This is a genomic window from Chitinophaga sp. G7 BAM 1005 (assembly GCF_057126945.1).
In genome coordinates, this window is sequence record NZ_CP181478.1 from 6,438,186 (window position 1) to 6,899,558 (window position 461,373).

The window sequence follows — 461,373 nt, forward strand, 5'->3', positions numbered from 1 at the left end:
TGCCGCGCGCGATTGCTTACTACCCCGCTGAGCATACAACAGCGCAGGCAGTAGCCACAGAGCCATCAAAAGAGGGATCAACTTTCTCAAAAAAAATGCATTTGGTTAGTAAGCGCAAAGCTGAAAGCATCCTTAAAATGCTTTCAGCTTTATCTCGTATAGTTTCAGCTATGTTTAAATTATCTTCTCCGGATCCACTGTTCAGGGTTCTGCTTGGTAATGCCTTTCCATATCTGCAGCTCCACTTCACCGGTGTTTTCAATATCGTTGGTGCTGGCAGTACCAATTACCTGCCCGGTTTTCACATTATCGCCTTTCTTCACGCGGGTAGTTTGCAAACGTACATACGTAGTAAAGTATTGTCCGTGACGGATAATAATTACATATCCCGAGCCAGGCATTACCACTACCGATTTTACTTCCCCGTCAAAAATGGATTTCACAGCGCCGCCTTTATTGGTGGCAATTACAATACCATCGGATGGTACCTGTATATGTTCCATTACCGCATGCTGGTGTATACCAAAATGCTCAATGATATTACCGGCATCCACCGGCCAGGGCAATTTACCCCTGTTGGCTTCAAAGCTCTCTGACAATGCCAGTGCTTCCGGTGTTGCTTCCAGCACGTTTTCTGTACGGGTTACTGTTTTTTCAGGTTCCGGTGCTGGCTCCGGTGCTTTCACAGGAGGCGGCGGTGGCGCTGGTGTATTATTGGCAACGTTGTTATTGTTATTATTGGCGGCAGCAGCTTTTGCTCGTTCTGCGGCAGCCAGTGCAGCGGCTTTACGGGCCTCTTCTTCACGGCGGCGTTTTTCTTCCGCTGCTTTACGGCGGGCCGTTTCTTCTTCTATTGCTTTACGACGGGCTTCTTCTATTTCCCTGCGGATTACCGCTCTGATTGCCAGCTGTACTTTCTGGGCATCTTTCTTACGCTGGTTAATATCCGTTACCAGTTCTTTCTCACGCCCCTTCAGCTTATTCAGCACTTCATCTTTTTCTTTCTTATCTACTTCCAATGTACTGCGTTGTTCCTGCTCTGTTTTAAGCGCATCAGAACGCCTTACCCGCTGCGACTCCAGGTTCTGGATCTTCTGATTCAGCTGCTCCTGTGTAGATACAATGTTATCTGCCTGCCGGCGACGGTACTCACGGTACTGCTTTAAATACTGAAAACGCTTTACTGCATCGTTAAAATTCTCTGCAGAAAATACGAAGTTCAGCATATCATAAGAAGAACGGTTTTTATAAGCATAGATCACCAGCTGTGCATACTGGGCCTTCAGGGTATCGAGGTCTTTCTGCAGGGTTTTAACATCCCGTGCAGCGGTATTGATATCCCCGTTGATAAAGTTGATCTCCTCGTTGATGTTGTTGATCAAACGGCTGCGCAGTGTAATCTTATCGCGCAATGCACGGAGTTGACCAAGACTTTCTTTGGTAGATTTCTTGGTTTCCTTCAGTTGTTCGTTTGCCTCATCTATTTCTCTTTGCAGCTCCTTCTTTCGTCGCTCCAGTTCTTCCCGCGACTGTTGCTGCTGCCCAGTATTCTGAGCAACCAACATGGCTGGTATTAACCATAGCACCAACATAAACGGGATAATCTTCTTCAAATACAACATGACTAAATTTAGTAACTGCAAATTAAATAAATATACAACGTTTATTAGTTTAATGAATACGACATTTACTCAATTAACATTTTACATACGTTTATAGCTGGCGGGCATGCTGAATGGAAAGGTGAGCGGCACATCAAAATCATAGCGTGTAAAGTCAAGTGCAACTTTCGTCACATTCTTTTCTTCTATGTAAATACGACGTGTAGTAGGGAATTTGCGGCCAGCCACTTTTGTGTAGTCTCCATAGGTCAGCTCACAGGAACGTTTCGCAGCGCCGGTACTGTCTTTATCCATCACTTTGCTTTGCTGCAATCCGTAGTCATCCGCAAACACATTAAAGAGACTGATAAACTTTGCATGATCGCAGCTGAAAGAAATAATAGCCGGCGTTTTCACTACCTGGTATACAGAATCCGTAAGATATACCGGGTTACCGATCAGCATGTCCTGGAGAGTATTAAAATCAAACGGGATATTCAGCAACTCCTCCGCGTCCGACATCCTCCGGAGAAATAACTGTTTATCCAGGCGGTTATACATTTTAAGACTATCCGGTGTGATCACGGCCCTTATCACTTCGTCTACAATCGGCGCTGACACGGATATCCATATGATGCTGTCTTTCTTAATACGGAAAGTAGCATTCAGGTTATTATGGCTCTTCCTGTCTGTTTCAAAAGCCAGCTTCATTTTGGCAGAAAAAGTATTAAACTCAATATGATTGGCATGAATACCGTTGAGCATTTCGCCGGTGAAGTGTGTCAGTTCTTCGTTTGTTGAACTATCTCTTGCCAAGGTTACTCTGTTGGTATCGGCGGCCGGGAAAGTTGTACGGGCCAGCTTTTTAGGATGGCGGCAGGCCATCATTCCCAAACCGATCGTTATAATTAAAAGTGTGACTTCTATTTTTCTCTTCATTGAGCGATGACTTATAGCAAATGCTTATTGAATATATCTTTTTTCAGCGATCTTACGGGCCAGGTCTACAGAAGATGCTCCCTTATCTTTAGCCATCTGCCAGTATTCCACCGCTTTTGTAACTTCTTTCAGATTAAACAGGATATCACCGTAGTGCTCCAGTACGTTCGGGTTTTTTTGTGCTTCCGGGTATTGCAATGCTTTCTCGATCCACTCTTTTGCTTCTGCAAATTTTTCCTGGCGGAAAAGGATCCAGGCGTAGGTGTCCATGTAGGTTGGACTTTCCGGTTCCAGTTCCAGCGATTGTTTTGACATTTCCGCTGCCCTTTCGAGGTTCTCCCCTCTTAACGAAAGATAATAGCTGTAATTGTTCATGATCAGCGCATCTTTCGGACGGAGCAGTAAAGCGCGCTCGTAGCTGCTGTCCGACTGGCGGTGCTGCCCGGTAGCATGGTATGAATCTCCCAGCAGGGAATAAATATCTCCCAGGAATTTCTTCTCTCCATTACCTATTTCCAATGCAGTGTTCAACGAGCTGATCGCAGCAGGATACTGTTGCAAAAGGAAACTGGCCACTCCTTTAAAGTAGTAGCCCATAAATTCTTTCGGGAACTTGCCGGTTACATTGTTACTGAGTGCCAGTAACGCAGTAGGATCATCTTTACGGGAATAGATCCACATCAGCTGATACCATACCGAGAAACGGCTGTCATCCAGGCTCAGGGCCTTTTTATAGCTAGCTTCAGCACTGTCCAGCATGTCGGCCTGTGAAAACATATCACCACGGAGGGCATATGCTTTTGCATCCGACGGATGCGCTTTAATGATGAGGGAAGTGAGTTGCAATCCTTCTTCCAGCTTGGTAGTATCCATGTTCATCATCTGCAGGTATGGATATACATACGCTACTTTTTCATCGATGCTGTAACCCGGATTGGCAAATGCTTTGGTAAGATTGGCCCAATAAGTAACTGTGTCGTTATTTTTCTTTGCGAAAGAAGCCAGTGCTATCAGGGCTCTTGGGTTATCAGGATCTTTGGCGAGAATGGTATGATATATTTCTATGGCTTCCGGCACACGGTCGTTGGCATCATATATTTCTGCCAGCAGATAATAATACCTGATTTCCTCCGGCTCCTGGTTAATCAGTTTTTTTATTTCGGCTGCTGCCTCATCCACCATGCTCATTTTCAGGAGCAGTTTCTGTTTCTGGTAAATGAGTTCTTCCACTACGCCCACCTTTTTTTCCAGCTGGTCAAATGCGGCAAGTGCAGAGGCAGGTTTATTGGCTTTTGCCAGTAAAATTCCTTTGTTATAAAGATAATCTTCGTTATCAGGATATCGGCTGGTAAGGCCTTCAAAAACATAGGCAGCGCTGTCAAATTTTTCGTTCACCGCGTAAGCATCTGCGAGGGTTACCTGGAACCAGTGGTTCTGCGGATCCAGTGCTGCAGCACGACGGGCAAAGATGAGCGCATTACCGGCGTTTTGTACTTCTATAAAAAGACGGGCTAATTCGTAATTAACGGTGGGATTATTTTTATTCAGCCGCAGATAGTCGGCATACTGGGTGATAGCCGTACGATAGTCTCCCAGCATTTTGGAACGCTGGGCGGCAAAAAAGAGGCTATCCGCCCGCTGTGACAGCACAGTGGCGTTATTAATGGTTGTGTCTTTACGTGATGCTGATGATTTGGCACCACTACAGGCTCCCATTAATAAAATACCAGCCAGCCCTATAACGGTGAAGTATATCCGCATTTATCAGGATTTACCGGTATGTCCAAATCCTCCTACACCTCTAACGGTTTCTGTCAGCACGGCTACCGGTTCTATGACCGCCTGAATAAAAGGAGCGATGATCATCTGAGCAATACGGTCGCCAGGTTGTATGGTTTGCGGTTCGTTGGATAAGTTGATCATGATAATCTTAATCTCTCCACGATAATCTGCATCTATCGTGCCAGGCGTATTCAGGAGCGTAAGTCCCTGTTTAATAGCCAATCCGCTACGGGGGCGGATTTGCGCCTCATAGCCAGCCGGCAGTTCCATGAATAAACCAGTAGGGATCAGCATCCTTTCCAGCGATTGCAGGGTAACTGCTGTTTCCAAATGTGCGCGGAGGTCCATTCCTGCCGCATCTGCCGTTGCATAAGCTGGTAATTCATTACCCGACTTATTGATTATTTTCACAATGATATCCGCCATTGAACAAAGATATTTTAAAATAATTATGAATGGTGAATTACTGGGTGATATGCTCCAGCAATACCACCGCGTGCGCAGTAACCCCTTCCTCGCGGCCTACAAAACCCAATTTTTCTGTAGTGGTTGCCTTTACGGACACATCTTCTGTACTCACATGCAGGATTTTGGCAATCACGGCCTGCATTTCGGGCACGTATGCTTTTATTTTGGGCGCCTCCAGGCAAAGGGTACTGTCTACATTTACCACCTGGTACCCTTTTTCCCCGATCAGCTGCGCGCACCGGGCTAATAATATTTTACTGTCGATATTCTTGTAAGTGTTATCGGTATCCGGAAAATGTACCCCGATATCTCCCAGGGAAAGCGCCCCCAGCATCGCATCACAAATGGCATGTAACAATACATCGGCGTCGCTGTGCCCCAGCGCTCCTTTATGATGTGGTACCAGTATGCCGCCAAGCCAGAATTCACGTCCTTCTGTCAGCTGGTGGAAATCTACTCCCAATCCTATACGTATCCTACTCATATTTGTAATAATTTAATCATTTTGCCAATCCGCAAGGTAAGCCAATAATATAAAAATCCCCCCGTTTTGCGGAGGGATTAAACGAGATAATTATTTAAAGCTTCAGTCATTTATATAATTAAACGACTAAATATGTGTTACCATCCTGTACGACTTTCCTCATCTCTCGGCCCGAGGTCAAAAGTAAGGGTAAAGCGCAATGTATTGGAAAGCGGGTTGCGCTGTATCCCTGATCCCGAAGGAACCAGGTAAGAGAAATTAAGCCCGAAGATATCGTACTTAACACCGATACCCGCCGTAAAATATTTACGGTTTCCCTTGTTCTTGTTTTCGTTGAAATAACCGGCTCTCACTGCAAATTGCTGGTTGTACCAGTATTCCATACCAACAGAATACATCAGCTCCTGCATTTCTTCCTTGATGGGAGCGTCGCCAAAGGAACTGAATATTCCCTCCAGTGTACCTTTCTCTTTATACAATCCTGCAGAATCCGGGGTAGGTACCAATAATTTATTGATATCCAGCGCAAAGGTCAGCTGATTGGCTTCATCCAGTGATACCGTATAGGCGGTACCGATACCCAGGTTGGTGGGAAGGAAGTCTTTATTGGCGGCGGAACTGGTGTAAGAAATCTTGGTACCGATATTAGTGATAGCCATACCAATGTTCAGCCTGTTTACCAGGCCATCATCTTTCTCAAAATCTTTGGTATAAAATCCCGATAAATCGGCAGCAAAGGCTTTGCCCGGCTTTATGCTTACGCTACCATTGCTTTGTCCGCCTGCCAGGTTGGAATAAATATAACGGGCGGTTAAGCCAATACCAAAATGATCTGACAGCTTACGGGCATAACCTGCATCCAGTGCAAATTCGCGCGGGCGGAAATCGCCGGTAGGCGTACCGGTTATATCTGTGAAATTGATTGTTCCGAGAGAAAAATATCTTAAGGAACCGGAAATGGCCTGTTGCTCATCCAGCTTGGTATAACCAGACACCGTAGCCAGGAAAACGTCGTTTACCAGTTCTTTTAACCAGGGGGTATAAGTAACTGCCAAACCGCCATTTTTTTCCGCAAAGGGAAGTTTGGAGAGATTGTTATAGATGGAAGATGCATCGGGGGATATGGCTACTCCCACGTCGCCCATAGCTCCACTGCGTGCATCCGGTGTAATTCTCAGAAAAGGAACCGCGGTATTGATGGTGTTGGTACGACCATCCGTTTGCCCGGGATTAGGAATTTGAGCTGAGGTTTGTAAACTTATGAAAGTACCGTAAATGAACACGAGGCCCATTGTTACCTTTCGGATCATGCAGATTTTGTATTTGATAAGGATGTAAAAATAATCTTATTTATTAATATAACACAGAAAGGGGTTTATTTGGGATAATGGCAAAAATTATTTTCCTCGCATAGGCTATAATAACACCAGCTTACCGCCCTTTATCTTCGTACCTGCGGAAGTCTTGATTGTTATCCTGTACACGTACAATCCTGAGGACAGTTTTGCTCCCGAATCATTACGACCATCCCAGGGCATGCCCTCAAAACGGCCGGCTGTGGAAATTATTGTGCTACGCATAGTTTTTACCAGTCTTCCGCCCAACGTAAACACCTGCAATGTAAGTTCCAGTTCTTCTCCCTGCCGGTTATGCAAAAAGGAAAACCGTGTTACATCATGAAAAGGATTCGGAAAGTTCCTTACTTCATCTACAGTCAGTATTCCCTGCTCCGCTACTTTGAAATAAATGGTTGTAGTAGCCCCATTGTTCCGGGAATCCCATGCTTTGATTGTAATCCGGTGTTCTCCAGTTGACAATCCTTTTAACGGGAAAAGGACGTTACCCTTTTTATAGCTATCCAAAGATGCCCCAAAATAATCATTTAACACAATATATTCTGTACTATCCAGAATTGCTGTCAGCTGGTAAAGCTCGTTATTCCCTGAAATATTAATGCCGCTGCTATCTGCCAGATCTACTATCAGCAAAGGATCAGGGCCTGTAATATCTCCGCTCCGGAAACTGCGGCTGTTGAGCCAGGCATTTACCGATGGCCCGCTCACATCAGCTACCGGCGGGGATATCTGCCCCCCGGTGGTGAAATTATCAAAATAACCATTACCATCCAGCTGCTCATTACTGGTATAATAACTGATTTTTCCTTTGCCATCACCTTCCCTGATATCCACGGGGGCCACAAATGTAAAGGAAAATCTGCCACTATTCACGGTTTGTGTACCCTGGAATAATACATTGCGCTGCAATCTATAGCCCGCCACCTGGCTGCCGGCGTCGTTAGCACGGGTTTTTAACAGGGCCGGCTGATCATATACGGTTGTATACAAAACACCGTTATAGGCCGTTACCCGGTTGCCGTGGGCATCTTCGATATGGCCTTTCACGGTATACATGCCAAGTCCTTTCACGGTGTCGGGTTGTCCTGTGGCAGCCCTGCCGTTAATGGAATCTGTGATCACGCGGTAAGTCGGGAATGCGAGGGTGAGCGCCGGATCTCCCAGCAGCTGGAACTTCCGGTTATTCACCGCATCGCCGGAACTACTGTAGGTAAGGTTCTTTGCCAGCATCGCAGCAGTACCCAGCGCAGGCATACGCCCATCTGCCGGTGGCGTGAACGCCACCTTCATATAGTTGGCGTTCATCAGCTGGTTGGAAGCCGAAAAAACCGCGCGGGTGGTGGTCATCAGCGCGATGGCGCCGCCGGTGTGCTGCAGTAATATTTTATGTCCCAGTGAGGTGATACCCGGATCATCATATGGTGCAAAATCGCAGGTGGCAGTAATAAACAGCGGGAGTTTATTTTCATTATACCAGTCGCTGATACTGCCCGCATCCATAATATTTTCCGCCGCCAGGCGGGAGTTGCTGCCATGACCGGTATAGTTCAGTACCAGTGTTCCTTTATTAATTCTTTGGGCAATTGCTTTGTTTACTTCCGGGTATATGGCGCCGGAGCTGCCCGTTTCCTGCGGATAGGCGTCTGCATAGATCTTATCTGTATTCAGCAGTTTCGCATCACCGGAAAGAATGGCGCCCATTTTTTCTGCGTCTTCAAAATGCAGGTTATCATCTTCATCATCTGCCAGCAGCGTTACCTGGTTACGCCATGCACCGAAGGCTGCGGGCTGCCGGTACCGCAGGATCTTATCCACTGCCAGCCGGGCCTCTGCTTCATTGCGTGCAGGAATGCGGCCAATACCGATATCCAGCAGATCAGGTTTAGCCGTTCCGGTGATATCTCCTTCATCTTTCAGTATGCCAAAGTAATCGTCGGATACGTACGACCGGATGGCGTCGAGGGAAGCCTCGCTTTGCCAGGAGGGGATGTCGTTGGTATTATTTTTTACCCGTTGCCGGTAATCATAAGAGGCGGCGCCAAACAACAACAGGTAGCGGGGTGCGGGCCCCCGGTCATAAAACATTTTTACATAGTCCCTCAGGGCCGTGGGATCAGGCGTTCCGGATGCAAACTCCTGGTACACCTGGTCGATGGTGGTTACCTGCACCGACAGCTGATCCGCTGTCCTGTGCATGGCGGCCAGCCGCTCCGCCTGTGGCAGGAGTGTACGGGTGGTAACAATGAGCATATCTGCCGGACCGCTGCCATGCAGGTCCTGGTTAGACGCCGTTCCGGCGAAGTCCGGCCGGCCTGCGGCGCCGGTCCGGAAAGCGATGTATTCATGCAGCCGGTCGTTTTTGCCGGTAAAGAGCAGGGAATCGCCCTGCAGGGTTGTTTTCATCACCACCGGGTTCAGCGGATCTGTAACGTCCCAGATATATGTTTGCGCGTTAGCGTTATGCACCGCAAAACGGCCGGGTTGCCCGCTGCCGGCGTAACGGGTACTGCGGAAATCCAGCACCCCGGCGGCGGGCAGTACCGGCGCACAACGCGCCTGCACTTCCAGGTAGTCCAGCCAGCCCTTGTCGTTGATATTGCCCGGCAGGAATTCTACCCCTATTTCCAGGTCCGGCTGACCGGCATCTGCCCCGCCAGTGGTGGCTGCGGCGGTAGCCACTCCCTCAAAAATATTACCCGTAACCGGCAGCAGGTACATATTGGTTATTGCCGGGGCTTTATTCACGGTGGCGTTGAAGTTACTCCCGGTGCTGCTCCGTGCGGCCGCCCGCATAGTTACCCACACTTTTCCTTCTGCAACGGCGGGCAGGTTAAACCAGTAGCTGCGTGTCAGGCCAACCACTTTACTGAACTCTTGTCCCCACCATTGTTTGCCGCTATTCAGGAAATTCAGACTGTCTCTTTCATAAAAGGCGTGATAATCAAAGGTATATTCCGGCGATGCTCCTGCCGGCTCTTCGCCTGCGGCGGTTACCCGGAGCCCTGTTCCGGTAGTGGTGATGTAATACCAGGCGGTATCTGCATACAGGTGCCGCTGGTGGGCAAAGGTTTTGGTGCTGCCGTTATACAGCCAGCGATGTGGCCCCGGGGCATAAAAAAGGGCATAGTCGCTGCCGTCCAGCACGCCGTCGCCTCCGTCGTCCACCTGCAGGGCTACTTCCGGCAGATCGTCGTACCGCGGAGTTGCATTAGGTTCCCCCAGCATCTGCCCCCCGCTTCCAAAAAGCCGCAACCCGGCAGATGGCTGCCCCGTGACCCCCATGCTTTGGAGAAAGGCGGCATCTATTTTATAGATCCCGGGGGCGCTGACACCTATCTTATACCAGCTGCCTGCTGCCAGCACAGAATTTTTTTTATACTGCCGAAGGCTGCTTTGGGCATATATTTCCCCTCTTCCTAAAAAAGAAAGCAGGAATACACCTATAAAAATATAACTGAGTTTCATTACCTTAATCGCAGTTTTTCGGCCGGTTGATATAGAAAGACCCTTATCAGCGGGAACGATTGGCAGCAAATTACAAATTAATTTTTTTCGCCATAAAATAAAAAAGAGTACATTTGCGTTTACTGTAAATATACTAGACTAAAGCTGTATCGCATGCGTAGATTAACCTCTTTATCATTGCTCGTAGGTACCAGCGTAATGCTATCCATGAGTGCCTGTCATAAGGACGGCGGGGGACTTTTCGGCAAGAAGAAGGAAGCTTCTTCCGCTACGGGCTGGAACTATAACGACCAGAAAATGGGCGGTTTCAGCGTAGCTAAAAACGTGAACCAGCAAACTGGTCCGGGCCTTGTTTTTGTACAGGGTGGTACATTCGCTATGGGAGCGACGGAGCAGGATGTAATGGGCGACTGGAATAATATTCCGCGCCGTATTACGGTTTCCTCCTTCTATATCGATGAATCTGAAGTAGCCAACGTACATTACCGCGAATATCTCTACTGGCTGAACCGCGTATACGGGGAATCATTCCCGGATGTATACCGCAACGCAATGCCGGATACCCTGGTATGGCGTAGTGAACTCGCCTACAACGAGCCACTGGTAGAATACTATTTCCGTCACCCGGCTTACAACGACTATCCCGTAGTAGGTGTTACCTGGAAACAGGCTACCGACTATTGTAAATGGCGTTCCAACCGTGTGAACGAAAAACTGCTGATGGATAAGGGTCTCCTCTCCAAAGCAGATGTGGGCAACCAGTCAGACGACAACACCTTTGACACCAAGTCTTACACAGCGGGCTTATACGAAGGTACGCCCGGTAAAATGTCGAAGGGTGCGAAAGACCAGTTCAAAAATTCTGACGGTACTCCCCGTAATGCTGCCTTTGAAGATGGTATCATGTTACCAAACTACCGTCTCCCGACAGAAGCAGAATGGGAATACGCCGCACTGGGTTATATAGGTCAGAACCCCGGCCCTTCCAAAAAAGAAGGCAAACACGGGGAAGAGCTGATCATGAACAAACAGGTTTACTCCTGGGGCACCAACACCAGCGGCTTACGTGATATCCGCCGCGGTACCATGCAGGGTCAGTTCCTGGCCAACTTCAAGCGTGGTTCCGGTGATAACATGGGTGTGGCCGGCGGCTTGAACGACCGTGCTTCTATCCCTGGTCCTATCCGCTCCTTCTACCCTAACACATTCGGCATCTATAACATGTCCGGTAACGTGGCAGAATGGGTACTGGACGTATACAGACCACTGAACCCGATCGATGGGGAAGACTTCAACTACTTCCGTGGTAATAAATTCCAGACAGTTTACCAGAACGAAAATAAAGAGTTCGAAAAAGATAGTCTTGGTCACCTGAAAATGCGTGACGTAACAGACGAAGAAAGTGCTAACCGTCTTAACTACCAGAAAGGTGATGTGATCAACTACCTCGATGGCGACTCCCTTTCACAGGTGGAATATGGTTATGGTATCACTACCCTGATCAACGATAAATCACACGTGATTAAAGGTGGTAGCTGGAACGACCGTGCTTACTGGCTTTCACCAGGTACACGCCGCTACATGCAGGAAGATATGGCCACTAACACCGTTGGCTTCCGCTGCGCAATGGACCGCGTAGGTAGCCCTGAAGGTAACAAGTTCAAAACAGGTAACCTGTTTAAGAAACAACGCCAGAAGAGATAGCGGATAGATCGCCTTCGGCGATGGAAATTGTCCTGGAGCAGGATTACACTGATTAACCGTGATTTTTAGGATTTAATTTTTAGGATTTTTATAAATGATTAAGGGAGATAAAAGCGGATATATTCGCCTTTATCTCCCTTAATCATTTATAAAAATCACGGTTAATCAGTGTAATCCTGCTCCAGGACAATTTCCATCGCCGAAGGCGATCCCACTCGCTACTTCCACAATTCCAGGATCTCTTCTGTATGATTTTTTGTGTCGGGCTTTTTGATGATGTGTGCAATCACACCGCTTTCATCAATGAGGAAAGTGGTACGATGAATACCATCATACGTTTTACCCATCATCTGTTTTTCGCCATACACACCGTATTGGTGTACAATCTTTTTATCTTCATCTGCCAGTAAGGTAAATGGCAGTTCGTATTTCTCAATAAATTTCTGGTGACTCTGCTCGCTGTCGGTGCTTACACCTACTACTGCGTATCCCTTTTTCAGCAGGGTATCATAGTTATCCCGCAGGTTACATGCCTGTGCCGTACATCCCGGGGTCATATCTTTCGGATAAAAATACAGCACTACCCGTTTGCCTTTAAAATCAGTCAGGGATACGGTTTTGCCATGCTGATCTTTTCCTTTGAAAACGGGGGCTTTATCGCCTTCTTGTAAGTTTCCCATATTTACGGTTTTAGCTGTTTGAAATATATCTTAACGTTTGAATGATAATCTGTAGATACCTTCATTTCCTGCCACATCGGTTACTTTCAATACCAGCATATGCGCTCCCGGCGGACAATGTTCATCAAACGTATAGGTAAGTACGTTACCTCTCCGGGAAAACAACAACCATTTACCATCCAGTTCTGCACGGTAGCTTTTGATGCCGCTGGCATCATTCATGGCAAACGATAGTTTAGCAGCTTTTGAAAGCACAGCGCCCGGCTTCACGCCCAGTGGCGTTACCTTTGGCGCCACGGTATCCACTTCCAGGTGGAAGTTGCCGAAGTCGCGGAAAGTGCCTTTGTACCAGCCGTTTTCCAGCGTGGTGGCGGAAGTGCTGTTGCTGCCCAGTGCTTCTCTCACCATCACTATTTTCGATTGCAGGTTTTCCGGGACAGTCCGGGTAGCGCGAAGACGTACATCAAAGAAATCGTGCACAGGTACCAGTGCGTTGTGCAGGTGGTACACGTTGGAATATGCTTTGGTGCTTACAGACGCCGTTTCCAGGTAATTGAAACACACCTGGTCGTACAGCGCTGTTTCATCCAGGTAAAATTCCACCTGGTTGTTTTCAAAGATGTTGCGTGAATCGGGATACATGGTGTTGGCGCATGCTTTCTGCGCATCATCCGCACCTGATTGCTGCAGGGCCAGTTTCACCGTGGAAGTATTGCCGTATGCATCCTTTACCAGCAGCTTTACATTATGCACGGCACCGTCGGACAGGTGGATGGTACCATCGCCTTTCAGGTCGTGGTAAATATCCAGTTTATTGCCGGGCAGGGAAAACACCAGCTGGTAGTACGGACCGCCGCCTTTCTTTGTTTTATAATCGATGTGTGCATTCAGGTAACGGGTTTCCTCATAGCCGATGTTATCCAGCTGGAAGTCGATATCCGGTTCATTATTCTGGAACAGGGTTACTTCATAAATGCCGTAGATATTACCGGTGTTCATCCGGTCGATAGCGCTCACGCCGATGCCTGCCTGCGCAGCATTAATTTTAACCACCGGCTGGGTGGTTACATATTCGCCGCCCACTTTTTTCAATGCTACTACGAGCGGCTTTTGTTCATAAATACTTTTTTCACGGTCGTATATCGCCAGGCGGTATACATCCGGCGCTTTGGTATCTGCAATATCAAAACCAAAGAGCAGTGGGTTCAGTGGTTTTTCTGTTGTGGTATTCCTGATTTCAAAGTGCAGGTGTGGCCCTGCAGATCCGCCTGTGTTACCGCTCCAGGCTACAAAGTCGCCTTTTCTTACAGGGAACATGCCGGCGGGGATGGTGAGATCGCTGGCCCAGCTTTCGGCCTGGTACTGTTGCTTTTTCACATACTGCTGCAGGGCAGGAAAAAAGGCGTTAAGATGGGCGTAAACCGTCGTATAGCCATTAGGGTGAGTAATGTAAAGTACATTCCCAAAACCGGTATGCGATACACCGATGCGGCTTACATAACCATCTGCCGCAGCGTGTACCGGCAGATTTTCTTTTTGTTGCGTTTTAATATCCATTCCTGAATGGAAGTGGTTGGGCCGCAGCTCCCCAAAGTTACCGGCCAGTATAATCGGAACATTCAGCGGGTTCCTGAAATAGCCTTGCGGATAGTCCTTTACCGGGATGGATTGCGCCTGTAATAGTTGCGGAAGCAAACAAAGTAGACCGATGACTCTCTTCATAATATGCAAATGTAGGGAAAAGCGGATTTATGCGGATTTTGTCTTACCCAGGATTAGACTGATTATGCTGATTACTTTGATTTTGTTTTTAGTTTTTTGAGAGAAGGGAATAAGGTTCATGCCGGTGACCGGTAATTTTATTTTCGTATGCCCCAATACGTATTAAACATCCCTGTTGGCATATCCGTTATTCATCTCCTCAAAAAAATTAAAAAAACAAAATCAAAGTAATCAGCATAATCAGTCTAATCCTGGGTAAGACAAAATCCGCTTTTTTTAAGTACATTAGTTGCCGCAAAACGTGCATGCATACATGTCTATCCAGGTATCAGAACTCAGTAAAGTATACGGCGAACAACGGGCGGTGGATGCTATTTCCTTTGAGTTAAAAAAGGGAGAGATCACTGGTTTCCTGGGGCCAAATGGCGCAGGGAAATCCACTACCATGAAGATGATCACCGGTTTCCTGCCGCCAACCAGCGGGAAGGCCAGTGTGTGTGGTTTTGATATTGTATCGCAATCGCTGGAAGTACGGAAAAGGGTAGGATATCTGCCGGAATCCAATCCCCTGTACTATGACATGTATATCCGGGAGTTCCTGGAATTTGTGGCGGGCATCCATCAACTGGGAAAAGCAGGCGCACAGCGGATTACCTCGGTAATTGAGCTAACAGGACTGCAACCGGAGCGGCACAAAAAGATCGGCGCATTATCTAACGGCTATAAACAGCGGGTGGGGCTGGCACAGGCCCTGCTGCATGATCCTGAAGTACTGATCCTGGACGAGCCCACTACCGGGCTGGATCCCAATCAGCTGGCCGATATCAGGCGGCTGATCAAAGAGCTGGGCGCCAATAAAACGGTGATCCTCTCCACACATATTATGCAGGAAGTAGAGGCGCTGTGCGACCGGGTGATCATCATCAACAAAGGAAAAATCATTGCAGACGATAAATTATCGTTAATCCAGCAAAACAACAGTGGGAATGGTTATTTACAGGTTACCTTTGCGGAGCCGGTAAACGAAACCGAATTGATGGCAATTCCCGGTATAAGCCGTGTGGTAGCCCGGGAAGACCATAGCTGGCAGTTATTTACCAGCCAGGTAGATGAGGTGCGAAAAAACCTGTTACAATTTGCTTTGATTAATAACAGGAACATACTTTCTTTGCAGAGCAATTCACAAAGCCTGGAAACAATATTCCGGGAACTGACAAAAGCTTCCGGCAACTAACTGTGGCCTTTAGCAACCCGAGAGTGGTGAGGGACTAACAGCTGCAGCAACCGCCAGATGCTAAATAAATAGCTAACAATAATAACTTTTCGAATTATGAGTATTATTTCAGAAATCCATGCCAGGCAGATCCTCGACAGCCGTGGTAATCCTACAATTGAGGTTGATGTAACCACAGAAGACGGACATTTTGGCCGCGCAGCAGTTCCATCCGGTGCTTCTACCGGTAAACACGAAGCAGTAGAACTACGTGATAATGATAAGGCTGTTTACATGGGCAAAGGCGTATTGCAGGCTGTAAGCAATGTAAATGATATCATCGCGGAAGAACTGATTGGCTGGGAAGTGACGGATCAGGCCGGTATTGATAAAATGCTGATTCAACTTGATGGTACTCCTAATAAAGCTAAACTGGGCGCTAACGCTACCCTGGCAGTGAGCATGGCAGTAGCCAAAGCTGCTGCTGAAGAAAGCAACCAGCCACTGTACCGCTACCTCGGCGGTGTAAATGCTTTCACCCTCCCTATTCCTTTAATGAACATCATCAATGGTGGTGCCCATGCGGATAATAAAATCGACTTTCAGGAATTCATGATCGTACCGGTAGGCGCTCCTTCTTTCTCTGAAGGTTTACGCTGGGGCGTGGAAATTTTCCACCACCTGAAATCCGTACTGAAAAAGAAAGGATACAGCACCAACGTAGGTGACGAAGGCGGCTTTGCTCCTGAAATCCAGAGCAATGAAGAAGCTATCGAAACTGTACTGGAAGCCATCAAAGCAGCCGGTTACGAACCAGGTACCCAGGTAGCTATTGCCCTGGATGCCGCCAGCAGCGAAATGTACGATGACGCTACCAAAAGCTACAAATTCTACAAAAGCTCCCAGAAAGTAATCAGCAGCGACGAAATGGTGGCTTACTGGACTGAATGGGTAAATAAATATCCAATCGTTTCCATCGAAGATGGGATGGCTGAAGACGACTGGGATGGCTGGAAAAAACTGACTGAATCCGTAGGCAACCGCGTACAGCTGGTAGGCGACGATTTGTTCGTAACCAACGTACTCCGCCTGAAAGAAGGTATCGATAAAGGTATCGCTAACAGCATCCTCGTAAAAGTAAACCAGATCGGTACGGTAACAGAAACCATCGATGCAGTGAACATGGCGCACAAAGCCGGTTATACTTCCATCATGAGCCACCGTTCCGGCGAAACTGAAGATACTACCATCGCCGACCTCGCCGTAGCCCTGAACTGCGGTCAGATCAAAACCGGTTCCGCTTCCCGTACCGACCGTATGGCGAAATACAACCAGTTACTCCGTATCGAAGAAGCACTGGGTGAAGTAGCGATCTATCCTACCAACTCTATCAGTGTTAAAAAATAATCCTTCGGGAAAAACTTTTGGATCTCGGATATCCGGCATCATCACCGCCGGATATCTGAAATCCAAAAATGATTTGTAAATTGCTGTATGTCCGGATTAAAATCTATAAAAGTGCCAAAGGTCCTGAAGAATAAGTTCTTCATAGCTTTTGCTGCCTTTATAATCTGGATCGCCTTCCTGGACAAAACCAACCTCATGTACCAGTACCAGTTCCAGTCGGAGGTGAATAAACTCGAAAATCAGAAGGAATTCTTTATCCAGGAAATCAAACAAACCCGCGAAGAACAGCAGGAACTGCTTTCCAGCCCGGAAAAACTGGAGAAATTTGCCCGCGAAAAATATTATATGAAGAAAGATAATGAAGACCTGTTCATTATCACCCCTGCCCCTGCTCCATAGCTCTTCCTTTCCCCCCTTGTGCATCTTAAAAATTTATCTTAAATTAACAATAGATTCCGGGCAAAATCCGTTATAAAAGAGAACCTATTATTAGTATTAAAATAATAATGCATGAGTAATTTTACACTTTCTGTACTTTCAACCCTGTGTCTTGTTACCAAAAGCGATATCAAACATCACCAGGAGGATCTTTCTTTAACCCGGGAAGAACAAGCCAGCTTTGACGACACCAAAGCAGCCCTGAACACCGTACGTTATGCGCCAAGAGTGGCCACCCTCCAGCTGATCTTCGACTACGCCGCCAATAAACAAAAAGCGGAAGAACAGTAACAGCAATCATACTTTTTTCATTTTTCCTATCTTTATGGCATGACTCAAAAAGAGCGTTATGCATTTGTTCTCAGATACTTTGAGGAACATGCTCCCAATGCCGAAACGGAACTCATCTACGACAATCCTTACCAACTGCTGGTAGCCGTTATCTTGTCTGCTCAATGTACCGATAAAAGGGTGAACATGACCACCCCTGCTATCTTTGCGCAGTATCCGGACGTATATGCCCTCAGCACAGCCACCTTCGACGACCTGTTCCCCCTCATCCGGAGCATCAGCTATCCCAACAATAAAACCAAACACCTTATCGGGATGGCGCAAATGGTGGTGGAAGACTTTAACGGCGAAATACCTGCTACCGTACCGGAACTGATAAAACTGCCCGGCGTAGGCCGTAAAACAGCCAATGTAATCACTTCCGTGGTACATCAGCAACCCAACATGGCAGTAGATACTCACGTATTCAGGGTATCCGCCAGGATTGGACTCACCGTAAACGCCAAAACACCGCTGCAAACCGAACTGCAACTGCTGAAAAATATTCCGGAAGAAAAAGTACACATCGCCCATCACTGGCTCATTTTGCATGGCCGCTACATTTGTGTGGCACGGAATCCGAAATGTGGCGAATGCGGACTAAGACCCGCCTGTAAATATTATGCAAAACTGGTAAAGGCAAGCTGATATGCGCCGCCCATTCCTCGCCGCCGGTTCCGGTATTTCGGTAATGCCCGGTAAAACGATCAGAAACAATACTTTGTGAACCGCAGAAGTTTCTGTTATCCATCAATAATTTCATGCTGCAATTATGGAATTTTATTATCTTAAGCGGTTCATCAAGATTCAATCAATAAAGCATTAGTCGTTATGAGATCAGCTGTTAGGATACAACTATCGTTTATGATGTTCCTGGAATTTTTTATCTGGGGCGCATGGTTTGTTACATTAGGAACATTCGTATTAAAAAATCTGCAGGGCGCCACCGATACCCAGGTGGGTTATGCCTTCCTTACACAATCTATCGGTGCAGTGATAGCGCCTTTTATTGTAGGCATTATTGCCGACCGGTTTATTTCCGCACAGGTCATCCTGGGAGTGATACACCTCGCTGGCGCAGCGCTGTTATGGACCTGCTCGGGCATGACCAGCTACGACAGCTTCTATCCGGTGTTGCTGATTTATATGATCCTTTACATGCCTACGCTGGCACTGGTGAACTCCATCTCCTTCCGGCAGATGAGCGACCCCAGTAAAGAGTTTTCTTTTATACGTGTATTCGGCACGGTGGGATGGATCATCGCCGGCTTACTCATAGGGTGGCTGCAGTGGGAAAAAACCAACTCGCTGGACCTTACCTTTAAAATGGCTGCAGGCGCTTCCCTCCTGTTGGGATTGTTCAGCTTTACCCTGCCTAAAACGCCACCGGCAAAAAAAGGTACCCAGATCTCTGTAAAAGAAATTCTCGGCCTGGATGCCATCCGGATGCTGAAAAACCGCTCTTACCTGTTGTTCTTCCTGGCGTCTATTGCCATCTGTATTCCGCTGGCATTTTATTATAATTTCACCAATCCATTCCTGAATGAAATAGGCATGAACGCCGCTGCAGGCAAGCAATCTATGGGACAGATGTCGGAGTTCCTGTTCATGCTGGTAATGCCGCTGTTTTTCGCCAGGTTAGGTGTAAAAAAGATGCTGGCATTAGGTATGCTCGCCTGGGTAGTACGCTACGCCCTGTTCTCTTTCGGCGACATCGACGCCAACTACTGGATGCTGATCGTAGGTATCATCCTACACGGTATCTGTTATGATTTCTTCTTTGTAACTGGTCAGATCTACACCGATAAAATTGCCGGTGAAGAATTCAAAAGCTCTGCACAGGGTTTTGTAACACTGGCTACTTATGGCGTGGGAATGTTAATTGGTTTTATCATCTCCGGGCCTATTGTAGACGCCTATAAAACAGGCGCCAACAGCCACAACTGGCATACCATCTGGCTGATCCCCGCGGGTATTGCTGCGGTAGTATTAGTACTGTTTATGTTGTTTTTCAGAGATAACAATAAGAATACGGTTGTTAAACATTAATCATCGGCAAAACGATTATTATGGCAAAAATAGCAATGCTTGGTTCAGGTTTTATTGCGCGGTTCTATGCCGATTCCCTGCAGGGACAGCGTAGCCGCGATAAAATTGTAAGTGTGTATTCCCGCCGGGAAGAAAGCGCGCAAAAATTCGCCACAGATTACGATGTTGCTTTTCAGACCACGGAAATGGAAGCTGCCATTGCCCGTCCGGAAGTAGATGTAGTTTGTGTATCTCTTCCCAATAACCTGCATGAAGCAGCAATTAATCTTTGTTGCAAACACAAAAAAGCAGTGATTTGTACCAAGCCGCTGGGGCGTAATGCGCAGGAAGCCAAGCGGATGCTGGAAGCAGTAGAAAAAGCGGGCATCTTCCACGGTTATCTCGAAGACCTCGTGTATACTCCCAAATTCCTGAAAGCGTTGCAAAGCGTGAAAGACGGCGCACTGGGAAGGATCCTCTGGGCCAAGTCAAGAGAAACACATCCCGGCCCCCATAGCGAATGGTTCTGGGATAAAGAACAGGCCGGCGGCGGTTGCATCCTGGATCTGGGCTGTCACTGCGTGGAAATTGGCCGCAACTTTATCGGGAAAGATATTAAACCGGTAGAAGTGATGTGCTGGGCAGATACGCAGGTAAAACCTATTGATGCGGAAGATCATGCTATTGGCCTGGTGAAATATGAAAACGGCGCCATCGGCCAGTTTGAAGTAAGCTGGACTTTCCGCGGCGGCCTCGATCTGCGAGATGAAGTAATGGGTACAGAAGGAACCATCTGGCTAAACAGCTTCCTGCGTACCGGCTTTGATATGTTTACCACCGGCAAGGGCGCTGATTATGTAGCAGAGAAAGCCGAAAGCAATTCCGGCTGGCTGTTTCCCGTAGGTGATGAACTGAATGAACTGGGGTATAACCACATGTTCACCAATATGTTTGATGCAATGGAAGCCGGTAAGGAAGCCAATGAAACGTTTTACGACGGCTATGTGGTAAATGCTATTCTTGATGCTGCTTACAAGAGTGCTGCCACCAAACAATGGGAACCGGTACAACTGGAAATATGGCGCGGACAGGAAGGACTTACCAAAGCAAAAACCTTAACGGAATACAACGATCAATATTACCTGGTAAAAGAAGAGATGACACATTTCGGGGCAAAGAAACTGATCCTGAAAGATAAAGTGAGCGGGCAGATCATTGAACAGGTGTTGTAATTTTTATGATGTATGTGATTGTCCTGGTAAGCTATCAGGATAATCACCTCCTTCATTGTTAGATTATTTTTACAAAAAAGGCTTTGCCCAGTGCATGATTTACTTCTACCTGTTTTAAGATGCCGTTTTCATATTTGAATATGTTCTTTTTCCCTTCCGGCAATATGAGTTCATACACACTCCCTCCCAATGGTTTCACGGGCAGGAAACGGCCCAGCGTTTCGGAAAATACACGGTTCAGCTGCCGGGGTTCCATAAAATAAAGATCCGCCACACACTCTTCTATTTCCGTATCTATTACTGATTTTGCACCGTTAACTATAATCGTATATTCTTTACCGCTACGACGGATCGTAGTCTGTTTATCTTCTCCCGATTTGCCGGATATACGCGAAACCTTTGCATTGGTGAGTACATTATTGCTGTATTCATTCGCAATGTCGCTGTTGATTTTCGACAACATGACCTGGATCCGTGTTTTTATGATGATGCTTTTGGCGTTTCCGGCGAGCTTGCGGTTAGCTTCAATGGTCCCTACTGCGTGATTGGCAATACGCACTTCAAAAGTATTGGTTTGGGCTTTTGCCTGTAAAAACAATACAGCTACTGTGAAAGTGATAAACAATACCCTAAAAAGACTATTCATAATAGTTGACTTAAACTAACAATATTTTCCCGGGAAGTAGTAGCTGTAAGTGTTCCTCCCATCTAGGAAAATACAAAAAATCCTGTCACTACGGACAGGATTTTTTATTGTGTACTTTAAAATAATATACAGCAGTAGCTTATGCCAGCATTTCCCTGATCTTTGTGATCAGTTCGCCTTTGGTAATAGGTACGCCCATAATTTTATGATAGCCCTGTGCGTCAATAAGGAACTGATCACGGATAATTTTGATCAGCTGGCCGTTATTGATTTCAGGAATCAGCACTTTATCATAGCTGTGCAGTATTTCGCCCAGGTTTTTGGGGAAAGGACGGATGTAGCGGATATGTGCATGCGCTACTTCATGTCCTTCTGCCAGCAGGTCCAGCACAGCGCTTTTGATGGCGCCATAGGTAGAGCCCCAGCCCAGTACCAGGATCTTTCCTTTTTCCGGACCGAGTTCTATTTTCTGTAACGGAATATGATCTGCAATCTTATCTACCTTTTCCTGGCGGATCTTCACCATCAGCTGGTGGTTTTCCGGATCGTAGCTCACGTTACCGGTGATGTTCTGTTTCTCCAGCCCACCAATGCGGTGTTCCAGGCCAGGTGTGCCGGGTACTGCCCAGGGGCGCACCAGGTTTTCATCACGGTGATAGGGCAGGAATTGTTCCTCTCCTTCTTCCAGTCCTTTCTTGAATTTCACTTCAATTGCGGGCAGGTCGGCGGCTTTAGGGAAGCGCCACGGTTCTGAACCATTGGCGATGTAGCCATCACTGAGGAAAATAACCGGGGTCATGTGCTTTACAGAGATCCGGAACGCTTCAAATACCGCTTCAAAACAATCGGCTGGTGTGGATGCAGAAACAATCGGCATCGGACACTCTCCGTTACGGCCATAATATGCCTGTAAAAGGTCGGACTGTTCCGTTTTGGTAGGCAACCCGGTAGAAGGGCCGCCACGCTGAATATCAACGATCATTAAAGGTATTTCCAGCATTACTGCCAGTCCCATTGCTTCACCTTTCAGTGCCATACCGGGGCCGGATGTAGTGGTAACCCCCATATGACCGCCATAGGAAGCGCCAATAGCGGAGGTGATCCCCGCAATTTCGTCTTCCGCCTGGAAGGTACGGATACCAAAATTCTTGAAACGGCTCAGTTCATGCAGGATATCGGAAGCTGGTGTGATCGGATATGTACCGAGGAACAGGGGCAGATTTGCTTTCTGCGAAGCTGCCACCAGGCCATAAGCCAGGGCGGTGTTACCGGTAATGCTGCGGTAGGTACCCGGTTCCATCCGGGCTTTTTCCACGCGATAGCGGGTGGTAAAAGCTTCTACGGTATCTGCGAAGTTGTAGCCGGCATGCAGTACTTTCAGGTTACTGTCCAGGATTTCCGGTTTTTTGCCAAATTTCTCTTTCAGGAACACTTCTGTATTTTCCATGTTACGGTCGTACAGCCAGTAGAGGAATCCCAGCACAAACATATTTTTTGCGCGGTCTTTCTCCTTCATACCCAGGGTAGTATCCTTCAGCGCTTCGCGCGTCATTTTAGTCACATCCATCGTATGCAGCTGGTACGGCGCCAGGGAGCCGTCTTCCAGCGGATTTACGCCTTCCGGGTAATTGGCGAGGCGGAGGTTTTTAGCGTCAAAGCCATCGGTATTGGCGAGGATAATACCGCCTTTTTTCAGTCCTTTCAGATTGGCCTTCAATGCCGCCGCGTTCATCACTACAAGCACATCGCAGGCGTCGCCCGGGGTGAATATTCTGTTAGAAGAAAAGTGTAGCTGGAAACCGCTCACGCCGGGTAATGTACCTATCGGGGCTCGGATCTCCGCCGGAAAATCCGGGAATGTGCTCAGGTCATTACCGAATAATGCGGTATTGTTTGAAAACTGGGTACCTGTTAACTGCATCCCGTCTCCACTGTCGCCCGCAAATTTTATCACTACATCCTCCAGCTGTTGAATCGAAGTATTAGGCATCTATTTATTCTTTTAAGATATTCTTTTTAAAGATGTAAATTTAGGTAATCGGGAGGTAGGAACCCAAAGCCCTGCAATATTATTCCCGATCCGATCACAAAAGTACACAACTTTAGTAGACTATTATTACCGGAATAAAGCATTCCCATTACTTATAGTTATGGCTGATAACGGGAAGTTATGGTTATAGAAATGCTAATTTTACCCTTTTTCAGTGGTATAACTATCCCTGATATCAAATCAAATCGTATTTTTAACCCATAAATTTAAACTATACTTTATGGCACTCTTTCAATCGAACAACCCTGTACTGAAGCAAAGTGTATTTGATAAAGCGCCTCACATCGCAGGGGAGACCATGACCATCCGTGGAACCGTTAATAAAATGTCTTTTATGCTCCTGCTGTTAATGGCGGCGGCAGTTTTTTCGTGGGGAGAATTTTACAGAAATAGCGGCAGCGTAATGCCATTGGCATTTGGTGGCGCCATCGGTGGATTTATACTGGCATTGGTGATTATTTTCAAAAAAGAATGGTCGGCTTACCTGGCCCCCGCATACGCGATAGCAGAAGGTTTATTCCTGGGTGCTATTTCCGCCATGTTTGAAGCCAAATGGCCTGGCATTGTAATGCAATCCGTAGGCTTAACCTTTGGTACTTTCATTGCCATGCTGATCCTCTATCGCACAGGGGTGATCCGGGCAACGGAGCGTTTTAAATCAATTGTGATGACCGCTACCCTGGGTATCGGTATCTTTTACCTGATAGCCATTGTACTGCGCATGTTTAACATTGAGATGCCCCTGATTCACAGCAGTGGCACCTTTGGAATCATATTTTCCCTGGTGGTGGTAGCCATTGCGGCCCTGAACCTGATCATGGATTTCGATATGATAGAACAGGGAGCTTTACAGGGCGCACCTAAATATTTTGAGTGGTACGCCTCCTTTGGTCTGATGGTGACACTGGTATGGTTATACCTGGAAATACTGCGCCTCATGAGCAAGTTAAACAGAAGATAAGCTTATAGATACAAACCTCTTATAAAGGCCGCCACAGCGTATGTGGCGGCCTTTCTTTTTAAATATATGCTCATCTTTTTTGTTAATGTCTTCCAAAAGATATGTTAAATGGCAAGGCTCCAAAACAGTATGGCATCGTAATTGCAAAATCGGGCTATAACAACAAGTTCTTTTACATCTTAAAACAGTAATAAAAAAAATGCTAACACCTTTACTTACCATGTAACCTTTATTGTTAAACCGTTTAAAATTGTAAGCTATGAAGAAGATAAAAGTAAGCATGTTAGCACTTGCAGCTGTGGCGATTGGAGCCTTCGCATTTAAGGGCGTTGATGGTGGAACCATAGCAGGTAAAGTAACACCGGCAGATGGGGCTACTGAAGCCTGGGCCATTCAGGGAACAGATACATTAAAATCGCCTGTTACTGATGGCGCATTTAGTTTTCAGGCTGCGAAAGCCGGTGCATATACCGTTATAATAGGAGCGAAAGCGCCGTATAAGCCTGCAACTGTTACAGATGTTAAAGTGGAGGATGGAAAATCCACTGATTTAGGAGAAATTAAATTAGCACATTAAACAAGAGCAATAGTTTGTTTTCATAGGGGTTAATCAAAAAGCCGGTTCCGTACGTCTGTACGGCCGGCTTCTTTCATTTATAGCCACCCTGCCTCCCAGAAAACTATCTTTTTTCACCCCATAGGGGTAAGTGTTTCTCTAAACGTCATTTCTTAAAGTAACCCCTTTTTTAAAATGATGTTTTATGAAAAAGCAGTTTATTATAACGTATACAAGTTTGAGTATTGGATGGTTGCTGTTGATGATTGCCATCTTTAGCATTATTTTATCCGGCTGCACCAAAGAAAACATTTCCGGCTCCGGTAATGTGGTAACGGAAACCCGCACCACAGCCCCTTTTACGGATATGGAAATATCAGGACCATTTGAGGTACACCTGTTGCAGGAAAACAACGCGAAGGTGGAAATAAAAGCGGAAGATAATATTATAGGCGTGATAGAAACAGGCATGCGCAGCAACACCTTATTCGTCCGGGTAAAAAGCGGGGTCCATATCCGGCATCATCAGCCCATGAAAATATATGTACACAATCCTCTTTTTCAACGGGTAAAATTCGATGGTTCGGGATCCCTGGATAATCAGGACACCATACATACTTCCTTATTTAAGTATGAACTAAACGGCAGCGCCGATGCGGCGCTTATACTGAATGCCGCCAATCTTAACACTACTATTAACGGCTCCGGCAACATTAACATGCGTGGATTTGCGGGCTCGCTGAACAGCGATATTAACGGCAGCGGTAATATTTCCGCAATGAACCTGGAGGTACAAAATGCCAGTATTACTATCCGTGGTTCCGGCGGGCATGGCGTGTATGTAAGGAAAAACCTGGACGCCAGGATCTATGGCAGCGGAAATATTTTTTATACCGGTGAAGCAAAAGTGGTGGCGGAGATAAAGGGTTCCGGTAAGGTAGTGAAGCAGTAATGATATAAACTTCGTATATCCTGCACTGTTATACTGTCCGTGTTTAAAATGAAAAGGCCCCCGCAAGCGCAGGGGCCTTTTATTATTTTAAAGATGGGCATTTATCAGGCGCCACCTAATTTGCATTTCTGCAGCACTTCCCATGATTTACCGTTGTGACGGAGGAAGTAGAGGTTGTTTACTTTAAAAGTAGCCTCGTATTCCTTGTTCTCATATTCAGGCCATGCTTTGTTGAACTGATCATCTTCCAGGTCTTTAAATGCCACGGTAACGTGGGGGGTAAATCCTGTACGTGCCAGCATGGTGCTGAAGCCAAATTCCTTACGCAGGAAATTGATCAGCTGACGGTGCATAGCAGACATGGTTTCACTTTTTTCCACGTTGATGAACAGTACACGGTTCTGTTTATTCGGGAAAGTACCGAAGCCTTTCAGGGAAACTTCGAAAGGCGCCTGTGTTTTGGCAAATTCCGTCAGTTCATCACAGAAAGCTTTTTCCAATGCCGGATCAGCAGTGAAAGGTACCTGCAGGGTAATATGTGGCAGCACTTTCAGTGCGTACATAGGACCGTATTGTTCTGCAAATTCCTGTTTGATCTTTATAATTTCTTTACCTACTTCTGCAGTTGGCAGCAGCGCAATAAAGTATATTTTGTTATCTGGTTTTGGTTCAAAACGTTGAGGTCTTCCGCCTTGTCTTGGAGCGCCGCCGCCACGGTATCCACCACCGCCGCCACCGCCGCGATTGTATCCACCGCCACCGCCGCCGCGATCGTAACCGCCGCCGCCACCGCGATTGTATCCACCGCCGCCACCGCCGCGATCGTAACCGCCGCCGCCACCGCCGCGATTGTAACCACCGCCGCCACCGCCACGGTCGTATCCACCACCGCCGCTGCCGCCGCGATCGTATCCACCGCCGCCACCGCCGCGATTATAACCACCGCCGCCACCGCCACGGTCGTATCCACCACCGCCGCTACCGCCGCGATCGTATCCACCACCGCCACTGCCACCGCCGTAGCCACCACCACCACGGTTGTAGCCTCCGCCACCGCCGCCGCGATCGTATCCACCGCCGCCACTGCCGCCGTATCCGCCACCACCGCGGTTGTAGCCACCACCGCCGCTGCCGCCGCGATCGTATCCACCACCACCATTGTAACCGCCACCTGCGCCATCACGGTTGTAATTGCTGCTACCACCATCACGGTTGTAGCCACCACCACCGCCGCTGCCGCCACGATCGTAACCACCACTTCCGCCTTCACGGTTGTAGCCGCCACCTGTGCCGCCATCACGATTGTAGTCTGTACGCGGACGATATCCGCCTTCTCGATTGTAACCAGTGCGCCCTTCTGAGCCACCACTGTTGTAGTCGGGTTTGCCGCCTTCCCGCTCGTTATTTAAATTGGGTTTGTCATCGCCTTTCTCCTTATTGGGATCATTCTCTTTGTTGGTATCAGAAGAATAAGGCCTGCGGGGGCGTTCGTTTCTCTCAAAAGTCATCTTACTTAATTAAGCGTTTGAAGCAATATTAGCTATGATTTCATAAAAATGAAATACGTCCTGATAGGAGTTATATAAGGGTGCCGGTGATACCCTGATAACTCCGGGCTCTCTCCAGTCAACGATTATACCGGCATCGGTCATCCGTTGATGTATCTCTTTACCTTTGTCTAGGAACAACAAAGATAACTGAGCGCCGCGTTCATTACAATTTTTCGGTGTTATAATCTGGAAATTTATGCCTTTTAACTGTTGCAAAAGAAATTCAAGATAATTGGTCATTCCTTCACTTTTGATACGTAAAGCGCCGATACCGGCCGCTTCAAATAATTCCAGGGATGCTTTCAGGCTAACCATGTTAAACACCTGAGCGGTGCTCTGTTGCCATCCTTCAGCTTCTTTTTTAGGCACAAACCCTTTTTCCATTTTAAAACGTGCACTCTCTTCATTGCCCCACCAGCCTCCTGGTCTGAAAAAATTACGGTTGCTGGCGTGTTTCTCATGCACAAATGCGCCTCCTACTGCGCCGGGACCACCATTCAGGTACTTATATGAGCACCAAACGGCAAAATCTACTTCCCAATTGTGCAATTCTACCGGTATATTTCCTACTACGTGTGCCAGGTCGAAACCTGCGTAAGCGCCGGCCTTATGCGCAGCTGCTGTTATAGCGGGTATATCAAAAAACTGTCCGGTATAATAATTTATACCTCCAAACAAAACCAATGCTAAGCTATCACTTTCTGTGTTAATAATCTCTAAAATATCTTCCAATCTTATCAAATGTTCTCCGGGTCGCGGGGAAACTTCTATGATGGCACTTTCCGGATCGTAACCGTGGAACTTTACCTGGGTTTCAACTGCGTACTGATCGCTCGGAAAAGCTCCTGCTTCCATTAACACTTTAAACCGCTGTTTGTTTGGCCGGTAAAAACCAAGCATCATCAAATGCAGATTCACCGTCAGCGTATTCATCACCGTCAACTCCTGCTGACTCGCACCCAAAATCGCCGTTAAAGGCTTACTGCAATACTGCTGATAATATAACCACGGATGCTTAGCCGCCCAATACCCCTCTACCGCACATTGTTGCCAATCCGCCAACTCCTGTTCTATCGCCGATTTCACATTCTTTGACTGTAGTCCGAGCGAGTTGCCACATAAATAAATAGCATCCTTTCCGTTACGTTGTGGAAAATAAAACTGTTCTCTGAATTTATTTAAGGGATCCTGTTGGTCCTTCTCCTTAGCAAACGCTAATGATGCTACATACTCCATGGTCTTCCAATCTTTCGCCTTAGTATTCTTTTAATGGCGGTACTGCTATTGTCAAGAAAGCTGTGCTGATTATCTTATTTCTCTACTTACTGATTATTACAGGCTAAATGCCCTAACTGTTCAAAACAGGCGTCTCTTATTATATATTATCTCTTATTTTATCATATGGCATATAAGGCTAAGGCTGTATATGGCTAGTAACGTGTCAACAACTGTCTGAGGGGTCAAAAGTAATAAAGGCTTTCCATATGCCACTCATTCCAAATGTTAAAATTTGTTAATGGAAGAAAAAAAGTCATTCCGGCCGTAATATACAAAAAAAATCCGTCCCGAAGAATCGGGACGGAGACTGTTAACCTACAACTGTTACACTGTATTGAAAAAAAGCTTAATTAACGGAGATACCATCCACTTTCTTCTTCCCCAACACCGGCTCTTCTTCAGTAACCTCCGGCTCCGGGAAAAAATCATATGGTTTTGGCGACATGTACTTCGGATCGTGCATTTTCCTCACCTCGTCCCGTTTCATGAACACCGCTTTGATGATCAGCACCAGGAAAGGCACGTACTTCAGCCACCGTGGCATGTTAAACCTATCCAGCACGTCAATGGAACGCTTGTTCATCGCGTACATCACCGGCACTAACACCAGGGTCAGGAAGGTCGCAAAAATCAACCCGTACACCATTGTCCAGGCCAGCGGACCCCAGAACGCCACGTTATCCCCACCAAAGAATATATGCGGTTTAAACTCACTGAACAACGCGGCAAAGTCGATGTTAAAGCCCACTGCCAGCGGGATAAGACCCAAAATAGCCGCAATTGCCGTTAATATTACCGGCGTCATACGGGTACGGCCCGCTTCCACCACCGCTTCATATACCGGCATCTTCTGCTGGATCAACAGATCGGTGAACTCTACCAGTACAATACCATTACGAACCACAATACCCGCCAGGGCCATAATACCCACACCCGTCATTACGATAGAAATATCCATTTTAAAGATGGAGAAGCCCAGGAACACACCTATGATACTAAACAGGATCTCCATAAAGATGATCATCGGACGGCCAATGGAGTTAAACTGGGTCACCATAATCATCAGGATCAGCCCAAATGCACCCAGCATCGCCATCATCAGGAAGTTCATGGTTTCCTGCTGGTCTTCCTGCTCACCGGTCATCTTAATAGTCACAGAATTCGGGTGGGTAAAGTCCTTCAGGGATGCTTCAATATGCTGCACCACTTCATTCGCATTCGCACCGGTTAAGATGTTGGAATACAGGGTAATTACGCGTTTCTGGTCGATACGCTTAATACCCGCATAAGTATTGGAATAATGAATATCCGCTACCGCCGACAAAGGCACCTGGCGGATAGCCCCGTTCATATTCATGTCGCGGTATACCAGGTTAAGGTTCATCAGGTTATTGATATTATTCCGCTGATCCTCATTTAATCTTACCATAATCTTATACTCATCCTTCGCATCACGGATCTTGGATGCTTCAAATCCAAACAGCGCTGTACGGAGGGCGCCACCAATCTGACGGGTGGAAATACCTTCTGCATTCGCCCGCTCGCGGTCAATATTCACCACGATTTCCGGCTTATTATCTTCAAAATCACTCTTCAGTTCCTCCACACCCGCAATCTGCAGGGAATCGAGATAACGTTTAAGTCTGAACGAAGAACTGGTAAGCTCATCAAAGTTATCGCCGCTGATTTCAATATTGATAGGCTTCCCGGTTGGCGGGCCACCCTGCTCCTGCTCTACCGTGATATTGGTTCCCGGAATACCTTTTACCGCGTTGCGGATTTTATCAAGATATTGTACGGTCGACTGCCCATCCCTCGCACCAAATTCTACAAAGGCTACCGTTACTTTACCCTTCTGCGGCTGCACGCTGAGATCCATCTGGGAAGGATCGCCGGCTCCTTTGGCCACATTGGATATAATAGATTCCACTATCGGGTTCTTTTCGCCCACTACCTTAGTGATACGCTTTTCTACCAGGTTGGTGATAGAATCGGTATACTTCTGATCGGTACCATTGGGTAATTCTATATAAGTATAGATGAAGTTGGGATCTGCCTGCGGGAAGAACACCACTTTCGGATTTCGTATACTGGTTAAAACAATACTGAAGATCAGCAAGCCAAACGTAGCCACCACAATCCATACCGGGCGCCATCCCAGCAAACACCACTGTAATATGCGTTTGTAACTGTCCTGCACTTTGGGCCAGAACCCATGCTGGAAGCGGCGTGCTACGCCACCTAACCAGAAACGTTCCAGTACAATCACCAGGTAAAGGAATACTACAAAGTTGCCCACACCTACGCTTCCATTGGCATAACCCACCAGGGCCAGGAAGGCAAACACGGCGGAGAGGATAGTAAATTTCTTATCAAACTTAGGCTTGGGATGATTTTCACCTTCATGTCTGTCCATGAAATCCACCGCGAACACCGGGTTAATGATATAGGCCACCACCAGGGATGCACCCAGTGTAGTGATCAGCGTAACCGGCAGATAGAACATGAACTTACCGATCACACCAGGCCAGAACAGCAACGGCACAAACGGCGCCAACACCGTAAGGGTACCGGAAAATACCGGCAGGAATACTTCCCCCGCAGCTATCTTAGCTGCCTTCACAATGCCCAGGTCCTTTCGCTGGTTATAAATACGGTGTACGTTTTCTATCACCACAATCGCATCATCCACCACAATACCCAAAGCCAGCAGGAAGGAGAACAACACCATCATGTTTAACGTAAACCCATACATCGGCATCAGTAAAAATGCGATAAACATGGAAATAGGTACGGATAATGCCACGAAGATCGCGTTCACCGCTCCCATGAAAAACATGAGGATCACCGTTACCAGCAGGAAGCCGATAATGATGGTATTGATCAGGTCATGCAGGGTTACACGGGTAGATTTCGACTGATCTGCCGTGATCGTTACTTCCAGGTTTTTAGGGAAGTAGTTTTCCTTCATATCTTTTGTAATCGCCTGGATCTTGTCGGATGCATCGATCAGGTTTTTACCACTCTGTTTAATAACGTTGAGGGTGATTACATTCTTACCGCCGAGCCGTGCATAACTTTCCTGTTCCAGGAAACCATCTACCACGTTGGCAATATCTTTCAGGTATACCGTTGCGCCGGACTGGCCACGTACAATGATGTTTCCTATTCTTCCCGGATCTTTATACTCTCCTTTTACACTCAGGGTACGTTTCTGGCCATCCATCGCAACAAGACCTCCGGAGATGGTGATGTTTTCTCCCTGGATGGCGCCGATGATATCTTCGAAGCTGATCCGGGCCGCGTCCATTTTGTATTTGTCCACATTGATCTGGATTTCGCGTTCCAGCTCCCCTACCAGGTCTACACGGGTAATTTCATTCAGCGCTTCAATCCGGTCTTTCATGTCATCTGCATACTTTTTCAGTGTTTGCAGATCGAAGTCGCCGGAGAGGTTTACGTTCATGATAGGAATCTGCGACACATCTATCTTCACAATCTGCGGTTCCTGGGTAAGGTCCTGTGGCAGATCTTTCTTCGCGTCGTCTACTTTTTCACGCACCTGCTGACGCGCAGCTTCAATATCTTCATTGGCATTGAACTCAATGGTGATCGCAGAGAAATCCTGCATGGAAGTACTCTTGATCTTCTTTACACCGGAGATGCCGTTTAATTGTTTTTCTATCGGTTTAGTTACCGTTGTTTCCATATCTTCCGGGGAAGTACCGGCGTTGATGGTATTGATATAGAACTGCGGGAACACTACTTCCGGGAACTGTTCCTTTGGCAGGTTAATATAGGAAAGTATACCTGCCAATGCAATGATAATGGTGGCTACGTATACGCTCACTTTATTATCAATAGACCAGCTGGTAGGCTTAAATTCTTTATGGAGATTGTCTTGCATACACTTGGTTTTAGCTGTTTGAATCAGCTTTATAATTTAATCAGGTCGTTATCGTTCAACCCCTGAAAACCGGTAGTGATAATTTTATCACCTGTTGTCAAACCACTCTTTATTTCAGCCTTATCGTTGTATGTGCGGCCCATATCTATTGTTTTGCGTTTTGCCACCATTTTACCGTTGACATTCTGTGCTACCATTACATAGGGTTTTCCGGAGGTGTACTGGATCACGCTTACCGGGATCACTACAGCATTTTTAGCGGTGTAGTCCACGATCCTGATGCGGGCAATCATGTTAGGACGCAGACCGGCATCCGGTTTCAGCGGCACTTCAATTTTGATGGTGCGGCTCAGCGGATCAATGGTCCTGGAAGCAAACCCGATAGTACCGCGTATTTCGCGGTTAATATCCGGGAAAGATAAGATCACAGCATCGCCTGTTTTCAGCAAACCGGCGTAGGCTTCTGCTACGTTGGCAGTTACCTTCAGGTTGTTGGCGTTTACCACGCGGAAGGCAGGTGCGCCCGGTGCTGCATTATCGCCTACTTTGGCGATTACCGCATCTACGGTACCGCTGATAGGTGCAATGATGCGGGTTTGCGACTGCTGATCCTGCAGGGTAGCCATCTTCCTTTCCAGGCTTTCCTTCTGGTTTTTGGCGTTGAGATATTGTACTTCAGAACCTATTTTCTGTGACCACAGGTTTTTCTGTTTTTCAAACAGGGTGTTAGCCAGATCCATCTGGGTGCGGAGTTCAGCCATATTGGCTCTCAGCACCTGGTCGTCTACCTGGGCCAGTGTTTGTCCCTGTTTTACTGCCTGTCCTTCTCTTACAAAAATGTTGGTAATTACTCCCGGTACGCGGGCCGAAACGTTTACGTTTTCACGTGCGTCCACACTTCCCTGCACATCTATGTAATGTTCAAATATGGTATCCGTGATAGCAGTTACGGTTACATCTTTCATTTTCTGCGCCGAAGTATCTTTCACACCCACTTCTTTTTCCAGCGCTGCTATTTTTTTGTCGATATCTTCGTTATATTTTACTTTCTCCTGTTTCAGCTTCTCCAGCTGTTCAGCTTTATTTCCGCCACCACCGCAGGCTGCGAGCACCAGGGTAATAAAAGGGATCAGGAAAGAATATTTTTTGATCATATAGTTAGTAGTGAATAGTGATTGAAATAATGAAGCTTATAGTTTGCCGTACGATTTCAGCAAATCTACTTTGGCTACAATAGCGTTAAACAATGCAGTAAAATAATTATTCTGTGCAGTGAGCAGATCATTTTCAGCGGTGGTCATTTCCAGGCTGGAGCCTACGCCCTCCCTGTATTTGATCTGGGTCGTGTTATATACGTCCTGTGCCAGTTCCATGTTTTTCTCCTGTGCTTCGAGCGTGAGTACGTTGTTGCGGAAAGTGGAGAACGATTGCTCTCTTTCCAGGTCGATGCCCAGCTTTGCGTTTTCAATGGCCACTTCACTTTTCTTTACTGCCAGCCATGCCTGGTCTACCTGGCGTTTGCGCTGCATCCCGCTGAAAATGGGAACAGAGAGGTTCAGCCCTGTGTTTACATAGCCGTACCACATCTGGTTCTGGAAGTAATCCAACTTTTCGCTACCTCTGAGTGCGCCGGTAGAACCGAACAGCTGCAGGGAGGGTAACCCTTTCAGCTTATATCTTTTCAGATCATATTCATTTGCTTTCTTCTGCGTTTGCAGCAACTGGTATTCAATCCGCTGTGAGTAGTCGAATTTATCCATATCCAGTACATCTGCTGCAATCCTTTCTGTAGAAAGTGTATCCGTTAACGTTATAGCCTGTTTCAGTGGCATGCCCATCTGGTATTTCAGCGAAGCGGTACCAAGTTCAATCAGGTTACGGAGTTTGGTTTGTTCTGTTTGCAGGTTGGTGTATTGCACCACCAGGCGGTCAACATCCAGTTTTTCCGCGAGGCCGTTCTTATAGATCTCTTTGGTTTCACTGAGGATCTTTTCCAGGGAACTGATGTTTTCGGAGAGGATGGTCTGTGCCTTGTTGGCCGACAGTACATTGTAATAGGCTTTGTACACGGTAGATTTTACATCTATTTCCGCTTTTGTTACGCCCTGTGATACGAGTTCTTCCAGTGTTTTACGTGCCTGTAAAGCCACGAGTACGCTGGGATCGAAGAGTACCTGTGTAAGTCTCACTTCACCAACCATATTATGCGTCAGCTGGAAGGAAACTACGCTAAAGGAATCTTTGGGCCCGCCAAAGTTCGCAGTGCTAAACATCTGTTTCTGAAGAATAGGGTTGTACTGGTAAGAGCCGGTACCAGCGATGCTGGGCAGTGCCAACCCGCTAACCTCCTTGTTCTTGGCCAGCTGGATGAGTTCGTCCAGTTTAGCGGTTTTAACGGTGCTCTGATTAGCCAGTGCGTAGTCTACCGCTTCTTTGGCAGACAAACGGATGGGTTCAGGCGAAACCTGCTGCTGGGCGCCGGCAATGGTGGCCAGCGACAACAGCCACACCCCAAAAGCCATACTGGTGAGCCTTTTGATTGATAGCATAGTGTTATTTATTTTGCGATAGTTGTTTATATTCTTCAATAAGCCGGTATCCTTTTACGGAAGCCACCCCATATAAAAAATTCTCCAGCAACACTTTCTGCACTTTGTTCATATCATTGGCGCCAGGGAACACTTCGGGTTGAAAACAGATCATACACGCGTATATCCTGTATTGGGTCAGTATTTTAATGTCGATGTCGGGCCGGTATACTTTTTCACTGATGCCTCTTTCCATATTTTCACGGATCGTGGTGGCCAGGGTATTGTTCCGGTAGTCGAGGAACAGCTGGTAGGCTTTGGAGTGAAATTTCTGCAGGTCCAGGATAATGACAGGGTTCATATTGCGCAGGCGACGGTCCAGCATGTCCATCACCAGGAATAACTCATCAATGGCATCTTTCGATTTTTTCCGGTCTTCAATACAGTCTTCGGTAACAATATTTATGAACCGGCCGATGGTTTGGCAAACCATATCGTCCTTGTCGGTGAAGTGGGCGTAAAGCGTTTTCTTAGAGATCCCCATTCTCTCAGCGATGTCATCCATCGTAATGGAGCGGGTACCAAACTGACGAAAAAGGCCAAAAGCCGTGTCCATAATACGTTCCTGTACTTCCATATTTTACAGCATTAACCCTGTTGTTATGCAGGACAAAACTATGGAAACTTTCCAAACTTCCAAAGTTTCCAGTACTATTTTTTTAAATGTGGCAACATTCAATTAACCGCCCTTACTTCCTGCTTTAAGCTTTATTGTCTAATTTGCAGCCCTAATCACGAACCATGTCGCCAAAGCTTAGATTAAAAGTATTTGCATCAAGATTGCTGCGTTACTTCTTTCAGGGACTGCTCATTCTGGCGCCCATTGGTATTACCGCGCTTACCCTCTACTGGGCCTTTATGACTATTGATAATATTATTCCGAAAGAGCTGATTCCGGAAGGCGCCTCCTTCGGTTTTCTGAAGTACAAAGGAGTAGGATTTGCACTGGTACTGCTGCTGGTTATCGCGGTGGGGTATCTCAGCTCCTCCTTTATTATCGGTCGGATCTTTGACCTGTTCGACCACCTGCTGGAGCGTACACCTTTTATCAAATACATCTATACATCTATCAAAGATGTTTTTGATGCGTTTGTAGGGGAGAAGAAAAAATTTGATCATCCGGTGCTGGTGCAGATATACGGAGTGGATGTTTGGGAGATGGGGTTCATTACGCAGACCGATGTCAGCAACCTGGGTCTCGAGGGATATATGGCGGTATATGTGCCGCATGCCTATGCCATTACCGGTAAGGTGTTTATGGTGCCGAAAGAGCGGGTTAAACCACTCACCAACGTTTCTGCCGGCGAAGCGATGAAGTTTGCCGTAAGCGGTGGCGTTACGCATATCTGATCCGGGGATGCGTCGTAGATGAAGCGTAGATACCTCGTAGTTGAAGCGTGCTTAAATAATCCCTTTGTATAACAATGCTGATATTTTATTATCCCTGGAGATAAAATATCAGCATACTTTTTTTCGCTATATTCGTCTTCCCAAAAATATAGTGACATGTTAACCCACACCTGGCTACGGATTCCCGTATTATTTACTGTAATCATATTTTCCTGTACAGATGTTTGTGCATGGGGATTTTTTGCGCACCAGCGGATCAACCGGCTGGCCGTATTTTGCCTGCCGCCGGAAATGATGATCCTCTACAAGCCGCAACTGGAGTACATCACGGCGCATGCCACAGATCCGGACAAGCGCCGCTACGCGGTAGCTGCAGAAGGCGCCCGGCATTACATAGATATCGACCTGTTCGACAAGCCGCCCTACGCCCGGATTCCCCGCAACTGGGCCGATGCAGTGGCTAAATACTCTGCCGACTCCCTGAACCGCAACGGTATCCTGCCCTGGCATCTTGAAAAGATGCTGGCCATGCTCACCGCCGCATTCCGGGAAAAGGACCAGCAACGCATCCTCCGGCTCTCGGCTGAACTGGGGCATTACATAGCCGATGCGCATGTTCCCCTTCATGTTTGTTCCAATCATAACGGCCAGTTTACCGGCCAGCAGGGCATTCATGGCCTGTGGGAATCCCGCATCCCGGAATTACTGGCAGATAAAACGTTCGATTACTGGGCCGGAAAAGCCGTGTATATATCCGAACCACGTAAATATATCTGGGACATTATCAGGGTGAGCGGAATGGCCGCAGATACAGTACTGGCCTATGAAAAGCGGCTTAGTGAACAGTTTCCGCCAGGCAGGCGTTACGGATATGAAAACCGGAATGACGTATTAATCCGTACTTACGCAGAAGACTATACGAAAACATACGCACTTTCGATGGGCGACATGGTTGAACGGAGGATGAAAAATGCGATAGCAGCGGTGGCAGCAGCCTGGTATACCGCCTGGGTAAATGCAGGACAGCCCTCTTTGCAGGAACTCTCCCACACCACCCTTACCCCGGACGAGTTACAGGAGATGGAACAGTTGCAGCGTCAGTGGCTGGAGGGTAAGCTGCCGGTGAGGGAGGAGTGAGCCGGTTAAAATATTTATGCTAATCCTTAATAATTAGAAAAGAAATTTTATCTTTGCCCATACCATCTTTTAGCCTGTCCTACACCACGCGCCTTACTGGTTTTAAAACACCCGTGCCGTTTTTTTTCCGTTTCCTTAGAAAAACCAAAACAAAGTGGAAAGATCAAAAAATGAATTTAATCTGAATCGCAACATGAAGGTGCATAATTTTAACGCAGGTCCTTCTGTATTACCCAACGAGGTATTGTACAAGGCCAGTAAAGCTCTGATTGACTTTGAAGGGTCAGGGATGTCTATACTGGAAATTGGCCACAGAACGCAACCGTTTGTAGCGGTGATGGACGAGGCGCGCAACCTGGTGAGGGAACTGATGCAGCTTGATGACGACTTTGAAGTACTCTTTTTACATGGCGGAGCCACCACGCAGTTTATGCAGGTGCCAATGAACCTGCTGGAAAGCAGCGAATCTGCCGCATATGTGGATACCGGAGTATGGTCCAACAAGGCCATCAAAGAAGCAAAATTGTTTGGCTTCGCCGACGTTGTGGCGAGCTCCAAAGAAAGCAACTACAATCACATTCCCAAACAGTTCACCATCCCCCCAAAGGCAAGTTATCTGCACATTACCACCAACAATACCATTTATGGTACACAGTGGCAAATGACACCTGTTACCGACGTACCCCTGGTAGCAGATATGAGCAGTGACATCATGAGCCGCAGCATGGACTTTAACAAGTACTCGCTGATCTATGCCGGTGTACAGAAAAACATGGGCGCCGCAGGCGCTACGATGGTAGCTGTACGCAAAAGCATACTGGGCAAGGTAACGCGCAAAATACCAACTATACTGGACTACAGGAACCACATAGAAAATGGTTCTATGCTGAACACCCCTCCCGTATTCGCTGTGTACATTTCCATGCTTACCCTCCGCTGGCTCAAAGAACAAGGCGGTATCCCGGCCATTGAAAAAATCAATGATAAAAAAGCAGCGCTCCTCTACGATGAAATCGATCACAACCCGCTGTTCCGCGGTACTGTAGTGAAAGAAGACCGTAGTAAAATGAATGCCTGCTTTATCATGGATAAACCGGAAATGGAAGAAGAATTCCTGAAATTCTGCAAGAAAGAAGATATTGTTGGTATCAAAGGACACCGTCTCTCCGGCGGATTCCGCGTATCTATGTATAACGCATTGCCATATGAAAGCGTTGAAGTAATGGTAGAAGCCATGAAATACTTCTCCCTGAAAAAGGCATAAGAAAATATCCTTATAGTATTACGGAGTTGCAGATAGATCCCCTAACTGCAACTCCGTAATTCGTTAGCGGTAATCCGTAATTTTTTTATTATTACATTTACCTCTCACACATATCTACATCATGGCTATTATCAGACCCTTTAACGGATTAAGGCCTACAGAAGATCTGGCGGCAAAAGTAGCTGCAAGGCCGTACGACGTACTCAGCTCGGAAGAAGCCAAAGCAGCGGCATCCGGTAACCCCTACTCATATTATCATGTTTCAAAATCTGAAATAGATCTGCCCGAAGGAACAGACGCCCACAGTCAGGCCGTATATGATAAAGCAGCGGAAAACCTGCACCGCATGGTACAGGAAGGAACCCTTTTCCTGGAATCACAAGCGGCCTATTATATCTACAAACTGGTGATGAACGGCCGCGCTCAAACAGGGCTGGTATGCGTTTCTGCCATATCAGACTATAACAACGGCATCATCAAAAAACACGAATTTACCCGACCGGATAAAGAACTGGACCGCATTAACCATATTAAAACCACCAAAGCGCAAACCGGCAACGTATTCCTCGCCTACAATGATGTACCGGAAGTAAACGCCCTGGTAGACCACTGGCAGGAACACAACAAACCAGTGTATGATTTCGCCGCCGAAGATGGCATCCGCCACACCATATGGGTGATCAATACCCCCGCCGCCATCCAGGACATCACTACCCTGTTCGCCGAAAAAGTGCCCTGCACCTATATCGCCGACGGCCATCACCGCGCCGCCTCCGCCAGCCTCGTACAGGCCGCATTTGAAAAAGAAGGGAAGATCACCTCAGTGGATAACCCCGTTAACTATTTCCTCACCACCATTTTCCCGGCCAGCCAGCTGGCCATCCTGGATTATAACCGCGTGGTGAAAGACCTTAACGGCCTGAGTAAGGAAGCACTCCTCTCCCGCCTGGACTACGATTTCACCGTGGAAGAAATCGGGCACCTGCCGCAACAACCCTCCATGCTGCATGAATTCAGCATGTACCTCGACGGCAGGTGGTACCGCCTCGTGGCAAAAGAAGGAACCTACACCACCGATCCCATCGGCATCCTGGATGTAACCATCCTTTCCAATAATATACTGGACAAACTGCTGGGCATCAAAGACCAGCGCACCGATAAACGCATCGACTTTGTAGGCGGTATCCGCGGACTTGGCGAACTGGTGAAACGCGTAGACAGCGGCGAAATGAAAGTAGCATTCGCCCTTTTCCCGGTAACCATTCAGCAATTGTTTGATATTGCCGACAGCGGAAATGTAATGCCACCGAAGAGTACCTGGTTTGAGCCTAAGCTACGCGATGGACTGATTACGCATATTATTTAAATATACCATACGCTTCCCCGGTGATTCGTCCGCCGGAGAAGCTTTTTCTTTCCTTTCTTCCTTTATACCCAACCCATGAAAACAACTGACAACACCCACTCTATCTTTGATGATGATCCCTTACTCGCAGAAAAGAAACAATTTTATCCCACACTCGGGCACGCATGGCTGATACCCGTTTATAGCATGGTAGTGTTCATCGCTTTTTATATTGCTGCCACCCGGGCCTACCCAGGCATTATAAACGACAAAGTATTAAGCAGCCTGATAACAATACCCATCTATTGCAGCCTGCTACTGGTTATGCTGATTTACAGCTACAACAGGAAAAAGAAAGTGGAACCTGATTATAAGCTCCTCTTCAGCATGCCTTCTGCTGCCGTATTGCTGACAGGCCCCTTCCTGATGTTTTCCCTCTATATATTTGCATTTGGCGTCCAGGAATGGATTCATCTGAGCACATTGCAGGAATGGGACTCCGTTTTTTTACTGATCCGGGAAAAACCGCTATTCTATTGCTTTATTTATTTCCTCATTGATCCGTTTATTCAGGAAAGCCTGATGAGAGGAGTTATCCTGGATAGTTTCCTTAAAAACTATTCCCCTGTGAAGGCCCTCTTAAATGTGGCCGCTATCAGCTTTGCCTTCAGCCTGTCTCCCTACACTTTTCTATATACCACCTCCTTTTCCCTGATGCTGTCGTGGATATATATGAAAACAGGCAACCTCGGTAATACCTTTTATATGCAGGTGTTATGCGGTCTCATACCCGCCCTGCTGGTATTTACCCTGCAGGATCAATTTAATACATATGTACAACAGGCACTACGTTCGCCTGTTTGGGTGGGCGCGGGCGGTATTACTGCCATCCTCTGCGTTATTGTACTGCAAACAAGTTTTCCGTCAACAAATAAAGTAATAAAATAATATAATAACCATATCCTTTCTATCTCCCTTCTCATAGATTGATCTGTGGGACATTACCCCATTTTCCTTACTTTTACAGCAAACGACAGACAGGGATGAACATACGGTCTTCTTTATTGAAAGCACTTTTTGTTGCGGGAGTTTTATTTTCACAGGTTGCAGTTGCACAGGATGCCAAAGAGCTGTATAATACAGCCACAGGCTTTATTCGCGGAGGAGATTATTCCAATGCCATACTGGTACTTAACCAGGCATTACAGCTGGAACCGGATAATTTTGAATTAAAGAAACAGCTTGGTTTTACTTATTACCTGAAAGGAGACCTTGTAAAAGCCAAAAGCATCATTGAGCCGCTACTTGGCAGCAAAGAAGCAGACGTACAGGTATATCAGATTGCAGGAAATATTTATGTGGGAAGGGAAGAGTGGAAAACGGCACAACGTATGTTTGAACGAGCCATCAAAAAGTTTCCCAATAGCGGCGAGTTGTACAACGATAACGGCACACTATTGCTGAACTTCAAAATGTATGACGGCGCCCTCCGGAGCTGGATCAAAGGCATTGAGCAGGATCCCGGGTTTCCCGGCAACTATTACAATGCCACCAAAACATACGACTTCAGCAATAATCCGTTGTGGTGCATACTCTACGGCGAAACCTTCATGAATATGGAAAGTTTCACCACCCGTACGGCTGAAATCAGGAATATTGTATTGGAATCTTATAAGAAATTATTCAACGACCCTTCGCTGTTTGAAAGCGCCATACCAGAGGATAAGAAGGGCAAAAAAGGCAGCAACGCATTTGTAGAAGCATACAAAGCCTGTATGGGCAAACAAATCAGTGTAGTAACAGGAGGAATAGATCCTGATGTATTGATAATGGTGCGTACCCGCTTTTTACTGGACTGGTATAACTTTTACGGTATGAAATATCCGTACGCCCTTTTCGACTATCAGCGCAGCCTGCTACGGGAAGGAATGTTTGAATCGTATAACCAATGGCTGTTTGGCCCGTCTGCCAACCAGGCCAGCTACAAAGCCTGGGTAGGATTACATAAAACCGACTATGATGCTTTCCTGAAATTTCAGCGCAGCAATCCATTAAAGCCGAAGCCCGATGAATATTACAACGATGGAAGGTTTACGCTGATCAATTCCGGGTATTAGTATTTAGATATTTTTTGATTTACCGGTTTAGTCGATTAGTTGCTGTAGCAACTGAATGACTAAATCCGTAAATTGTAAATCTCAAAATCTGAATATGCTCGTTAACAAACACCAAAACATTATCGACAATGCTGTAAAGGCGAACCACGAACGAACCTTCTATTCGCAATACCCGGAGCATCCCAAAGCTTACGGTGAAGAAGCCCATGCCAAAGGCGTACAGAGCTATCAGCAATTGCTGGGGAAACCTTTCAAACAATTACTGCAAACCGGCGAAACCGGCTGGAGCGGAGAAGAAGTATCCCCCTACACCCGCGAGGTACTGGGCGTTACCTATCCCGTTTTCCCCATAGGCGACCTGCTGAAAAAGGCCACTGAAGCCGGCAAAAGCTGGGCAAAAGTACCGGTAGCAGAAAGAGCCGGTGTTCTCACCGAAACGCTTGAAAGGATCAGGGACTACTTTTTTGATATTGCCAACGCCACCATGCATACTACCGGCCAGAGCTTTATGATGAGCTTCCAGGCTTCCGGTCCGCATGCAAACGACCGCGCACTCGAAGCAGTAGCTACCGGCTATCACGAACTGCAGCGATACCCACCCACCTTAACCTGGGAAAAACCAATGGGTAAAACCAGTATCAAACTCTACAAAACTTTTAAACCAATACCTAAAGGACCGGGTGTAGTGATTGGCTGCTCTACCTTCCCGGTGTGGAACACGCTTCCCGGCGTTTATGCCGACCTGATCACCGGCAACCCCGTGATTGTGAAACCGCATCCCAAAGCAGTGCTGCCTATTGCCATTGCCGTGAGCGCCATCCAGCAATCACTCCAGGACAACGGCTATGATCCGAACCTTTGCCAACTTGCGGCAGACAGCTCCGATCACCTCATTGCAAAAGAGCTTTGCGGACATCCCGACGTGAAACTGATCGATTATACCGGCAGCAGCGCCTTCGGCAATTATGTGGAATCACTTCCGGGCAAAACAGTGTTTACAGAAAAAGCCGGCGTTAACTCAGTGATCCTCGACAGCGTAACCGACCTCAATGCCGTGATCCAGAACCTTGCCTTTTCTGTTAGCTTATATTCCGGGCAGATGTGTACTGCGCCGCAAAACTTTTTCATCCCCGAACAAGGCATCAAAACCGCCAATGGCCAGGTACCTTTCAATGAAGTGGTGCAGCAATTCAAAGAAGCGGTAGTAGGCCTGGTAAATCATCCGAAGATGGGCGCAGGCACATTGGGCGCCATACAAAACGACAGCACCCTTACCCGCGCACAGGAAGCACGCCACCTCGGGGGAAAAGTAATCCTGGAAGGCGCCCCGGTGGTGAATGAAGAATTCTCCAATGCCAGGGTATACGCTCCCACCATTTTAGAGGTAACCAGCGCCGATACTGCCATCTACGAGAAAGAACTTTTCGGACCGGTGATCCTGATCATCAAAACCAGGGACACCGCACACAGTATACAACTGGCCAGACAAATGGCATCGAAATACGGCGCCATTACCTGCGGGGCTTATACCACAGATCCATCTGCCAAAGAAAAAATAGCAGAAGAAATGAACAGCGTTTTCACGCCGGTATCTTTTAATCTTACCGGATTTATTTGGGTGAACCAGCACGCTGCGTTTTCCGATTTCCATGTTACGGGTGGTAATCCGGCAGGCAATGCCAGTTTTACCAACCAGGAATTTATTGTGAAAAGGTTTGTGTGGGTTGGCAACCGGGAACTGGCGGAATAGAGAAATTTCCTGACAAGCGCCCTTTTAACCGGGCGCTTGTTTTAAAGCATACAAGTATTTATGAAGAAAATCTTATGTATAATATTCGTTGTTACCTGTGGCATCATGGCATGCGAGCAGGCGCCTAAAGCAGATAAGGCCCGGATCACCGATGCACAAACCGTACAAGCCGGCACCGGCAATGCTTATCTTCCTGATACCGCCGTAAGTGTGGTACAATGGGTTGGTACAAAGCCTACCGGGAAACATCATGGCAGCCTGAAACTGGCCGGTGGCTCATTGTACGTAAAAGACAGTCTCATTACCGGAGGCCAGTTCATCATCGATATGAAATCCCTCCAGGATATTGACCTGGCAGGCGATTCCGCCATGAAACGCAAACTGGAAAATGAACTGAAGGGAGAAATGTTTTTTGATGTAAAAAAATATCCTGCCGCTACTTTTGAAATAACCGAAGTAACTGCCTTTCATCCCACTGATGGCGATGAACTCACCCTCAGAAATGCAACGCATATTATCAAAGGAAACCTGACCCTTAAATCCGTTACCAAAAACATCTCCTTCCCTGCCAGGGTTACGTTCAAAGACAACAACATAGGCGCAATAGCCAACTTTAACATCGACCGCACCGAATGGGGCATCAGCTACCGCGCAGATAAATCATTACAGGACAAACTCATCAATTCACAGGTAAATATCTCTTTCGATATAAAGGCCAGCCGTTAGGCCCTCTTTTTTCGTTTTTTTCTGCGTGAAGCCAATAAAATATTTTAAATTTAGTACAATCACTAGTACCTAAAACTGACTTCCATGGAAACAAATCAAGAAAGAGATAACCGACTTTGGCGCATTGCAAAAGCCAGGGCAGGATTTAAGTCCCACCTGATCATCTATCTCGTGATTAACCTGGGACTATGGGCGGTATGGTTTCTAACAGACAGTGATAAAACAAGCGGCACTCCCTGGCCCGTGTGGCCTGCGCTGGGATGGGGCATCGCACTGGCTTTCCAATATTTCAATGCGTACCACAAAGATCCTTTCGGTGATGCGTTAGGGGAATATGAAAAGCTAAAAGAACAGGAACACACGCGTATCTGATATTTGAGCCAAAACAAAATTACAGCAGCATGGACCAACCGCAACGACTATTTGATGTGATTTCTTACCAGTTAGCCAACTTCCCCAAAGAGGATATGTTGGCCGGAAAAGAAAACGGGCAATGGAAAAAGTATAGTACAAAAGAAGTAGCGGACCTTACCCTCAGATTCAGCTCCGGCCTGCTCAAACTGGGCATCAGACCGGGAATTAAACAGAATGAGGAGAAAGATAAAATAGCCATCATTTCACCCAACAGACCGGAATGGATCATCACCGACCTGGCATGTCAGCAGCTGGGCGCCACGCTCACACCCATTTACCCCACCATCAGCGAAACAGAACTCGCCTACGTATTGAATGACGCGGAAGCGCGCATCCTTTTTGTGAGCGACAAAGACCTGCTGGATAAGGTAACTGCCATGAGGGATAAATTCCCCTCCATCCGTGAAATATTCACCTTCAATAAAGTAGAAGGCGCCCGCCACTGGACAGAAATCCCAGCGCTTGCCGACACCGCCGACTTTGAACAGATCGAAGAAATAAAAAAGAATATTTCCCCGGAAGAACTGGTCACCATCATTTATACTTCCGGTACCACCGGCACACCAAAAGGCGTAATGCTCAGTCATCACAATATTATGAGCAACGTACTGGCCTGCCAGCCTTACCTCCCCGTTAACAAAGAGGCAAAAGCCCTTAGCTTTCTGCCGCTGAACCATATCTTTGAAAGAATGGTTACCTACCTGTATCTCCGCGCCGGCGTACCGGTTTATTACGCGGAGAGCATGGAAACCATTGGCGACAACCTGAAAGAGGTGAAGCCTACCATCTTTACCACCGTTCCCCGCCTGCTGGAAAAAGTGTACGAAAAGATCATGACTACCGGCCTTGAGCTCCAAGGCATTAAAAGAGCCCTGTTCTTCTGGGCAGTAGACATCGGCAAACGGTATGAAATCAATAAAGACCAGGGCGCCTGGTATAACCTCCAGCTCAAACTGGCCAATAAGCTGGTATTCAGCAAATGGCGTGCAGCCCTGGGTGGTAACATCCAGTGCATTGTAAATGGCGCCGCCGCCTGCCAGGTACGCTTACTGAAAATATTCACCGCCGGCGGCATTCCCATCCTGGAAGGCTATGGGCTTACAGAAACATCCCCGGTAATCAGCGTAAACCGCTACAACGCGGAAGACCGCATGTTTGGCACCGTAGGACCCGTTATCAACGGCGTAGAAGTAAAACTTGCGGAAGATGGCGAAATCCTCTGTAAAGGCCCCAATGTAACCATTGGTTACTACAAACGCCCCGATCTCACTGCCGATGCCATCAAAGATGGCTGGTTCCATACCGGAGATATCGGCGTGATGATCGATAACAAATTCCTGAAAATAACCGACCGGAAAAAGGAACTCTTTAAAACCTCCGGCGGCAAATTCGTGGCGCCACAACCCATCGAAAACAAGTTTAAAGAGTCGCCTTACATTGAACAGATCATGATCGTAGGTGAAGACCGCAAGTTCACAGCTGCGCTGATTGTTCCCTCCTTCAGTAATCTCCGCAGCTGGGCGCAGAAACGCGGCATTACCGCCACTTCCAATGAAGAATTGGTGAAAAACCCGGATGTACAGGACCTCTACAAACAGGCCGTAGACAAATACAACCAGTTTTTCAGCCACATTGAACAGGTGAAAAAATACATCCTCCTCCCACACGAATGGACAGTAGACGGCGGTGAACTCACCCCTACCCTCAAAGCGAAACGGAAGGTAATCCTGGAGAAATTCAAGAAAGAAATCGACAGTATCTACGCCCCTGCCGGTGGAAAAGTAGATATAGAAAGTCTTTAAATATTAATTTAAAACCCTTACTTTTGCCACCCGATCCCAGAATTGGGGTTGAAAAGTGCTGGCCTCATAGTTCAATGGATAGAATAGAAGTTTCCTAAACTTTAGATACAGGTTCGATCCCTGTTGAGGCTACAAAACAGGAAAAGTGATTGATCGCTTTTCCTGTTTTTATTTGCGGATAAATTTATTTCACTGAGAAGGCATTAGCCATACCGCCATCCGCTAAGATGTCGGCGCCTACAATGAATGTTGAATCGTCTGAGGCTAAAAATACAGCCGTTTTCCCGATCTCAGCCGGAGTCCCCTGCCGGCCAAGTGGCGTAAGATCTATCCAGACTTGCTTCACCTGGTTCACTAACTCCTGCGGTACCATCTTTCCAAAAACCGGCGTATCAATTGAGCCAGGCGAAATGGTATTCACCCTTATTCTCCTTGACAATAAATCGAGCGATAAGCCTCTGGCCAATGAAATAACGGCCGCTTTTGCAGCGGCATATATCGTTGCTCCGGGTGCAGCCCTGTGTGCGGCGTTCGACGCGATCAGTATAATGGAAGCGCCGTCATTTAAATAAGGAAGCGATTTTTTTACGGTGAAATAGGCGCTTTTTAAATTCAGCTCCATATAGCGGTCGTAACCTTCTTCCGTTACATCTGTTATGGTCATCAAGGGAATCCCGTCCACAATGCCACCTGCATTCACTACCAATGCGTCTATCTTCCCAAACTTATCAACCGTAGTCCTGTACAGGTTCTCCAGGTCATCAAGATTAGTTACGTCTCCTTTTACACCTATAAAATTACCACCCAGGGTTTCAACAGCGCTGTTCAATGTAGTTTCATTCCTTCCGGCGATTGCACCAACGGCGCCTTCGTTTTTAAATGCTTCAGCAATACCAAACCCTATACCGCTATTGCCGCCTGTAATCACGGCAACCTTGCTTTTCAGTCTACTCATTATTTCTATTTTTAAATGATGAGCGACAAAGCTAAACCACCAAAGTTATTTTTAGTAACTTTGTACTGAAAAGTAACAGTAACACAGGTGTAACAAAGTAACATTATGGGGTGTAAAATAGAAGAGTTTCAACAGGAACAAAAGAAAAGAATGAAAGCCGTTCAGGATTCAATGGACGTGCTTAATGGGAAATGGAAGATTGCTATTATCACGTCTATTTGCTGTTACGGCCAAAGGCGGTTTTCAGACATTTTGAATGATGTTGCCGGGATTTCCAACAGAATGTTGAGTAAAGAATTAAAGGAATTAGAAATAAACCAATTGATAAAACGAACCATTTTAGATACACAACCTATAACGGTTCAATATGAGCTTACAGAACACGGCGATACTCTACAAACGATAATCACCAATCTTACAGATTGGGGAATTGTACACCGGAAGAAAATTGTCGGGAAATAGTAATAGCCCTCTCGTCGCCACCACTACGTTATTTAAGTCCCCACACATATGCTATCTTCCAAAATGCAGCACCAGGAATTTGAACCTCCTGAAGAGTTACGGGATACCATTAAGTGCTTTTGGCACAACAAAATAGACTTCGGAGAACTACCATCAGATTTTGAGGTAGTACCCGATGGCTATACCGAAATTATTTTTTATTTCGGAAGCCTCTTTAGCAGTTCTTACAAGAACGGCCTGGAGCCATTGCCATCACCGTTTATGATGGGGCTACTCAATCAGCCTGTTCATTTTTTCACGAAAAACCATTTAGAAATTATTGCTATCAGGTGTTTTCCCTGGACGGTGTTTGATTTGCTCGGACTACCGTCCGGGAAAGGCGGCATGCGCACATTTGATCATCCTATTGCCCAACTTCAATCCTCGTTGAATAAGTGTATGGAAGCCGGTAAAATAGATGAAGCGCTGACCCGGTTAAAACAGTACTTCCTGCAAGCACGGTCGCAGGTTGCTACTGACAGCATGCTATTTAAAGCGGGAGCTGCTATGACGGCAGCAAACGGCACTATGCCGGTAAGCCAGGTAGCGGCTGCGGCGCATGCAACGGTTCGTACACTGGAAAGAAATTTTAAGCAATCTTCCGGCTATACTGTTAAAGACGTGTCTGGCCTGATGCGCTTTGAGCAGGTACGAAACCGCTTATGGCACTATCCGGATTCCAGCATCGCCGGCCTGGCGCATGAGCTGGGCTATACAGACCAATCCCACCTAAGCAGGGAATTCAAACGCTATAGCGGCACCACCCCAGCGGCATTCGCGCGAAAAGCAAAGAAAGGGAAGCAGGCTGTAAGCAACGATTTTGTCGCGTTTGTACAAGCCTAGTGCAAAAGCATTTCAGAATTTTGCGTTTCAATCATACTAAATGAAAGCAACATCTGAAAGCAATAAATCTGCACAAAATCATACTATTTACGACGTAATCATTTCCGGGGCCGGCCCGGTAGGTCTTTTCCTCGCCTGTGAACTGGCCTTGGCCAAATGTTCAGTTTTGATACTGGAAAAAGAAGAAGATCTGAACTCGCCGTTGAAGCAACTTCCTTTCGGGATACGGGGACTTTCGGCACCTACTATTGAAGCATTTTACCGCCGGGGGCTGCTCAATGAACTGGTGATACATAAACGCCTTAAAAATCCTCACTCAAACGCTGCACAAGGGCCTCGCCGGCAGGGTGGACACTTCGCCGGCATTCCATTTCTTGACGGCAATATTGATGTCTCACAGTGGAAGTATCGCCTGCCTGGTTCGACTGATACCAATTTAATTTCTGAAATAGCGGAGCTTGAAACGGTGCTGGCCCGTCGCGCAGCATCCCTGGGGGTAACCATCCAGCGCGGGTTTGCCATTACCGGCTTTCATCAAACCGCCGACGGAGTAGCGGTGCTGGCAGGTGACCAATCTTTTCAAAGTAAATGGCTCGTAGGCTGCGATGGCAGTCGTAGTGTTGTTCGCAAGGCCGGCGGTTTTGAATTCGCCGGTACGGAGCCGGAATTTACCGGCTACTCCGCGCAGGTTGACATTGCCGACCCGGAAAAGCTCAGCCCGGGCCGAAACATAACACCAACAGGCATGTACATGCAATCCCAGCCGGGTTACTTATTAATACAGGATTTTGATGGCGGGGCATTTCATCATTCAAAGAAGCCAATCACGCTGGAACATGTGCAGGAGGTGCTACGCCGCATCTCAAACACCAACGTTACCATCAGCACCCTTCATATCGCAACCACCTGGACTGACCGGGCACGGCAGGCCACCACTTACCGCAACGGACGGGTGCTTTTAGCCGGCGATGCCGCGCACATTCACTCACCGTTGGGAGGCCAGGGGCTCAACCTGGGACTGGGCGATGCCATGAACCTCGGCTGGAAGCTGGCTGCAACCATCCAAAACAACGCGCCACAAGGCTTATTGGACAGTTATTATATCGAACGGCGCCCAATTGGCGCCCAGGTGCTGGATTGGTCGCGCGCCCAGGTTGCCATCATGAAACCAAACCCCGGCGCGCGTGCGCTGCATGCAATTGTCCGCGATCTCATCAATACGCGCGATGGCGCTACCTATATCGCAGAAAGGATATGGGGCATTTCCACACATTACAATCTGGATGGGCAACACCCTCTCACAGGCCACAGCATTCCCAACTTTGAGATGGAAGACGGTACAAATACTGGGGAGCTAATGCGCGATGGCAAGGGGATATTGCTTGACTTCTCTATGAATCCTTCACTTAGAGCTTTGGCGGGCGATTACGGCGACCAAATCAGGTACGTTTCTGGCCGGGCAAAGGAACAATTGGGCCTGAGCGCTGTACTGATACGCCCCGATGGGTTTATCGCCTGGGCCTCCGACAACGAACCGGATTACAGTGAACTCCAAAAGACCGCCGGTCGCTGGTTTGTTTGTAATTCAGAAGGCATACATTAAAAAAAGCTGAATAATATGGCTATTACTTCCCGGATACTTCTCCGGTACTTAGGACCTGCGTATGTCATGGACCATCTATGCACTATCTATACAGTCGCCATACTGTCCTCATGCACTCCTCATGCACTCCTCATGCACTACCAATGCACTATCCATGCACTATCCATGCACTATCAATACTGCTGCGCCCGCTATCTGATGGAAAACAAGGTTTATGATTTCATCCCGGAGGCAAAACACGAACAATATCTGAAAGCACATATCTCCCTGTTAAAATTAACATCGGAAGAAGATAACACCTGGATCATTCACCTGGTTAAAAATGCAGTATCTGCTTTGCCGTCTTTTGAAGTTCAGTTGAATGGCTGCGACATTTTCCAGCACGGATATACTTCCGATTCACTGGTATTACAGATCAGTAACCCCCAACCAATAATTGAGCTTCATAAATTACTGTTCAAAGCGCTTAAACGGAAAACACCCAGGATAACACCGCACATGACCATTGTGAAAGAAGTACCACACAATAAGCTCCGCAAAATTGATCTCTCCGCATTCAATTATTATGATTCCTTCCTATGCACCCAAATTACTATTCTAAAGAAAATACCTGGCGCTAAACAGTATGATAAACTCTTTGAAGTATTATTATCCGTTTAATAGCTTGCCTGCCCGATATCCAACCGGTTAATCTTACCGTCTTTATCGATATGAAACTTAAAGCAGGTTTTGAAATCGCCCCATTGATCGCTGTGAAACCGGCCATATACATCCAGTCCGTTGTTCTCGACTTTATCGATACTGGTAAAGCGTTCATGACCGATGGCCTTCTGCCAGAAAGATTTAAAATCCATTTTATTTCCATCATCAAACAGTTCTGCCTTATCAGTAAATAAAGCAAACCATGCTTTGCTGTCGTTTGTTTGCAGGGCGTTGATTGCCTGTTTCACGGTGGCGTGAGTGAGTTTATCTGTATTCATGGTACGATTATTTTGCTGTGCAAAGAGTGCTGCCGGCAGGAAGCCGATAATAGCCAATAACAATGTTTTCATTTTGCGAGCGGATGTTGCAAATAAATGATGATAAGATTCAGGAGAAAGAAAGGTACTTCGATAGCAGCTCCTTTCAGATCACGGCCATACAAAGAAAAACAGATGATCATCAGGATAGATGCCGCCATCAGGAAGTTCCCCAACAAAAATGTTTTGGGAAACAGGATCATTAAAGCACTCAACACAGTTACCACTCCATTGATGATGATAGCTGTTTTACTAAAGTGCCACCGGCTGAACATCGTAATCATTTCCGGCTTCTGGCCAATCATAGCAAGTCCCTGTTTCAGGCCCATGAATACAGTAAAAATTATCAGAACGGCATTGAGTACTTTAATTATCATAGTTGTAGATTTTTAGTTGGTGGCGCCTCCGTTCACCAGCAGGTGCTGACCGGAAACGAAAGAAGATAAATCGCTGGCGAAAAACTCCGCCAGGTTAGCTACATCTTCCACTTCTGCAAGTCTTCCCATCGGGCAGCTGTCCAGTAATTGTTTTCTCAGTTCAGGATAAGCTGCAGGGTCCACAAAAATACCAGAGTGATCTACTGCAAAAGGGATAATCGAATTTACGGTAATTCCTTTATGTCCTATTTCTTTTGACAAAATATCTACTAGGTATCTTGGAGTGGTTTTGCTGCCACCATAAACAGCCATGCCGGGTACCGGGAAAGAAGTGGTGCTGGACGCAATATAAATAATGCGGCCGTTATTTTCTACATGTTTTGCTGCCTGCTGCATGGTAAAGTAAGTTCCTTTTGTGTTGATGGAAAATACGCGGTCAAACTGTTCCTCTGTAAAATCTGTTACCGGTACTTCTACCATTTCAATACCTGCGTTGGCCACCACGATATCTATCTTACCAAATGCCTCTTTTGCCGCCGCAAATAATTTTTCCAGGTCGGCTACTTTGCTTACGTCTGCCTGTACGGCTATTACGCGGGCGCCCATAGCAGTAATGTTGCTCACTACTTCATCCGCAGACGACTTATCTTTTGAATAGTTAATTACTATATCCGCGCCTAAGGCAGCATAGCGTTCTGCAATGGCTTTACCTAACCCTCTCGCTGATCCTGTGATCAGCGCTACTTTATTTTTTAAGCTGTTCATGATATTTGTATTTAATAATTTTTTTGAGAGATTTATTGAAAGAAGGATGCCTGATCGTCAGGCCATGCCGCCATTTACACCAATGTTCTGTGCATTGATCCATTTAGCGTCGTCACCTGCGAGGAATACTACTACCTGTGCAATATCATTGGGTTCGCCAATGCGGTTGAAGGCAGAAAGGGAAGCCAGGCGGGCAATCACTTCTTCTGATTTACCATTGGTAAATAACTCGGTGTTGGTAGGGCCGGGAGAAACGGAGTTTACATTGATACCCCGGGCGCCTACTTCTTTGGAGAATACGCGGGTGAGTTGTTCCACTGCTGCTTTAGTGGCTACATAGGTGCCATAGCCAGGCAGTATGATACGGTTTACGGAAGTGGAGAAGTTAATGATACTGCCTTTGTCGGCCAGGCGGGTAGCGGCTTCCCTCATGGTATTGAAAGTACCTCTCACATTGATATCAAACTGACGGGTGAAATCTTCATCGGTAGTATCCTTCATCAGCTTGGTGGTCATAATGCCGGCGTTGTTCACCAGTACATCAATACGGCCATAATGCGCAATGGCGGCGTCGAACAGGGCTTTTACCTCATCACTTTTGCTTACATCCGCCTGCAGGGCGATGGCGTCGCCGCCTTGTTGTTTAATGTCTTCCACTACCTGTTGCGCGGCATCTTTACCACCGGCGTAGTTAACAATTACTTTTGCGCCTGCAGCCGCCAGCTGACGGGCAATAGTGGCGCCAATACCTCTTGAAGAACCGGTAACCAGGATGATCTTATCTTTTAAAGTACTCATGTTTTTGCGTTTTTATTTTGATAACACAAAGATGAACCAATGGCTGCCCAAAAAAGTATAAGAATTACACTAATAGTTACAAATATCTAAGATGTATGTTGCTTTCTGTATAAAACGGGGGAAATACCGGTTTGCTTCTTAAAATAATTGCTGAAATGCGTAGCCTCTGTAAAGCCCAGCTGACCTGCAATTTGTTTGATAGACGCAGGGGAATGCTGTAACAACGTGCGGGCCTCGGTAATAGTTTTCTCCGAAATCCAGGTACCTATGGGCTTTCCTGTTTTGCTTTTAATCACATTGCTGAGGTAATTGGGATGCAGGTGTTGTGCATCTGCATAATCCTGTACCCTGAATACCTTATCCGCCTTCCCGCTTACCAGGTTGCGGTAGTGCTGCTCCAGGGTTCTTTTAAACTGTTTTACGATCTGCGAGCTGCGGTTACCTTCATAGATAGGGTTATAATCTTCCCAGAAATATTCTTTGATCTTCAGCAGCAGCACCACAAACAGGTTGCCTATCATCCGCGTTCTGTAGGTAGAAGTGGAAAAATATTCCTTTTCTATCTGCAGATACAATTGTTCAAACTCCGCAAACACCTCCGGCTGCAACGTTCTGGGCGGAACGGTTTCCGCGAGGAGAAAAGGAAATTCCTCAAAGATCTTCGGGTGTACATTTTCTTTAAGAAAAGACTCACTGAGTGTAACCAGGTGTACATCGCGGATCTCCTGCCATTCGAAAGACTTGAAATGACCCGGGTTAGTGAAATAAATAGTTCCGGGAGAAGTGTTAAAAGTTTGTTCATCGGTAGTATACCTGCCTATCGCATCTTTCACAAAAACAAAAGAAAAGAAATTAGTACGATATACAATAGAGCTATAAGGCAACTCGTGATGAATATCCTTCAGGTTATGAATGGTAAAGGCGGTTTTCGCGTCGATGCTGTCTACCGGCAAACCCTGGTAGAGATACTGATCCAGCAGGTTGTTAAATATGATCCGTTCTTCCTGGCGTGCTTTCTTTTCTGACATCCGGTGTTGGTTTATGTGAAATTAAGAATTAAAAAAAATTTCTCATATTTATATGAATTTCCCCTTATTTAGTCATCATATTAATAAATCTCCTATGAAGTTACTATCCCTGTTTCTGATTTTTACCGGATTAACAATACCGGTTAGCGCGCAGCTTCCCGGCAGCCCGGTCAATTTTCAAGGTAGCGTCCTGAAGCTGAATGTGACTCCACAGGAACAACTGATTGTTGCTTCAAAGGCCGGGGAAATAGCGATAGCTGATTCTATGAATGGCTACTGGCGACCGGTAAAGGTGAGTACACAGCCAGATAAACCCATCACCGGACTACTTATAGAACGTGCTACATTCTTTAACCGCGATACCGGTTTCATTTCCGGCTTCATCCCCGGCAATAATGGCAAATATGATATTATCTACCGCACCACTAATTTTGGGAAAAGCTGGACAGCCGTTGATGTTGGGAAAAGTGGTTGGATGGATGGCGCATCATGGCTGGATAACGGCGAAGCATGGCTAACGGTTGCCGGCAATGGCATTGCTCACACTTCTGATTTCGGTGTTACATGGGTTGGCATGAACATTCCCGGATGGGGAAACGGGCAACGCTATGACCAACTGTTCTTCACCTCCGGGCATAAGGGAATTACCGGCTCGGTATGGAACATACTCGCAATATTCCACCCGGGAGCTTCCACCTGGGAAAAGATCCCCACTCCACTGGATCAACAGGCATATGTCAAAACCAACACCAGGAGCAGGCCGTCTATATATGGCGTGGCTATTTATAAAGATTACCTCCTGGTAAATCAGGAAGGTTTGATCTTCTATAGTAGAAAAGATACCGTCAACTGGATACCACTGCCAGCCTACCATAACTTCTATACAGATGCAGCTAGTACAGCGCTTTATTTTCGTGGAAACAACCATCAGTTTGTCAAAGCAGATGATCAGTTACAGCCAGTATTCAGTTATAATACCACAGAAATGTACTACGATGCAGTTTGCAGGAATGCAAGCCTGTTTATTTTATGCCAGGGCAAAATGATGCAGTTAAAACCTGATGGGAACAGCATTACCACCAACATGTATACTATGGATACCCCTATTCCCACGCCGCATATGATTGGCTCTACCGGCGAAAAAGATTTTGGCATATTAGGGAATGAAATCCTGGTTCAAAAAGATGAGGATACATGGAGCCATTTTCTAACCTTGCCTGTATCTGCCGAAAATATTGCCGACATCAGTCTGATTAATTCGATTATAAAATGTATTACCAAAAATGACTCCCTCTATACTTATAACATCCGCACACGAAGGGGAGCAATGAAAGCCAATGCAGATATCATCCGGAACTTCTGTATGGCGGGAATCAAAAGCATTGCTTTTACCAACGGTAGCCAGAGTTGCGATCAACAGACCTCCGACAAGCTCACGTTTGGGAAGACCCAAGGTGGATTTAAAGTAGTAGAATCTCCCGCCGGCAATGTTTACGCTACAAAAATGATTACAGACGTCTCTTTTATAGACGAAAATCTGGTGCTTGATTTCATCAATGAAATACCATCATTACCCGGCAAAAAAACGACAATTCAACAACTGAATTTTACTGAAAAAGACTACACACGATGCAGAAATGATATCCTTGCATTAAAGCAGAATCTTAGCAGTAATAAACTAAATATCCATGTAAACAATCTCAATTTTGAGAAATTGCTGGCAATGGTGGATAGTGTAAAAAGCATTGATCCGGCACTGCTTAACAATATGCTGTTGCATATGGAAGAGGCCATCAGCACTACCAGCTTCACGAAAGGTCTTATTCTGGTAAATCAAAAAAACGAGGTAATGAATCTCTACCACAGTTACTACGAAGCTTATAATGCCTGGTTATTCCCGTGGACGTTTGACATAGATGGTGTTCGCGGGACGAGTAATGCTATCGAAATCTCAGAATTTATCCGTAAAATATATCCCTCCTTTTTATTGCAGCCAGATAAAATAACTGCTTTGCGTACGATCGTAAAGAAGCTTTATATGAGAGAAGAATAATGGCTGATCTTATAACAAAAAGAGACAGGTATGATTAACCTGTCTCTTTTTTCACACCACACTACTCCCTGATTGTATTCTTATCTGCCAGAGCCATCTTCGCAATATCATCTTTCCTTTTAAACGCCACGCCGGCATGCTTCTTCATGTAAGCAAACAACTCGCTGGTGGCTTTTACCAGTTGCGGAGTACCGCCTATTCTATCGTGAAAACTAATAGACATCATGCGCTTGCGACGGGCAGACTCTTCGTATAACTGATCAAATTCCATTTTTATCTGTTGCAGGAACTGATCGGTAGAAAACCATTGGCCCGCTACCAGCTGGATATCATTACAGCGTAAGGTGTAGGGCACTACTACTAAGTCGCCGCCCTTCACTTTAGTGATAAAAGGCTCATCACGGCTCAGGTCATCGATATGATACAGGAAGCCCAGTTCCTGCAGGATGTTGAGCGTATTATCGCCGCGGCGCAGCCAGTTGGCGTTATAGCCTACCGGTGTTACGCCGGTGGCTTTTCTTACGGCTTCCACACCATCCCTGATAAACTGTTTTTCTTCTTCGTAGGGCAGCATGTATTGCGACGACCAGTCGCGGCCATGTGCGGCTGCTTCATGCCCGCGTTGTACAATCTCTTTCGCCAGGGCCGGGTGCTTTTCCACGGCGCTGCCTACCATATGGGAGGTTACTTTAATACCGTGTTTGTCCCAGTTATCCAGCATGCGGGGGATTCCTTCCTTGAAGCCGTATTCGTACCAGGTAGTTGCGGGAAGGTCCTTATAGCCGGTGAGCATATTCTGCGGAAAGGGACTTTCGGGCCTGTCCGGCTGGCCGCCGGCTTCAAACTGCATAGACACCGATACTACCAGGCGGGAGCCATCGGCCCATCCGGGGCCGGACTTAGCTGCCGGCGTGGCTTTTGTTTGCGCCAGTACGGTTCCCGGCAGTACCATACCTGCCAGTCCTGCAAGGCCGGCTGTTTTCAGGAATTCTTTTCTTGTAGCCATTATTTTTTTATAAGATGATCAACAGCAATGGTGTTGTATTGGATGAAGGCCAGCAGTACGGCGAAGAAGGCGGCATGGATCAGTTGGGAGGGCAATGCTTCCCAGTTTTCTATCATGGCGGTGCCAAATATCAGGATGATCATTACTACGCCGCCGCCAATAAGGGAGACACGGGTAAATAAGCCCAGCAGGAGCAGCAGCCCGATTACAAATTCGGCGATGGGTAAGGCATAGCTGAAAGGTACTACCAGCAGGTCGGGCAGCATGGACTTTTCAAAGCTTTTTACCATCCAGGCGCTGAAGCCATTCAGCTTAGGGAGCCTTACCAGGCCGTGGCCGAACATACTGGCGGCTACTGCCAGCCGTAGCAATAGAAATACGGTAGGGTTGTTTTCCATTTGTTTGATTTTTTGTGACACAAAGATCAGGCGGAACCCGGGAAATAATTTGTACTTTTTTAGGATCATTCTGTACTTTTGCAGGTATGTTACAAGAGAACTTATATCAGCCTTTTGAGATAGAATACCGGGAATGTACAGAATGCCCGATAGATCCGCATAAACATAACTTTTTTGAACTGGTGTATGTTGTGGAAGGCAGCGGGATGCAATGTGTGAATAAGAATCAGCTGCCATACAGCCCGGGGAAGCTGTTCCTGGTAATGCCGCAGGACTGCCACTCGTTTGAGGTACAGGAATCCACCAAATTCTTTTTCATCCGCTTCAATAACATCTACCTTCAAAATCAGCATAAAGACTGGATACAGCAGCTGGAATTTATTTTCCAGAATCATAACCACATGCCCGGGTGTATCTTAAAAAATAAAAATGATAAGCCACTGGTAAAATCATTGGTAGAGGCGCTGATCCGTGAGCTGGTGAACCAGCAGCCCTATCACCGGGAAATGGCCCAGCAAATTGTAAATACCATAATCATGGTGATTGCCCGGAATATACTGCTGCAAATGCCGGAACAACCCAAACATCCCGCCAGGCAGGATGCTTCCATGAATATACTGCATTATATACACGAAAATATTTACACGCCTGAGAAGCTGCGGGCAGAGCAGATTGCAACCCACTTTAATATTTCGCCTACTTATCTGAGTGAATACTTCAAACGTAACAATGGCGACAGCTTACAGCAGTATATTACCCAATATAAACTGAAGCTGGTGGAAACAAGACTGCAGTACAGCAGTATGCGGGTGGGAGAAATTGCGGATGAACTGGGCTTTACAGATGAAAGTCACCTGAACAGGATGTTTAAAAAATATAAAGGCGTAAATCCTTCTGCTTACCGGAAAGAGCTGCAGGCGCAGGATAACTGACGGGCATAAAAAAGCGCCCGCAGTATGCGGACGCTTTTTTACAATACCTTTTCTTTGTTACTATTCTTCGTCCTCTTCTTCTTCACCATCATCTTCCAGCCACTCCATGTAAGAGTAGTACCAGTCTTCCAGCTGTTCCAGCAGTTCCTGTTTCTTTTCCGGAGCGCTTCTATAGAATTCCTCTACATTATCGATTTCGTGAATGATATCGATGTAGGCAGTTTCTTCATCTTCTTCTACCCGTTTGGCAAAGAAGCGGGGTTTCTCGGTATGAAAAATATATTCATTTTCCGGATCTGTTACAGGATCGTCTGCAATCAGAAATTTAGGTAACTGTGCCATAAAGGAGTTATTTACTTTTAGTGATGTTGTACTCTTTTCAAGAGCTACAAAATTATTGATAATTAGCTTATAAAAAACATGCAGCGGGAATGAATAAATTTATTGATTAAATTTCACATCTTTATAGTCGTTAAAACCCATACCATATGCAGCAATATTGGCTCAGATGGGAGAACTGGATGCAGCAGCACGCCCCCAGACTGCTTAACATCCTCCATCCCGGCGTTACTTTTGAAGCGGTGGAATCTCTTGAAAAACTAATAGGAACGGCCATGCCGGCTTCCTTTAAAGCATTTTATGCTATTCACAACGGGCAACAGAAAGCCAGGGCCGGACTGGTAGATGCTGATCAACTGCTGAGCGTGGAAGACATTACCACCCAGTGGCACCACTGGAAAGACCTGCTGGATGCCGGAACTTTCAACTATCACGACGAACCCGTACTCTCCACACCGGATACCGGCATAAAAAACGACTGGTGGAATCCATTATGGATCCCTTTTACCAGCGATGGCTTTGGTAATCACCTTTGTATTGACCTGGACCCTACACCGGAAGGCAAACGCGGACAAGTGATTACGTTCTGGCACGACGACAGTCACCGGGCCATTGTAGCTGGTTCTTTTGAAGAATGGCTGCAGGATTATCTCAGCGCCCTGGAAAAAGGAGAATATATTTTTGTGAAGAAATGGGGAATCGTACACAAAGACACCTTCCTGAACTACAACGATTGATTATACTGTACCGGCGAACTGCCTGTCCACCGCTTAAAAGCCCTTGTAAAAGCACTTAACTCATTATAACCAAGCATCCAGGAAATATCTTTCAAGGGGTAATTACCGGAAGAAATATAATACACCGCCAGTGAATGCCGCACCGCATCTGCAATATCCTGATATTTTACACCTTCCTCTTTCAGCTTACGTTGTAAACTCCGGGGACTCATATTGAAGTTAGCCGCCATGTTATTCAGCGACGACACGCCGAGGTATGAATTGGCCAGCAGGTAATTGTAGATCCTGTTTTGCAAGGTTTTATGCTGACCCGCGGTTTGAGGTAAACTGCTTACCTTTTGCAGCAGCAGGTTCTGAAGCTCATAATTGGCCGTTAACAGCGGTTCATCCCAATACCTGCTGTCAAATACCAATACATATTCTCCTGCCCGTTTTGAAGGCTTACAACGAAAAACACGCTCATATTCAGCGGGGTCGGGAACTGTATACGCCAGCCGCGCTGCCTGCGGCACTATTTTCTCCAGCAGCAGGCCAGCCAGTTCGTGAATCACCATCATCAGCAAAAGATCGATCAATTGCCGGAAAGCATACGGCGGCGCGGCGCCATAGTCAACCGCCGGCAGCAGCCGCACCGTAAAGTTTCTGGCAGTGCGGGTTACTTCCATCCGGCATTGGTCTGTTACCAGGTGCGTTAGCGCCGCGGCATGTGTTAATGCCTCGCCTACGGTAGCGCTGCTCCGGATAATTTCTCCCACCACTCCCAGCGCAGCAGGTTGCAGGGATTCGCCAAAATGCAATCCAAACAGGGGATCGTTGGTTAGCCGGGCCGCATTCAGCCACAGATCCTGCAACTGCTGCGCAGTAACAGGCGCGGCATGGCTTCTTTTCAACGCCGCCAGGTCAATACCTGCCAGCCTACAGAGCTCCGCCGCTTCTACATCCCGCTGCACAGCATATGCGATAATACTTAATACCAGCTGTTTCATACAGCAAAGGTATTCCGTCCGGTGTTTACAAAAATCATCATGTCGGCAAATGGTAAGTAATTGTCGTGTAAAGGTAAACGATAAAGAGGTACCGGGTAATAGCTTTGCATTATCAATTCATCAACAAAAAAGTATAAAAATGGAACAACAAACATTACAGGTAGTAACCGATTTTGTAAACGCCGTGCAACAGGTAAATCTTGAAAAATTAGGCGCACTGCTGCACCCCGAGGTTAACTGGGAACAACCGGGCAGCAATCGCTTCTCCGGTACCAAAAAATCCAGCGGGGAAGTATTCCAGATGGTAGGCGGCATGTTTGAGATATCACAAAATACGATGTCCCTGTCGGCCGTTAAAACCATTGCGGTGAACGGTAACCAGGCATCTGTAGTACTTACCTGGAAAGCACTGCGGCCGGGTGCAGAACTTCATACAGATAACGTAGACGTATATACGGTAGCAGATGGCAAAATTGTGGCAGCGAAAATATATGCGGAAGATATCCTGCAGGAAGATACTTTCTGGGGCAGTTGATGGTAAACATTCAGCACGGGCAACACCTTCCGGACTACGGGCAGTCCGGAAGGTGTTTTTTTATGCGTAAATAATCCCCCTGCTGTTACGGATAACAGTCATTTTTTCTAGCATCAGTTAATAAGGAGAAATCAACTACCGTTTGTATTAGAGCTACGCGTTACTTTAATTCTCCCTGTGAGGTGTAGGAACAGATAGATACAGACCTTTCGATTACGTCACAGGCAGAGGGTTTACCGCAAATGAATATACGAAATTTAAATGATCCCGTCCCGGGAAAATCCCCGGTATGTACCAGCAATACGGTAAAAATCACATCTGTAAAAAACTGTATTTCAATAAACAAATCAAGTGGCATTATTGTTGAATAATAACCAGCGTCAGGCAATCATTTTTTAAATTAAAATTAAAAGCAATAAACATGAAAACTCCAAAACTGCTGATAGCTGCGGCGATAGGCATAGCGGTAACACTGGCCGGTCAGCACACTTATGCACAGGGGATCGACAGTACCGCCAAAAAAATAGGGAACAAAACAGCCTCAATAGCTGTTAAAGGAGCCTCCACCATTACAGATAAAACCTTTAAAGGTAAGGAAGGTCCCAACGGAGAAACCGTTTACATCGATAAAAAAGACAGGAAATACATTGTAGACGGAAAAGGTAAGAAGGTGTATCTGAAGAAATCGCAGATACATGACAAGAAAAAAGACTAGATCTACACTGCCATAAAGTAAGCCGGCCAGGGAAACCTACCGGCTTTTTTGTTGCCGGTAAAAACAGCTACGGAAGGATATTGTTACGTATATTCATATTGTCAATAAATACCCGCTTATGCAACTGAAACCAGGCACCTGTTACAAGGTAAATACCAGGACCATTGCAGCGCTGCAGCAATTTGGGGAGTACGAATTTGTAGTAGCCGTTATCCACGCCAACGATACCTCCGACAGCGTGGTATTTGAACTCAAAAAACTACTGGGACACTACAGCACCGAACAGGAAATAGCCACCCGGCAGGCCATCGAAACCCATGCCGATGGTTTTTCACTGGAAGATATCACCGGTCACCAACTTAACCTGCAGCAATTTGAAAGAGAAAGCGCTTTTATAAAATGGATCGCGGAAGGCATTGCCGTTCTGTACGATTGTAACGCGTAAATTAATTACTCGTAACGCAAGGCCTCAATAGGATCCAGCCGGGACGCTGCCTGCGCCGGGTAGTAGCCAAAAAATACACCGGTAAAGGCACATACCACAAAGGAAAGTATAATAGAAGATTCTGATACCAGCGTTGGCCAGCCAAGTGTGAGGGTAATTACTTTGGCAGATGTAATCCCCAGCGCCACCCCTATTAAGCCACCCGTTATGCTAATAATAATGGCTTCCACCAGGAACTGCAATAAAATATCAATGCCCCTGGCGCCGATAGACATACGCAGTCCTATTTCCCGGGTGCGTTCTGTAACAGATACATACATAATGTTCATGATCCCAATACCACCAATCACCAGCGAAATACCGGCAATAGCGGTTAACAGGATGGTGAGCAAACTGGTGGTGGAACTCAGCGTTTTTATCAGCTCCTCCATTGTTCGTACCTGGAAATTATTTTCGTCGGCAGGCCGCAAACGGTGCGTTGCCCTGAGAATATCTATGATCTCGTTGGTAGCCTTCTCCGAAGCGTCTTCGCTCACCGCGGAAGCATAAATACTCTGGAAATAAATAGTGGCCAGGATACGCTTTTGCACGGTAGTGTAAGGCGTCAGGATAATATCATCCTGATCCTGCCCGAAAGAGCTTTGTCCTTTTGGCGCCAGCGTACCTATTACCTGTAACGGGATGGAACCCAGGCGGATCACTTTCCCTACGGGACTTTCCCCACTGGGAAACAGGTTGGTGATCACGGTTTGCCCCAATACGCACACCTTTGCGGCGGCAGCCACATCTGCATCAGAAAAGCCGATGCCATCATTCACCGTAAGCTTCCGGATATCAAAATAAGAAGGGGCCACTCCCTGCAGTGAGGTGGGCCAGTTCAGCGCCCCGTAAATGGCCTGTCCTTTGGTAGACGCTACCGGCGACACTGCGCTTACATATTCCGCATTCTTTTGTATGGCTAAAACGTCTGCAATGGTAAGCGACTGAAAGCTCTCCCCTCCTATTCTCACACCACCGGCTACATTACTGCTGGGCAAAATGGTGATCATATTAGACCCCATACTGCTCAATTGTGTCTGGATACTTTCCTTTGAACCCTGCCCGATAGCCACCATCGCAATAACGGCGGCCACACCGATGATGATCCCCAGCATGGTCAGGAATGCCCGCAGCTTATTGCGCTGCAGTGCCTTTAACGCTATCATTATGAGATTGATTGCACTCATGCTTTCAGTTAGTTAATAATCTTCGGCCGAAGGCAATGCTGCCAGTGCTTCCTTCGCCGAGCGTATGTTTTCGTTCTTGCTGTCTTTCACCACTTTTCCATCGCGCAGCATCACCGTTCTGCTGCTGAATGCCGCTATATCCGGTTCGTGCGTAACGAATACAATTGTTTTGCCTTCCTGGTTCAGGTCCTGCATCAGGGCCATGATTTCGTAGGAAGTACGGGTATCCAGGTTACCGGTGGCTTCATCGGCCAGGATCATTACCGGCTGATTCACCAACGCCCTTGCAATGGCTACCCTTTGCTGCTGCCCGCCGGAAAGCTGGCTGGGTGTATGGTCTTCCCGGTCGGCCAGCTTCACCGCCTGGAGGGCGCCAAGCGCCCGGTCGCGCCGCTCCTGCACAGATAGCTCCGGGTTGTAAAACAGCGGCAACTCCACATTTTCCAATGCGGAAGTACGTGGTAACAGGTTGTATGCCTGGAACACAAATCCTATTTTATGATTCCGCAACCGGGCCAGTTCATTGCGCGACAGGCCACTCACATCCACCCCATCCAGCAGGTAAGTGCCCGAAGTAGGTTTATCGAGGCAACCAAGGATATTGAGCAGGGTGGTTTTTCCAGAACCACTGCTTCCCATGATGGTTACAAATTCCCCGGCAAATACATCAAAAGACACGCCTTTTAATGCGCGTACCGTTTCGGTCCCCATCACAAACTCACGCTTGATCTGCTGTAGTTCCAGTATCTTGTTGCTGCTCATCGTCTTCGCCCTCCCATTTTTGGTAAAAACGGACTGGTACCTCCCGCCGCCGCTACGGCCCCCCCGGCACTGATACCTGTCACTACAATATCATTTTCGTTTAGCCCTGAAAGTACTTCAATATGTGTATTGTCGTTCAGTCCTGTTCTCACATGTTTTTGCACCAGCGTATCCCCGCGCAATATCCATACATAGTTGGAGGAACCTATGCGTGTGGTGCTTTTGAACTTACCGCCCGTGGTATCCTTTGTTTGCGCGGTATTACGGGTTCTTCTCACTGCGCTTTGTATCACATAATCTTTTAACTGTACGGAGTCGGGAATAAATTTAAGCGCCTTTACGGGCAACAGCAGGGCGGAGTCTTTCTCTGCCGTATAAATAGTAACATTGGCTGTCATGCCCGGTTTCAGCTTCATGTTATCATTCGGTGCATTGATAATGGTGTTATAGGTAACCACGTTGGAAGAAACCGAGGGCTGCAGCCTGATTTCCTGTACGCGCCCGGCAAAAACATCTTCCAGGTAGGCATCTACGGTAAAGGTTACACGAAGTGAGTCTTTTACATTGCCGATATCTGCTTCATCCACGCTGGCTTCTACCTGCATTTTGGTAATATCCTTTGCAATTACAAACAAAGTAGGCGTGTTGAAACTGGCGGCTACTGTTTGCCCTACGCTTACATTCCGGTTAAGTACCACGCCGTCGATTGGTGAATGGATTTCTGTAAAGGAGAAGTTCTTTAATGATGAGTTCAACTGGGCATTTACACTGGCAAGATTTGCTTTGGCCTGTCCTATCTGGTTGGCGGCAATATCATAGTCGGCTTTGCTGATGGCGCCTGTTTTGTACAACAGTTCCTGCCGCTGGAAATTATTCTTTTGGTATTCCAGGTTGGTTTGCGCTACCTGCAGGTTGGCCCGCAGCTGATCTACCTGTGCCTGGAAAAGATCTTTATCCAGTTCCGCCAGCAGTTGTCCTTTTTTTACCTGGGTGTTAAAGTCCACGTACAGATATTTGAGCGTACCAGACACCTGGGTACCCACCGCTACCGTATCAACCGGCTGGATGGTACCGGTGGCGGTTACCGTAGTGGCAATGTGCCCGTATTCAGGCATGGTGGTATCAAACCTGACCGGTTCTTCTTTCTTCCTGATAAAGAAAAACCAGATCGCCACCAGCAGCAGTATGATCGCCACCGTTATGATAACACCTTTATATTTTCTCATACCTCAATTACATTTATAGTTTTACCGGTATGCCCCTGTAAAAATCATATATCCTGATGTTCAGAGCAGCATTGTATTTCGCCTGTATATAAGATTGTAATGCCTGTATATATAAATTCTTCTGCTGAAGAAAAACCACGATATTGGCAGCGCCCACTTTTAGTTGTTCGCTGGCAATCCGGTAACCTTCCTGTGAATATTTCAGCTGCTCCACAGCAGCATCGTACTGCGATTGCGCATTAAGCACATTGATATAAGATTGCTCTATGGTTTGTGTAAGATTTGTTTTGGTATCCTGTAAAACCAGCTTCGACTGATCCACCTCTATTTTTGCTTTCTCCACATTGGTTTTCACGACCCGCCGGGTGAAGATGGGAACAGATAACGTGAGCCCTATCTGCTGATAAAAATTATTGTCCATTTGTTTGAAATAAGCGCTGTTGGCTCCTCCGCTAACATAAGAAGACCCCAATGCCCCTCCTGCTGTAAGTGTGGGCAAATACCCGGCCCGCGCCTTTGCCAGGTCCAGGTTCGATACCTGGATGCCCAGCTCGCTGCTCTTTACTTCCGGCCTGTTGGCCAGTGCGGAGTCCTGTACTTCCTGCAACGCATACAACCGGGTATTGGTGATTAACGTATCCGGTTCCTGGATTTCAAAATTGTAGCTGCTGGGCAACTGCAACAGTTGTTTCAGCACCAGCTTGTTTTGCCGGTGCTGGTTTTCGGCGGTCACCAGCAGGTAACGGTCGTTCGACAACTGCGCCTTTAACTGCACCAGTCCTATCAGGGCGATGCTGCCCACATCATATTGTTGCTGTCCCTGTTTTACCTGGGCTTCAGAGGTAGCCACCACGTCCTGCACATATACGATGTTTTCCTTTGCCAGCAGGATATTCAGATAGGCTTGCGTAATCAATACAGTGATATCATTCACCTGCTGGGCAATATTTAGTCCAGCTACCTGTGTGAGCATGTTCTTCTGCTTAATATCATTATTCAGGTATCCTCCCTGGAAAAGGGTCACATTTGAGTTAACGCCGTAATTGCCGGTGGTATTTACCCGGTAAGAAGAATTGCCGGTGGCTGTGATGGATTTACCACCATTAAGATCCTGCGAAACCGAGCCGGTAAGGTTGGGCAGCTTTGCTGCGCGTGACAGCAACAGGTCCTGGTCACTGCTCATTTTGCTCAGGCGCAGGCTGTTTAACTGGATATTGTTTTTCAGCGCATAGTCGAAACACTGCTGTAAAGTCCATTGTGCCGGGAGCTGCTGCATAGTGCTGTCCTGCGCGTTCAGCCGGGGCTTCACTAACAATAGAAAAATAAAAATGAGTAGAAATCTGCCGGGCTGTCTGAAAAACATCATCGTATAATCATTGATGTTAGTAAAGGCTACAACTGGAATAAGGGGCCAAATGACAATACAAGATAACAAATTATTCATCTTCATACATCATAATAATGCGTTTGCTCATACATTAGGGTGTTAAAAAAATGAAAAGCGGATCTATAGAAAGATAATAACGGATAACTGGTCCGTTTGTTCTCTCCATAGATCCGTAAATTACCATCTCCGTCCTATCGACTTCCTTGCCTGTTCTATATCGCGTTCTTAAATGTAGCATTTGATCTGCCGGCACCCTGCGGAGGGCCCTGGTGCCAGTTTTCGTCGTAGTATACAAAAAAGGCCATCCAGATGGTACGGGACCATCGCATCAGCAGGGGTTGCAGTATTATCAGCAGCAGGGCGTTTACGCCAAGCCACCAGAAAATCCGGTTATCGTAAATGGAGAAGCCAATGAACAGCCACCAGGCGATAAGGCTCGCCACGCATACCGCTATGGACAGTGCATAGCTCACATAGCCGGTGCCGTAATAAAACCCTACTTCCACTTCTACCGGCTGACCACATACCGGGCAAACATCGGGCATCTTTAAACAATTTTTCAGGTCGTAGGGATTTTGGGTAGTATAGATAGAACCCCTTCTGCAACGGGCACACTTGTTCCCCAACAGGCTTTTCAGCAGGTTGGGTTTTACATTATTTTTATCGGCACACATATAATGAAAGATTTATCAGGAAATATTTTTCCGGAACTCTTCCGGTGTTATTCCTGCGTATTTTTTAAAAAACTTGGTGAAGTAAGAATTGTCCGCAAAATTGAGCTGGTAGGCGATAGTGGCAATACTCATATCTACATTGATCAATAACCGTTTTGCTTCCAGCAGTACGCGGTCGCGGATAATTTCCCCAGCCGATTTTCCCAGCATGTGCCGGCAAAAGGCATTGAGGTAATTGGGCGTTACATATAGCAGGGCAGCGTATTCTTTCGGTAACCGCAACTGCATATAGTGCTGTTCCACCAGCTTGCGGAAATTGCGCAGCAGCACATAATTATGAGGGAGCTCCTGCCGGGATTCTCCCTGCCTGCTGGCGCGGCTTACTGCTATAAACATTCCCAGCACGTGTAACCGCAGCATATCCTGGCTGTAAGCCTGCGTTCCTTTTATTTCTTTCAGCATGCCTTCAAACTGCGCGGTTACCACGGGAATGGCGGCTTTAGGAAGTTGTACCACACCTTCTGCACTCACCCCGCTGAAAAAAGGAAACCGTTCCACGTAGCCGGCATCCTGCAGGAAGGCATTAAAGAACCCGGCAGATACATTCATCACGTAACCTTCTATCTCACCGGAAAAAAACCAGCTATGTACCTGGCCGGGTACCATAAAATATAACTGCCCGGGCTTTACCGGGAATCTCTCAAAGTCGATCGTATGGCTTCCACTCCCGGCAGTAAAAAATGCCAGATGATAAAATGAATGCCGGTGTGGGAAATGAATATCCCGGTGCGCTGCCAGGTAATCAGAAAACCTGGCCACCAGTATATCCTCAGATGCAGGCTTTCCCATAGCCAGGGAACAGATATCGTATGTTGGAATGAGCGCCTTTGACATGATGCAGCAAAGGTACAAAGGAAGCGGGAACAGGGGTTGTGGTATTAGGGGCTTTAATGGTATTTTTTACTTATGATGATAATATCTGTGATGATCTGCCGGGATCATCACAGATATTACAGGAGTATTCTTTATTGCTTTACATATTTCATCAGCCATTCGTCCATTTCCCACAGCATATGCAGGATACTTTCCCGGGCGGCATAGCCGTGGCTTTCCTGTGGCAGGAACACCAGGCGCGCAGTACCGCCATTACCTTTAATGGCGTTGTATAGTCGTTCGCTCTGGATAGGGAATGTGCCGGAGTTATTATCGGCTTCCCCGTGAATCAGGAGGATAGGCGTTTTCAGCTTATCTGCATAAGAGAAAGGCGACATTTTATAATACACTTCCGGCGCCTGCCAGTAGGTGCGTTGTTCGTTCTGGAATCCGAATGGCGTTAAAGTACGGTTATAAGCGCCGCTGCGGGAAATCCCTGCTTTGAACAGGTTCGTATGTGCCAGCAGGTTAGAAGTCATAAAAGCGCCGTAAGAGTGGCCGCCCACTGCAATACGGTCCTTATCGCCCACGCCCGTTTCCGTAATCTTGTTTACGGCGGCTTCGGCATTCATCACCAGCTGGTCGATGAACGTATCATTGGGTTCTTTATCGCCCTCCCCTACAATAGGCATTTCGGTAGCATCCATTACTGCAAAGCCGCGGGTTACCCAAAAGATGGGCGAGCCATAATTTACGCGGGTAAATCTATAGGCAGAACCACGTACCTGGGCTGCATCGCTGGCAGATTTATACTCACGCGGATAAGCCCACATCAGCACCGGCAGGCGACCATCTTTAGCAGGGTCATAGCCTTCCGGCAGGTATAACATAGCGGTGAGGTCCACACCATCTTTGCGTTTGTATTTCAGCAGTTGTTTCTGCACGCCTTTCAACTGCGGCTGTGGATGAGGAAATGACGTGAGTGCCACGGATGTTTTCTTTTTAAGATTTTGCAGGTAGTAGTTTACGGGAGATGAAACCGATTCACGTGCTATCACTACCACAAGCCTGGCAGGATCAATCACATCGGCTACCTGTTCGTAATAAGGCGCAGCAGAGCGCCACAGGATATTTTGTTTGCCGGTATTTAAATTAAAGGAAGACAGGAATGGACGGTCTCCTTCAGGGGAAGCCCCGGGCGCCGTCATCAGTAGTTCATGTGAAGGCGACACGTATAAAACAGACCTGTTGTATTGGTTCTTTATAGTTACGGGTGTACCCGGATCGTTGTAGCGGTCGTTTTCAGAACGATCGATCAGCGTAACCGGGGCCTGCGAAGGGTTTGCAGGGTTTATGCGGCTTACCTTTATTTTCTGCTGCGTGCTGTTGGCATCGGATACCAGCGCCAGCTGGTTGTTGGCCCAGCTGATGCCGGCAAAGCGGTTCACTGTTTTCACCAGTTCCTGTGGCGCTGCGCTGAACGGAGCGGCCAGGGTATTCACCACATCGCGGAAGGGCACTTCCTTTTTAGGGTCGCCGCCATCGAGGGCCTGTACCCACCAGATAGTGGCGGGGGCATCGTTACGCCAGGAGAAGTAACGGGGATAGTTACTGGTAGCGTCAAAGCCTTTGGGGCGCACTTCATCCAGCGGGTTGCTGGCGAGTTTCTTTACCAGTTCGCCATTCATTTTCCATATTTCCACTTCAGTGGGGAAGCGGTGGGCGCCTACCAGGTAGGAATATGGGCGGTGCAGGCTTTCCATCAGCAGGTATTGATTATCCGGCGATGGGGAAGCTGTTACATAAATAGCGGGTTTGCCGATTACCTGTTCGCCGGTAGCGCTGATAATCACTGGTTCAGACTGAAAGTAATAATCGAACAGCTGCTCGTCGTATGGATTTTTCAGCATGTCCTGGTAAGTGGCTGCCGGAGCGGCTTTGCCGGAGGTTTGCTGCACAGTGGGGCCTGCGGGAGCCACTGGTTTTTCCGGTGCTTTACCAATGCCGGCAGGTACCGCCAGCGCCAGGATGCGGTTATCATCGATCCAGGTAAATGCCGGGCCTGCAATGTCGTTGAGCGCACGGGTGCTTTGTTGTGCAGCCGCTCCGGTAGCGACATCTGCTTTCCATAAAGTAATACGGCTGTTGTCTGTGATGGTGAAAGCAATGCTTTGCTGTGATGGCGACCAGCTGATATTGCCGATGCGTGCATTGGCAGGCAAGCCGGTTACGGCGTATTCGTTGTTGCCTTTAATATTTTTAATACGGATAGCGGTGATGTAACCTGCGCGGCTGGGACCAAAGTTAGCCGGGTTGATACGCGCTCCTGCCAGCTTGTATTCCGGTTGCGATAATTCTTCAATCGTCGGGTAACTGGTGCGCTCCATAATCAGCATCACATCTCCTTTACTGTTAAAGTCCGTTGATGGCGAAGGTGCTGCCATCGCCAGTTCCAGGATACTCTTTGGAGGAGTCTGGTACTTCAGCGCGTTTTGCGCATAGGCATGGAAAGTGATGAATAAGGATAATAACAGAACTAATTTTCTCATATAGCAGTTGATGTTAATAAGCAATCCGGCCAAAATAAACTTATTGCCACAGTCTGCAAAGCAGAAAATGATGAGCGTTACCCATCTCCCAAAAAAAGATAAAAAGAATAAAAAGTTCCATTACCTTTGCAAACATCAGATGATATGATGACTACAAATACTTCTCCTTTAAAGCGACTCAGCCTGGCTGAGGAGGTGGCAACCCGACTGCAGGAACTGATTACATCCGGCAAATATGCAGTAGGGCAACGGCTGCCTACAGAACCGGAGCTGATGCTACAGTTTTCCGTAGGTCGTTCCAGCATCCGGGAAGCGGTAAAAATACTGGCTCACCGGGAACTGGTGCGGGTACAACAGGGGCTCGGCACCTTTGTATTATCGCAATCAGGCGCCGGGGAAGCGCTATCACAGCGGTTGCAGCGGGCCGATTTCAAAGACCTGAATGAAGTGCGCTTCCTGCTGGAAGTAAAAATTGCGGAGAAAGCCGCCATGCACCGCAATAATAAGGATATTGAAAAGATGAAGGGCTTCCTGAAAAAGCGTTTTGACTATGCGTCCAATAACCAGCTGGAACTTTGTATCCAGGCGGATATCTGCTTTCATAACGCCATAGCGGAAGCAGGCAAAAATGAAATCATGCGGGACCTGTACAGAACAGTGGCAGAGCATCTGAAAAAGTCGTTCCTGCTGCGTTACGCCAACACGGATTCTTTTGTTGACACGCAGCATTATCACGATGCGCTACTGCAAAGCATTATAGATAAAGATCCAAAGAAGGCGCTGGTTTGGGCAACGAAAATCAGTGTCCAGCACAAATAATTTTTTTACCCTTAAACATCAGATGATCTGATCTTAAAAGAACAGAAATGGAAACAACATTACCAGAACAGCCCAAAGCCGCCGCACAACAGGCAGCACAACAAACGGTGCTGTCTATCCTATTGGCGTTAAGTTTTACCCACTTCCTGAACGACACCTTACAATCGCTCATTCCTGCGATGTACCCGGTACTCAAAAATTCACTGAAACTAAATTTCACACAGGTGGGGCTTATCACCCTCACCTTCCAGATGTCGGCATCGCTGCTGCAGCCACTGGTGGGCCTGTATACCGATAAAAAGCCACAGCCCTATTCACTGGCTATTGGCATGAGTTTCTCATTGTTTGGACTGGTATGTTTATCCTTGTCGCAAAGCTTCCCGATGGTACTGGTATCTGTGGGCCTGGTAGGCGTTGGTTCTGCAGTATTTCATCCCGAAGCCTCCCGGCTGGCACACATGGCCTCCGGCGGAAAACACGGCATGGCACAATCGTTGTTCCAGGTAGGTGGCAACGCCGGCAGCTCACTGGGACCATTACTGGCGGCGATGGTGATTGTTCCCTTCGGACAGTTTCATGTGATCTGGTTTTCTATAGCTGCATTGCTGGCGATTGTGGTAATGCTGAACATCAGCAAATGGTATCTTTCCAACACACACCGCATCAAACCCAAAAAAGCAGCACTGGAGCTGAACAGGCCCAAACTATCCAATTCCACCGTGATCTTTTCACTGGGTGTTTTGCTGGTACTGATCTTCTCCAAATACTTTTACATGGCCAGTATGACCAGCTACTATACCTTTTACCTGATGGACCGTTTCCATATTTCAACGCAGGCTTCGCAGGTATACCTGTTCATCTTCCTGTTTGCCGTAGCGGCGGGAACCTTCATCGGCGGCCCTGTTGGCGACCGTATCGGGCGTAAGTATGTGATCTGGATCTCCATCCTGGGTGTGGCGCCGTTTTCATTGCTGCTGCCACACGCTACCTTGTTCTGGACAGCTGTACTCAGTGTATTCATTGGCGTTATACTCTCTTCCGCCTTCTCTGCCATTCTCGTTTATGCACAGGAACTGGTGCCGGGTAAAGTGGGGATGATTGCAGGATTATTTTTTGGTCTTGCTTTTGGTATGGCCGGCGTAGGCTCCGCGCTGCTGGGCCGTCTCGCGGATGCCACCAGTATCTCCTACGTATACCAGGTTTGCGCTTACCTCCCTTTAATAGGGCTCCTTACCGGTTTGTTACCGAACCTTGAAAAAAAGAAATAACAACATTTAGCGGAGGCGATGGCCTCCGCTAAATTCGCCTACATTCGCAGCACTAAAACAATTCTTATGTGGAAAGGTATACTGCTTGTGCTGCTTGGCGCATGCAGCTTTGGGATATTATCAACAATCGTTAAATCGGGCTATCAGCAAGGATATACATTAGGCGAATTATGCAGTGTGCAGGCGGGTTTCGGGATGCTGGCCTTATGGATCATCCAGGCATTTTCCGGTAAAAAAACAGTGGGCTTAGGCAATAAAGATGCCCGCACCTGCTTTATCCTGGGCAGTTCCACGGGCCTGGTAAGTATTACTTATTATCAGAGTGTACAATATATCCCGGCCAGTATTGCTATCATATTACTGATGCAGTTTACCTGGATGAGTATGCTGGCGGAATGGATCATCTATAAAAAGCGGCCCTCCCCGGTACAATGGCTGGCAGTATTTTTTATTCTTGGCGGCACCCTGCTGGCGGGAGGCGTATTTAACCACAGCAACACCACGCTGAACTGGAAGGGCATCGGCTTTGGTTTGCTGGCAGCGATATGTTACACCGTGTTCATAGTAGTGAGTGGCCGGGTAGCCGCATCACTGGGACCTGTGCTGAAGAGCGCCTGGATTGTTACCGGCGCATTTGTGCTCATTACCCTGATCTTCCCCCCATTGTACCTGTTTAATGGCCGTTTTACGGGCACCAGCCTGTGGATCTGGGGGATTCCCCTCTCCCTTTTCGGTACCGTGCTGCCGCCCTTCCTTTTTTCAAAGGGGATGCCGCAAACGGGGGTAGCGCTGGGCGCCATCCTCAGCGCCGCCGAGCTGCCGGTGGCTATGCTGGCGGCTACCATTTTTCTCCATGAATCCGTATCGTTGCTGCAGCTCTTCGGCGTGGCCATCATATTAAGCGCTATTGCTATGGCGAATCTGAAACGCCGGAAATGAAAACCCATGAGGTGTTTTTTTTATCTATCTTTGCACCCTCTATTAGTGATTTACGAACTGTTTTTTCATGAAAGCATTTAATTTTTTTATTCTATATCGCCTCCCGATCGGTATTGTATTACTGGCAGGTGGTATTGCGCTGGGCCTGACTGTTGGCTGGTGGGAAGCCACCATTGTGCTCGTGCTGGCACTGGTTTGTTTGGTAACACACGTGATGTTTGGTCCCATGAGAATGGTACAGGAAGCCGTGGAAGCCGGTGACATTGAAAGGGCCACCGCCCTGATGAACCAGGTGAAGTTCCCGAAACTGTTGTACAAACCCATCCGCTCTGTATATTATTTTATGCAAAGCAACATGGCTATGTATTCCAATGATCTTGATAAAGCTGAATCCACCATCCGCCAGAGCATTAACTCCGGCAGCCCGATGAAGGAATATGAGGGGATGCAGTATTTTCAGCTGGGCACTATCGCCTATCAGAAAAACGACCTGAAAACAGCTGATCAGAACCTGAAAATTGCGATGCGCAAAGGCTTGCCCGACAAGGAAAACACGGCAGCAGCCCTGTTAACCCTGGCTTCCATTGCCATGAGCCGCCGCGACTTCAAATCCGCCAAAGAATATTTCCGCAGGGCCAAAGCTCAGAAGCCTACCACTGCGCAGATCGTAAGCCAGATCAAAGAAATGGACAAATATATTTCCCGGATGCCGGGATAAGTAAATTGCCCCTGGCAATTTGCCTTTGAAAATGCAGTGGAGATAAAGTAACCTAACCTTTGTCCCTGCTGCATTTTTATTTTGATAAACCTTCAACTAATATTTCGCGGATGCAATTTAAACTTTACACGTCCTTACTTTTATCTACTGTGCTGTACACTGCTGCTACCGCACAGGATACCAGCCGTATCAGCCAGCTTAATGAAATTACCGTTACCGCCGTTAAAGGCCCCCAAAAAGCCGGGGAAACCGGTAAGGTGGTCACCATCCTTTCACATGAGTACCTGCAGCGGAACAGCGGCAGGAGCATCGCCGGCATCCTCAACCAGCAAACCGGCCTGATCATCAATGGCGCCGAAAACAACCCGGGCACAGTACCAAACGTATACATGCGCGGAGCATCCAACGGCAACACCCTGATCCTTGTAGACGGGCTGCCGGTAAGCGACGCCTCGCAGATCAATAATACTTTTGATCTCAACTTCATTTCACCCGACCAGGTAGAACGGATCGAAATACTCCGGGGCAGCCAGTCCACCCTCTATGGCTCCAATGCCGTAGCAGGCGTGATCAACATCATTACCCGTAAAAACGGTGATAAAAAGTTTGGTGCGGGCGCCACTGCCAGCTATGGCAGCTACCACGATTTCCAGGGCAATGTAAATGTACATGGCCATGTAAACCACTTTTCTTACCTGGTAAGTTATAAACATGAAAAAACCAGGGGCTTCTCCGATGCCTACGACTCCACCTACAAGGCAGGATTTGATAAAGACGGCTTCCGGCAAAACAGCGTTTTTGCCAAACTGGGGCTGGCAGCAGGAAAACGCTGGAATTTCGGCTACCTGCTGAACTACAGCAATTATCGCCACGACCTGGATGAAGGCGGTTATAAAGACGAAACGGATTATAACGGCAAATCAAAGTACCTGCTCAACGGGTTTAACAGTGAATACCGCTTTAAAAACGGCTCCTGGCATGTATTATACAGCTACCAGCATACCAAACGGGATATTTTAAACGATTCCGGCTATGTAGGCGCAGGCGCTTATGCCCGGTACGACAGCTCCCTGTTTACCGCCAACACCCACCAGGTGGAAAGCTATGTGAACCTGGACCTGAGCAGCCGGATCAGGCTGATCGGAGGCGCTGCCTTTAACCGCTCCGCCACCGACCAGAAGGACTTCCTGCAAAGTACCTACAGCCCCGGAATTGATACTACCACCTTATCGCCCGACAGCTCACATACCAGCCAGATCAGCGTATATGCCTCGTTCCTGCTGCACAATATGGGGGGCTTTAATCTCGAAGTGGGGGGTCGGTTTAATCATCACAGCCGGTATGGTAATAACCAAACCTTCTCCATCAATCCATCTTACCTGATCAATCCACATCATAAGGTATTTATCAATATTTCTTCTGCCTATAGCGTTCCTACGCTATACCAGCTGTATGCAAAAGGCTATGGCAACCAGGATCTGAAACCGGAAACCACTACCAGCTATGAAGCCGGCTACCAGGCTGATGTGGTTAACGGCAAAATAGACTTCCGGGTAACCGGTTTTGCCCGCAATACCCGCGACCTGGTGATCTTTTACTTTGATCCTGTCACCTTTTTCAGCCAGTACCGCAATGCCAATAAACAAAAGGCATATGGCGCTGAAGTGGAAGCCACCTGGAGAATTACCAGGACCCTGCAGCTAACCGCCAATTATACCTATGTAGATGGCCGTGTTACGGTGAACCAGAACGGCAAGGACTCTTCTTACTACAACCTGTACAGGGTGCCCAAACACGCGGTGAATGCTACTTTAGGCTACCAGGCCACCCAATCGCTGTACGTGGCCGCCACCTGCAAATACATAGATAAACGGTTTGAGGGAACCCGGCCAATGGGGGATTATTATACTGTGGATTTATATGGTGAATATAAATTTGGTAACTTGCTTAAAATTTTCGCCGGTTTCAGAAATATTACAGATTATCAGTATTTTGATATTTCGGGTTATAATTCACGCCGGTTCAATTTTAATACCGGTATTGTATTTAATTTGTAAACATTAAAACCAACATAATGTCTTTAAAGAATCTTAATCCACGGTTTGGCGTACTGCTGCTGTTTATACTGGCAGCTGGTGTAATACGTATCGTGTTGGGATCAGATGCAACGATGCAACCAATCGCTATGTTTACGCCGGTAGGCGCTATGGCTTTATTTGGCGGCGCTTCTTTTTCACAGAAGTGGAAATCATACGCCTTTCCTTTATTGACGCTGTTTGTTAGCGACATTATCCTGATGCAGGTTTTCCATAAACAATTTGCAGAAGGATTGCTGTACAGGGGTTGGGTATGGAACTACGCCAGCTTCGTACTGATCGTATTACTGGGTCAGCTGTTAATCAGGAAAGCAAGTGTGGCCAATATCCTGATGGGTTCTGCGGGCGCAGCGCTCCTGCATTTCCTGGTATCCAACTTCGGCGTGTGGGTAAGCGGTTCTACCAACCTGCTCACCGGGTTACCGTATACCAAAGATGCAGCAGGATTAGCAAGTTGCTATATCCAGGCTATTCCTTACATGTGGTATGTGCTGGTAGGTAATATCGTTTACAGCAGCATTTTCTTTGGCAGCTTTGAACTGGTAAAACGCAGATTGCGTTTTGCTCAATAATATTTTTACATTTGTTTTTTAGAGATTTGGGGCTCAGGCAGATGAACACATTTGTCTGACTCTAAATCTCTAAATTATTATAGGGGATTCACTATTTCTCTCTTCTGCATAGCATTTCTGTATTAGCACCCTGGCTACAGTTTAACTGTAATACCCATACGAAAACAAGACATACGAAAATAAATCACAACACATGCGCAGCATTTCACGCAAATTTCAGGTTTCCTTTATTGTAGCAGTATTCGCTATTGCAGGATTAGCCTCCTGTTCTAAAGATAATGAGGCAGAAGTAATTGTACCACAGATTATAGCTCCGGGCTTAAAAGACGGGAAAGATACGATCTATATCGGCGACAGCCGGGTGTTAAGTCCGCAGCTGGCAGAGGTAAAAAATCCTACTTTTCTCTGGCTGGTAAATGGCGTGCAGGTAAGTACCGATTCTACCTATACTTTCACCGCAGCAGAAAGAGGAGATTATACCATCTCTTATAAAATAATTTCCGGTAACGCACTCGCTACCTACTATTACCGCATCAAAGTACTGGGCAAATTTGAAAATGGTTTTTTCCTGGTGAATGAAGGTCAGTATGGCAAGGAAAACGGCGATGTGAATTTCTACCGTAATGGAGAAGATTCCGTTTACCAGTATGTATTTAAACGTAATAACCCCGGCAAACAACTCGGTCAAACTACCGGCTACGGCGCCATTTACAACAATAAATTATACCTCGTATCCAAACAGGGCGCCTTTGTGGTAGCAGATCCCGGCACCATGAAAGAAACCGGCCGTATTGATCAGCTGCCGGCTTTTGCCAACTCCTTTTGCGGCGTGAACAGCAATACCGGTTTGATCGGCACCGCCGATGGCGTATATCCCGTTAACCTGCAAACACTGGCGCTGGGTAGTAAACTGGCCGGCGTAACCGGACAGGTAGGCGGTATGGTAGCAGCAGAAGGCTACATCATCGTAATGTCCGAATCCCAGGGTATGGTAGCATTGAACAATACCGATTTAAGCGTGGCAAAAGTACTGGGACCTGCAGATGTAGGCTTTACACGCACGCCCGATGGTACTGTTTGGGCAGCCCGCAATAACATGCTGTTTGCCATTAATGCCAACAACCTGAAGATGGATACCGTTACGGTTCCATTCCCGGTATATGGCGCATGGGGCGCATGGAATGCCGGTATGCTGAGTGCATCCACTATTGAAAATGCGGTATTCATTGGTAAAACCAATGCCTGGGGCGCTGGTGGCAGGGAAGTATACAAATATGCAGTAGGTAACCCCACCTCCCTGAATACCCCATTTGTAACCATTCCGGCCGGCCGTGAAATGTACGGTGCAGGAGTAAGATATAATCCGGGTAACAATACCATCGTAGTAACAGATGTAAAATCCGGTTATGGCGATAATTATAAAGATAACACGCTGTACATCTATGATGCCAGCAGCGGTAGCCTGAAGAAAAGCGTAAACTTCATGGGCTTCTTCTTCCCGGCAATGCCGTTATTTAACTAATAACTTCCGGTAGTTGGCGTTTTATAAACGCCAACTACCGGAAAAGGCTAAAAGCTTTTCTATGCTTCATTTAATTACAGGCGGCGCCCGTTCGGGTAAAAGCAGGTACGCACAGGAGCTGGCCTTATCACAAAGCGCTCACCCGGTATACGTGGCTACCGCCAAAGTATGGGACGACGATTTTGCACAGCGCATACAACGGCACAAGGAAGAAAGAGGACCGGTGTGGGTGAATTATGAAGAAGAACTGTATGTAAGCCGCCTCCCGCTGGACGGGCATACCGTAGTGATCGACTGCATCACCCTGTGGCTTACCAATTTCTTTACCGCACATCAGTATGATACTGATAATACCCTCCAGGCCATCCAGGCAGAAATACACGCACTTCACCAGAAAGCAGGTACTTTTATTATCGTGACCAATGAAATTGGAATGGGCGTGCATGCCGAAACCGAAGCAGGGCGCAAGTTTACAGACTTACAAGGCTGGGTAAACCAGTACATTGCACGTATAGCCGGTACCGTTACACTAATGGTGTCCGGCATTCCGGTTGTAATTAAAAAAGACGCGTAAAAAATCCCTCATGATGAATGATATCCGGATAACACCTGTATCACCCGGGCTGAGAACTGCCTTACAGGATAAGATAGATCAGAAGACCAAGCCCCCCGGATCGCTGGGAAGACTGGAAGGAATTGCCTTACAGGCTGGCCTGGTACAAAATACACTGACGCCTTCCGTGAAAAACCCTGCTATCATTGTATTTGCAGGCGATCACGGTATTGCCGCCGATGGGGAGGTAAATCCTTTTCCACAAGCCGTTACCGCGCAGATGGTATATAACTTCCTGAATGGCGGCGCAGCCATCAATGTGTTCTGCAGGCAGCATCAGCTAGACCTGACAGTGGTAGATGCCGGTGTAAACCACGAGTTTGCGCCGCATCCGCAACTGAAAGACCGCAAAATGGGCATGGGTACGCAAAACTTTCTGCACATGCCGGCCATGTCGCTGGACCAGTGTAAACTGGCCATGCTGGCGGGCGCCGCCGAAGTAAAGCTGCTCCACGAAAAAGATTGCAATGTGATTGGTTTTGGAGAAATGGGTATCGGCAATACCTCCGCGGCATCGTTGCTGATGAGCCATTTTACCGGCATACCGGTGGCCGAATGCACCGGTGCGGGCACTGGTAGCAACGCGCAGCAACTGGCGCAAAAAAAGGCCATTCTACAGCAGGTAATGACCAAACATGCATTACCCGCATCGCCGGAACAGGCCCTCGCCGCATTTGGCGGCTTTGAAATTGCCATGATCTGCGGCGCCATCCAACAGGCCGCCGCTTTAAAGATGCTGGTAGTAATAGATGGCTTCATTGTAACTGCCGCCTTGCTGGCTGCCGTGAAAATGCAACCCGCGGTGAAAGACTATTGCGTCTTCGCCCATTGCTCCGAAGAAAAAGGACATAAAGCTATGCTGCAATATCTTGAAGTAGCGCCTTTGTTACAAATGGATATGCGTTTGGGAGAAGGTACCGGCGCCGCGCTGGCAATTCCGTTAATCCGGAGCGCAGTAGCCTTCCTGGAAGAAATGGCCAGTTTTAACAGTGCACAGGTATCAAACCGTACCATATGAAAAAACAGTGGCAGTTACTGCTAACCGCTATCATGTTCTATACGCGTATACACGTTCCCGTTAATACCCCCTATTCCCCGGAGATGCTCAGCAAAGCAACCCGGTATCTTCCGCTGATAGGATGGATAACCGGCGCGATTATGACAGGCGTATTATACATCCTGGGCGGCATTGCCCCGCCAATGGTGAGTATCCTGCTGGCCATCATTGTGGGCGTATGGGTAACCGGCGCTTTTCATGAAGACGGATTTGCAGACATGTGTGATGGTTTTGGCGGCGGATGGACCAAAGGGAAAATTTTGGAGATCATGAAAGACAGTCGCATCGGCACTTACGGGATGCTGGGACTGTTGCTGATCATGACGCTCAAATACTTGTCGCTGCGCGAACTGCCGCTGTATAAAGTAATGCTGGCTATTGCCAGTGCGCAGCCATTGAGCCGTTTTGTGGCGGTAACGGTAGTGTACACCCACAAATATGCCCGTGAAAACGAAGACAGTAAGGCAAAGCCCATCGCCCAGGGCATTTCTTTGCCTGACCTGGGAATAGCCGCCATATGGGGTTTTATTCCATTCATTGCAGCGATGATTTACCTGCAAAACTATACCCTGCTGCTGACCATTCCTACCCTGATACTGGCCCGCTGGTACATGGTACGGCTCATGCAAAAGTGGATAGGCGGCTATACCGGCGATTGCCTGGGCGCCGTACAGCAGGTATCGGAAACTGTTATTTATTTATGCTTTTGTATTCTCACATGGAAATATATCTGATCCGGCATACCACGCCGGCAATAGAAAGTGGTATTTGCTATGGCGCTTCCGATGTGGATGTGGCAGGCAGTTTTGATACCGAAGCAGCCCGTATAAAGCCGCTCCTGCCCTCCGGCCCTGTTGCCGTATACACCAGCCCTTTGCAGCGCTGTGAGAAGCTCGCTGCCGCCTTATTTGGCAATAGTTATATCAAAGACGACCGGTTAAAGGAAATGAATTTTGGTACCTGGGAAATGCTGCCCTGGGATAACATCAGCAAAAATGCTTTAAGCAAATGGGCGGATAACGTGGTATTTGAGCACATTCCGGGTGGAGAAAGCTATGAAGAATTGTATAACCGGAGTATCCAGGTTTTGGAAGAAATAACCGCCACGGGAAAGGACACAGTACTGGTTACGCATGGCGGGGTGATCCGCTGTATTGTGGCACATGTGACGGATACCCCACTCGTGGATGCGTTCGATATTTCGGTGGATTATGGGCATATTTCGCATTTAAAAGTGGAAAACGGGGAAGTAAAAGTGATATTTTCTAATCTGTAAATAACTGTCTTTAAATCAATTATATTAATATTTTTAAATATCTCTCTAAAAAACAAAAAAACTGGTAATTCGTGCTAACTTTATGTTTGCATATACCTTATATAAAAGCACATAATAAAATCTGTTATAATGACAACATCTTTTCTGAATATCCCGCTTTTGTTTTTGCAGGAAATAGGTATCAAAGAATTACTGCTGATAGCATTGGTAGTATTGTTATTGTTTGGTGGTAAGAAGATACCTGAGCTGATGCGTGGTTTGGGTAGCGGCATACGTGAATTTAAAGATGCCAAAGATGAACCATCAAAGAAAGGAACTAAAGCTGACGCGCCAGACGCCAAAGCGAACTAAATTCCTGTTATAAAAACAAAAGGCAAATTGCGCATTCAGCATGCACGATTTGCCTTTTTTTATGCTTTTGCGGTTGGTGGTCAGGCCGCGATCTGTACTTCTCCTTCGAGGTTTGAAGCACTTTTATTGTTCACTGATTCATATCTTTTTTTAAAATACCAGGCGGATGCTATCATCATCACTATACCGGTAACGGATACACCCAGTACTGCATCCATAAAAAACTGGCTCCACGACAAAGCCATACCACTGAAGTTTTTAAACAACATCACCAATACACTTCCCAGGTAGCCAAAAGAATCCGCCACATAAATTACAAAGCCCACATTGCTTACGTATTTAAACACTGCGATAAGACGTTCAAAGAAAATACAGTTAAACGGAATATATCCCATATACAACCCTAGTCCGGTTAAAGTCATCCACCATACCGGGTCCAGCCGGTGCTGCTTGTATAACAGGGTGCTGATCAATGCCAGCAGGAACCCCGTGATCACTATAACGTGATTCAGCATAAAGGCATGAAAATTATTCTTCACAAATACCAGTAATCCCATAATCACGATGATAGCCAAAGACACAGGAATTTCTGTTTGGGTGAAGATGCCTGCCTGGGTACCATAACCGAGATCTTTCCAGATATCTGCCGCGAAATTATCACGCATATCCCTTAACACCGTGAGCAATACATAGCTGGCGATCAATAACACCAGCCCGGGCAAGAAAGCCTGGAGAAAAGCTTTTCTTTCCGGTTTACTCATGGGCGCACGGCGTGTTCTCAATTGCTCATCTGCCGCCGTAGGAGGCGGTATCTGTTCCAGTAACAATATGCAGATGATGATAGGCACTATAAATACAAGCCCCGTGATAAAAGGCATCCAGTATTCTGTGACGTGCCAGTCCACCACCGTCATTTTTCCGACCGACTTCACAAATCCGGAAGAAAAAATAAAGCTTACCGACAACACCGCTCCCATGAATTCCGTACTGCGCCTGCCTTCCAGGTAGCTAAACACCAGCCCCCAGATCATGCCCAGCGGAAACCCGTTAAGAAAAAGGAACACGATGTTATAAGGCGCCGGCGCCACCGCAAAACAAAACAGGGCCAGCCATGCAATTCCTATCAGTACTATAATGCTCTGCGCCCGCTTATTCCCTTTCATTTCCGCGATGAAGCGGATGCCGTAAAATTTACTGCATGCATAACCAATTGTTTGTGTAATTACCAGCCAGATCTTGTAATCAATCCCCAGGAAAGTAACTCCCTCGAAAATGCCCGCTGTAAAGGGTTTACGAAAAGCATACATGCAGGAATAAGTACCAAAGGCCACCAGGGCAGCATACAATGAAAATGTAAGATGATGTGCCTGCTGCAACCGCTTCTGTATCCAGGTAATATTCAACATCGTAAGCAAATGGTTTGGGACAAAGGTGCGGGTCTTATGTAAACACAATGTTAACAAATACTGAACTTAATATTAAGCATGATTAAACATGTTTGTGGCCTTCGGCCACTGAAATTGTCTTGGAGCAGGATTTTGGTGATTAACCGTGATTACCTTGATTATGATTTCTGGGATTTATAAAGGATTAAGGGAGATAGAAGCGGATATTTTTCGCTTTTATCTCCCTTAATCATTAAAATCAAAACGTAATCAAATCAAGGTAATCACGGTTAATCACCAAAATCCTGCTCCAAGACAATTTCAGTGGCCGAAGGCCACGCCCCTACTTCAGCAACCACATATCCGCGTTGATGTCATCCGTAGTACCGCCAAACTGGCTCTTCAATGAAGCCGTCCAGTTGATAGTATTGGACGAGCGGTCGGAATCCGGATATTTGAAACGTTTAGGAATAATACCACTGTTACCTGTACCTGAGCCTACACTGAAAGTAGGTACACCGGTTCTTCGCCAGTTGATATAAGCCTCCCAGCCGGAGTTTTCAAAAAAGGCCAGGTACTTCTGCGTGAGGATCTGTGCAAGCCCCTGCGCATTGTTACCTTTATACTGCACGTTCGCCTGCTTATAATAACTGTTTTCAAAGTCGAACGGCACATCATAACGTTGACCATTATACGTTTTAGTGATGACACCCGCAACTTCAGCCGGGATACCATAAAAAACGAGAGATGCCTTGATTCCTTTCTTATACCAGGCTTCTGCATCTGCAGTAATCCAGCCGCGGTTAGCCGCTTCTGCCAGGTTAAAGCACAACTCCGGGAAACCAAGCAATACGCCAGGCTCAGCTGCATAACTGCTGTAATAGCGGCTACGGCTGCGAACAGAATATACAGCATTATTTACGTCAGACATTTTTGAAGACATATTATCCAGGCTTTCACCGGAAGCAGCGCCTACATAAGCAGTAATATCTGCCGGCGATTTACGCAGCTTATTCACCTGTTCAGTAGCCGGTTCCGCGGTTACGTATGCACGCGGATCATTCAGCGCCACTAAGGTGTTGAGGTAAGTGGCGGACATATTATACCGTGTAGCATCAAAGCCCAGGTTATCCGGGTTGGATGGATATTTATTGATGTTGTTGTAGATAAACTGAAGGCTCTGATCAGATGATTCCATCAGTGGATATTTAGCAGGATTGCTAACAATATCTTTAAACTGTTGGGCAACTTTCAGATCGGCATCGGCTGTTTTTTTACTTAACGTAATGAGCACCCGCAAACGGAAAGTGTTTACAGCCCGCTGCCATTTGCCGAGATCATTTCCATAATAAAAATCGCCTTTCAACAGCTGTCCTTCTGCAGTATTACTTTTATCAGGATTGGCAATTTGCTGTCCCAGCTGTGTGTTGGCTTCATCCAGCCATTGCAGGATCTGAACAAAAACCTGCTTTTGTGCATCATATGCCGGCGTCAGATCATCTTTCCCCTGTAGTGCATCTTTCATTGGTAAATCTCCTACCAGGTTGGTCATACGATAAAAGAACCAGGCCCGGAAAAACCTGCCCAATGCCGAATATGGGTTCACTGCCTGTCCGCCTAAGCGGGTGGCTTCCACTTCCATTTTCTGCACGTTGGTCATGCTGTAATAACTGTTGAGGTCTGCACCGCCCCAGTCGTAACGCTGATCGCCATAGTAGTTATAGTTACAGCAGTCGAACTGGTTCCAGCGCATCACATTGCTCCAGGGTTTGTCAGTATTCATATCCGCCAGCACGCCACCCAGTACCAGGCTGGGAGGAGTTTGTGAAGGCTTGTTGGTGTTGATGGCATAGTCATCATACTTCTTGTTACAGCTACTGAGTACAGCACCTGTTAAAGCAATGAAGGTTAATATTTTGAAAGATTTCATACAATACATTGTTTTAAAGTGACAGATCAGAAGCTGAGGTTGATATTAAAGCCATATCTCTTCGTAGTAGGCGTTTGCAGGGTAGAAGAGCCCTGGTCCGCACCCGGATACTGGTCGAGATCCACATCTTTATTCTTTGCAAAATAGAGCAGGTTCCTGCCTACAAAAGATATATTGGCTGATCTGATAAAAGAACCTCTCAGTATGGTTTGCGGCAGCGCATAACCAATAGTTACCTCCCGCAGCTTTGCAAATGTTTTACTGATCAGGTTTGCCTCATTGGTCCGGTAGTACACGCTGATATAATCCTGCAGGAATGTTTTAGTGGTATTGGCTTCATACTGCAGTTTATCGTAGTTGGTAACATTCCCGTTGTTATCATACTGGATAGGCACGTTGTTATTAACCACCACGCCTTGTCCCAGGTAAGATTTCACGCCTTTATAATCCTGGTAGCGGGCTTCTCCCATCGCGCCTTCTGTGGTAAGGATGTTACGTCCGCCACGGAAAGTTTGCTGCTGGATGTAATCGATCATGTTGCCACCTACACGGCCGTCGAACTGGAAGCTGAGGCTAACGCCTTTATAGCTGAAATTATTGTTGATACCCCAAACCCAGTCGGCGCTGGCATTACCGAGAAACTGTTGCGTTGGATTTACCACCGGGCGGCCATCTGTACCATTAATGATTTGTCCGTCGGCAGCTCTTACGAACTTGGTACCGTAAATTTTATCTACGCGGTCGCCTACGCCCACAAAAGCATTCAGCTTATCTTCCCCGTCGTAGATCTTTGTATATTTTTCCTGGAAGGTAGACCAGTTGGCGGTTACGTTCCAGTTAAGACCATTTGGATTTCTGAGAGGACTGCCATTCAGAGATACTTCGTAGCCTGTTTTACGGGTGTTTACCCCATTGATACGGTTCTTTGCATAACCGGTAGCGCTTGGAATAATTACATCGTAGATCTGCGGGCCATTCTGACTGGTAAAGTAAGTACCGTCAATGCCTATACGATTCTTTAAAAAGCGGATATCGATTCCTGTTTCCACCACCTTGCTGGCAAATGGCTTCAGGTCGGGATTGGCGATAGTTTGTGAAATATATGATCCTGCCTGGTTCTGATAAACCGGGGCAACATTATAGAAAGAAGTATTGTAAATAGGACCATCATAAGACGACTGATATTCAGAGCCATATCCCAGCGGGTAAGTGGCCAGCGGTGTAGCGCCGATGGTAGCCTGTGTAAAACCACCCTTTACGTTAGCATAGGAACCGCGCAGTTTCAGGAAGGAAACCACTTCCGGCAGTTGTATATAATCTGACAACACGGTGCTAACAGCAACAGAGGGGTAGGAATATACATTATTCTGTATCGGCAGGTTAGATGCCTTATCGATACGGTCTGTTAAGGAGATGGTGGCATATTTACCCAGGTCAATATCTATATAACCATAGGCACTCAATACCAGCATCGGTGCATAGTAGTTAGTGGCAAATAATGGATCGCGGCTGTTGGCAAATCCGTACCATCCTGGTGCATTCAGGTAGCCGGTGGACACGTAGCTGGAGTTATACCGGTAAGAACGTGCATTACCGCCTACAGAAGCGTGGATGCCTATCTTATGAGGGAAGGTGTTGGTGTAAGACAACAGTACGTCGGTGTTATTCTCAAACATGCTGCGTTTGTCTTCCCGGTAATCGCCTTTTCCTTCCTCACGGCCGTAAGGGTGTGCGGAGAAAGGCACTTTTTCATCCCTCATCAGGTCGTAGGTAGTGATCTGTGTGCGGGCCAGCAGTTCCAGTTTATCGCTGAACTTATAGTTCAGTTTTGCATAGCCGTTTACGTCTGTTTTATAATGTCCGCGTAACCACTCATAGGTCATGAACCAGGGGTTATGATAGCGTTGGTATTCCGCGTAAATAGATTGGATACCTTCTTTGCCCGGCTGCCAGTAGTTGCGCATGTCATCCATGCTCCAGTCGGCGCCTGCCCATATCAGGGTGTTATAAATAATACTGTTGGGGCCGTAGGTTACGTCCGGGAAATTGTTGGAGTACTGGCGGTTATAGTTCATATAGGCATCCAGTCGTAGCCGGGAGTTGAAGTTATAACCTGCGGAGATATTGAAGTTGGTGATGTTCAGCGATGTATTCGGTACAATTCCTTTCTGGTAGGAGTGCGACAGGGAGAAGCGCAGATCGGCTTTCTCTGTGTGGGAAGATACCGCGATGTTATTGGTGCTGAGCATACCTGTTTGCAGGAAGCGTTGCAGGTTGTTTTTACCGCGGGCGATCCAGGGGGTGCCGGTACGTTTACCTGTTGCCGGATCTACCGGGCTATCGTACTGAGGGATGAGCTGACCTTCAAATTTAGGGCCCCATACATCATAGTCGCCGTCGTTGGTTCCACCGCCTTTACCATCTACAAAAGCATATTTACCATGATCGCCGGGACCGTATTCATCCTGTACTTCAGGGATGGCATTGAATCCTTTTTCGAACATGGTACTGGAGTTAAAATCAATAGAAAGGCCGCGCTTATCTTTGGTTCCTTTTTTGGTGGTGATCATGATGGCGCCATTGAGGCCGCGGGAGCCATACAAAGCGGAAGCAGTTACCCCTTTCAGTACGGTATAGCTTTCAATATCATCGGGAGAAATGTTCCAGGTATCAGAGTTAATGGGCACGCCATCAACTACATACAAACCTATATTATTACCGCGGAGCAATACCAGCGGGGCAGACAATAGTTCTGCAGAAGCGCCCACCGTGAGGCCGGCCACCTTACCTGCCAAACCGTTTACCGGGTTGGGTTCCCTGGCTTTGATCAGATCGGCTCCTTTTACTTCCTGTACAGAATAACCTACCCTTTTTACTTCTTTTCGTATACCCAGTGCCGTTACCACCACTTCGTCGAGGGCTTTTTTATCCGGCTGGAGGATAATGGTCACATCTGAAGCGCCTTTCAATGCGTATTGTTCGGTCAGGAAGCCAATAAAACTAACCTGGAGGATGTCGGTACTGGCTGCGGAGATAGCAAAGCTACCGGTGGCATCGGTAACAGCGCCGCGATTGGCGCCTTTTACTTTAACGGTGGCTCCGATTACCGGCTGGCGGTCGTCGCCCGCGATAACCTTTCCCGTAATTGCCTGCTGGGCATGTACAGATAGGGTGATAAACAGCAGCAATAACATGGCGCATAGCTGCCTTTTGAGCGCCCGATGTAGATTTGATTGCATGTAAAAGTAGGTTTGGGTAAATTATTTACATGCAAAGTTTAGGATTCTATGTGACCGGAATGTTAACCTATACTAAATTTAATGTTAAGTATTTGTAATCCTCATTTATCGCTGTCGAGGAAGAAATATACGACCAGGATCTGTGCATTATCCGGACCTATGTTGCGGGGTTTGTGTCCGAGGCGGCCGTCGAAGAAGAGGGAGTCGCCTTCTTCCAGCACATATTTTTCGTTATCAATGAGGTATTCAACGGCGCCTTTGATAATGTATTTATACTCATAGGCATCTGTTTTTACTGTCTGGGACCGGTGGGCGCCTTTTTTCAGCTCCAGCAAAACGATATCTACCGGGAAATTCTTTACATTTTTGGTGAGCACTCTTTTATAAACAAATCCTTTGGCAGGTTCTTTTTCAAACTCCTGGTAGGCGGCTTTTTGTTTGATGATGACCTTCGCGCTCTGGGTTTGCTGATCGATTTCGTTAAAGAACTCGTTCATATCCAGCCGGAGGGCCTTGATAATATTGATGAGTACCAGCAGGGAGGGTACCGTTCTGTTATTCTCTATCTGGGATATCAGCCCTTTACTCACCTCGGCCCTGTCGGCCAGCTCCTGGATGGTAATTCCTTTTGCCTTTCTTTTCTCTTTGATCTTATTACTGATCTGTATGATGATATCCTCTGTCATATTAATTGTAGTTAAAACAAATATAAGTAGAAAACCGGCCAGGATAAAACGTTCATCATTCTCCCTATATTTACACAAAATAGCGTTCATGTTCAGCATCGACCAAATTCTGGCCATTACCTTTACATTATTTGCGGTTATTGATATTGTTGGCTCCATCCCGGTACTGGTATCACTGAAAGAAAAGCTCGGCCACATAGATGCCGGCAAAGCCACACTGGCTTCGGGTTTCCTGATGATTTTGTTCCTGCTGGTGGGAGAACCGTTCCTTAAATTACTGAGCGTAGACGTACATTCCTTTGCGGTAGCGGGTTCTATCGTAATATTTGTAATCGGGCTGGAAATGATCCTGGGACTGGAGTTTTTTAAAACAGACCCTGATGCCAAGGCCGGCAGCGTGGTACCCATCGCCTTTCCGCTGATAGCCGGCTCCGGTACGCTGACCACCATCATGTCTCTGAAAGCTAACTTCGGACAGTATAATATACTGGCCGGTATCTGCCTGAACCTGGTGATCATATACCTGGTACTCCGCAGCCTGAATTACATAGAACGCATGCTGGGCAAGGCCGGGCTGATGGTGCTCCGTAAATTTTTCGGGGTGATCCTGCTGGCTATTGCAGTAAAAATCTTTAAAAGTAATATCAATCTTTAATGCAATTTGGGATTGTACATTAGAAAATGTAGATTTGCGCGAGTTTTATGGCCTCGTAGTACAATGGATAGTATAAGAGTTTCCGAAGCTCCAGATTCAAGTTCGATTCTTGACGAGGCTACCAAAAAGTTATTAAAACGCCCAAATTCATCTTAACGAATTTGGGCATTTTAGTACCTGTAACACGAATTACTACCCTTTAAAAAACATTTTTGATAACAGGGTCTGTTCAACCTAGATAACAAGGATAGGAATTATTTATAAGTATATAAATTAATTGTATACGTAAGCCTATTTTAGGGCATTTTTACTATCTTGTATATTGATACTGTGTTCGGGGTCATAATCCTTTACTTACCGGTTAATCATTCTGCAAAATGTAAACTTTATAAATTTTGATTACGAGATGATAGATTTTAATACCCTAAAAAATTTAACCAAGAAGATCGATAAAACATCCTTCAAAAAATCAAAAATAGCATTACTCGGCAATTATTCAACACAATTTCTATCAAAATCACTCGGATATTCTGGTTTAAAAAGGTCCTTAGATTTTGAAATATATAACGCGGAGTATGATCAGATAGAGACAGAAATATATAATGCCGGATCTCAATTATACTTATTTAATCCGGAATATATTGTAATCACGCTGTCTTCTCTAAAAATCAAAAGTAAGTACTACGGACTTTCTGCTGAGAAAAAAGCAACATTTACCCAAGATTATATAAATGAACTAAACAATCTTATTCAAACTGTATGTCTTCGTTTGAAAAGTAAGGTAATTATCAATAATCTGGAGATTCTAAATGATACAGTATATGGAAGTATCTTTTCTAAAGTAGACCAGTCACTAGCCACCAAACTTTATGAACTAAACTATGAACTCATCCAGTTATCGAGAAATATAGAATCACTCTATTTGTTTGATCTAAATGGATTGATTCAATATTATGGCTCCAAAAATGTTCACGATTGGAGTTTATATGTAAATGCAGACTTGCATTTTTCATTGGACTTTCATGCTATTTTTTCGGAAGGATTGGCAGATTTTATAGCCGCATTTACCGGTAGCTTTAAAAAATGTCTAATTCTTGACCTGGACAATACTCTGTGGGGAGGTATTATAGGAGACGATGGCATGCAGGAAATTCAAATAGGTACACTGGGGATTGGCAAATCCTACTCAGAACTACAGCAATGGATCAAGCAGTTAAAAGAAAGAGGAATTATATTGGCTGTGTGTTCAAAAAATACAGAATCAATCGCAAAGGAACCATTTGAACGGCATCCAGAAATGATACTTAAATTAGATGATATTGCTGTATTTGTTGCGAACTGGAACAATAAAGCAGATAATATAAGAACAATACAAAATATATTAAACATTGGGTTTGATTCAATGGTTTTTATAGATGATAATCCAGCTGAGAGAGCTATTATACGCCAAAACTTACCGGAAGTGACTGTTCCTGAGTTACCCGAAGACCCTGCTTTATACCTCGATTATCTTAAAAGTTTGCATTTATTTGAGACTGCCTCCTACTCTGCAGCCGACAAAGACAGAACCAGACAATATCAGGAAGAATCAGCAAGGCAGCAATTACAATTTTCATTAACCAATATCGAGGATTATTTGCGGAGTCTTGAAATGTCCATAAAAATCGAGAGCTTTCAACCTCAGGATATTCCAAGAATTGCTCAATTAAGTCAACGGTCAAATCAGTTTAATCTGAGAACAGTAAGATATTCAGACAGCGATATTTTAGAGATCAACAATAGCAATGAGTACTTGACGTTTGCTGTAAAGCTGCGTGACAAATTTGGCGACTATGGTCTGATTTCCATCCTTATTCTTAAAAAAGAACAAGATAAAAGTATGTTTATAGACACATGGATTATGAGTTGCCGTGTTTTGAACAGAGGTGTAGAAAGCGCCGTACTCAACCACTGTGCTAAGATTGCACGCAGCAATGAATTCACACGTTTAATAGGTGAGTATATTCCTACTCCGAAAAATGGATTGGTAAAAGCGCATTATGAAAACCTGAATTTTGTCAATCATGAAAATTACTGGAGCCTGGATTTAGATAACTTTACTCCACGTGTACATTATATTAAAGACGAAAACAATTAAGTTATGGATATTTTGAAAGATGTAAATGCTATTTTTATTGATGTATTGGAAAATGATGATTTGGTGATAACAAGAATTACTTCCTCTGTAGATGTAGAAGACTGGGATTCCCTAAATCATATTCAATTAATTGTAGCTATAGAAAAGCATTTCAATTTAAAATTCTCTTCACAGGAAATCCGGAATTGGAAAAATGTTGGAGAAATGTGTGATGCAATTGCGTTAAAGCTAAATAACTAATGGAAGCCGGAGATCAATTCAAACATGAATTCACCATAACTCCAGATATCTATAAAGGGTTTCTGGACATCTTTAAAGATCTGAATCCGTTACATACCAATAAATCTTTTGCTATTTCAAAGGGGTTTAAGGATGTTGTTATGCATGGGAATATATTAAACGGTTTTGTCTCCTTTTTTATCGGAGAACTATTGCCCGATAAAAATGTAATTATCATGCGCCAGGAAATTAAATATCCACTTCCTGTTTATATGAATGATACTTTAAGTTTCCAGGCAAAGCTCACTGAAAAATTTGACTCCGTTAGTGCATTAGAATTCAAGTTTGACTTCAAAAACCGGGATTCCAATACAGTTGCAAAAGGAAAAATACTCATTGGAATAATATGAATATACTCGTTACAGGTGGCAGTAAAGGCCTAGGGAGCAGCATCGTAAGATTGCTTTCTGCTGATGCCTCAAATCAGGTTTACTTTACATATTGTCATTCAGAATCACTGGCAGCGGAGATTACTGACAAGTATGACAATGCTCATAAAATATACTGTGACTTTAGTGATGAAGCCTCCCTTACATCACTCATTGCTGCTATGTCAACAATGGAGCTTGATATCCTGATAAACAATGCGGCCGTAAATTTCACTAAAAATCATTTTCAAAAGCTAGCTGTTACTAATTTCCTGGATAGTTTTAAGGTAAATGTAATCAGTACAATTGTAGTGACACAGGCGGCGCTTCTCATTTTTCGGAGAAAAAAATCCGGTAAAATTATCACCATACTTTCATCTGCCATTGTTGGTACACCTCCTGTTGGGTGGTCTGAATATGTTGCCAATAAAAACTATTTGCTTTCCTTGGCTAAATCCTGGGCTACTGAAAACATCCGCTTTAACATTTCCTCTAATTGTGTTTCTCCTTCATTCATGCAAACCGATTTTAATCAGGAGGTGGATAGCCGTGTTGTTGAAGGTATTATAGAGAATCATCCACTTAAAAAGCTATTAACAATAGCAGAAGTCGCCGATACAGTCGCTTTTTTATGTAAAAGCTCATTACATATCAACGGCGTGAACATTGTTATGAACGCTGGTACAGATAATTAAAACAAGCTCTGAAAAATGAATACTGATCTGCATGTATTTAGATTGGCTACAGAGAATGATAAAGCCTATGTGTTATCTTTCCTGGAACAGTATTGGAATCCAAACCATATTTATATAAAACATATTTCTCTATTTGAATATGACCTGGTATATAATCAAAACCTCCATTTTATTCTTGCGCTTAATGCAAACAATGAAATAGACGGTGTGCTAGGCTTCATATTATATTCTCCTGAATTTAAAGGTGCGGATATTTTCACTGTTTTATGGAAAGTAAAGCCCAAAAATGGAGATCCTATGCTGGGCATTAGTTTGCTGACTAACCTGATAAATGATTTCGGCTTCAGGATCGTTTCGACTGTTGGGGCCAACCCAAGAACTTTACCATTATATGAATATGCAGGGTATCGGGTGGGACAGCTCAAACATTATTATATGCTTAACAATGTCGACAACTTTAAAATTGCGCTTAATACCAATGCATATAAAGCAGAGGATTCATTTCCATTTGGTGAAAACAATTTAATTGAACTTAAAACATTTGAGGAGCTTATTAGTAATTTTTATATCGAGAAATATAAAAATCGTATTCCTTATAAGTCGCCATGGTATATTAATAAGCGATATTTCAACCATCCTGTTTACAAATACCGAGTTTTAGGGGTCAGAAATAATAGTGGCGTTATAAATAGTATTATTATTGCCAGGGTTGTAAAACATGTAGACAGCAGCGTGATGAGAATCGTTGATTTTATTGGAGATCAGGCTGACTTTTCGCTTGCCGGCGCCGGGCTTAGAGCATTATTAAATGAATCGACAATGGAGTATATAGATTTTTACCAGTATGGAATAAACGATCAGATACTTCACGCAGCTGGATTTACTCTAAAAGATCACCATGGAGATCTCATAATTCCAAATTATTTTGAGCCATTCTCACAGGAAAACATAGTAATCAATTACTTCACTACGGCGACGGATGACTTCTACATTTTCAAAGGTGATGGTGACCAGGATCGTCCTAACAAAATAGCTTAATATGTCTTCGAATTGTACTGTAATTATGTATCATTATGTACGGGACCTTAAACATTCCCGCTACCCAGATATTAAGGGACTAGATACAAACTTGTTTAAGGAACAAGTAGAGTATCTTGAAAAAAATTACAACCTTATAAAAATAACTGACCTGATTCAATCTATTGAGGAACGGGCATCTCTTCCTCCCAGAGCTGCGTTATTAACATTCGACGATGCCTATATTGATCACTACACTAATGTTTTCCCCATACTTGAAAAAAAGAAACTGCAAGGAGCATTTTATATACCAGTGAAAACCGTTACAGAGCACGTTATCCTTGATGTTAATAAAATTCACTTTATTCTTGCTGCAGTAGAGGATAAGAATAGAATTATCTCCCATCTCCACAACGAATTGAATAAATACAGAAGTCAATATCACCTGCAGAGCAATGATTATTATTTTAATAAACTAGCAATAGCCAATCGATTTGATACCAAAGAAGTTATCTTCATCAAACGCTTGTTGCAGGTTGAACTGCCTGAAGAGCTAAGAAATATACTTACGAATACCTTATTTGAAAAATTCGTTAGTGCTGATCAGGAAAGTTTTAGCAGAGAACTGTATATGAGCGAAGAGCAGGTGTCCTGTATGCAGCGAAATGGTATGCATATTGGAGCTCATGGTAACGATCACTATTGGCTGGGGTCTTTAAGTAAAGCCGCTCAGGAAAATGAAGTGACCAAATCAATTGAATTTATTAAGCAAATTGGCGGTTCTGAAAGTGATTGGACCATGTCTTATCCATATGGAAATTATAACCAAGATACATTAGACATATTAACCGCTAAGGCGTGTAAACTGGCATTTACAACAGTGGTAGATATTGCCTCCTCTACCAAATACTCCCGACTTATATTGCCTCGCCTTGATACCAATGATATACCGAAAGATCGGCATGCGACTCCCAATGACTGGTTTTATAAAGCAGTGTCTTTACAGGAATAAAACAGACAATAGGGCACATTGTCATTTTGGTTGTCGCGTTTCCTTTATTTGCTTTGTATTCATTTTACGTTCTTTAAATAAAATAGTATCAAAAAAAATATCCGCATCCTTTAAAACAGGCATTTAAGGCAGATCTATTTTAAAGGACGCGGTAGTTTTGATGAGGCTACCAAATCATTGACGTGCCAATCTTAGTTTTGCTGGAATTGGGCGATATCAGTAATTCTGGTGAATTTAAGTGTCGAATTTAATACTTAACCCATCCCTGATTTAATCTATGAAAAAAACATTATCATCGCTGTTATTGCTAACAGGTGTCGTATTGGTAGGTAACGCGCAAACCACCTATATTAACAATCAAACTACATTGCAGCCTTCGTCGAATTTTTACATTTCGGGAATGGCACAGTCTAACACCCTGAAAACTACGGCAGGTACAAGTGCTACAGGAACAGCCCACTTCCATATGTTTACCGGCGACGGCAATACCCCCGCTAATCTCAGATGGACCCAGGCTTTTATTGGGCTGGAGGGAGCTTCCAATGCTGGAGCTGATTTCAGAATATTCCGGTATTCAAATACCGGTGCTTTCTTAGGAACCGGATTAGCCATAGAAAGGGCAACCGGTAATGTTATCGTTAATAATCTTACTGCTGCTAATGCGTCTAAAATACAGGGTACTGGTACCGCTGCTAACCAATCCTATCTGCAATTCATGCAAAGCGATAATATCACCAGGGATGGATATGTGGGTATGGGGAGTGGCGCTAATAAGGATATCTATCTTGTCAGTGATAATGGCAATATTAATCTGAACCCCAAACCCGGCGGAGGAGCCTTCCAGGTAGCCAGTGCACAGGTACAAAATACAACCGGTACTTTCCTGATGTCAAATGCTACTTCTAATAATATAAGCTTCAACGCAGTGGGTTTGGCCGGACCTTCTTTTACCACGAGGAGTATTGGCAGTAAGGTTAGTTTGTGGAATGCCGCATTGAGTGCTACTAACTCCGGTTGGGATATCGGGATGGAAAATAGTCATATGTGGTTTGGGGTTGCTTCTGCGTCTAACGCTCAAGGCTTTAAATTTTACGGTGGCACTACTCAAATTGCCAGAATTGACGGCGTTGGTAATAATCAATGGGAAGGCCAGGGAAGATTTAAAGGCTGGCTTACCGGCACTGCAGCAACCGGTCCGGCTGCAGAAATCGGCGTATCAGGTGGCAACGCAGACCTGATAGGCTACGATAGGACAACAGGCTCTTATATTCCCTTACTCTTAATCGGAGGAACAAGTGCCACTAATATAACACCTGTTTTAATCAATAATGTGGGCGTCGGGATCGGAACTCCGTCACCTTCTTTTTATGGTAAACTTAATGTCTACGATCCTCTCGACGGCAAAGCAACTATGACATTTCAATCCAATGTAGATAGCAGATTCTGGATAAGTGAAGGAGGAAATGTTTTAAAAATAGGCGGTACTGGCGGTAGCACCGCCCCATCTACCGGTGTTATTAATATTACAAATACTGGCAACGTTGGTATCGGAACCTTAACTCCCCAGTCTGAACTTTCCGTGAAAGGCACCATCACCGCACAACGGGTAAAAGTAACCCAAACCGGCTGGGCAGACTATGTATTCCATAAAAACTATCAACTTCCTTCTTTAGCTGAGGTAGAAGCTTATGTGCGCGCCAACCAGCACCTGGAAGGAATTCCTTCTGCAGCAGAAGTAGAAAAAGAAGGTATTGATGTGGGGGAAATGAATAAAAAGTTGCTGGCAAAAGTGGAGGAGTTAACGCTATACCTGATTGAACAGAATAAGAAGATCACTGCATTGGAAGAGTGGAAGAAACAACAGGAAAAACTCTCCATTCATCCCTAGTCACAAGGACATACCATTAATCTGTAAAGTACCGGCACCCTCCAGGATTGCCGGTACTTTATTTTTACAATCCTTTCGATAACGGAAAATCTTAAATATCCCAACGCCCGATTCTCAAAAATCAGGCTCCTGGTAACCGCCACTCAGACAGCTACACATAATCAAAAAATATATTCAATAAAGTGCTTTTTATAATAGAGAAAGAGTTTATTTGTATGTTAATGTTTAGCTTTGCAAGCGATTTTCCGGACTTTTAAAAGTAAATACATATACTCCTTAAGCCGTGGAAATCCATAATAAAACAACTGCTTCCGTTAAAATCATTCATCTTGATAATTATTATCCATGAATAATTATAAAATACCTGTCTACAGACCTTCTTTAGGAGAACTGGAAAAGAAAAATGTATTGGAGTGTTTAGACTCTACATGGATTTCATCCAAAGGAAAGTTTATTACCGAATTTGAAAGAGGGTTTGCCAATTATTTAGGTATGGATCATGCAGCTGCTGTTTGCAACGGCACAGTTGCCCTGCACCTCGCGTTGGTGGCATTGGGTATTGGCAGCGGAGATGAGGTGATAGTACCCACTTTAACCTATATCGCATCTGTAAACGCTATCGCCTATACAGGCGCCACACCCGTTTTTGTTGATTCAGTGGCGGAAACGTGGCAGATCAGCCCTGCAGACGTGAAGAAAAAGATCACCAGCAAAACCAAGGCAGTCATTGCGGTTCATTTATACGGACACCCCTGTGAAATGGATACCCTGGCGGCTATCTGTAAAGAACATGACCTTTTCCTGATAGAAGACTGCGCAGAGGCCATTGGAAGCAAATACAAAAACAAATATGCCGGCACCTTTGGCGATATCTCCACCTTCAGCTTCTTTGGCAATAAAACGATCACTACAGGCGAAGGCGGCATGGTAGTAACAAACGACCAGACCCTCTATGACCGTATGGTGCATTTCAAAGGCCAGGGACTGGCGAAGCACCGGGAGTACTGGCATGATGTGATCGGCTATAATTACCGCATGACAAATATCTGTGCTGCTATCGGAGTGGCTCAGCTATCAAGGGTGGAAGAAATTATCGCCCAAAAAAGAGAGATTGCAAAAGCATACCAAAACGCCTTTAAAGGCTCCAGTGTTACTTTTCATGCAGAAACTGAAAATACTTTTCACTCCTATTGGATGTGTTCCATCCTGGTGAAGAACGCCGATGAACGCGATGAGGTAAGGGATGTTCTTAAAAAAGCAGGCGTTGAAACAAGACCACTCTTCTATCCCGCCCATACCATGCCTATGTATTCGGGTAAATATGAAAGACATATCGTAGCTGAAGACTTAGGCTGGAGAGGCATTAATCTTCCGAGCTTCCCTGAGCTGACTTTTGAAGAGATCACATACATCACCCATCTCATTCTTAATTATTATAAAAACAGGGAGACTGTCTGAGGTTATGCAGAAAAGAAAAATAGGCATACATGCCGCAGGCTTTATCGGATGGGGAGGCGGAATTGATTTTCTCAGGATGATCATCCGGGGCATTCTTTCCACAAAAAAATATGAGGTTATTGTACTATTACCTGACCGTCTGACTTTTAAGGATAAGATAAAAAGAAGCCTGTCACGTTTCAGCTTAACAGCAAATAAAAATACTCCCCGGCAATTCAGCGATCAACGGAATTTATTCAGGGAATTTAGCCCCGAAGCGGTAAGTGTTTCCTATAAAAAAAGTCTAAAGAAAGCAGTAAAACGACATCATATCGACCTGCTCATTCCCTGCATAGAAGTAGTAAATCCGGATATTGATATTCCCTGGGTGGGCTATATCTACGATTTCCAGCATGAATATCTTACACAGTTCTTCACTCCCGAAGAAATTAAACACCGGCAAATACAATTTGGCAACACAGTACACACTGCCAAAAATGTGATTGTAAACTCATACGCAGTAAAAAAAGATATTGAAAAATTTTATCCGGATAGTACTGCCAAAGTCACTAATCTTCCTTTTACACCTTTATTCAACAGGCAATTACTCAGTAGTAATTTTACGGAGATAAAGAATAGATATGCCTTACCCGATAAGTATTTTATAATCTCCAATCAGTTCTGGATACATAAGTCGCATATTACGGCTTTCCGCGCCCTGCAAATTTTACATTCCATATCAAATGAACGGGTGGCTATTGTATGTACAGGTGACACCGGTGATTCCAGACGCGCTGATTATTTTGATTCGCTGAAGAAAGAGATCCAGGATTTAGGAATTGAGGACAAAGTATTTTTCCTGGGGTATATCTCAAAACCGGATCAGATACAGTTATTATTGCATTCAGTAGCACTGATACAGCCCACCCTGTTTGAGGGCGGACCTGGTGGTGGCGCTACTTATGACGCTATCGCCTTTTCAAAGCCAGCCATCATTTCTGATATAGATATTAATAAAGAAATAAATGATCCGCTGGTAACTTTTTTCCAGGTAAATAATCATGCAGACCTGGCGGATAAGATGAAAGCGGTGCTGGAACAACATAAAAGCAGCCATTGGCAGCTGGATGCTGATAAACTGGAAGAAGAAACAGCACAAAGAATAAGAGTACTGGGGGATGTTCTTTCAAAACTTATTGATTCAATTTGACTACCTCTTAATTCTACTCGATGAAAGACATTTATATTTTAGGAGCCAGAGTATTTGTAATAGGAGACTACTTTTTAATTATACAGATTAGCCAATACAATATCAGAGGCTTTGGGGATAACAGCTGATGCCTGGCCGCTACCATCGGCGTGATGTCGAAATTGGCAATTGTAACCTACTAAGTTCTTATGTGGCAAAGTACCACCGATAATAATATAGCTCTTTATTGTTCGTCAATGATAAGATAATGGATACAATAGAAGAAGATGTTGATTCTCCTCTATAGATAAAAATCAATCTTCCAGGGTCGGATCTAAATACCGATCCGGCTTCTTGTTTATATATTAGGATCTAAACAGCCGCTATTTCCGAAGCATCCTGTTTGGGTTTAACTTTCTTTGGAGCCTTGATTACCTTCTTTATTATATCTTTGCCCAGGTTCATAAAAAAGACCTCAAAATATTTATAGTTAAGATAACTGATACCCAGTGCAAAAAAAACAATAGTAACCAACTGTAGCGGTTTCGGAACACTGCCTCCATTAGGTACAACTTTCAGACAAATCAGCCATACGATTGGGTGGAGCAGATATAAAGAATAACTGCCTTCTCCCAACAATACAAATCCCTTATGCAAAAAACCGGGATAGCGTACAGAACTTTTATAAAATGAAAAGCATATGAAAAAGCTTGCAAGAGAAAGTACCACCCTGTTTATACTTGCAGATAAATTTTCTGTTATTACAGGATAAAAGCAGAACAACAAAAATGAGAGCATGAAAATCACTGCAATCATTCTATTTGAAACTTTTATCTTTGAACCAAAGACGCCCATTAAATACCCGCTTAAAAATAAAAAAACCTGATTCAATGGATTTACATACATTGACCATTGTGATTGAACCGATAAAGGCTGATGAGGGTCAAATTTTGCAAAAGCAAAATACATTGATACTGAAAAAATGACAGCGCATAATAAATAAAATAAAAACAGGCTATTTTTATTCAGAAAAACAAAAACAGGGAAAAATAAGTAAAACACCAGTTCATTTCCAATAGACCATACACCGGTGCCTATATAAGCATCCCATCTCAATAGCCCGAACAAACCTGTCAGATTAATGATCAGGTTCTTAACTCCCGGTACTATTCCATTAAGTATGAGTGTTAGTATAATGGTAAGCCATAGCAGAGGGAAAATCCGGAAGAATCTTTTCAAGTAAAACTCTTTCAGATCATTTGCATCCGGAATCATCTTATTAGAATAAACCAAATACAAAGTCAAACCACTAAGAATATAAAAAATACCAACTCCATAGACTCCAAATTTTCCCATAAAGGTATTTGGATCGGGCGGTCCATAGGCCCATGTTATGTAATGATAAATCACTATTCCCAAAGCAGACAATCCTCTTAAGTAGTCTAAAGAATATAAACGATTGGTATTCATAGAAAAAGTGCTATACTATAAAAACAAAAATAGCAATAAAATCTTATTAGTAATGCTCAATTAGACATTTAATATTATTGTATTTAAGATAATTTATTAAATTGCGGCACTAACACTGTCATAGCTATATGATGATATCCCGCCGAAAATTTGTTAAAGCCACTTTTTTTCTTGCAACAACTTTAAATGCATGCAAAAAATCAACGCTTAATTCAGCGCCTTTATATAATGATAATGAGGATATATTTAATAGTGATCTTGGTTCGAAAATTATATTAGAATCAAGTTACAAAATCTTATTTATCGGTGATTCCATTACTGATTCCAAGCGAGACAGAACTATACTACTGCCTAATGATGGAAAAGGCTTAGGTAATGGTTATGTAAGAAATATTTCAAATAACCTTCTAAGCCAGGACAGATTTAAAAACATTCTAATTTACAATCGTGGTAATTCTGGCAATGGCTCTCTTGATCTTTTAAACAGATGGGATAGCGACTGTATACAGTTGGCCCCTAATGTGGTTAGCATCTTAGTTGGCGTAAATGACGTTAGAAACAAGGTTAGTCCTAATGATTTTTATACCCGATATAAAGAAATCCTTAAAATAACAAAAAATAGACTACCCAATTCGGAAATTATTATTTGCGAGCCATTTATACTTCCAAATATTGCTAGCTACGATGTTTTGAAAAAGAATTTTAATGAATATAGGAAAGCAATAAGAACGCTGGTAATAGAGTATAAAACTAATTTCATTCCTTACTACCAGCAGTTCGTCAAAGCAAATGAAATTTTAACCAGTGCGGAGCTTCTTTCAGACGGTTTTCATCCTACACAAAACGGAATAAATCTTTTAGCCCAATCATGGTTAAGCGCGCTGAGTACTTGATTTAATTGGAATAGTTCCGATTTAATCTGCTATGTAAAAGGCTGTTGATCTCGGTGATTGTATCCGGTATCAAAATTAGTAATAATCAGACATTTTTAAAAAAAACTCCATCTGCTATAAGCAGTCATTCCATAGACTGAAAGCTGCAAGTTCTTGTGATAATTAAAGAGAGGCACGCCTACTGACAGGAGTTATCTGAAATAGTCACGACTTAATCTGACAGTAAGGGATTAACTTTAAGTAACCACACTTATTAATTAATCCCCCTAAAACTGTCAGAAATGAAAAGTAATGACAAGTTAATTAAAACCAAATTAGGATTACTCAAATTAGCAGAAAATTTGGGTAACGTATCCCAAGCTTGCAAAGTAATGGGTTATAGCCGGGATAGCTTTTACAGGATTAAGGAATTATACGATACTGGAGGAGAAACAGCCCTACAGGAGATTAGCAGATCCAAGCCGATATTGAAGAATCGGGTTGAGCCTATAGTTGAAGATGCTGTAGTTAAGCTCGCTTTCGAGTACCCTGCCTTTGGTCAACAACGGGTAAGTAATGAATTAAGAAAGCAGGGAATTTTTATCTCCGCCGGAGGCGTACGGAGTGTGTGGCAAAGACATGATTTAGAGATATTTGAAAAAAGACTACATTCTCTGGAAGTCAAAGTAGCTCAGGATGGAGTAATTCTTACTGAAGCTCAGATGATGGCCATTGAGCGCAAGAAAGAGAAACGGGAAGCCTTTGGCGAAATTGAAACAGAACATCCAGGTTACCTTGGAGCACAGGACACTTACTATGTCGGTAACATCAAAGGAGTTGGAAGAATCTACCAGCAAGCCTTTATTGATACCTACTCCCGGATTGCTTTTGCCAAGGTTTATGATCGTAAAAACGCTATTACTGCTGCGGATCTACTTAATGATCGGGTTCTCCCATTTTTTGAGGAACAGCAAGTACCAATGATGCGTATTTTAACGGATAGGGGATCCGAGTATAAAGGGAAGTACGAACATCATGAATATGAACTGTATTTAACTATTGAGGGCATAGAACACACTAAAACCCAAGTTCGAAGCCCTCAGTCCAATGGCATATGCGAAAGGCTTAATCGGACTATTAAAGAGGAATTTTACGTAGTAGCCTTCCGTAAACGTCTTTATACAACATTAGAAGAACTACAAGCTGATCTGGATGAATGGCTTGAATATTACAATAATCAAAGACCTCACAGCGGAAAATATTGTTATGGAAAAACTCCCATGGAGACTTTTCTTGCAAGTAAACACCTGGCTAGAGAGAAACAAATAAATGAGTTAACTTTAGCTACTACTTAACCAACAAAAAATCCCTGTACTGTCAGATCAAGTAGTAGCTATTACAAGTTATCTTAGTAACCGATTAAATCATGCGCTTTCCTCTCTGATAAATGAGTTAAATAATTTATGTCTGCAATATTTTTATAAATAATAATCTCAATACATAATCACACTGTTTTAGAATAGAGAGAATCATAATGTGTTTTATTCAAGGAAACTGATTTCGCAATTAAAGCAATCTTACGAGCAACCTTCACAATGGCTTTCTTGTTATTCTTTCCTACATGAAGCTTGTAGTAAGCAAGTAATGTTGGACACTTTCTAATTGCAAACCATGCAGCTTCAATCAATGGTGGGCGTAAATGAATATTACAGCGAGGTTGAATAGCGTTGCCATAGATTGTATCTCCTGATCTCTGTTCCGCAGGTACTAAACCTAAATAGGAAACATATTCGTCAGGATTGCTAAATCGCAGTAAATCGCCTGTTTCAGATAAAATCCCCATTGCTGTTATAGGGCCTATTCCAGGAACAGAAAGCATGCAGGTATAACTATCCTTGAAGTACCCTATAATTGAATTCTTTAATTTTCGGGTAATCAGTAGCACTTGATTTCTATGGTAATTAACATCATTTATATATTCTCTGAGCGTGTCATCGCCCTCTGCTGTATTAAGTTTGATTCCAGACAACCAGGCCAGAAACTGTTTTGAAATGTAAGACTTTTCTTTAAAGGTATCAGGGATATCGATTCCAAAGAAATATAGAAAAGAGCGTAGCCTGTTTATTGCTCTGGACGTGTCTTTTACTATAGCTTCACGACATCTATATAAGGATCTTCTTTCCTGTTGCTCTTTAGACATGACGTATATTCCGGATAGTAGACCTTTTTCAAGATATCTTGCAATTGAACGGCTATCATGTAAATCCGTTTTATTCTTTTTCTGCTTATCTGTTTGAGGTATATCCGCGGCATTGACAATTATGTTTTGAATGCCTAACTCACATAAAGAGAAATGATGAGTAGTGCCACAAAAGCCAGCTTCATAGGCACTATAGAATTTTCCATCCGGGTATTTTTGCTTAATGTGTTTGTATAAAAGAAATGGATCCGGTTGCTGAGTGAAATGAGCTATTTCAATACCAGCTGTACGAATTGTTACTGTCCATGATTTTTTATGTACATCTAAACCAATGTAAAAACTATCCTGCTCCGGAGAGGAAACTGTACTTAATGTATTTGTATTCATGACATAGTATTTGTAGAAATTTAAGAAATTTCCTCGGCAGAGGGTAGTCCTCTGCTTACTATGCCTTTTAACATAAGAACTGACAGTTAGGGTTAATTTTAAGTAACCACACTTATTCATTAACCCATAAACCGTCAGAAATGAATACAGCAGTAAAGTTAATTAAAAACAAGGTAGGGCTATTAAAATTAGCCGAAGAATTGGGCAATGTCTCCCATGCATGCAAACTATTTGGTTATAGCAGAGACAGTTTCTACAGATTCAAAGAATTATACGATGAAGGCGGGGAATCAGCGCTACAGGAGATAAGTCGAAAAAAGGCTATTATCAAGAACAGAATCGAACCACAAATCGAAGAGGTAGTTGTATCAATGGCTATTGAACAACCACAGTATGGGCAGCTCAGAGCCAGCAATGAACTGAAAAAACATGGTATTTTTATTTCACCAGCAGGTGTACGATGTGTCTGGTTACGCCACGACATCGAAACCTTTAAGAAGCGTTTAAAGGCCTTGGAAGCCAAATCCGGAACAGAAGGCCTGGTTCTCACAGAAGCCCAGATTGTCGCCCTGGAACGGGCCAAAGAAGAGAAAACAGCCCATGGAGAGATCGAAACACATCATCCGGGTTATCTGGGAGCTCAGGATACCTATTATGTTGGCACAATCAAAGGAGTTGGTCGAATTTATCAGCAAACATTCATTGAAACATATTCAAAAGTGGCCTTTGCAAAGGTCTATGACCGTAAGCATGCGCTCATAGCCGCTGATATGCTCAATGATAAAGTGCTACCATTCTTTGAAGAACAGGGCATCAGGTTGCTGCGTATACTCACTGACAGAGGAACCGAATACTGCGGTGCCAGGGAACACCACGAGTATGAGCTTTATCTTGCCCTGGAAGACATTGATCATAGCAAGACCAAGGCCCGTAGCCCTCAGACAAATGGTATCTGTGAACGCTTCAATCGAACTATCCAGGACGAGTTTTATGCCATTGCATTTAGGAAGAGGATCTATTCTACCATTGAGCAGATACAGGAAGATTTAGACGCATGGATCAATGAGTATAACACTAACCGCACCCATAATGGTAAATATTGCTTCGGCAGGACGCCATTACAGACTTTTGAAGAAACGTTACATTTGGCGAAAGAAAAACAGCTGGATGATCTTCCACCAGCTGCCTAAAAATTTATCCTACTGTCGGATCAAATCTGAACTTTTACAGCTACCCATTCATTTCACTTAATTCCAACCAGCGCATTCCCTTATCATCCAATAACTGGATAATTTCCCCAATCCGGTGTGTCATCGGTTCCATTTTATCAAAGGCCAGTTCTCCACTTGACAAAGTAGCTTCAATGTTTTCCTTTTCTTTTTCCAGTGTCTCTATTTCTTTTTCCAGTAGCTCTAGTTCACGCTTCTCTTTAAAGGACATCTTGCGACCTTTGTTCTCCGTCGCAGGTACTACTATTGTCGCAGGCTCCGGAACTACTTCTTTTTTAGGCACAATCGTCTTCTTTTTATCTTCTTCTTTCTGCCATTCACGGTATTGTGTATAGTTACCGGGGTAGTCGCGGATTTCTCCATCTCCCTCAAAAACAAACAAATGTTCCACCAGTTTATCCATAAAGTAGCGGTCGTGGCTCACAATGATTACGCAACCCTGAAACTCCTGTAAAAAACTTTCCAGGATGCTGAGTGTTGGCAAATCAAGATCATTGGTGGGCTCATCCAACACCAGAAAATTGGGATTGCGGAATAATATAGATAACAGGTGCAATCTTCTTTTCTCCCCCCCACTCAGTTTTGAAATATAGGTATATTGCTTTTCCGCCGAGAACAGGAATAGTTCCAAGAATTGTGCGGCGCTTACTTTGGTACCATCTGCTAATGGGAAATTTTCTGCAATATTCTTTACGAACTCTATCACCCGCATATCTTCCTTTACCACTAGACCTGTCTGAGAGTAATTACCAAACACAATGGTTTCTCCTATATTGATCTTACCGGAGTCTGGTTGTTCTATACCTAACAGCATATTCAAGAAAGTAGATTTGCCGACCCCGTTTTTGCCAACAATGCCTACACGTTCTCCTTTTTTGAAGGTATAATCCATTCCTTTGAGGATCTTCAGATCTCCGAAAGCTTTGTATACTTTTTTTAACTCCAGGATTTTTCCGCCAAGGCGGGTCATCTTCACATTCAGTTCCAGTTGCTGATCGACCACTTTGGTACGGGCCTTTTCCTTCACTTCATAGAAAGCATCTTGGCGGGATTTAGATTTGGTGGTACGGGCCTTGGGTTGCTTACGCATCCATTCCAGTTCTTTGCGGTAAAGGTTGCGGGCTTTATCCACACTTGATTTCTCGCTTTCTTCCCTGGCTGCCTTCCTTTCGAGATAATTCTCATAATCTCCTTTGTAAATAAAAAGTTGTTCCTGATCCAGTTCCATCACTTCGTTACAAACGCTGTCGAGAAAATACCGGTCATGCGTAACGAGGAGCAGGGTTACCTTTTCCTGATCCAGATAATTTTCCAGCCACTCAATCATAGATACGTCCAGGTGGTTGGTGGGCTCATCCATGATAAGTAATACATGTTTATGCTCAAAGCCAATTTCAATCAATACTTTGGCCAGTGCTACCCTTTTCTGCTGGCCGCCCGAAAGGGAATCAACAAGTTGATCCAGATTATGTATATTAAGTTTGCTTAATATTTGTTTCACTTTGGTATCAAAGTGCCAAGCATTCAATTCGTCCATTTTGGCAATGGAGTCTGTCAACTTATCCAGATTGGGTTCATGCCCTTCTTCGGTAAGCAACTCATATTCTTTGATGGCATTAAGTACCGGGTTATTATGATTGAAGATGTTTTCAATCACGGTTTTGGATAGATCAAAGTCTGATTGTTGCTCCAGCATTACAACGGTTACGTCTTTGTGAATCCAGACTTTACCACTGTCGGGTACATCCTTTCCGCTTAAAATGCGGAGCAGAGTGGACTTGCCTGTTCCATTAAGCGCCACTAGCGCTATTTTATCTCCTTCTTCGATATGAAAGGAAATGTCTCTGAATAGTGGTTTTGTGCCAAAAGATTTGGTAAGCCCTTCTACTGTAACGTAATGCATGGTGCGAAGTTATAAATTATCGGCAACACTGAGGACAGAAGATGGATTATGCGTTTTATAATATTATTTTTTATACATTTAATACAGGGTAACAGAGCTTCCTGCACCTCATATTTTTTTGACAACCAGCTATTTCGGTCCTTTGTCCATTATTATCCTCCACGCCCTTTGCCTTACGATAAGCATCGTGCCCTATTCTAAACCCATAACTATATGAAGAAAAAGTCGACTAGTAATATGGTTTTGATCATGGGCAATGGCTGCAGGATTAATCAGCCTAGCACTGTAGGGGTTCCTGTTTCAAGGCTTTCTTAATATTTCCGAAGTCTAATATTTCTTCCAGCATACTACCACTAAAAAACTTTACATCAGCATTGTCCTTATTGGTCGCATTATACAGCTTAACTCCTTCTTTCGGCTTCTGGTTCAACATAAAAGTTCTCGTATGTGTTTCGCTTGTTATCGCTCCTTTATAGACCTCTTAATCCCTTTGCCATTCTAACATTCGGTCCTTCGGTTTGTCGGTGAGACTTCCTCCTTTATCTGCAATTGCTCGAGGATATTTTTCGGAAATAAATGATCCCGAATAGGAAGGCGCCTATGCCGACCTTATGCCTCACAGATGGAAGATGCAAAAGGCACTATAACAAAAAATATCCTCCCTTAAAAAAAAGTGGCACACCGAATGCTTACATTTTAATAGGGGGCAATTCAAAATTATACGTCTATACATTGTGATGAAAAGAAAGGAGTTATAAAGTATAACGAGGAAAGATCAGTCAATAACACATGGCATTATTTTACAATTTGAATTCAAAAACAATTTTTCTAAATAAACGGTTATTTATTCCCTGTTTTTCAACTTTAGGATCGAAATTTTGATTATTTTTAAATTCTTAATTAGCTATAGCACATTCCTTTACCATAATCATCTTATTCTGTTTCAATACATGAAACAATTAAATCTAGCTTTTGTGTTAGTTGTTATTGGTTGAATTCTTCACTAAACATGGTTGGTTCAAGATTGCTATGAGATAAAATTTTTCAACCCACAATGAGAATGAAAGCAAACGTGTATCTCTTATTTATTTCTATTCTACTGGTCAATCTTTGTTGTAAAAAATCGAATGATAGACCACGGATCATCAATGACGATAAGGATGTCGTTTTACAACTCAACCCGGGCAAAAACAACCCCCGAAATAGTGAGGGGGACTTTATAACTTTAAAAGGAGGGAAACTTCTCTTTGTATATACCCACTTTACTGGTGGCTCCAGTGACGATAACGCCCCGGCCTATCTTGCAGGAAGGTATTCACTGGATAGTGGCAAAACCTGGCTGCAAGAGGAGAAAAAGATAATAAGTAACGAGGGCAGGTTGAATTGCATGTCTGTTTCATTACTGCGTTTACAAAATGGAACAATTGCAATGTTTTATTTGGTAAAAAACTCTATAACAGATTGCAGACCTTTTATGAGAATTTCTGAAGATGAAGGGGAAACATGGGGAAATGCCATATCCTGCATTAATGATAAAATAGGATATTATGCTTTGAATAACAATAGGGTTATTCAATTAAAAAATGGAAGATTAATAATGCCAGTTTCTCTACATCAGACAGTTGATGAAAGCTGGAGTTACATTGGCAGACTATATAGTTACTATTCTGATGACAATGGTAAAACCTGGAAACGGAGTATAGCCGTTCCTAATCCACGTTTGATCCTAACGCAGGAACCGGGAATTGTTGAGTTAAAAAATGGTGAGATCCTAATGATTATACGCACTAATCAACGCTTTCAATTTCTATCTTATTCGAAAGATAAGGGTGAGAGTTGGAGTCCGATCAGGGGAAGCTCCCTTGTGTCACCGGTATCCCCAGCTTCCATTTCCAGAATTCCCTCTACAAATGATCTGATCGTTATATGGAATAATAATAAGGGTGAAAATGAGGAAACCAAAGAGTACCGCACTCCTTTTAACCTTGCCATATCAAAGGATGAAGGACAAACATGGAGTTCAGTTAAAATGATAGAGGGGAACATCGATGGTATGTATTGCTATACTGCTATACATTTTATAGACAATCATCTTTTGTTATCTCATTCCGCAGGGAGCATGTCAAGAAGAACGGGCTTATCCGTGCTGAACATCACGAGATTGAGTATGAAGTGGGTATACAAATAAATAATTTATGGTCCTTCTCATTTTCTTCTTCAGATATGGAAAAAATCCAAATAACCACTGTCACCTAAATGGGTGGATATTACGGTTAAAGTGTACCAGTATTTCACCGCAAAGTGTACCACATTTAAAGACTCGTGGTAGCTGATGTAATTTAGTTGTTTTTCTTCTTTCTTAAGGATTCACCTTTCAGTTCCACTTTATGGGCGTTTGCTGTCAGCCTGTCACAGATTGCATCAGCCAGTGTAGGTTCATTGATATATTCATACCACTTATTGACAGGTAATTGAGAGGTAATAATGGTCGCGCCTTTAGCGAAGCGATCTTCCAGGATTTGGAGTAGGGTTAATTTCATATCATTACTCAATGGCATCAACCCAAAGTCATCGATTATTAACAATGGTGTTTTAGCAATCATATTTAGCCACCGTATGTAAGTTCCATCAAGCCTTGCAGCCGCCAGTGCTTCAACGAACCTGTTCATCGAGTAATACAAAGTTCTATGGCCAAGTAGACAAGCATTCCTTCCCATAGCGCAGGCCAGATAACTTTTACCACATCCGGTCGCCCCTGTGATCAATAGATTTTCTGATTTTTCAATGAACATGCCATCAGATAACGTGATCAGCACTTCTTTGGTTATTCCCCTTGCCGGGGTGCAATTAATTTCTTCAGGTGTTGCATTGTAACGGAGTTTGGCAAGCCGTAGGTAAAGTTGGGTTCTCTGATGTACCCGGTAACCAGCTTCCGCTTCTGCCAGCGAAGCGATCAACATATGTGGTTCTGGTTGTTGATGCACGGGCTGCATTAAAATGGCTGCATACCTTTTTGCCATACCTGATAGTTTGAGTTCCTGTAATTGATCTAGTGTGCTTTGCTGATTCATGTGGTGATTATTTAGTTAATTATTGAAGATATTTATTGATAGGTTCCTGCCCCACGGAGGTTTTCATGGTCCGGAAGCTTGAACAGATCCGGAGGTTCTGTGATATCTAACTGATCCAGGTTGTTGATCAGGATATTTTGCAAGGTTCTGTAATTAAAAGTGATGCCGTTCAAAGCACGGCTGCAAGCTGCTTGTAACCTTATCGGTCCATATTCATGGTTTAACCGCAGGATGCCCCGACAGGCGTTATAGGTTTGTTCTGTATAGGCCTTGCTTTTTAATACCTCATCCACGTAAGACTGGACTGAGGGGCCGATGGCTATTGCCTGTTTTAAAAAGTACGAGGGCGTCCATCCTTGTTGCTGTGCATAGTTCTGATGGCCAGCTGGCATATGTATTCCTGTTGTCGTGAACCCATGTTTCTTATAACTCCGGATGTGCATGGCAATGCGCTGATGCTGATAATAGATCTCTACCACATCAGTGTCGTAAACGGCACTCACTTTCTTTCCAATGAACTGATATGGAACGCTGTAATGATGATAGTTCTCCCCCAGGGTAATATGATAGTTCTTCTGGACCTTAGCCAGCACCCGGTGCTTTATTACAAAGACATCTGTTGGTAGCTGCTGCAGCAAATCTTTTTCCTGGCTGGCGTATAATTGAACCCGGCTGTGATCTTTTAACTGGAATAGCTTCTGGTTATGGATCTCCAACTGCACTGCAATGGCGGTATTCATCTCATTGATATGGAAGAATGTTTGATCTCTTAGGGGTGCATAGATGCGCTGGTAGGCAATCTTTACAAGGTTCTCTACCGCCGCTTTGTCTTTGGGCTTCACGGGCCTGGTTGCCAACAACGTGATGTTGTAATGAAGTGCCCATTGTTGCAAGGCCTCACTAAAAAGGGGTTCATATCGGGATGGCTTGGTGACCACCTGTTTCATGTTATCTGTTTTCAGGCTTAACGGAACCCCATCATAATATTGAAGACAGGCATTCAAAGCTTTGATTACCTGGGGAATGGTTGCATTAGGCAATGCCATAGCAAATGAATAATTACTAAACGGTAGCACAGCTACCAGGACTGGGCAATCAACAATCTCACCGGTAGATTTATCAATATAGCTCATTTTGTCTCCGGCAAAATCAACCATCACCATCTCTCCGGGTTTATGCACCAGGTGCATAGTAGCCTGCGAGATCTTACTGGATTCTTTCAGCAGAATACAAAATTGGGTATACCGATAATGGGATGCAAATTCCTTACTGTATTCTTCCCACAGCAATAAGCGGGTAACTCCCGTGCGCTTAAGTTCCGCTTGAAAATAAGGTATCTGTTTATTGAACTCCAGCCTTCGAACATTATCGTCAAAGTCAGCTGGTCCCTCTACCGGGTAAACAATTTTGGCCAACTCCGCATCCGGCAACTGTCGAAGAGATTCAAAGGCAGTGGTGGCATTCTTAAGCCTGATACTATATAGGGTTACAGCCTGTCGGGATAATTTTAATTGAGCAGTGATAGACCTTAAAGAGTATCCCTTCTCAATCAACTGCATGAGCGCACGAATATGTTGCATTTGAATCACTTTATTGGCCATGCTTTTATTACAAAGAAAGGCCGTGAAAAAATGCTATCAACAAGTCTTTGAGAAGTGGTACACTTTGCGCCGTAATGTCAGTTTATTCCCTAGTCGAGTGGTACACTTTGCACTGAAATACCATAATTAGAACAGTTAAAACTGGTACACTTTGCACTGAAATCGCTGGTAAACTTTGGACTGAAACGAGTGGTACACTATAGGCCGTAATATCCAATGGGTACTTACATTTCTCAGTCTGGAAAGAAAAATAATTTCAGGAACCGCGCTGTATTAACCTTTGTTCCATCGGCCAAAGGAAAAATCCAGACCTTATCGTTATCAGCCATATCTTTACCACATAAAAACAAAGTAGATTTTCCAGTACCGTTAACCACCTCCAAGGCAATTTTATTCCCTTCTTCAATGTAAAAAGAAATGTCTCTGAATAATGGTTTAGTTCCAAATGATTTGATAAGTCTTTCTATTATAACATAATGCATACCCGAGAAGTTATAAATTATCAGGTATGCTACTGTAACAGATAGGAATAATAGTGATATTACAATTTTTTTCGTATATTCAGCTAGGATAAGTGGGAGTTTCTCTGCACCTATTAGTTTTTTTTGTATATATCATATTCGGCCCTTTGTCCATTATCCTCCCCTCTTTGCGTAGAAAAATAAAAGCCCTTGCGCGGACAGCGTAAGGGCTTGTGTATATTAAATTGATGTTACTAAAAATCATAATAAAACTGACGGAAGGTACTTCTGATACCAAAATTGAATATCAGGTCTGTACTCCTGATAATATCGTTACTTACCCTCCGGGCTGCAACAGAGGCTTCTAGACGGAGATTATATTTAGGATTTAATACATAGGCAACGGTCCCCTGAGCATATAGGAGATTAGTTTTAACCCCTTGACCTATCCAGTTACCATAGTCGCTTACACGCGTTGTATAAGGTTTTGAGATATCATGTCCATAGTTGGTATTTTGATCAGGATCATCCCCATATTTTGAATACATGAGTTCTCCTCTGCCATACCAGCGCTTGATCCGATAAGTAGCAATTCCCAAGACTTCCCAGAAGTTAGCTCCTAAAGGATGTGCCAGAGACTGATTATAGTGTTCATAGTTGATTAAAGTACTTTTGTAGGAATAAGTATATGGCCGAACTACATTGAACTCTCCCTGAAGATCCAGTTTATTAACTTTAAACAAATCAAATGACCTGAAACCTAGTTGTGCCGATTGTTTATTAGCCCACCATCCTTTGCCTCCAAACACTTCTTTCAGCTTAAATTCGTCCAGCACCAACTGTCCATAAATTGTTGTTTTAGGGAACAACTTAAATTTAGCATTCATTCCAACCAGTGCATTATCCGAAGAACCTTCTGAAAATTCCGCAGACCGGAGAAAGATGATCGGATTCATATAACTCCAGTCGAAACCACGTTTACGACCGGAAGAATCTGCATCAGGCCAGATTACGGCATCAAAAAGGCCAATTGTTAATTTTTTACTTACGTTCCAATCCAGAAAGTGGAATACCCCCCATTTTTTGTAATACCCAAGATCGTCATAGGCAGTTGCAAAGCTTTGACTGTGTTTATCCATAAACTGAGCCCACATGGCGGTATACTGCACATTCCCTACTGTTCCGGTTAACTTCAAATAAGGATAGCTGAACTGAATGTCTGATAATATCAGAGAACGGTAACCATCCCCTATAAAATTTTGACCATACCCAGCTGTTACATTCAAGTATTTATTGGGCGTATAAGATAGCAATGCGCTGGCATAATTATAGTCGAAAGCTTTCCCATCACTATAGTCCTTTATTCCTCCCTGCCCGGGAACAATCTGATTTTTTCGAATATACTGATCGAGGTATTCCGGAAATTTTCCTTGATTCTCAAAAAAATAAGATTCAAAATAAAACTTTGTACCAATATTTGCCTGAATACTTGCCCCACGGGTATTCAACCAGGTTGTTCTGCTTCCATTCCGGGACTTGCCAACCTGGAAGTCTGGTAAAAAGTCAATGAATACATTATAGTCTTTGTTCCTGAACTCAAGCAAATGTTCATTAAACAGTTTGCGATGGAACCAGCTCCGCTTTGTTGTATCCGGATGCGTATACATCACGCTGGTATCCTCATGTACGATTGGTTTGAATGCGGTATGGTGATTATTGCTATCAATATAAAGTTCCCGGATATCCAGATTATTATATGGTAGTAAAACGGGTAACTTTTCCTGCGCATAAGCTTCACAGAATAACAATAAGGATGCTGCGATCCCGAGGAGACGTTTCATTAATTCTTTTTTTAATGCGTAAAAATAGCCACGGAAACAGTACTCACAAACATCTGACCGGCTTGCCGCATTATATGCATTGGCTGGTCGAACGCAAATATAACGTTTTCAATATATTGTGGTGACAGTTAGGGATTACAGTCTTTGTTTATCGCAAAAACTTCGAGTAAAGGAAAATCAACAACTTTTTCGGCAGGATCCTGAGCGGCAGTCTCGTTGTTACCAGAAAAATATACTCCTTAAAATTTATAAATCCAATACGATACATTTTACCCAGAAATGCTTTTTCTCTTTTGAGGTAGACCCAGCCGCTCCTTCGTCCTATCATATTGTTTCCGGTCCGGAAATGTAGTAGAACATCCGACAAATTATAAAATCTATACCCTGCATGAAGCAACCTCACCCATAGATAATAATCTTCAAAACTGGCCATAATAATATATGAGCCAACTGCCAGGATATCCTTTTTTTTGAACATTACACATGGATGATTAACGGGACAGCGCGATTTGGAAAACTTTAGTACCTCCTCATGGGTTTCCGGTAACTTCCTAAAGACGTCCAGATCTCCTGGTATTTTGTCAAATTCAGAAATATTTCCACTCGTAACACTGATGCTTTTATCTTTCCGAAATACATTCAGTTGCTTTTCAAACCTATCACTTATGGAAATATCGTCAGCATCCATTCTTGCAACCAGTTCATAACTGCAATGTTCCAGACCTATGTTCAGTGCATGTCCAAGTCCACCATTTTCTTCAAGTTGCACTATTTTCAAGCGGCCCTCAAATTCAGTCTCATATCTGTACAATACTTTTTCAAGATCGTCTGTTAATTTGCCATCTTTAACCAATACTATTTCGTCTGCAGGAACTGTCTGTGTTTTTATTGACTGTAGTGCTGCATCTAAAAATAACGGCTCATCTTTTGAATAAACAGACATTAAAACCGAAAAACGGTAATCATCCTGACCGATTAAACTCCTCATATATTGCTGGCTATAAATAGTGTAATTGATTATCGGTTTTCAGGGACGCTGTTACCTTTTTAATTTCCTGTTCTTCTAGTTTAGGATAGATCAACAGTACATTATTATCATCTACAACTATATATTCTTTCAATCCCCTGATCACCGCCAGCTTACCTTCGGGCAGTTGAATAATACAATTTTCAGTTGCTTCCAGCTGAATGTTATTTCCGGAAACAGCATTATTAGTAGAATTCTTCTGTGCAACTTCATAAAGAGAAGCCCATGTACCCAAATCGCTCCATCCAAAATCGGCAGGAATGGTATATACATTGTCTGCTTTCTCCATGATGGCATAATCAATAGAGATATTAGGAGCCAAAGGATAATTGCTGTCTATAAATATCTGTTCACTGGAAGTATTATAATATCCTATTCCTTTTTTAAAAAGATTGAACACTTCATTCGCGTGAGTTTCAAAGGCTCTCAAGGCAGTTTGCACGCTCCACATAAAAATACCGCCATTCCATACATAGTCTCCACTATCTAAAAACTGTTTTGCCTTCTCTAAAACAGGTTTTTCGATGAACTTGTTCACTTTATGTATACCATTGATATCTTCCTTGTCAAACCTGATATAACCATAACCAGTATCCGGTCTTGTAGGTGTAATGCCAAGTGTTAGTAGTACCGGATGCTGTTCCACATACTCCAATCCAGCTTTTATCTTTTCAATAAAAACATTTTCATGGAGAATGAAGTGATCGGATGGAGCTACAATCATATTGCCATCCGGATCAATTTCCGCCAGTTTAAAGATGGCATAAGCAATACACGGCGCTGTATTATTACGGACAGGTTCACAAAGAATATTATTATTGGATATGTCTGGCAATTGCTGCTGTACCAATTCTTTATATTGGATATTAGTAACAATGTATATATTCTGTTCTGGCACTAGTTTGATAAAACGGGAATAGGTAAGCTGCAGCAATGACTTCCCAATGCCCAGGATGTCGATAAACTGTTTAGGGAAATTGTTCCGGCTTTTAGGCCAGAAGCGGCTTCCAACGCCGCCAGCCATTATAAAAACGTAATTATTATTTTTCATGGTAAACTGACCAGTTGATGTTTTTCACTTCCTCATAAACTTTTCGGATGCCACTTTCCAGGCCAATGGCAGATTTCCATCCATAGCTTCGAAGTTTGCTCACGTCCATTAGCTTACGCGGAGTCCCATCAGGTTTAGTTGTGTCGAAAACCAGGTTACCTTTATAACCAGTTATTTCCTTAATTAACAGTGCCAGTTCCTTTATACTGATATCTTCACCTGCTCCTATATTTATCAGTCCTTTTTCATTATAGTGTTGCATAAGATAAAAACATGCGTCTGCCATGTCGTCTGCATGCAGGAATTCGCGTTTAGGCGTGCCGGTGCCCCAAATGATCACTTCAGAACGATTATTCAATTTGGCTTCCTGCATTTTCCGCAGCATAGCTGGCAATACATGCGAATTGTTCAGATCATAATTGTCATTAGGACCGTATAGATTGGTGGGCATTACCGAAATATAATTGCAATCATACTGCGCACGGTAAGCATCGCACATTTCTATACCTGCAATTTTAGCAATGGCATAGGGCTCATTGGTAGGTTCAAGTGGGCCTGTTAACATATACTCTTCCTTCAATGGCTGAGGAGCCATTTTAGGATAAATGCAGGAAGAACCGAGAAACATAAGCTTTTTAACATTATTCTGATATGACTGATGAATTACATTATTCTGGATCATCAGGTTCTCATAAATAAAATCAGCCCGAAAGGTATTATTAGCCATTATGCCACCAACCTTTGCTGCGGCAAGAAAAACATAATCCGGCTTTGTTTCTTCAAAAAAAGCAGCAACTGCTTTTTGATCGCGCAGATCAAGTTCTTTTGAGGTTCTTTGCAAAATATTAATAAATCCCTCTTTTTCGAGCCGCCTTACTATTGCGGAGCCTACCATTCCGCGATGGCCAGCCACATATATTTTATCTTGCAGATCCATTTTACTCGAATTGATTCAATACTTTATAGCCTGCCTCTTTCAGCAATTTCTCGCGGCTAAAGAGTTCCACATCGGAAGCTACCATCTCCTTCACTAATGCGGGTAAATCATACTTAGGCACCCAACCCAGTTTTGTTTTTGACTTAGTAGGATCCCCAATTAAAAGTTCAACTTCCGTTGGTCTGAAATATCTCGGATCTATACCTACAATTTCCTGACCTTCCTTCAACGGGCAATCAGGATTTGTATTGCTCTTAACAATTCCCTTTTCATCAATTCCTTCTCCTTTAAATTCAACCTCTACTCCCACCTCTGAAAAAGCCATTCTAATAAAGTCACGTACAGTGGTGGTTATACCAGTTGCTATAACAAAGTCCTCCGGTTTATCCTGTTGCAGAATAAGCCACATTGCCTCAACATAATCTTTTGCGTGCCCCCAGTCACGTTTAGCTTCCAGGTTACCCATATATAATTTATCCTGCATGCCAAGAGAAAGTTTGGCAACAGCACGGGTAATTTTCCTGGTCACAAAAGTCTCTCCGCGTAAAGGGCTTTCATGATTGAAAAGAATACCGTTGCAGGCAAACATATCATAAGCTTCCCTGTAATTTACGGTTATCCAGAAAGCGTACATCTTAGCTACGGCATAAGGGGATCGCGGATAAAACGGTGTTTTTTCAGATTGGGGAACTTCCTGAACAAGTCCGTACAACTCAGATGTAGAAGCTTGATATATTTTTGTTTTTTTTGCAAGACCAAGTAGTCTAACGGCTTCCAATATTCTCAATGTCCCGATACCATCTGCATCAGCAGTATATTCCGGAGCTTCAAAACTTACCTGTACATGGCTCATAGCGCCAAGATTATAAATTTCATCCGGCTGTACTTCCTGGATTATCCGGATAAGGTTGGTACTGTCTGTCAGATCGCCATAATGTAACTTGAATCTCACATTTTTTTCATGTGGATCCTGATAAAGATGGTCAATTCTATCAGTATTGAAAAGCGAACTTCTCCGTTTAATTCCGTGCACTTCGTAACCTTTCTTCAGCAATAGCTGGGCAAGATAAGCACCATCTTGTCCGGTAACACCGGTAATAAGGGCGATTTTCATTTATTTATTTGAGCTATTTAATTCAAAAAATATGTTTATAATGGTCTTAACCGTTAATTTCATTTCTTTTTAAGCTGTCCCATAGAAATCAGATGATATGGCTGAGCAAACCCCGCAAATATCGGTTCCATTTCAAAATAGTAAAATATTTCCTTCAGTAATGCATGATCAAAAACATGGTGGTGCAAACACCTGTTTTCAAAATTCTTCAATGAACGTTTTCTGAAAAATTCAGGATTCTTAGCTGGTGGATCGAGTTTCGTATCATGTAGAAGTAGAATTTCTTCCAGATGACTTAAATCGTCTTCCCCAACATTATTATGGTAATCTTGCTTTAAATGCTCAAATGATGTAACTGATCTGCGGCGATCAAAAGTAAATCTTTTATCAGGAAGTATCAGTAACATCATCCCTCCATCTTTGAGCACCCTTTTCCATTCTGCTACAGCCTTCAACGGATTAGCAAAATGCTCAAGATTATGACAGCTTAATATAAAATCGTAAGTATTATCGGCAATTTTAGAGAGATCGTTCCCCTCACAAATATACTGCATCCCCATTTTTGTAGCCGTATATCTGTACGTTTGCCCTTCCGTAATACTCCCCTCCCAAATTGTTTCCCCCGAAAAGTTAACACCATCCACTCTCTCTGCATATTTATATACCGGCAAATAATTATTACCACGGTATATTTTACTTGGGCCACCTATTTCAAGTCCAATCCTTCCCTGGAAATATGAAGAATAAGGTGACAACATTTTGGGATCAGCACCGAAAATTCTGTTTTTCAATTCGGGTATTATCAAAAAAGGGCGACGTAGGTATAAATTCATAAAGTTAGATAAGCATTAGATAATAAAAACCTTTATCTCCTCTATAATCCTTATAATCTTTGTAAATTACGACTTCATATCCGGTGCACAAATTACTTACAAAATTTTAATTATAGCCCGTTTACGCATAATTTTAAAAAAACATTATATGAAAAAAATAAATGTATTTTTATTTCTTTTATGCCTTACGGCAGGCAATGTTTTTTGCCAATCCATAAAACTGGACAAAAGTTCATCGACTAATACGAACATCGTAATTCCCGGTAACGCACCGGCAATAACAAAAAAAGCAGCCTCAGAGTTGCAAAAGTATATAAAAATGGCTATTGGAGTAACCCTTCCAATAGTTACTAGCGCCAGCACTCCCAACCAGATAATTATTGGTCAGGGAAAATTCGTTGAAGATTTATCCAGTGATATAGATGCTCAAAAACTAGGAGATGATGGATACACAATTCTTACCAAAGGAACTAAACTGATCTTGGCCGGAGGTAGTAAAAACGGACCTTTATATGCTGTTTATACCTTTCTTGACAGATATATGGGTTTTAGATTATTTGCACCAGGGGTTATGAAAACACCTCAGTTAAAAAGTTATCAGGTACCTGGAATTAATTTGACAGAAATACCGGACCTTATCCTGAGAGAAGTATTTTATGGGCCTGCACGAGACACCCTTTATGGTAACTGGCATAAATTGAGCTATACCACCTTCTACCAGCCACTGTTTAAAAACTATGCCCATACCGGCTTTCAGATCCTGCCTCCCTCCATTTACTTCAAGGATCATCCGGAGTATTATTCCCTTGTAAACGGGAAAAGACAACCATTTCAATTAGATTATACCAACAAGGACGTATACCGGCTGGTAACCGGCTGGTTAAGTTCAATGATGAGAAAAACACCTCAATTTAGATATTGGACAGTTTCTCAGGAAGATAATGGCAATTATTGCCAATGTGATAACTGCAAACGGGTGATGGACTCTACCGGTACACCAGGAGGCCCATTATTCGTTTTTGTTAATAGTATAGCGAAAGACTACTGGGATAAAAACATTTCGACATTGGCATATTCGTTTTCCCGAAATCCACCCAGGAATATGAAGCTCCAACCCAATCTGAATATTTTTTATTGCGCAAAAATCCAACCTTATGCCGGATTGTATACCACTAGCGCATATGCTGATATGCAATCGCAATTGGATGGGTGGAGAAAATTAACCAGTAATATTTTTGTTTGGGATTATATTATTAATTACACCGAACTACAATCAATTTATCCAAATATACTTGCGTTAAAACCCAATCTTGATTTCTTCCTAAAAAAAGGTATTAAGGGATACTATGCGGAAGGAAACTATTATCCGGACGGCGAATTTGCGGAACTGCGAACATACATACTCGCCAGATCTTTATTCACTCATAACATGAGCAATGATCAGATTATCAATGAATTCCTGATAGGTTTTTACGGAAATGCTGCACCAATACTAAATCAGTATATTCAATTAATATCAAAGCAATTAACCGGAGGTGCTGATTTATTAACAAAAGACATGATAGTGAACTATAAAACTTTATTCCGCAAGGCAAAAGAAAGTATAAAAGATAATCCTGTTTACTTGGCGAGAGTACAAAAGGAAGAAATGAATGTTGACTATTCAGCAGTACAAGCTTATCTGAAAATGGCAAAAAAGGATCCTGATAACTTTTTCCGAAATACAGATAACGTAAAAGCTTTTAATAGCTACGCCGATGAGTTTCTGTCGCTGATTCATAAATTTGCCATCAAGCGCTTAGTATACGCGGAACATAATGTTCCTTTATATCAGTTTTACTCAAAATGGAAGACTGATATGACAACTATTCAGGCAAAAACTATGAAAACCGGTCAATAACAAACATACAACCAGCCGGCGCATTTTGGTCGGCTGGTTTATACCGTCCCTTATTCCTCTCAACATGTTGGAAAAATAAACCTTACCTGGAGTCCTGAATAGGGGATAATAAAATAACTTAATGGTATATTTTATAAGATTATTACATTTCCAATACAGCGGTACATAATTCCTTCTACACAAATAGAGGAAATTTCTGTACTGGTAATATACCCTGAAGGGAGAAGTTATGGCGATTCTGATTCCCAAAATTTTCTCATCTCCTTCTCCCAGCATATGCACCAGCTTCGCTTTACTTGTGAGAGCACAAACAAAGCCTTTGGTTCTAGCTCTCCAGCACCATTCATGATCTACCCCATCAATGAATAGTGTTTCATCCATTAACCCTACTTCCTGAAAAGTATCTTTATGAGTAAGTGAACCTGAGCTTATCAATTCAGTTACATGAAGTATATGAGGCGCCTCTTCGTATGCTCTTTTCTTCTTAATCCTTGGTTCGTAAGCCTTGTTGGTTTGTTTATTAACCGGAACAGGACCAATAACTCCAAGCTTTATATTTTTGCCTGTCAACAGCTGATAATCGTTATAAAGATGCAGTGTCATATCAGGATCAGGTTTACTATCCTGATCCAGGATCAGTAAAAAATCGGCACCAATTTTAATTGCTTCAGTTATGCCAATATTTTGCGCCTTTGCTACACCCAGATTCCCATTGTTAAAAATATAGGTAATTTTGTGCTCTGTATCATTAATAGAGCTCAAAAAGAAATCATCTACCCTCTCCGAAGAGTTATCTACTAGAACAAGAATATCAACCTGCCCAATCACTGCCGTAATGTTGGCACTTAATTCATCCCAACGCGGATTGTATAGGATGACTATAGCTCCGATTCTTTGATTTCTCATTATTATTTAAACTATTTAAAAGAAGAATTACCGCAATATGTGTTGAATCAAAAATATATGGATTTGTGACAGCATAAATCACATAAGCAAGATATATCAAAATTAGAAATGAATATTGATATGTAACCCATACCATTCTCAAATTGAAACAAATGAAGAGTGCAAATCCTAAAATTCCGATCTGAGTAAGCAGATAAACTGCCTGCAGCTCAAAATAAACATTTCCACGATAATCTCTGCTGTAGGTTGTTTTCTCAATCGTTTTACCCAAACCTTGCCCCAATATGATTGTCCCTGGGGTTTCCTTAAGGCTACTCATTAATACTGCCACCTGATCTACCCTGGTACCAAGTGAGCCCTCACTTTTTTGTTCCATTACTTCCTTTAAATAATATTCATATACAGGATAAGAAAAAAGAGTTATAAATGTCATTAAAAAAACAACTTTCCGGATCAACTCTTTTGCATTATTACTTTTAAGAAAATAGAATAAACTGAAAAATGCAATGGCAATATAAAAAGCAAAGTTTCCGGCAAAGATACATCCCATGAAAAGTATTATCCTTATAAAAATTCTGTAACGGCATTCATAAAAAAAAGTAACAAAAAAAGCAACTGGCAGTAAACCATTACCTTTCAGCTGTATTTTATAAAACCAACCGTTATAAGAATAAACATCCCCCCATTCTCTATCCATAAAGAAAAACCTGATTGCCAGGCTCTCTTTGGGCGTAAGAAAAATTGCTATGTATAAGGCGAGGGTAATAATTAAAATAGCTTGTATAACATTCAACCATAAAAAAATATTGATTGCTTTTTTAGGTAAAACAATGAAATAAGCAAGACTAATAAAAAAAACTATCAGAAAGAACCTGAATATAAGTCCAAATGAATTTTGAAGGAATAGGGCATAAAAGATACCAGCAAAAAAGTATCCCATGGTAATCAACAGAAATATTTGGTCCGGTTTACCTAGCCTGATTATTCCGCTCGAAATCTGTCTAAATGAAAGCATGAATATTCCCATCAGGGAAATATTCATTATGAAAGAATATCTGGTAAAGGGAACATGCCTGGTAAGGAAAAAAATAAACAGAAAATAAAAGCCCATAAGTAAAGCTGACACCCCACTATTCTTATCATGCTCTATTAAATGAGACGTGCTTCCACTCATATTATTATTTTCTTTGCCTAAAATATCTAATGTCAATCATTATTTCCTTTTGCTAATGACATGACTGCTCTGAACCAGCAAATCTTTCTCCTCGAAACGAAGAAACTTCTCATCCAGCATTAACGCTTTATATTGTTGTAGTTCCTTATCAGTAGGAGTTTGCACACTTTCAAAAACTAAATTGAATCCCGCATTTTTTAGTAATTCCAAATATTCAGAATGTCTTAATCTATTCTGATAATGAAGATCTGAATTATACTTGCTCCATTGCTTATCTGAAAAAGTCAGGAAATTATATACGCTTGTATTCACATCAAAATAAGCGTAATGGTCCTTGTAGTCAATCAGGTTTGAGAAAATGCCATCTGGGGCTATAATACGATTACACTCTTTAAATATTCTCTGTATAGCATCCTTTGGAACATGTTCCAAAACAGCTGTAGTGGCAATTAAATCAAAATAGTCGTCTTCAAATTTGGTAGCAGCAGCATCCATTGGGGCAAGATAATTAATACCAAACCACTCTTTCAAATAATCAATAAGATTCTCCCTATTAAGAATATTCTCATTTATCTTAGCGAGATCAATTGAATAACGGAAAGGCATTTCGGCCTCCATCGCTTTAAGGCGCTTGATTGTATTGATCACTAGCTCCGGAAATACCAACTTTTTGATATCGCAGATGTAAATATCTCTGACGCCAACCAAACTTAATGTAATCGGAATAATTAAATCCCACCCTGCACCAAACTCAAAATACTTTATTGTTTCCACCGGTTTACCATTATATTCTTTGAATTTCGCTAGGTGCCGATCAACAATATCCGCAATTTTAAATCTGAAGTAATCATTACTGGCGGGTAGGCTTTTGAAGATCCGGGTTTGCATAAAGTAGTTCAAATGGGAACCATTAGGGATCGATGACAGGATTTTTTGGGTATACGCTTTTAACTTATAATTCATATAAGAGTTTTAATAATTATAGTTGTGATTTCATTTTCACGACATCAGCAATAATCTCCTGGTACCTCTTCGCAAAAAGATTCGTTCGTTTGCGTAGATCCATTTGTATCTGTGTCTCATCCGGGAGGTGTACTTGTTGCTGGTTAGCCCACACGTACTCCATTTTCTCTGCTAATTCAAACTCACTGGCAGGATTAAAGTATAAGGCATTGGCCGGGTTTTGCTCTTTATGTACAGAAATATCAGACAAGATAGTCAATTTACCAATGCTTTTAGCTTCCTCTACGGTTGAGCTCCATCCTTCAAATAATGAAGGATTAATCAGTGCCAGACAGTTTTCCATTAAAAATAAGACATGCGGATAAGGAATTAATCCAAGAAACTTTATATTATCTTCAAGTTGATGATCTTTTACGTATTTTAACAGATTATCAATATGATCATTATTATTCCTGAAATCATGCATTAAACCGGTTGTTATCAGTAACGGATTCTGCCCTTTTTCCTTTAAGATCCGGATTGCCTTAAACGCAATAAGGTGATTTTTATGCCTCCAAAACTGGTTCGGTAAATAAAAGAAACTACCCTCAAATTTGTATTTCTCTTCAATGTCCTTTCTTAATTCCGATGCAGCCCCAACTTTTTTATGATTGGGTTGTGAAACAAACTGCAATACCTGGATATTTTTTTCCGCTGCTTCCTTAAATGTAAGCAGATCTTTTTTTGCATCATGGCTGCTTACAACAACTGTACTGCTGTGTTTTAATACTTTCCTGGTTTGTTCTGACAAATAATTGACGGCTTTGGCATCCCATAATTCAGGATAATGCAGCCATTGAAAATCGGGAATCCAATTTACAATACCAAAAGGATGGAATCTGCTGGAGAAATCCGAGTGGGATACGATGTCAATCTTATACCGCCTTAATAAATTGATGGCAAGTGGCGTATAATTAAATAACTTACTACAAACTTTATCAAAAATCCAAAGTGGATCTTTTCTTTTCAGCAACCTGGTCTTCACAATTCTTACATACGACTGAAATAAATCTATATACTCTTTTTCTATGTCTGTGGATACAAATAAATAGATTTCTAGAGACGTATTCTTATCCTGTTGCAGGGCATAAAACAAATTCTTAAGATAATTAATTCCGCCTTTGTATTCCTTCGGAAAGTTTAACAAAAATCCAACCCTCGTCATTGATCAAGTGATTTAAAAAATTTAACATACTCATTTATTCCTGCAGCAAGATCTACTTCCGGCGACCATCCCAGCGAATATGTTTTGCTAGTTTCTGCCTGATAGAACCTGGGATCCCCTTCTTTTACAACCTGATTAAAGCGAACAGAAACCTTTTTTCCATAGCTATTAACCAATAAGCCGATCACTTCACTAATAGTGGTTCTAATCCCCCCTCCACCATTTATAATTTCAAATGTCTCTTGGCTATTCGCAACTGCTACAATTAATCTGGCTGCGTCTGATACATGAATCCAATCCCTTGTTTCATCACCAGTACCAAAAAAAACGATCTCATCCCCTGCATTTTTAACTTTATGACATGCGTCCCATAACAGTTGTTTCTTTAAACCTGCCCCATAGATCGAAAAAAACCTGATAATTGCAGCATTTAAGGAGAAATTCCGGTGATAACAATAACAAATTTCCTCTGCCATTTTTTTGTGGAAACCATACGGAGAAATTGGAGACATCGGATCACTTTCCCTGATTGGGAAATCCCCTACATTCCCCTGGACAGCCGGACTTGACGGATAAATAAATTTGCAGGTTGGATTTTCCAGCCGGATAAACTCCATAATTGCTAAAGTGCTTTGCACACTTTTCTGAAAATCTTCATAAGGATTTTCGTAGGAGAAGGCTACAGAAGCACTCCCTCCGCAATGAACAATTACGTCAAATTTCTCCCGTATATTAATTAAACTTTCGAAAGTAATAGTTGATTCTATCCACCGGTCGACACCAAATTTTTTATATTCAAATTCATACCATTTCCCATGTCCAATCCCTGTAACATGATGACCTTCATTCTTGAAAGCCAAAGCTGTATTCCTTCCTAAAAAACCATACGTACCTGTTATTAGAATCCTTTTCATTTAATTAACTTTATTTTTTAGTCATTATTACTTCAGATCGATTATCCCCAATAAGTCTATTACAAGTCTCCAAAGTCTCTGGAACTGGCATGATAAGCAATCGGAATATTTCCATGCTTCGAAACCAACATTTTCAGATACTCCTCTTCACCCGGTTGTTCGAAATCCTCATTCATATTATCTGAAACTTTTACCCAACTTTTAATTTTAAAATCATATCTTCTTATAATTTTCTGAGGATTTCCAATTACAATACTAAATGGTGGTATGTCCTTGTTTATTAAACAATCGGCTCCAATAACACTCCCATGCCCAATGGTTACATTCCCTATAACAGTAACGCCAAAACCCAACCAACAATTTACCCCTATATAAATATTATTATCGTTACTTATGCCACTTAAAATATATGGTACCGTAGGATCATTAAAATGATGATTTGCTCCTAAAAATCTGCAACCATAAGTTGTCATTACGTATTCTTTCACATTGATATTATTGCCAGTTGAGAAAAAATTATTTCGGCCGATAATGCAATTGTCTGATATAATCAATTTCTTGATTGGCTCACTTGTTCGATTATTCACTATTAACAAACTTCCATCTCCAATGGACGTATTCTTCCCGATTGAAACATTTGCCCAACCAAAAGTTTGTACAGTTCCAGCAATAAAGCTATTCTTGCCAATACATTTATTCTGAAAGCTTTTCTTTATCAGGTAGCCTCGAAATCCACTATATATTCTCTGTAGTGTAGTCCTCATCATTTATTAATTTTTTGCAAAAGCAGTTTATCCTATCATATCTCAATAACAGTAATTTATAAAGTTATATATTTATATCTTATGTAATAAGCTCGATTGCCAATCCGTCCTTAAACTACATTTTAACAATAATAATTCAATAAAAATAAATACAATACTGGTTAATATCTTTACAAAAAAAATCATTACTATATTATCTGTGAATCTAAAGTGATTGAATAAATAAGGTACTAACCCCACAATAATAAGTAAGCAAACCTGTGAAAGTATTAACTTATCAGACATTTTAGCATAAGCATGCGCTATAATATTTGAAGTCAAACTAGCCAACAATGATGCCCCTACTGCCGCATAATAACCAAATTTAGGTATAAATAGCAGATTCAGGGTAATTGAAATACCAGCTGAAATAATGATGGCTATTGAAATTACTTTCTGTTTTTTTTCTGCAAGTAATACTGTATTTAGGTAAAGGGAAGAGCCAGAAACAATTACTGACAAAACCATAGTGGGGACAATAGTTGCACCAGTTTGGAATGCCTTTGATCCAACAAAATGAAAAATCTCGGTTGAAAAAATAGAAATCCCAAACCCACCTAAATATATAAGTAATAAATAATACTTATACAACTTATCTCTAACGTTTATAAAATCAGACGTAGCATTTGCTTTAAAGAGAATAGGCTCAATGGTTTTATAAAGAGCCTGGATAATTACATTCAATGCCAGTGAGATGGTAACTGCTACAGAATAAATACCAATAATGTCCAAAGAAACAAATCTCTCCAGAATAATTCTGTCACTAATAGAAAAAATAAGATATGCAATGCTACCTGGCAGTAATGGCAAAGAAAAATACAGAGCATCTCTAAACCTCTTATAATTGAATCTTATTGGTGCATAGCCGGAAATAATTAAAAAATAAATAATCCCAAACGGAATGTTTATTAATAACCGTGCATAAAAAGAACCTATTAAGCCTTTGTGTAAAATAACGACGAATATATAGGTTGCTATGTATTGTAGAACAATACGGGAAACACTTAAAACAAAGAATCGCTTTGTTTCACTTCTTACTCTATACAGAGCCAAGGGGATAATTGAGACTACATCAAAAAAATTATTTATAATCCCCAGTAAAAAATAAGGATAAAATGGTATCTTAATTTTAAATACCTCCAAAAGCCAGGGAAATAATAAAATCTCCAGAAGTAGTAAAACTATATTTACTAAACAAATAATAGCAAATATTTCACCGATCAATTTCTGTTTATCCATATTTTCTTTCTCAAGAAAATATTGTCTAAGTACATAGGTATTAAGAGAAAGAGAGGCAATTATCATTATAAATGCCATCACGGAATTGATATAACTATTAATACCATATTCTGCAGTAGTTAAATATCTGGTCAGAATAGGTAATAAAAGAAAGGCGAGAATACGGGGTATTATTTCTCCCAATGAGTAAAACATGGTCGCCCAAACAACTTTCTTACCTTGTAAATTCACCTTAATTTATTTTTAGCTTTCTCATAAAATCAGAAAACATTACCTCATCAAATGCTTTGAAAAAATAACCTTCCTCATACTTTTCTTTACTCCCGCATTTCTTCAACGCAGCTCTTAACTCATCTGCATTATTTATAAAATGTACATTGGGCAAACCTGCCAATTCTTCTTTTGAAAGAGAGTCGTATGTTGCGTAAACAATTCCGCAGCGCTGTGCCTGTAATGCTTCAAAAATAGCAGTCGATTTAATTACAAGTATGGCCTCCACCTTTTTTAACAAATCTCCGATTGAATATTCGTTTGTAATAACTCTTACATTCTTATAAGACGTGAACATCGATGAAAAATAAGCAGCTTCCGACCACTGATTAGGATGTAACTTAAAGAACACTGGCAGTGCTGTATTCTCCTTTACAAAATCCAATATCAGGTCTTTAAGCTTTTCTCCATAAATATTTGCACTGGCAACCAGTAACCCATTAGCAACCATTCCATTAGGTTCATGTAAAACACTTTGGTAAAACGCAGTATTGCCAATTGGAATTATTTCTTTAACCGGCAGAAAAAGTGAGCGGGTCCAGTAATCAGAAAAAGTACAGAAAAAGTCAGGCAGAATAATTGCGTCCGACGGGTAGTCAATCTTCGGATTATAGCTGTATGCAACATGGGCATTTTCAATCAACCCATGTTGAAATTCAGTAACCGGTATGTTATGAATCTTCGCAGCCTTGAATAGTCCTTTTTGTATGCCGCTTTGAGTAAGAAAAATGGCTTTGAACTTTTTCCTCCTGAAAAGTGCATTATAAAAAAAGAGATCGGCTTTATAGATCTTAATTGCGTTATTAATAATTTCATTATTTAACTTTGGAAGAACGCCAAACTCCTGCTGTATGACATCGATAAGTGCTGAATAATCCTCACTCCGATAACTCCTGGACAATAAGGCACAAATAGGATTTTTATATACGCTGACCGAATTGGAATAAAAAAGTTTGTACCTCGCAGGTTCTATAACCTCAAGAATAAGGCTATCATTATGATATCGGCTTAATACGTCATTAATATTCTGATCATAAAATTTGCCGGCAGCGGTTCTATTTCTCGAAGATGTTAGCATCAAAAATTGATGCTTCCCCGAGAAAAACATTACAAGCAATCTAAGCAAACGTCCGAATGCATCAATTTTCCTGAGTATTGAATTTCTTTCTTCAGCGACCGCGGCAAACTTGACATTTTTGTTCTTTATCACATTGAAGATATCATACCTGATAACATCCCAAATGAATATTCCCTCCCTGTTCCGGATCTCAAATAGTTTATGCTTATACTCAAAAGATTGAAAACGTTGCCAGTTAAAACTATCCATAATCTGGAATATTATTATTCATAATTCTTTTTGCTCGCTATTAGAAATTCAGCCCATTCCCAATCCAATGGCGTGTCCAGGTCAACAGACGAGTATTCATCCATTACTACTTTCTTTACCCTCGAAAAAGCGGCCAATGATTTTCCTCTCAATTCCGCTACGTTTATTACATATATAGCCCCGTTATACTGCCAAACCATGGGACAATCCTGTCTTCTAACATAATTCCCAGGCTTGGACTTTTCCAGAAAACCACGCTCATTTTCTTCGAATAAAACGTAATAGGGATTGGCAGCAGTTTCCTTTACAGACACTACCATTTCAATGCTATCATTATACAAGTCAAGCGCGGCTTTCACATCTGTGGCCTTTCTAAATGGTGAGGTGGGCTGTAGTATCACCAGCGTATCGTAATATATGCCCTTCCCAGCATAATAATCAAGCGCATGCAAACACACTTCATAAGTGCCCGACGTATCAGTAGCCAATTCAGCAGGTCTTACAAAAGGTACAGCTAAACCATAGCTGGTAACTGTTTGAATTATTCCCTCATCGTCTGTAGACACACAAATATCTTCATCGTTAACAAAAGTCCTGGCAATATCGATACTATAATTAATCAAAGGCTTATTATTCAAAGGCTTTATATTTTTACCCGGAATACCTTTTGATCCACCTCTTGCCGGTATTAAAAATAATGGCTTCATATTAAAGTTTAATATGCTTAATGTCCTGTTGAGCCTGTGCAAAATCCTGAGGCTTCCCTATATCCAACCAATAACCAAGGATGGGATAATGGGCCACTTTTCTCTTTTGCTGGATTAATAGCTCCATAAAATCTGTTGCATTAAAAAACGTTCCTTTAACCAGGAAAGATAAAAGTGATTTTTTAAACAGATATATTCCCCCATTCGAATAATAGCTGTAGGTTGGTTTCTCATCAAATGAAATGACATCGCCATCCTGAATCTGGAGTACCGCATAGGGTACTTTAACCTGATAAGGAATACTGGCAATCATGAGATCCGCTCCTGATGCGAGATAGGATTTATAAAAATCAACCAGATCGATATTGGTAAGGATATCAGAATTCATTAACAGGATATGCTCTCTTTTAAACTCCTCAACCAAACCAAGCGCGCCAAAAGTACCTAATGGCTTATCCTCCTCCACATACTCTATATTTATGCCCTTCTCACTGCCGTTTCCAAAATAGGACTTAATCTGATCTCCAAGGTATCTGACTGATATAACAATACGCTCAATCCCAAAAAAGTTTAACCTGTCGATATTATGCTCTATAATTGGCTTATCCCCTACTTTTAACAAAGGTTTGGGACAATTATCAGTTAAAGGCATAAGTCGTTCCCCGCGTCCGCCGGCCATTAAAACCGCCTCTAGTGGTAACAGGAAGGATTTGAGGCGTAAATTAAGGATAGTGATGACCTGATGAGATTCATTTAAGATAGGGATTATCTTAAGATTTCTTTCTTTGTATAACTCAAGTTGCTCAATGGAGTAGTTATCGCTGGCAATATAAGTTGGGTTGGGTTGAATAAAATCTGTGAGAATTGCGTGCAGATCCAGCCCCCTGATAAACCCTCTTCTTATATCTCCATCTGTTAATGACCCGATCAGACGATCTTCCTCATCAATAACAAATAATATAGCATCTGCAGCTAAAGTATTGAGCCTCGAGAGTGCATCTCTTACCGTCTCACTATGCTGAATTAAATGCTTACGATAATCCATCAACATGTTTTATCCTTAAATTTAGTTAATTTGAAATGTTATTGTCTGTTAAGCAACTTTGTACTGAAACATCCGAAAAACTACAAATCGTAAAATCTTTTTTTAAGTATGGTTTGTAACGAAACGCTTTTAAGTACCCTGATGATCTTTTCGGAAGCATTCCCACTGCCGTATGGGTTTTCAACATTACTAATATCTGATATAAACTCAGGCATTAGCGCCCGATTCACAGCTTGCTTAACGCTATCATAGTTCGGTTCACAGTCAATAATGCTGGCTGCCCTCATCCGGCCTAACTGACGGTCACCGATATTTACTGTTGGCTTCTTAAAAGAAGGTACTTCCAGTATACCGCTTGAGGAGTTACCCACTACCGCATCCATAAATTGTAAGGCGGAAAGATATCTCAATTGTCCCAGCGATGTAAAGGCAATTGCTTTTCCTGCGTTGGCTGAAACATACTCATCAATAAGCTGGTTTATAATTCGTCCATCCGTATCTGCGTTTGCCTTGGTAAAAATCAGCTTTGCATCCTTAACTTCGTCCAAAACACGTAATAATGTACGGAACTGGTATTCCGCCGAAGCGATCTCTAATGTAACCGGGTGAAAAGTGATCAGCAGATTTCTTTCTCCTAAGCTCCAGTTTATCTGTTGTTCAAATTCAGACCTGCCTAAAAGTTTAAGTTTGTTAATGCTTTCTATTCCAAGGGCGCCTACATTAAAAACCCGCTCAGGTTGTTCCCCCAATTGAATAACCCTTCTGGCATAAACTTCAGTAGCCGTAAAATGCAATTGCGACATTTTAGTAATTGAATGTCTTATCGATTCATCAATTACACCTTCTGTGGTTTCACCTCCATGACAATGAGCTACAGGAATACGACTGATCATGGCAGCAGTAGCAGCAGCCAGAATCTCAAACCTGTCACCCAATAATAACACAAGGTCGGGCTGCAACTCTGAAAACGCTTCTCCCATGCTTATAATCCCCAACCCCAGACTTTTATTGATGCCAATGGTCGAATCAGAGGACAAAAGCATTTCTACTTTTTTGTCTATCTTAAAACCATCTGCTTCAATCTGACGATAAGTAAGGCCAAATTCCGGAGACAGATGCATTCCTGTAACAAGCAATTGTAACGCTACCTCATGATCTTCAGCAAGCTGCTTTATAGTCCAGTACAAAAGACCATATTCGGCCCTTGTACCCGTTACCACACAAATTTTTCTTTTACTACTCATAAAGTAATGATCTCATCTGGTTGAAAATCCCTGCTCGCTGCGGTGCCTATCACACGGTCCCATTCCATTGGACTAAGCCCAGTGCCCGGACGCTTTACTTCCAGATTATCTTCAGATAATACTTCCCCCTTGCTGATATTTCTTCCTGCCACAATACTTTTACGTACAATATCAATATTCTTCATCTCTGATTCAGAAGGCCTTTTAATTCCGTCCCCCAAAGCCAGTTCTATATTACGTATCGCAGCAACCATGCTATTTAACTCCTCCGGATCCAGTGATGCAGCATGATCAGGCCCTTTCATCTGTTTATCCAGTGTAAAGTGCTTCTCTATCACAGTAGCTCCTAAGGCAACTGCTGCGATCGGTATTTCTATTCCCAGTGTATGATCTGAATACCCTACCCTTACACCAAGCTCATCCCGCATGGTTATCATAGCCCGAAGGTTTACATCTTTCATAGGAGTAGGATACTCTGTATTACAATGCAGAATAGTAATACGATCCTTGTCGGCCCCGTTTTCAACGAGTATATTTACGGTGTTAACAACTTCCTCCAAACTTGCCATACCAGTTGAGACTATAAGATCCGGGAAATTTTTCGCCATTTCCCTTAAATAAGGGAGATTAACAATTTCACCCGATGGAATTTTCCCTATCGTAATTCCCATTCTCTTTATGAGCTCTACACTCTTAAAATCAAATGGGGTAGACAAAAAACCTATTCCTCTTTGCAAACAATAATCCTGGAGCAGCCAATGATCCTTTTCAGATAACTCCAGCTTCTTTACCATATCCAGCTGGCTTTCTGCCGACTGTGTATTTTCAATCTGATAAGTGGCTTTAGGAGCATGCCGGGAGATTATTTTCTCAGCGATAAATGTCTGAAACTTCACATAGTCGGCTCCTGCTTCAGCAGCCTTGTCAACTAGTTGTTTTGCAAGTTCAATACTTCCATTATGATTAACTCCAGCCTCTGCTATAATGATTACTTTTGACATCAGCCAATTCGTTTAATGGGATTTCCAACGTACATCCCCTGTTCATTAATATTTTTGTAAACCGTTGCGCCAGACCCGATAATTATATCGTCATTGATTATAATTCCATGTTTTACAATAACACCACTACCTACAAATACGCTATCACCAATCCTGCAGCTTCCATTTACCATAGCCCCGGTAGAGATATGTGAATGACTCCCGATAATAACATCGTGCTCAATATTTGCGTTAGTATTTATAATGCAGTTATCGCCCACCTGTGCCGCTGCATTTACTTTTGCACCGTGCATTACAAATGTACCGGTACCAATTCTGGCATGAGGCGAAACATATGCCAAAGGAGAAATAACTGTAGCAATATTTGCATTATAGCCTTTAAGCAAATCAAAAATGCGTTTTCGGGGCACCGCATTCTTAACCTGACCAACCGTAATGGCAAACCAACAATCGTTGGATAACCAATCTGAAATATTCTCATCTGTACCAATCACCTCATAATTCAAAATCCTGGTTCCAATAGATTGAGCAGGATCAAGTATCCCTTTTATATTAAACCGTCCTTCCTGTTCGATGACATCAATACATGACTTTGCATGTCCACCTCCACCTATCAATATAAGATTTGCTTTCATCCGCAGGAATATTTATGATTTTTCAGGGAGTTGCTGAATTGAGTAATTAGTGCCAGGAAAAATTGAATACAGATTTATAAACTTTACTGACATTTATTAAGACCTGAAACTACTCGGTAGGTTTACTACCCTCTCTTCCAACCATATCGCCGTATCCAGAGTGCCTGTCTGGCAAGCTTTATACATTGGTAACTTACTCATCAGTTTCCATATGGGCCGTGTCATTACCTTAGCGTTATTACTAAAAGCCAGAAATGACTCCTGTTGTTCAGTATCCGGGAAAATAATAGAATTCAGCCAATAGTTTGCTTTACCTTGCTCTATTTCCTTTACAAACTTTATATCAGAGCTCCTGAAAAATGTATTATATAACTCAGCTAATTCTCTTTTATTGGCAAGAATTTTATCTAATTGCTCTAACTGTGCGCACGCAAGTGCCGCATTTAAATTTGGCATCCGGTAATTATAACCAATTTCATCGTGCATAAATTCCCAGGAATGTGGCACCTTGGCAGTTGTAGATAGATGCTTTGCTCGCTGGGCAATTGTTTCATCGTTAGTTATAATGGCGCCACCACCACCACAAGTAACTGTTTTATTACCATTAAAACTAAAAGTACCCAATTGACCGAAATTACCCGTATGCACTCCTTTATAGTAGCTACCAAGAGATTCTGCAGCATCTTCCACCAAAACAATATTATATTTTGAACAAATAGCTGCGATTTCATCAATTCTTAAAGGAAATCCAAAAGTATGCATTGGTAAACAAGCACTGATTTTTCGGCCCGACTGCTTATTTATACATTCCCCCGCATCATTTAACACCGCAAATTCATGGAGAAATGTTTCAAGAGCAACCGGCGACATTCCCATAGTATCCATATCCACATCCACAAATACCGGAATCCCTCCGGCATGACTAATAGCATTAGCTGTAGCAACAAAAGTAAGTGGTTGGGTAATTACTTCATCTCCATGCTTTACATTCGCAAGTATTAGCGCCAGATGTAAAGCAGTAGTTCCATTCACAGTAGCAATGGCAAATCTGGCACCCGTTATTTCCTTCATCATTTCCTCAAAACGGACCACGTATGCACCTACAGAAGAAACAAAAGTGGATTCAATTGTATCTGAAAGATATTTTTTTTCATTTCCTCCAAAATAAGGAGCATGTAAAGGAATAAAATCTTGCGACTGCCCGAATGTAGATCTGATAAAATCTATTATTCTTCCTCTTTCCATATCTTCCATTCTATATATTATAAATATTAGCCTTATAACTGCGTAGATTATCTTCCTGGCGGAACCACTCAATTGTTTCCTTTAAACCAGCTTCAAACGAATACTGCTGCCGCCAATTAGTATGCTTGCTGATCTTTTCTTTTGATCCGTACAACCGGAATACTTCACTCTTGGCTGGCCGGATTCGTTCGTCATCCTGCAATATTTTTGCGGCAGGATTGATGATGTTGATCAGCATGTCTGCAAGTTCTCCGATACTGATCTCAGACTGAGTGGCAATATTACAATCCTGACCAATTAACGTATCTGATTTCGCTATTTCTATAAACCCATTTACCGTATCTTTCACATAAAGCAGATCTCGTGTCGGAGATAGATCTCCAAGTTTAATTTCTGTTTTGCCATTCAATAACTGCGATATAATGGTAGGAATAACAGCCCTTGCAGATTGACGCGGACCATAGGTATTAAATGGTCTGACAATAGTAAGTGGCAGATCAAAACTACGATAAAAGGACTCAGCGATACAATCCGCACCAATTTTGGAAGCTGAATAAGGAGACTGCGGCTGGCGGGAATGCTTCTCATCTATAGGAATATATTGCGCCGTACCGTATACTTCGGAAGTAGAAGTTACCAGAACACGCTCTATCCCAAGATCTTTTGCAGCCTGTACAATATTTAAAGTGCCCTTTACATTGGTATCAATATAAGAATCAGGAGAGTGATAACTGAATGGAATAGCTATGAGCGCTGCAAGATGAAAAACAATATCTACATCTTTCATGGCAGTTCTCACTCCATTTGGATCTCTTATGTCGCCTGCAAATATCTCTATTGCAGACAATTCTTCTTTGGATAAAGTATCCAGCCATCCCCAGCTATTGAATGAATTATAATAAACAAATGCTTTCACCCGGGCCCCCTCGCTAATTAACTGCTGCACCAGGTGGCTTCCGATAAAACCATCCGCACCAGTCACTAATATTCTTTTATTTCTAATTTCCATATACCAGTTCAGTTCTTATAATCTAGTTAGTTTGTTTACCGTATATTTTAACCACATTATTCTTTTACAATATCATTCAATATCTTTCTGCAGATAAGATAAAAAACAATTATTACACCTCCCATAAAGCCACCTAAGATGATGCCGGTAAGCTTACTGAGCTTTATCTTTTGCAGTGGGTATATCGGAATATCAACAATCTGAATTACCGGCGTTTCCTGTTCCATTGATATTTTGGTATACTCCAGATTCTTAATAACCTCTCCGTACATTGTTTGCAATACCATTTTATCCCTCAATGCAAATTCGAGATTTACACCCGCCACCTGTTTAGCAGGATTTAAATTGAGATCCTGTGTAGCTGCGGCGGAATATGTTTTGCGGTTCAACAGTATTTCTAATGAATCAGCCTGCATCTGTAATCTTTCAACGTTTGCCCGTACTTTCTTTGTTTTGGTATTTACATAAAAGGATACAGCCTCATTCACCAGAGATTCAGTAAATGTTTTAGAAAAAGCCTCATCTAAAGTTGTACAGGTAACAGATATAAAATTATATTGCTTCGCGGTTTTATCTATATTAAGATTGGCATTCAGAATGTTATTATAAATGATTTGTAAAATACTATCCTGCTTGAGGGTAAAAGAACTCCTCTGTTGTCCCAGAGGAAAATGAAGCGCTTTCATGGCCGGGTCGTTCCAACCTTTTCTCAGTCCATTAAAGTCAATATATTTCTCAGCTAATGTTATTCTTTTACCATCTGATACAATAGAAGAAAGAAGCGTCTTCTCAATCATTAAACGTGATTTTAAAAACACCATAATATTATCTCCCTCAAAAATACCACTTCCACCACCACCGGAAAGATCAATTCCAAACTGACTGGCCATTCCCATATATGCCCCTAATGAATTAGAAGCATTGTCCTCCATCACAAAAGTAAGCTCCGCCTTATAAGTTGTTTTTTTCTTATAGGCGTACGTCAAACCCAAAGCGCCACCTAAAAGTGCAAACAAAAGAATGATAATCTTTTTGCTCCATAAATATGATATCCATCCCTGGACTGTTAAAATTACAGCCTTCAAAGAAAGCTCCTGCTCCCAATCTTCTGATTTTCTGGCTTGATAGGGTGAATCCATTAATACTACTTTTATTTTTCTTAGACAAAGTCAACACTTACTTAACACGGGTCATTATAGTAACTATAATCAACGCAATAGAAGCTATACTGCTACTTAACCCGATAATTTCCTGCCCCGACAAACCTTTTTTCTCCTTCCTGCTTGGTATATAAACTTCAGCACCAGGCTTTATTTTGGGATACTTGTTAAAGAAAAATACTTTCCTTGTGCTTTTTACTTCTCCGTTGGGATAAACAATATAACTACGCCTTTTTAAGGCTGCGGAAGTAAACCCACCTGCTCCTCTTACATAATCTCTGAAAGAATAGCTGTTATCATAGCGAATCTTTTTAGGAAAATATATTTCACCAAGCATCTGCACTGTCTGTAACTTTTTAGGGATTTTCAGTACATCCCCTTCTTCCAATAAAATGTCATACTTGGATCCCGGCTTTTTAAGAACATCATCGAGATTAATGCCGAGTAATTGATACTTTCGTTCCATCATGTTTCTCACACTTGATATGCTGGAACTATCTTCTAGCTTATTATAGAATAAAGCCAGTTTACTATCCAATAATGCGCTATCACTGCTATTGATGTATGTTTTACGGAGTAATACCGCGCCTTCCGCAAAAGCCTCTGGTTTAAGACCTCCAGACCTCTTAATTAAATCAGATATGTGTTCAGTTTTATTTACGATGGTGTACTGACCAGGATAAACAACCTGCCCTTCCACGAGAATATTGGACTGTTCATTATAAGCGGGAGACTTGCGAATAACGATCTCATCAAATGGTTCCAACAACACCTGCTCTCCTGCAATGCTGCTTAAATCCGCATTAATGTCAAACTGCCTAATAATAGCCCTGGCACTGTCCTTACTATTATAATCTCCTCTTCTTATCCTTCTGGACACTTCCACATGTTTCAATGATGCTGCATCCTTAAGCCCACCGGAAAGTAACACCAAATCTTCCAATCGCATACTATCAGCATAAGGAAATACACCCGGTCTGTTCACTTCTCCTCCAATGCTCACTGAATATTGCTGTCTCAGATCAAGTTTAGAAAATACAATCACACTATCTTCCTTCTTAACCGGAATATTGGATTTACCACTGATAATATCCTGTACATTAAAGCTTATGATAGCCGGAGTGAAGTCATCCTGTAAACGGCGAATAATGCCACGATTTAGGGACGCTTCTTCTCTAACGCCATCCGCTTTTTTAATCAAATCAGCCACCGTCATTCCTGGCTCCATCCCATAATTCCCCGGATGAAAAACAGCTCCGCTGATAGTTACCCGGTTACTAAAACGATTCAAAATAGAATCTATAAAAAACTGATCTCCTGACTTAAGTTTAAAAGTCGCGATCTGATCGGCCGAGACATTAATCACTTCCCGCTCTTTATTATTGATGCGGTATCCCGTTATATTTTCTTTGAAAGAGCCATCCGTATACCCGCCTGCATAATCCAATATATTCTGCAATGTTTCATTTTCCTTTGCCTCGAAAATTGCTGGTCGCTTAACTTCTCCAATTAACTCAACCCGAGTTTTATATGGATTCACCTTTACAATATCCTGATCCTGTAACACAATATTATTAGTAAGGTCTCCCTGGGTGAGAAAATCATACAGGTCAAACGTAGTAGCTACATGACCGTTGCGGATCACTTGAATATTACGAAAGGAACCATTATCATCAGGCCCTCCGGATACATATAACGCATTGGCTACTGTGGCTAGTGATGGTAAAGTATACGTTCCCGGCCGCTGAATTTCCCCTATAAGTAATACTCTTATACTACGGATATTACCAAGTGATATTTGAACAAAAGTTTGACCATTGGAAATAGTGGAATATATCGTTGACAGTTGCTTAGTAATCCGTGTTTTAGCCTCTTCAATTGTCAAGCCATTTACATAAACAGGTCCGAGGTTCGGAATACGGATATACCCTTCCGAAGTAACTGTAAGTTTATGCTGTACCTCAGCATAACCATACACGTCAATCATTACCTGGTCATCTGCAGCCAGTCTATAATTGGAGGGAGTAGGTATTCTCAGATTCGGCTCAAAAGTCAGATTCTTGTTTGTAAATAACTCCGCGCCAAATATCTTCTTCCGCTTAATTTCAGAGGGACTCGCATTTTGTCGGAATAGATCTACCTGACTGGTATCCGAATCATTGAATGACCTGCCTGAATATTGATTATCCTGCTGAAAGATCTCCGTGCTCTTCTTTTTATCCAGTGACTTATCCAACCCCATCATCTGTATCCTTGTCTTCAACTTCTCTGCTTCAGCCGGAGGCACACCCTTTTGCTCCGCATACGAGTCAATATCATCCATAGACATATTATTCTGTTTCATCTCAGCAACAATCCGCCTGATCTGATCATCTGATAAATTATCTACGTTTACTTGCTTTATTTGAGCTGGGGACGGTACCTGTGCCATTACACAAAACCCTACAAACAGGAACAGTTGGACCAACAGTATTTTTCTTAACATGTATAATAGGATCTAAACTTTCTCGAATACCTTTTTTGGAAACAATCTTATCCGGCGCCGGCCAAATAAGGTGCAAATCTATTAAAAATAACATATAAATGTTAGTTCCTAACACTTTTAACCTGAAAACCTTATGAGCTGTCTGATATACGTTTAAACATCTTTCCGGGTGTTGGACTCACCCTTACGCAAATATGCATCCAAATATCACCTGGCCCTTAATTTTAAGTTATTTATAATATGTGAATATTATTAATACAATAACCCAATCTTTTTTTCTCTCTTTTACGTTAATGTAATAGAGAGTCACCTGTATTTACCTGTTTTAGAAAATTTGGATCACAACTTAAACTACCACCTGTTTTACCGATCTAAGTACTGGCATAAGACAAATTGCTTGAAAATCAATTAAAATAACGGAAAAAAGTCATGTATTAACCGCCCCCAAGGCATCCTTAGAAAACGTCTTTTACCCCCTTTTTTGTTTAAATTAGTTAAGGCAAAACTTAAACATTATGTCGTCTGTTGAATTTAACACCTTGCTTGTCGGAAACGCTGATTTCCTGAAACCCTTTGCTTTTACACTCACCAAAGATGCCGAACAGGCAAAAGATCTTTATCAGGAAACCCTTTTCAGAGCCCTGTCCAACCGGGAAAAATACCTGGAAGGCACAAATATCCGCGCCTGGCTATTCACCATTATGCGGAATATCTTCATAAATCATTACCGGAAAAAATTGAAACATCGCACCGTCGCAGAACCCAGCGCCAGCGAATTCTTTATAAACCACCACCAGAATATCGTCAGCAATAAAGCGGCCTCTAACTTACAAATGAAAGATATCCATGTGGCAGTCTACCATCTGCCGGGCATCTTCAAGAAGCCATTTATGCTTTACTATGAGGGTTACAAATACTTCGAAATTGCCAATATGCTGAAGGAACCACTGGGCACCATCAAAAGCAGAATACACTTCGCCCGGAAAATTCTCAAATCACAGGTCCCCAGGCAATAATCCCCTACCCGTACCGGAAATCCCAACACACAGCTATCCAGCCCAAAACGCCGGAACAGCATTGCTATGAACGGGGATAACCGTACACCAGGCGCAGATAATGCTCTTTGAGGTGCGACTGGAAATAGAAAGCAGTAATCATTATAATAGCAGCTGCACAGAGGAATGCAGGATGAGGCCAAACATAATAACCCGCCAGGCACAATACCAGGTAACGTGCATACTCCAGGTAAAAGACCCATTTCTTCTGCTCCATAATTGCTCCACAGTTGATCAGTGTAAGCAGGATCAGCAGGGTTACGCATACCTGTATAAATACCGGCACATAGTGCTCCAGCAACAAGAAGGAAAATAATACAATCAAGGTGGCCACAATCTGCCACAGCACATAATTAAACAATTTGGGCGCCTCCGTGATATGAGGATTACGCAGGAGGAACTTTTCTTCCAGGATCTTCCGCGCCCCTGGATCTACATTATCCGGTTTGCCAAAAACGATCCGCAACTTGTTCCTCCAGCCTTTCGCCTGCCGGGCGGAATACAACATCTCCAGGATGAAGTGGAAATGCTGCCACAAAAAGCTATTGCTTTCCAATGGCTTGGTTAAACCATACACCGGCTCCTCTTCTTCCTTTACAAAAGTGCCAAATAATTTATCCCATATTATAAATACATCACCGTAATTCTTATCAAGGTATTGCGGATTGCTCGCATGATGCATCCGGTGATGCGAAGGCGTTACCAATATATATTCCAGTATCCCCAGCTTGCCAATGGTGCGCGTGTGAATAAAAAAAGGATACAATCCATGCACCAGCAGCATACTGGTGATCATGGCAGGAGGAAATCCGATCACAGGAAGTATGGCCCAGAAACCGGTACGTATGAAAGCCTGGAACACCGTAATCCGTGCAGATACAGTGTAATTAAATTCCTCACTCTGATGATGCACCACATGCGCACACCAGAACACGGTCACTTCATGCGCCAGCCGGTGATACCAGTACCAGATAAAATCCGTACAGATCAGCAACGCCACCCATAACAATACACTGGATTTAATATCAAAAATGGCAAAATGACGATACAGGTAATCGTATACAAAATAAAAAAGACCTACTGTAAACATATCCAGTAAGCGCTCTGCAATACCCACACTCAGGTTGGTAATAGAATCATTAAACTTGAAATAAGTCTTTCCGTTTTTTCGCGCCACCAGGTATTCTAACCCAATAAAAGTCAGGAAAAAAGGAACTGCCAATGCCAGGTAGTTTAAATGCACTTGATATAATTTAAAATCCGGAAATCGAAATAGTAAGACATAGGCTAATACACGACGCCCGCCCATGCATAGGTTTATTGGTAAAAACTGGTGGTGGTAAATTGCCACAATGATAAGGAATAAAATTTAATTATCCTACTATTTTACTAGACTAATAAAAACGAAAGGCGGAAACAACTTCCGTCGTTATCCGCCTTCGCTTCATTGCATATATTTTTATCAGTCTTCCGGAGGTCCGCCATCAGCCATCCGCACCACTTTGGGCACAAACTGACCAATCACTTCCACCAGCGCTGTTTGCGCCGCCATTACCGTATCAATATTTTTATACGCGCCAGGCGCTTCATCCAATCCACCTCCGATCAGTGTTACACCGTGTTCCTGCAACTGTTGTTTCAACACTTCGTTGGTGATAGATGACTTTGCCTTCGTACGCGACATTAATCTTCCGGCGCCATGCGAGGCAGATTGTAAGCTACCGGCTTCACCCCTTCCGCGCACAATGAATCCCGGTGCTGTCATGGATCCGGGGATTACCCCCAGTACTCCCTTTCCCGCCGGTGTTGCCCCTTTCCGGTGCACAATCACTTCTTTCCCCTGGTACATTTCTTTCCAGGCAAAATTATGATGATTCTCCACCCTCGCCAGCAAAGTAGCGCCCATAGCGGCAATCAGGTGTTTATGGATCAGGTGGTGACAAGCAGACGCATAGTCACCTGCCAGGTTCATCGCCAGCCAGTACTCCTGCCCTTCCGCCGTATCCAGATCCAGGTAAGCCAGGTGCTTTGCATGTTCCGGCAACGGACAAATCTCTTTTGCAAGCTGCGTATAATGTCCCGCTATCTGCGCACCCATTCCGCGTGAACCGGAGTGGGATAATAACGCCACATACTCGCCGGGCGCCAGCTGCCATTCATTCTGCGGATCGGTAATCGTTGCAATTCCCCATTCCACGAAATGGTTGCCGGAACCAGATGTTCCAAGCTGACCCGCCGCCTTATCAAACAGGTTCTTGACAAACTTTATCTCCTTAAATTCACTTCTCTCCAGCACCGGGTCCGCCTCCCGTTTCTTCCACTCCGCCCCGGCGCCGAATTTGGTGAAGGTCATCAGCTGCTTTGTATACGATGTTTCATTCATCAACAACGTTTGCACCGGCAAATCCAGGACGCTCAGACACATACGGCAACCAATATCCACGCCAACGCCATATGGTATCACCGCGTTATCTGCCGCCAGTACACCACCTATCGGCAATCCATATCCCTGGCGGGCATCCGGCATTAAGGAACCGGCAACGGCAACGGGTAAACGAACAGCGTTATTCAATTGCTTCACAGCGCCTTCTTCTATATATGATGCTCCGTAAACGGAATAAGGCACAGGCGTTTCACGCAAGGCAATGACTGCCGGCGCGGCAGGAACCAACAGTTCCCGGGCTATTTCACCCAGCATGGCGTCATCTGCATATGCAGCTGGATCGGCCAATACTTTGGTTAATAATTCAATGGCTTCTTCTTCCGTATAGTGTCTGTAATGTTTTTCTATAACATCCATAGCTATACGAAAAACAGGGCTTTGGGGGTAACCTATCTCCAGTAATTTTTTACCATTGATTTTTAAACTTGACATAAAGGGTTAATTTTATTCGTACCATTCTTCCTGCAGCAGCTGCTGCAGGGTATACTGCTTAAATTGATATTTTATCTTACGCTCCGGCAACCATTTTCTCCGGCCGGACTGCTTGCTCCTGGTAAGGCTCCAGATCTTAGGTTCCAGCTGACTCCGCTTCAGGAAATTATCCAGCTGATCTATCTCCGAACGCAGCTCCGGCGCCGTTACCCGCTGTTTGGTGATCATATTGGGACGCACCTGTAATACAAATCTCCAGGGTTCTTTTACAACAAAATACTTTAGCTGATCAATACCGTTTTTACAATAACGTACCCGTTCTTCAAAACAATTTATCTCCTTTGGGGTGAGTTTCATTTTTTTAAAATGATAATCCGCGGGTTGCAACAATTGCTGCTCTCTTAGCACCTGTATCTTTCTTCCTCTCCTTCGCTTTTTAACCTTAAAATCTTTACGGTGACTATAATCATACGTATTGATCTTCTTCAACAGCTCCTGGAAAAATTCACCGTCCCGGCTTCTGGCCACATCCTCCCGTAAAACAAAGTAACGCTTGTAACCTTTCATCACCGGTGGATCCAGCGCTGTATAGCCCCGCCGATTCCATGCCTGCCACAATTCCTTTTTCTTTCTGTTGTATTGAAGTAGTTGTTTGTCGTATTGTTTAAGCGCATCGCGCTTTCTGCGCCTCCACGTTCTTATCCGTGAGGCAGCCATATAATTTTCGATCTCCTGATTGTCCATAATCAGTAATTAAATTTTCAATATTGTTTACGCTGCTGATATATATGGACAATTGATTTCTTTTCATTTTTATTAGTTTTTGTAAGATGAATAAATAGTATTACGCGATCTCTTCCAGCATTTCCCGTCTGAACCCGATCACATGTTGCCTGGTTTCAAATGAAGGCTCATGCTGATTTGCAATTTCTGCAATGGTCATCGCCTTATTGATCACCGTATCAAAACCCATGTGTTTTGATAACGCCTGTGCTTTAGCTGCAGACAAGCGTTTGAACTCATACTTTGCAATCAGCCGGCCCTTACGTAGCAAGGCACTGTCAATAGCGGATAAATCACTGTTGAAGGAACATACCAGTTGTATATTCAAACAATCTGCCAGCAATCCATCCGATAGGTTTAGCAGGTTGGAAACGGAAGAGTTACCGGAAAACTTACGATCCATAATTACATTTTCGGCATCTTCAATGATCACCACACAATTGGGATTATCAATCAGCAGTTCCATGAACTCAGGATTCATAATGTTGTTCGCCAGGTCCGGTGAAACAAAAAGCACCCGCTTCTTTATCCGGCCTATCAGGTAACGCAGGTAGGTGGTTTTACCTGTTCCCGGCAAGCCATGCAGCAATACGATCCCCTTGTCTTTATCCTTCTTCAGCCGCTGTTGTATTATCTTATCTATCTCCTTAAAATCATCTTCATAAAACTTACCTATATCCAGCTTGGTACGTTTTATTTCCAGGCTTTTCAGCTCCAGTCCCTTACGTCCGCTGGTGATGAGGTTAATTTCATGAGGCTCCCTGCGTTGTTTCTCTTTATAACGTGTAACCATTTCCGTTACCTCAGATACAAATGCAGGAATAGTGCCGTTGTGCAATATCTCACACCACGATTGCCAGAACGCCACCACGCTGTTATTATTCAGTACAAACAGCGTTTGGTTATGCTTATACTTTTTCTTTTTACTATCGTAATCAGTATAGCGGTGCGTATGAACAATTATACTTTCATATTTCTTCGCAAAGGCAGCGGCGGCTTTATCACCATCTACTTCATAAATGTTATTGATATCGGGAATAGCACTAAAATTAACAGTATACACTCCCTTCGGGGCAAAATGTTCGCCGTCTGTGATATCTATGTTATTATTAACTATATGCTCCATATTTCTTGATCTCTTTAATGTGATTGCCTTCTGATGATAAAGATTTCCCGGAACCAGGCCGGTCCCGGGTAAATCGTATTTATCATGGGGTAAATTACAGGTTATCCTTCTGATAACCTGATGATAAGGGGTTAAAAATGCAAACAGAGACGAAAAAAAATATCTTAGAAAGGAGATGAAAGCGGAGCAGGATTACTCCGCCTGCCTGTTTTTTATGTACCTCCTCAAATAATCTTTATACTGCCGCATAAAAAAACCCGGTCTGTTTAAAACGGACCGGGTCATATAACGTTAACGCATACACTACGTTAAGACATACCTCGTCCGTTTAGCATTAATTGAATTAATGCTATCTCTAAACCATTTACTGCGGCGGATTTGAACCCGTTCTGTTATTCCCGGTAAATTCATCATTTCAATAAATCGATAACAAAAAAGCCCGGATCCATAGACCCGGGCTGCTGTTATATTTACAAATATTTTTTATCTACCTGTAACCATAAAACGCCCGGAATCCGCGACCATCTTGCCCGAGGCAAGGTGTTGCGTTGTCCATATGTAGATTAATGCGTTTCATGTTTATCAATTTCTTTTATTATCAATTTTAACGATGCAAAGATAACAGCATATATTTTGAATTTGCAAATTTTTAACAAAGTTTTTTCAACTATTTTATTTATGCTTTCTTAAACAGCACTTTCTGATTTTCAAAATCGGAGGCTGCATCAATGACCTGGAGCAGGTTTCCCCATTTAGCCACTGATACAAAACTATTCTTGTACACCTTCCTGATATGCAATTTCAGTTTATCTGCTTCCACCGCGGCCTTCACTGTAAAAGAACCACATTCGTTATCTACTTGCCTGTTCAGGTTATCTGCGCCCTCCAGGCTGTATCCTTCCGGAATAGCCAGCTCTATATCGTATTCAAAGCTGCGTGCAAACGGCTGGTAGATATCCACCTCTCTGTTGCGCTGCTCAGGCTTCACTTTCAACTGGCTGCCAATCAGCTTACCGGCTTCCAGAATGTAGTTATTACCTGCCCGCTTCACCAAACCTTCCAGCGTAAACTTCGTGTTATATACGAAATCCGGATCAGTGTGATGTAAGCCCATCTTCTCAATGCTATATGACTGCAGCTCCTTAGCGGAAATATCAAACTGGTCTTTGATCTCTTCATTAAAATGAACCTTCTGCTCCTCGCGGGCCTTGGCAAAAGCATTCTTATATTCCTGGGGTAATGTATTTTTACCACGGCTATCACTAAACTGCTCAAAAATAGATTTGCGGATACCCAGTACTTTTCTCTCTTCTTCATAATAATCTTCAAACAGCAATAAGCGCTTCTGTTCTCCCTGTCGCAGGTTGCCTTTCAACACAGTGTGCCGGTTAATATTTACCAGCTGCATATCTTCATTCAGCGAAATTTTCATCTGCTCTATCTGCGTGTTTTCATTCGCTGTGGTTTCTTTTAGCTTTACTTCAACACCCGCAGGAATATCTCTTTTACCTTTAAACTGACCATAGTTTTTCAGGTCAACTATTGGCGCATCCTGTCCTTCGTATTCCGCCGGCACATAATTGCAGTTCGTAAACACACCGTCGGCGCTCATAAACAATGGCTTCGCAGATTGTGTTCTCAACATATATTCATAATCCTCCGAATTAAGCAGCTCATCCTGCCCCGGACCATAACGGGAGGTCACCAACACAAACTCAGCGCGAATATCCAGACCACGGAATACTTCATGCAGAAACTGCAAAAATTTCCGGTTATCGGGCCTCGCGTAGTTCCGGTCCTGTCCAACCATAATTTTATCTTCCTCAGTTACCTTATAAAACGCCAGGTAACGGAAGGCATAATATACATAAGCAGCAAGACTGTCTTCCGGTATCTTCTGCCCATTTTCACTTTTGTATTGCTTCATCAGGTCTTTCACCCCATGTTTCAATCCTCCGCTTGCCAGCCAGAACGGAGTAGCTTCTGCTACTAATTTTTTTATAGCAACATTTTTCGCTTCTGCAGGAACAGGATTATGTCTTACTTCACCTGCTTTTTGTCCTTCTTCCAAACGGGTGCCAAACAGGATATCCATGCGCACCATCGGAATCTGCCGGTAGGGCGACATCCAGAGATCTACAGGCAAACTTGGAATATTTCTTACCAGGAGGTCGAACACCGCGCCGTCGTCATCTTTCTTTACTTTAAAATCAGGCGCGCCGTTGGCTGTACGGTATCTCACAAAATACTTATCGCTGATCTCACAGTGTACGGAATACTGCATAATGGGTTTATCATCTCCCAGTACAAAAGTTTGTGCATCTACCGGGCTATTGATGTCTTTCAGCTCTTCCACTCTTACAAAATAATCAATCACATCACCAACCTGAAGATCGGGGATCGCAAGTTTACTTTTCTGTTGCTTGCCTTCTTCTTCATTTACCAGCTCTTCATCCACGTTCACTTCTTTCATGGCCCCATCCGGCTTTATAATACGCACCCCAACAATGGTAGTGGATAATCCTTTATGGAAATAGGAGTTGAGGCTACGGAATTTTGAAAAACTAAACTGCGAGTATTCATCCAGTGCAGCTTTATCATTCAGCTTTACCATTTCACGGGCGGTGTTGCTGTAAAAAATATCCTTCTGTACTTTGAATCCAATGCCAATATACTTAATCTTCCTGCTGCTGGAGGCTTTCACGTCCACATGGCGGGCAATTACAATGGCAGACGATTTATCATCTGCCGGCAAGGCGGGCACTTTCTTAAAGGCCGGGATATCCCAGTTCCAGACTTCCTGTCTTACTGCATCGGCACGTTCTTTATACGCGCGTATATCTTTGGCCTTCTGGGCAAAAGCGTACTGTTGGAATAAAAGGGCGATCAGTGTATAAAATAAAAACTTTGCTTTCATGGTATAGGTAATGAATGTTATTTCTTGTTGAATGTAATTTGCTGGAGATAGGCTTTATCAAGTGCCTTTATATCTGCGTTCCATTGACGGAATCCTGCCTTGGGCAACCAGGTATTTTTGATGATCAGTTCTTTACGGTAAGTGATTTTTCCTCCGGCCAGTTTGTAAGAAATATTAAAAGAGTATCCTTCCCGGTCTATTTCCAGATCTTCGGGAAAATCGCCCACTTTATAGCCGGCCGGTACATCCAGGATAGTTTCGTTTACCACATGATGTTTAAACTGGAACAGCATGTCGTGTTCTCTTTTAGTGGTATCAATAGTATATCCGGAAAACTCCTTCCTAAAGTCCAGTTCTGCGTATAAATCGTCTCCAAAGCCGGTGATAGCTTCTCCATATTGCAGTTCGTACTGAATATCCAGTTGTTTATCCCAATTCTGAATATCTGATGTTTTGAGATTGTTGATCTGATATTTGCTGTTATCTTCTGTGAGATACTGTACTAAAGCATTCTGCAATTTTTCTTTCTTAATGCCATGTACCTGGGTGAGCAGGAACTCTTTACTTTCGCCGTCCCACTGCTGCCGTACTTTACCTGCTAAGGTGGTACCATCAATATGCAGCAGCCGTTTTTCCACGGCGGAATTTTGCTGCCAGGTACGTTGCGGCACACGGTCAAGGATATACGTTTCCCCGTTTTCGATCATCACCTGCCGTCCCTGGATGCGTTGTGCGTACTGGTCCAGTCCTATATAGGTTTCGGTGGCATCCAGGAAGTACCGTTTCCCTTTGTAGTTGAGTGCGCAGATCATGTGATTATCTACCGCCAGCGAAGGGATAGCGTAATCATAGGCGATATGGTCTGTACCGATCCAGCACAGGCGGGCATCAAAACCCAGTGATTTCAGCAGCCCACTGGTCAGGTTGGCCATCCCTTTACAATCGCCGTACTTGTGTTGCAGCACGTTCTGGGCCTTTTCGGGTTTGAAACCTGCAATACCATCTTCAAAAGCGATATACCGGATATTATCCTGCATCCAGTGATACACAGCGCTTATTTTACCGGTGTCTGTTGAGATGCCTTTCGTGATTTCCAGCGCTTTGGTTTTCAATATGGTTTCATCATCGCCTATCTCTTTTACCAAACTGTGGTACCAGGCATAGAGATCGGCTGTTTGATTAAAATAATTCACCCGGCCTGTTTTAAGATCCGCATATTTGCTCAGCACCAACAGGTGCGGATACACGTAGGAAGGACCAGGGGCATTTTTTTCGCCCACCCTGGCCGGAAGATGCACGGCAGTGTAGCGGTACACATCCTCATCCCGTTTGGCATCGTATGTCACCTCTTTCTTTATCGTGAAGCGATCAAAATTCATTTCCCTGATTTCGGCCTTCATCCAGCGGGGAATCACTACTTCTATCACTTTAAGGTCTGTTGCGTATGAATTGGAGAAATAGATGGCAGAAAAATAACGGGGGTCGAGGATTGTTTTATCCAGTTCCACGCTGCTTTCTGTATTACTTTTTTCCAGCGGCACTTCCATTGTACACACCTTTGCATCGGAATAAAATATATCGTCGATGGTATAGTTCTGAAAAGCGGGTTTGATCAGTTTGGCACGTTTACCATTTACAAAAGCGCGTACTTCGTCGATCCTGCTACGGTCGTCGTAAAACTCCACAAATGGAACGGTGGTACGGAACTGGTTGCAGCGCCAGGTGGTAGAGGAAGCTTGCCGGATGTTCACAGGATTCTCTTTATCTCCTTTTTCAAACTCATAGCGTTCTTTCTGGTTGATGATGGTAACGTTCTTATCTTCTTCAGAGAACGCATAAGACGTATATGCAGTGCATAGCAATGCTATCAGCAGGCATAGGTATCGGGGATTCCGGGTCATAAAAGGTTACTGGTTAGCAGTAATATATAAATGTAAAATATATTTTAATAAAAAAGCACTAAAAAGCCGGAAGTGATAAAACTTCCGGCTGTAGTTATGATCAGGATTAACAAAAACAGATGGTGGTGGTCGACCTAAGTTATATTAACACCGCGCTTTCTTCGAATTCCTTCTGAAGACGCTGCATCTGGCGGATATGCCGCTCAATATGCTTAGTGAGGAAATAGATGTACTGATAGATATCCAGCTTACCCAGCTGATTCACAGACATATTGGTAAATACCAGCACCCCTTCGCCGTTTTTCAGTAAAGACAGGTTGTACATGCACTGTGCATACTGTTGCTTCAGGAGGGCTTTTACTTCCTGCATATTTTTAAGCCCGGTAGGTTCCATATGTTCTGGTCGTACCCAACCAAAGGATTTACTGCCGATGACGTCTATCTGTTCTAATTTATTGGCATAATCTGCCGGGAGTATCACGGAGTGGCCGGTTTTCTTACGTTCCAGCGCACGGCGGGTACTCTTATTGATGATCAGCAGCAGAAAGTAATTGGTGAGCGTAATATGCTCCAATACTTCCCGTATGCTCCATTGATCACGGTCTGGTTTGAAATCCAGTAATGCCGGTTCTTTTTCAAACCACTGATCCAACTCCCTGAAATTGGTGAGTAAGGCCTCTCTTACAACTTGAATAACGTTTCTCATCATCTAACGTTTTTGGGATTATGCACTTTACTTTTTTGCTAATCAAACGGGTTAGCGCATAACATCTTTGAATAAATACTTTGTTTGCCATTTTTATGCCGGATTTGGCCACAAAAAAACCCGGCCGTATTTACGGACCGGGATAAATAATGTAGAGGAGTATCTCACATTACCGCATACCATGTCCGTATGGCCTTTTTAAGGCAAAGCCATTCCGTTTACACCATGAGGTGTATTTTTTTTGCATTACAGTTATCGCTTGAAATTCTTTCAATGTCGTCATTTCGTTACTGCTTCAAAAGCAAAAAGTCCCACACTTTTTTCTAGTGCGGGACTCTTGTTTATATCGTTTGATAACTTTTTCTATCGTTAACAATCGGTGCAACACGCCCGCATTCCGGCCTTGACCTGCTTGTGTTGGCAGGCCATCGCTGAAATCTCGTATGTTGATATAAGTTGCACAGTTATTTTTGTTCTTGTAGCAAAGGTAATTTTTATTTTTTTTATTACACAAAAAAACACCCTACTTTTTTCATAGACTTAACAATTAGTTTAAAGTGCAACTAAATATCATTGATTATCAGAACAGACTTAATTGTGAATTGGGCCGGCGGAAGGCCTCCGTATTGAATTCGAAGCGTTCCTGATTCAACCCGTTCTTCTTTGTGTGAATTTTAAACTGCTGTTTTATCAGGTCGGCGATGTTACCTTCTCCCCTCATTCTCCGCCCAAAGTCACTGTCATTCACCTTTCCGCCGTGCATACTTTCTATATGATGCCATACTTTATCTGCCCGGTCGGGGAAGTTTTTATAGAGCCAGTCGTTGAAAATGATCTTCACTGCGTCATTGAGCCTCACTACCGTATACCCCGCATACTTAGCCCCATTGGCCGCTGCAGCTTCCAGCAGGCGGGGAATTTCATGGTCGTTGAGCCCGGGGATGAGCGGGGCCGTCATAACGCCAACGGGTATACCAAGATCGCTCAGCTCCTTTACTACTTTTAACCGTTGCGCCGCCGTAGCAGTACGGGGCTCCATTTTTTGCCGCAGGTCTTCCTGGAGGGTAGTCACAGACAGGTACACGCACACCAGGTTCTCCTGCGCCAGCTGCTGTAACAGGTAACGATCCCGCAATACCAGTGAGTTTTTAGTGATGATGCCTACCGGCTGTTTGTATTCCAGCGCCACTTCCAGCAACTGCCGGGTGAGCCACATCTTACGCTCTACCGGCTGATAGCAGTCTGTATTCCCCGAAAGAGAAATCGGCTTGGGGTCCCATTTCTTATTATCCAGGAACCTGCGCAGCAGTTCCGGGGCATTATGTTTTACAATAATCTTTCTTTCAAAATCCAAACCTGCGCTCAAACCCCAATACTGGTGGGTATTACGGGCATAACAGTAAATGCAGCCATGCTCGCAGCCCTGGTAGGGATTCATGGAGTACCACATCCCCACATCGGGACTATCCACCTTATTAACCAGGTTTTTAGCATGTTCTTCAAACACCTGGGTAGGTACATCCGCCTGCCACCATTCATCAATACCTTCTGCATGCTCCTGCGCATATTCGTCTGCCAGGTATTTATTTTTGGGATTAATCTGTGCTCCGCGCCCTTTATAGTATGGATTTTCCGGTGCGCCCTCCTGGAATGGCAAAGTCATAGACTAAATATTTTAGTAAAAATACTAAAATATTTAGGATTTAAATAATTTCCATTTGCTTCATCAGGAAAGTGGCGTTTTTATTCCGGGCAATGCCTTCCCGGATGCGGTAGTCGAAGAACAGGTGGTTGTCCTGTATGGTGCTTTCAAAGCAATAGTTCCTGATCTGGCCTGGATAAGCTGTTTCCAGTTGCCCCAGCTCCAGGTCGTGCGTGGCAATCATGCCCAGGCAGTTATATTGCAGGAAATGCTCTATCAGGCTGCGTGAGCCTGACAATTTATCTTCAGAATTGGTGCCTTTGAGAATTTCATCTAACAAAATAAATACCCGCGCACCGGTTTTCAGGTGATGGATAATATGTTGTAGCCGTAGCAACTCCGCCTGGAAATAAGAGGTGTGGCTGGCAATGGAATCCTTGATACGCATGGAAGTCATGATACGCATAGGACTGAACACAAAACGATCAGCACACACCGGGGCGCCGCACATGGCCAGCAACAGGTTGGACCCCACGCTCCGCAGGAAAGTACTTTTACCCGACATATTGGATCCGGTAATGATCAGGAAATGATCCTTGCTGCCGGCTGCGCCGTCATTCTTCACGCATTCGCCGGCCGGGATCAGGGGATGACCCAGCGCCGTGGCCTCCAGGATGCGGCCTTCCGCCTGCGGCGCAGGCCACGAAAATTCCGGATGATTAAAGGCATAGGTGGCCAGGCTATTCCACACCTCCAGCTGGGTAATCACATCAAACCACCCAATAATATGCTGCTTATGCTGCTTTTTCCATCGTTCCAAACGCAGGATGCAATGGAGGTCGTACAGCATCAGGGAATTGAGCACCAGCCCCACCAAAAGGTTCAGCCGCTGATCAAATGCATTGCATACTTTAGACAGCTGCCGCAGCGCTACATCAGCCTCTTTGGCTATATCCTGCTGCTGTTGCAATAAGGCGGATTTTTTGAAGCTGCCGTTTTTTATAAGATGTAATAAGATAGAAAACTTATCCAGTATCCGCTCCTTGTGGGAAATCAGGACATATTGCGCCATGATCTTTTTCTGACTGCTGCCCAGCAGCAACCAGTTCAGCATAACCAGTATCAGCAACAGGTAATATTTCCCGGTGGTGGCATACAATACAATAGCGCCGGTTACCAGTAAAGGACTCAGCCAGACAACCGTATTTATAAATTTGCTGTGCAGAAAATGGAAAGGCATTTCCAGCCATGCGCTGATTTCCCGGCGATCACTTTCTTCCTCTTTTGCCAGCGTGGCGTTGGCGGTGAGCAGTTGCCGGAACTCCAGTTCCGGTGTAAGCACCTGTAAAGCCTCCTGTGTGGCCAAGATAGTGGGGGCATCTTCCAGCGGGTTTCTCAATGCCGCCGCCAGCTGCCGCCTGCCTGACAAAGTACCTGTGCGGTTGATATGCTGAAAAATAGAAGACGGTCCGAAAACATCCAGGTCGCTGCTGAAATCATGCCTGTCGTCTACAAATTCATTCCCATCGTCAAAGGCGGATTGCCCGGTAGTTACCACCTGCAATTCCTTCTCATTCAGCTCCAGCAGGGATTTGAAGAGCTGCAGCTTCTGCAGTGCTTTGGAATACAACACCAGCAACACAATAAACGCAATCATACCGGCGGCTGTAACCAGCAACCACGGCGCCTGCCAGCCACTCCTGATAAAAAATACGATGCCGGTTACTATCACAAAGAAACTGATCAGCCGGGCCCACGACAGGCTGGCGGTTAACCGCTTCTCTTTTTTTATCGCTTCCCGGAACTGGTGGATCCTATGCTGGTACGTATCTGCTGGTGTCATTTTATCTGGTATTTATAACAAAAAAATCAGGGATTTCATGGTGTATGTTCGCAATATATTGAACATAAACCACAAAATCCCTGGTATGGACATTCCGGATTATTTATGCGTATTGTCTCTTCAGCAAATCAGGATACTCCTGGCTTACTTTCAGGATCAGCTCTCCAAAGAGGGTATTCACCCAGGCAAACCACGGACGGGTAAACTTCGACGGATCATCCTTATGATAGGATTCATGGATAAACCCGGTTTCACCGTCGGTATTGCGTAAGGTTTTAATACAGGAAGCTATTTCCTCCTTATCATGACTGGTTAAAGCTCTCATGATAATGCTCATTGGCCAGATATAGTCGTTACCGGTATGCGGGCTGCCTACCCCGTCGCCATATTTGCCTCTGTAAAACCAGGGCTGGAAATTGCTCCATACAAAGTGGCGGGACGCCTGGTACAACGGATCATCAATACCGGTATAGCCCAGGTAAGGAATAGACAGGAGACTTGGCACATTGGTGTCGTCAAGGAATAAACGGTTGCCAAAACCATCTACCTCGAAACCATACATCATGCCCAGCTTGGGATGCTCCACAATAGCATAGGCTTTAATGGCGCGGTCTACTTCATCTGCCAGCGCAATACATTCGTGTGCAAAGGCCGCATCTTTATAAATAGTTTCGCTGATTTCCGCCAGCTGACGCAGAGATACCACGGCAAACATGTTGGACGGAATCAGGAAAGGAAAAACTGTAGCATCATCAGAAGGACGGAAAATAGAAACGATCAGTCCTACCGGGGAAATGGGATTACCCCAGCCTCCATTGGCAACGGTATCTGACTGTACGGGGGAATTACGCTGAAATTTATAAGGACCGTGGCCGTCTTTACGTTGCTGTTCCTTAAATGTTTTCACGATGAGCTGAGCTGCCTGCTTGTATTTATCATCAAAGGGCGTATTGTCACCGCTGATCTTCCAGTAGTTATAAGACAGGCGGACCGGGTAACACAGGGAATCGATCTCCCATTTGCGTTCATGCAGCTCCGGCTTCATGGTGGTCAGATCTTTATCCCATTCGCTGCCGGTAGGGCCTTCATTAAAGGCGTTGGCATACGGATCAATGAGAATACATTTTGTTTGACGGTTGATGACGCCCACCACCATTTCCTTCAGTTTTGCATCATCCTTTACCAGTGGCAGGTAAGGCCATACCTGGGCAGAGGAGTCGCGCAGCCACATGGCGTTGATATCGCCGGTGATCACGAAAGTATCGGGCCGGCCATTTTCCTTCTTAAAATTAACCGTTGTGTCGAGCGTATTAGGGAAACAGTTTTCGAACAGCCATCCCAATTTGGTATCCGCAATCTGGGATTTCACCTTTATAATTGTCTTTTCCACCGCTTCACTGGTGAATTTCCGCTTTGCCAGGGGCGGACGTTGGGAGGTATACCCATTCCAGCCAAATACTGTTTTGGGCAATCCAAGCCCAACAACGCCTGCTACCAGGGCGCTGTTCTTAAGAAAATCTCTCCTTGCAACCATAACGTTTTTTGAATTTAGGAAACCCTAAAATAGAAAAGTTTTGTGGATTTGCTTAATCGATTTATCAATCGTCCTCTTCTTCGGCAGCGGGCAACTTCACAAAAGCGCTTCTTCTGGGCGCCGGCATCACTGCCTGTTCTCCATGAATGGCCTTCCACACTACCTCATTCAGCTCCAGATCCGGCACCCTGTCTTCATGCGCCAGGTCGAAGCCGGCAGACCGGCGGGCACTTTCATTCCAGGCAGTATTTCTTTCGTTGATATCCACATTCGCAGGTAATGCCGTGTACGGCCGGAGATCGGGCGTAGCGGAAAATAATTCCCACATAGGAGTAGCAGCAGCGTCATACTGGCTCATAGGCGGTAATCCTAAGATCAGCTCCATTGTACGCAGCATACCGGACGTGGAATACATGTTATGATTTACGGTATTTCTTTTTACATACGGACTGATCACATAAGCAGGAGAACGGTGTGCATCCACATGATCAGGGCCATTCTGCGCATCATCTTCCAGTATAAAAATGGCGCTCTCCTTCCATATTTTACTATGGGAGATGTATTCCACCAACCTGCCCACCGCCAGATCATTGTCGGCCACAGAGGCATAGGGCGAATAGGCGCCCTTCCGCATGCCGCTGGTATGATCATTTCCCAAACGGATGCTGTTAAAATGCGGCACAGCATCTATCGCCAGCAACGAATCGAAATCACGCTGCCAGATCTGCTGCCGCGCAATATCCTGTATGGTAAGGTCGAATGATGGATAATCGGTGCAGAAATTATTGTCCAGCGATTTCAGCGCGGCCTTTCCTTTCCCGGCAAACTCGCCATAGGTACGGTAGCTGACGCCGGCTCGCTGACAGTAATCCCATATAAATCCTTTTTTGGGATAAGCCACCTTACGACTGCCTTCATAGTCATAAGTCCCTCCACGGCCACCGTAGCTGGTGGGCCATGTCTTTTCCACATAATCGGTGGCATAGGCTGCCATGCTCCAGTTATGCCCGTCGGCGCTTACTTCTGCATCTACATAAAAATTATCCAGCAATACAAAATCATTGGATAAACGATGCTGGTTAGGCGTAATGCGTTCCGGGAAAATACATAAACTGCTATCGCCGTTGCCCCGTGGCATATCGCCTAACACCTGGTCGTAAGTGCGGTTTTCCTTGATGATATAAAATACATACTTAATGGGAGACGATTGCCCTGCGGCACGTGGGATAGGATTCCCTGCTTCTCCGGCGGCATGCTGCTCTTTCTCTTTTGTGTAAGGCGTATTCTCATACACCTGTTTGGACCAGCGGCCCAGCAGCGCTTCCCCGGGTTCGTTGAACACCGACAGGGCGCCTTTGAATAAACCGGCGATATACTGTACGGGCCTGTCTTTACGGGTATTAGCCAGGTGCGATCCGCTTTCATCCTTCCTGCTCACCGGGTTGGGGCCTTCCGGGTTGGCCATAGAAGTAAACCCTTTACCATTGGCCACAAATAACTTTTTGCCGATCCTTCTTACACAGGTAGGATACCAGCCCACCGGGATAAACCCCTCCGATCTGCTCTTCCCCGGTGTTTCCACATCAAAAACAGCCAGGCAGTTATTATCTGCATTGGCAATATAAAGCGTGTTGTTATTGGCAGATAATGCCAGGCCATTAGTGGTAGACCCCGCCGGGGCATCCGGATACAAGGCCGTTTGCAGCGATTCAATAACCCGTTGACCGGCAGTGCTGATCACCGATACCGAATTATCATTGGCGTTGGCTACGTACAAATATTTTCCGTTGGCAGACAAGATCATTTCGTTAGGATGACTGCCCGTTTTGATGGTATTAGTAATTTTATTGGAGGTAACATCAAATACCGCCACCGCATCACCTCCCCAAAGAGAGATATACAACAGGTTCCTGTTTTTAGACAACGCAACTGTGTATGCTTCCGCCCCCAGCGCCACTTTGCTTATTACCTTATTGGTGAGCAAGTTGATAATATACAAACTGTTGTCTTCCTTGGTTGCTACGTATAGCCGGTTACGTGAGTAGTCGATAGTCATCCCGGTAGGACAGATTTTTTCTTTGGGCCACGACAATCCCAGCCGGATACTATCTGTTACCTGTAATTTATTATTGCTGATGCTATACTGCCATATCACGTTATCATTAGCGCCGGAAGCATACAGTTTCTTTTCGTCCCTGCTGAATGCAAGACCCAGCCAGGCTTTGGGGATGTTCACTTCATCGAGTATGATCTCCTTTCCGGCGTCTATCAGCTGTATGGTTTGTTTACTTTGACCGTTGTTGGTAACCGCTATCAACTTTTCTGACGGAGACACCACCATATTCAGGGGTAAATCCCCCAGTGGCAGCGAATGCCCCACCGGCGTTAAAGCCCAGCCATTAGGGAGTAACACCCGCTTTGCCGCGGTATCTGCTGTTTGGGCATTTGCCTGCAGAGCACCCAGTAAAGCCAAACCAAAAAGTATTCTTTTCATAGTAATTCCGATAAGTGAAGCTGTAAAAATAGGACAGACATACCCCGTTGATAACGGCCCTCAAAAAGGTAATACTAATATAATACAAAAAGCCTGTATCAATAGCTGATACAGGCTTTTATAACAGTGTTAAGATTACATATTTCTCCGGTACTGCCCTCCTACTTCATACAGTGCATGTGTGACCTGCCCTAATGAGCAATGCTTCACCGTTTCCATCAGTTCCGCAAAAAGATTTCCATTGCTAACAGCTACCTGTTGCAATTGTTTAAGTGCAGCAGCGCTCTTATGCTGATGCCTTTGCTGGAAAGCTTCGAGGGTATGGATCTGGAATTCCTTTTCTTCTGTGGTAGACCGGATCACTTCTGCCGGGATAATAGTAGGCGATCCGTTTTTATTCAGGAAAGTATTTACACCTACGATCGGGAATTCGCCGGTATGTTTCAGCGATTCATAGTACAGGCTTTCTTCCTGAATTTTGTTACGCTGATACATTCTTTCCATAGCGCCTAATACGCCGCCACGTTCGGTGATGCGGTTGAATTCCGTTAACACGGCTTCTTCCACCAGGTCGGTAAGTTCTTCAATGAAGAACGCTCCCTGTACCGGGTTTTCGTTTTTAGCGGTACCCAGTTCGCGATTAATGATGAGCTGTATGGCCATTGCTCTTCTCACACTTTCTTCCGTAGGTGTGGTAATGGCTTCATCATATGCGTTGGTGTGGAGGGAATTACAGTTATCGTAAATAGCATACAGCGCCTGTAGCGTGGTGCGGATATCGTTAAAATCAATTTCCTGTGCGTGTAAACTGCGACCGGAAGTTTGAATGTGATACTTCAGTTTCTGGGAGCGGTCGTTTCCTTTGTATTTATACTTAATGGCCTTAGCCCAGATACGGCGGGCCACACGTCCGATCACCGCATATTCTGGGTCCATCCCATTGCTGAAGAAAAACGAGAGGTTAGGCGCAAAATCATCGATGTTCATGCCGCGGCTCAGGTAATACTCTACGTAGGTAAAACCATTTGCCAGTGTAAATGCCAGCTGGGTGATAGGATTGGCGCCGGCTTCTGCAATATGGTAGCCGGAAATGCTGACAGAATAGAAGTTGCGGACTTTTTGCGTAATGAAATATTCCTGTACATCCCCCATCAGTTTTAATGCAAATTCTGTAGAGAAGATACAGGTATTTTGCGCCTGGTCTTCCTTCAGGATATCTGCCTGCACGGTGCCACGAACGGTGCTGAGGGCATGCGCCTTGAGCTTCTCATATACGTCTTTGTCCAGTACTTCTTCTCCCGAAATTCCCAACAGCTGTAAACCCAGGCCATCGTTACCTGCCGGCAGATCGCCGCTGTAGTGTGGCAGCGGATGATCTTTGAATTTAGTTTTGATGAGGGCCTTTACTTTTTCGGTGAGTCCCTGTTCTCTGATATATTTTTCGCATTGCTGATCAATGGCCGCATTCATGAAAAACGCCAGCAGTATGGGCGCAGGACCGTTGATGGTCATGGATACCGACGTTTTCGGATCGCAGAGATCGAAACCGCTGTACAACTTTTTGGCGTCGTCTACAGTGGCGATGCTCACACCGGAGTTGCCTACTTTACCGTAGATATCAGGACGCACTGCCGGATCTTCTCCGTAAAGGGTAACGCTGTCGAACGCGGTAGACAGCCGCTTTGCCGGCTGGTCGAGTGATACGTAGTGAAAACGTTTATTCGTCCTTTCCGGACCGCCTTCCCCGGCAAACATGCGGGTAGGATCTTCTCCTTCGCGTTTCAACGGGAACACGCCTGCTGCATAGGGAAATTCACCGGGCAGGTTTTCGGTGAGCTGCCAGCGGAGAATATCGCCCCAGTCTTTATACTTAGGCAGCGATACCTTTGGAATACGGCTATGGCTAAGGCTTTCGCTGTATAGCGGCAGTTTGATCACTTTGTCTCTTACCTGGAACTCGTAAAAGTTTGCGGTATATTTCTTCACCAGTGCAGGCCAGTCTTCCACCAGTTTTTTACATTCCGGGTGTAATGATTTTTCCAGGTGGGCTTTAATGTCGGCCAGTGCGGCGGCGGATGTTGGCTGCAGGGCCATTACGCCTTCCACCTGGTATAGTTGTGTAGCCAGTTTACATTGCTCATCCACCCACTTGCTGTAATCGCCGATGGCTTCGGTGATCTCCGCCAGGTAACGTACCCTGGCCGGGGGGATGATCTGTGATTTGGTAGACGTGGATTTGATGCTTTCATGCGCCATAGGTCCGAAGCTGGCGCCGGTTTTCTCTTCCACTTTTTCCATTACTTTTTCAAATAACAGGTTGATGCCTGCGTCATTGAACTGGGATGCAATAGAGCCTACCACCGGCAATTCATCTTCTTTGGCATTCCAGAGGTTATGGTTACGCTTATATTGTTTACGCACATCGTGCAGGGCATCGAGTGCGCCGGCTTTGTCAAATTTGTTGATGGCAATTACGTCGGCATAGTCCAGCATGTTGATCTTCTCCAGCTGGGAAGCCGCGCCATATTCCGGTGTCATCACATACAGCGATACATCGCAGTAGTCGGTGATGGCTGTGTCGCTCTGACCAATACCGGATGTTTCCAGGATAATAAAATCGTATGCTGCCAGTTTGCAGATATCGATGGCCTCCTGGATATGTTCGCTGATGGCTTTGTCGCTTTCGCGGGTGGCCAGTGAGCGCATATAGGCGCGTGGGTGGTGGATGGAATTCATCCGGATCCGGTCGCCCAGCAAAGCACCGCCGGTCTTTTTCTTGGAAGGGTCCACCGAAATCACGGCTACGGTTTTATTGGTAGCATGATTGAGGTAGCGGCGAACCAGTTCATCGGTTACGCTGCTTTTACCGGCGCCGCCTGTTCCGGTGATACCGAGTACAGGAGATCTTTCCGGGTCTGCCGCGGTGTGGGTAATGTGTGTGCCGGCCGCTTCATCTACCGTAACAGCAGTTCTTGTTTTTTGCCCGGTGAGCATAGCCACCGGCATATCGTTTTCTGCCAGGCTGATGGCCCTGGCAATGATTTTAGGATTTTTGCCGGCCTGCAGTTGCGGGATGTCTTCCACACCGGCGCCGGCAGTTAATGGTTTGATGGCGATATCGCACTGGCTGATCAGGTCTTCAATCATGCCTTCCAATCCCATTTGCCGGCCATCGTCCGGTGAGTAGAGGCGGGCAATACCATAGGCATGCAGTTCTGCTATTTCTACCGGAAGAATGGTACCGCCGCCGCCACCAAAGATTTTGATGTGGCCGCAACCTTTTTCCTGAAGCAGGTCGTACATGTATTTGAAGAATTCCACGTGGCCTCCCTGGTAGGAGGTTACGGCTATGCCCTGTGCATCTTCCTGGATGGCACAGTCTACGATTTCTGCTGCAGAGCGGTTATGTCCCAGGTGAATCACCTCGGCTCCTTTTGCCTGCATAATGCGCCGCATGATATTGATGGCCGCATCATGCCCGTCGAATAAAGCTGCCGCTGTTACAATGCGAACCTTATGTTGTGGTGTATAAGACATATCAATTACCGGATTTTTGACCAGGGATTTCATGCTTCCTGCATGAAATCCGTGAAGAATGCAAGTTACGGAAAAACCAGCTGAACTGCCGGTATAGCACGGGTTTACCCAGAAATAGAATTGATTGAACAGGCGCCGGATCTTATTGCAAAATATTTAACTGATCCCGGATCGGGTTAGTATTTCCCTAAAACAACTTTCCCCTGTACATTACCTGTACAAGGGAAAGCGTAAGTAAGACACAAGGCATTAATGCTTAGCAGTCTTATGTTTCATAACGTGGAACTATAAAATCAAACTAGTGATAAATGATTTATAGTCTTTCAAACTTATTAAATGGAATTTTCTACATATGGCAATAGACAAACAAAAAAATGCTTTTGGCGAACAAGTTAAATTTTGGTTTTATAACTGATTATTATTGCTTCTTAGGATGTGTATATCTTACACAATCTTACTTAAAGTTTTGTTAAAAACCAACTTTTTTTTCTATTTAGATAGAAAATTAACACCACAATTTTCTGGCACGCGAAGGCAATATCAAATCCTTTGTAGCAAAGGATTTTGGCATCATTTAAATTAACAGAAATGGCAGAGATTGTAAAAGTGAAGGAGAAAAAAATATTACAAGGGCAGTTTTAGAAGCCTATCCCGAGATAACGCTTCTTTCTTTGGTCATATTTATCAAAATTAAATTTGTAAAGTTTTGCCGGACGATGGGGCACATCTTCCTCTTCTTCATTCAAATCCATCAGTAAATCCATCGACAAAAACTTCTTTCTGAAATTACGTCGGTCAAGTTCCATATCCAGGATAGCTTCATACAGGTTCTGTAATTCGCGGAGGGAAAACTTGCGGGGCAAGAGGTTAAACCCGATAGGCTGTACCAGCACCTGCTGTTTAAGCCGCTCGTGACAGGTATCCAGGATCTGTTTATGATCAAAGGCCATTTCATGCAACTCTTTCACACTGTGCCAGTGCAGTTCATTATTACTCATCTTCAGTTCCACATGCTCAATGTTTACCAGTGAATAATAGGCCACGGTGATCACCCGGCCAGCAGGATGGCGCTCCACCGCGCCAAAGGTTTGCACCTGCTCCATGTATACATTATCCAGCCCGGTGCGCGCTTTGAGCACCCGGTAAGCTGCTTCATCCAGCTCTTCTTCCGGCCGCACAATGTCGCCCAGCAATGACCACTTACCCTTAAACTCTTTGAGATCCGATTCTATCAACAGTACTTTCAACTCATCGTTGTTGAATCCGAAAATAACGCAGTCAACCGAAATGGCTACCTTGAAATAATCCTTTATTTCAACCAGGTGCGTGTTGAGGTTCTTGGTGTACATAGACATCATAAAGACGTGGAATTACAGTAAACTCAGTTAATTCGATAACGCGCGGAACTATATTCAAATGAAAGAAAAAAATATCACATTTAAAACAAAAGTGCCTGGATTTTTTTCAACAGATATCCCTAACCTGAAAGATAAGTTTAAATTTACGGCTCAGTTATACCAATTATGTACACAAAGGAGATAGAAATAACCCTGACGCAGCTGGCCAAAAAGCTGCTCAGCCATTTACAGCAGGAAAAACTGCTGCAATCCATTGATGAAACCCTGGATGCCCTTCGCCGTGTAATCAGTTATAACGACTGGCGCTATTACGTGGAAAGTGAACCCGTGATCAGCGACTATGAATACGACCAGTTGTTTGCCTGGCTGAAAAAACTCGAGCTGGAACATCCGGACCTCGTTACATCCGACTCCCCCACCCAGCGGGTAGCACAGGGACTCACCAAAGAATTCATCACCGTACCGCACCTGGTGCCCATGCTCAGCCTGGAAAACTCCTACAATGCAGACGACCTGCTGGACTGGGACCGCAAAGCACGCGAAAGCGCCGGCCTTGCTGAAATTGAATACTGCATTGAACCAAAGTTCGACGGCGCCAGTATTTCCTTGATCTATGAAGACGACCGGCTGACACGTGGCGCCACCCGCGGCGATGGCGTTGCAGGGGAAGACATCACCACCAATATCAAACAGATCCGCTCTATTCCCCTGTCTGCCGCCTTCTCCAAATATGGCATTCACCAGATAGAAATACGCGGGGAAGTACTCATCAATAAAAACACCTTCAAAGCCTTTAACGATAAACGCATTGCCGACAACCAGCCCCCGCTGGCCAATCCGCGCAATGCCGCCTCCGGATCATTGCGGATGGTAGATCCCAATGAAGTAGCTAAACGCGGACTGGAAGCTTTCCTGTATCACATGAGCTACCATAACATGAACCGGGGGAAAACAGAACCCGATGCGCTCAAAACGCATAGCGGTACGCTGGAACTGTTATCTACACTCGGTTTCCGCAGCCCTGCCAAGGAAAAGAAAGTGATAAAAGGCATACAGGGCGTTATTGATTACGTGCTGAAATTTGAAACAGAACGTGATAACCTGCCTTATGAAATAGATGGCATGGTGATCAAAGTAAACGACTATAACCTGCAGGACCGTCTGGGTATGACCACCCATCACCCGCGCTGGGCCATTGCCTATAAATTCAAGGCCAGGCAGGCCACCAGTAAACTCCGCAGCGTGGAGTTCCAGGTAGGCCGCACCGGCTCCATCACGCCCGTGGCAAAGATCGACCCTGTGCCCATCGGCGGCGTAACCGTAGGTTCTATTTCCCTTTTTAATGAAGAAGTGATTAAAGAGAAAGACCTGAAACTGGGAGACACTGTGCTGGTGGAAAGAGCAGGAGACGTGATCCCTTACATCGTGAAATCCGTAGCCGACCTCCGCAATGGCAGCGAGCAGGAAATCGTTTTCCCGACACACTGCCCCGTATGTCACGATAAGCTCGTAAAGCCGGAAGGGGAAAGCGTTTGGCGCTGCGCCAACATCAGCTGTGAAGCACAGGTAGTAGAAAGAATGATCCACTTCGTGAGCAAAGATGCAATGGATATCAAAAGCTTTGGCGAAAGCAATGTGCGCAAATTCTTTTCATTAGGGCTACTAAAAGACATACCCGGTATTTATGAACTGGATTTTGAGAAGATAGGCGCACTGGAAGGCTTTGGTAAAAAATCACTGGCCAACCTGCAATCGGCCATTGAGCAATCTAAAACGCAGCCGCTGCACCGCCTGATATTTGGCCTGGGCATCCGTTATGTAGGAGAAACCACCGCCAAAACACTGGCCAATGCAGTGAATCATATTATGGACCTGCAAAACTGGACAGAAGAACAGATCCTCGCGCTGGAAGATATAGGGCCCAAAGTAGCAGGCTCCATCCGGCTGTTCTTTGCCAACAATGATAATATCGAAATGCTGAACAGGCTGGCAGCCTTAGGTATCAGCATGACGAATACAAAAAAGGAAACACATACATCAGGTAACCTCAACGGGCAGACGTTTTTGTTCACCGGCACCCTGCATAAGCTGAAACGCACCGAGGCAGAGGAAATGGTAGAACAGGAAGGCGGTAAAATAATGAGCGGCGTGAGCAGTAAGCTCAACTACCTGGTAGTAGGCGACGATGCCGGCAGCAAACTGGAAAAGGCAAAGAAAATTAATACCATTAAGATCCTGTCGGAAGATGAGTTTCTGGCAATGATCAACAAATAATTTTTAGCCCCGGGTTGTTTTGCAATCAAAGGCTGAATACCTACAGTTATGACAGACGAACATTTTATGCGGCAGGCGATGCAGGAAGCACGCAAAGCCTTTGAAGACGGAGAAGTGCCCATTGGTGCGGTAGTAGTGCTGAACAACCGCATTATTGGCCGTGGCTATAACCATGTGGAAAGATTGAACGACTGTACCGCACACGCAGAAATGATTGCGCTGACAGCCGCATTCAATACCCTCGGTAGTAAATACCTGATGGAAGCTACTTTGTATGTAACGGTAGAACCCTGCCTGATGTGTGCAGGTGCGCTATATTGGAGTAAGATAGGCAGGATTGTTTATGCCGCGGCAGATGATAAAAACAGCTACCGGAGAGCTACCGGTGACCGGTCCCCGTTTCATCCAAAAACAAAACTGGAGGCCGGTCCGTGCAGCGAAGAAAGTTTACAGCTGATGAAAACCTTCTTTGAACAAAGGAGATAATTACTTTTTGGTGGAATCCATCAGCTTATTCATGCCCATCATTTGCTTCATGGTATGATCCATCCCTTCGGATGAACCGTCCAGGAAGATGACGTTTCCTTTTGAATTTTCGGCAAAGTGTTTAATGGCTTCTGTCCACATGGAGAAGAGGATCACCGAGGTATCCAGGTTGGCCTGCTGCATTTCTTTGGCCGCCATACTCATACCCTTGGCTACTTCTTCACGGAACAGGGCTACCCCCATACCACGCAACTGCGCGGCCTGGCGCTCTGCTTCTGCTGCAATCTTGATAGCATTACCATCTGCTTCCGCCGCTTTTGTTTTGGTGATCAGTAATGCCTGACCTTCGTTTTCAGCAGCTGCTTTCAGGTTATTGGAAGCTACTACCTGCGCCATCGACTTCATAATCACTTCATCAAAAGTGATGTCATTCATCTGCAGATCCAGCAGGTGGAAACCCCATTCTTCCAGGGTTTTGTCGATCTGTTCTTTTACGTGTTCCGTAATATCTTTACGGAGTCCTAATACCTCTGCCTGCCTTTTAGTAGCTACAAATCCACGGATAGAGCCTTCAATGGTGCGAACCAGCGCCTGCATGAAGCTTCTTTCATCCATAAATTTGAATGCCACGTTCTTAATTGTTTCTTCTTCCTGGTTCCACACGGCATATAGCAGCATGGCTTTGAAATACACATTGGCCTGGTCAATGGTGATAGCCTGGAATTCCAGTTCCACGGATCTGTTCTGGATGGATACCCTTTTAAATACCTTTTCAATGACGGGTATTTTCCAGTTCAGTCCGGGGAAAAGCACCCGGTTGTATTTTCCGAATATAGTAGTGACAGCAATGTTTCCCTGCTGCACCGTTACAAACGATGATAATATGACGACCAAAGCCAGTACTATCAAAACGATCAAGATAACATTCATAGAATGATTGTTTAGGTAGGGTTTAGGCTGGTAAATATAACGAATTAAAGCCAACGGCAGATGCGGATGGGAACTGCGATTAGTCGCAGTCTCTATATTCTTTGTTTCCTTCTGAAATATATAAATACGTCGTCCAGTTCTATTTGTTTCAACTGATACGCCAACCGCGTTCTCAGGTCTTCCGTTTCATCTTTTATTTTCCTGTATTGATCTTTAAGGATTTCGTACCGGGCCACAATTTCGTCCGCAGTTGCAGATTCTTCCAGTTGTAAGATGTCAAATGCTCTTTCCTCGGTTATCATAGTCATAGGGGTGTTTCAGCCAATAATCATAGCGGATGTTTAAAAAACACACGTAATATTTAATTCACTAAATTAGTGGAGTTTGAAAAACGAGCAAATACCCAATGTTGGGTATTTTTATTCAAATCCTATCTTACGGGCTATTGCTACCAGTTCTGATGTGTTACGCACTTTCAGTTTCAGCCGGATGTTTTTCCGGTGGGTTTCTACGGTATAACGGCTAAGGTTCAACGATTGGGCGATTTCTTTGTTGTTCAGTCCTTTTACGGCCATTCCTAATACATCTTTCTCCCGTGGGGTGAGTTTGTTGAAAAGCGTTTCATTTTGCCGGCGCATAATAGCGGCCAGCGCTTCAGACAGTTGAGCATTGGTATCAATGGCATTGGTGAGATCTAAAAAGGCACAGATGATTTCCACCACCCTTCCGTTCTTATCGTGCGTAAATGGCACTTCCAGCCCAAGCAGCCACCGGTAGTCAATTTCTCCTTTTTTGCGGATGCGGGCCAGGCCGCCAAACTGTGCTTTGTTGTTAATAAAGGATTGCTGTGCTACAGCCGCCAGTTTAAAGTCTTCAGGATGCATGATGTGCCGGAAAAATTCCATTCCCATCCCGGTCATCTCGTCAGCAGAAAAACCAACCGTTTCTGCGAGACGGTCGTTGCACCATGTCACACATTTATTATTGTTATCGTAACTGTAAATCATGGCGGGTACATGATGTAAAACACTCTCCAACCAATGGATACGATTTCTTAAATGCTCATTTTCCTTCTGTAAGGCATTGAGGGAAAAATGTAGCCCCGAGTCCGAGCCTGTCTGCATACTATAAGTTTTAAACAAACAATAGGTAAACAACAACCGGGCATACCCGAAAAATATGCCTGATGTTACGTCCTGTTAAACCGAGTACCCGTAAATATAAAATAATTTTCCATATGATCAAGCCCGGGTATTGATTGATTTCATTAATTAACCGGTTGTCCGTTCCCTTTTTACAGTCGCCGGCTGATAAGTAAACAGGGCATCTGATTAACTTAATAATTAAATGTCTAAATTTTAACGGATTGGCAGTAAATTTGGCGACTATCAAGAAATCATATTTTAAAACCCATAAAAATTAGAGTTATGGCATTTACACTTCCGAGCTTACCCTACGCTACCGATGCGTTAGAGCCGAATTTCGATAAACTGACAATGGAAATTCATCATGGTAAGCACCACCAGGCTTATGTAGACAATCTGAACAAAGCAGTAGCAGGCACAGAAAACGAGAACAAATCGCTGGAAGAACTGGTAGCTAACGCCGGTAAAATCAGCCCGGCCGTAAGAAACAATGGCGGTGGTCACTGGAATCACAGTTTCTTCTGGACCAGCCTGGCGCCAAACGCCGGCGGTGCACCAACCGGTAAACTGGCAGATGCTATCAACAGCACTTTTGGATCTTTTGAAGCATTCCAGGAAAAATTCAACACTGCCGGCGCTACCCGTTTTGGCTCCGGTTGGGCATGGTTAACCGTAAAGGATGGCAAACTGGAAGTTTCTTCCACGCCAAACCAGGACAACCCACTGATGGATGTTGCTGAAGTAAAAGGTACGCCTATCCTCGGTGTAGACGTATGGGAACATGCTTACTACCTGAAATACCAGAACCGCCGTCCGGAATACCTGAAAGCATTCTGGAATGTTATAGACTGGAACGCCATCAGCAAACGCTACGAAGCAGCTGTATAAGCTCTCACCAGTTCATCAAACTGTACAAAAAAATCCCGCCAGGTAAACCTTGACGGGATTTTTTATATGCTTGACCAATTGTTTATAGTTCCCTGATCTTTAAATTTTTGAACCATATTTCGCTGCCGTGATCCTGCAACACAATGTGGCCTTTTTTAGACAACCCGTAGCCGGCTGTTTTCTTCCCGTTCAGCCAATGTTCCACATAACCTTTGTTCACAATGATCTCTGTGGTGTTCCATTCACCGATGGGATTGGCTGCATCCGCCAAAGGAGATTACTTGTTCACCACTTTCAGATTCTTCGGATCCCAGTGGATGATCTTATTATCAAAATAGCTTTCGTTACACAACAGCGCCGGTGCAGCAGCACGGAAACCAAATGTAGGATCTTCCGCTACTTTGCCATTGGTACGCATGGCATTAAACAGGTTGTAGAAGTGATCAAAGTGCGCGCCTTTGTATCCTTTCTCTGCTTCATAGATCATCTTTTCAGGATCCAGCATGTTCGCACGGTGATAGGCATACGATTTTCCATTGTTGGAAGCAGCTGCATTGGCAGCAGCCAGCGGATCGTTTTCATCTACCTCTACGTTATTGCGGAACAGGGTTACCTTATCCCATTCTACCGTCATGGAGCCTTCGCTACCTACCATACGCAGGTAGTTGGTACCACCGGTACCATCCACAAAGTTTACGCGGAGCGACAGGTTAAATGCAGGATGTATTTCTGTTTCAGGATAGTCAAACATTCCCAGCATAATATCCGGTACTTCCCTGCCGTCTTTCCAGTAACGTAATCCGCCGGTGGCCATTACTTTGTTGGGACCGAGGGAACCGGTTACCAGGTGAAGACTGGAAAACAGGTGAACGAACAAATCGCCGGAAACACCGGTACCATAGTCTTTATAATTACGCCAGCGGAAGAAACGTAACGGGTCAAAATCGCGTTTGGGAGCGTTTTTGAGGTAAGCGGTCCAATCTACTGTTTTAGTGGAAGCATCCGCAGGAATAGGATATTGCCATGCGCCGGTGGGCGACATACGTGCCCAGAAGCCTTCTGCATAATTAAGTTTACCGATAGCGCCATCTTTGAGCAGCTGCCGGGCTTTTTCATTACCCAGGGAGCTCATACCCTGGCTGCCTACCTGGTATACTACCTTTCCGTTGCGTTGCTGCGCTTCCACTACTGCGGGGCCTTCGGTGATATCATGTACCATCGGTTTTTCGCAATACACGGATTTACCTTTATTCATGGCTGCCACGGAAATATCTTTGTGCCAGAAGTCCGGCACAGCGATGATCACGGCATCAATGTCCTTTCTGTCCAGGATATCCTGGTAGCTGCGGGTAGTGTAAATATCATTACCCCATTTCTTTTTTGCATCAGCTAAACGGCCATCGTACAAATCACAGGCGGCTATCAGCTTTACACCGGGTACGGTGATCGCCGTATTGGCATCTGCTGTTCCCATACCACCCGCACCTATCAGCGCGATCTGTATCTGGTCGTTTGCACTGTATTTTTCTTTCAGGCGGGAAAGTGATTGAATGTTTCTTTGTTTATCAGCTGCGGTCAGGATACTTGGCAGCAGTGACGCTCCTACTACTCCTTTGGCAAACTTACTGATGAAACTCCGGCGAGAGTCTTCATTGGAATTTACTGGCATGATAACCCATTTAGATTGAGAAATGATATGTGTTTATTATTCACTGGACTCTCAAAATATAATTATTCTGCCGGAATTCATAATTTATATGAGAATTGGAAAAGGAGGAATAATGAAGCCTGCAAACAAACTCCGGTGACAACCAGTGCATGTTTGCAGGCTTCAATGTTATCGGCAACGGGAGCGATTACTTCGCTACCGCAAGCAGTTGCCTGTACTTTGATGAATTATGTAATAAGTCGATAGCGGTATTTACTTCATTATCCCATTCGAGCGACCTGATAATACGGCCTCTCTGCAAATAATAGCGGTTCACTATTTCTTCTTCCAGTAATCGTTTTATTTCTGTTTTATTTTTCAGCAGGTCCTGCTTTTTATCGTGTTTCATTTTCGCTTCGAGTGTTTCCAGCTCTTTGGCGATGGCATCATAATACTTCTCTTTTTTTGCGGTGCTTTTGAAAGAATCCAGGGCTTCTTCACTACGGGTTTTATAGCTGTAATCTTTGTTGTCGAGATAGCGTTCAAAGTCTTCAAAGTCGCTTTCAGAGAGTGCGAAAGAGCCGGCAGCGGCTATTTTCGGATGACGATAGTAGTAGCTGGTGGCGTAATCAAAAATAAATTGTTTGCGGATGAGGGTAATGGCCACCTGGCTGATGTAGGTAGGATCTACCTTTGCATCCGGTTCAATACCGCCGCCATCTTTTACGGCGCGGCCACCTGCGGTGGTAAACGACTTACGCAGGGAATCCGGTACATAGTCTACACTGCCATCGTCGTTACGGTGCGAGTAGTCGATAGCCTGGATACAGCGGCCGCTTGGCGTATAATATTTAGCGGTGGTTACTTTTAATTTGGTATTGTAGGGCAGCTGACGGGTGGTTTGCACCAGGCCTTTCCCGTAGGAGCGTTGTCCTATCACCAGTCCGCGGTCGAGATCCTGTACGCTGCCGGCCACTATTTCAGCGGCAGAAGCCGAGGAGTGATTGGTGAGTACAGTTAACGGGAGGTGCAGGTCTACCGGTTGTTCGGATGTTTCGTAGTTGCGATCCCAGTTCTTTACTTTTCCCTTGGTGCTTACAATGAGTTTATTTTTATCTACAAAGATGTTGGCTACTACAACGGCTTCATCCAGTAATCCGCCGGGGTTGCCCCGCAGGTCGAGGATCATTCCTTTTAAAGCGGGGTTGGTTTGTTTCAGTTGTTCCACCGCTTTGCGTACCATAGCGCCACTGTTCTCTGTGAACTGGGTCATTTTGATGTAGCCGATATCATTTTTCAGGATGCCGGCATAGCTGACAGCCTTCACATTAATTTCCTCGCGGATGATCTTTTTAGGAGTTTCCACACCGGTTACCGGGTTGCGGAACACCATGTCCAGCGGGGTGCCGGCAGCGCCTTTAAGCTGCCGGCTGATTTCTTCCTGGGCTACATTTTTGCTGGATTTTCCATCCATGCTAACGATGATATCGCCTGGTTTTACGCCGGCCCTGTCCATAGGGCTGCCTTCGTATACATCGGTGATGGCGGTCCATTCGCCGTTGGTATTGATGGAGGCGCCTACGCCGCCGTATTTACCGGTGGCCATAAATTTAAGGTCGTCCAGGTTTTCTTCGGAAACAAAATCTGTAAAGGGATCTGTTTCCTCCAGCATAGCTTCAATGCCTTTCCGCATCACTTTTTCAGGAGGGAGGTCATCTACGTAATACGTATTCAGTTCCCGGTAGAAAGCGGCGAATATGTCCAGGTTTTTGGCAATCTGGAAATATTTATCGTTTTCATTGAAAGCGAAGATCCCTGCTGTTGTAATGATCAGGAGCAGGGCTGCCGCCAGTTTCCTTCTTTTATTAAAAAACGCACGCATGCAACGAGTGTATAAGATGAATGATATTAGTTGGCAACCGGTAATAAATAATTATGGTACCGGATCATATCCATGTCCACCCCAGGGGTGGCATGACAAGATACGCTTTATGGTTAGATAGCCGCCTTTGAAAGGGCCATATTTTTTAAATGCTTCCAGCCCGTATTGTGAGCAGGTGGGGGTATAACGGCATTTACTGCCCAGGAGGGGCGAGATAAACCATTGATAAATTTTTATCAGGAAGATAAAAGGGAAACTAAGCCAGCGCACAACACGATTCATAAGCAGCTTTTAGCAGTTAGCTTTTCGCCAGTAAAAAAATAAGCGGGTCATTTAACGGAATGTCAAATACCGGTTTTGCTGCAATCAGCTAAAAGCTAACTACTAAGTACTAAATGCTGGTTTGCAGCTTTTTTAAAATTACCGAAATTTTATCTTTCAGGGTAGAAAAACCGGCGATTTTTTTGTCGGTGTAGATGAGGAAAACGGCGATCTGTCTTGATTCAGACCGGAGATGGTCGTAGAGTTCCTGCTTTTGCAGGCGCCAGGCTTCACGGCCCAGGCGTTTGATGCGGTTCCGGTCTACCGCATGGGGAAACCGGCGGGTAGAGGCGCTAAAGCCTACCTGCACGGGGTATTTACCCGGTTCTTTCAACGGCATGTAAACAACCCGGTAGGGAAAAACAGAAAACGCTTTTCCTTCACGAAAAAGCGTTTCAATAAGTTTTCTGCTTTTTAACCTTTCTTCCTTTGTAAAAGAATAAGTTTTTATGGCAAATAGTATTTAGCTACTACAATTATTTCAGCTTACGCTCGTCAGAAACAGTCAGCTTCTTACGACCTTTTGCTCTACGGGAAGCCAATACCTTACGGCCATTAGCAGTTTCCATTCTCTTTCTGAAGCCGTGAACGCTCTTTCTGCGTCTGTTATGCGGTTGAAAAGTACGTTTCATTTCTTTTTTTTGTTTTTACCTGTACTATACTAAAACTCCCGTGTTAAAGGATTGTGGTTTTTAAAACGGAAGGCAAAGGTAGCAGAAAATATTTGAAAAGTAAAATTAAAATACGAATTCTTAAATGTAAAGGTGGAATGCAGCTTTCACCACATTCCACCTTTAAGTATTAAGAATTTTAATTATTTAACTCCCAATTTGGTCTTTACAGCAGCCAGGATATCGTCTGCAGCAGGAGAAACCAGCAGCATACCGGCAGAGCTGTCGATTACGTAGTTGTAACCTTTTTCTTTTGCTACATCTTCAATTGCCTTACGGGCTTTATCGTAGATGGGTTTCAGCAGTTCCTGCTGTTTAGCCTGTACTTTCTGTTCAGCGCCTTCACGGTAGTCCTGGATACGTTTCTGGGCATCCTGGATTTCACGGCCTTTGATTTCTTTCATGTTGTCGGTCATAGTGGCCGCTTTATCATCGAATTCCTTCATTTTCTTCGTATACTCATCTACCAGTGCTTTTCCATCACCTTCCAGTCCCTGTGCAAAAGTTTGCAGATCAGTTTCTGCCTTTTTAGCTTCCGGCATGCTTGCTACCAGTGCCTGTGCATTGATATGCGCTACTTTGGATTGTGCCATTGCATTCACGCTGAACAAACCGGTAACCGCCACAAAAGCAATAATTACGTACTTCTTCATGATGTTGTCTGTGTTTAAAAAAATTTAAATACTTATAGTTAAAAAATAGGTACGGGTTTACTTCTTGACACCCAATGATTTCAGGATTTCTTCGCTTTTATCCAGCTTGGGATCAGAAAATATAACGGTGGCGCCTGCAGCCTTATCCAGTACAAAATCATACATCCTGCCGGCAGAAAGCTTCTGCACCGCATTGTAAATCTTATCCTGAATGGGCTTTACCAGTTCTTCCCTTTTTTTGAAAAGATCACCTTCGTAACCGAAACGCTTCTTCTGCAAATCCTTTGCCTCTTTTTCCCGGGCTACTATTTCATCCTCCCGTTTACGTTTCAATTCCTCTGTGAGCATAACCTGTTCTGCCTGGTAAGACTTATACATCTTATCCACTTCCTGGAACTTAGCGTCAATTTCCTTCTGCCATTGCTCCGCAACTGCGTCCAGCTTTTTCTGTGACTCCTTGTACTCCGGAATACTTTCCAGGATATATTTTGTATCTATCACGCAATAGCGCTGTGCACTTGCTGCACCGCCCATAGCCAGCACAATGGCGGCTGTAATAAATAATTTCTTCATGCTACAATAATTTTTCGCAAAACCAAATGACGGTTAAACTTGCAATATATAATTATTTTCCACATTATTCTGGTTCAAACCCAAGCATAAATGTAAACTTAGCAGCGTCTTTTAAACCACCACCCGGCTGGAGACGGTCAAACCCGATACCATAGTCAAATCCAAGCAATCCAAACATCGGCAGGTAGAAACGCATACCAATACCAGCCGAACGGCGTAATCTGAAAGGATTGTACTCGTTCAGGTCTTTATAACCATTGGCAGCTTCCAGGAACGCCAAACCAAAGATGGTGGAACTGGGATTCAAACTGAACGGATACCGCAGTTCCATCACATACTTATTAAATACGGTGAAGCCGGAATAGTTGGCAGGCTGGCCGTTTTCAGGATTGATGCTCGGATCGGAGGTGTAATACACCGGGTAACCTCTCTGGGAGATGATATCACGGTCGTAGATAGCGAAGTTACTCAAACCATCACCACCCATTTCAAACCGGCCGAAAGGCGACAGGGTTGTACGGTTGTTGTAACGGCCGATGTAACCAAATTTCGCAGCTACTTTCAATACAAACGTTTTGTTATCGCTACCCATCGGACGGCTCAAAGGCACGTACCACTCTGCGTTAAAGCGGTATTTCTGGTACTCAATAAATTTAAACTGCTCAGAAGCCGGCTCCTTGGAGTAATCCTTGTCGGGATTAAACAGGGAGTATGGCGGCGTATACTGCGCAGAAATCATGAAGTTGGAACCACTGCGCGGGAAGATCTGCTGATCCACAGAAGAACGTGACAGCGTGAGTTTGATGTTGACGTTATTGGAGGTCCCGTTTTCAAAACCGGCAATACCAAAGTAGTTATAGTTCTTCAGCTTATACTGCTGGTAGTTCACGGAGTAGATCAAAGTGAAATAGTCATCCGGCCATTTCAGCTGTTTACCCAGTGATACGGAAGCGCCCAGCACTTTAAAGTGACCATCTGTAGAGGTGGTGGTATCGCCCGGCAGTTTATAATAATCGTTGTATGCGTATGGGTTCTGATAGCTGCTGTAGAAGCTCACAGAAAACTGGTTCCTTTTTTTACCTCCCAGCCACGGTTCCGTGAAGGAGAAGTTATAGGAGCGGTATGCTTTACCATTGGAAGATACACGTACAGACAATTTCTGTCCGTCGCCGCTTGGCAATGGATCCCAGGTTTCTTTTTTGAAGATATTACGCAGGGAGAAGTTGTTGAACGTAACGCCGAGGGTACCGGTTAAACCGATATAACCACCCCAACCGGCTGATAGTTCCAGCTGGTCATTGGCTTTTTCTTCCACGGTATAATCAATATCCACGGTACCATCCTGTACGTTTGGTACGGGGTTCATGCCGATCTTTTCCGGGTTGAAGAAGCCGAGGTTGGCAATTTCACGGTTAGAACGGATCAGATCCTGGCGGCTGAATTTTTCCCCCGGAATGGTACGCAGTTCACGGCGGATAACGTGTTCGTTGGTTTTTTCGTTACCGGCTATACGTACTTCCTTGATGGTTGCCTGCGGCCCTTCACGTAAACGTATTTCGTAATCAATGGTATCGCCACGGATGCCAATTTCCACCGGATCGATCTGGAAGAAGAGGTAGCCATAGTCCATGTAGTAGCCGCTGATATCGCCGCCTTCCTGTGACATTTGTTTACCGATTCTTTTTTCCAGCAGTTCCAGGTTATAGATATCTCCTTTTTTGATGCCGAGGATACGGGTCAGTACGGAGTCGGAATAACGGGTATTTCCTTTCCAGGTAATATCACCGAAATAATATTTTTTACCTTCAGAAATCTGCATGTCTACATTCAGATTCTGTGAGTGGGTTTTATAGGTGGTATCTCTTACAATCACCGCGTCACGATAACCTTTGGAGTTATAGAGCCCGATCACTTTACCTTTATCTTCGAGGTATTTGTTTTCATTGAATTTGGCAGAGCTGAACAGTTTAAAGCGGAAATAAGGATCCAGTTTCTCAAATGCGCGGGTAGGCTGCAGGAAGCCATAGGTTTGCCAGAAATCGTCCGTCTGGGCCAGGGAATCCACATATACGTGTTCCAGATCCGGGTGAAGCGTGAAGCGGGAACGTTCTTTGGTTCCTTTCATCTTCTTCTTGATCCTGGAGTCGGCTATGCTTTCGTTACCTACAATGTTGATATCCTGGATACGTACCTTACTGCCTTTGGTAACATTAAAGATCAGGTGTTTGGAGTTTACCTGGCCGGTATCTCCTCTTTCCTCGATTTTAACGGTGGCATTTCCGAATCCTTTATCTGCATAAAATTTATGTACTACCCCGATTACGTTTTGTTTCAGGGCCTGTGTAATCACATTTCCTTTACGTAAACCGGCTTTGGTGGTAATATCGTCTGCTTCTGTTTTTTTGATTCCCCTGAAAACGAAGGAGGACATGCGGGGCATTTCCGTTAATCCTATTTCCAGCCAGATCTTATTGTCTTCTATTTTGGTCACATAAATGGTTACATCGGCAAACAGTCTTTGTGACCAGAGGCTCTGAATTGCCTTTGTGAACTGGTCACCGCCCGGATAAGTAACCTTATCGCCAACAGTGAGGCCGGAGAGCGACAACAGCAGTGATTTATCCAGGTATTGAGTACCGGCAACGGTGATATCGGCAATTTCGTACTGTTGCGGAATACCTGTGTTGATAGGAGAAACGGCCGGCGGATTAGCAGGGGGCTGCGTAGGAGGCACGGTATCTTTTTGCTGAGCGGATACACGAATGCCTGCACTGCAACATAATGCTATAGCCAGAAGGCCCTTAGGAAATAATTTCTTCATTCTGCTGAATTTGTTCGCTTGTTTTGCCAAAGCGCCGTTCTCTGGTTTGGTAATTTAAGATGGCTTGGTAAAGATGTTCATTGCGGAAGTCCGGCCAGCGGGTATCTGTAAAATACAGCTCCGCATAGGCCAGTTGATATAGTAGGAAGTTACTGATCCTGCATTCTCCACTGGTACGAATCATTAATTCAGGGTCCGGCAGGCCGGTGGTACAGAGATATTTTTCCCATACCTCTGGCGTCACAGCTACCGGGTCCAGGGCTCCACTTTTCACATCCAGGGCTATTTTCCTGGCTGCATTCACGATTTCCCACCTTGCACTGTAGCTAAGAGCCATAATGAGATTGAGGCCGGTATTCTGGCTGGTAAGGGCAATGGCCTCCTCCATTTCCCGCTGGCATTGGGGAGGTAACATTTCCATGTCGCCTATTACGCTCAGCCGGATATTATTTTTTGATAACGTATTCACTTCCATACGGATAGTGTTTACGAGTAGTTCCATGATGCCATTAACTTCATAAACCGGGCGGTCCCAGTTTTCGGTAGAAAACGCGTACAGGGTTAGATAACCTATTCCCAGTTCTGCACAGGTCGTCACTATGTTACGCACACTTTCTACCCCTTCGTGGTGCCCGTACAGCCTGTCTTGTCCCCGCTCCTTTGCCCAACGGCCGTTCCCGTCCATAATAATGGCTATATGGCGCGGCAACCGTTGTAAGTCCAATTTTTCCTTCAAGCTCATTTGTGTCAGGCGTATTATAACAGATTATAACAGATTAACTAAAAGGGTGCAAAGATACAAAAATAGAGTAATGACTTTTTTGGCAAAGCCTAAGAAGTTGTTTTAACGTAGTTTTAACAGCGAATTCAATACCAGTGGGGATTTTGGCAAATTCGGAGACTTTTCATGGCGGTTGGCAGGTACGGAAAGGCCACCCGCAGAAAGGATTTTTTATTGTAAATTAAAATTTACAGTTGTAAGAAGTAAAAAGAATACTGATCGTTAATTCGATGGTCACGAACTGATCCTTATCCCGGCTGTTTCCTCTTTGCCGTCCTATCACCCCGATGGGGCTGCCTTTTACAGACGACCTGTCCTGCAACTGAGCCGCCACCGTGGGCTGGCCGTTGGGAAGCGCAGGGAAAGCCGCAGAACCGGCATAAGTAGTGCTTACATCGTCCAGATAATCCGTTTGGGTGAACCGGTATAAAGCTTCCAGGCCCACATTTACTTTTTTGGAAATATTATATTTAAACCCTCCCCCGATCAGCCAGGCATAAGAAACCAGGCTATACGGCTTGCGGTCCGGATACAAGGCAGTGCCCTGCCCTTCCGTGCCCAGGGGCTGTAAAAAATATTTAACCCCGTTCAGATAGGCATACGGGTTATAATGAAAAATACTGGCGCCGCCCGTCAGATAGGGCGAAAAACGCTCATATAAGCTGCCCGGTTCAAACCGGAAAAAATTAAAATCCCCCTGGAGCGACAGTTCCCATAAATTAGTATTGAAACTGAGATTCCGGCGGTTCTGGAACTCATTTTTATTGTAAACGTCGGAATAGCCCAGTTGCATAAACCGGGCATGAGCGCGGAGGCCCACATAGTCGTTCATGTATTTGCGGTAGTAGATCCCAATAGCAGGCTTCAGGGTGTTTAAAGCCCCCCGGGTGTTCAGTTCCCCGAAATATTGCGCGCCACCCACGGAAAAACCCAGCTCGCCCACATATTCCAGCTCATTTTGTGCTGCAGCACGTTCCGCAAACAAACAACCGGCCGATACCAGCCATATAAAAACGATGTATTTGGAATATAGAATAGGTTTCAGCATAAATCAGTTCTACTTAAACGCTAAAATGCCGGATTTATTTAATGTATAGCTGATGATTATGCTTATTTATTTGGCGTTTGCTTTCCTCACGGGGCATAATTTCTATTACAATCAGCATGAAATGTATTTGTAAATGTAACAATATATTTTACATTTCTATATTTTAATCGTGTTCCGGGCGTCAATACCCCAGAGTAATTTGTTGCGGAGGGTGTGCAGGAAATTGCTGTCGTCCAGCCGGAGCAGGCTCAGTTTAAACTCTTCTTTTTTAACGGCCAGCTGCACCCGGTTATCGATGGTTTCCATACGGCTGTCGAGGGTACAAAGAAACTGATCACTACGTCCTTCCACTTCAAAGGAGATGATATTATTGTTGGGTACAACGATGGGCCGTACGTTCAGGTTATGGGGCGCCACAGGCGTGATCACAAAGTTACCTGCATCAGGGAATACGATAGGGCCGCCGCAGCTCAGGGAATAGCCGGTGGAGCCCGTGGGGGTGGCTACAATTAATCCATCGGCCCAATAGGTGTTCAGGAATTCGCCGTTCAGGTAAGTATGGATCTTCACCATTGCGGAAGTATCCTTTTTGTGGATGGTAAACTCATTAAGAGCGTAAGGTACATCGCCAAATAAGGGGATGTTGGCATCCAGGTGGAGCAGCGACCGCTGGTCTACCACATACGTGCGGTTCAGCAGCGCCTGCACCAGTGCATGGATTTCTTCCTTACCGATGCTGGCCAGGAAGCCGAGGCGGCCAAAATTGATCCCTATTACAGGAATATTGGTATCGCGTACATAACAAACGGTATCCAGCAGGGTACCGTCTCCACCGAGGCTCACCAGGAAGTCTATTTTTCCCGGCAGGTCTTCTGCGGAGGAAAACAGCGTTGGTACGTTGTCGAAAGGAATGTGTTGCTGCAGCGTATGAAAAAAAGGCTCATAAATGATGGCCTCTATCTCTGCCCGCTTTAATTCCTCCAGCAATAAGCGGATGTTTGAAATGTCTTCTGTAATAAATCCCCTGCTATAAAGTGCTACCTGCATAATTTTTTAAGCTTTTACGATCGGCTCTGAAGTGCTACATATCCACGCTCGTGTGTAAAAATAGTCCTTTTTGCCCTAACTGGTTAAAGCTGTATTCGATCCGCAGGCAGGTATCATAGAAGGAAACGATATCCAGTCCGATGCCGCCGGTATACAGGAAACGGTTATTCAGGAAGCTGTTGCCGGGGAATTTATTATAGGCGTAACCGGCGTCGCCAAAGGCTTTGGCGAAGATGCGCACCGGAACGGTATTAAATTTCTTTGGAACAATGGGCAGCTTTACTTTAAAAGAAAGGAGTTCCTGCCGGAGCGTTGATTTGAGAATGGCAAAGCTGGTGCCGTCTATCACGTAATATTCCAGTCCGCGCAGGTAATCATCGCGGTAGCCCAGCGCCTGCAGGTTAATATACGGTTGTTCGCCGGAGAGCTTGGCCGCACTGCGGATACCCAGTGCTGCGAAGGTTTTGGGCCTCAGCTGCCAGTATTTGGCCATATTGAGCCGGAAGTGAACATCATCCACATCATTGAGGGAGCCTATGCCTTTTTTACCTGCTTCTGCCAGTATCCGGAATCCTTTGAGGGGATATACCCAGCTATCTGCCTTAATATAAGTGAAACGGTAAGTGATATCTATGAAACGTACATTCGTGCGGCCTTTTCCCAGGTAGTTGGGGTTGATGATGGCCACCGAATCCGCTACTTTTTCATAATTATAATTTACAAATACCTGGTGCCTGGTATTAATGGCCCGGCGGTAGCTGTAGTTAAGCCCGATGGTGTATACCTGGCGCAGGAAATCATCTTTCCGGAAAAACTGCTGTTTATTATTGCTGGTGCTGTCGTTCACCTCACGGTTACGGTTATAGGACGCGATGATACCGAGGCCGTGACGGAAACCTTTATCGATATACGGTATATTATACTGGAGCGCGAAGCGCTGGGTATAACCGAACTGCAGCGCGGCGTTTAGCGCATCGTTGCGGCCGGTCAGGTTTTCCTGGGTGCCGCTTACGCCGAGGTTGATGCGGCTAAGGCTGTGATTTTTTTCCACCCACCACTGGTTGAAGTTACGGTCTGCCAGCTTGAAAATGGGATAGGCGAAGGTGTACCAGCGTTCCCATACTTCAAATACCAGGTCGGCTTCGTTACCGGTCCAGTTTTTTACGTTGGCGGTAACATTGAGGAAGAGAGAGGTGTTAATTAATTGTTTTCTTCTTTCTTCCAGGGTAGCGGAGAGGTCGCGGAGATAGATGGTATCTCCGGGCACGGTACTTATTTCCCGGAGAATGATGGAAGTCCGGGTTTTCCTATTACCGGAAACGAGTATGTTACGCACTACCAGGTAGCTGGTATCCATTACAGACACAGACTGTCCTTCAGCATTTTCCGGTATCACAATTCCCAACAGGCAAGTCAGGGCCAGCAGGTAGTAACAGCATCTCAGCATGTAGGTCCTTAAAATATTTTAAACGTTGACAATGCGGATTTTGTCTTTCTCAGGATTAACCTGATTATACTGAGAAAGACAACCTCCGCGTGCGTTACATGCCGATATAATTCATCAGCAGGTCGTAGTTTTTCTTCAGCAATTCTTCTTCCGGCTCTTCTGCAAAGATGTATTTGATCACATAGTTGAAGCGTTCGAAAGTGGCTACCAGACCTTGCAGTTCCTGCCGGTTTGTTTTCAGTACTACTTCGAGTTTGCCGGTAACGGGGTTGGTGATGGTGTTTACGCTCAGGAGGGTAACATCATTTGATTCAGCGATACGGGCAATTTCGCTGAGGGCGTAATCGCGCGGATCTACTTCAAACGCGATGATACCACCGGGTTCCTTCACCCCGTTATATCTTGCTAAAGCTGCCAGCAGGTTATCTTTGGTAATGATACCCAGGTATTCATTTTCCCTGGTTACTACCGGGAGGGCAGACAATTTAAAGTCGTAAAAAAGTTTGAGTGCTTCAAAGAGATGAGCGTATTCCATGACAGCCGGGCGGGTACTGCTGTACTCCATAGATTCCAGGGGGACATCCGGATCTTCGAGATCCATGATATCGTCTTCTTCCACCAGGGCCAGGTATTTGCTATCTACTACCATTGGGAGCTGCGTAAGATGATACTCGTTCATCAGGCGCAGCGCCTTTGTTCCTGAATCCGAGGGATGCAGAACAGGTACTGAAGATATGAGTTCTCTGGCGATCATGTTAGTGTATTCTGATACAATAATAGTAAAGAATATGCCAACAGAAAAAGAAATTACATGTACGCGAAAACGCTGCACCTGTTGGTGCAGTTACCGGGCTGCCGGAAAAGTGCCGGTTTAACTGGCAGGTTGAAACTTCAGTTTCTCCAGGAAAGCGTGCAGAATTTTGTTGAATTCTTCCGGCACCTCCATCATGGGAGCATGTCCGCATTTATCAATAAACTGCAGTTGAGAATTAGGTATCAGCTTTTTAAATTCTTCGCCTACCATAGGAGGAGTAACGGTGTCGTTCTGGCCCCAGATCAGTAAAGTTGGTTGTTGGATATCTTTCAGTTCATCTCCCAGGTTGTGGCGGATGGCTGATTTTGCCAGTGTGATGATCTTGATCACTTTCAGGCGGTTGTTCACTATCTCAAACATTTCGTCTACCAGTTCTTTGGTAGCTATTTTCGGATCATAGAAAGTAAGTTCTGCTTTTTTGCGGATGTATTCATAGTCGCCGCGTTTAGGATAGGTTTCGCCCATTCCATTTTCGAACAAGCCGGAGCTGCCGGTAAGGATCAGGGATTTTACGGGTGCTTCAGGGTGTTTTAACAGGTATACGATGGCTACGTGACCTCCCAGTGAATTGCCCAGCAGGTGTACATCTTTATATCCCCTGGCCTCAATAAACCTGTGCACATATTTGGCCAGTCCGCCTACCGATGTTTCCAGGATGTTTAAATCGTACAGGGGTAACATCGGAATCACAACCTTGTTATATTGCCGGAAATATTCGATCATGTGCGAGAAATTGCTCAAAGCACCAAAAAGTCCATGCAATAATACCAGTGGTTCTCCTTCTCCTTCTTCTATAAAATTAAACTTACCCTGTGTTTTGATTTCGTAATCCATTGCCAAATCTTGAAAGTCAATTTTACGCTAAAATAATTCTTTTTATTAATCTAAATAATCTTTGGAACGAGTTATCCAGGTTGAATATGCCGGGCTGCCTGCTCAAAAAAAGATTGTAACTCAGTGAACATATTCTTAAAAACCGGGATCACACTTCCTATATGATCCAATACCCACGGGCCAATATTCTCTATATAAGGATACACCACAGATTGCAGCTTTGTTTCAGGACTCAGCCAATATACCTGGTTGGCCATCCACAGCACTACACTGTAAATTATTATAAATATAACGCTATACAACAGTATTCCGCCCAGTTTATTCAGCCAGCCCAACATTACCAGCTCTACCAACTTCTGCAACGCCCCGGCTCCCAACCTTACGAGTAATATTACTCCCAGGAAAAGGCACACGAAGCAGATCACAGGTACCCATCTGGAATGCATTTCCCAGTGTTCCTGTACATATAAGGCGGTAATTGCTGTTAGTTTCAGGGCTGCCGCTAATCCCAATATGGCGGCTACCAAAGAAAATAAGGCTACTATCAAACCCCGGGTGTATCCCCGGTAGATGGCAAAAACCATGATGATAGCAAAAATAATGTCTATAGGCATGATAGAAATATAGGGAATCTGGTATTTAACTACCTGATTTTTTAGTTTCCGGGAGATGTTTGCCTGCCCGGCTACCGCTCTTCAGCCAGTTAAATACCAGACAGCACTATTTAGTAAGCAGTTCTTTCACCAGGGCGGAAATGGCCTTTCCGTCGGCTTTACCGGCCAGTTGTTTGGTGGCAACGCCCATTACTTTACCCATATCAGCGGGTGAGCTGGCGCCGGTGGAAGCAATAATATCTGTAATGGCTGTACGTAGTTCTGCTTCATCCATTTGTTTGGGCAGGAAGCGTTCAATCACTACCAGTTCCTCTTCTTCTTTTACGGCAAGGTCTTCACGGTTCTGGGCGCGGAAAATTTCGAGAGAATCCTTTCTCTGCTTGGCGAGCTTCTGCAACAGTTTGGACTCGTCTGCTTCGGTAAGGTCGCCGTGGGCGCCTTCTGCTGTTTTGGCCACCAGGATAGCCGCCTTGATAGCACGCAGTGCACGCAGGTCAGCTTCTTTTTTACCCAGCATCGCAGCTTTAATTTCTGCGTTGATATTCAGTTCTAATGACATATGGTTAGGTTTAATGGATTATTTACCTGCTTCTTCGGCAGCCTGCCTGTCCTGGAATTTCTTAAAGAAATCCTTTGCAAAAGCACGCATATCGTCTGCCTGATCTTTATAAGGGGTGGCCCTTCCATAGGTGTCAGCCATTGTCATCATGGTCTGAAAAAAGAAATCCGCCATTTCATCCACCATCATGTCTTTTGTCCACAGGTCAATACGCAGCGCAACCTTTTCAGCCGGATCCCAGAAAGATACGATCATGCCTTTGGCCTTGATCATCCTTTCTTCTTTGTTATCTGTAGCGCTCCACTCTATCGACTCGGGCACCTTCTGATCGTCCAGCCCAACCTGGATCTTTATGGTAGATACTTTACTCATGATTTTCAATTAAAGCGCAAAAATAGCCATCATTTGCTGATTTTGGAAAAACCCGTCCCCGTGAGATGACTCCACAGCTGTTCCGCAGCATGCTCCCAGCTGCTGAAAGGCTTCGCCGCAGGGATCTTAGCCAGTAAACGGGATCTTAATTGTTCATCTTTATATAAAAGACTCATTTTTTCTGATAAATCGTCCTGGCTCGCCGGATCGGCGTATAATACGGCGTCTCCACCCGCCTCCCGGGCAGCCGCCCCCTCCAGGGCAATTACCGGTACTTCACACCGCTGAGCGGCATATACCGGCAGGGCAAGCCCTTCCAACCTCGCCGGATACACGACAGCGTAAGCGCCACCGGTGAGCCGGGCAAGGGTATCTTCATCTGCATCTTCTATACACACCACATCCTGCCTGAACTTATAACTCTGCAAAGCAGTGGCAATATCCGCTCCCGCCGGGGTTACACTCCCCGCCAGCACCAGTTTGATATTACTTCGCTGCCGTTTCTTCAACGCTGAAAATGCTTTCAGCACCGGTATGATATTGTTCCGGGGATGCATACTGCCCGTTACCAGGAAATACTCCGCCCCACCGGAAAAAGCCCGCTTTACCGTTTCGCGCTGCTCCCACTCCAGGGGCTTATACAGCTCACTGACACCGGTTTCCAGCCGGATCAGCTTATCTTTTACGCCGGGTGCATAACGCAACACCTCTTCCTGTGCAGCGTCCGACAGCACGGCTATACGCCGCGACCGGCCAAGGTACTTCGTGATATTATTTTTAAGGGACCGCTGTTGCACACCCGGCTGCAAGCCGGCATCGCGTAAAAACGAAAGGTCTCTCAGCAACAGGCCCGCGGGAACTTCACTACGCAAAGGCAGCGTGCCATCCAGCCCCAGGAACAGGTCCGGGCGGAAAGGCTTCATTGCCCGCACCAGCTGCCACTCCTGCCACCAGTACAAATGCCAGGGCTTATTGCCTTTCAGGGGCAACACCACATTGGTCACGTTAGCCGGTACCTTCAGACCGGCAGGTACTTTTCCGTCAAAAAAAAATGTGAACTGATGGACTGGCTGCTGCCGGCACATCGCCAGTATTATTTCCGTTGCCACATTCCCGGTGTCGGCAGGCATGTCCTGTCGTAAACAAGCGGCATTAACAGCAATTTGCATAAACGATTCCTTTGTCTGCGAGCTTGCAAACCTACACAATTTTAGATTCGGGAGGGATGGATTTTAATCGCCCGGCTATTCCGCAGACTTGTTGGTAAGGAAAAACACCTGCGGAGGAGTTACATTGCCGGTGTTACCCAAAGACGCCAGCCTGATAGTTACCTCGTATGTTTTTAACGGCTTCAGGTGACGAAGCGTAATGGTAAAGGGAGTAGTGCTGATATCCGCTATGTCGTCCTGCGGCAGCGGGATAAGACCTGTTTCTGTGGCTACATTCAGCGTTACCTTCACCCCTTTTTCGGGCAGCTTGCTGGTAACATTTACTTTCAGGGTATAGGTGCTGTCCTGCGCCATATTATACTTCCCTACCTGTACTTCGGGCAGCTCGAAAGCCAGTGTTTCTTCCTGTACATTGGGTGCAGGATTATCTTTCTTCTTCTTTTTACAGGAAGAAAAAGTAAGCATTGCAATAGCTAAGAAGGCAGGGAGACAGGTTTTCAATAACATATTTCCAGTTATATAGGAGCATGAAATTAGCTTTTTTTAATATGCAAATCAAATTTTACTTCTTACATCCAGCGCATCCCGCAATCCATTACCTAACAGGTTGAAAGCCAACACCAGTAGCATAATAGCAACGCCCGGCGCCAATGCCAGCAGGGGATTATGGGTGATAATAAAATTGTAGTTCTCTTTGATCATCAGCCCCCACGAAGGCTGTGGCGGTTGCACCCCCACCCCCAGGAAGCTGAGTCCCGCCTCCACCACAATAGCAGTGGCAAAATTGCCGGCAGCTACTACCATCACCGGCCCCATGATATTTGGTAAGATATGTTTTACAATGATCCGCACATGTCCATAGCCCAATGCCCTCGCGGCTTCCACGTATTCCAGCTCCCGGATGCCCAGCACCTGCCCGCGGATAATACGGGCAACGCCCACCCACATAGTGAGTCCCACGGCAATGAACACCTGCCAGAATCCCTTTCCCAACGCCAGCGTAAGCGCAAACACCAGCAGCAGCGTTGGCATGGACCATACCACGTTTACCAGCCACATCACCACATCGTCGGTACGTCCTTTGAAATAGCCGGCAACGGCGCCCAGCAGCACACCAATGCTCAGGGAAATGACTACAGCAATACAGCCTACTCCTAAACTTACCCGCGTGCCGATCAGCAACCGGCTCAGGATATCCCGGCCAAACTTGTCGGTGCCCAGCCAGTAGGTGCGGGAGAAAATCCGTTCAGCCAGTATCTTCTCCTGTAAAGCTTTTGATGACAGGGGATTGTCCGGAGGATTGCCGTACCAGACCTTTGCAGGAGAATAGGTTTCTTCCCGGCTGGTAGATTCATCTACATACCGCTGCACCACCAATACGCTGTCCCTGAATTGCCACGACCGGATAGGTATCCAGTTTAAATCAGACTCCTGGCCATACAACAACCGCTGGTAAAAGGAGACCTTTTTTACAGGCTGCTCTTTAAACACCGCCAGCATATTGATCCGGAAACCAGGGTGTTGTCCCTCTATTTCCAGCACCATCCTGTTGGCATTGGGCGTATGATCCGGCGCAATAAAATAGGCGGTGATACTGACAAATACCGCCACCGCAATGACCAGTAAACCGGCCACGGCGCCTTTATTCCGGTATAACTTTTTCCAATAAGGCTGCATTTCTGACAAAGGAACCCCGATTTAATTTACCTGCCGGCCTTTCCACTGATAACTACCAAACTTCCCAAGCCACCCGGCAACAACAATATAAGGAATATGAAATATTTGTCCCGGAATAAACCATAACAGCAGTTCTGTTTTATTAAAAAACCTGGCTACGGGAAGCAGGAAATAAAGCTCCAGGGTTATTTTGAATAGTAAGATGATGAGGAACCAGGGCCACCATACCGGCAGGAACACGGCCATTACCGCCAGCGCCAGCAAGCCGGCGTTGAACAGGTATACCAGCAGCAGTACCCAGGTAAGTCGTTTATCTTCATACTTATCTGCCTTTGACGACCAGCGGATCCGCTGGTTCATAAAGTCCCTCAGCGTATCCACAGCGAGCGTACGCACCACCGCATCTTCACACTTCAGGTAGCTGACCTTATCGGGATATGCGCTGTAAATTTTATACATCAGCAGCATGTCATCGCCGGAGGCGATATTATCGATGCCATTGAAACCGCCTACTTCCAGGAAAGCTTTTTTCTCATAGGCCAGGTTAGCCCCATTGCACATGGTACCGGAGGCCAATTGCGCGGCAGCCCCGGTAATGCCCTGCATGGTCATGAAATCGAGCGACTGTAACCGCTTAAAAAAGTTATGCTCTTTATAGAAGCTGACCGGTGCGGCTATAAATTTAGGTTGATGATGTTCGTAAAACTGCACCAGTGTTTCAACCCAGCGCGGGCCCATTATACAATCCGCGTCGGTGGTTACAATAAGGTCGCCGGTGGCTTTTAAGATCGCAATTTCTATGGCTTTTTTCTTGAAAGAATTCAGCCGTTCTTCTTCATTGAGATATTGTTTTAATTCCAGCAGGTGAATATTTTCCGCGGGGAAATTACGCACTACTGCCGCTGTTTCATCTGTAGAAAAATCATCTATTACCATTATTTCCAGCAAGGCCGGATTATAGGTTTGCTTCTTCAGCGCCGCCAACAGGGCCGGCAAATTGGCGGCTTCATTCCTGGCAGGAATAATCACAGTAACAGCGGTGCTGCAGGCCGATGGCGTTGCCGGTGAAAAACTTTTCAGGCGCTTCCACCCCAGGCTATACCATAACATCAGTATACCATACCCTAAAGCCAACACCAATAATATAATTACAAAAAGATACATCCGTGTTAAAGATTTGTTTTGATGATAAGCCCCAGTTGAGCAGAAATCAACTGATGGCCTTTTTCCATTACCAGTATTTTGCAGGGAAAAGAACCATCTGAAAAACGGGTACCCAGCACAGGTGGAATTACACGGTCGTATTTCCCGAATATCAGGAGAGTTAGAACGTTATATCTGGATAATAATTGTTTACACAATTTTTTATCCGGCATCATCCTCCGCAAATTGGTCCATACATTGTACACCAATTCCCTTTTTTCCGTTTCATTCATGCGGTGCAACGCAAATTTGTATACGCTCTGGTTCAGCAACCCCAATCTTCTCCAGGTATGCAATAACGTAAAAAACAGCCGGGGATGGTAGGTATTATATTTAAACAGCCTGTTTCCGGCAGTGGTTTGGGTTACAAACATATGCCAGGGGTTATTTCTCAGGCCGTCTCCGGCAGCGATGATCAGGTGGTTAATCCGGCTGGCCATCTTTTCCACGAGGCAAAGCGACAGGCGCCCGCCCATGCTGTAGCCGAGCAGGGAAAAGCGCTCCTTCCCGTGCTGTTGCAGCACTAACTCCACCAGCGCCACCAGGTCGTCTTTCTCCAACACCCGGTTTTCCTCCCATTGGGTGCTGCCGTGCAGGGGCATATCCAGCGCCACTAAAGTGAAGGTATCGCCCAGCGTGGCGGTTAACGGGTGAAAATGAGCCGCACTTTCGCCAAAGCCGTGTAAACAGATCAATAGCTCCTCCCCGGCACCTTCCACGGTGCCGTGAAACCGGCTTTTCAAATATGACAGATAAAAATCAGGCATAAAGGGTAGCAATGATACAGAATAAATGCCTAATGACGATAGATATGATTATTGGGAAAGACATTGATCCGGCTATAAGGCGGCTTACATCCGGGATAACTACTATGTGACTTCCCTGGTTATATTCATATTGCACCAGTAACAAAAACGGTGATCAGCCATAGATAACCCGTATTTAATAGATATGGCTTATATATGACTCATCTATGGCTTATATATGGCTTATATATGGGTTATCTCCAAATGGCGGGTGATACAGATTGCCTTTGGGGTGACCCGGAACAAACCGGCCGGCAGCCTATTTATTTTTTGTTAAAAATAGCGGCCGCACAACAGGAGTGCCGCATTTAACTTACATTCAGTAAGTTAATACAGCAGGTATCAGGAAAATCAGTTTAGCCATCCGGGCGGTCGGTTTTGCTTAATGCTTTTTTCAGTAAATTACAGAACTACCAAAAATACAGTAACATGGACGCAACAGTTGAAAATAAGACTGCGTTAAAAGGCGCAGAGTTCCTGGTTAAGGAGAGTGCTCCTGAGGAAGTGTTTACTCCCGAAGATTTTTCGGAAGAACAGCTGATGATTAAAGACATGGCAGATCAGTTTATCAGCAAAGAGGTAACACCGATAGTGGAGCGGATAGATAAGCTGGAAGAAGGATTGATGCCCTCGTTGTTGGAGAAAGCGGGCGAACAGGGACTACTGGGCGCTTCTTTCCCGGAGGAATATGGTGGTTTAGGTAAAGATTTTGTGACCGCAACCATCATCAACGAAGGACTGGGTGCCGGTCATTCCTTCTCCGTTGCTATGGCTGCCCACACGGGCATTGGCTCTTTACCGATCCTTTATTTTGGTACTGCAGAACAAAAACAGAAGTATATACCTAAGCTGGCTACCGGTGAAATGAAAGGCGCTTATGCCCTTACAGAGCCTGATTCCGGCTCCGATGCACTGGGTGCTAAAACCACCGCCAAATTAACAGACGATGGTAAATACTATATTTTAAACGGGCAAAAAAGCTGGATCACCAACTCCGGTTTCGCGGACGTGTTTACCGTATTTGCAAAAATTGACGGAGATAAGTTCACCGCCTTTATCGTAGACAAAGGAACACCCGGATTTACGCTGGGCGCGGAAGAACATAAAATGGGAATCAAAGGATCTTCTACCCGCCAGATCTATTTCCAGGACGCCAAAGTACCCGCAGAAAATGTGCTGGGCGTAATTGGCAAAGGCCACCTCATTGCTTTCAACATCCTGAACATAGGCCGTTTGAAACTTTGCGCGGCCGCACTGGGCGCCTCCAAAAAATGTATCAATACCTCCGTACAATACGCCAATACCCGTACACAGTTTAAACAGCCGATCGCCAACTTTGGCGCTATCAAACATAAACTGGCGGAAATGGCTATCCGTACCTGGACATCAGAATCAGCACTGTTCCGTACGGCACAACTGATCGATGAAAAGGAAAAAGAACTGCTGGCAGAAGGCAAACCTTTCAACGAAGCCTTGCTGGGCGCCGCGGAAGAATATGCAGTGGAATGCGCCATCCTGAAAGTAAACGGCTCCGAAGTGCTGGACTACGTAGTGGATGAAGGTGTACAAATTCACGGTGGGAACGGCTTCAGCGATGAATACATCATTTCAAAAGCCTACCGCGATTCCCGTATCAACCGCATCTTTGAAGGCACCAATGAAATCAACCGGTTACTGACCCTGGATATGACACTGAAACGTGCCATGAAAGGTAAACTGGACCTGATGACGCCGGCCATGAATGTAATGAAAGAGCTGATGAGCATTCCTGACTTCGGCAACGATGATGAAAGTGCTTTCAGCAAGGAAAGGAAGATGATCGTTAACTTCAAAAAAGCCATCCTGATGGCTGCCGGCGCCGCTGCGCAGAAGCTGATGGTGAAGCTGGAAAACGAACAGGAAATCCTGATGGATATTGCCGATATGGCCATTGAAACCTTTGTGGCTGAAAGCGCCCTGCTGCGCTTAATTAAGCTTACCAACAGCAAAGGCGAAAGCGCCGCTTCACTCCAGGCAGATATTGTACGCACCTTTATTTACGATGCGGCCGACCGTATCAATAAATCCGGTAAAGATGCCATCAATGCCTTTGCAGAAGGCGATGAACAACGTATGATGCTGCTGGGCCTCAAACGCTTTACCAAAGCAGAACCATTTAATGCAAAAGATGCCCGCAGAAGAATCGCGGACAAACTGATTGCAGATAATAAATACAGCTGGTAACAACCGGCTTAAAACGCTTTAAAAAAATGCAGCGGAATACCTTATTTCGCTGCATTTTTTCTAAATGCTTTTTTCCTATTCCCCTCACCTGCTTATCTTTACCATCTTTCAAAGATATTGATGACAGGGTATGACGCTATCAGTAAAGTTTTTTTCTACGTTTCTTATTACCATTGCTATCCCCTTTCTTGCAAGCAGTCAGGCAACACTGCGTATCAGTCAGCCTTCAAGGGATCAGAATAATGTAAATACACCCAGACAATTTATTGCCGGCCGCACCTGTGTTGGCTGTACGGTGAGGATTAATAACGATACCGTACACGTTTATAACACCGGCACTTTTGCCGCAAAATATGAACTGACCACCGGCAGAAATTCCTTTTCCGTTACCACCACCGCACCTAACGGAGAAACATATACGAAAAACATTACCTATTACTATAACCGGCCACCAGCGCCTGCTGCCACCAGTATTTTCCGGATAGATTTTATAGAGATATCGCCCGCCGGAAACCTTCAGCTTTCAGAAGGAGATACGCTGCGGATAAAGATGAAAGGCTATCCAGGCCAAAGCGCCAGCTGGTTCAATGACGTACCACTGAAGGAAATGCCCGTTTCACAAACAGGCGGAATACCGGGCTATTACAGTGGCAGCTATATCATACAACCGCGCGACTCCCTGCTGAATGGAAAAATTATGGTGCGCCTCCGCAAACAAAGTGGCGAAACTGCTATCCTGGGCAGCACGTACCGCTACAGCGTAATGCACAATGAAATACCATTCACCGGCCGTACCATCGACAATATGACCTACCTCACTGCCAGTCCGAATGGCGACCGGCTGGGGCCTGATAAAATCGGTTACCTGGATAAAGATGTGCTTTTACATATTGTAGGCAGACAGGGAGACTATTACAAAGTAAGGCTATCCTCCCACACCACCGCCTTTATTCCGGAGCCATTAGTGGACACGGAGATTCCCCAGGAGGAGCTTCCCGTAAGCATTGCAGACGATGCCAAAATATGGGGAGATGAAAAATATGATTATGTGTCGGTGGCCTTATCTGATAAACTGCCGTACATTTCCACGCAACTGGTTTCTTCCAAAAAGATCATTATCGATATACATGGCGCTTATACAGAAAAAGGATTGAATACAGTGCTGCAAAACACCAAAGAAATTACGTCTGTAGCATGGGGGCAGCCATCGCCCGATGTATGCCGCATGGTAATTTCCCTGCAACATGCGCCGTGGGGCTACCAGGTGTACTACGATAATAACCGTATAACGGTAAAGGTTAAACGTGTGCCACAAAACTTATCGCTGAAAAATATGGTAATAGGTCTGGACCCCGGCCACGGTGGCGGCAACCCGGGTACCACCGGTCTTACCGGCGCCGTGGAAAAAAACATGACCCTGGTACTTTCGCTGCAACTGAAGGCGCTGCTGGAAAGAGAAGGAGCTACCGTAATCATGTCGCGCACTACAGAGAAATTTGTTGCCAACGAAGACCGGCTTTCTTTTTTCCGCAGGGCCAACCCTGATCTGTTGCTGAGTATTCACCTCAATGCTTCCGGCAACCCTGTTGATGTTTATGGCACTGCCACTTACTATAAACAACCTTTCTGCGAACCGCTCAACGCAGCCATCCATGAACGTTTGCTGCAAACAGGTCTTTATGATTTCGGTAATAACTCCGGCTTCAATTTCATCCTTAACAATCCCACCGAGTTCCCGGATGCTTTAGTGGAAACACTTTTCCTCAGCAATCCCGGCGACGAAGAAAAATTGCTGGACCCTGCGTTTCAGCGGAAACTGGTTACAGGCATTGTGGAAGGCGTGAAGGATTATCTCCACGAAGCGGTGAAATAGCGGAGTACCGCCTTCGGCGGTGGTAAATTGTCTTGGCGCAGGATTACACTGATTAGGCTTATTTCACTGATTTTATTTTCGGGATTTCTAACAGATAGATGAAGGAAGATATAAGAATAGATGAAGGGAGGTAAAAGCGGAAACATTCGCTTCTATCTCCCTTCATCTATTAAAATCAATATGATCAAATCCTGGTAATCAGTATAATCAGCGTAATCCTGCTCCAAGACAATTTACAATCGCCGAAGGCGATCCCCTCCGCATTATCGGATCTTCGCTAAGTAGGCGGACAAGCGATTGATTGCCGCCGCCGCCACACTAATCTGTTCCTGTGCCTCCTTCCAGCGGCGTTGCTCAATGGCTTCTCTTACACCGGGAATGGTTTTAACGCCATAGCCGGTATAAAATCCGGGAGCATACAAGGTATGCTTATACCAGCTGCGCGCAGGCAGGCCGGCATCGTTAAGCAGTTGCTGTTCGCCCTGGTACAGCGCTTTGTTAGCCGCGGCAGAGAGTTGTTTCCTGGCCGCAAGCGATATGGTAACGGTGTCTAAACCGGTGAGGGCATTCTGCAAAGGAGAAAAATCCAGGTATGGCACTTCTGATTTGGGAAGTGGGGGTAACAAATGTTTGGCAGTATCCGTAGTGATCTGGTATTTGCGGTCACGGATCAGTTGATTTTCGATAGTGGTGGACTCGCGCAGGCTGCTGGTGAGTTCCGTTAACTCATTCACATAACCGTTTACGGTTTCATAGAGCTTGCGGTAATCGAATGGCAGTGTAACGGTATTGGCTACACGCAAAGCCGTATGACCGGCAGTTTGTGAAAGTGCCACCCCGTAATTAAAGCCGGGATCTTTAAACCGGGTATAGTCGTCGTAGGAATCGTAGATGGAGTGGTATTCGCCGCCCGCATCTTCTCCCCCAAAACCAACATCAAGGGAGGGCACACCCAGGTGCTGGAGAAAAGAAGAATAGTCCGAACCAGAGCCCATAGCGCCGATGGCGATGCCTTGTTTGGCCAGCTTTTCCTTTTTCAGCCTGGGAGTAGCGGCCTTTAACACCTCTGACGCCTGTTTACGGGCAAGGATGCTGACCTGTGTTTGCGGATCAGTAATATCACGCGCCACTTCATTCACGAGGGTTTCCAGGGCATGAGAGCCGCTGGCATTGAGGAAACCACGGCCATTATTATCGGAATTGATGTATACCACTGCTTTTTCTTTCAGTTCGGCGGCATGGTCTTCCACCCATTCGGTAGAACCGAGTAGGCCGGGTTCTTCTCCGTCCCAGGCGCAGTAAACCAGTGTGCGTTTTGGCTGGTAGCCTTGCTTATGCAGTGCGCCGATGGCTTTGGCTTCTTCCAGGAGAGCGGCCAGTCCGCTGATGGGGTCGGCGGCGCCGTTTACCCAGGCATCATGGTGGTTGCCGCGAATCACCCATTGATCGGGTTGTTCACTTCCTTTCAGTTTGGCGATTACATTATAGCAGGGGCGTATCTGCCAGTCGAACGACAGCTTCAGGTGCACCCTGGCTTTACCGCCGCCGATGTGATAGGTAAATGGCAGGGCGCCCTTCCATTCGTCCGGCGCCACGGGGCCTTCCAGGGACTGCAGCAATGGTGTAGCATCATGGTAGCTGATGGGCAGTACCGGTATTTTCAGGAGATTGGGCGCCTGCAGGCGATCGAGCCGTTGTGCATTGGCGGTAGCGCCGGTGTTGGGGGTGAGCGGGTCGCCGGGATAGATCACGATATCCATTACGGAGCCACGTTGCACGCCATATTCATTTTTGAACGCTCCTTTTGGGTATACATCGCCGCTGTAATAGCCATCGTCTTTCGGATCAGAGTAGATGATGCAACCGGCAGCGCCGTGTTCCTGTGCTACTTTTGGCTTGCTGCCACGCCAGGAGCGGCCGTATTTGGCGATTACTATCTTGCCTTTTACGTTGATACCGGCCCGGTCGAGGTATTCATAATCTTCCGGGAGGCCGTAATTCACATATACCAGTTCCCCTTCCACGTCGCCATCGGCACTCCAGGCGTTATAAGTAGGCAATTGGCCTTCCTGGCCGGAGGTGGCATCTTCTTTCAGGGCGGGTTCTTTCAGCAGCGCTTTGTAGGTAGTGGGGCCTTTGAGTTCTACCAGGCGTTCTTTGGGGGTGGGGAAAAGTACCTGGTAGGTTACTATTTCCGCGTCCCAGCCGTAGCTTTTGAAGCGTTGCAGGATATCTTCCGCTACGGCTTTGCCGCGGGCGGAGCCAATGTGATGTGGTTGGGAAGATAATGCTTTGATGGTTTCGCCTATGTGGCTGCTGCTTAACTGTTTATCGAAGCGGCTTTCCAGTTCCAGCTGTTGGGTGGCGGCGCTGCCGGCATACCCGGTGAGCTTTTTATCCTGCGCCCGTGCCGCCCCGCCTGTGCACAATAGCAGCGCCATGAGCAGGGAGAAGTTGGTTGTTGTCATAATTTCGATCCAGATCTTGTTGAAAAAGAGGGTTTATCTACTCAATATACAAATAGTCTATTATATCAATAGACTAATTTAACGAATGCCTTTTGCGCAATAACTTTTGGTTATGATCCATAAATATAGGTTATAGGCCAAATAGTCTACTTAACCGGTAGATTAATCTATATTTGTAAATCCTTTCATAGCTTTATTGGGTGAAACGATAAACATAACACATAAACAGCAGTTATATGGCCAATGCGATTCAGGAGTTTAACGACTACCGGGCTAAGATGAACGAGGTAATACTTGGAAAGCAGAACAAAGTGATAAACAGGCTTTTCAACCTGGACACCAATACCTATGCAGAGGGAGCGTTGAGCACCAAAACGAAGGAGATGCTTGGATTGGTGGCTTCTATGGTACTTCGTTGCGATGATTGTATCAAATATCACCTGGAGAAGTCGTTTGAGCAGGGCGTTACCACCGAAGAAATGTATGAAATCTTTGCAGTAGCCAATATAGTAGGCGGCACTATAGTGATTCCGCATACCCGCCGGGCGGCAGAATTTTGGGAAGAATTACAGGCACCCTGAGCTGATAATTACAGCTATCTATCGTAACTTTACGGACTCTATAATATTTTATTTTAACTCATACTAATGTCAACAGCAACTATAGCCCCGCAGGCGCCACTTACGTCGAAAGACTTTACAACGGACCAGGAAGTACGCTGGTGCCCTGGCTGCGGCGACTACTCTATACTTAAGCAGGTACAAACTATTATGCCCGGGCTGGGCGTACCCCGCGAAAACATTGTGATCGTTTCCGGTATCGGTTGTTCTTCGCGCTTTCCATACTATATGAATACCTATGGTATGCACTCTATCCACGGCCGTGCTACGGCGATTGCTTCCGGTTTGAAAGCAGCCCGCCCGGAACTGAGCGTATGGATTGTAACAGGCGACGGTGATGGCTTGTCCATTGGCGGTAACCATACCATTCACCTGTTGCGCCGTAACTTTGATGTGAACATCATGTTGTTCAACAACCAGATTTACGGTTTAACAAAAGGACAGTACTCTCCTACTTCAGAAGAAAATAAAGTAACCAAATCTACCCCGATGGGTAGTATTGACCATCCGTTTAACCCAATGGCCCTGGCCCTGGGTGCTGATGCTACTTTTATTGCCCGCAGTATGGACCGCGACCCCAAACACCTGCAGGAAATGCTGAAACGCAGCCATGCACATAAGGGCGCTTCCTTCCTGGAAATATACCAGAACTGTAACATCTTCAATGATGGCGCTTTTGAAGCCTTCACAGAAAAAAGCAGCAAAGCCGATGAAACCCTTTTTGTGGAACACGGCAAACCGCTGGTATTTGGTGCTGCCAAAAACAAAGGAATCCGCCTCGATGGTTTAAGACCAGTGGCAGTGGAACTGGGCAGCGGGTATACAGAAAGCGACCTGTGGATCCATGATGAAAATGATTTCTACAAAGCGCAGTTGCTCACCCGTATGTTTGACGATGTACGTATTGAGGGACATTTACCCCGTCCGTTCGGTATCTTCTATGAGGCTTTCCGTCCTACTTACGAAGATATCATGGGCTTCCAGTTAACAGAAGCGCTGGCTAAGAAAGGCCCCGGCGACCTGGATAAATTACTGGCAGGCAGTGAAACCTGGACTATCAAAGGATAATAAACACTTACAATAAAAGAAAAAGCCTTCCGTGATACACGGAACGCTTTTTCTTTTATTGTAAGTGTTTTTAGTGTCCCATTGCGCCTACGTCGAACAATACTTTATAAAGCAACACCACGCCAAAAATGATCATGCTGGCCCCGGCAATACGGTTCAGCCATTCTACATTGGCAAGCGTTAGTTTATGACGGATCTTATCAGATACAAATACCTTCAGGATATCTGCCGATAACACCAGGCTTAGGCAAACTGCGTACATGATGATCCGGTGCCCGGCTGTAGTAGCGCTGTTGGCCACGCAAACCCCTAACCAGAAGATAATAACACCAGGATTCAGGGTATTCATTAAAAACCCGGCGAGCCATATTTTGAGGTAGTCGTGGGTGCGAAACATTTCCGGTTTTTCTTCTCCCGTACTGATCTTTACTTTTTTAAACAACAGTCCGTATACACCCATACCTATCAGCAAACAACCTCCTACAATACCTATGGACCTCTTATATTCTTCCAGGCCGCTGATAAAAGAGGTGGCCAGGTTACCTGTCAACACAAAAATGATATCGCTGAAAGACACGCCCAGTGCGAAGCTGATCCCTGCCTTAAAGCCGTTATTGATGCTGTATTTTATAATTGCGAATATTACCGGGCCTACTGATAAAGAAAGAAATAATCCCAGTCCCAGTCCCGCTACAATTGATGCTATCATGCGTATAATTTCCGTGTCACAGGTGCAACTTAACTCTTAACGGTTTTTCCCGCAAGAAATTTCTCCCAGTCTTTCAGTTTCTCACCTTTCATTACACGGGGAAATTTATTCATGGCGCCTTCCTTGCCTTTGCAACGGAGGTAATCTATAAACGCATCATTCGGTAATATCTCCACAAATACTTCCTTCAGCGCAGCAGAACGTTCCACGGCATAATCATCGTTTACCTCTGCGAGGGTTTGATCGATGATTTCGCGCACTTTTTCCGCATCCACACCTGGTGTATCCGTACCTACATACCAGCGGTGTGCAAACAGGTTCTGATAAGGGAAACCGGCTACAGTAAACTCACGGACGTTTATACCCAGTTTTTTCTGAACGTTATCTATCGCTTTGTTCATGTTGTCGATACTCATGTGCTCCCCGCAAAGGCTGAGAAACTGTTTGGTACGGCCAACAATCACTATTTCATGTTCTTTTACGGAAGTAAATTTCACCACGTCGCCGATCAGGTAACGCCATGCGCCTGCGCAGGTAGACAACATCACTGCATATTCCACATCTTCCACTACCTCATGGATCATGTAAGATTTAGGATTGGGTTTTACTTCTCCTTCAGCATCAAAGTTTTCTTCATTAAAAGGAATAAACTCATAAAAGATCCCTGCATTCAGAACCAGCTTAATACCTTTTGTACCCGGACGTGCCTGGAAGCCGAAAGAACCTTCAGAAGCCATATAGGTTTCAATGAACGCAATGGGCTTTCCGAGCAGCTTCTCAAAGCTGTCGCGGTACGGTTCAAAAGATACGCCCCCATGAATATATACCGCCAGATTTGGCCATATTTCATGGATATTTTTAACCGCGTGATATTTGATGATTTCTTCCAGTACGATCTGTACCCAGGCAGGTACACCGCAAACAGTACCTACGTCCCACTCCTTCGCTTTGCGTACGATTAACTTGATACGCTGTTCCCAGTTGGGTTTGCGGGATATTTTACCACCCGGCTTATAAAAACGGCGGAACCATTTCGGGATATTCTTAGCCTGGATGCCGCTCATATCACCTTCATAATAGTCGCCTTTCTCAAACAATGAAGTAGTACCCCCCAGCATCAGGATGCCTTTTTCAAAAGAGCGGGGCGGGATGTTAAAGTTGGCCATAGAATACAGCTGCTTCACGCCCACCTTCTTCACTGTTTTCAGCATGGCTTTGGTAACGGGTATATGTTTACTGGCAGATTCAGAAGTACCTGAGCTCAATGCAAAGTATTTGATCTTCTCGGGCCAGCTCACGTTTGCTTCGCCTTCCAGGCAGCGGTACCACCACTCCGCGTGCATTTTAGTATAGTTATGCACGGGAACATTTTCGCGGTAGTGGCTAATAAAATTAGCGCCATCCAATACTTCCTGAAATTGGTAGTGGCGGCCAAACTCTGTATCCTTGGCCCTCTCCAGCAAACGATGCAACACCTGCATCTGGTATTGGCGCGGTGTTCCTAATTTAAATGTGAACTTCTTCCTGATGCGTAGTGACCTGGAAATAAGATTACCTATGATGGCCATTAACTTTCCCTCTCTTTAATTGAACTACAAAAATAAGTGGAATATTGAATATAAGTTGACTGATAATTCGGAATTACAGATTATGTGATATCATTAAGTCATCTATACATATAAAATATCCAAAACATGTAGATTATAATTCGCAATTCATAATTCGCAATTCGTAATTACCTTTGCGGCATGTTAAAAACAACTTTACTCAAAGCTACTGAAGCCAGCGGAAAAATACTGCAACAATATTTCAACGGTCCTTTCGAGGTGAGCAGTAAAAGTACGGTTAACGACCTGGTAACAGAAGTGGATAAAAAATCTGAAACCGCTATCATCAACATTATCAGGGAAACTTATCCAGATCATTTTATCCTGAGTGAAGAAGCAGGCGAGATGAAGACGGATTCTTCCGTGAAATGGATCATTGACCCGATCGACGGTACGGTTAACTACGCCAATGGTATTCCCCTCTGTTGCGTATCCATAGGCGTGGAAAAAGAAGGAGAAATGATACTGGGCGCCGTATACAACCCTTTTATGAACGAGTTGTTTGTGGCAGAAAAAGGGCAGGGCGCTACGCTGAACGGCAAGCCGATCAATGTTTCTGGCAAAGCCGATGTATCAACCTCCTGCCTGGTAACAGGTTTTGCCTATCAATGGCAGGATAGTCCCAACAATCCCTTACAGGTACTTGAGCGCGTTATCAGGGAGGGCATTCCCGTTCGCCGCCTGGGTTCTGCAGCTATAGATCTTTGCTGGGTGGCCTGCGGCCGCTTTGATGGATTTTATGAACACCATCTCCAGGCATGGGATTCCGCCGCCGGTTACCTCATTGTAGAAGAAGCGGGTGGAAAGGTAACAGACTTTTCAGGCAACCGTTACTCTCCCTATCAGAAACAGATACTGGCCACCAACGGTCGTATCCATAGTGCATTACAAGATCTTGTTAACGGTAAATAAGTATTGGGAAGATGGAACAGGAAAGAACTGAAATACAGGACCTGGGAGAGTTCGGATTGATCGATTATCTCACCAGGAACATAGAAATACAAAATGCCAGCACCGTATTAGGTGTGGGCGATGATGCCGCGGTGATTGATCACTTCGGCAAACAAACGGTGATCAGCACCGACATGCTGGTGGAAGGCATTCACTTCGACCTGATGTACACGCCACTGAAACACCTCGGGTATAAAGCCGTAGTGGTAAACCTGTCGGACATCTACGCGATGAATGCCACGCCTACGCAGATCACAGTCAGCATTGCCTTCTCTAACCGTTTCTCCCTGGAAGCGCTCAACGAATTCTACGAAGGCGTGTACGCTGCCTGCGAAAAGTATGGCGTAGACCTGATCGGCGGCGATACCAGCAACTCGCAGAAAGGTTTTATCATCAGTGTTACCGCCATCGGCGAAGTAACCCCCGACCAGTTCGTAAAACGATCCACCGCTGAAAAGGGCGATCTGCTCTGCGTTACCGGCGACCTGGGCGCGGCCTACCTCGGCCTCACCCTCCTGGAAAGAGAGAAAAAGATTTACCTGGAAAGCCCGGAAGTGAAGCCCGACCTGGAAGACCAGACCTATATCATAGGCCGCCAGCTGAAACCGGAAGCCCGTAAGGATATCATCGACTTCCTGCAACAGGAAGAGATTAAACCTACCTCCATGATGGATGTAAGCGATGGCCTCAGCTCTGAAATACTGCATATCGCCAAACAGAGTAACCTGGGTGTTGTGCTGTACGAAGACAAGATCCCCATTGCCCAGGAAAGCAAGGAAATAGCCATGAAGTTTGGACTGGACCCCACTGCCTGCGCGCTGAGCGGCGGTGAAGACTATGAGCTGTTGTTTACCATGAAGCAGGCAGACTACGACAAAATTGTACTCAATGAGCAGATCAGCGTGATCGGCTACATGACCGATATTACCGAAGGAGCGCATATCCTTACCAAAGGCGGCAACAAGTATAAATTGGTAGCGCAGGGCTGGAACGCGTTCCAGCAATAATTCAGCGGATCGCCTTCGGCGATGTAAATTGTCTTGGAACAGGATTACGCTGATTAACCGCGATTTCACTGATTTTATTTTTTGGGATTTATTATAATAATTAAGGGAGATACAGGCGAATCTATTCGCTTATATCTCCCTTAATCTGTTAAAATCCAATATGATCAAATCTTAGTAATCAGTTTAATCAGCGTAATCCTGTTCCAAGACAATTTACATCGCCGAAGGCGATCCCTACTTCTCTACAATCACCGGTATCACCGGGCTGTTGTGGGTGGGTGGCAAATCGCCTGCAAACACCGAGAACTTCAGCTGGTAGTTACCCGGCTTGTCGGGCATCACTACTTCCAGGTTGATGAGACGGCGCAGCACGGCCCTTTCCAGGGTCATGGAGGATTTCACCGGTGGCAGCGCTTCATCTTTCGCCATAAATCCGTAACCAAGCACCGGCTCATTGGACCTGTCCAGCCGGATAGGCTGGTGATAGCCATTAGTAGGTTGCAGGATCACATTTACATGTTCGCCACGTTTTGCCCGGATGCTTTTCAGCGCGGGTTTCAGCTGTATCAGTGAGTAAGAGTAATAATCAGATTGAATGTAATAATCCCATGTGCCATGAACTGTTTTCAGGCTATCCGTGATAGGTATTCCTGAACCGGGATCGGATACCACCATTACAGGCTTACCCCAGAGCTGTATTTCGGTATCCCAGAAATTATACTGGCTCCTGCGCGAATAGCGGCTATTGAGGCTATAGGAAAGTTGCCCGGTATAAAACATGTACTTAGAAGGCCGCTGATAGCTGTTCACAAAAACCACTGGTTTGCCCTGGGCACGGGCGGCTACCTGTGAAGTCCATTCTTTGTTATGATGGATTTCAGGTCTTATTTCCACTCCCGGCATAAAATCCCACACCATGTATACCCGCACTACCAGTACCAGCAGCAAAGTAACCGGCAAGGTATACAGCAACCATTTCTGCGACCACCCTTTCCGTACAATGGCCTGATGCGCCAGTATTACTACTGGTGTAAAGAGCATCACCGTCCAGTTGGCCTCTACCCTGCCTTTGAAAGTACTGAGCAGGAAAAAGGACAACACCCCTATCACGCAAAATTTCAGGGCGCGTTCAAAGGAGTTGGTGATCGGGCTGCGGAACGCATAATACAGTATGAGCCAGCCCAGCAAAGGGCCGAATAATAATAGTTGCCCGCCGAGATAATCGAGCGAGTAATTAATGCTATAGGAAGATGCGTTCCTGTCTACCAGGTGATATTGCAGCGAAGGGAAGCCGTGGGTGTATTGCCAGTAGATATGCGGCAGGAACAACACCGTGGTGAGTATGCAGGCCACATAAAACTTGAATACCTTTAACAGGTTCACGTTGGATAATACCGTGAAAAATACCAGCAGAATGCCGTGGTATTTACTGTAAAACATCAATGCCATTGAAATGCCCAGCAGCAAGGTGTTTCTCCAGGTTTGCTCATTTACAAAATTGCGGTAAACCCAGAAAAATACGGCTGCAAAAAAGATCAGCGGAACGTCCGGCACTGCCAGTATACCACCGATCTGCATGGCGCCCATAGATCCTATGAGCAGGTAAAAGAGTTTGTTGTCTTTTGAAGCAATCAGTTTTGCGGTAATCCACAGGGTGAGTGTATTTACCACTACGATGAGCAGCCTCACTCCCAGTTCATTATGAAAGATCCCGTATCCTATTTTGATCAGCAGCGCAATCATGGGCGGATGATCAAAGTAACCCCAATCCATATGACGTGAATACACCCAATAGTAGGCTTCATCATCCCATAGTTCAGAGAAGCATGCCTGTAGCAGGCCCAGTACCAGCCAGGAGAGCAGGAACAGATTTTTATACCGGTCTTTTTTCAGGAAGCGAGTTAGTGCACTCATGCGGATATACAGTATTATTAATCCTGCGAAGATAGGGGTATTAACAGTATACTGTAGTTTCCCAGTTAGAGTCGATGGCTACCAATGCCGCGTCGTAGCCTACGGCAATACGGCCCAATGCCTGCTCACGGCCAATTGCGCGGGCCGGATACAGGGATGCCATGCGTAAAGCTTCCTCCAGCGGAATGCCTACCTGCTCCACACAGTTGCGGACGGCTTTGGTCATTGTGAGCCGTGAGCCGGACAAAACACCCGAGGCGCTTACATAACGGTCTGTCTCCTTAATATATACATACCCGCCTTCTTTATTTTCCTCTACCGCATCTGTAATCAGGAACAAACGTTCTTTCATGATCTTTTTGCTGATCCTGATGGAGGCAAAGTCTACATGTACGCCATCTGCCACAATGCTGGCGGATACGCGCGGATGATCATAAATGGCGCCCACCAGGCCGGGAGCGCGGCTTTCCAGCGGTGACATGGCATTAAAAAGATGCGTGGCATGATGAATACCACTGTCGAACGACGTATAGGCCTGCGCGTAAGTAGCATTACTATGCCCCGCAAATATCACGATACCGGCTGCTTCCAGCTGTCTTACCAGTTCGGGATCACAGCATTCCGGCGCCAGGGTCATGATCTTCACCACATCACGGCCGTTTTCCAGGATCCAGTTAATATCTTCCTGGGTAGGGGCATGAATATATTGCTCGAGGTGTGCGCCTTTTTTCTTAGGGTTGATAAAAGGCCCTTCCAGGTGTAATCCCAGCACGCCTTGTCCGCCCTGCTCCCAATAAGCCTTTACTGCATTCATAGCTTCCTGCATAATTTCGGGGCTGATGGTAGCCACGGTGGGCATGATCCACGCCGCGCCGCCGCCTTTGCTGTAAGCTACGGTAGCCGCCAGCGAAGTAACCGAAGGATACATGGAAAACACGTGGCTGTTGCCGCCATAAATCTGCAGATCTATAAAAGCGGGAGCCAGCAAGCCTCCTTTCAGATCCGTTTCACTACCGTTTTTTTTCCATTCCGGGGCGGGAACAATACTGGTAATTTTCCCTCCTTGCGTAATCACTGCATGATCATCCAATATCTCTTCCCCGGTAAAGATCCGGGCATTGATGTAGGCAACAGACATAGCAATAAAATTTTACGGGTGTTAAATGACTTCGTATAACTCTAAAGGCAAACCGTCGGGGTCTGCAAAAAAGGTAAATCGTTGTTGGGTATGGGGATCAATGCGCAGGGGTTCGGTACTCACCCCTTTTTGCTGTAGTTGTGCAATGGCGGCTTCGATATCAGCCACCGCAAAAGCCAGGTGGCGAAGCCCGCAGGCCTCCGGGTGACTGGGCCGTGGCGGCGGGTCCGGGAAAGAAAAAAGCTCAATAATGTACTGGTTGCCCAGTGCCAGATCCAGTTTCCAGGAGTTCCGTTCTTCCCGGTATACTTCACGTATTACCTGCAGCCCCAGCACACCGGTATAAAATGCTTTACTCCGGGAGTAATCTGCACAAATAACCGCGATGTGATGGACTGCCTGTAACAACATATCAAAATTTGTTTTTAGTTAGTTATCCCTTTGGGAGAATTGTAAATGCGTCGGCATCCTTCAGGAAAGGAATGTTTTTCCTCACTTCCTCCAGCCGCTCACGTTGAAGGGTATACGTAAATACGTCTTCATCGTGCGATTTGCGGTAGATGATCTCTCCCATCGGATCAATAATACTGGTTTCCCCGCTGTGATAAATATTGTTACCATCATTGCCTACCCGGTTTACGCCGATGGCAAATGCCTGGTTTTCAATAGCGCGGGCCTGTAGCAGCGTGGTCCAGGCGGTTTTACGTCTTTCCGGCCAGTTGGCTACATACACGAGCAGGTCGTAAGCTGCTTCATTGGTATCCGGCTGGATGGTATTGCGCGCCCATACCGGGAAACGCATATCGTAACAGATGTTCAGATTGATTTTCCAGCCCTTTACCTGTGCAATGAGGCGTTTATTACCGGGTGTGTAGTGTTCGTGTTCTCCTGCATAACCAAACAGGTGACGCTTATCATAAGTGCCATAGGTGCCATTGGGCAACATCCAGATCAGGCGGTTCAGGTATTCTCCGTTTTCCTCAATGATCAGGCTGCCGGTGATGATGATATTTTTCTCTGCCGCCTTCTTCTTCATCCACTGCACTGCGGTTCCATCCATTGTTTCAGCCAGGAGCGCTGACTGCATACTGAAGCCGGTACTGAACATTTCCGGTAAAAATACCACCTCAGTCCTTTCCTTGATGCTGTTGATTTTCTCATCAAACATACGGAGGTTGGCTTCCTTATCTTCCCAGTGCAATTGGGTTTGTATGAGTGTTACTTTCAGATCTGACATTATCGGTTATTGTGGTCACAAAATTACGGCCTGACGGGTTAGAAACTTTTCAAATTATTGCCCGCTTAAGCCTCATTCTTTGCGATTTGTTCAAGTGCTTCGTTGATGAGTTCAGATTCAAAGCCTCTTTGCAGGAGGTATTGTATGGCCTTGTACTTCCGTTTCATGGCTGTTTCTCCTTTTAGCGACTGGTATTTTTTCTCCGCCAGCCTATGGAGTACCGCGATATAATCACCTTCATCAATTTCTTCCATTCCTTTTTTGATGCAGTAGGCAGACACCTGTTTCTGCTTCAGCTCCATCCTGATTTTTTTGCGTCCCCATTGCTTGATCCTGAATTTACCGCCGGCGTAGGCTTTGGCAAACCTTTCCTCGTTGAGGAAATTTTCAGCGATGAGTTCAGAAATGGCTTCGTCTACTTCCTCTCCCCGCAGGCCCAGCTCCAGGCATTTGTATTTTGTTTCCTGGTGGCTCCGTTCCTGGTAGGCGCAAAACTGCCGGAGTTTTAACATCGCGGTTTTCATGTCACTTATCTTACTATTCTCAGCTTGGCGTAGTTCAGCATAATTTTCTTTTCACCACCGCCTTTAGGGAAATTGATGGTAGCAATCCTGTTGTTGGGCGCTCCTTCCATTGCTGCGATGATACCGAATCCAAATTTCTGATGCTCTACCTGCATGCCGGGTTCCATGCCAGCCAGATCGTCCGGGGCAAAATCGGCAGAGGGTACATGGGTAGTGGCAGGAGAAAAGCTTGGCTTGGCAGCAGGCTTCTGCGTTACCGGCTGGGAAGGTTGCGATGGCGCCTTTTTCCGGTCGAACATATTGTTGCTGTTGCTCCATCCGGAGGTGCTGCCACTACCAAAGGCGTTGCGTACGCTGCCTCCGCCGGCATAGCTGCGGTCAATGAATTTCTCCGGCATTTCTTCGAGGAAACGGCTCGGTTCATTCTGTACCAGGTTACCAAAGCGGTAACGGCTATTGGCGTAGGTGAGCCATAAGCGCGCTTTTGCGCGGGTTATGGCTACATAAAACAGTCTTCTTTCTTCTTCCAGCTCTTCCCGGGTGTTGATAGACATACCGCTGGGAAACAATGTTTCTTCCAGTCCTACGGTGAATACCACGGGGAATTCCAGTCCTTTTGCCGCGTGGATAGTCATCAGTTTCACCACATCGCTGTTTTCGTCGGTGCCCTGATCGGCATCAGTGAGCAGGGTAATTTGCTGGAGATAGGAGCCCATGCTTTTATCGAGCAGTTCTCCTTCCTCGTCGGGGGTTTCTGTAAACTCTTTGATGGAGTTTAAGAGTTCCTGTACGTTTTCGTAACGGGCAAGCCCCTCCGTAGTTTTATCGTTAAACAGTTCTTTTACAATGTTGGTAGACTTACCCACTGCAACGGCCACATCATAGGCGTTGTGCGAGGTTAGCATTGCCTGGAAGCTTTTGATCATAATCACAAACGCTTCGATGGCTTCCACGGTACCACCTTTGAAACCAAACTCCCGGGCCCTTTCCAGCACTTCCCACATGGTGATATTGTGATCATTGCTGAGCACAATCGTTTTCTCAATGGTGGTTTTACCGATACCGCGAACGGGGTAGTTGATGATCCGTTTCAGGCTTTCCTCATCGCGGGTGTTCATGGTGATACGCAGGTAAGCCACGTAGTCTTTGATTTCCTTGCGCTGGTAGAAAGACAGGCCCCCGAAGATGCGGTAGGGAATGGCTTTACGGCGCAGGCTTTCTTCAAAGGAGCGGCTTTGGGCGTTGGTGCGGTACAGGATAACGAAGTCGCGGTTGTCGTAATGATTCCGCAGCTTTTGTTCAGAAATAGTGTCGGCTACGAATTTACCTTCTTCGTTGTCGGTCATGGTGCGTACCAGTTTGATGGTATCGCCTTCGGTGTTATCTGTCCAGAGGTTCTTTTCTATCTGTCCTTTATTGTGTGCAATTACTTCATTGGCTACATTCAGGATGGACTTGGTGCTGCGGTAATTTTGTTCCAGTTTTACCACTTTCACATCATCATAATCCTTTTCAAACTGGAGGATATTTTCGATGGTAGCGCCGCGGAAGGAATAGATACTCTGGGCATCATCTCCTACTACGCAAATATTTTCATTGACAGCACCGAGTAATTTGATGATTTCGTACTGGGCGGGGTTGGTATCCTGGTACTCATCGATCATAATGTATTTGAACTTGTGCTGGTATTTATGCAGTACTTCCGGGAATGTTTTGAGGAGGATATACATTTTAAACAACAGGTCATCGAAGTCCATTGCGCCGTTTTTAAACGTGCGTTTGGCGTACATGTCGTAGATTTTGCCGATCAGTGGCCTGTTGGCCCGCATATCTTCCTGTTGCACCAGGTTATCCAACTGGTATTCGTCCGGTCCCATGAGGCTGTTTTTGGCAGCGGAGATGCGGTTGTAAACGAAGTTGGGTTTATAATGTTTATCATCGAGATTCAGTTCGTTGATAATGGTTTTGATAACGCTTTTGGCGTCGTCGGTATCGTAGATGGTAAAATCGTTTGGATAGCCGAGGCGGTGTGCTTCTGCGCGCAGGAGGCGGGCAAATACGGAGTGGAAGGTACCGATGTAGAGATTACGGGCTTCGCTGCCACCGAGGATCTTTTCCACACGTTCTTTCATTTCACGGGCAGCCTTATTGGTAAAGGTGAGGGATAAAATATTAAACGCATCCACGCCGTTCCGCATCAGGTGTGCGATACGGGTGGTAAGCACCTTCGTTTTTCCCGAACCGGCGCCTGCTACAATCATCAAAGGGCCGTTGATATGTATTACTGCTTCCCGCTGTTGTTCGTTAAGCTCGTCTAAATAATTTGCCTTCATCACGACTGCTGTTTATATTTTATATGTAGAAAAGATGTAGTATTTCTGAAGGGTGTAAAAGTACGAAAAAGGAGGAGAATAGAATCGCCTTCGGCGATTGGAAATTGTCTTGGAGCAGGATTACGCTGATTATACTGATTTTTCGGATTTTACTTTTCGGATTTTTATAAATGATTAAGGGAGATAAAAGCGGATAATTCGCTTTTATCTCCCTTAATCATTAAAAATAAAATATGATCAAATCAAAAAATCAGTATAATCAGCGTAATCCTGCTCCAAGACAATTTCCAATCGCCGAAGGCGATCTTCCGCTACGGTTTAGCGCCGAGCGCTTTCATGAAACGGAAATGAGATATTACTGCTCCCTGCATGGTAGGGATGGAATTGTAAGTAAGATTGTGTTCTGCGCATTTGGCGGCCACAATTTTGCTGAGGGCCGGGTAATGTACATGGCTGATCCTCGGGAACAGGTGATGTTCTACCTGGTAATTGAGGCCACCTACGAACCAGGAGATGATTTTATGTCCGGGTGCGAAGTTAGCGGTGGTTTTGATCTGGTGAATGGCCCATTCGTTTTCGATCAGTTTGGCATCTTCGCCCACTACTTCAAATTCGGTTTCTTCCACTACATGAGCCAGCTGGAATACGATGGCCAGGGTAAAGCCCATTACCACGTGCATTACTGCGAAGCCGATGGCCCACGCCTGCCAGCCTACCAATGCGATGGGAAGTGCGATATAAAACACCAGGTACAGCACTTTGCTACCCCAGAACACCATATGATCGGTTAATTTCATGGGCTGCAGCGGGGTGGTATATACTTTCCGGCTCAGGTATTTTACAAAATCCATGATAAATACCCAGGCAAAGGAGGAGATGGCGTATACCAGTACTACATAAATATGCTGGATCCGGTGCATGGGCACCCATTTCTGGGAGCTGCACTGTCTCATGAGCGGGCTTTTGGCGATGTCATCATCCAGGCCGTCTACGTTTGTGTAGGTGTGGTGAATGATATTGTGCTTCTGTTTCCAGATGAAAGCGTTGCCACCCAATGCGTTAAGGGTAAGACCGAGGGTATCGTTCACTTTACTGTTGGTGGAATAGCTGCCATGACATGCGTCATGCATTACATTGAACCCGATACTTGCCAGTACAAATCCCAGTAAAGCGCATAAAGTTACCGAGAGGATGGCCGGCATCGATATAAATAATACCGAAACATACAGGGCTACCGCTACCGGAATGAGGATGGCGGTTTTAATATATAGTTTCCAGTTACCTGTTTTTTGAATGTTGTTTGATTTGAAATAGTCCTCTACAGCGGATTTGAGCGCCGGAAAGAATAGTGCATTCTTGTTGTTGAAAGTTACTTTAGGCATAAAAAAATAAGCATTGTTGTTGCCGGGCGTACAGTAAGTTGTAGAGAATCCGGGAAAAAATTTGAAAAGTCTATGCTAATAAACGGCTTTAAACCGGTTTTTATATATTTCCCAGGATAATAAATGGTTATTTAACAAAGATTTGTGCTTATAAAGACAATTGGCGGGACAGGGGATGACAATCGGAGGAGAAGAAGGATAACGGAAGTCTGCAAACAGGCGTATAACAATAACCGCTCACCTGACAGGGTAATTACAGGCAATACGGTGTACAAACAATCACAATTTTAGCCTGCTACCGGGTATTCATAGCGGCTTTCAATGGCCATATTGAGGGTTTGCAGACTTCTGTTATCCAAAAGTCTGAGTATAGTATGACAGGGTTAATAGCCGTTAATGCCTTGTAATACGGGTCTTCAGCATTTTCCGGGCAAAGTGGATACGGCTTTTTACCGTACCCAATGGTTCATTGAGTATAGCTGCAATTTCATAATATTTATAGCCTTCAAAGTACAACAGGAATGGTTGTTTAAAAATAACCGGCAGATTGTATACTGCCATCTGCACATCTTTCACCCGCAGGTCTGATTCTGCAAAATTTCCGATGGCAGAAGGTTGGTGGCTCAACAGGTAATCTCCTACCGCATTATCCAGTAGCCGGTACTGGCGGTTACCGCGACGGTAGTTGTTAATGAAGATGTTCCTCATGATGGTATACAGCCAGGCGCGGATGTTAGTGCCGGCAAGGTACTTATCACGATTAGACAGTGCTCTGAATAAGGTTTCCTGGTAGAGATCTTTTGCAGATTCAGAGTCTTTAGTTAAAGTTACTGCATACGGCCGCAGGAAATCGGCGTTTCCAAGTAATAAGTTATTAAATTCGGTGGATGACATAACGGTTAACTTTAAATTATTCACAATTAGCTAGAACAACAGCCTGTAATTTGGCCGGGAGAAATAGATTTTGAGGCAGTAGTGGTAACGCCGCGGGTCTCCTTCCGGGTACTGCCGGCGCCTGCCACGTAATTTAAAAGGGAGGTATCAACGCCCTGATAAATAGCGGCAACAGGCGCCCTAATCAGGTGTTACGACAATCATAAAGAAGGTTTTAGTTAAAGAATAAGCTTGCATAATGGGGTACTTTAAAAAATAGTAAAACAGGGTACCGTATTCTTCAGTTATATCAATATAGCTATCGTTTAGCTCCTGCTGCGCAATCTGAATGAAAGCAATACGAGCATGATTCCTGTGAAGATGGCATATATGCCAAAGATCCACGTAAGTGTAACCGCCGCTGCTACCGGGTTTGCAACCAGGAGAATCCCAAAGATGATAGTCAGCAAACCACCTGCAATATACCAGCCCTCGCCTGTTATCACTTTCCTTAACCTGATGGCAATAATCAATTCAAACAGGCCCGCCAGCATAGCCCAGAAAGCAACCACATAAATGAGTGCTGCGCCGGTGGCAAAAGGATTGTAAAAAGTGAGGATACCTAATATAACGCCTAACAGCCCTGAGAGCAGGAAAATACCCCAGTTTTCGTTCGTTTTCCGGGCTGCTATTGCGCCGGCAACAGCAAAAAGGCCGGCAATGAAAAGATAGGCGCCTAAGAAAACGATCAATGTGGCAAAAGTAGCACCAGGCCAACCAACGGCCAGTACTCCCAATACCAGGGCGAAAATTCCTCTTAACAAAAAGAGCCACCAATAAGCGTTATAAAAATCAGGCATGCATTCTCAGTTTTAGGTTTCCACTACGAGTGCTGTATCTTATTTATGGCAGGGTATACCATTGTGTGCTGTAAGCATCTTCGTTTCTCAACATTCTGAACAACCAGGATAATTTATAACAATACTACAATGCATGCAACCAGGTGTTTCGGTTGCAACATCGATCAGGGCACAAGGGTGCTCTCCTTGTGGGATAGTACTTTTTTAAAAAAGAAAAGGTGGCAGGTGCTTCCATACTGGTAAGTTTATATAGTTACAGATAGCAGGAACCGGTGCTGTTTATTATCACCGTTAAAATTCCAACTTGATCCTATAAATACCGACTGAACAACAACAGCTTAGTTAAAAATGTTTAATGGGGAGGCCGGCTCTCAGTGAAATAATCGCCTTATAACACCTTAACTACCCTTGATTCACCTGTTTATTTAAATACAAAAAAAGAAATATCTATTTATTGCTCCTAAAAAAAAGAGACTCTATACACAATTTAAAAAAATTTGTTAAAAAAAACAAAAAGGATTTAACCGGTACATCCATACCGGAAATAGGAGATTTTTGGAAGATTGGAGCTTACCGGGTTATTTTTCGTGCCGGTCTGCTACCAGTTTCTGTTCACGGTTGGCAATTTCCCAGGCGGTGTAGAAAACCAGTCGGGCTCTTTTTGCCAGGAGGTTGTAACTGATTTTCTCAACCGTATCTGTGGGGGCGTGATAATCAGCGTGCGTGCCATTGAAATAAAAAATGATCGGAATGCCGTGTTGGGCAAACATATAATGATCTGAACGGTAGTAGAATCCTTCCGGATCGTTGGGGTCGTTGTATTTATAGTCCAGTTTAAGATGGGTAAAGGTATCATTGGCCTTTTCATTAATGGGCCGCAGTTCGGAGCTGAGTTTATTATCGCCGATTATATACACATAGTTGGTATCTCTTTCATGTGCAGGGTCAATACGCCCTATCATATCAATATTCAGATCCGTGACGGTGTTGGCTAATGGGTAAATGGGGTGTTCCGTATAATACCGGGAGCCAAGCAGTCCTTTTTCCTCTCCAGACACGGTCATAAATACCATACTTCTCCGGGGGCCTTTGCCGGCTTTTTTTGCGCGGGCGAATGCAGCGGCTATTTCTATCACTGCACTGGTACCTGATCCGTCGTCATCTGCACCATAAAAAATCTCATCATCTTTTTTTCCGAGATGATCATAGTGGGCGGTAACGAAAACAATTTCTTCTTTTTTATCCGTGCCTTCCAGGTAGGCGAGTACGTTGGAGGGTTGTAATACGGTGGCTGCTTTATCAAAAACAAGATGAACCGGTGTTTGCGTTACGGCGGTTGGTTTCCAGCCCCTTTCTATTTCTTCGAGGAGGTTATCGCCTTTGTCGGTATTGAGTATATCGGATGCAAGGGCGGGTGTGATGTAGTAGATATTCGGATTCAAGGAGGTATCCTTCTGCCAGTAAAGTCCGGTGGTATGCAGTTTTTTTTGCTCCAGGGAACGGTATCTGCCGGCGGCGGGGCTGATGATCAGCAAGGCGGCCACGCCTTTGTTTTTCGCGGTACTGATCCTTTCATCGAAACTACGGCGGTCCCGTTGTAATCCTCTCCTGACGTCATCCCTGATCATCACTACCTGGCCTTCTACATCCATGTTCTGATAGTCGTTGTGATCTGCAGTTACTATTCCTGCATCTGCATAAAATACGCGGGATACGCGCAAATCCTGTTTGTTGCCGGAGCGCAGATCAGCGAGAAAATCCTGGGCAAATGAATACGTTTTATTACGAACAGTGATGGTGCTTTTGAGCAAACTATCTGAATAGATGGGATAATATTGTTTCCATTTCCCATTGGCGCCGGGTTGAAGTCCTGCCGCTGAGAACTGGCTGATAATATAAGCGGCAGCTCTCTCCTGCCCTCTTGTGGCGGTTTCCCTTCCTTCCATTTCCGGTCCTGCAATGATGTGCAGTTGCCGGCTAAGACCGCCGGCGGTAATGGTTTCACCATATTCTGCAGCCACCCCGTTATTGGTTTGTGCCTGCGCAATATTCATCAGTAACAGAAAAGTAACTGCAGAGAGAACTCTCATGGAGTATTTTTTTATGGTCAGATTCACATGTATATTAAAAAAAAGAGCCGGTTGGAAGCCGGCTCTTTAATATTACCACAATTTCGTGTATTCGTTACAGTAAAAAATGATATATGGCTTAAAACCGTTACAGGCAAACCATTTTACGTACCCGGTCCTGGTGGCGGCCGCCTTCAAACGGTGTACCGATAAACACTTCTACCATTTGATTGGCGGCGGGAATATCCACAAAACGGGCGGGGATACACAGCACGTTTGCGTTGTTGTGTGAACGGGCCAGTCGCGCCAGCTCTTCTCCCCAGCAGATCGCAGCGCGGATCCCCTGGTGTTTGTTGGCAGTAATGGCTACTCCGTTGGCGCTGCCACAGATCAGGATCCCGAAGGCGGCTTGCTCCCTTTCCACTGCTGTAGATACCGGGTGTGCATAATCAGGATAATCCACGGAATCTTTCGAGTGAGTACCGTAATCCTTTACCTGCAAGCCTTTCGACTCCAGGAAAGAAATCACTTCTTCTTTATATTCATATCCTGCATGATCAGAACCGATAGCCACTGGCAATGTCAGGTTAAATATGTTATTTTCCATTTTCAATATCTTATTAACTGTTAGAGATAACTAGGACCACTCTTCCACCTCTGTTTTAGTCATCTTTTCTTCACGGTCTTTCAGCGCCTTTTTCGATATAAAGATACTGATTTCATACAGACAGTACAGGGGAACGAATACAATCAGCTGATCTATGAGATCCGGCGGTGTGATTACTGCAGCCAGGATCAGGATCACCACGATGGCATGGCGCCTGTAAGATTTGAGGAATTCAGGTGTGAGGATGCCCAGTTTGGTAAGGAAAAATACGAGGATAGGCAATTCAAACAGGATGCCCATACCCAATACGATCTGTGTCATCAGATCAAAGTAATCATCTATAAAAAACTGGTTTACAGCTTTTGCCGTAACGGTATAAGAAGCGAGGAAGTTGATCGTGAAAGGCGCCATCAGGAAATAGGCGAATCCGATCCCGAGGAAAAATTGAAAAGATACCCAAAAGATCACACCTCTTGCTCCTTTCAGTTCTTTTTCTTTCAGCGCCGGTTTTACGAAGCGCCAGAACTCCCAGAAAATGTAAGGGAAGGCGCAAATAAAGCCGATCATGAACGCCAGTTTAAATTGCAACATGATCTGCCCCACCATCTTATAATTCAAAAACTGGACCTTTACAGGCGTAATACAGAGCTGATCTCCCAGTCCTACCCAATGACTGATTTTACATAATGCTACATAAGAGGGGAAATCGGCATTGGTAGGTCCGAAAATTACGTTATCCAGAATTTCCTGTGTATATAAAAAGCCGAATACGCTGAATGCAACAAGTGCCAGGGCCGATCTGACAAGGTGCCACCTGAGATCTTCCAGGTGATCGAAAAAGGACATCTCTGCCTTATCCTCATTGCTTGCGAATAATTTCTTTAACATACTTTATACGGTCGAACGATATTGAATACAGTTTCTTATTAAGGATCACAAATATAGCGGTTGCATACTACAAATTACAGTGTACCGCGTATAAAGTGCCCTATTTTAATATTGCTTTAAGCAGAGTGGTGTTCATGCTCACTGCATGTAACATAAAAAGAAAAAATCAGGAAGAAGAAAAAGGGAGAAAAGCGTGAGAGCAGTTGGGAGAAAAAAAAGAGCCAGCCCGAGAAGAATCAAGAGCCGGCCTTTCATCCATTGTTTGTTAACCCCAAAAAAGTTGAATTCGAGAATGTCTTTAGCTTCCAGTTAAACTACTTACCTAATTGATGGCAAGCGTTCAGAATAAGTAAGAATCCCTGGTTGCGTTTTATATTGTAATACAAAAATAACAAGAATTATTTTATTATCAATGTTGGAACACTTTTTTTACAACCTTTTAACAAAAATCAAATCATTGTGTTACATCATCTGGAGCAAATGTATACAATCCGTGTTAAATTCCTACTACTTTTTTTTAAAAACATTTTAGTAAAATTGTTATTGTATCGTTAAGCGTTACATTAAGGAAATAATTATATCATATTAATATCTGATAAGTCAACCAGCTTAACGGTGAATCTTAAACTAACATCTTCATCTTCACCATTTCGATCCTGGTATCCGTAACGTTCAGAATATCAAACTCATAATCGTCGATTATAATACGCTCTTTGATCTTCGGGATGGTTTCGTGATGGTTGATGATGTAGCCTGATAAGGTTTCACTTTCGTCTTCCGGAAAATCCAATCCATATCTCTCATTCAAATAATCGAGTTCCAATCTTCCTGAAAAAATATATTCCTTTTCGGCGATCTGCTTTTCTACGAATTCTTCTTCATCATGTTCATCTTTGATTTCCCCGAAAATTTCTTCCAGTACATCTTCAATAGTTACAATACCTGCTGTTCCTCCGAACTCATCTACTACCCAGGCAATACTTTTACGTTCTTTATTGAATTTGCTGAGGAGGTCGATGGCGCTCATTGTTTCGGGCACGGCCAGTATCGGATGAATGATGCTTTTGATATCCGGCGGGTTTTTAAACATATCCAGCTGGTGGATGTAGCCCAGGATATTATCGATAGTACCTTCGTAAATAATGATCTTAGATAGTTTGGTATCCATAAATTTACTCCGGGCGTCGCTGAGTGGCCGGTGTATTTCCAGCGCTTCTATTTCCTTGCGGGGAATAAGACAGCCGCGGATTTTTACATGTGCAAGTGACAAGGCATTTTCAAACAGTTCTGTATTCAGCTCCTGGTTATTTTCTCCAAAATGCTGCTGCGACTGCCGGATAAAATGCTCTACATCCACGCGGGTAAAGGATTCACCGTTTTCCACGATACGGACATTGAACAAATATTTCAGCATCCATTCGGAGATGGAAGCCAGCACATTACCGATCACATACAGTGGCTTGGCCACTATAGACACGGGCAACGCAAAGAAACTGAGTAATGTTTCCGGTCTTGACCGGAAAATTGCCCGTGGAATAAAAAAGCCCAGGAATAATACCAACAGGGTAGCCAGTATTATTTCAACGAAAATAATAAAGGGCTGAATGCTGGCTGAATCAGGCTTCCGCATAATAGTATCCAGTGCCGGCTGAAATACGCCTGCCACGAGGATTCCATAAACGACTATGGTAATTGTGAATCCTACCAGGCTGGTAGCCAGGAAGCGACTGGGGTTTTCGTTCAGACTGGCCAATATTTTGCCAGTAGCCCTGCCTTGCTTTTTTTTGAGCTCAATGCTAAGTTTGTTCACATTGGCAAATGCAGCTTCGATGCCTGAAAAGAAGCCTGCCAGCAATACCAGGAAAACCAAAATAATTATTGTGTATCCGTCCATCCTAACAAAAATAACGAATTAGGAAAACCAACGATCACGTCGCTATTTTATATTTAAAAAATCTGTCACCAGCCTTTTCACTTCCTGGTAGGCGTGCTCCAGTTCGTCGTTTACTACAATCTCGTCGAATTCATGGGAAAACGACAGCTCATAGCGGGCTTTGGCGAGCCGTTCGTCCAGGGAAGACTGTGTTTCCGTACCTCTTTCGCTAAGCCGTACACGCAGGGCATCTAACGAGGGGGGCTGTATGAAAATGGTGAGTGCGTTGTTGTGGTATTTTTCTTTGATAGATAAAGCCCCTTTTACATCAATATCCACCATCGGGATCTGGTTGTTGTTCCAGATACGCTCCAGCTCACTTTTCAGGGTACCGTAATATTTACCGGCATACACCATTTCATATTCTGCGAAGGCGTTTTCTTCAATCCGTTGATGAAATTCATCGGAAGACAGGAAGTAGTAATCTTTTCCGTGTACTTCGCTGGCACGCGGGGTGCGGGTGCTGGCGGAAATAGAAAAGGACAGTACGGGCATATTAGCCAGCAGCTTTTTTACGATGGTGGTTTTACCGGCGCCTGAAGGAGCGGTAACGATGATGATCTTTCTTTCCATTATTAATTACAATCAAGGTAGCGGTTACTCCAAATGCAAAACCCAAAAACCAGTAAAATGTTTTGCTGGTATTTGGGTTTTGATGAAGTATGAACAACTGTTTATACTCTCTTTATGTCTGCTCCCAGTTTTCTCAACCTCTCGTCGATGTACTGGTAGCCACGGTCTATCTGGTCAATGTTCTGAATGGTGCTCTTTCCTTCTGCGCTGAGTGCAGCGATCAGCAGGGATACACCGGCACGGATATCGGGAGACGACATAGTGATACCGCGCAGGTTGTGCTGGCGGCCCAAACCGATTACCACTGCACGGTGCGGATCGCATAATACGATCTGTGCGCCCATGTCTATCAGTTTATCTACGAAAAACAGGCGGCTTTCAAACATTTTCTGATGGATCATCACGCTGCCTTTTGCCTGCGTGGCTACTACCAGCACAATGCTCAGCAAATCCGGTGTAAATCCGGGCCAGGGATGATCAGAAATGGTAAGAATGGAACCATCAAGGAATGTCTGGATTTCGTAGGAGTCCTGGGAAGGAATATAGATATCGTTTCCCCTGATTTCCAGTTGGATACCTAACTGACGGAATTTCTCCGGGATGATACCCAGGTGATCTACGCCTGCATCCTTAATCGTGATTTCACTTTGCGTCATGGCGGCCAGGCCAATGAAGGAGCCTATTTCTATCATATCCGGGAGCATGCTGTGTTCGCAGCCGCCCAGGTATTCTACGCCTTCAATGGTGAGGAGGTTGGAGCCTACTCCGCTGATGCGGGCGCCCATCCGGTTCAGCATTTTACATAGCTGCTGCAGGTATGGTTCGCAGGCAGCGTTGTAAATAGTGGTGGTTCCTTCGGCCATTACGGCTGCCATCACAATATTGGCAGTACCGGTAACGCTTGGCTCATCCAGCAGCATATAGGCGCCTTTGAGCCCTCCGGAAGATTCCAGGCGGAAGTAGTTATCATCCGCGTCATATACAAACCTGGCTCCCAGTTTCTCGAACCCGATAATATGGGTATCCAGTCTGCGACGGCCTATTTTATCGCCGCCGGGTTTTGGGATGAAGGCACGTCCGAACCTTGCCAGCAGCGGACCTGCAATCATCACCGAACCACGGAGACGGCCGGATTTCTTTTTAAATTCAGGGCTTTCCAGGTACTTCAGATCTACTGCATCTGCCTGAAATTCGCAGGTGTCCCTGCTGATACGATTCAATTTTACGCCAGCATCTCCTAACAACTCTATCAGCAGATTTACATCTACTATATCCGGAATATTGGTGATAGTAACCTTTTCGGGGGTTAGCATCACGGCACTGATGATTTGTAAAGCTTCGTTTTTGGCGCCCTGGGGTACAATTTCCCCCTTTAAGCGGTTGCCGCCTCTTACTTCAAAAGCACTACTCACTTGTTCCTGTTTTTGTTGTATTTGTTATTGTGCTTATTGTTATTATCCCGGCTTTTGCTGCCGCCACTGCCGCTGTTGCTGCTTTTGAACTTGTTTTGCTGGAAGTTTTTGCGCTTATTGGAGCGGAACTGGTCGCCCGCGCCTGCAACGTTACCGCTTGGTGCGAAGCTTACAGGGCCTGGAATATGGGCAGTATGGCCCGGGTGGTATTCCAGCTGGTTATCTGTAATGGCCAGTAATTCAGCCTTGATGGCGTCATCGTGTACACTTTCCTTATGCCAGTTACTGTAGGCCAGTTTCATATAATTACCGATACACTGGGTAAATCCTTCTTTTTTTTCAGGATTATCTTCATGTACGGCTTTATCAATGATCATTTCCAGGTTTTTGCCGAAGTGGCGGTTCCTGGGATATTTTTTGGGATAAGGAAGTCTGTCGGGTTTGGCTCTGAGCTTTTCAATCGTGGGGATTGGATATGGTGATTCCACTTTCAGGGTAAAGCCGGAGATATTAAAAATATGATCCCATAATTTATGCCTGAAGTCTTCCACATTACGTAAATGCGGGTTCAGCGTACCCATCAGCTCTATTACAGCCATAGCATTACGCTGGCGCTCTTCGTCGTCTTCTATGGTTACCAGGTACTCCACCATTTTCTGGATATTCCTGCCATATTCCTTCATTATCAGGTAATTGCGCGTGGTATTGTATTCCATTACTAGTATTTAAAAAAACATGATTTGATGATGGGACATCTTAAGTGAAGAAAATTAATCGGCAACATCTATGCAAACATAATAAAAAAATATGAGGAACATTTCATTGGGCTGTATTGTTTATTAGAGCAAAAAACATTGTTATGAACCAATTGAAAAACAAGGTAGCGCTGGTTACAGGCGCAGGTTCCGGCATCGGCAAATGTGTGGCCGAACTGTATGCCGCCAATGGCGCTGCTGTGGTGCTCAGTGATATTGATGAAAAGGGCGGCAACGCGGTGGCGGATGGCATCAGGAGCAAGGGTGGCAAGGCCATTTTTGTAAAATCGGATAGCAGCAGTCCGTCGGATTGTGAGCAACTCGTATCCAAAACCCTGGCGGAGTTCAAACAGCTGGACATTGCCTGCAATAACGCCGGTATTGGCGGTGCGGCGGCGCCTACCGGCGAATACAAGCTGGAAGAGTGGCAAAAAGTTATTAACATAAATCTCAACGGCGTTTTTTATGGTATGCGTTACCAGTTGCCTGTGATGGAAAAGGCCGGGAGCGGCGCAATTGTGAATATGGCGTCTATACTGGGAGCGGTAGGCTTTGCCGGGTCCTGCGCTTATGTGGCCGCCAAACATGGCGTGGTAGGCCTTACGCAGGCAGCGGCGGTAGAATATTCGGCCAAAGGCATCCGGGTAAACGCTGTGGGGCCGGGTTTTATTGAAACCCCATTATTAACCAAACATCTGAGCCAGCAGGAGATGCAGGCACTTGTGGGTTTGCATCCCATAGGCCGGCTAGGCAAGCCGGAAGAGGTAGCAGAACTGGTATTATGGCTCAGTTCTCCGCAATCCTCTTTCGTAACCGGCAGCTACTATCCCATTGATGGAGCATACCTGGCCAGATGATTTGGTGATGCTGTTTTTTGAGTATTTCAGGGAGATAAAAAATGTTATCTCCCTGAAAAATTCAAACAATCAAACAGGCAAATCCAAAATGTTTGCTAGTTTTAGTCAATGCAAACACATAAACTCCCCATACTTTTTTTACACGGCGCACTGGGCGCCTCTTCTCAATTTGAACCACTGGCTAAGGAAATGTCCAACCATTACGATGTGCACCTGATTAATTTCAGCGGGCATGGCGATGTGCCTTTTTCCGAGCAGGGGTTCAGCATCCAGGTATTTGCGGCGGAAGTATTATCCTATCTTGAAACCCATCAACTCGACTTTGTACACATTTTCGGATACAGCATGGGCGGCTATGTGGCGATGTACCTGGCGAGGCATTACCCGGAAAAAACGGGGCGTGTGATTACGCTGGCCACCAAGTTCAACTGGAATGAGGCTACTGCCGGTAAAGAGATCCGGCAGCTGAATCCGGATTTAATTGAAGAGAAAGTTCCCGCCTTTGCACGGGTGCTGGAGGCAAGGCATACTGCCAGCGACTGGAAAACCGTGGTAACGCGCACGGCGCAGCTGATAGAGGAGCTGGGGCATCAGTCGCTGCTGAAACCGGCAGATTACGCCCGGGTGGTAACCCCTTGCATGCTGATGATGGGCGACCGCGACAACATGGTATCTTTCCAGGAAACCATCGAGGTATACAACGCCCTTCCGCTGGCGCAGCTAACGGTAATGCCGGATACGCCACATCCACTGGAAAAAGCGGATGTTCCGTTACTGGCTTACTATTTAAGAAGATTTACCACGCAGGATATCTGATATTAGTTACTCGCCCATTGCAATTTTGCCCCAGTTGCCGAGTTCTTCATCCGTCCATAGTTCGGGAAAGAAAACGATACGTTTATTTTTTGGAGGCAGGAATTGTTGCCAGTTGGTACCACCTGTGGCGGCGATGTCTTCCGGTTTTTTATGCAGGTATCTTACTGCAGATTTGTAGTGCATCAGCGGCCAGCGCACGTTTACATTGAGATCGTATTCCTTTAGCAGGGGGATTAATTCTGTTTGTTCTGCGGGGGCGAGCTTTTTATAGCTGGCGAGCAGGTTATTGTTTTTATACTCAGTAGCCAGTTTGAGGAAGGTATCCATATATTTCAGTTCAAACTGGCGGAGGGTAAGTGTTTTTTTACCGGTAGCCAGTTCAGTGGCGCCGCTTCTCCAGTAAATTTTGTCCAGCACGTCTTTTAGTTCCAGCCCTTCCACTTCCGGGCGCTGGGATTCATATACCAGGTTATTTAACCGGGTAGAGCAGATTTCGATCATGCGGAACTGTCCGCTCTGGAAGCCACTGGCAGGTAACAGCGCCATGCGGAATTGCAGGAACTGTTCCTTATCCATCCCATCCACCATTATTTCAAATGAGCTGATAAGACTGTGGAAATAGTTATTGATCCTTTTGAGCTGGGTTTTAAATATCTCAGCTGACAGTACGGGTGCGAGGCTGATTTGTTCGATTGCCTGCAACGATAATTTCAGATACAATTCCGTGATCTGGTGATAGATGATGAAAATCCTTTCATCAGGAATTGGTGTGCGTGGATGTTGCAGATTAAGCAGTACATCAAGTTGAATATAGTCCCAATAAGTGAGGTAGTCCGCGTACAGAAGACCATCCAGGTAGGATGACAGGTTCTGCCCCATAGCGGCATACTTTTCTTCCAGCCGTTGAATTTTTTCAGCAATTTCTGTTGTAACCATGATGAAAATTAATAATTAAGAATGAAATGGCAACAGGGGTAAACTTTCCATTCTTAAAAACCAATTACTCCACCACGTTAATTGTTCTGTAGAAGCTTTCTTCGAGGGAAATCAGGGTTTCAGTTCTCTCAATACCTTTAATTTTCTGCAGTTCATCGTGGAGGATACGGCGGAGCTGGGTGATATCTTTACAGATAATCTCAGCAAACATGCTATAACTGCCCGTTGTATAATTAAGGCGCACCATTTCGGGTATCTTCCTTAATTCCTTGGCGACAGTGTCGTACATGGAGCTTTTTTCCAGGTAAATGCCGATAAAAGCGATCACATCATAGCCGATCATTTTTAAATCTACATGTAATTTAGTACCTTTAACTACACCCAGTTCTTGTAATTTCTTCATTCTCACGTGGATAGTCCCGCCGGAAACGAACAATTTCTTCCCCAGGTCGGCGTAGGAGATCTCAGCATTAGACATCATCTCGCTGATAATCTGCAAATCTAGTTTGTCAATATTCAAATTGTGGCTCATTTTTACAATTTGTTTTTGAATGTTTTAAAGTTATATGCAAATATTTAAAAAATATCGAAAATTCCAAAATTCTTCTTAAAAAATTTGCAAGAAAGTCACCTTCTCTTTAGATTTGCATCATAATCATTACGACAACGGCTAACGAAAAGCAATAGCTGGTAACGGTTCAAACACATTGTGGGATGATGAAATTGGCAGACATGCCCTCTTGTCTCGGGGGTGGGGATCACAGGATAAACGTAGTATAATTGGGTTGACCACTAATCTTACTTGTGCTACAGCTAACTGCCCCGTGGAGGTTCGACTCCTCCTCCTACAGCTTAATTGGTTTAAAGAGCTCGTAAGTTATCATGCTTACGGGCTTTTTTATTTGGGGCCCCCTCCCCTAATCCATCCATATTTTCTTCTTTCGGCTTACTTTTGCGGCAAATGGGACAAAAAAAATTACAACGATTTGCTGAAATCGAAACCTTCCCTAATGTACTGATATACCCGGAAGGTATGCAGGGGAAATGGAATGAATTCTTCAAAAACAGCCACCCTGTTACATTAGAGCTGGCCTGTGGTAAAGGAGACTATACCCTGGGTATGGCCCGGCTGTTTCCTGATCAGAACTTTTTAGGCGTGGATCTCAAGGGCAACCGCATCTGGAGAGGCGCTAAAACCGCAATGGAAGAACCGCTGCCAAACGCAGCTTTCCTGCGTACGCAAATAGATAAGCTCAATAATTACTTCGCGCCGGGAGAAATAAAGGACATCTGGATTACCTTCCCCGACCCTTTCCTCCGCAATTCCAAGTCGAAGAAAAGGTTAACACATCCTAAGTTCCTGCAGCTGTTCCAGCCTTTGCTGGCGCCCGGCGCCACTATTAACCTGAAAACAGACTCCCCGCAGCTGTATGCTTTCACCCAGGAAGTAATTGCCGCGGCCGGATGCACGTTGATAGAAGATATTCCTGATGTATACGCATTACCGGAAGTGCCGCCGTTGCTGAGGATCCAGACCTTTTATGAAGGCATGCACCTGGCCGATGGCAGAACGATCCGTTATCTCAAATTTCAATTGCCTGCTGCACCGCTGAACTGGCAAAGCATTAAACTGCCTTCCGATGAAGCAACCGTTGGTGGAGAAGATTGATTTTTACTATAACGCCCAGGGCTATATGGTATTTACCGAAAAATTCCACCTCGACCGGGGCTTCTGTTGTGGCAACGGCTGTAAGCACTGTCCATTTAATTATGAAAAAGTACCCGAACCCGAAAGATCAGCACTCCTTGCCCGCCGCAGGGATGAAGGAAAAGAAGGCCGCTGAGCCGGTTTCTTTTTTTGAAACCGTTTTTAAAATTGCACGTACCATACCACGCGGCCGGGTAACCTCTTACGGCGCCATTGCAGACGCTTCCGGCTTAAAGCTCACCGGCCGCATGGTTGGTTGGGCAATGAATGCAGCCGGCAGCGCCAAACCGCCTGTTCCCGCACATCGCGTGGTAAACAGCAAGGGGGAACTCAGCGGCCGGAGTCATTTTGCTACTCCTACCCTGATGCAGGAATTGCTGGAACAGGAAGGAATAGTTGTAAAAGAAGATAAAATAGAAAATTTTAAAGCCGTATTTTGGGACCCGGGACAACCTTTAAAAAAGGGCAGTAAAAAGAAAAGATAAAATATTAATTCAACATCCGGGCAGGGTGCAGCGCTACTTTTCCATATGACAATACTCAAGCTCAAACTGGACAACGACCAATTGGTAGAGGACTTCTTTGAAAGCACCTACATAATCGGCATCGCTTCCACTACGCGGGATTATCAGTTGTGCTGGCATATTAACCGGCAGTTGCATACCAACTTCCGGGTGAATAACAACCTGGAAATCAACCTGTCTAAAAAAACAAGATCTTTCTATTTCCCCGTATTTGAGTTTCACGAACCTACCAATTCAGTAGCACACTACCTTTATAACAACCGTTGCCAGGCAGAATTCCTGCTGCCTGAACTTAAACAGATCAATTTTCTGTGGATGATCAAGGGTGATTACTACCAACCCGGCGATGTAAAAAAATTATTAGAAGAATTACGCCTTGTTCCGCTTGTACAATTAGTATCTTTACTTGATATCAGAGATATCAAGAATAAGATGAACCTTATTTTTTAGGAGAGGCACGACGCACTAGCGGTAATATTTTGACCAGATTCCATGACAGACCCCGATGTTTTACCTTTTAAATTCCTGATTTTTTATGTGGGAAGAAAGAAATAAACAGCTTTACCGGGCTTTTGAATTCAAAGACTTTCGGGATGCATTTGCATTTATGACCAAGGTTGCACTGATCGCAGAGAAAATGGACCACCATCCCAACTGGAGCAACGTTTATAATAAAGTGGAAATTTTCCTGAGCACACATGATGCCGGTGATATCATCACCGGTAAGGATGAAGCAATGGCAAAAGCTATTGACAAATTGCTATAACCAAACTTATATTACACTTTGTGAAGCGCATTATTCTAATGCTGCTGTTGTATTGTTACACTGCAGAATCCTTTGCCACTATAGATCGTACCCCAGTAGACACACTGATCACTGATACTGCTTTCGCCCCTGCGAATCTGGACCTGCGGCCTTTTTTATATGTGCTGACAGCCGATGAGCAACACCTGATCCCGGAGCAGGCTGCCACCATGCCGTTTGTCCGCCAGGAAAGCATCTTTCATAATAATCCCCAGAATAACGGACGGGTTAATAACTGCTGGCTGCGGCTTATTGTAAAAAATAAAAGCAACAAACCGCTTTCGTGCCACCTGTTTTCCGGCTGGCACGACTATATGTACTGGTACGCGCAATCTCCGGGCGATAAACCCCGGCTGCTGATGCAAACCGGTTTAATGCTGGACAAAGGAGGCGTGGAAAGGTGGAACCACTACGCATTTGCTGTACAGGTACCAGCGGGAGAGCTCCGCACATTTTACCTTCATATCATCAATAAGTCCTACAATGAAGGCGCCCTGATGCCCGCACTTTTCAGCACCGAAGCCTATGGCGCCTTCCGGGACAAACAACTGGACGGTTTCCGCAAAGAGGCCGTGGTAATCCAGGTGCTGCTGGGTATGCTGCTTGTATTTTTTAGTATTTCCATTATTAACTATATCCAGCTACCCGACAAATCGTATATCTATTTTGCAGCCTATATACTTGGATTGATCCTCTTCTTTGCGTTGCGGCTGGAGGATAAGCCTTACCAGTTATCGTTTTTCCACCGCTGGCCCATGCTGAAATACTATTGGGATATCCCCGGCCTGCTGTTTTGCTTTTACCTGATGTACCTGTTATTTGGTAACGCCTTTCTTAACCTCACCGAACGATATCCTTTTATGGAGCGGGCGTTTACCTGGGTAGCGGCGATAGTGGGCGGGCTGATCATCTTATGCGTGTATTTTATCAGGATAGGTCAGTACCATATGCCTACCATCATATACAGCTATGTGTATTTTGTAACGCTGGTACCGCTGCTGGCGGTATTTGTGGCACTGGCGCGGCGTTCCCGCCACCATCCGCTGGTCCGGTTCTTTTTGTATGGATCGGTATGTTTATACCTTGCCTGCCTGGGCTCCTTCCTCATGCATGTGCGGCCGCTGGGCTTACTCAGCGCCCTGGGCGAACTGGCAGCGCCCACTATCCTGCTGATTGGCGGCGTACTGTTGCAGGCCATGTTTTTCCTTGCGGGGTTGAGCTACCGCAATAAACTGGTACACCTGGAAAGAACCCGCACCCAGGAGCTGCTGATTAAGCAGCTGAATAAAAACAAAGAGCTGCAGCGGAAGCTGAATGAGCAACTGGAAGAGCTGGTAAAAGAGCAAACCACCGAGATCCTGCGTAAAAAGCAGGAACTGGACGAGCAGCGAAAGAAGCAGCTGGAAACAGAATATGATAAAAAGCTGACTGAAATCGAGCTTAAAGCCATCCGGGCACAGATCAATCCGCATTTTATTTTCAACTGCCTGAATTCCATACAATTATTTGTGATGCAGCGGGATTATGAGTATGCACAGAAATATCTTTCCGACTTTTCTTACCTGATCCGCAAAACGCTGGACTTCTCCCGGCGTAATTTTATATCCCTGGCAGATGAAATTACCTATCTGAATACTTATCTTGGGTTAGAGAAGATGCGGTTTGAAAACCGGATGGAGTATGAAATAGTAGTAGACCCCGTGATTGCCACTGCCGAACTGGAAATCCCCGCAATGCTGTTGCAACCTTATGTGGAAAATGCCGTAAAGCATGGTATGACGAATCCCAAACAGCCAACAGGAAAGCTTTCCATCTATTTTAACCAGGTGGCTTCAGATATGCTGGAGTGCGTGATTGCAGATAACGGAATTGGCATTGCACGTTCCAAATCGTTGCGTATGCTGCCAAAGCATCACCAGTCGTCCGGCATGGAAATAAGCCAGAACCGCGCTGAGTTACTGAACAAAATGTATAATACTGAAATCCATATAGAAATTATTGACAGATCATCTGAGGATGAATCGGATAGCGGCACGATCGTTAAAATACTGATCCCCCAGTTATAATTTAGTGTATCCGTTAATGTTACTTTTTATGATAAAGGCTATTATAATCGATGATGAGAGAAACAGCCGGGACATCATCGCGTTAATGCTCGGTAAATATTGCCCCGAAATTACGATTGCTGACATGGCCTCCGATTGTGCGGGCGGCATAGAAAAAATAAGAAAGCATCGCCCCGAACTGGTATTTCTTGACCTTGAAATGCCTGATGGTACCGGCTTTGATGTGCTGGCCGGCACTTTACCAGACATCCCTTTTGAAGCGGTGTTTGTAACTGCATTTGAAAAGAAGTTCCTCCATGTGATCCGTTTCAGTGATGTGGAGCTGATATTGAAGCCTATTGACAAAGAAAGCCTGTTGCAGGCCGTGGCACTGATCACAGAACGGATTAACACCGGCGGCAGTAAAGACCGTTACCGTGTATTGCTGGAAAATTTCAATAACAGCAAGCCTGTGGCCTGGCAACTGCTGATCCCTGCTACTAACGGGGAAGCCTATACTATTAATATCCCTGCTATTGAATACCTGGAGGTAAAAGGCGATAATTGTATGTTCCGCTTAAACTCAGGTAAGCTGATTACGGCGGTGCAGTCGTTCCGCTACTATGCCGATCTTTTTACCTCCCTTCACTTCTACCAGATCAACAACAACCAGATGATACAGATATCCAACATCAGCCACCTCGATGGTTCCTCCGGGAAGGTAGTACTGAAAGGCGGTACCACACTGGATATTACCGAAAAAAGGCAACGTGATCTGCTGCATAAAATGGCGCATCATTAGCAGTTCCCGCTTCGTGTATTCCTTCCCGGTAATTATACAATTTCAATTTTTCCGCTGGCATGTTTTCGATTTAGTTAACGATTTGCCAATGTTTTTGTGAATGTGTAAGTATTTCTATGACTTTCCGTTCGTTTTAATGTATTGCGCGAAGGGTACGTAACAATTTCTTAACAAAAAATTTGGTGGTTTTAGTTTTGGTCGTACATTTGACCCGCAAAACAAAATAGTCAAACAGTCAGTTTTGTTTAGCAATACACTATGGCAGAACAGGACCTGAAACGAACAATGATTCTGGAAGCGGCGTTAAAGCGCTTCAAGCGGTTTGGGTTGTCTAAAACTACTATGGAGGAGATAGCCAGGGATCTGGAAATTTCCAAAGGCTCTTTGTATTATTATTTTTCAGATAAAGAATCCATCTATGTGGCGGTGGTAGAGCGCATGATAGCCGATTGTTTTATTGACATGTCGGCATATGTGGAAGAGGCGCCGTGTACCGCGGATATCATGAATCGCTACCTGGCGCTGAAGGAAAAAATGTTGCTGGAATACCATTTTCTGTTTGGCGTAAACGAATGGATCAAGGATGTTCCTTCCAGCAGGATGCGGCAAACGATTGAGTTACTGCAGCAGGTGGAAATCTCTTTTCTTGCTGCTACTATCTCGAAAGGGGTGAACAGCGGGGAGCTCAACAAGGATACGGATACAGCACTCACGGCGCAGTTACTTGTAAATGTATTATTCGGATTATGGGTAATATGGTGCAAGTGGCAGGCGGCAGGTTTTGATCCGCACGACCGGGAAGCCCTGAAATGCTTTATGGATCGTGAAAAACAAGTACTGACCATTTTTTTTAATGGCTTAAGATATCGACCAAACATCAACAAGGATTGCTAAGAATGTATGTAGAAGAACCAATAACACAGGAATAGTTTTAATGAATATTTAAATTTAACGACAGATGAAAAAGTTGATTGTATTGGCCGCAGTAGCACTGTTCGGCACACAAGTAGCAAAGGCTCAGTTTTCGAAAGGCGATGTAATTTTAGGAGGTAATCTGAATGTTACGACCAGCTCACAAAAAGTAAAAGACACAGACAACAAAACCACCAGCACTTCCTTTGGCATCAGCCCGAAAGTTGGTGTAGCACTGACTCCTAACTGGGTTATCGGTGTATTTGCGAGATCAGAATTCAGCAACGACAAAAATGTTGCAGGTGTTAAAACCAAATCATCCGATATCACTCCGGGCGTTTTTGTTCGTAACTACCACATGATCGGTGAAAGCAAATTTGCATTCTTCGCTGAAGCCAATGCCGGCTACCACTTTGGTACAGACAAAACCGATGATACAAAAACAGCTACTTACAATGGTTTCTCCGTTAAAGTATTGCCTGGTATCACTTACTTCGTAACAAAACGTTTCATGCTGGAAGGCGCATTCGGTGGTCTGAGCTACGCTTACGATCAGAAGAAAGCAGAACCAACAGGTGTTAAAACCAACACCAGCACTTTTAACTTCGATTTCCCTAAAGAATTTCAGGTTGGTGTAAACTGGATATTCTAAGCATCGTATGATGTTTTATGTAAGATAGTTATAAGGTTAGATAGATTGGATAATCCCGCCGCAGTACTACTGTGGCGGGATTTTTGCGTTATACCCGTAATTCTGTTTAAAATGACTGTTATGCGAAACCTAAAGTTAGTACTGTCGCTTTTTACCGCCGCTATCATTTACAGCGGTTGTGTAACTACTCATCCGGGAGGCAATCCACATGGGTTACCACCGGGACAACAAAAAAAGATCTATGGAACGAAGTCGGCCAAACCATTTGCACCCGGACAACAGAAAAAACAATAGCATTTTATAAAGGCAAAAACCCGTTACGGATAACCGTAACGGGTTTTTGCCTTTATAAAATAACCTGTTTCTAGCTGTTCATAGAGATCAGGAATTCTTCATTGTTCTTAGTTCCGCGCATATGTTGCAGCATGAAGTGCATAGACTCATCTGTGTTCATATCACCCAGGTGATTACGCAGGATGTGGATACGTTTCAGGGAATCTTTATCCAGCAACAGATCATCGCGACGGGTAGAGGATGCAGAAACATCGATTGCCGGGAAGATACGTTTGTTAGCCAGTTTACGATCCAGCAACAGTTCCATGTTACCGGTACCTTTAAATTCTTCGAAGATCACCTCATCCATTTTAGAACCGGTGTCGATCAATGCGGTAGCCAGGATGGTCAGTGAACCACCATGTTCTATTTTACGTGCCGCACCGAAGAACTGTTTTGGTTTCTGCATGGCGTTAGCTTCCACACCACCGCTCAGTACTTTACCGGAAGCAGGTGCCACGGTATTGTGCGCTCTGGCGAGACGGGTAATGGAATCGAGGAGGATCACCACATCATGACCGCATTCTACCAGGCGTTTTGCTTTTTGCAGTGCGATGGCAGATACTTTCACGTGTTTTTCAGCCGGTTCATCGAAGGTAGAGGCAATTACTTCTGCCTTTACGCTACGTTCCATATCTGTTACCTCTTCCGGACGTTCATCGATCAGCACCACCATGAGGTAAATTTCGGGGTGGTTGGTAGCGATGGCGTTGGCTACTTCTTTGAGTAACATGGTTTTACCTACTTTAGGCTGCGCTACAATCAGTCCGCGTTGTCCTTTACCGATAGGCGTAAACATATCCATGATACGCGTGGAGTAGTTATTGGAAGTAGTGGTTAATCTCAGTTTTTCGAAAGGAAACAGTGGCGTCAGGTAATCGAAAGGTACGCGGTCGCGTACTTCTTCCGGTGACTTGTTATTAATTGTTTCCACTTTCAGCAAAGCAAAGTACTTCTCCCCTTCTTTAGGCGGGCGCACAGAGCCTTTCACGGTATCGCCGGTTTTGAGGCCGAAGAGTTTAATCTGCGACGGAGATACGTAAATATCATCCGGGGAACTGAGGTAGTTATAATCGGAAGAACGGAGGAAACCGTAGCCGTCGGGCATCATTTCCAGTACGCCTTCACTTACAATAACACCATCAAATTCTATATTGAAAACGGGTTCTTTCTTTGTAGGGAAGCGGTTCTTCTGTGCTGCAGGTACTATCGGAATTTCTCCGGGTACTACAAAATCGTCGTCTTCGTCCAGCTCATCTTCTGCCGGAGGAATTACTACCACTTCTTCTTCTTCTTCCTCTTCCGGCTCTTCATCTTCTGTAAAAGAAGGGATAATGATATCGTCATCATCATCGAAAGTGAGGGAAGGGATACTGTCCAGGTCTATTTCAAAATCTTTTATTTTAGGCTTGGCAGAAGTTACCGGTTTTTCGTCTTCATCTTTTGATTTAGTACCGGTAGCTTTTTTTGCTGCAGGTTTCTTAGCAGCTGGTTTTTCTTCAGCGTGAGCAGGTTCTTCAGCAGCGTTGTTTGCTTCGTCTTTCTTTACAGGTTTGCGTTTCCGTGCTTTCTTTTCGTCTCCGTTGGCTTGGTTATCTTCTGAGGCTAATACTGCTTGTTTATCAAGAATTTTGTAGATAAGGTCCTGTTTGTTCAGTTTTTTTGCGTTGGGAACGTCCAGTTTCTCTGCAATATCAAGCAGCTCAGGAACGAGCATGTCGTTCAGTTGTAAGATGTCGTACATCATCTGTGTTGTCAAATTTTAGAAGTGTTGTGAGGCGGGTACCACTGCATACCAACATACACCAATTACAAATAATTGTTTTTGAGTCAATAAATTTAATTAGCTTATTAAATTTGATAGGGAATGATTGAGTTTAGGAACTGCCGATGAAGATGGAAAAATGAACTTAATCAGGCAGAATATACCGCAAGATTAAAACAAGTTTTACTATTATCCAAAAATATTTAAGTGCAAATTGCCCCAAAGTGGCCCCTAAAACCGCTCTTCCCCGGGCTGTACCCTACTGTTAGCCGCACGCTCAAACCCTTGTTTATACTGGGGTAGCGCCTGTTTGCCCCTCTTTTTTAACATTTCCTTTGCAGTAGCCGCCCGGAAAAAGGCCGGAACCCGTACTACATACTATGAAGTTTTCCACTTATTTTTGCAATCCTAAAATTATATATATTATGAGCCAAAGGGTGAAAGTCAAGCAAATCTTGTCAGACGACAAGGCGCATTACGAAGTTACAGTTAAGGGTTGGGTGCGTTCATTCCGCAACAATCAGTTTATAGCTTTGAACGATGGCTCCACCAATAATAATTTACAAATAGTAATTAATACCGAGAATACGGATGCCGCGCTGCTGAAGCGTATCACTACCGGCGCGGCTATCAGCGCTACCGGCGAAATTATTCCTTCCCTGGGTAAAGGACAGAAAGTAGAATTAAAAGCTGCCACCCTGGAAATACTGGGCGACTGTGATCCGGAAAAATACCCGCTGCAGCTGAAGAACAAGCCCAGCCTGGAATACCTGCGTGAAATAGCGCATCTGCGTTTCCGTACCAATACCTTCGGCGCCATCTTCCGTGTACGCCATTCACTGGCATTTGCAGTACACCGCTTCTTCAATGAGCGCGGATTTGTATACCTGCACACGCCTATTATTACCGCTTCCGATGCAGAAGGCGCCGGTGAAATGTTCCGTGTAACCACCCTGGACATGAAAAAACCGCCACTGAACGAAAACGGCGATATTGATTACAAGGAAGATTTCTTCGGCAAATCCACCAACCTCACGGTTTCCGGGCAGCTGGAAGGAGAACTGGGCGCTATGGCCTTTGGCGACATCTACACCTTTGGCCCAACTTTCCGTGCTGAAAACTCCAACACAGCCCGCCACCTGGCAGAGTTCTGGATGATTGAACCGGAAATGGCCTTCTATGAGCTGGACGAGAACATGGACCTCGCGGAAGCATTTATCAAGTCTGTTATCGGCTATATACTTGATAACAATCGTGATGACCTCGATTTCCTGGCAAACCGCCTCGCGGAAGAAGAGAAACAAAAACCACAGCAGGAACGCAGTGAAATGGGGCTGATTGAAAAGCTGGAATTTGTGCTGCACAACGAGTTTGTACGCATCACCTATACAGAAGCCATTGACATCCTGAAAAACAGCAAGCATAATAAAAACAAAAAGTTCCAGTACCTGATCGAAGGCTGGGGCGCCGACCTGCAGAGCGAACACGAACGCTACCTGGTAGAAAAACACTTTAAGAAACCGGTGATCTTAACCGATTATCCTAAAGAGATCAAGTCTTTCTACATGAAGCTCAACGACGACAATAAAACCGTACGGGCAATGGACATCCTGTTCCCCGGCATTGGTGAAATGGTAGGCGGTTCGCAGCGTGAAGAAGACTACGACAAACTGGTAAAACGTATGCAGGAAATGCATGTGCCGGTAGAAGAACTAAGCTGGTACCTGGATACCCGCCGTTTTGGAACTGCGCCGCACGCCGGGTTTGGCTTAGGCTTCGAACGCCTGATGCTGTTTGTTACCGGTATGACGAACATCCGCGATGTAATTGCCTTCCCGCGGACACCGAAGAGTGCGGAGTTTTAGCGGAGGGGCGCCTTCGGCGCCTTTAAATTGTCTTGGTGCAGGATTACGCTGATTATGTTGATTTCGCTGATTTTCCCACCTTCTGTTGTTTGATTTTTTTGGGGAGATAAAAGTGTGATGCTTTTGTCTCCCTTTATTTTTTAAATTTTATAGGATTTTATTTTTATAGATGAAGAAGGGAGATGGAAGCGTGCTGCTTTTATCTCCCTTCCTTATTTTAATCATCTTTAAAATCTAAAAAATAAAATCAGCGTAATCATCTAGTCCTGAGAAAAACAAACTCCGCTTTCATCTCCCCCAAAAAAATCAAACAACAGAAGGTGGGAAAATCAGCGAAATCAACATAATCAGCGTAATCCTGCACCAAGACAATTTAAAAGCGCCGAAGGCGCCCACTCCGCATTTATGGAATACTCCCATCCCCGCATCTATAACACTGAAAGCGCTTTCAACAATTTCGTTTAACCTAAACCGTTATTTATGGCTGAAATAAACACCGCTACGCAGGGAGGTAAAAGAGGCGCCCACAGCAACAAAAAATCTACACGTGTGGATATGACACCTATGGTAGACCTGGGATTCCTGCTGATCACTTTTTTCATGCTCACCACCACAATGGCCAAACCCAAAACGATGGATCTCATTATGCCCAAAGAAGAGGGCGATCCGATGTCGTTGCCGGCCAAAAAAGCGCTGACCGTAATCCTCGGTCCGGACAACCGTATTGCCTGGTATGAAGGCGCCTGCGACGACCCCGCCATGCCGCCGCAGGTACACTACAGCACCTATGCCAACCGTAACGGGATCCGGGATGTGATCATAGCAAAAAAGGCCGCCGTATACGAAGCTTTCCATAAGAATGAGCTGATGGTACTGATCAAAGCAGACAAAGCAGCGAACTATAAGAATGTGGTGGATATGATGGATGAAATGCTCATCAATAAAGTAGACCGCTACGCGATGGTGGATATTAACGATAAAGAGGCCGGCTACTTCAAATGAGCTATTTTTCCCTACCTTTATCGCTCCAAAACAATTATTCAATATGGCAACTACCCACTCTATCCCCTCAGTGGATCTTGCAGACTTCACATCCGGAGATGCAGGACGAAAGGCAGCCTTTGTGCAACAGTTAGGTAAGGCTTATGAAGAAGTTGGTTTTGTAGCGGTAAAGAATCATGGGATTCCTGACGAACTGATTGCTGACCTCTACAAATACGTACAACAATTCTTTAAGCTTCCTGCTGACACCAAACATCAGTACGAAATTCCGGAACTGGCCGGGCAACGCGGTTATACTTCCTTTGGTAAAGAACATGCCAAAGGCTATGATGCCCCGGACCTGAAGGAATTTTTCCAGTTTGGTCAAACTGTGGAAGACAGAGATCCTATCAGTTCGGAATACCCAGCCAACGTACAGGTGGCAGAAGTGCCGGAGTTTACGCCTACTTTCTTTAAAGCATACCGCGGGTTTGAGAAATCCGGTAAATACCTGTTACAGGCCATCGCCCTGTTCCTGGGACTGGAGGAAACCTATTTTGATGATAAAATCCATAATGGTAATTCCATCCTGAGAGCCATCCATTATCCGCCTATTACGCAGGAACCTAAATCGGCCATCCGTGCGGAGCAGCATGAAGATATCAATCTCATCACTTTATTGGTAGGCGCCTCTGCGGATGGTTTGCAGATCCTGGATAAACAAGATAACTGGGTACCGGTTACATCCCTGCCGGAACAGATTGTGGTAAATGTGGGAGATATGCTGCAGCGGTTAACAAATAACCGTTTAAAATCTACCACACACCGGGTGGTGAATCCTCCCCGCGAAATGTGGAATACTTCCCGTTATTCGATTCCTTTCTTCCTGCATCCAAAATCCAATATGAAACTGGACAGCCTGGAAAGCTGCGTTACTGCAGAGCACCCGCTGGCATATGAACCCATCACTGCCGGTGAGTACCTGGATGAGCGCTTACGCGAAATAGGCTTGAAAAAATAAGGGCTATACATAGCAAAGTCCCGGTAAAATTGTTACCGGGACTTTGTAAATATCCTGCGTATAAGCAAGTTTCTTCTTTAACGGTTCTTCCTGATTTGGTTATTCTTTAGATCCGAACATTTTACATGTTGGTGGGGAATTAACCTGTCTGACAAATTGATCACAACGGACAAAAGGCCATATTCGTTATAATAATCACCGATATTACAAGTATTGTGCCTTTATTATTTTGGGGATTACCGATATTAGCAACACGGTTGTATTTTGTCCGGATATTTGATTACCTTATAACCTGTCCAATCGGCATACACTAAAATAACTGTGCTTCTACGTCATATACCTTTTCTTAAAGCTGTGCTATTACATAGCATCACTGCCTACGGAGGCCCGCAGGGTCATCTGGCCATGATGATGAAAACATTTGTACAGCAACGGAAGGATGTAACGGAACAGGAACTGATGGAATACAATGCTTTCTGCCAGCTGCTTCCCGGCGCTTCTTCTTCCCAAACCCTTACCTTAATCGGCTATAAACGCGGCGGTGCAATACTGGCTGTTATTACCCTGCTCATTTGGATTTCTCCGGCCTGCCTGATCATGGGCTCCCTGAGTTTCCTGTTGCAATATTTCGGCAAAAATGCCCTGCACACTGATATTTTTAAGTACGTACAGCCGATGGCGGTAGGCTTCCTCGCATACGGGGGCATCCGTGCTTTCCGGATCAGTATTAACAGTATGGCCACTTTTGCCATCATGGTGGTATCTATGTTCACCGCCTTCTACCTGAAATCGCCGTGGACCTTTCCTGCGCTGATCATCCTGGGGGGCATCGTTTCCAACTTCAGTAACAAACGTATACCCGGGGTGGCGGAAAAGCCCCGTAAAATACAATGGGGAAATATCTGGTTATTTGTGTCGTTGTTTATACTGGCCGGATTCCTTTCTGAGCTGGCACGTACCCACGAGTGGATTACCAGGCGGCCATTTAACCTCTTTGAAAACTTTTACCGTTTCGGCAGCCTTGTATTTGGCGGAGGCGATATCCTGATTGCCATGATGCTGGAACAGTATGTAACCCGCGCCAAATCGCAATACCTTTCCGCAGAAGAGTTGCTTACCGGCGCCGGTATTATGCGGGCGCTCCCCGGTCCTACCTTTTCCATATCTGCCTATGTAGGCGGTATGGCCATGCGTAACCTGGGTATGGGTTACCAGTTCCTGGGGTGTATTATAGCGCCTATTGCCATCTTCCTGCCCAGCCTGTTGCTGGTATTATTTTTCTTCCCCATCTGGAATAACCTGAAAAGATACGTGGTGATATACCGCGCCCTGGAGGGGATTAATGCGGTAGTAGTGGGCATTATGTGGGCTGCCACTTTTATACTCTTTTTTGTGATCCCGATCAACTGGTACAACCTGCTGATCATGGCCAGCACCCTGGCATTACTGTATCTTACCAAGGTGCCGTCACCTTTTATCGTACTGGCGTGCCTGTTACTGGGCTGGCTGTTATGATGCGCTGATATTGTATTCTTTAATTTTATTGTAAAGCGTGGTTAACCCGATGCCCATCAGTTCTGCGGCCCTGGTTTTATTGCCTTTGGCGTGAGCCAGCACCCGGATAATGTGTGCTTTTTCCATATCTGCCAGTTTAAGGGAAGATGCGTCTTCTGCGTTCCCCTGTTGAAAATCAAACGGCAGCACGGGGGTATCCAGTATGTCCGTGTCCGTTAAAATGGCGGCCCTTTCGATTACATTACGCAGTTCGCGGATATTTCCCTTCCAGCTGTGTTGTTGCAGTGCCTGCAGGAAAGCGGGCGTCATCCCGGTGATGCGTTTATTCATTTTAGGCGCTATCTGCTGAAGAAACCAGGTGGCCAGCAGCGGGATATCTTTCCGGCGTTCGTTTAGTGATGGCAGGGAAATCTGGAAGGCAGACAGCCGGTAGTAGAGATCGGACCGGAAATGCCCCGCCGCGATTTCCTGGTCCAGTTGCCGGTTGGTGGCGGCGATGATCCGTACATTTGTTTTAGTGGGTTTTGTTTCCCCTACTTTATAAAACTCCTGCGTTTCCAGCACGCGGAGCATTTTGGCCTGCAGCTCTATGGCCATCTCTCCTATTTCATCAAGAAAAATGGTACCGCCACGGGCTTCTTCAAAAAAACCTTTTTTATCTTTTACGGCGCCGGTAAAGGCGCCGGCTACATGCCCGAATAACTCACTTTCGAGGATCTCTTTTCCAAAGGCGCTGCAGTTAACGGCAACAAAGGGTTGTTGCCGCCGCTGGCTTCCCTGGTGAATGGCCTGTGCAAATACTTCCTTACCGGCGCCGGTTTCTCCCAGCAACAGCACAGTCATATCTGACGGCGCCACTTTTTCCGCCAAAGCAATGGCGGCGCGTATTTCAGAGGATTCTCCCAGGATGCTGCCGAAATTATATTTACCCCCGATCTTCTTTTCCAGGTCGCGGATACGGAACTGCAGGTGTGCCTTATCCAACGCTTTGTTCACCAGCGGGAGGATCCGGTTGTTATCGTCTCCTTTGGTGATATAATCAAAAGCGCCGTTTTTAATGGCCTGTACCCCATCGGCGATGTTACCATATGCGGTGAGCACAATGGTTTCAATTTCGGGGTACCTGGCGCGTATCTGCTGTACCAGTTCCACCCCGTTGCCATCCGGCAGCTTTACATCCGACAGGATCACCTGTATTTCTTCTTTTTCCAGGATCTTTAAGGCAGACCTTATATTGCCCGCCTCATGAAGTGTATATCCTTCCAGGGCCAGCAGGCGGCTCAAAAGCTTGCGGAGCTGGTCCTCATCATCGATTATTAAAATATGGCCTTTAGACATAGCCATGCAAAGATAATAGTTCCTATGGCTTCCGTGATCTATCTGTTTTCTGATTGGGTTTAAAAACCATAGCACCCAGCAGGGCTGCCACTACGCCAACAAAAATATTTACAAATAAAGCATTCCCCAGGAAGTAGATCCAGAAACTACTTTTTACCGTGTCTTCCTCCTGCAGGGCGTGCGATGGGTTTCCACCCACTACCAGGTGAAAAATGAGCAGAAATATAGCGTACATAATAGTGGCTATGATAGTGGTGCGTAAACCCATATTAAAAGACGTCATAGCAGAGTTTTTATCTTTATGTACCCTGTTATAATGAACAATGGAGATCAGCACACCGAGGAACATGATGAGGTTACCGAAATATCCCATCCACAAATTACCGTACAACTTTGTTACATAAAAGAGGAGGGTAAAAACGATGCATATCGCTCCAAGAATGAAACCATACGCCGGTAATGCTTTTGAAGATAAAGGCTTTTCCATAACATCCGTATTTAAATGAACAAAATGATCAGGCGTGCGCATTGCTTTCTACTTCACGGATCACTTTACGCAAGTCATTTTTAACACTTTTAATATCGTGCCACAAGTCGCCAACTTCGTTTATTCTTTCCAGTGAGTTATGAATATTAAAATCGCTGATACGGAGTTTTTCATTCACTTCTTCCCACAGGAGCGGCATAGACACTGTAGCACCGGGTTTAGGACGGGCGGAATAAGGAGATGCTACCGTTTGTCCCCTACTGTTCTGCAAAAAGTCGATATATACTTTTTTATTCCGGGCAGATTTGGCGCGAACCACACTGGTGCTTTTCGGCAACTCCTCATTAACATGGCGTGCAATGTATTCCGCAAGCAGCCGGGTGGTATCATAAGGATGCTTTGCCCCCACAGGTACGTAGATATGTAAACCGGTAGAGCCGGAGGTTTTACAAAAAGAGGTGATGTTGAAATTGTCCAGCCTGTTTTTGATATGCAAGGCTGTTTCTACCACGTATTTAAAATCAATGTCTTCCGGATCAAGGTCCAGTATCATAAAGTCCGGTTTATCGAGGCTGTTTAGCCTCGACAGCCAGGGATTTATTTCTATACAGCCGAGGTTTATCATATAAGCCAGCGTGGCTTCGTTGTTACACACGAGATAGTCTACGTCCTTACCGGTAGAATCTGCACGCAGCGGCACGCTCCTGATCCATGCCGGGGTTTGATCCAGGTCGAGATCTTTCTGGTAAAAAGAAGGTCCTTTGATACCGTTGGGAAAACGGTGCAGCGACAGGGGCCTGTCTTTCAGGTGAGGCAGAATATATTTTGCCACCGACAGGTAATAATCGATCAGTTGTCCCTTTGAGATTTGCTCATCCGGCCAGTATAATTTCGTTTGATTGGTGAGGGATACTTTCTTGCTGTTGAGCGTCAGGGTGCGTTCTTTTTCAATAGTGGTAGCCATGTTTATTTTTTTTGCGGTTTCAGGATGTACTTCTTTTGCCGGTTTATCTTCCCGGAGGCCGAGGAAAACAGGTTGCCTCAGATGTCCGTCGCCTGTCCATTCCTGGAATTTCACTTCACATACCAGCTTCGGCTTTACCCAGGTAACGGGCATATTGGTGCCTACTTTTTCTGAGAAGGGCGACGTTTTGCTGATCAGTGGCTGCAGCCGGTTGTATAGTTCACCGATAGTAGCTTCGTTTAATCCGCCTCCGCAGTGCCCGATGTATTTCAGTTTCTTATTTTCATACATGCCCAGTACCAGGGCGCCTATCTCTTTCCTGCTGCCGCGGGGAGCAGTATACCCGCAGATCAGCGCTTCCTGTTCGTTCACAATTTTTATCTTCAGCCACGACATCCCTCTTCTTCCCTCTTCATACACGCTGTCTGTTTTCTTGGCAATGATGCCCTCCCACTGTTGCTTCCGGGCTTTCTCAAAAAAGCTAGTCCCCTTTTTTAGCACATGAGAAGAGAAACGGACTATTTTATCATTTAATTCCGTTATTACATCTTTCAACAGGCTTTTCCGTTCCAGCAGGCTCAGGTGCTGCAGTTCATTCCCATCGAGATGAAGCAGGTCGAACACCACGTATACCAGTTTTCCTTTACCTGTAGTCCGGTAATTCTGCAGGGCTTGAAAGTGGGATCTGCCTTTATTATCCAGTACAATAATCTCTCCGTCCAGCACCACATTGTGCGAAATTTTCTCTACGGCAGCCACTACCGCGGGATAGTCATTGTTGAATGATTTCTCGTTGCGCGAATATAAAGTTGCCTTGTGGTTTTCCACGCTGGCAATGGCCCGGTAGCCATCCCACTTTGTTTCAAAGAGCCAGTCGTTCCCATCAAATGGTTCACTGACAAGGGTTGTCAGCATGGGCTTATATACTTTCTTTATCCGCTGAACAGCCCGGGTTGTTTTGTTTTTTGACTCACCTGTTACTTTTTTTTTTGCCACCTTCGTGGCCGCTTTATTCTTTTCTCCCTGTGCTTTTATTCTTTCCGGCGTATAGTCTTCGCTGTTATATTCATCTACTGCGTACTTATCTTTATGTTTGATGAGCAGCCAGGCATTCTCTTCGCGTCCTTTCATCTTCACAAGGGCAAATTCGCCCTTTAGTTTCTTCCCTTTCATTACAATTTTAAGATCGCCGGATTTCAGTTCCCGGAGGGCTTCTTTATCAAAACTTTTCCCATCGGGATTCATCAGTTCAAAGGTGCCTTTGTCCCAGATGTACACCGTACCCGCGCCATAGTTACCTGCCGGGATGGTGCCTTCAAAATCCTTGTAATCGTAGGGATGGTCTTCTACTTCCATTGCCAGCCGTTTATCTGCCGGGTTCATGGACGGACCTTTGGGTATTGCCCAGCTTTTCAGCACGCCATTTACTTCCAGTCTGAAATCATAGTGCAGCCGGGAAGCATGATGGCGCTGTACCACAAAAATGTGTTTCCCCGCCACCGGTTTACCGGTAGCAGGTTCGGTGGTTTCCGTGAAGTTTCGTTTCTTTTTGTATTCCGACAGGCTCATGATGCGCGTTTTTTAGTGGCGGGTTTACCTCCCAGGCTGGCTTTCAGCTGATCGAACAGGTTATCGCTCTTGGTGTGTACCACACGCATTTTCTTCACTACGGACTTTTTACCACCGGCTTTAGCCTTGATAATTTTCAGGAGTTCCGCTTTATATTCATCTTTATACTGACTGATATCAAATTCGGTCGTGTATTGTTTTACCAGTTCTATGGCCATATCCAGCTCTTTCTTTGCCAGTTTCACCTGTGTTGGCAGGGCAAGATCGCCGGAGGGGCGGATTTCTTCCGCAAAGCGGAGTTGTTGCAGCAGCAGGTAATTTTCCCTTGGCCGGATTACGGCCAGGTGTTCCTGGGTACGCAGCACAAACCTGCTGATGCCCGCCTTACCCGTTTTTTCCAGGGTTTGTTGCAGTAAGGCATAGGCCTTTTCGCCTCCTTTGGCGGGTTCAATGAAATAAGGATTTTCAAAATAGATATCATCGATTTCTGTTTCTTCCACAAAAGATTCTATTTCGATGATCTTACTTTTTTTAGGGCTGGCTGCTTCAAAATCTTCATCTTCCAGTATAACATACTCATCTTTATACAGATAGCCTTTTACAATCTGTTCCCAGGGTACCTCTTTACCTGTATTTTCATTGATACGCTGGTATTTTATATGCGCCCCGTTTTTGCTGTCCAGCATGTCCAGGTCCAGGCGGCTGTCCTGTGTGGCGCTGAATAGTTTTACCGGGATATTTACCAACCCGAATCCGATGGATCCTGACCATATAGCTCGCATAAAATGATAGTTTTGGTATTAAATAAAGTTAACACAAATGGTACCATGATCTTAAAACATCGCGGCATAACTTTTGGTTTTTGGAGTTTAACTAAAACCTTATTTTATGGAAAAGCCAGGCGAAATGACAACTTTATCAAGGGTATTGGAAAAGCTGCATGAGAAAGGGTTTGATCATGAGTTAAAGATGAGTGATCACGGCAGGTTACAGAATACGGATGAGCAGAAGATCTATAACCCGGAAGACCTGACTATCATTAAAACCTATCGTTTTGAGGGAGAGTCAGATCCTTCAGATTCCTCCATTTTGTATGTAATGGAAGACCAGGATGGCAATAAGGGCTACATACTGGACGCTTACGGCGCTTACAGTTCACACGAAGAGGCAGGTTTTGACGAATTTATCCAGAAGATCAAAGTAGAAGACAGAGAAGATCAGCTGATATTCGGGTAGCCGGCATAGCAGGCGGCTTTACCTGCTACAGGGCTTCCTTCAGAATTGCATGAGCAACTTTTCATCCGCAGTAAACCCGCCACTGGCGGGTTTACTGCGTTTAGCCCTCAGTTGTTGCAGCCAGGGTTCCAATTCGCCGGTTTCGTAGCTGTTAAGAATTTGCGGATGGATGTAATATTTCCTGCACACGGCGCGGGTATTCCCCAATTTGCCCGCCACACCGTCGATTATCGCTACAATGTTCCGGCGGCATTCTGTAACGGATTCAAACGGTGTGAGGTCTGCCAGGAGATTTAGTGCGTTTACCGTACCGGCCCAGGTGCGGAAGTCTTTACAGGTAAATTCATTTTCTGCGCAGCACTGCTTTATATATTCATTTACTTCTCCGGAATCGAGGGCTTTGTGTTCGCCGTTTTCATCATAATACTGAAACAATACCTGGCCGGGAATGTCCTGTACTTTTTTCAGCAGTTTTGCAGGTGCGGCGTCATGAAGTGCTATTTTATGCTCCACTCCTTTTTTTCCCCGGAACTGAAAGAATGCTTTGTTACCGTTGATCTTCACATGTTTATTCCGCAGGGTGGTAAGTCCGTGTGAGCCGTATAACCTTTCATAGGAGGCATTGCCCACGCGGATCAGTGTTTCCTCCATCACGGACAAAGCAATGGCAATCACCTTATTTTTATCCAGTGATGTTCGTTTTAAATCTTCGTGTATACGTTTCCGTATTTCCGGTAATTTTTCGCCGAACTGCCGGAGGCGGTAGTACTTGGTTTCATTGCGGGCTTTGCCCCATTCAAGATGATAACGGTACTGTTTGCGTCCTTTCACATCGGTGCCGGTGGCCTGCAGGTGGCCATTGGCCCAGGTGCAGATCCATACATTTTCCCAGGCGGGCGGCAGCACCAGTTTCCGGATACGGTCCAGTACTTCAGTGTCTTTCACTCTTTTGCCGGCGGAGTCGAGGTAGATAAAGTCCTTCCCTTTGCGGACGCGTGTATACCCGGGCGCATTTGCTGTAACGTACCGTAGTTTCACTGACCGGGCTACGGCCACGGGGTCTGTTATCAGCTCTATGCTAACCATTTATGATTTCCCCTCCATTGGGATGCAGGATCTGACCGGTGAGATAACTGGCTTCATTGCTGGCCAGGAATACATAGCAGGGGGCTACTTCCACTGGCTGACCAGCGCGTTTCAGCGGCACATCTGTACCAAACTTTGCCACTTCCTCCGCAGTAAAAGTGGCGGGGATGAGCGGGGTCCAGATGGGGCCGGGCGCCACGCCGTTTACCCGGATTCCTTTTTCAGACAGGGAGGCGGATAAAGACCTTACAAAAGCAACGATGGCGCCTTTAGTGGAACTGTAATCAATAAGATGACTACTGCCCCGGTAAGCGGTTACAGAAGTGGTACAAATAATACTTCCGCCTTTGGGAATGTATGGCAGGGCCGCTTTCGTAAGATAAAAGTGCGGATAAATATTAGTTTCAAAAGTTTTATGCAACTGGGCGGCGCTGATATCCCCGATACTTTCCTGCGGGTATTGTACCGCCGCATTATTTACCAGTATATCTATCTTTTTAAACTTCTTTATTACCTTTTTAACAATATCGTTACAATGCTTTTCATTGCTGATATCGCCCGCAATGAGCATACATTCCCGGCCGGTGAGGGTAATGTGTTCACAGGTAATTTCTGCGTCTGTATGCTCATTAAAATAAGCAATGGCTACATCCGCGCCTTCTTTGGCAAAGGCCACTGCTACAGCGCGGCCAATACCACTGTCGCCGCCGGTAATAACGGCCACCTTGTTATGCAGTTTACCATTTTTTGTGTTGCTTTTCTCGAACACGGGAGCCGGGTTCATCACGTCTTCCAGTCCGGGTTGCACGGATTGTTTCCGGGCTGGCCTCACTGGTTTTTTGGGATTGGATTTTTGCATATCACCGGGTTAAAAAAAGTCCCTGTTTATGCAGGGACTTTTGCAGTTTTCATTAAACACAATTATACAAATCATCGTTAACCTATTCTGCCGCAGCTTCCTCGTTTACAGTAGATTCAGCTACTTCTGTAAGTAAGCTGTCGGCATTCTTTTCTTCTTTCAAAGTTTGCTCCAGTAATTTCGCAACCTGTGAATGGCCCATTACATTGGCGAGTGTGCGTAAACTGCCATAGGCGGATATTTCGTAGTGCTCAATTTTCTGGGAAGCAATGATAATACCAGCGTCTCTCACGGCGGTGTCTTCGTCGGTATCTGCTACAACTTCCTGTCCTTCGGCAATCAATCCTTCCATTGCTTCGCATTTTTTTGCCTGTGGTTTTCTGCCGAGTAATTCAAATACCTGTTCCAGTCTGGCTACATGCTCTTTTGTTTCTTCCAGGTGATTTCCTATGCAGGTACTCAACTCATCCGAGGTAGCAGCTTTCTGCATTTTGGGCAGTGCTTTTACCAGGTTTTTTTCTGCCCAGTAGATGTCTTTTAATTCTTCCATAAACAGTTCATGGAATCTGGAGTCCGGCATTTTTTCGCTGCCTGCTTTTCTTGCGGCGCCGTTGCCGGCTGATTTAGTGGTAGGCATTGTAACAGGTTTTTTTAGATGAAAGAATGGTTAATGTTTATCAGGTGATTGTCTTTTAAACGCTTCTTCTTTTTCCTCTACGGCCTGCGGATTGGCGGGGGTATGAGGAGTATCCCTGTCCGGTATTTCCTGCGGGATGGGCTCAATTTCCGGCTTGTCCGGCGGCGGTTGAACGGGTATTGGGTCTTCTTTTCCCGGCTGTTGTTTATCTGGAGTTGGATCAGGAATCGGCTGCTTATTTCTATCCGGATTATTCATACCTCACAAGTTTATTGGTTAAGAACTATAGTTAGTTGTTCAAAGTTCATTCCACTAGTTAGATCTGTTGTTTTTACCACAAAAATACGTTTCCCAAACCCGCTACCGGAAGGCATTTCAGGACCTCTGTGTCTCTGCGGTAACAGTAAAGCGACGATGCTTCCGGTGCTTGTAGAATTTACCGGCATTCTGTGGAATATGTTGCTCAGAAAGCCCTTCGTGGGAAAAGGGTACTTTTTAATAGCGAAATTCAGGCAGAAATAGTAACTTGAAATGCTTTCTCAAGATCTCATACATACAGATGCATTTTTCAGTACACAAAAAAATACGACTTGGCTTTTTCATTGCATTTACCGTTATCGTGGCAGCCTCCGTGTTCTCGTACCTGGTGGCCAAAAACCTGCTGGATAACGCCGGCAGGCTGAATCACGCCATTGAAGTATCCAAACGGCTGGAGGTAATTACCCGGCAACTCAAGGAAGCGGAAGCGGCGATCAGGGGGTATACGCTTACCAAAGACAGCTCCTTCCTGGACCCCAGCATGCAGGAACGCAGCAACAGGATAGAGCGGGAATATCTCCTGCTCCGGAAAATAACGGCTGAAAACCCGGTTCAGCAAAAACACCTGGACACCCTTCGCCAGTTACTGGCCATCAAATACCAGCAACTGCAACTGGGCGGGGAAGAGTCTACCGAGGTGAAGGAGCTCTCCAATGTTAAGGAAGGGGAAAGATCAATGGATATTATCGACAATAAAGTACGGGACATGATCCGGATTGAAGAAAGCCTGGTACAGGAAAAATCGGAACTGTTCCATTTCTTTGCGGTGATGTGGGTACCCATGATCTTTATATCGTCGCTGGTAGCCATCCTGATAGGCATCTATTCTTATATTACCCTCACCAGGGAATTCAAACTACAGTTACATATTGAAAGCCGGATGAAATCCTATCAGCGTGATCTGCAACAGAATATCTCCCTTCTGAATAAAACCAACCAGGAGCTGGAGCAGTTTGCCTATGTGGCTTCGCATGATCTGCAGGAGCCCTTACGCAAGATATCTACCTTCAGCGACCGGCTACAGATGAAATATAAAGACCAGCTGCCGCCGGATGCCACGCAGCTGATAGACCGTATGGTGTCGGCCGTTTCCCGTATGCGGGTGCTGATCAACGACCTCCTCATTTTTTCCAGGGCAGGCCGTATTACGCCGGAAAGCATTACCCCCGTGGATATGAACAAGCTGTTGCAGGAAGTGCTCAGCGACCTGGAGGTTACCCTGGAAGAGAAAAATGTACAGGTCAAATATGACCAGCTGCCGGTTATAGAAGGCAGCGATACTTCTTTTCACCAGTTGTTCCAGAACCTGCTGGCCAATTCTATTAAGTTTGCCAGCCCGGACAGGCGCCTGGAAATCAATATCCATCACCAGTTACTGCTTGGAAAGGAATTGGGTATTGTAAAAGAAAGCCGGTGGAACGAGCCCTACTGCCGCATCAGCCTGGACGACAATGGTATTGGGTTTGAGCAGGCTTATGCCGACCGCATTTTTCTTATTTTCCAGCGGCTGCATGGCATCAGCGAATATTCCGGTACGGGGATAGGACTTGCCATCTGCAAAAAAATTGTAGACAGCCATAATGGTTTCATACAAGCCCACGGAACCCCCGGAAAAGGAGCCTCCTTTGTGATTATTCTACCTCTTCGACAGAGAAACAGGAATGATGCACCTGCAGATTAATAAAAGGTTAGCACCTTTATTGCTGTGGAATTTGTCATTAATTGCCAAAACTCCTAATCTATTCTATTGCGATGAGCGAGCGACCGATACACATTTTAATGATAGACGATGATGAAGACGATTTCTTTCTCGTAACAGAACTACTGCATGATATTTCACCAGGTCAATATGTGCTTGAATGGGCTTCTACCTATCAGAAGGGACTGGCTGCCATAGCCGACAATACGCATGATGTATTCCTGGTAGATTACCGGCTGGGACCCAATACAGGTATTGATATCCTTCGCAGGTTACACCAGATGCGTCATCAGCCGCCGGTAATTATGCTTACCGGTAAAGGCGATTATAATATTGACCGGGAAGCGATGCAGGCCGGTGCTTATGATTACCTGGTGAAAGGAGAAATGACTGCCGACCTGCTGGAAAGATCCATCCGCTACGCGCTGGATGAATTTAACCATCGCCGGTCTATTGAGGAAAGCGAGAAGAAATATTATGGCATCTTCGAAAAAGCGCACGACCTGATTGTATTGACCGATTGCGACCGGAATATTATTGACGCCAATCCCGCGGCATTAAAAACACTCCATTACAACCGGGAACAGATACTGAAGTTACATCTGCGCGATCTCTTTATCTCCAAAGATCAAAGCGAGAATTTCCTGAATAACATCTGTAACAGTGGTATTGCCAATTTACAGGAATATGATTTCAAAACTGCCGATAACAAAAAGCTGGTGGTACTGATCAATGCCGTTATGCTGGACGAAGCGGCGCAGATATTCCTTTGTGTAATCCAGGATATCACCGACAAAAAGAGAGAAGAACAGGAAAAGCAACACCAGGAAAAATTTGTGATCACCGGGCGTATTGCCAGGGTAATTGCACATGAAGTAAGAAACCCGCTGACCAATATACTGCTGGCCGTAAGCCAGTTTAAGGAAGAAGAAGAAGTGGCCGCCAATGATGATACGCTGATGTATACTGATATCATTGAACGCAACTGCACCCGTATTAACCAGTTGATTACAGAGCTGCTGCACAGCACCCGTTTGATTGAACTGCATATGGAACCGGTAGGCATCAACGAGCTGATAGAGAAAGCGCTGCAGCTATCCGGCGACCGGCTGCAACTGAATGAAATCCGTGTGGAAAGAAACCTGGTATCGCCGGATGTGATGATTAATGCAGATGAAGAGAAAGTAGTAATTGCTTTTCTGAATATTATCATCAATGCCATTGAGGCGATGGTACCGGGGAAAGGCGTACTCTCCATCAGTACGATGCTTAACCAGGATAAGGCGAAACTGATGATCCGTGATAATGGCGCTGGTATTGCGGAAGACAAGCTGGCGCGTTTGTTTGATCCTTTCTATACCAGTAAGGCGAAAGGCACTGGTCTTGGCTTAACCAGCACGCAGAATATTTTAGTAAATCACAAAGGAACTATACACGTAGATAGTGAACCCGGAAAGGGAGCGGTGTTTACGATTGCGATACCTGTAATAGGATAATTTATTCCCTGGAGACGGGTGTCTGCCAGGGAATAAATAGCTAATAATTTATATTCAGCAACCGTAATTTATTATACAGTGTTTTACGGTCGATATTCAATACCTGCGCTGCTTTTGTTTTATTATACTTCACTTCTTTCAGCACATTTATAATCTTGTTGTACTCTGCCTGCAGGGCTACTGTTTTAAGATCATTGTCGTTGGAAAGCAGCGCCAGTTCGCCGGAAACGTGTACTTCTTCCGGAATCTGGCTAAATGATTCTTTCATTTCCAGTGGCAGTGCGATCATAGTAATATCTTCCATTTCAGGCGTAAGCAAACAGGCTCTCCTGATCACATTTTTCAGTTCGCGGATATTACCGGGCCAGTTATATTGCTGGAAACAATCCCACACTTCAGAAGAAATTTTACCACATGATTTATCCAGTTCTCTTTCCACCTGGTTTACAAAGGCGGTAGTGAACAGTGGCAAATCTTCGCGGCGTTCCCGCAAAGGCGGAATATAAATGGTGAACTCATTGAGGCGATGGAAGAGGTCTTCCCTGAATTTACCACGCTGTACTGATTCAGAGAGCTTTTCGTTGGACGCTACAATGATGCGTACATCAATTGGTATTTCTTTTAAACTTCCTACCCGGCGAATTAATTTTTCCTGTAGTACGCGCAACAGGGCAACCTGTATATCGTATGATAAATTGGAGATTTCATCCAGGAACAGGGTACCGCCCTGTGCCTGTTCAAAGGCGCCTATTTTGGTATTGATAGCCCCGGTAAAAGAGCCTTTTTCATGACCGAATAATTCACTGGCGGCCAGTTCCTTGGAGAGGCTGCCGCAATCCAGCGCAACAAATGGTTGCTGGTTTCTTTTACTGTGATGGTGAATAAGATGTGCTACGGATTCCTTGCCGGTACCTGTTTCGCCAAAGATGATAACGCTGTAATCGGTAGGCGCCACCAGTTTAATCTGTCTTATTAATTCTTTCGCTCCTTCGCTTTCACCGTATACGTATTTATTATTCTTGTCGTCCTGGTTACGTGATAATAATGTTTCCCGTACTTCTTCGGGTTCACTGCCCGACTCCACGGGTCTGGATGCGCGTCGTTCCAGTTCTGCGTCTTTATGGGTAAAGGCTTTATGCACGAGATTCAGGATTTCATCCGGGTACAGCGGTTTGGAAAGATAATCGTATGCGCCATTTTTCACCATTTCCACAGCTACTCTTACATCTGTATAACCTGTAATAATGATCACAATGATGGAAGAATTGATCTGATGGATATCCTGCAGCAGTTGTGCACCATCTGTATCTTTCAGCCTGTAATCACAGAGTACAAGGTCATAGGTTTTCTCTTTCAACATTTTAAGTGCAGCGCCACCCGTCATGGTGGAATCTACATCAAAACCATGTTTCCCGAGGAATTTACTCAGGAGTGTACAGATATTAATTTCGTCGTCTATTATGAGAATATTTTTCATACTTCTTTAATATAGTGGTAATTGGCAACAGGATAGCTATCCAAAATTACTGATTATAACCTAGAGGGCTGTTATCAACTTTTCATTTTGATACTGCCGATCAGTTCATCTACATTCTTGAGACTGAAAGGTTTAGCCAGGAAAAAGGCGGCGCCGGCTTTCAGTGCGGTTTGCTTTTCCATCGCATTATCATAGGCGCTGATGGTGATTACAGGTAACGTAGGACAACGTTCCTTAATCATTGGCAAAGCTTCAAGGCCCGATCCATCGGGCAGGTGGATGTCCAGGAAAAGGAGATCGGGCTGATGTCTGAAAATAGACTTCATTCCTTCTCCCAGTTCGTGTACGTACTTCACATTGTATCCGTGACGTACAAGCGTAAGTTGCAATAGTCTGCATATATCCGGCTCGTCATCTATGATCAATATGCTGGGATATTTCATGTTATTCTCAGTTGTAGCCAAGTCTGACTGGCGCCAGGCTGTTTTGTGTCGGTGTAACATACTTATGTTTATTCCATTGTTCCATTAATAATCTGGCAATCAGGTAACATACAGTAGATTCGGCGCCCTGGTTTTGGTTTATATTGTTTTTTTCAAGGCCATCGTAGCAACCGTAAGTTAATGGATTATAAACAAGTTGTTTCAGGTGATTATTACCTAAATACCAACTGAATGCCAAACGCATCTTTTCCAGATATGATTTATTGTTTGTGATATTGTAAAACGTATTCAATGCCAGCATGGTATAGGCTACTTCTATAGATTGTTCGCCACCATCTTCCTGTTGCCGGGCGCTATTCCTATGGTACCATGTTTTATTGCTGATCACCTTCATATGGCTGTCTGTAAAGGTTTTGCCACAAAGGAAAGCGAGGCTGTTTTCCGCGGTGCTGCGGTAGGCATCTATCCCTGTTACCTGGTAAGCCATCATCATTGCGTCGGGCAATACGGCGTTGCCGTAGGTAAGGTAGGATTCGTACCAATGCCAGGTTTCATCTGCTTCCTGTTTGTAATGCTCATACAATTTTGCAGCCAGGTGTTGTAAAACTTCCACTGCTTTGCCACCGGGCTTATAGGCGAGGAAATAATACAGCCCTTTGATGGTGAAAGCCATTGCCCTGGGCGAGTTCAGTGATTCCATCCAGTTGAAGCATTTTGTGAATATGGCTGCTACATCCTTCACCGCATCAAAAGGCAGGTGACGGTACGAAGCGAGGGCGTAGCCCAGCGCCCAAACAGCGCGGCCATTGGCGTCTTCCAGGTTTACTTCGTCATTCATTTTATTGAATTGGCAATCGATATCCACATAGTTCAGGAATTTGCCGGAGGGCTGCTGACAGTAGGCAATAAAATCGATGTATTTACGGGTCAGTGAATTAACGAAGCTGCTGGATTTTAATTCGCTGCTGTACATACAGGTAACAATAAGTGCGCGTGCATTGTCGTCGAGCGTATATCCGAACGCAGGGTCGGGAATATCATGTTTGGAGAATTGCAGCATCGCTGTTTCATCGGTCATGCGATCGATGTGATCGAGGTAAGGCGGTGGCAGGTTAGGCAGGATTTTATCTTCTGCGAGTGCTTCGCTGATTACGCTCATATGTGCGATCGCTACGTTTTCCCAGATGGAGTTGCGTGTTTTTTCGATGGCCGACTGGCTCATTTGTGCGCGCAGTTCCGGATCACCGAGCAGCTGTAATGCGCTTGCAGCAATTTGTTCCGGGTTATTGAAATCGACCAGGCAACCGGCTCCGTCTTCCAGCATTTCGCGGGCCTGCACAAAGGAAGTGGAGATCACCGCGCAGCCGGCGCTCATGGCATATACGAAAGTACCGCTTACTGCCTGATGCGGATCTTTTGACGTAAAGAGGTATATATCTGTAAGAGATAAATAATCGAGTAATGTTTTCAGGGAAAGATAATTATTTACGAATCTCACGTTGTTTTCCAGGCCAAGTTCCTTTACCAGTTGTTCCAGTGATTCACGGTATTTTTCTCCTTCGCGGGAACATACTACGGGATGGGTTTTTCCCAGCACCAGGTAGATGGCATCGGGATATTGCTTTACAATATCCTTCATAGCCCTGATACCTGTTTCAATGCCTTTGTTTTCGCTGAGAAGGCCAAATGTGCTCAGTACCATCCTGTTTTCCAGGTTGTATTGTCTTTTCAGTGTATCTACCTCTTCTACAATGTGGGCGTGTGTACCATGCGGGATATGCACAATTTTTTCTGCAGGCACCTGATATACATTTTGCAGTAAGTCGGCGGATGAGCGGGTCATTACAATCACTTTTGCCGCCAGCGCGCTGATCAGGCTTACTACTTTGGTGCATTTATGATCAGGGTAAGGCAGTACGGTATGAAAACGGACCACGAAAGGCTTATCCAGTAAGGAAAGCATGGCCAGGAGGTTATGACCGTATTCTCCGCCATACAGGCCAAATTCATGTTCAAAGCAAACCAGGTCTATTTTATCGTTCTCATTTATTTTCTGTGCAAAATCAATACAATTATCAATATCAAACGGGTTAACCGAGTAAGTAACAGGTGTTTCTTTTACATTGGCAGGTTTTCCTGATTCTTCCAGCGCTGCCACCTCAATATTCAGGTTACCGGCAAAGTTCTTATTCATGGCGTTTACCAGGTCCTGTGCAAAAGTTGCGATCCCACATTCACGGGGCGGGTAAGAAGTAACAAAAAGCAAGGTTCTAATCTTCATGGCAAAAATTTTATACTACGCAGTTAACAAGTAACCGGGTCCTCAATTTTGCGGATCGGGACATAGGTTGTTTCAAATATCAATCCAATGCCTGCGGTATTGAGTTTCGCCGGATTTGGCCACAGGAAAGTGTGGAGATAATTCCACACATTTTATCCCGTATCCACAGCTAAGGTTTGCGAATAAAATAAAAGCGGACCATTTACATTCTATTAACAGTCCATATAAACATAATTATTTACACTTGTAATGTAATTTGCTGATTACATGGTTAAATAAGACACAAATAGCAATATTATTACCATAACAGGTAAACAATAATGCTTCTTTGTCCATTTCAGCTTATTTTAGCTGCAAGAAGTACCCTAGCTATCATGTGAAGAGCAAATTTTAACCATTCCATTTTTCTCATTTAAACCCAATCGCCGTTATGCGAAACATTGCATGTACATTTAATGTAGATGGTGTTCCTACCAAAATCAGTTTGAGGAAACTTCCCCGGCAAAGGCGCTTTCAAGCCATTATTGACCGTAATATCACGGAATATATCATCTCAGACGAGACCAATGAGATTGAGTATTATGAGGGACCGGTGTTAAGCGAATACCTGTTTACCCGGATTGCCAGTCTTATTAAACAGTATTTCCCGAATGTGCGGGCAATTATGAAGATTGGGGAAGATAATTATGAAGACTACGACGATTTTTAGGCACCTGACAGGCGGCTGTTAGCCTGGAAAGACTAACAGCCGGCCGTTTTATATGAATCCTTTTTCGAGAGACAGGAATGCCTCTGAGGGATGCACCTGCTGCCATAAAATAGCATATACGGCCTGTGCAACCGGCATATACGCCCCGATACTCCTGTTCATTTCATGCATGCATTTACTGGCGTAATAACCTTCTGCAATCATATTCAGTTCCAGCTGGGCAGCTTTTACGCTGTACCCTTTCCCGATCATATTACCAAAAGTACGGTTACGGCTGTGCAGTGAATAACAGGTAACCAGCAAATCGCCCAGGTAGGCGCTGGCGCTATAGTTATGTACCAACGGCGCCGTTCCGGCTACTGCAGCTTTCTGTTCTTCATATTTTTCGAGAAAACTTTGCATTTCCCGGAAGCAGTTGGTAATAAATACGCTCAGGAAGTTATCTCCGTATTCCTGTCCGTGTGCAATACCGGCGCCCATTGCATAAATATTTTTGAGTACCGCTGCCAGCTGTACACCTATTACATCTGTGTTTACAATTGTTTGCAGGTAGCTGCCGGTGAATTTGTCGGCGATAGACTGGGTAGTGCCCAGGTGGGCGCCTGAAAAGGTAAGGTATGACAGTTTTTCGCTGGCTACTTCTTCTGCATGACAGGGGCCTGTAATGGTGAAATACCGGCTGGCCGGTAAATTGAATTGTTTAAGAAGATATTCTCCAATCAGGTCGTTGGTACTGGGTACCAGCCCTTTAATAGCAGAAATGACCTTTTTACTGACCAGCGCATCTGCGGGCAACATGCTTAACACATCTTCCAAAAAAGCACTGGGAACAGCCAATACCAGCTCATCACAGGCGGCCACTACTGCTTTTACGTCGCTACTGAGGCTCAGCAGGCTGGTATCGAAATATACGGAGGTGAGATAATGTTTGTTATGATGCCGTAGCTGCATATGGCGGATGGTGTCATCGTTCCTTATCCACCAATGTATATGATGTCCGTTATCTGTCAGGATTTTAGCCAGGGCAGTAGCCCAGCTGCCACTGCCTATAATTCCAATGCTCTTGCTCACAATGCAAATTTTTATGCAATGTAATTAAAAAGGGTTTGCGAGCGGGGATATAAGCGTATTTTGTCTTTCTCAGGATTACGATGATTTTGCTGATTTTACTTTTTCTTTTGGAGATAGGATATTTAAAGATGTGCAGGAACATGACATAAGCGATGCTTTGCAGTTACCTTTAACATGCTTAGGAGATACTTTGGACATGCTTTTGATGTGGAGAGAACATGGACTTGATGTGGAGGTGACGTGGACTTGATCGGTAACGTATTGGTGATCAATTCGTTGCACAGGGTTTTAGTGTGCTGCTTATGCGCATTTCAAGAAGAGATGTATTGTATATCAATGCTTTATACATCTTTCAAAGATAAACCTGATCAGCGGAAATACCAAAAAAAAGAGGTCGTTTTTCTATGTTGAAAAACGACCTCTTTTTTTATATGAAGTTGTGTAACTGAGTTATTTTGCCTGACCTTCAAACAGCTCGGCCTTCGGTACCACTTTTACTTTTTTGCCGTTTTCGAGGGTACGGGAAATGGCCGTATAAGGAGCGCTGATCACCTGGTCGCCGGCATTGAGGCCGGAAGTGATCTGGATCCAGGCATCGTCCTGCACACCGGTTTTAACGGGTACCATTTTAACGCTGCCATCTTTCTGCAATACAAATACCACCTCGTTTAACACGGGTTTGGTATCGGCAGAAGAACCCGGAGTAGTGTTGTCCTGTACCGGCGCTTCTTTCTTTTTGTCGCCTTTTGCATTCGTAGAGTCGCCGTCGCGGGTAGTAACGGAGTTAATTGGAATGGCCAGTACATTATTTACGTGCCTGGTTTGAATATCCACGCTGGCACTCATACCGGGACGGAAAGGAAAGGTTTTCTTGTTTTTATCAAGGAGATCCTGGTAGCTTTCCTGCAGGATGCGGATATGTACAATGTAGCTGGTTACCTGCTCTGCAGAGGAGGCTGTACTTACCGTAGCGGTAGCGGCGCCCTTACTGGAGCTGGCAATTTGTGTTACAATGCCTTTAAACTGACGGCTGTTATACGCATCCACTTCAATGATGGCGGTGTCACCATATTTTACTTTTGGAATATCGTTTTCACCTACGTCTACCTGTACTTCCATTGTGTTCATATCAGCGATACGCAGCATTTCGGTACCGGTCATTTGTGCGGTACCCACCACGCGCTCTCCTTTCTTTACGGAGAGCAGGGAAACGATACCGCCCATAGGAGCGGAAATGGTGGTACGACCCAGGTTTTTATTGGCTTCATTCAGGTTGGCCTGCGCACTGGCAACGGCAAATTTATTCCCGTTGATCTGTTGCACGGCGGCGTTATAATCTGCCAGGGAGGCGAGATAGGTAGCTTCCGCTGTTTCAAACTCTGACCTGGAGATCACTTTCTGGGCAAGGAGTTCTTTGTTCCTGTTAAAGGCTGCCTTGTTTTGATCAAGCCGGGCTTTAAAGGAGTTAAGCGCCGCAGCCGAATTGGCCAGCTGGGCCTGCGACTGGCTCATGGAAGCCGCGGCCTTGTCTACCATCGATCCGTAAATATCTGCGTATATCCGTGCCAGTACCTGTCCTTTTTTCACGGAATCACCTTCCAGGATGGGCAGGTCTGTGATTTCACCCGAAACGTCGGAGCTTACTTTTACTTCTATTTCAGGATAAATTTTACCGCTGGCGGTAACTACTTCTATAATATTTCTATTAGAAGCATTGTCTACAGCAACTTTAATTCCTTCTTCCTTACCAATAACCCCGGATGTTTTAAGCACCAGGAACAAAATAACGAGTGAACAAAGTATGCCTATGAACCAGTAAAGTTTTTTCTTCTTCATAAAGCAATTTAATTTCCAGGGGTGGCTACAGTGATATTTTCTGGTCCCTGTAGAATTCCAGCAATTTCATTTTAAATATGTAATCGTATTGTGCAAGCACCTTGTTTACCTGCGCATTATACAATTTACTTTGCGTTGTGATATAATCAATGGTGTTCATTAATCCGAGATTGAAGCGTTTGGTGGCAAAATCGTACGCTTTCTGGGCGGCCATTACCCCTGTGGTAGATGCGTTATATTTCTGTAAAGCAGCTACTGCATTGGCATGGGCGGTATAAATATCCTGTCTGAGCTTTTGGTGATCCTGATCGCGGATCAGCTCCTGGCTGTATACATTTACTTTTGCTTTGGCAACGGTAGTACGTTGCTGCCAGCCATTAAAAATAGGAATGTTAAGTGTTAACCCAAGATTTTTCCTGTAGGTATTGCTGATCTGATCATGAAACGGCAGCACTTTCGTTTGCGCAATATCTTCATAATAGTTATTGGCGTAGTAAGTACTGAGGCCGCCCCCGATGCTCAGGTTGGGATACAACTGCGCTTTGGCCGCCTGGTATGCTTTGGTGGCGCTCTGGATCTTCAGTTCATCCGATTTTACCAGCGGGTAGTTGGTTAAAGCGGCACTATACACCATTTCCGGGGCCATTTCCTGCAAGGCAGCTAATGGCAGGGAAGCAATATTTTCGGGTACATCCGGTGTAAAAGGAATTTCAAACCCGAGATTAAGATATGCCTTCATCTGGAGAATAGCCAGGGTCACATTATTCTGGGCGGTAACCAGGTTGCTGCTGTCCAGTGCCAGCTGTGCTTCGAGGTCGGCCTGGTTGCTTTCCGGTACGGAACCCGCTATCACCAGTTTTTTGGTATTATCCAGGTTGGAGTTGGTAAGCCTTACATTTTCTTCGTTTACTTTCTCCGTTTGGATATTGAGCAGTATCTGCAGGAAGGCGGTGGCCACGTTAAAAGCGAGATCGTTCCTTGCTTTTTCCAGCAGGAAACTGTTAGCCTGTGCATCCAGTTTGTTAGCGGCAATTGTTTTTTGCTGATAAAACCAGCTGAAAAGGTTTGCCTGCATATTCAGGTTACCGCTGGAGTTAAACACGGTTTGGTTAACATACTGGTTATCTCCCAGGCTGGCACTTCTACCATCCGTATACCCTCCTGTTACTGATCCGCTGAAACCGGGAATCATTTGCAGGCGGCTTTGCTGTAAAGTGAGATCTGCCAGCCGTTTCTGTACTTCCTGTTGTTTAACCGTCAGGTTATTTTGCAGTGCATAATCCACACAACGTTGTAAACTCCACGTATCCTGCGCATCAGCGGATGTTATGTTAGCAAACAATAAAATCAGGATTGCTCCTGCGATTCGGGATATTCTCATAACATTCCAAAAATATAATAATTGTGATGATACTTTTCTACCCTTCTTGATAGAAGGCAAAAATTTAGTAGGTATGGCAGTATACCCCACTAATTGAGTGTACAACATAATCTTTTTTTTACAGAATTCTTAAAACTGATCCGCCTTTATTATGGTTGAATATGCCCATCGCGGATCTGGATAACGCGGTTGCCATAGGTGGCATTCACGTCTGAGTGGGTTACCTGTATGATCGTAATTTTATCCTGTTCATTCAAATGTTTAAACAGCTGCATGATCACTTTTGCCTGATCGGAATGCAGGTTACCGGTGGGTTCATCGGCCAGGATCACCCGGGGTTCCGCTACAATAGCACGGGCAATACCTACCAGCTGTTGTTGTCCGCCGGATAACTGGTTGGGGAACAGATCTTTTTTGGCCACCATGTTAAAGCGGTCCAGCACATCTGCCACCCGGCTTTTTCTTTCTGAAGCAGGTATATTCTTGTACAGTAACGGCGTTTCAATATTTTCGTACACAGTTAGCTCGTCTATCAGGTGATAGGCCTGGAACACAAATCCAATGGAGCCGCGGTGCAGTTGGGTCCGTTTTTTCTCATTCATCTTGTCTACACGCTCTCCCTCAAACAAGTATTGTCCTTCGGATGGTTCTTCCAGTAAACCCAAAATATGCAGTAACGTGGATTTCCCGGAGCCGGAAGGTCCCATAATAGATACAAACTCGCCTTCATTGATCGTGAGGTCAATATCTTTCAGGATGTAATTTTTTCCGAATCCTACCGGGTAATGCCTGGAAATTTTCTGCAATTGTATCATGATCGGTAATTTGTTTTTTAATTTACGTTGATATTTTCTGCATATCGGCTCAGCAATATAATTAAAAGTAGCTGCTCCGGTTATTCAGATTTTAGAGCGTTGACCGGGTTGCTCAAAGCCGCCCGGATCGTTTTTATGCTCATAGTAGCCAGTGCCAGTATAGCCATTAACCCACCGCCGGCCGCAAACACCCACCAGCTGAGGGGAGTACGGTAAGCATAGGATGACAGCCAATGCTGCATGGCCCACCACGACAGTGGAATGGCCAATATGAAAGCAATACCTACCAGCTTCATAAAGTCGCTGGTGAGCAGCGTTACCATCTGCCATACGGAAGCGCCCAATACTTTACGGATGCCAATTTCCCGGGTACGCTGGTTTGTGGTAAAAATAACCAACCCCAATAACCCCAGGGCGCTGATAAAAAATGCCAGTCCCGCACACCAGTTTAAGAGTTGTCCTGTACGTTGTTCTTCTTCATATAAAGCTGCTATACTTTTATCAAGAAAATTATAGCTGAAAGTTTCCCGGGGGTACACTTCTTTCCAGGCTTTCTCCATTTTTTCAAGTGCGTGCTTCCAGACGATACTGTTTTCGCCGGGCGCCCGCAAAAGCACGTGCATGGTGCGGTGTTGTCTTAATGCATCACTGGCTATGGCCAGCGCGGGTATTTCCCTGCGGGTGCTGCTGGTGTAAAAATTCTTCACTACGCCTACTACCGGGTGATTCTGCACTATTTCTCCGATCACATCCTGCGGATTACGGAATCCCAGTGCAGTTACCGCTTTTTCATTTAACACCCATTCCGTAATGGTATCGCTGGTGCGCAGGTTTCTGCCCGCCACAAATTTCAGGTCATACAGTTTTGCATAGGTGCTATCCCCATACCGGACCTCCACATTCTTATTAATCTCTTTATCTCCTTTATGATACCGGAAGGTGCTGCTTATAAATCCCCTGAATAAGGGCGGCATTCCTCCCTGGCTTACCAGGGCGATTTCCGGAATGGCCGACCATTTTTCCTGGAGCGTATTGCGCTCACGGGCCTCGTACCCGCGAAAAGGAGTACGTACGGTTACCACGGCATCTTTCCGGAAGCCGGGATCGCGGCTCAGCGAAAAGTGAACCTGTTTGCTCACTATGATGGTAGCTATGATAAACACCTGCGCTACCACAAACTGTGATACCGTTAAGGTTTTACGCAGCCACAATTTTCCTGCGGCCGATTGCACCTGTGTTTTTAATACCGCTACCGGCTCAAACCTGGCCAGCACCATTGCCGGGTAAATGCCTGCCAGCAGCGTAATGGCGATACACAGTCCGGCCAGGAACAATGCTGTTTGCCAGCTGTACAGGGCCATAGCGGTTAACCCAACGGGTAAAAAAGAGTGGAATGCCACTATCAGCAAAGGCGTGATCAGCGCAGACAGGATACATCCCAGCAGTGTAAGCAGCAGCGTTTCACTGAGGAACTGGGTGATCAGCTGGGGAAAACTGCTTCCCAGCGATTTGCGGATACCGGTTTCCCTTGCCCTGCGGGCCGCCTGGGCGGTAGTAAGGTTAATAAAGTTAATCGCCGCCAGCAGCAACAACGCCAATGCCACACCACCCAATGCATACAACCGGGTTAAACTGGCGGGCCGGCCCTGCGCCATATAATCTTTATTGAAATGAATATCGCGTAACGCCTGCAAGTGCAGGGTGGTTTTGGTATAATCGTCTACCCGGTGCTCATCTTTCAGTTTTGTGAGCAGTGCTGTTAACTTTGGTACACTGGCCGATGCATTCAGTTTTACAAGTAGCTGTGAGCTGGCATTCACATTGTTCCACTCGTCGAGGCTATACATTTCTTTTAACCCGCTGCTCTGCAGGGTGGCCAGTGAAATGAATTCCCCGTTGGCAAAATCAGAGGGATATTGCAGCCCGGCCACTATGCCGCTTACTGTTGTACGAATGGTATCGTCATAAATAATTTCCTTCCCCAGTACTGCTTCGGCGGGCACCCCCGGGAAATAGGCCGCCGCCTTCTCCGAGGTTAACACCACTTTAAATGGTTGCTGCAGCGAGGTTTCAGGAGATCCTGCCACCCACTGATGCGGGATAAGACGGAAGTAATTCTTATCTGCATAAATAATATCCTTCCCGTTCTTAAAATCCTTTCCGTTAACGGTAATCCTGCCGGTGATGTCATTCTCAAAAAACGGCGCTACTGTTTCGGCGGCAGGAACATAATTTGCCACCATGCCTGCTACCGGCGCGGCAATGCCCGAATTTTTAATGATATCGCCATTGAAATCAATTTCCGTAACCACCCGGTAGATACGGTCGCTATCCTTTTCAAACCGGTCGAAGCTGTTTTCATAATGTACCACCAGGTACACCATCAACGCCGCGCTGATACCCACTACCAGCCCCATAATATTGATCAGGGAGAAGGCTTTGTTGCGCCAGATGCTTCTGAAAGATACCAGTAGAAAATTCTTTAGCATGATACAATTGTTTATTCTGATCTCAGACTTTTAACCGGGTTCATTAATGCTGCTTTCACCGACTGCAAGCTTACCGTGAGCAAGGCTATTACAATAGCGATAGCGCCTGCCAGCAGGAAAGTACCTGCATGTAAAGGGGTATGATAGGCAAAGCCTTCCAGCCATTTATGCATGGCATACCAGGCAAACGGGGAAGCTATACAAAGCGATATCAGCACCAGCTTAATAAAATCTTTCGACAGCAATGCCACCACACTGGTGGCAGAAGCGCCCAATACCTTGCGGATGCCCACTTCGCGGGTACGTTGTTCTGCGGTAAACGCGGCCAGTCCCAGTAAACCAAGACAGGAAACAAGGATAATAACGATAGAAAAGATTGATAAAATGGTACCGGTTCTGAATTCCGATTTATATAATCCGTTAAAGTCTTCATCCATAAAATGATACCCGAAAGGCACTGCAGGCAGGTATTCTTTCCAGATGCCTTCTATTCCTGCTATTACCTGTTGCTGGTTATCCCCGGAAGTTTTGATGAGGATTTCCCCGAACCATTCATATTCCGGAAAAACGACGATGGGTTCAATTTTACTTTTCATAGAAGCAAAGTGAAAATCTTTCATCACGCCTTTAATTGTTCCGGCGCGGCCATTCATCACCATCCGCTTTCCTGTTGCGGTTTCGGCTGTCCAGCCCAGTTGCTTTACCGCGGTTTCGTTGAGAAAGAAGTGGTATACCCGGTCTTTATCTTCTCTCAGAACATCCTGTATATCCGCATTGGTTAAGTTTGCGCCGGCCAGTAATGAAATCCCCATTGTTTGCAGGTAATCTTTCTCTACAGGGATAGCGGTAATACTCATACTGTAGTCCGCCGGTTTTCCTTCCAGGTTGCCAATAGTATAGCCACCGCCTACTGATACCGGCGAGTCGTAGGATGCGCTTACATATTTTATACCTGATTGCTGTAAAAGCCTGCCTTTAAACGTTTCCAGCATCCGCGCGTTAAAGTTTTGGCCCGACAGCACCAATACCTGCGACCTGTCCAATCCTAATTTCTTATGCTGGATATATTTTAACTGGTTGCTCACCACCAGTGTGCAGATAATAAAAAACACTGAAGCTGCAAACTGAAACACTACCAGGCTTTTACGGATGCTGCCACCTGAAGTATGCATCACCCTTCCCTTCAATACCTGTACCGGCCGGAAACCGGAGAGGAACAGGGCCGGATAGGTACCCGCAAAAAAAGTAGTACAAAGAAAAATACCGGCCAGCCATAGGTAGATGTGGTAACTGCCCAGTCCGAGCTTCAGGGTAGTACCGGCCACGTTGTTAAATACCGGCAGTAATACCAAAGCAATCATTATTCCCAGTATCATAGCGCAAAGGGAGATCAGCGTGGACTCGGCAATGAACTGCCAGAACAGCTGTCCGCGTACTGCGCCCAGGGCTTTCCTTACACCGATTTCGCGACCTCTTTCCGCAGAACGGGCCGTGGCCAGGTTCATAAAGTTGATGCACGCAATCAGCAACAACAGCGCAGCGATGATGGTGAGAATATAATTATAGCGGATATCCCCGCCTGGTTCTGTTGAATTTTGGGCAATAGAATAGAGATGGATTCCCGGTACAGATTCCGGCACAAAATTGAGCGTAGCACCGCTCCTGGTAGCGTTGCCCATCTGTTCTTTTACCAGGTTGGCTAACCTGCCGTGTAACGCGCTGGCAGTAGCGTTGCTTGCCAGCTGTATGTATGTATAATCATTGGCCGAATTCCAGGCGTCTTTTGTACCCAGCGAGGCATAACTGGCTACAAAATCAAATTTCAGGTGCGTGTTCGCAGGAGGGTCTATTGCCACACCGGTTACCTGGTATTCATTCCTGTTATTAATCTTTAGCGTTTTACCTACTATATCGGTAGTGCCAAAGTACTTCCTGGCCATCGTTTCAGACAGTACTATCATATGGGGGCCGCTCAACACGGTGGCTGCATTTCCCGCTATCAGCGGGAAAGAGAACATGCTGAAAAAAGCGGGATCTGCATAAAAAAACCTTTTCTCATTCATTACCTTGTCCCCATAGGCCACCGTGGTAGCCGAAGGATAGGCCCTGGAGATGTATTTCACCTCTGGAAAATCTTTCATCACCGGCGCCAGTCCGCCAGGCGTGAGAGCGGTGTGGGTTACCTCCTGGTCCTTTTCGCCATAGTCGAGACGGATACGGTACAACTCCGCAGCATGCGTATGAAACTGATCATACGTCCATTCGTTCCGGAGGTACAGCGCCAGCAGTATGAAACAGGCAATGCCCGCAGAAAGCCCGGCGATATTGATCGCCGAATACAGCTTACGTTTCATCAGATTTCTTACGGCTGTTTTCAAATAATTACGCCACATCATAGGTGATATTTTTAACGTTAATCCCTGGTTAAACTGTTTACCGGGTTTGCCAGCGCAGCTTTCACCGACTGCAAGCTTACGGTTAAAAAAGCGATGCACACCGCCAGCAGCCCTGCTACCCCGAATACCCACCAATGAATGGTAGTATGGTACTCAAATCCTTCCAGCCAGCGGTGCATGAAATACCAGGCTGCCGGGGTGGCTATCAATACTGCCACGAGTACCAGGCGAAGAAAATCTTTCGACAACAACAACACAATACCACTCACAGATGCACCCAGTACTTTACGGATACCAATTTCTTTTTTACGGTGCGCCATCACCAGCACGGCAATCGCAAACAATCCCATGCAGGAAATGATCACGGCGAGGACAGCGCCACTCATAAATATCTTTGAAAACCGTTGTTCCTGCCGGTATAACCGTTGTGCATTTTCATCGAGGAAAGAAGGGTCGCTTTCTGCCAGCTCATTAATGCCCTTCCACAGCGTAGTGATTTTTTTCAGTGAGGAAACCGGGTTGGGGGTTTCCACTTTTACGAAGATATAGCTCAGGGGAGCGTTCATGATCATCACCAGCGGATCAATTTTCTTATGCAATGATTCAAAGTGATAATCTTTCACCATGCCGATCACATGTACCGGCGGCTCGTCGTCGCTCATCCGGAAGGTTATGCCTACCGGGTCTGTTACGCCCAGTTGTTTCGCCATCAGTTCATTAACCACTACGGCGTTGCTGTCCGTTCCATATTCCCGGGAGAAATCGCGGCCGGATAATATTTTGAGATCCAGTGTTTTGGCGTAGTCGTAATCTACGGCGAGGCATTGCGTGGAAACGTGGCGGTCTTTATAGGTGAAGCCCCTGGTCCAGTTGCCGGAAGATCCGTCTTTTCCCATGCCCAGGTTTAACATGCTGCAGCTCACGCTTTTTACCTCTCCCATTTCGGCCAGCCTGTTTTTCATGGTAGTGATATCTGAAGGCGTAGCATTATCGATCGGGATACTGATCACCTGGGAAGAATTGTACCCTAACGGGGCCGACTGTATGAAATTAAGTTGTTGCCAGATGATGGACGTACAACTGATCAGCACTACCGCCACCATAAATTGTACAATAATGAGCCCGTTGCGGACACCACTGCTTTTGCCCATGCCCAGCTTGCCTTTCAGCACCTGCAGGATATTGAGCCGTGCTACTTTCCAGGCCGGATAACCACCCGCCAGTAACGTGATCCCGAAGAAGCCGGCAACGGCGCCGGTTACTACCCATATATTACGGAATACACTCAGTGCGATATGATGCCCAAACACCTGGTTGTAATAAGGCAACAGGAGGATCATCAGGCCCAGGCTAAGTACCAGCGCAAAGCAGCACAACAGGAACGCTTCGGCCCAGAACTGCAGTAACAGCTGACCATTCTGTGCCCCGAGTGATTTCCTCAAACCTATTTCTCCACTACGGGCAAAGGATCTGGCTATGGAGAGATTTATAAAGTTGATAGCGGCGATACCGATGATCAGCGTTGCAAGGATGATCATCAGCCAGGGGTAAAATTTATTCAGGCCACTGTAGAAAGTGCTGTCTGCATCGAGGTGGAAATCTTTCAGCGGAAGTCCTTTCAGGTAAAACGCGTTTTTAACGCCCCCTGCGTTCTTTTGCAGGTCTTCTATCTTCCCTTTATAATATTTGCCCACCACCATGTTCATATTTTTCTCGAAAGAAGTTTTACTAACGCCTGGTTCCAGCTGAACAAACAAAGGATAATTTGAAGCGCTCCAATCGTTTTTGGTGGTATTATATTCGGGTTCATTTTCAAACCGGGTGAGCAACTCGAAATACATTCCTGAGTTATCGGGAATATCCGCAGTTATTGCACTTACAATGAAAGGCTGCCATTTACCGTTCAGGTTCAATTCCACGGTTTTGCCTACCCCATCAGTATCTTTAAACAGGATGCCCGAAGCGCGCTTTGTGAGCACTACCTGGTTCAGCTGCTGTAATGCGCTATTCTTATCTCCCTTAACCAGCGGGAAGGTGAACATCTTCAGAAAATCCCTGTCTACCATTTGCGCACCCAGGTAGTAGTGATTGGCGCCATATCTTACCGGCACATTATACCCGGCTATAAAAGTGATACCTTTTACGCCCGGTACTTCTTTCTGCAAAGCCGCTGCCAATGGTTTCGACATACTGGCGCCTTTTCTCACCTGGCCGCCTGTGTCTTCAATACCAATCAGCTGGTATATATCTTCCCCGTTCTCATGAAAATTATCGTAGGTCCATTCCCGGTATGCAGTGAGAGACAAAAGTAATGCGGCGCACAATGAGGTACTCATCCCCACAATGTTAACGGCGGCGAACACTTTTTGTTTCCGCAAATTTCTCCAGGCAATCTTTAAGTAACTCTTTAACATACGGCTATATTTAAAGTGATAAAAAATAAAAAGCAGGGCGTGTAGACACACACTCTGATTTGCTGTTCACTTGTTATTCTATCTTTAATGCGTTTACCGGGTTCCTGATGGCAGCTTTTACGGTTTGCAAACCGACGGCCAGTAATGCGGTTATTACTGCGATAAAGGCAGACAATACAAACATCCAGGGTTGCAGGTGGATACGGTAAGCAAATTGCTGTAACCACTGCTGCATCAGGTACCACGCCACCGGTGAAGCAATCACCAATGCAATCACCACTAACCGGATAAACTCTTTCGACAGCAATGTGGTGATCTGTGCCACACTGGCGCCTAATACTTTACGTACACCAATTTCACGTGTACGCTGTTCTGCCGAAAATGCCGCCAGTCCAAGTAATCCCAGCGCCGATATCAGCACCGTGAGTACGGTAAACCAGCCGAAAATCCCGGCCAGACGGTCTTCCGCAGTATATAGTTTTCCGAACGTGTCATCCAGGAATGTATACTCAAAAGGTTCCTGCAGATCGTATGCAGCATATATCTTCTGTATTTTCGCTATCAGCGCGGGCATATTCTGTTTGGGCGCCACTTTTACAAACAGGCAGCCAGGACTGTTAGTCCCCCATAAAGCGGAATTATCTTTCTCCACCTTTATGCCCAGTGGCGTGATAGCCGAATGCAGGGATTTATAGTGAAAGTTCTTTACTACACCAATCACTTCTGCCTTCTTATCACCCATATTTATATACTTTCCCAATGGAGATCCTGAAAAGCCAAAGCTTTCCACCGCAGATTCATTCAGCACCATTTTGTCCGGCATGCCCAGCTGCGTCATATCTGCCGGCGGAATTTTCCATTGCAGCCCCGTTAATCCAAACAACGAACGATCCATACAGAGCATAGACAAAGCCATCGGCGGACGGTTACCTTCCCCCATCACAAACCACATATCATAACCGGTATATAACGGATAACGGGCTGTAGCCGTTTGCTGTACCCCATTTAAAGCAGCCACCTGCTGCCGGTAAGCCTGGTAGTGATTCCCCATAGATCCCTGAAATGGCAGCATCACCACATTCTCCTTATTAATACCCGTGGCCGCATGACGGAAGAAATACAACTGCCGGTTAATAACAATGCTGCAAATGATAAGCACCGCCGCTGTTCCGAACTGTAATACCGTTAATATTTTTCTTACAGAAGCACCCCCGCTTACGCGGCTCATCTTTCCCGACAAAATATAAACAGGGTTATAACGGGAAAGAACAAACGAAGGGTAACTGCCTGCCAGTAAAATAGTGATCAGTAATAACAACACATAAATCATCAGCACTACCGGGTGGTAAAGAAAGCTTACATCTACCTTCAGTTGCAGCAGGTTGAAGAACCAGGGACGCAGTAACTGGCACAACAACAGCGCCAGGCAAAATGCCAGGAAAGCATAGACGGCTGATTCTACATAAAATTGTTTGGCAATGCTTTTGTGATCGGCGCCCAGCGATTTCCGCACGCCTATTTCACGGGCGCGCACCGTTGCCCGGGCGGTAGAAAGACTCATATAGTTGATCAATGCCATCAGCAGAATCAGCGCCGCTACCAGCGGGAACAACTTCAGATACCGAAGGTTAAACCCCGGGCTAAAATTAGCATCGGTATGGATCCGGGTGATGGGCACCAGCACCGCTTTTCCATGATCCTCAGCTACCAGCCGGTCGATATTCTGAACTACCGTGGCTGCATGGGCGGGATCATCCAGCTTCAGGAACACTTTAAAAAAGATGCCGGCAAATCCACGTTCGCCGGAAATAATTTCCCTCATTGATTCGATGCCGGCCATACTGGAATACGACAACAGTATATTAGCCTGGATACTGGAATTGGAAGGCGCATCCGCCATTACCCCGGATACCTGGAAAATATACTTCCCGTTATACCGCAGCTGTTTTCCTATTACATCCGTAGTTCCAAAATATTTCCTGGCAGCAGAGGTCGAAATAACCGCCGTAAAAGGCTGCTTCAATACCTCATTCTTATCTCCTGCCAGCAAGGGAAAAGAGAAAAAGCTGAAGTAATTGGCATCTGTAAACCAGGTATCCGGCTCTTCGCTTTTAATATTGGGGTTGGCAACATTCTGCATAATAATGGATTCACTGGCCAGGTTACCCATGCGGACAAAACTCTCCACGGCTGCATTCTGTTGCTGGATAGATGGTGCAGTGGTTGCATTAAAACGCTCCAGCTGCATCGTATCTTTTTCCAGTCTGATCTTCTCAAACAGTGAATAAATCCTGGAACTATCTTTATGAAAACGATCATAACTCAACTCATGCACTACATACAACATAATCAGCATGCATGCGCACAAACCCGCTGCCAGCCCACCGATATTGATGAAGCTGTACAGCTTTCTTTTTGCAAGATTGCGCCAGGCAAGTTTTATGTAGTTGAATAGTAGCATAGTCAATCGTTTCTCAGATTATCTGCCGGATTCACGTCAATAGCTCTCCAGGTTTGTGAAAAAATGGTGATCAGTGCCAGGAATACCAGGAACAGGAAACTTCCCAACATTGCCAAAATGCCTGTGCTTACCCGGTAAGCAAATATCTGCAGGAAAAGCAGGCTGCCTATATATCCCAGTGGCAGGGCAATACATCCCGCTATGACGATTAATTTTATATAGTTTTTAGACAACAGCATTAATAGCCCCGCCGCGCTGGCGCCCAGTACTTTGCGGATAGCGATTTCCTTTCTGCGGGTAAAAGAGGTGTATGCCACAATTCCCAGCAGCCCTAATGCAGCTATCAAAGTAGTAATGAACACCAGGAAACCCAGCATGGAAATTACTTCCTGCCCGTTGCGGCTACGTAGCTGCTCATCCATCCATTCCGAGGTGAATACTTCTCCGGGATGCATAGCTGCCCATATTTTTTTCACGTCCGCTACCTGCTGCTCTTTGTCTCCTTTCAGCATCGCCAGCTGCAACTGATGGAATTCAGCAGGTACAAAACGGATCGCCATAGGGCGGATATTCACTTCTATAGGCTGATAGTTAAAATCTTTTACTACGCCAACGATACTTACGGACAGGGAATCCGACAGGAACAGCGTTCTTCCGATAGCATCTGCAGGCGATTTTATCCCCATTACACTAACCGCCTTTTCATTGATGATGATATATTGCTCCTTTTCAACAGAAGCGGATTCGGGGAAAGTAGTGCCCGCCAATAGTTTCAGGTGCATTACTTTGAGGAAGTCCGCATCCCCGGCGTAGTAACCAAATTCCATTCTATCCTTGCTCTCGCCGGTACGGATAACGCAGAAGTTACAGTGTCTTGGCATGCCCAGCGTTCCGGAGCTGGCCGTTGCCGTTGCCACTTCTTTTAATTGCATCATCCGTTCTTTCATCCGTTGAAAATCCACATCTGCCAGCGGAACATTGAGGATATCTTTGCGGTAGAAGCCCATGTCCTTAATGGCTTTATAATGAAACTGGCGATAAACTGTTACCAGGAAAATGATTGCGGTTAACGAAAGGGAAAACTGGATAACGATGAGCGTTTTCCTCAATCCTAATCCTCCAAACAGTTTAATGTCGATGAGGTTCTTTAACACTTTAGCCGGCTGAAATGCAGATAAAGCCCATGCCGGGATAGCCCCGGCCACTATGCCAATGACGATGCTGAACAACAGGAACAGCAGGAGCAGCCTGGGTTCCAGGAGATTGTTATCGGGTACCGGTAAACCGCTGAAATGGGTGGACTGCATCAGCAGCAGCAGTAAAACCGCCATGATCAGCGACAATATGCACATGATCACAGATTCCGTAATAAACTGTAAGAATATCTGCCAGCGTTGCGCACCGTTTACCTTTCGCACGCCTACTTCTTTAGCCCGCTGCAGGGAACGTACAATGGATAAGTTGGTATAGTTAAAGCAGGCGCAGATAATCAGCCCCAGTGCTACGCCTATTTCCGCGAGTATTTTGCCCCAGGGCGGCGTACTGGTAATATCGTCCACCAGTTCCTGCGACGGCGTGATTTTGCCAAGTGCCTGCGGTTCGAAAGCCATGCTGCCCTGCCCTTTCTGCACCAGCCCGTCGTAGCGATGGGCCTGGTCCCTCAGCGCCGACTCCAGGGCGGATACCTTTTCGCCGCGGCGCAGCACCACATAAGTATAGCTGCTCTGTACCTGATCCCAGTTATTCAGCTTATCCGGCAGTACTTTGCTTTGTTCCAGTGAAGGCACAGACGACATCGCCGCAAAGGCTTCGTAATCGATATGTGATTTGGCCGGAGCAGGTTCCATTACGCCACTAACGATAAAACTGCCAAAGCGATCGAACAGGATTACCTTTCCCATCGGATCACTGGTACCAAAAAAGCGCTGGGCGGTTTCTGCAGTAAGCACAATGCTGTTGGGCGTAACCAGGGCTGTACGGGGATTACCTGCAGCCAGTTTAAAGCCAAACACCTCAAAAAAAGAAGAGGTAGCAAATGCCCCATTGATATGGATCTTCTTCTTATCTATTTTCCCATCTCCATTTAAAACACCATATAAGGTGGCCTCATTTTCAACGGCAGCATAATTATTTTTTAAGGCCGCTCCCATCGGCAATGGCACACTGGCCATATGATACTTTCTACCATCCGGCGTTTGCGCATGGGTGGTTATTCTCCAGGTACGCGAAGCTGCAGGATGAAAATTATCATAACTGAAGTTTTCCCTGACAGATATCAATACTATCAGGCATACCGTCATACTCACAGCCAGCCCGGCGATGTTGATAAAGGTAAACAACCTTTGCCGCTGCAGATTTCTGAATGTTATGATGATATAACGCTGAAACATAAATTATTCGGCTTTTAAAGATTTAACAGGATTGGCCATAGCGGCTTTCACCGACTGGAAACTCACCGTTGCCAGCGCTATCACCACTGCCAGTACGCCGGCAATGATAAAGATCCAGGCAGATAAATTTGTATGATACGCAAACCCGGATAACCAGTTATTCATCATGTACCAGCTGATGGGCGTGGCCAGTAAAATACCAATGATCACCAGGGTCAGGAATTCTTTTGAAAGCAAACGGGTAACGTTCATTACAGAGGCGCCCAAAACTTTGCGGATACCAATTTCCTTTTTGCGCTGTTCCGCAGTAAAAACGGATAATCCGAACAGCCCCAGGCAGGAAATCAGGACCGCTACCACTGCAAATACCTGCGCCAGTTTACGCAGCATAGTTTCCGACCTGTACATGTTATCAAAAGTTTCATCAAGGAAATGATAATCTACGGGGTAACCGGCATTCAGGGTAGTGAACACTTTTTCCACTGCGGCCACCTGGCCGGAGACCTCTCCCTTTGCCAGGCGGATCATCATATAGCCGTTATCCTTCGGTTCCAGCATCATCACCATCGATGAAATGTTTTCCCGCATAGAAGCAAAATGATAATCCTTTACCACGCCGATGATCGTGCCCTTTCCCTTCCAGAAGCTGATTTGTTTTCCTATGGGATTTGTCATTCCCATTACACGGGCTGCTGCTTCATTGATGATATAAGCGCCGGAGTCTGAAGCGAAATCACGGGAAAAATCACGGCCTTCCTTCATCGTCATTCCCATCGTGGAAACATAATCGTATCCCACCTGCTGCGGCGCGGTATTTACAATCAGCTTATCCGGCTTTCCTTCCCAGCTCAGGTCGGCGCTCGTACCGCTGACAGACAATGGCAGGAAACTGTTATAGGTAAACGACTTTACCTGCGGCAGCTGTGCCAACGATTGTTCAATTGCGTCCTGGTGGGCAGAAAACCCTTCATCCAGCTCTATATACATTACATTTTCCTTGTCAACCCCCAGGTTACGGTGGTAGATATACTGCATCTGGTTGCAGATCACTACGCTGCTCACAATAAAAATGAAAGAGAGTACAAACTGCAATACCACCAGATTTTTCCGGAACAGGGAAGCGCCGCTCCCGCTGCTAAGATCACCTTTCAATACCTTCACCGGCAGAAAACGTGATAATACAAAAGCAGGATAACTGCCAGCCAGCAAGCCTGTGATCAATATCACACCCAACAGCCCCAACAGGTATTTAACAGTAACAGACAGTGTAAACGTAATATGTTTGCCTGTAAAATTATTGAATACCGGCATCAGTAAGTACACCACTACTGCCGCGGCAACAGCGGCTATAGCACACATCAGGATCGCTTCCCCGGTAAACTGCAACATCAGGGAAAGCCTGGAAGCGCCCATCGATTTACGTACACCCACTTCACGGGCCCTTTTGGATGCCTGTGCAGTGGAAAGGTTCATGAAATTGATACATGCAATGGCCAGTACAATAAGTGCCGTGATAAAAAACAAACGTACATATTCAATTCTTCCACCGGCTACTTTTCCATTTTCATATTTTTCATGCAGGTAGATGTCTTCAAAAGGTTGGAGCCATACTTCGTTCTTATTGCCGGGGTTAAGTTTAGCGTAGTGTTGCTGCATCTTTGCGGTGAGGCGGGAAATATCTGTACCTGCTTTTACCACCATGTAATTATAAATGCTGTAGCTACCGGGCTTCAGCAGCCAGGGTTCTTCCTGCAGGGAAAGCGCAAAGGGCAGTATAAAGTCAAACTGAATGGATGATGCAGCGGGTACATCTTTTACGATAGCGGTTACCTGCAACGCTTTGTTATTTTCTACACTAATGATCTTCCCGATAAGGTCGGTGGTGCCGTAATATTTTTTTGCAAATGATTCGGTCAGTACAATAGATTTGGGTTGCGTCAGCGCAGCATGCCTGTCTCCGGCCACTACCGAGAAGTCCATTTCTTCCAGCAGGTTAGAAGTGGCGAATATGTAATTTTTTTCCAGGCCGGATTTCTGTGCTGTTTTAAACAGCATATTGCTGTTGGTCACGCGGACTTTCACATTAGCCATTATCTCCGGGAAGTTATTTTTCAGATCATCTGCCAGTACAACAGGCGTGGTAGTCATGGTGCGTATACCGCCCCAATCAACATTCGCCTGCAACCGGTATATATTCTTTCCATTTGAATGGAACTTATCAATACTGTATTCATCCAATACCCAGCAGAGTATAAACATGCACACCGCCATGCCAAAGGCCAATCCTGCGATATTCACGGCAGCGAAAAACCGGCTTCTTTTCAGACTCCTCCAGGCAATGCGGAAATAGTTCTTAATCATGTTTATTCAGATCTAAGTGATTTAACCGGATTCATTAATGCCGCTTTTACAGATTGCAAGCTGACGGTACCCAATGCAATCAGTACTACCACAAAGGCTGTGAGTAAAAACACCCACCACTCAATATGTACCCTGAAAGCAAAGTTTTGCAGCCATTTTTCCATACCGTACCAGGCTATGGGGGAAGCGATACAGATGCCTATCAGAACCAGTTTGAGAAAGTCTTTTGATAATAACAGTGAAATATTGGCAATAGAAGCACCCAACACTTTGCGGATGCCGATCTCCTTTGTACGCTGCCGGGAAATGAGCATAGACAATCCCAGCAGGCCCATACAGGCTATAAAGATGGCGAGACCGGAGAAGATACCGAATAATTTGCCCAGTGTGCGTTCAGAAGCATACTTTGACTGTATATCAGCTTCCACAAAAGTGAAATTAAATGGTACATCCGGGATGATACTGTTCCATGCGGCTTCCACACGTTTTAATATCGCCTTCTGATCGCCGGCGGCAAGCCGCAGGGTAATGATCGCTACATCTTCCTGCCTTACCATGTAGATGATAGGCTCTACCGGCATTTGCAGGGAGCGAAGGTTGAAGTCTTCTACCACCCCTATAATGGTTCCATGTCTTTGCATATACCCGGGTCTCCACTCAATCCGTTTGCCCACTGCATCATCCTTAAAGCCTAACTGCCGTGCAGCGGCCTGGTTAACGATATAGGCATCGGAAGAATCAGTAGCCAGCGCAGGATTAAAATCACGTCCGGCCACCAGTTTGATACCGGTTGTTTTAAGCAGGTCAAAATCCGATTGAATGATCCCTGCTACAAAGCCTTCTTTATCATCTTCCCCCTCACGTACTACCGGGTTATTGTTAAACACGCCACTGCCCATTAAAAAGTTATGCATGGAAGCCTGCTGCACACCCGACTGGTTTAAGAAAGAAGATTTCAGCAAGGCTACTTTAGCGCTGCCATCTACGCCGGACAGGTATATATTTACGAGGTGTTCCTTGTCGAATCCGAGGTTCTTTGTTTGCCAGTAGCGGAGCTGAGAAAATACCACCACCGTGGAAATGATCAGGGCTACGGCTACGGCAAATTGGGCTACCACCAATCCGCGGCGTATCAGCACGCGGGAACCGGAAGTAATAAAATTGCCTTTCAATACGCGCACCGGTATCAAACCAGACAGGTAAAGCGCGGGATAGCTGCCGGCCACCAGGCCAACAACCAGTACCAGCAATAATAAGCCGGCATATAAAAAACTGTCTGCAGCAGAAAGTAACCGCAGCTCTTTGCCGGTAATAGTATTAAACAGCGGCATCACCAGCCCTACCAGCAAAACAGCCAGCACAAAAGAAATGATACTGATCACCAGTGATTCAGTCAGAAATTGGGTGATAAGGCTCTTTCTTTCAGCGCCCAGCACTTTACGCAATCCTACTTCCTTCGCTCTTTCATGGGCCCGTGCAGTGGTAAGGTTCATAAAGTTGATACAGGCAATCAGGATCAGGAAAACGGCAATAGCAATATATAACCAGATCAACGGGGAATTATCCACTCCTTTGTCGCCTTCCGGGTGCAGGTGTACGTTTTGAACGGGCTGTAGTTCCAATGCAAACTGTATATTATGCCGCTTCAATATTCCACCAATATGAGTAGATACAAAAGTTTTTAATTCTTTGGTGAGTTTAGCAGGATCCGTATGATCGGCCAGCTGCACATAGGTAACATTGTTGCTGAACATGAACCACTGGTTTTCCACGTCGTTTCCCGCTTTTAATCCTTCTTTAAGCATCGTGGAGTACGACATGATCATCGTCATGCGGAGATCTGTATTAGCCGGAAAGTCCTTCGCCACGCCGGTTACCGCGCAGCTGTAGCCATTCCCTACCTTTATCAGTTTACCAATGGGCGATTCATTTCCGAAGTATTTTTTTGCAGCAGACTCGGTTAATACAATGGAATAGGGTTCTTTTAAAACAGTAGCAGGATTCCCTTCCAGTAAAGGAAAATTGAATACCCGGAAGAAAGGCTCATCTGCAAAGGCAGTATTTTCTTCCCATATTCTTTTATCTCCTGCAGTATAAAGCGTATTCCCTAGTGCGAAAATGCGCACGGATTCTTTTATACTGCTGATATCTTTTTGCAGGTTGGGACCAATAGGAAACTGGGTAGCGGAACTATGATCCGTGCTGCCTTCCGGGCGGATGGTTTGAGTAGTAACGCGGTAAAGGTTATCCGCATTACGGTGGAACCTGTCAAAACTCAGCTCATCGCGCACATACAGCGTAATCAGTATGCAGCAGGCCATACCCACAGCCAGCCCGGAGATGTTGATTACTGTAATAAACTTATGACGCTGTAAATGACGGACAGCAATTTTGAAATAGTTCCGAAACATCATGATGTGGTTTTAGAATGGCGAAAAAAAATCACACATGAAACTGCTCCTTGATATTCTCTGTCACCACGCGACCATCAAACAGGTTGACAATACGGTGTGCAAACCCGGCATCGTATGGGGAGTGTGTTACCATGATCAGGGTGGTACCGGAGTTGTTCAGCTCCTGTAATAACTTCATCACTTCTTCTCCGTTGGTAGAGTCCAGGTTACCGGTGGGCTCATCCGCCAGTATCAGGTTGGGCTTGGCTACCACGGCGCGGGCGATGGCTACCCTTTGTTGCTGACCACCGGACAGCTGCTGTGGGAAGTGGTTGCGGCGGTGCATAATGTTCATGCGTTCCAGCACCTCTTCTACCTTCACCTTTCTTTCAGCGGCAGGCACTTTCAGGTAGAGCAAGGGTAATTCCACATTCTCGAAAACGGTGAGTTCATCAATGAGGTTAAAGCTCTGGAATACGAAGCCAATGGAACCTTTGCGGAGCTGTGCTCTTTGTCTTTCACTCATACGCGCTACTTCCTTATCCCAGAAGTGATACTCGCCATCGCTGGGGTTATCCAGCAGGCCCAATATGTTCAGCAAAGTGGATTTGCCGCAACCGGAGGGTCCCATGATCGCCACAAATTCCCCATCCTGCACTTCCATGTTAATACCATTGAGAGCAGTGGTTTCTACCTCTTCTGTTGTAAACAACTTCTGTAAGTTAACAGTGCGTATCATAAGTGTATTTTATTTTAAATGCTAGTTTATATAAAAAAATGGATGACCTAAAAGGATAAAACATCTTTATTCCCGAAATTCTCATAAGAAGAAGTGATCACCTGGTCGCCTGGCTGCAGGCCCTCCAGTACTTCAAAATATAGCGGATTTTTGCGGCCCAGCGAAATATTACGTTTTACTGCGCGGTTGCCACTTTTATCCACTACATATACCCAGTTACCACCGGTGTCGGAGAAAAATCCGCCGAGTGGTAAAAGGATGGCTTCAGCGGACTTACCCAATACAAGGCGGATGGGAGAGGATTGTCCACGGCGGATGCCTTCCGGCGTATTCTTTTCAAACGTCATATCGGCCTGGAAACGGCCGCTTTTCACTTCAGGATATACCTTTGTAACCAGCATTTCGTAAGATTTTCCATCGAACTCAAAGGTGGCTTTCAACCCGGCAAATACCTGGGAAACATAATGTTCGTCTATATCTGCGCGTAATTTAAATCCGTTCAGGTCGTCGATCTGACCGATATTCTGGCCGGCGGTGATACTGGAACCAACTTCCACGTCGATGGAAGAGAGCTGTCCGGATACCGGGGCGCGAACAATCAGGCTGTTCAGGTTTTCCCGCATCAGGTCCAGGTTGCGCTGGGTTCTGGCCAGGGTGCCTTCCAGCTGGGCAATCTGCATTTTGGCATTGTCCTGCTGATATTTCTGGGATTGCAGCTGGATATCTTTCTGACGCAGGAGTCCTTCCAGTTCAAATTTGTTTTTGTTGAAGTCCTGGCGGGCAACGATCTTTTCTTCTACCAGTTGCTTGTTCCGGTCGTACAAGTCCTGTGCAGCGGCTATTTTGGCGTCGATATCTGAAATGGTTTGCTGCATGGTAAATTCCTGCTGGCGGATGCTCAGGCGGGTATTCTGCAGTTCATTGCGTAAACGGTAGATCTCTGTTTCATGGTTTACAAAGTCCATCATCATGTGCTGGTTATCCAGCCGCAGGATAGAGTCGCCTTCCTTTACCATGCTACCTCCATCCAGGTACTTGCGGCTTACATATCCGCCTTCAATGGCATCCAGGCGGATGGTTTTCAGGGGCATTACCACAGCGGTAACGGCAATATATACGTCAAAGGTTCCTTTCTTTACTGTAGAGATAGTGATCTTGTCCTTTTCTACATTCAGGGTGGCCCGGTGATCCGCAAAAAGCAATGTATACAACAGCAGCATTGCTACTGCCGCGCCACCACCTATCATCAGGATGCGCTTTTTATTCCAAAACTTCTTTTCTAATTTTCTGTCCATGTTTTTTAGCGAAAAGTTTGCTGACCGGAGAAAGTCAATCCACATGCCAAAGCTGAAAACCTATTACCAGCAACGTTTTCAGGGAAAAATGGTTTAAAAAAACGTCCTTTGCCGGACAAGCGGTGTCCATAATCGGACACTTTTAAAAGTTCCTGAAATTAGCTGTGGGTTTGAAAGAATCTTTGTTTAATATTGTCACCTATTCACCATTCGCATATGACTACCATGCAACCAGGAAAGATTTTAATTGTTGATGATGATGTAGATGTTTTACGTGCTGCCCGCCTGTTACTTAAAAGACATTTCGAACAGGTTGATTTTGAGAAGAATCCGCAAAAAATTCCCTATCTCGTATCCAACTTCGATTACGATGTAATCCTGCTGGATATGAACTTTACGCGCGACCTTAGCAGCGGAAAAGAAGGCTTTGAATGGCTCGATCGGATCCTGGATATAAAACCGGAAACAGCCGTTGTATTATTCACTGCTTATGGCGATGTGGAAATGGCGGTAAGGGCCATCAAGGCCGGTGCAGTTGACTTTGTGCTCAAACCCTGGGAAAACGAAAAGCTCCTCGCCACCATTCAGACTGCCTATAACAAACGCGCCGCCCAACAGGATAAACCACCGGCTGCGGTACATCATCCCGGCAACCAGGTAATCGGTAAAAGCCCCGGTATGCTGGCCGTATTTGATACCGTATCCAAAGTAGCCGCCACGGATGCCAATATCCTCATCCTCGGTGAAAATGGTACCGGCAAGGATATGCTGGCCCGCCAGATACACGCGCAGTCGAACCGGAGCAGCAAACCCTTCGTAAGCGTAGACCTCGGCGCCATCAGTGAAACTCTCTTTGAAAGTGAACTGTTCGGCCATGTAAAAGGCGCCTTCACCGATGCCCGCGAAGACCGCGCCGGCCGCTTTGAAGAAGCCAACGGCGGCACCATCTTCCTGGACGAAATTGGAAACATCTCCATCCCCTTCCAGGCAAAACTGCTTACCGTATTGCAAAACAGGTCGGTTACAAAAGTAGGCTCCAATAAAAGTATACCCATCGACGTTAGACTGATCTGCGCCACCAACCGCAACATCTCGCACATGGCCGCGCAACACCTGTTCAGACAGGATCTGCTCTATCGTATCAATACCATCGAAATACACCTGCCGCCGCTGCGTGAACGTGTGGAAGATATCATCCCGCTGGCAGAACATTTCCTGCAACTGTACCGCGATAAATATAAACGCCCGGTAAACAGTATGCACGAATCACTCATTACCCAGCTGCAGCGGTACGACTGGCCCGGCAACATCCGCGAACTGCAACATGCGCTGGAAAGAGCCGTCATCCTCTCACAGGGAAAAACACTCCAGCCCAAAGACGTGTTTGTGAAAAGCAATAACAGCGCCGACCAGGCAATGGACACCGGCTATAACCTGGAAGAAATGGAACGCAACATCATTTCCCAGGCTATGAAAAAATGCAACGGCAACATCACCGAAGCCGCCAAAGAACTGGGCCTTAGCAGGGCCGCCCTTTACAGAAGACTGGAAAAATATAACATATAGCCATTGGCTTCAGCGGTTAAATAATCACTGAAAGCCAACCGCTAAAAGCGCTCCAATGAATCGTTTCAGCATTAATATCAGCTTACGGGTCATCCTGCTGGCCGCCACGCTCACAGCCGCTATCTGGCTGTTCATGCACGGTATGCAGCCACTCACATTCCTGCTGATCCCGCTGGTATTAATACAGCTGTACGGTATCTATCATTACCTCAACCGGATTAACCGTAAACTCACCCTGTTCCTCGAGTCTATCCGTTACGAAGATTTCTCCATCCGCTTTAGCGCCGACAATAAACTCGGCAAAAGTTTCAGTATGCTCAACCACCAGTTCAATGAAGTACTGGAGGCCTTCCGGCAAACCCGGGCAGAAAAAGAAGCCAACCTGAAATATATCGATACCATTGTGCAACACATCAGCATCGGGGTATTGTCGTTTGATGTAGAAGGAAAAATAGAACTCATTAACCCCGCAGCATTCCGCCTGATGGGCATCTACCGGCTACGTAATATCCATGAGCTGAAAACAGTTCATCCGGGCTTGTCGGAATTACTGATGGAATTGTCGTCGGGCAATAAAACACTGTATGCCACAAGGCAGGAACAACAACTGTCTATTCACGCTGCTACCGTGCGTTTACAGGGACGGCTCATAAAACTCATTTCCATCCAGAATATCCACTCGGAACTGCAGAAAAAAGAGCTCGAAGCATGGCAAAACCTTACCAAAATATTGCGCCATGAAATCATGAATTCTGTAACGCCCATTGTATCGCTGATTGGTACCATGCAGGAAATTGTAGACCTGGATATAGCTCCCGGCTCACAACACCAGGAAGGGATCTCCGACTTACGTGAAGCCCTGCAAACAGTAGAAAGCCGCAGCAAAGGCATCATGAACTTTGTAAATGCCTACCGCGATTATACTACTCTTCCGCAACCCCAATTTACCACGGTGAATGTAAGATCACTGGTAAACTCCGTGAGCAGCCTGTTCCAGGCAGATATGAAGCAGGCAGGTATCCGGTTTTCAGTGGAAACAGACGCCGAAAATATGGAGATCCATGCGGATATATCGCAGCTGCAAATGGTGTTGATCAATCTCGTTAAAAACGCGATGGATGCACTGGAACATACGCCCGAAGCTACTATCAGCATGAAGCTGTATCTTAACAACATCCAGCAGATATGTATTGAAATTACAGACAACGGCCCCGGCATTGATAAAGACGCCATGAACAAAATATTCATTCCTTTCTTTACCACCAAAAAGAAAGGGTCCGGCATTGGGCTGAGCCTTTCTCAACAGATCATACAAATGCATGGCGGACAGCTAAAAGTGATGAGTCCGGGCATTAACGGTAACGGTACTACGTTTTATATCCTGTTGAATACTTAGCAGAAATATTTGTAAATTACCTGATACAATCCCTTTCCATGTTCCGCCCAAAACGTTTGATTATTTATTTTTTTATACTATTGGCTGATATACTGTTTATTGCCCTGGGCAGGGAAGAATACCGGTATGCCACCAAGCCGCTGCTGATGATTTTCCTGGCGGTGTATGTGTTGTATGCCAATGTAAAAATGCCCCGTTCATTCCGTATTTTTTTATTGCTGGCATTATTCTTTTCTTCCCTGGGAGATGACCTGCTGTTGTTTGAAAACCTTTTCCTTCCGGGCCTCGGCAGCTTTTTTATTGCACAGGTGATGTATTGTATCTTCTTCCTGAAAATAAGATACAGCAACCTCCCGGTACCGCTGTGCCGGTATCCGTACATATTTCTGAACGCTGCAGTGATGATCCTGTTTATTTTTTTCCTCCTGCCCTACCTGGGCAGTTTAGCCGTACCCGTTATCGCCTATTCCATCACCCTTTTCTTCCTGGTGCAATGCGTACTGCATGCCTTTCATTTCCGGCGGCAGCCTGCCGGCTGGTATTCCCTGGTTGGCGCCATATTATTTGTTATTTCAGATGCCATGATAGCAGTGAGCAAATTCTATCATCCGTTTCCAGGTGGCGGTGTCTTGGTGATGCTCACCTATGGTTTTGCGCAATGGGGACTGGTGTATGGCAGTACGGAGTACTTCCGGGTAAAAATTAGCCGGTAATTCTTACTTTTGTCTAACTATGCAGCAAACAGACTTTCTCGTCATCGGTTCAGGAATTGCAGGGCTCACTTATGCGCTCAAGGTGTCACAACAGTGCCCGGATAAAAAGATCACCATCATCACAAAAAGCCGGGAAGATGAAACCAACACCAAATACGCCCAGGGCGGTGTAGCGGTAGTAAATGACCTGGAGAATGATAGTTTCGAGAAACATATAGAAGATACGCTCATCGCCGGCGACGGGCTCTGTAACGAACAGATAGTAGAGATCGTGGTAACCGAAGGGCCGGAAAGAGTAAACGAGATCATCGAGTGGGGCGCCAACTTCGATAAAAACGCCGATGGCGATTTCTCTCTCGGCCGCGAAGGCGGGCACTCCGTTTTCAGGGTGATTCACCACAAGGATATTACCGGCAAGGAAATTGAACGCGCGCTGCTGGACGCCATCCACCGCCGTCCGAATATAGAACTGATCACCCACTGCTTCGTGGTAGATCTCATCACCCAGCACCACCTGGGATACCTGGTCACCAAATCCACGCCCGATATAGAATGCTACGGGGTATATGTACTCAACCTCGCTACCAATAAAATAGAAAAAATCCTGTCTAAAGTAACCCTGCTGGCTACAGGCGGCAATGGCCAGGTATACCGCAGTACCACCAATCCCAACATCGCAACCGGCGATGGCGTGGCAATGGTGTACCGCGCAAAGGGCCGTATCGAAAACATGGAGTTCATCCAGTTTCACCCTACAGCCCTCTACCAGCCCGGCGTTAGCCCTTCCTTTCTCATCACCGAGGCGGTGAGAGGCGATGGCGGTATTCTCCGGAATATCCACGGGGAAGACTTTATGCACAAATACGATCCGCGCCTGTCGCTGGCGCCGCGCGACATTGTAGCCCGCGCCATCGACAGCGAAATGAAGATCACCGGTACAGAACATGTATATCTTGATTGCCGGCACATGGACCTGGAGAAATTTATTCATCATTTCCCCAATATCTATGAAACCTGTAAAGCCGCAGGAATCGATGTGGCCCATCAGATGATCCCGGTATCGCCTGCCGCGCATTACAGCTGTGGCGGTATTAAAACCAATGAATGGGGCCTCACCTCTATCCGTAACTTGTATGCCTGTGGCGAATGCGCCAGCACCGGGCTTCATGGCGCCAACCGTCTTGCATCCAACTCACTGCTGGAAGCAATGGTATTTGCCCATCGCTGCTACATGGATGCTACCAGCAAAATAGATTTGCTGGACTTTAAGGAAAATGTACCCGACTGGGATGCCACCGGCACCAGCGCACCCAAAGAAATGATCCTGATCACTCAAAGTTTGAAAGAGCTGAAGCAGATCATGAGCGATTACGTAGGGATTGTAAGAACAGACGTACGTTTGCAACGCGCCCTCCGCAGGATGGATATCCTGCATGAAGAAACGGAAGACCTCTACGAAAAAACAATGGTATCGCCGCAACTATGCGAACTGCGTAACCTCATTACGGCAGGATACCTGATCGTAAAAGGAGCCGCCTTCCGCAAAGAAAGCAGGGGACTTCATTTCAACACCGATTATCCGTTTAAGAGCGAACTGGTACAAAACATTGTACTGTAAGCTAAACGGCTGTCTTTCATTACCTTTGCGTTGGATTTACAACAATCAGGAATATGTATTATCTGCTGCTTGCTTTTTGCTATAGCCTTTCCATATTGCCATTCCCGGTACTTTACTTCATCAGCGACGTATTATACGTGCTGGTGTACTATGTAATCGGATATCGCAGGAAAGTAGTGATGGAGAATCTGACCCAGGCCTTTCCGGATAAGTCAAAGGAAGAACTCACTCTTCTCGCTAAAAAATATTATCACAACCTCACTGATATGATGGTGGAAACCATCAAACTGCTCACCATGAGCAAAGCACAGCTGCAAAAGCGCTTCCAGTGCGACCTCACAGTATTGCATGATCTATATGCACAGGGTAAGAGCTGCCAGCTGCACCTCGGGCATAACTTTAACTGGGAGTGGGCAAACCTGTTTTGTATGCAGGGCGTGGCATTTCCATTCCTGGTAGTATATATGCCGCTTACGAGCAGGCCGGCCGACCGGATGTTCCGTCATTTCAGGGAAAAATTTGGCACCATCCTCATTCCTGCAAACGATATGGGCAACAGCATGCGGGCATGGACCAACAAACAATATTTAATTGCGCTGGTGGCAGATCAGAATCCCGGAAACCCGCGCAGCTGCTACTGGTACCCCTTCCTCAATAAAATGACGCCGTTCTACAAAGGTCCGGAAATGGGCGCCAAGAGAAGTAATATTCCCGTAGTGTTTGTGGACATCCGTAAGGTAAAAAGAGGTTATTATCATGCTTCACTGAAGCTGGCCTTTGAAAATCCGCAACAGGAGCCCGATGGCGCTATCACAGAAGCTTTTGTAAAATATCTCGAAAAAAATATTCATGAACAGCCTGAAGTATGGGTGTGGAGCCACCGGCGCTGGAAACATGAATATAAAGGGAAGTAAAAAAAAGCTTTTTACAGGAGATGGATACCTTATTATCTCCTGTGTTGCCTCATTCTTTTACCACGCTTTCTTATTTAACCTGTACGTTATTCGTTACTTTTTTTGTGGAATACCGTTGTGCGATTTGCAGCATATTACGAACGTTTTTCTTTTTAACAGCTCCTCCGAGTGTGATTTCCCCATTTGAAACAGTAACGGTAACGTTATTAAACCTGCGGGCAGCATAAACAGAATCCAGGACGCGTTTCAGGATATCATCAGTATCGGGAGCAGCAGGTGTAGCAGATACAGCCGGCGCCGGTGGGGCAACTACGGCTGTTTTCACGGTGATATTATCCTGCACCGACCTCACTCCTTTCAATCCTTTCAACGCTTCTTCAGCGGTCGATTTGGCCACTTCATCGCTTACTTCTCCGCTAAGGATCACTACTCCATTTTTCACATCTGCTGTGATACCGGGAATAAGACTCAGCTTTTCATTCACCTCTTCTTTCAACTCCGCATCCGAAGGTTTACAGGCGAACATCAGCATGTTCATAAACATCAGTGAGGCTATTGCCAGGGTTTTGATTGTCATGCCCAAACAATTTTGTAGCAAGAAGTTAACAAATACACCGGGAATAGCCAAAAGAAAACGGGAGCGATCAAAAGAAGATCTGGCTTCTTTTGATCGCTCCCGTTTAAAAATATAGCGGAAATTAGTTCAGTACCGTTTTCTCCTGAACTACCTGTAATCCTTTCTGGTCCTTCATTTTGGCGAAGCCACCATCTATATTACGCAAATTGTGGATCCCTTCTCTTTTCATGATAGAGCAGGCAATGATGCTGCGGTAACCACCCTGGCAATGTACATACAGGTTGTGGTTATCTTCCAGGTCTGCTAATTTTCCCGGGTCCATCATATCACCGAGCGTAATGTTGAGCGCATTTTTGATGTGGCCATCAGCAAATTCAATAGGCTTACGAACGTCGATGATCACCAGGTTGGGATCATGCGGAATGTCCATTGCCAGTTCATCTGCTTCCACGGTGATGATCATATCTTTTGCTTCGCCGGCAGCTTCCCATGCAGGATAGCCTCCATTCAGATAGCCGACAACGTTATCAAAACCTACGCGGGCCATTCTTACCACGGTTTCTTCTTCTTTACCGATGGGGGTAACCAGGATAATGTCCTGGTCAAACGGTAAAAGGCTGCCGGCCCATTCCGCAAAGCGTCCTTCCAAACCTATGCTGATAGCGCCGGGTACATATCCCTCGCCAAATTCAGTAGCCGGACGTGTATCGAGGATCAGTGCTCCTGCTTTACCTTTTGCCTTGAATTCAGCAGGGGAAAGTGGCTGCATAGCCTTTTCCATTACCGCTTTCAACGCATCGTATCCTTCCTTGTTTATTTTTGCGTTGATAGGGAAGTAAGATGGCGGTGTAGTCAGGCCGCTGGTCACTTCTTCTATAAATTTATCTTTATCTGTAGCCAGTAATGCGTAGTTAGTGGCTTTTTCCTCACCGATGGTACTGTGGGTATTTGGTCCCAGGTTTTTGCCACAGGCGGAGCCGGGGCCATGTGCGGGGTATACGATTACAGCGTCTGGTAATGTTTTAATCCGGTTGTTGAGCGAATCGAACAGGTATCCGGCCAGTTCTTCTTTAGTGAGGTTGCCGCTGAAAAGATCGGGGCGGCCTACATCTCCAACGAATAAAGTGTCTCCGGTAAATACAGCGTATGGCTGTTGCTGTTCGTCCGACAGGAGGTAGCAGGAGGATTCCAGGGTATGCCCGGGTGTATGCAGCACTTGAAGGGTTACTGCACCGATCCCGAATACTTCATTATCTTTTGCTATGTATGAGTCGAAGCTGGTTTCTGCGTCCGGGCCATATACGATTTTTGCGCCGGTAGCTTCTGCCAGTTCCAGGTGTCCCGAAACAAAATCAGCGTGAAAATGAGTTTCAAAAATGTATTTAATGGTAGCGTTGCGTTCTCTTGCCAGATCCAGGTATACTTCGATATCACGCAGCGGGTCAATCACTACTGCGACCCCGTTGGATTCTATGAAGTATGCCGCTTCCGACAAACAGCTGGTGTACAATTGTTTTACGTACATGGTTTTTGATTTTTACAAATTTACAACTTCTGAAGCTGTACACTTATGGATAAAATCTATACCAAAATAAAAAAGTAGCCGTATGGCTACTTTTTTATATAATACTTTCCCGTAGTGATACACGGATCAATGCTTTTAACCAACAAGTTCTTCCACAAACTTCGCCACTTCAGCAATACGTTGCTTGTTGATGGTGTAGTGAATAAACTTACCATCTCTTTCTGTAATTACAATGCCAGCACGCCTTAATATGGCGAGATGTTGCGATGCTACCGATTGTTCCAGACGCAATTTCACGTAAATCTCCGTCACGGTCATTTTCTTGTGATCTTCCAGCAGCTTAATCATCTGCTGGCGCAGCTTATGGTTGATAGCGCGTAAAACCATAGCAGCTTTCTTTACGGCAATGTAATCCAATTTGATCTGGTCTTTTTCATTGGTACCTCTAGAAATAATAAGAGTATTAGAAGAGGTAGTTAATAATGTTTTTTCCATCGCATAATAGTTTTAAAAAAATGATGAAATGAAAGGGATCAACGGACAGTACTCGCAAACAGTTAGACAACAACTGCGGTAATCGATTTATACAAAAATATAATATCTATCACAATAAAAAAAATTTCCATACCTTAATTTATCATATATATGCCCCGGATACTTGCAAATTAGATGTAATTTGACTATTCCATGACAAAACTAAGATATATGTCAGGGCTTTGGGGGAGAATAAAAGGGCTTGAGGTAGAATGGACTGAAATAAGCCAGGTCAACGAATAGCTTTTTTTCATAAGCCTGTGCCGACAGAGGCGCCATATGTGCTGCACTTATCACATATTCCGCGAAAATAGCATTTTTATGCGAAGATACCATCAGCTGCCATTTGGGGCTGCCATCCCCGAAAAAGTAGATCTGGTGCGCTGCCAACTGTTCATCAAGAGAACCTGGCTCCAGGATCATTGCCTGTGGCGGCATGATCTCCTGTAATCGGGCATCATACAAGCCCATAAACACTTCCTGCCTGCGGGCATCCAGCATAGGACAATATAACGCCTGTTCATTTTTTACTTCGGAGATTAAACCCTGCGCCATCATCTGAAGCGTGGAAATGGCCAGCAGCGGCTTACTCCAGGCATAACATAATCCTTTTGCAGTAGCCACGCCTACACGTAGCCCGGTATAAGAACCCGGTCCGGCACTTACTGCTACCGCGTCCAGCTGTGCAGGAACAATACCCTGCTCTTTTAATATCTGCTGAACAAACACAATCATAGTGGCTGCGTGGTCCTGCTGCTTTTCGTTCACCAGCGTTTGAATCACCTGCCCATCGCGGGAAAGGCTCACAGAGCCCATTGTTGTTGCGGTATCTATATTCAGTATAAGTGCCATGTAAAAAATTAAATCGCTTCGTAGGCGGTTTGTAATGAGGCCGCTACCTGGTACCGATCGTCGCCGGTAGCATCATGTACCGCCTTTAATACTTCATACACCTGCTTTATGCCTATCCGTTCGCTCCATTCGAAGGGTCCGTAAGGATAGTTAGTGCCCAAACGCATGGAAGTATCAATATCCTCCGGTGTTGCAGTGCCTTCCTGTGCTGTAAGAAAAGCCTCGTTAATGATCATGCATATCACCCGCGGCGTTACCAGCCCCACAGCATCCGCCACCAGCAGGTATTCCCAACCCAACTTATACATGAGCGTATCCAGTGTTTCCTTTTGTCCTTCATCCAGCACCGTTACTTCCAGTAACGGCATATTCACCAGCCCGGTCAAAAAGTTACAGCCCATGATATTGAATCCCTGCTCGAACGCGTACTGGCCAATGATTTCCGTCAAAGACGTTTTCACTATTCCTGCCAGCACCGGGATTCCCGGATTTTTGGCATACACCATCGCATGATCCGGCCGGTCGTCGAAAATAAGATCCAGTACCAGGTCAAATGCTTTGAGAGATAAGACCTCTTCCAGGCTTGTTTTCCATTGTACATCATGATGCTTCGCCATTCCCTTCTCCTGCAATTCATCAAAGCGCTGCGCATCTGCTATTACCAGGATATTCATGCGTTAAATTTCGGCAAACCTAATAAAGAATCATTAATTATAGTGCATCTGCTTCGCATACATTGGTACGTTCTCAATTATTATTTACTTTCGTTTTCATGGAAAAGCAAATCATTAACACCAACAATGCGCCCGCTCCTATAGGGCCTTATAACCAATCTGTGAAAGCAGGTAATACCCTGTATGTATCCGGCCAGATAGCCCTGGACCCGGTTTCCGGCGAATTGATCAAATCCGGTATCGTGGATGAAACCCACCAGGCAATGAAGAATTTACAGGCCGTTCTTACTGCTGCCGGGCTGGGGTTTGAGCACATCGTAAAAACCACTATTTTTATAACAGATATGAAAACTTTCCCGCAGGTGAACGAAGTATATGGCAGTTATTTCACCAGCGACTTCCCGGCCAGGGAAACTGTAGAGGTTTCAGGGTTACCTAAAGGTGTGAACGTAGAAATTTCTGTAATCGCAGTAGGGGCTTAACTTTACAGCAATACAGCGGAGGGGAAAGCCCTTCCCTCCGCTGTATTTCATATTATTTACCGAATAAAGAGGCCGCCAGTTTCTTATCATGGCCATACACGTCATCCCTGAAATTCAGCCGACCTTCGCTATCTACAAAGGCGGTGAAGTACACAATGAAAACGGGTACTTTATCTTTTATTGTCACATACTTTTCTTTACCGCCATTCATGGCGTCATCAATTTTCTTTTCTGTCCAGGAAGAATCGCCACGCAGCAGCCATTCCGCGAGATGTTTGGGCTCCGCAATCCTGATACAGCCGTGGCTGAAGGAGCGCTTGTTTTCTCCAAAGAGGTAACGCGCAGGCGTATCGTGGAGGTAAATATTATACTCGTTAGGGAACAGGAACTTCACTTTGCCAAGTGAGTTTTTACCACCAGGTTTCTGCCTTACGATGTATGGAAAATTCGCTCCCGAATATCTCGCAAAATTGATAGCGCCTGGGGAAATAACTTTACCGCTGGCGCCCACTATCTCCATATTCTGACGGGCAAGATACCTGCTGCCGCTACGTTTAAGACCCGGCAGCACTTCGCCGCCCAGGATGCCCGGAGGTACATTCCAGTAAGGACTGAACACTACATAACGCAGGTCTTTTGTGAAAATAACCGTGCTCGCGCCCGGCTTACCCACTACTACATTACAGCTCCATGATAATTTTCCTTTATCATATACATGCATTTTAAACTGCGGGATATTTACGAGGATATAATCCGTAGTAGGCTCTAAAGGCACCCAGCGTAAACGTTCCATATTGAGCAGGATCTTTTGAATACGATCCTGTACGGGCGTATTCAGTGCATCCAGTACGCCTTTGGTAATGAGGCCATCTTCTTTCAGTCCCATCCTCAGCTGGAAATTACGCAGCGCGGAATCCAGTGCTACTGTAAACTGGCGGCTGGTATCTGTTCCTTTCAGGTCGCCATAGGCTTCCAGCCTGGTTTTCACTGCCGCAATTACTTCAGAAGAATCTCCTTTTTTGAAACTCTTTCGGGTGGTTCGGATGGAATCCCATTTGGTGGAAGATTCAATCTGCGCCAGTTTTTTCAATTGCTGACGCAGCATGATATAGTGCCTGTTCACCGGTTCATCATCTTCAAAAGCATTATTCTTTTTATTCACCATAGAGTCCAGCAGGCTCTCCATATCTACTTTCTTGCGGGGGATAAACCATTCCAGGTCTTTGGCAGAATCAGCGGTAAGTCCGCCCCATACTTTATTTCCATAGGCAAAGAATTGTGCAGTAAGCAGCATTTCAATGCGTGGAATAGCGGTATCGCCGGGTTTCAGGCCCACATCGCTCACCAGCAGGGTATCTGTGAGCCGCTGCAGATCAGGGTTCATCAGGCTGCTGTCTTTAATACCATAGGCCGCGTCATTCTTCATCATGTTGATGAAGTTACCTGCCTGTTCAGTAAGACCATCTTTATTGATCCAGGCAAAATGGTAATCGCGTTTACGGTAAAAGTTGCGGATATATTCGTCATAGGCGTCGTACGAGGTATGTGACTGCAGGAAATTATTTACGTAGTTGCTGTCGATAGTTTGTTCAATATACTCCTGTTTGGTATAGTGAGTAGTATCTCTAGCTTTTGTTTTTTTCCGGGAGCCGCCCTGCTGCTGACAGGCAGCAAGAATAATCAGTGTCAGTAAGGCCAGTGAGGAGTAAAAACGTATAGTCATAAGCGTAATGGATGTTAAATTATATATTTAAAACAAACATGACAATCAAACTGTTGGGATTAGAAGGATATTATGGCGGTAAATGTATGAAATATATATACTTATCGCTTCAGACCGTTGTTGAAATAAGTTATATTTAATCTCTAAAAGATCAAAAAAATGAACAAACCTGTTCCTTTGGATACTATTCCTGTAAAAAATACGATTGCCGGGCATTATGGCCGGTTTGTGCATGGCAGTAAGAGTACATTGGCTTTCTGGGAGATCAAGGCGGGATTTGAATCGCCGGTACATCAGCATCCGCATGAGCAGATCACTTATATAGCCGAAGGTACTTTTGAGATGAGCCTTGATGGCCGGAAGTATACGCTGAAGCAGCATGATACGCTGGTAATTCCGCCGGATACGCCGCATGGCGGACGGGCGCTGGAGGATTGTAAGATCATCGACAGTTTTAGTCCGGCCCGTGATGATTACAGATATTAAAAAGAAAGGTCCTGATTAAACCAGGACCTTTCTTTTATAATTTAATTTCTTCGTCGTTAGCGTCAAAGAAGCGATATTCAGTAAGATGGTAATTGGAGTCTGCTTTGAGTTTTATCCATTTCTTATATTGGAAGTACCATTTCCATTGTTTGGATGCCAGGAATCCTTTGGTAAGGAAGGCATGCAATATAGGGTGAACGCGGATGGTAAGACCTTTGTGTTGGTGATTGAGCAGGTATTGCAGGTTCTTTTCAATGTCTTCGAGGATCAGCATGGATGCACCGATTTTGCCGGTTCCTCTGCAGGTAGGACAATCTTCTGCCACGGAGATGGTGATCTCAGGTTTTACCCGTTGGCGGGTAATTTGCATGAGTCCAAACTTCGAGATAGGCAGGATGGTGTGTTTAGCTCTGTCCTGGGCCATGAATTTCTCCATAGCTTCAAAGATAGCTTTCTTGTTTTCCGGCAGTTTCATATCAATGAAGTCAATGATAATGATACCGCCCAGATCACGCAGTCTTAGTTGCCGGGCAATTTCAGCAGCGGCTTCCAGGTTGGATGCGAGGGCATTTTGTTCCTGGTTGTTGCTGGAGCTTTTGTATCCGCTGTTCACGTCTACCACGTGCAGTGCTTCTGTGGCTTCGATGATGAGGTATACCCCGCTGTCGAGATTCACGGTTTTACCGAAGGAGGCTTTCACCTGCCGGGTAATCCCGAAGTTGTCGAAGATAGGGGAACCGTTGTTGTAATAGTTAACGATATCAGACTTTTCCGGCGCAATCTTCTGGATGTACGTTTTGGTGTCAGTGTAGATATTTTTATCGTTTACAACGATGCGGTTAAAGCTCTCATTGAGCAGATCACGGAGGATGCTGGCAGTTTTGGTTTGCTCGCTCAGGATCTTTTGCGGGGCTACGCCTCCACTGAGATTTGCCTGGATATTTTTCCAGGTTTGAACGAGTGTAGTCAGATCTTCGTGTAATTCTGCAGTTTTCTTTCCTTCAGCGGCGGTGCGTACAATAACGCCAAAGTTGGGCGTTTTGATGGCTTCCACGATTTTCTGCAATCTTTTTCTTTCTTCGGAGGAGTGGATTTTTTTAGAAACCGCAACAATATCATTAAAGGGTGTTAACACTATAAATCTTCCGGGTAAAGAAATTTCGCAGCTAAGGCGTGGGCCTTTAGAAGAAATGGGTTCTTTCAGAATTTGTACGAGGATATTGGGTTTTCCGCCCAGTACATCCGTAATTTTACCGGTCTTGACTATTTCCGGTTCATTTTTAAATTTGGTAAAATCAAATCCATCGGGCGTTTTATCGCTGATGGCCATTGAAGTAAATTTAAGAATGGAGCGGATATAGGGGCTGAGATCCGTGTAATGTAAAAAGGCATCTTTTTCAAAGCCTACGTCGACAAATGCAGCATTTAAGCCGGGTATCAGCTTTTTCACCTTACCCAGGTACAAATCGCCTACTGAGAAGTTAGGATTGCCACTTTCGTGATGTAACTCCACTAGCTTCTTATCTTCCAGTAACGCAATTTCCACCCCTGTGGGAGCCGCATTTATAATAAGTTCCTTATTCAAGCGTCCAAAATTTTAACCTTTAAAACTTCACCTTTATGCTATGCACACGGCTATTTAAGAACAGCTTACTGCATACCAAAACAATAGCTCACCTATAAAGTTAGCGTATTTCTTCACGTTCGTGATGAATGGATTGCTTAAGGGTTCAGCGATCACTGCAGGTAATGTCCGGAGAATTCAATTGCGGGATCTATGGAAACAACCTGCATGACTATAGCAATTTAAGAAGTAAATGCTAGAATCATGCAGGATATATGAAAATTTTTATCCGACCGCCGCGCCGGGAGCATACCTTGTTAGTATAAATGGCGGGAAACTGGAGTAATTATTTCTTCTTACTTTTATGCCGGTTCTTTCTCAGTCTTTTTTTACGCTTGTGAGTGGCAATTTTATGTCTTTTTCTTTTCTTACCGCAAGGCATACGCTGATACTTTTTTAAATGATTGAAAAATAATATTATTGAATACTTTTAATGTAACTATCTACTTCCTTCTTCAGTTCCGGATCGGTCATGAGTTGTTTGCTTTTTTCAAACAGTTCAATCGCTTTCTTCTTATCTCCCTTGCTCCTGTACGATTCTGCCAGTACAAATAACACTTTTGCATTATCCGGGTGGTTCTTCGCAACGCCTTCCAGTCTTTCGATAGCTTTATCGTACTGCCCTGATGTAATAGCAAGGTTAGCTAAAGTAACCTGTGCGTCGATATTATCAGGGTGTGCTGCAACGACTTCTCTCAGCTTGGCTACGCCGGTCATAGGTTCACCAGTGTTCATGTACACCATAGCCTGTGATATTTTCAGCGTATCATTTGCCGGATTCAATTGTATTGCCTGATCAAACAAAGTAATTGCCTGCTGGGCTTCCCATTTTGCTACACGCGGATCTTCTGCATGTTGCAAATGGGCCAAAAATAAATTGGCTGCAAAGGTGAGGCTTTTTTCGGAATTTTCCAACTTAGCGGCTTCGCCAAGATAATATGCGGCTACGGGCAGCTGGTTGAGGCTGTCCCAGGTGTTGTACAATTGATGGTACGCGGCTATCTGTTGGGTTTTCACATCCCCGCGGACAACATTTGTTTCAATAGTATTTACCTGTAAAAGTTTTTCAGCAGGAATTTTCCCTTTAGCTGTTTCCAGCAGTTCAGAGAAGGCAATAGGTGCTACATCCTGTCCACCCTGCATAGGGGCGGCAGATGACATAGGTTTCTTTTCCGACCGGGGCACAGTACGGCCAAAGGCGAATAATATCACCAATAGTGCTACCGCAGCACCCACCAGAAGAACTTGTGATTTTTGCATCGCCTAAATTATTAGGCTGCAAAATTAAGAACTTTTGAGCTTCTTTACTTCAGCAACAAATTCTTTCGAAGGTTTAAATGCCGGAATAAAGTGCTCGGGGATCTCCACAGCTACGTTCTTCTTGATGTTACGCCCAATCTTGGCGGCCCGTTTTTTTGTGATAAAACTTCCAAACCCACGGATATAAATGTGTTCTCCGTTAGCAAGAGCTTCTTTCACCTCTTTAAACATGGCCTCAAGTGTGACTAACACATCAACTTTGGGGATGCCGGTTTTTTCAGCAATGTTGTTAATTAAATCAGCTTTTCTCATATGAAAGCGAGAGGATTACTTTACTCTCAAAGTTAATTTAAAAATTCTAATTGCTGAATTTTAAGTAAATAAATTTTATCATTTTTTCTTATAACTGGTATTGGCGATAAATTATATTTATTTGCAGGCCCGGAAATGGGTATCCGTTGTACCTTATAGGGTTTTTGTACAGCATTTGCCATATCAATATACTAAATAATTTTATTAAAATAATATATAAATGATATCCCCCCGACAATTTTTTACCGAAGAATTACTGGAATGGAACCGGGAAACGAACACCCGCAACATGCCCTGGAAGGGTGAAAAAAATCCCTACCGGGTCTGGCTGTCTGAAATCATTCTCCAGCAAACCCGCGTGGAGCAAGGCTGGCCGTACTATGAAAGATTTATTCAGCACTATCCCTCCGTTAAAAAACTGGCCGCCGCACCCGATGAAGAAGTGTTCCGTTTATGGCAGGGATTAGGGTATTATGCCCGCTGTAAAAATATGCTGGCAGCCGCGCGGGAAATTACGGCTACCTATCAAGGTAATTTCCCCGACCAGTATGAACAGATCAAAGCGCTCAAAGGAATAGGTCCTTATACCGCCGCCGCCATCGCCTCCTTTGCCTTCAATCTTCCCTACGCCGTGCTCGATGGTAACGTTTTCAGGGTCCTCTCCCGCTATTTTGGCATCGAAACGCCTATCGACAGCACTGCCGGAAAAAAGCAGTTTGATACGCTCGCCCAGGAACTCCTGCCACAGGGGCTCTCTGCCGAATACAACCAGAGTATCATGGACTTTGGCGCAGTGGTATGTAAGCCTCAGCAACCCCTCTGCGGGGAATGTGTGCTCCGCAAAAAATGCGTGGCCCTGCACGAACAACTCGTTCCACATCTCCCGGTAAAAACAAAAAAACTCCTTATCAAAAAAAGATATTTCAATTATCTCCTTGTTCATTATAAGGAAAATATATATATCCGTAAGAGAACAGACAGCGATATCTGGCAGAACCTGCATGAGTTTGTTCTTATCGAAACAGCAGCCCCTTCAGACATAACTGCGCTGCAATCGTCAGGAGCTTTTGACCCCATCCTGGGGAAAACGCCTTTTGAAATTGACGGGGTGTCGGCTCCGTTTAAACAACAGCTCACCCATCAAACCATTCACAGCCAGTTTATCAGCATCACCGTGAAGAAGGCGCCGGCTATCCCGGGGTATACCCTGGTACCCCGCAACAGCCTGAATAACTACGCATTTCCAAAGACCATTACAACTTTTCTGGAAAGTAATCACCTGCAATTATTCTAATGAACACGCATAGAGAATAAAAATATACATTAAGTACTAAGCCACTTCATGAATAGTACCCGATAACGAAATCCGGCTTAACCTGCTGCCAGTAAGAAATTTTTCCCTATCGATTGGAAAAAAATATTAACTTTAAGAAGGTTGTTTATTTATTAAAAGAAGAACTTTTTAACAATAGACTAAAAAAACCTACAACTATGAGAGGTGTTAATAAAGTAATCCTGATAGGCAATTTGGGCAGAGATCCGGATGTACAGTTTCTGGAAGGGAATATTGCAGTAGCTAAATTTTCACTGGCTACCACTGAAACATTCAAAGACAGAGCCGGCAAGCTCATTTCACAAACAGAGTGGCATACGGTGGTGCTATGGCGGGGGCTGGCCGAACTGGCGCAGAAATACCTGCACAAGGGTAGTCTTGTTTACATTGAAGGCCGCTTGCGCACCCGCAGCTGGGAAGACAAAGAGGGCAACAAGAAATTTGCCACCGAAGTTGTAGGAGATAACCTGGTTATGCTGGATAAACGCATGGACCTCAACAACCAAGATCACCCCATACCTCACCATAGCAGTACAGGTTCAGGCAGTGGAGAAAGCTTTCCGGGACTGGAAATCCCCCCTTCTCTGAACGAACCAGCAGACGATCTGCCTTTTTAGTTGCAAAAAATATTAAGTTTTGGATGTACGTAATCCCATATAGGGACATTACTTATATTTGCGTGCAGGGAAAGCAATTCCATGAATTACTTTCCCCTATTTTTTGATTAATTACATCAAAGTTGAACATCTTGGGCATCCTTCCGGCAAGCTACATATCCTATTTTTTACAAGCCAGCGCACCAATTGGTGCCCCTAACGTGGTGGTATTTCTGCTTGTTATCTTTATTCTGCTGCTGCTAACCTTTATTGTTTCCGGTGCGGAAGTAGCCTTCTTTTCCCTTAATCACAAGGATCTGAATGTGCTTAAAACACGCCAGAACGCCTCCGGTAAACTGATCACCAGGCTGCTGGAAAAGCCAAAATCACTGCTCGCTTCCTTACAAATTGCAGGTGTATTGCTCATGATCGCATTTATCATGATCACCAATTACCTCATTACCCAGATGGAAGACCTGCAAACACTGCCGGTAGTATCCCTCCTGGTAAGGATTTCCGCGATCTGCCTCATTTTACTGTTCTTCGGCCAGATACTCCCCCGGGTATGGGCCGCTCAAAACAATATCCGTTTTGCCACCTATTTCGCCTGGTTCGTAAGCGGCATCCATGCCACGATGGAACCCATCAGCGATTTTTTTGTTGGCCTCAGCACCAGCATCGAAGACCGCTTCTTTCACCGCGGCAGCGGCCCGGTAAATTACCATGAAATCGATGAAGCCATCGAAATGAGCGTGGACGCCACCGCCTCCCAGGAAGAAAAAAATATCCTTAAAGGCATCCTTAAATTTGGCAATATCACCGTAAAACAGATCATGCGCGGCCGTTTGGACGTAAATGGCGTGGAATACGACAGCACTTTCAGCGATATTGTGAAAAGCGTAGCCGAACTGCACTATTCCCGTTTACCTGTTTATAAGGACAACCTGGACAATATCGTGGGTGTTATCCATACCAAAGACCTGCTGCCCCACCTCGACAAAGGCAACACCTTTGACTGGCACGAAGTAATGCGCCAGCCTTTCTTTGTGCATGGCCATAAACTGATCGAAGACCTGCTCTCTGAATTCCAGAGCAGACGGATGCACTTTGCCGTAGTAGTGGACGAATTTGGTGGTACCTCCGGCATTGTAACCCTGGAAGATATCATGGAAGAAGTGATCGGCGATATCAAGGACGAATTTGATGAAGAAGAATTTAACTACAACAAAGTAGATAACTTCACCTACGTATTTGAAGGCAAAACCATGCTGAACGACGTTTGCCGCATCATGAACATCTCTCCTGAAACATTTGAACCCGTAAAGGGCGAAAGTGACTCCCTCGGTGGTCTTATACTGGAACTGGCCGGAAAATTTCCTGAAGAAAACAGCGTTATTAACTACAATAACTTCGATTTCACTGTACTGGAAGTCAATAAAATGAGGATCCAGAAAGTACAGGTAACCATCAGGCCGGACGCCGCTGAAAAAGTGTAACTGCCTGTTAAATAAGCGTAAAATGCCAGCGATTAAAGGAAAGGCCCTCGCCCTGATCATCGGGCTGATGTGTATATTTGCCGCCTGTGAAAACGTACCCACACCGAAGCCCAGAGGCTATTTCCAGGTAAAATTTCCGGAGAGAAAATACCGCACCTTCGATATGCCCGGATATCCTTACACATTTGAATACCCGGCGTATGCCAATATCATTAAAGACACCTCCTTTTTTGGCGCAGCACCCGAAAACCCTTACTGGATCAATATAGACTTCCCCTCCCTGAACGGGAAAATTTATATGAGCTACAAGATCATCGGTCCCGGTAACAACAGCTTCCGCAAACTGGTGGACGACGCCTTTAAAATGACCTACAAGCATACCTATAAGGCAGAATATATTGACGAAAACAAGATCCATACGGCAAACAACGTAAGCGGTACCTTCTATGAAGTGGGTGGTAATGCCGCCTCCTCGAAGCAGTTCTTTGCCACCGATTCGGTAAAACACTTCCTCCGCGGCGCCCTCTATTTTGATGTTACACCCAACGCAGACTCCCTCGCACCCGTTTACCGGTTCCTGGAACAGGATATGTGGCATATGGTGGAAACCCTGCGCTGGAGATAAGCCCTGAATGCTGTAACTTTGTGGTCTTAACTAAGATTGTCTGTCTACTATTTCAGGCAAAAGACCATTCCCGATGATTATCATTGACGATAAATACATAAGTGACGAAGTAATTGAGGAGCAATTCGTGTGCAATCTGTCGGCCTGTAAAGGCGCGTGTTGCGTAGCGGGCGATTGTGGCGCTCCACTGGATAAAACAGAAGTTAAAACCCTGAAGAAAATTTATCCGAAGATTAAATCTTACCTCCGGGAAGATGGTATCAAAGAAATTGAGCAAACCGGTACCAATACCACCGACGATGAGTATGGATATGTTACCCCCATTGTAAACAAAGGCATTTGTGCATACGCCACTATAGACGACCACGGAGTAGTAGGTTGCGGCATCGAGAAAGCATACAATGATGGGGTGGTTGATTTCAAAAAACCTATTTCCTGTCATCTCTACCCTATCCGTATTAAAAAGTACGAAACATTTGAAGCGGTAAATTATGACCGTTGGGAGGTTTGTAAACCCGCCTGCAAGAACGGTAAAACCCTTCAGGTGCCAGTGTATCGTTTCCTTAAAGATGCTTTGATCAGAAAATACGGCACGGAATTTTATGAGGTGCTGGATAACATCGCAAGAAAAGAACACGGGTAAATCATTTTCGGATTTAACTATCTTTAATTAGGAATATTGCTTGCTTATGCATCAAACAGCATCTACTTTTCTGGAAGAAAGTGAAAAGAAAGCGTCTGATCTCGGCCACCGGCAGACGATCAACTTCAATATAGGTAAATACAATACCGCTGTAAAAGCCGGTAAACAACAGTTTACGGATTTACCCGGCGCAAGGGAAAGAGCCAAGAACATCAAGTGGAGAGCTATTGAGCACCTGGATAATCACCTGGAAGAATTTGAACAAAACTTTACCCGTCGCGGCGGCAAGGTCATCTGGGCCGAAACCGCAGAACAGGTACAACAGGAAATACTGGCCATTTGCCAGGCCAAACAATGCAAAAGCATTGTAAAAAGTAAGTCGATGGCAACCGAGGAAGTACACCTGAACGCCTTTATGGAAAGTAATGGCATCGAGTGTGTTGAAACTGACCTCGGGGAATATATACAACAACTCGACGGAGAACCGCCATACCACATCGTTACCCCGGCCATGCACAAAAGCAAAGAAGATGTGGCCCGCTTGTTTGCGGAAAAACTTGGTACTGATCCAGGGCTTACACCAGAGCAATTAACCCTGGTTGCCCGCGAAAAGCTCCGTCACAAATATCTCCAGGCGGAAATCGGCATCACCGGCGCCAACTTCATCATAGCTGATACCGGCTCCATAGCTGTTACAGAAAATGAAGGCAATGCACGTTTAACCACGGCATTTCCCAAAACTCATATCGTATTGGTGGGTATTGAAAAAGTACTCCCTTCTATTACAGACCTCGGCCTGTTCTGGCCTTTGCTGGCTACCTATGGTACCGGTCAGCAGATCACCGCTTACAACAGCATTTTCAGCGGTCCCCGGCAGGAAGGAGAAATAGACGGCCCGGAAGAAATGTATGTGATCCTGATGGACAACGGCCGCACCAACATTCTGCAGGACACTACTGCACGTGAAAGCTTATACTGCATCCGTTGCGGCTCCTGCCTCAATGCCTGCCCCGTTTATAAAAACATTGGCGGCCACTCATATGCCGCCACCTACAGCGGTCCTATCGGCGCTGTAATTACTCCTCATCTGAAAGGGATGGACTCTTACATGCACCTGAGCTTTGCCTCTTCGTTGTGTGGTAACTGTACGGAGGTATGCCCGGTACGCATTAACCTGCATGAACTGTTGCTGCATAACCGTCAGAAAGCAGTAGAGGAAAACTATACTTCCGGGGGAGAGAAATTTGCCTGGTTTATGTGGAAACAAGGCTGTAGCAGCCGCAAAATGATGAACATGGCCAGTGGCAAAATGAAAAATTTCCTGCTGCGAAGATTCTTTGCCAAAAGCTGGGGAGATAACCGCGAACTACCTGTATTCGCCTCCAAATCCTTTAACCAGCAATGGAAAGAGCGGAAATAGCTACTTATCTTTTTGCACATTAAATTTTACCCTGACTTTTGCTTTAGCGGGCTTTCCATCTGAAGCGGGTATCCATGCCGGGCCTTCTTTAATCACCCGGATGGCTTCTGCATCACACGCATCATTCAGGTGACGGATAATTTTAAAGTCCTGCAGACTACCATCCGGCATAACGGTAAAGGATACACGTACCGTACCGTGGTATTGATTATCCGGATTAACGGTTTTAGTTTTAAGATAATTTTGAAAGGCGGTTTCCCCGGTTACAGGAGCGGGCACCCGGTAAGCATTGCTATCAGTATCGTCGGATGACGCCTCTACCCCTGCCACTTTTCCCTGTAATAGTGCCCCGGTGCCGGAATCGGAAATTGCGCTTTCACTTACTGAACCTGTGACATTTTGTTTCTTTTGTATACCGTAACCTATCACTACTACTTCACTTAAGGCATTATGCTGGCTGTCCGGTTTACCCAGTGTGTTGTTATTTTGCCCCCTTATCATTATCTGTTTCTCTTTATTTGCTGCAGGCGGGGCTGCAAAATTCCGATGGTGTTCGGTGCGCTCAGCCTGTATGACCGGTGCAGCAGCGGGAATGCTACTATCCATATCGGGTACTCTTCTGCTGACGGAAGGAACTGTTTTATCTGCCGCCTGGTTTTTGGCGTAGGGTACTATTTTATCCGCTGCTTCAGTTGCCGGCTCCTGTTTTGCCATTTGCTTTTCGACAGTTACAGGTTTAGCGGGTGTTGGAGGAGTAATTTTTTGGGCAAGATGATCGGCATTTGCCGGCGACGGTGCGGTGTCTCCATGTTCGGAGAATGCGGGTGCTGCTTCCTTCGCAGAATTGGATGTATTTACGCTGGCAATGGGTGTTTTCTGTTGCTGCTCCCACAGGAACCAGCCTGCAGAAAACATCAGCAGCAAAATGGCTGCCGCAGCAGCTATGCGATAAAACATAGGGCGGATGCTGCCTCTGGAGGCAATTCTTTCAGACAATCTGGCGGCAAGGTCTTCCTGGTGAGTGGTTTGTGCCGGCGGGTGCAAGGCATAGCCTTCCAGCGCATCAGCCAGGAACGGGTCGTCCAGGGCCTGACGTTCCAGGGCATGCATGGCTTTATCGTCCAGCTCTCCCGCCAGGTATTGGCGGATGAGTCCGGCGAGTTCTTCCGGTTTAATATGTGGCCGCTTGTCAGTCATCTTGTTGTTCCATACATATTTTCAGGTTTCGCTTTCCGTTCTGGATGTAGCTTTTCACCTTATTCATTTCGTATCCGGTGATAACGCTCACTTCCCGGTAGCTCTTTTCCTTCAGGTAAAACAGGTCTACGCTGCGTTTTTGTTCTTCCGGCAAGGTTTCCAGGCATTTTTCCATGCTCTGCAGGTTATCTTCCAGTGATACGCCGTTTTCATGATGCCCGTTTTCCCCGTTTTCCACAATAGGGTGATCATCAATAGACACCTGGCGGGATTCCTTATTTTTCATCGCCCGCAGCTTCATTAAGCAATGATTGCGGGCAAGTACATGCAGCCAGCTTTTAAAATTCTGGACTTCATGTTGCTTCAGTTTTATAATTAACTCTTCAAAGATCTGCATTACTGCATCTTTGCTGGCTTCTTCATCAAAATATCTCAGGCATACGCCATATACCAGGTTCATATAACGCTGGTAAAGGGCTGCAAGAAAATCCAGTTTGCCGGTGGTTTTAAACTCCCCGATCAACCAGGTATCATCTGCATCCTGCATGATATTTTGTTGGATAAAAGACATTTGCAGCTGCTATTCGCTTGTGGTCTTAGCTTTTAGGATGATATTGATTTATCAAGTCAACAATACTATTATTATTATTTGAATATTATAAGATGAAAATAAGAAAGCACCGGGAAATTCCGGTGCTTTCTCTTATAAATTCTCATAATTACTGTTAGTGTCTGAAGTGACGCATACCGGTCATTACCATTGCCATATCATGTTCTTTACAGAATTCGATGGAGTCATTATCCCTCATAGAGCCACCGGGCTGGATCACCGCGGTAATGCCATGTTCGTGTGCAATGCTTACACAATCGTTGAAGGGGAAGAATGCGTCAGAAGCCATTGCTGCGCCTTTCAGATCGAAGCTAAACTGGCCGGCCTTCTCAATAGCGTGGCGCAGTGCATCGATGCGGGAAGTCTGACCACAACCTTTACCAATCAGCTGCTGATCCTTTACTAATGCGATAGCATTTGATTTCAGGTGTTTGCAAACGATGTTGGCAAATTCCAGATCAGATTTTTCAGCCGGCGTGGCCGGGCGGGCTCCTACTTCATTCCATTCTTTGTAGTTACCATTATCGCTGTCCTGCAGTAAAACGCCGTTCAATACATTTTTAAACATGTATTTGCTCTTTACCGGATGTTTCTGTTCCAGGAGGATGCGGTTCTTTTTGGCCTGTAATACAGTAAGTGCATCGGCGTCAAAGCCCGGAGCGATCAGGATTTCAAAGAAAATTTCGCTGATGGATTCAGCAGTGGCTTTGTCGATTACCTTGTTGGTTACCAGTACGCCGCCAAAAGCGCTTTCCTTATCGCCTGCCAGTGCTGCGTCCCAGGCTTCTTTCAGCGTAGAGCGGGAAGCAATACCGCAAACGTTGGTATGCTTGATCACAGCGAAGGTGGTGGCTTCAAATTCCTGGATCAGCTGGCACGCGCCGTCTACATCCACCAGGTTGTTGAAGGATAATTCCTTGCCATGTAATTTGTTGAAGATTTCGTTGAGGTTACCATAGAAAACGCCGCGCTGATGTGGGTTTTCACCATAACGGTTCACTTGTCCTTCCGGAATAGAGAGCTGGAAGTTTACGCCAGGCTCATTGTTCAGGAAATATTGGGAGATCGCCACATCATAGTGGGCGCAAACTTCAAATGCTTTAGCAGCAAAGGTTCTGCGATCTTCAATGGTAGTAGCGCCGTTGTTATCGGTCAGTACTTTTTCGAGGTCAGCGTATTGATCTTTAGAAGCAACAATCACCACATCTTTGTAGTTTTTGCCGGCTGCACGGATCAGTGATACTCCGCCAATATCAATTTTTTCGATGATGGTTTGTTCTACCGTGGTACTTTTCACTGTTTCCTCAAATGGATACAGGTCAACAATTACCAGGTCTATTTCCGGAATCTGGTATTCCTTCAGTTGTTCCAGATCCTGTGGATTATCGCGGCGGGCCAGAATACCACCAAACACTTTAGGATGCAGGGTTTTAACACGTCCACCCAAAATAGAAGGGTAAGCAGTCAGGTCTTCAACAGCTACACATTTCACACCCAGGTCCTCAATAAATTTTTGGGTACCGCCGGTGGAATAGATGGTAACACCTTGTTCACCTAATTTTTTAACAATGTTCTCCAGGTTATCTTTATAGAAAACGGAGATCAGCGCTGATTTAATTTGCTTTTGCATGAATGGAAAACATTAGAAATTAATAACATAGGCTCCCTGGTCCGGAACCGAAAAGAAGCGCAAAGTTAACACGTAACAATCACTTTTCCATTTCTCAATCCTGAGAATATAAAAACGAGTGTTTCTTGAATAGGTGCAAAGGAGTGTAAACGGCTGTGAAATAACCATTTAAATTTATAAAAATCCCTTATTTTGTCAGCCCTGAATTGTTAATCAATAGTTTTACCCGTTTAAATTAAATCCCTATATGAAAAGAATTATTTTGTTGTTTTCCCTGGTTTCCCTGGTTTGCCTGCTTGGCAGCGCAAAGGCGCAGGTTTTTTGTGATACGGTAATGACCTTTGCCAGAAGTGCCGCACCTATAAACGGAACAAAAATCAGGACTAATCTGCCTTTCAGTAACGGAGTAGAAATGCCTACGATCATTTTGGAAGGCTATAATTATGTAACTGCCGAACCTATTGGGCTAATCATTAATTTTTATGTGTATGCCGGTGTATTTCAGAATACCCGAGTTTCTTCCTTTGGGGCTTATACACCGCGTATATACCTGGCAAATGAGGCTGGTAAAATAATTATTTTTCTTGATAGTAAAGATTACTATCAACGTTTTTCCATCAGAGCGTTTGCCAAGGGGCTTCCCCTGGATATTCCCTCGAGTTATCAGGGATGGAACGTTATTGATGAGGCTATTTTGGCCACTGCTACGCAAAAAACAGAAATTAACTATCTGAATAAATATGCAGGTACTGTATTATTTCCTGGTAACGGCACCTGGAAAAATACCGGACGGGTTGGCATTAATCTTACTGCCCCGCAGGCTCCGTTGCATGTAATAGCGACTGCTGCAGATACTCTTACCTCAAATACCAGAATAGCAGCTATCCTTGGCAATGCCTATAATGAATGGACTACATTTGGTGGGATTACTGCCGGAAGGATTCGTGGTAGCAGCGAGGGTTATCTGGTGCTGGAATCTAATCCATCCGGCTCTGATAAAAGATTGTATCTAAATGCCAATTCTCCGGGTAATATAATCATGGCCGTTGGCGGAGGCAACGTAGGTATAGGTACCGCTGATCCCAAAAGCAACAAATTGGCTGTGGAAGGCACAATTGCCGCCAGAAGGGTAAAAGTAACCCAGGCTAATCCCTGGCCGGATTATGTGTTTGCCGACAACTACACTATAATGCCGCTTTACGAAACCGAAAAGTTTATAAAAGAGCATAAACATCTACCAGATATGCCTTCGGCTAAAGATGTTGCCGAAAACGGTCAGGATCTGGGTGAGATAAACAGAAAGCTGCTGGAAAAAATGGAAGAGATGACATTGCATATGATCCGGATGCAAAAGAAAATTGATCAGCTGGAAAGTCAGATTAAACAGACTCGCTAACCATACCACAGCCTAATTTCTTTCCCCGGCCCCGGAGGTCATAGCTCCGGTCATTATAGGTTGCTCAATTCATAGCCCCCGCCATCAGCATACATTACGCTGATGGCGGCAGATTGGTTGTTCTGCTAAATGAGCAGCAGCCGGGCAATGATTATCCCAAACGCAGGCTATCCTCACTATACAGGTTCTCAATTTTATCTGAACTTCAAAACAAACGCACCCTGCTCTCCAACAGAGTAATACTGCATCCCGGTGTTTTCGCAATCACTTTTCCATTTCTCAATCCTCCACAAACTATTTGAAGCAGCAAAAATGAGTGTTTCAAACGTATAAAAATCACACAATTTCCTGATATCCACAGGTGGATTACGTATTAATAAAATATAATTGGTCTTAAATTTTTCAGGTGGCGCCCGATCCGGCAACGCGCTGTCTATGATCAGTATCCGTTTCCCCTCAAAGCCCAGAAAGCGGCCATATTGCTGAAAAGAAGCAGGTTTGCCTGGATAAGCGCGGAGGTTTGCGCGTGTATTCAGGAGTTGCTGTGCTACAGGTAATTGCCACACACTATCATTACCGGTAAATTGTGCCAGGTTGCCTTTAATACAATCAATTGCCGTATAGGCGGGCACGTTATAAATAATAATACTGCATTGCGAGCGACAAGCCACTATCCAGCTAACACGGGCAATCAGCAATCCCCATATACAAAGAAGCCCCATCCACAAGCCAGGCCGGAATTTTACCATTAGCCACAGCGCCAGTGCCGCGATGAGCAGATAAAGCAGTACGGTTTGAGCCAGTGAACAGTGGATATCCCTGATCACTGCGCCAGGCAACTCTCCGATCCACCTGATACAGCTGTTCATTCCGAGGATCATATATTTCAATGCACTTCCCAGCCAAACGGCCGGAACCCCGAAGGGTGCCAGCAACAGCAGCACTACTTCTCCGTAAATAATTACGGTAGATAAGGGCACCGCGATCAGGTTAGCCGGCAAAAAGTAATTGGGAAACTGGTGAAAGTAAAATAGGCTCACCGGTGTGGTGATCAGTTGCGCCGCCAGCGATACCGCTACCATTTGCCAGAGCCAATCTGCCCATCTGCGTTTCCATTGGAACAGGTGGTAAATGGGCTGGTAAAAAAGCAGGATACTGAGTACCGCGAGGTACGACAACTGAAACCCTGCGTCTACAACAAGGTAGGGATTAAAGCATAGTAATAAGGTAGCCGAAGCTGCCAATGTGTTATAAATGCTGCTATGCCGGTGCAATACAAAACGCCCGATGGTAATGCCTGTAAACATCACCGCAGAACGAAGTACAGAGGCAGATGCGCCGGTGAGTAATGCAAATCCCCACAGCACCATCAAAATGATCACAGCTTTGGTAATATGCAGCCAGCGATGTGCCGGCAGCCATTGCAGCAACCATAATAAGGTACCATACAACAGGGCAAGATGCATCCCCGAAATGGCAATAACGTGTACAATGCCGGTATTACTGTAGCTCTGCACTACATCCCGGTCGAGGTCCTGGCGGTAGCCAATAAGCAACGCTTCCGCCATACCGGCTTCTGGTCCGTTTCCGATATATTTCTTCAGGTTATGCAGGCAATAATCCCTTGCCCGCAGCAATAACCTGCGTACCGGGTGCCCGCGATTATGCGGTAACCGGTAAAAATCTCCGGTACGGAGATACAGCTGCTGGTAAACCTGTTGCGTTACCATGTATTGCTGATAATTAAATGCACCGGGGTTGCCGTTTGACTTGATAGATTCAGGCCGTTTCCGGGCAATTAATTCATCTCCATAGTGAAGAGCAGGCGTAAGACTGTCCTTGCCCGTATAAAGCAATAAACAGCCCTTTACGGGCATCCATTCGCCCTTTCTGCAGATAGCTATTACCTGTGCTGTGGTTTTAAAGGAATGGGGCTTTTCCTGTGGAGGTTCATTTATACGCAACAGGTAAAACGGCGTGTCTGTAGTACATCTATCATAAAACCCTTTACTGTGGCGGATATCAGCATTACATAACAACAGACCGCCGCAACAGCCGATCAACATAAAAAGAAGTATTCCCGGTAGCCAGGCGGCGGCAAACCGCCATTGCAGCGGTAGAAAACGAAACGCTGATATACCTGTCATACAACAGCAGATCAATACCATATACAAAACAGGATACACCGGGACATACAGCTGAAGGGTTATCCCAGCCAGTAACGGTATAACGATACGCAGAAAAGGCGCACGCTTCCAGCACATCACAACAAACAATGTAGATTCAAATTCCATGTAAGGGTTAACTTTATCGGGTAAACAAACCTCGCATTTATATGCAGCAAAAGCGTTTTGGAAATGTTAAAAAGGAGGATATTTTAGCCGATAATATTTATATATGATAACATGAGAACTTTCACTTTACACAAATAAATCCCGGCAAATCACACAAGATTAACTTCTTTTTAAAGTATTAATAATCAATATTTATTATATTATATATAATATCATCTGTTATTGATTAGTTAACATCTCTTTTAAATATAATATTATTTGTAAACTGCATTACCGGTCACGCTATATGAATTGTATCAAGATTCAATAGTCGTGTCTTTAATGGTTATTTTGAGGGAAAAGAAGGAGCCTGATTTTTATCAGGCTCTGTTCATTTAGCAGATAAATCGATTTATACATAAAAAAGCCCTTCCGGCGTACACCGGAAGGGCTTTTTTTATTTGGTTCCTTCACAGGAAGCTATTTGCTCAGATACATACTCTTTTCCTTGAACAGCTGCCTGAAATATGGATCACGCAGATCCTTGATAAAGCGGATCGCTTCTCCTGTAGATTTCATTTCAGGTCCGAGCTCCTTATTTACACCCGGGAACTTATTGAAAGAAAACACCGGCTCCTTGATGGCAAAACCTGTGAGGTTCTTTACAATGGTAAAGTCCTTCAGCTTATTGGCGCCTATCATCACCTTAGTGGCAATGTTCAGGTAAGGTACCTGGTAAGCTTTGGCAATAAACGGTGTAGTACGGGATGCACGCGGATTGGCTTCTATCACAAATACATTACCATCTTTAATGGCAAACTGAATGTTGATCAAACCACGGATATCAAGTGCACGTGCAATCTTTTCCGCATAATACTCCATAGTGGTTACTTCGATGGGCGACAGGTTGAAAGCCGGCAGCAACGCATGGCTATCGCCACTGTGGATACCCGCTGGTTCAATATGCTCCATCACACCCATTACATGGAAGTCAGTACCATCAAAAATACCATCTATCTCCGCCTCCTGGCAACGATCCAGGAAGTGATCAATCAATATCTTGTTACCTGGAAGATGTCTGAGCAGGCTCAGTACAGATTCTTCCAGTTCTTCTTCATTGATAACAATCCTCATACGCTGACCACCTAATACATAGGAAGGACGTACCAGCACCGGGTAACCCACTTCTTTCGCCACATCAATAGCGTCGTCTGTGTTGTAGGCGGTACCATACTTAGGATAAGGAATACCCAGTTCTTTCAGCATGTCGGAGAAACGGCCGCGGTCTTCCGCAATATCCATGTTGTCAAAGGATGTACCTATGATCTTCACACCGTTTGCTTCCAGGCGCTTCGCCAGTTTCAGCGCAGTTTGCCCGCCCAGCTGAACAATCACGCCTTCCGGTTTTTCCAGCTCCACAATTTCCCAGAGGTTTTCCCAGAACACCGGCTCGAAGTAAAGCTTATCCGCCATATCGAAATCGGTTGATACCGTTTCCGGGTTACAGTTCACCATGATCGCCTCATACCCGCAATCCTGGATGGCCTGCAAACCATGCGTACAGCAGTAATCAAACTCAATACCCTGACCAATCCTGTTGGGACCGGAACCGAGTACAATGATCTTTTTCTTATCGGAAGAAATACTTTCGTTTTCTGTATCGAAAGTAGAATAGAAGTAAGGCGTTTTTGCTTCAAACTCAGCGCTGCAGGTATCTACCATTTTAAAGGTACGGCGGATACCAAGCTCCTTACGTTTAGCGTATACTTCATCTTCATCGCAATCGCCAAACAGGATAGCCAGCTGCGCATCAGAGAAGCCCATTTTCTTGGCGTCTCTCAGCATATCAGCGGAAACAGTCTGCAGATCAAGCTCCAGCAATTGTTTTTCCAGGTTAACGATATCCTGGATCTGGTGCAGGAACCAGCGATCAATAAAGGTGAGCTGGTGAATATGTTTTACCGATACTCCCGCCATCAAAGCATCTTTGATACGGAAGATACGATCCCAGGTTGGACGTTTTAGTTTCTCGATCAGCTGCTCGCTCTTCATGAGTGATTTACCGTAGTAACCCAGTCCCAGTGCATCGTTTTCGAGGCTCTGACAGGCTTTCTGCAGGGCTTCAGGGAAAGTACGTCCTATAGACATTACTTCTCCTACTGACTTCATCTGCAATCCTAAAGTATCATCAGCTCCTTTGAATTTATCGAAGTTCCAGCGCGGCATTTTAACGATCACATAATCCAGTGCTGGTTCAAAGAAGGCAGAAGTAGTTTTGGTGATCTGGTTTTCCAGTTCATCCAATGTATAACCAATAGCGAGTTTCGCAGCAATTTTTGCAATCGGGTAACCGGTTGCTTTGGAAGCCAGTGCAGAAGAACGGCTTACGCGGGGATTGATCTCAATGGCAATCAGCTCTTCGTTTTCAGGATTGAGGGAGAACTGCACGTTACAACCACCGGCAAAGTTGCCGAGGTCGCGCATCATCACCATCGCTTTGTTACGCATGTCCTGGAAAGCAGTGTCGCTCAGGGTCATGGCAGGTGCCACCGTAATGGAATCACCTGTGTGGATCCCCATCGGGTCGAGGTTTTCCACGGTACAAATGATAACAACATTATCATTCTTATCACGCAACAATTCCAGTTCATATTCTTTCCATCCCAGTACGGCTTTTTCCACCAGTACCTCATGGATCGGAGACGCTTTCAAACCACGGTCCAGTGCTTCATCCAGGTCTTCCTTGCTGTGTACAAAACCACCACCGGTACCACCCAGTGTGAAAGAAGGACGGATTACCAGCGGAAATCCGATTTCCTGGGCGAACTCTTTCCCTTCCAGGAAGGAGTTGGCTGTTCTGGCAGGCGCTACTGGTATTCCCAGCTGGATCATCCACTGACGGAACTGTTCGCGGTCTTCCGCCTTATCAATGGCTTTGATGTCTACTCCAATCAGGCGAACGTTATTTTTTTCCCATATTCCCAGTTCGTCTACTTCCTTACAAAGGTTCAGCGCAGTTTGGCCTCCCATAGTAGGTAATACGGCATCTATCTGGTTTTCTTCCAGAATCTGCTCAATGCTTTCCACGGTCAGCGGCAGCAAATAAACCTTATCGGCCATCATAGGATCCGTCATGATGGTAGCCGGGTTGGAATTAATCAAAATCACTTTAATCCCTTCTTCCCGCAGCGAACGTGCTGCCTGGGAACCGGAATAATCAAATTCGCAAGCCTGACCAATAATAATGGGTCCAGAACCGATAATGAGTACAGATTTGATAGATGAGTCTTTTGGCATTTGTGTAATCTATTGAAAATGAAAAACCAAATTGATCTTTCTGCCGTATGAGGGAACAAAAAAATCGTGCAAAGTTACGGGATTTGAAGTTTATAAACGGAAATAAATTTTGTTTGGGGAGAAGATTTTTTTTGGAGACGAATAAATATAGGTAGTTTTATATGTTGATTTTATATTATTCAATACCCAAATACCGATGTTATGGAAACACCAGATGACAGGTATGATGAAACAGAAGAAGATCGAAGAGAGGAAGAAGATGCTCCGGTAAAAATTTACCGGAAGTATGGCAGAGGGATCATGAATTTTATTTCCGGCGATAGAAATCAACCTATCTGGAGCTGAGCTAACAGCAAAAAAACGGTCTTATAATTTCCCGTATAAATACTTATCATGATCTCATCTTATTCTCCTAACTTTATCATCCGCAGTTAAAAATACTGCGCAGCAACCCCAAAAAGACTGGTACTAAATCCTACATCAGCCCTGCCCGCAGGGAATTCTTCTTTTATTTTATATTTAAACACCCAAAAAAATCAAACGTCATGCGTACAGCTGAAATTCATTATGGCGACAATGGCCACGTAGATGTTGCCGTTCCTAAAGGCACCAAAATGGAAGATATCGCCAAACTGCAATCTATGGTGATCAAACAAATCAATCCCCGCGGATGCCAGGCATGCTTATCCGGCGTTCACTTTAACATCCGGGAAAAACTGGAACAGGTGATCAAAGTGGATCTGGATAAAATGGCTGTCATCAAAGACATTGCTGTCAAACAACATTAATGCAGGATGCCGTCCCGGTAACGCCGGGACGGCTCTTAAAACCTCCTCACCATGTCACAAGTATTATCAATAGCCAGGGTGGGCCATCTTTATCAGCAAACTATTCCGCAGCTGGGCGTAGGGCTCCTCTACAACCCTTCGCTGGAACTATACCTGGACGCATGCCCAGGTATTTGCGATTACGTTGAAATCATCCCTGATATGTTCTGGACGGATCACGGGAACAATGCACCGCAACGGTTTGAAGAAATTGAATCGTGGATGAAAGTGCTGGATAAAATAGCTGCCACATATCCTTTAACTTCTCACAATATCTCCTACTCTCTCGGCAGTGCGGGCATCTTCGATAAAACCTATCTCCATAAAATGAAAGAATGGCACGAACGCTATCGCTTCAAATGGCATAGTGATCACCTCTCATTCGTGAAAGTGCATAACGAACAACAGGAAGAACACAATGCCGGACTCGCCGTACCGGTACCATATGATTATGAAGTGCTGGATATGATCGGTGGCCGCATCAATGCTATCAAACGCTCCATCAACACGCCTTTCCTGGTAGAAAACAATGTGTACTTCATCGACCTGCCCGAACAGGAACTCAGCGAAACAGCCTTTCTCAATGAGCTGTCAAGCGATACTTCCTGCGGCCTGCTGCTGGATATCCATAACGTATATACGAATGCGGTGAATCATCATTTCGATGCAAAAGCATTTATTGCACAGCTGGAACTGGATAAAGTCATCGAAATCCACATTGCCGGCGGAAACGAAATGGCCGGCATGTACACCGACTCCCATGCAGGGCCCTGCCCGCCGGAAGTATGGGAATTACTCGATTATACGTTACCGTTAGTACCCAACTTATGCGGTATCACTTTTGAGTTTCATGAATCTTATTTTCACCTGCTGCAATTTGAAGGCGTTACCCGTGAGTTGAACAGGGCAAAAGCAGCCTGGAACCTTTATCATACCTGAAACTATGTCACTCTTATCTTTTCAGAAAGCACTCACAGACCTGATTGCCTCCCCGCAATTATGCCTGCAGCTGCGGAATGATCCGCCAACAGTATTATCACGGTACGATCTTACCAGCCGCGAACAACGACGGTTGCAAACAGTAGTATACCAGCAGGGCATGTCGGTAAGCTGTACCCTGTACAGGGTAAACAGGATCACGCCCATTTATACCATGCTTCCGTATACCTGCTTTTTATTGGGTGAACAACTGATGCCGGTAATTGAAGTGTTTTGGGCCATCGACAACCGTTCAGATCTGCAATTCAAAAGGGAGATCAACATCTTTGGTGAATTCCTGTTACAGAAATTACTAAACGGGGAGATTGTAAATCCTTACCTGCGGGAAATTGTAGTGATGGAACTGGCGATGAATGAATTGAAATTTTTACCGCGGGAGTTATTGATGGAAACAGGAGATGATGAAACAAGTATACATCCGCTGGTGCGGCTGGTACCATTTGATCATCCGCCGGAACCCTTGCTCACGGCCCTTGCCGGCATGAAATTACCTGAGCGGGAAGAAGATACCGGCGAATACTGGCTGATGCTCGATCACCGGGAAGAAGAACTTTCTTTCCGCGCGCTGCCCCGCAAAAACGGCGCAGCGGCGGTAGCAGGATTATAATTTGATCCTGGACGACATGACCGCTATAGCGGCGCCCATTACGGCAATCATCGTAAAGGCCACGCCAAGATTGGTAGCCTGCGCTACAAACCCAATCAACGGAGGACCAAAAAGAAATCCGAAATAACCGATAGTAGATACGGTGGCTAACGCCATTCCCGGTGGCAGTTTAGTAGATCTGCCCGCAGCACTGTATACCAACGGTACTACTGCAGACACGCCCGCACCTACCAGCATGAAGCCCAGCATAGCCGGAACGAAGTATGGGAAAATAACGGCTACCAATAAGCCGCTGGCAGTAAGGCCGCCGCTTATCAGCAACATCTTTTTAACGCCCAGCCGTGTAGTCAGGTAATCGGCCACAAAACGTCCGGATGCCATTGTACTCATGAAGGCCGCATAGCCGGCGCCGGACCATCCTTCCCTTACCTGTATCACCCTGCGGAAATATACCCCGCTCCAGTCAAACATTGTACCCTCGCAAATCATAGAGCACATCGCAATAATTCCAAGTGTAAACAGGAAGGCATCCGGTTTGCCAAATAAAGAAGGGGCATTGTTTTCATTGGTTACGCGTACTACCAGCCGGTTCATGGTAATGACAATAAGTATCCAGGAAACTGCGGTAATAATTAAAAAGTGATACACCGGGGCCAGGTGCAAACCTGTCATCCAGGTACCAAAAGCCGCCCCGGTAAAACCCGCTACACTCCACAATCCGTGAAATGAAGCCATAATAGAACGGCCATACATGGCTTCCACGCCTACTGCCTGTGTGTTCACCGCAATGTTGGCGAGATTACCGAAAAAGCCAAAGAATACCAGGAATACGCTTAACTCCCAGGAAGTATGCGCCAGTCCGAGCACCGGCAGCACCGCCGCATACGCTACAGCTGCAATCAGCAGTATCTGGCGGCTGCCGTATTTCGATACCAGGATGCCGGCAACCGGAAGGGAAATAATAGAACCTACCGGAAGTGCCAGCAGCACGCTTCCCAGCCCGGCGTCATTTAGGTTTAATGCCAGCTGAATATCCGGAATGCGGGAGGCCCAACTGGAAAAACATAGTCCGGTTAAAAAAAACAAGGCGCTCACTGCAATGCGTGTAGCTCTTTTATTAATCATTACTATCGATAGATCGTGTAACATCTTCGGTCAGATAAAAGTTAAATTGATCAGATTACCTGTATTCCCAGGTTAATATACGGTTTCAGCGATGGCAGATCCGGATCGTCTGTAATAATGGTATCCAGGCCTGTAATATCGCATACTTTAAAAGGTTCTGCCGTACCCATTTTATCACTGGTAGCCAGTGCAATGGTTTTGTTGGCAGATTCCACCATGACGCTTTTCACATCGGCTTCGCCAAGATCCAACCCTGTTACGCCTGCATCCGGATGTAAACTGCAGATGCCCAGGAAGCAGATATCCGCCCGCATTTTCTCCAGCATACGGATGGTATCCATTCCACCGGCTGTTTGGGAATCCTTACCAATGAGCCCGCCGGTGAAAATTACTTCAATCACGGGATGCTCTATCAGCTGCGCCACTATAGGTACGCTGTTCGTAATAACGGTAATATGAAGATTGGAAGGAAAGAGTTTGGCCAGCATTAAAGTAGAAGTACCTCCATCGAGAATAATGGTTTGCCCGTTATGCAGGTAGGCCAGGGCCTTGGTGGCAATATGTTTCTTATCATCCTCATGATATACGATACGCTCCTTAAAAGAATAAGGATTTGGTGAATGTGGAATGGCGCCTCCCCTTACTTTGATCAGCTGCCCGTTTTGCGCCAGGGATTCGAGGTCCCTCCGCACCGTGTCTTCCGATACCTGTAAGTCGCTGCTAAGCTCTGTTTGCAGCACTTTATGATCTGTTTGCAGCTTTTTGAGAATATAATCCAGCCTTTCCTCTCTCAACATGCTCATGCTATTTTATGCAATATTATGAAAGATTATGCAATAATTTGCAAAATATCGCATAACTTTGCAAAAAACAGCAAAATATGGCAAGAATAGCAATCGACATGGACAATGTAATGGCAGACCTTACCCAACATCTGCTGGACGTATACGCAAAGGAATATGGCGAAGTAATAGATCCGGAGCGTTTGAACAACATCCCGGAAGGCAGCGCTTTCCCGGAAGGTGTAGCCATGAAAATACTGAGTGCCCCGGGATTTTTCAGGGGGATACCGGTAATGGCCGGCAGCCAGGAAGTAGTAAAAGCGCTGGCAGAACAACACGAGGTTTTCGTGGTATCTGCAGCTATGGAATTCCCCCTGTCACTGGCGGAAAAACATGCGTGGCTGAATGAACATTTCCCTTTTATCAGTTGGAAAAACGTCGTATTCTGCGGCTCCAAAACCATTGTGGAAGCAGACTACATGATTGATGATCACGATAAAAACCTGTGTTCCTTTAAAGGAACACCACTGCTGTTTACAGCACCGCACAACTTACCCCTTACAGATTACAAACGGGTAAATAACTGGGAAGAAGTAGCTGAATATTTTGCGCTCAGTCCTGTAAAAAACGAAAACCAATTGCTGGCTGTCAACTAAAAGCCGGCAATTATCCGGGCTTACCTGGCTTCCAGGGTATTGATCTTTTTTTCAAGGGTATTTACTTTACGGGCATATTGTTGCACCTCCATACATTTGTCCAGGTAGGCTTCTACCCAGTTAACTCCCTGCTTCAGGGCTTGTGGGTCTGTGAAGCAGCCGGGGGATAATTGCAGGTGCTCCTTCAACAGTTCCAGCTGCGCATGGCTGAATTGTGCGGTGTCCAGCCATTCATGTATTTCATCTGATGATAAATGCAGCAGCGCTGCCAGTTGCTTATCTTTTATTTTCTGCTTCGCAAGATATAACTGCAGCAACTCGCCCTGATGCCACGTATTTCCTTCCAGTGAATTCCAGTGGTAAAAATCCTCCAGTGTAACAGGAACGGCTTCCAGCAAAAGATCCAGCTTTTCTCTTTTGATAGACGCCTGTGAAAAATAACGATACAAACCCTGCGGGGTTAGTTTAACTTTCCTGGCATAATGCAGAATCACAATTTCCTTATGCCTTAATATACGCCGCAACCTGGCGCCTGCGTGAACATAATATGGAACTGACATTTATACAACTCCTGTTTTGATGAAGAATGGGGTGTATACAAATATAATACTTTTCTATTCTCAAAACAGGGGTTTACCTCTTGAATTTTAAAGCAAACCGGTTAAAAACTATCAACAAATATCATTATAACAAACAGGGCGGCAATTTTTAATTGTTTTGTTTGCGGAAAGCTGCCAGTTCTTTCTTTATCTGTAACAACTCATCTTTCAGCGCAGCATGACTTTTCAGCAATTGTGTATATTCTTCCAGCTGTTTATAATATTTTTCCCTCAACAACATCATTTCCTCGCTATCCGTATTCCGGGCTTCCTGCACGGTACCCGGATTAAGAAAGCCATCCACACTCATATCCAACCCTTTCACTACCCTGTCCAGCTCATCAGGTGAAAAGTTTTCTTTCTCAAATAAATTATACATCGTGCGGCGACTCATATCCAAACGGCCGGCCAGCTTACTTTTATTCAGCCCTTTCTCTGCAATAATATGCTGCAAACGTTCCCCGTAATGTATACTTTTACCATTCGTTAATTGCATGGCGCCGTTCCATCTCATAAACTCCTCGGGGGTTATACCAATAAGGGCGCAAAAACGTTCCATCGTGGCGCGTTTCATGTCACTTTTCCGCAAGTGATAATGAGCGATTTGATTTGTAAAACCGGCCATAGTGGCGAAATCAACAATCTTTATTTTCTTCTGCTTCAAGATCTGTTTCAACCGGTGTCCCATGTGTATCAGGCTCGACTGCATCCCTTTTCATTTTAAATTATGATGCTACATACAGGATGACCTGTTGTATTATCGTATAATTTAACAATTAATATTTCATTCTGTAAATAAAAATATCAATTTAACGAAAAAAATATAAGTCCGTAAGTAGCCCTGGCCAACAAATACCCGTACTAACTATAAAGGGTATACGCAAAAAGATAACAAGAAATATTTATCGATTTAACAGCGCTGAAATCAGAATGATAATAAGCAGGATTATTGTGTAAACGATACACAGCATTTATAGAATAACGAATCATAAACAAAAGGGTAATAATTCTCTCAAACCCGCTACTATAAACAGTTACATCATTCCATATTTTTTTTAAAGAAAGTAAAGTTTTATAATTATAAATTGCATGATTATAAATATATTTGCTTACACCTTAAAGTAACTTTAAAACATGTTCTACTATTCCGACAATTCATTTGTTAACCATATCCAATCATTCTGAAAACAATACCCACTATGAGCAAAGAACCAATAAATGTGCTACTTGACATTCATACCAAACTTTCCAGTCTTCCTGTACTGTTCAGGGAGAAAGTATGTGAAGAATGCAACTGGAGTACACCCACATTTTATCGCAAGATGCGCGGAAGAGATAAGCCAAATCCAAATGAGAAAGGAAAAATCATTCCGGCACTCAGCAATGCGGAAAAGCAACGAATCATTGAAATTATGGAAGAAGTATTTGCATCCGGCGAAGATGACCTGGAAAAATACCGGAAACCTTCCAAATGATCACTGTTGCCTTTCATCCCGCCGTTTGTAGAAACATCTTCCGTAAAAGTAATCAAGCGCCGTAAAGCCTTGTTCCCCACCCCGGGCAAACAAGGCTTTACTTTTAATAGCATCGCCTCCGGCGATGGCGGATTTTGTCTTTCTCAGGATTACGCTGATTTTATTGATTTTACTTTTTAGGATTTTAGCATTCGCTGGTGCTGCCGGTTTTTATCAACTAAGTTTTTCTTTTTAAAACTAAATTCTTAGTTTTAAAGATAAATACAACTTCTTATGCAACGGACGACACAGTGGTTAATCAGCCTGCTTCTACTAATTACTATTCCTTCTGCCGCACCGGCACAGGAATCTATCGACCGCACACAGCTGATGGAATATCTCCAGAACCAGCAGTATGATGCCGCCATCGGCTACCTGCAGCCACGTGTACAGGAAAATAATATCGCGCAGCTGTCTCTCCTGGCATATACGTATTACCTGTCAGGAAAAACAAGAGACGCCATGATCCACTATGAAAAGGTATTGGCGCTGGACAGTAATAATATACCGGCACATCAGTACCTTGCCAGTATCAGCATGCAACTGGAAAGCCCCCTGCCCGCCATTTTTCACTACCGGCAAATTGTACGGCTGCAACCCGCCAATGCCACCGCATACAAACAACTCAGCTTCGCCTGCTTTGCAGCACAACAGCCGGATACCGCCTTTATCTACCTGCAAAAAGCATATACGCTCAATCCGGCAGATCCCAGGGTAACCGCACGCCTCGGGGAAGAACTGATCGAAAAACAACAATATCCGCTGGCAGACAGCATCCTGCGCACCTTTCTGAAAACAGATTCCCTTCAGCCCACCGTTATCATGACTGCCATCAGATCGGCCTGGTTCCTGAAAAACTATACCCGCTGCACCGACCTCGGTACGCAACTGATGCGCATGAATATCCTGTCGCCCAATACCTTCAGCATTGTTGCTGCCGCCTGGTATACGCTCAAACAATACCGGCAATGCATCGGCGTATATGAATACCTCCTGGCCAATAAAAGCCAGTCTGAAACCATTATGTATTACGCAGCCCTCGCATACACAGCATTAAAAAACTATACTGCCAGCAATGAACTGCTGCAAACCTGCATCGACATGGCCACCCCGAAAAGCCTGGATAGCTACTATAGTGGAAAATCCACCAACTACGAAGGACTCCGCCAATACAAATCAGCCGTCGCTAACCTGGATACGGCTTACTACTTTTTTCACCAACCCCTGCGCCAATACAGTATTGGCCGCATTTACGAGGTACATCTCCACAATAAACCCCTTGCTACCCGTTACTATAAACGCTACCTGCAACTGGGCGACCCCACCAACCCCCAGGAAGCAGCTGTTTACAAATACCTCCGCTCCTATGTTGAAAAATAATCTGCTTTTTATATGATTTTTTAGATTATTTCTACCAAACCATCTGGTTTTTCTTAAATTTAAAGCCCGTTAGGAAAATGCTTGTACTTAACCAATAAACAATTACGGTGCTATGTCGTACCCATACCAGATCAAGAGTATCGAAGATTATCAGCAGGCTTATCAACAGAGTGTTATTGACCCGGAAGGCTTCTGGGCCAATGTAGCAGACCATTTTTACTGGCGTCGCAAATGGGACAAGGTATTGGACTGGAATTTTAAAGACCCGGAAATCAAATGGTTTACCGGCGCAAAACTAAACATTACAGAAAATTGCCTGGATCGCCATCTGGGCACACTGGGCAATACTCCCGCCATTATCTGGGAGCCCAATGATCCGGAAGAACACCACCGCATTATTACGTACCGCGACTTGTACAACAAAGTTTGCCAGTTTGCGAATGTGCTGAAAAACAACGGCGTTAAAAAAGGCGACCGCGTATGCATTTACATGGGCATGATCCCGGAACTGGCTATCGCCATCCTGGCCTGCGCCCGTATTGGCGCCATTCACTCGGTAGTATTCGGAGGATTCAGTGCACAATCTATCGCCGACCGGATACAGGATGCACAGTGCAGCCTGGTGATTACCTGCGACGGCGCCTATCGCGGCGCAAAGGATATCCCGCTGAAATCCGTTATGGACGATGCACTGATGGCATGTCCATCTGTAAAAAAAGTAATTGTATGTACCCGCACCCGCACCCCGGTAAGTATGCTGAAAGGCAGAGACCTGTGGTGGGAAGATGAAATAAAACAGGTGGAAACAATGGGCAACCCGCCCTGCCCGGCTGAAGAAATGGATGCAGAAGATCTCCTCTTCATCCTCTATACTTCCGGCTCCACCGGCAAACCCAAAGGCGTGGTACACACCTGCGCCGGCTACATGGTATATGCCAACTACACCTTTGTAAATACCTTCCAGTACCAGCGCGGCGAAGTATATTTCTGTACCGCAGATATCGGCTGGATCACCGGTCACAGTTACATTGCCTACGGTCCGCTCAGCGCAGGCGCCACCACCCTCATGTTTGAAGGGGTGCCTACCTATCCGGATGCTGGCAGGCTGTGGGAAATTGTAGATAAATTCCGTGTAAACACCTTATATACCGCACCAACAGCCATCCGCAGCTTAATGAGCTATGGCCTCGGCCCCGTTAATCATAAAGACCTCAGCTCACTCAAAAAACTGGGCAGCGTAGGAGAACCGATCAACGAAGAAGCATGGCATTGGTTTAAAGATAATATCGGCAAGGGTAAATGCCCCATTGTGGATACCTGGTGGCAAACGGAAACCGGTGGTATTATGATCACCCCGATTGCCGGCATCACCAAAGAAAAACCAGGATACGCCACCCTGCCACTGCCGGGTGTACAACCTATCCTGGTAGACGAAAACGGGAAAGAACTCAAAGGCAACGGCGTAAGCGGTAACCTCTGCATCAAGTTCCCGTGGCCCGGTATGCTGCGCAGCACCTACGGCGACCACGAACGCTTCCGCAAAACCTATTTCTCTACCTACGAAAATCTCTACTTCACCGGCGACGGCTGTATGAGAGATGAAGACGGCTACTACAAAATTACCGGCCGCGTGGACGACGTACTCAATGTAAGCGGTCACCGTATCGGTACCGCAGAAGTGGAAAACGCCATCAATATGCACGCCGGCGTAGTGGAAAGCGCCGTGGTTGGGTATCCTCACGATATTAAAGGCCAGGGCATTTATGCTTATGTGATCACCGAACGGCTCACACATGATCCCGAACTGACTAAAAAAGATATCGCGCAAACAGTGGCCCGCATCATTGGCCCCATTGCAAAACCAGATAAGATACAGATCGTAAGCGGTTTGCCTAAAACCCGTTCCGGCAAAATCATGCGCCGCATTCTGCGCAAAATTGCTGAAAACGATATGGACAACTTAGGCGACACCTCTACCCTGCTGGATCCTGGTGTGGTAGACGAAATCAAGAAAGGAAAACTGTAACATATTCCGGAGCTATTTAAAAATAAAGGGATGCAGGATAACTCCGCATCCCTTTGTTATACATGATTATACAATGAAGCGTTTCTTCAAAAGGCTGGCCTGGACCTGCGTGGTTCTTTTCATATTACTCAATATCATCGGGGCCTTTCACGCCTGGAAGTTCACCCACTTTTATGAAGACGGCGGCCGCAGGAACAAGCTCCCGGAACAAATGAGCACCGGTGAAAAAATAAAAACCATCCTGTTTGGCGTACGCATCGCCAAATCCGCTACTACCAGTTTTCCATCGGTACCTTATGAAACCGTGCTGCTGCACACCGCCGGCGGACTCCGGCTGGAAGGCTGGTGGATCCCGGCCAAAGCAGCTAAAGGCACCGTCATCCTGTTTCATGGTTATAACGGTAATAAAGGTTCGCTGTTTCCGGAGGCGGACCGTTTCCGCTCACTGGGCTACCATACTTTTTTACTGGATTTCCGCGCCCACGGCAATAGCGAAGGATATACCTGCAGCGTGGGCTACAAAGAAGCAGAAGATGTAAAACTGGCCTGGGACTACGTAAAAGAAAAAGGCAACCAGCCCATCATCCTCTGGGGCGTAAGTATGGGCGCTGCCGCTATTTTAAAGGCTGTTCCTGAATACGGACTCACCCCAAAGCAACTGATCCTCCAGTGCCCGTTTGCCACGCTTACAGACGCCGTAAAAAGCAGGATGCGCTCCGTTCACCTGCCGGCATTTCCATTTTCACAGATCCTTACCTTCTGGGGAGGAATAGAACAAGGCTTCCGGGGCGCGGGCTTTAAGCCGGAAAGCTACGCCCGTCAAATACATATGCCGGTATTATATTTCTACGGGAAACAGGATATCCGGGTAATGCCACAAGAAACACAGAAGGTATTTTCCCACCTGGGTACCCGGCAAAAAAAGCTGTATATCTTCCCTGATGCCGGACACCAGTCGTTTTGCGGCAAAGATTCCACAGCCTGGATGAGGGAAGTCACCGCTTTTCTGCAACAATAAAAAAGCGCGCACCATACGAGTGGAGCGCGCTCTTCACAGGATCTGACCCGCCGTTTATATTTGAGTCATGATGCAGTATTACTGCATCACTAGATGCCGTACCTGTTTATAGTGGGGGCTAAATTACAACGTGCAACTGCCGCCGGAAGTCACTCCAAAATAATCAGCAAAAACCTTACCGGCGAATAACCACCGGGGTACCTACTTTGATTACCTCGTACAATTCATTGACATCTGAGTTTTTCATACTGATACAACCCAGTGTCCAGTTAATACGTCCTTCCACATAACTATCCCGGATCCCGGAATTATATTCCACCCCGTGGATACCGATAGCCCCGCCAATACTGGCGCTGGACGATACCATACCCTGTGACTGACGGTCACGGAATTTCTGCCAGGACACCTCGTTGGGATAGTCCAGGAGCATGAACCGGCTCCAGCTTTTATCCACTCTTTTGGTTAAAACATGGAAGGTTCCTTCCGGTGTTCTGCGATCACCTTCAACTTGTTTATCGGTTTGGTCGCGGTTACCAAATACCACCTTGTAGATTTTTCTCAACGTTACGTCTTCGTATACATACAACCGGTAATCGCTTTTATCTATCAGTAGGAAAATTTTATCAGGATCAATGTTGGCAGCATTTAACCTTACACTATACAAATCAGATTCGTTGATAAATCCACTTAGCGGCAGCAGCAACAGAACAGCTACCAACCAGTAATGACAGCACTTCTTCATAGGAGTAATAAATATGCAGATAACGTAGCAGAAGAATAATTTATTGTTTGGGAGATGGGTAGAAAATAGAAAGGCACAAAGCGTAAAACTTTGTGCCTTTCTATTTTATCTGATTTTTTCTTACCGTAATCAGTAGCCGAAGATCTCTTCCAGCGTGAGTTTCTTCACATCGCCATATTTTTTCAGATCGTCCATGCTGATCTTCTTTTCAGAAGCAACAATGCAATAAGTATATGGTTTATGCGCCAGGTTCTCATCGTGGAACTTCTTCACTTCGTCAAAGTTCATTTTGTCGATAGACTCGTACACCTGTTTGCGGATATCCGTATTTAACCCCAGCTTCTGTGCGGCCAGGTAACTGAAAATGATGCCATCGTTGGTGATACGTTCTGTTTCAATATCCTGCTTCATACCTTCCTTGGCGGTTTGCAGCAGTTTATCTGCACGGGGAATATCGTTCAGCAATTCGTTCATCCCTACAATAGCGTCATTCATTTTGTCTGCCTGGCTGCCTACGTAAGCCACTACAGAATAACGCTCGTCTTTTTTATCAGGAGATGCGTAGTAAGCATAGGTAGAATAAGCCAGTGCTTTGGATTCACGGATGGTTTGGAATACCACAGATCCCATACCGCCACCGAAATAACTGTTGAACAGGGTAACTACACCTGTATTGGCCGGATTGTATACCGTTGAATTTCTCAGCCAGTTTACTTCCGTCTGTACCATATCATAATCTGCAAACAGCACCTGGTTTTTGTCCTGGTTATCTTTCGCAAATTTCATGGCTTCCGGTGTAGCTTTAAAGGTGGCTGGCAACGGATGCAGTTTTTTCACATCAGCTGCGGCAGTGGCCAGTGGCTGAGGTCCCCAGTAAATGATGGTATGTTTATAAGCCGGCAGTTCATGTAAAATAGTAACAAGTTCTGATGCGGAAATACCGTCCAGTTCAGCCTGGCTTAACTGGTTGTTAAACGGATTTTTAGCGCCATACATCGCGTAATTTACCACACCTTTCATGATAGCGCCCTTATTCAGTTTACTGTCGGACCGGCCTTTCTGGATACGGCCTTTCAGCGCTGCCAGTGCGTCTTCGTTAGGCTTGCAATTGGCAATCACATGTTCAAATAAGGTAACCGCCTTATCAAAGTTTTCCTGTAAACCACTGATCACTATTGTGGTGTTTTCAGTGGATGCGGATACGCTGAAGTTACAGGCAATGTTATAAAACTCCTTGCTGATCTGCTCAGAAGTATATTTGTCGGTGCTCAGGTATTGCAGGTATTGCGCTGCCAGGGCCAGTTTCTTATTGCTCCAGGTACCCATATCGAAGCGGTAGTACAGGTGGAAAAGGCCATTGTCTTTGTTCTGCACATACATCATATCGGTGTTGCCCACCGCCGTTTTCTGGATATCTTTTTCATAATCCAGCCATTGTGGTTTTACTGGTGTAGCAGGTATAGCGGCCACCTCCTGCAGGAAAGACGATTGTGCTTCCCTGTTTACCTCTACCGGGGTAATGGCGGGCTTCTCCACTTTTTCGATGTTCTTGTCTTCGCCCTTGCGTTTGTAAACAATTACATAGTTATCGTTGAGGAATTTATTGGCGTAGTCAACAATCTGTTTTTTGTTAACCGTACCCATATCATCCACATAGGCCACATCAAATGACCAGTTTTTGCCCCTGCTTTTGATAAAACCATCCATCAGGGCGGTAGCGCGGTTGTTATTGTTTTCCAGGCCCTGCAGTTCGCTCAGTTTGGCGTTATTAACGATGGCTTTCACCAGGGTTTCATCAAAATCTCCTTTCTTCAGGATATCCAGCTGACCCAGTAAAAGTGCTTTTACTTCTTCCAGGGTCTGGCCTTGTTTGGCTTTACCGCTCAGGGAGAAGATGGAATAGTCTTTCAGGCCAAGTACACTTACGCTGGCGTTCAGTACTTTCTGCTGTTTGTTGATATTGAGATCCATCAAACCGGCTTTACCATTCTGGAGAATGGAAGAGAGTACACCCAGTACCAGATTGGATTTGGTATCGAGCGCGCCGGGCATTCTGAAGGCGATATCTACGCTTTCAGCATCGGGGCCCAGTACTTCTTTCATTACCGGCGATTTGATCGGGGCTTCCGGAGCAGGCTTGTATTCCTTTACCGGTTTGGCTTTCATGTAACTGAATTTCTGATCGATAGATTTGATCACATAATCCGGATCAAAATCACCCGCCATTACGATAGCCATGTTATTAGGCACGTAGTACTCATTGTAGAACTCGCGGATTACTTTCAGGTTTGGATTTTTGAGATGTTCAACGGTACCGATGGTAGATTGCTGACCATAGTTGTGTGTGGGAAACAGGGCTGCGAGCATAGTTTCGTACACTTTACGGCCATCGTTATCCAGTCCGCGGTTCTTTTCTTCGTATACCGCTTCCAGTTCGGTGTGGAACAGGCGGAAAACCGGGTCGCGGAAGCGCTCGGCTTGTACGGTCAGGTATTTGTCTATAGCATTGGAAGGAATATCTTCCTCATAGATGGTTTCTTCCACCCAGGTATGCGCGTTGGTGCCCTGCGCGCCCATGCCCGACATCATTTTGTCATATTCATTGGCAATCGCATATTTGGCAGCTACTCCGGAAACGCTGTCTATTGCATGATAAACCGCTTTGCGGGCAGCCGGGTCCGCTGTTTTATTGTATTTATCATACAAATTGGAGATCTCGTCGATCAGTGGTTTTTCCTTTGCCCAGTTGAGCGAACCATACTTTTCGGTGCCTTTAAACAGGAGGTGTTCCAGGTAGTGCGCCAGGCCGGTGTGGTCTTTTGGATCGTTATCGCTACCGGCGCGGGTACCAATCAGTGTCTGGATGCGGGGATCTTTTTTATTGACACTCAGGATAACTGTCAGGCCGTTTTTCAGTGTGTAGAAACGTGCCTTCATGGGATCATCGGAAACATACTTATAGGTATAACCGCCAGCAGTAGCCTCCTTCCATTGATATTTTCCCTGGGCTCCCGCTACTTTCAGCGAGCAGGCAAACAGGAATAGTAATACGACTCTTTTAAGACTCATACAAATAGTTGGTTTTTTGAAATTAGTCTGTCAAATATACCGGAAGTCCAAATTATAAAGCGGGAAAAAAGAGGAGAATTGTATGAGCGGTAGATGCATAGGAGTTGCAACCGGTTGCCGGGCCGGTGATCAACTTAACAAGATAACGGGGTGATCTCAGGGATTCTGATTATTATAAATGGTATACTTTCCTCTTACAAAAACCTGGTTAAAAAGCAGGGAATCTATGGCCTTGCTGTTATTGCCGGTTGTTTTTTTCGCCTTTGGCCGGCTCCTGTTACGGCTAACCGGAACGGCTGTGGTATTGGAAGCAGGAATTACCTGGGAAATGTACCTGGCAGCAGGGATGCCGCCTGGTGCAACCGCTAACGGCAACTGCTCTGGCTGATCAATAAGTAAATTATTTTTTTCGAGTCTAACGCCTAGCAAACGTTTCTCACAGGAGTGAATCCATGCAATGCAACCAATACATGTCATCAAAGCAACAAAAGAACGCATAAACACAATTTAGGACTGGCTAATAAATCTTAGAATCCGTTTAACCGGATACCTATTGAAAATGGATATTGTTGTAACCCATAGTCATGTAATGCCGTAAGGGCAAAGTTTGCATACAACTTTACAGGTCCATAGCCCAGTTCGCTGGTAAGGCCAAAACGCCACTTGTTGAGATTGAAGTCGTCCGTTTTTCTAACCTTGCCTCTTTCTTCACTTACCTGCTTGGTTCTGGATTTGAGGAGATAACCACCGGAGACACCGAAGCTCGCCTGGAACGCACGGCTCGGGCGGGCAGGGTTAGAATTAAAATTAAGCATTACCGGGATCGATATATACTCGGCAAACAGCTTATTCTTTGAAAATTCTACGGAATCTCTGATTATTTGTGTAGGATAACCCGGTAAATACGTAATGCTCCGGGCATACCTATAGTTATTCATTTCTAATCCTAAAGCATATAACAAGTTAAGTTTGTGTTTTGTTATATTAAGTCGCTGTTGAAATAACCAAATATTAAAATTGATTGATTTTCCGGTAATTAACTTAAATTCTGAAGGCGTTAACGGCTCACTTGCATCCCTGGGGGCAAAGGTGGCAAGCCCTACGGCAGAGTAATCATATGATTTAGATACCGGGGCAGGCGCTCCGTTATAATAAGCGCTGTTGTTGGGGTAATAATTTATAAAGCTGGCGCCGTTATAGTCGCTGTGATCAATATAGTTATTGAATCCCAGGTCAAAAACGAACCACTTGGTTTGCAGGTTCTTTTTGAGCTTCTGGCGTGCATAGGCAGTGTCGTTATAGAACTTATAACTGGTACGACCCTTATCATTCTTTCCTTTGATAATGATCAATCCTTTGATCTGTATGGTGTCCGGTGGTGCCGGTGTATTTTTATCTGCCTTTTGCGCATGAGCCCACCCGCCACATAATACCAGTAACAAAATGAGTAAAAATTTATGCTTCATATGCTATGACCATGATTTATTATTTATTCCTTTTACGGGAAAAAAACTTCGCAACATTGGTTACCTTATCCAAAATCCGGCTGTCGCTGCCACTAACAGACATGATCAGCTCACCGGGAGCGCCGGGCTGTTCGGTTACAGGGACTACCTTATTATTTAAATGATCATTTGTGTTGGCTGTATTCGCAGCCAATACCGTTTCCTTATTCACTTCCGGGCGAACAGCCGCAACATGGGCGTTACCCGCCTGTTGCAGGTGCTCTTCCACTACCTCGCTCATAGAGTTGCGCTGTGGAGGCAACTGGGAAATAACCGGCGCTTCTGCTTTGGGGGCGTCTGCAGCAGCCAGTACGGGTTCATTTACCGGAGTGGCAGCGGGTTTGCTGTTGCGTGGCGTTACTGCCTTGCTGCTCTTCGCCAGTACCGGCTGATTGGTGTGCGGTGTAACAGTAGGTACTTCCGCTGTTGCGTTTGCAGATTGGTCCGGGGTAGCAGGGGTGGTTATTGCAGGAGCAACGGCCGGCGCTGGTACGGTGGCAGCCGGTGGCGTGTTTACCGCAATAGCTGGTTTTTGTACCGGTTGATCGCCTGCCGGTAATAACCATATAAACAGGCCCGCTACTACTGCGGCAGCAGCAGCTCCCCATATCATACGGCGATACACCGGGGCAACCCGGCGTTTGCTGCTTCTGTACAGAGATGCTTTATCAGTAAATACCAAAGTTGTGTCAGGCGTGAGCCTGGTAGCCTGTAATAAGGCCAGTTCCCGCCGGGCAGCCGGGTGTAGTTGCAGGTATTCCTGCAAAATGGCTTCCTCAGCGGCAGTCAGCTCCCCGTCGATATAACCCAGCATCAATACTTCGTAGTCAACGGCAGCTGTTTTGTATAAAGCAGCTTTTTGATCAAAAACGATATGTTTATCCGGCGTCAGCTTTGTTCCTTCCAGCAATTCCAGTTCCTGGCGAAACTGAGGATGCTTTTGCAGGAAAAGTTCGAGCGCGGCCTGTTCTGTCTCATTCAGCTCACCATCGATGTAGCTGAGGAGATAGGACTCGTAGTTTGATATGTTAATTTCTATCGACAAAAATCTAATTTATTACAAAAATATCATATAACATTCTCCATTTTCACCAGGTAATTCTTCAGATGTATCCTGGCTCTGTGCAGGTAAACCTTTACCTGGGAAGGATTCAACTCCATCATTTCACCTATTTCCTCGTAGGAATATCCTTCATAGTCCTTGAGCATAATTAGGGAGCGCTGTACTTCACTGAGCTTGGATAATGCCTTTTCTATCACTTCCTTCGCATTATGTATCTTATGATCCGAAACTTTGTCCTCGTCTTTAAACTGGTCTACAAGTGTGATCCGCTTTACCTTACGTACATGATCGATCATATTGTGGTAACCAACTGTAAACAGGTATGACTTAGCCTTTTCAAAAGGCACATCCTGGCAGTGTTTCCACAATATTTCGAATGAATTCTGTACTACGTCCCTGGCGTCTTCCGCATGCTCCAGATTCTTTACTATAAAGCGGAATAAATTGTCCGAATACAGATCCACGCATTTATTGTACTCCTTTTCCGTCATTCCGGTGGTGCGGGATTTTAGTGCTAAGTTCCGACAAATACTTTAATACCCATCATTGACCAAATCCATATTTGTTACCCACACCTACTCTAAAGCTGGTACATTCATCCCGCACAGTTGTAGTAACAGTTCCTTTCAAACTGAGCATCAACCTCTTATCAAGTATGCTCTTTTAGCATCTTTTAACAAGGGGGTGAATTATCAGTTTTCCACTTCATGGTATTAATAATCATGATAGTACTATGACGGAGGGCGGCGGGCAAATGTTACACCTGGGTCAAACTTTTTGCATATCCGGTCGTTACTGATTTACGCGATAAATAATCGTAATACATTTATTGCCCATAACTTTGGTAGATCCACTTTAAATATTGCAATTTTTATGAATGAGAAGTTTATAACCCGTTTACGGGAGGAACTCGGCGATATCAATAAAGCCGGCCTGTACAAGAGAGAGCGCATTATTACATCTGAGCAGGGAGCTGAAATACAGGTGGGTGGCGAAACCGTACTTAATTTTTGTGCAAATAATTACCTGGGCCTGTCGTCTCACCCTGCAGTGGTGAAAGCTGCCAAAGATGCAATTGATACCCACGGCTATGGCATGAGCAGTGTTCGCTTTATCTGCGGCACACAGGATATTCACCGGGAACTGGAGGAAAAGATCTCCAAATTCCTGGGTACAGAAGATACTATTTTATACGTAGCGGCCTTCGACGCCAATGGTGGCGTATTTGAGCCTTTGTTCAATGAACAGGACGCCATCATTTCTGATGCCCTGAACCACGCCTCCATTATCGATGGCGTTCGTCTCTGCAAGGCACAACGCTTCCGCTACGAACATAACAATATGGCCGACCTGGAGGTAAAACTACAGGAAGCCAAAGACTGCCGCAGCCGGATCATCGTTACAGACGGTTCATTCAGCATGGATGGCACCATTGCCCAGCTGGATAAGATCTGTGATCTGGCCGATAAGTACAATGCCATCGTAATGTCCGACGAAAGTCATTCCTCCGGATTCCTGGGCAAAACCGGTCGCGGCACCCACGAATACCGTGGCGTAATGGGCCGCGTGGATATCATCACCGGTACCCTCGGTAAAGCACTGGGTGGCGCCTCCGGCGGATTTACGAGCGGACCAAAGGAAGTAGTCGACATCCTGCGCCAGCGCAGCCGCCCTTACCTGTTTTCCAACTCCGTGGCCCCCAGTATCGTAGGCGCTTCCATCGCCGTACTGGATATGCTGAGCGAAACCACCACCCTGCGCGACAAGCTGGAATACAATACCAAATACTTCCGCAGCAAAATGACGGAAGCTGGATTTGACATCAAACCAGGCGACCATCCGATTGTTCCGGTAATGCTTTATGATGCAGTATTGAGCGCCCAGTTTGCCGATAAACTGCTCCAGGAAGGCATCTACGTAATCGGGTTCTTCTTCCCGGTGGTACCGAAAGGCCAGGCCCGCATCCGCGTACAGCTGAGCGCCGGCCACGAACAGGAGCATCTCGACAGGGCCATTGCCGCCTTTACCAAAGTAGGCAAGGAACTGGGCGTGATTAAATAAGATTTGCCGCTGTACCCGGTGCATAAAGACTGAGTATGATTAAATAAGGCTGCGGGTTAGTGGGGAGATAGACGCCGGAATAATTACGGTTACTATCTCCCTGCTAACCCGTAATCGTTTTTCTTACGCCGTAATTCTTACTTTTGCACCTCATAACTACTCAATCATTATGCAGATGAAACGATTTGGCTGGATGTTGCTGGCGGTTGGCCTGTTCCTCGCTGCCTGCGCACCGAATAATGTAAAAGAAGAACAAGACTGGGAAAAGTATTTTGCCGAATACAAAGTAGAAGGCACTTTCATGTTATTCAACAACAGCCAGGGCGTCTTTAAAGTATATAACCTCGACAGGGCTAAAAAACGCTTTCAGCCTGCATCTACCTTCAAAATATTCAATTCACTCGTGGGCCTGCATACCGGCGTTATTAAAGATACCAGCATGGTGATCCGCTGGGACAGCGTAACCCGACAGTTTCCTGCGTGGAACCAGGACCTCAGCATGGCCCAGGCATTTAAACAGTCGGCGGTGCCTTACTTCCAGGAAGTGGCACGGCGTATCGGTCAGCCAACCATGCAACTGTGGCTCGATTCCATTAAGTATGGCAATATGAAAATCAGCCGCCTGGATACCTTCTGGCTGGATAATTCCCTCCTCATTTCCCCGGACGAGGAACTGGGCTTTGTAAAGAAACTTTACTTCGACCAGCTGCCTTTCGCCAAAACAACCATGAAAACCGTACGGGATGTAATGCTCATGGAAAAAACACCGAAATATGAACTGTCTTACAAAACAGGCTGGGACTATAACGATGTGAAAAAATTAGGCTGGGTAGTAGGATGGATCGAAGAAAACAGGCACCCTACTTTTTTTGTGCTGAATATTGAAACAGAAGATCCTAAAGTAGATATTCCTAAAGTACGCATGGCCATCCTGAGAAGCATCCTTACAGATGCCGGTTACTTTAAAGGCGAAATGTAGTAATTCGCCTTTTCGGGCTCCGCCAACTCTCCGGGATCGTTAAAAAAACGATAAAACCCCACCCCTGAGGCTTGCAATACGTGACAAAAAAATTATTTTTGATATCTTACCTGGTTTACTACCGGTAACGGATATCTTAAAATCGAATATGTTACGATTTCAGCATAGTGAATATTTATGGGCACTGGTGCTCCTGTTGGTTTTACAGGTGGCCTTCCTGGGCGTATCCTGGTGGAAACGCCGCTCTATACGCCGCATCGGGGACCAGGCGCTGGTAGAAAAACTCTTTACCGGCTACTCCCGCAAACTGTTTATATTAAAGTTCCTGCTTATTTTCCTGGCCTTCTTCTTTGGCGTAATTGGCTTAGCCAACCTCCAGAAAGGCAGCCGCATGGAAAAGATCACCCGTAAAGGCGTGGATGTGATGATAGCGCTGGATGTAAGTAAAAGTATGCTGGCTACCGATGTGCAGCCGGACCGCCTTACCCGCGCCCGTCAGCTGATCAGTAAACTGATGGACAAACTGGATAATGACCGCGTAGGCCTGGTGGTATTTGCCGGTAACGCTTACCTCCAAATGCCCCTCACCGTTGATTATTCCGCCGCCAAAATGTACCTCAGCACCGTATCCCCGGATATGATCCCTACGCAGGGTACCGCCATTGGACAGGCAATACAGGTATCTGACAACGCTTTCAACAAAAAAGAACGTAAACATAAAGCCCTCATCATTATTTCCGACGGGGAAGATCACGATGAAACCGCTATCCAGCGCACCAGAGCCGCATTTGAAAACGGCGCTGTTACCAACACCATCGGTATCGGCTCTGTAGCGGGTTCGCCTCTGCCCGACCCGGAAACCGGCACCTATAAAAAAGACCGGGAAGGCAATACCGTTATTTCCAAACTGAATGAAGCAGAGCTGAGGGGCATTGCCGCCGCCGGCAAAGGCATTTACCAACACCTGGATAACAATACAGACGACGTTGTGAATACCCTCGTTAGTAAAATAGATGGCATGGAGCAGAAAGAATTTGGAGAGAACGTATTCACAGACTATAACAGCTATTTTCAGTATTTCCTGGGCGTATGCCTGGCACTGCTGCTGATTGAATTTTTTATTCCTGAAGTTCGCCACAAGCGCACTCCTGAATCACCGGCAGTTTAATTCATTACTCATGAAAATCATTTTTATAAAATACTGTTCCCTTATTACTGCAGTGATGCTCGCGAGCCTTACCGGCTTCGCGCAGAACGGCTCCAACAAGTATATCCGCAAAGGCAACGAACTGTACAAAAAACAACAATACACCGATGCGGAAGCCAATTACAAAAAAGCACTGGAACAAAATGCCTTATCTGCCGAAGGCAGCTATAACCTCGGCAACTCCCTTTATCAGCAAAAACGTTACGACGACGCACGCGCACAATATGCCAACAGCCTGAAACTGGGCGGCAAACCAGCTATCAAATCCGACGCAGATTATAATATCGGCAATACCTTCATGGAAGGCAAAAAATGGGAAGAAAGCATCAAATCCTACAAACAGGCATTGAAAATCAATCCCTCCGATGAAGATGCCCGGTATAACCTCGCCTACGCCCAGGCCATGTTGAAGAAACAACAGCAAGGCGGCGGTGGCAATAATAAAAAGGATAACAAAGACAAGGACAAGAATAAAGACAAGAACAAAAACGATCAGAATAAAGACAAAAATAAAGATCAGAACAAAGACCAGCAGGATAAAGACAAGGATCAAAACAAAGACCAGAACAAGGATCAACAGAATAAAGACCAGGACAAAGGCGACAAAGACAAACAGGATCAGCAGAAGCCGGAACCACAACCCAGCAAGATGAGCAAGCAGGAAGCAGAACGCCTGTTGCAAGCTTTATCACAGGAAGAAAAGAAACTACAGGACAAAGCAAAGAAAGTAAAAGGCCAGATAGTACCAAAAGAAAAAGACTGGTAGTATTTTCATCCTCCACATATCATACATCCCAAAGCAGGCTCATCCCGCTTTGGGATTTTTTTAGGGGCATAGGACGAGACAGATCGGTTAGTTTGTTACGGAACATACCCAGGGGAGCTACATTAAACTGCCCGGAAAAGGGTAATTGCTGGTAAGGTATATCTATGCTTTTATTCAGCAACATAAAGTGGCTCGAAAATACGGCTTCATCCCCTATTTAGGTAGCCCTGCGCCTGCCGTTCGTGGAATTTAATGTAGCTTTAAGTTGCGGTTCAATAATACCACAGGTTTACTAACTTTGCTTCCGCAGGAAAACAAAAACTACGTATGCAGCTTTATTGCAACTCTCTGACAGAATACAAACGACTAGCCACTCTGGAAGTAAAGGTGGGAGATCTTATCATTGGAAATTTTAACCCGGTCCGCATTCAAACCATGACCACCACCGATACCCTGGATACTGCTGCTACCGTGGCGCAAACCATCCGTTGTATTGAAGCCGGTGCAGAACTGGTGCGCATCACCGCCCCCAGTAAAAAGGAGGCCGATAACCTGCTGGTCATCAAAAAAGAATTACGTAAACAGGGATATACCACTCCCCTTGTTGCCGATATCCATTTTACGCCCAATGCTGCCGAAATAGCGGCCCGCATCGTGGAAAAAGTACGGGTAAACCCGGGGAATTATGTAGATAAAAAGAAATTTGAACAAATCGACTATACCGACAGCGAATACCTGGAAGAAATAGACCGCATCCGCGAACGCTTTTCCCCGTTGGTAAAGATCTGTAAAGAGTATGGCACTGCCATGCGGATAGGCACCAACCACGGCTCCCTCAGCGACCGTATCATGAGCCGCTACGGCGATACGCCGATGGGCATGGTGGAAAGTGCAATGGAATTTTTACGTATTGCGGAAGACCTGCAATACCGCAATATTGTGTTGAGCATGAAAGCCAGTAACCCACAGGTAATGGTACAGGCGTACCGCCTGCTGGTACAAACAATGGAACAGGAACTGGGCCACTGTTACCCCCTGCACCTGGGCGTTACAGAAGCCGGCGACGGAGAAGATGGCCGTATTAAATCTGCCATCGGCATCGGCGCCCTCCTGGAAGATGGCGTAGGTGATACCATCCGCGTTTCCCTCACAGAAGATCCTGAATTTGAACTCCCGGTTTGTAAGGATATCGTGAAAAGATATACTAACCGTAACGACTATACGGCTATTCCGCCGGTAACCACTGTCCCCTACTCGCCTTTTGAATACAAACGCCGTGAAAGCGCGCCTGTGGAGAATACCGGCGAAAAGCAGGTACCAGTGGTAGTGGCAGATTTCAGCGACAATAACGGCTTGCAGCCTGCCGATCTGAATGCCATCGGTTATACTTACGATGAGCCCAGCGATAAATGGAATATCGGGGATGCCGCAGCAGATTACATCTACACCGGCAAACAGTTGCCTGCTTTTGGTCTTCCCGGCACATTGCGCGTTGTGATAGATGCAGAATACTGGCAGAGCATCGCCAATAAACAGGAACTGGTACCTTACTTTGATGCCCGCCATTATGTAACGGCCTGCGAACAAAATGAAACCGGCCGGATCAACTTTGTACAATTCGACTGCAATCACCTGGATACAGAACATCATGAACAACTGCTGCTGCAACTGGCTAACCCGGCTACAGCAGCCAGCACCGTACTGGTGGCCACCGCTTCCGGCAGCAATGCGATGGCGGCTATCAGGCGCCTGTTCATCTTACTGCTCAACAAAAATATTACGGTACCTGTCATTATCCATAGTATCAGTAATCAACCTTCGGCAGATGAACACCTGATCCACCATGCCACGGAAGCCGGCGCACTGCTGCTCGATGGCTTCGGCGATGGATTATGGTTAAGTAACCAGCCCACACAACCCCGCCAGCATGCTACACTGAACAATATTTCCTTTGGCATCCTGCAGGCAACACGTACCCGCATCTCCAAAACAGAATATATCTCCTGCCCGTCGTGTGGCCGCACACTGTTCGACCTCCAGGAAACCACTGCCCGCATCCGCGCCGTTACCCATCACCTGAAAGGCGTGAAAATTGCCATCATGGGTTGCATTGTAAACGGTCCCGGCGAAATGGCCGACGCCGACTTTGGCTATGTGGGCAGCGGCGTAGGCAAAATTACACTCTACCGCGGTAAGGAAATTGTGAAACGCGGCCTCAATAGTGATGTAGCCGTAAACGAACTGATAAACCTGATCCGTGAAAATGGCATGTGGGTGGAAAAAAACTGATTATTAAATCTGGCTTAAAAACAGCAACAGCGGATACAGCAATGCGGGAAATAGCTTAATTTTTCGTAAAACATATTTGATATGAAAAAGCTCCTCACCGGATTGCTCGCCATGTTTATGGGTTTAACCGTAGCAATGGCTCAAACACCCGCCACCGCGAAAAAAGAAGCAAAACCAAAAACAGAAAAGAAAGCAGAAAAAGCAACACCCGCTACTCCTGCTACCCCCGCCGCCACTACTAAAACAAAGAAAGACGGCACACCGGATAAACGCTATAAAGAAAACAAAACAGCCGCAGCTCCAGGACCAACTAAAAAAGACGGAACACCTGACATGCGTTACAAATCAAACAACAAAAGCGCAGGTAAGAAAAAAGCATAACCGCTACCTGTTACTGAATAATAATTTCAAGAAACCCCGCACAGTCAATACTGTACGGGGTTTTCTTTTTCCGTTATATTTTTCTACTTTTATCGTTTTACTTTTTTATATGGTTATCAATAACGATTGGTTATCACTGATAGTTATTAGTTATTTGACTTCGCTCTGGTGGCACGTTACTTTTGTAGCGTAATCCACCAACCTGTAATTTTAATGGAAACCAATAAAATCCAGCGTTATAAGCGGATCCTTTCCGGGTCATTTGCATGCCTGTTGATGTTAATACTGCTGGCAGGCTTTGAAACATTTTATCTCTGGACACGTTACCTGGTACCAGCTGCGGCGCCTATGCCTGCATTGCGGGCTACTCCTGCAAAAGGCTGGCAACCTCCGGCTGTAACCACGTTGCCTTCCGGTGAAAAAGCCGCCGCCATTGTTTACGGACAAACACTGATCCGCGAAACGGCGCGGTACCTCGGTCCAAAAGGCAGCGTGCTGCAAATCACCAACGGTATGAACTGCCAGAACTGTCACCTGCAGGCAGGCACCAAACCCTTTGGTAATAACTATAGTTTTACCGCCGCATCCTACCCTAAATTCAGGGCCAGATCCAACAGCTCGGAAACGCTGAACAAGCGTATCAGTGATTGTTTTGAACGCAGTTTAAACGGTGTGGCGCCGGATAGCAACAGCAAAGAAATGATGGCTATAAAATGTTATATAGAATGGCTGGGCAGTGAAGTACCGCCGCATGAAAAGCCCGATGGCAGCGGTCTCCGGAAGCCGGCGTATTTATCGCGTGCTGCCGATCCAAACAAAGGCGCGCACATATATACACAACAATGTAAAAGCTGCCACGGCGCCAATGGCGAAGGCGTAAAGGATGCTGACAGCATTGCTTTTATTTATCCTCCGCTATGGGGCCCGCAAAGCTACAACGATGCCGCCGGGCTTTACCGCCTCTCTAACTTTGCCGGCTATGTGAAAAATAACATGCCTTTCGGCGTAGATTATAACACGCCCGTTCTTTCCGATGAAGAAGCCTGGGATGTAGCCGCATTTATCAACTCACAACCCCGGCCGCATAAAGACCAGTCGGCCGACTGGCAGGACATTAAAAGGAAACCCATCGACTTTCCTTTTGGTCCCTACGCAGATGCTTTTTCCGCAGAACAACATAAATACGGACCTTTTAAACCCATGCAACATTAACGGTAATCAAAAACGCACACCATGAAAAAAATAACACTCCTGCTCTGCCTTTTTACCCTGCTAAGCGCCCAATACGCCATGAGCCAGCGTAAACCCAAATACAGGGCTGTTTACCAGCTAAACAGCGACGATGATAAAGTGATCCGCAATACCCTCCGCAATATCAAAAATGCGCTGGAAGATCCGCGGCTGCAAAACCAGGTAATCATTGAACTGGTGGTCCACGGAGGCGGTGTAACGGCCTACAAAAAAGATCATCCCTATGAATCCCTGCTACAGGAACTGCAATCAAAAGGCGTGCTGCTGGTAGAATGCGAAAACACCCTGCGGGAAAGGAAAATCTCAAAAGAAGAATTATTTCCCTTCATTCAATATACCCCCAGCGGTAATGGTGAACTGATTATAAAACAGGCAGAAGGCTGGAGTTACATACACCCATAAACCATACATCATGAAACAATTTATCACTACGCTGATAGTAACACTACTATCAGTACAAACACTGCATGCCCAGGACCACCGTTTCGACCCTCCCTGGAATACGCCACCATCCGGCGGTGTAGCTTTTACGGTACCTGGCATCGACAATGTACCCGACCTTTATGGCGACATTACAGATCCGCAGCTGGTCATCTTCTTTGCAGGTAACCAGTTCATGGTGATCGATTCCCTGATCTCTGATTTTAAAAAGACATACCCGCAATATCAACGCGTGTTTGCGGAAACATTGCCACCGGGTATCCTGGCGCAGCAAATCATCACCGGGTCGTTGGTATTGGGGAATCTTCGTATAGCCGTAACACCCGATATCTATACCGCCGGGAAAGGCCGTATAGATCAGCTGCGGGATAGCTTCTCCCTGATAAAAAACTACGCAGGAAATACCCTCGCTATCATGGTGCAACGGGATAATCCCAAAAAAATCCGCGGCCTGGCAGATCTCGCGCGCAAAGATGTGCAGGTAAGTATGCCCAACCCTGCCTGGGAAGGCATTGGCAAACGCATAGAAGAAGCCTATGTAAAGGCCGGCGGCGCCACTTTACAACGGGCCATCATGAAAGAAAAAGTGGCAAAAGGCAGTACCTGGCTTACTAAAATACATCACCGGGAAACACCGCTGCGCATTCTCCGGCAACAGTCGGATGCAGGCCCCGTATGGTTTACGGAAGCATACTACCAGCAAATGATCCATCACCCGGTAAGCGTGGTAAACATCCCTGAAAAGGAAAACATTAAAGCGTCTTACTGGGCCGGCATATTGAAAAGCGCACCACATCCGCTGGCCGCCAGGGATTTCATAGACTTCCTCATGGGCCCCGCCGGACAAGGTATTTATAAACACTTTGGCTTTACGCCGCCTGAGTTGTAAGGTATTTTTGTATTTTTAGTACATGTTCGATTTCAGACTCAAGGTATTTCACACCGTCGCCAAGCGTCTCAGCTTCACCAAAGCTGCAGAGGAATTATATATTTCACAACCGGCTGTTACCAAACATATACATGAACTGGAGCAACAGCTGGGCATGGCGTTGTTTGAAAGGATCGGGAATAAAATAAAACTTACCCGTACGGGAGTGCTGGTGATGCATCACGCAGAAATTATTTTTACCGATTACCGTAACCTGGAGTATGATGTAAATCAGCTGAAACACATGCAGGGCGGACTGCTGCCCATAGGCGCCAGCACTACTATTGCGCAATACCTGATCCCTCCGCTGCTGGCTAAATTCAACCAGCGGTACCCCGATGTAAAAACATCGCTCACCAGCGGAAATACCGAACAGATAGAACAGGCACTATTTGAAAAAAGTATTCAGCTGGGTATCATTGAAGGTAGTTCCAAAAATCCTTTGCTGAAATATGTGGAGTTTGCAAAAGATGAAATTGTGCTGGTGGGCAATATGAAGCATCAGTATGGCAATGGCGAACCGCTTAGCGCCACCGATCTTAAAACCATTCCCCTGCTGATGAGGGAACACGGTTCCGGCACGCTGGAAGTGATTACCGAGGAACTGAAACGCCTGAAGTTAAAGATCACCGATCTCAACGTGGCCATGTATATGGGCAGTACAGAAAGCATCAAATCATACCTGCACCATTCGCCCTGTGCAGCCTTTATTTCTTCACAGGCTGTGCAGCGTGAACTGGAGCTGGGAGAGTTCAGGATATTACCCGTTAAGAATTTCAAACTGGTAAGAAAACTTCACTTCACCTACCTGCAAGGCTTACAGGATAAGCTTTGCCAGCTTTTCATCCGTTTTGCAAAACAGAACATGGTGGAATAACGATCACGTATCTACGCTATTTATTCAATAGCTGCCAGTGCAGCATCTCCCCAGGCGATTTCACTTCCTCCATCCCCAGGTGTTGCAGCACCTTCATCGAAGCGGTGTTGGTAACGTCGCACTCGGCGATCAGCTTTTTCACATGTGGTTGCCGGAAAGCCCATTGCACCAACGCGGTGGCAGCTTCGCGCATATACCCTTTTTTGCGCCAGGAAGGCAGCAGGGTATAGCCTATTTCTATCACACCATTTTTATCGGGACGTCCTTTAAAGCCGATATCGCCGATCACGGTCCCTTCTTCTTTATTTACAATGATCCAGAGCATCCAGGGAAACGACCGGGGATCATGCTGGAGCAGTTCAATAAAATAAGGCAATTGTTCTTTCAGATCTGGTTGCGGCCAGTTTTCCGGGATGTTTGCCTGCAATGTTTCCCGGGCATGCGGATGTTCCAGGAATATCTGCGTAAGCAGCGGCAAACGGCAGGGATATATGAACAGTCGGTTGGTATTCAGGGGTAACATATGTCGGGATTTAAGGCATATTAGTTCACAATGATGGCTGGCCTTCACAATAGCGGTATCCAGTATTTCGGTTCCTGTGAGCGCAGGCATTGTTCGGTAAGAATACAGACGTATCTCCGGAATAATGTACAGAGATGTCGTCCCTCATCCAAACAATGAAACCATTGGTGGCGTGCGGGTAACCGATTTTACCATGCGCCAGGAACTGAATCTGTGACTGTTGCGCGCTCATAGGAATGGTGCTTATTGATCTAAATATACGTCTTTTGGAAAAAAGACAGCGGAGATCAAAGAACATGATCTCCGCTGCATTTAATAAGCTAACACTTTGAGCGATAGCGGTTATTTACGTTGCAGGGTATATATAATGGCTGCACTTTTATTCTCGAAGCTGATGTTTGCTCTCCAGGTCATAACACTACCGGCACCGGTGATTTCCATGCGGTAACCTTCGGTTACATTCTTTGCTTTATCGCCGCTGTACAGCTTTTTGAAGCCGAACATGCTTACGCCGCCACTTTTGGTCAGCGACCACGCAATGTTCTGGGTAACGGCGCTGCAACCATTTTCTGTAGAGGTGAGCGTGTAAGAACCCATCGCATAGTTATCCGGCAGGATCCACTGGCTGCCGATAAAGCACCTGGCGTTGGCTTCATCAAATACAGTTACTTTGGCGTTTTCAGGAATTCCTTCGTATTTAATATCAGTTAAAACCCAGTTACCTTTTACGGCGCCTTTATTAATGTCTTGAGTGACGCCTTGTTTTGGGGAGCAGGAAGATGCAAAAACGGCAACTATCGCCATTAGTAACGCTGCAAATGAAAATTTTCTCATGGGAAATTAGTTTGTGTGTTTAAATGCCAATGTATTCAACACGCAGCTATCAAATAAGGTTTTATAACAGCCGGAATACAGGGGCAATTTCAGCATTTGCAATAAACGTACCAAATGAAAGTGTGCCCGCTTAACGGGGCACAGGGGCCCGATAGGTTACAGGCGGGACTTTGAGCTTAAACAGGATATCTTCCAGCATCTGGGCGCGGTGGTAGAAATACCAGGTACTGGCGGCCAGCGACATAGCCATTACCGCGAGGGCAATAAAAGCGCAACGCCACCATACGCTTACTGTGATCCGGCGGTTCCAGAAAGAGTCGATGGGGATATATGTATGATGAAAATTCGTATGCTCATAGGGGTTATACCCGCTCCGGGGCCGGTGTTCCCAATCCTTATCCGGTTTAATCCGTTGTAAAACGGCATTTTTTATTTTTACCGGTGGCAGGGAACCTTCTTCCATCAGTTTGTCTTCTATCCGCAGTTCTGCGGCAGCAAATTCCAGGTCCAGCAACGGGTAGATCCGGCGCAGGTACAGCAGCTCATCTTCCTGTTCAGGAGAGGCGAGCCCCAGCAGATAACGCTCAATAATGCCGCTTTCTATATAGTTACTGATGTTCAAACTGCCCGTTTAAATTAACCAACGATATAAAACATAAATAATAAATACTATATCTATAGATACGTCAACCCACTTCTGGTGGATTCTCAAAATGGTAAAATCTTTAAAATAACGACAAACCGGATAGAAAATTATAACAAGGGGCTTTGTGTTTGTTCCTGCCGGATCATTTGGTGCAGGTTGTCGCTGCGTTGCTTTTCCTGCGACATACGGTACTTGAGGTAATAAAAAATGGCCAGGAAAAGAAAAACCTTGGACATTATGAAGAAGATAATAAAGAAGATCTTCCACCAGCGGTGAACAGTGATATGACTACCATCTTTCGGCTGGATATTGATAAACGTATAATTGGAAGAAGGATTTGAATAGGCATGTCCATCTTCCCATCTGATCTTCTGCAACACCCGGTCGCGTATTTCCGCGGGCGGCATGGCAGGCTCATCAAACGCGGCTCTTTCCAGGCGGCGTTCAACGTATTCGACTTCCGTATCCAGTTCCGGATACAGCCTTCTCATGTGCTGCAGCTCTTCTACTTCTTCTTCAGAAGCCAGGCCCAGCACGAAGGACTCGATAATACCGCTTTCTATGTAAAATTTTAGTTCCAAGTCTTTTTTAGGAATTGTCTGAAAGACTTCATCGCTTCTTTCAGGATTTCATTTATCTGCCCCTCCGGCAAAGCCAGTAAGCGGGCTATCGTTGTGATTGATAATCCTTTAAAATAACTAAGCCGGAACACCTGTTGTTGATCGGCTGGCAGCATCAGGTAGAATTGCTGCAATAAGCCATCTTCCTTCTTCATCAGCCCCGTACCGGTTAATGCGGTTTCCGGCAGGGCCTCCTTGATGGCGAATTCTCTCGCTTTACGTAGTAACCAGGTAAACAAAATACGATGACCTGAGGTCCGGAATGTTCCAATGTTTTGGAATGACCAGAGAAATACCTTTACTATGACTTCATTTGCACGTTCTTTTACCGGTACCAGCTGCAATACAATGTTATAAAGAGCCCCGGCGTAACGGTCGTATAACAACTCTTTTGCCGCAGGATCTCCAATTATTAACCGCTCAATGAGCCTCTGCTCACTTATATTTGCCAAATCTCGCCGCAAAGAAGAAGTTGTGTACCAGGTTTAGAATGCTAATATATAGAAATAAAATAGGGTGTAGGTCATAACACCTATATGAATTTATCAACATGCCTAGCTAAAATGGATAACTAGGTCCGCGAATCCGGCTGGTACAGCCGGCATTGCCTGCAATTCAGTGTACCCATTACCGTTACTTAACCGCCTGACCCCAACAATTTGTCATCTGGGTTGTTGAATGTTATCAGCACTGAGAAGTTCAAAAATACAACATGATAATGCTCATATTTATTTTTTTTGCCGCACGATAATTTTAGAGAAAATATCACTTCATGTCTTACACATCGATTACAGCCGCCGTACAGCTGATCCAGTCCGGCCAAACCGTATTTATCCATACCGCAGCAGCCACTCCGCGGGAGCTGGTCAATGCCATGACCGCCCGCAGCCATGAACTGAAAAAGGTACACCTGGTAAGCATCCATACCGAATGGGAAGCGCCCTACGCATCCCCTGAACACGCGCACGCATTTGAAATAGATGCTTTTTTTGTAGGCAAAAATATCCGGCAGGCCGTAAATGAAGGCCGGGCCAACTACGTTCCCATGTTCCTCAGCGAAATACCCAGGTATTTCCGCACCTGCGAACAACCTATAGACGTGGCGCTCATCTCTGTTTCCCCGCCTGATAAAAACGGCTACTGCACCCTGGGCGTATCCTGCGATGTTTCCAAAGCCGCCGTAGACACCGCTAAAATTATCATCGCGGAGGTAAACCCCTGCATGCCACGCGTACTGGGTGATGGCGTTATTCATATTTCCAGGATAAACGCCGCCGTGGAAGTAGATTACCCCATCTATGCCCAAACCATCCGGCCATCTACCCCTGTAGAACTGGCAATAGGACGCCACGTAGCCTCCCTTATTGATGACCGCGCCACCTTGCAGATGGGCATCGGCGGTATTCCCAACGCCGTTTTGCAATGCCTCTCCAATCACAAAGATCTCGGCATCCACACCGAAATGTTTTCCGATGGCATCATCGACCTCGTGGAAAGAGGCGTGATCACAGGCAAATACAAAGCCGTACATCCCGGCCTGCTCATCTCCAGTTTCGCCATCGGGAGCCAGCGGCTGTACGACTTTATGGATACCAATCTCATCATGCGGCTCATGGATGTGGAATATGTCAACAACCCCACCACCATCCGCAAAAACCCCAGGGTTACTTCCATCAACAGTGCCATAGAAATAGATATCTTCGGACAGGTATGTGCCGACTCTATCGGATTCAGACAGTACAGCGGCGTAGGCGGACAAATGGATTTCATGCGTGGAGCGGCTCTCTCCGAAGGAGGCAAGCCCATTATCGCCATTCCGTCTACCACCTCCAAAGGTATTTCCCGCATCGTATCACAGCTGCAACCCGGCGCCAGTGTAGTTACCACCCGGGCGCATGTGCATTATGTGGTCACAGAATTCGGCATCGCCCATCTGCGCGGGAAAAACCTGCGACAAAGGGCACAGGCCCTCATCGATATTGCTCATCCAGATCACCGGGAAGCACTGGAAAAAAAAGCATTTGAGATATTCAGGGTATTCTGATATTAATGCCAATTTTATGAAGGAATTTCTTCCGGTCATATTGCTTTGCATCATGGCGCCAACCGCATCCGCGCAAATCACGCAGGACGCCACCAAACAATTAAGGATATACGAAGACGACGACTATTTTAATGTGTGGGGACGGGGAACAGACCGCGGCTACAGCAACGGCAGCAGCATAGGTTATCTCTATATGAAAGAAAAGAAATCGGTATTCCTCGATAAATGGATACTTCCCACAGCTGGCAGGAACGCCATTAACGTATTTGAATGGAGTGCCATGCAGGTCATGATCACCCCTAACCAGATTGCAGATACTAACTTTATTCCAAAAGACTATTACTATGCCGGCGCTTTGTATGCTACCCACGGACTCACCTCTTACAATCCCGAAAAAAAGTACAGCTTCCACTCGGAATTTGTATTCGGTGTGCTGGGTCCGTGGTCGGGCGCCAAAGAAACACAAACCTTCTTCCATAAGCTGATTGGCTACCAGCCACCCAGGGGCTGGGAATACCAGGTGCCCAACGCACCGCTGATCAACTATAGTTTCACCTATGAAAAAATGTTGTGGAGCCCCGTTGATTACCTCGAAATTATTGGCAGCGCCAATGCTAAGCTGGGTACTATGACCACCGCCGTAAGCGCCCTCACCTATATCCGGATGGGGCTTTTCAATCCTTACTTCGGCAACCGCAGTTTACCGGTGGCCGTTAAAAGAAGATTACAGCTGTATGTGATAGCCCGGCCACAATTTACTTTTACAGGATACAACGCGCTGCTGCAGGGAGGTATTTTCAAGTCGAGGGATACCAATTTTGAAGAATTATCCAATTACCAGCAAACGCGGATGCGGCACTTCAGCATTGGCATTGACTATGGTATCGGGATTGTTATTAACCGCGCCTCCATCAGCTATACACAGAAAACCCGCACTGAATGGATGAGCGGCACCGGGAAACATTCCGTGGGCAATATTACGCTCCTCATCCCTATCTCCCGTAAAACTATTCCCGGCAATTAATGTTATCTATCAAAATTTATTTCCCATGCATGCTAAACTGATAGTATTTGCTGTTTGTACAATGGCCATTGTTTCCTGCGCCAGCAGCGGCACAAAAACGGAGAGCGATAGCACTGCCGCCGGCAGTGATACCACGCTGAACGTAGCGCCAAATCCCAACAGCCAGCTGGAGGTAAAACCCATTTCCGGCTACTTCCTGAAAAACACGATTACGGTGAATGACAGCCTCACTTTCTGGCTTATTGATAACCAGGTATCTTTCGACAGCCTGTTTGGAATGGCTAAAACCATGAACAATACCATCGATAAGCCCGACTTTGGCACACAGATCGTAGTGGCCGCCACTATGCCGCCTACTTATTATAGTACGCAGATTCAATTGGAATCCGCTATATCAGACAATGTAAACAACAACGCCGCACTGCATTTTGTGGCTACATCCAATCCCAATAAAGGCAGCGCCAGCACCGTTCCTTTATGGCTGGGCGCCGTTCCCAAAACCGGCAAAAGCACCTTCCAGTTTTACACCGGCGATCATTTAACAAAAACCATTACTACTCCGCAGTAGGCCGGCCAAATATTTTTTCAACGGCCTGAAACCGGTATGCAAACAGGGCTTCCAGCTGTTTCTTTACAAACAGCCGGTGGGCCAGTTTTCCCAGCCAGCCAAAAGGCAGCCGGTAATGAACCAGGTCCGTCATTTTTACGCCGCCGGGCACTGCCTGGAAATGATGTTCGTGGTGCCAGATATTGTAGGGGCCTACCCGTTGCTCATCTACAAAATAATCCAGGTATGCTACATGGGTGATCTCGGTCATCCATTCCAGCGGAATGCCCACTACCGGTGATACAAAATAGGTGATGATCTGTCCAGGGTACACCTGGCCGGTATAGGGCGGCGATGTAACGATGAACCGCATAGCCGGCGGCGTAATATGCGCCAGGTTATTGGGATTGGAAAAATAGTTCCAAACCTCCTCCGGTGGGGCCGGGATCACCTGGGTGTGTTGCATTAAATAAATACTTGCCATATATAAGATTAAGGAAAAAATATGGTTCTGGTCATTCGCAACTGCCAAATTCGTATTTCTTTGAAATGAGTTCGTAAGTTTGTGCCTGATTAATCCGATCAGGTACATGAATCAATATATCAGGAGCTGGGTTTTCTGGCTGATGTTTATACTCGTTTCCATTTCATTTACGCGATGCGCCAACATTGTGCCACCCAGCGGCGGACCGAGGGACAGTGTACCTCCCGTATTGCTGCAGGCTACTCCCAGGGATTCCACCCTTCACTTCAACAGCAAAAAAGTGACGTTTATCTTTGATGAATATGTGGAACTGGATAATGTGAACGATAAACTGATTGTGTCGCCAACGCTGAAACGCACGCCGATTGTCACGGCCAAGCTGCACACGGTAACCCTTGAAATAAAGGACACCCTGAAACCCAATACCACCTATACCTTCAATTTCGCGGACGCTATCCGGGATATCAACGAACGTAATATTTCGGCTGATTTCCAGTATGTAGTATCTACCGGCGACTATCTCGACAGCCTCCAGGTGTCCGGTCACCTGATAGATGCGGAAAACGGCCGGGTAGACAGTAACGTGGCCGTTATGCTGTACCGCGATCTGACCGACTCCATTGTGTCGAAGGAAAAACCGGTGTATTACGCTAAAACCAAAGGAGATGGCTCGTTCCGCTTTAAGAACATTGCACCCGGCTCGTATAAAATTTTCGCCCTGAAAGAAGAAGACCGTGACCTGCAGTATAGCCAGCCTACGGAAATGATCGCCTTTGTGGAAGCGCCGATTGTATTAACAGAAAGCAACCTGGCTGATGTGAACCTGCTGCTGTTTATGGAAGCTGATAGTACCATCAAGCCGCCACCGGAACCCGTTGATTCTTCTATGCTTGAACAGGAAGAGGAAGAAAAGAAAAAGAAGAAGCTGCCTAAATTAACCGCTACTCCTACGCTTGATGGGGGGATGCAGGAATTGCCGGCGCCGCTGAAGATCACATTTTCGCTGCCACTGAGGAACCTGGACAGCGCCAGAACCATTCTCGGGGAAGACAGCGCCTATACACCGGTTACCTTTACCAGCACGATGGACTCTACCCGTACCCAGTTAACAATCGGTTATGCCTGGAAAGAAGGCACTCCATACCGGTTCATTATTCCTAAAGATGCACCTACCGATACTGCCGGGCAGCAACTGGCCAGGCCGGATACCATTAATTTCCGGACCAAAAAGGTAGCGGATTACGCCATTTTCACGGTTACAGAACTCAATATCAGCGATAGTACAAAAAATTCCATCAATGATACTGCCATGCACTACGTAGTGCAGCTGGTACAGGATAAAACCATTAAATACTCTGGTACCGTTGTAAATGGCAAATGGAGCCAGCGGTTTATTACACCCGGCGAATACGACATACGTGTGTTGCTTGATACTAATGGTAATGGCAAATGGGACCGGGGTAACTACTATACCAAGCCTAAAAAACAGCCGGAGCGGGTAATCAATATTGAAAAGGTAAACCTGAAGGCGTACTGGACGGTACCCAAAAAGATAAGCATCTAAATAATCGTTGCGGAGGGAACAGTGCTGCTCCCTCCGCTCCAATATTCCTAACTTTGCACTATGATATTTTCCTCTGCGCTGATAGAAAACGCGGTAAATGAATTTGCCAAACTGCCGGGCATCGGTAAAAAAACAGCCCTGCGGCTGGTGCTGCACCTGCTGAAGCAGGAAACAGCCCAGGTGGAACAGTTTGGTGACGTGATAGCACGGATGCGGCAACAGATACAGTTCTGCAAGGTTTGTCATAACGTGTCGGATGCGGAAGTATGCAGCATCTGCAGCAGTCATTCCCGGCAAAAGCAGGTGGTGTGTGTGGTGGAGAGCATCCGCGATGTGATGGCCATCGAAAACACGCAGCAGTTCAATGGCTTATACCATGTACTGGGCGGGATCATTTCCCCTATTGATGGCATTGGTCCCGATCAGCTGAATATTCACTCCCTGGTAGAAAGAGTTCAGTATCAGGGTGTAGAAGAGGTGATCATGGCGGTAAGTCCTACTATTGAAGGAGATACTACCATCTACTATCTCTCTAAAAAATTAAAAGAGTTCCCGGTAAAAATCACCACTATTGCCCGTGGTATTGCCTTTGGGGGAGAGTTGGAATATGCAGATGAGATGACGCTGGCCAGGTCTATCAGTAACCGGTTACCGCTGGAAAGCTATGTACAGAATAAATAACTACGGGTGGTTATATAAAAAAATACGGGTGCTCAATAGCACCCGTCTTCGTTTAACCTGTAATTCCACGTTATGAAAAGTTGTCAGACTGCACCCTTTGAAGGATGGTCTGTGAATAATGTATGATTGGTTTCTGATTCCTGTTGTTGTTGCAGTTCTTTCCACCGCTGCATTTCATATTTATTCAAGAAGCATACCTTAAACACTTCAGACTGGTTTCCGTTGCCGGGTTGTGGCACTGGTTGTAATCCCAGGCTTGCCAGGTGCTGATGCAGGGTATGAATATGTTCTGATATAGTCATGACTGACGTTAGTTTTGTTGTAATAAAATATTTGAGAAGAACTAATGATGAATCTGTTAATTGCAGCAACGGCAATTACAAGGAGTGCAGGTGAAGGGCTGGTGGGAGGCCATAACCGGGTAAATCACTATATTTCTATCATTTTGTTGCATTGTACCTTTCTATTACCCTACAAATATAGTAGACTTTATAGGCTACTTCCAAATTAAATTTATAGGTATAAACAAAATCTATATTTATTTATAGAGATATATAGTCTTAAAAAGAACAGATCAAAGCCGGGCAGATCCCGGAATCCACGCAAATCACAAAACAATAAAATAGCCGGGAAAAGGTTATATTTGTGGACTCGTTCAGGGTGGATTTGTTTATTGTTCGACCCTGTTCTTTTCTTAACTGTAACTAATAAACGCCTTGATAAATATGAAATCTTTACAAGACTGCGCCAATGAGCGCATACTTATCATCGATGGTGCAATGGGCACCATGATTCAACGATATCAACTCCAGGAATCCGACTACAGGGGCACCCGCTTTGCTAACTATCCCAGTGATCTTAAAGGCAATAACGACCTCCTTAATCTTACACAGCCTCAGATTATTGAAGCCATTCACAAGGAGTACCTGGAAGCCGGCGCTGACATTATTGAAACCAATACTTTCAGCAGCACCTCCATTGCTATGGCCGACTACGATATGCAGGCACTGGCCTATGAGCTGAATGTAGCCGCTGCGCAGATAGCCAAAAGAGCCACTGCAGAGTATACCGCTAAAAACCCCGACAAGCCCCGTTTTGTGGCTGGCGCCATCGGCCCCATGAACAAAACCCTGTCGCTGTCGCCGGATGTAAATAATCCCGGGTTCCGCTCCGTATACTTCGACGAGGTGGCTGCAGCCTACGAAGAACAGGTGCGTGGCCTCTCTGAAGGCGGTGTGGATATCCTCCTGATAGAAACCATTTTTGATACGCTGAACTGCAAAGCAGCGATCTATGCCATCAAGAAATACTACCGCGAATCAGGGAAACCCCAGATCCCGGTAATGATTTCCGGTACCATCACAGACGCCTCCGGCAGAACTCTCAGCGGGCAAACCCTGGAAGCATTTTATATCTCTGTGATGCACGCCAATCCGTTCTCCATCGGTTTAAACTGCGCTTTAGGCGGTCAGCAGATGCGCCCCTACATAGAGGAGCTTTCCAACATAGCCAGCTGCTATGTTAGCTGCTACCCCAACGCCGGCTTACCAAATGCCTTCGGGGAATATGATGAGGAACCGGAAGATACCGCCTGCATCATTGAAGACTTTGCCGCCTCCGGCTTTGTTAACATAGTAGGTGGCTGCTGCGGTACTACTCCCGATCATATACGCCACATTGCAGAACATGTGAAACATATCAAACCACGCCTCAAACCCGTATTAGCCGAAACACTCGCCTGATCAAACCGTGGCAGGTTTTCTATTCAAACATCACTTACAGCAGAAATGAGCGAAACAACTATAAATAATACAGATACCGTCAACGAACCTATTGTCAGCGAAGAACGCAGGGTAATCAAACCCTTTATGCGCCTGAGCGGACTGGAACCTTTGGTGGTAAGGCCTGAAACCAACTTCATTAACGTAGGGGAACGTACCAACGTAACCGGCTCCAAAAAATTTGCCCGTCTCGTAAGAGAAGGACTGTTTGAAGAAGCCCTGTCTGTTGCCCGTCAACAGGTAGAAAGCGGTGCGCAGATCCTCGATGTAAACATGGACGATGCCCTGCTCGACGGGGAAACCGCCATGTCTACCTTCCTGAACCTCCTGGCAGGAGAACCGGATATTTCCCGTATCCCGGTGATGATCGACTCCAGTAAGTTTTCCGTAATTGAAGCCGGCCTGAAATGCGTACAGGGTAAATGTATTGTGAACTCCATCAGCTTAAAGGAAGGAGAAGCCAAATTCATTGAACAGGCGCATATCTGCAAAAGCTACGGCGCTGCCGTGGTTGTAATGGCTTTCGATGAACACGGCCAGGCCGATACCGAAGAAAAAAGGGTGAGCTTCAGTCACCGCGCCTATAAAATACTTACCGAAGTAGTGGGATACGATCCCCAGGATATCATCTTCGATCCCAATATCTTCGCCATCGCCACCGGTATCGAAGAACATAATAACTACGCTGTAGAGTTCATTAACGCTACCCGCCGCATCAAACAACTGATGCCCCTGGCAAAAATCAGCGGCGGCGTAAGTAATGTATCCTTCTCTTTCCGCGGTAACGAAACCGTGAGAGAAGCCATGCACTCCGTATTCCTGTTCCATGCCATCAAAGCAGGAATGGATATGGGTATTGTGAATGCCGGGATGCTGCAGATTTATGACGACATTGAACCAACCCTCCGCGAACTTTGTGAGGACGCCATACTAAACAGAAGAGACGATGCTACCGAAAGGCTCATTCAGTTCGCAGAAACCGTAAAGGCCAAAGGAAAAGTAGTAGAGAAGGATGAAACCTGGCGACTGGGTTCTGTGGAAGATCGTTTGAGCCACGCTCTCGTAAATGGTATCACAGATTATATAGATGGAGATACAGAAGAAGCGCGCCAGAAATACCCGCGTCCGCTGGATGTGATTGAAGGCCCGCTGATGGCTGGCATGAACATCGTGGGTGACCTGTTTGGCAGCGGTAAAATGTTCCTCCCGCAGGTGGTAAAAAGCGCCCGCGTGATGAAAAAATCCGTGGCCATCCTCACTCCATACATTGAAGAAGAGAAATTACGCATACAAGCCGAACATGGCGGAGAAATAAAAGCCGCCGGTAAAATTTTGCTGGCTACCGTAAAAGGCGATGTACACGATATCGGTAAAAACATTGTAGGCGTGGTACTGGCCTGCAACGGCTATGAAATCATTGACCTCGGTGTAATGGTACCGGCTGAAAAGATCCTCCAGACCGCCCGCCAGGAAAAGGTGGATATCATCGGTTTGAGTGGCCTGATCACACCTAGTTTAGATGAAATGGTACACGTGGCCCGCGAACTGAAACGGCAGGATTTCAATATCCCGCTGATCATCGGAGGCGCCACCACCAGCCGTACACACACCGCGGTTAAAATAGCCCAGGAATATGCGCATGGCGTAGTACACGTACTGGACGCGTCCCGCAGCGTAACCGTTACCGGCAGCCTGCTCAATAAAGCGCTGAAACCCGGATTCCTGGCCGGTATACAAACAGAATATCTGAAGCTGAACGAAGCTTTCAAGAATAAAAAACAAACCAAACAATTCCTCCCGATCGCTGCGGCACAGGCCAATAAAACCGTTATCAACTGGGATACCTTTACCCCGGTAAAGCCTAAAATGACCGGCGTGATGAAGTTTGAGAACTACGACCTCGGGGAAATTGCGAAGTATATCGACTGGCAGCCATTCTTCATTGCCTGGGAACTGCATGGTAAATTCCCGCAGATCCTTACCGATGAAGTAGTAGGCGTAGAAGCCACCCGCCTGTTTAATGATGCAAAGGAATTATTAAACAAAGTGATTGAAGAAAAATGGCTGGGCGCCAATGCTGTTATTGGTCTCTATCCCGCCAGCAGAGTGGCCGCAGATTCCGTGATGGTAACACCCGAACAACCGGACATTAAGCCGGTACAGCTGGAGTTCCTGCGTCAGCAGGTAAAGAAAGCGCCGGGGCAGCCGAACCTTTCCCTCGCTGATTTCATTGCTCCTGCCGAATCCGGCAAAACCGACTATATCGGCGGCTTTGCGGTAACCACCGGCGTAGGCATTGAAAAGTGGCTCGATAAATTCAAGGCAGAACACGACGACTATAACAGCATCATGCTGAAAGCACTGGCCGACAGGCTCGCCGAAGCCTTTGCAGAACTGATGCACGAACGGGTACGTAAAGAGTTCTGGGGATATGCTACAGAAGAACACCTGAGCAACGAAGACCTTATCAAAGAAGCTTACGCAGGTATCCGTCCGGCGCCGGGATATCCCGCCTGCCCTGACCATACTGAAAAATGGAAATTGTTTGATCTGCTGAACGCCACCGGGAATACAGGTATTACGCTTACCGAATCACTGGCCATGTATCCGGCTTCCAGCGTGAGCGGCTGGTATTTTGCCAACCCGGAAGGTAAATATTTCGGTCTCGGAAAAATTGAAAAAGACCAGGTAACAGACTATGCTGCCCGTAAGAACTGGACAGTGGAAGAAGCCGAACAGTGGCTCCGTCCGAACCTCGAATACGATATCTAAAAGCATTACAGACTAAATTATTACGGATAACACCCAACATGAGAATCATATCTTACAATGTGAATGGCCTGAGGTCAGCCATGACTAAAGGTTTTACAGAATGGTTACAAACAGATCCCGCTGATATTATCTGCCTGCAGGAAATAAAAGCCCACCAGGAAAATATCGACTTTCAGCAATTCGACAATCTCGGCTATGCGCATTACTGGTACCCTGCGCAAAAGAAAGGATACAGCGGTGTAGCAGTACTCACCCGCATTAAACCCGATTTTGTACAATATGGTAGTGGCCACGGCCAGAGCGACCTCGAAGGTCGCTTTATAAGGCTCGATTTCGGCAATATTACCCTGATCAATACTTACTTCCCTTCCGGCACCAGTGGCGACCTTCGGCAGACCTATAAATACCAGTGGCTGGAAGAGTTCTTTCAGTACCTCGAAGAATTGAAGACAACCCGTCCGAACCTGGTTGTATGCGGCGATTACAATATTTGCCACAAGCCCATAGATATCCATGACCCCGTGAGCAATAAAAACTCCACCGGTTTCCTGCCTGAAGAACGGGCATGGATGGACCGTTTCTTTGAAAGTGGCTTTGTAGACAGCTTCCGTCATTTCAATACAGATCCACATCAGTACAGCTGGTGGAGCTTCCGGGCCAATGCGAGGAATAATAACAAGGGCTGGCGTATCGACTATATCAACGTGTCAGCACCATTGAAAGAGCAGCTGAAACATGCCACTATTTACCAACAGGTAAAACACTCAGATCATTGTCCGGTATTCGTGGAACTGGCAGTATAAATAAAGAGACGTATGATCATATATAATGTAACCACCAAAGTGGCCACAGATACATCTTTACGGTGGTTGCAATGGTTGCGGGAAGAACATATTCCGGCGATGCTGGCTACGGGGTTATTCCGTGATTACCGCATCAGCCGCCTGCTGGAGCAGGATGATGAAGAGGGCCCAACCTATGTTGTGCAATATTTTGCAGACAGCCTGAACGACTACCAATCCTTCGCAGACCAGCACCAACAGGCCCTGCGGCAAAGAGGATACGAGCTTTTCGGTGATCGTTTTATTGCGTTTACAACCGTAATGGAGGTGGTTTAAGTAAGGGATCTTTACTAAACTTATCCACAGGAAATCCACTATTTTCGGGGCATCCGGACTTTGGTACAATAGTTGGTTCAATCCCGCGTTAATAGTAAAAAGGCAGGCAAACATGCCACGGTACAGGGTTCTATGCGATCCTGCTAAAAGGTAGTCCTTTAGCACGCAAAAGACCAATCAGCTGTAACCGTTACCAGTAGCGTTTTTCAGCCGATAAAATTTTCTGTAAAAAAGCTGTAAAAAATTTGGTAATCTGATAAAACGCGCTATATTTGCTCACATCAAACATTTTTTCACTAGTTAAATCTTACTAACTATGAACAAAGCCGAATTAATCGACAAGCTTGCTAAAGATGCAGCTATTACCAAAACCCAGGCTAACGAAGCTCTGGACTCTTTCACCAAAGCTGTTGCTGATACCCTGAAAAAAGGTGGTAAAGTAACTTTGGTTGGTTTCGGTACTTTCTCCGTTTCTAAACGTGCAGCACGTAACGGTAGAAACCCACAAACCGGTCAGATCATCAAGATCAAGGCTAAGAAAGTTGCTAAGTTCAAGGCTGGTAAAGCTTTATCCGACAAGCTCTAATCAGTTAACACAACTTATTCAAGCAAGGAACAGTTATGTTTCTTGCTTTTTTTTTATATCAAACGGCCAGTACTACGCTATTTCATCGAATTGCAGTATTTTGCAGCCTGATAACATCATATTTAACAACAACAAACTTCAAATTATTCGTTATGGGTAGAGGAGATATTAAAACCAAAAAAGGTAAGATCTTCAGTAAATCTTTCGGTAAGGTTAGATCTGCAAAGACCAGAAAAAATACTGCCGCAAAAGCTGCTGCACCAAAAGCTTAATTTTACGCTTTTAATAAAATGCCGCTAAGATTATTCACATGATCTTAGCGGCATTTTTATTTAGAAGACGAGGTCAAGGCGCCAGGCGCTCAATTTTCCAGCCACCTTCCGGCGTTAACGTATACAGTATCCTGTCGTGCAACCGGCTGCTTCTCCCCTGCCAGAATTCCATCACCTGTGGCTTCACTATATAACCTCCCCAGTAATCAGGTCTCTGGGGGGCCTGCTGCTGATATTTTACCGCTACCTGTTCTACCTGTTCCTCCAGGAAAGATCGGCCCGGAATGACCTTGCTTTGTGGCGAGGCAATGGCACCTATCCGGCTACCTTCCGGCCGGCTGTTGTAATACTCATTACTCACCGATACCGGCGCCTTACTAACGGTACCCTCTATACGAACCTGCCGCTCCAGCTCCCGCCAGAAGAACAACAGACTAACATGCGGATTCAACGCCAGTTCCTGCCCTTTGCGGCTTTCGTAGTTGGTAAAAAACAAAAAGCCATCGTCATCAAAGCTCTTTAATAATACAATCCTTGCAGACGGACGGCCATCCGGTGTACTGGTGGCCAGCGTCATGGCATTAGCTTCATCAATTTCACTGCTGATAGTATCCTCCCACCATCTCCCAAACTGGGACAAGGGATAAGGCGCTACCTCACTTTCATCCAGGGAAGCCAGCTTATAATCTTTTCGTAAATCAGCTATTTTCTGGTTCAACATGGTCTGTTATTTTTATGATTCAAATGGGTCCTCAAAGGTATGGAAGGATAATAGTAATTTTGAGGTACCTGATATAAATCATACTATGAAAAGAGTTTCTCTACTGGTACTGCTGATAGCTGCTGCACTACTCTCCTGTCACACACGAAATAACAACAATGGCAAGGCGCCGGCCAACACTGCCAACATCATTGTACCACTGGCTTCTACCCCCCTGTTTTATACCCAGCTCAAAGGAAAACTGGGCAATAAGGAAATTACCATGCAATTGCTGAAAACCGCCCCCCACCTGTTCCGCGGCTACTATTGCGATGATAGCACCGGGCAACCCATTTCTTTATGGGGTACCCTGGATTCTACCCTGGTGAATATTTATGAAGAAACCAATAACAGCTCGGAAGATCGCCTCTTCAGCGGTTATCTTTCTGACGACGGGAATTTTAAAGGCGTATGGCATGGCGACGGTACCTCTTATCATTTTGAACTGCATACCGATCTGAAAAACGCCGTACCCCTGAAAGTATTCTACCAGATCGATTCTGCACGGCTGGCGCCTTCCATATCCAAATCGCCGGTAGGCACGGTGTCCAACAGTATCATATGGCCCGACTCCCTGGTGGATAGCACCACCGCCCGGTTTATTATCGGCCAGGTAACAGGAAACAGTCGCGCTACCGATCCGCAGAAATTCCTGCGAAAAGGGATCGACTCCTTTATCCTGAGCTACCGGTATTCGGCTAAAGATGCCGACAGCACGGAGTTTAACGATAATACCACTACCGCGTCGTGGAACTGGACTACAGATAGCGACATGAAAGTAGTGTATAACACCTGGCCTTTACTGGTGATAGAAAAGTATGCATACGACTTTACCGGTGGAGCGCATGGTAACTGGGGCGCCACCTATTACACGCTGGATCTGTCTAAACGTAAAGTGCTTACCCCCGACGATATTTTTAAACAGGGTTATAAAGAAGCGCTGAGCGCGTTGCTGGATAAAGCTTTCAGGAGACGGTTCAATATGAGTGAAGAAGATGCATTGGATCAGAACCTGCTGGTAAAGAACATCCCCCCGAATAACAATATGATCGTTACCGGCAAAGGAGTAGCATTTAGTTATGTACCTTACGAGATTGGGCCGTATGCACTGGGCCAGGTAACCCTCTACATACCGCTTGGGGAGATGAAGAGTATATTAAAATAACCGCCGGGTGAGGGCATAAAAAAGCAGCGAAGACAAATTACTCTCCGCTGCTTTTTTTATGCGTTTACTTATCCCTTTACTAAAGTACCCACATTTTTACCCATGATCACATTCAGGAGGTTACCCTGACGGTTCATATCAAACACGATAATAGGCAGCTTATTTTCCTGGCAAAGGGTAAAGGCTGTCATATCCATCACGTTGAGGGATTTCTGGTATACTTCTGAGAAAGTAATGGTTTCGTAGCGGGTAGCTGTTTTATCTTTTTCAGGATCAGCAGTATAGATTCCATCTACACGGGTTCCTTTGAGGATTACATCGGCCTGAATTTCTATAGCGCGTAAGGAGGCGGCGGTGTCAGTGGTGAAGTACGGGTTACCGGTACCACCTCCGAATATTACTACGCGACCTTTTTCCACGTGGCGGATAGCGCGGCGACGGATATAAGGTTCCGCGATCTGTTCCATTTTGATGGCAGACTGGAGGCGGGTATAAAGTCCAACTCTTTCCAGACCGCTTTGGAGAGCCATACCATTGATCACGGTGGCGAGCATTCCCATGTAATCTCCCTGGGCTCTTTCAATACCGGTATCGGCTTCGTTCATTCCGCGGTAGATATTACCTCCGCCAATAACGATGGCTACCTGAACTCCCAGATCGGTAACTGCCTTAATATCGTAGGCATACTGAGATATCACCTTCGGATCAATACCATAATTTGCATCTCCCATGAGGGCCTCCCCGCTCAATTTGAGTAAAATACGCTTATACTTTGGCAACATGACGCTATAAAATATTGTAAGATTGTGATTTTCCTAATACTGATTACGGTATTCTAATATACAACTTAAATGCAGAAAGGAGGAAAGGAAGAAAAAAATGCCTTTTCTGATACCTGTTTACTGTCCTTCTATGTGTATGATTAGTTATGCGCAAAAAAAAGGAGAGAAACGAATTCTCTCCTTTTTTTTGATCTATTTTTCTTAACCTAAAGCAACTCGCTTAAAGCTGGTTACTTTCAGGTCAGCATCTACGGACTTCAGGTAATCCGCTACGGACTTGTTATTGTCCTTAACGAAAGCCTGTTGCAGCAGGGTGCTTTCTTTGAAGAATTTATTTACTTTACCGGCAGCGATCTTTTCAGCCATTTCAGCAGGTTTACCTTCAGCTTTCACCTGTTCAACAGCGATTTCTTTTTCGCGGGCGATCAGTTCAGCAGGAACGCTATCCGCATCAACTGCGATCGGGCTCATTGCTGCGATCTGCATAGCGATATCTTTACCTACTTCTTCAGAAACAGGCTTAGAGAAAGCAACCAGTACACCCATACGGTAGTTACCGTGAATGTAAGAGGTTACGCCACCAGCTTCAACGAATTCGAATTTATTGAGGGTGATTTTTTCACCGATTTTTGCCACCTGGTCGTTTACTTTATCAGCAACGCTTGCGCCATCCAGTTGAGCAGCATTCAGGTCTTCAACGGTTTTGATACCGCTAGCCAGTGCCAGATCAACGATTGACTGTGCAAATTTTACGAAGTCTTCGTTTTTAGCAACGAAGTCAGTTTCACAACCCAGACCCACGATAACGCCGGATTTACCATCTGCAGCTGTTTTAGCGATGATAACGCCTTCTTTGGTTTCACGATCGGAACGTAAAGCGGCCACTTTCTGACCTTTCTTACGCAGGTAGTCTACTGCTTTTTCAAAATCGCCATCACTTTCTACCAGTGCCTTTCTGCAATCCATCATACCAGCACCAGTTTGCTGACGCAGTTTATTTACATCAGCTGCTGTAATTGTTGCCATGAGCTATAATTAGTTTTATGTTGTAAAAATTATTGCAAGTACTAAATCTGCTTTCAGCTATTAGCCTTTAGCTGTTAGAGACCATGATGGTTGAACTAACTGCTAAAGGCTAATAGCTAAAAGCTTAAAATATTATCTTCCGCCGCCTGGTTTTCTTGGACCGCTGCTGCCGGCGCCAGATGGACGACGTTGTCCGCCTGCTGCACCACCACCACGGTTAGGACCGCCGCCGCCACGGTTAGCGCCACCGCCCTGGCCACCAGGACCACGGCCGCCGCCACCACGGTTAGCACCACCAGGACCGCCCGGACCACGACCACCACCTGGTGCTCCTGGTTTGCGACCTCTTTCACGGTCTTCACCACCTTCAACTTCAAATTTGCGTGCCTTATCGTCTGCTTCTTCTTCTTCCTCTACTTCTTCAGATTTCTCTGTAGCTCTTTCAGAAAGACCTTCAGCGATAGCTGCGCAGATGTAGCTGGTGATGATAGCGATAGATTTAGTAGCATCGTCATTCGCAGGGATAGCGAAATCTACTTTGGTAGGATCAGAGTTGGTATCCACCATACCGAAAGTAGAAATACCCAGACGCTTAGCTTCTGCCAGTGCAATGTGTTCGTGGCTGATATCAACCATAAACAACGCTGCCGGTACACGTGCCAGTTGGGCAATACCACCCAGCACTTTCTCCATTTTCTCTTTATCGCGGCTTAAAGTAAGACGTTCTTTCTTGGTAATGTTATCGAATGTACCGTCCTGCAGCATTTTTTCAATGCTCTGCATTTTCTTTACACTCTTACGGATCGTAGAGAAGTTAGTGAGCATACCACCCAACCATCTTTCAGTTACGAAAGGCATATTGATGTTACGCGCAGCATCTGCCACGATTTCTTTCGCCTGCTTTTTAGTAGCAACGAACATGATCTTCTTACCGCTCTTTGCGATAGATTTCAGGGCAGCTGCTGCTTCCTGTAATCCTTCTACGGTTTTGTTCAGATCAATGATATGAATACCTTTCTTTTCTGCGAAAATATAAGGCAGCATCTTGGGATTCCACTTTTTCTTCAGGTGACCGAAGTGAACACCTGCCTCCAGTAACTGCTGCTGCAATGAGGTATTATTTTCCATGTTTATATTGCTCAATTAAAAGGATCAAATAATGTTTAGCTTTTAGCATCCGGCGAATTAGCCCGGAGCTAACGGCCAATAGCTCAAAAATATTAGCGTTTAGAGAACTGGAAGCTTCTTCTTGCTTTCGCTTTACCTGGTTTCTTACGTTCAACTCCACGTGGATCACGTTTCAGCAAACCTGCAGCTTTCAATGCAGGACGGAACTCAATGTTCACTTCGCATAAAGCACGGGCAATACCCAGCTTAATAGCTTCTGCCTGACCTTTGATACCACCACCCTGTGCATTCACTTTCACATCAAATTTATCGAGCGCCTCGATAGTTTTGAAAGGCAGTTCCACCTGGTTCTGCAGGTAGATCAAAGAAAAGTAGTTTTTATAATCTTTGTCGTTAACAGTAATGTTACCGGTACCCTTGTTGATGTAAACACGGGCAACAGCTTCCTTACGACGACCTATTGTATTTTTTTGCTTTTCCATGTATCAGAGAAAAATTAGAAAGTTAATGGTTGTGGTTTCTGCGCAGCATGAGGATGTTCAGCACCAGCATATACAAATAATTTTTTGTACATCGCACGGCCCAGACGGTTTTTAGGCAACATACCTTTAACAGCCTTTTCGATCAACACTTCAGGACGGCGACGGATCAGGTCCTTTGCTAATTCGATTCTCTGACCACCTGGAAAACCAGTGTAGTGCATGTATTCTTTTTCCTGCATTTTGTTGCCGGTCAGGGCAATCTTCTCTGCATTGATCACGATGATATAATCACCACAATCAGTATGAGGCGTATAGTAAGGCTTGTTTTTACCTCTCAGGATAGCAGCCATCTTAGCAGCTACTCTTCCCAGTGTCAGGTTGGTAGCATCTACTATATGCCAGTCACGCTTTACGTAAGCGTCGTTAGCCGATTTAGTTCTGAAACTTAATGTATTCATTGTTGTATACGATAAAAATTACGTCTTGTAAACAATTCCCCGATTATGGGGAGTGCAAAGGTACATTGCCCATTCTTAATAACCATACATTTTGGGCACTTTTTTACAGGGCACCTTTGCAATTGATTGATTTTCAATAAAGAATTTGTATAAAAGTTATTAACAGCAGCTACCTGCACGGTTGATAACTACTTTTTTTATTATATAAACGCATAAAAAAAGCACCTGGTCAAACAACCAGGTGCTTTTTTTTAACAGCAGTAGATGTTCAATACCCCTGATTCTGACTCAGGTTGGGATTTACATCTCTTTCAGATTGCGGCACCGGTAAAACCAGTTTAGGATCATTGTAGTTCAGGTTACCCACCTTCAGCTTCAAACGCTTAACCGTCCACAAACGGTCGCCTTCAAAGGCAAGCTCCCTGAACCGCTCATCCGCAAAGTCATTAGCAGTAACTACCAGCAACGGAGTCGCTTTTGCCCTGCTTCTCACCTCGTTTATATCTTCCAGCGGCGTTACACCTCCAACAGGAGCGCCTCCCTTGCGGAAGTTAGCTTCCCCTCTTGTCAGGATTACTTCAGAAAGACGAACAATAGGGATCGCCTTATACAAATCACTGAATTTGCCGGTGTAAGTACCAGGCGCACCGGTAATGCTCACCCCGCTATATACAAAAGCCTTACGTGTATCGCTGTCTTCATAACGATCCAGGAACGCAGGCAAGATCTGTGCATCTCCCCTTCCAACAGGCTTTGCAGCATAGAAGGTGGTCATACCATTATTAGATGTACCGGCATTACTTTGCGTAGTTTGCTGGATAGTGAAAATGTCTTCAGAGGAAGCGGCAATATTATTAAATGCCTTTTCGATGCTGTTTTCCAGGTTGAAACCGCCATTGGTGATCACATCATTGGCTGCGGTAGCCGCTTCTGCATATTTTCCCTGGTTCATATACACACGGGCCAGGAAAGCCAGCGCGGAATATTTTGTGGCACGGCCATCATCATTGGATTCCGGTAACGCTGCAGCCGCATCTGTGAGGTCTTGTATCACCTGTTTATATACGTTTTCAACAGAGGCTCGTGGTTTGTTATCCCGGTCAGGTACATAGGTTCCCACAGATTCCAGTATCAACGGTACGGCTTCGTTGGTGGAAGTACTACCGGCAGAATAAGGCTGTCCAAAGAAATTTACCAGGTCAAAATAAACGATGCCCCTGATGAATTTCGCTTCTGCTGCAATACTCTTTTGCTCACTTGTATCTACCACACTGATTTTTTCCAGCACGGTGTTTACGCCTGCAATGGCAATATAGGCGCGCCCCCACATGCCTTCTGCAATGCTGAGCGTTTTATCCTGTCTTTTCTGGAATACCTGTCTGTAGTTAACAAAGGTACCTACCCATTTCAGTTGTTCATCGCCCGCCAGCAAATCAGCCACAAACAGGTTACGTTCTCCGAAAGAGTTAAAATGCTGCAACGCACTGTAACTTCCAAAGAGAACCGCCTTTACGTCCTCTCCGGTAGTGATTTGCTCAGGCGTTATCTGCTGTTGGGGAAGTACATCCAGTTTTTTATTGCAACCATTACCCGCTATCAGCATAAGCCCTAACGATGCATGGATTATATATTTTGTGATTTTCATGTTTTGAGTGTTTTTAATTTACGATAACAGAACCTTTAATTACAGCTGGTCCATCAAAAACGGATATTCACTCCTGCTGTAAATGTTCTTGCCTGAGGAATGGTATAAAAGTCAACCCCACCGGAAGTATTGGTAGAAGTATTTGTTTCCGATGCCAAAGGAGCTGTATTCACTTCCGGATCGCTCAGATAATCGGTTTTAGTCCAGAGATTGTAACCTGCCACATATACTTTAATGCCCTGAATCTTCAAAGCAGAGATAGCCCTTTTAGGCAGATTGTAGCTCAGTGTTACATTCTTCAAACGTATATAAGAACCATTATAAATATAGCGGGAAGTTGCTTCTGCACCAGTACCATAATAGTAGCCCACCTTAGGAACATTGGTAATATCGCCAGGTTTCTGCCATCTGTTAAGGATGTCCCTTGTCTGGTTATCCAGTCCGTTTGCAAATCCTGTGGTTTGATAGATACCTGCACCGTTGTAGATGGAATTACCATTTACAAATGTGAAGAAAACACTCAGGTCAAATCCTTTGTAGGAGAAATTATTCGTGAAACCACCGGTAAAATCAGGATTAGAATTACCCACCACCATTTTAGGCGCTTGACTGAAATCTGTTGTTGTTTTGCCGCTTGAATCGAGATACAGTGCTACGCCTGTTTCGGGATCTGCACCGGCAAACTTCGGTAAATAAAAAGAGCCAATCGCCTCTCCTTCAACTGCACGTTGTGAACCGGTATTGATGATCTGTCCCTGGAGATCGGTGATTTTATTCTTATTGTATGCGATGTTGAAAGTAGTATTCCATTTAAATTCACCTTCCAGGTTACGGGTAGTCAGGGAAAATTCTATCCCTTTGTTTTCCATTTTCCCGAGGTTACGGTAGATGCTGGCATAACCAGTGGTAAGCGGAATATTTACACTTAGTAACAGGTCTGTTGTATTCTTTTTATAGACATCTATTTCACCGGAAATCCTGTTATTTAAAAATCCAAACTCAAGACCCGCGTCTACCTGAACTGTTTTTTCCCATTTCAGATCAGGGTTACCAATGGTTCTTGGCTGAAAACCTGGTAGATTTGGATAGTTGGTAATATTGTAGAGGGATAGGAAGCGGCTTTCACCTATTTCGGCGTTACCTGTCAAACCTGCACTGGCTCTCAATTTCAGGAAACTGATTGCTTTTGAATTTTTCAGGAAATCTTCCTGCGAAATTATCCAGCCCAATGAACCGGCAGGAAACACACCGTATTTGTTATCCGGGCCGAAACGGGAAGAACCGTCTGCCCTTATACTAAATCCTGCAAGATATTTTTCGTCATAGCTATAATTAGCTCTGAAGAAATAAGAAAGGAAAGTATACTTGTAGTTTTCAGAACTACCGAAAGTTACCGTGGTAGCTCCTGACAGGTTTTTCACCGCATCTGACGGGTAACCTTCTGCCTGAATACTTGAAGATCGGTTATCATTCTGCAGGTAACTCATACCTAACACCATAGACAATTTATGCTTGCCACCCAGCTCAGGATTAATGGTAAAGAAATTATTGGTGTTCAGGGATATACTCTGTGCATTGATGGATTGCCCTTTACCAATGCCGGCTCCATCCTGCGATAGTTTACTTTTGAAGTAATCTTCGTTCATATTAACGATATCCGTTCCTACTTCAGAGCGGAAGTTCAGCCAGGGCAGAAATTGGTAGCTTGCATAAACATTCCCGAGGGTGCGGAAAGTGATCTGTTTATCGGTATCGTATAATGCATCCAGCAAACCGTTGTCGTACAAAGTTCTTGCATTGGGCTTTCCCGTTTCAGGATCGATTAATGGAGAAATAGGTACTTGTGCCACCAGCTGACCTGGAGTAGAGAAGGAGTTGTCGTCCGTAACCCTGTCGAGCTGTGAACGGTTTACGCTCATATTGATGCCGATGTTCAGTTTATCGGTAGCCTGGTGATCAAGGCTCAAACGCGCACCATAACGGGTAAACCTGTTATTGATCACTATCGCATCCTGACCGCTGTAGAAACCGGAAACAAAAAATCTTGTCTTTTCGTTACCACCTGTAGCGGAAAGGTTTACCTGGTTGGATCTTGCCACATCACGATATACCTGGTCTTCCCAGTTGGTATTTACGGCCAGGTTCCGCCAGTCGGTGCCTAATGAATAATAGTCCAGGATATCAGAGTCATACAATTTTGTATAGTCTTCTATAGCTTCCTGCTCGGTATCATAACCGGTATCGCCATTGGCGAAATCTGTTTTACCATCATTTACTGCTGCCTCATGGATCAGATCTATATATTCTTTTGCATCCAGGAATCCGCGCTTTTTTGTTGGCTTGGCCCAGCTTGTGTTTACATCCAGGTTAAAAATTGTTTTCTGGTTGAGCTTACCTTTTTTGGTAGTTACCAGTACTACGCCATTGGAGGCGCGGGCTCCGTAAATAGCCGATGCAGACGCGTCTTTCAGTACTTCCACCGATTCAATATCATTTGGGTTAATATCAACGAGGGGGTTGGTAACTTCATTATTGGCATCTGACTGGAGGCTGCTTTCAACCGGCATCCCATCCACAATGTATAATGGCTGACTGCTGGCAGAGATAGAAGATGTACCACGAATTCTTACTTTGATACCCTGCCCTACTTTACCACTACCGGATTCGATTACCACACCGGCAGCCTTACCCTGAATAGCCTGTTCAAAGCTTGGAACAGGAATATCTTCTATTTCTTTAGCGTTGATTTTGGCAATGGATCCGGTTACATCGCGTTTAAGCTGGGTTCCGTAACCGACTACCACTACTTCGGAAATATCCTTGCTACTGCTACCCAGTGCAACATTAATAGTACTTCTGCCTGAAACGGGCACTTCCTGGTCAGTATACCCAATAAATGAGAATACGAGTGTAGAAGCCTCAGGTTCCACATTCAGTTTAAATACACCGTCGGCGTTGGTAATGGTCCCTTCTTTAAGACCTTTCACCTTAACGGTTACACCAGGCAAGGGACTACCATCTCTCTGGTCGGTAACTTTACCGGTAACTTGTTTGGATTGGGCAAACGAAAGCATGCAAAATAGCAATAGGATGCCCATAAACGAGAAGAATCGCATCATGGTTCTAAGTTTAGATTTAGATTTAATGTCAGCAGGCTGAACTATTTGGTTGAATGATTTGGTTGAACAAGTGATACATTGGGCTTAATTCCCATATAAGCAAAAAACACCGGAAAATTGGTTGACCTTTTCCGTGGAGTAAAACTAAAAAAAAATTTCTACTTTTCTTAAAAAAATGTTAAATAAGTAAATCTACAAGGGATTAAATAAAAAAGGCGACCCTAATGGTCGCCTTCAATAATATAACAATCTTATTTAATTAGTTGTTCCTGCTCCTTGCGCCTGTATATATTAATACATAATATACCAGCGTGGCGATAGAAGCGAGTGCCGCTACTACATAAGTCATAGCAGCCCACCAGAGGGCATTTTTTGCCTTGTCGTGTTCCTCTCTGCGCATAATGGTGGTGTTATCCAGCCAGGCAAGGGCCCTGCGGGAAGCGTCGAACTCCACTGGCAGCGTTACCACGGAAAATAAGGTAGTAAGCCCAAAAAGAATAATACCGGCCAGTAACAGCTGCGGGAAGGTGTTTATGAGGAGGATACCGGCCAACAATACCCACGAAACGATATTGGAGCTGACCTGCACAATAGGTACCAGCCTGGACCGGAGGCCCAGCCAGGGATAGGCTGCTGCGTGCTGCACCGCGTGTCCGCACTCATGGGCCGCCACTGCCGCAGCGGCCACATTGGCGCCATTGTATACGTCGGGACTCAGATTTACGGTTTTATCGGCCGGGTTATAGTGATCGGACAGAAATCCTTGCGATTCACGTACCTGAACGCCGTATATCTGATTGTCTTTCAGCATCTTCTCTGCAATCTGCTTACCGGTTAAACCGGAAGAGGTGGGTATTTCGCTGTAAGCCCGGAACTTACTTTTGAGCACGAAGCTTACCAGCAGGCTGATCCCCACAAAAATCAGCGATAAAAACATGATTCCAGGTGTCATAATGATATAAAGTTAGATGATCTTATGGCACAAATATCTCACCAGATCCCCCCTTTTAAGTTTTATTTAGCACTTGACTGCCATCCCTGCTTTTTGTCTGGAAATTATAAATTTAACACTGTCATTATGGCGTTAAAATTATTTTTTAACGCAAAAAAGCGCCTGTTTGTCATTTATAAAAATGTGTTTTATTAACATTTATTCATATACAAAAATCATCAACATCAACCCTATTTATCAACATTTTACGAGCCCCCAATGAAAGTAATATTAGATAAAAACAACCCCTGAAACAAGCGATGGCAGCCACTTTCTCATGTCCTGCCAATACCTCAAAAGTTATTCACATCAATTAAATAAACTTTTTTATTCTGAAGCCATTTTGTAATTTAGACCTGAATTTAATGGGTTAGTAAGTAGAAAGAGTCAGCGGAATCTTCCGTTTGGCTCTTTTCTCTTTTTATACGGCTTCATCTCCTTTTTTAACACTTCTCTTCTTATCATTTCGGTTCAATAAACGTAAAAACGTTACTTTGTAACGCATCCTTTTTATGAAAATTATGAGTAAAATTAAAACCGCTTTTTTCTGTCAGAATTGTGGATATGAATCAGCGAAATGGAATGGAAAATGTCCGAGTTGCGGAGAATGGAATACGTTTGTAGAAGAAAGAGTGCAAAAAGATATTCCACTCAAACAAGCCGAGTGGAAAAACAACGATACCCCAGCCTCCCGGACACACAAAATAATTAACCTCGCCGAAGTAGTTACGAAAGATGAAGAAAGGATATTAACACCCGACAATGAATTGAACCGTGTGCTGGGAGGCGGCATAGTAGCGGGTTCGCTGGTATTGGTGGGCGGAGAACCCGGCATCGGAAAATCAACACTCTTCCTCCAGAACGCACTACAGCTGAAGCATATCAAAACACTTTACATCAGCGGTGAAGAAAGTGAGCAACAGATAAAAATGCGGGCCGACCGCATCCAGAATTCCAATGAACAATTCTATCTGCTTACAGAAACTTCTACACAAACCATCTTCCAGGAAATAAAAAAATTACAACCACAACTGGTCATTGTCGATTCTATTCAAACACTGCATTCACCATTTATAGAATCTGCACCGGGAAGCGTATCGCAAATCAGAGAAACAACCGCCGAATTACAACGCTTTGCCAAAGAAAGTAATACCCCCGTATTTCTCATCGGACACATTACCAAAGATGGCTCCATTGCCGGCCCAAAAGTGCTGGAACATATGGTGGATACGGTTTTACAGTTCGAAGGCGACCAACATTATGCCTATCGCATTCTCCGTACCATCAAAAACAGGTTCGGTTCTACTGCAGAACTGGGCATTTATGAAATGACCGGCACAGGACTCAGACAGGTGACTAACCCTTCAGAGATCCTCATTTCACAACGGGAAGATCTCCTCAGCGGCGTAGCCATTTCTGCCACAATGGAAGGAATGCGTCCGCTCCTCGTAGAAGTACAGGCGCTCGTTACACAATCCGTTTATGGCACACCACAACGTACTGCCACCGGCTTCGACCTGCGCAGGCTGCAACTGCTGCTGGCCGTACTCGAAAAACGCGGCGGCTTCCACTTCGGTGTAAAAGACGTGTTTCTCAACATTGCCGGCGGCATTCGCGTGGAAGACCCGGCCATTGACCTGGCAGTATTGTGCGCCCTGCTTTCATCCTATGAAGACAATGCCATTTCACCCAAAATTTGTTTTTCGGGAGAAGTGGGTCTTAGCGGTGAAATAAGAGCCGTAAACCGCATTGAACAACGCATTGCAGAAGCAGAAAAACTTGGCTTCGAGAAAATATTTATCTCCCGTTACAACAAAAAAGGAATTGATTTCAGTAAATTCCATATCGAAGTAATTGCTGTAGGAAGAGTGGAAGAAGTGTATCAGCGGTTATTCTGATTACCATATCTTTAAAAAATTTTCGATGCTCACCAGTTTGTTTTCCCCACTGGTTCATCTGTTCTATCCGCATTGCTGTGAGCTGTGCGGCACTGATCTGCATCAGACGGATGAACTATTATGCCTGCGTTGTATGCAGGCGCTACCCCTTACCCATTTCCAGCGTTATCCCAACAACCCGGTAGCGCAGGTATTCAGCGGAAGGGTTCCCGTACAACAGGCCACTGCCACGTATTATTATAACCAGTCGTCCGGCCTGCAACACCTTATCCACCGGTTTAAATACGGGCAACGTCCGGATATCGCTACCTGGCTTGGTAAACAAACCGGTTACCAGCTACAGGAAAGTTCCTGGATCAGCAATGTAGATTTCCTGGCGCCGGTACCTCTGAATCCGCGTAAGGAAAAGAAGCGCGGCTATAACCAGGCCACTCTCCTGGCCAATGGCATTGCACAGGTAGTACAGCTCCCGGTATACCCGGCCACCCTCCGCAGGGAACAATTCACCGCCACCCAAACAAAAAAGGGACGAACAGACCGGTGGCAGAACGTAGCCAGCGCTTTCCAGGCCAATGGCAACCTTCCAGATGGCTCACACGTATTACTGATCGACGATGTAATTACCACAGGCGCCACCACCGAAGCCTGCTGCAGAGCCCTTCAACAGGCAGGCGCCCGGGTAAGCGTTTGTTGTCTTGCCTATGCCTGGAAATAAGCAGGCTAAATTCTTCTCTTTTTTTATCACGGGAATGCTAACTTTACAAATACAGCCCTACGCTGCATTTTAATCTGTCTTTAAAAAAAATCTATATGTTCAGATTAGCTATACTATCAGTTGTTATGCTTTTTGCCTCCTCCCATCTTTATGATTTCAAAGTAGATGCCGTTGACGGAGGAAAAATCGATTTCTCCAAATACAAGGGAAAGAAAGTATTGATCGTAAATACCGCCTCCCTGTGCGGTAACACCCCTCAATACGAAGGCCTGGAAAAACTCTATAAGAAGTACCACGACAAGCTGGTCATCGTTGGTTTCCCTGCCAATAACTTCGGTTCACAGGAACCCGGCAGCAACAAGGAAATACAACAATTCTGCACCAAGCAGTATGCAGTAACCTTCCCGATGGCAGCCAAAATTTCCGTAAAGGGCGCAGACATTCATCCCCTGTACAAATGGTTACTGGATGAAAGTAAAGCCAAACACATGGAGCCTGCTGAAGTTACCTGGAACTTCCAGAAATATCTGCTGGATGAAAAAGGTAACCTGGTAGCTGTATTTTCTCCCAAAACACAGCCCGAGTCAGCGGAAGTGATTGCTGCAATTGAGAAGTAGCTCTTTATTACCTGTAGCCAACTTTTGTGTATAAAAGAAATTTTGCAGAAACTTGCGTAAACGTATATCCGTTTACGTAAGTTTCCTGTTATTCATTATACAACGCGCAACCATATTCATGAAACACTACCTTGTTCCTGCAAATAACGCCTTGCCGCTAGTGGCATTGCTTTGCTTTTTAGTGATGCTTTCTGCGTGCCAGCACGACGTAGATCCCCCTTCGCTTTCATGTCCGGAAATGCAAATGGTTACCACCATAGGAACCAGCAACAACACCATGACCTTTAGCCGCAGCCTCCTGTTCCGTGAACGGACCGACACCGGCGGGCTAAAATTCCTGAGCGTGGAAACCGTATCTGATTCCTGCAGGGTGGTATTTAACCTCACCGATGGTATGTACGACGAAGCCGGGCTGAAGAATGATAGTTTGCACCTTAAAACTTATACCTATACCCGGCAGGGAGTGCAAACCGGCGGACTGGTGGCTGTAGCCATTAAAAACAGCAATGGCGAATTCACTTACCTGACCACAGATTCTTCCAGCGTAACAGTCCGTAAAATGAATCTCCGGACACAAACAATTTCCGGCGCCTTTTATTTTACAGATAATGAGAAGCAGATCAACGGTACCGGCACCTTTGAAAATGCCTGTTATGTATCTCTTCAATAAACCCCTTTTCGTTATCTTGCGCCCATGCTTTTTTCTGATATCATAGGACAAGGGGATGTAAAGCAACAGCTCGTTCAATCCGTACAGCATAACCGGCTAAGTCATGCCATGATACTGCTTGCTCCCGAAGGTGCAGGCGGCCTTCCGCTTGGACTGGCATTTACACAATACCTGGTTTGCGAAAACAAACAAACACATGATGCCTGCGGCCAATGCGCCGCATGTACCAAAGCCTCCCAATTTGTACACCCGGATATTCATTACTCCTACCCGGTTATTCCACGTAAAACAGGCGACAAACCTGTGAGCACAGACTATATCACCGAATGGCGGGAATTTGTAACTACACATGCTTATGGCAATGCGTACGACTGGCTGCAGTTTATAGGCGCCGAAAACAAACAGGGTAACATTACTGCTACTGAGTGCCAGGACATTATCCATAAACTAAACCTGAAAAGTTTTGAGAGTGGTTATAAAATACTGGTGATGTGGATGCCTGAATACCTGGGCAATGAAGGTAACCGCCTGTTGAAACTGATTGAAGAACCGCCTCAGAATACCCTGTTTATCCTGATCGCGGAAAACCAGGAACAGATACTGGCCACCATCTTATCAAGAACACATCTTATCAAAATAAATCCGCTGGCAAAAGAAGACCTGGTGACAGCGTTGATCCAGAAAAGCCATGTTCCTGCTGCAAAGGCCCAACAGATGGCTACCATTACGGCAGGCAATTACCGCGAAGCCCTGTACCTGTTGCAGCATTCAGATGACGACTATCATGAATTGCTCCGCAGCTGGCTCAATCACCTGTTTACCGGTAACCGGGTAGCCCTCCAGGAATGGATCGAAGGCATCTCCAGCGCAAAAACAGGCAGGGAAAACCAAAAGCAGTTCCTCCGCTACTTCATCAACCTGCTGGAACACACGCTCCGCCTGCAATACCTGGATAAAAGCCAGCTGGCTTTTTCCACAGAAGAAATGGACTTTGCCGCCAAGCTGGCCAAACTGGCCAACCTGGATCAGATGCAGGAGATCACGGAAGCTCTGAACAACGCCAGCTACTATATAGAACGCAACGCCAACGGAAAGATGCTATTTCATGCCCTGTCCATCAAGCTGCAATATATATTTAAAAAGAAACCTTTACCGGTTATGTAATAACCACCGGCATCCTGCGGAGCTTATAAGCTGCTTTTCCCTATCTTTGTTGCTTCCGGCCTTTTGTTTTTCTGAAAGGAAAAACGTATTTTGAAGAACTGGAATAACCTGAAATGCTTATTTATAAAATTTAAACTAATTAATAATATGGCTTGTGCCGGATGTGGTACGGGTGTGGAAGGGAAGCCGTCAGGATGCAAGAGTAATGGAGGATGCAGCACGGGAGGTTGTAACAGACTGAATGTGTTTGACTGGCTGTCCAATATTCCCCTTGGTGATAGCTTAGCACCATTTGACATTATAGAAGTGAGTTTTAACAATGGCAGCCGCAAGGACTTTTTCCGTAACGTAACCAAACAATTCTTTGATAAAGGAGAAATGGTGACCGTAGAAGGAGTTAGCGGATTTGACGTTGGCACAGTAAGCCTGACGGGCGAACTGGTAAAACTACAGATGAAGAAGCGACGCGCTGAAGACACACCCGAAGTAAAAAAAGTGCTGCGCCGTTCAACTAACGACGACCTGCAGCGAATGAATGACAACAAGTCCCGCGAGAAAGAGGCGCTCATAAAATCCAGAGCCCTTGCCCGCAACCTCGGGCTTGAAATGAAGCTGGCAGAAGTGGAAATACAGGCCGATGGCCGTAAAGCCACTTTCTTCTACACAGCAGATGATCGCGTTGATTTTAGAGAATTGATCAAAGTATATGCCTCTGAATTCAGGGCCAAGGTGGAAATGCGCCAGATAGGCGCCCGCCAGGAAGCCGGAAAAGTAGGTGGCATCGGCAGTTGCGGCAGGGAGCTATGCTGCTCCACGTGGCTGTCTGATTTCAAAAGCGTGAATACTACCGCTGCCCGGTACCAGAACCTGTCTATCAACCAGGCCAAGTTATCCGGACAATGCGGCCGTTTGAAATGCTGCCTCAACTATGAGCTCGATACCTACCTCGATGCCCTGAAAGACTTCCCCGACGATGCGGATAACATTGAAACTGCCGGCGGCGTTGCCCACCTGCAGAAACGGGATATCTTCAAAAGCCTCATGTGGTATTCTTATGAAGGCAGTAACAAACAGTATCCACTCACCATTTCCAGGGCTAAGGAAATACGCCTCCTGAATAGGCAGGGTATTAAACCGGACGACCTGAAACCGGTAGAAGTAGTAACCGCCAAACCAAAAGAAGCGGATCTCGGATACGCAGATGTGGTTGGGTTAATCAGTCTGAAATCTCTCGAAAAAACAGCACAAAAGCGTAAACAGAAAGATAAAGACAAACAAAAACAACAAAGAGGCGGAGAACGCGGCGAGCGTGGAGAACGCCCGGAACGCGGGGAACCAAAACAAGCCCAGGGCCAGGGTCAGCCAAGAACTGATTCCCCCAAAGCTGGTCAAAGACCCGATAACCGCCAGAACTCAGAGCGCAAACCGAAACCGGACAACCGCCAGCGGCAAGGTGGAGGCCAGCCAAAACAGGGGCGTGAACAACAACCCCGTAACGAGCAACAGCCACCTCGTCCGGAACAACAGCAGGGACAAAGACAACCAGCTGCTCCCAAACAACCCGGGCAACAACCGGCGCAACCCGGGCAGGGAGGCGCTCCCCGGCAAGACAGGCGCCCGCCAAGACATAAACACCGGCCGCCCAATCCTAACAAGAACAATAATCCTGAAAAAGGACAATAAATAAAAACAAAAAAGACAACCAGCTGGTTGTCTTTTTTGTTGGCGTAATGCAAAACAGACACATGAAGCCCCATCTCCTATTACCATTACCTCTCAGATGCCTCGCCAATGCTTCGGGCTTGCGTATGTCATGGACTATCCATGCACTATCAATACAGTTAGCATGCACTCCTCATGCACTATTAATGCACTGTTAATGCACTATCAATGCACTATCAATGCACTCACCATGCACTATGCCCCCTCCGGGACAGCATATTTTTGGAATACCAGATGGTGGGAAATATTGTCAGAGAAAACCAAATAAAAGGCCGCCCAGACGAGGCAGCCTTTGTTAACAATTGGTTTTTGCTTATGAGAAAACTTAAAAAAATGCTATTTATATCTCTTCACAATATCAATCACACAGGCGCCTCTACTGTCTGTCACACGGTCTTACGCTTCATTTTCAAACAGTAGCTTATAATAGTTCATGTTAGTGGCTTCGTCGAAACCGCGTTCAATCATCTCACGGTTGCCATGAATATATACATGAAAGTTACGATCCAATTTCAGAATGCTCTTAAATACTTTCTGCTGTTTCTTTACAGCAGGCGCAGATATTTCAAACTCGTCAGGGATATCTTGTTGAAAATGATTCGCATATTCATTTCGGTACTCCTTAAAAGAAGCTATAGCGTCGGGATGACCTAATACTTCTTTCGCAAAATCGTCCAGTTGGAATTGTTCTTTTTCCTTGAAATAAGCGGCTGATTTATTTAACAGATCTACCTGATCCACTCTGTCCATCTCATACTCCGTTGGCAATTTATTGTGTATAAACTGTTTACACATGTCCACCGCGGTTTCTGTCTGATGGTAACTATCCTCCCGGCGCTGTACCTGTAAAAAGGCATCCTTCCAATACACCGCCTCGGTTTGTTTGCTGTTGCTGTCTATAATACTTACCTTAAAGCCCTCGGTTTCTTCCGTATTAAATACCAGACAACCTTTATCCAGCTTATTAATATTTATACCGTCCTCGTAATTTACCTGGTAATTCTCGTCTGCCAGAAAAACTTTCAAATAGGTATCGCGGTTCTCCGACTTAAAAATGCCTATGGCTTCTACCTCTTCACCATCCACCTGACACTTGCTAAAGTAGGCTATATAAAGCTCTCCCCCTTTTATTTTAGGATGGGTGGAATGTTTATATAGATGTTTGGCAATATTGACCGACTGCTCCTGGAATTCATTTTGGTCAGTAAATATACGTCGACAATATTGAAATATTTCATTCAATTGCAGATCTGCGTCATGACGGAATCTGAAATACTCTGCTGCATTGGCAAACGGCTGAATAAAATATGTTACCAATAACTGGCTGATCGTTTCATCCTCCAGCTGCAAAGGCGCTTTGGAACAGAGCAGGGCCTCGTCGTTAGTGGGATTCCCTACCTTGTGTATCGTTAATTGCGCCAAATCTTTAAACTCCGAAACATGGATCATGGGCGCAAAATTAATAAATTAGTTGACAGGCAACAGATCCGTTTTCCCCGGTAATTATTTCTTGATAATTTCATTACATACCTTCCCTCCCATCCTTATACGCTGAAAAATCTGGAATAGTTCCTTAATTTAAAGTTTCAAAACAAAACGAACATGAGAAAATATATCTGCCTGCTGGCAATGACGGCCGGATACGGCCTCCCGCTGATGGCGCAGCAAAAAAACACAAGCAGACCTGTATACGAAACCCGCGACCTGACAGCAGAAAATATGTTTTCCGTAAATATCGAAGGACCCAACTTTGACAAAGCAGGCAATTTCTACGTGGTAAATTTCCAACAGGATGGTACCATTGGTAAGATAAATACCAAAACCGGCGCAGGCGAAATATTCGTAACACTCCCCGATAGCAGCATAGCCAATGGCGTTCATTTCAACAGCAAAGGAACCATGTTCCTTCCGGATTTCATCCGGCATAATGTGCTCACCATTGATATGAAAACCAAAAAGGTAGGCGTATACATTCACTCTGATCAGTTCAATCAACCTAATGATCTCTGTATTAACAGCAAAGACCAGATCTTTGTCAGCGACCCCAAATGGGCCAGCAACACCGGCCAGATCTGGCGTATAGACCCCGGCAACCATACCCCCATACTACTCGAAAGCAATATGGGCACCACCAACGGTATTGAACTCAGCCCCGACGAAAAAACACTGTATGTAAACGAAAGCGTGCAACGGAAGATCTGGAAATACAAGGTGGATAAAGCCGGTAACATCTCCCGGAAAACCTTATTCGCTACCTTCCCCGACTTCGGCTTCGACGGAATGAAATGCGATAAAGTAGGAAACCTCTATGTGGCCAGGTGGGGGAAAGGCGTGATCGCCGTGCTGTCGCCGAAAGGAAAGCTGATCCAGGAAGTACCCCTCAAAGGAAAACAATGCAGCAACCTTGTGTTTGGGGACAAAGACGGCAAAACCGTGTATGTAACCCTGCAGGACCGGAAATGCGTGGAAACATTCCGGGTAACGATACCGGGTAAACGCTTTTAGCGGAGGGATCGCCTTCGGCGATTTTAAATTGTCTTGGAGCAGGATTACGCTGATTATACTGATTTTTCGGATTTTATTTTTCGGATTTTTTAAAAAGATTTTTAAATGATTAGGGGAGACATAAGCGAGTATATCCGCTTATGTCTCCCCTAATCATTTAAAATCAAAAATAATCAAATCACCAAAATCAGTATAATCAGCGTAATCCTGCTCCAAGACAATTTAAAATCGCCGAAGGCGATCCTCCGCTACTTAATAATCAGTAGCCAGCCCTTGTTTTTCTCTACGGGGATGCTGGCGTTTTTATCAAATACATGCCCCTGCTGAAAGTTGCGTATATCCGGCGCCGTTATCACTGCCTTCGCAGGGTTTATACCCAGCGCTTTCCAGTCGATACTGAGTTTAACCGTTGTGTTTTCCGGCGCCCAGCTGGCAAGGGCAACCAGTACCGCGCCATCTTTCCGGTAAATAGTAGCCGGCACCAACGGGTTATTGGTTTTAACCGGGTTGTTCTCTACCCAGTAACCAATCATTTTTGTTCCCTGCATACCAAAATCATCCCACACTTTCCAGATGGGACGGGGATCAGAAGTAGCAGTCCACGGCATGCGGTTAGTCATACCGTACACCATACCACGCCACTGGTTACCGCCATCCTGGAGCATTTCACCCATCAGGCCAAAGGGAATACCGCTTACTTCCGTGAGGAAGAAATCCGGATCATTCTTCTCATAATCAAAATATTCCCCAAACCAAAGCCTATTGAGGTAAGGAAAGTGCTCCATATAAAGTACCGCACTGTTAATAAACCCATCGGATTTATTATACTGGTTGGCAGAATGCAGATCAATGATACCCGGATGATTATCCTTTGTCAGCACACGTTTCACCCGCTTCATGGTTACCCGGTCAAAAGCCACATCGTCCAGGTAAATACCATCGATCCCTACGTTCTGCACCAGCCAGTTCATCCCCTCCACATAATAGTTATGCCAGCGGTTCATGCCACTGTTAATAATAGCGGCATCCTTAAACTCCGGTACAAACCACGCCGCGATGTAATCTTTTCCCACATGCTCCTGCAGCCAGGAGAAGCCGCCGCCATTACCGGAAGTATATACTTCATGCCCCAAACTGCGCAGCGGGAAGGTTTCCCAGGCATGGTTCGACAACTCCCTTACAGTATTATAGATCTTCACTTTCAGCCCTTTCTGATGCGCGGCTGTAATGTAATCCTTCATCGCGCTCCATTCAATGAACGGATAATTGATCCAGGGATTGATGTCGTTACCGTGGTGAATGTTTACCACTGTAGCCCCGGTAGCTTTAATGCTGTCGAGGTTATTATATCGGTGGTAGAAACGGGTGGACCACTGGAAATCGGTGTTAACCGGGTGGAACGGCGTAATGATCAGGTGGAAGTTGTAATACAGTACCTCTCCTTTATGCAGGGTTCTTTCACCACTGTAGTTGTTTACCAGTATCGCCTTTCCTTTTTCACCGATGGTGATACCACCTTTATTGCCGTTACCCCAGGAAGTGGGCAGCAGTAAAGGTTTCTGCAGATAGAAGTTTGTATTCAGCGGGCGTACATAATTTTCATCCCGCAGGTTAAACTGGATACCTGCATTCACCTCACCAATCCAGGCGCCGTCCTGGTTTTTACTTTTCACGTCCCACTTCCAGTCGATCTTTTCCGGGCGCAGCCCGCCCTTCTGGTTCAGACCCATCATATACTTTGCGGCGCCTTTATCAAATGGCAGGTGCATCGTGATATCCTTCAGGGATACGTCTTCCAGTGCAGTTACTTTCACGGTATAGTCGAGGAAGCCGTCAAACTCAAGGGAGGCATTTACTTCCATTTCCAGGCCAGTAGCGGTGTTCATCGCTTTCCAGCTGATTTTGCCCGGCGTTTGCTTAGTAACTTGCCAGCCATTGCTTTGCCAGCGAAGATCCTTTCCGGTAGCGGCGTTGATGAAATGGAAATGTACCGGTTCGGTGAAAATATTCTTAGGCTGTGTAGCCAGCGACGTCATTTCAGGCGTAAAAAAAGTCTGGATCTGGGCAGGGAAGCCATCTTTATTGATGCTTACTTTACGGCCCAGTAAACTGATTACGCTGTCTTTCATTTCCAGTGGCGTATAAGGGGCGATCACGGCGTCGTCCTGTGCCAGCGTGGAATTCAGCCATTTCAGGCGGGTTTGTTTCCAGGGCTCGTTAAAGCCGCTGTTCACTACCAGTTTATTCGTTACCGTTAGGGCGATCCTTACCGGCATAGCAGGCATACCGGCTGCCTTTACAGTGGCAATCCCTTTATAGATACCTGCTGCAGCGTTTTCCGGAACATCTATGCCGCACCACATGGCCTGTACTTTTCCTTCCGGGATATTCACCGTTGCTGAAAAAGGTTTTGCATCATAAGTGGTACCGGTGGTATTGATACAGTTGAGTTGTGTTGCCGGAATAGTTTGACCAGCGGCCGTTTTCAGGTCTGCAAAAGAGATCTGTACCTCCTTCATTTTATGACGGGCATAAATGCCCAGCTGAAATGCGTAGTATTCTCCTTTACCGGCTTCGCCGGAGAAAGACTGCGAAGGTCCTTTCTTTATCCAGCGCTGTGGCAGGTCATCCGTCATTTTAATGGGAAACTGCCGGTCTTCGGGGAACAGCATATAGCCGCCACCCGGATTTTTCAGCAGCAGTTGCTTTCTTTCTGCTTCCGTAGCAATTACTTCCATCGGGTAAAACGTATTGAAGCTGTCGATAGCTTCCAGCTGCTTCACGGTGGTATTGGGCTTTATGCCCGCTGGTATGGCTTGCAGCCAGTTGTTATCAGCGGTTTGTTCCGGCGCCAGGTATACGCCTTTCGGATAGTTATCACGGCCCTCATTTTTGGAGGGCAGGTAATAAATATAGTAGTCCCCTTTACCGGAGGTGGGTTCAAAGCAGATATCGCCCTGCTCACGGGTAAGCGCCAACGTTTTTACATTGGTAACCTTTTGTTTTGTTCTGGCATCTTCAATAATGATACGTTTCAGCTCCGGATGTTCATCGCGGCGGCGCCAGGGGATTACTACGCGGGCTACGCCGGTGGCGCCGTTAAAAGTAACTACCGCACGGTGGTTACCGAGCGAGTCTGCATTCCAGTTGTTGTTGCCATTGGTATACTTCAATTCCTGGGCGAGTGCCGTGGTAAGGAAGCTGAAAATAAGTCCTGCCAGCAGCAATCCTTTCCTGAAATTGCGGGAAGGGTGGTTTGTCTGATACATGAAGGATAATCAATTTTTTAAATGTTCACCGGTTATAAATTTACTATTGTTGCGGTTTCTTTTCCCGATTATTTTATAAAAGCAAAAGCCCCGGTGAACGGGGCTTTTACCGGTATTTCTATTGAATCGGGTTTTGCACCAGGTTAGGATCAAGCAATATTTCCTGCTCGGGAATAAAGTGTACCACCCTTGCATCTGTATAGGAAACTGTTTGCGGATTGGTTTGTACGCCGGGATAGTTCCGGTATACATTCCGGTTGTTGCGGAACAGGTCAAATACACGATGTGTTTCAAAGGCCAGTTCCAGGCGGCGTTCGTCCAGTACTACATCCAGCACGGAAGTATAGCCATGCAGGTCTGATACCGTAAACAGTGCTGCGCCGCTTAAGCCGGCTCTTTTACGGATGGTGTTCACATCGTCGATGGCGGCCGCGCTGTTGTTCAGCTTCGCATTGGCTTCTGCACGGATCAGGTACATTTCAGCCAGGCGCAATACCACCGGTGAACTGAGGGTAGGCACATTATCCTGGTTGGAATATTTCAGCACGTACCACTTTGGTACGCCGTTACGGGAAGCCATTACTTTCTGGCCGCCGGCATTCACGGAATCCCGGCCATCGGCGCCTTTCAGGTAAACTGCCTGCACAAACGAGTTACGGGCATCTGCCGGATATTTGTGCAGCAGGTCGAGGTACGACTGGGAAGCATACATTTCGCCATAACCCATACCGCCGGGCGACATATAATACATAGAGCCGATAGAGCCCCAGGTACGGTCGTCCTGCAGGGTATGATGAATAGCGAAGATGGTTTCCTTATTATTTTCATTGGTTTTGGTATAGTAGCCGGGAAGATCAGAAGTATTCACCAGGGAATATTGCCCCGAAGTGATCACAGAATCTGCATAAATACGGGCAGAATCGTTTTTTCCCATGTAGAGATATACCCTTGCCAGTAAAGCCATAGCACCGTATTTGGTGACATAGCTGTTGGTATTGGAGTTATCCATCAGGTCTTTTCCTTTCTTCAGATCTGCTACTACCTGTGCATATACATCTTTTACGGTGCTACGTTTAGGCATAGCAGTTATATCGAACTTCGTTACCACCGGTACCCCTGCGTTGGTTGCAGGACTCTGCGTATAAGGACGGCCGAAAGACCTTACCAGGCTGAAATGCACAAAGGCGCGGATGAACAGGTTTTCCCCGATCATTTTATTCACAGCGTCCGACTTACCTTCTGTCATTACTTCCAGCAGCTTATTACAGCCGTTGATAGCCTTATATCCTGCGCGCCAGATCTGCAATGCATTGGCCTGGTTGGTGAGGTGTCCGTAAGTATAGGAGTAGAAAAGCGCATCGGTAGTGGCGCCGCTCAACGCTACATCATCACTTGGGAACTCTCCCATCTGGAAATAGTTGCGCGTAAAATTTTCTTCTTTCAGTAACGCATAATTACCCACAGTAGCCGCCGGCCATTTGGTTTCATCTTTCAGGATATTATCATCCGGAACAGCACTATACGGGTCTTTCTTCAATGAACAGGAAGTAGCCACTGATAACAGCAACAGCCCTGCAAAATATTTCGACATGTGTTTCATGATCATCTCTTTTTAGCTCCTGTTAAAAATTAATTTCAAGACCTGCAAACCATTTGGTGCTGGACGGATACTTGATGTAGTTGATACCCCGATCATCTACTTCCGGATCCAGACCGGAGAATTTGGTTAATGTCCACAGGTTATCACCGCCAATAGAAATTCTGGCGTTTCCAATATGCGCACGGTCCAGCCAGGCTTTGGGCAACGCATAGCTCAGATTTACGTTTCTCAGACGCAGGTAGCTTCCGTCTTCCAGGAAACGGGAAGATGGTTTATGTGAGTTTTTATTTCCTTTGATAGTATACTTCGGATGGGTAGCTACATCGCCCGGTTTTTCCCAGCGGCTCCAGTCTTTATCCAGCTGCATCATATTATAAGTATAATACGCACCGTCGTTGTCCATCAGTTCGCGGGTACTGTTATACACATCATTACCGGAAACAAAAGCCAGGAAGGCGCTCAGCTGGAAGTTTTTATAAGAGAAGGTATTACGCATACCACCAAAGAATTTTGGCGTGGCAGAACCCACAATCTGCAAAGATGCATCGTTATAGTTGTTGGTGGTGGTTTTGCCGGTTACGTTGCCATTGGCATCAGTTACGAGTTTTTCCCACAGCGGATCACCATTGGCAGGATCTACACCAGCCCATTTGCGCATATAGAAACTACGCATATCCTGGCCCTGTTGCAGGATGAAGTAACCACTGATCGGATCTACGATCTGGTTCTTCCCGGTATACAGTTCTGTTACCCTGTTTTTATTGAAGCCGATGTTAAAGTCGGTGCTCCATTTAAAGGCGCCTACCAGGTTATCTGTACTCAGGTTAATTTCAAGTCCTTTGTTGCGCACAGATCCTACGTTCTGTGAAATGTAGCTGTAGCCGGCAGTAGCAGGCAGCGGCACATTGAACAGGAGGTCTTTGTTATCTTTCTGGTATAATTCTATCGTCAGGTTAATCCGGTTAAATAATCCGAGATCGATACCAATGTTGGTATTATATGCTTTCTCCCAGGAGAGGTTAGGCACATTGTACACGCTTTGGTAAGCGCCGGGGAAACCGTTGTACTGCGTATTGATAGAATATGCCCCGATAGCGCTGTAGTCGCCGATTTCCGCATTACCGGTAGTTCCGTAGCTGGCCCTTAACTTCAGGTTGGTAATGGCTTTTATCTGTTTGATAAAATTTTCTTCAGATGCTGCCCATGATGCGCCAAAGGCATAGAAGTTACCATACTGCTGGTTGGCGCCAAACTTGGAAGATCCATCTCTTCTGAAGGAAGAAGTGAAGTAGTATTTATAATTATAGTTATAATTGGCCTGTACAAAATAGGAATTAAAAGCGCGGGCTATTTTTGTACCCCCAATAGACATCGGCGAAGAAGTACCATCCAGCACCTCTACCCCCTGCAGGATGCCTTTACCTTTTGCATTGATATCATTGAGATTGGCCTGCTGGAACTCAGCGCCCACCAACCCATCTATGTTATGCACTTTATTAATGGTATATCTTGCTTTCAACAGGTTGGAGCTGATATAGCTCGCAGAATCCTGGTAGTAGTTATACAGGTTACCACGGTCATCGGTACCGGAGGAAGTCCGCACGTCCCCATTGCTCTCCTGGTTGAAGTGGTAATATTGCGCGCGGTTGGTGGAGCTGAAAGACAACCATTTGGTGATATCGTATTCCAGTTTTACCAGGGCTTCGAGCGACTGCCTTTTATTTTTAATATAGTTATACTGCTGGTCGTAGAGGAAGTTGCTCATATCCCTGCCATACCAGGTGGCGGCGGTGAGTGGATTTACCGGCTTGCCTTGTTCGTCGTATGCCTTATCCCACGGGAGGTTGGTGTAATACTGATACAGCGAACCGTTTGAATTATCGTGATCGGAAGTTTGGGTTCCGGCAAAGTTGGCGCTGATACGGAACTTATCGGTGATGTTATGATCAAGGTTTAGGCGGGCGCTGAAACGCTCTACACCGGTACCTTTCAGGATACCATCTTCTTTATAATAGTTACCGCCCAGGTAGAACTTTGTTTTTTCGTTACCCCCGCTGGTAGATAATTCGTAGTTCTGGTTGGTGGCATTCTGGAAGGCCAGCTTCTGCCAGTTGGTGTTGATATTACGTTGAGATGGGTCCAGCGTGGCTCCTGCGGCTTTCTGCAGGTCGTACAGTTCTGTTCCGTTCATCAGGTGGAAACGGCCGGTATTGAGCTGGGCGGTTCCTACATTGGTGCGGAAGTTTACCTGTGTTTTGCCGGCCTTACCTCTTTTGGTGGTAATTACCATTACGCCGTTGGCAGCGCGGGCGCCGTACAACGTAGTGGCGGCGGCATCTTTCAGGATGGTAACGCTTTCAATATCGCTTGGGTTGGGTAAACCGCCAATGATACCATCTACCACTACCAGCGGAGAGTTGCCCGCAGTAAGTGTTCCGTTACCACGGATGCGGATAACGGGCGCCGAAGCCGGGTCACCGGAAGTATTACCTACAAATACGCCGCTTACTTTACCCTGCAACATTTTGTCCATGCTGCTGGCAGTTACGTCTTTCAGTTTTGCGCCGCTTACCGCCTGCGCTGCACCGGTGAGGTTTTTGGTGGTAGTGGTGGTGTAACCCATTACTACTACTTCTTCCAGTTTCCTGGTATCCGGTTCCAGTTTAACGTTGAGTTCGGAACGGCCGCCCAATGTTATTTTCTGTTGCAGGTAGCCGATGTAGGAAAATATCAGTACGCTGTTTTCTGAAGGAGCCTGGATGGTAAACTTACCGGTGGCATCCGTTACTGCGCCGGTGCTGGCGCCTTCAACCGTGATGGTTACGCCGGGCAACGGATCTTTGGTAGTGGCGTCTGTTACGTATCCTGTTACTTTTACCTGTGCCGTACCGGTGGGAGTGATCACCACCAGGTTGTTTTCCAGTACGCGGAAAGTAACATTGGAATTGTTGAAGAGTTCCTTCAGCACTTCACTGATCTTTTTATCTTTCACATCAATGGTCACTGCCTTATTCAGATCAGTAAAGTTCTCGTTGTAGAAGAAGCGATAATTGCTGCTGTTTTCGATGAGTTTAAATACATCTTTCACGCTTTTATTTTCAGCATGCAGTTCTTTTATTTTATCCTGCGCGTAAGCATTAGCGGATACCTGTAAAAAACCTCCGAAAATCAGCAGACCCGTCAATTTCATCATGAGCAATAATTTTCGCCCGGGGCAAAATAATGCCGCCAGGTTTGCAGTGGATTTCATAAACTTGTATAGATTTTAGTTAAACGATAATTACGGTGACTGCCCGTCGCAAAGGCAATTCACCATTAAGTGATTTTCGTTGATTGGGGTAAGTCGCATTACCCCAATTTTTTTAGTCCTTCATGTCGGGCATGTAAGTTGGTTTTACAGGTGATAGAATGATGGTTCTCTCTTCTCTCCGGTCGTTACCGGGTCTTAAATGCTTTATTGTATTTTTCTTTCAGCTCCTCATCCAGCGCCAGGGTAACTACACCTTTGTCTATGGTGTATTTCAGCGGCGCCGTGAGCATTAGAATGTTCAGTACCTGTTCCAGCGTTTCCTGACGGAAAGTGCCGCTGAAGCGGTATTCTTTCAGTTCCTGTTCTTTAAAGATCACCTTTACATTAAACCTGCGTTCCATTGTAACCGCCAGTTCGTCCATTGTTTGAGCGGCCACTATCCAGTTGCCGTCTTTCCAGGCGGTATATATTTCTGTATTGTTCACTTCCCTGCTTTCTATCGGGGCAGCTGTGGAGCTGTCTCCGCTAGATACAGGCGTTTTCAATTGTTCACTGCCGTTTGTTGATAACGGTTTTTTATACACAACATGTTGATGTGGTTTCATCATGAGTCCGAAAGGCGTAGTGGTTTTGCTGCCATCTATCTTCACTTCTCCGTCTACGAGGGTGGTCACTACCGTTTTATCTTCCGGGTATGCTTTTACATTGAAAGATGTACCCAGCGCGAGTATGCTCAGGTCGGAGGCCCTTACGGTAAAAGGCTTTTGTGCGTTGGTATGCACTTTAAAGAATGCCTCTCCTTCCAGTTTTACTTCGCGGCCGCGGAGGTTGTAGGACTGTGCATATTGTAGTTTACTACCTGCATTCAGCCATACTTCCGTACCGTCAGACAATTCAATTTTGGTGGTGGCCCCTTTCGGGCTGGTTACCGTTACCAGCGCATTACTGCTGTTGTCTTTCTTACCGGAAGCCCAGGTATATACCAGGCCGCCGCCGATTAAAAAAGGCAAGGTGTAAGAGGCCGCCACGCGGAAATAATAGCTCCATTTGTTTACCACCAATGGCGGTTCTATGGCCGTTTCATACTGCAAACTATTCCAGGCGGCGCCGGCATCGTAATTTCCTTCCCGTGCCGTTGCCTGCCAGGCATCCCGGAGCTGCATGAAATAAGACTGGTTCTCCGCTGTAGCATTGATCCAGTGCGTTAGCGCTGCTTGTTCATCCGGGGAAATATTGCCGGATAAAAAACGTGCGATCAGGTCATCTGCCTGCTCCTGTGTATAGTTAGGACCCATCATATAGAAAACAAGTAGTAAGACAACATTTAATACCAGGTAGGGTGACAAGAGAAGAAAAAAAACTTTTTATTTACTTCAGAAGCGGGAGTAGTTCGTCGCGTAACCTTTGCAGGGCGCGGGTCATCTGCGTTTTCACAGTGTTGATGGAAATGCCGAGGTGGCGGGAAATTTCGGGGTAACTCAATTCTTCAAAGCGGCTAAGCCGGAATACGTCCTGGCATTGGGGTGGTAATTTGCGGATCGCCTTTTCTGCTATCAGCTCCAGTTCGGATTGCTCCAGTTTTTCGGCCGGTGAATGCCCGGAGGCGATGCTGAAGAGAGCAATGCGGGACTCCAGCTGCTGGAGTTGTTCGCTGCCATATTGTGCCTTCACTTTGTTTTGTTTGATGTAGTTGAGGCAATTATTCTGAACAGCGCGGTACAGGTATGCTTTTTCAGATACCTGGATGTCCAGTTCCCTGTACTTTTCCCATATCTTCAAAAAAGTATCCTGCACAATTTCTTCTGCCAGTTCATGTCTGTTTACAAAATCAAAAGCGAATGTACAGAGCGCGGGATAATACTCTTTGAATAATGATTCAAAAGCGGGTAGTTGACGTTGTTTCCGGTTAATATTTTTGCTTACTTCCTCCAAAGTATTCCTTCGTCCACAAGATTGTTCACTGCGGCGAAAAGATACGTAAAGTAGGTTCAATAAAAAAACGCGGGTCATAGGCCCGCGTTTTACCATCTTTAACTCGTTGAATTACATACACAAACCGCCACAGGTGCTGATTGTCTGACCGGTTACATAACCGCTCATATCAGACGCCAGGAACAGGCAAACGTTGGCAATGTCTTCCGGTGTACCGAAGCGGGCCAGCGGAATCTGAGCAATATAATTGGCAGCGCCCTCTCCTTCTTTGAGGTAGCTGGTCATGTCTGTTTCTACAAAACCCGGAGCCACGGCGTTGCAACGGATGTTACGGCTGCCCAGTTCCTGTGCAATGGACTTGGTAAAACCGATGATACCAGCTTTGGAAGCGGCATAGCTGCTTTGGCCGGCGTTGCCCATGATACCGATCACGGAGCTCATATTAATAATGCTACCGCTTTTCGCCTTCATCATAGGGCGTATTACATGCTTGGTCATGTTATACACGCTCTTCAGGTTGACGTTCATAACATCATCCCACTGATCAGGGCTCATACGCAACAGCAGGTTATCTTTGGAGATACCTGCATTGTTCACACAAATATCAATTTTACCGAATTCTTTCAATACATCCGCCACCAGCGTTTCAGTTTCCTCGTAAACGCCTGCATTGGATTTATAAGCTTTTGCTTTTACACCCAAAGCGGTCAGCTTTGCTTCCAGTGCCTGGGCTTTTTCATCGGAGCTAACGTATGTAAAAGCTACGTTTGCTCCCTGTGCTGCAAATTTCAAAGCAATTGCTTCCCCGATACCACGGCTGGCGCCTGTTACTATGGCTACTTTGTTCTCCAGTAATTTCATGTTATAGTTGATAGGTTTTAAGCATTCATATGATCTGCCGCAAATTGCAGAATTTCTTCCAGGTACTTGCGGTCGTTATTCAACCGGGGAACTTTATGTTGTCCGCCCAGCTTGCCTTTGCTCTTCAGGAACTCGCAAAAAGTTCCTTCTGGCAGTACGCGCACTACCGGCATGTGCAAGGCAATATCTTTATATCTTTTAGCCTCGTAATCTGAGTTGATTGCTTTTAAAGTACTGTCCAATACAGCGGTAAAGCGGTTCAGGTCATCCGGAGCTACTTCAAATTCCACCAGCCATTCGTGTCCGCCGTTGCCATGATCACTGAAATAAACGGGAGCTGCGGTGTAGTCATTTACCACTGCGCCGGTAGCTTCACAGGCTTTTGCAACCGCGGTATCCGAATTCTCTACAATCACTTCTTCCCCAAAGGCATTAATAAACGACTTTGTTCTGCCACTGATTTTGATACGGTAAGGAATCAGGGAGGTAAACTGGATGGTATCTCCTACCATATAGCGCCATAAGCCGCCATTGGTACTGATAACCAGGGCATAGTTTTTACCCAGCTCCACCTCCTGCAGTTGCAGGGTTTGCGGATTTTCCTTGTCTAATTCCTCCATTGGCATAAACTCATAAAAGATGCCGTGGTTAAGGAACAACAACAGGCCTTCTTCCCCTATCACGTCCTGGGCTGCAAAGAAGCCTTCGGAAGCATTATAGGTTTCCTGGTAATGCATTAAAGGCGTACGGATCAGTTTTTTAAACTGTTCGCGGTAAGGAGTAAAGCTTACGCCGCCATGCATATAAAGCTCCAGGTTGGGCCATACATCGGCCAGGTTGTCGGTACCGGTGAGTTCAAAAATACGTTTGATCAGCACAATGGTCCAGGTAGGCACCCCTGCAATAGAGGTTACATTTTCATGGATCACGGCGTTGGCCATGCGTTCTATCTTTTCTTCCCACTCGTCCATGAGCGCTATTTCCAGGTCCGGTGTACGGATCATATTGCCGTAAAACGGCATATTCTGGAGCATTACGGCACTCAGGTCGCCGAAATAGGAATCGCTGTTTTCAGAAAGTTTGTTCACCTGGTGGCTGCCTCCTATTACTAATGATTTACCGGTAAATACGTCGGAGTCCGGGAAATTATTGTAGTAAAGGGAGATCACATCCCTGCCGGAACGGTAGTGACATTCATCCAGGCTTTCCACTGTTACGGGGATAAATTTGCTCTTATCCGCGGTGGTACCGCTGGATTTTGCAAACCATTTGATAGGTGTATTCCAGAGTACATTCTGCTGTCCCTCCATCGTGCGCTGTATATAAGGCTTGATGGTATCATAGGTATGAATAGGAACACGCTGTTTATATTCGTCTATCTTGTAAATCTTTGAAAAGCCGTACTGTTTACCGAATTCGGTATACTGGGCGGCACTGATAAGGTTTTGGAATACCTGCTGCTGCACCTGAACGGGATACTGCATGAAATACGCAATACGCCCCATTCGCAATCTTGCCAGTTGTGATATTGCAGGACTTAAAATTCTCATATAGGATGCTGTAGAATTATTTTTATTGTTTAGCTGCTTCGTCCAGGTAATCTTTACGGCGAAGAATAAAATTCTGGCCAAGATACACTTTTCTTACCTGTTCATCGGCTGCCAGCTCTTCGGCGGATCCTGATTTCAGGATTTTACCTTCAAACAATAAATAAGCCCGGTCAGTAATGGACAATGTTTCCTGAACGTTGTGGTCGGTGATCAGGATACCTATATTTTTGTATTTCAGTTTGGCTACGATTCCCTGGATATCCTCCACGGCAATGGGGTCGATACCGGCAAAAGGCTCATCCAGCAAGATAAACTTCGGATCTACAGCCAGTGCGCGGGCGATTTCGGTACGACGGCGTTCTCCTCCGCTCAATACATCACCGGGGCTTTTTCTTACATGTGTAAGCCGGAATTCAGACAAAAGACTTTCCAGCTTCTCCTTCTGCTCCGCTTTTTTCAGGGTGGTCATCTCCAGCACGGCGGCAATATTATCCTCCACGCTCAGCTTCCGGAATACGGAAGCCTCCTGCGGCAAATAACCAATGCCCATCTGCGCCCGCTTGTACATGGGCAGCTTGGTAATGTTCTGGCCATCCAGGTACACATTCCCTTCGTCGGGCTTAATAAGCCCCACTACCATGTAAAAGGAGGTGGTTTTACCCGCTCCGTTAGGCCCCAGCAGCCCTACAATCTCCCCCTGAGACACTTCCACAGATACATGGTTTACCACCGTTCTGTTGCCGTAACGCTTTACCAGCTGGTCTGTATGTATTCTTAATGTCATATGATCAAACTTAGCAAAAATAAACAATTCATTCAGTTAGCCTAGTTATAGTTATCCTAAGATTAAAAATGATCTGATAATAATAAGGGGATATCTTATTTTTGCCCGCGTAATTTTAGCAGAAAGCCGGCTTTATATCCAGCCGCCTTCCTCAAAGCTTATAACTTTATGAAAGTAACTGAACATATTGCCAAGGCCAAAGACACCCTGATTTCTTTTGAAATCCTCCCTCCGCTTAAAGGAAAGAGTATTGAGTCTATCTATGACCACCTGGATCCGCTGATGGAATTCAAGCCCGCATTTATCAATGTGACCTATCACCGCAGCGAGCATATGTTCAAGAAAAAGGCGGACGGTTCCTTTGAAAAGGTGGAAATCCGTAAACGCCCCGGTACCGTGGGCATTTGTGCGGCCATTATGAACCATTATACCGTAGATGCGGTACCACACCTCATTTGCGGCGGTTTTAGCCGGGAAGAAACAGAAAATGCCCTGATAGACCTCAACTTCCTGGGTATCGACAATGTACTGGTTTTACGCGGAGATGCACCCAAAAATGAAACTTTCTTTGAACCCGACCCACACGGTCACAGCTATGCTATTGAATTGCTGGACCAGGTGGCACATATGAACAACGGCGTTTACCTGGAAGACGATCTGCAAAGCGGTGTAAAAACCAATTTCTGTATCGGCGTAGCCGGTTACCCCGAAAAACACTTTGAAGCACCCAATATGCAAACAGACCTGTCGCACCTGAAACGTAAAGTGGAAAACGGGGCTGATTATATTGTTACACAAATGTTCTTCGACAACCAGAAGTTCTTCGACTTCGTGAACAAATGCCGTGAAATGGGTATCACCGTGCCTATCATCCCGGGATTGAAGCCATTAACTTCCAGGAAGCAAATGACGATGCTGCCACGTATTTTCCATGTGGATCTCCCTACAGACCTCTCTACAGAAATCCTGAAATGCAAAACAGACAAGGATGTGGAACAGGTAGGTACCGAGTGGCTCATTGCACAGTCGAAAGAACTGAAAGCCTTTGGTGTGCCGGTATTGCACTACTATACGTTGGGTAAACCTAAGGTGGTGCGTCAGGCGGTGGAAGCAATTATGTAGCTTATCCTAACTCCTTATATAGCAGAAGGGAAGGACAAAAGTCTTTCCCTTTTTTGCTGTCTTTCATATAAAAAATGCCATCACGTAGATACGTAGTGGCATATCCCTATAACTGTCACACTTTTAATTATAACTGTCCAATGATTGAAACCATCTTCCGATGGTATCTTTCGTTAATAAGACGCGGTAAAAAGGAATGACCCCTATCTTCTTTTAAAAAAAATAAAAAAGACCGCCGCAGGGGCAGTCTTTCTATTGCTTGTATAGTATAGCAATTATTTTCCCGTAAAAAGATATCCAACAGATAAGCCGAAATAACGGTGCTTCTCCTCTGTTCTGTTACTGGCGCTAACGTCCAAAAAGCCGGAGGTATAGTTTATACTAAACAACAGCCCGTTTTTAAACTCATAACCGGCCAGCAGATTCACGCCCGCATCTATGGCATTGGCATGTAATTCCTCCAGGTTTGTAACATCATCGCCGTCAAATTTGATCTGCCGGGATTTTTTTGCTGCTGAATTATATCCCTTATAAGTAACTTTTCCGCCGATACCATACGCTACATAAGGCCCCAGCCCGGCAAAAACTTTGCCCCGGCCAGCTTCCCCTTTATACAAAAAGTTAACAGGCAGTTCCAGGTAATTATACCGGTAACTGGTGGTTGCTTCTTCGTTACCGCCCATACCCGTCATGAAAGTATTAATGGTTTTGGTGCCTTTAACACTGTATAACAGTGCCGGCTGTACGGCAAAACTCTCTGCAAGAGGAATGTCGGCCAAAATCCCGGCATGGTAAGCAGGCAGCATCCGGTCATGGAATAATGCCTCCTGGGTTTTGTCTTTCAGTTTCATGTTTCCGCCTGAAAAGCCGGCTTTTATTCCCCATCTTACCTGGGCGCATAAGGTTAACGAACTTAACAAGGCTACAATAATCAGGATGTTCTTTTTCATATAGGATTAAGGAATGTTGTCTGTCAATTATTACCGGCGGGTGCGGGGAAACAAATACCCAAAAGAAATACGGAAGCTACGGTTTAGCTCTTCCGCATTTTCCCGGGTGGTTACATTTATAAAGCCTGAAGAATAACCTGCTGTGAGCATAAATCCTTCATTAAATTCATAGCCCAGCAGGAAATTAGCTGAAACGTCTACCGGGTTGGCGTGTATTTCATTAGCGTTTCCGGGAACAACTTCGTCTCCGTCGAACTTTACCCGTTTTCTTTCTTCTTTAGTGCCTTCCCTGATATAAGTGGCTTTCCCGCCAATACCATAACACAGGCCCGGACCAAATCCTGCTATTACTTTACCTTGCCCCAATCTTTGCTTAAACAGAAAGTTAACCGGTAATTCCAGGTAGTTATACCTGAACTTGGCGATATAGTAATAGTTACCGGTTGACTGCTCCGGGCGTGTTCTGTAACCAGCAACGCTATAATACAGCGCCGGCTGTACCGAAAACCATTTTGCCAGGGGGATATCTGCTAAAATGCCTGCATGAAAAGCAGGCAACATGAACTCATTACGGTCCGGAACATCAGCAGGGTCGGTTAACTTCATACTGGCGCCGGTAAAGCCGGCCTTTAATCCAAATCTAACTTGTGCTGTTGCAATCTGAACAACCAGCAGGGCTACAACAATCAGAATATTTCTTTTCATGTACTTTAAATATAAATCCGGTCCCTGTTAACAAAAACCATTCCCTTCATAAAAAACGACTACCAGTCTTCCCGGTCAAAGAAGAAACCGAGGCTTACGCCCCAATACCTGTTTTTATAATTGTTCTCCGTTGATTGATCGATATCCACCATGCCGTAGCCATATTGGGCACTCAATGAAAGACAGCAATTCAACTCTATTCCGGCTATAAAATTAAGACCTGCATCCCAGCGCTGCAGGTTCATGTTAGTACCAAAAATATTGGGAGATGCTTTAAAATCCACCCGCTTGGACCCCGATTGAACCAGTTTATGGTCGCTATAAGCAGATACACTGTAATCCCCGCGCATACAATAAGCCGCATAGGGACCAGCACCTACCAGCAGTTTGCCAAAGCCTACCGGCACTTTGTATACCAGGTGAACCGGCAGTTCCAGGTATTGCAGTTTCAGCTTTGTTGCTCCCGATGTAAACAGATTAACAGGATGAGATACCGCGTAATCCAGCCCTGCACCTTTTTCTATATAACTGACGCCTGACTGCAGATAACCATTTTTAAACAGGGGTATGTTTGTATAGATACCCGCCTGCCAGCTATCTGTTTTTTTGGCGCCTGGCGCATATTCATTCCCGGACGACTCCAGCCCGGTATTGATATAGCCGCCGCGAATACCCAAACTAACCTGTGCATGTGAGGTAACTGTAACAAAAAAAACTGTTACAAAAAGAGGAGTAAAAATTTTCATCAGTGGTTCGGTAATAAAAGGATTAAGAATATCACAGTGACATCATTTTGGGGGAAAAGTCTTAATGCTCAGTCGGTTACTGTACGCGAAATTAAACAAAGGTTTTCATAAAAATAAAAAACCACCCGAAATTAGCGGGTGGTTAATAAAAAGTTCATGCAGAGCATACTTACCTGCCTCCAAACTTATAGCCAACAGACACGCCAAAGGACGTATTTTTAAAGCTACGGTCATTATCTGTATTATCAGCCGTATTTACCAGACCCAGACCGGTATTCAGACCGAAATACAATCCTACTGGCAGTTCATAGCCTACATTGATACCCAAACCAGCGTCAAATCTTTTCTGTTTCAGCACGGTGGCTTCATCATCATATACATCCAGATCGCCCGCTCCGGTATCCTTGATCTTTCCGCCCAAACCATAAGCTAAATAAGGTCCTGCGGATAATACCAGCCTGCCGGTACCTACTTCTGGCTTAAACATAAAGTGAACGGGCAACTCCAGGTAAGACAAAGTAGTTTTCACATCAGTATCCTTGTCTTTACCTCCTTTACCGGAATAAAGTAATCCTGTTCCGATATAAAATTCATCTGCCAGCGGAATGTCTACCGTAACCCCTGCCCTTATACCGGTAAGGATTGAACTGGTTTCCTTTCCACTGCTTAGAATAACATTTTTTGCAGTCATGCTGGAAAACTGAGGTCCTGCAACAATACCCCATTTAGCCTGACCAAAAGAAAGACTGGCTACCAGTAATGCGGCTGCAGATAATAATACTTTTTTCATGTGTGATGTAATTTGAATGATTAAAAAAAGCGATACCCACAGGTCAGGTATCGCTTCCCTAATTTTTTGATTGCCAACTAATGAATGAACCTGTTTTTTGCTTGCTTGCAGTTATTACAATTTAATTCCGTAATTGTTTGTTAACCAGTTATTTTCCACCAAACAAATAACCTACAGAAACACTGAATACACGGTTTTTACCCTTGTCATCTGTGCTGTTGTCCTCACCGGACCTCACCTTGGCAAAGCCAATACCATACTGGGCAGAAACCAGGAAATTGCTGAGTTCCGCACCAATCTGTACGTTACCACCCCAGTCGAAACGCTTCATTTTATCATATGCAGTGCTTGGGTCGCTATTAAACGGAGTATCATCATCCCACTTAATGCTTTCCGATCCACTGACATGTACACCAGCAATAGAAGTTGTTTCAAACTTCTGCTTTCCGGCAACCCCAAATGCAAAATAAGGGCCAACACCCGCAAAGAGACTTGAACTTTCTCCGATTGGCAACTTAGCCACAAAGTTCAGAGGAATCTCAATGTAGGATGGGTTAATCGTGTACTTTGCGTATGGATTAGTGGTGGGGTTATTCTTATCTCCCGTTTCGAGCTTTGTACCTTTGGTGGTATAAAATACACCGGGCTGAAAAGATAAAATCTTTGGAACTAAGGGTAGATCTGCAATGGCTCCCACATTAAAACCGGATAATGAACGACTGTCTTTTGTATTGCCGGAGTTATCATAAGTAATGTTGGAGAGGTTCCAGCCAGCCTTAATCCCAACTCTCGCCTGAGACATCGCCGCTACCGAAATAGTTAACACTGCGAATGATAATAACATCTTCTTCATGATCTTTGGTTTTATGGTCCGGTACCACAGAGCCAAAGACTATGCCAAAGGAATGTTAAAATCTATCAACTAGTTGATTTTCAATATATACCGAGGCGTATATTCTACGTTCTACATCCCTGTTTCTACAACTTACCCCCGGAAGCTTTTGGGGCAACCCGGTCCAGAAACTCCTGCAATTGCTCCACGCCCAATCTTTTTGCCACAATTTTTTTCCTTTCATCCAGTAAATAAACCATCGGTGTGCTGTAAACATCGTACAACCTGCGGTAATTTGTTTCTCCCTGCGGATCTGAGCCATGTATCCACCCATTTAGATGATGCTCATGAATAAATTGCAGCCATTCCTCACGGGTACCTTCCGTTTTAATGCCTATCATAGCCACTCCTTTACTCTTCCAGCCTGCATTCCAGGCAGAATCCAAACGGGGGATCTCAGTTTTGCAGTGTCCGCAGGTGGGGTCCCAGAAAACGAGCACCGTGAACTTCGCAGGGGTTTTATACAGGGAAAGCGACCTGGCAGCAGTGTCTTTATATTGCAGCGGGGCCGCCTGGCGGCCAATCAGGTTAGGCGCCATCGTATACGCCCTGTCCACAATTTTATTGAGTTGTTCATCATTCAGCCAGAACGCTTCCCCTGGAACGTAATATTTTTCCACAAGGTGTACAAAAACCGCATCCATACCCATGTAAGGCGAGCTCTCGTAATTATAGGTAAGCCACCACAACACAAACTTGAAAACCTCTTTGCTTTTGCGGGTACGGGCAATCATGGCATCGCAGTCAACAATAATAGAATCGGGGTGTACCGGGACCAGCTGGGTAAAATATTTCTTCAGTTTCCCTTCCAGGATAGGCGTTCTTACCAGGCGATCGCTTGCAAGATCAACCTCATCCCAGTAATGATCTTTAAAATAATGATAGGCAAATAAAGAATCTGCTCCCGCCGGTGGCGGTGGTACCAGTGGTTCTTTCATTGCCAGGAAGATGGTACTGAGAATATTGCCGGGATGTTGGGCAATAAAGTCCGTCCTGAATTCCTGGATCTTCTTTCCCAGTTCCTGTTGCAAAGGCTGTACTTTGGCAGAGTCCGCGGCCGTGCGGGCTGTTTGTAGCTGTTGCTGGATACTGCGGCTCAATGTTTCCTGCCGGAAAAGAAATTTGTTGTAGGCCAGGAACCCGTCGTTATCGGAGCTGCCTTTGTATACTGTTTTATTAACAAGATCGCTGGTGTCGATGGCTACGCTGAAAACCTGTTGCTTATCTATCAGGGTTTCTATATACTGCTGTTTACCGGGCAGTACCAGCAGGTAAATGCCTGGCAGCAGTTTTTCTCTGCCTTTCAGTATCACTTCTCCCGCAGGGCTTACTTCTGCAGAGTCGGCCAGGTAGGTGGATCTACCCATGTAATGGGCCAGGAAAAACTTCCCGCTGGTAAAGTTTTTCAGCTTTACAGAAATCTGGTAACCCTGCGCCTGCAGGGTAAATTGCACCAGGAGGGCCGCTATCAGTAATGAAAAAAGTTTACGCATAATATTTGAAAGCAATATGTAAATGTAAGCGGAAAAAAGTGAAAAAGGAAAGCGGTGTGCTGAGTGGTAATTCGTATGAATTACGATGCAGGATTCAGCATTTCAATTACCTTTGCAGCCGTGAGGAAAAAAAACGTTGTTTTAGAAAATGTACCGGTTACTGCTTATGCGGCAGAAGGTAAAGCCCTGGCCCGTCATGACGGGAAAGTGATATTTATTGAAGGCGGAGTAGTGCCTGGCGATGTGGTGGATGTTCGTCTTGGTAAAAACAAAAAAGACTGGGCAGAAGGGAAAGTAGTTCACTTTCACAGCTATTCGGATAAAAGAGTCACTCCTTTTTGCCAGCATTTTGGCACCTGCGGCGGATGTAAATGGCAAATGCTGCCTTATGCCCTGCAGCTGGAGTACAAACAACAACAGGTGGCCGACCACCTGCAACGCATTGGAAAGTTGGCGCTGCCGCCAATGGAACCGATTCTGGGCAGCGCTCATACCGAACATTACCGCAATAAACTGGAGTTTACCTTCAGCAACAAGGCATATCTTACTAACGAAGAAATCAGGGCCAACGATGGTGAGATACCTGTAAGACCCGCGCTGGGCTTCCATGTACCTAAACTGTTCGATAAAGTACTGAATATAGATACCTGCTACCTGATGCAGGAGCCGGTAAACCTGATCCGCAACACCATCCGTGAATTTGCGGTTTCCCACGACCTCACATTCTACGATATCCGTGCACAGCAGGGATGGTTGCGTAACCTGGTGATCCGCCTTTGCACTACCGGGGAAATCATGGTAAACCTGGTGATCCATCATGAAGACAAGCCCAACAGGATTGCCCTGCTGGAGCATTTGCTGAAAACGGTACCGGCCATTACCACGGTGCTGTATACCATTAATCCGAAAGGAAACGATACTATCTTCGACCTGGAACCGAAGATTTATTTTGGTAAAGGATATGCGGAAGAGAAACTGGAAGATTTTGTTTTTAAGATAGGTCCTAAGTCATTTTTCCAGACCAACACTTACCAGGGAGAAGTGTTGTACAAGGTAACAAGGGATTTTGCAGGATTAACCGGATCCGAGATCGTATATGACCTATATTGCGGTACCGGTAGCATCGGCATCTTTGTATCGCGCAATGCCCGCAAAGTGGTGGGTATTGAGCTGATAAAGGAAGCCATAGATGATGCAAAGGAAAATGCCGCCCGTAATAATGTGGATAATGCCACCTTTTTTGCAGGCGATGTAGTGGATATTTGTAATAATGAGTTTTTTGCACAACATGGCCAGCCGGATGTGATCATTACTGATCCCCCACGGGCAGGCATGCACGAAAAACTGGTCAATAAACTGCTGGAAATCGGTGCCCCTAAGATTGTATATGTTAGTTGCAACCCCGCTACACAAGCCAGGGATCTGGCTTTGCTGGATTCGCTCTATACAGTGGAAAAGGTACAACCGGTAGATATGTTCCCGCACACCCATCACATCGAAAATGTGGTGTTGTTGAAAAAAAGAGATAATAACTAGCAACAATGAACGAGTACAGGCCCGGAAAATTTCAGTACCTGCCGATGGTGATCAAAAATCTGATGATCATTAATGGTTTGGTTTGGTTAGTGCAGATTACGCTGCTGAGCAAATTCGATTATGATCTGAGTCGTTTGTTTGCCCTCCACTACTGGGGCTCCGAACTATTCAAACCACATCAGTTCATTACGCATCTGTTCCTGCACGATCCGAAGAACATAATGCATGTGCTCTTCAATATGTTTACCCTGTGGATGTTTGGCGCTACCCTGGAAAACCTTTGGGGGCCCAAGCGTTTCCTCATTTTTTATATGATATGCGGTTTGGGCGCTGCCCTGTGCCACATGGGCGTGCTCACTTATGAAAATGTGAGCCTTAACAGGTACGCAGCGCAATTCCTGAATGATCCCAGTTTCTCCAATTTTGTGGCGCTGGATAATAAGTTCGATATCGGCAACCTTGCCAACTTTAACATGGAAAGCCTGAAAAGTGCATTGGCGGCCCGCGATCCTGCGGCTATGGAAATGGCAAGTCTCTATGTTAAAAACTACGTTAACTATTACCGGAATGGCGCCACACTGGGCGCATCCGGAGCGGTATACGGCATCCTGTTTGCATTTGGGTACCTGTTCCCCAACCGGTACCTGTATTTCTTTGCAATGATCCCCATCAGGGCCAAATTTGTAGTAGGCTTCATGATCCTGGGGGAACTGTATTCCGGTATCCAGAATTCAGCAGGCGATAATGTAGCCCACTTTGCCCACCTCGGTGGCGCGCTATTTGCTTACCTGCTGCTGAGAGGGTGGAGTAAGAAGAGAACAGATTTTTATTAAGACAACTATATTATTGACGTATTTTTGTATTGAAAAATATTTGTACCATGCATGCGTTGGAAAAAGAGAAATTGCCCCGCCTCTCTTTAGGAGAAGGAAGAAATATGGTGACACACCTGATGGTTGTTAATCTTACGATTTTCGTTTTCCTGTTTTTTACGCTTGTAATATACCAGATGGAACAGGTGGGTGAGCCCCGGTTTCACCAGGATATTATGACCTGGCTGAGGCTTCCGGCAGATCCATCCAAATTACTGACTCGTCCCTGGACGCTGGTCACCTCCTTATTTACACACATCAGCTTCTGGCAGATCTTCTCCAATATGGTGTGGCTGTGGTGCTTTGGCGCCTTCATGCAACATCTGGCAGGCTACCAGCGGATTTTGCCGTTGTATCTCTTTGGAGGTCTCTGCGGTAACCTCTTGTATGTAGCAGCTATGCAGCTGATCCCGTCTTTTCATGCACTCGCCGCCAATGAATATACACTGGGCGCTGCCGGCAGTATTATGGCAATAGCTGTTGGCGTTACCACTATCGCTCCGCGCTACCGCATATTCCCTTTACTGGCAGGAGGTATTTCCCTCTGGATCATCACCCTGGTTTTTGTAGCGCTTTCTGTCGGAGCATTAATGGCATCCTCCAGCTACGGATATACCTATATTCCGGTACTGGCTGGCGGTGCGCTGGCAGGCTGGTTCTATATGTACCAGTGGAAAAAAGGCAGGGATATGGGCGCAGGCTTCAACAAACTGGCTTTTAAACTCACCCATGTATTTCACCCGGCATCACAACGTATAAACCCGGACGATTTTAAAAGAAAAAATATTTCCCAGCCGGATCCCGAACAACAACCGTACAGACGCATTGGCAAAGTGCCTGAGCAGAAACTGAACGAGATCCTTGATAAGATCAACGAAAACGGGCTGTCATCCCTTTCTGCAGAAGAAAGAGACACCCTGTTAAGAGCAAGTAAAACAGAATAAAAGTATTACGGATTAGAAAATACTTTCACAAATAACAGGGAAGATGCAGGCACTATAAAACAGCACGCATCTTCCTTTTTTTGTACTTTGAAAATATTAATTCGCAATTGCTGGTCCCCCTATGCTGAAAATCATTGTACGCCGTATCCTGCTCTGGAGTAACATTTGTTTAGTGGCGGCCCTTCTCCTCGGTACCTTTCTTCTGGGTATCAACCCCGGTAAATGCTGGCCCGCCGGCTTTTCGGGATTCTTCTTTCCTGTTCTCTTCCCGCTTTGCTTTTTATATACCGGCGTATGGGCATGGTATAAAAAATGGAAATATTTGCTGATGAATATAATGGCCATACTCTGTGCAATGCCCGCAGCACTAACCACCTGGGGCGTTCACCTCTTCCGGGAAAATATAATCAGCAAACAAACCAACAGCAGGCAGTTTACGCTGATGACCTATAATACCAGCAGTATGGGTTTAGAGAGATATGTAACGGATAAGGACAAGGAAGCGGCGATCTACAACGCCATTGCGTCCGGCAGCCCGGACATTCTTTGTATGCAGGAGTTTTACACCAACGATAAACCCGGCAAGGAACAGCATATGCAACGCATCAAATCCGCCGGGAACTACCCATACCATTACTTCACCGGCGACAAAATCCACTGGGAAAGCTGGCATTACGGCATTGTGCTGTTTTCCCGCTACCCTGTGATCTCAGCCTCGGCAATCCCCTGCGGGGAAAGCGGAACGGGCAGCGGCAGCACTTTCCTCCAGGCAGATATTGCCATAAAAGGAGATACCGTCCGGGTGTTTGCGGTTCACCTCATTTCGTATATGTTTAAGGGTGAGGATTACAGGAACATGAAAACGCCGAAAGGAACCGGCCTGGTTTATAAAATGAGGAGCACTTTCCGGACAAGATCCACGCAGGCGCTTCAACTGGCAGCACTGGTTGCCGAAAGCCCCTATCCCGCCATTGTTTGCGGCGATTTCAATGACACGCCGGTTTCATTTACCTATAAAACCATCAGCCGCAATATGCAGGATGCGTTCCTCAAAACCGGTGTGGGCTGGGGCCGCACGCTCTCCTATTTGTCGCCTTCACTGCGGATCGACTACATCCTGGCACAGCCCCCGCTGGCCATACACGGAAGCAAGGTTTTTCATCCCCGGCCATCAGAGCATTTCCCGGTTATGGCCTGTCTTTCGTTGAAAAAAAACTAACTTTAGTACTTCAACAAAGTATGACGCGGTGCGCTTTTTAAGACTATTTACGAAAGGATTTTTTCTGATCATCAATTTCGCCGTGGTATTACTTTTCCTGGCAGCCTGCATGGCGCCATATATTTCACCGGCCTGGTTCTGGCCCATCAGTTTTATTACGCTGGCGTTCCCGTTCCTGTTGGCGCTATTAGTGATATTCCTGATCGGGTGGCTGTTCTTTAATTATCGCTATACCCTGCTATCACTGATCGCGCTGCTGCTTGGCTGGAAATCTATCAGCGCTTTTGTGGCCTTTAAAATGCCCGCCGGGAATAAAGTAGCCACCAGTGGCAATACCCTTACCGTAATGAGCTACAATGTAAGCCAGTTCGGACTATACCGCGAAAGAGACAGTAAATACAACCGGCAGGCCATGTTTGCCATGATCAAAAAACAGGAGCTGGATATCGCCTGCTTCCAGGATTTTTATACCTCCGAAAAGAAAAACGACTTTAATAACCGCGAGGATATTTCCCGCGAAATGGAACTGCCTTACCGCTATTTTTCCAGCGATTTTAACCGCGACGGCATGCAGCACTGGGGATCTATCATCTATTCCCGTTTTCCCATCATCGCATCCGATAAAGTGAAAATGAGCGTGGGCCCCAGAAGCGAAAGCCTGATCTATGCTGATATCGTAAAAAACCGGGATACCTTGCGGATCATTAATATGCACCTGGAATCCTATCGCTTCAATGAAAAAGATTATTCCGCCATCCGGAAGATCAAAAACCAGGAAGACACCGGGCTGAAGGCCACCAAAAGCATTATCCAGAAAATGCGGGAAGCGTATATCCGCCGCAGTCAACAAGCCGATATTGTAGGCAATTTTATCCGGCAAAGCCCATATCCAGTGATCGTTTGCGGCGATTTTAACGATACCCCGGCATCCTATACCTACTTTACCATTAAAGGCGATCTCCAGGACGCTTTTCTGCAAAAAGGTTTCGGAATTGGCCGTACTTTTACAGGGCTGGCGCCTACCTTGCGTATTGACTATGTTTTTGTCAGTAACCATTTTAAGGTAAACAGCTTCCGGAAAATAAACTCAGACCTGTCTGACCATTATCCTGTAATTACCAATCTTAGCCTGATCGGTAGCGGAAAAACAGCAGTAGAAGTAAATAAATAACCGTAATCAATTATGAAAATATATAATATTTTTAGGGCTGACCGATGTTGTTGCCTGCTTGTACCAGGAAAACAATTTTTATCTTTGCCATCCATCAACAAAAAATAAGATGTCAGCTATATGGCATCTGTCATTTACAGCATATGTCAGAACTAAGGATATATAATTCATTACACCGTCAGAAAGAAGTATTTACACCTTTACACCCGGGCCACGTTGGTATGTACGTGTGCGGACCCACCGTATCCGGCGAATCACACCTCGGCCACGCCCGCCCCTATATTACGTTTGATGTAGTATTCCGCTATTTAAAACACCTGGGATATAAAGTACGCTATGTTCGTAATATCACCGACGCCGGCCACTTTGAAGAAGAAGGACGCGCAGCGGAAGATAAAATATCCAAATTTGCTATACTCGAAAAGCTGGAACCAATGGAACTGGTACAGAAATACACCAACCTGTACCACTGGGCCATGCTGCAGTTTGGCTGCCTTGAACCAAGCATAGAACCTACCGCCACCGGGCATATCATTGAACAGATAGAAATGATCAAAACGATCATGGAAAAAGGCTATGCCTATGAAGTAGACGGTAGCGTGTATTTCGATGTTAAAAAATATGCCGCTAACTACGATTACGGCATCCTCAGCGGCCGCGTACTGGAAGATATGCTGGAAACCACCAGGGAACTGGAAGGCCAGGACGATAAACATAACAAAGCAGATTTTGCCCTCTGGAAAAAAGCGCCGCCGGAGCATATTATGCGCTGGCCAAGCCCGTGGGGCGAAGGCTTCCCCGGATGGCATATTGAATGCTCTGCCATGAGCGCCAAATACCTGGGCGCCCAGTTCGATATTCACGGCGGCGGCATGGACCTCCAGTTTCCACACCACGAGTGCGAAATTGCACAAAGCGAAATTGCACACGGCGATATGATGGCCCGTTACTGGATGCATAATAACATGATCACCATCAACGGCCGTAAAATGGGTAAGTCTTATGGCAACACCATAAAGCTCACCGAAATGTTTACCGGTGAAAACCCGCAGCTGGAAAAGCCATACAGCCCCATGACCATCCGCTTTTTTGTGTTGCAGACACACTACCGCGGTACACTGGATTTCTCCAACGAGGCCCTGCAGGCAACGGAAAAAGGACTTCAGCGCCTATGGGCTGCTTATGAAACATTGCAGAAGCTGACGTATATCGCAGCCAACGGCCAGGGCATCAATGAAGAGCTGGACAAACAGGTACGTCAGTGGTGCCTGGAATGCCCGGAATTCATGAACGACGATTTCAATACAGCGAAAGTATTGGCCAACCTGTTTGAACTTACACCGGTGATCAATTCACTGAAAGGCGGACAAATAAAAATGCACGAAATCAGTGAAGATACTTTCCAGCTGTTACAACAAACCTGGAAAACCTATCTGGTGGATATTCTCGGCATACAACAGGAATCCATCGCCGGGGAAGATAATAAACTGGATGGCGTATTACAGATGCTGATTGAAATGCGGAAGGAAGCCAAAAGCCGCAAGGACTACGCCACCTCCGATAAAATCCGTAACGAATTATTATCTGTAGGCATTCAGCTGAAAGATGAGAAAGACGGTACCGTTTCTTACAGTCTTCAATAAAATAAATACTCCGGAAGATAATGCGTAAAGCTCTTTTTACGCTGACAGCGCTGGCCTTACTGGCCGGCGCCTGCCAGCAGAATAGTCAGACAACCGATAACACTACCGACAGTACCGGCGATAGCAAAGTGGCTAAAGTGGATGTACCGGTACCTGTTTTCCAGGCAGATTCTGCCTATGCGTACACCGCACGGCAGGTAAGTTTTGGACCCAGGATACCTGATACGCCCGCACAGGAGAAATGTGCCGGCTGGCTGATCGGCAACTTCCGCAATTGGGCGGATACCGTGTATGTACAACGCACTACTGTTACCGGGCCGAAAAACGAAAAACTGCCTTGTATCAATATTATCGCCAGTTTCAACCCTGCCGCTAAACAGCGCGTTTTGCTGCTGGCTCACTGGGATACCCGTCCCTGGGCAGATGAAGATGCCTTTGATAAAACAAAGAAACTGGACGGTGCAGATGATGGCGCCAGCGGCGTAGCCGTACTGATGGAAGCCGCCCGGCAATTCCACAAACAAAAACCGGAAACCGGCATAGACATTCTGCTGGTAGACGTGGAAGACTACGGCGCTAAAAATGATGAAAACTCATTTTGTCTCGGTACCCAGTACTGGGCTAAAAACCCGCATATTCCCGGCTATAAGGCAAACTACGGGATCCTCCTGGATATGGTAGGCGGACGCGGCACCCAGTTCTACATGGAAGGCTCCTCCAAACAATACGCAGGCGCACAAATGAAAATGTTCTGGGATGTGGCCAACAAACTCGGCTATTCTGATATATTCCGCTATGAAAATAACGGTGCATTTATCACAGATGATCATATCGCGGTAAATACCATCGCCAATATCCCGACATTCGATATCATTGCGTTACAGTCGAACAACGACTTTGCCCCTCACTGGCATACACAAAACGACAATATGGATGTGATTGACCGGAAAACGTTGCAGGCAGTAGGACAAACACTGCTGCAGGTAATCTATACACAGCCGTTTAGTTATTAATAAAGACGGCCCGGGGTGAAGGATGATGTGACGTATTAACTTTAAAAAACAGTTTATGCCCAGGTCAAAAAGCACCCCGGACGCCGTTCCGGTACATTATGTGGCCCATCTCAGCAAGGATAAAAAGCTACAGAAAATTATCACCGGCCCGTTAACGGAGCTGACTATACGAAAAAACATCTGCCTGAAACTGATTGGCTCCATTATGAGTCAGCAGCTATCCACCAAAGTGGCAGATGTCATCTATTCCCGGTTTCTTGATCTCTATGGACGACGGGAACCAACAGCGCAGCAAATACTGGATACCCCGCCGTTAACGCTTCGTGGTATTGGTTTATCCAACGCTAAGGTTACCTACGTGCAAAATGTGGCGGCATTCGTTATCGCTGAAAAACTGACCGACAGCAAGCTGAAAAAAATGGGCAACGACGAAGTGATTGCCTACCTCACACAAATCAAAGGCGTTGGCCGCTGGACAGTAGAAATGCTGCTGATGTTTCACCTGTGCCGCGAAGACATATTTGCAATGGACGACTGGGGATTACAACAGGCCATGATCAAACTCTATAAACTGGACCGGGAAGACAAAAAAGCATTCCGGGATAAACTGGTCAAAATCTCCGAAAAATGGGCGCCTTACCGTACACATGCCTGTCGCTACCTTTGGTCGTGGAAAGATAATACCCCGGATAAATAACTTGACATATACAGTGCGTAGCATGGTTGTAAATTTGTGTTATGAATGTGCAGGGAAGTTTTTTCAATGAGGAGGATGCCGGGAAGATTTCATTACTGAATGGAGAGCTGGCTTACTATCCGCAGTTTTTTAACCTGTCGGAAAGCGATCATTTCATGCGGGTCCTGCAGGGATCCATCACCTGGAAACAGGAATCCATGAAAATATATGGCAAAGAGGTATTATTTCCACGCTTAATGGCCTGGTATGGCGACACTGCCGCCTCCTATGGATTCTCCGGAAATATCTTTTCCCCGGAAGCATGGACAGCCGAATTACAACTGATACGCGACCGCATTACACCACTGAGTGGCCAGGCGTTCAACAGCGTATTACTGAACTTTTACCGCAATGGCAATGACGCTATGGGCTGGCATGCAGATGATGAGCCGGAACTGGGACGTAACCCGGTAATTGCCTCTGTAAATTTTGGCGCTACCCGCCGCTTCCAGCTGCGCTATAAAAGTGATCACCAACGGAAATACGAACTATCACTGCAACACGGCTCCTTGCTCGTTATGAAAGGGCCACTACAGGAATACTGGGAACACCAGGTTCCCAAAACCACTAAAATATCAAACGGAAGAATTAACCTCACCTTCCGGTTTATCCACCCCTAAAAGATGGCATATACTATGAAAAACCTTGTATTATTAATCGGAAATGACATCAATAACATCTCCCGCGGCCAAAGCTGGAAAGACCTGCTGCAAGATATTATCACCTTCTGCCACGCCGGAGATTGCGTGGAACTGGACGACAAAAAACCATTCCCGCTCCTGTATGAAGAAATCTTTTTAACAGCCAGCAAAAATCACCGGATAAGAGAAAAAGATCTCAAATCATTCATCGCTATCAAAGCAGCAGAAATAAAAGCCAACCCGCTGCACAGTGCCATCCGGGAGCTGAAGCCGGCACATATCCTCACTACCAACTATGAATTTACGCTGGAAGGACAGATACCACTGGAAAACACCAGTGTCATCAAGGAAAAGTTTTACAGCATTTTCAGAAGATATGAAGTAGATGATATCCATTACTGGCATATTCATGGCGATTGTCTCAACCCCATGAGTATCAACCTGGGATTTGAACACTATGGCGGCCAGTTACAACTGATGCGCAACTACGTGGTGAGCGGCACCGTGTATTCTTCCAAAGAAGTACCCAAGCCTTCGCTGCTCCGGCGTATTCATGCCAGGGAAGTGTATTTTCACTCCTGGATAGATCTCTTCTTTACAGATGATATACACATCTTTGGCCTGTCACTGGACTTTGTGGAAACGGATCTCTGGTGGCTGCTCACGTACAGGGCAAGGCAAAAGTTCCATCATAAAAATGTGCCGGTTCCCAATCACATCTTCTACTATATTCCGGAAGAATATGTGACATCATCTAAATTCAAACTGGACCTGCTCACCGCAAATGATGTAACCATCGTAAGCCTGCCCGGCAAAGATAAACTGGGTTACTATGACTCTATTATCAAACAAATCGGGAAGGCCCGTCAAACTGCCCATCATAGCAGCAGGTAATACCAGGGCCTAAAAGTGAGACTGGCAGCGTTTTTGCAAAATATGGAGCAATCCTTCAAAAGAGACAACCTCATGACTCCTTTTGTTGTTAATTATTAAAATCCATGTTTTATGTTACTTGAATTAGCAATCACCCTCGCCACCACCTTTATGCCCCCGGTACAAAGCAAACAACCACCCGCCAAAACACAGGTTATCTATGTAAAAGAATCAAAGGAACCCTGTACTGGCGTGGCTCCTATGGAGTGTTTGCAGATAAAGGGAGTAAATGATACAGACTGGTCCAACTTATATACCAATATCAACGGCTTTAAATACACCCCCGGCTACCGCTATAAGCTCAGGGTAAAAATTACCCAGGTAAAGAACCCGCCGGCAGATGGCTCTTCCCTGAAATATACCCTCTCCAAAGTATTGGAAAAAAAGAAGATCAGCAACGCAGCTTCATCTGCCATCGCCGGAAAGAAATGGGTATTGGTGAAAATGGATAACGAAGATATTTCCGATGGCGCCATCTGGATGGAGTTCGACGCCGGTAAGAAACGTATTCACGGTAAAAGTGGTTGCAACAGTATGATGGGCGCATATACCACCTCCGGCAGCAATATCACCCTTTCCAAAACCGCCGGCACCCTGATGGCTTGCCCCGACAGAGACATGATGCGCCGTGAAACCACCTTCATGAAACAATTAGGCGATCAAACATTTCAATATGCGGTATCCGGGCAAACCCTGAAGCTCCTCCAAAACGGCAATACCGTACTGCAGTTCCGCCTGGAAGAAAAAGATGGCAGCGCTTCCAATAACAACTGGGCAGCTGTTGCCAATAAAAAATGGACCTTGAAAATGATCAATGACGAAGTAATCAGCAACTCCGGTATCTGGCTGCAGTTTGATGAAAGCAAAAAACGCTTCAACGGCAAAGGCGGCTGTAACAATATTTCCGGTGGATACAACGCCGCCGGCAATGAAATAAAATTCACACAGGGTATCAGCACCCGCATGGCCTGCCCGGACGCAGATGTAATGCGCCGCGAAACTGAATTCCTGAAACTCATCAGTGATAACACCTTCCGGTATGACGTGGCTGACCAAACATTAAACCTCTATAAAGACGGGAAAATTGTGGTGATGTTTGGTATGCAGGATAAAACATTGTGACATTATTGGCAGATAATCCATTATATAAAAAGCACCAGGCACGCTACTCCAACAAATAGGTATTTGCGTGAAGGGTAAAATGCGGTCCACCTCCTACCCGGCAGACGTCAACATATGTAGTCAATAGCGGATGTGGCCGGAACTCTTTATACATAGCCTGCAAATTGAAACATTATTGCGAATGGTGGTTTTATACACAGCTCCGCCAATGCAAGAAATTCTTCGCATTCCTATCTGTGTATAAAACCACCATTCGCAATTTCTAATTCATCACGCTTACTTCGCTGCTACGAGCTTGGGATGATATGCAAACAACATCGCGTTGGATACATTACCTCCTACCGCAACCACTACAGGTACTGTGGTGGCTTTCTGCACAGGTACCTGCACCAAAAGGGTGTTACCATCTGCACGCAGAATTTGCGCAGGTATGTTACCAAAATTCACTTTATTTTCATGCAAATCTTCACTAAAACCGTGTCCTTTGATCAGGAGGAAATTTCCTGCATGTCCTTCTACAGTTACTACTTCAGCGGTGTTTTCTGTTGAATTCGGGGAACAAGCCGTCATGGCCATAATTAACAGCATAAGGGCTGTCACAAACAATTTAAACTGTGTCATCTTTTTTTTCTTCTTTTTGGGGGATCATAACCCTGTTACAAATAATTCACCGGGGTTAACACTATTGCAATTGCAACTCTTATCGTCAACAGTATATATTCGGTATTCAAACGGACGCAAAGGTACAATCATTCCTCCAATAAAAAAACAATCCATCAAAAAAACACGTAGAATTACGTATACGGGTATATGATTTTATTCTTTCAACATCATGCAAAAAATGTTTGCACTAAAACAACATTAACCCGCAATAAAAAGTCCCGCACCGGAATTACCGGTACGGGACTTTCTGATGAAATGCTTACCAGCAGATTATTTCACCAGTTTCAGCTCATTGATAATATTTTTTGCACCACCCAGTTTATCAATACACCACAGTACATAACGTACATCTACACAGATAGTACGATTGTACTCGGAATCAAACTGAATTTTGTGGCTCAGCGCTTCGTAGTTACCATCAAAAGCAAGCCCAATCAGCTCGCCGTTGGCGTTGATAACAGGAGAACCGGAGTTACCACCGGTGATATCGTTAGTAGTGATAAAGCCAACTACAATATCATTGCGTTTAGCATCTTTGTACTGACCGAAATCTTTTTTGTTGTACAGGTTAACATAATTTTCAGGCAGGTCAAATTCATAATCACCCGGCACATACTTCTCTATCACACCTTTCATAGTGGTTACATAGTCGTAGTGCACGGCATCACGCGGAGAATATGGCTTTACCTGGCCATAAGATAAGCGCATGGTAAAGTTTGCATCGGGATACCTGTTGGCGTTAGGATTCATCTGCATAACACCTTTCAGGTAAGCGCGGCCAAGATCGTTATTCTTTGTATTGAACTGGTTGTATAACGGCAGGTATTTACCTACATAGTTTTTGATGAATGTGCTGGAATAGGCAAATACAGGATCATTCTGCAGGGTTACTGCATCCGGGTTTGCTACAAATGCGTTCCATTTGGCATCATCAAAAATAAACGTGTTGGCCATTAAGGAAGCAGCCCAGGTATTGTATGTTTTATCTTCATCAAGAGGGCCGTATTTTGCTTTCAGCGCATCATAAAAACCAATAGGCTGTTGATCTTTGGAGATGTCTGTGTAGAACATATGACAGGTAGCTGCAAGGATTTTCTGATCGGATGGTTTGTTTTCTCCTTCCAGGAATGCTTTACGCGCTTTATCAGCTGCATCTACTGCTTGTTTAACGGCTTCTTTGGGAGCGCCAGGTGTTACCAATGCTCTTTCCACGCCTGTTAAAGAAGCCGCAAAAGCCGCTACCGGGGAGCCCATGATACCTTCATTCAGGTAAGTGCGTTGTTTGGCGTAGGGAGTCCATGCTTTATAAGCTGCCTCGTAGTCGGAAAGGATATTGGCAAATTCAGGTTTGCCTTGTGCCCATTTGGCAAAAGCAGCTTCCTGTTTTTGTTTGTCGGCCAGCACACCGTGTTTCTGGAGTTGCTTTGTTTCGCCGTCAAAAAATTTCCAATAGTTGGCGATCCCGGCATAAGATGATGCTAACTGCAGCTTTACCGCAGGATCTTTCTTCATCTGCTCAAACATGGCCTTCAGTCTTACATCACGGAGATTTACCACGGAAGGGTTTTCGATAGCTGTTTTCAGCTGTATGCCGTAAGAAGTTTCATAACGGTTGGTGCCACCAGGGTAACCGAAGATCATGGCATAATCATTTTCCTTTACACCCTTAATAGATACGGGGAGGAAGTGTTTTGGCTTTAAAGGCACATTATCAGCGGCATAGGCAGCAGGTTTGCCGTCTTTACCGGTATATACACGGAACACGGAGAAGTCGCCGGTGTGGCGGGGCCATTCCCAGTTGTCAGTATCTCCGCCAAATTTACCCACGCTTTCAGGAGGCGTACCTACCAGGCGGATATCTTTATAGCGCTCGTATACAAACAGCAGGTATTGATTGCCTTTGAACATAGGCACCACCTTCGCTTCATAACCGGTGTTGGTAATAGTTTTAGCGATAATTTCGCCATATACCTGTTGTTCTTTCTGGGCTCTTCCAGCTCCATCAAGTCCTTTCAGGGCTTCTTCCACCTCCTTGCTCACATCTTCCACTCTTACCAGGAATTGTACAGACAACTGGGAAGAAGCTATTTCTTCCTGTTTATTTTTTGCGTAGAAACCGTTTTTCAGGTAGTTGTGTTCTACTGAACTGGCGGCGGCAATAGCGCCATAACCGCAGTGGTGGTTAGTAAAAATGAGGCCCTCATTACTTACAATTTCACCGGTACAGCCACCACCAAAAATAACGATGGCGTCTTTCAGTGATGCTTTATTAATACTGTACAACTGTTCTTTAGTCAGCTTCAATCCTTTCTTCACCATGTCGTTGTACGTTTGCTGCCCCAGTAAATAAGGCAACCACATGCCCTCATCTGCTTTAGCCCATTTGATACTTACGCTAAGCAATAAGAGCAAAACCAGTAATTTTTTTCTCATATTAAGTCAGGTTTTGTTTTTAAGGACCTCAAACCTAGCTAATTTTTTGTTACCGGGCGCAGGTATAAGGATCAATGGCCTCAAACATCTGACAAATATTAAAATATGATCCGGGAGTGAACAAAAAAACTGGAATATGTTTTGATAAAGGGGTACGGCCGGAAGGCTGTGCCAGTATTTAAAAACACAAAAAAATCGTCGGAACATGAAAAAGATATTCTTACTGGCGGGCATTACCGCTCTATTTGCCTGTAACGAGAGTAGCACTCAACAGGAAAAGAAAGAAGAAATAAAGGAAGACATTAAAGAAGCCGGGCAGGATATAAAATCTGCCGCCAACAGCACGGGCGATTATTTATCTGAGCAAAAGAAACAGGCGGAAGAAGCTATCCAGGAGCGTATCAGGGAAATAGACAAAACCACGGAGGAGTTAAAGAAAGAAGGAGACGAGAAAAGCGTGGCTGCCCGTAAAAAACTGGAAATGATGAAAGCACAAATGAACAAAAAGCTGGAAGATGTAAAAAACAGCAGCGCCGATAAATGGGACAGCACCCGGGAAGCCGCCGATCAGCTGATGAAAAAATCCGATAAAGAATGGACAGATTTCAAACAGGACTTTAAAGATCTCTTTAAGAAAGATGAATAGAAGGCTGCGGTATTAGTTCAAAAATCCACAATCCTTGTTCCTTGAACATTAATCTTGTAATTTTACCCGGCTTAATAGATTTGGATTTGCTACTTTCTTACTATCAGGAATTATTAACAGAAGCCGGCTGCGATGAAGCCGGAAGGGGATGCCTGGCGGGTCCTGTGTTTGCTGCGGCCGTCATTCTGCCGAAAAAATTCAGACACCCGTTGCTGAACGATTCCAAGCAGATGAAACCGGCAGACCGGGAAAAGCTGAGAAAGGTGATTGAAAAAAAAGCAGTATGTTATGCCGTGGCAAGTGTAGATAATGTGGAAATAGACAAGATAAATATACTGAAAGCTTCTTTCAAAGCTATGCACCTGGCATTGGAGAAGTTACAGCAGCAACCTGAATTTATACTGGTAGATGGTAACCGCTTTTATGCATACGGCAATACACCACACGCCTGCATTATACAGGGAGATGGCATATATGCCTCTATTGCAGCTGCCTCCATCCTGGCCAAAACCTATCGTGATGAATATATGCAGCAGTTACATGCTGTATATCCACACTTTGGCTGGAATGAGAACAAAGGATACCCTACCAGGCAACACCGGGATGCCATCCGGGAATTTGGCGATACGCCATTTCACCGCAAAACATTCCGTTTGTTGCCGGAGCAGCTGGAACTGGATTTATAGCTATTCGTTATCTAAAAGCTAAATGCTGACAGCGAGTCGCTCTGTTAACCTTATACTTATTAATTTTGCCCTGACAGGGAATAATTATGTTAAAGCAGACACAACAGCAGAAATTATTACAGAAACTTTCACCCCAGCAAATTCAGCTCATGAAATTGCTGCAGGTACCTACTGTGAACCTGGAAGAAAGGATCAAAGAGGAACTGGAAGAAAATCCTGCATTGGAATATGGCGAAGAGGCAGGTGAAGACGAATTCAAAGAACAGGAAGAGTACGAAGCACCGGCGGAAGAAGATGAATTTGAACCCGATGGCAGTGAAAATGAGTACGACAATATCGATATTTCTGAATATGTAAGTGAAGGAGATGATGATGTGGCGGATTACAAGCTGCGTGATGATAACTATCCCGATCCGGACGAAAGCAATAAAACCATCCCCATCCGGGTGGAAACATCTTTCCATGAACACTTATTGAGCCAGCTGGGCATGCTCGAGCTGGACGACCACCAGAACGCTATCGCCGAACATATCATCGGCAGCATCGACGACGACGGCTACCTGCGCAGGGAAATCGCCTCTATGGTAGACGATCTCTCCTTTTCGCAGAATATTGACACCACCGAAGAAGAAATCAACTCCCTGATCAAAAAGATCCAGGACTTTGATCCGGCAGGCGTATGCGCCACCGATCTGAAAGAATGCCTCTTACTCCAGCTGAAACGTAAAGCACAGGACGATCCCGGCGTACACAACGCCTACCTCATCCTCGAAAACTACTTCGACGAATTTACCAAGAAGCACTACGAGAAAATCCAGAAAGCATTGGGCCTTTCTGATGAAGGACTGAAAGAAGCCATTACCCAGATCATCAAGCTTACTCCCAAACCAGGCGGCAATTTCGCTACGCTGAATAAAGCAGAAAGCTACGTACTACCCGACTTCTTTATTTTAAACAACGCCGGTAAACTGGAACTTACCCTGAATTCGCGTAATGCTCCCGATCTGCGCATTTCCGGTGGTTACCGCGAAATGCTGAAGGAGTACGACCGGGGCGACAAGAAAGATAAACGCCAGAAAGAAGCCGTACTGTTTATCAAACAAAAAATTGATGCTGCCAAATGGTTTATAGACGCCATCAAGCAGCGGCAACATACGTTGTTATCCACTATGGAATCTATCATGGATTACCAGCGCGAATTTTTCCTTACCGGAGATGAAACCACCATGAAGCCTATGATCCTGAAAGATATCGCGGATCGTACGCAACTGGATATTTCTACCGTAAGCCGCGTGGCCAACAGCAAATATGTACAAACCGAGTTCGGTACCTTCAAACTGAAATTCTTCTTCTCTGAATCCCTGTCTACCGACAGCGGCGAGGAAGTATCCACCCGGGAAGTAAAAAAGATCCTGTCAGACCTCATTGAAGCAGAAAACAAACGTAAACCGCTCAGTGATGAAAATCTCACGAAGATGCTGCAGGATAAAGGATATAACATTGCCCGCCGTACGGTGGCCAAATACCGGGAGCAGCTGAATATTCCGGTAGCCCGTTTACGTAAAGAATTATAAGAACCACACCATGCAAGAACAAGCTGTTTTAGACCGGAACGGAAATATACGTTTGGAGCCGGAGTTTCCAAAGGCAATGAAATCCCTGGCACTGATCATTTCCTATCTCTCACATCCGCTGTTCATTCCCCTGCTGGTAACATTCCTGGTGCTGGAATCCATTCCGGAATACATGGTAGCCTTTAAGCCCCTGAGCAAAAGGTTTGCCTTCGATATGCTGTATTTCAGGGTAGCTATTATCAGTATCGGGTTTCCGGTGCTCACGCTTTTACTGGCGAAGGCGCTGAAATTTGTTTCTTCCATTCATATGAAAACCCAGCGCGACAGGATCATTCCTTATGTGGCCATGATCACCTATTACTTCTGGGCGTTTTATACTTTTCAGCAGGAAGGCAGGGCGCCAAAGTTCTACACGGCGTTTTTCCTGGGGGTGTTCCTGAGTGTCTCCATCGCTTTTGTTACCAATAACTTTATAAAAACCAGCATGCATACCGTAGGCTGGGGCGGCGTAATAGGTCTTTTACTGTCGCTGATGTGGGGAATGCATATGAATGTCTCCATACCACTGGTCATTACTTTCTTTGTAGCAGGCATAGTGGCCACATCCCGCCTGGTACTGGAAGCGCATGAACCACGTGAAATCTATATCGGTTTCCTGATTGGGATCGTTTCTCAGCTGGCAGCGTGCTGGATACTTGTAAAATAGGCATTTCACCATTCTATCCCTGCTCCCCTGCCGGTAAATGCTGAAACAAGTCAGCCACCAGCCAGGGATCAGGGAGAACAACATATTAGAATGGCGATAAAAAAATTTTTGGGGTTTAACCTTGACCGCTTCACCGTTTCTTCTTCACATGGATGCAAGGCCGCAAGGCAGGCTAACAAACAACTTTAACAAACAGTAGGGGATTAACTTCAACAACTAAACTTGACAGTACAAAAGTGAAACTTTCTGCGCTGATACTCAAGCGTATAACTACGCTTTTTAAAAATGCAGTAGAATTCCCACTTCCTGCGGATAATTATTTTTTTGAGGTTTTGTTGTTACGCATATTCAATGCGTAATGGGTTCGCATCTTTGTTATGCCATTGCGGGTTAACCCTTTTAAGATCTTAAGAATAAATTTTTTTGACAGGAAGTTCTTGAACAGCACGGAAAAAGATTACTATTTTATTTAGCAATTAAAAGAAATTGCTAAAATATTTAGGAAAATAAAAAATTAGATCATAACTTAGCAATCCAATTAATTTGCTTTCTAATTGTGATCAGCTATCTATTAAATTTGTAAAAACATTACTTATATGTCTACAGCCAATGCAGAAAAACTGAAGGCCCTGCGCCTCACAATGGACAAGATTGAGAAAGATTTCGGTAAGGGATCTGTGATGATGATGGGGGAAAAAGCAGAAGCGCCGATGGAAATCATTTCCACAGGTTCCCTGGGCCTTGATATCGCACTTGGAATTGGCGGTTTACCAAAGGGAAGGATCATTGAAATATATGGACCAGAGTCTTCCGGTAAAACAACCATTGCCATCCATACAATCGCTGAAGCACAGAAAAAAGGCGGCATTTGCGCCATTATAGATGCGGAGCATGCTTTTGACAGCAGCTACGCAAGAAGGCTGGGAGTTGACGTGGATTCCCTGTTGATTTCACAGCCGGATCATGGTGAGCAGGCACTGGAAATAGCAGATCGCCTGATCCTTTCCGGAGCAGTAGATGTAGTCGTAATTGACTCTGTTGCCGCCCTGGTACCAAAAAGTGAACTGGAAGGTGAAATGGGTGAAAGTAAGATGGGATTACAGGCCCGTTTGATGTCACAGGCACTGCGTAAATTAACGGCCACCATCTCCAAAACAAACTGCTGCTGCATCTTTATCAACCAGCTGCGTGAAAAGATAGGCGTTATGTTCGGTAACCCTGAAACTACCACCGGTGGTAATGCGTTGAAATTCTACGCATCTGTAAGGCTGGATATCCGCCGCATGAGCCAGATTAAAGATGGCGACGAAGCAATCGGTAACCGCGTGAAAGTGAAAGTAGTAAAGAATAAGGTAGCACCTCCGTTCCGCCAGGCAGAATTCGATATCGTTTACGGTCAGGGTATCTCCAAAACGGGAGAAATCATCGACATGGGTGTTGAATATGGCGTTGTTCAGAAAAGTGGTAGCTGGTTCAGCTATGACACCAATAAATTAGGCCAGGGCCGTGATGCAGTGAAACAACTGCTGAATGATAACCCTGAACTGGCAGCAGAAATCGAAGCAAAGATTAAAGTGAAGATCCAGGAAAAGCAAGATGCCGCTTAATATTGGCTGCTATTGAATTGAATAAACATTGAATTGAAACTTAGTATTAAACATACATAAAAGTTAGTTTTAGTTTTAGTAAGCATTGGGTTAGTATGCACATCCCTGCCTTATCCTGGGCGGGGATTTTTTTGCCCGGGAGTGAAGTCTCCCCTCTACTTCCTCCAAAAACAAAGCCGCCCCGTAAAACGGAGCGGCTTTGTTTTTCACTATTATCTTACTAACAAAAACAATTAAGCTTCTGCTTTCATGCTCTTGGCTGTTCTCTTACGTTCTTCCTCATCCAGTATAACCTTACGCATACGGATAAAGTTAGGAGTAACTTCAATACACTCGTCATGCTGGATGTACTCCATACATTCTTCCAGTGTCATCAGTATTTTAGGTGCAATGTTAGCAGCGCCATCGGTTCCGCTCGCACGCATGTTGGTCAGTTTCTTACCTTCATTCGGATTCACCACCAGGTCACCCGGTTTGTTGGTTTCACCAATGATCATACCCTTGTATACCTCTTCTCCCGGATCAACGAAGAAAGATCCTCTATCCTGCAGCTTATCCAGGGAATAACCGGTAGTAGTACCAGCTTCCTTGGCAATCAGCACACCGTTGTTACGGCCTGGGATAGCACCTTTCCACGGTTTGTAATCATTGAAACGGTGCGCCATTACTGCTTCACCTGCGGTAGCAGTAAGCATCTGTGTACGCAAACCAATCAAACCACGGGAAGGAATTTCAAACTCCAGGTGTTGCATTTCACCCTTGGTTTCCATGATCAGCATCTCTCCTTTACGACGGGTTACCAGATCAATTACCTTGCTGGCAAAATCCTGCGGAACATCTACCACCAGGGTTTCGTACGGTTCGCATTTCTTACCATCCACATGCTTCACAATTACCTGAGGCTGACCAACAGTCAACTCATAACCTTCACGACGCATGGTTTCAATTAATACCCCTAAATGCAGGATACCACGACCATACACCATGAAGCTATCAGCACTGTCAGAATCCATTACACGCAGTGCCAGATTCTTTTCCGTTTCCTTCATCAAACGGTCACGCAGGTGACGGGAAGTAACAAACTTACCATCTTTACCAAAGAACGGAGAGTTGTTAATACCAAACAACATGTTCATGGTAGGCTCGTCCACACTGATGATTGGTAATGCTTCCGGCTCTTCTGCATCTGCGATGGTATCACCAATGTTGAACCCTTCAATACCAACTACCGCGCAAATATCGCCGGCAAATACCTTAGTTACTTTTCTCTTACCTAACGCTTCAAAAATATACAGCTCACGCACTTTCTGCTTCTTGCTGGTACCATCTGTCTGCATCAAAGTAACCCACTGTCCTTCTTCGATAGAAGCACGGGCCACTTTACCTACAGCAATACGTCCCAGGAAAGAAGAGTAATCCAGTGAAGTGATCTGCATCTGCAGGTTACCTTCCGGAGTTTTTGGCTGTGGAACATACTCCAGGATGCCATCCATCAACGGTGAAATATCTTCACTCTGCTCTAATGTACTGTTGAACCAGCCATTTTTACCAGAGCCATAAAATGTCGGGAAGTTCAGTTGTTCCTCTGTAGCATCCAGATTAAAGAACAATTCAAAAACTGCATCGTGTACTTCATCAGGACGACAGTTAGCTTTATCCACCTTGTTGATAACAACAATAGGTTTCAGATTCAGCTGCAAAGCCTTCTGCAACACAAAACGGGTTTGTGGCATAGGGCCTTCAAAAGCATCTACCAGCAGGATAACACCATCAGCCATTTTCAATACTCTTTCTACCTCACCACCAAAGTCGGCGTGGCCCGGAGTATCAATCACATTGATCTTGGTTCCCTTGTACTCAACAGATGCGTTCTTGCTGAATATGGTGATACCACGCTCTCTTTCAAGATCGTTACTATCCATGATCAGTTCGCCTGATTCCTGGTTAGCCCGGAATACATTAGCCTGATGAAGGATTTTGTCAACCAAAGTAGTTTTACCGTGGTCTACGTGTGCAATAATTGCGATATTACGAATGTTCATATACTTAAATCTTTAGCTATCAGCCATTAACTAAATTTACGCTAATAGCTACAAAAAGAAGGCGCAAAGGTACGAAAACATAGCGAGAATGAGGGTGTCACGTTTTAAATAAATGTAATCATTTGATCAGCTCGAAAATCGTCCTTGCAATAGGTTGGTTATCATTGATTTACAATTAATTATATCCAAATATTGCAAACAAATAGTTTTATGGCGTCAATTTTGTCCCACCCCACTGCGTTCTAACTGCTTAACACCGCCTTCATGAAAAAGAAATTATATATCCTCGCCATCAGCTGTCTCTCCCTCATCTTCTCCCGGATATACGCACAAATACCAGCCCAGAATATCACCCTCTCCGAATATAAATACCCGTTCCCGGTGCATTTCCTGAAATTACAAATACAGGGTCAGGCCGTTCAAATGGCTTACATGGATGTTCAACCCTCCCACCCCAATGGCAAAACAATTGTACTCCTCCACGGCAAAAATTTCTGCGGCGCCTATTGGGACAGTACCGCAGCAGACCTCAGCAATAACGGATACCGCGTTGTCATCCCGGATCAGATCGGCTTTGGCAAATCATCCAAACCCGAACACCTTCAATACAGCTTTCAGCTGCTGGCACAAAACACCAAAACACTGCTCGACTCCCTGCACATCACAAAAACAGCAGTGCTCGGCCATTCAATGGGCGGTATGCTGGCCACCAGGTTCGCCCTGATGTATCCGGAAGTAACCGAAAAACTGATCCTGGAAAACCCTATCGGACTGGAAGACTGGAAAGTGAAAGTGCCCTACCAGTCAATAGATAAATGGTATAAAGCAGAACTGCAACAAAACTATGAGAAGATCAAACAATATATGATGGACAGCTACTACGCCGGCAAGTGGTCGCCCGCCTATGATAAATGGGCACAGCTACAAGCCAGCTGGACCAGCAGCCCGGACTACTCGCTGGTAGCCTGGAACTCTGCCCTCACCTACGATATGATTTTTACCCAACCGGTATTATATGAGTTTCAAAATGTTACCGCCCCAACTCTCCTCATTATAGGACAACGCGACCGCACCGCTTTAGGCAAAGCCAATGTCCCGGAAGAAGTGCGCAAAACAATGGGGAATTACCCTGAACTGGGAAACAATGCTGCGAAAAAAATTCCACACGCCACACTGGTACCCATCGAAGGTGTAGGACATCTTCCCCACATTGAAGCCTATACGAAATTCATTGCTCCGCTGCTGAAGTTTTTGCAGGAATAAACCCCATGAATAATGCTATTCTTCCAGCAACTTCACTACATACTCCAACGCACTCTGATTGGCAGGATTGTCCAGCGCATGCGCAATGTCCAGCTTTTCCCGGGAGGTAAGATGCCACGATAAAGCCGCCGCCTTGTCCTGCTTTTGCGGCACATACTGGAAAATCACCCGGTGAAACTTCTCCGGGAAATATCCTTCCATGTAGTTCAGTAAATCATCCTGGTCAAAATCCTGCATGGCACTCCAGTGCTGTTGCATAGTAAATAACGGCTCAAACAACAGGTCGCTCAGATCCTTTGTTTTCTTGATAGGGGAAATATCATTTTTGCGGGTGTCACGGATCTGGATATATATCACCCCACTGGTATTTTCATTGATCCATTTATTAAATGTATACAAATAACGCAACGTGGTTTGCTGACCAAAATTATCGCGGATACCGGCGTCCATCACATCCACAATAGGATTACTGGGCAGGAACGCATTCGGCAGCACATAAGGAAAGGTTGCACACATACGGATCGCGCTGGTTACACGCAGGTCCATCGCATCCTGCGCCGCAAAATATTGCCCGAAATCCACACCATCAATATCCCTTACCTGCCGTGTGGGATACTGATACTGCGGGCTGCATAAATAACTGACCGGCTGCGGGGAAATCATTAACCGGCGCCCGTCTGCATTGATGGTAGCATTCCATATCAGCATAGGGATTTCCGCATTGGCTTCCGGCGCCCGGTAATCTTTCAGCGTTTTATCCAAAGCGCTGTCTGTATGTTCATTCAGCTGCATTTCAAACGCATAGCCCCTGTCCTTTGCGTAATGATTTTTCCCGATGCTGAAACTCCTCCAGGGCGTAATAAAATCATTCACTGCCATAGCAGAAAACACAGAATTGAGTAAATCCTGCGACACCTTCTCGGCATAGATATTATCAGACAGGCGGATAGGCTTACCTTGCTGCTGTTCATAATACAGCTCCCGGAAATAACTGGCGCCCAGCATACCACCGGAGGCGCCGGTCATGAGCACGGTATGTTTCATCAGCCTGCCTTTCAGCATGCTGTCCAGCCGTTGTAATACATTTACGCTCCAGGTGGCCGAACGGCTGCCGCCACCGCTGAAATTCATTACAATCAGCGGCGGCTTTTTCCCCGCCGGAAATTTCTTTCTCCAGTTCTCTAATATCAGTAAGGTTTGTTTCTTATCCGCTTCATATTTCTCCCGGGTAAAAAATTGTTGCAAAGCCGCCACACTGTATTCGGGACGCGCTTTTTTGTCCCGGTAATTCAGGCCGTAAGCCTTATTGCGGTTATCTACCCAGTTATGTTCCACCATCCAGTTCAAGCCAAACAACATCACCAGCAATATGGGAATAGACCAGGTTTGTAACATATAGGAAAAGGCGCCGGCCACTCCAATGAGAAACGCAAAAAAGATCAGCACACTGGCGCCGGCAGGAATTCTGAACATATCATAATCCATCATGTAAGCCAGTATTACCAGGAAAACCAACGAGCAGCCCACGGTGATCATGGCAGCAAAGTGATGCTGTTTAAGGATACTGTCGAGGTAATGCTTATTGTAGTGATCTACATTCCTCGCCCTTCTGATACGCCAGGGCGTGGAAAAATAATTGTGAACGGATAGTGCATTTTCATCGGGGTCCTGGTTGGGCTTCAGGATCATCCGCAGGAAATTACGTGGATTACCGAAACGCTTTTCCAGTCGGCGGCCAATATTTTTATCTGCATTAAAAAAATAAAAAAAACAGAAGAAGAAGATAAACAACACCCCACAAATAAACCCTTCCCCCAGCAACATAATATCCGGCACGGTGTTGAGCTGTTCATAACGCTGGTATTCCCATCCGCGGTAAAGCATGCTGAAAATGAATATCAGCGGGATGATAGCATTATTAAGGCAATACCTGAAAAATGGCTGGGAAGTGGTGGCCAGGAACTTAAACCGTCCTGTATGCAAAATGAAGGTGGTAATTTGCCAACTCATGATAAACATCCCGGTAGCCAGTCCCAGGATAGTAGTGCTGTAGAAATTTACTTTGCCCAGGTATTCCGGCGCCAGGTAAAGTGCATCGCCGCCAAACACCTTGGCAAAACCGCCGTTGATGGTGCTGAACAGGATCACCCAAAAAATAAGTAATACCTGGTACTTCCTGAAATGCAGGAGCAGCAACTGTATAGGGAAAGAATAGTAAATTTTTATCAATAATAACTTCACCTTCATCAGACGATTATTACGAATAAACCTACGGAAAATTTACGGATTTATGGCTGCAGGAGTTTGTTCCGGCGGAAAATCAATTCCCGTTTCTAACACCCCTGCTAAGGAACAGGGTCCAGATCAGCGACAGCATCAGCAACATTCCCACGCCCTGGTGCAAAATTCCATAACTGACAGGAATCTTCACCTGGCTGTTTAACAGGGTCAGCACGCCCAGCAGCACCTGCAGCAATACCAACAGCAAAGGCAGGTAACGGATGGTGTGTAACAGGCTGTTTGCCGGCGTTTGCGCCGCTTTCCACCACCAAACGGCGATGAGGATAGTGATCAGGTAAGCCAGTCCGCGATGTATGAATTGAATGGTAATCGGGTTATGTGCAATATCTGTAGCAAATCCGCCCTGGGAAAACATACCGGCAGGCACCCAGGAACCATTGATATCCGGCCAGGTATTCGCCACCAGCGCTGTATGCAATCCGGCCATGAAGGCGCCGTATACCAGCTGCACTACCAACACTACCAGCAACCAGATATTCAGTTTGTATAAAGCGGGAACTTTTAATATCTCTATCGGATGCACGCTCAGTTTCAGCGCAAACCAGAATACATATGCCAGCAATACCAGTGCAGATATAAAATGAATGGCCAAACGGATATGGTTAACGTACAAATTTTCTTCATTCAGGCCACTCTTCACCATAATCCATCCTATCAAGCCCTGCAAGCCCCCCAATACAAACAGGATGATCATCGGGTTAATCATACTCCTGTTAATCTTCTTCTTAATAACAAAGTAAACAAACGGAATGATAAACACAAAGCCCATCAGCCTCGCCCAGTCACGATGCAGCCACTCCCAGAAGAAAATGAACTTAAAATCTGATAAGGTAAAGTGATTATTAACGTACTTATACTGTGCTATCTGTTTATAGCCATCAAATGCTTTCTGCCAGGCTGCTTCATTCATAGGAGGGAAAGCGCCCAGCAACGGCTGCCATTCAGTAATGGACAGGCCCGAGCCGGTTAAACGGGTGATTCCTCCCAGCAATACCTGAACTATCAACATGCCCACGCCTATATATAACCAGATAGCCACGGGGCGGTTATTTTTTATTGTAACTGCTTCCATAAACGCTGCAAAAATAGGGAATGAATGCCGAACAAGCGGGTTAAATACTCACATTATTTTAACAAAGGCGTAATGTTCTGTTAATCCGCAGATCGGAGCTTTGCATTGAAATTTTAAACGGCACCATTGTATTAGCTAATATACCGCCCTAACTAAAAAAAGACGAACACATTAAAAAAATAATGTCATGAAACACTTACGTTTTGTTGTTTTAGCACCCAAAGTAGCTTTGTTGGTATTTGTAACTATCCTTTTTCCAATTTTACACGCTGCGGCACAGTCAAAAACCTTTGCTTATAATGCAGCACGACTGGCAAAAGAAAAACCTGTACCGGAAGCTCCCATCGAGGCTTTCAACGTACACATCACACAATTGCAAAAGGATCAGCTGTTATTCCAGCTTTCTGTGGATAATCCTTCCAACGAAAAGCTGACGCTCTACATAAAAGACAATTTCAATAACACGCTGCACCGTGAAACACTGCCCGCCACTCTGCGCTTTGAAGCACGCTACAATCTCGGTTCTCTCGAGGATGGAGACTACACCTTCGAAATCAGAAGCGGCAAAAACAAACTGGCAGAGAAAGCTATTGCCATAAAAACGCAAACCCTGATCAACAGGAGCGTTTCCGTATCAGAGTAGTCCCGCATCGCATAATTGAAAAATGAAAAGAGGTGGTATCCGTTAAACGATACCACCTCTTATTTTATTATCCGTTATCTCTTATTTACGGGCAGACTCATACACCGCTTCAAACATTTTCTCCCGCGTATGCAATGCCACTATTTTCGTATTAACGCCACCGTTAGGATACACCCGGTTGCTCAGGAAAATAAATACCAACCCCGATGTTGGGTCGGCCCATACACAGGTACCGGTATAGCCGGTATGCCCGAAAGTAGCCGCAGAAGCGCTCCTGGCCGGGTATGGCTCCCGCCGGGTGGCATTGTCTTTTTCCGGCTTGTCAAACCCGAGGCCACGGCGGCTGATATTGCTATTATACGCCGTAAACAATTGTACCGTTTCCGGCTTAATATATTGCACGCCATTGAAAGATCCTTTATTCAGCAACATCTGCATAATTACCGCCACATCGTGCGCATCGGAAAATAATCCTGCATGACCCGCCACCCCGCCAAACATAGCAGCGCCCGGGTCATGCACATCCCCCCGCAATAACTGCATACGGAAAGAGTACTCGCGCTCTGTAGGAACAATCTCCGGCAAAGGGAAACGCGTTCTCGGCAAAAAGCCGGTGGTAGCCAATCCCAGCGGTACATAAAAAGTTTCACTCACATATTCATTCAGCTTCTTACCCGTTAATTGCTCTACAATTTTTCCCAGGAAAATAAAATCACAGTCGCTGTAAACATAACCCTGCCCGGGCGACAACTTACTGTCTAAGATCCTTTGCCACATAGTATCTACATAGCTGTTTTCCATGTACATCCGCTCTGCCACACGGATGCCGTGAGTAGCATCCGGACTGGTGTGATACAGCACCGTGTCGGGCTGCGCATTGTTGTAAAGAGTTTCTTTATAAAACGGTATAAAAGCCACCAGGCCTGCCTGGTGCAGAAGAATATCACGGATCCGCAAGCCTGCTTTATCGGTACCCAGCACCTGCGGCAGGTATACGCCCAATGTGGCGTCCAGGTTAAGTTTCCCTTCATCATATAACCGCATCACCGATAACGTGGTAGCACATACTTTGGTTACAGAGGCCAGGTCATAAATAGCTGTTGGCGACACGGGTTCCTGTTTGTTGTATTCGTAATGACCGAAGCAGCGGTTATAAATGATCTTCCCGTCTTTCAGGGCCAGCACCTGCGCTCCCGGCGCTGCGCCGCGGGCAATCATATCGTTGGCCAAACCATCGATCTGCAGCAACGCCTGCTCATTAATGCCAGCTTCCTTTGCAGTAGCCGTGGGCAATAAATGAAATTTGCTCACTTCATAAGTGATACCGGTACCGGAGGGCAAATCCGGACAAACGGTTACCGGTAATTTCCCGGAGGGGCCCAGCTGCCCGAAAAGCAGATCTGCAGCGGCTCTCTGGGTGGTGCTGTCATCTTCATAGGCAGCCACCAGGTGAGGGGCATCACAGAAATACTGGATCGCATACGGGTTACCAAAAACAGCGGTTACCGAAGGCATTTCCGATTGCAGCTGGCGGATAATCAGCCGTTCCGCCATAGACAACCCGAAGTTTCCGGCGGGCCGGCGGCTGTAGTCATGCAAACTGATAATAACCGCCCTGTAGTCGCGCTGGATGCGGGATACAATAGGTGCAATCTGTTGTACAGTTTGACGCGAAGTGAAAATAAACGCATCGGTACCGGGTTTATAGTTCTTTACTGCCTCCACGAAAGTGTTGCTGGCATCTACTCCTACGGCAATCACCGCCAGCTTTTGCTGGGTCATGGCCGGTGAAAAAGGAACGAGTTTTTTATCGTTGCGTACCAGGGTGATCGCATTTTCCGCAATACGTTTACGTAAAAGATCCGTTTTAGCATTGATATCTTCTGCCAGATGATCGGTATTAATATGCTGCGGCTGCCACAGTCCGAGGTTGTATTTGGCGCGCAATACTTTTTTCACACGTCCGTCTACTTCTCCCTGGCTGATCTTACCTGCTTTGATCGCTTTTTTGATAGCCGCTACACTGCCGGCTGCAGTGGAAGGAAGGATCATCAGGTCATTGCCCGCAAGCAGCGACTGTAAGGACTCCTGTCCGTTGGTATAAAATTTTGCGATGCCTTTCATTTCAAGTGCATCGGTTACGATCAGTCCTTTAAAACCCATTTCCTCTTTCAGCAATTTGGTAACAGCATTATAAGAAATGGAAGTAGGCGTATTTCGTTTTTTATCGATAGATGGAATATAAAGATGGCCGATCATCACAGATTGCACACCGGCGGCAATGGCTTCACGGAAAGGATACAGCTCCAGCGAATCCAGCTGCGCCCTTGTTTTATTGATAGTGGGCAGGTCCAGGTGTGAATCCACGTTGGTATCGCCGTGACCGGGGAAGTGTTTGGCACAGGCCATAATGCCGGCGTCCTGCATACCTCTTATGGTAGCTACTCCCATGCGGGCCACCTGGTATTTATTTTCTCCAAAGGAGCGGTCGTTGATTACGGGGTTGGATGGGTTGTTATTCACATCCATGTCCGGCGCAAAGTCGATATGAATCCCGAGGCGGCGGCATTGTTCTCCCATGAGCTTTCCGGCATCGTAGGCCAGTGCGGTATCCCGCATGGCGCCTATCATCATGTTCCGTGGCAGCGAAATAACGCTGTCGAGGCGCATGCCGAGGCCCCATTCGCCATCAATGGCTACCAGCAAGGGTACTTTGGAAATAGATTGATAGTAGTTGGTAAGATTGGCCTGCCTCACCGGGCCGCCCTGGAAAAAGATGACGCCTCCTACTTTATTATCCTGTATATCTTTAATGACGGCATTAATATGGTCCTGCCCGAGATTGGAATGCGCCCGGATCATAATAAGCTGGGCAATACGTTCTTCGGGGGTAAGCGACTGAAACACACTATCTGCCCACTGAGAGGCTTTGTCCTGTTGTGGCGCTACCTTTTGTGCGGTCACTTTTTTATGCTTCTTCTTTTCCTTAAACACCAGGGGCGCTGAGATGGCGCTGCCTGTCATCATTAGGCCTGTAAGTCCTGCAACCAATAATTGTTTCCTCATATCATAAACTTACAAATATTCATGCGTAAATCCAGCCAGACAGCCCTGAATATCAAAGAATTACTAATAATAATCATATGATTTTGTCAGATCCAAAGTATTTTATTAAATTAGAATACCCTGTTGAAGATATTTTAGGAATTCTGGTAAAAAATTAAAATGTGTTTACTATTTTGTCAGAATATTTACATTTAGTTTAATCAATCGTAATTTTAATTACCAATACATTCATCTGTTTCTTATATTTGCAACCTTGCGAGTAAAGTAGATTTTAATAAAACATGGTCAATCTCATTTTATTTGGCCCTCCCGGTAGCGGCAAGGGTACACAAAGTGCTAACATTATCCAGAAGTACGGACTTATTCATCTTTCCACGGGCGATTTGCTCCGCAGCGAGATCGGTGATAAAACGCCATTGGGCCTGGAAGCCAAGAAGTTTATGGATCAGGGCCAGCTGGTACCGGATGAAGTAGTGATTGGCATGATCAGTTCCAAACTGGACGCCAATCCCGATACACGTGGTTTCATTTTCGACGGTTTTCCCCGTACCACTGCACAGGCAGAGGCGCTGGACAAACTGCTCGCACTGAAAAAAACTTCTATTTCTACCGTTCTTTCACTGGAAGTACCGGAAGATGCGCTGATTAAACGCCTGCTGAACCGAGGCTTAACCTCCGGCCGCAGCGATGATGCCTCTGAAGATGTAGTGAAAGCACGTATCGTGGAATACCATAATAAAACGGCTCCTGTGGCTGATCACTATGCCAAATTCGGCAAATTCAAAAAAGTGAAAGGCGACGGCACCGAAGAAGAAGTATTCGAACTGCTCTCCAAAGAACTGGATGAACTGGTAGGAGAAAAAGTGCAGTAAGCGGAATCCCGCTGTGATAAAGACTTTTAGCATCTTATTATACAACGCAAAGATTGTAAGTAAAGAGCTCCTGGCACATGATGGTGCTAATTAGCTCAAACTTCACGATCTTTGCGTTTTGTTTTTCTGTGGTAAGGGACCCCAGAGTATTAAAAATTGAGAACTAGTGGAAAAAGCAAACTTCGTAGATTATATCCGTGTATTTTGTAAGTCCGGGAAAGGTGGCGCAGGCAGTATGCACTTTATGCGTACCAAGTTTAATGCGCAGGCCGGCCCTGATGGCGGCGATGGTGGCAGAGGCGGACATGTGATTTTAAGAGGCAATTCACAGCTGTGGACCCTCCTGCACCTCCGCTGGCATAAAAACCTGCTCGCAGAAGATGGGGAAAACGGCAGTGGCGACAACTGTACCGGCCGTTTCGGTAAGGATATTATCATTGAAGTTCCACTGGGCACACAGGCCAAAGACGAAGAAACCGGCCAGGTAGAAGCCGAAATCCTCCACGATGGCCAGGAAGTTATCTGGATCCCCGGCGGACAAGGCGGTAAAGGCAACGCCTACTTTAAATCTGCTACCAACCAAACACCCGAATATGCACAACCCGGTATGCCCGGAAGGGAAGGCTGGAAAGTAGTGGAGTTAAAAGTTTTGGCAGATGTGGGACTCGTTGGTTTCCCCAATGCCGGCAAATCCACCCTGCTGTCTACTATCACTGCAGCTAAACCTAAAGTGGCCGACTACGCCTTTACTACGCTAACCCCACAACTCGGAATGGTGGAATACCGCGACAATAAATCGTTTTGCATCGCCGATCTCCCCGGTATCATCGAAGGCGCCCACGAAGGAAAAGGTTTAGGCCACCGTTTTTTACGACATATTGAAAGAAACGCCGTATTATTATTCCTTATTCCAGCTGACAGTGCAGACCACCGCAAAGATTTTGAAGTATTGGTAAATGAACTGGAACAATATAATCCCGAATTACTGGATAAACAGTTTCTGCTGGCCATCAGTAAAAGCGATATGCTGGATGATGAGCTGAAAACCGCTATATCCGCGGAGCTGCCGGAAGATGTTCCACATGTATTTATTTCCTCTGTTACAAACCAGGGCCTCAGTGAACTAAAAGATATTTTGTGGGAGGCCCTTAACAGGAAAGTAGATACTACCGACGCAGTAGACGCAGACTAACTGTTCCCGGACGCAAGAGGGGACTATTCCTGACGTTAATGTTCGTTACAGTATCCCGTATACCATGAAGATATTTTTACTCCCCGCAATCGCGTTGCTCTTGCTCCCTGCCTGCCATCGAACCGTAAAGTCCGTGAAGGATAAACCTGTGCAGATCGATACCATGCGGTTAATAGCCATGCCTGCTCCAACAATGAAAGTTGCCTCCAACGAAGTATATATAGTGTGCCGCGACTCTACTACGTATATCCGTTTCGGTGACTGCTACTTTTCGCTGGACTGGATCACACCAGATGCACAGCTCAACGACTTTGAACTGCGCCCGGATACCCTCTACTTCCGGCTGGCACACCTCCATACCATCGAAGGCCAGATGCTGGCCGTTACAACCGGTGAAACAAACAGGATAAAAGTATCACAGTGCTACGAAACCAGCGCCGTGATTGAACAAACACCACTGCTCCAGTGGAAACATTACCGCTCTCCCTGGGAAACACTGCTCCCCGAAGCCAGCAACTTCTTCATCTGTAAAAAATATACCACCGCCGAAAGAAGCCGCTTTCCTCCTGCCAGCTTGCAGTCTTTACAGCAACATGTAAAACAACATGGCTCCCCCGGCACTTATGCACGGGTTGCACAGATGAACAACTTCCCCGAACCACCCGTACAAATCGAAATCAGCCGGTACTACATCCGGCTGGAGGGATGTTACCAGAAAACAACAGACAAGATCAATAAACTACTCATTATTGATGTGAACTTTAATGGCTGATAAGCACGCGAAAAACCGGCAATGCAAAAGCATCGCCGGTTGATTCATTGGCTGTAATTTCACCGTAAGGGGGGTCTCTTGTCTCAACTATCGAAACGGCTGAAACAACATGGCAGTGCACAAACAATTCCTGTAATTTTTGCCTGCCAGGATAGGATAGTTCACGCAACTTTTACATCCCTCCCAAAAATGAGGGTCATGTGTAATTTCATTATAAGTAACCGGTTCAAAACCCAACCGGGTATTTAGTTTCATCACAGGTAATCCGGTGGTGATGCTGAATATTTTTGACTGTGGATAAAGCAGCCGGCTCAACTCAAATATTTTCTGCTTAATGGCCTGCGCCACTTTCAATCCACGGAATGCCGGCGCCACAATTAAACCACTATTGGATACAAACCTGTTTTCTTCCCAGGATTGTATATAGGAAAATCCCGCCCATATTCCTTTCGCCGTAAAAGCAATAACAGCCTTCCCTTCCAGGATCTTTTCTTTAATAGTAAAAGGATTTCTTTTCGCAATCCCGGTACCCCTTGCCTTTGCGGAGGCTTCCATCTCTGCCACTATAGGCAGGGCAAAATCAACGTCCATAGCCGTAGCCAACCGGACGACAATCTCCTCATCTGTTTCCATTACCAGTAAGTTGATGTTGTATGTAAAGCGGATATATTGAATCCGGTATCAGTGAATACATCCGGATCCTGCTCACGGCATCTGCCAGGGGAACCCGGCAAAGTACCGGTAAAAAAATACGGGTAATCGCTTCTTTCACAACCGTATTACCCCGTTCATATAAGCGGCCGGCCAGTTGCAAACACTTGCCCGCTACCGGGAAATTCTGCTCCCTCAGCTGCTTGTCGGTATACGCTGTAAAACAGCCGATGGTTTCGTAAATATGATATACCGCCGGAAACTGGTGCAGCGCTTTTCTTAGTGCCGGTATTGTGTCTTCAATACAAGCTGGCACTTCATACTGATTAATCATATAGGTTATATCATTTTGCAGGTATATGCCAAATGCTATTCCATATTCTGTGTAGGAATGTTAAAACTTAGCAGGAGTAAGGGTTTGCAAAGAAATTGTTAAAAGCAGGCGGCAGAAAATGTGGTAAAAAACCTTCCGTTTCTGAAGGGTGTTTTCAGAAACGGAAAACAGAGAGATGAGCCTGTTTTATGCTACCTGCGCAGTAGTCTCTTTGGATACAACCGGAGATGCTACTTTCTTTTTCTTCTTCCGGGTTCTGTTCAGCCACATCAGTGTGCCTGTTGTAGGAAAAATAGCGCCCAGCAACGCGAGGATCAAAGCAAATATTTTGGAAGCCGTACCAAAAATAGCGCCGGTGTGCAGTGGCTTTATGGTTCCCCGGATCTGCTGTCCCAGGCTCCTTTGCGCAAAAGTTTGCGACGCCAGTACGCTCCCGTTGAACTGATCCAGGTAATAAGTAGTGGTAGCCGCTTCATGTAAGGCATCCGCCGGAAGCAGGCTTACCATAAAGGCCGCGGAACTGTCTTTCGGCGCAGTAAAGGAATAAAACAGCGCATCGGGAACGGCATGTCTTACTACTGCCATCGCGGTTTCATAAGAAATACTTTTGCCACCGGTCTCCACTGCGGGAGCCGATAGCGGTGCCGCAGTGGGCTTCGGGGAAGTACCCAATGATGCATACAACGCCCTGTTAAACCATTCAAACGACCAGGTTAAACCAGTGAAAACAGTTACAAAAAGAAAGATGGAAGTATAAAACCCCAACACAATGTGCAAATCATTATTTACCCGTTTCCAGTTGCCATCCCACTTAATTTTGATCCGCTGCCTGAAAATATTACGCGTTTTGGGCCACCAGAGAATGATGCCAGTAACCAGGATAAAGAAAAAGATGAGGGTGCTGATACCGGTAATAAGCTTGCCCACAGCACCAGCCAGCAGCCAACGGTGCAGGGAAAATACCTGGTAGTAAAATGTTTGCTGATAACTGTATAGTTCAATTATTTTACCGGTGTAGGGATTTACAAACGCGGTACGCCCTTTTTCTTTTTTGGGTACTGCGCCTTCTTTTTCACCGGCCTTTGCAGTTCCTTTTTTCCCCCCCGCCTTACCTGCTCGGGCTTCTTTCTGCCCGCCCTTTTTACCTTCTTCCAGTTGCACCTGTAAGGTCCGGGTGGGATCTGCAAATACCTGTACCCTCGAAATGCCTGCGCCGGGAACGGCCTCCTTTACCAATGTGGCTACCTTATCCAGCGGTAAACGCGCTCCTCCGGGCTTCACAAAATAACGGTCGTGGTTAAACGCCTCTGTCAGCTCCTTCTCAAATACCAGTAAGGCACCTGTTAAACAGCTGATAGTAATTACCAGGCCTGCAGTAAGGCCCAGGTATAAGTGAATGCGCCGGAAAAAAACTTTCATATCAGAATCGATCGTACTTGCAAAGAAAACCCACGCGCGGGGTATTATGGTATCGGAAACGGAATATTATTTACGCAATGCAGAATTTATTCAGTATTCCCATAAAACAAAATTGCCATATACACCAAAGGTACATATGGCAATTCCCTGCATTGAAAATATATTACATCAACCCACCCAGCATTCCGCCGGCAGCGCTCTTCATTTCTGCTTCCCAGGAATTCTCTGCATCTTTCAGGGCACGGTTCAATGCAGTAAGCAACAGGTCTTCCATTTCTTCCTTATGCTCCGGTGCAAAAAAACGCTCCGCAATATCAATGCTTTTCACCTGACGGTTACCATCCACGGTTACTTTTACGGCGCCATCACCGGCCTCGCCGGATAACGTTACTGTAGCCAGACGCTCTTTGCCTTCCTGCATTTTCTGCTTGATCTGCGTCAGCTTTCCAAATAAATCACCAAACATGTTTCGTGTGTTTTTAAGAACGGCAAATATAGCGGATTTTTAATGGAGGCAATCCCCTCTGCTAAATCCACACTATTCCGTATCTTACCAGCACGTAACAGCATCATTAATAATGGAAACAAAAGTTTGTATCATAGGCGCAGGGCCCGGCGGAGCCACCGCAGCACTGCAGCTCGCCCAACTTGGCATTGAATGTATCGTAGTAGATAAAGCCGTTTTCCCACGGGATAAAGTATGTGGAGACGGACTAAGCGGAAAAGTACTCACCCTCCTGGAACGTATCGACAAAGGTATCGGACAACGCCTCCAGGAAGCCATGTTTAAAGCAGACAGCTGGGGCGTTACCTTCATAGCACCCAACCGCATCGGAATGGACATCCCCTACCGGCTGGGTTATCAGCAGGATATGAGCAACCCGCGGGGTTTCGTTTGCAAACGTATCCACTTTGATAACTTCCTCGTAGATGAAATGAAACGCCGCTCCGAAATCCGTTTGTTCGAAGGCACAGGCATCGATAAATATGAACTCAAACCAGACGGATACCACCTGTCCAGTAAAGACGGCTCCTTCAAAGTAAAAGCCGATGTGGTAATAGTAGCCAATGGCGCCCATTCCGGCTTTACCCGCGATGTGGCCGGTATCAAAATGGAACCTAAACACTATGTAGCCGGTATCCGCGCCTATTATAAAGGCATCACCGGCCTGCATAAAGACAACTTCATTGAACTGCACTTCCTGAAAAATATGCTCCCGGGCTATATCTGGATATTCCCGCTCCCCAATGGAGAAGCCAACGTAGGCGTAGGAATGCTCAGCAACTCCGCCCGCAACAAAAAGGTAAACCTGAAACAGCTGATGCTGGATACAATTGCCACCGATCCCGTAATGAAGGATCGCTTCAAAAACGCAGAACTCACCGGTAGCATCGACGGATACGGCCTCCCCCTCGGCAGCAAAAAACGAAAACTCCACGGGGAACGCTACATGCTGGTTGGCGACGCCGGATTTCTTATAGATCCCTTCACCGGGGAAGGCATCGGCAACGCCCTGTACTCCGGCAGAATAGCCGCCCAACAGGCCGCCGCAGCCATCGCCGCCAACGACTATTCCGATACCTTCTTCAACGCATACGACGAAAACGTATACCGCATCCTGGGGCCGGAATTACAGGTGAGCACCAAATTGCAGAAACTCATCAAATACCCGTGGCTGTTTAACATGCTGATGAAAATGGGCTCCCGCAATAAACAGCTGAAAGACCTGATGTCCTGCATGTTCCATGAGGTAGACCTCCGCAAGAAACTGGGCCGGCCCATGTTCTACGTAAAATTGTTATTTAACAGATAAAAGCATCCTTCCATCGTGAAATTTTTAGGCCAATTATCCGTCATCCTCCTTTTCTCATTCAACATGAGCGCACAGGTACCCTCTTCCAATCCGGCACCAGCCACCCGCTTAACACGGGACATCGCCAATCAACTGGCAGAACTGCCCCTGAAATGCCTGGACCTGGAATTCCCCTATAAAACAGGGATCGTATTCACCGACAGCTCATTGCTGACGGCGCCGAAAAATTATCACCCCGCTTTTTATGGTTGCTTCGACTGGCACAGCAGCGTACACGGACACTGGATGCTGGTGCGCCTGCTGAAGTCTTACCCCGACCTGGCCAAAGCCTCCATCATCAGAAGTAAACTGGCTGCCCATCTATCTCCCGAAAATATAAAAGTTGAACAGCAACTGTTCAACAGCGCAGAAAACAAAAGCTTTGAACGCATCTATGGCTGGAGCTGGCTCCTGCAACTGCAAAACGAACTGCTCACCTGGAACGACCCCCTGGGCAAAACCATGAGCCAGCACCTGCAGCCGCTTGCCTCCCAGTTTTCCACGGCCTATATCCAGTTCCTCGATAAAATCATGTACCCGATCCGCGTTGGAGAACATACCAACCTCGCCTTCGGATTATGCCTCGCCTGGGACTATGCCGTTACCGCGAAAGACGAAGCCCTGCAAAAAGCCATACACAACGCCGCCATGCGCTTCTACGCCGCCGATAAAAATGCGCCTATACAATGGGAGCCCGGTGGCTACGACTTCCTCTCCCCCTCCCTCGAAGAAGCAGACCTGATGCGCAGGGTGATGCCGGAAGCCGACTACCGCAAATGGCTATACGCTTTTTTACCCGGCCTCTTTGAAAACAAGATAAGTATCCTGCAGGTGGCACAGGTAAAAGACAGAACCGACGGGAAACTCGTTCACCTCGATGGGTTAAACCTCAGCCGCACCTGGTGCCTGGAAGCCATCGCTGAACACGGCGGCAAAAACCAGCAGGCCATTCAGCAACTGGCACTCGCACACATGGAAGCCGGACTAAAACAGGTTTTCAGCGGTAGCTATGCCGGCGAACACTGGCTCGCATCTTTTGCAGTTTATATGTTAACTATCGGAAAACAACCGTAAATTCATCAACAAAAATTTTTATTCCCCTATACCCGGCCGCCCAAAAAAGGGGGATCAATCAACATAACTATACTATGCACGTCATAAATTCCCGTGCCTGGAAGTTAGTATTATCCCTGCTGCTGATACTAATCCCCGCCATTGCACCCGCCCAAAAAGTAAACACCAGCCCGGCCCCGGCATGGCTCGTGCCCTTTACGCCCGATCTCTCCAAAAAACCCAATGCCAAAAATATCAGCGATGGCTATTATCTCCTGCTGCTGGAAGAACAAAGACATGCAGAACTGAAAAGCAACTACCAACACTTCATCCGGCAAATTATCTCGGAAGCAGGCATCCAAAACGGTTCGGAAATTTCGGTGGACTACGACCCCCAATACGAAAAACTCACGTTTCATAAAATAGTGATCCACCGCGATGGAAAGGAAATCAACCGCCTGCCCGGCGCCGCATTCAAACTGCTTCAGAAAGAACAGGACCTGTCGCGCTTCATCTACAGCGGCACCTACACCGCTTACCTGATCCTCGAAGATGTGCGGAAAGGCGATCAGATAGAATACGCCTATTCCATTAACGGCAACAACCCCATCTTCAACGGGAAACTGGATAGCCGCATCTATTTCGTTGCCTACGAACCTATTGTTAACTACTATAAAAACCTGATCGTTAGCCCGCAAAGGCAAATCCGGTTTAAACAATATAATAATGCTGCAGCGCCTGTCCAGAAATCATGGAACGGCCTCACCGTATACGAATGGAATAAAGTAGACGTAAGGGAAACCGATAACACCAACTATGTTCCTTCCTGGTATAATCCTTTTACATACGTACAGGTAAGCGAATATCCTTCCTGGAAAGAGGTGGCCCAATGGGGCATGAAGGTGAACCAAACACCGGCTCCCGGCCCGTTGCTGGCCGGCAAAATCGCCGCGTTTAAAAAGACAGCCAATGGCAACCCCGCCACTTACCTGCTGCAGGCACTACGGTTTGTTCAGGACGACATCCGGTACATGGGCATCGAAATGGGAGAATATTCCCATCGCCCCAATAACCCCGACAGGGTGCTGGCGCAACGCTTCGGGGATTGTAAAGACAAAGCCCTGCTGCTCTGCACCATCCTGCGCGCTAATAACATCGTGGCCGATATGGCTTATGTGAATACCGACCTGCGGGAAGCCGTCTGCGAAATACTCCCTTCCCCCAACGCCTTTAACCATGCCATTGTACATGCAGTGCTGAACAATAAAGTATACTGGCTGGATGGTACCATGTCGTACCAACGGGGAAGCCTCGCCGATTTATGCGAACCAGACTACCGGCAGGCGCTGGTGGTAACCGATACCACCACACAGCTCACTCCTGTTATACCCACTACCCGTGGTAAAATCGCCGTCCGCGAAATTTTCACACTCCCCGACGATGCAAATAAAGATGGAAAACTGGAAGTGGTAACTACCTACCACCGCGATGATGCAGACGCACAACGCGCAGAACTGGCAGGTACCAGTATGAAGGACAAAGAGAAATCTTACCTCGCCTTTTATAAAAAGCTCTATGGAGATGTCGTGATCAGGGACTCCATCACCACCCGCGACAGCACCGCCGGCAATACCATATATGTAAACGAAAGCTACCTGGTACACGATATCTGGAAAAATGACAGCAGCAGCAATAAACTGCTGTTTACTACCAATGCGCAGTCTTTTTATGATGCGCTTTCCTTTATCTCTGATGATAAACGTAAAATACCTGTCAGCATCCGCTATCCATACGACCTCGATTACCAGATCATATTACACACACCCGTTAAATGGTCGCTGGATCAAACGCCACTGCACTTACAAAATGAATATTACACGTTCGACTATACTGCTACCATCAAAGATCAACAGGTCATATTATCCTATCATTTCAAAACCCTCGCCGATCATATCCCGGTAAAGTTTATACCACAATATGTAAAGGACCTGAAGAAGATGAATGAAATAACTTCTATGGACCTTACCTGGAATCCCGGCGCCGCTGCTGCACGTCATCCGGAAGGAAAAGGAAACTGGCTGGCTATTGTACTGGCCGTGTTGTTTGCCGGGGTATTTGCCAGCCTTGCATTTGTTTTTTATAAACACTCCGTTACCCCGGCCGGGGAAACACCGGAGTCACAGCCAATTGGCGGCGGACTGATACTTCTCGCCATCGGGTTATTGTTTACGCCAATGGGAGAAATTACGGGCATCTGTAAAATGGCAGTATTCGATTACTCGTACTGGATCAATATTTCCGACCGGCAGGATCTGGGAAATATTACCGTGGTGCAACTTTTCCTCATCATGGAAATGATGATCAATGTATTTATGCTGGCATACAGTATCCTGCTGGCGGCGCTGTTTTTCCAACGTCGGGATACCTTCCCTTTTGCACTGGCTACCTTTTATTTTATGGCTACTGTTTTTATTTATGCAGATAATTCCCTGAATCATTATTTCTTCAAAACAGAAAAGCCACAGGATATCTTCAACATTAATTCCATCCTCTGGCCATTGGTGCGCATGGCTATCTGGGTGCCTTATCTGCTCATTTCACAAAGAGGCAAAAATACTTTTACCATGCCATACCGGCCACCACAGGGCTAAATATTATTTACATACTTTCTCACCGTGAGGAGGTTTACAATATATACCAGTCCTAACACCAGCGCAATACCCGCAAACACAGGCACGCCCGGCCAGGCGCTCACCAGCATTTCATGTTGCGCCAGCTCCCGTGCCGCCCAGTATTGCAGTCCGGCTACCAGTAACAACGACAATATTCCGATAACGATATACAGGGGTACAAACTGCCGCAGCAGGTATCGCTGCAGTTGTTTGGGAGCAGTACCCAGTATCACCAGCAACTGAATTTCCCGCTTGCAGGAAGCAATCACCAGTTGTATAAACATGCTGAAAACCAGCAATGCAAAAAACAATAAGATCAATCCAAAAAATCCCACCACCGATACAATCGTTTGTACAATCAGTCTTGTTTTGCTGAACTTCAGCTTATCCTGGTTGGTAGTATAGCCATTATCCTCCAGGAACTTTACCAGGTCGGGGTTAGAAGGGTCCGGCGTTTTAATGATCACGCGGGAAGTACCCGCAGCAGTGGTCATGCCGTATTTCTCATTGGCCCAGGCCATAAAAGACGCCGGCACCAGGAAGGAGGAAATCCGGTCAGAGAAGCCAACAATATGCCCCATATATTGGTCCGATACCTGGTTATTGGAAATATTCACCTGCAGCGGCAATGCTTTCACGGTTTCCTGTGAAATCTGCGGCAGGTCCTGGCTCAGGGAAAAACCGAAGTTGTAAAGATTCAGGAAGTCGTTAGGCAAAATAATAGGAATGGTGCGGTCGCCTTCACTCCATTTCCAGTCCTGTCCTTTCACATCCAGGAAGCTATCCGGTACTGCTTCAAAAAACATATCGGTAGCAAAATGCAGGTCGCCGGGCGCCTGAACCACTACCTTATACTGGCTGGAAGTTACTAACCCAAACGACTGTACGAATGACTGCTTTTTTATAGTGGCAATTTCTTCCGGGGTAAAAATACTCTTGGCCGACTGTCCCATCATGGCATTGGTGATGGTTTTGTTGATCACCAGGAAATCGGCCGTTTCGTTCTGGTTTTTGCTGCTGTACAGCAGTTGGCTGAAGTTGGAATGCGCCTGGATAGCAATGAGGATCAGCAACATAGCAATGCCCAAACCAACTGCCGCCATCAGGAACCGGGTTTTTCCCACACCGGTTTGAATAATTTTCTTCAGTAATTCAAAAAATGGACGCATGAAATAACATTAAAGATGATAATGCACATCATAAGGGAAGTGCTGGTCATTATCCAGGTCTGTTAAAATGAACCCGGCATTGCGGGCTTTACATTCATCAGCAATCAGTGCGGCGGCGCGCTGTGTGTTTTCTTCATCCAGGTGGCTGAAGGGTTCATCCATCAGGAGCCACTGAAAAGGTTGTACCAGCGCCCGGATAATGGCAATACGCTGTCTTTCGCCATACGAAAGGGTTTTGCCGCTTTGCTCCAGGATATGCGACACATTGAGCCGGGCCGCCATTTCATCAATCTTCTCCGCAGGGTAATAAGGCTTTGGCTCCATTACCCGCTTCAGCGATATGTTTTCCCGGGCGCTGAGCTGTTCAAAAAGGCGAAGATCCTGGAATACAATACTGATATCCCGCTGCCGCATCGCGGCTATTTCATTCCTGTTATATGCCTGCCACGGCCGGCCATTCACCTGCACTTTCCCGGTATAGTCGTAGCGGATATGATACAGGTAATGGATCAGGGTAGTTTTGCCCGTGCCGGAAGGCGCCTTGATTTTTACCAAACTGCCTGGTTGAAAAGTTACATCCTGGTTCCAGATGTCCGACGACCGTTGCCGGAGTTTATCCTGCAATGGTATGGGCATGAGCTGATTGAGCTGAATCTGCATAGTGGCATTTACTGTTAACAGTAGCGAATATAAATGATATATTTTTCGCAAAAGAAAAGGGCGCAACGGAGATGTTCCGGCGCCCTTTTCCTGGTAAGGTTATAAATTACTGTGGTGCAACGGTAGTATCTACCGGTGCAGCAAAGAGGCTGTCTTCATACGCTTTCTCCTTCGCTTTCCTTGCCTGCATTACTTTTGCAGCTTCGGTGCCCAGGTTAATCAGCTGTACCAGGCTGTTCTGATCTTTATTTTTAAAGGTCAGCACTGCTTCTCCATGTTGTACATCACCACCATCGGCTTTGCTTACAAAGGTTACATCTTTCAGCAGTTCCTTTGCTTTCTTCGCCACTGGTTTTTCGTCTTCCTCCATTTTATCTTCGGGGATCACGCTGGTTATCTTTTCCAGGTCTACATAACCGCCCAGCATGCTGCCTTTTACTTTTCCTTCAATACCATCAGGTAATTTAATGTGGCCTTTACCACCGAGGTATTGCTCCAGCAATACACTGTCGGAACCCAATGTTACAAACTTCTCGTTGATGGACATCGCCGGCATCGTAGCCGCTGCCATTGGATTTACCACGGTATAATGATCGCCTTCCCGCGTGAATACTTCTTTCAGCATAGGGGAAGTCATCACTTTATTGAATGCGTCTTTGTTACCTACTTTCAGGCTGAAGATCCATTTGGCATCTGGTTTCTCTGTGAATTCGCCGGGGAAATAAGGAGATTCTTTTTTGGTGATAGCGAAGTCGGAAGCCACATAAGTTAACTGGCCTTCAAATGCGTTCAGCACATCATCCATAGACAGGCCGGATTTGCCCATCATCAGGTTCACCATACCGTCCATACCGGTCGCTTTCACGATATCGCCGATCATACGGAAATCAAAGGCGTAAGAAATGAAACCGGTGATATTCTGGGAAGGATACTTCTTCAGCATATCCATATCGATCTCTTTCTTACCATATTTTTTATAGATAGCCGCCATTTCTTTACCCATATAAGAGTGACCGTTGAAAACGATTTTACCGTTTTCGAAGTTAACTGTACCGGTATAGAAAGAACCTTCCATCAGTTTCTTTACGTTGGCAGGGATCATGGTGAACTGACCGCTGTTGTAAATAGCTTCCGGGTTTACAAAGATACCGGCGTCGGCATCTTCTTTCAGTAATTTGGCAAATGGCGCAATAGAACCTGCTGTTTCATCCTTTTTCAGGTGAAAGAGATGATCCACTTCTGCTACCCAGGTTTTGATCTGCGCATCGTCTTCTGTGGTCATCAGGGCAGCAGGAACGGCTACTGCGGAATCTACTACCGCTGTTGCAGAATCTATGATGGGATCTCCATAATCAGGAGATGAAGAACCGCCCGGATTATACTTTTCCAGGCTGCTTGGATCTACGGCACTGATATAGATAACGGCAGATTTATTCCATCCGATTACGGCATGTTGCTTTTCTTCCCAGATATATTTGAAATCATTCTGTGTTTTCAGGGAGAAGTTGGCGATGTTCTTTTTGAGATAGGCCTCAAATTTGTCGGCATCTTTCAGGCTTGCGGTAAGACTGATATAAGATTTGTGTTCTGCCGGCTGGCCCTGGAATACGAAAGAGGCAAAGAAGTGGCTTTGCATGTCGATACCTGAGTTTTCAGCATCTTTCCATGCCTTCATCACTTCGTTGGAAGTGTCTTTACTTTGAGTGGCTTCAAACAGCTTATCCATTGTGATACCGTTTGTCACCAGTTTGGTGGTCAGTTGTTTGGCATTCAGGTCTACTACCACACCGGCTGTTTTCGGGATGTACCGGCTCTCATTGGGGGTCTTGGAGCAGGAAGACAGCATAACCGCTGACGTCACAGCGGCTAACAAAACTTTGGAAATTGATTTTTTCATAAAAGCATTAAAAATTAAGAAAAATTATTCGGAGCAACACTATATCAAACAGTACATTCCCACTATCGTGGTATTTCATTCGTGCAAAAGTACGTATATTTTTGTAGCGCATATGTCTCATTTTTCCCTGGTACATACAATATTTCAATACTGATTAAGTTTATACCTTTGCTACTAACTATGAAACTATTACCAATTACCATAGAAAAACCGTTATGTTCCTGATTATGCTACAATACATACGGCCCGTTGCGGCTGTAGAACACTACATGGAAGCGCATACTGCCTTCCTGCAAAAGCACTTCGACAGTGGCCGGTTCATCTTATCAGGCAGGCGAAAGCCGAAGTCCGGGTCTGTTATCCTGTGTAATGCCGCCAGCCGCAGGGAGGTAGAAGAGATTATGAGTGAAGATCCGTTGGAAAGGTTCCAGCTGGCACTTTATGAGATCATAGAGTTTGAACCAACCAAGTATGCCAACACACTGGGAAAATAGTATTTCCCTCCTGTAATGCCGTGCCAATCGTTTTTGCTTCTTTACTTCCGGATAACTACTTCATAAAGTAAATGACCTTCGTAAGCCATTTGCTACTGTCCATTTCTTTGCCCGGACCAATCACATACATTTCTATAGTGGGTGGAACAATGGTCCTCCCTTTATCGGTAATAAAGTTTCTGATCGCCACATGCGCGTTGGCTATTTTGCCATGAGGCCCTACATAGTCGGCATACGCCGCTTGTGCAGCCGGGAGGGTAATGATTTCATATCCTGGTGCGGGCTTGCTTCCTTCCGGTACCGGGATGGCCGCCGCCATGTCTGTTTGCCCCAGCTTCCTGTCCCAGCTGAAAAAGATACCGCAGGGCGCCCCTGGCTGTAATTTGGCAGCGGAGGCCGCATTATAAATAGTCCGGAGGTTGGAACGGTAATAGTCGCTGATCTTGCTGATCGGGATGGTTTTTCGTACAGCCGCATACGTTGTTGCCGGGAAATTCATCTCTCTTACAGTCACATCAATGCCATTAGGCGCATCCGGTCCTCTTACTTCTGCCTCTGCCATGCTTTTCAGGTTGTTGAGTCCCTGTTCAAAATCCTTTTCCAGCGCGCCTTTCATAAAAAGGGTCATTACATTCTGTGGCCGGTCATAATGGGTGTCAAATCCCCAGGTTACCTTTGTTTTCCCCGCTGCTTCCGACAAACGGAAAAACACATCCGACTCGGAGGCAAACGGAGTAATAAAGGTTAGCTTCTGGGTAACCGACTTATAAGGGTCCATAGAGAGGTGCTGCAGCTTTCCCTCGCCGATCTTGCTGCCTTTCCAGGAGTCAACAGCCCCAATCGAACCATCTTCACCGGTAATAGTATACCTGGCGGTAGAGTCCATCTGTTTCCAGGTACTCCACTCGTTAAATTTCTCGAATTTCACAATATCATTCCATACAATTGTCGCGGGGGCATTAATTTCCACCGAACGCTCCACATGCATAGTGGTGGGCGCAAAAAAGATCAGCACAATTGCAATGAACAGGATGATTCCTATGATCCAGGCGAGCGTTTTAAGTACTTTCATGACTGTCGGGGGTTGATGATAATAAAAATACATCTTTTTATTGTTCAACCGACAGGTGATACAGGCAATCGGGCAGAAGAATGTTGGCTACTCTAGTTCTTGGTCATTGGGTTTATTGTCTTGCTGGTAATGCTCATCCGCTTCCTTTGCTTTCTCAAAGTCCAGGATCACGGAATTGATACAGTAACGGAGTCCGGTTGGCGGCGGGCCATCGTCGAATACATGCCCCAGGTGGGATTTACAGCGGCCACATAATACTTCCGTCCGATGCATCCCATGACTGTTGTCCGGAGAATACATCACACTGGTTTTGGTAAGTGGCTGAAAAAAACTGGGCCAGCCGCAGCTGCTTTCAAACTTGGCATCGGAAACAAACAATGGGTTACCGCAGGCGGCACAGTAGTAGGCTCCCTGCTCGCTGCTATTCCAGTATCTTCCAGTAAAAGCCCACTCTGTTCCCTTTTCCCTGGCAATATGATACACATCCGTTGGCAATACTTTCTTCCATTCCTCGTCTGTCAGATTTACTTTAGTGGCGTCTGTGTGGGAGTAAATCTCTCCCTTCTTTTTTCCATCTTCCATTGATTTCATTTTTTCCCCGTTTTTAGGGATAAGTATAGTTGGTAACCCTGATAGATAGTCAAAAATATCAGTTTCAATAGGTACATATGTAAAGTTTTGATTCGTTAACTTCTCATTAACACTATCATTGTGATTGTTGGGTCGTTGGCCGGATTCTTTTTTTATCTCTACCTAAATTACGTATGAACAAGCATAATGGATTGTTATTTCCTGCAAATCAAGGGGGTATTTAACAAAACAGTTAGTTTTTTGTTTAAAACTGTCTGATAATCACCGGTGAGCAACTGCATATAAATTGTTAACTTTACAGCAAAAGGCTAGTAAGTGGCGGATATCATCAATTTATTACCAGACAATATAGCGAACCAGATAGCTGCAGGAGAAGTGATACAAAGACCGGCATCAGCGGTAAAAGAATTACTGGAAAATGCAGTGGATGCAGGTGCTACCGATATTCAACTGATCATTAAAGATGCAGGCAAAGAGTTAGTGCAGGTAATTGATAACGGCGGCGGTATGAGCGAAACAGATGCCAGGATGTGCTTTGAACGCCATGCTACCTCTAAAATACAATCCATAGAAGATCTCTTCCAGATCACTACAATGGGATTCAGAGGAGAAGCGCTCGCCTCCATTGCCGCAGTTTCCCAGGTAGAACTCAAAACCCGGAAAAAAGGCACAGAGGTAGGCACCTACGTGGAAATTGACAACAGCTTTGTAAATAAACAGGAACCCTGTCAAACCGCTGAAGGAACCAGCATTGCCATGAAAAACCTGTTCTTCAATGTGCCCGCACGCAGAAACTTCCTGAAAAGTAACGCCGCGGAAATGAGACACATTGTAGACGAGTTCATCCGCGTGGCCATGTCGTTCCCGCAACTGCAGTTCTCCCTGACAAATAATAATCAACAGCTGTTCCACCTGGACAAAGGATCGCTTAAACAGCGCATCGTGGCCATCCTGGGACAACATTATAACGCCCGGCTCGTAAGCGTAAAGGAAACTACCGACTACATGAATGTGTACGGATTTGTAGGAAAACCCGAAACCGCTAAAAAAACCAGGGGCGACCAGTTCTTCTTCGTCAATAACCGCTTTATCAAGAGCTCATACCTGAACCACGCCGTGATGAACGCCTTTGCAGACATCATCCCGGCCGACAGCTTCCCTCTCTATGTACTGTTTATTGACGTAAACCCCGAACATGTAGACATCAACGTACATCCCACCAAACAGGAAATCAAGTTCGATGATGAAAAACTCATGTACGCCTTCGTGCAATCGGCCGTAAAACACTCCCTGGCCCAGTTCAGCATCACTGCTACACTGGATTTCGACCTGGACCCAAGCATTCAGGCCCTGGATGCGGTAAGCAAACCCTTCACCGCCCAGCAACAGAATGAATCTACCCGGAGTCCCCTGTATAAATCATTTACACAGGCCAACCAGGCGCACATGATCGATAAAAGCAGCAACAACAGCAACCTGAAGCACTGGAAAGATCTGTACGAAACCAACAGCAACAACGAAAGCACTTATACCATCGCCCCGGAACCGGAAACTCACCCGGCCGTGACTTACGAAAGTCAGCCGCACGCCACCGCCTCCGTGATCGATGAACGCTGGCAGGATACCGCCACCGATCAAAAAGTACCGGTACAGGTGCACCAGCAATATATCCTGTCACAAATAAAGTCGGGCTTCATATTAATAGACCAGCAGGCAGCCCATGAAAGGATCCTCTATGAACGCTACCAACGCGCCTTACAGGAAGCCCCGATGGCCACCCAGCAAAGCCTGTTCCCGCAAACCCTGCAGCTGCCCCCGGCAGATGCAGCCCTGATCAGCGAAATGCTGGGCGATCTGCAAACACTGGGCTACGACCTGGAACCGTTTGGCAACAATACCTTCATCGTTCGCGGTACCCCCGCCGATATCCAGAATGGTAACGACCATGCCACCATCCAGAACCTGCTGGAGCAATTCAAAAACTTCAGCCACGAACTGAAAGTAAATAACCGCGAGCAACTAATCCGCTCAATGGCGCGTAATAACGCCATACCGGCCGGCAAAGTACTGGCTGCCCGCGAAATGCAGAATATTATCGATGAACTCTTCGCCTGCAGCATGCCCAATGTAGCACCCGGCGGTAAGTTCACGTTTATATCGTTCAAACTCACAGATCTCGCACGCATGTTTGAACGCGGGAACTGATTTTCAGGATATTAAGAAATCCGGGGAGATAAAGCAGGCACGCCTCCCTTTTCTCCCCGGATCTTTAAACAGGGGCTCTACCCACATAACGCCACTCTTCCGATAACCTCCAAACCCTTTACAGCAAAGGATCTCCAGATCAAGTCCACATCACCTCCACCATCCCTCCGCGTTTAGTCCATGTGTAATGCAGGTCCTATCCATGTGCAACCCCACTGCTAAGGCTGTCCCATACCATCATTCCGCTGTAAGAATAGCTTCAATCTGCCCGTACAATTGCAGGAACATCCTATACTTTTTACGATACGCTTCAAATTTGGCGGCATCCGGCGTAAATACCGTTTGCGCGGGTTCCGGGGCCCTCTGCGGCCATCCAAGCACTTCAGCGGCCAACAGGACAGCACCGAGTGCAGAAGCGTCGCTTTCCTGCTGCAAGTGCATTTCCTGGCCAAAAATATCTGCCAGCAGCTGAATCCACCCCGGCGCATTGGTAAAACCACCACTCACAGAAATCTTCCGCACCGGCCCGGCAGTTTCCTCCAGGGCCTCCCTGATGCTCAGCAACGCAAAACAGATCCCTTCCAGCACAGCACGGGTGAAATGCGCCGGCGTGTGCTGGGGCTGAATGCCTATAAAGGCAGCTGTGGCATGACTATTCCACACCGGCGCCCTTTCTCCCAGCAGGTAAGGCAAACAAAGGAGTTTACCCGGGTCCGTAACCAATGCGGCCTCCACCAGGCTATTGAGGGTGCTCAGTGGCTGCCGCAGAAAATCCCTCACCAGCCATTGCAGCACCACGCCTCCATTGTTGGAGGCGCCACCGGTAATATAAATGTCATCTGTTAAGAGGTACGTGAACAACCGGCCACGGGCATCAGTAAGCGGTTTGGCGCCCGCCATTCTTACGGCCCCGCTGGTGCCAATGGTAAGCGTGGCATGCCCTGCGTCCAGCGCACCACTGCCCAGCTGGGCCAGGCAGCCATCGCTGCCCCCGATCACAAACGGCGTGTTTGCCGGAATACCCAGTATGGCCGCCATAACGGCCGATAGCCCGCTAACCACATGATTGGCCGGTACAGGCTGAGGCAGCTGCGCAGCGGTAATCCCCGCCACACTTAAAGCCGCTTCGTTCCATTGAAACGTATGAATATCAAACAAACCCGTGGCGGAGGCAACAGAGTGATCTGTTATCCAGCGCCCGAAGAAATGATGAAAGATGTATTCCTTAATGCCCGGGAATATCGCCGCAGCTGCAAATACAGCCGGTTGCTGCTCCCGCAGCCACATGATTTTGCACAATGGCGACATGGCATGTACCGGGGTGCCGGTTTGCCGGTAAATTAACCGGCCCTCCGGGGTGTCGCGTAATGCCAGCGCATTGGACTCGCTCCGGTTATCGGCCCAGATAATCAGCGGCGTAAGCGCCGTCCCATCGCGGCTCACCGCCATCATACTGTGCATGGCGCTGCTAAAGGAAATAGCCGCGGGCGCCCCCCCAACCTGGGCCACCACCTCCCGGATGCCGGCTATGACCGCCTCCAGGATCACCTCCGGCTTTTGCTCGCTGTATCCCGGCTGCGGGTGACTGGTAGCATATGCCTGCTGAAATACCGCCCGGATTTTCCCGTCCATTCCTTGCACAATCGATTTTGTACTGCTGGTGCCTATATCTACACCAATAATATACGCTGGATGATCACTCATAAAAAAAACCGTTCTTTTTCCGCATTTAATTTATAGATTTAAAACCGGTGTTCTTCTAAAAAGTCTAAAATATCCACGCAAATGGCTTTCGAAATCAAAAAACAGGGGAAGGTTTATGACGTTTGTATTGTTGGTTCCGGCGCCGGGGGAGGCATGGCTGCAAAAATCCTGTCGGATGCAGGCCTCAAAGTAGCCCTCCTGGAAGCGGGCCCTAAATACGACCCGGCCGACCCCGAGCAGGCAACACAGCTGAAATGGTCATATGAATCGCCCAGAAGAGGCGCCAGTACTACCCGCCCTTTCGGCGACTTCGACGCATCCTACGGCGGATGGGAACTCAACGGTGAACCTTACACGAAAAAAAACGGAACTGAATTCGACTGGTTCCGCTCCCGCATGTTAGGAGGCAGAACTAACCATTGGGGCCGCATTTCACTGCGATTTGGCCCACGCGACTTTAAACACAAAAGTTATGATGGCCTCGGCGACGACTGGCCCATCACTTACGATGAGGTAGCGCCCTTTTACGACCGGGTAGATAAGATGGTCGGCGTATTCGGCACCAAAGAAAACCTGCCCAACGAACCGGATGGCTTCTTCCTCCCGCCGCCCAAACCCAGGCTTCATGAACTGATGGTGAAGAAAGCAGGCGATCGTTTAGGCATCCCCGTTATCCCGGCGCGCCTCTCCATATTAACCCGCTCGGTAAATAAAGACCGCAGCCCATGCTTCTATTGCAGCCAGTGTAACCGCGGCTGTACCGTGTACGGCGACTTCTCCGCCTCTTCTGTACTGGTGAAACCAGCCATGAAAAGCGGACATGTGGACCTGTATACCAACGCAATGGTGCGGGAAGTATTAACAGATGGCAACGGCAAAGCCACCGGCGTAGCTTACGTAGATAAAACAGACCTGCAGGAATACTCCGTGAACGCACGGGTAGTAGTGCTGGCAGCCAGCGCCTGCGAATCGGCCCGTTTGCTGCTGAACTCAAAATCAGCCAAACACCCGAACGGACTGGCCAACTCCAGCGGCGTAGTAGGTAAATACCTCCACGATTCTACCGGCTCCTCACGCGGAGGTTTTCTCCCCCAGCTGATGGACCGCAAAAGATATAATGAAGATGGCGTTGGCGGCATGCACATGTATGTTCCCTGGTGGGGCGATAACAAAAAACTGGATTTTGCACGCGGCTACCACATTGAATTTGGTGGCGGCATGCACATGCCGGGCTATGGCTTCGGCTTTGGTATGGAAAATATGAACGGCCGGGTACCCGGTCGTGATGGCCAAACCAAAGCAGCCGGCGGCTACGGCGCTTCTCTGAAAGATGACTACCGCCGCTTTTACGGCTCCCAGATCGGCTTTGCCGGCAGGGGCGAATGTATTGCGCGGGAAGATAATTACTGTGAGATAGACCCGAACGTGGTAGATAAATTCGGGATTCCGGTACTGCGCTTCAACTACACCTGGAGCGATCATGAAATCAAACAGGCCAAACACATGCAGGACACGTTTGAACAAATTATTCATGAAATGGGCGGCATTGCCTTTGGCAACAAGCCGGGAGCCGATACCAAATACGGACTGGAAAATCCGGGCCGCATTATTCATGAAGTAGGAACCACCCGCATGGGCGACGATCCTGACAAATCCGTGCTGAATAAATTTAACCAGGCACACGAAGTAAAAAATCTCTTCGTAGTAGATGGTGGCGCATTTGTGTCGCAGGCAGATAAAAATCCTACCTGGACCATACTGGCTCTGTCTATGCGGGCATCTGAATATATCGTGGATCAATTGAAAAAACAGAATCTCTAATCTTTTTAAGTTTTTTTCATGGATAGAAGAGAATCACTCAAAGCGCTTGCACTGGGAACGTTATCAGTTGGTACCATTTTATCTGCCACTGGTTGTGAAGATAAAAAAACAACGGCTGATAAAAATGATCATCCCAATGTGAAAACAGCCGGTTATGGCCGTACTCCGGATGAAGTGTCGCGGGATAAAAAGCTGATGGAGGAGAAATTTTTCACAGACGCTGAAATGAAAACCATCACCATCCTGGCGGATATCATTATCCCGGCAGATGAACATTCCGGCAGCGCCTCCGATGCAAAAGTGCCGGAGTTTATAGAATTCATTGTAAAAGACATACCGGAACACCAGTTGCCTATGCGGGGCGGATTACGCTGGCTGGATATGCAATGCGCCAAACGGTATAATAAATCTTTTGCAGAAAGCAGTGCAGAACAACGTATCGCCGTGGTAGATCAGATAGCCTACCCGGGAAAAGCATCTCCGGAAAACAGCCAGGGCGTGGCCTTCTTCAACAGGATGCGTAATCTCACTGCCACAGGATTTTTCACCAGTAAAATGGGCATCAAGGACCTGAACTACATCGGCAATACGCCCAACGAATGGGATGGCGTACCTGCAGATGTATTAAAGCAGTACGGCTATGCCTATGATGAAAAAACATTGGCTACCTGCCTGAAAATCGAAGACAGGGGCAAGCTGATGACCTGGGAATAACGACCTAACTTGCTATTTCATAATTTAAATCCAGAAAACTTCACATCAATGATTCCAGAAAAAAAGAATGAGGGAGAAAACGGTGTTTCCCGCAGATCATTCCTGAGAAACGGTGCGCTCGCCGCCGCCGGTTTCATGATAGTTCCACGTCATGTATTAGGCAGGGGCTTTGTAGCGCCAAGTGATCGCCTGCGGGTAGCAGGTATCGGTGTAGGCGGAAAAGGCTTCAGCGATATATCTGAATTTGCTAAAGGTCCGGCTGATATTACTTTCCTGTGTGATGTAGACAAACGTCGTGCAGCCGAAGCCGTGAAGAAATTCCCTAAGGCGAAGTTCTATACTGATTTCCGGGAAATGTTTGACAAGGAACACAAAAACTTCGACGCCGTTTCCGTATCCACTCCGGATCACACACACGCCGTAGCAACAATGGGCGCTATGCAGCTGAAGAAGGATGTATATGTGCAGAAACCATTAACCCACGACATCTACGAAGCACGTATGCTTACGCAGGGCGCCAACAAATACAAGGTGGTAAGCCAGATGGGTAACCAGGGCTCTTCCGGTGATGGCGTTCGTCAGCTGATGGAATGGTACAATGCCGGCCTTGTTGGAGATGTACACACCATCTACTGCTGGACAGATCGTCCGGTATGGCCACAGGGCGTTCCCTGGCCAACCACCCGCGAGGAAGTACCCGCAGAACTGAACTGGGACCTGTGGTTAGGTACCGCTCCTAAAAAAGATTACGTAGGTAACCTGGTACCATTCAACTGGCGCGGCTGGTGGGATTACGGTACCGGCGCTATCGGCGACATGGGCTGTCATATCATTGAACCTCCTTTCCGTGTATTGGGCCTGGGCTACCCTACTTCTGTAGAGTGCAGCGTTGGCAGCGTATACGTAGGAGAATTCACCCGCGGATATTTCCCGGAAAGCTGCCCTCCTTCTTCCCACGTAATTATGAAGTTCCCTGGAAAGAATGGTAAAGAAGTAACCCTTCACTGGATGGACGGCGGCATTCAACCGGAACGTCCGGAAGAACTGGGCCCTAACGAAACAATGGGCGACGGTGGTAATGGCGCCCTGTTTATCGGTGATAAAGGCAAAATGATGTGCGGTACTTACGGTATGTATCCTAAGTTGCTGCCTACTTCCCGCACTACGGAAGCTAATGTTCCGCAAACTATTGCACGCGTACCGGAAGGTCACTACGTACAATGGGTGAACGCGGCTATTGCCGGTTACGGCAGCAAACAACAGAAAGCGCTCAGCTCTCCGTTCGATATTGCCGGTCCGCTCACTGAAACCATCCTGATGGCGAACCTGGCTATCCGTAGCTTTGATATCCGTAAGGCGAAAGCAAATGGTAAAGGCTTTGATTATCCGGGCCGTTATATCAAGCTGCTGTGGGATGGTAACAATATGAAGATTACCAACTTCGACGAAGCCAACCAGTTTGTGAAACGCACTTACCGCGATGGCTGGTCACTGGGTGTATAAATGATTATACCTGTTATAAAAAGAAAATGCCGCGATGATCTCGCGGCATTTTCTTTTTATGAAAAGCTAGTGCATGAATACTGCTATTTATAATCCTCCTGTTGTTTCAGGTTACTGTTCTTCCTGATTTCATTGGCAGGAATGGGCAATAAGTAATTCTTCGCTTTATTAAATTTACGGTCCTGGATACTGTATACATGGTATACAAACGGATGCCCGGCAATCATGGACCCTAACACTTCAATACCTTTGGCATTTTCATTGAAAGCCGTTTCAGCATCTCTCCACCTGCGGGCATCAAAGAAACGTTGTTCTTCATAAGCCAGCTCGTATCGTCTTTCATATTTCAACACGGCCCATAAAGCAGCGCCGGATGCAGTAGTAGCAGGCATCCCGGCACGCTCACGTACCTTGTTCAATATAATACGGCCATTCGCCTCATCGCCAAACCCGATGGCTGCTTCTGCATAGTTCAGCAAAATTTCTGCATAACGGATGAAGATCCAGGACTGGTCGCCACGGAAGAATTGAGCATCCAGGTTTTTGTCCATAAACTTACGCAGGTAGTACCCGGAGTACGTACCATTCCAGTTTTCGATAGTACTGTTACGGGTATCAAGTCCCCAAACGCTATCCCTGCCATTGGCGGCTTCATATTTTCCTGTTTGTATCACTCCCACCGGGTCAGTTTTGGCCGCATCGGAAGGACGTGGTTTCCATTTAGCGCCATCATACAGGATGGTGGCGTAAAAGCGGGGATCACGGTTTTCGTACGGCGCCTTTGCCTGGGCAACATTACTCCAGGAAAAAGCAGTACCGTCCTTCATTTGATAGCCCGTTACAAAGTTTTCGATAGGCACATTTCCGCCCCAGTTATGATACCCGTTAGGACCGTTGTACAGGTCGTGCGAAGTACCCAGTAATGCTTTGTCATATTGCTTGATAAAGATCAGTTCCGGGTTATCTTTATCGAGGAACACACGGGTATAATTTTCTACCGGGTTGGCAGTAGGCTGGTAAAGACTATAAGCGTTAAGATCCATCACCGCTTTAGCCGCATCCATCGCCAGTTTGTAGCGGTCTTTCTGTGCGCCGGATTTATATCCCATTAAGTCGTTCGGTACTTTTGCATCATTGAACAGATCGCTGGCGGCAAAAAGCAGGATCCTGGACTTCAGGGCCATAGCGGCTCCTTTGGTCACCCTTCCTTTGCTTCCAACGGCTTCATAAGCAGCCGGGAGTTGTTGTGTGGCCAGGTCGCATTCTGCTGCAATGAACTTAACGCATTCGTCGAAAGTGGCTCTCTTCACACTCAGGATCTCCTGTTCATCTCCCTTAATACTGAAGGTTTTGGTGATCAACGGAACACCGCCATAGTATTTCACCAACAGGTGATAGTACCAGGCCCGCATAAAATGCACTTCGCCGGTCATGCGGGTACGAACCGCTTCATCAGTAAAGGGCACTTCTGCAATCTTTTCCAGGAACATATTACAGTTACGGATAGCCTTGTAGTGAAGATCCCATCTGGCAAAATCATTGATGGCGCCTACATCGTCGGCGGAGGCATTCCCCTGTACCACCCTGGAGGTATTGTAGTCGTGGATAAACCGGCTTTCGTCTGTCATGGAGGAAAGCATTACTTCCAGGAAGCCGGGGCGCATCTGTACATACAGGTCGTTTACAAATGCCTGTACCAGGCCCACATCTTTCCACACGTCGTTTTCTTCATATTCGGTTAACGGCTTCTTTTCGAGGAAGTCTTTATTACAACCTGCGGAAACCGCGCATAGTAAAAACGCTCCCGCTATATATCTGATGATTGTTGTTTTCTTCATGGCACATTAATTAAAAGGTTACGTTTAATCCCACATTGTAAATCTTGGTTTGCGGATAGAATTGTCCGCTGCCACTTGGCGCTTCGGGGTCAAAAATCTTCACTTTGTCGATGGTGACCAGGTTCTGACCACTTACATATACCCGGAGGTTTTGCAGTCCAACCCGTTTGCAAAGGGCGGTAGGTATATTGTAACCAAGATCCAGGGTTTTTAAACGGACATAGTTGGTATTCCAATACCAGAAAGTATTCTGACGGTTTACCCAGTACTCACGGTCACGGTCGTACGCCCTTGGCCATGATCCGTTGATATTGTCTTCTGTCCAGCGGTCTTTTACATATGCCATCGGGAAATTACCGATCAACCCGGATTCTGTACGCAGGTACTGGCTTGCGCCGGTAGCGCCCTGCCACAGCATGGTGAAGTCGAAGTTTTTGAACTTGGCGGTCATGGTTAACCCGAAGATCCAGGTAGGATTTTCAGTACGGTCCATACGAACACGGTCCAGATCATCAATGGCGCCGTCGCCGTTTTTATCCAGGAAAATAACATCGCCGGCTCTTGCCCCGCCTACGTGTGCGCTTTTGTCTACTTCATCCTGGGTTTTGTAAATGCCAATGGCCTGGTAATACAGCGGCGCGCCTATCTGTTTGCCGGTAGCCTGCTGATATGCCGGAAGATTCGGCGTTTCATCGAAGAACAATACTTTATTTTCTGCGTGAGTAACGGTTCCTATAATTTCATAATGGAATTTTTTGATGTCGTTTTTGTGGCTCAATACCAGTTCAAATCCTTTGTTTTCCACTTTGGCGATATTTTCCTGTGGCAGGGTCATACCGGTATAACCGGGCATCGACTGGCTGCGGCTGGCGAGGATGTTGGATCTTTTAGTCAGGAAGTAATCTCCTTCAAAGGCCAGTTTATCTCCCAGTATTTTTGCTTCGATACCAACATCATAGTTATTGGCTACTTCCCAGGTGATGGACTCGTTGGGTGACCGCAGCTGGTAAAGTCCTTTATTCAGATCGCCGCCCAGCATCACACCGCCGGCGCTGAAGCCATAGGTGCTCAGGTATTGGAACGGATCAATCTGGTCGTTACCCATTTGGCCCCAGGATGCGCGCAGTTTAAAGTAGTCGAGCGTACGGATGCTCTTTTTCCAGAAGGCTTCGTTAGACAATATCCAACCAGCTGAAGCGCCGGGGAACAGTCCCATGCGGCGGCCTTCCGGGAAATTCTGGGAGCCGTCGTAACGCATGTTGTAATCAAACAGGTAGGTTTCCTTGTAGTTATAGGAAATACGTCCGAAGTAATTACGGCGGGCATATTCAAAACCGCTGCCGGCATTGTTCTTTTCTTTATCGCCGCCCAAATTCAACTGGTCCAGCTTATCACTGATGAAGTACCTGCGGTTAGCAGAGAAGCCGTCATTTTTCAGCGTGGCCTGTTCAAAGGCGATGAAGCTGCTGAGATTATGCTTTCCGAAAGAACGTACATAGTTCACTTTGAAGTTGACGGTGATTTGCCGTGTTGTACTGAACTGTTCCGTTAACTCCGGTGCGCTTACTCCCCTGGAACCCGCATTCAGCTTATGCGTAGGATCATTGGCATCTGCCAGCGTGTATAGCGTCCAGGGTTTGATGTAGGATTTGTAGAAGTCGAAATTCTGATCGTACGCAAAACTACCATCTACAAACAATCCTTCTACTCCCGGAATATTTACAACGGCAGACATGTTGGTGTTGATCACATAGTTCTTATCGTTGGTGTAACCGATTGCATTTGTTCCTGTAACAACGGGGTTATCGCCGTATTCAATATCAGGCCCGGGCAAGCCGTTTGGCCAGATAGCGTTTTCTGTAGGGCGGCCGCGCATGAGGGATCTGAAAATAGAGCCGGCACTGCGTGGAGGAAAGTTCCTGTTTTCCAGGCGCCCTGCCAGGTCGAAACGCAGGCGGATGTAATCGCTTACTACTGCATCCAGGTTGGCTCTTACGTTCTGTTGTTTGTAATTGGTGGCACTGCTTTTATAAATACCATCCTGGAATAACGAACCCAGGGAAACGAAGTAAGACATTTTTTCTGTACCTCCGCTGAGCGACAGGTCGTGCCTGTTCTGCAACGAGTATTTTTTAATCGCGGCATCATACCAGTTGGTATTGGGGTACAGCCACGGATCGGAGCCATCTCCAAATTTCTTGATCTGTTCATCTGTATACTTCGGAGCGTCTCCTCCGTACTTTAAAATTTCGTTCACCACTTTAGCATACGTAGGCGCATCAGCCATTTCCGGCAGCCTGGTGGGTGTTACAAAAGATTGGTTAAAGCCGTAACTCAGTGTAGGTTTACCTCCCTTGCCACGTTTGGTGGTAACGAGGATAACGCCGTTGGCTGCACGGGAACCATAAATGGCAGCGGCAGCGTCTTTCAGAATGGAAACACTTTCGATGTCGTTGGGGTTCATGCGCTCAAAACCATCGCGCGGGAAACCATCAATTACAACGAGTGGGTTACTATTGCCTAAAGTACTGCGGCCACGGATAAAAATACGGGAGCCATCGTAACCGGGCTCTCCACTGTTGTTAACGGCAATAATGCCGGGAATACGTCCAACAAGCGAATTAGAGATATTAACGTTTGGCGACTGCTGTAACTCGGCGCCTTTTACAGAAGATACGGCGCCGGTTTTGGTAACTTTTTTCTGTGTACCATAACCAACTACTACGTACTCGTCCAGTGTTTTCTGGTTTTCTTTTAATACAACATTCTGGGCCGCCTTTCCTTCTACTTTCAGTTCCTGTGCATCAAAGCCGATGTATTGGAATACGAGTATCGCATCTTTTTTAACATCGGTTAGTACATAGTTGCCTTTTTCATCGGAGGTGGCTCCTTTTTTAGTGTCTTTCACCAACACCGTAACCCCGGGCAGCGGGTTACCGTTGATGTCTTTTACCTTTCCCTTAACTGTGAGATTTCCTTGTTGCCATACACTGGGTAATGGCGCGCGCGCAGTAATGGCGCTGCTGGTGGTTGCAAAAAGGCATAGCAATAGCATAGCCTTTGCATAACGTGGGTTCATGCTACAAGTGATTTTGGAAGATGATGAAATTTGTCTCTTAACTAGCTTTTCATAACGACAAAACGGGTATTCATGTCTATGTAAGATAAACATGAAAGGTTTAATTATTTTCTAAAAATAAATGTCGCAAATACAATTATTTTAAAAATTCTTCCTTAAAAAAAGAGGAAATGTAATTTCTACTAGTATAAGTATCTGAGCCGCTAACTTTTCTTGTGTAAAAAGTTCTGTGCCCGGTTCCGGCAGCATTTTACCGTTGCAGGTTCAAAAAGTAGGTATCCGGCCAGCCCGCTGCGTTTTCGGTTCAGGATCAGCCGGCAAATCCTGATTATTATATTATTAAAAAACCACCAGCTTATCCGCTGGTGGTTTTTTTTTGCATAATTTTATACCCTTAAGCGTTATTTGAACGTTATAGTAACATCAACCATATGGTTTTATGACAAAACGTTACTTTCTCATAGCTATCCTTTCAATGGTAACATTGCTGTTTTCCTGCAGTAAGGAAATGAGCGATGAAGGAGAAGGTACACAACCCTCCAACAGTAACTGCGAATATGCTCCATACACGAACGGCTCCTCCTTTTCCTACATTAACGTAAATAGCGCTAAAGACACGATTACCTATACCCTCACTGTTTCAGAAGATACTACCATCAACGGCGTTGTGTATAAAAAAGTGGGGAACGACAGCGTATTTACCTGCTCCAACTGTAAAGACGGCATCTATACGCAGGTGGCCAGCATCCTTACTTTCCAGGGTTACAGCGCAGATAGCCTGGAGCTTACCTACCTGAAAGATAATGTACCTGCCGGCACCAGCTGGAAAGATACCATTACCGTGAACAACGGCGGTGTAACCACCTCCGGCATCCTGGAATTTACCATTACAGAAAAAGATATCACCAAAACGGTGAACGGCAAAAACTACGCCTCCGTAATCGCAGTAAAAATGGATGCCTATGCCATTGTTTTTGGCAACCCGGTTTCTGTGGGCACCATCTCCACCAGCTATTACGGCAAAGGAGTAGGACTGATAGAAGCTGATCAGCTGCAAGACACCACCACCATCGTTTCTTATACTATAAAGCCTTAGTAGGCCGCACTCACCATCGAAAGCAACCGCTCTACCGCTCTTCTT

General features: G+C 45.5%; 398 protein-coding genes and 2 tRNA genes (2 of these 400 running past the window's edge). 173 read left to right on the forward strand and 227 right to left on the reverse strand.

Features of this window, described 5'->3' with window-relative positions:
- The 8 genes from ACMXI2_RS25830 to porU all read right to left on the reverse strand — a co-directional run.
- On the reverse strand, positions 1–66 hold the beginning of the coding sequence (locus tag ACMXI2_RS25830) for a murein hydrolase activator EnvC family protein (protein ID WP_483778818.1). Its footprint begins 1,284 nt before the window's first position; 66 of the gene's 1,350 nt are visible here — the first part of the coding sequence; the start codon lies at positions 64–66; its stop codon lies off the left edge, out of view.
- A gap of 113 nt (positions 67–179) precedes the next feature.
- Positions 180–1,613 carry a murein hydrolase activator EnvC family protein gene (locus ACMXI2_RS25835; RefSeq protein WP_483778819.1) on the reverse strand — a complete coding sequence of 478 codons (1,434 nt, stop codon included), beginning with the start codon at positions 1,611–1,613 and terminating at the stop codon, positions 180–182.
- A 90-nt stretch (positions 1,614–1,703) separates the two neighbouring features.
- Positions 1,704–2,540: a lipoprotein insertase outer membrane protein LolB1 gene (gene lolB1 / locus ACMXI2_RS25840; protein WP_483778820.1), complete on the reverse strand. Its 837-nt coding sequence runs from the start codon at positions 2,538–2,540 to the stop codon at positions 1,704–1,706.
- 24 nt (positions 2,541–2,564) lie between these two features.
- Positions 2,565–4,301 carry a tetratricopeptide repeat protein gene (locus tag ACMXI2_RS25845; RefSeq protein ID WP_483778821.1) on the reverse strand — a complete coding sequence of 579 codons (1,737 nt, stop codon included), beginning with the start codon at positions 4,299–4,301 and terminating at the stop codon, positions 2,565–2,567.
- 3 nt (positions 4,302–4,304) lie between these two features.
- On the reverse strand, positions 4,305–4,748 hold the full coding sequence (dut, locus tag ACMXI2_RS25850) for a dUTP diphosphatase (RefSeq protein WP_483778822.1): 444 nt from the start codon (positions 4,746–4,748) through the stop codon (positions 4,305–4,307).
- Positions 4,749–4,785: 37 nt separating this feature from the next.
- Positions 4,786–5,274 (reverse strand): 2-C-methyl-D-erythritol 2,4-cyclodiphosphate synthase, encoded by a 489-nt coding sequence (ispF, locus tag ACMXI2_RS25855; RefSeq protein ID WP_483778823.1) that lies wholly within the window; start codon positions 5,272–5,274, stop codon positions 4,786–4,788.
- 137 nt (positions 5,275–5,411) lie between these two features.
- Positions 5,412–6,584: a type IX secretion system outer membrane channel protein PorV gene (gene porV, locus ACMXI2_RS25860; RefSeq protein WP_483778824.1), complete on the reverse strand. Its 1,173-nt coding sequence runs from the start codon at positions 6,582–6,584 to the stop codon at positions 5,412–5,414.
- A gap of 105 nt (positions 6,585–6,689) precedes the next feature.
- On the reverse strand, positions 6,690–10,094 hold the full coding sequence (gene porU, locus ACMXI2_RS25865) for a type IX secretion system sortase PorU (RefSeq protein WP_483778825.1): 3,405 nt from the start codon (positions 10,092–10,094) through the stop codon (positions 6,690–6,692).
- Positions 10,095–10,247: 153 nt separating this feature from the next.
- On the opposite strand from porU, the gene ACMXI2_RS25870 reads away from it, so the two are divergent.
- Entirely contained in the window at positions 10,248–11,798 is a 1,551-nt protein-coding gene (locus ACMXI2_RS25870) for an SUMF1/EgtB/PvdO family nonheme iron enzyme (RefSeq protein ID WP_483778826.1), read from the forward strand.
- Positions 11,799–12,016: 218 nt separating this feature from the next.
- Here ACMXI2_RS25870 and bcp read toward each other — a convergent pair whose 3' ends face one another.
- Entirely contained in the window at positions 12,017–12,478 is a 462-nt protein-coding gene (gene bcp / locus ACMXI2_RS25875) for a thioredoxin-dependent thiol peroxidase (RefSeq protein ID WP_483778827.1), read from the reverse strand.
- 30 nt (positions 12,479–12,508) lie between these two features.
- Complete coding sequence (locus ACMXI2_RS25880; protein WP_483778828.1) at positions 12,509–14,200, reverse strand: M23 family metallopeptidase; 1,692 nt, start codon at positions 14,198–14,200, stop codon at positions 12,509–12,511.
- 313 nt (positions 14,201–14,513) lie between these two features.
- Between ACMXI2_RS25880 and gldA the strand changes: the two genes are divergently transcribed.
- The 7 genes from gldA (at position 14,514) to ACMXI2_RS25915 (ending at position 20,848) form a co-directional block, all read left to right on the forward strand.
- Complete coding sequence (gene gldA / locus ACMXI2_RS25885) at positions 14,514–15,434, forward strand: gliding motility-associated ABC transporter ATP-binding subunit GldA (protein ID WP_483778829.1); 921 nt, start codon at positions 14,514–14,516, stop codon at positions 15,432–15,434.
- A gap of 96 nt (positions 15,435–15,530) precedes the next feature.
- Positions 15,531–16,820 (forward strand): phosphopyruvate hydratase, encoded by a 1,290-nt coding sequence (gene eno, locus ACMXI2_RS25890; protein WP_079471070.1) that lies wholly within the window; start codon positions 15,531–15,533, stop codon positions 16,818–16,820.
- Between the two features lie 87 nt (positions 16,821–16,907).
- On the forward strand, positions 16,908–17,219 hold the full coding sequence (locus ACMXI2_RS25895) for an FtsB family cell division protein (protein ID WP_483778830.1): 312 nt from the start codon (positions 16,908–16,910) through the stop codon (positions 17,217–17,219).
- 111 nt (positions 17,220–17,330) lie between these two features.
- Entirely contained in the window at positions 17,331–17,549 is a 219-nt protein-coding gene (locus tag ACMXI2_RS25900; protein ID WP_079471072.1) for a hypothetical protein, read from the forward strand.
- A 39-nt stretch (positions 17,550–17,588) separates the two neighbouring features.
- Positions 17,589–18,236: an endonuclease III gene (nth, locus tag ACMXI2_RS25905; protein WP_483778831.1), complete on the forward strand. Its 648-nt coding sequence runs from the start codon at positions 17,589–17,591 to the stop codon at positions 18,234–18,236.
- A 183-nt stretch (positions 18,237–18,419) separates the two neighbouring features.
- Entirely contained in the window at positions 18,420–19,637 is a 1,218-nt protein-coding gene (locus ACMXI2_RS25910; RefSeq protein WP_483778832.1) for a nucleoside permease, read from the forward strand.
- Between the two features lie 20 nt (positions 19,638–19,657).
- Positions 19,658–20,848, forward strand: a complete 1,191-nt coding sequence (locus tag ACMXI2_RS25915; protein WP_483778833.1) for a Gfo/Idh/MocA family protein — start codon at positions 19,658–19,660, stop codon at positions 20,846–20,848.
- 58 nt (positions 20,849–20,906) lie between these two features.
- Here the strand turns inward: ACMXI2_RS25915 and ACMXI2_RS25920 are convergent, their stop codons facing one another.
- Both ACMXI2_RS25920 and ACMXI2_RS25925 read right to left on the reverse strand, forming a co-directional pair.
- On the reverse strand, positions 20,907–21,494 hold the full coding sequence (locus ACMXI2_RS25920) for a DUF6134 family protein (RefSeq protein WP_483778835.1): 588 nt from the start codon (positions 21,492–21,494) through the stop codon (positions 20,907–20,909).
- A 139-nt stretch (positions 21,495–21,633) separates the two neighbouring features.
- The gene (locus ACMXI2_RS25925; protein ID WP_483778837.1) at positions 21,634–23,484 is read right to left on the reverse strand and encodes a 2-oxoacid:acceptor oxidoreductase subunit alpha; all 1,851 of its coding nucleotides are present in this window, start codon (positions 23,482–23,484) and stop codon (positions 21,634–21,636) included.
- 280 nt (positions 23,485–23,764) lie between these two features.
- Between ACMXI2_RS25925 and ACMXI2_RS25930 the strand changes: the two genes are divergently transcribed.
- The 3 genes from ACMXI2_RS25930 (at position 23,765) to ACMXI2_RS25940 (ending at position 26,013) form a co-directional block, all read left to right on the forward strand.
- Positions 23,765–24,505, forward strand: a complete 741-nt coding sequence (locus ACMXI2_RS25930) for a Bax inhibitor-1/YccA family protein (protein ID WP_420986890.1) — start codon at positions 23,765–23,767, stop codon at positions 24,503–24,505.
- Between the two features lie 259 nt (positions 24,506–24,764).
- A complete protein-coding gene (locus ACMXI2_RS25935) occupies positions 24,765–25,082 on the forward strand; it encodes a carboxypeptidase-like regulatory domain-containing protein (RefSeq protein ID WP_483778838.1) in 318 nt (105 codons plus the stop codon).
- A gap of 184 nt (positions 25,083–25,266) precedes the next feature.
- A complete protein-coding gene (locus ACMXI2_RS25940; RefSeq protein WP_483778840.1) occupies positions 25,267–26,013 on the forward strand; it encodes a head GIN domain-containing protein in 747 nt (248 codons plus the stop codon).
- 104 nt (positions 26,014–26,117) lie between these two features.
- On the opposite strand, the gene ACMXI2_RS25945 is transcribed toward ACMXI2_RS25940, so the two are convergent.
- The 6 genes from ACMXI2_RS25945 to ACMXI2_RS25970 form a co-directional block, all read right to left on the reverse strand.
- Positions 26,118–27,521, reverse strand: a complete 1,404-nt coding sequence (locus tag ACMXI2_RS25945; RefSeq protein WP_483778841.1) for a 2'-5' RNA ligase family protein — start codon at positions 27,519–27,521, stop codon at positions 26,118–26,120.
- A gap of 9 nt (positions 27,522–27,530) precedes the next feature.
- Entirely contained in the window at positions 27,531–28,799 is a 1,269-nt protein-coding gene (gene kynU / locus ACMXI2_RS25950; RefSeq protein WP_483778842.1) for a kynureninase, read from the reverse strand.
- Between the two features lie 388 nt (positions 28,800–29,187).
- On the reverse strand, positions 29,188–32,748 hold the full coding sequence (locus ACMXI2_RS25955) for an efflux RND transporter permease subunit (RefSeq protein ID WP_483778843.1): 3,561 nt from the start codon (positions 32,746–32,748) through the stop codon (positions 29,188–29,190).
- 29 nt (positions 32,749–32,777) lie between these two features.
- The gene (locus ACMXI2_RS25960) at positions 32,778–33,902 is read right to left on the reverse strand and encodes an efflux RND transporter periplasmic adaptor subunit (RefSeq protein WP_483778844.1); all 1,125 of its coding nucleotides are present in this window, start codon (positions 33,900–33,902) and stop codon (positions 32,778–32,780) included.
- Positions 33,903–33,938: 36 nt separating this feature from the next.
- A complete protein-coding gene (locus ACMXI2_RS25965; protein WP_483778845.1) occupies positions 33,939–35,297 on the reverse strand; it encodes a TolC family protein in 1,359 nt (452 codons plus the stop codon).
- 4 nt (positions 35,298–35,301) lie between these two features.
- The gene (locus ACMXI2_RS25970; protein WP_483778846.1) at positions 35,302–35,913 is read right to left on the reverse strand and encodes a TetR/AcrR family transcriptional regulator; all 612 of its coding nucleotides are present in this window, start codon (positions 35,911–35,913) and stop codon (positions 35,302–35,304) included.
- A gap of 164 nt (positions 35,914–36,077) precedes the next feature.
- Here ACMXI2_RS25970 and ACMXI2_RS25975 point away from each other — a divergent pair, with 164 nt between their 5' ends.
- The 11 genes from ACMXI2_RS25975 (at position 36,078) to ACMXI2_RS26025 (ending at position 47,373) form a co-directional block, all read left to right on the forward strand.
- Entirely contained in the window at positions 36,078–36,686 is a 609-nt protein-coding gene (locus tag ACMXI2_RS25975) for a DUF502 domain-containing protein (protein WP_483778847.1), read from the forward strand.
- Positions 36,687–36,842: 156 nt separating this feature from the next.
- Entirely contained in the window at positions 36,843–37,823 is a 981-nt protein-coding gene (locus ACMXI2_RS25980) for a zinc dependent phospholipase C family protein (protein WP_483778849.1), read from the forward strand.
- A gap of 154 nt (positions 37,824–37,977) precedes the next feature.
- A complete protein-coding gene (gene serC, locus ACMXI2_RS25985; protein ID WP_483778850.1) occupies positions 37,978–39,087 on the forward strand; it encodes a 3-phosphoserine/phosphohydroxythreonine transaminase in 1,110 nt (369 codons plus the stop codon).
- A gap of 121 nt (positions 39,088–39,208) precedes the next feature.
- Positions 39,209–40,453 carry a DUF1015 domain-containing protein gene (locus ACMXI2_RS25990; protein WP_483778851.1) on the forward strand — a complete coding sequence of 415 codons (1,245 nt, stop codon included), beginning with the start codon at positions 39,209–39,211 and terminating at the stop codon, positions 40,451–40,453.
- 75 nt (positions 40,454–40,528) lie between these two features.
- Complete coding sequence (locus ACMXI2_RS25995; protein WP_483778852.1) at positions 40,529–41,380, forward strand: CPBP family intramembrane glutamic endopeptidase; 852 nt, start codon at positions 40,529–40,531, stop codon at positions 41,378–41,380.
- A 95-nt stretch (positions 41,381–41,475) separates the two neighbouring features.
- Entirely contained in the window at positions 41,476–42,549 is a 1,074-nt protein-coding gene (locus tag ACMXI2_RS26000; RefSeq protein ID WP_483778853.1) for a tetratricopeptide repeat protein, read from the forward strand.
- Between the two features lie 94 nt (positions 42,550–42,643).
- Positions 42,644–44,299, forward strand: a complete 1,656-nt coding sequence (paaN, locus tag ACMXI2_RS26005; protein WP_483778854.1) for a phenylacetic acid degradation protein PaaN — start codon at positions 42,644–42,646, stop codon at positions 44,297–44,299.
- A 60-nt stretch (positions 44,300–44,359) separates the two neighbouring features.
- On the forward strand, positions 44,360–45,025 hold the full coding sequence (locus ACMXI2_RS26010; RefSeq protein WP_483778855.1) for a YceI family protein: 666 nt from the start codon (positions 44,360–44,362) through the stop codon (positions 45,023–45,025).
- Positions 45,026–45,109: 84 nt separating this feature from the next.
- Positions 45,110–45,397 carry a 2TM domain-containing protein gene (locus tag ACMXI2_RS26015; protein WP_079471094.1) on the forward strand — a complete coding sequence of 96 codons (288 nt, stop codon included), beginning with the start codon at positions 45,110–45,112 and terminating at the stop codon, positions 45,395–45,397.
- A gap of 29 nt (positions 45,398–45,426) precedes the next feature.
- On the forward strand, positions 45,427–47,241 hold the full coding sequence (locus tag ACMXI2_RS26020; protein WP_483778856.1) for an AMP-dependent synthetase/ligase: 1,815 nt from the start codon (positions 45,427–45,429) through the stop codon (positions 47,239–47,241).
- A gap of 60 nt (positions 47,242–47,301) precedes the next feature.
- Positions 47,302–47,373 (forward strand) — tRNA-Arg (locus tag ACMXI2_RS26025).
- A 52-nt stretch (positions 47,374–47,425) separates the two neighbouring features.
- Here the strand turns inward: ACMXI2_RS26025 and ACMXI2_RS26030 are convergent.
- Positions 47,426–48,196: an SDR family oxidoreductase gene (locus tag ACMXI2_RS26030; RefSeq protein ID WP_483778857.1), complete on the reverse strand. Its 771-nt coding sequence runs from the start codon at positions 48,194–48,196 to the stop codon at positions 47,426–47,428.
- A gap of 105 nt (positions 48,197–48,301) precedes the next feature.
- Here ACMXI2_RS26030 and ACMXI2_RS26035 point away from each other — a divergent pair, with 105 nt between their 5' ends.
- The 4 genes from ACMXI2_RS26035 (at position 48,302) to ACMXI2_RS26050 (ending at position 51,803) form a co-directional block, all read left to right on the forward strand.
- Positions 48,302–48,658 (forward strand): winged helix-turn-helix transcriptional regulator, encoded by a 357-nt coding sequence (locus ACMXI2_RS26035; protein WP_483778858.1) that lies wholly within the window; start codon positions 48,302–48,304, stop codon positions 48,656–48,658.
- Between the two features lie 48 nt (positions 48,659–48,706).
- Positions 48,707–49,540, forward strand: coding sequence for an AraC family transcriptional regulator (locus tag ACMXI2_RS26040; RefSeq protein ID WP_483778859.1), 834 nt, complete (start codon positions 48,707–48,709; stop codon positions 49,538–49,540).
- A gap of 40 nt (positions 49,541–49,580) precedes the next feature.
- Positions 49,581–51,143 carry an FAD-dependent monooxygenase gene (locus tag ACMXI2_RS26045; RefSeq protein WP_483778860.1) on the forward strand — a complete coding sequence of 521 codons (1,563 nt, stop codon included), beginning with the start codon at positions 49,581–49,583 and terminating at the stop codon, positions 51,141–51,143.
- Between the two features lie 132 nt (positions 51,144–51,275).
- A complete protein-coding gene (locus ACMXI2_RS26050; protein WP_483778861.1) occupies positions 51,276–51,803 on the forward strand; it encodes a 2'-5' RNA ligase family protein in 528 nt (175 codons plus the stop codon).
- Here ACMXI2_RS26050 and ACMXI2_RS26055 read toward each other — a convergent pair.
- From ACMXI2_RS26055 to ACMXI2_RS26075, 5 genes are all read right to left on the reverse strand, one after another.
- Positions 51,800–52,195 (reverse strand): hypothetical protein, encoded by a 396-nt coding sequence (locus ACMXI2_RS26055; RefSeq protein WP_483778862.1) that lies wholly within the window; start codon positions 52,193–52,195, stop codon positions 51,800–51,802. The genes ACMXI2_RS26050 and ACMXI2_RS26055 overlap by 4 nt on opposite strands.
- Positions 52,192–52,539 carry a hypothetical protein gene (locus tag ACMXI2_RS26060; RefSeq protein WP_483778863.1) on the reverse strand — a complete coding sequence of 116 codons (348 nt, stop codon included), beginning with the start codon at positions 52,537–52,539 and terminating at the stop codon, positions 52,192–52,194. The genes ACMXI2_RS26055 and ACMXI2_RS26060 overlap by 4 nt, the downstream gene beginning before the upstream one ends.
- Before the next feature lie 12 nt (positions 52,540–52,551).
- The gene (locus tag ACMXI2_RS26065; RefSeq protein WP_483778864.1) at positions 52,552–53,304 is read right to left on the reverse strand and encodes an SDR family oxidoreductase; all 753 of its coding nucleotides are present in this window, start codon (positions 53,302–53,304) and stop codon (positions 52,552–52,554) included.
- 57 nt (positions 53,305–53,361) lie between these two features.
- Positions 53,362–54,102, reverse strand: a complete 741-nt coding sequence (locus ACMXI2_RS26070) for an SDR family oxidoreductase (RefSeq protein WP_483778865.1) — start codon at positions 54,100–54,102, stop codon at positions 53,362–53,364.
- An 86-nt stretch (positions 54,103–54,188) separates the two neighbouring features.
- Positions 54,189–55,130 carry a helix-turn-helix domain-containing protein gene (locus ACMXI2_RS26075; RefSeq protein ID WP_483778866.1) on the reverse strand — a complete coding sequence of 314 codons (942 nt, stop codon included), beginning with the start codon at positions 55,128–55,130 and terminating at the stop codon, positions 54,189–54,191.
- A 94-nt stretch (positions 55,131–55,224) separates the two neighbouring features.
- On the opposite strand from ACMXI2_RS26075, the gene ACMXI2_RS26080 reads away from it, so the two are divergent.
- Entirely contained in the window at positions 55,225–57,183 is a 1,959-nt protein-coding gene (locus ACMXI2_RS26080; RefSeq protein WP_483778867.1) for a WD40/YVTN/BNR-like repeat-containing protein, read from the forward strand.
- Between the two features lie 61 nt (positions 57,184–57,244).
- Here the strand turns inward: ACMXI2_RS26080 and ACMXI2_RS26085 are convergent, their stop codons facing one another.
- Both ACMXI2_RS26085 and ACMXI2_RS26090 read right to left on the reverse strand, forming a co-directional pair.
- Positions 57,245–58,189 (reverse strand): polysaccharide deacetylase family protein, encoded by a 945-nt coding sequence (locus tag ACMXI2_RS26085; protein WP_483778868.1) that lies wholly within the window; start codon positions 58,187–58,189, stop codon positions 57,245–57,247.
- Positions 58,189–58,587 carry a DoxX family membrane protein gene (locus tag ACMXI2_RS26090; protein ID WP_483778869.1) on the reverse strand — a complete coding sequence of 133 codons (399 nt, stop codon included), beginning with the start codon at positions 58,585–58,587 and terminating at the stop codon, positions 58,189–58,191. Before ACMXI2_RS26090 ends, ACMXI2_RS26085 begins: the two co-directional genes overlap by 1 nt.
- A gap of 86 nt (positions 58,588–58,673) precedes the next feature.
- Between ACMXI2_RS26090 and ACMXI2_RS26095 the strand changes: the two genes are divergently transcribed.
- Complete coding sequence (locus ACMXI2_RS26095) at positions 58,674–59,519, forward strand: AraC family transcriptional regulator (RefSeq protein WP_483778870.1); 846 nt, start codon at positions 58,674–58,676, stop codon at positions 59,517–59,519.
- 60 nt (positions 59,520–59,579) lie between these two features.
- Here ACMXI2_RS26095 and ACMXI2_RS26100 read toward each other — a convergent pair whose 3' ends face one another.
- Positions 59,580–59,861: a hypothetical protein gene (locus ACMXI2_RS26100; protein WP_079471106.1), complete on the reverse strand. Its 282-nt coding sequence runs from the start codon at positions 59,859–59,861 to the stop codon at positions 59,580–59,582.
- Between the two features lie 146 nt (positions 59,862–60,007).
- On the opposite strand from ACMXI2_RS26100, the gene ACMXI2_RS26105 reads away from it, so the two are divergent.
- The gene (locus tag ACMXI2_RS26105) at positions 60,008–60,595 is read left to right on the forward strand and encodes an SMI1/KNR4 family protein (RefSeq protein WP_483778871.1); all 588 of its coding nucleotides are present in this window, start codon (positions 60,008–60,010) and stop codon (positions 60,593–60,595) included.
- Here the strand turns inward: ACMXI2_RS26105 and ACMXI2_RS26110 are convergent.
- Positions 60,583–61,581, reverse strand: coding sequence for an AraC family transcriptional regulator (locus ACMXI2_RS26110; RefSeq protein ID WP_483778872.1), 999 nt, complete (start codon positions 61,579–61,581; stop codon positions 60,583–60,585). The genes ACMXI2_RS26105 and ACMXI2_RS26110 overlap by 13 nt on opposite strands.
- Before the next feature lie 139 nt (positions 61,582–61,720).
- Here ACMXI2_RS26110 and ACMXI2_RS26115 point away from each other — a divergent pair, with 139 nt between their 5' ends.
- The 3 genes from ACMXI2_RS26115 to ACMXI2_RS26125 all read left to right on the forward strand — a co-directional run bounded on the left by ACMXI2_RS26115 (position 61,721) and on the right by ACMXI2_RS26125 (position 63,276).
- The gene (locus tag ACMXI2_RS26115; RefSeq protein WP_483778873.1) at positions 61,721–62,116 is read left to right on the forward strand and encodes a nuclear transport factor 2 family protein; all 396 of its coding nucleotides are present in this window, start codon (positions 61,721–61,723) and stop codon (positions 62,114–62,116) included.
- A 421-nt stretch (positions 62,117–62,537) separates the two neighbouring features.
- Positions 62,538–62,831 carry a hypothetical protein gene (locus tag ACMXI2_RS26120; protein ID WP_483778874.1) on the forward strand — a complete coding sequence of 98 codons (294 nt, stop codon included), beginning with the start codon at positions 62,538–62,540 and terminating at the stop codon, positions 62,829–62,831.
- A 118-nt stretch (positions 62,832–62,949) separates the two neighbouring features.
- Positions 62,950–63,276: a hypothetical protein gene (locus tag ACMXI2_RS26125; RefSeq protein ID WP_483778875.1), complete on the forward strand. Its 327-nt coding sequence runs from the start codon at positions 62,950–62,952 to the stop codon at positions 63,274–63,276.
- A 5-nt stretch (positions 63,277–63,281) separates the two neighbouring features.
- Here ACMXI2_RS26125 and ACMXI2_RS26130 read toward each other — a convergent pair whose 3' ends face one another.
- The 7 genes from ACMXI2_RS26130 to ACMXI2_RS26160 all read right to left on the reverse strand — a co-directional run bounded on the left by ACMXI2_RS26130 (position 63,282) and on the right by ACMXI2_RS26160 (position 71,973).
- Positions 63,282–64,502, reverse strand: coding sequence for an ABC transporter permease (locus ACMXI2_RS26130; RefSeq protein WP_483778876.1), 1,221 nt, complete (start codon positions 64,500–64,502; stop codon positions 63,282–63,284).
- Between the two features lie 12 nt (positions 64,503–64,514).
- Entirely contained in the window at positions 64,515–65,264 is a 750-nt protein-coding gene (locus ACMXI2_RS26135) for an ABC transporter ATP-binding protein (RefSeq protein ID WP_483778877.1), read from the reverse strand.
- The gene (locus ACMXI2_RS26140; RefSeq protein ID WP_483778878.1) at positions 65,261–66,490 is read right to left on the reverse strand and encodes an efflux RND transporter periplasmic adaptor subunit; all 1,230 of its coding nucleotides are present in this window, start codon (positions 66,488–66,490) and stop codon (positions 65,261–65,263) included. The genes ACMXI2_RS26135 and ACMXI2_RS26140 overlap by 4 nt, the downstream gene beginning before the upstream one ends.
- 13 nt (positions 66,491–66,503) lie before the next feature.
- Positions 66,504–67,856 carry a TolC family protein gene (locus ACMXI2_RS26145; RefSeq protein WP_483778879.1) on the reverse strand — a complete coding sequence of 451 codons (1,353 nt, stop codon included), beginning with the start codon at positions 67,854–67,856 and terminating at the stop codon, positions 66,504–66,506.
- 233 nt (positions 67,857–68,089) lie between these two features.
- The gene (locus ACMXI2_RS26150) at positions 68,090–68,551 is read right to left on the reverse strand and encodes a DUF983 domain-containing protein (RefSeq protein ID WP_483778880.1); all 462 of its coding nucleotides are present in this window, start codon (positions 68,549–68,551) and stop codon (positions 68,090–68,092) included.
- 15 nt (positions 68,552–68,566) lie between these two features.
- Positions 68,567–69,445 carry a helix-turn-helix domain-containing protein gene (locus ACMXI2_RS26155; protein WP_483778881.1) on the reverse strand — a complete coding sequence of 293 codons (879 nt, stop codon included), beginning with the start codon at positions 69,443–69,445 and terminating at the stop codon, positions 68,567–68,569.
- 131 nt (positions 69,446–69,576) lie between these two features.
- On the reverse strand, positions 69,577–71,973 hold the full coding sequence (locus tag ACMXI2_RS26160) for a S9 family peptidase (protein ID WP_483778882.1): 2,397 nt from the start codon (positions 71,971–71,973) through the stop codon (positions 69,577–69,579).
- Positions 71,974–72,117: 144 nt separating this feature from the next.
- On the opposite strand from ACMXI2_RS26160, the gene ACMXI2_RS26165 reads away from it, so the two are divergent.
- The 12 genes from ACMXI2_RS26165 (at position 72,118) to tatA (ending at position 83,204) form a co-directional block, all read left to right on the forward strand.
- Positions 72,118–72,792 carry a FadR/GntR family transcriptional regulator gene (locus ACMXI2_RS26165; protein WP_483778883.1) on the forward strand — a complete coding sequence of 225 codons (675 nt, stop codon included), beginning with the start codon at positions 72,118–72,120 and terminating at the stop codon, positions 72,790–72,792.
- A gap of 47 nt (positions 72,793–72,839) precedes the next feature.
- Positions 72,840–74,060 (forward strand): MFS transporter, encoded by a 1,221-nt coding sequence (locus ACMXI2_RS26170; RefSeq protein ID WP_483778884.1) that lies wholly within the window; start codon positions 72,840–72,842, stop codon positions 74,058–74,060.
- Positions 74,061–74,126: 66 nt separating this feature from the next.
- Positions 74,127–74,999 carry an EamA family transporter gene (locus ACMXI2_RS26175; RefSeq protein WP_483778885.1) on the forward strand — a complete coding sequence of 291 codons (873 nt, stop codon included), beginning with the start codon at positions 74,127–74,129 and terminating at the stop codon, positions 74,997–74,999.
- A gap of 67 nt (positions 75,000–75,066) precedes the next feature.
- Positions 75,067–75,717 carry a tetratricopeptide repeat protein gene (locus ACMXI2_RS26180; protein WP_079471121.1) on the forward strand — a complete coding sequence of 217 codons (651 nt, stop codon included), beginning with the start codon at positions 75,067–75,069 and terminating at the stop codon, positions 75,715–75,717.
- Between the two features lie 110 nt (positions 75,718–75,827).
- Complete coding sequence (locus ACMXI2_RS26185) at positions 75,828–77,774, forward strand: TonB-dependent receptor plug domain-containing protein (RefSeq protein ID WP_483778886.1); 1,947 nt, start codon at positions 75,828–75,830, stop codon at positions 77,772–77,774.
- 17 nt (positions 77,775–77,791) lie between these two features.
- A complete protein-coding gene (locus ACMXI2_RS26190; protein ID WP_483778887.1) occupies positions 77,792–78,385 on the forward strand; it encodes a DUF6580 family putative transport protein in 594 nt (197 codons plus the stop codon).
- Positions 78,386–78,578: 193 nt separating this feature from the next.
- Entirely contained in the window at positions 78,579–79,907 is a 1,329-nt protein-coding gene (locus ACMXI2_RS26195; protein ID WP_483778888.1) for a DUF5074 domain-containing protein, read from the forward strand.
- Between the two features lie 61 nt (positions 79,908–79,968).
- A complete protein-coding gene (gene cobU, locus ACMXI2_RS26200) occupies positions 79,969–80,481 on the forward strand; it encodes a bifunctional adenosylcobinamide kinase/adenosylcobinamide-phosphate guanylyltransferase (protein WP_483778889.1) in 513 nt (170 codons plus the stop codon).
- A gap of 10 nt (positions 80,482–80,491) precedes the next feature.
- Complete coding sequence (cobT, locus tag ACMXI2_RS26205) at positions 80,492–81,538, forward strand: nicotinate-nucleotide--dimethylbenzimidazole phosphoribosyltransferase (protein ID WP_483778890.1); 1,047 nt, start codon at positions 80,492–80,494, stop codon at positions 81,536–81,538.
- Positions 81,535–82,311 (forward strand): adenosylcobinamide-GDP ribazoletransferase, encoded by a 777-nt coding sequence (cobS, locus tag ACMXI2_RS26210; RefSeq protein WP_483778891.1) that lies wholly within the window; start codon positions 81,535–81,537, stop codon positions 82,309–82,311. Before cobT ends, cobS begins: the two co-directional genes overlap by 4 nt.
- Positions 82,296–82,853 (forward strand): alpha-ribazole phosphatase, encoded by a 558-nt coding sequence (gene cobC, locus ACMXI2_RS26215; protein WP_483778892.1) that lies wholly within the window; start codon positions 82,296–82,298, stop codon positions 82,851–82,853. Before cobS ends, cobC begins: the two co-directional genes overlap by 16 nt.
- Positions 82,854–82,982: 129 nt before the next feature.
- Complete coding sequence (gene tatA / locus ACMXI2_RS26220; RefSeq protein ID WP_079471128.1) at positions 82,983–83,204, forward strand: twin-arginine translocase TatA/TatE family subunit; 222 nt, start codon at positions 82,983–82,985, stop codon at positions 83,202–83,204.
- A gap of 80 nt (positions 83,205–83,284) precedes the next feature.
- Here tatA and ACMXI2_RS26225 read toward each other — a convergent pair whose 3' ends face one another.
- The 4 genes from ACMXI2_RS26225 to ACMXI2_RS26240 form a co-directional block, all read right to left on the reverse strand.
- Positions 83,285–84,610, reverse strand: a complete 1,326-nt coding sequence (locus ACMXI2_RS26225) for a DUF5690 family protein (RefSeq protein ID WP_483778893.1) — start codon at positions 84,608–84,610, stop codon at positions 83,285–83,287.
- A 322-nt stretch (positions 84,611–84,932) separates the two neighbouring features.
- A complete protein-coding gene (locus ACMXI2_RS26230) occupies positions 84,933–86,519 on the reverse strand; it encodes a SusD/RagB family nutrient-binding outer membrane lipoprotein (protein ID WP_483778894.1) in 1,587 nt (528 codons plus the stop codon).
- 26 nt (positions 86,520–86,545) lie between these two features.
- The gene (locus ACMXI2_RS26235) at positions 86,546–89,758 is read right to left on the reverse strand and encodes a SusC/RagA family TonB-linked outer membrane protein (protein ID WP_483778895.1); all 3,213 of its coding nucleotides are present in this window, start codon (positions 89,756–89,758) and stop codon (positions 86,546–86,548) included.
- Positions 89,759–89,859: 101 nt separating this feature from the next.
- Complete coding sequence (locus ACMXI2_RS26240) at positions 89,860–90,444, reverse strand: helix-turn-helix domain-containing protein (protein WP_483778896.1); 585 nt, start codon at positions 90,442–90,444, stop codon at positions 89,860–89,862.
- 88 nt (positions 90,445–90,532) lie between these two features.
- Here ACMXI2_RS26240 and ACMXI2_RS26245 point away from each other — a divergent pair, with 88 nt between their 5' ends.
- From ACMXI2_RS26245 to ACMXI2_RS26295, 11 genes are all read left to right on the forward strand, one after another.
- Positions 90,533–91,099, forward strand: a complete 567-nt coding sequence (locus ACMXI2_RS26245) for a MarC family protein (protein ID WP_079471132.1) — start codon at positions 90,533–90,535, stop codon at positions 91,097–91,099.
- Between the two features lie 49 nt (positions 91,100–91,148).
- Positions 91,149–91,223 (forward strand) — tRNA-Arg (locus ACMXI2_RS26250).
- A 282-nt stretch (positions 91,224–91,505) separates the two neighbouring features.
- On the forward strand, positions 91,506–93,236 hold the full coding sequence (locus ACMXI2_RS26255) for an HAD-IIIC family phosphatase (RefSeq protein WP_483778897.1): 1,731 nt from the start codon (positions 91,506–91,508) through the stop codon (positions 93,234–93,236).
- 3 nt (positions 93,237–93,239) lie between these two features.
- Positions 93,240–93,476 (forward strand): acyl carrier protein, encoded by a 237-nt coding sequence (locus ACMXI2_RS26260; RefSeq protein ID WP_483778898.1) that lies wholly within the window; start codon positions 93,240–93,242, stop codon positions 93,474–93,476.
- The gene (locus tag ACMXI2_RS26265) at positions 93,476–93,865 is read left to right on the forward strand and encodes a MaoC/PaaZ C-terminal domain-containing protein (protein WP_483778899.1); all 390 of its coding nucleotides are present in this window, start codon (positions 93,476–93,478) and stop codon (positions 93,863–93,865) included. Before ACMXI2_RS26260 ends, ACMXI2_RS26265 begins: the two co-directional genes overlap by 1 nt.
- Complete coding sequence (locus ACMXI2_RS26270) at positions 93,862–94,578, forward strand: SDR family NAD(P)-dependent oxidoreductase (RefSeq protein ID WP_483778900.1); 717 nt, start codon at positions 93,862–93,864, stop codon at positions 94,576–94,578. Before ACMXI2_RS26265 ends, ACMXI2_RS26270 begins: the two co-directional genes overlap by 4 nt.
- Positions 94,579–94,593: 15 nt before the next feature.
- On the forward strand, positions 94,594–95,616 hold the full coding sequence (locus ACMXI2_RS26275; RefSeq protein WP_483778901.1) for a hypothetical protein: 1,023 nt from the start codon (positions 94,594–94,596) through the stop codon (positions 95,614–95,616).
- Position 95,617: 1 nt separating this feature from the next.
- The gene (locus ACMXI2_RS26280) at positions 95,618–96,607 is read left to right on the forward strand and encodes a polysaccharide deacetylase family protein (protein WP_483778902.1); all 990 of its coding nucleotides are present in this window, start codon (positions 95,618–95,620) and stop codon (positions 96,605–96,607) included.
- 277 nt (positions 96,608–96,884) lie between these two features.
- On the forward strand, positions 96,885–98,495 hold the full coding sequence (locus tag ACMXI2_RS26285; protein ID WP_483778903.1) for a hypothetical protein: 1,611 nt from the start codon (positions 96,885–96,887) through the stop codon (positions 98,493–98,495).
- 345 nt (positions 98,496–98,840) lie between these two features.
- Positions 98,841–99,953: a DegT/DnrJ/EryC1/StrS family aminotransferase gene (locus tag ACMXI2_RS26290; protein ID WP_483778904.1), complete on the forward strand. Its 1,113-nt coding sequence runs from the start codon at positions 98,841–98,843 to the stop codon at positions 99,951–99,953.
- A 4-nt stretch (positions 99,954–99,957) separates the two neighbouring features.
- On the forward strand, positions 99,958–101,142 hold the full coding sequence (locus tag ACMXI2_RS26295) for a glycosyltransferase (protein ID WP_483778905.1): 1,185 nt from the start codon (positions 99,958–99,960) through the stop codon (positions 101,140–101,142).
- Positions 101,143–101,493: 351 nt separating this feature from the next.
- Here ACMXI2_RS26295 and ACMXI2_RS26300 read toward each other — a convergent pair whose 3' ends face one another.
- Positions 101,494–102,591 carry an acyltransferase family protein gene (locus tag ACMXI2_RS26300; protein ID WP_483778906.1) on the reverse strand — a complete coding sequence of 366 codons (1,098 nt, stop codon included), beginning with the start codon at positions 102,589–102,591 and terminating at the stop codon, positions 101,494–101,496.
- A 128-nt stretch (positions 102,592–102,719) separates the two neighbouring features.
- Here ACMXI2_RS26300 and ACMXI2_RS26305 point away from each other — a divergent pair, with 128 nt between their 5' ends.
- Positions 102,720–103,484, forward strand: a complete 765-nt coding sequence (locus ACMXI2_RS26305) for an SGNH/GDSL hydrolase family protein (RefSeq protein ID WP_483778907.1) — start codon at positions 102,720–102,722, stop codon at positions 103,482–103,484.
- A 281-nt stretch (positions 103,485–103,765) separates the two neighbouring features.
- A complete protein-coding gene (locus tag ACMXI2_RS26310) occupies positions 103,766–104,818 on the forward strand; it encodes an IS481 family transposase (protein WP_483777119.1) in 1,053 nt (350 codons plus the stop codon).
- A 149-nt stretch (positions 104,819–104,967) separates the two neighbouring features.
- Here ACMXI2_RS26310 and ACMXI2_RS26315 read toward each other — a convergent pair whose 3' ends face one another.
- Positions 104,968–106,050 (reverse strand): IS110 family RNA-guided transposase, encoded by a 1,083-nt coding sequence (locus ACMXI2_RS26315; protein ID WP_483778908.1) that lies wholly within the window; start codon positions 106,048–106,050, stop codon positions 104,968–104,970.
- Between the two features lie 140 nt (positions 106,051–106,190).
- On the opposite strand from ACMXI2_RS26315, the gene ACMXI2_RS26320 reads away from it, so the two are divergent.
- Positions 106,191–107,240: an IS481 family transposase gene (locus ACMXI2_RS26320; RefSeq protein ID WP_483778909.1), complete on the forward strand. Its 1,050-nt coding sequence runs from the start codon at positions 106,191–106,193 to the stop codon at positions 107,238–107,240.
- A gap of 40 nt (positions 107,241–107,280) precedes the next feature.
- Here the strand turns inward: ACMXI2_RS26320 and ACMXI2_RS26325 are convergent, their stop codons facing one another.
- Entirely contained in the window at positions 107,281–109,182 is a 1,902-nt protein-coding gene (locus ACMXI2_RS26325; RefSeq protein WP_483778910.1) for an ABC-F family ATP-binding cassette domain-containing protein, read from the reverse strand.
- Positions 109,183–110,236: 1,054 nt separating this feature from the next.
- On the opposite strand from ACMXI2_RS26325, the gene ACMXI2_RS26330 reads away from it, so the two are divergent.
- Positions 110,237–111,370, forward strand: coding sequence for a sialidase family protein (locus ACMXI2_RS26330; RefSeq protein WP_483778911.1), 1,134 nt, complete (start codon positions 110,237–110,239; stop codon positions 111,368–111,370).
- Positions 111,371–111,521: 151 nt separating this feature from the next.
- Here the strand turns inward: ACMXI2_RS26330 and istB are convergent, their stop codons facing one another.
- The 9 genes from istB to ACMXI2_RS26375 form a co-directional block, all read right to left on the reverse strand.
- Positions 111,522–112,253: an IS21-like element helper ATPase IstB gene (istB, locus tag ACMXI2_RS26335; protein WP_483777917.1), complete on the reverse strand. Its 732-nt coding sequence runs from the start codon at positions 112,251–112,253 to the stop codon at positions 111,522–111,524.
- 32 nt (positions 112,254–112,285) lie between these two features.
- Positions 112,286–113,833 carry an IS21 family transposase gene (gene istA, locus ACMXI2_RS26340; RefSeq protein WP_483777378.1) on the reverse strand — a complete coding sequence of 516 codons (1,548 nt, stop codon included), beginning with the start codon at positions 113,831–113,833 and terminating at the stop codon, positions 112,286–112,288.
- A 254-nt stretch (positions 113,834–114,087) separates the two neighbouring features.
- Positions 114,088–114,336, reverse strand: coding sequence for a hypothetical protein (locus tag ACMXI2_RS26345; protein ID WP_483778912.1), 249 nt, complete (start codon positions 114,334–114,336; stop codon positions 114,088–114,090).
- Between the two features lie 233 nt (positions 114,337–114,569).
- Entirely contained in the window at positions 114,570–116,156 is a 1,587-nt protein-coding gene (locus ACMXI2_RS26350; protein WP_483778913.1) for a hypothetical protein, read from the reverse strand.
- A 148-nt stretch (positions 116,157–116,304) separates the two neighbouring features.
- A complete protein-coding gene (locus ACMXI2_RS26355; RefSeq protein WP_483778914.1) occupies positions 116,305–117,144 on the reverse strand; it encodes a glycosyltransferase in 840 nt (279 codons plus the stop codon).
- Positions 117,145–117,154: 10 nt separating this feature from the next.
- A complete protein-coding gene (locus tag ACMXI2_RS26360) occupies positions 117,155–118,234 on the reverse strand; it encodes a mannose-1-phosphate guanylyltransferase (protein ID WP_483778915.1) in 1,080 nt (359 codons plus the stop codon).
- Positions 118,224–119,171, reverse strand: coding sequence for a GDP-L-fucose synthase (fcl, locus tag ACMXI2_RS26365; RefSeq protein WP_483778916.1), 948 nt, complete (start codon positions 119,169–119,171; stop codon positions 118,224–118,226). The genes ACMXI2_RS26360 and fcl overlap by 11 nt, the downstream gene beginning before the upstream one ends.
- A 1-nt stretch (position 119,172) precedes the next feature.
- On the reverse strand, positions 119,173–120,285 hold the full coding sequence (gene gmd, locus ACMXI2_RS26370) for a GDP-mannose 4,6-dehydratase (protein WP_483778917.1): 1,113 nt from the start codon (positions 120,283–120,285) through the stop codon (positions 119,173–119,175).
- A gap of 59 nt (positions 120,286–120,344) precedes the next feature.
- Complete coding sequence (locus ACMXI2_RS26375; RefSeq protein WP_483778918.1) at positions 120,345–121,118, reverse strand: class I SAM-dependent methyltransferase; 774 nt, start codon at positions 121,116–121,118, stop codon at positions 120,345–120,347.
- A gap of 148 nt (positions 121,119–121,266) precedes the next feature.
- Here ACMXI2_RS26375 and ACMXI2_RS26380 point away from each other — a divergent pair, with 148 nt between their 5' ends.
- A complete protein-coding gene (locus ACMXI2_RS26380) occupies positions 121,267–123,018 on the forward strand; it encodes a DUF4838 domain-containing protein (RefSeq protein WP_483778919.1) in 1,752 nt (583 codons plus the stop codon).
- Here the strand turns inward: ACMXI2_RS26380 and ACMXI2_RS26385 are convergent.
- The 17 genes from ACMXI2_RS26385 to ACMXI2_RS26465 form a co-directional block, all read right to left on the reverse strand.
- A complete protein-coding gene (locus tag ACMXI2_RS26385) occupies positions 122,959–123,924 on the reverse strand; it encodes a glycosyltransferase family 2 protein (RefSeq protein ID WP_483778920.1) in 966 nt (321 codons plus the stop codon). The two genes, ACMXI2_RS26380 and ACMXI2_RS26385, sit on opposite strands and share 60 nt — an antisense overlap.
- Positions 123,869–125,134: a hypothetical protein gene (locus tag ACMXI2_RS26390; protein WP_483778921.1), complete on the reverse strand. Its 1,266-nt coding sequence runs from the start codon at positions 125,132–125,134 to the stop codon at positions 123,869–123,871. Before ACMXI2_RS26390 ends, ACMXI2_RS26385 begins: the two co-directional genes overlap by 56 nt.
- A gap of 3 nt (positions 125,135–125,137) precedes the next feature.
- Entirely contained in the window at positions 125,138–126,061 is a 924-nt protein-coding gene (locus ACMXI2_RS26395; protein WP_483778922.1) for a class I SAM-dependent methyltransferase, read from the reverse strand.
- 16 nt (positions 126,062–126,077) lie between these two features.
- Entirely contained in the window at positions 126,078–127,265 is a 1,188-nt protein-coding gene (locus tag ACMXI2_RS26400; RefSeq protein ID WP_483778923.1) for a glycosyltransferase family 4 protein, read from the reverse strand.
- Entirely contained in the window at positions 127,262–128,179 is a 918-nt protein-coding gene (locus ACMXI2_RS26405; protein WP_483778924.1) for an NAD-dependent epimerase/dehydratase family protein, read from the reverse strand. The genes ACMXI2_RS26400 and ACMXI2_RS26405 overlap by 4 nt, the downstream gene beginning before the upstream one ends.
- A gap of 59 nt (positions 128,180–128,238) precedes the next feature.
- On the reverse strand, positions 128,239–128,946 hold the full coding sequence (locus tag ACMXI2_RS26410) for an acyltransferase (protein ID WP_483778925.1): 708 nt from the start codon (positions 128,944–128,946) through the stop codon (positions 128,239–128,241).
- 69 nt (positions 128,947–129,015) lie between these two features.
- Entirely contained in the window at positions 129,016–130,452 is a 1,437-nt protein-coding gene (locus tag ACMXI2_RS26415) for a lipopolysaccharide biosynthesis protein (RefSeq protein WP_483778926.1), read from the reverse strand.
- Between the two features lies 1 nt (position 130,453).
- Complete coding sequence (locus ACMXI2_RS26420; RefSeq protein WP_483778927.1) at positions 130,454–131,818, reverse strand: capsular polysaccharide export protein, LipB/KpsS family; 1,365 nt, start codon at positions 131,816–131,818, stop codon at positions 130,454–130,456.
- Positions 131,819–131,832: 14 nt separating this feature from the next.
- The gene (locus tag ACMXI2_RS26425) at positions 131,833–132,525 is read right to left on the reverse strand and encodes an acylneuraminate cytidylyltransferase family protein (RefSeq protein WP_483778928.1); all 693 of its coding nucleotides are present in this window, start codon (positions 132,523–132,525) and stop codon (positions 131,833–131,835) included.
- Position 132,526: 1 nt separating this feature from the next.
- Positions 132,527–133,570, reverse strand: a complete 1,044-nt coding sequence (locus ACMXI2_RS26430; protein ID WP_483778929.1) for a nucleotidyltransferase family protein — start codon at positions 133,568–133,570, stop codon at positions 132,527–132,529.
- A gap of 80 nt (positions 133,571–133,650) precedes the next feature.
- Positions 133,651–134,814, reverse strand: coding sequence for a UDP-N-acetylglucosamine 2-epimerase (neuC, locus tag ACMXI2_RS26435; RefSeq protein ID WP_483778930.1), 1,164 nt, complete (start codon positions 134,812–134,814; stop codon positions 133,651–133,653).
- A complete protein-coding gene (gene neuB, locus ACMXI2_RS26440; protein ID WP_483778931.1) occupies positions 134,811–135,815 on the reverse strand; it encodes an N-acetylneuraminate synthase in 1,005 nt (334 codons plus the stop codon). Before neuB ends, neuC begins: the two co-directional genes overlap by 4 nt.
- Positions 135,815–136,450, reverse strand: coding sequence for an acetyltransferase (locus ACMXI2_RS26445; RefSeq protein WP_483778932.1), 636 nt, complete (start codon positions 136,448–136,450; stop codon positions 135,815–135,817). The genes neuB and ACMXI2_RS26445 overlap by 1 nt, the downstream gene beginning before the upstream one ends.
- A gap of 96 nt (positions 136,451–136,546) precedes the next feature.
- Entirely contained in the window at positions 136,547–137,704 is a 1,158-nt protein-coding gene (locus ACMXI2_RS26450) for a LegC family aminotransferase (RefSeq protein ID WP_483778933.1), read from the reverse strand.
- A gap of 1 nt (position 137,705) precedes the next feature.
- Positions 137,706–138,704 carry an NAD-dependent 4,6-dehydratase LegB gene (locus tag ACMXI2_RS26455; protein WP_483778934.1) on the reverse strand — a complete coding sequence of 333 codons (999 nt, stop codon included), beginning with the start codon at positions 138,702–138,704 and terminating at the stop codon, positions 137,706–137,708.
- 56 nt (positions 138,705–138,760) lie between these two features.
- Positions 138,761–139,843, reverse strand: coding sequence for a Wzz/FepE/Etk N-terminal domain-containing protein (locus ACMXI2_RS26460; RefSeq protein ID WP_483778935.1), 1,083 nt, complete (start codon positions 139,841–139,843; stop codon positions 138,761–138,763).
- 37 nt (positions 139,844–139,880) lie between these two features.
- On the reverse strand, positions 139,881–142,349 hold the full coding sequence (locus tag ACMXI2_RS26465; protein ID WP_483778936.1) for an SLBB domain-containing protein: 2,469 nt from the start codon (positions 142,347–142,349) through the stop codon (positions 139,881–139,883).
- 515 nt (positions 142,350–142,864) lie between these two features.
- On the opposite strand from ACMXI2_RS26465, the gene ACMXI2_RS26470 reads away from it, so the two are divergent.
- Positions 142,865–143,365: an RNA polymerase sigma factor gene (locus ACMXI2_RS26470; RefSeq protein WP_079471159.1), complete on the forward strand. Its 501-nt coding sequence runs from the start codon at positions 142,865–142,867 to the stop codon at positions 143,363–143,365.
- Between the two features lie 64 nt (positions 143,366–143,429).
- Here the strand turns inward: ACMXI2_RS26470 and ACMXI2_RS26475 are convergent, their stop codons facing one another.
- The 13 genes from ACMXI2_RS26475 to ACMXI2_RS26535 form a co-directional block, all read right to left on the reverse strand.
- Entirely contained in the window at positions 143,430–144,647 is a 1,218-nt protein-coding gene (locus ACMXI2_RS26475; RefSeq protein ID WP_483778937.1) for a sterol desaturase family protein, read from the reverse strand.
- Between the two features lie 219 nt (positions 144,648–144,866).
- Positions 144,867–146,279: an RtcB family protein gene (locus ACMXI2_RS26480; RefSeq protein WP_483778938.1), complete on the reverse strand. Its 1,413-nt coding sequence runs from the start codon at positions 146,277–146,279 to the stop codon at positions 144,867–144,869.
- 12 nt (positions 146,280–146,291) lie between these two features.
- A complete protein-coding gene (locus tag ACMXI2_RS26485) occupies positions 146,292–147,023 on the reverse strand; it encodes a hypothetical protein (protein WP_483778939.1) in 732 nt (243 codons plus the stop codon).
- Positions 147,024–147,123: 100 nt separating this feature from the next.
- Positions 147,124–148,188, reverse strand: coding sequence for an AAA family ATPase (locus ACMXI2_RS26490; protein WP_483778940.1), 1,065 nt, complete (start codon positions 148,186–148,188; stop codon positions 147,124–147,126).
- A 676-nt stretch (positions 148,189–148,864) separates the two neighbouring features.
- Positions 148,865–151,105 (reverse strand): DUF3857 domain-containing protein, encoded by a 2,241-nt coding sequence (locus tag ACMXI2_RS26495; RefSeq protein WP_483778941.1) that lies wholly within the window; start codon positions 151,103–151,105, stop codon positions 148,865–148,867.
- Between the two features lie 17 nt (positions 151,106–151,122).
- Positions 151,123–153,006 carry a transglutaminase-like domain-containing protein gene (locus ACMXI2_RS26500; RefSeq protein ID WP_483778942.1) on the reverse strand — a complete coding sequence of 628 codons (1,884 nt, stop codon included), beginning with the start codon at positions 153,004–153,006 and terminating at the stop codon, positions 151,123–151,125.
- Positions 153,007–153,145: 139 nt separating this feature from the next.
- Positions 153,146–153,712 (reverse strand): DinB family protein, encoded by a 567-nt coding sequence (locus ACMXI2_RS26505; RefSeq protein WP_200817306.1) that lies wholly within the window; start codon positions 153,710–153,712, stop codon positions 153,146–153,148.
- 580 nt (positions 153,713–154,292) lie between these two features.
- Complete coding sequence (locus tag ACMXI2_RS26510; RefSeq protein ID WP_483778943.1) at positions 154,293–155,375, reverse strand: PA0069 family radical SAM protein; 1,083 nt, start codon at positions 155,373–155,375, stop codon at positions 154,293–154,295.
- 40 nt (positions 155,376–155,415) lie between these two features.
- Positions 155,416–157,197, reverse strand: coding sequence for a MutS-related protein (locus ACMXI2_RS26515; protein ID WP_483778944.1), 1,782 nt, complete (start codon positions 157,195–157,197; stop codon positions 155,416–155,418).
- Positions 157,198–157,300: 103 nt separating this feature from the next.
- Positions 157,301–158,731 carry a glycoside hydrolase family 125 protein gene (locus tag ACMXI2_RS26520; protein ID WP_483778945.1) on the reverse strand — a complete coding sequence of 477 codons (1,431 nt, stop codon included), beginning with the start codon at positions 158,729–158,731 and terminating at the stop codon, positions 157,301–157,303.
- A gap of 64 nt (positions 158,732–158,795) precedes the next feature.
- Positions 158,796–161,225, reverse strand: coding sequence for a beta-propeller fold lactonase family protein (locus ACMXI2_RS26525; protein ID WP_483778946.1), 2,430 nt, complete (start codon positions 161,223–161,225; stop codon positions 158,796–158,798).
- A gap of 135 nt (positions 161,226–161,360) precedes the next feature.
- Positions 161,361–164,762, reverse strand: coding sequence for a methylmalonyl-CoA mutase family protein (locus tag ACMXI2_RS26530; protein ID WP_483778947.1), 3,402 nt, complete (start codon positions 164,760–164,762; stop codon positions 161,361–161,363).
- A 638-nt stretch (positions 164,763–165,400) separates the two neighbouring features.
- The gene (locus ACMXI2_RS26535) at positions 165,401–166,120 is read right to left on the reverse strand and encodes an NUDIX hydrolase (RefSeq protein WP_079471168.1); all 720 of its coding nucleotides are present in this window, start codon (positions 166,118–166,120) and stop codon (positions 165,401–165,403) included.
- Positions 166,121–166,285: 165 nt separating this feature from the next.
- On the opposite strand from ACMXI2_RS26535, the gene ligA reads away from it, so the two are divergent.
- On the forward strand, positions 166,286–168,394 hold the full coding sequence (gene ligA / locus ACMXI2_RS26540; RefSeq protein WP_483778948.1) for an NAD-dependent DNA ligase LigA: 2,109 nt from the start codon (positions 166,286–166,288) through the stop codon (positions 168,392–168,394).
- A gap of 48 nt (positions 168,395–168,442) precedes the next feature.
- Positions 168,443–168,880, forward strand: coding sequence for a nucleoside deaminase (locus ACMXI2_RS26545; RefSeq protein WP_079471170.1), 438 nt, complete (start codon positions 168,443–168,445; stop codon positions 168,878–168,880).
- On the opposite strand, the gene ACMXI2_RS26550 is transcribed toward ACMXI2_RS26545, so the two are convergent.
- The 3 genes from ACMXI2_RS26550 to ACMXI2_RS26560 all read right to left on the reverse strand — a co-directional run bounded on the left by ACMXI2_RS26550 (position 168,881) and on the right by ACMXI2_RS26560 (position 170,934).
- Positions 168,881–169,810, reverse strand: coding sequence for an SPFH domain-containing protein (locus ACMXI2_RS26550; protein WP_483778949.1), 930 nt, complete (start codon positions 169,808–169,810; stop codon positions 168,881–168,883).
- A 92-nt stretch (positions 169,811–169,902) separates the two neighbouring features.
- Positions 169,903–170,118 carry a hypothetical protein gene (locus ACMXI2_RS26555; RefSeq protein ID WP_079471172.1) on the reverse strand — a complete coding sequence of 72 codons (216 nt, stop codon included), beginning with the start codon at positions 170,116–170,118 and terminating at the stop codon, positions 169,903–169,905.
- A 111-nt stretch (positions 170,119–170,229) separates the two neighbouring features.
- Positions 170,230–170,934: a LuxR C-terminal-related transcriptional regulator gene (locus ACMXI2_RS26560; protein ID WP_483778950.1), complete on the reverse strand. Its 705-nt coding sequence runs from the start codon at positions 170,932–170,934 to the stop codon at positions 170,230–170,232.
- A 303-nt stretch (positions 170,935–171,237) separates the two neighbouring features.
- Here ACMXI2_RS26560 and ACMXI2_RS26565 point away from each other — a divergent pair, with 303 nt between their 5' ends.
- On the forward strand, positions 171,238–171,843 hold the full coding sequence (locus tag ACMXI2_RS26565; protein ID WP_483778951.1) for a superoxide dismutase: 606 nt from the start codon (positions 171,238–171,240) through the stop codon (positions 171,841–171,843).
- Between the two features lie 82 nt (positions 171,844–171,925).
- On the opposite strand, the gene ACMXI2_RS26570 is transcribed toward ACMXI2_RS26565, so the two are convergent.
- The 23 genes from ACMXI2_RS26570 to ACMXI2_RS26680 all read right to left on the reverse strand — a co-directional run bounded on the left by ACMXI2_RS26570 (position 171,926) and on the right by ACMXI2_RS26680 (position 192,720).
- Positions 171,926–172,114: a 3-keto-disaccharide hydrolase gene (locus ACMXI2_RS26570; RefSeq protein ID WP_483778952.1), complete on the reverse strand. Its 189-nt coding sequence runs from the start codon at positions 172,112–172,114 to the stop codon at positions 171,926–171,928.
- 6 nt (positions 172,115–172,120) lie between these two features.
- Positions 172,121–173,512 (reverse strand): Gfo/Idh/MocA family protein, encoded by a 1,392-nt coding sequence (locus ACMXI2_RS26575; protein WP_483778953.1) that lies wholly within the window; start codon positions 173,510–173,512, stop codon positions 172,121–172,123.
- Between the two features lie 187 nt (positions 173,513–173,699).
- The gene (locus ACMXI2_RS26580) at positions 173,700–175,373 is read right to left on the reverse strand and encodes a S41 family peptidase (RefSeq protein WP_483778954.1); all 1,674 of its coding nucleotides are present in this window, start codon (positions 175,371–175,373) and stop codon (positions 173,700–173,702) included.
- A 51-nt stretch (positions 175,374–175,424) separates the two neighbouring features.
- Positions 175,425–175,655, reverse strand: a complete 231-nt coding sequence (gene yidD / locus ACMXI2_RS26585; protein ID WP_079471177.1) for a membrane protein insertion efficiency factor YidD — start codon at positions 175,653–175,655, stop codon at positions 175,425–175,427.
- A 109-nt stretch (positions 175,656–175,764) separates the two neighbouring features.
- Positions 175,765–176,157, reverse strand: a complete 393-nt coding sequence (locus ACMXI2_RS26590) for a ribonuclease P protein component (protein ID WP_483782415.1) — start codon at positions 176,155–176,157, stop codon at positions 175,765–175,767.
- A 13-nt stretch (positions 176,158–176,170) separates the two neighbouring features.
- Positions 176,171–176,326 (reverse strand): 50S ribosomal protein L34, encoded by a 156-nt coding sequence (gene rpmH, locus ACMXI2_RS26595; RefSeq protein ID WP_012788729.1) that lies wholly within the window; start codon positions 176,324–176,326, stop codon positions 176,171–176,173.
- 182 nt (positions 176,327–176,508) lie between these two features.
- Positions 176,509–177,018, reverse strand: a complete 510-nt coding sequence (locus ACMXI2_RS26600; protein WP_079471179.1) for an OmpH/Skp family outer membrane protein — start codon at positions 177,016–177,018, stop codon at positions 176,509–176,511.
- Between the two features lie 57 nt (positions 177,019–177,075).
- Positions 177,076–177,591 carry an OmpH/Skp family outer membrane protein gene (locus ACMXI2_RS26605; RefSeq protein WP_079471180.1) on the reverse strand — a complete coding sequence of 172 codons (516 nt, stop codon included), beginning with the start codon at positions 177,589–177,591 and terminating at the stop codon, positions 177,076–177,078.
- 64 nt (positions 177,592–177,655) lie between these two features.
- Positions 177,656–180,412: a BamA/OMP85 family outer membrane protein gene (locus tag ACMXI2_RS26610; protein ID WP_483778955.1), complete on the reverse strand. Its 2,757-nt coding sequence runs from the start codon at positions 180,410–180,412 to the stop codon at positions 177,656–177,658.
- On the reverse strand, positions 180,393–181,154 hold the full coding sequence (locus ACMXI2_RS26615) for an isoprenyl transferase (RefSeq protein ID WP_483778956.1): 762 nt from the start codon (positions 181,152–181,154) through the stop codon (positions 180,393–180,395). Before ACMXI2_RS26615 ends, ACMXI2_RS26610 begins: the two co-directional genes overlap by 20 nt.
- Before the next feature lie 220 nt (positions 181,155–181,374).
- Positions 181,375–182,241: a type IX secretion system protein PorG gene (porG, locus tag ACMXI2_RS26620; RefSeq protein WP_483778957.1), complete on the reverse strand. Its 867-nt coding sequence runs from the start codon at positions 182,239–182,241 to the stop codon at positions 181,375–181,377.
- A gap of 156 nt (positions 182,242–182,397) precedes the next feature.
- Positions 182,398–183,288: an NAD kinase gene (locus tag ACMXI2_RS26625; protein ID WP_483778958.1), complete on the reverse strand. Its 891-nt coding sequence runs from the start codon at positions 183,286–183,288 to the stop codon at positions 182,398–182,400.
- A gap of 34 nt (positions 183,289–183,322) precedes the next feature.
- Positions 183,323–184,735 carry a POTRA domain-containing protein gene (locus tag ACMXI2_RS26630; RefSeq protein WP_483778959.1) on the reverse strand — a complete coding sequence of 471 codons (1,413 nt, stop codon included), beginning with the start codon at positions 184,733–184,735 and terminating at the stop codon, positions 183,323–183,325.
- A 94-nt stretch (positions 184,736–184,829) separates the two neighbouring features.
- A complete protein-coding gene (locus ACMXI2_RS26635; RefSeq protein WP_483778960.1) occupies positions 184,830–185,489 on the reverse strand; it encodes a CBS domain-containing protein in 660 nt (219 codons plus the stop codon).
- Positions 185,490–185,606: 117 nt separating this feature from the next.
- Positions 185,607–186,383: an alpha/beta fold hydrolase gene (locus ACMXI2_RS26640; protein ID WP_483778961.1), complete on the reverse strand. Its 777-nt coding sequence runs from the start codon at positions 186,381–186,383 to the stop codon at positions 185,607–185,609.
- A 71-nt stretch (positions 186,384–186,454) separates the two neighbouring features.
- Positions 186,455–186,997, reverse strand: coding sequence for a CvpA family protein (locus ACMXI2_RS26645; protein WP_420986943.1), 543 nt, complete (start codon positions 186,995–186,997; stop codon positions 186,455–186,457).
- A 106-nt stretch (positions 186,998–187,103) separates the two neighbouring features.
- Positions 187,104–187,556, reverse strand: a complete 453-nt coding sequence (locus ACMXI2_RS26650) for a GatB/YqeY domain-containing protein (RefSeq protein WP_079471188.1) — start codon at positions 187,554–187,556, stop codon at positions 187,104–187,106.
- Positions 187,557–187,574: 18 nt separating this feature from the next.
- Positions 187,575–187,928, reverse strand: a complete 354-nt coding sequence (gldC, locus tag ACMXI2_RS26655; RefSeq protein WP_370908596.1) for a gliding motility protein GldC — start codon at positions 187,926–187,928, stop codon at positions 187,575–187,577.
- A 29-nt stretch (positions 187,929–187,957) separates the two neighbouring features.
- The gene (locus tag ACMXI2_RS26660) at positions 187,958–189,097 is read right to left on the reverse strand and encodes a glycosyltransferase (RefSeq protein ID WP_483778962.1); all 1,140 of its coding nucleotides are present in this window, start codon (positions 189,095–189,097) and stop codon (positions 187,958–187,960) included.
- A 75-nt stretch (positions 189,098–189,172) separates the two neighbouring features.
- Positions 189,173–189,604, reverse strand: a complete 432-nt coding sequence (locus tag ACMXI2_RS26665; RefSeq protein ID WP_483778963.1) for a hypothetical protein — start codon at positions 189,602–189,604, stop codon at positions 189,173–189,175.
- A gap of 48 nt (positions 189,605–189,652) precedes the next feature.
- Positions 189,653–190,774, reverse strand: coding sequence for an ABC transporter permease (locus tag ACMXI2_RS26670; protein WP_483782416.1), 1,122 nt, complete (start codon positions 190,772–190,774; stop codon positions 189,653–189,655).
- A gap of 21 nt (positions 190,775–190,795) precedes the next feature.
- Positions 190,796–191,938 carry a glycosyltransferase gene (locus tag ACMXI2_RS26675; protein ID WP_483778964.1) on the reverse strand — a complete coding sequence of 381 codons (1,143 nt, stop codon included), beginning with the start codon at positions 191,936–191,938 and terminating at the stop codon, positions 190,796–190,798.
- A gap of 5 nt (positions 191,939–191,943) precedes the next feature.
- Entirely contained in the window at positions 191,944–192,720 is a 777-nt protein-coding gene (locus tag ACMXI2_RS26680; RefSeq protein WP_483778965.1) for an alpha/beta hydrolase, read from the reverse strand.
- Between the two features lie 492 nt (positions 192,721–193,212).
- On the opposite strand from ACMXI2_RS26680, the gene ACMXI2_RS26685 reads away from it, so the two are divergent.
- Positions 193,213–195,006: an acyl-CoA dehydrogenase family protein gene (locus tag ACMXI2_RS26685; protein WP_483778966.1), complete on the forward strand. Its 1,794-nt coding sequence runs from the start codon at positions 193,213–193,215 to the stop codon at positions 195,004–195,006.
- A gap of 130 nt (positions 195,007–195,136) precedes the next feature.
- Entirely contained in the window at positions 195,137–196,879 is a 1,743-nt protein-coding gene (locus ACMXI2_RS26690; RefSeq protein WP_483778967.1) for an N-acetylmuramoyl-L-alanine amidase, read from the forward strand.
- Positions 196,880–197,142: 263 nt separating this feature from the next.
- Here ACMXI2_RS26690 and ACMXI2_RS26695 read toward each other — a convergent pair whose 3' ends face one another.
- On the reverse strand, positions 197,143–199,347 hold the full coding sequence (locus ACMXI2_RS26695; RefSeq protein ID WP_483778968.1) for a transferrin receptor-like dimerization domain-containing protein: 2,205 nt from the start codon (positions 199,345–199,347) through the stop codon (positions 197,143–197,145).
- A 236-nt stretch (positions 199,348–199,583) separates the two neighbouring features.
- Between ACMXI2_RS26695 and ACMXI2_RS26700 the strand changes: the two genes are divergently transcribed.
- Together ACMXI2_RS26700 and ACMXI2_RS26705 are read left to right on the forward strand one after the other, a co-directional pair.
- Positions 199,584–199,928, forward strand: a complete 345-nt coding sequence (locus ACMXI2_RS26700) for a carboxymuconolactone decarboxylase family protein (RefSeq protein WP_483778969.1) — start codon at positions 199,584–199,586, stop codon at positions 199,926–199,928.
- A gap of 66 nt (positions 199,929–199,994) precedes the next feature.
- Complete coding sequence (locus ACMXI2_RS26705; protein WP_483778970.1) at positions 199,995–201,035, forward strand: 2-oxoacid:ferredoxin oxidoreductase subunit beta; 1,041 nt, start codon at positions 199,995–199,997, stop codon at positions 201,033–201,035.
- Positions 201,036–201,105: 70 nt separating this feature from the next.
- Here the strand turns inward: ACMXI2_RS26705 and ACMXI2_RS26710 are convergent, their stop codons facing one another.
- Positions 201,106–201,744 (reverse strand): LysE family translocator, encoded by a 639-nt coding sequence (locus ACMXI2_RS26710; protein ID WP_483778971.1) that lies wholly within the window; start codon positions 201,742–201,744, stop codon positions 201,106–201,108.
- A 29-nt stretch (positions 201,745–201,773) separates the two neighbouring features.
- Positions 201,774–203,312, reverse strand: a complete 1,539-nt coding sequence (locus ACMXI2_RS26715) for a GH3 family acyl-acid amido synthetase (protein WP_483778972.1) — start codon at positions 203,310–203,312, stop codon at positions 201,774–201,776.
- A 180-nt stretch (positions 203,313–203,492) separates the two neighbouring features.
- Between ACMXI2_RS26715 and ACMXI2_RS26720 the strand changes: the two genes are divergently transcribed.
- A complete protein-coding gene (locus ACMXI2_RS26720; RefSeq protein WP_483778973.1) occupies positions 203,493–204,263 on the forward strand; it encodes an inositol monophosphatase family protein in 771 nt (256 codons plus the stop codon).
- 11 nt (positions 204,264–204,274) lie between these two features.
- Complete coding sequence (thiL, locus tag ACMXI2_RS26725) at positions 204,275–205,309, forward strand: thiamine-phosphate kinase (protein ID WP_483778974.1); 1,035 nt, start codon at positions 204,275–204,277, stop codon at positions 205,307–205,309.
- Between the two features lie 234 nt (positions 205,310–205,543).
- Here thiL and ACMXI2_RS26730 read toward each other — a convergent pair whose 3' ends face one another.
- The 16 genes from ACMXI2_RS26730 to ACMXI2_RS26805 all read right to left on the reverse strand — a co-directional run bounded on the left by ACMXI2_RS26730 (position 205,544) and on the right by ACMXI2_RS26805 (position 223,768).
- Positions 205,544–207,223: an ArnT family glycosyltransferase gene (locus ACMXI2_RS26730; protein ID WP_483778975.1), complete on the reverse strand. Its 1,680-nt coding sequence runs from the start codon at positions 207,221–207,223 to the stop codon at positions 205,544–205,546.
- A 40-nt stretch (positions 207,224–207,263) separates the two neighbouring features.
- A complete protein-coding gene (nagA, locus tag ACMXI2_RS26735; protein WP_483778976.1) occupies positions 207,264–208,361 on the reverse strand; it encodes an N-acetylglucosamine-6-phosphate deacetylase in 1,098 nt (365 codons plus the stop codon).
- A gap of 21 nt (positions 208,362–208,382) precedes the next feature.
- The gene (gene gloA2, locus ACMXI2_RS26740) at positions 208,383–208,772 is read right to left on the reverse strand and encodes an SMU1112c/YaeR family gloxylase I-like metalloprotein (RefSeq protein ID WP_483778977.1); all 390 of its coding nucleotides are present in this window, start codon (positions 208,770–208,772) and stop codon (positions 208,383–208,385) included.
- Between the two features lie 22 nt (positions 208,773–208,794).
- A complete protein-coding gene (locus ACMXI2_RS26745) occupies positions 208,795–209,598 on the reverse strand; it encodes an amidohydrolase (protein ID WP_483778978.1) in 804 nt (267 codons plus the stop codon).
- Positions 209,599–209,663: 65 nt separating this feature from the next.
- Complete coding sequence (locus tag ACMXI2_RS26750) at positions 209,664–210,122, reverse strand: regulatory protein RecX (protein ID WP_483778979.1); 459 nt, start codon at positions 210,120–210,122, stop codon at positions 209,664–209,666.
- Between the two features lie 5 nt (positions 210,123–210,127).
- Positions 210,128–212,455 (reverse strand): ATP-dependent helicase, encoded by a 2,328-nt coding sequence (locus ACMXI2_RS26755; protein WP_483778980.1) that lies wholly within the window; start codon positions 212,453–212,455, stop codon positions 210,128–210,130.
- A 311-nt stretch (positions 212,456–212,766) separates the two neighbouring features.
- Positions 212,767–213,837 carry a fatty acid desaturase family protein gene (locus ACMXI2_RS26760; protein ID WP_483778981.1) on the reverse strand — a complete coding sequence of 357 codons (1,071 nt, stop codon included), beginning with the start codon at positions 213,835–213,837 and terminating at the stop codon, positions 212,767–212,769.
- Between the two features lie 393 nt (positions 213,838–214,230).
- The gene (locus ACMXI2_RS26765) at positions 214,231–214,731 is read right to left on the reverse strand and encodes an RNA polymerase sigma factor (RefSeq protein ID WP_079471211.1); all 501 of its coding nucleotides are present in this window, start codon (positions 214,729–214,731) and stop codon (positions 214,231–214,233) included.
- A 305-nt stretch (positions 214,732–215,036) separates the two neighbouring features.
- The gene (locus tag ACMXI2_RS26770; protein ID WP_483778982.1) at positions 215,037–215,570 is read right to left on the reverse strand and encodes an HdeD family acid-resistance protein; all 534 of its coding nucleotides are present in this window, start codon (positions 215,568–215,570) and stop codon (positions 215,037–215,039) included.
- A 578-nt stretch (positions 215,571–216,148) separates the two neighbouring features.
- Positions 216,149–217,660, reverse strand: a complete 1,512-nt coding sequence (locus ACMXI2_RS26775) for a M28 family peptidase (RefSeq protein WP_483778983.1) — start codon at positions 217,658–217,660, stop codon at positions 216,149–216,151.
- Between the two features lie 127 nt (positions 217,661–217,787).
- Positions 217,788–218,246, reverse strand: coding sequence for a ribose 5-phosphate isomerase B (rpiB, locus tag ACMXI2_RS26780; protein ID WP_483778984.1), 459 nt, complete (start codon positions 218,244–218,246; stop codon positions 217,788–217,790).
- A gap of 30 nt (positions 218,247–218,276) precedes the next feature.
- The gene (gene tatC / locus ACMXI2_RS26785) at positions 218,277–219,134 is read right to left on the reverse strand and encodes a twin-arginine translocase subunit TatC (protein ID WP_483778985.1); all 858 of its coding nucleotides are present in this window, start codon (positions 219,132–219,134) and stop codon (positions 218,277–218,279) included.
- 622 nt (positions 219,135–219,756) lie between these two features.
- Entirely contained in the window at positions 219,757–221,028 is a 1,272-nt protein-coding gene (locus ACMXI2_RS26790; RefSeq protein ID WP_483778986.1) for a hemolysin family protein, read from the reverse strand.
- Between the two features lie 42 nt (positions 221,029–221,070).
- Entirely contained in the window at positions 221,071–221,640 is a 570-nt protein-coding gene (gene gmk / locus ACMXI2_RS26795) for a guanylate kinase (RefSeq protein WP_420986956.1), read from the reverse strand.
- 101 nt (positions 221,641–221,741) lie between these two features.
- Complete coding sequence (gene murA / locus ACMXI2_RS26800) at positions 221,742–223,052, reverse strand: UDP-N-acetylglucosamine 1-carboxyvinyltransferase (RefSeq protein WP_483778987.1); 1,311 nt, start codon at positions 223,050–223,052, stop codon at positions 221,742–221,744.
- Complete coding sequence (locus ACMXI2_RS26805; protein WP_079471219.1) at positions 223,049–223,768, reverse strand: DUF4290 domain-containing protein; 720 nt, start codon at positions 223,766–223,768, stop codon at positions 223,049–223,051. Before ACMXI2_RS26805 ends, murA begins: the two co-directional genes overlap by 4 nt.
- Positions 223,769–223,911: 143 nt before the next feature.
- Between ACMXI2_RS26805 and ACMXI2_RS26810 the strand changes: the two genes are divergently transcribed.
- A complete protein-coding gene (locus ACMXI2_RS26810) occupies positions 223,912–224,664 on the forward strand; it encodes an SDR family NAD(P)-dependent oxidoreductase (protein ID WP_483778988.1) in 753 nt (250 codons plus the stop codon).
- Positions 224,665–224,772: 108 nt separating this feature from the next.
- A complete protein-coding gene (locus ACMXI2_RS26815; protein WP_483778989.1) occupies positions 224,773–225,480 on the forward strand; it encodes an alpha/beta fold hydrolase in 708 nt (235 codons plus the stop codon).
- A 6-nt stretch (positions 225,481–225,486) separates the two neighbouring features.
- Here ACMXI2_RS26815 and ACMXI2_RS26820 read toward each other — a convergent pair whose 3' ends face one another.
- Positions 225,487–226,416 carry a tryptophan 2,3-dioxygenase family protein gene (locus tag ACMXI2_RS26820; RefSeq protein WP_483778990.1) on the reverse strand — a complete coding sequence of 310 codons (930 nt, stop codon included), beginning with the start codon at positions 226,414–226,416 and terminating at the stop codon, positions 225,487–225,489.
- A 64-nt stretch (positions 226,417–226,480) separates the two neighbouring features.
- Positions 226,481–226,948, reverse strand: coding sequence for an Lrp/AsnC ligand binding domain-containing protein (locus ACMXI2_RS26825; protein WP_079471223.1), 468 nt, complete (start codon positions 226,946–226,948; stop codon positions 226,481–226,483).
- A gap of 429 nt (positions 226,949–227,377) precedes the next feature.
- On the opposite strand from ACMXI2_RS26825, the gene trmB reads away from it, so the two are divergent.
- The 10 genes from trmB to ACMXI2_RS26875 all read left to right on the forward strand — a co-directional run bounded on the left by trmB (position 227,378) and on the right by ACMXI2_RS26875 (position 234,158).
- Complete coding sequence (gene trmB / locus ACMXI2_RS26830) at positions 227,378–228,085, forward strand: tRNA (guanosine(46)-N7)-methyltransferase TrmB (RefSeq protein WP_079471225.1); 708 nt, start codon at positions 227,378–227,380, stop codon at positions 228,083–228,085.
- Entirely contained in the window at positions 228,057–228,260 is a 204-nt protein-coding gene (locus ACMXI2_RS26835; protein ID WP_079471226.1) for a C1orf53 family protein, read from the forward strand. The genes trmB and ACMXI2_RS26835 overlap by 29 nt, the downstream gene beginning before the upstream one ends.
- Entirely contained in the window at positions 228,187–228,609 is a 423-nt protein-coding gene (locus ACMXI2_RS26840; protein ID WP_483778991.1) for an MGMT family protein, read from the forward strand. Before ACMXI2_RS26835 ends, ACMXI2_RS26840 begins: the two co-directional genes overlap by 74 nt.
- Positions 228,610–228,654: 45 nt before the next feature.
- Positions 228,655–229,098 carry an IPExxxVDY family protein gene (locus tag ACMXI2_RS26845; protein ID WP_483778992.1) on the forward strand — a complete coding sequence of 148 codons (444 nt, stop codon included), beginning with the start codon at positions 228,655–228,657 and terminating at the stop codon, positions 229,096–229,098.
- 85 nt (positions 229,099–229,183) lie between these two features.
- Positions 229,184–229,414: a 4a-hydroxytetrahydrobiopterin dehydratase gene (locus ACMXI2_RS26850; protein WP_483778993.1), complete on the forward strand. Its 231-nt coding sequence runs from the start codon at positions 229,184–229,186 to the stop codon at positions 229,412–229,414.
- Between the two features lie 20 nt (positions 229,415–229,434).
- Positions 229,435–231,519: a histidine kinase gene (locus tag ACMXI2_RS26855; RefSeq protein ID WP_483778994.1), complete on the forward strand. Its 2,085-nt coding sequence runs from the start codon at positions 229,435–229,437 to the stop codon at positions 231,517–231,519.
- A 28-nt stretch (positions 231,520–231,547) separates the two neighbouring features.
- Positions 231,548–232,300, forward strand: coding sequence for a LytR/AlgR family response regulator transcription factor (locus ACMXI2_RS26860; protein WP_483778995.1), 753 nt, complete (start codon positions 231,548–231,550; stop codon positions 232,298–232,300).
- Between the two features lie 258 nt (positions 232,301–232,558).
- Complete coding sequence (locus tag ACMXI2_RS26865; protein WP_483778996.1) at positions 232,559–233,194, forward strand: TetR/AcrR family transcriptional regulator; 636 nt, start codon at positions 232,559–232,561, stop codon at positions 233,192–233,194.
- Positions 233,195–233,258: 64 nt separating this feature from the next.
- A complete protein-coding gene (locus ACMXI2_RS26870) occupies positions 233,259–233,864 on the forward strand; it encodes an outer membrane beta-barrel protein (protein WP_483778997.1) in 606 nt (201 codons plus the stop codon).
- A gap of 120 nt (positions 233,865–233,984) precedes the next feature.
- Positions 233,985–234,158, forward strand: coding sequence for a hypothetical protein (locus ACMXI2_RS26875; protein WP_168771287.1), 174 nt, complete (start codon positions 233,985–233,987; stop codon positions 234,156–234,158).
- Positions 234,159–234,228: 70 nt separating this feature from the next.
- Here the strand turns inward: ACMXI2_RS26875 and rho are convergent, their stop codons facing one another.
- Positions 234,229–235,941 (reverse strand): transcription termination factor Rho, encoded by a 1,713-nt coding sequence (rho, locus tag ACMXI2_RS26880; protein WP_483782417.1) that lies wholly within the window; start codon positions 235,939–235,941, stop codon positions 234,229–234,231.
- A gap of 446 nt (positions 235,942–236,387) precedes the next feature.
- Here rho and asnS point away from each other — a divergent pair, with 446 nt between their 5' ends.
- From asnS to chrA, 4 genes are all read left to right on the forward strand, one after another.
- A complete protein-coding gene (gene asnS / locus ACMXI2_RS26885) occupies positions 236,388–237,827 on the forward strand; it encodes an asparagine--tRNA ligase (RefSeq protein ID WP_483778998.1) in 1,440 nt (479 codons plus the stop codon).
- A 480-nt stretch (positions 237,828–238,307) separates the two neighbouring features.
- The gene (locus ACMXI2_RS26890; protein WP_483778999.1) at positions 238,308–238,829 is read left to right on the forward strand and encodes an ExbD/TolR family protein; all 522 of its coding nucleotides are present in this window, start codon (positions 238,308–238,310) and stop codon (positions 238,827–238,829) included.
- Between the two features lie 43 nt (positions 238,830–238,872).
- The gene (locus tag ACMXI2_RS26895; protein ID WP_483779000.1) at positions 238,873–239,829 is read left to right on the forward strand and encodes an isopenicillin N synthase family dioxygenase; all 957 of its coding nucleotides are present in this window, start codon (positions 238,873–238,875) and stop codon (positions 239,827–239,829) included.
- A gap of 354 nt (positions 239,830–240,183) precedes the next feature.
- Positions 240,184–241,344, forward strand: a complete 1,161-nt coding sequence (gene chrA / locus ACMXI2_RS26900; protein ID WP_483779001.1) for a chromate efflux transporter — start codon at positions 240,184–240,186, stop codon at positions 241,342–241,344.
- Here the strand turns inward: chrA and ACMXI2_RS26905 are convergent.
- From ACMXI2_RS26905 to ku, 4 genes are read right to left on the reverse strand one after another with little or no spacing between them, the layout of a single operon-like run.
- The gene (locus ACMXI2_RS26905; RefSeq protein ID WP_483779002.1) at positions 241,339–242,688 is read right to left on the reverse strand and encodes a sigma-54-dependent transcriptional regulator; all 1,350 of its coding nucleotides are present in this window, start codon (positions 242,686–242,688) and stop codon (positions 241,339–241,341) included. The genes chrA and ACMXI2_RS26905 overlap by 6 nt on opposite strands.
- 16 nt (positions 242,689–242,704) lie before the next feature.
- Positions 242,705–243,169: a hypothetical protein gene (locus ACMXI2_RS26910; protein WP_483779003.1), complete on the reverse strand. Its 465-nt coding sequence runs from the start codon at positions 243,167–243,169 to the stop codon at positions 242,705–242,707.
- A 28-nt stretch (positions 243,170–243,197) separates the two neighbouring features.
- Entirely contained in the window at positions 243,198–245,702 is a 2,505-nt protein-coding gene (gene ligD, locus ACMXI2_RS26915; RefSeq protein WP_483779004.1) for a DNA ligase D, read from the reverse strand.
- Entirely contained in the window at positions 245,699–246,484 is a 786-nt protein-coding gene (gene ku / locus ACMXI2_RS26920) for a non-homologous end joining protein Ku (RefSeq protein WP_483779005.1), read from the reverse strand. Before ku ends, ligD begins: the two co-directional genes overlap by 4 nt.
- 106 nt (positions 246,485–246,590) lie before the next feature.
- Between ku and ACMXI2_RS26925 the strand changes: the two genes are divergently transcribed.
- A complete protein-coding gene (locus ACMXI2_RS26925; protein ID WP_079471244.1) occupies positions 246,591–246,938 on the forward strand; it encodes a hypothetical protein in 348 nt (115 codons plus the stop codon).
- A 39-nt stretch (positions 246,939–246,977) separates the two neighbouring features.
- Here the strand turns inward: ACMXI2_RS26925 and ACMXI2_RS26930 are convergent, their stop codons facing one another.
- The 4 genes from ACMXI2_RS26930 to ACMXI2_RS26945 form a co-directional block, all read right to left on the reverse strand.
- The gene (locus ACMXI2_RS26930) at positions 246,978–248,024 is read right to left on the reverse strand and encodes a DNA topoisomerase IB (protein ID WP_483779006.1); all 1,047 of its coding nucleotides are present in this window, start codon (positions 248,022–248,024) and stop codon (positions 246,978–246,980) included.
- On the reverse strand, positions 248,017–248,883 hold the full coding sequence (locus tag ACMXI2_RS26935; RefSeq protein ID WP_483779007.1) for an SDR family oxidoreductase: 867 nt from the start codon (positions 248,881–248,883) through the stop codon (positions 248,017–248,019). Before ACMXI2_RS26935 ends, ACMXI2_RS26930 begins: the two co-directional genes overlap by 8 nt.
- 82 nt (positions 248,884–248,965) lie before the next feature.
- Positions 248,966–249,520 carry a YciE/YciF ferroxidase family protein gene (locus ACMXI2_RS26940; protein ID WP_483779008.1) on the reverse strand — a complete coding sequence of 185 codons (555 nt, stop codon included), beginning with the start codon at positions 249,518–249,520 and terminating at the stop codon, positions 248,966–248,968.
- A 30-nt stretch (positions 249,521–249,550) separates the two neighbouring features.
- A complete protein-coding gene (locus ACMXI2_RS26945; RefSeq protein WP_079471248.1) occupies positions 249,551–249,778 on the reverse strand; it encodes a hypothetical protein in 228 nt (75 codons plus the stop codon).
- A gap of 301 nt (positions 249,779–250,079) precedes the next feature.
- Here ACMXI2_RS26945 and ACMXI2_RS26950 point away from each other — a divergent pair, with 301 nt between their 5' ends.
- Both ACMXI2_RS26950 and ACMXI2_RS26955 read left to right on the forward strand, forming a co-directional pair.
- Positions 250,080–251,519, forward strand: coding sequence for a sensor histidine kinase (locus ACMXI2_RS26950; protein WP_483779009.1), 1,440 nt, complete (start codon positions 250,080–250,082; stop codon positions 251,517–251,519).
- Positions 251,520–251,590: 71 nt separating this feature from the next.
- On the forward strand, positions 251,591–253,033 hold the full coding sequence (locus tag ACMXI2_RS26955) for a two-component system sensor histidine kinase NtrB (protein ID WP_483779010.1): 1,443 nt from the start codon (positions 251,591–251,593) through the stop codon (positions 253,031–253,033).
- Positions 253,034–253,073: 40 nt separating this feature from the next.
- On the opposite strand, the gene ACMXI2_RS26960 is transcribed toward ACMXI2_RS26955, so the two are convergent.
- The 3 genes from ACMXI2_RS26960 to ACMXI2_RS26970 form a co-directional block, all read right to left on the reverse strand.
- Positions 253,074–254,510, reverse strand: coding sequence for a sigma-54-dependent transcriptional regulator (locus tag ACMXI2_RS26960; RefSeq protein WP_483779011.1), 1,437 nt, complete (start codon positions 254,508–254,510; stop codon positions 253,074–253,076).
- 74 nt (positions 254,511–254,584) lie between these two features.
- Positions 254,585–254,953: a response regulator gene (locus tag ACMXI2_RS26965; RefSeq protein WP_483779012.1), complete on the reverse strand. Its 369-nt coding sequence runs from the start codon at positions 254,951–254,953 to the stop codon at positions 254,585–254,587.
- Between the two features lie 7 nt (positions 254,954–254,960).
- Positions 254,961–257,234: a glycosyltransferase gene (locus ACMXI2_RS26970; protein ID WP_483779013.1), complete on the reverse strand. Its 2,274-nt coding sequence runs from the start codon at positions 257,232–257,234 to the stop codon at positions 254,961–254,963.
- A 430-nt stretch (positions 257,235–257,664) separates the two neighbouring features.
- Between ACMXI2_RS26970 and ACMXI2_RS26975 the strand changes: the two genes are divergently transcribed.
- Positions 257,665–257,943 carry a hypothetical protein gene (locus ACMXI2_RS26975; protein WP_079471254.1) on the forward strand — a complete coding sequence of 93 codons (279 nt, stop codon included), beginning with the start codon at positions 257,665–257,667 and terminating at the stop codon, positions 257,941–257,943.
- A 48-nt stretch (positions 257,944–257,991) separates the two neighbouring features.
- On the opposite strand, the gene ACMXI2_RS26980 is transcribed toward ACMXI2_RS26975, so the two are convergent.
- The 13 genes from ACMXI2_RS26980 to ACMXI2_RS27040 all read right to left on the reverse strand — a co-directional run bounded on the left by ACMXI2_RS26980 (position 257,992) and on the right by ACMXI2_RS27040 (position 281,984).
- A complete protein-coding gene (locus ACMXI2_RS26980; RefSeq protein ID WP_483779014.1) occupies positions 257,992–259,014 on the reverse strand; it encodes an NAD(P)H-dependent glycerol-3-phosphate dehydrogenase in 1,023 nt (340 codons plus the stop codon).
- A gap of 450 nt (positions 259,015–259,464) precedes the next feature.
- Positions 259,465–260,850, reverse strand: a complete 1,386-nt coding sequence (locus ACMXI2_RS26985; protein ID WP_483779015.1) for an efflux RND transporter periplasmic adaptor subunit — start codon at positions 260,848–260,850, stop codon at positions 259,465–259,467.
- A 25-nt stretch (positions 260,851–260,875) separates the two neighbouring features.
- Positions 260,876–262,231 (reverse strand): TolC family protein, encoded by a 1,356-nt coding sequence (locus ACMXI2_RS26990; protein WP_483779016.1) that lies wholly within the window; start codon positions 262,229–262,231, stop codon positions 260,876–260,878.
- Between the two features lie 149 nt (positions 262,232–262,380).
- Complete coding sequence (locus tag ACMXI2_RS26995; RefSeq protein WP_363432644.1) at positions 262,381–263,046, reverse strand: ABC transporter ATP-binding protein; 666 nt, start codon at positions 263,044–263,046, stop codon at positions 262,381–262,383.
- An 80-nt stretch (positions 263,047–263,126) separates the two neighbouring features.
- A complete protein-coding gene (locus tag ACMXI2_RS27000; RefSeq protein WP_483779017.1) occupies positions 263,127–265,535 on the reverse strand; it encodes an ABC transporter permease in 2,409 nt (802 codons plus the stop codon).
- Positions 265,536–265,546: 11 nt separating this feature from the next.
- Positions 265,547–267,931 carry an ABC transporter permease gene (locus ACMXI2_RS27005; protein WP_483779018.1) on the reverse strand — a complete coding sequence of 795 codons (2,385 nt, stop codon included), beginning with the start codon at positions 267,929–267,931 and terminating at the stop codon, positions 265,547–265,549.
- Between the two features lie 17 nt (positions 267,932–267,948).
- Positions 267,949–270,345, reverse strand: coding sequence for an ABC transporter permease (locus ACMXI2_RS27010; RefSeq protein ID WP_483779019.1), 2,397 nt, complete (start codon positions 270,343–270,345; stop codon positions 267,949–267,951).
- Between the two features lie 73 nt (positions 270,346–270,418).
- The gene (locus ACMXI2_RS27015) at positions 270,419–272,806 is read right to left on the reverse strand and encodes an ABC transporter permease (protein WP_483779020.1); all 2,388 of its coding nucleotides are present in this window, start codon (positions 272,804–272,806) and stop codon (positions 270,419–270,421) included.
- 2 nt (positions 272,807–272,808) lie between these two features.
- Entirely contained in the window at positions 272,809–275,196 is a 2,388-nt protein-coding gene (locus ACMXI2_RS27020; protein ID WP_483779021.1) for an ABC transporter permease, read from the reverse strand.
- A gap of 3 nt (positions 275,197–275,199) precedes the next feature.
- On the reverse strand, positions 275,200–277,557 hold the full coding sequence (locus ACMXI2_RS27025; RefSeq protein ID WP_483779022.1) for an FtsX-like permease family protein: 2,358 nt from the start codon (positions 277,555–277,557) through the stop codon (positions 275,200–275,202).
- A 2-nt stretch (positions 277,558–277,559) separates the two neighbouring features.
- Positions 277,560–279,971, reverse strand: a complete 2,412-nt coding sequence (locus ACMXI2_RS27030) for an ABC transporter permease (RefSeq protein WP_483779023.1) — start codon at positions 279,969–279,971, stop codon at positions 277,560–277,562.
- Positions 279,972–279,999: 28 nt separating this feature from the next.
- Positions 280,000–280,689 carry an ABC transporter ATP-binding protein gene (locus tag ACMXI2_RS27035; RefSeq protein WP_370908667.1) on the reverse strand — a complete coding sequence of 230 codons (690 nt, stop codon included), beginning with the start codon at positions 280,687–280,689 and terminating at the stop codon, positions 280,000–280,002.
- A 47-nt stretch (positions 280,690–280,736) separates the two neighbouring features.
- The gene (locus ACMXI2_RS27040; protein WP_483779024.1) at positions 280,737–281,984 is read right to left on the reverse strand and encodes an efflux RND transporter periplasmic adaptor subunit; all 1,248 of its coding nucleotides are present in this window, start codon (positions 281,982–281,984) and stop codon (positions 280,737–280,739) included.
- Positions 281,985–282,200: 216 nt separating this feature from the next.
- Between ACMXI2_RS27040 and ACMXI2_RS27045 the strand changes: the two genes are divergently transcribed.
- The 5 genes from ACMXI2_RS27045 to ACMXI2_RS27065 all read left to right on the forward strand — a co-directional run bounded on the left by ACMXI2_RS27045 (position 282,201) and on the right by ACMXI2_RS27065 (position 288,191).
- Complete coding sequence (locus ACMXI2_RS27045) at positions 282,201–283,550, forward strand: sigma-54-dependent transcriptional regulator (RefSeq protein WP_483779025.1); 1,350 nt, start codon at positions 282,201–282,203, stop codon at positions 283,548–283,550.
- Between the two features lie 55 nt (positions 283,551–283,605).
- Positions 283,606–284,946: a sensor histidine kinase gene (locus tag ACMXI2_RS27050; protein WP_483779026.1), complete on the forward strand. Its 1,341-nt coding sequence runs from the start codon at positions 283,606–283,608 to the stop codon at positions 284,944–284,946.
- 80 nt (positions 284,947–285,026) lie between these two features.
- On the forward strand, positions 285,027–285,659 hold the full coding sequence (locus ACMXI2_RS27055; RefSeq protein WP_483779027.1) for a lysoplasmalogenase: 633 nt from the start codon (positions 285,027–285,029) through the stop codon (positions 285,657–285,659).
- A gap of 19 nt (positions 285,660–285,678) precedes the next feature.
- The gene (gene nadB, locus ACMXI2_RS27060) at positions 285,679–287,277 is read left to right on the forward strand and encodes an L-aspartate oxidase (protein WP_483779028.1); all 1,599 of its coding nucleotides are present in this window, start codon (positions 285,679–285,681) and stop codon (positions 287,275–287,277) included.
- Between the two features lie 53 nt (positions 287,278–287,330).
- Positions 287,331–288,191 (forward strand): lysophospholipid acyltransferase family protein, encoded by an 861-nt coding sequence (locus ACMXI2_RS27065; RefSeq protein ID WP_483779029.1) that lies wholly within the window; start codon positions 287,331–287,333, stop codon positions 288,189–288,191.
- Between the two features lie 70 nt (positions 288,192–288,261).
- Here the strand turns inward: ACMXI2_RS27065 and ACMXI2_RS27070 are convergent, their stop codons facing one another.
- The 5 genes from ACMXI2_RS27070 to ACMXI2_RS27090 form a co-directional block, all read right to left on the reverse strand.
- Positions 288,262–288,768: a BON domain-containing protein gene (locus ACMXI2_RS27070; protein WP_483779030.1), complete on the reverse strand. Its 507-nt coding sequence runs from the start codon at positions 288,766–288,768 to the stop codon at positions 288,262–288,264.
- Between the two features lie 121 nt (positions 288,769–288,889).
- Positions 288,890–290,293, reverse strand: coding sequence for an MBL fold metallo-hydrolase (locus tag ACMXI2_RS27075; RefSeq protein WP_483779031.1), 1,404 nt, complete (start codon positions 290,291–290,293; stop codon positions 288,890–288,892).
- Between the two features lie 135 nt (positions 290,294–290,428).
- Positions 290,429–290,788 carry an ArsR/SmtB family transcription factor gene (locus ACMXI2_RS27080; protein WP_012788619.1) on the reverse strand — a complete coding sequence of 120 codons (360 nt, stop codon included), beginning with the start codon at positions 290,786–290,788 and terminating at the stop codon, positions 290,429–290,431.
- A 213-nt stretch (positions 290,789–291,001) separates the two neighbouring features.
- The gene (tsaB, locus tag ACMXI2_RS27085; protein WP_483779032.1) at positions 291,002–291,679 is read right to left on the reverse strand and encodes a tRNA (adenosine(37)-N6)-threonylcarbamoyltransferase complex dimerization subunit type 1 TsaB; all 678 of its coding nucleotides are present in this window, start codon (positions 291,677–291,679) and stop codon (positions 291,002–291,004) included.
- A gap of 8 nt (positions 291,680–291,687) precedes the next feature.
- Positions 291,688–292,353, reverse strand: coding sequence for a 3-hydroxyacyl-CoA dehydrogenase family protein (locus ACMXI2_RS27090; protein ID WP_483779033.1), 666 nt, complete (start codon positions 292,351–292,353; stop codon positions 291,688–291,690).
- Positions 292,354–292,451: 98 nt separating this feature from the next.
- On the opposite strand from ACMXI2_RS27090, the gene ACMXI2_RS27095 reads away from it, so the two are divergent.
- Entirely contained in the window at positions 292,452–292,835 is a 384-nt protein-coding gene (locus tag ACMXI2_RS27095; RefSeq protein WP_483779034.1) for a RidA family protein, read from the forward strand.
- Positions 292,836–292,887: 52 nt separating this feature from the next.
- On the opposite strand, the gene ACMXI2_RS27100 is transcribed toward ACMXI2_RS27095, so the two are convergent.
- On the reverse strand, positions 292,888–294,558 hold the full coding sequence (locus ACMXI2_RS27100) for a L,D-transpeptidase family protein (protein ID WP_483779035.1): 1,671 nt from the start codon (positions 294,556–294,558) through the stop codon (positions 292,888–292,890).
- 159 nt (positions 294,559–294,717) lie between these two features.
- Here ACMXI2_RS27100 and ACMXI2_RS27105 point away from each other — a divergent pair, with 159 nt between their 5' ends.
- Positions 294,718–295,044 (forward strand): cupin domain-containing protein, encoded by a 327-nt coding sequence (locus ACMXI2_RS27105; RefSeq protein ID WP_483779036.1) that lies wholly within the window; start codon positions 294,718–294,720, stop codon positions 295,042–295,044.
- Between the two features lie 34 nt (positions 295,045–295,078).
- Here ACMXI2_RS27105 and ACMXI2_RS27110 read toward each other — a convergent pair whose 3' ends face one another.
- From ACMXI2_RS27110 to ACMXI2_RS27120, 3 genes are all read right to left on the reverse strand, one after another.
- Entirely contained in the window at positions 295,079–296,629 is a 1,551-nt protein-coding gene (locus ACMXI2_RS27110; protein ID WP_079471283.1) for an Rne/Rng family ribonuclease, read from the reverse strand.
- Between the two features lie 456 nt (positions 296,630–297,085).
- Complete coding sequence (locus ACMXI2_RS27115; RefSeq protein WP_079471284.1) at positions 297,086–297,928, reverse strand: tetratricopeptide repeat protein; 843 nt, start codon at positions 297,926–297,928, stop codon at positions 297,086–297,088.
- Between the two features lie 24 nt (positions 297,929–297,952).
- Positions 297,953–298,240 carry an HU family DNA-binding protein gene (locus ACMXI2_RS27120; protein WP_073084475.1) on the reverse strand — a complete coding sequence of 96 codons (288 nt, stop codon included), beginning with the start codon at positions 298,238–298,240 and terminating at the stop codon, positions 297,953–297,955.
- Positions 298,241–298,460: 220 nt separating this feature from the next.
- Between ACMXI2_RS27120 and mutY the strand changes: the two genes are divergently transcribed.
- The 6 genes from mutY to ACMXI2_RS27150 all read left to right on the forward strand — a co-directional run bounded on the left by mutY (position 298,461) and on the right by ACMXI2_RS27150 (position 304,353).
- Complete coding sequence (mutY, locus tag ACMXI2_RS27125; protein ID WP_483779037.1) at positions 298,461–299,534, forward strand: A/G-specific adenine glycosylase; 1,074 nt, start codon at positions 298,461–298,463, stop codon at positions 299,532–299,534.
- Between the two features lie 197 nt (positions 299,535–299,731).
- Positions 299,732–300,190, forward strand: a complete 459-nt coding sequence (locus ACMXI2_RS27130; protein ID WP_079471287.1) for a single-stranded DNA-binding protein — start codon at positions 299,732–299,734, stop codon at positions 300,188–300,190.
- A gap of 122 nt (positions 300,191–300,312) precedes the next feature.
- Positions 300,313–301,665 (forward strand): gliding motility-associated protein GldE, encoded by a 1,353-nt coding sequence (gene gldE, locus ACMXI2_RS27135; RefSeq protein ID WP_483779038.1) that lies wholly within the window; start codon positions 300,313–300,315, stop codon positions 301,663–301,665.
- Between the two features lie 22 nt (positions 301,666–301,687).
- On the forward strand, positions 301,688–302,290 hold the full coding sequence (gene gldD / locus ACMXI2_RS27140; protein ID WP_483779039.1) for a gliding motility lipoprotein GldD: 603 nt from the start codon (positions 301,688–301,690) through the stop codon (positions 302,288–302,290).
- Positions 302,291–302,363: 73 nt separating this feature from the next.
- A complete protein-coding gene (locus ACMXI2_RS27145) occupies positions 302,364–302,933 on the forward strand; it encodes a DUF3109 family protein (protein WP_483779040.1) in 570 nt (189 codons plus the stop codon).
- A gap of 46 nt (positions 302,934–302,979) precedes the next feature.
- Positions 302,980–304,353 carry a LutB/LldF family L-lactate oxidation iron-sulfur protein gene (locus ACMXI2_RS27150; RefSeq protein ID WP_483779041.1) on the forward strand — a complete coding sequence of 458 codons (1,374 nt, stop codon included), beginning with the start codon at positions 302,980–302,982 and terminating at the stop codon, positions 304,351–304,353.
- Here ACMXI2_RS27150 and ACMXI2_RS27155 read toward each other — a convergent pair whose 3' ends face one another.
- The 3 genes from ACMXI2_RS27155 to purH all read right to left on the reverse strand — a co-directional run bounded on the left by ACMXI2_RS27155 (position 304,354) and on the right by purH (position 307,790).
- The gene (locus ACMXI2_RS27155) at positions 304,354–305,550 is read right to left on the reverse strand and encodes an energy transducer TonB (protein ID WP_483779042.1); all 1,197 of its coding nucleotides are present in this window, start codon (positions 305,548–305,550) and stop codon (positions 304,354–304,356) included.
- Positions 305,543–306,121, reverse strand: coding sequence for an RNA polymerase sigma factor (locus tag ACMXI2_RS27160; protein WP_483779043.1), 579 nt, complete (start codon positions 306,119–306,121; stop codon positions 305,543–305,545). The genes ACMXI2_RS27155 and ACMXI2_RS27160 overlap by 8 nt, the downstream gene beginning before the upstream one ends.
- Before the next feature lie 154 nt (positions 306,122–306,275).
- Positions 306,276–307,790, reverse strand: a complete 1,515-nt coding sequence (gene purH / locus ACMXI2_RS27165; protein ID WP_483779044.1) for a bifunctional phosphoribosylaminoimidazolecarboxamide formyltransferase/IMP cyclohydrolase — start codon at positions 307,788–307,790, stop codon at positions 306,276–306,278.
- A gap of 265 nt (positions 307,791–308,055) precedes the next feature.
- Between purH and ACMXI2_RS27170 the strand changes: the two genes are divergently transcribed.
- Positions 308,056–309,186, forward strand: coding sequence for a hypothetical protein (locus tag ACMXI2_RS27170; protein ID WP_483779045.1), 1,131 nt, complete (start codon positions 308,056–308,058; stop codon positions 309,184–309,186).
- 194 nt (positions 309,187–309,380) lie between these two features.
- Here the strand turns inward: ACMXI2_RS27170 and ACMXI2_RS27175 are convergent, their stop codons facing one another.
- Together ACMXI2_RS27175 and carB are read right to left on the reverse strand one after the other, a co-directional pair.
- On the reverse strand, positions 309,381–311,480 hold the full coding sequence (locus ACMXI2_RS27175) for a ComEC/Rec2 family competence protein (protein WP_483779046.1): 2,100 nt from the start codon (positions 311,478–311,480) through the stop codon (positions 309,381–309,383).
- 459 nt (positions 311,481–311,939) lie between these two features.
- Positions 311,940–314,756 carry a carbamoyl-phosphate synthase large subunit gene (gene carB / locus ACMXI2_RS27180; RefSeq protein ID WP_483779047.1) on the reverse strand — a complete coding sequence of 939 codons (2,817 nt, stop codon included), beginning with the start codon at positions 314,754–314,756 and terminating at the stop codon, positions 311,940–311,942.
- Between the two features lie 201 nt (positions 314,757–314,957).
- On the opposite strand from carB, the gene ACMXI2_RS27185 reads away from it, so the two are divergent.
- The 4 genes from ACMXI2_RS27185 to ACMXI2_RS27200 all read left to right on the forward strand — a co-directional run bounded on the left by ACMXI2_RS27185 (position 314,958) and on the right by ACMXI2_RS27200 (position 317,189).
- Positions 314,958–315,101: a hypothetical protein gene (locus ACMXI2_RS27185; RefSeq protein ID WP_483779048.1), complete on the forward strand. Its 144-nt coding sequence runs from the start codon at positions 314,958–314,960 to the stop codon at positions 315,099–315,101.
- A 200-nt stretch (positions 315,102–315,301) separates the two neighbouring features.
- On the forward strand, positions 315,302–315,544 hold the full coding sequence (locus ACMXI2_RS27190; protein ID WP_483779049.1) for a hypothetical protein: 243 nt from the start codon (positions 315,302–315,304) through the stop codon (positions 315,542–315,544).
- A 51-nt stretch (positions 315,545–315,595) separates the two neighbouring features.
- A complete protein-coding gene (locus tag ACMXI2_RS27195) occupies positions 315,596–316,522 on the forward strand; it encodes an MbnB/TglH/ChrH family RiPP precursor modification enzyme (protein WP_483779050.1) in 927 nt (308 codons plus the stop codon).
- A gap of 4 nt (positions 316,523–316,526) precedes the next feature.
- Positions 316,527–317,189 carry a hypothetical protein gene (locus ACMXI2_RS27200; RefSeq protein WP_483779051.1) on the forward strand — a complete coding sequence of 221 codons (663 nt, stop codon included), beginning with the start codon at positions 316,527–316,529 and terminating at the stop codon, positions 317,187–317,189.
- Here ACMXI2_RS27200 and ACMXI2_RS27205 read toward each other — a convergent pair.
- Together ACMXI2_RS27205 and ACMXI2_RS27210 are read right to left on the reverse strand one after the other, a co-directional pair.
- Positions 317,184–318,338, reverse strand: a complete 1,155-nt coding sequence (locus ACMXI2_RS27205) for an MFS transporter (RefSeq protein ID WP_483779052.1) — start codon at positions 318,336–318,338, stop codon at positions 317,184–317,186. The genes ACMXI2_RS27200 and ACMXI2_RS27205 overlap by 6 nt on opposite strands.
- Positions 318,339–318,364: 26 nt before the next feature.
- The gene (locus ACMXI2_RS27210; RefSeq protein WP_483779053.1) at positions 318,365–319,111 is read right to left on the reverse strand and encodes a DeoR/GlpR family DNA-binding transcription regulator; all 747 of its coding nucleotides are present in this window, start codon (positions 319,109–319,111) and stop codon (positions 318,365–318,367) included.
- An 83-nt stretch (positions 319,112–319,194) separates the two neighbouring features.
- Between ACMXI2_RS27210 and ACMXI2_RS27215 the strand changes: the two genes are divergently transcribed.
- Positions 319,195–319,752 (forward strand): 5' nucleotidase, NT5C type, encoded by a 558-nt coding sequence (locus ACMXI2_RS27215; protein ID WP_483779054.1) that lies wholly within the window; start codon positions 319,195–319,197, stop codon positions 319,750–319,752.
- A 20-nt stretch (positions 319,753–319,772) separates the two neighbouring features.
- On the opposite strand, the gene ACMXI2_RS27220 is transcribed toward ACMXI2_RS27215, so the two are convergent.
- Together ACMXI2_RS27220 and ACMXI2_RS27225 are read right to left on the reverse strand one after the other, a co-directional pair.
- Positions 319,773–320,312 (reverse strand): hypothetical protein, encoded by a 540-nt coding sequence (locus tag ACMXI2_RS27220; RefSeq protein ID WP_483779055.1) that lies wholly within the window; start codon positions 320,310–320,312, stop codon positions 319,773–319,775.
- Between the two features lie 148 nt (positions 320,313–320,460).
- A complete protein-coding gene (locus tag ACMXI2_RS27225) occupies positions 320,461–321,060 on the reverse strand; it encodes a helix-turn-helix domain-containing protein (RefSeq protein WP_483779056.1) in 600 nt (199 codons plus the stop codon).
- A 490-nt stretch (positions 321,061–321,550) separates the two neighbouring features.
- Between ACMXI2_RS27225 and ACMXI2_RS27230 the strand changes: the two genes are divergently transcribed.
- From ACMXI2_RS27230 to ACMXI2_RS27245, 4 genes are all read left to right on the forward strand, one after another.
- Positions 321,551–321,826, forward strand: a complete 276-nt coding sequence (locus tag ACMXI2_RS27230; protein ID WP_079471308.1) for a hypothetical protein — start codon at positions 321,551–321,553, stop codon at positions 321,824–321,826.
- Between the two features lie 273 nt (positions 321,827–322,099).
- Positions 322,100–323,245 (forward strand): tetratricopeptide repeat protein, encoded by a 1,146-nt coding sequence (locus ACMXI2_RS27235; protein ID WP_483779057.1) that lies wholly within the window; start codon positions 322,100–322,102, stop codon positions 323,243–323,245.
- Between the two features lie 112 nt (positions 323,246–323,357).
- Positions 323,358–325,271 carry an acetate--CoA ligase gene (acs, locus tag ACMXI2_RS27240; protein WP_483779058.1) on the forward strand — a complete coding sequence of 638 codons (1,914 nt, stop codon included), beginning with the start codon at positions 323,358–323,360 and terminating at the stop codon, positions 325,269–325,271.
- A 73-nt stretch (positions 325,272–325,344) separates the two neighbouring features.
- A complete protein-coding gene (locus ACMXI2_RS27245) occupies positions 325,345–326,289 on the forward strand; it encodes an alpha/beta hydrolase (RefSeq protein WP_483779059.1) in 945 nt (314 codons plus the stop codon).
- Between the two features lie 175 nt (positions 326,290–326,464).
- Here ACMXI2_RS27245 and ACMXI2_RS27250 read toward each other — a convergent pair whose 3' ends face one another.
- The 6 genes from ACMXI2_RS27250 to ACMXI2_RS27275 all read right to left on the reverse strand — a co-directional run bounded on the left by ACMXI2_RS27250 (position 326,465) and on the right by ACMXI2_RS27275 (position 333,159).
- Positions 326,465–327,031 (reverse strand): L,D-transpeptidase family protein, encoded by a 567-nt coding sequence (locus tag ACMXI2_RS27250; protein ID WP_483779060.1) that lies wholly within the window; start codon positions 327,029–327,031, stop codon positions 326,465–326,467.
- 129 nt (positions 327,032–327,160) lie between these two features.
- Positions 327,161–330,100, reverse strand: a complete 2,940-nt coding sequence (locus ACMXI2_RS27255; RefSeq protein WP_483779061.1) for a M16 family metallopeptidase — start codon at positions 330,098–330,100, stop codon at positions 327,161–327,163.
- Between the two features lie 156 nt (positions 330,101–330,256).
- Positions 330,257–330,598, reverse strand: coding sequence for a hypothetical protein (locus ACMXI2_RS27260; RefSeq protein ID WP_483779062.1), 342 nt, complete (start codon positions 330,596–330,598; stop codon positions 330,257–330,259).
- A 29-nt stretch (positions 330,599–330,627) separates the two neighbouring features.
- Positions 330,628–331,566 (reverse strand): outer membrane beta-barrel protein, encoded by a 939-nt coding sequence (locus tag ACMXI2_RS27265; RefSeq protein WP_079471315.1) that lies wholly within the window; start codon positions 331,564–331,566, stop codon positions 330,628–330,630.
- A gap of 19 nt (positions 331,567–331,585) precedes the next feature.
- Positions 331,586–332,650, reverse strand: a complete 1,065-nt coding sequence (locus ACMXI2_RS27270; RefSeq protein WP_483779063.1) for an anti-sigma factor family protein — start codon at positions 332,648–332,650, stop codon at positions 331,586–331,588.
- Positions 332,651–332,673: 23 nt separating this feature from the next.
- On the reverse strand, positions 332,674–333,159 hold the full coding sequence (locus tag ACMXI2_RS27275) for an RNA polymerase sigma factor (protein ID WP_079471317.1): 486 nt from the start codon (positions 333,157–333,159) through the stop codon (positions 332,674–332,676).
- Between the two features lie 382 nt (positions 333,160–333,541).
- Here ACMXI2_RS27275 and kbl point away from each other — a divergent pair, with 382 nt between their 5' ends.
- From kbl to ACMXI2_RS27325, 10 genes are all read left to right on the forward strand, one after another.
- Entirely contained in the window at positions 333,542–334,729 is a 1,188-nt protein-coding gene (kbl, locus tag ACMXI2_RS27280) for a glycine C-acetyltransferase (protein WP_483779064.1), read from the forward strand.
- 169 nt (positions 334,730–334,898) lie between these two features.
- Positions 334,899–335,708: a class D beta-lactamase gene (gene blaOXA / locus ACMXI2_RS27285; RefSeq protein WP_420986995.1), complete on the forward strand. Its 810-nt coding sequence runs from the start codon at positions 334,899–334,901 to the stop codon at positions 335,706–335,708.
- A gap of 148 nt (positions 335,709–335,856) precedes the next feature.
- Complete coding sequence (locus tag ACMXI2_RS27290) at positions 335,857–336,876, forward strand: VWA domain-containing protein (RefSeq protein ID WP_483779065.1); 1,020 nt, start codon at positions 335,857–335,859, stop codon at positions 336,874–336,876.
- 10 nt (positions 336,877–336,886) lie between these two features.
- Positions 336,887–337,681 carry a tetratricopeptide repeat protein gene (locus ACMXI2_RS27295; RefSeq protein WP_483779066.1) on the forward strand — a complete coding sequence of 265 codons (795 nt, stop codon included), beginning with the start codon at positions 336,887–336,889 and terminating at the stop codon, positions 337,679–337,681.
- Between the two features lie 327 nt (positions 337,682–338,008).
- A complete protein-coding gene (gene ispG / locus ACMXI2_RS27300; protein WP_483779067.1) occupies positions 338,009–339,970 on the forward strand; it encodes a (E)-4-hydroxy-3-methylbut-2-enyl-diphosphate synthase in 1,962 nt (653 codons plus the stop codon).
- Between the two features lie 81 nt (positions 339,971–340,051).
- The gene (locus ACMXI2_RS27305) at positions 340,052–340,351 is read left to right on the forward strand and encodes a hypothetical protein (RefSeq protein ID WP_483779068.1); all 300 of its coding nucleotides are present in this window, start codon (positions 340,052–340,054) and stop codon (positions 340,349–340,351) included.
- Between the two features lie 213 nt (positions 340,352–340,564).
- Positions 340,565–341,563 (forward strand): c-type cytochrome, encoded by a 999-nt coding sequence (locus tag ACMXI2_RS27310; protein ID WP_483779069.1) that lies wholly within the window; start codon positions 340,565–340,567, stop codon positions 341,561–341,563.
- A 21-nt stretch (positions 341,564–341,584) separates the two neighbouring features.
- Positions 341,585–342,004: a DsrE family protein gene (locus tag ACMXI2_RS27315; protein ID WP_483779070.1), complete on the forward strand. Its 420-nt coding sequence runs from the start codon at positions 341,585–341,587 to the stop codon at positions 342,002–342,004.
- A 10-nt stretch (positions 342,005–342,014) separates the two neighbouring features.
- The gene (locus ACMXI2_RS27320; RefSeq protein WP_483779071.1) at positions 342,015–342,932 is read left to right on the forward strand and encodes a molybdate ABC transporter substrate-binding protein; all 918 of its coding nucleotides are present in this window, start codon (positions 342,015–342,017) and stop codon (positions 342,930–342,932) included.
- A gap of 22 nt (positions 342,933–342,954) precedes the next feature.
- Positions 342,955–343,848 (forward strand): LysR substrate-binding domain-containing protein, encoded by an 894-nt coding sequence (locus ACMXI2_RS27325; protein ID WP_483779072.1) that lies wholly within the window; start codon positions 342,955–342,957, stop codon positions 343,846–343,848.
- A 16-nt stretch (positions 343,849–343,864) separates the two neighbouring features.
- On the opposite strand, the gene ACMXI2_RS27330 is transcribed toward ACMXI2_RS27325, so the two are convergent.
- The 5 genes from ACMXI2_RS27330 to ACMXI2_RS27350 all read right to left on the reverse strand — a co-directional run bounded on the left by ACMXI2_RS27330 (position 343,865) and on the right by ACMXI2_RS27350 (position 346,923).
- Positions 343,865–344,371, reverse strand: coding sequence for a GNAT family N-acetyltransferase (locus ACMXI2_RS27330; RefSeq protein ID WP_483779073.1), 507 nt, complete (start codon positions 344,369–344,371; stop codon positions 343,865–343,867).
- A gap of 342 nt (positions 344,372–344,713) precedes the next feature.
- The gene (locus ACMXI2_RS27335) at positions 344,714–345,205 is read right to left on the reverse strand and encodes a hypothetical protein (protein WP_483779074.1); all 492 of its coding nucleotides are present in this window, start codon (positions 345,203–345,205) and stop codon (positions 344,714–344,716) included.
- A gap of 130 nt (positions 345,206–345,335) precedes the next feature.
- Positions 345,336–345,827 carry a hypothetical protein gene (locus tag ACMXI2_RS27340; RefSeq protein WP_483779075.1) on the reverse strand — a complete coding sequence of 164 codons (492 nt, stop codon included), beginning with the start codon at positions 345,825–345,827 and terminating at the stop codon, positions 345,336–345,338.
- Positions 345,828–345,958: 131 nt separating this feature from the next.
- On the reverse strand, positions 345,959–346,432 hold the full coding sequence (locus tag ACMXI2_RS27345) for a hypothetical protein (protein WP_483779076.1): 474 nt from the start codon (positions 346,430–346,432) through the stop codon (positions 345,959–345,961).
- Positions 346,423–346,923 carry an RNA polymerase sigma factor gene (locus ACMXI2_RS27350; RefSeq protein WP_483779077.1) on the reverse strand — a complete coding sequence of 167 codons (501 nt, stop codon included), beginning with the start codon at positions 346,921–346,923 and terminating at the stop codon, positions 346,423–346,425. Before ACMXI2_RS27350 ends, ACMXI2_RS27345 begins: the two co-directional genes overlap by 10 nt.
- Positions 346,924–347,243: 320 nt before the next feature.
- Between ACMXI2_RS27350 and ACMXI2_RS27355 the strand changes: the two genes are divergently transcribed.
- The 3 genes from ACMXI2_RS27355 to ACMXI2_RS27365 are packed head-to-tail and all read left to right on the forward strand — an operon-like array spanning position 347,244 to position 350,107.
- Positions 347,244–348,515 (forward strand): acetyl-CoA hydrolase/transferase family protein, encoded by a 1,272-nt coding sequence (locus ACMXI2_RS27355; RefSeq protein ID WP_483779078.1) that lies wholly within the window; start codon positions 347,244–347,246, stop codon positions 348,513–348,515.
- A 16-nt stretch (positions 348,516–348,531) separates the two neighbouring features.
- On the forward strand, positions 348,532–349,539 hold the full coding sequence (locus tag ACMXI2_RS27360) for a lipid A deacylase LpxR family protein (protein ID WP_483779079.1): 1,008 nt from the start codon (positions 348,532–348,534) through the stop codon (positions 349,537–349,539).
- Between the two features lie 25 nt (positions 349,540–349,564).
- Positions 349,565–350,107 carry a hypothetical protein gene (locus ACMXI2_RS27365; protein WP_483779080.1) on the forward strand — a complete coding sequence of 181 codons (543 nt, stop codon included), beginning with the start codon at positions 349,565–349,567 and terminating at the stop codon, positions 350,105–350,107.
- On the opposite strand, the gene ACMXI2_RS27370 is transcribed toward ACMXI2_RS27365, so the two are convergent.
- Positions 350,094–350,570, reverse strand: coding sequence for an SRPBCC family protein (locus tag ACMXI2_RS27370; protein WP_483779081.1), 477 nt, complete (start codon positions 350,568–350,570; stop codon positions 350,094–350,096). The two genes, ACMXI2_RS27365 and ACMXI2_RS27370, sit on opposite strands and share 14 nt — an antisense overlap.
- Positions 350,571–350,676: 106 nt before the next feature.
- On the opposite strand from ACMXI2_RS27370, the gene ACMXI2_RS27375 reads away from it, so the two are divergent.
- Positions 350,677–352,134 (forward strand): Ig-like domain-containing protein, encoded by a 1,458-nt coding sequence (locus ACMXI2_RS27375; RefSeq protein WP_483779082.1) that lies wholly within the window; start codon positions 350,677–350,679, stop codon positions 352,132–352,134.
- Between the two features lie 60 nt (positions 352,135–352,194).
- Positions 352,195–352,815, forward strand: a complete 621-nt coding sequence (recR, locus tag ACMXI2_RS27380) for a recombination mediator RecR (protein ID WP_079471339.1) — start codon at positions 352,195–352,197, stop codon at positions 352,813–352,815.
- 83 nt (positions 352,816–352,898) lie between these two features.
- Here recR and ACMXI2_RS27385 read toward each other — a convergent pair whose 3' ends face one another.
- On the reverse strand, positions 352,899–353,117 hold the full coding sequence (locus ACMXI2_RS27385; RefSeq protein ID WP_483779083.1) for a hypothetical protein: 219 nt from the start codon (positions 353,115–353,117) through the stop codon (positions 352,899–352,901).
- A gap of 423 nt (positions 353,118–353,540) precedes the next feature.
- Here ACMXI2_RS27385 and ACMXI2_RS27390 point away from each other — a divergent pair, with 423 nt between their 5' ends.
- The 6 genes from ACMXI2_RS27390 (at position 353,541) to ACMXI2_RS27415 (ending at position 359,344) form a co-directional block, all read left to right on the forward strand.
- Entirely contained in the window at positions 353,541–354,557 is a 1,017-nt protein-coding gene (locus tag ACMXI2_RS27390) for a homocysteine S-methyltransferase family protein (RefSeq protein ID WP_483779084.1), read from the forward strand.
- 45 nt (positions 354,558–354,602) lie between these two features.
- On the forward strand, positions 354,603–357,368 hold the full coding sequence (gene metH / locus ACMXI2_RS27395) for a methionine synthase (RefSeq protein ID WP_483779085.1): 2,766 nt from the start codon (positions 354,603–354,605) through the stop codon (positions 357,366–357,368).
- A 38-nt stretch (positions 357,369–357,406) separates the two neighbouring features.
- Positions 357,407–358,171 (forward strand): exodeoxyribonuclease III, encoded by a 765-nt coding sequence (locus ACMXI2_RS27400; RefSeq protein ID WP_483779086.1) that lies wholly within the window; start codon positions 357,407–357,409, stop codon positions 358,169–358,171.
- Positions 358,172–358,183: 12 nt separating this feature from the next.
- Complete coding sequence (locus ACMXI2_RS27405) at positions 358,184–358,486, forward strand: DUF4286 family protein (protein WP_483779087.1); 303 nt, start codon at positions 358,184–358,186, stop codon at positions 358,484–358,486.
- Between the two features lie 316 nt (positions 358,487–358,802).
- Positions 358,803–359,072 carry an HU family DNA-binding protein gene (locus tag ACMXI2_RS27410; protein WP_029465307.1) on the forward strand — a complete coding sequence of 90 codons (270 nt, stop codon included), beginning with the start codon at positions 358,803–358,805 and terminating at the stop codon, positions 359,070–359,072.
- A gap of 152 nt (positions 359,073–359,224) precedes the next feature.
- Positions 359,225–359,344 carry a 30S ribosomal protein THX gene (locus ACMXI2_RS27415; RefSeq protein WP_079471345.1) on the forward strand — a complete coding sequence of 40 codons (120 nt, stop codon included), beginning with the start codon at positions 359,225–359,227 and terminating at the stop codon, positions 359,342–359,344.
- Positions 359,345–359,417: 73 nt separating this feature from the next.
- On the opposite strand, the gene pdxH is transcribed toward ACMXI2_RS27415, so the two are convergent.
- Positions 359,418–360,065 (reverse strand): pyridoxamine 5'-phosphate oxidase, encoded by a 648-nt coding sequence (gene pdxH, locus ACMXI2_RS27420; protein WP_483779088.1) that lies wholly within the window; start codon positions 360,063–360,065, stop codon positions 359,418–359,420.
- 85 nt (positions 360,066–360,150) lie between these two features.
- Here pdxH and ACMXI2_RS27425 point away from each other — a divergent pair, with 85 nt between their 5' ends.
- The gene (locus ACMXI2_RS27425) at positions 360,151–361,269 is read left to right on the forward strand and encodes a DUF3298 and DUF4163 domain-containing protein (protein ID WP_483779089.1); all 1,119 of its coding nucleotides are present in this window, start codon (positions 360,151–360,153) and stop codon (positions 361,267–361,269) included.
- A 68-nt stretch (positions 361,270–361,337) separates the two neighbouring features.
- Here the strand turns inward: ACMXI2_RS27425 and pyrH are convergent, their stop codons facing one another.
- The 8 genes from pyrH to ACMXI2_RS27465 all read right to left on the reverse strand — a co-directional run bounded on the left by pyrH (position 361,338) and on the right by ACMXI2_RS27465 (position 370,861).
- A complete protein-coding gene (gene pyrH / locus ACMXI2_RS27430) occupies positions 361,338–362,051 on the reverse strand; it encodes a UMP kinase (protein ID WP_079471347.1) in 714 nt (237 codons plus the stop codon).
- A gap of 201 nt (positions 362,052–362,252) precedes the next feature.
- The gene (gene tsf, locus ACMXI2_RS27435; RefSeq protein ID WP_079471348.1) at positions 362,253–363,077 is read right to left on the reverse strand and encodes a translation elongation factor Ts; all 825 of its coding nucleotides are present in this window, start codon (positions 363,075–363,077) and stop codon (positions 362,253–362,255) included.
- A gap of 132 nt (positions 363,078–363,209) precedes the next feature.
- The gene (rpsB, locus tag ACMXI2_RS27440) at positions 363,210–364,205 is read right to left on the reverse strand and encodes a 30S ribosomal protein S2 (RefSeq protein ID WP_370908740.1); all 996 of its coding nucleotides are present in this window, start codon (positions 364,203–364,205) and stop codon (positions 363,210–363,212) included.
- A 92-nt stretch (positions 364,206–364,297) separates the two neighbouring features.
- Positions 364,298–364,687 (reverse strand): 30S ribosomal protein S9, encoded by a 390-nt coding sequence (gene rpsI, locus ACMXI2_RS27445; RefSeq protein ID WP_079471350.1) that lies wholly within the window; start codon positions 364,685–364,687, stop codon positions 364,298–364,300.
- Between the two features lie 14 nt (positions 364,688–364,701).
- Positions 364,702–365,145 carry a 50S ribosomal protein L13 gene (rplM, locus tag ACMXI2_RS27450; protein ID WP_079471351.1) on the reverse strand — a complete coding sequence of 148 codons (444 nt, stop codon included), beginning with the start codon at positions 365,143–365,145 and terminating at the stop codon, positions 364,702–364,704.
- 268 nt (positions 365,146–365,413) lie between these two features.
- A complete protein-coding gene (locus ACMXI2_RS27455) occupies positions 365,414–366,790 on the reverse strand; it encodes a RagB/SusD family nutrient uptake outer membrane protein (RefSeq protein WP_483779090.1) in 1,377 nt (458 codons plus the stop codon).
- A gap of 53 nt (positions 366,791–366,843) precedes the next feature.
- Positions 366,844–369,909, reverse strand: coding sequence for a SusC/RagA family TonB-linked outer membrane protein (locus ACMXI2_RS27460; RefSeq protein ID WP_483779091.1), 3,066 nt, complete (start codon positions 369,907–369,909; stop codon positions 366,844–366,846).
- Between the two features lie 259 nt (positions 369,910–370,168).
- Complete coding sequence (locus tag ACMXI2_RS27465; protein ID WP_483779092.1) at positions 370,169–370,861, reverse strand: zinc metallopeptidase; 693 nt, start codon at positions 370,859–370,861, stop codon at positions 370,169–370,171.
- 560 nt (positions 370,862–371,421) lie between these two features.
- Between ACMXI2_RS27465 and radA the strand changes: the two genes are divergently transcribed.
- From radA to ricT, 6 genes are all read left to right on the forward strand, one after another.
- A complete protein-coding gene (gene radA, locus ACMXI2_RS27470) occupies positions 371,422–372,798 on the forward strand; it encodes a DNA repair protein RadA (RefSeq protein WP_483779093.1) in 1,377 nt (458 codons plus the stop codon).
- Between the two features lie 25 nt (positions 372,799–372,823).
- Positions 372,824–373,513: a ComF family protein gene (locus ACMXI2_RS27475; RefSeq protein WP_483779094.1), complete on the forward strand. Its 690-nt coding sequence runs from the start codon at positions 372,824–372,826 to the stop codon at positions 373,511–373,513.
- Between the two features lie 95 nt (positions 373,514–373,608).
- A complete protein-coding gene (locus ACMXI2_RS27480) occupies positions 373,609–374,130 on the forward strand; it encodes a glutathione peroxidase (RefSeq protein ID WP_111577280.1) in 522 nt (173 codons plus the stop codon).
- 118 nt (positions 374,131–374,248) lie between these two features.
- Positions 374,249–374,800, forward strand: a complete 552-nt coding sequence (locus tag ACMXI2_RS27485) for a hypothetical protein (RefSeq protein WP_483779095.1) — start codon at positions 374,249–374,251, stop codon at positions 374,798–374,800.
- Positions 374,801–374,824: 24 nt separating this feature from the next.
- The gene (locus tag ACMXI2_RS27490) at positions 374,825–375,964 is read left to right on the forward strand and encodes a DNA polymerase III subunit (protein ID WP_483779096.1); all 1,140 of its coding nucleotides are present in this window, start codon (positions 374,825–374,827) and stop codon (positions 375,962–375,964) included.
- 147 nt (positions 375,965–376,111) lie between these two features.
- A complete protein-coding gene (ricT, locus tag ACMXI2_RS27495; RefSeq protein WP_483779097.1) occupies positions 376,112–377,647 on the forward strand; it encodes a regulatory iron-sulfur-containing complex subunit RicT in 1,536 nt (511 codons plus the stop codon).
- Between the two features lie 435 nt (positions 377,648–378,082).
- On the opposite strand, the gene ACMXI2_RS27500 is transcribed toward ricT, so the two are convergent.
- On the reverse strand, positions 378,083–379,135 hold the full coding sequence (locus ACMXI2_RS27500; RefSeq protein ID WP_483779098.1) for a nucleoid-associated protein: 1,053 nt from the start codon (positions 379,133–379,135) through the stop codon (positions 378,083–378,085).
- A 153-nt stretch (positions 379,136–379,288) separates the two neighbouring features.
- Here ACMXI2_RS27500 and ACMXI2_RS27505 point away from each other — a divergent pair, with 153 nt between their 5' ends.
- A complete protein-coding gene (locus ACMXI2_RS27505) occupies positions 379,289–380,191 on the forward strand; it encodes an SMP-30/gluconolactonase/LRE family protein (RefSeq protein ID WP_483779099.1) in 903 nt (300 codons plus the stop codon).
- 248 nt (positions 380,192–380,439) lie between these two features.
- On the opposite strand, the gene ACMXI2_RS27510 is transcribed toward ACMXI2_RS27505, so the two are convergent.
- From ACMXI2_RS27510 to lptB, 8 genes are all read right to left on the reverse strand, one after another.
- On the reverse strand, positions 380,440–383,460 hold the full coding sequence (locus tag ACMXI2_RS27510) for a glycoside hydrolase domain-containing protein (RefSeq protein ID WP_483779100.1): 3,021 nt from the start codon (positions 383,458–383,460) through the stop codon (positions 380,440–380,442).
- Between the two features lie 118 nt (positions 383,461–383,578).
- On the reverse strand, positions 383,579–385,060 hold the full coding sequence (locus tag ACMXI2_RS27515; protein WP_483779101.1) for a RagB/SusD family nutrient uptake outer membrane protein: 1,482 nt from the start codon (positions 385,058–385,060) through the stop codon (positions 383,579–383,581).
- 22 nt (positions 385,061–385,082) lie between these two features.
- Positions 385,083–388,253 (reverse strand): TonB-dependent receptor, encoded by a 3,171-nt coding sequence (locus tag ACMXI2_RS27520; protein WP_483779102.1) that lies wholly within the window; start codon positions 388,251–388,253, stop codon positions 385,083–385,085.
- Positions 388,254–388,495: 242 nt separating this feature from the next.
- Positions 388,496–389,608, reverse strand: coding sequence for a FecR family protein (locus ACMXI2_RS27525; protein ID WP_483779103.1), 1,113 nt, complete (start codon positions 389,606–389,608; stop codon positions 388,496–388,498).
- Positions 389,609–389,678: 70 nt separating this feature from the next.
- Positions 389,679–390,320, reverse strand: a complete 642-nt coding sequence (locus ACMXI2_RS27530; RefSeq protein ID WP_483779104.1) for an RNA polymerase sigma-70 factor — start codon at positions 390,318–390,320, stop codon at positions 389,679–389,681.
- Between the two features lie 33 nt (positions 390,321–390,353).
- Positions 390,354–391,103 (reverse strand): 3-oxoacyl-[acyl-carrier-protein] reductase, encoded by a 750-nt coding sequence (fabG, locus tag ACMXI2_RS27535; RefSeq protein ID WP_079471366.1) that lies wholly within the window; start codon positions 391,101–391,103, stop codon positions 390,354–390,356.
- A gap of 17 nt (positions 391,104–391,120) precedes the next feature.
- On the reverse strand, positions 391,121–392,653 hold the full coding sequence (locus ACMXI2_RS27540) for a GH3 auxin-responsive promoter family protein (RefSeq protein ID WP_483779105.1): 1,533 nt from the start codon (positions 392,651–392,653) through the stop codon (positions 391,121–391,123).
- Between the two features lie 22 nt (positions 392,654–392,675).
- On the reverse strand, positions 392,676–393,437 hold the full coding sequence (lptB, locus tag ACMXI2_RS27545; RefSeq protein WP_483779106.1) for an LPS export ABC transporter ATP-binding protein: 762 nt from the start codon (positions 393,435–393,437) through the stop codon (positions 392,676–392,678).
- Positions 393,438–393,605: 168 nt separating this feature from the next.
- Between lptB and metF the strand changes: the two genes are divergently transcribed.
- Positions 393,606–394,559 carry a methylenetetrahydrofolate reductase [NAD(P)H] gene (gene metF, locus ACMXI2_RS27550; protein WP_483779107.1) on the forward strand — a complete coding sequence of 318 codons (954 nt, stop codon included), beginning with the start codon at positions 393,606–393,608 and terminating at the stop codon, positions 394,557–394,559.
- Positions 394,560–394,834: 275 nt separating this feature from the next.
- Here metF and ACMXI2_RS27555 read toward each other — a convergent pair whose 3' ends face one another.
- The 6 genes from ACMXI2_RS27555 to ACMXI2_RS27580 all read right to left on the reverse strand — a co-directional run bounded on the left by ACMXI2_RS27555 (position 394,835) and on the right by ACMXI2_RS27580 (position 400,135).
- Positions 394,835–395,509, reverse strand: a complete 675-nt coding sequence (locus tag ACMXI2_RS27555; RefSeq protein ID WP_483779108.1) for a porin family protein — start codon at positions 395,507–395,509, stop codon at positions 394,835–394,837.
- Between the two features lie 30 nt (positions 395,510–395,539).
- On the reverse strand, positions 395,540–396,214 hold the full coding sequence (locus ACMXI2_RS27560; protein WP_483779109.1) for a porin family protein: 675 nt from the start codon (positions 396,212–396,214) through the stop codon (positions 395,540–395,542).
- Positions 396,215–396,273: 59 nt separating this feature from the next.
- Positions 396,274–396,960 carry an outer membrane beta-barrel protein gene (locus ACMXI2_RS27565; RefSeq protein ID WP_483779110.1) on the reverse strand — a complete coding sequence of 229 codons (687 nt, stop codon included), beginning with the start codon at positions 396,958–396,960 and terminating at the stop codon, positions 396,274–396,276.
- Between the two features lie 169 nt (positions 396,961–397,129).
- Positions 397,130–397,750, reverse strand: coding sequence for a porin family protein (locus ACMXI2_RS27570; RefSeq protein ID WP_483779111.1), 621 nt, complete (start codon positions 397,748–397,750; stop codon positions 397,130–397,132).
- A gap of 148 nt (positions 397,751–397,898) precedes the next feature.
- On the reverse strand, positions 397,899–398,603 hold the full coding sequence (locus ACMXI2_RS27575; RefSeq protein WP_483779112.1) for a porin family protein: 705 nt from the start codon (positions 398,601–398,603) through the stop codon (positions 397,899–397,901).
- A 125-nt stretch (positions 398,604–398,728) separates the two neighbouring features.
- Positions 398,729–400,135: a DUF5106 domain-containing protein gene (locus ACMXI2_RS27580; protein WP_483779113.1), complete on the reverse strand. Its 1,407-nt coding sequence runs from the start codon at positions 400,133–400,135 to the stop codon at positions 398,729–398,731.
- A gap of 75 nt (positions 400,136–400,210) precedes the next feature.
- Between ACMXI2_RS27580 and rlmD the strand changes: the two genes are divergently transcribed.
- The 11 genes from rlmD (at position 400,211) to ACMXI2_RS27635 (ending at position 411,965) form a co-directional block, all read left to right on the forward strand.
- Entirely contained in the window at positions 400,211–401,671 is a 1,461-nt protein-coding gene (rlmD, locus tag ACMXI2_RS27585) for a 23S rRNA (uracil(1939)-C(5))-methyltransferase RlmD (RefSeq protein ID WP_483779114.1), read from the forward strand.
- A gap of 5 nt (positions 401,672–401,676) precedes the next feature.
- The gene (locus tag ACMXI2_RS27590) at positions 401,677–402,504 is read left to right on the forward strand and encodes a rhomboid family intramembrane serine protease (RefSeq protein WP_483779115.1); all 828 of its coding nucleotides are present in this window, start codon (positions 401,677–401,679) and stop codon (positions 402,502–402,504) included.
- A 47-nt stretch (positions 402,505–402,551) separates the two neighbouring features.
- A complete protein-coding gene (locus ACMXI2_RS27595) occupies positions 402,552–403,487 on the forward strand; it encodes a rhomboid family intramembrane serine protease (RefSeq protein ID WP_483779116.1) in 936 nt (311 codons plus the stop codon).
- A 121-nt stretch (positions 403,488–403,608) separates the two neighbouring features.
- Positions 403,609–404,706 carry an endonuclease/exonuclease/phosphatase family protein gene (locus ACMXI2_RS27600; RefSeq protein WP_483779117.1) on the forward strand — a complete coding sequence of 366 codons (1,098 nt, stop codon included), beginning with the start codon at positions 403,609–403,611 and terminating at the stop codon, positions 404,704–404,706.
- Between the two features lie 28 nt (positions 404,707–404,734).
- Positions 404,735–405,877, forward strand: coding sequence for an endonuclease/exonuclease/phosphatase family protein (locus ACMXI2_RS27605; protein WP_483779118.1), 1,143 nt, complete (start codon positions 404,735–404,737; stop codon positions 405,875–405,877).
- Between the two features lie 143 nt (positions 405,878–406,020).
- The gene (cysS, locus tag ACMXI2_RS27610) at positions 406,021–407,520 is read left to right on the forward strand and encodes a cysteine--tRNA ligase (protein ID WP_483779119.1); all 1,500 of its coding nucleotides are present in this window, start codon (positions 406,021–406,023) and stop codon (positions 407,518–407,520) included.
- A gap of 20 nt (positions 407,521–407,540) precedes the next feature.
- Positions 407,541–408,533: a M28 family peptidase gene (locus ACMXI2_RS27615; protein WP_483779120.1), complete on the forward strand. Its 993-nt coding sequence runs from the start codon at positions 407,541–407,543 to the stop codon at positions 408,531–408,533.
- Positions 408,534–408,588: 55 nt separating this feature from the next.
- The gene (locus ACMXI2_RS27620; protein WP_483779121.1) at positions 408,589–409,230 is read left to right on the forward strand and encodes a DNA-3-methyladenine glycosylase family protein; all 642 of its coding nucleotides are present in this window, start codon (positions 408,589–408,591) and stop codon (positions 409,228–409,230) included.
- A 41-nt stretch (positions 409,231–409,271) separates the two neighbouring features.
- Positions 409,272–409,889 carry an alpha-ketoglutarate-dependent dioxygenase AlkB family protein gene (locus tag ACMXI2_RS27625; protein WP_483779122.1) on the forward strand — a complete coding sequence of 206 codons (618 nt, stop codon included), beginning with the start codon at positions 409,272–409,274 and terminating at the stop codon, positions 409,887–409,889.
- Between the two features lie 15 nt (positions 409,890–409,904).
- The gene (locus ACMXI2_RS27630) at positions 409,905–410,804 is read left to right on the forward strand and encodes an SIR2 family protein (protein ID WP_483779123.1); all 900 of its coding nucleotides are present in this window, start codon (positions 409,905–409,907) and stop codon (positions 410,802–410,804) included.
- Between the two features lie 111 nt (positions 410,805–410,915).
- The gene (locus ACMXI2_RS27635; RefSeq protein WP_483779124.1) at positions 410,916–411,965 is read left to right on the forward strand and encodes an META domain-containing protein; all 1,050 of its coding nucleotides are present in this window, start codon (positions 410,916–410,918) and stop codon (positions 411,963–411,965) included.
- A 276-nt stretch (positions 411,966–412,241) separates the two neighbouring features.
- Here the strand turns inward: ACMXI2_RS27635 and ACMXI2_RS27640 are convergent, their stop codons facing one another.
- Both ACMXI2_RS27640 and ACMXI2_RS27645 read right to left on the reverse strand, forming a co-directional pair.
- Positions 412,242–412,586: an IPT/TIG domain-containing protein gene (locus ACMXI2_RS27640; RefSeq protein WP_483779125.1), complete on the reverse strand. Its 345-nt coding sequence runs from the start codon at positions 412,584–412,586 to the stop codon at positions 412,242–412,244.
- A gap of 312 nt (positions 412,587–412,898) precedes the next feature.
- Positions 412,899–415,061: a S46 family peptidase gene (locus ACMXI2_RS27645; protein WP_483779126.1), complete on the reverse strand. Its 2,163-nt coding sequence runs from the start codon at positions 415,059–415,061 to the stop codon at positions 412,899–412,901.
- A 205-nt stretch (positions 415,062–415,266) separates the two neighbouring features.
- Here ACMXI2_RS27645 and ACMXI2_RS27650 point away from each other — a divergent pair, with 205 nt between their 5' ends.
- The 5 genes from ACMXI2_RS27650 to recA all read left to right on the forward strand — a co-directional run bounded on the left by ACMXI2_RS27650 (position 415,267) and on the right by recA (position 420,280).
- Positions 415,267–415,707: a hypothetical protein gene (locus ACMXI2_RS27650; RefSeq protein ID WP_483779128.1), complete on the forward strand. Its 441-nt coding sequence runs from the start codon at positions 415,267–415,269 to the stop codon at positions 415,705–415,707.
- A gap of 86 nt (positions 415,708–415,793) precedes the next feature.
- Positions 415,794–416,393: a ribonuclease HII gene (locus ACMXI2_RS27655; protein ID WP_483779129.1), complete on the forward strand. Its 600-nt coding sequence runs from the start codon at positions 415,794–415,796 to the stop codon at positions 416,391–416,393.
- An 86-nt stretch (positions 416,394–416,479) separates the two neighbouring features.
- Entirely contained in the window at positions 416,480–417,967 is a 1,488-nt protein-coding gene (gene rpoN, locus ACMXI2_RS27660) for an RNA polymerase factor sigma-54 (protein WP_483779130.1), read from the forward strand.
- 10 nt (positions 417,968–417,977) lie between these two features.
- Positions 417,978–418,673, forward strand: coding sequence for a hypothetical protein (locus tag ACMXI2_RS27665; RefSeq protein WP_483779131.1), 696 nt, complete (start codon positions 417,978–417,980; stop codon positions 418,671–418,673).
- Between the two features lie 596 nt (positions 418,674–419,269).
- A complete protein-coding gene (gene recA / locus ACMXI2_RS27670; RefSeq protein WP_079471393.1) occupies positions 419,270–420,280 on the forward strand; it encodes a recombinase RecA in 1,011 nt (336 codons plus the stop codon).
- A 233-nt stretch (positions 420,281–420,513) separates the two neighbouring features.
- Here recA and typA read toward each other — a convergent pair whose 3' ends face one another.
- Positions 420,514–422,322, reverse strand: a complete 1,809-nt coding sequence (typA, locus tag ACMXI2_RS27675) for a translational GTPase TypA (RefSeq protein ID WP_483779132.1) — start codon at positions 422,320–422,322, stop codon at positions 420,514–420,516.
- A gap of 264 nt (positions 422,323–422,586) precedes the next feature.
- Here typA and ACMXI2_RS27680 point away from each other — a divergent pair, with 264 nt between their 5' ends.
- Positions 422,587–423,585 carry an alpha/beta fold hydrolase gene (locus ACMXI2_RS27680; protein ID WP_483779133.1) on the forward strand — a complete coding sequence of 333 codons (999 nt, stop codon included), beginning with the start codon at positions 422,587–422,589 and terminating at the stop codon, positions 423,583–423,585.
- A gap of 15 nt (positions 423,586–423,600) precedes the next feature.
- Here the strand turns inward: ACMXI2_RS27680 and ACMXI2_RS27685 are convergent, their stop codons facing one another.
- Together ACMXI2_RS27685 and ACMXI2_RS27690 are read right to left on the reverse strand one after the other, a co-directional pair.
- Positions 423,601–425,832: a patatin-like phospholipase family protein gene (locus tag ACMXI2_RS27685; protein WP_483779134.1), complete on the reverse strand. Its 2,232-nt coding sequence runs from the start codon at positions 425,830–425,832 to the stop codon at positions 423,601–423,603.
- A 73-nt stretch (positions 425,833–425,905) separates the two neighbouring features.
- The gene (locus ACMXI2_RS27690; protein WP_483779135.1) at positions 425,906–426,958 is read right to left on the reverse strand and encodes a COX15/CtaA family protein; all 1,053 of its coding nucleotides are present in this window, start codon (positions 426,956–426,958) and stop codon (positions 425,906–425,908) included.
- Between the two features lie 187 nt (positions 426,959–427,145).
- Between ACMXI2_RS27690 and ACMXI2_RS27695 the strand changes: the two genes are divergently transcribed.
- Complete coding sequence (locus ACMXI2_RS27695; RefSeq protein WP_363432427.1) at positions 427,146–427,601, forward strand: hypothetical protein; 456 nt, start codon at positions 427,146–427,148, stop codon at positions 427,599–427,601.
- Between the two features lie 81 nt (positions 427,602–427,682).
- On the opposite strand, the gene ACMXI2_RS27700 is transcribed toward ACMXI2_RS27695, so the two are convergent.
- Positions 427,683–430,667, reverse strand: coding sequence for a serine hydrolase domain-containing protein (locus ACMXI2_RS27700; protein ID WP_483779136.1), 2,985 nt, complete (start codon positions 430,665–430,667; stop codon positions 427,683–427,685).
- A 281-nt stretch (positions 430,668–430,948) separates the two neighbouring features.
- On the opposite strand from ACMXI2_RS27700, the gene ACMXI2_RS27705 reads away from it, so the two are divergent.
- The 3 genes from ACMXI2_RS27705 (at position 430,949) to ACMXI2_RS27715 (ending at position 433,503) form a co-directional block, all read left to right on the forward strand.
- Positions 430,949–431,539: an adenylate kinase gene (locus tag ACMXI2_RS27705; RefSeq protein ID WP_370908791.1), complete on the forward strand. Its 591-nt coding sequence runs from the start codon at positions 430,949–430,951 to the stop codon at positions 431,537–431,539.
- A gap of 166 nt (positions 431,540–431,705) precedes the next feature.
- On the forward strand, positions 431,706–432,731 hold the full coding sequence (obgE, locus tag ACMXI2_RS27710; protein WP_483779137.1) for a GTPase ObgE: 1,026 nt from the start codon (positions 431,706–431,708) through the stop codon (positions 432,729–432,731).
- Between the two features lie 133 nt (positions 432,732–432,864).
- Positions 432,865–433,503, forward strand: coding sequence for a hypothetical protein (locus ACMXI2_RS27715; protein WP_483779138.1), 639 nt, complete (start codon positions 432,865–432,867; stop codon positions 433,501–433,503).
- 87 nt (positions 433,504–433,590) lie between these two features.
- Here ACMXI2_RS27715 and ACMXI2_RS27720 read toward each other — a convergent pair whose 3' ends face one another.
- The 4 genes from ACMXI2_RS27720 to ACMXI2_RS27735 form a co-directional block, all read right to left on the reverse strand.
- Positions 433,591–434,136 (reverse strand): GNAT family N-acetyltransferase, encoded by a 546-nt coding sequence (locus tag ACMXI2_RS27720; protein ID WP_483779139.1) that lies wholly within the window; start codon positions 434,134–434,136, stop codon positions 433,591–433,593.
- A complete protein-coding gene (locus ACMXI2_RS27725; RefSeq protein WP_483779140.1) occupies positions 434,123–434,488 on the reverse strand; it encodes a DUF7674 family protein in 366 nt (121 codons plus the stop codon). Before ACMXI2_RS27725 ends, ACMXI2_RS27720 begins: the two co-directional genes overlap by 14 nt.
- A gap of 186 nt (positions 434,489–434,674) precedes the next feature.
- Positions 434,675–435,907, reverse strand: a complete 1,233-nt coding sequence (locus ACMXI2_RS27730) for a PepSY-associated TM helix domain-containing protein (RefSeq protein ID WP_483779141.1) — start codon at positions 435,905–435,907, stop codon at positions 434,675–434,677.
- 163 nt (positions 435,908–436,070) lie between these two features.
- A complete protein-coding gene (locus ACMXI2_RS27735) occupies positions 436,071–436,373 on the reverse strand; it encodes a YbaB/EbfC family nucleoid-associated protein (RefSeq protein WP_483779142.1) in 303 nt (100 codons plus the stop codon).
- Between the two features lie 112 nt (positions 436,374–436,485).
- Between ACMXI2_RS27735 and ACMXI2_RS27740 the strand changes: the two genes are divergently transcribed.
- The 3 genes from ACMXI2_RS27740 to ACMXI2_RS27750 all read left to right on the forward strand — a co-directional run bounded on the left by ACMXI2_RS27740 (position 436,486) and on the right by ACMXI2_RS27750 (position 441,464).
- Positions 436,486–437,721: an NAD(P)/FAD-dependent oxidoreductase gene (locus ACMXI2_RS27740; protein WP_483779143.1), complete on the forward strand. Its 1,236-nt coding sequence runs from the start codon at positions 436,486–436,488 to the stop codon at positions 437,719–437,721.
- A gap of 15 nt (positions 437,722–437,736) precedes the next feature.
- On the forward strand, positions 437,737–438,834 hold the full coding sequence (locus tag ACMXI2_RS27745) for a DUF2891 domain-containing protein (protein WP_483779144.1): 1,098 nt from the start codon (positions 437,737–437,739) through the stop codon (positions 438,832–438,834).
- A gap of 74 nt (positions 438,835–438,908) precedes the next feature.
- Positions 438,909–441,464, forward strand: coding sequence for a DUF3857 domain-containing protein (locus ACMXI2_RS27750; RefSeq protein WP_483779145.1), 2,556 nt, complete (start codon positions 438,909–438,911; stop codon positions 441,462–441,464).
- On the opposite strand, the gene ACMXI2_RS27755 is transcribed toward ACMXI2_RS27750, so the two are convergent.
- The 3 genes from ACMXI2_RS27755 to ACMXI2_RS27765 all read right to left on the reverse strand — a co-directional run bounded on the left by ACMXI2_RS27755 (position 441,461) and on the right by ACMXI2_RS27765 (position 445,211).
- Complete coding sequence (locus ACMXI2_RS27755; protein WP_483779146.1) at positions 441,461–442,654, reverse strand: ABC transporter permease family protein; 1,194 nt, start codon at positions 442,652–442,654, stop codon at positions 441,461–441,463. The two genes, ACMXI2_RS27750 and ACMXI2_RS27755, sit on opposite strands and share 4 nt — an antisense overlap.
- Before the next feature lie 9 nt (positions 442,655–442,663).
- On the reverse strand, positions 442,664–443,314 hold the full coding sequence (locus ACMXI2_RS27760) for an ATP-binding cassette domain-containing protein (protein ID WP_483779147.1): 651 nt from the start codon (positions 443,312–443,314) through the stop codon (positions 442,664–442,666).
- Positions 443,315–443,420: 106 nt separating this feature from the next.
- Positions 443,421–445,211, reverse strand: a complete 1,791-nt coding sequence (locus tag ACMXI2_RS27765; protein WP_483779148.1) for a hypothetical protein — start codon at positions 445,209–445,211, stop codon at positions 443,421–443,423.
- Positions 445,212–445,438: 227 nt separating this feature from the next.
- Here ACMXI2_RS27765 and ACMXI2_RS27770 point away from each other — a divergent pair, with 227 nt between their 5' ends.
- A complete protein-coding gene (locus ACMXI2_RS27770) occupies positions 445,439–445,705 on the forward strand; it encodes a YciI family protein (RefSeq protein ID WP_235015972.1) in 267 nt (88 codons plus the stop codon).
- A 55-nt stretch (positions 445,706–445,760) separates the two neighbouring features.
- Here ACMXI2_RS27770 and ACMXI2_RS27775 read toward each other — a convergent pair whose 3' ends face one another.
- Both ACMXI2_RS27775 and msrB read right to left on the reverse strand, forming a co-directional pair.
- Complete coding sequence (locus tag ACMXI2_RS27775; protein WP_483779149.1) at positions 445,761–446,777, reverse strand: SRPBCC family protein; 1,017 nt, start codon at positions 446,775–446,777, stop codon at positions 445,761–445,763.
- A gap of 87 nt (positions 446,778–446,864) precedes the next feature.
- Entirely contained in the window at positions 446,865–447,368 is a 504-nt protein-coding gene (gene msrB, locus ACMXI2_RS27780) for a peptide-methionine (R)-S-oxide reductase MsrB (RefSeq protein ID WP_483779150.1), read from the reverse strand.
- Positions 447,369–447,683: 315 nt separating this feature from the next.
- On the opposite strand from msrB, the gene mutL reads away from it, so the two are divergent.
- Positions 447,684–449,573: a DNA mismatch repair endonuclease MutL gene (mutL, locus tag ACMXI2_RS27785; protein ID WP_483779151.1), complete on the forward strand. Its 1,890-nt coding sequence runs from the start codon at positions 447,684–447,686 to the stop codon at positions 449,571–449,573.
- A 237-nt stretch (positions 449,574–449,810) separates the two neighbouring features.
- Here mutL and ACMXI2_RS27790 read toward each other — a convergent pair whose 3' ends face one another.
- On the reverse strand, positions 449,811–451,277 hold the full coding sequence (locus ACMXI2_RS27790) for a gluconokinase (RefSeq protein ID WP_483779152.1): 1,467 nt from the start codon (positions 451,275–451,277) through the stop codon (positions 449,811–449,813).
- 81 nt (positions 451,278–451,358) lie between these two features.
- Here ACMXI2_RS27790 and ACMXI2_RS27795 point away from each other — a divergent pair, with 81 nt between their 5' ends.
- From ACMXI2_RS27795 to ACMXI2_RS27805, 3 genes are read left to right on the forward strand one after another with little or no spacing between them, the layout of a single operon-like run.
- A complete protein-coding gene (locus ACMXI2_RS27795; RefSeq protein WP_483779153.1) occupies positions 451,359–453,098 on the forward strand; it encodes a GMC family oxidoreductase in 1,740 nt (579 codons plus the stop codon).
- A gap of 18 nt (positions 453,099–453,116) precedes the next feature.
- Complete coding sequence (locus tag ACMXI2_RS27800; RefSeq protein WP_483779154.1) at positions 453,117–453,812, forward strand: gluconate 2-dehydrogenase subunit 3 family protein; 696 nt, start codon at positions 453,117–453,119, stop codon at positions 453,810–453,812.
- A 48-nt stretch (positions 453,813–453,860) separates the two neighbouring features.
- Complete coding sequence (locus tag ACMXI2_RS27805; RefSeq protein WP_483779155.1) at positions 453,861–455,315, forward strand: Gfo/Idh/MocA family protein; 1,455 nt, start codon at positions 453,861–453,863, stop codon at positions 455,313–455,315.
- 83 nt (positions 455,316–455,398) lie between these two features.
- On the opposite strand, the gene ACMXI2_RS27810 is transcribed toward ACMXI2_RS27805, so the two are convergent.
- Together ACMXI2_RS27810 and ACMXI2_RS27815 are read right to left on the reverse strand one after the other, a co-directional pair.
- Positions 455,399–457,153 (reverse strand): RagB/SusD family nutrient uptake outer membrane protein, encoded by a 1,755-nt coding sequence (locus ACMXI2_RS27810; RefSeq protein ID WP_483779156.1) that lies wholly within the window; start codon positions 457,151–457,153, stop codon positions 455,399–455,401.
- A 10-nt stretch (positions 457,154–457,163) separates the two neighbouring features.
- Positions 457,164–460,232 (reverse strand): SusC/RagA family TonB-linked outer membrane protein, encoded by a 3,069-nt coding sequence (locus ACMXI2_RS27815; protein WP_483779157.1) that lies wholly within the window; start codon positions 460,230–460,232, stop codon positions 457,164–457,166.
- A gap of 439 nt (positions 460,233–460,671) precedes the next feature.
- On the opposite strand from ACMXI2_RS27815, the gene ACMXI2_RS27820 reads away from it, so the two are divergent.
- The gene (locus tag ACMXI2_RS27820) at positions 460,672–461,328 is read left to right on the forward strand and encodes a hypothetical protein (RefSeq protein WP_483779158.1); all 657 of its coding nucleotides are present in this window, start codon (positions 460,672–460,674) and stop codon (positions 461,326–461,328) included.
- On the opposite strand, the gene ACMXI2_RS27825 is transcribed toward ACMXI2_RS27820, so the two are convergent.
- Positions 461,325–461,373, reverse strand: the final stretch of a protein-coding gene (locus ACMXI2_RS27825; RefSeq protein WP_483779159.1) for a D-alanyl-D-alanine carboxypeptidase/D-alanyl-D-alanine-endopeptidase. 1,244 nt of this gene lie beyond the right edge of the window; the window shows 49 of its 1,293 coding nt (coding positions 1,245–1,293); the start codon falls outside the window, past its right edge — the gene reads right to left on this strand; its stop codon occupies positions 461,325–461,327. The genes ACMXI2_RS27820 and ACMXI2_RS27825 overlap by 4 nt on opposite strands.

Excerpts from the sequence above, each read along its gene's own strand:
- ACMXI2_RS26700 (WP_483778969.1), top strand. The coding sequence starts at position 199,584 with ATGGCCAATGCGATTCAGGAGTTTAACGACTACCGGGCTAAGATGAAC.
- ACMXI2_RS27000 (WP_483779017.1), bottom strand. The coding sequence starts at position 265,535 with ATGCTAAAGAATTTTCTACTGGTATCTTTCAGAAGCATCTGGCGCAAC.
- ACMXI2_RS26510 (WP_483778943.1), bottom strand. The coding sequence starts at position 155,375 with ATGACTTTGCCATTCCAGGAGGGCGCACCGGAAAATCCATACTATAAA.
- ACMXI2_RS26970 (WP_483779013.1), bottom strand. The coding sequence starts at position 257,234 with ATGAAGATTAGAACCTTGCTTTTTGTTACTTCTTACCCGCCCCGTGAA.
- ACMXI2_RS27590 (WP_483779115.1), top strand. The coding sequence starts at position 401,677 with ATGAACGAGTACAGGCCCGGAAAATTTCAGTACCTGCCGATGGTGATC.
- ACMXI2_RS27455 (WP_483779090.1), bottom strand. The coding sequence starts at position 366,790 with ATGAAAATCACAAAATATATAATCCATGCATCGTTAGGGCTTATGCTG.
- ACMXI2_RS27520 (WP_483779102.1), bottom strand. The coding sequence starts at position 388,253 with ATGATGAAATTGACGGGTCTGCTGATTTTCGGAGGTTTTTTACAGGTA.
- ACMXI2_RS26685 (WP_483778966.1), top strand. The coding sequence starts at position 193,213 with ATGGACGCAACAGTTGAAAATAAGACTGCGTTAAAAGGCGCAGAGTTC.
- ACMXI2_RS26675 (WP_483778964.1), bottom strand. The coding sequence starts at position 191,938 with ATGTATCTTTTTGTAATTATATTATTGGTGTTGGCTTTAGGGTATGGT.
- ACMXI2_RS26460 (WP_483778935.1), bottom strand. The coding sequence starts at position 139,843 with ATGGATTCACCCTATCAAGCCAGAAAATCAGAAGATTGGGAGCAGGAG.
- ACMXI2_RS27220 (WP_483779055.1), bottom strand. The coding sequence starts at position 320,312 with ATGTCAGTTCCATATTATGTTCACGCAGGCGCCAGGTTGCGGCGTATA.
- ACMXI2_RS26840 (WP_483778991.1), top strand. The coding sequence starts at position 228,187 with ATGAAAAAGTACCCGAACCCGAAAGATCAGCACTCCTTGCCCGCCGCA.
- ACMXI2_RS27040 (WP_483779024.1), bottom strand. The coding sequence starts at position 281,984 with ATGGACAGAAAATTAGAAAAGAAGTTTTGGAATAAAAAGCGCATCCTG.
- ACMXI2_RS27690 (WP_483779135.1), bottom strand. The coding sequence starts at position 426,958 with ATGGAAGCAGTTACAATAAAAAATAACCGCCCCGTGGCTATCTGGTTA.
- cobC (WP_483778892.1), top strand. The coding sequence starts at position 82,296 with ATGGAAATATATCTGATCCGGCATACCACGCCGGCAATAGAAAGTGGT.
- rplM (WP_079471351.1), bottom strand. The coding sequence starts at position 365,145 with ATGAATACATTAAGTTTCAGAACTAAATCGGCTAACGACGCTTACGTA.
- ACMXI2_RS26040 (WP_483778859.1), top strand. The coding sequence starts at position 48,707 with ATGCTATCTTCCAAAATGCAGCACCAGGAATTTGAACCTCCTGAAGAG.
- ACMXI2_RS27750 (WP_483779145.1), top strand. The coding sequence starts at position 438,909 with ATGCACGTCATAAATTCCCGTGCCTGGAAGTTAGTATTATCCCTGCTG.
- ACMXI2_RS27080 (WP_012788619.1), bottom strand. The coding sequence starts at position 290,788 with ATGGAAAAAACATTATTAACTACCTCTTCTAATACTCTTATTATTTCT.
- ACMXI2_RS26285 (WP_483778903.1), top strand. The coding sequence starts at position 96,885 with ATGAAAAAAACATTATCATCGCTGTTATTGCTAACAGGTGTCGTATTG.
- ACMXI2_RS26760 (WP_483778981.1), bottom strand. The coding sequence starts at position 213,837 with ATGCCTAAAGTAACTTTCAACAACAAGAATGCACTATTCTTTCCGGCG.
- ACMXI2_RS27360 (WP_483779079.1), top strand. The coding sequence starts at position 348,532 with ATGAAGGAATTTCTTCCGGTCATATTGCTTTGCATCATGGCGCCAACC.
- ACMXI2_RS26950 (WP_483779009.1), top strand. The coding sequence starts at position 250,080 with ATGCATTTTTCAGTACACAAAAAAATACGACTTGGCTTTTTCATTGCA.
- ACMXI2_RS27100 (WP_483779035.1), bottom strand. The coding sequence starts at position 294,558 with ATGACTATACGTTTTTACTCCTCACTGGCCTTACTGACACTGATTATT.
- ACMXI2_RS25920 (WP_483778835.1), bottom strand. The coding sequence starts at position 21,494 with ATGAATAGTCTTTTTAGGGTATTGTTTATCACTTTCACAGTAGCTGTA.
- ACMXI2_RS27415 (WP_079471345.1), top strand. The coding sequence starts at position 359,225 with ATGGGTAGAGGAGATATTAAAACCAAAAAAGGTAAGATCTTCAGTAAA.
- cobT (WP_483778890.1), top strand. The coding sequence starts at position 80,492 with ATGATGAATGATATCCGGATAACACCTGTATCACCCGGGCTGAGAACT.
- ACMXI2_RS26820 (WP_483778990.1), bottom strand. The coding sequence starts at position 226,416 with ATGGTTACAACAGAAATTGCTGAAAAAATTCAACGGCTGGAAGAAAAG.
- recR (WP_079471339.1), top strand. The coding sequence starts at position 352,195 with ATGATATTTTCCTCTGCGCTGATAGAAAACGCGGTAAATGAATTTGCC.
- ACMXI2_RS27755 (WP_483779146.1), bottom strand. The coding sequence starts at position 442,654 with ATGCGTCCATTTTTTGAATTACTGAAGAAAATTATTCAAACCGGTGTG.
- rpsI (WP_079471350.1), bottom strand. The coding sequence starts at position 364,687 with ATGGAAAAGCAAAAAAATACAATAGGTCGTCGTAAGGAAGCTGTTGCC.
- ACMXI2_RS26580 (WP_483778954.1), bottom strand. The coding sequence starts at position 175,373 with ATGCGTGCGTTTTTTAATAAAAGAAGGAAACTGGCGGCAGCCCTGCTC.
- ACMXI2_RS26480 (WP_483778938.1), bottom strand. The coding sequence starts at position 146,279 with ATGTCAAGTTTAAAAATCAATGGTAAAAAATTACTGGAGATAGGTTAC.
- ACMXI2_RS27575 (WP_483779112.1), bottom strand. The coding sequence starts at position 398,603 with ATGAAGAAGATGTTATTATCATTCGCAGTGTTAACTATTTCGGTAGCG.
- ACMXI2_RS25915 (WP_483778833.1), top strand. The coding sequence starts at position 19,658 with ATGGCAAAAATAGCAATGCTTGGTTCAGGTTTTATTGCGCGGTTCTAT.
- ACMXI2_RS27760 (WP_483779147.1), bottom strand. The coding sequence starts at position 443,314 with ATGCAGATTCAGCTCAATCAGCTCATGCCCATACCATTGCAGGATAAA.
- ACMXI2_RS27400 (WP_483779086.1), top strand. The coding sequence starts at position 357,407 with ATGAGAATCATATCTTACAATGTGAATGGCCTGAGGTCAGCCATGACT.
- ACMXI2_RS26185 (WP_483778886.1), top strand. The coding sequence starts at position 75,828 with ATGCAATTTAAACTTTACACGTCCTTACTTTTATCTACTGTGCTGTAC.
- cysS (WP_483779119.1), top strand. The coding sequence starts at position 406,021 with ATGTCAGAACTAAGGATATATAATTCATTACACCGTCAGAAAGAAGTA.
- ACMXI2_RS27625 (WP_483779122.1), top strand. The coding sequence starts at position 409,272 with ATGAATGTGCAGGGAAGTTTTTTCAATGAGGAGGATGCCGGGAAGATT.
- ACMXI2_RS26645 (WP_420986943.1), bottom strand. The coding sequence starts at position 186,997 with ATGCCTATAGACATTATTTTTGCTATCATCATGGTTTTTGCCATCTAC.
- ACMXI2_RS26225 (WP_483778893.1), bottom strand. The coding sequence starts at position 84,610 with ATGTTGAATATTACCTGGATACAGAAGCGGTTGCAGCAGGCACATCAT.
- ACMXI2_RS27075 (WP_483779031.1), bottom strand. The coding sequence starts at position 290,293 with ATGTACGTAAAACAATTGTACACCAGCTGTTTGTCGGAAGCGGCATAC.
- ACMXI2_RS26465 (WP_483778936.1), bottom strand. The coding sequence starts at position 142,349 with ATGTTAAGAAAAATACTGTTGGTCCAACTGTTCCTGTTTGTAGGGTTT.
- ACMXI2_RS27005 (WP_483779018.1), bottom strand. The coding sequence starts at position 267,931 with ATGATGTGGCGTAATTATTTGAAAACAGCCGTAAGAAATCTGATGAAA.
- ACMXI2_RS26140 (WP_483778878.1), bottom strand. The coding sequence starts at position 66,490 with ATGAGAAAATATAAAGGTGTTATCATAACGGTGGCGATCATACTGCTG.
- ACMXI2_RS27810 (WP_483779156.1), bottom strand. The coding sequence starts at position 457,153 with ATGAAGAAAACAACAATCATCAGATATATAGCGGGAGCGTTTTTACTA.
- ACMXI2_RS26955 (WP_483779010.1), top strand. The coding sequence starts at position 251,591 with ATGAGCGAGCGACCGATACACATTTTAATGATAGACGATGATGAAGAC.
- ispF (WP_483778823.1), bottom strand. The coding sequence starts at position 5,274 with ATGAGTAGGATACGTATAGGATTGGGAGTAGATTTCCACCAGCTGACA.
- ACMXI2_RS26745 (WP_483778978.1), bottom strand. The coding sequence starts at position 209,598 with ATGTCAGATCTGAAAGTAACACTCATACAAACCCAATTGCACTGGGAA.
- pyrH (WP_079471347.1), bottom strand. The coding sequence starts at position 362,051 with ATGTTGCCAAAGTATAAGCGTATTTTACTCAAATTGAGCGGGGAGGCC.
- istA (WP_483777378.1), bottom strand. The coding sequence starts at position 113,833 with ATGCAACATATTCGTGCGCTCATGCAGTTGATTGAGAAGGGATACTCT.
- gldD (WP_483779039.1), top strand. The coding sequence starts at position 301,688 with ATGCCAGCGATTAAAGGAAAGGCCCTCGCCCTGATCATCGGGCTGATG.
- ACMXI2_RS26500 (WP_483778942.1), bottom strand. The coding sequence starts at position 153,006 with ATGACCCGGAATCCCCGATACCTATGCCTGCTGATAGCATTGCTATGC.
- ACMXI2_RS27405 (WP_483779087.1), top strand. The coding sequence starts at position 358,184 with ATGATCATATATAATGTAACCACCAAAGTGGCCACAGATACATCTTTA.
- neuB (WP_483778931.1), bottom strand. The coding sequence starts at position 135,815 with ATGTCAAAAGTAATCATTATAGCAGAGGCTGGAGTTAATCATAATGGA.
- ACMXI2_RS26495 (WP_483778941.1), bottom strand. The coding sequence starts at position 151,105 with ATGAAAGCAAAGTTTTTATTTTATACACTGATCGCCCTTTTATTCCAA.
- ACMXI2_RS26895 (WP_483779000.1), top strand. The coding sequence starts at position 238,873 with ATGGCAACTACCCACTCTATCCCCTCAGTGGATCTTGCAGACTTCACA.
- ACMXI2_RS26155 (WP_483778881.1), bottom strand. The coding sequence starts at position 69,445 with ATGTCAAAGGCGCTCATTCCAACATACGATATCTGTTCCCTGGCTATG.
- ACMXI2_RS26650 (WP_079471188.1), bottom strand. The coding sequence starts at position 187,556 with ATGTCATTAGAACTGAATATCAACGCAGAAATTAAAGCTGCGATGCTG.
- ACMXI2_RS26945 (WP_079471248.1), bottom strand. The coding sequence starts at position 249,778 with ATGAATAATCCGGATAGAAATAAGCAGCCGATTCCTGATCCAACTCCA.
- ACMXI2_RS27525 (WP_483779103.1), bottom strand. The coding sequence starts at position 389,608 with ATGATGGGTCCTAACTATACACAGGAGCAGGCAGATGACCTGATCGCA.
- ACMXI2_RS27725 (WP_483779140.1), bottom strand. The coding sequence starts at position 434,488 with ATGATTAATCAGTATGAAGTGCCAGCTTGTATTGAAGACACAATACCG.
- purH (WP_483779044.1), bottom strand. The coding sequence starts at position 307,790 with ATGCAAAAGCAAATTAAATCAGCGCTGATCTCCGTTTTCTATAAAGAT.
- ACMXI2_RS26505 (WP_200817306.1), bottom strand. The coding sequence starts at position 153,712 with ATGAGAAACGTTATTCAAGTTGTAAGAGAGGCCTTACTCACCAATTTC.
- thiL (WP_483778974.1), top strand. The coding sequence starts at position 204,275 with ATGGAACAGGAAAGAACTGAAATACAGGACCTGGGAGAGTTCGGATTG.
- ACMXI2_RS26395 (WP_483778922.1), bottom strand. The coding sequence starts at position 126,061 with ATGAATTATAAGTTAAAAGCGTATACCCAAAAAATCCTGTCATCGATC.
- ACMXI2_RS27530 (WP_483779104.1), bottom strand. The coding sequence starts at position 390,320 with ATGACCCGCGTTTTTTTATTGAACCTACTTTACGTATCTTTTCGCCGC.
- gldA (WP_483778829.1), top strand. The coding sequence starts at position 14,514 with ATGTCTATCCAGGTATCAGAACTCAGTAAAGTATACGGCGAACAACGG.
- nadB (WP_483779028.1), top strand. The coding sequence starts at position 285,679 with ATGCAGCAAACAGACTTTCTCGTCATCGGTTCAGGAATTGCAGGGCTC.
- ACMXI2_RS26280 (WP_483778902.1), top strand. The coding sequence starts at position 95,618 with ATGTCTTCGAATTGTACTGTAATTATGTATCATTATGTACGGGACCTT.
- ACMXI2_RS27390 (WP_483779084.1), top strand. The coding sequence starts at position 353,541 with ATGAAATCTTTACAAGACTGCGCCAATGAGCGCATACTTATCATCGAT.
- ACMXI2_RS27485 (WP_483779095.1), top strand. The coding sequence starts at position 374,249 with ATGAAACACTACCTTGTTCCTGCAAATAACGCCTTGCCGCTAGTGGCA.
- ACMXI2_RS26295 (WP_483778905.1), top strand. The coding sequence starts at position 99,958 with ATGCAGAAAAGAAAAATAGGCATACATGCCGCAGGCTTTATCGGATGG.
- neuC (WP_483778930.1), bottom strand. The coding sequence starts at position 134,814 with ATGAGTAGTAAAAGAAAAATTTGTGTGGTAACGGGTACAAGGGCCGAA.
- ACMXI2_RS27795 (WP_483779153.1), top strand. The coding sequence starts at position 451,359 with ATGGCTTTCGAAATCAAAAAACAGGGGAAGGTTTATGACGTTTGTATT.
- ACMXI2_RS27195 (WP_483779050.1), top strand. The coding sequence starts at position 315,596 with ATGTCACAAGTATTATCAATAGCCAGGGTGGGCCATCTTTATCAGCAA.
- ACMXI2_RS26640 (WP_483778961.1), bottom strand. The coding sequence starts at position 186,383 with ATGGATTACGAAATCAAAACACAGGGTAAGTTTAATTTTATAGAAGAA.
- ACMXI2_RS26050 (WP_483778861.1), top strand. The coding sequence starts at position 51,276 with ATGCACTACCAATGCACTATCCATGCACTATCCATGCACTATCAATAC.
- ACMXI2_RS26075 (WP_483778866.1), bottom strand. The coding sequence starts at position 55,130 with ATGTCAGAAAAGAAAGCACGCCAGGAAGAACGGATCATATTTAACAAC.
- ACMXI2_RS26965 (WP_483779012.1), bottom strand. The coding sequence starts at position 254,953 with ATGAAATATCCCAGCATATTGATCATAGATGACGAGCCGGATATATGC.
- ACMXI2_RS26865 (WP_483778996.1), top strand. The coding sequence starts at position 232,559 with ATGGCAGAACAGGACCTGAAACGAACAATGATTCTGGAAGCGGCGTTA.
- ACMXI2_RS27315 (WP_483779070.1), top strand. The coding sequence starts at position 341,585 with ATGAAAAAAATAACACTCCTGCTCTGCCTTTTTACCCTGCTAAGCGCC.
- ACMXI2_RS26575 (WP_483778953.1), bottom strand. The coding sequence starts at position 173,512 with ATGCCAGTAAATTCCAATGAAGACTCTCGCCGGAGTTTCATCAGTAAG.
- ACMXI2_RS26165 (WP_483778883.1), top strand. The coding sequence starts at position 72,118 with ATGATGACTACAAATACTTCTCCTTTAAAGCGACTCAGCCTGGCTGAG.
- ACMXI2_RS27070 (WP_483779030.1), bottom strand. The coding sequence starts at position 288,768 with ATGACAATCAAAACCCTGGCAATAGCCTCACTGATGTTTATGAACATG.
- ACMXI2_RS27425 (WP_483779089.1), top strand. The coding sequence starts at position 360,151 with ATGAAAAGAGTTTCTCTACTGGTACTGCTGATAGCTGCTGCACTACTC.
- ACMXI2_RS26660 (WP_483778962.1), bottom strand. The coding sequence starts at position 189,097 with ATGCAAATTGCTGTTAATGCCGCTTGTTTACGACAGGACATGCCTGCC.
- ACMXI2_RS26695 (WP_483778968.1), bottom strand. The coding sequence starts at position 199,347 with ATGACAACAACCAACTTCTCCCTGCTCATGGCGCTGCTATTGTGCACA.
- ACMXI2_RS26530 (WP_483778947.1), bottom strand. The coding sequence starts at position 164,762 with ATGTCTTATACACCACAACATAAGGTTCGCATTGTAACAGCGGCAGCT.
- ACMXI2_RS27815 (WP_483779157.1), bottom strand. The coding sequence starts at position 460,232 with ATGAACCCACGTTATGCAAAGGCTATGCTATTGCTATGCCTTTTTGCA.
- nagA (WP_483778976.1), bottom strand. The coding sequence starts at position 208,361 with ATGTCTGTTGCCTACATCAATGCCCGGATCTTTACCGGGGAAGAGATA.
- ACMXI2_RS26015 (WP_079471094.1), top strand. The coding sequence starts at position 45,110 with ATGGAAACAAATCAAGAAAGAGATAACCGACTTTGGCGCATTGCAAAA.
- ACMXI2_RS26000 (WP_483778853.1), top strand. The coding sequence starts at position 41,476 with ATGAACATACGGTCTTCTTTATTGAAAGCACTTTTTGTTGCGGGAGTT.
- ACMXI2_RS27465 (WP_483779092.1), bottom strand. The coding sequence starts at position 370,861 with ATGACACCTGGAATCATGTTTTTATCGCTGATTTTTGTGGGGATCAGC.
- ACMXI2_RS26860 (WP_483778995.1), top strand. The coding sequence starts at position 231,548 with ATGATAAAGGCTATTATAATCGATGATGAGAGAAACAGCCGGGACATC.
- ACMXI2_RS27320 (WP_483779071.1), top strand. The coding sequence starts at position 342,015 with ATGAAACAATTTATCACTACGCTGATAGTAACACTACTATCAGTACAA.
- ACMXI2_RS27160 (WP_483779043.1), bottom strand. The coding sequence starts at position 306,121 with ATGTCTTTTATCCAACAAAATATCATGCAGGATGCAGATGATACCTGG.
- ACMXI2_RS26805 (WP_079471219.1), bottom strand. The coding sequence starts at position 223,768 with ATGGAATACAATACCACGCGCAATTACCTGATAATGAAGGAATATGGC.
- ACMXI2_RS26410 (WP_483778925.1), bottom strand. The coding sequence starts at position 128,946 with ATGATGAGGACTACACTACAGAGAATATATAGTGGATTTCGAGGCTAC.
- ACMXI2_RS26130 (WP_483778876.1), bottom strand. The coding sequence starts at position 64,502 with ATGAGTGCAATCAATCTCATAATGATAGCGTTAAAGGCACTGCAGCGC.
- ACMXI2_RS27730 (WP_483779141.1), bottom strand. The coding sequence starts at position 435,907 with ATGAAAGTTTTTTTCCGGCGCATTCACTTATACCTGGGCCTTACTGCA.
- ACMXI2_RS26105 (WP_483778871.1), top strand. The coding sequence starts at position 60,008 with ATGCAGCAATATTGGCTCAGATGGGAGAACTGGATGCAGCAGCACGCC.
- ACMXI2_RS26665 (WP_483778963.1), bottom strand. The coding sequence starts at position 189,604 with ATGTTATTGAAAACCTGTCTCCCTGCCTTCTTAGCTATTGCAATGCTT.
- acs (WP_483779058.1), top strand. The coding sequence starts at position 323,358 with ATGTCGTACCCATACCAGATCAAGAGTATCGAAGATTATCAGCAGGCT.
- pdxH (WP_483779088.1), bottom strand. The coding sequence starts at position 360,065 with ATGTTGAACCAGAAAATAGCTGATTTACGAAAAGATTATAAGCTGGCT.
- ACMXI2_RS26525 (WP_483778946.1), bottom strand. The coding sequence starts at position 161,225 with ATGAAAAGAATACTTTTTGGTTTGGCTTTACTGGGTGCTCTGCAGGCA.
- rho (WP_483782417.1), bottom strand. The coding sequence starts at position 235,941 with ATGTACGACATCTTACAACTGAACGACATGCTCGTTCCTGAGCTGCTT.
- ACMXI2_RS27290 (WP_483779065.1), top strand. The coding sequence starts at position 335,857 with ATGTTACGATTTCAGCATAGTGAATATTTATGGGCACTGGTGCTCCTG.
- ACMXI2_RS26635 (WP_483778960.1), bottom strand. The coding sequence starts at position 185,489 with ATGATCGCCAGAGAACTCATATCTTCAGTACCTGTTCTGCATCCCTCG.
- tatA (WP_079471128.1), top strand. The coding sequence starts at position 82,983 with ATGACAACATCTTTTCTGAATATCCCGCTTTTGTTTTTGCAGGAAATA.
- ACMXI2_RS26470 (WP_079471159.1), top strand. The coding sequence starts at position 142,865 with ATGTCGTCTGTTGAATTTAACACCTTGCTTGTCGGAAACGCTGATTTC.
- lptB (WP_483779106.1), bottom strand. The coding sequence starts at position 393,437 with ATGACATTAAGAATACATACAGACCAGCTGGTAAAGCGTTACGGCAAC.
- ACMXI2_RS26615 (WP_483778956.1), bottom strand. The coding sequence starts at position 181,154 with ATGAGCTTGAAGGAAAAATTGGACTTACAACGGTTGCCGCGCCATATA.
- ACMXI2_RS27095 (WP_483779034.1), top strand. The coding sequence starts at position 292,452 with ATGGAAAAGCAAATCATTAACACCAACAATGCGCCCGCTCCTATAGGG.
- ACMXI2_RS26160 (WP_483778882.1), bottom strand. The coding sequence starts at position 71,973 with ATGAGAAAATTAGTTCTGTTATTATCCTTATTCATCACTTTCCATGCC.
- ACMXI2_RS26420 (WP_483778927.1), bottom strand. The coding sequence starts at position 131,818 with ATGGATAGTTTTAACTGGCAACGTTTTCAATCTTTTGAGTATAAGCAT.
- ACMXI2_RS26405 (WP_483778924.1), bottom strand. The coding sequence starts at position 128,179 with ATGAAAAGGATTCTAATAACAGGTACGTATGGTTTTTTAGGAAGGAAT.
- ACMXI2_RS27190 (WP_483779049.1), top strand. The coding sequence starts at position 315,302 with ATGCGTACAGCTGAAATTCATTATGGCGACAATGGCCACGTAGATGTT.
- ACMXI2_RS27105 (WP_483779036.1), top strand. The coding sequence starts at position 294,718 with ATGAACAAACCTGTTCCTTTGGATACTATTCCTGTAAAAAATACGATT.
- ACMXI2_RS25995 (WP_483778852.1), top strand. The coding sequence starts at position 40,529 with ATGAAAACAACTGACAACACCCACTCTATCTTTGATGATGATCCCTTA.
- ACMXI2_RS26770 (WP_483778982.1), bottom strand. The coding sequence starts at position 215,570 with ATGCCTGATTTTTATAACGCTTATTGGTGGCTCTTTTTGTTAAGAGGA.
- kbl (WP_483779064.1), top strand. The coding sequence starts at position 333,542 with ATGAATGAGAAGTTTATAACCCGTTTACGGGAGGAACTCGGCGATATC.
- ACMXI2_RS27650 (WP_483779128.1), top strand. The coding sequence starts at position 415,267 with ATGAAAAAGATATTCTTACTGGCGGGCATTACCGCTCTATTTGCCTGT.
- ACMXI2_RS26910 (WP_483779003.1), bottom strand. The coding sequence starts at position 243,169 with ATGGAAAAGCCTTTATCTTCAAAAGCATTACCGGCGTATGGTTTCATT.
- ACMXI2_RS26715 (WP_483778972.1), bottom strand. The coding sequence starts at position 203,312 with ATGGCCATCATAGGTAATCTTATTTCCAGGTCACTACGCATCAGGAAG.
- ACMXI2_RS26940 (WP_483779008.1), bottom strand. The coding sequence starts at position 249,520 with ATGCCTACCACTAAATCAGCCGGCAACGGCGCCGCAAGAAAAGCAGGC.
- ACMXI2_RS26115 (WP_483778873.1), top strand. The coding sequence starts at position 61,721 with ATGGAACAACAAACATTACAGGTAGTAACCGATTTTGTAAACGCCGTG.
- ACMXI2_RS27030 (WP_483779023.1), bottom strand. The coding sequence starts at position 279,971 with ATGATGTTTCGGAACTATTTCAAAATTGCTGTCCGTCATTTACAGCGT.
- ACMXI2_RS27515 (WP_483779101.1), bottom strand. The coding sequence starts at position 385,060 with ATGAAACACATGTCGAAATATTTTGCAGGGCTGTTGCTGTTATCAGTG.
- ACMXI2_RS27510 (WP_483779100.1), bottom strand. The coding sequence starts at position 383,460 with ATGTATCAGACAAACCACCCTTCCCGCAATTTCAGGAAAGGATTGCTG.
- ACMXI2_RS27460 (WP_483779091.1), bottom strand. The coding sequence starts at position 369,909 with ATGATGCGATTCTTCTCGTTTATGGGCATCCTATTGCTATTTTGCATG.
- ACMXI2_RS27385 (WP_483779083.1), bottom strand. The coding sequence starts at position 353,117 with ATGACTATATCAGAACATATTCATACCCTGCATCAGCACCTGGCAAGC.
- carB (WP_483779047.1), bottom strand. The coding sequence starts at position 314,756 with ATGCCAAAAGACTCATCTATCAAATCTGTACTCATTATCGGTTCTGGA.
- ACMXI2_RS27335 (WP_483779074.1), bottom strand. The coding sequence starts at position 345,205 with ATGAGAAAATTTTCATTTGCAGCGTTACTAATGGCGATAGTTGCCGTT.
- ACMXI2_RS27260 (WP_483779062.1), bottom strand. The coding sequence starts at position 330,598 with ATGCGTTCTTTTGTTGCTTTGATGACATGTATTGGTTGCATTGCATGG.
- ACMXI2_RS26445 (WP_483778932.1), bottom strand. The coding sequence starts at position 136,450 with ATGAAAGCAAATCTTATATTGATAGGTGGAGGTGGACATGCAAAGTCA.
- ACMXI2_RS27805 (WP_483779155.1), top strand. The coding sequence starts at position 453,861 with ATGATTCCAGAAAAAAAGAATGAGGGAGAAAACGGTGTTTCCCGCAGA.
- ACMXI2_RS26490 (WP_483778940.1), bottom strand. The coding sequence starts at position 148,188 with ATGGAGCATATAGTTAATAATAACATAGATATCACAGACGGCGAACAT.
- ACMXI2_RS27640 (WP_483779125.1), bottom strand. The coding sequence starts at position 412,586 with ATGACACAGTTTAAATTGTTTGTGACAGCCCTTATGCTGTTAATTATG.
- ACMXI2_RS26995 (WP_363432644.1), bottom strand. The coding sequence starts at position 263,046 with ATGATACAATTGCAGAAAATTTCCAGGCATTACCCGGTAGGATTCGGA.
- ACMXI2_RS27700 (WP_483779136.1), bottom strand. The coding sequence starts at position 430,667 with ATGAGGAAACAATTATTGGTTGCAGGACTTACAGGCCTAATGATGACA.
- ACMXI2_RS26245 (WP_079471132.1), top strand. The coding sequence starts at position 90,533 with ATGTTCAGCATCGACCAAATTCTGGCCATTACCTTTACATTATTTGCG.
- ACMXI2_RS27230 (WP_079471308.1), top strand. The coding sequence starts at position 321,551 with ATGAGCAAAGAACCAATAAATGTGCTACTTGACATTCATACCAAACTT.
- ACMXI2_RS27295 (WP_483779066.1), top strand. The coding sequence starts at position 336,887 with ATGAAAATCATTTTTATAAAATACTGTTCCCTTATTACTGCAGTGATG.
- ACMXI2_RS27200 (WP_483779051.1), top strand. The coding sequence starts at position 316,527 with ATGTCACTCTTATCTTTTCAGAAAGCACTCACAGACCTGATTGCCTCC.
- ACMXI2_RS27490 (WP_483779096.1), top strand. The coding sequence starts at position 374,825 with ATGCTTTTTTCTGATATCATAGGACAAGGGGATGTAAAGCAACAGCTC.
- ACMXI2_RS25970 (WP_483778846.1), bottom strand. The coding sequence starts at position 35,913 with ATGGAAGTACAGGAACGTATTATGGACACGGCTTTTGGCCTTTTTCGT.
- ACMXI2_RS27555 (WP_483779108.1), bottom strand. The coding sequence starts at position 395,509 with ATGAAAAAGAACATCCTGATTATTGTAGCCTTGTTAAGTTCGTTAACC.
- rpmH (WP_012788729.1), bottom strand. The coding sequence starts at position 176,326 with ATGAAACGTACTTTTCAACCGCATAACAGACGCAGAAAGAGCGTTCAC.
- ligD (WP_483779004.1), bottom strand. The coding sequence starts at position 245,702 with ATGAGCCTGTCGGAATACAAAAAGAAACGAAACTTCACGGAAACCACC.
- metF (WP_483779107.1), top strand. The coding sequence starts at position 393,606 with ATGAAAGTAACTGAACATATTGCCAAGGCCAAAGACACCCTGATTTCT.
- ACMXI2_RS27265 (WP_079471315.1), bottom strand. The coding sequence starts at position 331,566 with ATGAAGCATAAATTTTTACTCATTTTGTTACTGGTATTATGTGGCGGG.
- ACMXI2_RS26325 (WP_483778910.1), bottom strand. The coding sequence starts at position 109,182 with ATGCATTACGTTACAGTAGAAGGGCTTACCAAATCTTTTGGCACAAAA.
- ACMXI2_RS26520 (WP_483778945.1), bottom strand. The coding sequence starts at position 158,731 with ATGGTTGCAAGGAGAGATTTTCTTAAGAACAGCGCCCTGGTAGCAGGC.
- ACMXI2_RS26930 (WP_483779006.1), bottom strand. The coding sequence starts at position 248,024 with ATGGTTAGCATAGAGCTGATAACAGACCCCGTGGCCGTAGCCCGGTCA.
- ACMXI2_RS26090 (WP_483778869.1), bottom strand. The coding sequence starts at position 58,587 with ATGGAAAACAACCCTACCGTATTTCTATTGCTACGGCTGGCAGTAGCC.
- gldC (WP_370908596.1), bottom strand. The coding sequence starts at position 187,928 with ATGAGTAAAGTATCTACCATAAAGATCCAGGTTGGGCTGGACGATCAG.
- ACMXI2_RS26170 (WP_483778884.1), top strand. The coding sequence starts at position 72,840 with ATGGAAACAACATTACCAGAACAGCCCAAAGCCGCCGCACAACAGGCA.
- ACMXI2_RS25895 (WP_483778830.1), top strand. The coding sequence starts at position 16,908 with ATGTCCGGATTAAAATCTATAAAAGTGCCAAAGGTCCTGAAGAATAAG.
- tsaB (WP_483779032.1), bottom strand. The coding sequence starts at position 291,679 with ATGGCACTTATACTGAATATAGATACCGCAACAACAATGGGCTCTGTG.
- ACMXI2_RS26095 (WP_483778870.1), top strand. The coding sequence starts at position 58,674 with ATGTTACAAGAGAACTTATATCAGCCTTTTGAGATAGAATACCGGGAA.
- ACMXI2_RS27210 (WP_483779053.1), bottom strand. The coding sequence starts at position 319,111 with ATGTTGAGAGAGGAAAGGCTGGATTATATTCTCAAAAAGCTGCAAACA.
- porG (WP_483778957.1), bottom strand. The coding sequence starts at position 182,241 with ATGCTGAAACCTATTCTATATTCCAAATACATCGTTTTTATATGGCTG.
- ACMXI2_RS27740 (WP_483779143.1), top strand. The coding sequence starts at position 436,486 with ATGGAAACAAAAGTTTGTATCATAGGCGCAGGGCCCGGCGGAGCCACC.
- ACMXI2_RS25910 (WP_483778832.1), top strand. The coding sequence starts at position 18,420 with ATGAGATCAGCTGTTAGGATACAACTATCGTTTATGATGTTCCTGGAA.
- ACMXI2_RS26265 (WP_483778899.1), top strand. The coding sequence starts at position 93,476 with ATGGAAGCCGGAGATCAATTCAAACATGAATTCACCATAACTCCAGAT.
- ACMXI2_RS26375 (WP_483778918.1), bottom strand. The coding sequence starts at position 121,118 with ATGAATTTATACCTACGTCGCCCTTTTTTGATAATACCCGAATTGAAA.
- ACMXI2_RS27570 (WP_483779111.1), bottom strand. The coding sequence starts at position 397,750 with ATGAAAAAAGTATTATTATCTGCAGCCGCATTACTGGTAGCCAGTCTT.
- rpsB (WP_370908740.1), bottom strand. The coding sequence starts at position 364,205 with ATGGAAAATAATACCTCATTGCAGCAGCAGTTACTGGAGGCAGGTGTT.
- ACMXI2_RS26110 (WP_483778872.1), bottom strand. The coding sequence starts at position 61,581 with ATGAAACAGCTGGTATTAAGTATTATCGCATATGCTGTGCAGCGGGAT.
- tatC (WP_483778985.1), bottom strand. The coding sequence starts at position 219,134 with ATGTTAAAGAAATTATTCGCAAGCAATGAGGATAAGGCAGAGATGTCC.
- msrB (WP_483779150.1), bottom strand. The coding sequence starts at position 447,368 with ATGAAATCAATGGAAGATGGAAAAAAGAAGGGAGAGATTTACTCCCAC.
- bcp (WP_483778827.1), bottom strand. The coding sequence starts at position 12,478 with ATGGGAAACTTACAAGAAGGCGATAAAGCCCCCGTTTTCAAAGGAAAA.
- kynU (WP_483778842.1), bottom strand. The coding sequence starts at position 28,799 with ATGGAGTATGTAGCATCATTAGCGTTTGCTAAGGAGAAGGACCAACAG.
- ACMXI2_RS25900 (WP_079471072.1), top strand. The coding sequence starts at position 17,331 with ATGAGTAATTTTACACTTTCTGTACTTTCAACCCTGTGTCTTGTTACC.
- ACMXI2_RS25930 (WP_420986890.1), top strand. The coding sequence starts at position 23,765 with ATGGCACTCTTTCAATCGAACAACCCTGTACTGAAGCAAAGTGTATTT.
- lolB1 (WP_483778820.1), bottom strand. The coding sequence starts at position 2,540 with ATGAAGAGAAAAATAGAAGTCACACTTTTAATTATAACGATCGGTTTG.
- tsf (WP_079471348.1), bottom strand. The coding sequence starts at position 363,077 with ATGGCAACAATTACAGCAGCTGATGTAAATAAACTGCGTCAGCAAACT.
- ACMXI2_RS25925 (WP_483778837.1), bottom strand. The coding sequence starts at position 23,484 with ATGCCTAATACTTCGATTCAACAGCTGGAGGATGTAGTGATAAAATTT.
- ACMXI2_RS27775 (WP_483779149.1), bottom strand. The coding sequence starts at position 446,777 with ATGAAAGTACTTAAAACGCTCGCCTGGATCATAGGAATCATCCTGTTC.
- ACMXI2_RS26565 (WP_483778951.1), top strand. The coding sequence starts at position 171,238 with ATGGCATTTACACTTCCGAGCTTACCCTACGCTACCGATGCGTTAGAG.
- ACMXI2_RS27235 (WP_483779057.1), top strand. The coding sequence starts at position 322,100 with ATGCAACGGACGACACAGTGGTTAATCAGCCTGCTTCTACTAATTACT.
- ACMXI2_RS27155 (WP_483779042.1), bottom strand. The coding sequence starts at position 305,550 with ATGACTGACAAGCGGCCACATATTAAACCGGAAGAACTCGCCGGACTC.
- ACMXI2_RS26150 (WP_483778880.1), bottom strand. The coding sequence starts at position 68,551 with ATGTGTGCCGATAAAAATAATGTAAAACCCAACCTGCTGAAAAGCCTG.
- ACMXI2_RS27120 (WP_073084475.1), bottom strand. The coding sequence starts at position 298,240 with ATGAGAAAAGCTGATTTAATTAACAACATTGCTGAAAAAACCGGCATC.
- ACMXI2_RS27565 (WP_483779110.1), bottom strand. The coding sequence starts at position 396,960 with ATGAAAATTTTTACTCCTCTTTTTGTAACAGTTTTTTTTGTTACAGTT.
- ACMXI2_RS27225 (WP_483779056.1), bottom strand. The coding sequence starts at position 321,060 with ATGCAGTCGAGCCTGATACACATGGGACACCGGTTGAAACAGATCTTG.
- ACMXI2_RS26890 (WP_483778999.1), top strand. The coding sequence starts at position 238,308 with ATGGCTGAAATAAACACCGCTACGCAGGGAGGTAAAAGAGGCGCCCAC.
- ACMXI2_RS27580 (WP_483779113.1), bottom strand. The coding sequence starts at position 400,135 with ATGCGTAAACTTTTTTCATTACTGATAGCGGCCCTCCTGGTGCAATTT.
- cobU (WP_483778889.1), top strand. The coding sequence starts at position 79,969 with ATGCTTCATTTAATTACAGGCGGCGCCCGTTCGGGTAAAAGCAGGTAC.
- gmd (WP_483778917.1), bottom strand. The coding sequence starts at position 120,285 with ATGAAAATCGCCCTTATTACCGGTGTTACCGGACAAGATGGTGCTTAT.
- ACMXI2_RS27540 (WP_483779105.1), bottom strand. The coding sequence starts at position 392,653 with ATGAGAATTTTAAGTCCTGCAATATCACAACTGGCAAGATTGCGAATG.
- ACMXI2_RS26545 (WP_079471170.1), top strand. The coding sequence starts at position 168,443 with ATGACAGACGAACATTTTATGCGGCAGGCGATGCAGGAAGCACGCAAA.
- ACMXI2_RS25935 (WP_483778838.1), top strand. The coding sequence starts at position 24,765 with ATGAAGAAGATAAAAGTAAGCATGTTAGCACTTGCAGCTGTGGCGATT.
- ACMXI2_RS26255 (WP_483778897.1), top strand. The coding sequence starts at position 91,506 with ATGATAGATTTTAATACCCTAAAAAATTTAACCAAGAAGATCGATAAA.
- ACMXI2_RS26825 (WP_079471223.1), bottom strand. The coding sequence starts at position 226,948 with ATGAGCCACAATTTGAATATTGACAAACTAGATTTGCAGATTATCAGC.
- ACMXI2_RS27025 (WP_483779022.1), bottom strand. The coding sequence starts at position 277,557 with ATGATTAAGAACTATTTCCGCATTGCCTGGAGGAGTCTGAAAAGAAGC.
- yidD (WP_079471177.1), bottom strand. The coding sequence starts at position 175,655 with ATGAATCGTGTTGTGCGCTGGCTTAGTTTCCCTTTTATCTTCCTGATA.
- ACMXI2_RS26960 (WP_483779011.1), bottom strand. The coding sequence starts at position 254,510 with ATGAAAAATATTCTCATAATAGACGACGAAATTAATATCTGTACACTC.
- ACMXI2_RS27130 (WP_079471287.1), top strand. The coding sequence starts at position 299,732 with ATGAGAGGTGTTAATAAAGTAATCCTGATAGGCAATTTGGGCAGAGAT.
- typA (WP_483779132.1), bottom strand. The coding sequence starts at position 422,322 with ATGAACATTCGTAATATCGCAATTATTGCACACGTAGACCACGGTAAA.
- ACMXI2_RS27695 (WP_363432427.1), top strand. The coding sequence starts at position 427,146 with ATGAAACACTTACGTTTTGTTGTTTTAGCACCCAAAGTAGCTTTGTTG.
- ACMXI2_RS26870 (WP_483778997.1), top strand. The coding sequence starts at position 233,259 with ATGAAAAAGTTGATTGTATTGGCCGCAGTAGCACTGTTCGGCACACAA.
- blaOXA (WP_420986995.1), top strand. The coding sequence starts at position 334,899 with ATGCAGATGAAACGATTTGGCTGGATGTTGCTGGCGGTTGGCCTGTTC.
- ACMXI2_RS27630 (WP_483779123.1), top strand. The coding sequence starts at position 409,905 with ATGAAAAACCTTGTATTATTAATCGGAAATGACATCAATAACATCTCC.
- ACMXI2_RS25980 (WP_483778849.1), top strand. The coding sequence starts at position 36,843 with ATGTTAACCCACACCTGGCTACGGATTCCCGTATTATTTACTGTAATC.
- ACMXI2_RS26985 (WP_483779015.1), bottom strand. The coding sequence starts at position 260,850 with ATGAAGAAGAAAAAACTTTACTGGTTCATAGGCATACTTTGTTCACTC.
- ACMXI2_RS27475 (WP_483779094.1), top strand. The coding sequence starts at position 372,824 with ATGCTCACCAGTTTGTTTTCCCCACTGGTTCATCTGTTCTATCCGCAT.
- ACMXI2_RS25945 (WP_483778841.1), bottom strand. The coding sequence starts at position 27,521 with ATGACTTTTGAGAGAAACGAACGCCCCCGCAGGCCTTATTCTTCTGAT.
- ACMXI2_RS26020 (WP_483778856.1), top strand. The coding sequence starts at position 45,427 with ATGGACCAACCGCAACGACTATTTGATGTGATTTCTTACCAGTTAGCC.
- ACMXI2_RS27175 (WP_483779046.1), bottom strand. The coding sequence starts at position 311,480 with ATGGAATTTGAATCTACATTGTTTGTTGTGATGTGCTGGAAGCGTGCG.
- dut (WP_483778822.1), bottom strand. The coding sequence starts at position 4,748 with ATGGCGGATATCATTGTGAAAATAATCAATAAGTCGGGTAATGAATTA.
- ACMXI2_RS26875 (WP_168771287.1), top strand. The coding sequence starts at position 233,985 with ATGCGAAACCTAAAGTTAGTACTGTCGCTTTTTACCGCCGCTATCATT.
- ACMXI2_RS25940 (WP_483778840.1), top strand. The coding sequence starts at position 25,267 with ATGAAAAAGCAGTTTATTATAACGTATACAAGTTTGAGTATTGGATGG.
- ACMXI2_RS26240 (WP_483778896.1), bottom strand. The coding sequence starts at position 90,444 with ATGACAGAGGATATCATCATACAGATCAGTAATAAGATCAAAGAGAAA.
- ACMXI2_RS27480 (WP_111577280.1), top strand. The coding sequence starts at position 373,609 with ATGTTCAGATTAGCTATACTATCAGTTGTTATGCTTTTTGCCTCCTCC.
- fcl (WP_483778916.1), bottom strand. The coding sequence starts at position 119,171 with ATGGATCTGCAAGATAAAATATATGTGGCTGGCCATCGCGGAATGGTA.
- ACMXI2_RS26235 (WP_483778895.1), bottom strand. The coding sequence starts at position 89,758 with ATGCAATCAAATCTACATCGGGCGCTCAAAAGGCAGCTATGCGCCATG.
- ACMXI2_RS27705 (WP_370908791.1), top strand. The coding sequence starts at position 430,949 with ATGGTCAATCTCATTTTATTTGGCCCTCCCGGTAGCGGCAAGGGTACA.
- ACMXI2_RS25965 (WP_483778845.1), bottom strand. The coding sequence starts at position 35,297 with ATGCTATCAATCAAAAGGCTCACCAGTATGGCTTTTGGGGTGTGGCTG.
- ACMXI2_RS27685 (WP_483779134.1), bottom strand. The coding sequence starts at position 425,832 with ATGAAGGTGAAGTTATTATTGATAAAAATTTACTATTCTTTCCCTATA.
- ACMXI2_RS27500 (WP_483779098.1), bottom strand. The coding sequence starts at position 379,135 with ATGATCCATGTTTCGGAGTTTAAAGATTTGGCGCAATTAACGATACAC.
- ACMXI2_RS26350 (WP_483778913.1), bottom strand. The coding sequence starts at position 116,156 with ATGAAACGTCTCCTCGGGATCGCAGCATCCTTATTGTTATTCTGTGAA.
- ACMXI2_RS27010 (WP_483779019.1), bottom strand. The coding sequence starts at position 270,345 with ATGTTAAAGAGTTACTTAAAGATTGCCTGGAGAAATTTGCGGAAACAA.
- ACMXI2_RS27720 (WP_483779139.1), bottom strand. The coding sequence starts at position 434,136 with ATGGAAACAGATGAGGAGATTGTCGTCCGGTTGGCTACGGCTATGGAC.
- ACMXI2_RS27275 (WP_079471317.1), bottom strand. The coding sequence starts at position 333,159 with ATGACGGAAAAGGAGTACAATAAATGCGTGGATCTGTATTCGGACAAT.
- ACMXI2_RS27645 (WP_483779126.1), bottom strand. The coding sequence starts at position 415,061 with ATGAGAAAAAAATTACTGGTTTTGCTCTTATTGCTTAGCGTAAGTATC.
- ACMXI2_RS26535 (WP_079471168.1), bottom strand. The coding sequence starts at position 166,120 with ATGATGTCTATGTACACCAAGAACCTCAACACGCACCTGGTTGAAATA.
- ACMXI2_RS27250 (WP_483779060.1), bottom strand. The coding sequence starts at position 327,031 with ATGAAGAAGTGCTGTCATTACTGGTTGGTAGCTGTTCTGTTGCTGCTG.
- ACMXI2_RS26385 (WP_483778920.1), bottom strand. The coding sequence starts at position 123,924 with ATGAGAAATCAAAGAATCGGAGCTATAGTCATCCTATACAATCCGCGT.
- paaN (WP_483778854.1), top strand. The coding sequence starts at position 42,644 with ATGCTCGTTAACAAACACCAAAACATTATCGACAATGCTGTAAAGGCG.
- ACMXI2_RS26080 (WP_483778867.1), top strand. The coding sequence starts at position 55,225 with ATGAAGTTACTATCCCTGTTTCTGATTTTTACCGGATTAACAATACCG.
- ACMXI2_RS26305 (WP_483778907.1), top strand. The coding sequence starts at position 102,720 with ATGATGATATCCCGCCGAAAATTTGTTAAAGCCACTTTTTTTCTTGCA.
- ACMXI2_RS27015 (WP_483779020.1), bottom strand. The coding sequence starts at position 272,806 with ATGCTACTATTCAACTACATAAAACTTGCCTGGCGCAATCTTGCAAAA.
- ACMXI2_RS26630 (WP_483778959.1), bottom strand. The coding sequence starts at position 184,735 with ATGCTGAGATGCTGTTACTACCTGCTGGCCCTGACTTGCCTGTTGGGA.
- ACMXI2_RS26750 (WP_483778979.1), bottom strand. The coding sequence starts at position 210,122 with ATGAAAACCGCGATGTTAAAACTCCGGCAGTTTTGCGCCTACCAGGAA.
- ACMXI2_RS27375 (WP_483779082.1), top strand. The coding sequence starts at position 350,677 with ATGAATCAATATATCAGGAGCTGGGTTTTCTGGCTGATGTTTATACTC.
- ACMXI2_RS27600 (WP_483779117.1), top strand. The coding sequence starts at position 403,609 with ATGCTGAAAATCATTGTACGCCGTATCCTGCTCTGGAGTAACATTTGT.
- ACMXI2_RS26330 (WP_483778911.1), top strand. The coding sequence starts at position 110,237 with ATGAGAATGAAAGCAAACGTGTATCTCTTATTTATTTCTATTCTACTG.
- ACMXI2_RS26360 (WP_483778915.1), bottom strand. The coding sequence starts at position 118,234 with ATGAAAAATAATAATTACGTTTTTATAATGGCTGGCGGCGTTGGAAGC.
- ACMXI2_RS26190 (WP_483778887.1), top strand. The coding sequence starts at position 77,792 with ATGTCTTTAAAGAATCTTAATCCACGGTTTGGCGTACTGCTGCTGTTT.
- ACMXI2_RS26430 (WP_483778929.1), bottom strand. The coding sequence starts at position 133,570 with ATGGATTATCGTAAGCATTTAATTCAGCATAGTGAGACGGTAAGAGAT.
- eno (WP_079471070.1), top strand. The coding sequence starts at position 15,531 with ATGAGTATTATTTCAGAAATCCATGCCAGGCAGATCCTCGACAGCCGT.
- ACMXI2_RS26670 (WP_483782416.1), bottom strand. The coding sequence starts at position 190,774 with ATGCAGCCTTATTGGAAAAAGTTATACCGGAATAAAGGCGCCGTGGCC.
- ACMXI2_RS26975 (WP_079471254.1), top strand. The coding sequence starts at position 257,665 with ATGCGAAACATTGCATGTACATTTAATGTAGATGGTGTTCCTACCAAA.
- ACMXI2_RS26810 (WP_483778988.1), top strand. The coding sequence starts at position 223,912 with ATGAACCAATTGAAAAACAAGGTAGCGCTGGTTACAGGCGCAGGTTCC.
- ACMXI2_RS26625 (WP_483778958.1), bottom strand. The coding sequence starts at position 183,288 with ATGCAGGTAGCACTTTATAGCAGGGGATTTATTACAGAAGACATTTCA.
- ACMXI2_RS26055 (WP_483778862.1), bottom strand. The coding sequence starts at position 52,195 with ATGAAAACATTGTTATTGGCTATTATCGGCTTCCTGCCGGCAGCACTC.
- ACMXI2_RS27115 (WP_079471284.1), bottom strand. The coding sequence starts at position 297,928 with ATGCAAAAATCACAAGTTCTTCTGGTGGGTGCTGCGGTAGCACTATTG.
- ACMXI2_RS26260 (WP_483778898.1), top strand. The coding sequence starts at position 93,240 with ATGGATATTTTGAAAGATGTAAATGCTATTTTTATTGATGTATTGGAA.
- ACMXI2_RS26085 (WP_483778868.1), bottom strand. The coding sequence starts at position 58,189 with ATGGCTACAAGAAAAGAATTCCTGAAAACAGCCGGCCTTGCAGGACTG.
- rlmD (WP_483779114.1), top strand. The coding sequence starts at position 400,211 with ATGAATTACGATGCAGGATTCAGCATTTCAATTACCTTTGCAGCCGTG.
- ACMXI2_RS27410 (WP_029465307.1), top strand. The coding sequence starts at position 358,803 with ATGAACAAAGCCGAATTAATCGACAAGCTTGCTAAAGATGCAGCTATT.
- ACMXI2_RS26990 (WP_483779016.1), bottom strand. The coding sequence starts at position 262,231 with ATGAGAATATCCCGAATCGCAGGAGCAATCCTGATTTTATTGTTTGCT.
- ACMXI2_RS26320 (WP_483778909.1), top strand. The coding sequence starts at position 106,191 with ATGAATACAGCAGTAAAGTTAATTAAAAACAAGGTAGGGCTATTAAAA.
- radA (WP_483779093.1), top strand. The coding sequence starts at position 371,422 with ATGAGTAAAATTAAAACCGCTTTTTTCTGTCAGAATTGTGGATATGAA.
- ACMXI2_RS27620 (WP_483779121.1), top strand. The coding sequence starts at position 408,589 with ATGCCCAGGTCAAAAAGCACCCCGGACGCCGTTCCGGTACATTATGTG.
- ACMXI2_RS27045 (WP_483779025.1), top strand. The coding sequence starts at position 282,201 with ATGACTACCATGCAACCAGGAAAGATTTTAATTGTTGATGATGATGTA.
- recA (WP_079471393.1), top strand. The coding sequence starts at position 419,270 with ATGTCTACAGCCAATGCAGAAAAACTGAAGGCCCTGCGCCTCACAATG.
- ACMXI2_RS27680 (WP_483779133.1), top strand. The coding sequence starts at position 422,587 with ATGAAAAAGAAATTATATATCCTCGCCATCAGCTGTCTCTCCCTCATC.
- ACMXI2_RS27615 (WP_483779120.1), top strand. The coding sequence starts at position 407,541 with ATGCGTAAAGCTCTTTTTACGCTGACAGCGCTGGCCTTACTGGCCGGC.
- ACMXI2_RS25955 (WP_483778843.1), bottom strand. The coding sequence starts at position 32,748 with ATGCAAGACAATCTCCATAAAGAATTTAAGCCTACCAGCTGGTCTATT.
- ACMXI2_RS26720 (WP_483778973.1), top strand. The coding sequence starts at position 203,493 with ATGTTAAAAACAACTTTACTCAAAGCTACTGAAGCCAGCGGAAAAATA.
- ACMXI2_RS26835 (WP_079471226.1), top strand. The coding sequence starts at position 228,057 with ATGAAGCAACCGTTGGTGGAGAAGATTGATTTTTACTATAACGCCCAG.
- ACMXI2_RS26610 (WP_483778955.1), bottom strand. The coding sequence starts at position 180,412 with ATGAAGAAATTATTTCCTAAGGGCCTTCTGGCTATAGCATTATGTTGC.
- ACMXI2_RS26275 (WP_483778901.1), top strand. The coding sequence starts at position 94,594 with ATGAATACTGATCTGCATGTATTTAGATTGGCTACAGAGAATGATAAA.
- ACMXI2_RS26070 (WP_483778865.1), bottom strand. The coding sequence starts at position 54,102 with ATGAGTACTTTAAAAGATAAGATCATCCTGGTTACCGGTTCTTCAAGA.
- rpiB (WP_483778984.1), bottom strand. The coding sequence starts at position 218,246 with ATGGAAAATAACATATTTAACCTGACATTGCCAGTGGCTATCGGTTCT.
- ACMXI2_RS26195 (WP_483778888.1), top strand. The coding sequence starts at position 78,579 with ATGCGCAGCATTTCACGCAAATTTCAGGTTTCCTTTATTGTAGCAGTA.
- ACMXI2_RS26850 (WP_483778993.1), top strand. The coding sequence starts at position 229,184 with ATGTGGGAAGAAAGAAATAAACAGCTTTACCGGGCTTTTGAATTCAAA.
- ligA (WP_483778948.1), top strand. The coding sequence starts at position 166,286 with ATGTACACAAAGGAGATAGAAATAACCCTGACGCAGCTGGCCAAAAAG.
- ACMXI2_RS27205 (WP_483779052.1), bottom strand. The coding sequence starts at position 318,338 with ATGTTACACGATCTATCGATAGTAATGATTAATAAAAGAGCTACACGC.
- ACMXI2_RS27790 (WP_483779152.1), bottom strand. The coding sequence starts at position 451,277 with ATGAGTGATCATCCAGCGTATATTATTGGTGTAGATATAGGCACCAGC.
- ACMXI2_RS25990 (WP_483778851.1), top strand. The coding sequence starts at position 39,209 with ATGGCTATTATCAGACCCTTTAACGGATTAAGGCCTACAGAAGATCTG.
- ku (WP_483779005.1), bottom strand. The coding sequence starts at position 246,484 with ATGCGAGCTATATGGTCAGGATCCATCGGATTCGGGTTGGTAAATATC.
- ACMXI2_RS26315 (WP_483778908.1), bottom strand. The coding sequence starts at position 106,050 with ATGAATACAAATACATTAAGTACAGTTTCCTCTCCGGAGCAGGATAGT.
- ACMXI2_RS27050 (WP_483779026.1), top strand. The coding sequence starts at position 283,606 with ATGAATCGTTTCAGCATTAATATCAGCTTACGGGTCATCCTGCTGGCC.
- trmB (WP_079471225.1), top strand. The coding sequence starts at position 227,378 with ATGGGACAAAAAAAATTACAACGATTTGCTGAAATCGAAACCTTCCCT.
- ACMXI2_RS26290 (WP_483778904.1), top strand. The coding sequence starts at position 98,841 with ATGAATAATTATAAAATACCTGTCTACAGACCTTCTTTAGGAGAACTG.
- ACMXI2_RS27735 (WP_483779142.1), bottom strand. The coding sequence starts at position 436,373 with ATGTTTGGTGATTTATTTGGAAAGCTGACGCAGATCAAGCAGAAAATG.
- ACMXI2_RS26755 (WP_483778980.1), bottom strand. The coding sequence starts at position 212,455 with ATGAAGGCAAATTATTTAGACGAGCTTAACGAACAACAGCGGGAAGCA.
- ACMXI2_RS27245 (WP_483779059.1), top strand. The coding sequence starts at position 325,345 with ATGAAGCGTTTCTTCAAAAGGCTGGCCTGGACCTGCGTGGTTCTTTTC.
- metH (WP_483779085.1), top strand. The coding sequence starts at position 354,603 with ATGAGCGAAACAACTATAAATAATACAGATACCGTCAACGAACCTATT.
- porV (WP_483778824.1), bottom strand. The coding sequence starts at position 6,584 with ATGATCCGAAAGGTAACAATGGGCCTCGTGTTCATTTACGGTACTTTC.
- ACMXI2_RS26060 (WP_483778863.1), bottom strand. The coding sequence starts at position 52,539 with ATGATAATTAAAGTACTCAATGCCGTTCTGATAATTTTTACTGTATTC.
- ACMXI2_RS26560 (WP_483778950.1), bottom strand. The coding sequence starts at position 170,934 with ATGCAGACAGGCTCGGACTCGGGGCTACATTTTTCCCTCAATGCCTTA.
- ACMXI2_RS27325 (WP_483779072.1), top strand. The coding sequence starts at position 342,955 with ATGTTCGATTTCAGACTCAAGGTATTTCACACCGTCGCCAAGCGTCTC.
- ACMXI2_RS25870 (WP_483778826.1), top strand. The coding sequence starts at position 10,248 with ATGCGTAGATTAACCTCTTTATCATTGCTCGTAGGTACCAGCGTAATG.
- istB (WP_483777917.1), bottom strand. The coding sequence starts at position 112,253 with ATGAATCAGCAAAGCACACTAGATCAATTACAGGAACTCAAACTATCA.
- asnS (WP_483778998.1), top strand. The coding sequence starts at position 236,388 with ATGAGCCAAAGGGTGAAAGTCAAGCAAATCTTGTCAGACGACAAGGCG.
- ACMXI2_RS27020 (WP_483779021.1), bottom strand. The coding sequence starts at position 275,196 with ATGTTTCAGCGTTATATCATCATAACATTCAGAAATCTGCAGCGGCAA.
- ACMXI2_RS27560 (WP_483779109.1), bottom strand. The coding sequence starts at position 396,214 with ATGAAAAGAAATATTCTGATTGTTGTAGCCCTGCTGGTTGTTCAGATT.
- ACMXI2_RS26925 (WP_079471244.1), top strand. The coding sequence starts at position 246,591 with ATGGAAAAGCCAGGCGAAATGACAACTTTATCAAGGGTATTGGAAAAG.
- ACMXI2_RS27305 (WP_483779068.1), top strand. The coding sequence starts at position 340,052 with ATGAAAAAGCTCCTCACCGGATTGCTCGCCATGTTTATGGGTTTAACC.
- ACMXI2_RS26790 (WP_483778986.1), bottom strand. The coding sequence starts at position 221,028 with ATGGACGGATACACAATAATTATTTTGGTTTTCCTGGTATTGCTGGCA.
- ACMXI2_RS27150 (WP_483779041.1), top strand. The coding sequence starts at position 302,980 with ATGCATCAAACAGCATCTACTTTTCTGGAAGAAAGTGAAAAGAAAGCG.
- ACMXI2_RS27505 (WP_483779099.1), top strand. The coding sequence starts at position 379,289 with ATGAGAAAATATATCTGCCTGCTGGCAATGACGGCCGGATACGGCCTC.
- ACMXI2_RS26845 (WP_483778992.1), top strand. The coding sequence starts at position 228,655 with ATGACAATACTCAAGCTCAAACTGGACAACGACCAATTGGTAGAGGAC.
- ACMXI2_RS26065 (WP_483778864.1), bottom strand. The coding sequence starts at position 53,304 with ATGAACAGCTTAAAAAATAAAGTAGCGCTGATCACAGGATCAGCGAGA.
- ACMXI2_RS26010 (WP_483778855.1), top strand. The coding sequence starts at position 44,360 with ATGAAGAAAATCTTATGTATAATATTCGTTGTTACCTGTGGCATCATG.
- ACMXI2_RS26450 (WP_483778933.1), bottom strand. The coding sequence starts at position 137,704 with ATGGAAGATATGGAAAGAGGAAGAATAATAGATTTTATCAGATCTACA.
- ricT (WP_483779097.1), top strand. The coding sequence starts at position 376,112 with ATGGCTTGTGCCGGATGTGGTACGGGTGTGGAAGGGAAGCCGTCAGGA.
- nth (WP_483778831.1), top strand. The coding sequence starts at position 17,589 with ATGACTCAAAAAGAGCGTTATGCATTTGTTCTCAGATACTTTGAGGAA.
- ACMXI2_RS25880 (WP_483778828.1), bottom strand. The coding sequence starts at position 14,200 with ATGAAGAGAGTCATCGGTCTACTTTGTTTGCTTCCGCAACTATTACAG.
- gmk (WP_420986956.1), bottom strand. The coding sequence starts at position 221,640 with ATGGAAAGAAAGATCATCATCGTTACCGCTCCTTCAGGCGCCGGTAAA.
- ispG (WP_483779067.1), top strand. The coding sequence starts at position 338,009 with ATGCAGCTTTATTGCAACTCTCTGACAGAATACAAACGACTAGCCACT.
- rpoN (WP_483779130.1), top strand. The coding sequence starts at position 416,480 with ATGTTAAAGCAGACACAACAGCAGAAATTATTACAGAAACTTTCACCC.
- ACMXI2_RS26710 (WP_483778971.1), bottom strand. The coding sequence starts at position 201,744 with ATGATAGCATCAATTGTAGCGGGACTGGGACTGGGATTATTTCTTTCT.
- ACMXI2_RS26605 (WP_079471180.1), bottom strand. The coding sequence starts at position 177,591 with ATGAAGAAATTATTTATTACAGCCGCCATTGTGCTGGCTATGGGCGGT.
- ACMXI2_RS26555 (WP_079471172.1), bottom strand. The coding sequence starts at position 170,118 with ATGACTATGATAACCGAGGAAAGAGCATTTGACATCTTACAACTGGAA.
- ACMXI2_RS27765 (WP_483779148.1), bottom strand. The coding sequence starts at position 445,211 with ATGAAAAAATCAATTTCCAAAGTTTTGTTAGCCGCTGTGACGTCAGCG.
- ACMXI2_RS26180 (WP_079471121.1), top strand. The coding sequence starts at position 75,067 with ATGAAAGCATTTAATTTTTTTATTCTATATCGCCTCCCGATCGGTATT.
- ACMXI2_RS26230 (WP_483778894.1), bottom strand. The coding sequence starts at position 86,519 with ATGAAATCTTTCAAAATATTAACCTTCATTGCTTTAACAGGTGCTGTA.
- ACMXI2_RS26270 (WP_483778900.1), top strand. The coding sequence starts at position 93,862 with ATGAATATACTCGTTACAGGTGGCAGTAAAGGCCTAGGGAGCAGCATC.
- ACMXI2_RS27770 (WP_235015972.1), top strand. The coding sequence starts at position 445,439 with ATGCTACAATACATACGGCCCGTTGCGGCTGTAGAACACTACATGGAA.
- ACMXI2_RS25845 (WP_483778821.1), bottom strand. The coding sequence starts at position 4,301 with ATGCGGATATACTTCACCGTTATAGGGCTGGCTGGTATTTTATTAATG.
- ACMXI2_RS26550 (WP_483778949.1), bottom strand. The coding sequence starts at position 169,810 with ATGAATGTTATCTTGATCGTTTTGATAGTACTGGCTTTGGTCGTCATA.
- ACMXI2_RS26485 (WP_483778939.1), bottom strand. The coding sequence starts at position 147,023 with ATGGACAATCAGGAGATCGAAAATTATATGGCTGCCTCACGGATAAGA.
- ACMXI2_RS27215 (WP_483779054.1), top strand. The coding sequence starts at position 319,195 with ATGGCAAGAATAGCAATCGACATGGACAATGTAATGGCAGACCTTACC.
- ACMXI2_RS26400 (WP_483778923.1), bottom strand. The coding sequence starts at position 127,265 with ATGACGAGGGTTGGATTTTTGTTAAACTTTCCGAAGGAATACAAAGGC.
- ACMXI2_RS27090 (WP_483779033.1), bottom strand. The coding sequence starts at position 292,353 with ATGAATATCCTGGTAATAGCAGATGCGCAGCGCTTTGATGAATTGCAG.
- ACMXI2_RS26775 (WP_483778983.1), bottom strand. The coding sequence starts at position 217,660 with ATGAGAGTTCTCTCTGCAGTTACTTTTCTGTTACTGATGAATATTGCG.
- ACMXI2_RS26035 (WP_483778858.1), top strand. The coding sequence starts at position 48,302 with ATGGGGTGTAAAATAGAAGAGTTTCAACAGGAACAAAAGAAAAGAATG.
- ACMXI2_RS27595 (WP_483779116.1), top strand. The coding sequence starts at position 402,552 with ATGCATGCGTTGGAAAAAGAGAAATTGCCCCGCCTCTCTTTAGGAGAA.
- ACMXI2_RS26175 (WP_483778885.1), top strand. The coding sequence starts at position 74,127 with ATGTGGAAAGGTATACTGCTTGTGCTGCTTGGCGCATGCAGCTTTGGG.
- ACMXI2_RS26145 (WP_483778879.1), bottom strand. The coding sequence starts at position 67,856 with ATGATGTTTTTCAGACAGCCCGGCAGATTTCTACTCATTTTTATTTTT.
- ACMXI2_RS27145 (WP_483779040.1), top strand. The coding sequence starts at position 302,364 with ATGATTATCATTGACGATAAATACATAAGTGACGAAGTAATTGAGGAG.
- ACMXI2_RS27635 (WP_483779124.1), top strand. The coding sequence starts at position 410,916 with ATGTTACTTGAATTAGCAATCACCCTCGCCACCACCTTTATGCCCCCG.
- mutY (WP_483779037.1), top strand. The coding sequence starts at position 298,461 with ATGATATCCCCCCGACAATTTTTTACCGAAGAATTACTGGAATGGAAC.
- ACMXI2_RS27665 (WP_483779131.1), top strand. The coding sequence starts at position 417,978 with ATGCAAGAACAAGCTGTTTTAGACCGGAACGGAAATATACGTTTGGAG.
- ACMXI2_RS26425 (WP_483778928.1), bottom strand. The coding sequence starts at position 132,525 with ATGAAGCCATTATTTTTAATACCGGCAAGAGGTGGATCAAAAGGTATT.
- ACMXI2_RS27370 (WP_483779081.1), bottom strand. The coding sequence starts at position 350,570 with ATGGCAAGTATTTATTTAATGCAACACACCCAGGTGATCCCGGCCCCA.
- gloA2 (WP_483778977.1), bottom strand. The coding sequence starts at position 208,772 with ATGTTGTTACAGGCAGTCCATCACATCGCGGTTATTTGTGCAGATTAC.
- ACMXI2_RS26100 (WP_079471106.1), bottom strand. The coding sequence starts at position 59,861 with ATGGCACAGTTACCTAAATTTCTGATTGCAGACGATCCTGTAACAGAT.
- ACMXI2_RS27355 (WP_483779078.1), top strand. The coding sequence starts at position 347,244 with ATGTCTTACACATCGATTACAGCCGCCGTACAGCTGATCCAGTCCGGC.
- ACMXI2_RS26765 (WP_079471211.1), bottom strand. The coding sequence starts at position 214,731 with ATGTCATCCACCGAATTTAATAACTTATTACTTGGAAACGCCGATTTC.
- ACMXI2_RS26815 (WP_483778989.1), top strand. The coding sequence starts at position 224,773 with ATGCAAACACATAAACTCCCCATACTTTTTTTACACGGCGCACTGGGC.
- ACMXI2_RS27255 (WP_483779061.1), bottom strand. The coding sequence starts at position 330,100 with ATGAGTCTTAAAAGAGTCGTATTACTATTCCTGTTTGCCTGCTCGCTG.
- ACMXI2_RS27365 (WP_483779080.1), top strand. The coding sequence starts at position 349,565 with ATGCATGCTAAACTGATAGTATTTGCTGTTTGTACAATGGCCATTGTT.
- ACMXI2_RS26455 (WP_483778934.1), bottom strand. The coding sequence starts at position 138,704 with ATGGAAATTAGAAATAAAAGAATATTAGTGACTGGTGCGGATGGTTTT.
- ACMXI2_RS26600 (WP_079471179.1), bottom strand. The coding sequence starts at position 177,018 with ATGAAGAAGTACGTAATTATTGCTTTTGTGGCGGTTACCGGTTTGTTC.
- ACMXI2_RS26935 (WP_483779007.1), bottom strand. The coding sequence starts at position 248,883 with ATGCAAAAATCCAATCCCAAAAAACCAGTGAGGCCAGCCCGGAAACAA.
- ACMXI2_RS27330 (WP_483779073.1), bottom strand. The coding sequence starts at position 344,371 with ATGTTACCCCTGAATACCAACCGACTGTTCATATATCCCTGCCGTTTG.
- ACMXI2_RS27800 (WP_483779154.1), top strand. The coding sequence starts at position 453,117 with ATGGATAGAAGAGAATCACTCAAAGCGCTTGCACTGGGAACGTTATCA.
- ACMXI2_RS25960 (WP_483778844.1), bottom strand. The coding sequence starts at position 33,902 with ATGATCAAAAAATATTCTTTCCTGATCCCTTTTATTACCCTGGTGCTC.
- ACMXI2_RS27035 (WP_370908667.1), bottom strand. The coding sequence starts at position 280,689 with ATGATACGCACTGTTAACTTACAGAAGTTGTTTACAACAGAAGAGGTA.
- ACMXI2_RS26515 (WP_483778944.1), bottom strand. The coding sequence starts at position 157,197 with ATGACACCAGCAGATACGTACCAGCATAGGATCCACCAGTTCCGGGAA.
- porU (WP_483778825.1), bottom strand. The coding sequence starts at position 10,094 with ATGAAACTCAGTTATATTTTTATAGGTGTATTCCTGCTTTCTTTTTTA.
- ACMXI2_RS27185 (WP_483779048.1), top strand. The coding sequence starts at position 314,958 with ATGGAAACACCAGATGACAGGTATGATGAAACAGAAGAAGATCGAAGA.
- ACMXI2_RS26690 (WP_483778967.1), top strand. The coding sequence starts at position 195,137 with ATGACGCTATCAGTAAAGTTTTTTTCTACGTTTCTTATTACCATTGCT.
- ACMXI2_RS26345 (WP_483778912.1), bottom strand. The coding sequence starts at position 114,336 with ATGCATTATGTTATAATAGAAAGACTTATCAAATCATTTGGAACTAAA.
- ACMXI2_RS25975 (WP_483778847.1), top strand. The coding sequence starts at position 36,078 with ATGTCGCCAAAGCTTAGATTAAAAGTATTTGCATCAAGATTGCTGCGT.
- ACMXI2_RS26120 (WP_483778874.1), top strand. The coding sequence starts at position 62,538 with ATGAAAACTCCAAAACTGCTGATAGCTGCGGCGATAGGCATAGCGGTA.
- ACMXI2_RS26135 (WP_483778877.1), bottom strand. The coding sequence starts at position 65,264 with ATGAGCAGCAACAAGATACTGGAACTACAGCAGATCAAGCGTGAGTTT.
- ACMXI2_RS26705 (WP_483778970.1), top strand. The coding sequence starts at position 199,995 with ATGTCAACAGCAACTATAGCCCCGCAGGCGCCACTTACGTCGAAAGAC.
- cobS (WP_483778891.1), top strand. The coding sequence starts at position 81,535 with ATGAAAAAACAGTGGCAGTTACTGCTAACCGCTATCATGTTCTATACG.
- ACMXI2_RS26310 (WP_483777119.1), top strand. The coding sequence starts at position 103,766 with ATGAAAAGTAATGACAAGTTAATTAAAACCAAATTAGGATTACTCAAA.
- ACMXI2_RS26030 (WP_483778857.1), bottom strand. The coding sequence starts at position 48,196 with ATGAGTAGACTGAAAAGCAAGGTTGCCGTGATTACAGGCGGCAATAGC.
- ACMXI2_RS26730 (WP_483778975.1), bottom strand. The coding sequence starts at position 207,223 with ATGAGTGCACTAACTCGCTTCCTGAAAAAAGACCGGTATAAAAATCTG.
- ACMXI2_RS26300 (WP_483778906.1), bottom strand. The coding sequence starts at position 102,591 with ATGAATACCAATCGTTTATATTCTTTAGACTACTTAAGAGGATTGTCT.
- fabG (WP_079471366.1), bottom strand. The coding sequence starts at position 391,103 with ATGAAATTACTGGAGAACAAAGTAGCCATAGTAACAGGCGCCAGCCGT.
- ACMXI2_RS26355 (WP_483778914.1), bottom strand. The coding sequence starts at position 117,144 with ATGAGGAGTTTAATCGGTCAGGATGATTACCGTTTTTCGGTTTTAATG.
- ACMXI2_RS27310 (WP_483779069.1), top strand. The coding sequence starts at position 340,565 with ATGGAAACCAATAAAATCCAGCGTTATAAGCGGATCCTTTCCGGGTCA.
- ACMXI2_RS26125 (WP_483778875.1), top strand. The coding sequence starts at position 62,950 with ATGCAACTGAAACCAGGCACCTGTTACAAGGTAAATACCAGGACCATT.
- ACMXI2_RS27820 (WP_483779158.1), top strand. The coding sequence starts at position 460,672 with ATGACAAAACGTTACTTTCTCATAGCTATCCTTTCAATGGTAACATTG.
- ACMXI2_RS26380 (WP_483778919.1), top strand. The coding sequence starts at position 121,267 with ATGAAAAAAATAAATGTATTTTTATTTCTTTTATGCCTTACGGCAGGC.
- ACMXI2_RS27065 (WP_483779029.1), top strand. The coding sequence starts at position 287,331 with ATGTATTATCTGCTGCTTGCTTTTTGCTATAGCCTTTCCATATTGCCA.
- ACMXI2_RS26905 (WP_483779002.1), bottom strand. The coding sequence starts at position 242,688 with ATGGCTATGTCTAAAGGCCATATTTTAATAATCGATGATGAGGACCAG.
- ACMXI2_RS26045 (WP_483778860.1), top strand. The coding sequence starts at position 49,581 with ATGAAAGCAACATCTGAAAGCAATAAATCTGCACAAAATCATACTATT.